At 64.3% G+C, this 451,121-nt stretch carries 433 protein-coding genes, 4 tRNA genes and 3 pseudogenes (2 of these 440 running past the window's edge); 175 read left to right on the plus strand and 265 right to left on the minus strand.

All coding sequences use genetic code 11. The features are described from left to right. The 5 genes from M1D93_RS13680 to M1D93_RS13700 form a co-directional block, all read left to right on the plus strand. A protein-coding gene (locus tag M1D93_RS13680; RefSeq protein WP_461172052.1) for an AAA family ATPase crosses the window boundary here: on the plus strand, positions 1–767 show its 3' portion. 421 nt of this gene lie to the left of the window's left edge; the window shows 767 of its 1,188 coding nt (coding positions 422–1,188); its start codon lies beyond the left edge, outside the window; the stop codon is at positions 765–767. Between the two features lie 159 nt (positions 768–926). After that, the gene (locus M1D93_RS13685; RefSeq protein WP_461172053.1) at positions 927–2,348 is read left to right on the plus strand and encodes a CpaF family protein; all 1,422 of its coding nucleotides are present in this window, start codon (positions 927–929) and stop codon (positions 2,346–2,348) included. A gap of 1 nt (position 2,349) precedes the next feature. After that, entirely contained in the window at positions 2,350–3,282 is a 933-nt protein-coding gene (locus M1D93_RS13690) for a type II secretion system F family protein (protein ID WP_461172054.1), read from the plus strand. A 7-nt stretch (positions 3,283–3,289) separates the two neighbouring features. Continuing rightward, positions 3,290–4,174, plus strand: a complete 885-nt coding sequence (locus M1D93_RS13695) for a type II secretion system F family protein (RefSeq protein WP_461172055.1) — start codon at positions 3,290–3,292, stop codon at positions 4,172–4,174. A gap of 93 nt (positions 4,175–4,267) precedes the next feature. Then, the gene (locus M1D93_RS13700) at positions 4,268–4,729 is read left to right on the plus strand and encodes an Hpt domain-containing protein (RefSeq protein WP_461172056.1); all 462 of its coding nucleotides are present in this window, start codon (positions 4,268–4,270) and stop codon (positions 4,727–4,729) included. A gap of 38 nt (positions 4,730–4,767) precedes the next feature. On the opposite strand, the gene M1D93_RS13705 is transcribed toward M1D93_RS13700, so the two are convergent. Continuing rightward, on the minus strand, positions 4,768–5,562 hold the full coding sequence (locus M1D93_RS13705) for a response regulator transcription factor (RefSeq protein WP_461172057.1): 795 nt from the start codon (positions 5,560–5,562) through the stop codon (positions 4,768–4,770). A gap of 253 nt (positions 5,563–5,815) precedes the next feature. Between M1D93_RS13705 and M1D93_RS13710 the strand changes: the two genes are divergently transcribed. After that, positions 5,816–7,483, plus strand: a complete 1,668-nt coding sequence (locus M1D93_RS13710; protein ID WP_461172058.1) for an ATP-binding protein — start codon at positions 5,816–5,818, stop codon at positions 7,481–7,483. 42 nt (positions 7,484–7,525) lie between these two features. On the opposite strand, the gene M1D93_RS13715 is transcribed toward M1D93_RS13710, so the two are convergent. The 31 genes from M1D93_RS13715 to rpsJ all read right to left on the minus strand — a co-directional run bounded on the left by M1D93_RS13715 (position 7,526) and on the right by rpsJ (position 26,053). Beyond that, a complete protein-coding gene (locus M1D93_RS13715) occupies positions 7,526–8,434 on the minus strand; it encodes a tRNA pseudouridine synthase A (RefSeq protein ID WP_461172059.1) in 909 nt (302 codons plus the stop codon). Positions 8,435–8,466: 32 nt separating this feature from the next. Continuing rightward, the gene (gene rplQ / locus M1D93_RS13720; protein ID WP_461172060.1) at positions 8,467–9,039 is read right to left on the minus strand and encodes a 50S ribosomal protein L17; all 573 of its coding nucleotides are present in this window, start codon (positions 9,037–9,039) and stop codon (positions 8,467–8,469) included. Between the two features lie 72 nt (positions 9,040–9,111). Beyond that, the gene (locus tag M1D93_RS13725; RefSeq protein WP_013601812.1) at positions 9,112–10,122 is read right to left on the minus strand and encodes a DNA-directed RNA polymerase subunit alpha; all 1,011 of its coding nucleotides are present in this window, start codon (positions 10,120–10,122) and stop codon (positions 9,112–9,114) included. Positions 10,123–10,253: 131 nt separating this feature from the next. After that, the gene (rpsK, locus tag M1D93_RS13730; RefSeq protein WP_461172061.1) at positions 10,254–10,655 is read right to left on the minus strand and encodes a 30S ribosomal protein S11; all 402 of its coding nucleotides are present in this window, start codon (positions 10,653–10,655) and stop codon (positions 10,254–10,256) included. Between the two features lie 51 nt (positions 10,656–10,706). Beyond that, on the minus strand, positions 10,707–11,081 hold the full coding sequence (rpsM, locus tag M1D93_RS13735) for a 30S ribosomal protein S13 (RefSeq protein ID WP_028275004.1): 375 nt from the start codon (positions 11,079–11,081) through the stop codon (positions 10,707–10,709). Between the two features lie 174 nt (positions 11,082–11,255). Further along, entirely contained in the window at positions 11,256–11,369 is a 114-nt protein-coding gene (gene rpmJ / locus M1D93_RS13740) for a 50S ribosomal protein L36 (protein WP_009358722.1), read from the minus strand. Positions 11,370–11,439: 70 nt separating this feature from the next. Then, complete coding sequence (gene infA, locus M1D93_RS13745) at positions 11,440–11,661, minus strand: translation initiation factor IF-1 (RefSeq protein ID WP_009358723.1); 222 nt, start codon at positions 11,659–11,661, stop codon at positions 11,440–11,442. 172 nt (positions 11,662–11,833) lie between these two features. Then, on the minus strand, positions 11,834–12,769 hold the full coding sequence (locus M1D93_RS13750; RefSeq protein ID WP_461172062.1) for a P1 family peptidase: 936 nt from the start codon (positions 12,767–12,769) through the stop codon (positions 11,834–11,836). Between the two features lie 102 nt (positions 12,770–12,871). Beyond that, complete coding sequence (gene map / locus M1D93_RS13755) at positions 12,872–13,699, minus strand: type I methionyl aminopeptidase (protein ID WP_461172063.1); 828 nt, start codon at positions 13,697–13,699, stop codon at positions 12,872–12,874. Between the two features lie 70 nt (positions 13,700–13,769). Then, positions 13,770–14,339 carry an adenylate kinase gene (locus tag M1D93_RS13760; RefSeq protein WP_461175023.1) on the minus strand — a complete coding sequence of 190 codons (570 nt, stop codon included), beginning with the start codon at positions 14,337–14,339 and terminating at the stop codon, positions 13,770–13,772. Positions 14,340–14,344: 5 nt separating this feature from the next. Then, positions 14,345–15,655: a preprotein translocase subunit SecY gene (gene secY / locus M1D93_RS13765; protein WP_461172064.1), complete on the minus strand. Its 1,311-nt coding sequence runs from the start codon at positions 15,653–15,655 to the stop codon at positions 14,345–14,347. A 216-nt stretch (positions 15,656–15,871) separates the two neighbouring features. Continuing rightward, on the minus strand, positions 15,872–16,363 hold the full coding sequence (gene rplO, locus M1D93_RS13770) for a 50S ribosomal protein L15 (RefSeq protein ID WP_163161909.1): 492 nt from the start codon (positions 16,361–16,363) through the stop codon (positions 15,872–15,874). Next, positions 16,364–16,570: a 50S ribosomal protein L30 gene (gene rpmD / locus M1D93_RS13775; RefSeq protein WP_142038794.1), complete on the minus strand. Its 207-nt coding sequence runs from the start codon at positions 16,568–16,570 to the stop codon at positions 16,364–16,366. A gap of 2 nt (positions 16,571–16,572) precedes the next feature. Next, the gene (rpsE, locus tag M1D93_RS13780) at positions 16,573–17,295 is read right to left on the minus strand and encodes a 30S ribosomal protein S5 (RefSeq protein WP_163161905.1); all 723 of its coding nucleotides are present in this window, start codon (positions 17,293–17,295) and stop codon (positions 16,573–16,575) included. Further along, positions 17,292–17,675, minus strand: a complete 384-nt coding sequence (gene rplR, locus M1D93_RS13785; RefSeq protein WP_163161903.1) for a 50S ribosomal protein L18 — start codon at positions 17,673–17,675, stop codon at positions 17,292–17,294. Before rplR ends, rpsE begins: the two co-directional genes overlap by 4 nt. 2 nt (positions 17,676–17,677) lie before the next feature. Then, complete coding sequence (rplF, locus tag M1D93_RS13790) at positions 17,678–18,214, minus strand: 50S ribosomal protein L6 (protein ID WP_050054319.1); 537 nt, start codon at positions 18,212–18,214, stop codon at positions 17,678–17,680. Positions 18,215–18,232: 18 nt separating this feature from the next. Further along, on the minus strand, positions 18,233–18,631 hold the full coding sequence (rpsH, locus tag M1D93_RS13795) for a 30S ribosomal protein S8 (RefSeq protein ID WP_050054318.1): 399 nt from the start codon (positions 18,629–18,631) through the stop codon (positions 18,233–18,235). Positions 18,632–18,727: 96 nt separating this feature from the next. Beyond that, positions 18,728–19,309 carry a 50S ribosomal protein L5 gene (gene rplE, locus M1D93_RS13800; protein ID WP_066277862.1) on the minus strand — a complete coding sequence of 194 codons (582 nt, stop codon included), beginning with the start codon at positions 19,307–19,309 and terminating at the stop codon, positions 18,728–18,730. Further along, on the minus strand, positions 19,309–19,671 hold the full coding sequence (rplX, locus tag M1D93_RS13805; protein WP_013601824.1) for a 50S ribosomal protein L24: 363 nt from the start codon (positions 19,669–19,671) through the stop codon (positions 19,309–19,311). Before rplX ends, rplE begins: the two co-directional genes overlap by 1 nt. Before the next feature lie 3 nt (positions 19,672–19,674). Beyond that, positions 19,675–20,043 (minus strand): 50S ribosomal protein L14, encoded by a 369-nt coding sequence (gene rplN / locus M1D93_RS13810; RefSeq protein ID WP_009358299.1) that lies wholly within the window; start codon positions 20,041–20,043, stop codon positions 19,675–19,677. Positions 20,044–20,694: 651 nt separating this feature from the next. Beyond that, positions 20,695–21,000 (minus strand): 30S ribosomal protein S17, encoded by a 306-nt coding sequence (rpsQ, locus tag M1D93_RS13815; protein ID WP_104042537.1) that lies wholly within the window; start codon positions 20,998–21,000, stop codon positions 20,695–20,697. Further along, complete coding sequence (rpmC, locus tag M1D93_RS13820) at positions 20,997–21,326, minus strand: 50S ribosomal protein L29 (RefSeq protein ID WP_163161897.1); 330 nt, start codon at positions 21,324–21,326, stop codon at positions 20,997–20,999. Before rpmC ends, rpsQ begins: the two co-directional genes overlap by 4 nt. A gap of 2 nt (positions 21,327–21,328) precedes the next feature. Next, positions 21,329–21,745 carry a 50S ribosomal protein L16 gene (rplP, locus tag M1D93_RS13825; protein WP_013601829.1) on the minus strand — a complete coding sequence of 139 codons (417 nt, stop codon included), beginning with the start codon at positions 21,743–21,745 and terminating at the stop codon, positions 21,329–21,331. Then, the gene (rpsC, locus tag M1D93_RS13830; RefSeq protein ID WP_142038804.1) at positions 21,746–22,579 is read right to left on the minus strand and encodes a 30S ribosomal protein S3; all 834 of its coding nucleotides are present in this window, start codon (positions 22,577–22,579) and stop codon (positions 21,746–21,748) included. Beyond that, the gene (gene rplV, locus M1D93_RS13835; protein ID WP_461172065.1) at positions 22,580–22,945 is read right to left on the minus strand and encodes a 50S ribosomal protein L22; all 366 of its coding nucleotides are present in this window, start codon (positions 22,943–22,945) and stop codon (positions 22,580–22,582) included. 38 nt (positions 22,946–22,983) lie between these two features. Next, on the minus strand, positions 22,984–23,265 hold the full coding sequence (gene rpsS, locus M1D93_RS13840; RefSeq protein WP_011692805.1) for a 30S ribosomal protein S19: 282 nt from the start codon (positions 23,263–23,265) through the stop codon (positions 22,984–22,986). 12 nt (positions 23,266–23,277) lie between these two features. Then, complete coding sequence (gene rplB, locus M1D93_RS13845) at positions 23,278–24,117, minus strand: 50S ribosomal protein L2 (protein ID WP_009358305.1); 840 nt, start codon at positions 24,115–24,117, stop codon at positions 23,278–23,280. A 29-nt stretch (positions 24,118–24,146) separates the two neighbouring features. Beyond that, positions 24,147–24,452: a 50S ribosomal protein L23 gene (gene rplW / locus M1D93_RS13850; RefSeq protein ID WP_011692807.1), complete on the minus strand. Its 306-nt coding sequence runs from the start codon at positions 24,450–24,452 to the stop codon at positions 24,147–24,149. After that, a complete protein-coding gene (gene rplD / locus M1D93_RS13855; protein ID WP_461172066.1) occupies positions 24,449–25,072 on the minus strand; it encodes a 50S ribosomal protein L4 in 624 nt (207 codons plus the stop codon). The genes rplW and rplD overlap by 4 nt, the downstream gene beginning before the upstream one ends. 4 nt (positions 25,073–25,076) lie before the next feature. Beyond that, positions 25,077–25,727: a 50S ribosomal protein L3 gene (rplC, locus tag M1D93_RS13860; protein ID WP_013601833.1), complete on the minus strand. Its 651-nt coding sequence runs from the start codon at positions 25,725–25,727 to the stop codon at positions 25,077–25,079. Between the two features lie 17 nt (positions 25,728–25,744). Further along, entirely contained in the window at positions 25,745–26,053 is a 309-nt protein-coding gene (gene rpsJ / locus M1D93_RS13865) for a 30S ribosomal protein S10 (RefSeq protein ID WP_003803825.1), read from the minus strand. Between the two features lie 401 nt (positions 26,054–26,454). On the opposite strand from rpsJ, the gene M1D93_RS13870 reads away from it, so the two are divergent. Next, on the plus strand, positions 26,455–27,891 hold the full coding sequence (locus M1D93_RS13870; protein ID WP_461172067.1) for a GH1 family beta-glucosidase: 1,437 nt from the start codon (positions 26,455–26,457) through the stop codon (positions 27,889–27,891). 18 nt (positions 27,892–27,909) lie between these two features. Here the strand turns inward: M1D93_RS13870 and M1D93_RS13875 are convergent, their stop codons facing one another. The 7 genes from M1D93_RS13875 to rpoB form a co-directional block, all read right to left on the minus strand. Beyond that, positions 27,910–28,035, minus strand: a complete 126-nt coding sequence (locus M1D93_RS13875) for a hypothetical protein (protein ID WP_255470686.1) — start codon at positions 28,033–28,035, stop codon at positions 27,910–27,912. A 102-nt stretch (positions 28,036–28,137) separates the two neighbouring features. Further along, complete coding sequence (gene tuf, locus M1D93_RS13880) at positions 28,138–29,328, minus strand: elongation factor Tu (RefSeq protein WP_163161890.1); 1,191 nt, start codon at positions 29,326–29,328, stop codon at positions 28,138–28,140. Positions 29,329–29,591: 263 nt separating this feature from the next. Next, entirely contained in the window at positions 29,592–31,706 is a 2,115-nt protein-coding gene (gene fusA, locus M1D93_RS13885) for an elongation factor G (RefSeq protein WP_461172068.1), read from the minus strand. A 69-nt stretch (positions 31,707–31,775) separates the two neighbouring features. Next, entirely contained in the window at positions 31,776–32,246 is a 471-nt protein-coding gene (rpsG, locus tag M1D93_RS13890; protein ID WP_124091059.1) for a 30S ribosomal protein S7, read from the minus strand. A 1-nt stretch (position 32,247) separates the two neighbouring features. Beyond that, positions 32,248–32,622: a 30S ribosomal protein S12 gene (gene rpsL / locus M1D93_RS13895; protein WP_018773658.1), complete on the minus strand. Its 375-nt coding sequence runs from the start codon at positions 32,620–32,622 to the stop codon at positions 32,248–32,250. 462 nt (positions 32,623–33,084) lie between these two features. Beyond that, on the minus strand, positions 33,085–36,984 hold the full coding sequence (locus M1D93_RS13900) for a DNA-directed RNA polymerase subunit beta' (protein WP_461172069.1): 3,900 nt from the start codon (positions 36,982–36,984) through the stop codon (positions 33,085–33,087). A 106-nt stretch (positions 36,985–37,090) separates the two neighbouring features. Continuing rightward, positions 37,091–40,600 carry a DNA-directed RNA polymerase subunit beta gene (rpoB, locus tag M1D93_RS13905; RefSeq protein WP_461172070.1) on the minus strand — a complete coding sequence of 1,170 codons (3,510 nt, stop codon included), beginning with the start codon at positions 40,598–40,600 and terminating at the stop codon, positions 37,091–37,093. 587 nt (positions 40,601–41,187) lie between these two features. Between rpoB and M1D93_RS13910 the strand changes: the two genes are divergently transcribed. Together M1D93_RS13910 and M1D93_RS13915 are read left to right on the plus strand one after the other, a co-directional pair. Beyond that, a complete protein-coding gene (locus M1D93_RS13910) occupies positions 41,188–42,387 on the plus strand; it encodes an acetyl-CoA C-acetyltransferase (protein WP_461172071.1) in 1,200 nt (399 codons plus the stop codon). Beyond that, positions 42,387–42,947 carry an aminoacyl-tRNA deacylase gene (locus M1D93_RS13915; protein ID WP_461172072.1) on the plus strand — a complete coding sequence of 187 codons (561 nt, stop codon included), beginning with the start codon at positions 42,387–42,389 and terminating at the stop codon, positions 42,945–42,947. Before M1D93_RS13910 ends, M1D93_RS13915 begins: the two co-directional genes overlap by 1 nt. Before the next feature lie 131 nt (positions 42,948–43,078). Here M1D93_RS13915 and rplL read toward each other — a convergent pair whose 3' ends face one another. The 9 genes from rplL to M1D93_RS13960 form a co-directional block, all read right to left on the minus strand. Beyond that, on the minus strand, positions 43,079–43,456 hold the full coding sequence (gene rplL, locus M1D93_RS13920) for a 50S ribosomal protein L7/L12 (RefSeq protein WP_461172073.1): 378 nt from the start codon (positions 43,454–43,456) through the stop codon (positions 43,079–43,081). 77 nt (positions 43,457–43,533) lie between these two features. Next, the gene (gene rplJ / locus M1D93_RS13925) at positions 43,534–44,130 is read right to left on the minus strand and encodes a 50S ribosomal protein L10 (protein ID WP_461172074.1); all 597 of its coding nucleotides are present in this window, start codon (positions 44,128–44,130) and stop codon (positions 43,534–43,536) included. A gap of 296 nt (positions 44,131–44,426) precedes the next feature. Continuing rightward, positions 44,427–45,545 carry a GNAT family N-acetyltransferase gene (locus M1D93_RS13930; protein ID WP_461172075.1) on the minus strand — a complete coding sequence of 373 codons (1,119 nt, stop codon included), beginning with the start codon at positions 45,543–45,545 and terminating at the stop codon, positions 44,427–44,429. Positions 45,546–45,552: 7 nt separating this feature from the next. Further along, positions 45,553–46,689: a GNAT family N-acetyltransferase gene (locus tag M1D93_RS13935; RefSeq protein ID WP_461172076.1), complete on the minus strand. Its 1,137-nt coding sequence runs from the start codon at positions 46,687–46,689 to the stop codon at positions 45,553–45,555. Positions 46,690–46,817: 128 nt separating this feature from the next. Continuing rightward, the gene (gene rplA / locus M1D93_RS13940; RefSeq protein ID WP_102975123.1) at positions 46,818–47,525 is read right to left on the minus strand and encodes a 50S ribosomal protein L1; all 708 of its coding nucleotides are present in this window, start codon (positions 47,523–47,525) and stop codon (positions 46,818–46,820) included. A 199-nt stretch (positions 47,526–47,724) separates the two neighbouring features. Then, entirely contained in the window at positions 47,725–48,156 is a 432-nt protein-coding gene (gene rplK, locus M1D93_RS13945) for a 50S ribosomal protein L11 (RefSeq protein ID WP_003803853.1), read from the minus strand. A 129-nt stretch (positions 48,157–48,285) separates the two neighbouring features. Then, on the minus strand, positions 48,286–49,089 hold the full coding sequence (gene nusG / locus M1D93_RS13950; protein ID WP_461172077.1) for a transcription termination/antitermination protein NusG: 804 nt from the start codon (positions 49,087–49,089) through the stop codon (positions 48,286–48,288). 113 nt (positions 49,090–49,202) lie between these two features. Then, on the minus strand, positions 49,203–49,487 hold the full coding sequence (gene secE / locus M1D93_RS13955; RefSeq protein WP_461172078.1) for a preprotein translocase subunit SecE: 285 nt from the start codon (positions 49,485–49,487) through the stop codon (positions 49,203–49,205). 82 nt (positions 49,488–49,569) lie between these two features. Further along, positions 49,570–49,642: transfer RNA gene (locus tag M1D93_RS13960), tRNA-Trp, on the minus strand. A gap of 278 nt (positions 49,643–49,920) precedes the next feature. On the opposite strand from M1D93_RS13960, the gene M1D93_RS13965 reads away from it, so the two are divergent. Then, positions 49,921–51,138, plus strand: coding sequence for a pyridoxal phosphate-dependent aminotransferase (locus tag M1D93_RS13965; RefSeq protein WP_461172079.1), 1,218 nt, complete (start codon positions 49,921–49,923; stop codon positions 51,136–51,138). Between the two features lie 303 nt (positions 51,139–51,441). Here M1D93_RS13965 and M1D93_RS13970 read toward each other — a convergent pair whose 3' ends face one another. Next, positions 51,442–52,131 carry a LuxR C-terminal-related transcriptional regulator gene (locus M1D93_RS13970; RefSeq protein WP_461172080.1) on the minus strand — a complete coding sequence of 230 codons (690 nt, stop codon included), beginning with the start codon at positions 52,129–52,131 and terminating at the stop codon, positions 51,442–51,444. After that, positions 52,128–53,573, minus strand: a complete 1,446-nt coding sequence (locus tag M1D93_RS13975; protein ID WP_461172081.1) for an ATP-binding protein — start codon at positions 53,571–53,573, stop codon at positions 52,128–52,130. Before M1D93_RS13975 ends, M1D93_RS13970 begins: the two co-directional genes overlap by 4 nt. A gap of 124 nt (positions 53,574–53,697) precedes the next feature. Here M1D93_RS13975 and M1D93_RS13980 point away from each other — a divergent pair, with 124 nt between their 5' ends. The 5 genes from M1D93_RS13980 to M1D93_RS14000 all read left to right on the plus strand — a co-directional run bounded on the left by M1D93_RS13980 (position 53,698) and on the right by M1D93_RS14000 (position 57,892). Further along, positions 53,698–55,317: a PspC domain-containing protein gene (locus tag M1D93_RS13980; RefSeq protein WP_461172082.1), complete on the plus strand. Its 1,620-nt coding sequence runs from the start codon at positions 53,698–53,700 to the stop codon at positions 55,315–55,317. Position 55,318: 1 nt separating this feature from the next. After that, positions 55,319–55,603 (plus strand): hypothetical protein, encoded by a 285-nt coding sequence (locus M1D93_RS13985; protein ID WP_461172083.1) that lies wholly within the window; start codon positions 55,319–55,321, stop codon positions 55,601–55,603. Positions 55,604–55,606: 3 nt separating this feature from the next. Next, positions 55,607–55,864: a PspC domain-containing protein gene (locus tag M1D93_RS13990; protein ID WP_461172084.1), complete on the plus strand. Its 258-nt coding sequence runs from the start codon at positions 55,607–55,609 to the stop codon at positions 55,862–55,864. Between the two features lie 185 nt (positions 55,865–56,049). Next, positions 56,050–57,075, plus strand: coding sequence for an ATP-dependent 6-phosphofructokinase (locus M1D93_RS13995; protein ID WP_461172085.1), 1,026 nt, complete (start codon positions 56,050–56,052; stop codon positions 57,073–57,075). 100 nt (positions 57,076–57,175) lie between these two features. Then, complete coding sequence (locus M1D93_RS14000) at positions 57,176–57,892, plus strand: GNAT family N-acetyltransferase (RefSeq protein ID WP_461172086.1); 717 nt, start codon at positions 57,176–57,178, stop codon at positions 57,890–57,892. On the opposite strand, the gene M1D93_RS14005 is transcribed toward M1D93_RS14000, so the two are convergent. The 6 genes from M1D93_RS14005 to M1D93_RS14030 form a co-directional block, all read right to left on the minus strand. After that, positions 57,854–59,371, minus strand: a complete 1,518-nt coding sequence (locus M1D93_RS14005; protein WP_461172087.1) for a DHA2 family efflux MFS transporter permease subunit — start codon at positions 59,369–59,371, stop codon at positions 57,854–57,856. The genes M1D93_RS14000 and M1D93_RS14005 overlap by 39 nt on opposite strands. Before the next feature lie 44 nt (positions 59,372–59,415). Then, positions 59,416–59,850 carry an ankyrin repeat domain-containing protein gene (locus M1D93_RS14010; RefSeq protein WP_461172088.1) on the minus strand — a complete coding sequence of 145 codons (435 nt, stop codon included), beginning with the start codon at positions 59,848–59,850 and terminating at the stop codon, positions 59,416–59,418. Then, complete coding sequence (gene ygfZ, locus M1D93_RS14015; RefSeq protein ID WP_461172089.1) at positions 59,851–60,933, minus strand: CAF17-like 4Fe-4S cluster assembly/insertion protein YgfZ; 1,083 nt, start codon at positions 60,931–60,933, stop codon at positions 59,851–59,853. A gap of 138 nt (positions 60,934–61,071) precedes the next feature. Then, entirely contained in the window at positions 61,072–61,812 is a 741-nt protein-coding gene (locus M1D93_RS14020; protein ID WP_461172090.1) for a flavodoxin family protein, read from the minus strand. A gap of 39 nt (positions 61,813–61,851) precedes the next feature. Continuing rightward, positions 61,852–62,460, minus strand: a complete 609-nt coding sequence (locus M1D93_RS14025; protein WP_461172091.1) for a nitrobindin family protein — start codon at positions 62,458–62,460, stop codon at positions 61,852–61,854. A 169-nt stretch (positions 62,461–62,629) separates the two neighbouring features. Then, complete coding sequence (locus M1D93_RS14030; protein ID WP_461172092.1) at positions 62,630–63,397, minus strand: permease; 768 nt, start codon at positions 63,395–63,397, stop codon at positions 62,630–62,632. Between the two features lie 349 nt (positions 63,398–63,746). Here M1D93_RS14030 and M1D93_RS14035 point away from each other — a divergent pair, with 349 nt between their 5' ends. From M1D93_RS14035 to asd, 8 genes are all read left to right on the plus strand, one after another. Then, positions 63,747–64,445, plus strand: coding sequence for a winged helix-turn-helix transcriptional regulator (locus M1D93_RS14035; RefSeq protein ID WP_387545420.1), 699 nt, complete (start codon positions 63,747–63,749; stop codon positions 64,443–64,445). A 50-nt stretch (positions 64,446–64,495) separates the two neighbouring features. Next, positions 64,496–65,464 (plus strand): mycothiol synthase, encoded by a 969-nt coding sequence (gene mshD / locus M1D93_RS14040; protein ID WP_461172093.1) that lies wholly within the window; start codon positions 64,496–64,498, stop codon positions 65,462–65,464. A 129-nt stretch (positions 65,465–65,593) separates the two neighbouring features. Further along, positions 65,594–67,843 (plus strand): RNA degradosome polyphosphate kinase, encoded by a 2,250-nt coding sequence (locus M1D93_RS14045; protein WP_461172094.1) that lies wholly within the window; start codon positions 65,594–65,596, stop codon positions 67,841–67,843. Between the two features lie 11 nt (positions 67,844–67,854). After that, positions 67,855–68,826, plus strand: coding sequence for an NUDIX hydrolase (locus M1D93_RS14050; protein ID WP_461172095.1), 972 nt, complete (start codon positions 67,855–67,857; stop codon positions 68,824–68,826). 65 nt (positions 68,827–68,891) lie between these two features. Then, positions 68,892–69,695: a thymidylate synthase gene (locus M1D93_RS14055; protein ID WP_461172096.1), complete on the plus strand. Its 804-nt coding sequence runs from the start codon at positions 68,892–68,894 to the stop codon at positions 69,693–69,695. Then, complete coding sequence (locus M1D93_RS14060) at positions 69,692–70,276, plus strand: dihydrofolate reductase (protein WP_461172097.1); 585 nt, start codon at positions 69,692–69,694, stop codon at positions 70,274–70,276. Before M1D93_RS14055 ends, M1D93_RS14060 begins: the two co-directional genes overlap by 4 nt. Before the next feature lie 2 nt (positions 70,277–70,278). Further along, on the plus strand, positions 70,279–70,497 hold the full coding sequence (locus tag M1D93_RS14065; protein WP_461172098.1) for an NF038396 family protein: 219 nt from the start codon (positions 70,279–70,281) through the stop codon (positions 70,495–70,497). A gap of 102 nt (positions 70,498–70,599) precedes the next feature. Next, entirely contained in the window at positions 70,600–71,730 is a 1,131-nt protein-coding gene (gene asd / locus M1D93_RS14070; protein WP_461172099.1) for an aspartate-semialdehyde dehydrogenase, read from the plus strand. 70 nt (positions 71,731–71,800) lie between these two features. Here asd and M1D93_RS14075 read toward each other — a convergent pair whose 3' ends face one another. Further along, positions 71,801–72,937, minus strand: coding sequence for a winged helix DNA-binding domain-containing protein (locus M1D93_RS14075; protein WP_461172100.1), 1,137 nt, complete (start codon positions 72,935–72,937; stop codon positions 71,801–71,803). A gap of 56 nt (positions 72,938–72,993) precedes the next feature. Here M1D93_RS14075 and M1D93_RS14080 point away from each other — a divergent pair, with 56 nt between their 5' ends. After that, positions 72,994–73,491 (plus strand): hypothetical protein, encoded by a 498-nt coding sequence (locus tag M1D93_RS14080; RefSeq protein ID WP_461172101.1) that lies wholly within the window; start codon positions 72,994–72,996, stop codon positions 73,489–73,491. Here M1D93_RS14080 and M1D93_RS14085 read toward each other — a convergent pair. The 6 genes from M1D93_RS14085 to M1D93_RS14110 form a co-directional block, all read right to left on the minus strand. After that, on the minus strand, positions 73,472–74,539 hold the full coding sequence (locus M1D93_RS14085) for a UDP-N-acetylmuramate dehydrogenase (RefSeq protein ID WP_461172102.1): 1,068 nt from the start codon (positions 74,537–74,539) through the stop codon (positions 73,472–73,474). The two genes, M1D93_RS14080 and M1D93_RS14085, sit on opposite strands and share 20 nt — an antisense overlap. A gap of 115 nt (positions 74,540–74,654) precedes the next feature. Further along, positions 74,655–75,092 carry a MaoC family dehydratase gene (locus M1D93_RS14090; protein ID WP_461172103.1) on the minus strand — a complete coding sequence of 146 codons (438 nt, stop codon included), beginning with the start codon at positions 75,090–75,092 and terminating at the stop codon, positions 74,655–74,657. Between the two features lie 2 nt (positions 75,093–75,094). Further along, positions 75,095–75,556 (minus strand): FAS1-like dehydratase domain-containing protein, encoded by a 462-nt coding sequence (locus M1D93_RS14095; RefSeq protein ID WP_461172104.1) that lies wholly within the window; start codon positions 75,554–75,556, stop codon positions 75,095–75,097. Positions 75,557–75,597: 41 nt separating this feature from the next. Further along, on the minus strand, positions 75,598–75,822 hold the full coding sequence (locus tag M1D93_RS14100; RefSeq protein WP_461172105.1) for a DUF3188 domain-containing protein: 225 nt from the start codon (positions 75,820–75,822) through the stop codon (positions 75,598–75,600). Positions 75,823–75,876: 54 nt separating this feature from the next. Then, entirely contained in the window at positions 75,877–76,797 is a 921-nt protein-coding gene (locus M1D93_RS14105) for a DUF2797 domain-containing protein (protein ID WP_461172106.1), read from the minus strand. Positions 76,798–76,823: 26 nt separating this feature from the next. After that, a complete protein-coding gene (locus M1D93_RS14110) occupies positions 76,824–77,687 on the minus strand; it encodes an HpcH/HpaI aldolase/citrate lyase family protein (protein ID WP_461172107.1) in 864 nt (287 codons plus the stop codon). A gap of 447 nt (positions 77,688–78,134) precedes the next feature. On the opposite strand from M1D93_RS14110, the gene M1D93_RS14115 reads away from it, so the two are divergent. Next, positions 78,135–79,205, plus strand: coding sequence for an IS110 family RNA-guided transposase (locus M1D93_RS14115; RefSeq protein ID WP_461172108.1), 1,071 nt, complete (start codon positions 78,135–78,137; stop codon positions 79,203–79,205). Between the two features lie 44 nt (positions 79,206–79,249). Here M1D93_RS14115 and M1D93_RS14120 read toward each other — a convergent pair whose 3' ends face one another. Continuing rightward, the gene (locus M1D93_RS14120) at positions 79,250–80,191 is read right to left on the minus strand and encodes an aldo/keto reductase (RefSeq protein WP_461172109.1); all 942 of its coding nucleotides are present in this window, start codon (positions 80,189–80,191) and stop codon (positions 79,250–79,252) included. Positions 80,192–80,222: 31 nt separating this feature from the next. Continuing rightward, positions 80,223–81,935 carry a glycoside hydrolase family 13 protein gene (locus tag M1D93_RS14125; protein WP_461172110.1) on the minus strand — a complete coding sequence of 571 codons (1,713 nt, stop codon included), beginning with the start codon at positions 81,933–81,935 and terminating at the stop codon, positions 80,223–80,225. A 96-nt stretch (positions 81,936–82,031) separates the two neighbouring features. Here M1D93_RS14125 and M1D93_RS14130 point away from each other — a divergent pair, with 96 nt between their 5' ends. Continuing rightward, positions 82,032–83,234: an ROK family protein gene (locus M1D93_RS14130; protein WP_461172111.1), complete on the plus strand. Its 1,203-nt coding sequence runs from the start codon at positions 82,032–82,034 to the stop codon at positions 83,232–83,234. 6 nt (positions 83,235–83,240) lie between these two features. Here M1D93_RS14130 and M1D93_RS14135 read toward each other — a convergent pair whose 3' ends face one another. From M1D93_RS14135 to M1D93_RS14165, 7 genes are all read right to left on the minus strand, one after another. Continuing rightward, the gene (locus tag M1D93_RS14135) at positions 83,241–83,891 is read right to left on the minus strand and encodes an SDR family oxidoreductase (protein WP_461172112.1); all 651 of its coding nucleotides are present in this window, start codon (positions 83,889–83,891) and stop codon (positions 83,241–83,243) included. A 15-nt stretch (positions 83,892–83,906) separates the two neighbouring features. Then, positions 83,907–84,464: a dihydrofolate reductase family protein gene (locus tag M1D93_RS14140; RefSeq protein WP_461172113.1), complete on the minus strand. Its 558-nt coding sequence runs from the start codon at positions 84,462–84,464 to the stop codon at positions 83,907–83,909. Between the two features lie 53 nt (positions 84,465–84,517). Beyond that, positions 84,518–85,324 carry a membrane protein insertase YidC gene (yidC, locus tag M1D93_RS14145; protein ID WP_461172114.1) on the minus strand — a complete coding sequence of 269 codons (807 nt, stop codon included), beginning with the start codon at positions 85,322–85,324 and terminating at the stop codon, positions 84,518–84,520. An 87-nt stretch (positions 85,325–85,411) separates the two neighbouring features. Next, positions 85,412–85,660 (minus strand): hypothetical protein, encoded by a 249-nt coding sequence (locus tag M1D93_RS14150; protein ID WP_461172115.1) that lies wholly within the window; start codon positions 85,658–85,660, stop codon positions 85,412–85,414. Positions 85,661–85,824: 164 nt separating this feature from the next. Then, complete coding sequence (locus M1D93_RS14155; protein ID WP_461172116.1) at positions 85,825–86,493, minus strand: DsbA family protein; 669 nt, start codon at positions 86,491–86,493, stop codon at positions 85,825–85,827. Continuing rightward, a complete protein-coding gene (locus tag M1D93_RS14160; protein WP_461172117.1) occupies positions 86,490–87,317 on the minus strand; it encodes a cation diffusion facilitator family transporter in 828 nt (275 codons plus the stop codon). Before M1D93_RS14160 ends, M1D93_RS14155 begins: the two co-directional genes overlap by 4 nt. Next, entirely contained in the window at positions 87,314–87,640 is a 327-nt protein-coding gene (locus tag M1D93_RS14165; RefSeq protein WP_461172118.1) for an ArsR/SmtB family transcription factor, read from the minus strand. Before M1D93_RS14165 ends, M1D93_RS14160 begins: the two co-directional genes overlap by 4 nt. 547 nt (positions 87,641–88,187) lie before the next feature. Between M1D93_RS14165 and M1D93_RS14170 the strand changes: the two genes are divergently transcribed. Then, a complete protein-coding gene (locus M1D93_RS14170) occupies positions 88,188–89,219 on the plus strand; it encodes an Ltp family lipoprotein (RefSeq protein ID WP_461172119.1) in 1,032 nt (343 codons plus the stop codon). Positions 89,220–89,705: 486 nt separating this feature from the next. On the opposite strand, the pseudogene M1D93_RS14175 reads toward M1D93_RS14170, so the two are convergent. Continuing rightward, positions 89,706–90,035 (minus strand): annotated as a pseudogene (locus tag M1D93_RS14175) (hypothetical protein); the annotation flags it as partial. A gap of 30 nt (positions 90,036–90,065) precedes the next feature. Here M1D93_RS14175 and M1D93_RS14180 point away from each other — a divergent pair. After that, a complete protein-coding gene (locus M1D93_RS14180; protein ID WP_461172120.1) occupies positions 90,066–90,227 on the plus strand; it encodes a hypothetical protein in 162 nt (53 codons plus the stop codon). A 338-nt stretch (positions 90,228–90,565) separates the two neighbouring features. On the opposite strand, the gene M1D93_RS14185 is transcribed toward M1D93_RS14180, so the two are convergent. The 4 genes from M1D93_RS14185 to M1D93_RS14200 all read right to left on the minus strand — a co-directional run bounded on the left by M1D93_RS14185 (position 90,566) and on the right by M1D93_RS14200 (position 94,333). Then, positions 90,566–90,639: transfer RNA gene (locus M1D93_RS14185), tRNA-Met, on the minus strand. A gap of 61 nt (positions 90,640–90,700) precedes the next feature. Continuing rightward, a tRNA-Thr gene (locus M1D93_RS14190) sits at positions 90,701–90,772 on the minus strand. Positions 90,773–91,122: 350 nt separating this feature from the next. After that, positions 91,123–93,270: a DEAD/DEAH box helicase gene (locus tag M1D93_RS14195; RefSeq protein WP_461172121.1), complete on the minus strand. Its 2,148-nt coding sequence runs from the start codon at positions 93,268–93,270 to the stop codon at positions 91,123–91,125. A 406-nt stretch (positions 93,271–93,676) separates the two neighbouring features. Next, on the minus strand, positions 93,677–94,333 hold the full coding sequence (locus M1D93_RS14200; protein WP_461172122.1) for an MOSC domain-containing protein: 657 nt from the start codon (positions 94,331–94,333) through the stop codon (positions 93,677–93,679). A gap of 157 nt (positions 94,334–94,490) precedes the next feature. Here M1D93_RS14200 and M1D93_RS14205 point away from each other — a divergent pair, with 157 nt between their 5' ends. Genes M1D93_RS14205 through M1D93_RS14215 form a run of 3 tightly spaced genes read left to right on the plus strand, consistent with a single transcriptional unit; the run spans position 94,491 to position 97,889 of the window. Continuing rightward, positions 94,491–95,129, plus strand: coding sequence for a Tat pathway signal protein (locus M1D93_RS14205; RefSeq protein WP_461172123.1), 639 nt, complete (start codon positions 94,491–94,493; stop codon positions 95,127–95,129). Positions 95,130–95,131: 2 nt separating this feature from the next. Then, on the plus strand, positions 95,132–96,343 hold the full coding sequence (locus M1D93_RS14210; protein WP_461172124.1) for a glutathionylspermidine synthase family protein: 1,212 nt from the start codon (positions 95,132–95,134) through the stop codon (positions 96,341–96,343). Between the two features lie 13 nt (positions 96,344–96,356). After that, positions 96,357–97,889 (plus strand): APC family permease, encoded by a 1,533-nt coding sequence (locus M1D93_RS14215; RefSeq protein WP_461172125.1) that lies wholly within the window; start codon positions 96,357–96,359, stop codon positions 97,887–97,889. A gap of 93 nt (positions 97,890–97,982) precedes the next feature. On the opposite strand, the gene M1D93_RS14220 is transcribed toward M1D93_RS14215, so the two are convergent. The 5 genes from M1D93_RS14220 to M1D93_RS14240 are packed head-to-tail and all read right to left on the minus strand — an operon-like array spanning position 97,983 to position 103,167. Continuing rightward, on the minus strand, positions 97,983–98,753 hold the full coding sequence (locus tag M1D93_RS14220; RefSeq protein ID WP_461172126.1) for an SDR family oxidoreductase: 771 nt from the start codon (positions 98,751–98,753) through the stop codon (positions 97,983–97,985). Positions 98,754–98,788: 35 nt separating this feature from the next. Further along, positions 98,789–100,147 carry an MFS transporter gene (locus M1D93_RS14225; protein ID WP_461172127.1) on the minus strand — a complete coding sequence of 453 codons (1,359 nt, stop codon included), beginning with the start codon at positions 100,145–100,147 and terminating at the stop codon, positions 98,789–98,791. Continuing rightward, entirely contained in the window at positions 100,148–101,311 is a 1,164-nt protein-coding gene (locus M1D93_RS14230; RefSeq protein WP_461172128.1) for a cystathionine gamma-synthase, read from the minus strand. Between the two features lie 27 nt (positions 101,312–101,338). Beyond that, entirely contained in the window at positions 101,339–102,724 is a 1,386-nt protein-coding gene (locus tag M1D93_RS14235) for a cystathionine beta-synthase (RefSeq protein WP_461172129.1), read from the minus strand. Between the two features lie 35 nt (positions 102,725–102,759). Continuing rightward, complete coding sequence (locus M1D93_RS14240) at positions 102,760–103,167, minus strand: VOC family protein (protein WP_461172130.1); 408 nt, start codon at positions 103,165–103,167, stop codon at positions 102,760–102,762. Between the two features lie 142 nt (positions 103,168–103,309). Here M1D93_RS14240 and M1D93_RS14245 point away from each other — a divergent pair, with 142 nt between their 5' ends. Beyond that, positions 103,310–104,293 (plus strand): DNA-3-methyladenine glycosylase family protein, encoded by a 984-nt coding sequence (locus M1D93_RS14245; protein ID WP_461172131.1) that lies wholly within the window; start codon positions 103,310–103,312, stop codon positions 104,291–104,293. Positions 104,294–104,311: 18 nt separating this feature from the next. Here the strand turns inward: M1D93_RS14245 and M1D93_RS14250 are convergent. Beyond that, positions 104,312–105,989 (minus strand): annotated as a pseudogene (locus M1D93_RS14250) (AMP-binding protein). Between the two features lie 113 nt (positions 105,990–106,102). Here M1D93_RS14250 and M1D93_RS14255 point away from each other — a divergent pair. Then, positions 106,103–106,381, plus strand: a complete 279-nt coding sequence (locus M1D93_RS14255) for a putative quinol monooxygenase (protein ID WP_461172132.1) — start codon at positions 106,103–106,105, stop codon at positions 106,379–106,381. A 92-nt stretch (positions 106,382–106,473) separates the two neighbouring features. On the opposite strand, the gene M1D93_RS14260 is transcribed toward M1D93_RS14255, so the two are convergent. Together M1D93_RS14260 and M1D93_RS14265 are read right to left on the minus strand one after the other, a co-directional pair. Next, the gene (locus M1D93_RS14260) at positions 106,474–106,896 is read right to left on the minus strand and encodes a thioredoxin family protein (RefSeq protein ID WP_461172133.1); all 423 of its coding nucleotides are present in this window, start codon (positions 106,894–106,896) and stop codon (positions 106,474–106,476) included. A 119-nt stretch (positions 106,897–107,015) separates the two neighbouring features. Next, complete coding sequence (locus M1D93_RS14265) at positions 107,016–107,561, minus strand: acyl-CoA thioesterase (protein ID WP_461172134.1); 546 nt, start codon at positions 107,559–107,561, stop codon at positions 107,016–107,018. A gap of 76 nt (positions 107,562–107,637) precedes the next feature. Between M1D93_RS14265 and M1D93_RS14270 the strand changes: the two genes are divergently transcribed. After that, the gene (locus M1D93_RS14270) at positions 107,638–108,369 is read left to right on the plus strand and encodes a potassium channel family protein (protein ID WP_461172135.1); all 732 of its coding nucleotides are present in this window, start codon (positions 107,638–107,640) and stop codon (positions 108,367–108,369) included. Between the two features lie 354 nt (positions 108,370–108,723). After that, on the plus strand, positions 108,724–109,812 hold the full coding sequence (locus tag M1D93_RS14275) for a LysM peptidoglycan-binding domain-containing protein (protein WP_461172136.1): 1,089 nt from the start codon (positions 108,724–108,726) through the stop codon (positions 109,810–109,812). Between the two features lie 160 nt (positions 109,813–109,972). Here the strand turns inward: M1D93_RS14275 and M1D93_RS14280 are convergent, their stop codons facing one another. The 3 genes from M1D93_RS14280 to M1D93_RS14290 all read right to left on the minus strand — a co-directional run bounded on the left by M1D93_RS14280 (position 109,973) and on the right by M1D93_RS14290 (position 111,105). After that, complete coding sequence (locus M1D93_RS14280; protein ID WP_461172137.1) at positions 109,973–110,404, minus strand: CBS domain-containing protein; 432 nt, start codon at positions 110,402–110,404, stop codon at positions 109,973–109,975. A gap of 188 nt (positions 110,405–110,592) precedes the next feature. Next, a tRNA-Tyr gene (locus M1D93_RS14285) sits at positions 110,593–110,674 on the minus strand. Positions 110,675–110,850: 176 nt separating this feature from the next. Then, positions 110,851–111,105: a hypothetical protein gene (locus M1D93_RS14290; RefSeq protein WP_461172138.1), complete on the minus strand. Its 255-nt coding sequence runs from the start codon at positions 111,103–111,105 to the stop codon at positions 110,851–110,853. Between the two features lie 190 nt (positions 111,106–111,295). Here M1D93_RS14290 and M1D93_RS14295 point away from each other — a divergent pair, with 190 nt between their 5' ends. Continuing rightward, positions 111,296–111,787: a YajQ family cyclic di-GMP-binding protein gene (locus M1D93_RS14295; protein ID WP_050054209.1), complete on the plus strand. Its 492-nt coding sequence runs from the start codon at positions 111,296–111,298 to the stop codon at positions 111,785–111,787. A 156-nt stretch (positions 111,788–111,943) separates the two neighbouring features. Here M1D93_RS14295 and htpX read toward each other — a convergent pair whose 3' ends face one another. Then, on the minus strand, positions 111,944–112,810 hold the full coding sequence (gene htpX / locus M1D93_RS14300; protein WP_461172139.1) for a zinc metalloprotease HtpX: 867 nt from the start codon (positions 112,808–112,810) through the stop codon (positions 111,944–111,946). A gap of 177 nt (positions 112,811–112,987) precedes the next feature. On the opposite strand from htpX, the gene M1D93_RS14305 reads away from it, so the two are divergent. The 3 genes from M1D93_RS14305 to M1D93_RS14315 all read left to right on the plus strand — a co-directional run bounded on the left by M1D93_RS14305 (position 112,988) and on the right by M1D93_RS14315 (position 115,756). Further along, positions 112,988–113,473 (plus strand): Fur family transcriptional regulator, encoded by a 486-nt coding sequence (locus tag M1D93_RS14305; RefSeq protein WP_461172140.1) that lies wholly within the window; start codon positions 112,988–112,990, stop codon positions 113,471–113,473. Between the two features lie 7 nt (positions 113,474–113,480). Beyond that, positions 113,481–114,977 carry a catalase gene (locus M1D93_RS14310; protein ID WP_461172141.1) on the plus strand — a complete coding sequence of 499 codons (1,497 nt, stop codon included), beginning with the start codon at positions 113,481–113,483 and terminating at the stop codon, positions 114,975–114,977. A gap of 143 nt (positions 114,978–115,120) precedes the next feature. Continuing rightward, complete coding sequence (locus M1D93_RS14315; RefSeq protein ID WP_461172142.1) at positions 115,121–115,756, plus strand: DUF2461 domain-containing protein; 636 nt, start codon at positions 115,121–115,123, stop codon at positions 115,754–115,756. Positions 115,757–115,781: 25 nt separating this feature from the next. Here M1D93_RS14315 and M1D93_RS14320 read toward each other — a convergent pair whose 3' ends face one another. The 7 genes from M1D93_RS14320 to M1D93_RS14350 form a co-directional block, all read right to left on the minus strand. Beyond that, positions 115,782–116,147, minus strand: coding sequence for a nuclear transport factor 2 family protein (locus M1D93_RS14320; RefSeq protein ID WP_461172143.1), 366 nt, complete (start codon positions 116,145–116,147; stop codon positions 115,782–115,784). Positions 116,148–116,326: 179 nt separating this feature from the next. Beyond that, positions 116,327–117,874 (minus strand): amino acid permease, encoded by a 1,548-nt coding sequence (locus tag M1D93_RS14325; protein ID WP_461172144.1) that lies wholly within the window; start codon positions 117,872–117,874, stop codon positions 116,327–116,329. A 173-nt stretch (positions 117,875–118,047) separates the two neighbouring features. Beyond that, positions 118,048–118,458, minus strand: coding sequence for a DUF779 domain-containing protein (locus M1D93_RS14330; protein WP_461172145.1), 411 nt, complete (start codon positions 118,456–118,458; stop codon positions 118,048–118,050). 3 nt (positions 118,459–118,461) lie between these two features. Continuing rightward, positions 118,462–119,985 carry an acetaldehyde dehydrogenase ExaC gene (gene exaC / locus M1D93_RS14335; protein WP_461172146.1) on the minus strand — a complete coding sequence of 508 codons (1,524 nt, stop codon included), beginning with the start codon at positions 119,983–119,985 and terminating at the stop codon, positions 118,462–118,464. Between the two features lie 101 nt (positions 119,986–120,086). Continuing rightward, the gene (locus tag M1D93_RS14340) at positions 120,087–121,481 is read right to left on the minus strand and encodes a helix-turn-helix domain-containing protein (RefSeq protein ID WP_461172147.1); all 1,395 of its coding nucleotides are present in this window, start codon (positions 121,479–121,481) and stop codon (positions 120,087–120,089) included. A 113-nt stretch (positions 121,482–121,594) separates the two neighbouring features. Continuing rightward, entirely contained in the window at positions 121,595–123,028 is a 1,434-nt protein-coding gene (locus M1D93_RS14345) for an FAD-dependent oxidoreductase (RefSeq protein WP_461172148.1), read from the minus strand. A 103-nt stretch (positions 123,029–123,131) separates the two neighbouring features. Continuing rightward, positions 123,132–124,130, minus strand: a complete 999-nt coding sequence (locus M1D93_RS14350) for a DNA topoisomerase IB (RefSeq protein WP_461172149.1) — start codon at positions 124,128–124,130, stop codon at positions 123,132–123,134. 84 nt (positions 124,131–124,214) lie between these two features. On the opposite strand from M1D93_RS14350, the gene rarD reads away from it, so the two are divergent. Next, the gene (gene rarD, locus M1D93_RS14355) at positions 124,215–125,267 is read left to right on the plus strand and encodes an EamA family transporter RarD (protein WP_461172150.1); all 1,053 of its coding nucleotides are present in this window, start codon (positions 124,215–124,217) and stop codon (positions 125,265–125,267) included. Positions 125,268–125,306: 39 nt separating this feature from the next. Then, positions 125,307–126,560, plus strand: a complete 1,254-nt coding sequence (locus tag M1D93_RS14360; protein ID WP_461172151.1) for an NAD(P)/FAD-dependent oxidoreductase — start codon at positions 125,307–125,309, stop codon at positions 126,558–126,560. Positions 126,561–126,670: 110 nt separating this feature from the next. On the opposite strand, the gene gabT is transcribed toward M1D93_RS14360, so the two are convergent. Both gabT and M1D93_RS14370 read right to left on the minus strand, forming a co-directional pair. Continuing rightward, positions 126,671–128,041: a 4-aminobutyrate--2-oxoglutarate transaminase gene (gene gabT, locus M1D93_RS14365; protein WP_461172152.1), complete on the minus strand. Its 1,371-nt coding sequence runs from the start codon at positions 128,039–128,041 to the stop codon at positions 126,671–126,673. 83 nt (positions 128,042–128,124) lie between these two features. Continuing rightward, entirely contained in the window at positions 128,125–129,555 is a 1,431-nt protein-coding gene (locus tag M1D93_RS14370) for a gamma-aminobutyraldehyde dehydrogenase (RefSeq protein WP_461172153.1), read from the minus strand. Between the two features lie 156 nt (positions 129,556–129,711). Here M1D93_RS14370 and M1D93_RS14375 point away from each other — a divergent pair, with 156 nt between their 5' ends. Further along, positions 129,712–131,148 carry a PucR family transcriptional regulator gene (locus M1D93_RS14375; protein ID WP_461172154.1) on the plus strand — a complete coding sequence of 479 codons (1,437 nt, stop codon included), beginning with the start codon at positions 129,712–129,714 and terminating at the stop codon, positions 131,146–131,148. Between the two features lie 75 nt (positions 131,149–131,223). Here the strand turns inward: M1D93_RS14375 and M1D93_RS14380 are convergent, their stop codons facing one another. Next, positions 131,224–132,795, minus strand: coding sequence for a CYTH and CHAD domain-containing protein (locus tag M1D93_RS14380; protein ID WP_461172155.1), 1,572 nt, complete (start codon positions 132,793–132,795; stop codon positions 131,224–131,226). Positions 132,796–133,027: 232 nt separating this feature from the next. On the opposite strand from M1D93_RS14380, the gene M1D93_RS14385 reads away from it, so the two are divergent. The 4 genes from M1D93_RS14385 to M1D93_RS14400 all read left to right on the plus strand — a co-directional run bounded on the left by M1D93_RS14385 (position 133,028) and on the right by M1D93_RS14400 (position 138,109). Continuing rightward, positions 133,028–134,362: an MFS transporter gene (locus M1D93_RS14385; RefSeq protein ID WP_461175024.1), complete on the plus strand. Its 1,335-nt coding sequence runs from the start codon at positions 133,028–133,030 to the stop codon at positions 134,360–134,362. A gap of 6 nt (positions 134,363–134,368) precedes the next feature. After that, positions 134,369–135,049: a FadR/GntR family transcriptional regulator gene (locus M1D93_RS14390; RefSeq protein ID WP_461172156.1), complete on the plus strand. Its 681-nt coding sequence runs from the start codon at positions 134,369–134,371 to the stop codon at positions 135,047–135,049. Positions 135,050–135,172: 123 nt separating this feature from the next. Continuing rightward, a complete protein-coding gene (locus M1D93_RS14395; protein WP_461172157.1) occupies positions 135,173–136,390 on the plus strand; it encodes an AI-2E family transporter in 1,218 nt (405 codons plus the stop codon). A 513-nt stretch (positions 136,391–136,903) separates the two neighbouring features. Continuing rightward, entirely contained in the window at positions 136,904–138,109 is a 1,206-nt protein-coding gene (locus tag M1D93_RS14400; RefSeq protein ID WP_461174915.1) for an IS30 family transposase, read from the plus strand. Between the two features lie 68 nt (positions 138,110–138,177). On the opposite strand, the gene M1D93_RS14405 is transcribed toward M1D93_RS14400, so the two are convergent. Further along, entirely contained in the window at positions 138,178–138,714 is a 537-nt protein-coding gene (locus M1D93_RS14405; RefSeq protein WP_461172158.1) for a hypothetical protein, read from the minus strand. 153 nt (positions 138,715–138,867) lie between these two features. Here M1D93_RS14405 and M1D93_RS14410 point away from each other — a divergent pair, with 153 nt between their 5' ends. Genes M1D93_RS14410 through M1D93_RS14420 form a run of 3 tightly spaced genes read left to right on the plus strand, consistent with a single transcriptional unit; the run spans position 138,868 to position 141,329 of the window. Next, positions 138,868–139,158 carry a hypothetical protein gene (locus M1D93_RS14410; RefSeq protein WP_461172159.1) on the plus strand — a complete coding sequence of 97 codons (291 nt, stop codon included), beginning with the start codon at positions 138,868–138,870 and terminating at the stop codon, positions 139,156–139,158. Between the two features lie 3 nt (positions 139,159–139,161). Next, entirely contained in the window at positions 139,162–139,989 is an 828-nt protein-coding gene (locus tag M1D93_RS14415; protein ID WP_461172160.1) for a DUF1206 domain-containing protein, read from the plus strand. A 29-nt stretch (positions 139,990–140,018) separates the two neighbouring features. Continuing rightward, the gene (locus M1D93_RS14420) at positions 140,019–141,329 is read left to right on the plus strand and encodes an SRPBCC family protein (protein WP_461172161.1); all 1,311 of its coding nucleotides are present in this window, start codon (positions 140,019–140,021) and stop codon (positions 141,327–141,329) included. A 78-nt stretch (positions 141,330–141,407) separates the two neighbouring features. On the opposite strand, the gene M1D93_RS14425 is transcribed toward M1D93_RS14420, so the two are convergent. The 5 genes from M1D93_RS14425 to M1D93_RS14445 all read right to left on the minus strand — a co-directional run bounded on the left by M1D93_RS14425 (position 141,408) and on the right by M1D93_RS14445 (position 147,315). Next, positions 141,408–142,874: an FAD-dependent oxidoreductase gene (locus M1D93_RS14425; RefSeq protein WP_461172162.1), complete on the minus strand. Its 1,467-nt coding sequence runs from the start codon at positions 142,872–142,874 to the stop codon at positions 141,408–141,410. Between the two features lie 100 nt (positions 142,875–142,974). Continuing rightward, complete coding sequence (cobA, locus tag M1D93_RS14430) at positions 142,975–144,231, minus strand: uroporphyrinogen-III C-methyltransferase (protein ID WP_461172163.1); 1,257 nt, start codon at positions 144,229–144,231, stop codon at positions 142,975–142,977. A gap of 254 nt (positions 144,232–144,485) precedes the next feature. Continuing rightward, positions 144,486–145,433 (minus strand): ABC transporter permease, encoded by a 948-nt coding sequence (locus M1D93_RS14435; protein WP_461172164.1) that lies wholly within the window; start codon positions 145,431–145,433, stop codon positions 144,486–144,488. Next, complete coding sequence (locus M1D93_RS14440) at positions 145,423–146,148, minus strand: ABC transporter ATP-binding protein (RefSeq protein ID WP_461172165.1); 726 nt, start codon at positions 146,146–146,148, stop codon at positions 145,423–145,425. Before M1D93_RS14440 ends, M1D93_RS14435 begins: the two co-directional genes overlap by 11 nt. Before the next feature lie 27 nt (positions 146,149–146,175). Further along, a complete protein-coding gene (locus M1D93_RS14445; RefSeq protein WP_461175025.1) occupies positions 146,176–147,315 on the minus strand; it encodes an ABC transporter substrate-binding protein in 1,140 nt (379 codons plus the stop codon). A 330-nt stretch (positions 147,316–147,645) separates the two neighbouring features. Between M1D93_RS14445 and M1D93_RS14450 the strand changes: the two genes are divergently transcribed. Beyond that, entirely contained in the window at positions 147,646–148,053 is a 408-nt protein-coding gene (locus tag M1D93_RS14450) for an Hpt domain-containing protein (RefSeq protein WP_461172166.1), read from the plus strand. A gap of 39 nt (positions 148,054–148,092) precedes the next feature. On the opposite strand, the gene M1D93_RS14455 is transcribed toward M1D93_RS14450, so the two are convergent. From M1D93_RS14455 to M1D93_RS14480, 6 genes are all read right to left on the minus strand, one after another. Then, positions 148,093–149,259: an RtcB family protein gene (locus M1D93_RS14455; RefSeq protein WP_461172167.1), complete on the minus strand. Its 1,167-nt coding sequence runs from the start codon at positions 149,257–149,259 to the stop codon at positions 148,093–148,095. A gap of 147 nt (positions 149,260–149,406) precedes the next feature. Next, complete coding sequence (locus M1D93_RS14460; protein WP_461172168.1) at positions 149,407–150,822, minus strand: sulfate adenylyltransferase subunit 1; 1,416 nt, start codon at positions 150,820–150,822, stop codon at positions 149,407–149,409. Next, positions 150,822–151,769 (minus strand): sulfate adenylyltransferase subunit CysD, encoded by a 948-nt coding sequence (gene cysD / locus M1D93_RS14465; protein WP_461172169.1) that lies wholly within the window; start codon positions 151,767–151,769, stop codon positions 150,822–150,824. The genes M1D93_RS14460 and cysD overlap by 1 nt, the downstream gene beginning before the upstream one ends. Then, on the minus strand, positions 151,766–152,557 hold the full coding sequence (locus tag M1D93_RS14470; protein WP_461172170.1) for a phosphoadenylyl-sulfate reductase: 792 nt from the start codon (positions 152,555–152,557) through the stop codon (positions 151,766–151,768). Before M1D93_RS14470 ends, cysD begins: the two co-directional genes overlap by 4 nt. Continuing rightward, entirely contained in the window at positions 152,557–154,302 is a 1,746-nt protein-coding gene (locus tag M1D93_RS14475) for a nitrite/sulfite reductase (RefSeq protein ID WP_461172171.1), read from the minus strand. The genes M1D93_RS14470 and M1D93_RS14475 overlap by 1 nt, the downstream gene beginning before the upstream one ends. Positions 154,303–154,357: 55 nt before the next feature. Next, entirely contained in the window at positions 154,358–155,239 is an 882-nt protein-coding gene (locus M1D93_RS14480; protein ID WP_461172172.1) for a sirohydrochlorin chelatase, read from the minus strand. 61 nt (positions 155,240–155,300) lie between these two features. Between M1D93_RS14480 and M1D93_RS14485 the strand changes: the two genes are divergently transcribed. Both M1D93_RS14485 and M1D93_RS14490 read left to right on the plus strand, forming a co-directional pair. Continuing rightward, positions 155,301–155,972 (plus strand): trimeric intracellular cation channel family protein, encoded by a 672-nt coding sequence (locus M1D93_RS14485; RefSeq protein WP_461172173.1) that lies wholly within the window; start codon positions 155,301–155,303, stop codon positions 155,970–155,972. Between the two features lie 14 nt (positions 155,973–155,986). Next, entirely contained in the window at positions 155,987–156,412 is a 426-nt protein-coding gene (locus M1D93_RS14490; RefSeq protein ID WP_163161658.1) for an SMI1/KNR4 family protein, read from the plus strand. A 109-nt stretch (positions 156,413–156,521) separates the two neighbouring features. On the opposite strand, the gene M1D93_RS14495 is transcribed toward M1D93_RS14490, so the two are convergent. From M1D93_RS14495 to M1D93_RS14510, 4 genes are all read right to left on the minus strand, one after another. Continuing rightward, positions 156,522–157,385 carry a DUF559 domain-containing protein gene (locus M1D93_RS14495; protein WP_461172174.1) on the minus strand — a complete coding sequence of 288 codons (864 nt, stop codon included), beginning with the start codon at positions 157,383–157,385 and terminating at the stop codon, positions 156,522–156,524. Between the two features lie 488 nt (positions 157,386–157,873). Beyond that, positions 157,874–158,974, minus strand: coding sequence for a polyprenyl synthetase family protein (locus M1D93_RS14500; RefSeq protein WP_461172175.1), 1,101 nt, complete (start codon positions 158,972–158,974; stop codon positions 157,874–157,876). Continuing rightward, positions 158,971–160,302 (minus strand): geranylgeranyl reductase family protein, encoded by a 1,332-nt coding sequence (locus M1D93_RS14505; RefSeq protein WP_461172176.1) that lies wholly within the window; start codon positions 160,300–160,302, stop codon positions 158,971–158,973. The genes M1D93_RS14500 and M1D93_RS14505 overlap by 4 nt, the downstream gene beginning before the upstream one ends. 3 nt (positions 160,303–160,305) lie before the next feature. Next, positions 160,306–161,091: a demethylmenaquinone methyltransferase gene (locus tag M1D93_RS14510; protein ID WP_461175026.1), complete on the minus strand. Its 786-nt coding sequence runs from the start codon at positions 161,089–161,091 to the stop codon at positions 160,306–160,308. Positions 161,092–161,235: 144 nt separating this feature from the next. Between M1D93_RS14510 and M1D93_RS14515 the strand changes: the two genes are divergently transcribed. The 6 genes from M1D93_RS14515 to M1D93_RS14540 all read left to right on the plus strand — a co-directional run bounded on the left by M1D93_RS14515 (position 161,236) and on the right by M1D93_RS14540 (position 167,684). Then, positions 161,236–162,654 carry an isochorismate synthase gene (locus tag M1D93_RS14515; protein WP_461172177.1) on the plus strand — a complete coding sequence of 473 codons (1,419 nt, stop codon included), beginning with the start codon at positions 161,236–161,238 and terminating at the stop codon, positions 162,652–162,654. Positions 162,655–162,833: 179 nt separating this feature from the next. Beyond that, complete coding sequence (locus tag M1D93_RS14520; RefSeq protein WP_461172178.1) at positions 162,834–163,637, plus strand: ABC transporter substrate-binding protein; 804 nt, start codon at positions 162,834–162,836, stop codon at positions 163,635–163,637. A gap of 150 nt (positions 163,638–163,787) precedes the next feature. After that, entirely contained in the window at positions 163,788–164,579 is a 792-nt protein-coding gene (locus M1D93_RS14525) for an amino acid ABC transporter permease (protein ID WP_461172179.1), read from the plus strand. A 12-nt stretch (positions 164,580–164,591) separates the two neighbouring features. Next, positions 164,592–165,395: an amino acid ABC transporter ATP-binding protein gene (locus M1D93_RS14530; protein ID WP_461172180.1), complete on the plus strand. Its 804-nt coding sequence runs from the start codon at positions 164,592–164,594 to the stop codon at positions 165,393–165,395. A 250-nt stretch (positions 165,396–165,645) separates the two neighbouring features. Next, positions 165,646–166,863 (plus strand): aminotransferase class I/II-fold pyridoxal phosphate-dependent enzyme, encoded by a 1,218-nt coding sequence (locus M1D93_RS14535; protein ID WP_461172181.1) that lies wholly within the window; start codon positions 165,646–165,648, stop codon positions 166,861–166,863. After that, positions 166,860–167,684: a VOC family protein gene (locus tag M1D93_RS14540; RefSeq protein WP_461172182.1), complete on the plus strand. Its 825-nt coding sequence runs from the start codon at positions 166,860–166,862 to the stop codon at positions 167,682–167,684. Before M1D93_RS14535 ends, M1D93_RS14540 begins: the two co-directional genes overlap by 4 nt. A 73-nt stretch (positions 167,685–167,757) precedes the next feature. Here M1D93_RS14540 and M1D93_RS14545 read toward each other — a convergent pair whose 3' ends face one another. Beyond that, positions 167,758–168,300, minus strand: a complete 543-nt coding sequence (locus M1D93_RS14545) for a YceI family protein (RefSeq protein WP_461172183.1) — start codon at positions 168,298–168,300, stop codon at positions 167,758–167,760. A 125-nt stretch (positions 168,301–168,425) separates the two neighbouring features. Between M1D93_RS14545 and M1D93_RS14550 the strand changes: the two genes are divergently transcribed. Beyond that, a complete protein-coding gene (locus M1D93_RS14550) occupies positions 168,426–168,890 on the plus strand; it encodes a MarR family winged helix-turn-helix transcriptional regulator (RefSeq protein WP_461172184.1) in 465 nt (154 codons plus the stop codon). On the opposite strand, the gene menD is transcribed toward M1D93_RS14550, so the two are convergent. The 3 genes from menD to M1D93_RS14565 form a co-directional block, all read right to left on the minus strand. After that, the gene (gene menD, locus M1D93_RS14555) at positions 168,887–170,686 is read right to left on the minus strand and encodes a 2-succinyl-5-enolpyruvyl-6-hydroxy-3-cyclohexene-1-carboxylic-acid synthase (RefSeq protein ID WP_461172185.1); all 1,800 of its coding nucleotides are present in this window, start codon (positions 170,684–170,686) and stop codon (positions 168,887–168,889) included. The genes M1D93_RS14550 and menD overlap by 4 nt on opposite strands. A gap of 202 nt (positions 170,687–170,888) precedes the next feature. Continuing rightward, positions 170,889–172,964: a PhoX family protein gene (locus M1D93_RS14560; RefSeq protein WP_461172186.1), complete on the minus strand. Its 2,076-nt coding sequence runs from the start codon at positions 172,962–172,964 to the stop codon at positions 170,889–170,891. Between the two features lie 277 nt (positions 172,965–173,241). Continuing rightward, positions 173,242–174,246, minus strand: a complete 1,005-nt coding sequence (locus tag M1D93_RS14565) for an o-succinylbenzoate synthase (protein ID WP_461172187.1) — start codon at positions 174,244–174,246, stop codon at positions 173,242–173,244. 70 nt (positions 174,247–174,316) lie between these two features. On the opposite strand from M1D93_RS14565, the gene M1D93_RS14570 reads away from it, so the two are divergent. The 3 genes from M1D93_RS14570 (at position 174,317) to M1D93_RS14580 (ending at position 176,153) form a co-directional block, all read left to right on the plus strand. Next, on the plus strand, positions 174,317–174,673 hold the full coding sequence (locus M1D93_RS14570; RefSeq protein WP_461172188.1) for an ArsR/SmtB family transcription factor: 357 nt from the start codon (positions 174,317–174,319) through the stop codon (positions 174,671–174,673). Beyond that, positions 174,670–175,170, plus strand: a complete 501-nt coding sequence (locus tag M1D93_RS14575; RefSeq protein WP_461172189.1) for an SRPBCC family protein — start codon at positions 174,670–174,672, stop codon at positions 175,168–175,170. Before M1D93_RS14570 ends, M1D93_RS14575 begins: the two co-directional genes overlap by 4 nt. A 77-nt stretch (positions 175,171–175,247) precedes the next feature. Beyond that, complete coding sequence (locus tag M1D93_RS14580) at positions 175,248–176,153, plus strand: phosphatase PAP2 family protein (protein ID WP_461172190.1); 906 nt, start codon at positions 175,248–175,250, stop codon at positions 176,151–176,153. A gap of 104 nt (positions 176,154–176,257) precedes the next feature. On the opposite strand, the gene M1D93_RS14585 is transcribed toward M1D93_RS14580, so the two are convergent. From M1D93_RS14585 to M1D93_RS14610, 6 genes are all read right to left on the minus strand, one after another. Beyond that, a complete protein-coding gene (locus tag M1D93_RS14585; RefSeq protein ID WP_461172191.1) occupies positions 176,258–177,622 on the minus strand; it encodes a M20/M25/M40 family metallo-hydrolase in 1,365 nt (454 codons plus the stop codon). A 33-nt stretch (positions 177,623–177,655) separates the two neighbouring features. Continuing rightward, positions 177,656–179,434, minus strand: a complete 1,779-nt coding sequence (locus tag M1D93_RS14590) for an N-acetylglutaminylglutamine amidotransferase (RefSeq protein ID WP_461172192.1) — start codon at positions 179,432–179,434, stop codon at positions 177,656–177,658. A 23-nt stretch (positions 179,435–179,457) separates the two neighbouring features. Beyond that, positions 179,458–180,936, minus strand: coding sequence for an aminotransferase class I/II-fold pyridoxal phosphate-dependent enzyme (locus M1D93_RS14595; protein ID WP_461172193.1), 1,479 nt, complete (start codon positions 180,934–180,936; stop codon positions 179,458–179,460). Between the two features lie 19 nt (positions 180,937–180,955). Then, positions 180,956–182,089 (minus strand): glutamate--cysteine ligase, encoded by a 1,134-nt coding sequence (locus tag M1D93_RS14600; RefSeq protein WP_461172194.1) that lies wholly within the window; start codon positions 182,087–182,089, stop codon positions 180,956–180,958. A gap of 247 nt (positions 182,090–182,336) precedes the next feature. Continuing rightward, on the minus strand, positions 182,337–183,155 hold the full coding sequence (locus M1D93_RS14605; protein ID WP_461172195.1) for a gamma-glutamyl-gamma-aminobutyrate hydrolase family protein: 819 nt from the start codon (positions 183,153–183,155) through the stop codon (positions 182,337–182,339). 107 nt (positions 183,156–183,262) lie between these two features. After that, on the minus strand, positions 183,263–184,063 hold the full coding sequence (locus M1D93_RS14610) for a carbon-nitrogen hydrolase family protein (protein WP_461172196.1): 801 nt from the start codon (positions 184,061–184,063) through the stop codon (positions 183,263–183,265). 196 nt (positions 184,064–184,259) lie between these two features. Here M1D93_RS14610 and M1D93_RS14615 point away from each other — a divergent pair, with 196 nt between their 5' ends. Beyond that, positions 184,260–184,955, plus strand: coding sequence for a class I SAM-dependent methyltransferase (locus M1D93_RS14615; RefSeq protein WP_461172197.1), 696 nt, complete (start codon positions 184,260–184,262; stop codon positions 184,953–184,955). A gap of 45 nt (positions 184,956–185,000) precedes the next feature. Here M1D93_RS14615 and M1D93_RS14620 read toward each other — a convergent pair whose 3' ends face one another. The 3 genes from M1D93_RS14620 to M1D93_RS14630 form a co-directional block, all read right to left on the minus strand. Further along, entirely contained in the window at positions 185,001–185,918 is a 918-nt protein-coding gene (locus M1D93_RS14620; RefSeq protein ID WP_461172198.1) for an LssY C-terminal domain-containing protein, read from the minus strand. A 94-nt stretch (positions 185,919–186,012) separates the two neighbouring features. Further along, positions 186,013–186,714 carry an esterase/lipase family protein gene (locus tag M1D93_RS14625; protein WP_461172199.1) on the minus strand — a complete coding sequence of 234 codons (702 nt, stop codon included), beginning with the start codon at positions 186,712–186,714 and terminating at the stop codon, positions 186,013–186,015. A 20-nt stretch (positions 186,715–186,734) separates the two neighbouring features. Beyond that, complete coding sequence (locus M1D93_RS14630) at positions 186,735–187,952, minus strand: MFS transporter (RefSeq protein WP_461172200.1); 1,218 nt, start codon at positions 187,950–187,952, stop codon at positions 186,735–186,737. 134 nt (positions 187,953–188,086) lie between these two features. Here M1D93_RS14630 and M1D93_RS14635 point away from each other — a divergent pair, with 134 nt between their 5' ends. Together M1D93_RS14635 and M1D93_RS14640 are read left to right on the plus strand one after the other, a co-directional pair. Beyond that, positions 188,087–188,431: a hypothetical protein gene (locus tag M1D93_RS14635; protein ID WP_461172201.1), complete on the plus strand. Its 345-nt coding sequence runs from the start codon at positions 188,087–188,089 to the stop codon at positions 188,429–188,431. Positions 188,432–188,717: 286 nt separating this feature from the next. Continuing rightward, entirely contained in the window at positions 188,718–189,044 is a 327-nt protein-coding gene (locus tag M1D93_RS14640; protein WP_461172202.1) for a hypothetical protein, read from the plus strand. 144 nt (positions 189,045–189,188) lie between these two features. Here M1D93_RS14640 and M1D93_RS14645 read toward each other — a convergent pair whose 3' ends face one another. The 4 genes from M1D93_RS14645 to M1D93_RS14660 form a co-directional block, all read right to left on the minus strand. After that, positions 189,189–190,961, minus strand: a complete 1,773-nt coding sequence (locus M1D93_RS14645) for a sensor domain-containing protein (RefSeq protein WP_461175027.1) — start codon at positions 190,959–190,961, stop codon at positions 189,189–189,191. Then, positions 190,961–191,797, minus strand: coding sequence for an alpha/beta fold hydrolase (locus tag M1D93_RS14650; protein WP_461172203.1), 837 nt, complete (start codon positions 191,795–191,797; stop codon positions 190,961–190,963). Before M1D93_RS14650 ends, M1D93_RS14645 begins: the two co-directional genes overlap by 1 nt. Positions 191,798–191,903: 106 nt before the next feature. Beyond that, positions 191,904–192,110, minus strand: a complete 207-nt coding sequence (locus tag M1D93_RS14655; RefSeq protein WP_461172204.1) for a helix-turn-helix domain-containing protein — start codon at positions 192,108–192,110, stop codon at positions 191,904–191,906. Beyond that, positions 192,110–192,589, minus strand: a complete 480-nt coding sequence (locus M1D93_RS14660) for a DUF2975 domain-containing protein (protein ID WP_461172205.1) — start codon at positions 192,587–192,589, stop codon at positions 192,110–192,112. The genes M1D93_RS14655 and M1D93_RS14660 overlap by 1 nt, the downstream gene beginning before the upstream one ends. A gap of 280 nt (positions 192,590–192,869) precedes the next feature. Between M1D93_RS14660 and M1D93_RS14665 the strand changes: the two genes are divergently transcribed. Genes M1D93_RS14665 through M1D93_RS14675 form a run of 3 tightly spaced genes read left to right on the plus strand, consistent with a single transcriptional unit; the run spans position 192,870 to position 196,676 of the window. Next, positions 192,870–193,928: an iron ABC transporter substrate-binding protein gene (locus M1D93_RS14665; RefSeq protein ID WP_461172206.1), complete on the plus strand. Its 1,059-nt coding sequence runs from the start codon at positions 192,870–192,872 to the stop codon at positions 193,926–193,928. A gap of 4 nt (positions 193,929–193,932) precedes the next feature. Further along, positions 193,933–195,522, plus strand: coding sequence for an ABC transporter permease (locus M1D93_RS14670; protein ID WP_461172207.1), 1,590 nt, complete (start codon positions 193,933–193,935; stop codon positions 195,520–195,522). Beyond that, positions 195,519–196,676 (plus strand): ABC transporter ATP-binding protein, encoded by a 1,158-nt coding sequence (locus M1D93_RS14675; protein WP_461172208.1) that lies wholly within the window; start codon positions 195,519–195,521, stop codon positions 196,674–196,676. The genes M1D93_RS14670 and M1D93_RS14675 overlap by 4 nt, the downstream gene beginning before the upstream one ends. A 39-nt stretch (positions 196,677–196,715) precedes the next feature. On the opposite strand, the gene M1D93_RS14680 is transcribed toward M1D93_RS14675, so the two are convergent. After that, entirely contained in the window at positions 196,716–198,743 is a 2,028-nt protein-coding gene (locus tag M1D93_RS14680) for a multicopper oxidase family protein (RefSeq protein ID WP_461172209.1), read from the minus strand. 162 nt (positions 198,744–198,905) lie between these two features. Between M1D93_RS14680 and M1D93_RS14685 the strand changes: the two genes are divergently transcribed. Both M1D93_RS14685 and M1D93_RS14690 read left to right on the plus strand, forming a co-directional pair. Further along, positions 198,906–200,819, plus strand: coding sequence for a cytochrome c oxidase assembly protein (locus tag M1D93_RS14685; RefSeq protein WP_461172210.1), 1,914 nt, complete (start codon positions 198,906–198,908; stop codon positions 200,817–200,819). A gap of 267 nt (positions 200,820–201,086) precedes the next feature. Beyond that, positions 201,087–203,363 (plus strand): chitobiase/beta-hexosaminidase C-terminal domain-containing protein, encoded by a 2,277-nt coding sequence (locus tag M1D93_RS14690; protein ID WP_461172211.1) that lies wholly within the window; start codon positions 201,087–201,089, stop codon positions 203,361–203,363. A 534-nt stretch (positions 203,364–203,897) separates the two neighbouring features. Here M1D93_RS14690 and M1D93_RS14695 read toward each other — a convergent pair. Next, positions 203,898–205,310, minus strand: coding sequence for a sensor histidine kinase (locus M1D93_RS14695; protein WP_461172212.1), 1,413 nt, complete (start codon positions 205,308–205,310; stop codon positions 203,898–203,900). A 15-nt stretch (positions 205,311–205,325) separates the two neighbouring features. Next, positions 205,326–206,672, minus strand: a complete 1,347-nt coding sequence (locus M1D93_RS14700; RefSeq protein WP_461172213.1) for a BTAD domain-containing putative transcriptional regulator — start codon at positions 206,670–206,672, stop codon at positions 205,326–205,328. Positions 206,673–207,086: 414 nt separating this feature from the next. On the opposite strand from M1D93_RS14700, the gene M1D93_RS14705 reads away from it, so the two are divergent. The 5 genes from M1D93_RS14705 to M1D93_RS14725 all read left to right on the plus strand — a co-directional run bounded on the left by M1D93_RS14705 (position 207,087) and on the right by M1D93_RS14725 (position 215,679). Further along, a complete protein-coding gene (locus M1D93_RS14705) occupies positions 207,087–208,556 on the plus strand; it encodes a sensor histidine kinase (protein ID WP_461172214.1) in 1,470 nt (489 codons plus the stop codon). Next, complete coding sequence (locus M1D93_RS14710; RefSeq protein ID WP_461172215.1) at positions 208,553–209,251, plus strand: response regulator transcription factor; 699 nt, start codon at positions 208,553–208,555, stop codon at positions 209,249–209,251. Before M1D93_RS14705 ends, M1D93_RS14710 begins: the two co-directional genes overlap by 4 nt. Positions 209,252–209,328: 77 nt before the next feature. Then, the gene (locus M1D93_RS14715) at positions 209,329–209,898 is read left to right on the plus strand and encodes a hypothetical protein (RefSeq protein WP_461172216.1); all 570 of its coding nucleotides are present in this window, start codon (positions 209,329–209,331) and stop codon (positions 209,896–209,898) included. A 202-nt stretch (positions 209,899–210,100) separates the two neighbouring features. Continuing rightward, positions 210,101–215,173 (plus strand): peroxidase family protein, encoded by a 5,073-nt coding sequence (locus M1D93_RS14720; RefSeq protein WP_461172217.1) that lies wholly within the window; start codon positions 210,101–210,103, stop codon positions 215,171–215,173. Positions 215,174–215,445: 272 nt separating this feature from the next. Then, positions 215,446–215,679, plus strand: a complete 234-nt coding sequence (locus M1D93_RS14725; RefSeq protein WP_461172218.1) for a hypothetical protein — start codon at positions 215,446–215,448, stop codon at positions 215,677–215,679. A 72-nt stretch (positions 215,680–215,751) separates the two neighbouring features. On the opposite strand, the gene lepB is transcribed toward M1D93_RS14725, so the two are convergent. The 3 genes from lepB to M1D93_RS14740 all read right to left on the minus strand — a co-directional run bounded on the left by lepB (position 215,752) and on the right by M1D93_RS14740 (position 218,557). Further along, on the minus strand, positions 215,752–216,315 hold the full coding sequence (gene lepB, locus M1D93_RS14730; protein ID WP_461172219.1) for a signal peptidase I: 564 nt from the start codon (positions 216,313–216,315) through the stop codon (positions 215,752–215,754). Beyond that, positions 216,312–217,922 (minus strand): multicopper oxidase family protein, encoded by a 1,611-nt coding sequence (locus tag M1D93_RS14735; protein WP_461172220.1) that lies wholly within the window; start codon positions 217,920–217,922, stop codon positions 216,312–216,314. Before M1D93_RS14735 ends, lepB begins: the two co-directional genes overlap by 4 nt. A gap of 122 nt (positions 217,923–218,044) precedes the next feature. Further along, the gene (locus M1D93_RS14740) at positions 218,045–218,557 is read right to left on the minus strand and encodes a hypothetical protein (protein ID WP_461172221.1); all 513 of its coding nucleotides are present in this window, start codon (positions 218,555–218,557) and stop codon (positions 218,045–218,047) included. Positions 218,558–219,164: 607 nt separating this feature from the next. Between M1D93_RS14740 and M1D93_RS14745 the strand changes: the two genes are divergently transcribed. The 4 genes from M1D93_RS14745 to M1D93_RS14760 all read left to right on the plus strand — a co-directional run bounded on the left by M1D93_RS14745 (position 219,165) and on the right by M1D93_RS14760 (position 221,828). Beyond that, a complete protein-coding gene (locus M1D93_RS14745) occupies positions 219,165–220,352 on the plus strand; it encodes a glutamate--cysteine ligase (protein ID WP_461172222.1) in 1,188 nt (395 codons plus the stop codon). Between the two features lie 95 nt (positions 220,353–220,447). Continuing rightward, a complete protein-coding gene (locus M1D93_RS14750; RefSeq protein WP_461172223.1) occupies positions 220,448–221,179 on the plus strand; it encodes a GAF and ANTAR domain-containing protein in 732 nt (243 codons plus the stop codon). A 90-nt stretch (positions 221,180–221,269) separates the two neighbouring features. Beyond that, positions 221,270–221,479: a hypothetical protein gene (locus tag M1D93_RS14755; protein WP_461172224.1), complete on the plus strand. Its 210-nt coding sequence runs from the start codon at positions 221,270–221,272 to the stop codon at positions 221,477–221,479. A 181-nt stretch (positions 221,480–221,660) separates the two neighbouring features. Next, the gene (locus tag M1D93_RS14760) at positions 221,661–221,828 is read left to right on the plus strand and encodes a hypothetical protein (protein ID WP_461172225.1); all 168 of its coding nucleotides are present in this window, start codon (positions 221,661–221,663) and stop codon (positions 221,826–221,828) included. Between the two features lie 32 nt (positions 221,829–221,860). Here the strand turns inward: M1D93_RS14760 and M1D93_RS14765 are convergent, their stop codons facing one another. The 3 genes from M1D93_RS14765 to M1D93_RS14775 all read right to left on the minus strand — a co-directional run bounded on the left by M1D93_RS14765 (position 221,861) and on the right by M1D93_RS14775 (position 223,744). Further along, the gene (locus tag M1D93_RS14765; protein ID WP_461172226.1) at positions 221,861–222,013 is read right to left on the minus strand and encodes a hypothetical protein; all 153 of its coding nucleotides are present in this window, start codon (positions 222,011–222,013) and stop codon (positions 221,861–221,863) included. 24 nt (positions 222,014–222,037) lie between these two features. Then, positions 222,038–222,253, minus strand: coding sequence for a hypothetical protein (locus M1D93_RS14770; RefSeq protein ID WP_461172227.1), 216 nt, complete (start codon positions 222,251–222,253; stop codon positions 222,038–222,040). Between the two features lie 759 nt (positions 222,254–223,012). Continuing rightward, entirely contained in the window at positions 223,013–223,744 is a 732-nt protein-coding gene (locus tag M1D93_RS14775) for a GAF domain-containing protein (protein WP_461175028.1), read from the minus strand. A gap of 189 nt (positions 223,745–223,933) precedes the next feature. Between M1D93_RS14775 and M1D93_RS14780 the strand changes: the two genes are divergently transcribed. Together M1D93_RS14780 and M1D93_RS14785 are read left to right on the plus strand one after the other, a co-directional pair. Further along, positions 223,934–224,683 (plus strand): SDR family oxidoreductase, encoded by a 750-nt coding sequence (locus M1D93_RS14780; RefSeq protein ID WP_461172228.1) that lies wholly within the window; start codon positions 223,934–223,936, stop codon positions 224,681–224,683. Positions 224,684–224,805: 122 nt separating this feature from the next. Next, positions 224,806–225,618: a GAF and ANTAR domain-containing protein gene (locus M1D93_RS14785; RefSeq protein ID WP_461172229.1), complete on the plus strand. Its 813-nt coding sequence runs from the start codon at positions 224,806–224,808 to the stop codon at positions 225,616–225,618. A gap of 98 nt (positions 225,619–225,716) precedes the next feature. Here the strand turns inward: M1D93_RS14785 and M1D93_RS14790 are convergent, their stop codons facing one another. Then, a complete protein-coding gene (locus M1D93_RS14790) occupies positions 225,717–226,208 on the minus strand; it encodes an Hpt domain-containing protein (protein ID WP_461172230.1) in 492 nt (163 codons plus the stop codon). Positions 226,209–226,566: 358 nt separating this feature from the next. On the opposite strand from M1D93_RS14790, the gene M1D93_RS14795 reads away from it, so the two are divergent. The 3 genes from M1D93_RS14795 (at position 226,567) to M1D93_RS14805 (ending at position 227,421) form a co-directional block, all read left to right on the plus strand. Continuing rightward, the gene (locus M1D93_RS14795; protein WP_461172231.1) at positions 226,567–226,716 is read left to right on the plus strand and encodes a hypothetical protein; all 150 of its coding nucleotides are present in this window, start codon (positions 226,567–226,569) and stop codon (positions 226,714–226,716) included. Positions 226,717–227,010: 294 nt separating this feature from the next. Then, positions 227,011–227,193, plus strand: coding sequence for a hypothetical protein (locus tag M1D93_RS14800; protein WP_461172232.1), 183 nt, complete (start codon positions 227,011–227,013; stop codon positions 227,191–227,193). Between the two features lie 33 nt (positions 227,194–227,226). Further along, positions 227,227–227,421 (plus strand): three-helix bundle dimerization domain-containing protein, encoded by a 195-nt coding sequence (locus tag M1D93_RS14805; protein WP_461172233.1) that lies wholly within the window; start codon positions 227,227–227,229, stop codon positions 227,419–227,421. Between the two features lie 77 nt (positions 227,422–227,498). On the opposite strand, the gene M1D93_RS14810 is transcribed toward M1D93_RS14805, so the two are convergent. Both M1D93_RS14810 and M1D93_RS14815 read right to left on the minus strand, forming a co-directional pair. Continuing rightward, on the minus strand, positions 227,499–228,644 hold the full coding sequence (locus tag M1D93_RS14810) for a CBM96 family carbohydrate-binding protein (protein WP_461172234.1): 1,146 nt from the start codon (positions 228,642–228,644) through the stop codon (positions 227,499–227,501). A gap of 380 nt (positions 228,645–229,024) precedes the next feature. Next, positions 229,025–229,585, minus strand: a complete 561-nt coding sequence (locus M1D93_RS14815; RefSeq protein WP_461172235.1) for a hypothetical protein — start codon at positions 229,583–229,585, stop codon at positions 229,025–229,027. A 486-nt stretch (positions 229,586–230,071) separates the two neighbouring features. On the opposite strand from M1D93_RS14815, the gene M1D93_RS14820 reads away from it, so the two are divergent. Further along, entirely contained in the window at positions 230,072–231,316 is a 1,245-nt protein-coding gene (locus tag M1D93_RS14820; protein ID WP_461175029.1) for a glycoside hydrolase family 26 protein, read from the plus strand. A 13-nt stretch (positions 231,317–231,329) separates the two neighbouring features. Here M1D93_RS14820 and M1D93_RS14825 read toward each other — a convergent pair whose 3' ends face one another. From M1D93_RS14825 to M1D93_RS14845, 5 genes and pseudogenes are all read right to left on the minus strand, one after another. Continuing rightward, positions 231,330–231,485, minus strand: a complete 156-nt coding sequence (locus M1D93_RS14825; RefSeq protein ID WP_461172236.1) for a hypothetical protein — start codon at positions 231,483–231,485, stop codon at positions 231,330–231,332. Between the two features lie 2 nt (positions 231,486–231,487). Next, positions 231,488–232,681, minus strand: coding sequence for a glycosyltransferase family 2 protein (locus M1D93_RS14830; protein WP_461172237.1), 1,194 nt, complete (start codon positions 232,679–232,681; stop codon positions 231,488–231,490). 731 nt (positions 232,682–233,412) lie between these two features. Beyond that, on the minus strand, positions 233,413–234,228 hold the full coding sequence (locus tag M1D93_RS14835; protein WP_461172238.1) for an MBL fold metallo-hydrolase: 816 nt from the start codon (positions 234,226–234,228) through the stop codon (positions 233,413–233,415). A gap of 118 nt (positions 234,229–234,346) precedes the next feature. Further along, positions 234,347–235,078 (minus strand): glycoside hydrolase family 16 protein, encoded by a 732-nt coding sequence (locus tag M1D93_RS14840; protein ID WP_461172239.1) that lies wholly within the window; start codon positions 235,076–235,078, stop codon positions 234,347–234,349. Positions 235,079–235,548: 470 nt separating this feature from the next. Further along, positions 235,549–235,644, minus strand: a pseudogene (locus tag M1D93_RS14845) (MBL fold metallo-hydrolase); the annotation flags it as partial. A gap of 819 nt (positions 235,645–236,463) precedes the next feature. Between M1D93_RS14845 and M1D93_RS14850 the strand changes: the two are divergent. The 5 genes from M1D93_RS14850 (at position 236,464) to M1D93_RS14870 (ending at position 242,231) form a co-directional block, all read left to right on the plus strand. Then, positions 236,464–237,060 carry a GtrA family protein gene (locus M1D93_RS14850; RefSeq protein ID WP_461172240.1) on the plus strand — a complete coding sequence of 199 codons (597 nt, stop codon included), beginning with the start codon at positions 236,464–236,466 and terminating at the stop codon, positions 237,058–237,060. A 140-nt stretch (positions 237,061–237,200) separates the two neighbouring features. Beyond that, entirely contained in the window at positions 237,201–238,865 is a 1,665-nt protein-coding gene (locus M1D93_RS14855) for a glycosyltransferase family 2 protein (protein WP_461172241.1), read from the plus strand. Then, positions 238,862–240,364 carry an ArnT family glycosyltransferase gene (locus M1D93_RS14860; protein WP_461172242.1) on the plus strand — a complete coding sequence of 501 codons (1,503 nt, stop codon included), beginning with the start codon at positions 238,862–238,864 and terminating at the stop codon, positions 240,362–240,364. Before M1D93_RS14855 ends, M1D93_RS14860 begins: the two co-directional genes overlap by 4 nt. A gap of 114 nt (positions 240,365–240,478) precedes the next feature. Next, complete coding sequence (locus M1D93_RS14865; RefSeq protein ID WP_461172243.1) at positions 240,479–241,522, plus strand: glycoside hydrolase family 26 protein; 1,044 nt, start codon at positions 240,479–240,481, stop codon at positions 241,520–241,522. 88 nt (positions 241,523–241,610) lie between these two features. Then, the gene (locus M1D93_RS14870; RefSeq protein WP_461172244.1) at positions 241,611–242,231 is read left to right on the plus strand and encodes a PIG-L deacetylase family protein; all 621 of its coding nucleotides are present in this window, start codon (positions 241,611–241,613) and stop codon (positions 242,229–242,231) included. Positions 242,232–242,608: 377 nt separating this feature from the next. On the opposite strand, the gene M1D93_RS14875 is transcribed toward M1D93_RS14870, so the two are convergent. From M1D93_RS14875 to pdhA, 3 genes are read right to left on the minus strand one after another with little or no spacing between them, the layout of a single operon-like run. Next, the gene (locus M1D93_RS14875; RefSeq protein ID WP_461172245.1) at positions 242,609–244,132 is read right to left on the minus strand and encodes a dihydrolipoamide acetyltransferase family protein; all 1,524 of its coding nucleotides are present in this window, start codon (positions 244,130–244,132) and stop codon (positions 242,609–242,611) included. Positions 244,133–244,134: 2 nt separating this feature from the next. After that, positions 244,135–245,247 carry an alpha-ketoacid dehydrogenase subunit beta gene (locus tag M1D93_RS14880; RefSeq protein WP_461172246.1) on the minus strand — a complete coding sequence of 371 codons (1,113 nt, stop codon included), beginning with the start codon at positions 245,245–245,247 and terminating at the stop codon, positions 244,135–244,137. Then, positions 245,244–246,464, minus strand: coding sequence for a pyruvate dehydrogenase (acetyl-transferring) E1 component subunit alpha (gene pdhA / locus M1D93_RS14885; RefSeq protein ID WP_461172247.1), 1,221 nt, complete (start codon positions 246,462–246,464; stop codon positions 245,244–245,246). The genes M1D93_RS14880 and pdhA overlap by 4 nt, the downstream gene beginning before the upstream one ends. Positions 246,465–246,728: 264 nt before the next feature. Between pdhA and M1D93_RS14890 the strand changes: the two genes are divergently transcribed. The 3 genes from M1D93_RS14890 to M1D93_RS14900 all read left to right on the plus strand — a co-directional run bounded on the left by M1D93_RS14890 (position 246,729) and on the right by M1D93_RS14900 (position 248,558). Then, positions 246,729–247,340 carry a metalloregulator ArsR/SmtB family transcription factor gene (locus M1D93_RS14890; RefSeq protein ID WP_461172248.1) on the plus strand — a complete coding sequence of 204 codons (612 nt, stop codon included), beginning with the start codon at positions 246,729–246,731 and terminating at the stop codon, positions 247,338–247,340. A 400-nt stretch (positions 247,341–247,740) separates the two neighbouring features. After that, positions 247,741–247,983, plus strand: a complete 243-nt coding sequence (locus M1D93_RS14895; protein ID WP_461172249.1) for a hypothetical protein — start codon at positions 247,741–247,743, stop codon at positions 247,981–247,983. 110 nt (positions 247,984–248,093) lie between these two features. Continuing rightward, entirely contained in the window at positions 248,094–248,558 is a 465-nt protein-coding gene (locus M1D93_RS14900) for an Lrp/AsnC family transcriptional regulator (protein ID WP_461175030.1), read from the plus strand. Between the two features lie 105 nt (positions 248,559–248,663). Here the strand turns inward: M1D93_RS14900 and M1D93_RS14905 are convergent, their stop codons facing one another. The 3 genes from M1D93_RS14905 to M1D93_RS14915 form a co-directional block, all read right to left on the minus strand. Next, entirely contained in the window at positions 248,664–248,867 is a 204-nt protein-coding gene (locus tag M1D93_RS14905) for a hypothetical protein (RefSeq protein ID WP_461172250.1), read from the minus strand. A gap of 183 nt (positions 248,868–249,050) precedes the next feature. Next, complete coding sequence (locus M1D93_RS14910) at positions 249,051–250,280, minus strand: MinD/ParA family ATP-binding protein (protein ID WP_461172251.1); 1,230 nt, start codon at positions 250,278–250,280, stop codon at positions 249,051–249,053. A 328-nt stretch (positions 250,281–250,608) separates the two neighbouring features. Further along, positions 250,609–250,755, minus strand: coding sequence for a hypothetical protein (locus M1D93_RS14915; RefSeq protein ID WP_461172252.1), 147 nt, complete (start codon positions 250,753–250,755; stop codon positions 250,609–250,611). Positions 250,756–251,340: 585 nt separating this feature from the next. Between M1D93_RS14915 and M1D93_RS14920 the strand changes: the two genes are divergently transcribed. From M1D93_RS14920 to M1D93_RS14930, 3 genes are read left to right on the plus strand one after another with little or no spacing between them, the layout of a single operon-like run. Then, positions 251,341–251,616 carry a LysM peptidoglycan-binding domain-containing protein gene (locus M1D93_RS14920; protein ID WP_461172253.1) on the plus strand — a complete coding sequence of 92 codons (276 nt, stop codon included), beginning with the start codon at positions 251,341–251,343 and terminating at the stop codon, positions 251,614–251,616. Positions 251,617–251,651: 35 nt separating this feature from the next. After that, on the plus strand, positions 251,652–252,308 hold the full coding sequence (locus M1D93_RS14925) for a hypothetical protein (protein ID WP_461172254.1): 657 nt from the start codon (positions 251,652–251,654) through the stop codon (positions 252,306–252,308). Continuing rightward, a complete protein-coding gene (locus tag M1D93_RS14930; protein WP_461172255.1) occupies positions 252,305–252,616 on the plus strand; it encodes a hypothetical protein in 312 nt (103 codons plus the stop codon). Before M1D93_RS14925 ends, M1D93_RS14930 begins: the two co-directional genes overlap by 4 nt. Before the next feature lie 451 nt (positions 252,617–253,067). On the opposite strand, the gene M1D93_RS14935 is transcribed toward M1D93_RS14930, so the two are convergent. Then, positions 253,068–254,108 carry an acyltransferase family protein gene (locus M1D93_RS14935; protein WP_461175031.1) on the minus strand — a complete coding sequence of 347 codons (1,041 nt, stop codon included), beginning with the start codon at positions 254,106–254,108 and terminating at the stop codon, positions 253,068–253,070. A gap of 104 nt (positions 254,109–254,212) precedes the next feature. On the opposite strand from M1D93_RS14935, the gene M1D93_RS14940 reads away from it, so the two are divergent. Beyond that, the gene (locus tag M1D93_RS14940; RefSeq protein ID WP_461172256.1) at positions 254,213–255,526 is read left to right on the plus strand and encodes an O-antigen ligase family protein; all 1,314 of its coding nucleotides are present in this window, start codon (positions 254,213–254,215) and stop codon (positions 255,524–255,526) included. Between the two features lie 301 nt (positions 255,527–255,827). On the opposite strand, the gene M1D93_RS14945 is transcribed toward M1D93_RS14940, so the two are convergent. Both M1D93_RS14945 and M1D93_RS14950 read right to left on the minus strand, forming a co-directional pair. Continuing rightward, positions 255,828–257,981: an acyltransferase family protein gene (locus tag M1D93_RS14945; RefSeq protein WP_461172257.1), complete on the minus strand. Its 2,154-nt coding sequence runs from the start codon at positions 257,979–257,981 to the stop codon at positions 255,828–255,830. Between the two features lie 403 nt (positions 257,982–258,384). Beyond that, on the minus strand, positions 258,385–258,609 hold the full coding sequence (locus M1D93_RS14950; RefSeq protein ID WP_461172258.1) for a hypothetical protein: 225 nt from the start codon (positions 258,607–258,609) through the stop codon (positions 258,385–258,387). Positions 258,610–259,055: 446 nt separating this feature from the next. On the opposite strand from M1D93_RS14950, the gene M1D93_RS14955 reads away from it, so the two are divergent. Next, on the plus strand, positions 259,056–259,364 hold the full coding sequence (locus M1D93_RS14955; protein ID WP_461172259.1) for a hypothetical protein: 309 nt from the start codon (positions 259,056–259,058) through the stop codon (positions 259,362–259,364). A gap of 2 nt (positions 259,365–259,366) precedes the next feature. Here the strand turns inward: M1D93_RS14955 and M1D93_RS14960 are convergent, their stop codons facing one another. Continuing rightward, entirely contained in the window at positions 259,367–259,600 is a 234-nt protein-coding gene (locus tag M1D93_RS14960) for a DUF3263 domain-containing protein (protein ID WP_461172260.1), read from the minus strand. A gap of 122 nt (positions 259,601–259,722) precedes the next feature. On the opposite strand from M1D93_RS14960, the gene M1D93_RS14965 reads away from it, so the two are divergent. After that, positions 259,723–260,658, plus strand: coding sequence for a hypothetical protein (locus tag M1D93_RS14965; protein WP_461172261.1), 936 nt, complete (start codon positions 259,723–259,725; stop codon positions 260,656–260,658). A 7-nt stretch (positions 260,659–260,665) separates the two neighbouring features. Here M1D93_RS14965 and M1D93_RS14970 read toward each other — a convergent pair whose 3' ends face one another. From M1D93_RS14970 to M1D93_RS14985, 4 genes are all read right to left on the minus strand, one after another. Continuing rightward, entirely contained in the window at positions 260,666–261,253 is a 588-nt protein-coding gene (locus M1D93_RS14970) for a site-specific integrase (protein ID WP_461172262.1), read from the minus strand. A 272-nt stretch (positions 261,254–261,525) separates the two neighbouring features. Continuing rightward, positions 261,526–261,747 (minus strand): hypothetical protein, encoded by a 222-nt coding sequence (locus tag M1D93_RS14975; protein WP_461172263.1) that lies wholly within the window; start codon positions 261,745–261,747, stop codon positions 261,526–261,528. Next, positions 261,740–261,982, minus strand: coding sequence for a hypothetical protein (locus M1D93_RS14980; RefSeq protein WP_461172264.1), 243 nt, complete (start codon positions 261,980–261,982; stop codon positions 261,740–261,742). The genes M1D93_RS14975 and M1D93_RS14980 overlap by 8 nt, the downstream gene beginning before the upstream one ends. Further along, the gene (locus M1D93_RS14985; RefSeq protein WP_461172265.1) at positions 261,979–262,224 is read right to left on the minus strand and encodes a hypothetical protein; all 246 of its coding nucleotides are present in this window, start codon (positions 262,222–262,224) and stop codon (positions 261,979–261,981) included. The genes M1D93_RS14980 and M1D93_RS14985 overlap by 4 nt, the downstream gene beginning before the upstream one ends. A gap of 10 nt (positions 262,225–262,234) precedes the next feature. On the opposite strand from M1D93_RS14985, the gene M1D93_RS14990 reads away from it, so the two are divergent. Further along, the gene (locus M1D93_RS14990; protein WP_461172266.1) at positions 262,235–263,650 is read left to right on the plus strand and encodes a hypothetical protein; all 1,416 of its coding nucleotides are present in this window, start codon (positions 262,235–262,237) and stop codon (positions 263,648–263,650) included. Beyond that, positions 263,647–263,871 (plus strand): hypothetical protein, encoded by a 225-nt coding sequence (locus M1D93_RS14995; protein ID WP_461172267.1) that lies wholly within the window; start codon positions 263,647–263,649, stop codon positions 263,869–263,871. The genes M1D93_RS14990 and M1D93_RS14995 overlap by 4 nt, the downstream gene beginning before the upstream one ends. Before the next feature lie 270 nt (positions 263,872–264,141). Here the strand turns inward: M1D93_RS14995 and M1D93_RS15000 are convergent, their stop codons facing one another. Continuing rightward, positions 264,142–265,566 (minus strand): tyrosine-protein kinase domain-containing protein, encoded by a 1,425-nt coding sequence (locus tag M1D93_RS15000; protein ID WP_461172268.1) that lies wholly within the window; start codon positions 265,564–265,566, stop codon positions 264,142–264,144. Between the two features lie 291 nt (positions 265,567–265,857). Here M1D93_RS15000 and M1D93_RS15005 point away from each other — a divergent pair, with 291 nt between their 5' ends. Then, entirely contained in the window at positions 265,858–266,721 is an 864-nt protein-coding gene (locus tag M1D93_RS15005; protein ID WP_461172269.1) for a glycosyltransferase family 2 protein, read from the plus strand. A gap of 430 nt (positions 266,722–267,151) precedes the next feature. Then, positions 267,152–267,958, plus strand: coding sequence for a hypothetical protein (locus tag M1D93_RS15010; RefSeq protein ID WP_461172270.1), 807 nt, complete (start codon positions 267,152–267,154; stop codon positions 267,956–267,958). Positions 267,959–268,948: 990 nt separating this feature from the next. Here M1D93_RS15010 and M1D93_RS15015 read toward each other — a convergent pair. The 3 genes from M1D93_RS15015 to M1D93_RS15025 form a co-directional block, all read right to left on the minus strand. After that, positions 268,949–270,844 (minus strand): glycosyltransferase, encoded by a 1,896-nt coding sequence (locus M1D93_RS15015; protein WP_461172271.1) that lies wholly within the window; start codon positions 270,842–270,844, stop codon positions 268,949–268,951. 23 nt (positions 270,845–270,867) lie between these two features. After that, positions 270,868–271,893 carry a glycosyltransferase gene (locus M1D93_RS15020; protein ID WP_461172272.1) on the minus strand — a complete coding sequence of 342 codons (1,026 nt, stop codon included), beginning with the start codon at positions 271,891–271,893 and terminating at the stop codon, positions 270,868–270,870. 85 nt (positions 271,894–271,978) lie between these two features. Then, the gene (locus M1D93_RS15025) at positions 271,979–273,166 is read right to left on the minus strand and encodes a glycosyltransferase (RefSeq protein ID WP_461172273.1); all 1,188 of its coding nucleotides are present in this window, start codon (positions 273,164–273,166) and stop codon (positions 271,979–271,981) included. Between the two features lie 496 nt (positions 273,167–273,662). Between M1D93_RS15025 and M1D93_RS15030 the strand changes: the two genes are divergently transcribed. The 4 genes from M1D93_RS15030 to M1D93_RS15045 all read left to right on the plus strand — a co-directional run bounded on the left by M1D93_RS15030 (position 273,663) and on the right by M1D93_RS15045 (position 278,619). Next, positions 273,663–275,057 carry a sugar transferase gene (locus tag M1D93_RS15030; RefSeq protein ID WP_461172274.1) on the plus strand — a complete coding sequence of 465 codons (1,395 nt, stop codon included), beginning with the start codon at positions 273,663–273,665 and terminating at the stop codon, positions 275,055–275,057. Between the two features lie 101 nt (positions 275,058–275,158). Then, positions 275,159–277,021 (plus strand): DUF4012 domain-containing protein, encoded by a 1,863-nt coding sequence (locus M1D93_RS15035; RefSeq protein ID WP_461172275.1) that lies wholly within the window; start codon positions 275,159–275,161, stop codon positions 277,019–277,021. Between the two features lie 178 nt (positions 277,022–277,199). Beyond that, a complete protein-coding gene (locus M1D93_RS15040; protein ID WP_461172276.1) occupies positions 277,200–277,850 on the plus strand; it encodes an LPXTG cell wall anchor domain-containing protein in 651 nt (216 codons plus the stop codon). Between the two features lie 310 nt (positions 277,851–278,160). Further along, the gene (locus M1D93_RS15045; RefSeq protein WP_461172277.1) at positions 278,161–278,619 is read left to right on the plus strand and encodes a VanZ family protein; all 459 of its coding nucleotides are present in this window, start codon (positions 278,161–278,163) and stop codon (positions 278,617–278,619) included. A gap of 53 nt (positions 278,620–278,672) precedes the next feature. On the opposite strand, the gene M1D93_RS15050 is transcribed toward M1D93_RS15045, so the two are convergent. Then, entirely contained in the window at positions 278,673–280,100 is a 1,428-nt protein-coding gene (locus M1D93_RS15050) for a sugar nucleotide-binding protein (protein ID WP_461172278.1), read from the minus strand. 3 nt (positions 280,101–280,103) lie between these two features. After that, entirely contained in the window at positions 280,104–281,102 is a 999-nt protein-coding gene (rfbB, locus tag M1D93_RS15055; RefSeq protein ID WP_461172279.1) for a dTDP-glucose 4,6-dehydratase, read from the minus strand. A gap of 62 nt (positions 281,103–281,164) precedes the next feature. Between rfbB and rfbA the strand changes: the two genes are divergently transcribed. Then, a complete protein-coding gene (gene rfbA, locus M1D93_RS15060; protein ID WP_461172280.1) occupies positions 281,165–282,070 on the plus strand; it encodes a glucose-1-phosphate thymidylyltransferase RfbA in 906 nt (301 codons plus the stop codon). A 68-nt stretch (positions 282,071–282,138) separates the two neighbouring features. On the opposite strand, the gene galU is transcribed toward rfbA, so the two are convergent. The 6 genes from galU to M1D93_RS15090 all read right to left on the minus strand — a co-directional run bounded on the left by galU (position 282,139) and on the right by M1D93_RS15090 (position 287,537). After that, on the minus strand, positions 282,139–283,029 hold the full coding sequence (gene galU / locus M1D93_RS15065; protein ID WP_461172281.1) for a UTP--glucose-1-phosphate uridylyltransferase GalU: 891 nt from the start codon (positions 283,027–283,029) through the stop codon (positions 282,139–282,141). 66 nt (positions 283,030–283,095) lie between these two features. Continuing rightward, complete coding sequence (locus M1D93_RS15070) at positions 283,096–284,001, minus strand: nucleotidyltransferase family protein (protein WP_461175032.1); 906 nt, start codon at positions 283,999–284,001, stop codon at positions 283,096–283,098. A gap of 8 nt (positions 284,002–284,009) precedes the next feature. After that, complete coding sequence (locus M1D93_RS15075) at positions 284,010–285,587, minus strand: tyrosine-protein kinase domain-containing protein (protein WP_461172282.1); 1,578 nt, start codon at positions 285,585–285,587, stop codon at positions 284,010–284,012. Positions 285,588–285,677: 90 nt separating this feature from the next. Then, positions 285,678–286,682, minus strand: a complete 1,005-nt coding sequence (locus tag M1D93_RS15080; protein ID WP_461172283.1) for an ATP-binding protein — start codon at positions 286,680–286,682, stop codon at positions 285,678–285,680. A gap of 217 nt (positions 286,683–286,899) precedes the next feature. After that, on the minus strand, positions 286,900–287,181 hold the full coding sequence (locus M1D93_RS15085) for a PqqD family protein (protein ID WP_461172284.1): 282 nt from the start codon (positions 287,179–287,181) through the stop codon (positions 286,900–286,902). 2 nt (positions 287,182–287,183) lie between these two features. After that, on the minus strand, positions 287,184–287,537 hold the full coding sequence (locus M1D93_RS15090) for a hypothetical protein (protein WP_461172285.1): 354 nt from the start codon (positions 287,535–287,537) through the stop codon (positions 287,184–287,186). Between the two features lie 94 nt (positions 287,538–287,631). On the opposite strand from M1D93_RS15090, the gene M1D93_RS15095 reads away from it, so the two are divergent. From M1D93_RS15095 to M1D93_RS15130, 8 genes are all read left to right on the plus strand, one after another. Further along, positions 287,632–287,889: a hypothetical protein gene (locus M1D93_RS15095; protein ID WP_461172286.1), complete on the plus strand. Its 258-nt coding sequence runs from the start codon at positions 287,632–287,634 to the stop codon at positions 287,887–287,889. 575 nt (positions 287,890–288,464) lie between these two features. Continuing rightward, positions 288,465–288,671 carry a hypothetical protein gene (locus tag M1D93_RS15100; RefSeq protein WP_461172287.1) on the plus strand — a complete coding sequence of 69 codons (207 nt, stop codon included), beginning with the start codon at positions 288,465–288,467 and terminating at the stop codon, positions 288,669–288,671. Positions 288,672–288,938: 267 nt separating this feature from the next. Continuing rightward, positions 288,939–291,581: a LuxR C-terminal-related transcriptional regulator gene (locus M1D93_RS15105; protein ID WP_461175033.1), complete on the plus strand. Its 2,643-nt coding sequence runs from the start codon at positions 288,939–288,941 to the stop codon at positions 291,579–291,581. 3 nt (positions 291,582–291,584) lie between these two features. Then, positions 291,585–294,260, plus strand: coding sequence for a LuxR C-terminal-related transcriptional regulator (locus M1D93_RS15110; protein WP_461172288.1), 2,676 nt, complete (start codon positions 291,585–291,587; stop codon positions 294,258–294,260). Between the two features lie 177 nt (positions 294,261–294,437). Beyond that, the gene (locus M1D93_RS15115; RefSeq protein ID WP_461172289.1) at positions 294,438–295,361 is read left to right on the plus strand and encodes an NAD-dependent epimerase/dehydratase family protein; all 924 of its coding nucleotides are present in this window, start codon (positions 294,438–294,440) and stop codon (positions 295,359–295,361) included. Continuing rightward, on the plus strand, positions 295,358–296,698 hold the full coding sequence (locus M1D93_RS15120; protein ID WP_461172290.1) for a YveK family protein: 1,341 nt from the start codon (positions 295,358–295,360) through the stop codon (positions 296,696–296,698). Before M1D93_RS15115 ends, M1D93_RS15120 begins: the two co-directional genes overlap by 4 nt. Beyond that, positions 296,695–297,144 (plus strand): PssD/Cps14F family polysaccharide biosynthesis glycosyltransferase, encoded by a 450-nt coding sequence (gene pssD, locus M1D93_RS15125; RefSeq protein ID WP_461172291.1) that lies wholly within the window; start codon positions 296,695–296,697, stop codon positions 297,142–297,144. The genes M1D93_RS15120 and pssD overlap by 4 nt, the downstream gene beginning before the upstream one ends. Beyond that, a complete protein-coding gene (locus M1D93_RS15130) occupies positions 297,141–297,710 on the plus strand; it encodes a glycosyltransferase (RefSeq protein WP_461172292.1) in 570 nt (189 codons plus the stop codon). Before pssD ends, M1D93_RS15130 begins: the two co-directional genes overlap by 4 nt. Positions 297,711–297,925: 215 nt before the next feature. Here the strand turns inward: M1D93_RS15130 and M1D93_RS15135 are convergent, their stop codons facing one another. The 4 genes from M1D93_RS15135 to M1D93_RS15150 all read right to left on the minus strand — a co-directional run bounded on the left by M1D93_RS15135 (position 297,926) and on the right by M1D93_RS15150 (position 302,224). Further along, positions 297,926–299,359 (minus strand): MATE family efflux transporter, encoded by a 1,434-nt coding sequence (locus M1D93_RS15135; protein ID WP_461172293.1) that lies wholly within the window; start codon positions 299,357–299,359, stop codon positions 297,926–297,928. Positions 299,360–299,445: 86 nt separating this feature from the next. Then, a complete protein-coding gene (locus tag M1D93_RS15140) occupies positions 299,446–300,738 on the minus strand; it encodes an O-antigen ligase family protein (RefSeq protein WP_461172294.1) in 1,293 nt (430 codons plus the stop codon). After that, a complete protein-coding gene (locus M1D93_RS15145; protein WP_461172295.1) occupies positions 300,735–301,661 on the minus strand; it encodes a glycosyltransferase family 2 protein in 927 nt (308 codons plus the stop codon). Before M1D93_RS15145 ends, M1D93_RS15140 begins: the two co-directional genes overlap by 4 nt. Further along, the gene (locus tag M1D93_RS15150) at positions 301,658–302,224 is read right to left on the minus strand and encodes a CDP-alcohol phosphatidyltransferase family protein (protein ID WP_461175034.1); all 567 of its coding nucleotides are present in this window, start codon (positions 302,222–302,224) and stop codon (positions 301,658–301,660) included. Before M1D93_RS15150 ends, M1D93_RS15145 begins: the two co-directional genes overlap by 4 nt. Between M1D93_RS15150 and M1D93_RS15155 the strand changes: the two genes are divergently transcribed. Continuing rightward, positions 302,145–302,309, plus strand: a complete 165-nt coding sequence (locus M1D93_RS15155; protein WP_461175107.1) for a hypothetical protein — start codon at positions 302,145–302,147, stop codon at positions 302,307–302,309. The genes M1D93_RS15150 and M1D93_RS15155 overlap by 80 nt on opposite strands. A gap of 160 nt (positions 302,310–302,469) precedes the next feature. Here M1D93_RS15155 and M1D93_RS15160 read toward each other — a convergent pair whose 3' ends face one another. Both M1D93_RS15160 and M1D93_RS15165 read right to left on the minus strand, forming a co-directional pair. Continuing rightward, positions 302,470–305,328: a fibrinogen-like YCDxxxxGGGW domain-containing protein gene (locus tag M1D93_RS15160; protein ID WP_461172296.1), complete on the minus strand. Its 2,859-nt coding sequence runs from the start codon at positions 305,326–305,328 to the stop codon at positions 302,470–302,472. A 22-nt stretch (positions 305,329–305,350) separates the two neighbouring features. Beyond that, entirely contained in the window at positions 305,351–305,686 is a 336-nt protein-coding gene (locus M1D93_RS15165) for a hypothetical protein (RefSeq protein ID WP_461172297.1), read from the minus strand. Between the two features lie 732 nt (positions 305,687–306,418). On the opposite strand from M1D93_RS15165, the gene M1D93_RS15170 reads away from it, so the two are divergent. After that, positions 306,419–307,987, plus strand: a complete 1,569-nt coding sequence (locus M1D93_RS15170) for a sugar transferase (protein ID WP_461172298.1) — start codon at positions 306,419–306,421, stop codon at positions 307,985–307,987. Between the two features lie 53 nt (positions 307,988–308,040). Then, positions 308,041–308,502, plus strand: coding sequence for an adenylyltransferase/cytidyltransferase family protein (locus tag M1D93_RS15175; protein ID WP_461172299.1), 462 nt, complete (start codon positions 308,041–308,043; stop codon positions 308,500–308,502). 68 nt (positions 308,503–308,570) lie between these two features. On the opposite strand, the gene M1D93_RS15180 is transcribed toward M1D93_RS15175, so the two are convergent. The 9 genes from M1D93_RS15180 to M1D93_RS15220 all read right to left on the minus strand — a co-directional run bounded on the left by M1D93_RS15180 (position 308,571) and on the right by M1D93_RS15220 (position 318,020). Then, positions 308,571–309,362, minus strand: a complete 792-nt coding sequence (locus tag M1D93_RS15180; RefSeq protein WP_461172300.1) for an enoyl-CoA hydratase/isomerase family protein — start codon at positions 309,360–309,362, stop codon at positions 308,571–308,573. A 14-nt stretch (positions 309,363–309,376) separates the two neighbouring features. Next, on the minus strand, positions 309,377–310,618 hold the full coding sequence (gene paaE / locus M1D93_RS15185) for a 1,2-phenylacetyl-CoA epoxidase subunit PaaE (RefSeq protein ID WP_461172301.1): 1,242 nt from the start codon (positions 310,616–310,618) through the stop codon (positions 309,377–309,379). Between the two features lie 9 nt (positions 310,619–310,627). Then, entirely contained in the window at positions 310,628–311,152 is a 525-nt protein-coding gene (gene paaD / locus M1D93_RS15190; RefSeq protein WP_461175035.1) for a 1,2-phenylacetyl-CoA epoxidase subunit PaaD, read from the minus strand. 8 nt (positions 311,153–311,160) lie between these two features. After that, positions 311,161–312,063 carry a 1,2-phenylacetyl-CoA epoxidase subunit PaaC gene (gene paaC, locus M1D93_RS15195; RefSeq protein ID WP_461172302.1) on the minus strand — a complete coding sequence of 301 codons (903 nt, stop codon included), beginning with the start codon at positions 312,061–312,063 and terminating at the stop codon, positions 311,161–311,163. After that, positions 312,060–312,545: a 1,2-phenylacetyl-CoA epoxidase subunit PaaB gene (gene paaB / locus M1D93_RS15200; protein ID WP_461172303.1), complete on the minus strand. Its 486-nt coding sequence runs from the start codon at positions 312,543–312,545 to the stop codon at positions 312,060–312,062. The genes paaC and paaB overlap by 4 nt, the downstream gene beginning before the upstream one ends. Continuing rightward, entirely contained in the window at positions 312,542–313,582 is a 1,041-nt protein-coding gene (gene paaA, locus M1D93_RS15205; protein WP_461172304.1) for a 1,2-phenylacetyl-CoA epoxidase subunit PaaA, read from the minus strand. Before paaA ends, paaB begins: the two co-directional genes overlap by 4 nt. Before the next feature lie 513 nt (positions 313,583–314,095). Then, entirely contained in the window at positions 314,096–315,409 is a 1,314-nt protein-coding gene (locus tag M1D93_RS15210; protein WP_461172305.1) for a hypothetical protein, read from the minus strand. 280 nt (positions 315,410–315,689) lie between these two features. Then, complete coding sequence (locus M1D93_RS15215) at positions 315,690–315,836, minus strand: hypothetical protein (RefSeq protein ID WP_461172306.1); 147 nt, start codon at positions 315,834–315,836, stop codon at positions 315,690–315,692. Positions 315,837–315,965: 129 nt separating this feature from the next. Continuing rightward, positions 315,966–318,020: a coiled-coil domain-containing protein gene (locus tag M1D93_RS15220; RefSeq protein ID WP_461172307.1), complete on the minus strand. Its 2,055-nt coding sequence runs from the start codon at positions 318,018–318,020 to the stop codon at positions 315,966–315,968. 606 nt (positions 318,021–318,626) lie between these two features. Between M1D93_RS15220 and M1D93_RS15225 the strand changes: the two genes are divergently transcribed. After that, the gene (locus M1D93_RS15225; protein WP_461172308.1) at positions 318,627–319,376 is read left to right on the plus strand and encodes a GAF and ANTAR domain-containing protein; all 750 of its coding nucleotides are present in this window, start codon (positions 318,627–318,629) and stop codon (positions 319,374–319,376) included. Positions 319,377–319,391: 15 nt separating this feature from the next. Here M1D93_RS15225 and M1D93_RS15230 read toward each other — a convergent pair whose 3' ends face one another. Beyond that, positions 319,392–319,586, minus strand: coding sequence for a hypothetical protein (locus tag M1D93_RS15230; RefSeq protein ID WP_461172309.1), 195 nt, complete (start codon positions 319,584–319,586; stop codon positions 319,392–319,394). A gap of 224 nt (positions 319,587–319,810) precedes the next feature. Between M1D93_RS15230 and M1D93_RS15235 the strand changes: the two genes are divergently transcribed. Then, positions 319,811–320,545, plus strand: a complete 735-nt coding sequence (locus M1D93_RS15235) for a GAF and ANTAR domain-containing protein (protein ID WP_461172310.1) — start codon at positions 319,811–319,813, stop codon at positions 320,543–320,545. 111 nt (positions 320,546–320,656) lie between these two features. Here the strand turns inward: M1D93_RS15235 and M1D93_RS15240 are convergent, their stop codons facing one another. Beyond that, positions 320,657–320,812: a hypothetical protein gene (locus M1D93_RS15240; protein ID WP_461172311.1), complete on the minus strand. Its 156-nt coding sequence runs from the start codon at positions 320,810–320,812 to the stop codon at positions 320,657–320,659. A gap of 357 nt (positions 320,813–321,169) precedes the next feature. On the opposite strand from M1D93_RS15240, the gene M1D93_RS15245 reads away from it, so the two are divergent. Further along, entirely contained in the window at positions 321,170–322,573 is a 1,404-nt protein-coding gene (locus tag M1D93_RS15245) for an MFS transporter (RefSeq protein WP_461172312.1), read from the plus strand. A gap of 55 nt (positions 322,574–322,628) precedes the next feature. Here the strand turns inward: M1D93_RS15245 and M1D93_RS15250 are convergent, their stop codons facing one another. The 4 genes from M1D93_RS15250 to M1D93_RS15265 form a co-directional block, all read right to left on the minus strand. Then, complete coding sequence (locus tag M1D93_RS15250; RefSeq protein ID WP_461172313.1) at positions 322,629–322,883, minus strand: hypothetical protein; 255 nt, start codon at positions 322,881–322,883, stop codon at positions 322,629–322,631. A 140-nt stretch (positions 322,884–323,023) separates the two neighbouring features. Next, positions 323,024–323,683 carry an RraA family protein gene (locus M1D93_RS15255; protein WP_461172314.1) on the minus strand — a complete coding sequence of 220 codons (660 nt, stop codon included), beginning with the start codon at positions 323,681–323,683 and terminating at the stop codon, positions 323,024–323,026. A gap of 114 nt (positions 323,684–323,797) precedes the next feature. Then, on the minus strand, positions 323,798–324,784 hold the full coding sequence (locus tag M1D93_RS15260) for a hydroxyacid dehydrogenase (protein WP_461172315.1): 987 nt from the start codon (positions 324,782–324,784) through the stop codon (positions 323,798–323,800). Positions 324,785–324,791: 7 nt separating this feature from the next. Next, positions 324,792–326,117 carry an MFS transporter gene (locus M1D93_RS15265; RefSeq protein WP_461172316.1) on the minus strand — a complete coding sequence of 442 codons (1,326 nt, stop codon included), beginning with the start codon at positions 326,115–326,117 and terminating at the stop codon, positions 324,792–324,794. A gap of 184 nt (positions 326,118–326,301) precedes the next feature. Between M1D93_RS15265 and M1D93_RS15270 the strand changes: the two genes are divergently transcribed. Beyond that, entirely contained in the window at positions 326,302–327,822 is a 1,521-nt protein-coding gene (locus tag M1D93_RS15270) for an IclR family transcriptional regulator (RefSeq protein ID WP_461172317.1), read from the plus strand. An 80-nt stretch (positions 327,823–327,902) separates the two neighbouring features. On the opposite strand, the gene M1D93_RS15275 is transcribed toward M1D93_RS15270, so the two are convergent. The 4 genes from M1D93_RS15275 to M1D93_RS15290 form a co-directional block, all read right to left on the minus strand. Continuing rightward, a complete protein-coding gene (locus tag M1D93_RS15275; RefSeq protein WP_461172318.1) occupies positions 327,903–329,699 on the minus strand; it encodes a glycosyltransferase in 1,797 nt (598 codons plus the stop codon). A gap of 240 nt (positions 329,700–329,939) precedes the next feature. Continuing rightward, positions 329,940–331,040 (minus strand): hypothetical protein, encoded by a 1,101-nt coding sequence (locus M1D93_RS15280; RefSeq protein WP_461172319.1) that lies wholly within the window; start codon positions 331,038–331,040, stop codon positions 329,940–329,942. 75 nt (positions 331,041–331,115) lie between these two features. Continuing rightward, complete coding sequence (locus tag M1D93_RS15285) at positions 331,116–332,111, minus strand: glycosyltransferase family 2 protein (RefSeq protein ID WP_461172320.1); 996 nt, start codon at positions 332,109–332,111, stop codon at positions 331,116–331,118. A gap of 1 nt (position 332,112) precedes the next feature. Continuing rightward, complete coding sequence (locus M1D93_RS15290; RefSeq protein WP_461172321.1) at positions 332,113–332,838, minus strand: glycosyltransferase family 2 protein; 726 nt, start codon at positions 332,836–332,838, stop codon at positions 332,113–332,115. Between the two features lie 830 nt (positions 332,839–333,668). Between M1D93_RS15290 and M1D93_RS15295 the strand changes: the two genes are divergently transcribed. Beyond that, positions 333,669–333,869: a DUF2795 domain-containing protein gene (locus M1D93_RS15295; RefSeq protein ID WP_461172322.1), complete on the plus strand. Its 201-nt coding sequence runs from the start codon at positions 333,669–333,671 to the stop codon at positions 333,867–333,869. Here the strand turns inward: M1D93_RS15295 and M1D93_RS15300 are convergent. The 3 genes from M1D93_RS15300 to M1D93_RS15310 form a co-directional block, all read right to left on the minus strand. Beyond that, the gene (locus M1D93_RS15300; RefSeq protein ID WP_461172323.1) at positions 333,866–336,448 is read right to left on the minus strand and encodes an AMP-binding protein; all 2,583 of its coding nucleotides are present in this window, start codon (positions 336,446–336,448) and stop codon (positions 333,866–333,868) included. The genes M1D93_RS15295 and M1D93_RS15300 overlap by 4 nt on opposite strands. 188 nt (positions 336,449–336,636) lie before the next feature. After that, entirely contained in the window at positions 336,637–337,434 is a 798-nt protein-coding gene (locus M1D93_RS15305) for a DUF2382 domain-containing protein (RefSeq protein WP_461172324.1), read from the minus strand. A 208-nt stretch (positions 337,435–337,642) separates the two neighbouring features. Beyond that, on the minus strand, positions 337,643–338,449 hold the full coding sequence (locus tag M1D93_RS15310; RefSeq protein WP_461172325.1) for a hypothetical protein: 807 nt from the start codon (positions 338,447–338,449) through the stop codon (positions 337,643–337,645). A gap of 388 nt (positions 338,450–338,837) precedes the next feature. On the opposite strand from M1D93_RS15310, the gene M1D93_RS15315 reads away from it, so the two are divergent. Further along, on the plus strand, positions 338,838–339,581 hold the full coding sequence (locus M1D93_RS15315; RefSeq protein ID WP_461172326.1) for a GAF and ANTAR domain-containing protein: 744 nt from the start codon (positions 338,838–338,840) through the stop codon (positions 339,579–339,581). Positions 339,582–339,611: 30 nt separating this feature from the next. Here the strand turns inward: M1D93_RS15315 and M1D93_RS15320 are convergent, their stop codons facing one another. Then, entirely contained in the window at positions 339,612–341,231 is a 1,620-nt protein-coding gene (locus M1D93_RS15320; RefSeq protein ID WP_461172327.1) for an ABC transporter permease, read from the minus strand. Next, positions 341,231–342,172: an ABC transporter ATP-binding protein gene (locus M1D93_RS15325; protein ID WP_461172328.1), complete on the minus strand. Its 942-nt coding sequence runs from the start codon at positions 342,170–342,172 to the stop codon at positions 341,231–341,233. Before M1D93_RS15325 ends, M1D93_RS15320 begins: the two co-directional genes overlap by 1 nt. Positions 342,173–342,382: 210 nt before the next feature. Here M1D93_RS15325 and M1D93_RS15330 point away from each other — a divergent pair, with 210 nt between their 5' ends. The 4 genes from M1D93_RS15330 to M1D93_RS15345 all read left to right on the plus strand — a co-directional run bounded on the left by M1D93_RS15330 (position 342,383) and on the right by M1D93_RS15345 (position 345,151). Further along, positions 342,383–342,748 (plus strand): ArsR/SmtB family transcription factor, encoded by a 366-nt coding sequence (locus M1D93_RS15330; RefSeq protein ID WP_461172329.1) that lies wholly within the window; start codon positions 342,383–342,385, stop codon positions 342,746–342,748. Continuing rightward, complete coding sequence (locus tag M1D93_RS15335) at positions 342,745–343,872, plus strand: cation diffusion facilitator family transporter (protein ID WP_461172330.1); 1,128 nt, start codon at positions 342,745–342,747, stop codon at positions 343,870–343,872. Before M1D93_RS15330 ends, M1D93_RS15335 begins: the two co-directional genes overlap by 4 nt. 140 nt (positions 343,873–344,012) lie before the next feature. Then, the gene (locus M1D93_RS15340) at positions 344,013–344,294 is read left to right on the plus strand and encodes a hypothetical protein (protein WP_461172331.1); all 282 of its coding nucleotides are present in this window, start codon (positions 344,013–344,015) and stop codon (positions 344,292–344,294) included. Positions 344,295–344,404: 110 nt separating this feature from the next. After that, entirely contained in the window at positions 344,405–345,151 is a 747-nt protein-coding gene (locus tag M1D93_RS15345) for an ABC transporter permease (RefSeq protein WP_461172332.1), read from the plus strand. A gap of 33 nt (positions 345,152–345,184) precedes the next feature. On the opposite strand, the gene M1D93_RS15350 is transcribed toward M1D93_RS15345, so the two are convergent. From M1D93_RS15350 to M1D93_RS15405, 12 genes are all read right to left on the minus strand, one after another. Next, complete coding sequence (locus M1D93_RS15350) at positions 345,185–346,198, minus strand: alpha/beta fold hydrolase (protein ID WP_461172333.1); 1,014 nt, start codon at positions 346,196–346,198, stop codon at positions 345,185–345,187. 45 nt (positions 346,199–346,243) lie between these two features. Then, a complete protein-coding gene (locus tag M1D93_RS15355; RefSeq protein ID WP_461172334.1) occupies positions 346,244–346,618 on the minus strand; it encodes a cupin domain-containing protein in 375 nt (124 codons plus the stop codon). A 163-nt stretch (positions 346,619–346,781) separates the two neighbouring features. Continuing rightward, entirely contained in the window at positions 346,782–347,990 is a 1,209-nt protein-coding gene (locus M1D93_RS15360) for a carboxylate-amine ligase (RefSeq protein ID WP_461172335.1), read from the minus strand. A gap of 15 nt (positions 347,991–348,005) precedes the next feature. After that, entirely contained in the window at positions 348,006–349,715 is a 1,710-nt protein-coding gene (locus M1D93_RS15365; protein WP_461172336.1) for a M20/M25/M40 family metallo-hydrolase, read from the minus strand. Positions 349,716–349,718: 3 nt separating this feature from the next. Next, complete coding sequence (locus M1D93_RS15370) at positions 349,719–350,057, minus strand: hypothetical protein (RefSeq protein ID WP_461172337.1); 339 nt, start codon at positions 350,055–350,057, stop codon at positions 349,719–349,721. Further along, complete coding sequence (locus M1D93_RS15375) at positions 350,054–350,479, minus strand: four-helix bundle copper-binding protein (protein ID WP_461172338.1); 426 nt, start codon at positions 350,477–350,479, stop codon at positions 350,054–350,056. The genes M1D93_RS15370 and M1D93_RS15375 overlap by 4 nt, the downstream gene beginning before the upstream one ends. A 27-nt stretch (positions 350,480–350,506) precedes the next feature. Then, positions 350,507–351,640: a glycosyltransferase gene (locus M1D93_RS15380; protein WP_461172339.1), complete on the minus strand. Its 1,134-nt coding sequence runs from the start codon at positions 351,638–351,640 to the stop codon at positions 350,507–350,509. Further along, complete coding sequence (locus M1D93_RS15385; RefSeq protein ID WP_461172340.1) at positions 351,630–352,961, minus strand: family 1 glycosylhydrolase; 1,332 nt, start codon at positions 352,959–352,961, stop codon at positions 351,630–351,632. Before M1D93_RS15385 ends, M1D93_RS15380 begins: the two co-directional genes overlap by 11 nt. Further along, positions 352,958–353,272 (minus strand): DUF6752 domain-containing protein, encoded by a 315-nt coding sequence (locus tag M1D93_RS15390; RefSeq protein ID WP_461172341.1) that lies wholly within the window; start codon positions 353,270–353,272, stop codon positions 352,958–352,960. The genes M1D93_RS15385 and M1D93_RS15390 overlap by 4 nt, the downstream gene beginning before the upstream one ends. Beyond that, complete coding sequence (locus M1D93_RS15395) at positions 353,269–354,879, minus strand: class I SAM-dependent methyltransferase (protein ID WP_461172342.1); 1,611 nt, start codon at positions 354,877–354,879, stop codon at positions 353,269–353,271. Before M1D93_RS15395 ends, M1D93_RS15390 begins: the two co-directional genes overlap by 4 nt. Then, entirely contained in the window at positions 354,876–356,336 is a 1,461-nt protein-coding gene (locus tag M1D93_RS15400; RefSeq protein WP_461172343.1) for an SDR family NAD(P)-dependent oxidoreductase, read from the minus strand. Before M1D93_RS15400 ends, M1D93_RS15395 begins: the two co-directional genes overlap by 4 nt. A 28-nt stretch (positions 356,337–356,364) precedes the next feature. Next, positions 356,365–357,282 carry a metallophosphoesterase gene (locus M1D93_RS15405; RefSeq protein ID WP_461172344.1) on the minus strand — a complete coding sequence of 306 codons (918 nt, stop codon included), beginning with the start codon at positions 357,280–357,282 and terminating at the stop codon, positions 356,365–356,367. A gap of 330 nt (positions 357,283–357,612) precedes the next feature. Here M1D93_RS15405 and M1D93_RS15410 point away from each other — a divergent pair, with 330 nt between their 5' ends. The 4 genes from M1D93_RS15410 to ctaD all read left to right on the plus strand — a co-directional run bounded on the left by M1D93_RS15410 (position 357,613) and on the right by ctaD (position 360,994). Next, positions 357,613–357,870: a hypothetical protein gene (locus tag M1D93_RS15410; protein ID WP_461172345.1), complete on the plus strand. Its 258-nt coding sequence runs from the start codon at positions 357,613–357,615 to the stop codon at positions 357,868–357,870. 46 nt (positions 357,871–357,916) lie between these two features. Next, a complete protein-coding gene (locus tag M1D93_RS15415) occupies positions 357,917–358,141 on the plus strand; it encodes a hypothetical protein (protein WP_461172346.1) in 225 nt (74 codons plus the stop codon). 211 nt (positions 358,142–358,352) lie between these two features. Next, complete coding sequence (gene ctaC / locus M1D93_RS15420; RefSeq protein WP_461172347.1) at positions 358,353–359,240, plus strand: aa3-type cytochrome oxidase subunit II; 888 nt, start codon at positions 358,353–358,355, stop codon at positions 359,238–359,240. Further along, positions 359,240–360,994, plus strand: coding sequence for an aa3-type cytochrome oxidase subunit I (gene ctaD, locus M1D93_RS15425; protein ID WP_461172348.1), 1,755 nt, complete (start codon positions 359,240–359,242; stop codon positions 360,992–360,994). Before ctaC ends, ctaD begins: the two co-directional genes overlap by 1 nt. Positions 360,995–361,167: 173 nt before the next feature. On the opposite strand, the gene M1D93_RS15430 is transcribed toward ctaD, so the two are convergent. Beyond that, complete coding sequence (locus M1D93_RS15430; protein WP_461172349.1) at positions 361,168–362,052, minus strand: manganese catalase; 885 nt, start codon at positions 362,050–362,052, stop codon at positions 361,168–361,170. Positions 362,053–362,128: 76 nt separating this feature from the next. After that, a complete protein-coding gene (locus M1D93_RS15435) occupies positions 362,129–362,653 on the minus strand; it encodes a DUF2243 domain-containing protein (protein ID WP_461172350.1) in 525 nt (174 codons plus the stop codon). Positions 362,654–362,873: 220 nt separating this feature from the next. Here M1D93_RS15435 and M1D93_RS15440 point away from each other — a divergent pair, with 220 nt between their 5' ends. The 6 genes from M1D93_RS15440 to M1D93_RS15465 all read left to right on the plus strand — a co-directional run bounded on the left by M1D93_RS15440 (position 362,874) and on the right by M1D93_RS15465 (position 366,992). Then, entirely contained in the window at positions 362,874–364,022 is a 1,149-nt protein-coding gene (locus M1D93_RS15440; RefSeq protein WP_461172351.1) for a zinc-dependent alcohol dehydrogenase, read from the plus strand. Between the two features lie 13 nt (positions 364,023–364,035). Further along, positions 364,036–364,623, plus strand: a complete 588-nt coding sequence (locus tag M1D93_RS15445; RefSeq protein ID WP_461172352.1) for a hypothetical protein — start codon at positions 364,036–364,038, stop codon at positions 364,621–364,623. Then, positions 364,620–365,390: an MBL fold metallo-hydrolase gene (locus tag M1D93_RS15450; protein WP_461172353.1), complete on the plus strand. Its 771-nt coding sequence runs from the start codon at positions 364,620–364,622 to the stop codon at positions 365,388–365,390. Before M1D93_RS15445 ends, M1D93_RS15450 begins: the two co-directional genes overlap by 4 nt. 142 nt (positions 365,391–365,532) lie before the next feature. Next, positions 365,533–365,757 (plus strand): hypothetical protein, encoded by a 225-nt coding sequence (locus M1D93_RS15455; protein ID WP_461172354.1) that lies wholly within the window; start codon positions 365,533–365,535, stop codon positions 365,755–365,757. A 78-nt stretch (positions 365,758–365,835) separates the two neighbouring features. After that, the gene (locus M1D93_RS15460) at positions 365,836–366,624 is read left to right on the plus strand and encodes a GAF and ANTAR domain-containing protein (RefSeq protein WP_461172355.1); all 789 of its coding nucleotides are present in this window, start codon (positions 365,836–365,838) and stop codon (positions 366,622–366,624) included. Between the two features lie 104 nt (positions 366,625–366,728). After that, positions 366,729–366,992, plus strand: a complete 264-nt coding sequence (locus tag M1D93_RS15465; RefSeq protein WP_461172356.1) for a GlsB/YeaQ/YmgE family stress response membrane protein — start codon at positions 366,729–366,731, stop codon at positions 366,990–366,992. A 27-nt stretch (positions 366,993–367,019) separates the two neighbouring features. On the opposite strand, the gene nhaA is transcribed toward M1D93_RS15465, so the two are convergent. Continuing rightward, a complete protein-coding gene (nhaA, locus tag M1D93_RS15470; protein ID WP_461172357.1) occupies positions 367,020–368,360 on the minus strand; it encodes a Na+/H+ antiporter NhaA in 1,341 nt (446 codons plus the stop codon). Between the two features lie 239 nt (positions 368,361–368,599). Here nhaA and M1D93_RS15475 point away from each other — a divergent pair, with 239 nt between their 5' ends. The 3 genes from M1D93_RS15475 to M1D93_RS15485 are packed head-to-tail and all read left to right on the plus strand — an operon-like array spanning position 368,600 to position 370,782. Further along, positions 368,600–369,376, plus strand: a complete 777-nt coding sequence (locus M1D93_RS15475; protein WP_461172358.1) for a hypothetical protein — start codon at positions 368,600–368,602, stop codon at positions 369,374–369,376. A 24-nt stretch (positions 369,377–369,400) separates the two neighbouring features. Then, positions 369,401–370,102, plus strand: a complete 702-nt coding sequence (locus M1D93_RS15480; RefSeq protein ID WP_461172359.1) for a class F sortase — start codon at positions 369,401–369,403, stop codon at positions 370,100–370,102. Between the two features lie 47 nt (positions 370,103–370,149). Continuing rightward, positions 370,150–370,782, plus strand: coding sequence for a hypothetical protein (locus tag M1D93_RS15485; RefSeq protein ID WP_461172360.1), 633 nt, complete (start codon positions 370,150–370,152; stop codon positions 370,780–370,782). A gap of 33 nt (positions 370,783–370,815) precedes the next feature. Here the strand turns inward: M1D93_RS15485 and M1D93_RS15490 are convergent, their stop codons facing one another. Beyond that, positions 370,816–371,487 (minus strand): PAS and ANTAR domain-containing protein, encoded by a 672-nt coding sequence (locus tag M1D93_RS15490; protein WP_461172361.1) that lies wholly within the window; start codon positions 371,485–371,487, stop codon positions 370,816–370,818. Positions 371,488–371,777: 290 nt separating this feature from the next. On the opposite strand from M1D93_RS15490, the gene M1D93_RS15495 reads away from it, so the two are divergent. The 3 genes from M1D93_RS15495 (at position 371,778) to M1D93_RS15505 (ending at position 375,003) form a co-directional block, all read left to right on the plus strand. Further along, a complete protein-coding gene (locus tag M1D93_RS15495) occupies positions 371,778–371,933 on the plus strand; it encodes a hypothetical protein (RefSeq protein WP_461172362.1) in 156 nt (51 codons plus the stop codon). Positions 371,934–372,001: 68 nt separating this feature from the next. Further along, on the plus strand, positions 372,002–374,170 hold the full coding sequence (locus M1D93_RS15500; RefSeq protein ID WP_461172363.1) for a heavy metal translocating P-type ATPase: 2,169 nt from the start codon (positions 372,002–372,004) through the stop codon (positions 374,168–374,170). 161 nt (positions 374,171–374,331) lie between these two features. Further along, a complete protein-coding gene (locus M1D93_RS15505; protein WP_461175036.1) occupies positions 374,332–375,003 on the plus strand; it encodes a DUF305 domain-containing protein in 672 nt (223 codons plus the stop codon). A gap of 72 nt (positions 375,004–375,075) precedes the next feature. Here M1D93_RS15505 and M1D93_RS15510 read toward each other — a convergent pair whose 3' ends face one another. Beyond that, the gene (locus M1D93_RS15510) at positions 375,076–376,296 is read right to left on the minus strand and encodes an FAD-dependent oxidoreductase (protein ID WP_461172364.1); all 1,221 of its coding nucleotides are present in this window, start codon (positions 376,294–376,296) and stop codon (positions 375,076–375,078) included. A 245-nt stretch (positions 376,297–376,541) separates the two neighbouring features. Here M1D93_RS15510 and M1D93_RS15515 point away from each other — a divergent pair, with 245 nt between their 5' ends. From M1D93_RS15515 to M1D93_RS15530, 4 genes are all read left to right on the plus strand, one after another. Then, positions 376,542–377,204: an arsenate reductase/protein-tyrosine-phosphatase family protein gene (locus M1D93_RS15515; RefSeq protein WP_461172365.1), complete on the plus strand. Its 663-nt coding sequence runs from the start codon at positions 376,542–376,544 to the stop codon at positions 377,202–377,204. A 356-nt stretch (positions 377,205–377,560) separates the two neighbouring features. Continuing rightward, the gene (locus tag M1D93_RS15520; RefSeq protein WP_461172366.1) at positions 377,561–378,673 is read left to right on the plus strand and encodes an LCP family protein; all 1,113 of its coding nucleotides are present in this window, start codon (positions 377,561–377,563) and stop codon (positions 378,671–378,673) included. A gap of 205 nt (positions 378,674–378,878) precedes the next feature. Continuing rightward, positions 378,879–379,655, plus strand: coding sequence for a histidine phosphatase family protein (locus M1D93_RS15525; protein ID WP_461172367.1), 777 nt, complete (start codon positions 378,879–378,881; stop codon positions 379,653–379,655). Next, positions 379,633–380,610 (plus strand): NAD(P)H-hydrate dehydratase, encoded by a 978-nt coding sequence (locus M1D93_RS15530; RefSeq protein ID WP_461172368.1) that lies wholly within the window; start codon positions 379,633–379,635, stop codon positions 380,608–380,610. The genes M1D93_RS15525 and M1D93_RS15530 overlap by 23 nt, the downstream gene beginning before the upstream one ends. Positions 380,611–380,788: 178 nt before the next feature. Here M1D93_RS15530 and M1D93_RS15535 read toward each other — a convergent pair whose 3' ends face one another. Together M1D93_RS15535 and M1D93_RS15540 are read right to left on the minus strand one after the other, a co-directional pair. Next, positions 380,789–381,211 carry an Hsp20/alpha crystallin family protein gene (locus M1D93_RS15535; RefSeq protein ID WP_461172369.1) on the minus strand — a complete coding sequence of 141 codons (423 nt, stop codon included), beginning with the start codon at positions 381,209–381,211 and terminating at the stop codon, positions 380,789–380,791. A gap of 231 nt (positions 381,212–381,442) precedes the next feature. After that, positions 381,443–381,625 carry a hypothetical protein gene (locus M1D93_RS15540; protein ID WP_461172370.1) on the minus strand — a complete coding sequence of 61 codons (183 nt, stop codon included), beginning with the start codon at positions 381,623–381,625 and terminating at the stop codon, positions 381,443–381,445. Between the two features lie 362 nt (positions 381,626–381,987). Here M1D93_RS15540 and M1D93_RS15545 point away from each other — a divergent pair, with 362 nt between their 5' ends. The 5 genes from M1D93_RS15545 to M1D93_RS15565 all read left to right on the plus strand — a co-directional run bounded on the left by M1D93_RS15545 (position 381,988) and on the right by M1D93_RS15565 (position 389,081). Further along, complete coding sequence (locus M1D93_RS15545) at positions 381,988–384,228, plus strand: S9 family peptidase (protein WP_461172371.1); 2,241 nt, start codon at positions 381,988–381,990, stop codon at positions 384,226–384,228. A 236-nt stretch (positions 384,229–384,464) separates the two neighbouring features. Continuing rightward, the gene (locus tag M1D93_RS15550) at positions 384,465–385,217 is read left to right on the plus strand and encodes a peptidoglycan-binding protein (RefSeq protein ID WP_461175037.1); all 753 of its coding nucleotides are present in this window, start codon (positions 384,465–384,467) and stop codon (positions 385,215–385,217) included. A 6-nt stretch (positions 385,218–385,223) separates the two neighbouring features. Further along, positions 385,224–387,665, plus strand: coding sequence for a M50 family metallopeptidase (locus M1D93_RS15555; RefSeq protein WP_461172372.1), 2,442 nt, complete (start codon positions 385,224–385,226; stop codon positions 387,663–387,665). Positions 387,666–387,673: 8 nt separating this feature from the next. Beyond that, positions 387,674–387,880 carry a hypervirulence associated TUDOR domain-containing protein gene (locus tag M1D93_RS15560; protein ID WP_461172373.1) on the plus strand — a complete coding sequence of 69 codons (207 nt, stop codon included), beginning with the start codon at positions 387,674–387,676 and terminating at the stop codon, positions 387,878–387,880. A gap of 4 nt (positions 387,881–387,884) precedes the next feature. After that, complete coding sequence (locus tag M1D93_RS15565; RefSeq protein WP_461172374.1) at positions 387,885–389,081, plus strand: NAD(P)/FAD-dependent oxidoreductase; 1,197 nt, start codon at positions 387,885–387,887, stop codon at positions 389,079–389,081. 139 nt (positions 389,082–389,220) lie between these two features. On the opposite strand, the gene M1D93_RS15570 is transcribed toward M1D93_RS15565, so the two are convergent. Continuing rightward, the gene (locus M1D93_RS15570; protein ID WP_461172375.1) at positions 389,221–389,778 is read right to left on the minus strand and encodes a GNAT family N-acetyltransferase; all 558 of its coding nucleotides are present in this window, start codon (positions 389,776–389,778) and stop codon (positions 389,221–389,223) included. A gap of 10 nt (positions 389,779–389,788) precedes the next feature. Further along, positions 389,789–390,955, minus strand: a complete 1,167-nt coding sequence (locus M1D93_RS15575; protein WP_461172376.1) for an acetate kinase — start codon at positions 390,953–390,955, stop codon at positions 389,789–389,791. A 140-nt stretch (positions 390,956–391,095) separates the two neighbouring features. Between M1D93_RS15575 and M1D93_RS15580 the strand changes: the two genes are divergently transcribed. After that, complete coding sequence (locus M1D93_RS15580) at positions 391,096–391,401, plus strand: hypothetical protein (RefSeq protein WP_461172377.1); 306 nt, start codon at positions 391,096–391,098, stop codon at positions 391,399–391,401. A 76-nt stretch (positions 391,402–391,477) separates the two neighbouring features. Here M1D93_RS15580 and pta read toward each other — a convergent pair whose 3' ends face one another. Continuing rightward, entirely contained in the window at positions 391,478–393,556 is a 2,079-nt protein-coding gene (pta, locus tag M1D93_RS15585) for a phosphate acetyltransferase (RefSeq protein ID WP_461172378.1), read from the minus strand. 201 nt (positions 393,557–393,757) lie between these two features. Between pta and M1D93_RS15590 the strand changes: the two genes are divergently transcribed. From M1D93_RS15590 to M1D93_RS15610, 5 genes are all read left to right on the plus strand, one after another. Beyond that, positions 393,758–394,207 (plus strand): hotdog fold thioesterase, encoded by a 450-nt coding sequence (locus tag M1D93_RS15590; protein ID WP_461172379.1) that lies wholly within the window; start codon positions 393,758–393,760, stop codon positions 394,205–394,207. Between the two features lie 7 nt (positions 394,208–394,214). Beyond that, on the plus strand, positions 394,215–395,585 hold the full coding sequence (gene paaK / locus M1D93_RS15595) for a phenylacetate--CoA ligase PaaK (RefSeq protein ID WP_461172380.1): 1,371 nt from the start codon (positions 394,215–394,217) through the stop codon (positions 395,583–395,585). Positions 395,586–395,631: 46 nt separating this feature from the next. After that, positions 395,632–396,255, plus strand: a complete 624-nt coding sequence (locus M1D93_RS15600; RefSeq protein ID WP_461172381.1) for a TetR/AcrR family transcriptional regulator — start codon at positions 395,632–395,634, stop codon at positions 396,253–396,255. Positions 396,256–396,352: 97 nt separating this feature from the next. After that, entirely contained in the window at positions 396,353–397,492 is a 1,140-nt protein-coding gene (locus tag M1D93_RS15605; RefSeq protein ID WP_461172382.1) for a S1C family serine protease, read from the plus strand. Positions 397,493–397,516: 24 nt separating this feature from the next. Then, entirely contained in the window at positions 397,517–397,807 is a 291-nt protein-coding gene (locus M1D93_RS15610; RefSeq protein ID WP_461172383.1) for a hypothetical protein, read from the plus strand. 73 nt (positions 397,808–397,880) lie between these two features. Here M1D93_RS15610 and M1D93_RS15615 read toward each other — a convergent pair whose 3' ends face one another. After that, a complete protein-coding gene (locus tag M1D93_RS15615; RefSeq protein ID WP_461172384.1) occupies positions 397,881–398,288 on the minus strand; it encodes a VOC family protein in 408 nt (135 codons plus the stop codon). Positions 398,289–398,485: 197 nt separating this feature from the next. Beyond that, a complete protein-coding gene (paaZ, locus tag M1D93_RS15620) occupies positions 398,486–400,597 on the minus strand; it encodes a phenylacetic acid degradation bifunctional protein PaaZ (RefSeq protein ID WP_461172385.1) in 2,112 nt (703 codons plus the stop codon). Between the two features lie 144 nt (positions 400,598–400,741). Between paaZ and M1D93_RS15625 the strand changes: the two genes are divergently transcribed. After that, on the plus strand, positions 400,742–401,191 hold the full coding sequence (locus tag M1D93_RS15625; protein WP_461172386.1) for a PaaI family thioesterase: 450 nt from the start codon (positions 400,742–400,744) through the stop codon (positions 401,189–401,191). A 54-nt stretch (positions 401,192–401,245) separates the two neighbouring features. Here the strand turns inward: M1D93_RS15625 and M1D93_RS15630 are convergent, their stop codons facing one another. Next, positions 401,246–403,429, minus strand: coding sequence for a S1 family peptidase (locus M1D93_RS15630; RefSeq protein WP_461172387.1), 2,184 nt, complete (start codon positions 403,427–403,429; stop codon positions 401,246–401,248). Next, the gene (locus M1D93_RS15635) at positions 403,426–404,145 is read right to left on the minus strand and encodes a tyrosine-protein phosphatase (RefSeq protein ID WP_461172388.1); all 720 of its coding nucleotides are present in this window, start codon (positions 404,143–404,145) and stop codon (positions 403,426–403,428) included. Before M1D93_RS15635 ends, M1D93_RS15630 begins: the two co-directional genes overlap by 4 nt. Before the next feature lie 163 nt (positions 404,146–404,308). Between M1D93_RS15635 and M1D93_RS15640 the strand changes: the two genes are divergently transcribed. Beyond that, positions 404,309–405,223, plus strand: a complete 915-nt coding sequence (locus tag M1D93_RS15640; protein ID WP_461172389.1) for an SGNH/GDSL hydrolase family protein — start codon at positions 404,309–404,311, stop codon at positions 405,221–405,223. A gap of 11 nt (positions 405,224–405,234) precedes the next feature. Here the strand turns inward: M1D93_RS15640 and M1D93_RS15645 are convergent, their stop codons facing one another. Next, positions 405,235–405,843, minus strand: a complete 609-nt coding sequence (locus M1D93_RS15645) for a GNAT family N-acetyltransferase (RefSeq protein ID WP_461172390.1) — start codon at positions 405,841–405,843, stop codon at positions 405,235–405,237. Between the two features lie 75 nt (positions 405,844–405,918). Here M1D93_RS15645 and M1D93_RS15650 point away from each other — a divergent pair, with 75 nt between their 5' ends. After that, positions 405,919–406,152, plus strand: a complete 234-nt coding sequence (locus M1D93_RS15650; RefSeq protein WP_461172391.1) for a DUF6480 family protein — start codon at positions 405,919–405,921, stop codon at positions 406,150–406,152. Positions 406,153–406,161: 9 nt separating this feature from the next. On the opposite strand, the gene M1D93_RS15655 is transcribed toward M1D93_RS15650, so the two are convergent. The 5 genes from M1D93_RS15655 to M1D93_RS15675 all read right to left on the minus strand — a co-directional run bounded on the left by M1D93_RS15655 (position 406,162) and on the right by M1D93_RS15675 (position 410,355). Continuing rightward, positions 406,162–406,971, minus strand: coding sequence for a 3-hydroxyacyl-CoA dehydrogenase family protein (locus tag M1D93_RS15655; RefSeq protein WP_461175038.1), 810 nt, complete (start codon positions 406,969–406,971; stop codon positions 406,162–406,164). Between the two features lie 62 nt (positions 406,972–407,033). Next, complete coding sequence (locus tag M1D93_RS15660) at positions 407,034–407,855, minus strand: enoyl-CoA hydratase/isomerase family protein (RefSeq protein ID WP_461172392.1); 822 nt, start codon at positions 407,853–407,855, stop codon at positions 407,034–407,036. Further along, positions 407,855–409,081: a thiolase family protein gene (locus M1D93_RS15665; RefSeq protein ID WP_461172393.1), complete on the minus strand. Its 1,227-nt coding sequence runs from the start codon at positions 409,079–409,081 to the stop codon at positions 407,855–407,857. Before M1D93_RS15665 ends, M1D93_RS15660 begins: the two co-directional genes overlap by 1 nt. Before the next feature lie 135 nt (positions 409,082–409,216). Further along, positions 409,217–409,894 carry a pentapeptide repeat-containing protein gene (locus M1D93_RS15670; protein ID WP_461172394.1) on the minus strand — a complete coding sequence of 226 codons (678 nt, stop codon included), beginning with the start codon at positions 409,892–409,894 and terminating at the stop codon, positions 409,217–409,219. Beyond that, entirely contained in the window at positions 409,894–410,355 is a 462-nt protein-coding gene (locus M1D93_RS15675) for an SRPBCC family protein (protein ID WP_461172395.1), read from the minus strand. Before M1D93_RS15675 ends, M1D93_RS15670 begins: the two co-directional genes overlap by 1 nt. 140 nt (positions 410,356–410,495) lie before the next feature. Here M1D93_RS15675 and M1D93_RS15680 point away from each other — a divergent pair, with 140 nt between their 5' ends. Beyond that, positions 410,496–410,672 (plus strand): CsbD family protein, encoded by a 177-nt coding sequence (locus M1D93_RS15680; protein WP_461172396.1) that lies wholly within the window; start codon positions 410,496–410,498, stop codon positions 410,670–410,672. Between the two features lie 112 nt (positions 410,673–410,784). On the opposite strand, the gene M1D93_RS15685 is transcribed toward M1D93_RS15680, so the two are convergent. Continuing rightward, positions 410,785–411,855 carry a DNA polymerase IV gene (locus M1D93_RS15685; protein ID WP_461172397.1) on the minus strand — a complete coding sequence of 357 codons (1,071 nt, stop codon included), beginning with the start codon at positions 411,853–411,855 and terminating at the stop codon, positions 410,785–410,787. A 187-nt stretch (positions 411,856–412,042) separates the two neighbouring features. Here M1D93_RS15685 and M1D93_RS15690 point away from each other — a divergent pair, with 187 nt between their 5' ends. Beyond that, positions 412,043–412,978: a type IV toxin-antitoxin system AbiEi family antitoxin domain-containing protein gene (locus tag M1D93_RS15690; protein WP_461172398.1), complete on the plus strand. Its 936-nt coding sequence runs from the start codon at positions 412,043–412,045 to the stop codon at positions 412,976–412,978. A gap of 264 nt (positions 412,979–413,242) precedes the next feature. On the opposite strand, the gene M1D93_RS15695 is transcribed toward M1D93_RS15690, so the two are convergent. The 8 genes from M1D93_RS15695 to M1D93_RS15730 form a co-directional block, all read right to left on the minus strand. Further along, a complete protein-coding gene (locus tag M1D93_RS15695) occupies positions 413,243–414,703 on the minus strand; it encodes an amino acid permease (protein WP_461172399.1) in 1,461 nt (486 codons plus the stop codon). A gap of 174 nt (positions 414,704–414,877) precedes the next feature. Beyond that, entirely contained in the window at positions 414,878–415,216 is a 339-nt protein-coding gene (locus M1D93_RS15700; protein WP_461172400.1) for a Rieske (2Fe-2S) protein, read from the minus strand. Further along, on the minus strand, positions 415,213–417,729 hold the full coding sequence (gene nirB, locus M1D93_RS15705; RefSeq protein ID WP_461172401.1) for a nitrite reductase large subunit NirB: 2,517 nt from the start codon (positions 417,727–417,729) through the stop codon (positions 415,213–415,215). The genes M1D93_RS15700 and nirB overlap by 4 nt, the downstream gene beginning before the upstream one ends. Further along, the gene (locus M1D93_RS15710; protein WP_461172402.1) at positions 417,729–418,076 is read right to left on the minus strand and encodes a molybdopterin oxidoreductase; all 348 of its coding nucleotides are present in this window, start codon (positions 418,074–418,076) and stop codon (positions 417,729–417,731) included. The genes nirB and M1D93_RS15710 overlap by 1 nt, the downstream gene beginning before the upstream one ends. A 162-nt stretch (positions 418,077–418,238) precedes the next feature. Continuing rightward, positions 418,239–419,954: a ribosomal protection-like ABC-F family protein gene (abc-f, locus tag M1D93_RS15715; protein WP_461172403.1), complete on the minus strand. Its 1,716-nt coding sequence runs from the start codon at positions 419,952–419,954 to the stop codon at positions 418,239–418,241. A 158-nt stretch (positions 419,955–420,112) separates the two neighbouring features. Continuing rightward, complete coding sequence (locus M1D93_RS15720; protein ID WP_461172404.1) at positions 420,113–420,982, minus strand: metal ABC transporter permease; 870 nt, start codon at positions 420,980–420,982, stop codon at positions 420,113–420,115. Further along, positions 420,982–421,782 carry a metal ABC transporter ATP-binding protein gene (locus tag M1D93_RS15725; RefSeq protein ID WP_461172405.1) on the minus strand — a complete coding sequence of 267 codons (801 nt, stop codon included), beginning with the start codon at positions 421,780–421,782 and terminating at the stop codon, positions 420,982–420,984. Before M1D93_RS15725 ends, M1D93_RS15720 begins: the two co-directional genes overlap by 1 nt. Beyond that, positions 421,779–422,765, minus strand: a complete 987-nt coding sequence (locus M1D93_RS15730; RefSeq protein ID WP_461172406.1) for a metal ABC transporter substrate-binding protein — start codon at positions 422,763–422,765, stop codon at positions 421,779–421,781. The genes M1D93_RS15725 and M1D93_RS15730 overlap by 4 nt, the downstream gene beginning before the upstream one ends. Positions 422,766–422,839: 74 nt before the next feature. Here M1D93_RS15730 and M1D93_RS15735 point away from each other — a divergent pair, with 74 nt between their 5' ends. The 5 genes from M1D93_RS15735 to M1D93_RS15755 all read left to right on the plus strand — a co-directional run bounded on the left by M1D93_RS15735 (position 422,840) and on the right by M1D93_RS15755 (position 427,331). Continuing rightward, entirely contained in the window at positions 422,840–423,601 is a 762-nt protein-coding gene (locus M1D93_RS15735) for a lysostaphin resistance A-like protein (RefSeq protein ID WP_461172407.1), read from the plus strand. A 106-nt stretch (positions 423,602–423,707) separates the two neighbouring features. Beyond that, a complete protein-coding gene (locus tag M1D93_RS15740; protein ID WP_461172408.1) occupies positions 423,708–424,148 on the plus strand; it encodes a VOC family protein in 441 nt (146 codons plus the stop codon). Positions 424,149–424,170: 22 nt separating this feature from the next. Then, positions 424,171–425,124 carry a 1,4-dihydroxy-2-naphthoyl-CoA synthase gene (locus tag M1D93_RS15745; protein ID WP_461172409.1) on the plus strand — a complete coding sequence of 318 codons (954 nt, stop codon included), beginning with the start codon at positions 424,171–424,173 and terminating at the stop codon, positions 425,122–425,124. An 88-nt stretch (positions 425,125–425,212) separates the two neighbouring features. Then, entirely contained in the window at positions 425,213–426,382 is a 1,170-nt protein-coding gene (locus tag M1D93_RS15750; RefSeq protein WP_461175039.1) for an AMP-binding protein, read from the plus strand. A gap of 67 nt (positions 426,383–426,449) precedes the next feature. Continuing rightward, on the plus strand, positions 426,450–427,331 hold the full coding sequence (locus M1D93_RS15755; RefSeq protein WP_461172410.1) for a 1,4-dihydroxy-2-naphthoate polyprenyltransferase: 882 nt from the start codon (positions 426,450–426,452) through the stop codon (positions 427,329–427,331). A 24-nt stretch (positions 427,332–427,355) separates the two neighbouring features. On the opposite strand, the gene M1D93_RS15760 is transcribed toward M1D93_RS15755, so the two are convergent. Beyond that, positions 427,356–427,667, minus strand: a complete 312-nt coding sequence (locus M1D93_RS15760; RefSeq protein ID WP_461172411.1) for a DUF4229 domain-containing protein — start codon at positions 427,665–427,667, stop codon at positions 427,356–427,358. 62 nt (positions 427,668–427,729) lie between these two features. On the opposite strand from M1D93_RS15760, the gene M1D93_RS15765 reads away from it, so the two are divergent. Beyond that, a complete protein-coding gene (locus M1D93_RS15765; RefSeq protein WP_461172412.1) occupies positions 427,730–428,128 on the plus strand; it encodes a PLD nuclease N-terminal domain-containing protein in 399 nt (132 codons plus the stop codon). A 37-nt stretch (positions 428,129–428,165) separates the two neighbouring features. Here the strand turns inward: M1D93_RS15765 and M1D93_RS15770 are convergent, their stop codons facing one another. The 10 genes from M1D93_RS15770 to M1D93_RS15815 form a co-directional block, all read right to left on the minus strand. Beyond that, on the minus strand, positions 428,166–429,659 hold the full coding sequence (locus M1D93_RS15770; protein WP_461172413.1) for a dynamin family protein: 1,494 nt from the start codon (positions 429,657–429,659) through the stop codon (positions 428,166–428,168). After that, entirely contained in the window at positions 429,656–431,542 is a 1,887-nt protein-coding gene (locus M1D93_RS15775; protein WP_461172414.1) for a dynamin family protein, read from the minus strand. Before M1D93_RS15775 ends, M1D93_RS15770 begins: the two co-directional genes overlap by 4 nt. Before the next feature lie 51 nt (positions 431,543–431,593). Next, entirely contained in the window at positions 431,594–432,301 is a 708-nt protein-coding gene (locus tag M1D93_RS15780) for an IniB N-terminal domain-containing protein (RefSeq protein WP_461172415.1), read from the minus strand. A gap of 162 nt (positions 432,302–432,463) precedes the next feature. Beyond that, entirely contained in the window at positions 432,464–434,446 is a 1,983-nt protein-coding gene (locus M1D93_RS15785; protein WP_461172416.1) for a helix-turn-helix transcriptional regulator, read from the minus strand. A gap of 91 nt (positions 434,447–434,537) precedes the next feature. Continuing rightward, complete coding sequence (locus M1D93_RS15790; RefSeq protein WP_461172417.1) at positions 434,538–436,685, minus strand: Hsp70 family protein; 2,148 nt, start codon at positions 436,683–436,685, stop codon at positions 434,538–434,540. Positions 436,686–436,837: 152 nt separating this feature from the next. Next, positions 436,838–437,923 carry a c-type cytochrome biogenesis protein CcsB gene (ccsB, locus tag M1D93_RS15795; RefSeq protein ID WP_461172418.1) on the minus strand — a complete coding sequence of 362 codons (1,086 nt, stop codon included), beginning with the start codon at positions 437,921–437,923 and terminating at the stop codon, positions 436,838–436,840. Next, positions 437,923–439,698, minus strand: a complete 1,776-nt coding sequence (resB, locus tag M1D93_RS15800) for a cytochrome c biogenesis protein ResB (protein WP_461172419.1) — start codon at positions 439,696–439,698, stop codon at positions 437,923–437,925. The genes ccsB and resB overlap by 1 nt, the downstream gene beginning before the upstream one ends. Continuing rightward, on the minus strand, positions 439,698–440,453 hold the full coding sequence (locus tag M1D93_RS15805) for a cytochrome c biogenesis CcdA family protein (RefSeq protein WP_461172420.1): 756 nt from the start codon (positions 440,451–440,453) through the stop codon (positions 439,698–439,700). Before M1D93_RS15805 ends, resB begins: the two co-directional genes overlap by 1 nt. A gap of 9 nt (positions 440,454–440,462) precedes the next feature. Beyond that, positions 440,463–441,041, minus strand: a complete 579-nt coding sequence (locus M1D93_RS15810) for a TlpA family protein disulfide reductase (RefSeq protein ID WP_461175040.1) — start codon at positions 441,039–441,041, stop codon at positions 440,463–440,465. A 62-nt stretch (positions 441,042–441,103) separates the two neighbouring features. Continuing rightward, entirely contained in the window at positions 441,104–441,784 is a 681-nt protein-coding gene (locus M1D93_RS15815; protein ID WP_461172421.1) for a histidine phosphatase family protein, read from the minus strand. A 202-nt stretch (positions 441,785–441,986) separates the two neighbouring features. On the opposite strand from M1D93_RS15815, the gene M1D93_RS15820 reads away from it, so the two are divergent. The 3 genes from M1D93_RS15820 to M1D93_RS15830 all read left to right on the plus strand — a co-directional run bounded on the left by M1D93_RS15820 (position 441,987) and on the right by M1D93_RS15830 (position 444,071). Then, on the plus strand, positions 441,987–442,535 hold the full coding sequence (locus M1D93_RS15820; RefSeq protein ID WP_461172422.1) for a YceI family protein: 549 nt from the start codon (positions 441,987–441,989) through the stop codon (positions 442,533–442,535). 140 nt (positions 442,536–442,675) lie between these two features. Beyond that, positions 442,676–443,131 carry a hypothetical protein gene (locus M1D93_RS15825; RefSeq protein WP_461172423.1) on the plus strand — a complete coding sequence of 152 codons (456 nt, stop codon included), beginning with the start codon at positions 442,676–442,678 and terminating at the stop codon, positions 443,129–443,131. A gap of 160 nt (positions 443,132–443,291) precedes the next feature. After that, positions 443,292–444,071, plus strand: coding sequence for a hypothetical protein (locus tag M1D93_RS15830; RefSeq protein WP_461172424.1), 780 nt, complete (start codon positions 443,292–443,294; stop codon positions 444,069–444,071). Between the two features lie 52 nt (positions 444,072–444,123). Here M1D93_RS15830 and M1D93_RS15835 read toward each other — a convergent pair whose 3' ends face one another. Then, positions 444,124–444,828, minus strand: coding sequence for a redox-sensing transcriptional repressor Rex (locus tag M1D93_RS15835; protein ID WP_163166736.1), 705 nt, complete (start codon positions 444,826–444,828; stop codon positions 444,124–444,126). Between the two features lie 104 nt (positions 444,829–444,932). Then, positions 444,933–445,187 carry a glutaredoxin family protein gene (locus M1D93_RS15840; RefSeq protein ID WP_461172425.1) on the minus strand — a complete coding sequence of 85 codons (255 nt, stop codon included), beginning with the start codon at positions 445,185–445,187 and terminating at the stop codon, positions 444,933–444,935. A 78-nt stretch (positions 445,188–445,265) separates the two neighbouring features. Here M1D93_RS15840 and M1D93_RS15845 point away from each other — a divergent pair, with 78 nt between their 5' ends. Next, complete coding sequence (locus tag M1D93_RS15845; RefSeq protein ID WP_461172426.1) at positions 445,266–446,084, plus strand: HAD family hydrolase; 819 nt, start codon at positions 445,266–445,268, stop codon at positions 446,082–446,084. 74 nt (positions 446,085–446,158) lie between these two features. Here M1D93_RS15845 and M1D93_RS15850 read toward each other — a convergent pair whose 3' ends face one another. The 6 genes from M1D93_RS15850 to M1D93_RS15875 form a co-directional block, all read right to left on the minus strand. Beyond that, positions 446,159–446,257 carry a 30S ribosomal protein bS22 gene (locus M1D93_RS15850; RefSeq protein WP_003792170.1) on the minus strand — a complete coding sequence of 33 codons (99 nt, stop codon included), beginning with the start codon at positions 446,255–446,257 and terminating at the stop codon, positions 446,159–446,161. A 188-nt stretch (positions 446,258–446,445) separates the two neighbouring features. Further along, a complete protein-coding gene (locus tag M1D93_RS15855; RefSeq protein WP_461172427.1) occupies positions 446,446–446,658 on the minus strand; it encodes a helix-turn-helix domain-containing protein in 213 nt (70 codons plus the stop codon). Between the two features lie 153 nt (positions 446,659–446,811). After that, the gene (locus tag M1D93_RS15860) at positions 446,812–447,957 is read right to left on the minus strand and encodes a 3-deoxy-7-phosphoheptulonate synthase (protein WP_461172428.1); all 1,146 of its coding nucleotides are present in this window, start codon (positions 447,955–447,957) and stop codon (positions 446,812–446,814) included. A gap of 214 nt (positions 447,958–448,171) precedes the next feature. After that, a complete protein-coding gene (locus M1D93_RS15865) occupies positions 448,172–449,500 on the minus strand; it encodes a glycoside-pentoside-hexuronide (GPH):cation symporter (RefSeq protein ID WP_461172429.1) in 1,329 nt (442 codons plus the stop codon). 54 nt (positions 449,501–449,554) lie between these two features. After that, the gene (locus M1D93_RS15870; protein ID WP_461175041.1) at positions 449,555–450,574 is read right to left on the minus strand and encodes an acetylxylan esterase; all 1,020 of its coding nucleotides are present in this window, start codon (positions 450,572–450,574) and stop codon (positions 449,555–449,557) included. 62 nt (positions 450,575–450,636) lie between these two features. Continuing rightward, positions 450,637–451,121, minus strand: the final stretch of a protein-coding gene (locus M1D93_RS15875) for a rhamnulokinase (RefSeq protein ID WP_461172430.1). The gene runs 1,042 nt beyond the window's last position; 485 of the gene's 1,527 nt are visible here — the last part of the coding sequence; its start codon lies beyond the right edge, outside the window; it ends in the stop codon at positions 450,637–450,639.

Here is a 451,121-nt window from a genome sequence, read left to right on the forward strand (position 1 = left end):
ACAAGGGGCGTGTTATCGGTGTTTTCTCGCCTAAGGGCGGCGTCGGTAAGACGACCATCGCTACCAACCTCGCAGTAGGTCTCGGAAAGGTTTCGCCGATGAGCGTAGTACTCGTGGACCTGGATCTGCAGTTCGGTGACGTCGCCTCCGGGCTGTACCTCAATCCCGAACACACAGTCACGGATGCAGTCTCCCCCGCCGCGAGCCAGGACACGCTGGTGCTCAAGGCGTTCCTTACCGTGCACCCTTCGAGCATCTATGCGCTTTGTGCCCCTGATAACCCGGTCGAAGCCGACCACATCTCTCCCCAACACGTCACCCGGCTGCTGGAGCAGTTGGCGGAAGAATTCCAGTACGTTGTTGTCGATACTGCCCCTGGCCTGCCGGAAATCGGGTTGGCAGCAATGGAAGCCTGCACAGACGTAGTTTGGGTCAGTGCCATGGACATTCCCAGCGTCCGCGGCCTGCGGTCGGGCTTGGACATCCTTCGGCAACTTGAAATACTTCCTGAGGGAAGGCATGTGGTCCTGAACATGGCGGACGCGAAGTGCGGGCTTTCTGTCCAAGACATCGAATCGTCCATCGGGGCTCCGGTTGACGTCAGCGTACCCCGATCCCGTGCCGTCGCCTTCTCCACCAACCGGGGGGTTCCCGTTCTCCAGGAAGCTAAAAGGGATCCCGCAGTAAAGGGGCTTATGCAGCTGGTGGAACGCTTCAGCTCCTCGGCAAAGAGCCAGCGGCAAATCCACCGCCGGGTGGTGGTTTAGATGAAGCTGTCCGAACGACTTCAAGCGGCACAGTCAAGGTCCCAGCCTGGCGCTGACCAGGCTGCAGCCGCGGCCGCGGCTACTGCTCCCGCTTCAGTCCCCGCTTCAGCAGCCGTAGCGCCCGCAACCGTGCAGGCCGCAGCATATTTGAACGTCCAAATGGCAACCAGTCCTTTTGCAGGCAGCAGGGGAGAGAACCCACCGGGACGGGGGCATCCGGAATCGGTCGGCAAGCGGCCGCAGCAGTCGCCTGCTCAGCACAACCTTCCCAAGCCGAAGGCCCAACAGCCGGTGGATGTTTTTGCGGCCCTCAAGCAGCGAGCGGCCACCGCCCTCTTCGAACGCATGGGAGCACGTTTCAACGACTCCACCATTACCGAAAAGGATCTTCGCAGCACTGCCCGGGAAGAACTTAGCCGCATCATCGATGAGGAGCAGGTTCCGTTGACGGCGGAAGAACGTTCCCGGCTAGTTGCGGACGTAGCCGATGACGTGCTCGGCTACGGTCCACTGCAGCGCCTTTTGGATGATCCAGCGGTCACCGAAATCATGGTGAACCGGATGGACCAGATTTACGTAGAGCGCAAGGGAAAGCTGGCCCTGACAGAATCCAGGTTCAGTTCTGAAGAACACCTGCGCAAAGTCATTGAGCGCATTGTTTCCAAAGTGGGACGGCGCATTGATGAGTCCTCTCCCCTGGTTGACGCGCGTCTGGAGGACGGATCCCGCGTGAACGCCGTCATTCCTCCGCTGGCTGTCGGCGGGTCTTCGCTGACCATTCGTAAGTTCAGCAAAGTTCCCCTAACAGTCCAGAACCTCATCGACTTCGGTACGCTCACTCCGGAAATGGCTGAACTACTCAACGCCTGCGTTAAAGCCAAGCTGAACATCATCGTCTCCGGCGGTACCGGCACCGGCAAGACTACCCTGCTCAACGTTCTCTCATCGTTCCTTCCGGCCAACGAACGCATTGTGACCATCGAAGACGCCGTAGAACTCCAGATGCAGCAGGAGCACGTGGTCCGGCTCGAAAGCCGGCCGCCGAACACGGAAGGCAAAGGCGAAGTCACCATCCGAGAACTGCTCCGAAACTCCCTGCGTATGCGGCCTGACCGCATCGTGGTAGGTGAAGTCCGTGGCGGCGAGTCCTTGGACATGCTCCAGGCGATGAACACCGGCCACGACGGGTCCCTTTCCACCGTCCACTCCAACTCGCCCCGCGACGCCGTGGCACGCTTGGAAACCCTCGTGCTTATGGCTGGCATGGACCTGCCGCTGCGGGCCATCCGCGAGCAAATCGCCTCTGCCGTGAACCTGATCATTCAGATTTCCCGGTTGAGAGACGGCACACGCCGCATCACGCACGTCACCGAAGTGCAGGGCATGGAAGGCGACATTGTTACCCTCCAGGACGCCTTCGTGTTTGATTACTCGGCGGGAGTGGACCAGCACGGCCGTTTCCTCGGGTCTCCCATTCCAACGGGTATCCGTCCGCGCTTCATCGACCGCTTTGAGGACATGGGCATTCACGTTTCACCAGGTGTCTTCGGCGCCCCCTTGGTCTCCAGCGGAAGGTCCTGATGTGTTCCTGACGTTTGGCATCATCCTGGTGATCGCCGCTATCGCCGTCGCAGGCGTTGCTGTAATGATCCCCCGCACTCCTACCGTGCCGCTGGATCGCCGTCGGCCATTCCGCACGGATTCAGATTCCCAACTGACGCGTTTCGCTGGATCAGCCGTCCAAGGAATTGAAAGTGTCCTCGCCAAGAAGAATCTTCGTTACTTCGACCGGGAGACCCTCGAAAACGCGGGACTTCGCCTAAGCCAGGCGGACTTCCTGCTCCTCGTGATCATCGGCGCCTTCGTGGGTGCCCTGATGGGCCTCGTCGTTGCCGGTCCCGTCCTAGCCATCCTCCTGGTGATAGCCGCGCCGTTCGTCGCCCACCTGGTGCTGAGCTTCCTCACCGGCAAAAGACGAATTAAGTTCGATGACCAGTTGGGTGACACCCTGCAGTTACTCTCGGGCAGCCTGCGCGCCGGACACAGTGTCCTCCGGGCCATCGACGCAGCGGCGAATGAATCGCAGGCTCCTACTTCTGAGGAGATGCGCCGCGTTGTTTCGGAAACCAGTTTGGGGCGGGACCTCCTCACTTCGTTGAACGACACTGCCGAACGCATGCGCAGTGAAGATTTCGTGTGGATCAGCCAGGCAATCCAGATCAACCGGGAGGTGGGCGGCAACCTGGCTGAAGTGTTGGACCAGGTCAACGAGACCATCCGCGAGCGCAACGAAATCAAGGGCCACATCAAATCCCTCGCTGCGGAAGGAAAGTTCTCCGCCTACATCCTGATGGCCCTTCCCATAGGCATCGTGGCGATGCTCATGCTGGTCAGTCCGGGCTACATGGACAAGATGGTTTCCACGGTGCTCGGGTGGATCATGATCATCGCCTCGATCATCATGATGACAATCGGTGGGTTGTGGATGCGCAAGATCATTGACTTGAAGTTCTGAGGACACGATGAATCCTCTGCTAATCCTCGGCCTCCTCATGATCTGCCTGCCGGTCGCCTACCTTGCCTGGTCCCTGCTGTCCAGGGACAAAAAGGGCGAGGCCGTCGCCCGCGAAATTCTCTCCCGCGGCGCCCACCAGGCGGAAGAGGAAAAAACGACAGGCAGCGGCGCCCTTGAGAAAATCGGCCGCCGCCTCACTCCGGCGGCTTATGTCCAGAAACTCGATCACCTGCTTTCGCTGGCTGGCCGCCCCGCCAACCTTCCGCTGGGCCGGGTTCTCGCTGCCAAACCTGCCCTCGGTCTGGTGGGCGGACTCGTTGGGCTGTGGCTAAGTTCTGTCGGAACGACGCCGATCATCAAGCTCGTGGGACTGTTCGTCCTGATCCTGGGCTACTTCATCCCTGACCTGCTCCTGTACAGCAAGGGGCAGGAACGGCAGAAGGTCATGCAACTGGAACTGGCCAACACCCTCGACCAGATGCTGATCTCGGTTGAAGCAGGGCTCGGGTTCGAAGGTGCCATGGCCAGGGCCGGCGAGAACGGCAAGGGCCCCCTTGCAGAGGAACTGGTACGGACCCTGCAGGACATGCAGGTGGGGCGCAGCCGCCGGGAGTCGTACCTCGCCCTCGCTGAACGCACCAATGTTCCGGAGCTACGCAGTTTCGTTCAAGCCGTGGTCCAGGCGGACACCTACGGCATCGCCATCAGTCGGGTCCTTCGCGTTCAGGCAAAAGTCATGCGAGTAAAACGTCGCCAACGCGCTGAGGAAAAAGCGATGAAGCTTCCGGTAATGATCCTGTTCCCGCTGTTGTTCTTCATTTTTCCGGTTCTCTTTATTGCGATTCTCGGACCGGCAGTCATCAACACCATAGAGACATTCAGCGGGCAATAGAGGGCATGGGTTTTGCCGCAGTGATGTCTCAAGGTTTACACAGGATCACCCGAAATAGGACAACCGACTACTACCAGGAAGTAGCCTTGAAGAATGCAAAGTCCAGATCCCGGCTCCAGCGACAGGGGCGCAGCTGCGAATCCACCGCAGCCCGGGATCGCACCGCTTACCGGTTCCGCGTCGCAGGAAGCAGCCGGGCTCTTGCCGCTCGTTGACGCGGCGGTGCTGGAGGAGCTGGAAGACGAACTTGCCGGCTCCGGCCTCGCCCAGCGCTTCGCCCGCGACTACGCCGCGATGTGGGACCAGCGCTGCGCAAGGCTTGCGGCAGCGGTGGACAGCCAGGACAGCGAATCGGCCCTCGACGCCGCCATCAGCCTGAAGATCAGCTCCGCCATGGTGGGCGGGATGCGTCTGGCGAAACTGGCCGAGCTCCTGGAAGTACTGATCCGCCGCGGCGACTTCGGCCAGGGGCAGGCCCTGATGGAGCGGGTTACCCAGGACGGCGGCCAGACGGTATCCGAACTCCAGGCCACCTACATCCTCAAAAACGGCTAGCCTTCCCCAGGCGGCGCCCGGCTGTTGCTTCGAATGGCCTAGACAGTGTCCTGGTTGCCGGGCGCCAGCCGATACCCTACGCCCCGCACCGTCTGCAGCCAGCGCGGCGAGACTGGATCCTCCTTCAGCTTTCGCCGCAGATTACCGATGTGGACCTCAACAGCCCGCTCGTCCGCCTCGCTGATGTAGGTGTCCTCGCCGTAGAAATCGCCGCGGACTGCCCGGACAAGATCGGCCCGGGTGCAGACCGCCCCGCCACCGCGTAGGAGGACGTGGAGCAGATCGAACTCGCTTCGCGTCAGCCCGAGCGGCTCCCCGTTGATCTCCACCGTGCGTGTCCGGTGGTTCAGCGCCAGGCCGTTGTGGTGCAGGACCGCGGAATCCTCCAGCCGGGCTGCAGCAACAGCGGCAGCGGGCGCCGCTCCCCACACGGATGACACCGGTGTCTGCCCGTTCACCTCGTGCCGGGGCCTGCGCATCATCGCCGCAACCCGTGCCCTTAGCTCCCGGGGACGGAAAGGCTTGGCAATGTAGTCGTCAGCACCGGCATTGAGGGCGGACAGCAGGTCCGGCTCCTCAGTCCGCCCTGTCAGCATCACCACGTAGGCGTTGCTGAAATTGCGGATCCGCCGCAGCACTTCGAAACCGTCAATGTCCGGCAGTCCGATGTCCAGCGTCACCACGTTGGCCTGCTTGTCCCGGACCACTTCCACTCCAGCCCGCCCGTCAACCGCTGTATGCACCTCGAAGCCCGCTTGGCTCAACACCCCTTCGAGGAGGTTGCGCACGTCGGCGTCATCTTCGATTACTACAGCCACACCAAGATCGTCCATTGATATCCCTGAGCCAGGCGGTTATGGCCCCCCATTAGCCCAGCGCCAATGCCCATACCCGCTCCAACCCTTTATACGCTACAAGTAAGCCGTGCTGATGACATCTGTTTCAACATTGCATTCGAAAAGTCAATTATTATGACAACTATGTGGATTACGAGCCGGAAAGGATGTGCCGCGTTGCCGAGCAGGAATTCGGACGCACAGGCGGCGGACATTCAGGTGATGATCCACCCTGGCCTTAGCCGGGGTCATGGCTGAGCGGCTTTTCCCACGCGGACCCGCCCGCTTCTTCCAGCGGCTCGGGCCGCGGGCCCAGGTGGCCCTGTGCCAACTGCCGCTGACCTTGATCGTGGCTGCACTTGCGGTCGCCACCCCGTTCGCCTGGCCCACGCTGCTGCACAGCCCGCTTTTCCTGGCCGGGGTCTTCCTTTCCGGCATCCTCTTCCTCGGCTGCCTCCTGGTCCCCTGGGAACGGCTGACCCACCGCCCCTACCTGCTGGTCCCCATCCTCGACTTCGTCGCGATTGGCTTGCTCCGGAACGGCGCGGCTCCCCTTCTGCCGGGACTTGCCGTGCTGGCGGTGTTCCCGGTGATCTGGCTCTCCGCCTCGGGCATGCTTGCCCGGAGCAGCCTCGTCCTCAGTTTCTTTGGCCCCATGCTCATCATGGTTCCCTCGCTGGCCGGACGGTTCCCCAACCTGACGCCTTCGGACATCACCACCACCTTGCTCTTCCCCCTCATGATGCTCTCCGTGTCCCTGGCCATCAGGTTCGCGAGCGTGCACGTCCGGCTGCAGCAGCGCGAACTGGCCCAGAAGGACAAGGAGCTTCGGCAGCTGCTCCGCGAGAGCCGGGAGCGTGAAAAGCTGCTCCAGACGGTCCTGGACGCCACCGACGTCGGGATTGCCGCCGTCGACCGCTCCGGCCACTTCCTCGTGGCTAACGACCGGCAGCGGAACTTCCGCCGGGCAACAGGGGCCGACGACGCCGTGCCCGGCCAGGGCCACCAGCTGATCTTCGGGCAGGACAGACGAACCCTGCTACCGCCGGAGAAACGACCCATCAGCCGCGCCATCGCCGGGGAGTCCTTCGCCGATTACCTAGTGTGGGCCGGAGAGGGAGCGGAGCAGCGGGCGGTGTCGACGGCGGCCCGGCCCCTGGTCAGCGAGGACGGCCGGCTGACCGGCGCCGTGGTGGTGTACAGCGATGTCACCGGCTGGGTGGAGGCGCTGGCGGCAAACCACGAACTGGTCTCCAACGTGACCCACGAGTTCAAGACGCCCCTGAACTCCATCATCGGCAATGTGGACCTGGTGCTCGACGACGTAGCCGCCCTGTCGCCCCAGGTGGCCCAGCGCCTGCTCGTGGTCCAGCGGAACGCCGAGCGGTTGCTGGCGCTCGTCGCGGACCTGTCGGCATCAGCGTCGGCCGCGCTTAATGTCCACCCCAAACGGACGGACCTCGCCAGCCTGGTGGAAACCAGCATCGGCTCTGCCCAGGCCCTGGCGGAGCATGCGAACATCCGGCTCACCGCGGACGTCCCCTCGCCCCTGTGGGCCTACGCGGACCCGCTCCGGATCGGACAGGCCCTGGACAACCTGGTGTCGAACGCCATCAAGTACTCCCCCGACGGCGGGAGGGTCAGCATCAGCGCCCGCAGCAGCAACGAGTGGGTGCAGCTCAGTGTCAGCGACACGGGGATGGGGATCAGCAGCGAGGACACCACCAGGGTCTTCAAGCGTTTTTTCCGGACGGAGTCCGCCAAGGGCGCGGCCATCGCCGGCGCCGGGCTGGGCCTGTCCATCACCAAGATCATCGTGGAGCGCCACGGCGGACACATCACGTGCAACAGCGGGCAAGGCCAGGGCAGCACCTTCACGCTGACCCTGCCCGCGGAGGGCCCGCCGCCCGCGTTCTAACTGGGCCCACGCCCGCAGGGTTCCCTGGCCGAGCTTGCGAGGCTAGGGTGCGGGTGGGGAATACTCCCGCCGTGCCCGGGTGAGCTCGGCGCGGGCCAGAAGTTCGTCGTCGGACGGGTAAGCCACTTCCTCCAGCACCAGCGGGTGCGGGGCGGCCAGCACGGACTTGGCGTCCCGCTTCCTGGCGAGCAGCCGTTCGTGGAGCCAGCCCGGCTCCTCCACGCCCTCCCCCACGTACAGGGCCGAACCGATCAGGGCGCGCACCATGTTGTGGCAGAAAGCGTCGGCCTGGACGGTTGCAACAATGACGCCGTCCTCCGCCCGGGCGAACTCGAAACGCTGGAGCTCACGGATGGTGGTGGCACCCTCACGTGGCTTGCAAAAGGACAGGAAGTTCTGGAGCCCGAGGAGCTTGGAAGCGCCCTCGTTCAGCAGCGAGACGTCCAGCGGATTCTTGTGCCACAGGGTGGAGTACCGGCCCAGCGGGTCCCACAGGGCGGGGCCGTCGGCGATGCGGTAGCTGTAGCGCCGCCACAGGGCCGAGAAGCGGGCGTCGAAGCCGGGGGGCGCCAGCGAGATCCTGTGGACCTCCACTGACCCGGTAAGGTCGCCGAGCACCCGGCTCAGGGCGCCGCGGATCCTGCGGAGCATGGCGACGGCGGGATCCAGCTCGTGCCCGCGCGGCAGGCCCAGCCACTCGGTTTCCGTGAGGTCCAGGTGGACCACCTGGCCGCGGGCATGCACACCGGCGTCGGTGCGTCCGGCAACAGTGACGCGGACTGCACGCCGGAGGAGTAGGTGCAGGGCTTCCTCGAGGACGCCTTGGACTGTGCGGCGGCCCGGCTGCAGGGCCCACCCGCTGAAAGGGCCGCCGTCGTACGACAGATCAAGCCGGATACGCAAAAACCCGCCGCCCCCGATTACGGGGGCCGCGGGTTTTTGGTCGTTCATAGACTTAAGTCTATGCGAAGAAAATCAGCGAATTACTTCGCGTCCTTTTCCTCGGCTGCGGGAGCTTCCTCAGCGGCCGGCGCCTCTTCGGTTGCAGCCTCGTCAGCAGGAGCCTCAGCAGCTTCCTCAGCAGCGGGAGCCTCGGCAACCTCAGCCTCAGGAGCTTCCTCGGCAACCGGAGCAGCCTTGTCAGCGTCGCGCTTGGCAGCGGCGGTAGCCTCAGCGACTACAGCCTGCTTGGCGGAAACCGGCTCGAGAACCAGTTCGATGACAGCCATGGGAGCGTTGTCGCCCTTGCGGTTGCCGATCTTGGTGATGCGGGTGTAGCCGCCGTCGCGGTTCTCCACAGCCTGGGCGATGTCGGTGAACAGCTCGTGGACGACGCCCTTGTTGCTGATCAGGCCGAGCACGCGGCGGCGGGAAGCGAGGTCGCCACGCTTGGCGAAGGTGACCAGGCGCTCTGCGTACGGCTTCAGGCGCTTGGCCTTGGTGACCGTGGTGGTGATCCGCTTGTGCTCGAACAGGGATGCTGCCAGGTTCGCGAGCATGAGGCGCTCGTGAGCCGGGCCGCCTCCGAGGCGCGGACCCTTAGTGGGGGTAGGCATAATTGTTTCTCCTCAAATGGAAGCCGTGGGCCGGGCACACCATGGTGTCCTGCCCGCCGGCCAAGGTCTGGTTTAGAGTTCGTCGTCGCCGAAGGCGGCGTCGTCCTCTTCGATTGCTGCGGCGCGTGCTGCGAGGTCAAAACCGGGAGGCGAGTCCTTGAGGGACAGGCCCAGTTCAACCAGCTTTGCCTTGACCTCGTCAATGGACTTGGCACCGAAGTTGCGGATGTCCATCAGGTCAGCCTCGGAGCGGGCAACGAGTTCACCCACGGTGTGGATGCCCTCACGCTTGAGGCAGTTGTAGGAACGGACGGTGAGGTCCAGATCCTCGATCGGCAGGGCCATGTCGGCTGCCAGGGCAGCGTCGGTAGGCGACGGGCCGATCTCGATACCTTCAGCTGCGGTGTTCAGCTCACGTGCCAGACCGAAGAGCTCCACCAGGGTGGTGCCTGCGGAAGCAACAGCATCGCGCGGGGCGATGGCCTGCTTGGTCTCGACGTCGACAATCAGCTTGTCGAAGTCGGTGCGCTGCTCAACACGGGTTGCTTCCACGCGGAAAGTAACCTTCAGCACCGGCGAGTAGATGGAATCGACCGGGATACGGCCGATCTCTGCGTCGCCGGACTTGTTCTGAGCTGCCGAAACGTAGCCGCGGCCGCGCTCGATGGTCAGTTCGAGTTCGAACTTGCCCTTCGAGTTCAGCGTGGCGATGTGCAGATCCGGGTTGTGGAATTCGACGCCGGCCGGCGGAGCGATGTCCGCGGCGGTGACGACTCCGGGACCCTGCTTGCGCAGGTAAGCGACAACCGGCTCATCGTGCTCGGAGGAAACCGAGAGGCTCTTGATGTTCAGGATGATCTCAGTGACATCTTCCTTGACACCGGGAACCGTGGTGAACTCGTGCAGCACGCCATCGATCCGGATGCTGGTTACAGCAGCACCGGGGATGGAGGAGAGCAGGGTACGGCGGAGGGAGTTTCCGAGGGTGTAGCCGAAGCCCGGTTCCAGCGGTTCAATGATGAAACGCGAACGGTTTTCTGAAACTACCTCTTCGGAGAGGGTGGGGCGCTGTGCAATGAGCACTTAGGTTTCCTTTCGGCGAGCATCCGCTATATGACGCAACACAGGTGGTGGAAATTCGGTCTGAAGACTTAACGCGCTGGGCTTGCCCGGACCATCGACGGTCCGGGCAAGCTCATGCGGCGTGGAAAGCCTTAGACGCGGCGGCGCTTCGGCGGGCGGCAGCCGTTGTGCGCAGCGGGGGTGACGTCCGAGATGGAGCCAACCTCGAGGCCTGCGGCCTGCAGTGAACGGATCGCGGTCTCGCGTCCGGATCCCGGTCCCTTGACGAAAACGTCAACCTTGCGCATGCCGTGCTCCTGAGCGCGCTTGGCAGCGGCTTCGGCAGCCATCTGGGCAGCGAACGGAGTGGACTTACGCGAGCCCTTGAAGCCAACCTCACCTGAGGAAGCCCAAGAGATAACAGCGCCGTTCGGATCCGTGATGGAAACGATGGTGTTGTTAAAAGTGCTCTTGATGTGCGCCTGGCCAAGCGCGATATTTTTCTTGTCCTTCTTACGCGGCTTGCGAACCGCGCCACGAGTCTTCGGGGGCATTTTTTCTCCTACAGAAATTTATTGGGGGAAGACGCGTCAATCCCGGAGGATTTAACGAGCCTTCTTCTTGCCTGCAACGGTGCGCTTCGGACCCTTGCGGGTACGTGCGTTCGTCTTCGTACGCTGTCCGCGCACTGGCAGGCCCTTGCGGTGGCGAATACCTTCGTAGCTGCCGATTTCAACCTTGCGGCGGATATCAGCTGCTACTTCGCGGCGAAGGTCACCCTCAACCTTGTAGTTGCCTTCAATGTAGTCACGCAGCTCAACCAGCTGGGCATCGGTGAGGTCCTTAACGCGGACGTCAGCGCTGATGCCAGTGGCAGCCAGGGTTTCGTGTGCACGGGTCTTGCCCACGCCGTAGATGTAAGTAAGCGCAATTTCCAGCCGCTTTTCGCGGGGAATGTCTACGCCAGCGAGACGAGCCATAGTGGCAGTACTCCTTGATAAACCGGAGGTCGTAGGCAGTACACCCGCACGTTCTGTACGGCCCCAGCCTCCGACCGGGGGTTAGCTGTCCGGACTCATACGTCCCAGTTCAGCTTGTGCTGCCTTTATTTACTTGCGTGGGTTAGCAACCCAGGATTTCCCGATGAAGGGAAATTAGCCCTGGCGCTGCTTGTGGCGCGGGTTCTCGCAGATCACCATGACCCGGCCATTACGGCGGATCACTTTGCACTTTTCGCAGATCTGCTTGACGCTCGGCTTGACCTTCATGGCATTCCTTTGCGTGTAACAGTTGGTCAACTGGAGCGGCCATCAGTTCGCACTGAAGCCGCCCAGCAATTTACTTGTAGCGGTAGACGATACGACCACGGGTGAGGTCGTACGGGCTCAGCTCCACCACTACGCGGTCCTCAGGGAGAATCCTGATGTAGTGCTGACGCATCTTTCCAGAGATGTGTGCCAGTACGATGTGCTTGTTGGTGAGCTCAACGCGAAACATCGCGTTAGGCAGCGCCTCGGTCACAACGCCTTCGATCTCAATGACCCCGTCCTTCTTGGCCATACCCTCCGCTAACTGTTGTTGCCGCAGTCCTGCCGGATTGCACCGGGCATGACCACGAACGTTTTTGTTGGATCGATTGTCAGTTCCAGGCCCCAAAAGGGCGTGGCAGTCCAGACAACCAACAAACAACACTACTCCGTATCGCTGCAAAAGTTAAATCGGCAATAGTAACCTACTGAGCGCGGTACGCACCATAATCGCCGGCCGGAGTGCTCACGGCTTCCGCGCTGGCTACGCCGTCGAGGATTGCCAGCCGTACGACGTCGGCTGCCGCGCTTTGCAGCGTGATGAGACTGATCTGCCGGGGAGCTTCATCACTGCGGTCCAATGGGACGGCCCCGGTTGCGAGGCAAAAGACAGTATCCCCATCGCCCAGGGTATGGCTCGGATTGAGCGCCCTCGCGATTCCGGCATGTGAAGCAGCTGCAGTCCGCTTGCACTCGGCCACGTCCAGGGCTCCGTTCGTAGCCACAACGACCAACGTGGTGTTCGTTGTGGTGGCTGCTTTCACCGGCGCTGATACTGCAGGTCTGGTCTGGTCAAACGGCAGACCCAGCGCGTTCACCACAGCAATGGCCCCCACCACCACTCCGTTATCCAGGGTGACGGACGCCGTGCCCACTCCCCCTTTATAGGTTCGAGCCAGCAACGCTCCGGTGCCGGCACCCACGTTGCCGCGTCCGACGTCGTGCCCGTCCTTCTCGGCAGCGGCGGCGGCAGTTGCGGCGTAACCCATGTCCGCCGTCGGACGTGCTGAGAAGTCGCCGCCGCGGCCAAGGTCGAAGATCGCGGCTGCCGGGACGATGGGGACCACTCCCCCGGGCACCGCGAATCCCCGGTTGTTTTCCTCGCACCAGCGCTGGGCGCCGGCCGCGGAAGCCAGCCCGTAGGCGCTGCCGCCGGTAAGCACCACGGCGTCCACAGCGCTGACCAGCGTGGTGGGGTCGAGCGCATCCGTTTCATGGGTGGCCGGTCCGCCGCCCTGGACGTCCACTGACCCGACCGTGCCGGGCGGGGGCAGGACCACCGTTACACCACTCAGCCACCCGGCGTCGGTCTTCTGTACGTGGCCAACCCTGATCCCGGGCACGTCGGTGATTGCTCCCATGGCACCCATTGTTCCCCCTCCCCCAACTAAGTAGCGCCAAGTGTCGTTTTGAAGGGTCAAAAGGACACTTGGCGCTACCTGGTTGGGCTGGGCGAGCGGAACCTACGGGATCGGGACGGGGGTGACGCCGAGGGGCACCAGGTGCTCCGCGCCGCCGTCGGGCGCTGACAGCACCCAAATGCCCTTCTCGTGCACCGCCACCGAGTGCTCCCACTGGCAGGAGCGCTTGCCGTCCGTGGTGACAACAGTCCAGTCGTCATCCAGCACTGCAGTGTCGATGCTGCCCCGGACCAGCATGGGCTCGATCGCCAGGCAAAGGCCGGGACGGATTTTGGGGCCGCGGTGGCTGGTACGGTAGTTGAGCACGTCCGGCGGCATGTGCATTTCGGAACCGATGCCGTGGCCCACATAGTCCTCGAGGATGCCCAGCGGCTTGCCCGGCACGGAGGATACGTAGTCGTCGATGGCCGCGCCGATGTCGCCCACGTGTTTGCCGGTGGCCAGCGCAGCAATTCCCCGCCACATGGCTGCCCGGGTGACGTCGGAGAGGCGCTGGTCTTCGGGGTCTGCGGTGCCAACAATGACTGTCCGCGCCGAGTCCGAGTGCCAGCCGTTCACAATTGCGCCGCCGTCGATGGAGATGATGTCGCCGTCGCGGAGCACCCGGCTGCCCGGGATGCCGTGGACCACTTCCTCGTTCACGGAGGTGCAGATGGTGGCGGGGAACCCGTGGTAGCCGAGGAAGTTGGACTTTGCGCCGGCTTCGTTCAGGACAGCAGCGAACACGTCGTCCAGGTGCTTGGTGGTGACTCCGGGGACGGCTGCTGCGACGGCGGCGTCCAGGGCTCGGCTCAGGACCAGGCCTGCTTCGTGCATGGTGCGCATCTGGGCGTTGGTCTTGTATTCGATGCGGGGCTGGCCAAAGGCCATGGTGATTCCTTTCAAATGGCTGAGGCTCCTCCCGTTTACCGGGAGGAGCCTCGGAAATGCTTTGCCTGAATCAGGCTGCCTGTGCGGCTTTGATGGCCTGCATGACGCGGTCCGTGACCTCGTCGATGGGGCCGATCCCGTCGACCTGGGTGAGGATGCCGCGCTCGGCATACTTGGCCACCACGGCTTCGGTCTGCTCGTGGTACAGGTCCAGGCGGTGGCGGATAACGGCTTCGTTGTCGTCGCTCCGGCCCGTTTCCTTGGCCCGGCCGAGGAGCCGGTGGACCAGTTCCTCGTCGTCGGCAGTCAGCTGCAGGACGACGTCGAGCTTCTCTTCGCCCTTGGCGAGGATCTCATCGAGGTAGTCCACCTGCGCCGTGGTGCGGGGGTACCCGTCGAGCAGGAAGCCGGTTTCGACGTCGGACTCGCTGAGCCTGTCGCGCACCATCTTGTTGGTCACGCTGTCCGGAACGAAGTCGCCGTTGTCCATGTACTTCTTGGCTTCGATGCCAAGCGGGGTCTCGCCCTTTACATTGGCACGGAAGATGTCGCCGGTGGAGATCGCCACAACGCCGAGGCGCTCCGAGATCCGCTCTGCCTGCGTTCCTTTTCCGGAACCGGGAGGTCCAATAATCAGCATTCTCGTCATCGCAAAAGCCCTTCGTAGTGACGTTGTTGTAGCTGCGCATCAATCTGCTTGACGGTCTCCAGGCCAACGCCCACCATGATCAGGATCGAGGTGCCACCGAACGGGAAGTTCTGGTTAGCGTTGATCAGCACCAGTGCCACCAGCGGAATCAGCGCCACGAAGCCCAGGTAGAGGGCACCGGGCAGGGTGATCCGGGAAAGCACGTACTGCAGGTAGTCAGCGGTCGGTTTCCCCGCCCGGATACCTGGAATGAAGCCGCCGTACTTCTTCATGTTGTCCGAGACCTCTTCAGGGTTGAAGGTGATCGCGACGTAGAAGTAGGTAAAGAAAACGATCATGGCGAAATACAGCACCATGTAGATCGGCTGGTCACCGCGGACCAGGTTGTTGTTGATCCATTCCACCCACGGCTGGATCGGTTCGCCCTGCCGGGGCTGGTTGAACTGTGAGATCAGGCCCGGCAGGTACAGCATGGAGGATGCAAAGATCACCGGGATAACGCCGGCCATGTTGACCTTGATGGGGATGTACGTGCTGGTACCTCCCACGGTCCGGCGGCCGATCATCCGCTTGGCGTACTGCACCGGCACGCGGCGCTGGGACTGCTCAACGAAGACCACCAGGGCCACCGTCAGCAGGCCGATGGCGAGGACCATAAAGAACGTTCCGGGTCCCTGCGAGCTCCAGATGGCGCCGAGGGAGGTGGGGAACGTCGCTGCAATGGACGTGAAGATGAGCAGGGACATGCCGTTGCCCACGCCCTTCTCGGTGACGAGCTCGCCCATCCACATGATCAGGCCGGTGCCGGCCGTCAGCGTGATGATGATCAGGATGGTGGTGATGACGCTGCTGTCCGGGATGATCGGCAGGTTGCAGCCGGGCAGAAGCTGCCCGGACCGCGCCAGGGAAACCAGCGTGGTGGCGTTCAGCAGTCCCAGCGCGATGGTGAGGTACCGCGTGTACTGGGTCAGCTTGGACTGCCCGGACGCGCCCTCTTCGTAGAGCTGCTGGAACCGGGGAATGACCACCCGGAGCAGCTGGACGATGATGCTTGCCGTGATGTACGGCATGATGCCGAGGGCGAAGATGGACACCTGGAGCAACGCGCCGCCGCTGAACAGGTTAACGAGCTGGTACAGGCCGCCTGCGGTCTGACCGTTCTGCAAGCATTGCTGGACATTCTGGTAGTCCACACCTGGCGAGGGAATGAAAGCACCCAAGCGGAAGATGGTGATGATTCCCAGCGTGAACAACAACTTGCGTCGCAGATCAGGCGTGCGAAAGGCCCGGCCAAATGCGCTAAGCAAGCGTCCTCCTGGTGGTGTTAATAAGTGGTGTGATGGGGATCTATAAATCCCAACAACCGAGTCTAACGGTTGGATGCGCCATGCGAACAATCCGGGAAAGCGCGCATGCGGCGGGTGGCGGGAAAAATACGCCCGGCGGATATGAAAAACTCCCGGTCTCCGGGGCCTGGGCCCCGGGGACCGGGAGTTCAACAACGGGCTTGGCACCCACCGGCTCTAGAGAGCGGTGGTGCTTCCGCCTGCTGCAGCAATCTTTTCAGCGGCGCTGGCCGAGAATGCGTGGGCGGTGACGTCAACCTTGACGGTGATGTCGCCGGTGCCCAGCACCTTGACGGGCTGGTTCTTGCGAACGGCACCCTTTTCGACCAGGTTCTCCACGGTGACTGCGCCACCTTCCGGGAACAGCTCGTTGAGCTTGTCCAGGTTTACAACCTGGAACTCAACCCGGAACGGGTTCTTGAAGCCGCGAAGCTTCGGCAGGCGCATGTGCAGCGGCAGCTGGCCGCCGGCAAAGCCAGCCTTGACCTGGTAGCGGGCTGCAGTACCCTTGGTGCCACGACCGGCGGTCTTACCCTTGGAGCCTTCACCACGACCAACGCGGGTCTTGGCGGTCTTGGCACCCGGGGCGGGACGCAGGTGGTGAACCTTCAGGGCGTTCTGCTTCTCAGCAGCGGCGCTCTGTGCCTTGTCAGCAGTGTTCTCTGCCATTTACTTCGCCTCCTCTACCTGTACCAGGTGCGGAACCGTGTTGAGCATTCCCACGGTGACGGCGTCGGCGGTGCGGACAACGGTGTGCCCGATCCGCTTCAGGCCGAGGGACCGCAGGGTGTCGCGCTGGTTCTGCTTGCCGCCAATGGCGGACTTGATCTGAGTGATCTCCAACTGGGCGTCGGAGGGAATCAGGTTCTTAGCCATAACTAGACACCCGCCTTCGAATTCAGGAGAGCCTTCACCAGTGCCGGCGGAGCGATCTCGTCGAGGGGCAGGCCGCGGCGTGCTGCCACTGCTGCCGGCTCTTCGAGGCGCTTCAGGGCATCAACGGTCGCGTGAACGATGTTGATGGCGTTGGAGGAACCGAGCGACTTGGAGAGGATGTCGTGGATGCCCACGCACTCCAGTACTGCACGGACCGGACCGCCGGCGATAACACCGGTACCAGCGGAAGCCGGACGCAGCATAACGACGCCTGCAGCAGCCTCACCCTGGACGCGGTGCGGGATGGTGCTGCCAACGCGGGGAACGCGGAAGAAGGACTTCTTGGCCTCTTCAACGCCCTTCGCGATTGCGGCAGGAACTTCCTTAGCCTTGCCGTAGCCAACGCCGACCATGCCGTTGCCGTCACCGACGACGACCAGGGCGGTGAAGCTGAAGCGACGACCACCCTTGACCACCTTGGAGACGCGGTTGATGGTGACAACGCGCTCTACGAACTGGCTCTTCTCGGCTTCACGGCCGCCGTCGCGGCCGCCACGGCCACCACGGTCGCCGCGGCCCTGGCCACGGTCGCCACGCTCACCGCGACGAGCGCCACCACGGCGGTCGTCGGCAGCTGCGGGGGCAGTGGTCTCAGCGGCAGCTACGGCTTCAGTAGCCTTCTGATCTGCAGACACAGTGTCCTTTTCCTTGTTTGCTTCCGTCACAGTGACAGCCCACCTTCACGTGCACCGTCAGCGACGGCGGCGATCCGGCCGTGGTACTTGTTACCACCGCGGTCGAAGACAACAGCTTCGATACCGGCAGCCTTGGCACGCTCTGCGACAAGTTCGCCAACGCGCTTGGCCTTGGCAGTCTTGTCGCCGTCGAATGCACGAAGGTCGGCTTCCAGAGTGGAGGCGCTCGCTACGGTCAGGCCCTTGGTGTCATCGACAACCTGGACGAATACGTGGCGTGCGGAACGGTTGACGACCAGACGAGGACGTACAGCTGTACCGGAGATGCGCTTACGGATACGAAGCTGGCGGCGGCTGCGCTGGGCAGACTTGCTCTTGTTCGTACGCTTCTTGTTAATTGAGATGGCCATGGTTACTTACCAGCCTTTCCGACCTTGCGGCGGATGACTTCGCCGGCGTAACGGATGCCCTTGCCCTTGTAGGGGTCCGGCTTCCGCAGCTTGCGAATGTTGGCAGCAACCTCGCCGACCTGCTGCTTGTTGATACCTGAAACAGAGAGCTTGGTCGGGGTCTCAACTGCAAAGGTGATGCCCTCCGGTGCGGAGACATTGACCGGGTGGCTGAAACCGAGAGCGAACTCAAGGTCAGATCCCTTGGCCTGAACGCGGTAACCGGTACCGACGATTTCAAGCTTCTTCTCGTAGCCCTTGGTAACGCCCTCGATCATGTTGGAGATCAGGGTGCGGGTCAGGCCGTGGAGTGAACGGGAGGCGCGCTCGTCGTTCGGGCGGGCGACAGTCAGGGTATCTGCATCCAGGGTGACCTCGATCGGGCTGGCCACAGTGTGGTTCAGCTCGCCCTTGGAACCCTTGACGCTGACGACAGAGCCGTCAACCTTGACCTCAACGCCGGCAGGAACGGTGATGGGGAGACGTCCAATACGTGACATTATTCTCTTCCTTTCCCGTTACCAGACGTAAGCGAGGACTTCGCCGCCCACGCCCTTCTTGCCGGCCTGCTTGTCAGTCAGGAGGCCGGAAGAGGTGGACAGGATTGCGACACCCAGGCCACCCAGCACGTGCGGCAGGTTGGTGGACTTTGCGTAAACGCGCAGTCCCGGCTTGGAAATACGACGAACACCAGCGATTGAACGCTCGCGGTTCGGTCCGAACTTGAGCTCGATGGTCAGCTTCTTGCCAACCTCAGCGTCTTCTTCCTTCCAGCCGGCGATGAAGCCTTCGGCCTTGAGGATGTCAGCAACGCGTGCCTTGAGCTTGCTGTACGGCATGGACACGGAATCGTGGTATGCCGAGTTTGCATTGCGCAGACGCGTAAGCATGTCTGCGACAGGATCTGTCATTGTCATTGTGGGCTCTTGCCCTTCCTCATAACGGTTTCCGCGGACTTGCTTCTACAGGGATACTGTTCGAAGCCGGACCGCCGGACCTTTTACGTAGTTAGATTAGTCTTCGGCCTTGAACGGGAAACCAAGCGCCTTGAGCAGCGCACGGCCTTCGTCATCGGTCTTGGCAGTGGTGACAACCGTGATGTCCATACCGCGGACGCGGTCGATCTTGTCCTGGTCGATCTCGTGGAACATAACCTGCTCGGTCAGACCGAAGGTGTAGTTGCCGTTACCGTCGAACTGCTTGCCGGAGAGACCACGGAAGTCCCTGATACGGGGCAGTGCGAGGGTGACCAGACGGTCCAGGAATTCCCACATGCGGTCGCCACGCAGGGTAGCGTGTGCACCGATGGGCATACCTTCGCGCAGCTTGAACTGTGCGATGGACTTGCGGGCCTTGGTTACCTGCGGCTTCTGGCCGGTGATTTGGGTGAGGTCGCGGACGGCGCCGTCGATCAGCTTGGAGTCCTTGGCGGCATCTCCAACACCCATGTTCACAACGACCTTCACGAGGCGCGGAACCTGGTTGACGTTTTCGTACTTGAATTCCTCAATGAGCGTGCTCTTGATGGATTCGGCGTACTTGGTCTTCAGACGAGGAACGATCTTCGTTGCCGGAGTCTCGAGAGTCTCAGTCATTAGATGTCCTTCCCTGAGCTCTTGGCCACGCGGATGCGGACTTCGCGCTGCTTGCCGTTACGCTCAACGGTCTCAGTGCGGAAGCCAACGCGGGTGGGCTTCTTGGTGGACGGGTCAACCAGTGCCACGTTGGAGATGTGGATCGGGGCTTCAACAACCTCGATGCCACCGGTCTTGGTGCCGCGCTGCGACTGACCGACCTTGGTGTGCTTGGTTACGCGGTTGATGCCTTCAACCAACACTCGGTTGGTGTCGGTGAACACGCGCAGGACCTTGCCCTGCTTGCCGCGGTCGCCGCCGCGCTCAGCCTTGGCGCCAGTGATGACCTGAACGAGGTCACCCTTCTTGATCTTTGCAGCCATGGACTAGAGCACCTCCGGAGCCAGAGAAACGATCTTCATGAACTTCTTGTCACGCAGTTCACGACCAACCGGTCCGAAGATACGGGTACCGCGGGGGTCACCGTCACCCTTCAGGATCACAGCTGCGTTCTCGTCAAACTTGATGTAGGAACCATCCGCACGGCGGCGTTCCTTCTTGGTACGGACGATGACTGCCTTAACAACATCGCCCTTCTTTACGTTGCCGCCGGGGATTGCATCCTTGACGGTGGCGACAATGACGTCACCGATGCCTGCGTAGCGACGTCCGGATCCACCGAGAACGCGAATGGTAAGGATTTCCTTAGCACCCGTGTTGTCGGCGACCTTGAGTCGCGACTCCTGCTGAATCACTATTTACTCCTTGCGTCGCGCCGGTTCTCAGACCGAAAATCTTCCTACGGAATGAGCCTTGCGGAACGGTTGATCGGGGTGTCTCTTGACCTGCCTGGATTTTGCCAGACCAGGCCTAAACGCCCGTGCCAGAAGCAGTTGCTCCCATCCGGTCCAGGAGATCCTGGGCGCAAGGGGGCACTATGCCGTGGCACGCTTGTTTACGAGGTTGATGTCGGCACACTAAAGGCGCCATACAAACTCAATATCCTAGCACGTTTTCCGCCCATCCCCATATCACCGCCGGCGCTCCCCCGCAAGACGACGACGGCGCCACGCACGGCAGCCTTTCGGCCCGCCTTGGGTGCCACTCCCCCAGGAAGCCGACGCACCGCCGTCGTACGCCCCACCACCTCCCGCACTCTTTCAAGCAACGCCCCACCACCTCCCGCCGCCCCGGAACGGGAGGTGAGAGAGCGTCAGTCGATTTAGTGCGTTAAGTGATGGAGCGTCAGTCGATTTAGTGCGTTAAGCGATGGAGCGTCAGTCAATTTAGCGCGTTAAGTGAGAGAGCGCCGGAGGCAAGACGGACGGCGGGCGGTGCGGCTGTTAACGCAGAAGCCCCCGCTCCCAAAAGGGAGCAGGGGCTTCCGGATACCGAAGCAGCAGGTGCTACTTGGCCTTCTCGAGGATCTCCACGAGCCGCCAGTTCTTGGTGGCGGACAGCGGACGGGTCTCGGCGATGACAACGAGGTCGCCGATGCCGGCGGTGTTCTCTTCGTCGTGGGCCTTGACCTTGGAGGTACGGCGGATGACCTTGCCGTACAGGGCGTGCTTCACGCGGTCTTCAACCTGGACAACGATGGTCTTTTCCATCTTGTCAGAGACCACGTAGCCGCGACGCGTCTTGCGGTAACCGCGCTGCTCAGCCGTGGCTGCGGTAGCAGTTTCGGTCACGTTCTCGTCCTTTTCACTCACTTGGCATCCTCCTCGGTCTCAACCGTTTCAGCCTTGTCGGCCTTCTTGGTTGCTGCCTTCTTGGACTTCTTTTCTTCCTTGGCTTCCACAACCGGTGCGGCAACCTCGGCACGAATGCCCAGCTCGCGCTCACGGAGAACGGTGTAGATGCGGGCGATGTCCTTCTTTACCGCGCGCAGACGACCGTGGTTCTCCAGCTGTCCGGTGGCGGACTGGAAACGCAGGTTGAACAGCTCTTCCTTGGCCTTGCGGAGTTCTTCAACGAGACGCTCGTTGTCGAAACCGTCCAGCTGTGCGGGAGCCAGATCCTTGGATCCTACTGCCATTTCTATTCACCACCTTCGCGACGCAGAATGCGTGCTTTCAACGGGAGCTTGTGGATTGCCAGGCGCAGGGCCTCGCGTGCTACCGATTCTTCGACGCCGGAGATCTCAAAGAGAACCCGACCCGGCTTGACGTTTGCGACCCACCATTCCGGTGAACCCTTACCGGAACCCATGCGGGTTTCGGCAGGCTTCTTGGTGAGGGGACGGTCCGGGTAGATGTTGATCCAGACCTTACCGCCACGCTTGATGTGGCGGGTCATCGCGATACGGGCGGATTCGATCTGACGGTTGGTGACGTATGCCGGGCTCAGGGCCTGGATGCCGTACTCACCGAAGGAGACCTTGGTGCCGCCCGTAGCAGCGCCGGAACGACCCGGGTGGTGCTGCTTACGGTGCTTGACTCGACGTGGGATAAGCATTTAAGCCTGTCCTCCTTCTGCTGCCGGAGCAGCAGCTTCAGCTGCCGGAGCCTCGGCAGCAGGAGCTGCGTCAGCGGCCGGACGGTCGTTGCGACGGCGGCGGTCACCACGGTCAGCGCCGCCCGGGCGGCCCGGACGGTCGCTGGGACCGCGGCCACGGGACGGGGCGGAAGCGGCCTGCTGGGCCAGTTCCTTGGCGGTGACGTCACCCTTGTAGATCCAAACCTTCACGCCGATGCGGCCGAAGGTGGTCTTGGCTTCGTAGAAGCCGTAGTCGATGTTCGCGCGGAGGGTGTGCAGGGGCACACGGCCTTCGCGGTAGAACTCCGAGCGGGACATTTCAGCGCCACCCAGTCGACCCGAGCAGGCGATACGGATGCCCTTGGCACCTGCACGCTGTGCGGACTGCATGGCCTTCTTCATTGCGCGGCGGAAAGCCACACGTGAAGTCAGCTGCTCAGCAACGCCCTGGGCAACAAGCTGTGCTTCCATCTCGGGGTTCTTGACCTCGAGGATGTTCAGCTGGACCTGCTTGCCGGTGAGCTTTTCGAGCTCGCCGCGGATGCGGTCTGCTTCTGCTCCACGGCGGCCGATGACGATGCCCGGGCGGGCCGTGTGGATGTCCACGCGGACACGGTCACGGGTGCGCTCGATCTCAACCTTGGCGATACCGGCGCGCTCCATGCCCGTGGACATGAGCTGGCGGATGCGGATGTCTTCGCGAACGAAGTCCTTGTACCGCTGGCCGGCCTTGGTGCTGTCAGCGAACCAGTGCGATACGTGATCGGTGGTGATGCCGAGTCGGAACCCGTGCGGGTTTACTTTCTGTCCCACTTAGCGAGCCTCCTCTTTCTCCGGGGTAGCGACTACCACGGTGATGTGGCTGGTGCGCTTCTTGATCTGAAATGCGCGACCCTGGGCACGCGGCTGGAACCGCTTCATGGTCGGGCCTTCATCAACAAACGCTTCGCTGATGATGAGGTCGCCTTCGTCAAACGCCAGGCCGTCGCGGTCCGCGAGGACCCGGGCGTTGGAGATTGCCGACTGAACTACCTTGAATACCGGCTCTGAAGCTGCCTGTGGGGCAAACTTCAGAATTGCCAGAGCCTCATTCGCTTGCAAACCACGAACAAGGTTGACGACGCGCCGGGCCTTCATAGGCGTTACGCGGATGTGGCGCGCAATTGCCTTGGCTTCCATTGCTTTCCTTCTCTCGTCTTTGACGTAAGTGCAGGCGCCTAGCGGCGCTTGCCCTTACGGTCGTCCTTGACATGGCCGCGGAATGTCCGCGTGGGAGCGAATTCGCCGAGCTTGTGCCCGACCATCGACTCAGTGACAAACACCGGGATGTGCTTGCGTCCGTCGTGTACGGCGATCGTGTGCCCGAGCATGTCGGGGATGATCATCGAACGGCGGGACCAGGTCTTGATAACGTTCTTGGTGCCCTTTTCGTTTTCCCTATCCACCTTCACAAAGAGGTGCTGGTCAACGAAGGGACCTTTTTTCAGGCTGCGTGGCATGTGTCCAGGCTCCTATCGCTTGTTCTTGCCAGTACGACGGCGACGAACAATAAGCTTGTCGCTCTCTTTGTTGGGGCGGCGCGTGCGGCCTTCCCGCTGACCGTTCGGGTTGACGGGGTTACGTCCACCGGACGTCTTGCCCTCGCCACCACCGTGCGGGTGGTCAACCGGGTTCATGGCGACACCACGGACGGTCGGGCGGACGCCCTTCCAGCGCATACGGCCGGCCTTGCCCCAGTTGATGTTCGACTGCTCGGCGTTGCCCACCTCGCCGACCGTTGCGCGGCAGCGCACGTCAACGTTGCGGATTTCACCGGAAGGCAGACGCAGCTGGGCGAAGCGGCCTTCCTTTGCGACGAGCTGGATCGATGCACCGGCGGAGCGGCCCATCTTGGCGCCGCCACCCGGGCGCAGTTCAACTGCGTGGATAACGGTACCCACGGGGATGTTGCGCAGGGGCAGGTTGTTGCCAGGCTTGATGTCAGCGTTGGCACCTGCCTCTACGAAGTCACCCTGGGACAGCTTGTTCGGGGCGATGATGTAACGCTTGGTGCCATCAACGTAGTGCAGGAGGGCGATGCGAGCCGTACGGTTCGGATCGTACTCAATTTCAGCAACGCGGGCGTCAACGCCGTCCTTGTCGTGGCGACGGAAGTCGATCAGACGGTACTGGCGCTTGTGTCCGCCACCCTTGTGACGGGTGGTGATCTTACCGGTGTTGTTACGGCCGCCCTTTTTGGGCAGCGGACGTACCAACGACTTTTCCGGCGTCGACCGCGTGATTTCGATGAAGTCCGCTACGCTCGAGCCACGACGGCCCGGGGTAGTCGGCTTGTATTTACGGATTCCCATAATTTATTTCCTCGTTAAAGTGGTCTCCGCTACGCGAGCGGACCGCCGAAGATGTCGATAGTGCCTTCTTTGAGGGTGACAATCGCACGCTTGGTGTTCTTGCGGGTACCCCATCCGAATTTGGTGCGCTTGCGCTTACCGGCACGGTTGATGGTGTTGATCGATTCGACCTTGACGGAGAAGATCTTCTCCACGGCCAGCTTGATCTCGGTCTTGTTCGACCGGGGGTCCACCAGGAAGGTGTACTTGCCCTCGTCGATCAGGCCGTAGCTCTTTTCCGACACGACGGGCGCAAGCACGACGTCGCGGGGATCCTTGATGGTGGCTGCACTCACTTGGCATCCTCCTCATTCTTTGCCACTGCCTTGCCGGCAACGAATGCTTCGTAGGCAGCCTTGGTGAAGACAACGTCATCAGACACGAGAACGTCGTAGGTGTTCAGCTGGTCTGCGTACAGAACGTGAACACCGGCGAGGTTGCGCACGGACAGTGCAGCAACATCGTTGGCGCGCTCGATGACAACCAGCAGGTTCTTGCGGTCGGAAACGCCGGCCAGCGTTGCAAGTGCGGCCTTGGCGGACGGCTTGGAGCCCTCAACCAGTTCCGCAACAACGTGGATGCGTCCGTTACGCGCCCGGTCAGACAGTGCGCCGCGCAGTGCAGCAGCAATCATCTTCTTGGGGGTGCGCTGGCTGTAGTCACGCGGGGTGGGACCGTGGACAATGCCACCGCCGGTCATGTGAGGAGCACGGATGGAACCCTGACGGGCGCGGCCGGTGCCCTTCTGCTTGAACGGCTTGCGTCCTGCACCGGAAACTTCAGCGCGGGTCTTGGTCTTGTGGGTACCCTGGCGAGCAGCAGCGAGCTGGGCGACGACAACCTGGTGCAGCAGCGGCACGTTGGTCTGAACGTCGAAGATCTCTGCAGGCAGGTCAACCTGGACAGTGTTAGCCATTGAACTAGGCTCCCTTCACGGCGGTGCGTACGAGTACGACCTGGCCGCGGGCGCCGGGAACGGCACCCTTGATAAGGAGCAGCGACTTCTCGACGTCAACCGCGTGAACCGTGAGGTTCAGCGTGGTGTGACGAACGGCGCCCATGCGGCCGGCCATTTTCATGCCCTTGAAGACGCGGCTCGGGGTGGATGCGCCACCGATTGAACCGGGCTTACGGTGGTTCTTGTGGGCACCGTGGGAAGCTCCAACGCCGTGGAAGCCGTGACGCTTCATAACACCGGCGAAGCCCTTACCCTTGGTGGTGCCGATGACGTCGATCTTCTGGCCGGCTTCGAAGACCTCTACGGAGAGCTCCTGGCCCAGCTCGTACTCAGCAGCATCTGCGGTACGGAGTTCGACGACGTGGCGGCGAGGCGTGACGCCTGCCTTCTCAAAGTGACCAGCCAGCGGCTTGGTGACCTTGCGGGGATCGATCTGGCCGTAGCCGATCTGTACGGCTACGTAGCCATCAGCTTCTGCGTTGCGCAGCTGGGTGATGACGTTCGAATCTGCCTGGACCACAGTGACGGGGATGAGCTTGTTGTTCTCGTCCCAGACCTGGGTCATGCCGAGCTTCGTGCCCAGCAGGCCCTTTACGTTACGGGTTGCGGTCATAGTCTCTCAGCACCTCCCTACAGCTTGATTTCGATGTTCACGTCTGCCGGCAGGTCGAGACGCATAAGCGAGTCAACAGCCTTCGGCGTGGGATCGATGATGTCGATAAGACGCTTGTGCGTGCGCATTTCAAAGTGCTCGCGGCTGTCCTTGTACTTGTGCGGAGAGCGGATGACGCAGTACACGTTCTTCTCCGTCGGCAGCGGCACGGGGCCAACTACCGTTGCGCCTGCGCGCGTGACCGTCTCAACGATCTTCCGAGCTGAAACGTCAATGACCTCGTGGTCGTATGACTTCAGCCGGATGCGGATTTTTTGTCCCGCCATGTCGCCTGACTCTCTTTCAGTCTGTGCTTCCCCCGGTTGGGGCTGCCCTGTTCACTTACTCGTTGTATGGCTGCCGAAGCAATTGAGGTCGTAACCACCATCCGCCGCACAAACTGAATCCGGATGAATCCGGGTTCCTCACCTTGCCGGCGTAACCGACCCCCGCGGTCGGGCGTGTCGCGCTTGGCACGCATACAAATCCGCAATTCCATGGGGAGGGGGTTATGTTTGGTCTTCCACTTGGACCCTGGCACCCGGCATTATCCGGATCGGGACACGAAGAAGCGCTTGAACAACTCATCTAGTATGCCGGAATTTGGCGCCAGAAGCGAATTGGCCCTTTCCACGGGCCAGTCCGCGGAGTCATTGCCTTCGGCAACACCGGAATGGATGATAGGGGCATGACGCTGGAAAGCACCGAATCCGTGACCGAACTGGCCAGCCGCATGCCGCCGTCGTTCACCCTGGGCGTCGCAGCCGCAGCCTTCCAGATCGAAGGAGCCCTGGCCCAGGGCGGGCGGGGACCGTCCGGGTGGGACGCATTTGCCGAGAAGCCCGGCAGCATTATGGACGGGCACTCCCCCGCGGTAGCCTGCGACCACTATAACCGCCTGCCCGAGGACATTGCCCTCCTGCAGGAACTCGCTGTGGACTCCTACCGCTTCTCGTTGTCCTGGCCAAGAATCCAGCCCGAGGGCCGGGGAAGGCTCAACGCCGAGGGGCTGGACTTCTATGACCGGCTGATCGACCAGCTGCTGGCGGCCGGCGTCTCCCCGATGGCCACCCTTTATCACTGGGATACTCCCCTGCCGCTGGAACACCGCGGGGGCTGGATGAACCGTGAAACAGCCGAACGGTTTGGTGAGTACACCGCCGCCGCCGGCGAACGCTTCGGGGACCGGGTGGCGCAGTGGGTGACACTCAACGAACCGCTCTCGGTGACCTTGAACGGCTACGCCCTGGGCGTCCACGCCCCCGGCCACACCCTGATGTTCGATGCCCTCCCGGTGATCCACCACCAGCTCCTGGCCCACGGTCTCGGTGCACAGGCCCTGCGGGCGGCCGGTGTAACCGGCACGGTGGGCGTGACCAACCTGCATGCACCCGTCCGCCCCGCGTCCCGGAAGATCGGCGACCGGCTGGTGGCCAACCTCTACGACCTGTTGATGAACAGGATCTACGCCGACCCCGTGCTGCTGGGCCGCTATCCGCACCTGCCCCTGTACGCCAGGCCCTGGCTCCGGTCCATCGGCCGGATTTCGGACGCCGATCTGCGCACCATCCACCAGCCGCTCGACTTCTACGGCCTCAACTACTACTTCCCGGTCAAGGTCGCGCTGGGCCGTGGGGTGACGCCTATTCCCGCCAATACGCATAAGGCGGTAGCGAGGCTTCCCTTCCATGAGGTGGGCTACCCGGAGTTTGACCACACGGGCTTCGGTTGGCCGGTGGCTCCTGAGCATCTGGGCATCCTGCTCAAGGAACTGCAGGACAGGTATGGCGATGCGCTCCCTCCGGTGTACATCACCGAAGGCGGAGCCAGTTTCCCGGAGCCTGACCAGGTGTCCGGGCCTGTCCAGGATGAAGACCGGGTGAATTACATCGCGTCACACCTGCGCGCGGCCCTGGCCGCCACCTCGCCCGGCGGGATGGCCTCGGGCGTGGACCTGCGCGGCTACTACGTGTGGACCCTGATGGACAATTTCGAGTGGGCAGCCGGGTATTCCCAGCGCTTCGGCCTGGTCCATGTGGACTTCGAAACGCTGGAGCGAACGCCAAAGCAGTCCTTCTACTGGTACCAGGCGCTCAGCAAGGCACGCCGGGCCGCGGCAGGTTAGCCGCTTAGCCCCGCCCCGCTACTGGTTCTTGTTCGCCCGGTTGATCCGCTTGGCGCGGTCAATCTCGTGGCGGAAGTGCTTCTTGGCCCAGAACACGCCGGCAACCACGGCGACTGCGATGATCAGAAAAATAAGCCATCCCATGATGAACTCCTTTCGGTCCAGCAACAGTATCAGGCAGGGGTTAACCAAAAAGAACAGCCCCGCTGCAGGTAGCAGCGGGGCTGTTCTTCAGTTCAACAAGAATTACTTGTTGATCTTGGTAACGCGTCCTGAACCAACGGTGCGGCCGCCTTCGCGGATTGCGAAGCCGAGGCCCTCTTCCATGGCGATGGGCTGGATGAGCGCAACGGTCATCTCAGTGTTGTCGCCAGGCATAACCATTTCCGTGCCCTCGGGCAGGGTGATAACGCCAGTTACGTCCGTGGTGCGGAAGTAGAACTGCGGGCGGTAGTTGGAGTAGAACGGGTTGTGACGTCCGCCTTCGTCCTTGGAGAGGATGTAGACGTTAGCCTCGAAGTCGGTGTGCGGGGTGATGGAACCCGGCTTGACGACAACCTGGCCACGCTCTACGTCATCGCGCTTCAGACCGCGGAGCAGGAGGCCACAGTTCTCGCCGGCCCATGCTTCGTCGAGCTGCTTGTGGAACATCTCGATACCGGTAACCGTGGTCTTCTGGACCGGGCGGATGCCAACGATCTCGACCTCGGAGTTGATGGCGAGGGTTCCACGCTCGGCGCGGCCCGTAACAACGGTGCCACGGCCGGTGATGGTGAAGACGTCCTCGATAGGCATCAGGAACGGCTTGTCACGGTCACGTACGGGGTCCGGAACAGACTCGTCAACAGCAGCCATCAGGTCCTCAACGGACTTGACCCACTCCGGGTCCCCTTCCAGTGCCTTGAGGCCGGAAACGCGGACAACCGGTGCTTCGTCGCCATCGAAGCCCTGCGAGCTGAGGAGCTCACGAACTTCCATTTCAACGAGGTCCAGCAGTTCCTCATCGTCAACCATGTCGGACTTGTTCAGTGCGACCAGCAGGTAGGGAACACCGACCTGGCGGGCGAGCAGAACGTGCTCGCGGGTCTGTGCCATCGGGCCGTCAGTGGCGGCAACCACGAGGATTGCACCGTCCATCTGTGCAGCACCGGTGATCATGTTCTTGATGTAGTCAGCGTGACCGGGGGCGTCTACGTGTGCGTAGTGGCGCTTCTCGGTCTGGTACTCAACGTGGGAGATGTTGATGGTAATGCCGCGCTGACGCTCTTCGGGAGCAGAGTCAATCGACGCGAAGTCACGCTTCTCGTTGAGAGTCGGGTACTTGTCGTACAGCACCTTGGAAATGGCGGCCGTCAACGTCGTCTTACCGTGGTCAACGTGACCAATGGTGCCGATGTTAACGTGCGGCTTAGTCCGCTCGAACTTTGCCTTTGCCACAGGTTCCTCCTAGAACGTTTTCAAATGACATACCCTTCAGCCGCGCTTGTCGCGGCAGAAACTCAGGTAAGTCTACTTGGGGGGCTTTGGATTGGTGAAATTGCAGATTCAGGAACTAATACTAGTCCCTCGAGCCTGTTCGTGCAGATGGCCGGATCCCGGCTTGACCGGACTGCGTCCGGCCGGAATACCGGCCACCTGCACCAGGTAGCCTCCGTCAGACGGAAGCACACCCGAGTTTGTTCGCTTCGAAAGTCCGAAGACTACTCGCCGCGGGTCTTCTGGATGATCTCGTCAGCAACTGCCTTGGGGACCTCGGCGTAGCTGTTGAACGTCATGGAGTACACAGCGCGGCCCTGGGTCTTCGAGCGCAGGTCACCGATGTAGCCGAACATGCCGGACAGCGGAACGTGCGCACGGATGACCTTGACGCCCTGTGCATCTTCCATGGACTGCATCTGGCCACGGCGGGAGTTGAGGTCACCGATAACTTCACCCATGTATTCCTCAGGGGTGCGGACCTCGACATCCATCAGCGGTTCGAGCAGGACAGGGTTCGCCTTGCGTGCAGCTTCCTTGAAAGCCATACGGCCGGCGATCTTGAACGCCATTTCCGAGGAGTCAACATCATGGTACGCGCCGTCAACCAGCGTGGCCTTGATGCCCACAACCGGGTAACCGGCCAGGACGCCGTCGTTTAGTGCATCCTGGATACCAGCGTCAACGGACGGAATGTACTCGCGGGGAACGCGGCCACCGGTGACCTTGTTCTCGAACTCGTACAGCTCGCCCTCGGCGGTGTCCAGCGGCTCGATCGCGATCTGGATCTTTGCGAACTGACCCGAACCACCGGTCTGCTTCTTGTGCGTGTAGTCGTGGCGTTCGACGGCGCGCTTGATGGTTTCGCGGTAGGCAACCTGGGGCTTGCCAACGTTGGCCTCGACCTTGAATTCGCGGCGCATGCGGTCCACCAGGATGTCCAGGTGGAGCTCGCCCATGCCGGCGATGATGGTCTGGCCGGTGTCTTCGTTGAGGGACACCTGGAAGGTGGGGTCCTCAGCGGAGAGCTTCTGGATGGCCGTGGAGAGCTTCTCCTGGTCACCCTTGGTGTTCGGCTCGATGGCAACCGAGATCACGGGCTCCGGGAAGCTCATGGACTCGAGGACGATCTGGTTGGCGGAGTCGCACAGGGTGTCACCCGTGGTGGTGTCCTTCAGACCGATGGCTGCGTAGATGTGGCCGGCGGTAGCGCCCTCAACGGGCATTTCCTTGTTGGCGTGCATCTGGAACAGCTTGCCGATGCGCTCCTTCTTGCCCTTGGTGGAGTTGACCACCTGGGCGCCTGCTTCCACGTGACCGGAGTACACGCGGATGAAGGTGAGCTGGCCGAAGAACGGGTGCGCTGCAATCTTGAAGGCAAGAGCCGAGAACGGCTCTTCCGAAGACGGCTTGCGGGTCAGTTCTTTCTCTTCGTCGCGGGGATCGTGACCGATCATCGGCGGGACGTCGAGCGGGTTCGGCAGGTAGTCGACAACGGCATCGAGCATGGGCTGCACGCCACGGTTCTTGAACGCGGAACCGCAGAAGATCGGGTACAGCTCTGAGTTGATCGTCATCTTGCGGATGCCGGCCTTGAGCTCGTCGATCGAGATCTCTTCGCCCTCAAGGTACTTCTCCATGAGTTCCTCGGAGGACTCTGCAACAGCCTCAACGAGGTGTGCGCGGTACTCCTCGGCCTTTTCCTGGAGGTCAGCCGGGATCTCGCGGACCTCGTACTTCGCACCCATGGTGACGTCACCCTTGGCATCGCCGGGCCACACCAGTGCGCGCATGTAAAGCAGGTCCACGACGCCGATGAAGTCGTTCTCGGCACCGATGGGCAGCTGCATAACGAGCGGCTTGGCGCCCAGGCGGCTGATGATGGTGTCTACCGTGAAGTAGAAGTCAGCGCCCAGCTTGTCCATCTTGTTGACGAAGCAGATACGCGGGACGTTGTACTTGTCAGCCTGGCGCCAGACAGTCTCAGACTGCGGCTCAACGCCTTCCTTGCCATCGAAGACGGCGACGGCGCCGTCGAGGACGCGCAGGGAGCGCTCAACCTCAACGGTGAAGTCAACGTGGCCGGGGGTGTCGATGATGTTGATCTGGTTGTTCTCCCAGAAGCAGGTCACGGCGGCAGACGTGATGGTGATGCCGCGTTCCTTTTCCTGTTCCATCCAGTCAGTGGTCGAAGCGCCGTCGTGCGTTTCGCCGATCTTGTGGTTCACACCCGTGTAGAACAGGATGCGCTCGGTTGTGGTGGTCTTGCCGGCATCAATGTGGGCCATAATGCCGATGTTGCGGACCTTACTAAGGTCGGTAAGCACGTCCTGTGCCACGGGGTCTCCTTTTGGGATGGACTACACGTTCGCCGCCGGCTCTGTTGAGCCGGCGGCGTCCGGGGAGTATTACCAGCGGTAGTGTGCGAAGGCCTTGTTGGACTCGGCCATCTTGTGGGTGTCTTCGCGACGCTTCACAGCGGCGCCGAGACCGTTGGACGCATCCAGAATCTCGTTGCGGAGGCGCTCGGTCATGGTCTTCTCGCGGCGGGCCTTCGAGTAGCCCACGAGCCAGCGGAGGGCAAGCGCAGTGGCTCGACCCGGCTTGACCTCAACCGGAACCTGGTAAGTGGCGCCACCAACACGGCGCGACTTCACTTCAAGGCTCGGCTTGATGTTGTCCATGGCCTTCTTCAAGGCTGCAACGGGATCGCCACCGGACTTTTCCTGCGCACCGGCAAGGGCACCGTAAACGATGCGCTCTGCGGTGGACTTCTTGCCGTCGACGAGCACCTTGTTGATCAGCTGGGTGACCAGCGGGGAGCCGTAAACGGGATCAATGACTAGCGGCCGCTTCGGGGCCGGACCCTTGCGAGGCATATTACTTCTTCTCCATCTTTGCGCCGTAGCGGCTGCGGGCCTGCTTACGGTTCTTGACACCCTGGGTATCGAGGGCGCCACGGACGATCTTGTAGCGGACACCGGGGAGGTCCTTCACACGACCACCGCGGACGAGCACAATGGAGTGCTCCTGGAGGTTGTGGCCAACACCGGGGATGTAGGCGGTTACTTCGATACCGCCGTTGAGGCGCACACGTGCCACCTTACGCAGAGCCGAGTTCGGCTTCTTCGGGGTGGTGGTGTAGACGCGGGTGCAGACACCGCGGCGCATGGGGCTGCCGTTAAGGGCGGGGGCCTTGGTCTTTTTGACCTTCGGCGTGCGGCCCTTGCGGACCAGCTGGTTGATCGTAGGCACTCTCGTGTTCTCCGTTTTATCCGGAGTGGCCGCTTCCGGCCACTCTCCTTTGCGTTGCCCCGCCGCCTGGGCCTTGAAGAAGATCTCCAAGGCGGCGAAGGCGAAGCCTTAATAGTCGGATCGCATACGCAGGGAATGACCTGACTTGCGTCTTCAATGGTCCCTAGGCATGCAAAAATGTGGCATACGTTGCACAAGAACCCTGCAAACCGGAAACGTCGCTCTGGTTCAGCCTTTCAGCTGGAACCGGCGCACTCATCCACTGCCACAATAACAATTGGTAACAAGTCTAGCACGGACGCTCTCCACCCCTTAATCGGCGTCCGCTCCCCCAACTGGGTAGCAGCAGATGTCGTTTTGAGAGCTCAAAACGACACTTACTGCTACCCAGTTGGGAAAGGGGAAGGGCCCCGCCCCCACAAACGTGGAGGCGGGGCCCTTCAGCCAATCAGCGGAACTTCCTTACCGGAAATCGTTGCCCAGGTCGTAGTCATCCAGCGGGATGGCGTGGAACTCAGGAGCTCCGTCGCCGCCCAGGGTGTCGTACGAGAAGTCACTGAATGCGCTGGGGCCGGTGAACAGGTTGGCCTTTGCTTCTTCAGTGGGCTCGACGGTGACCTCGGTGTAGCGCGGGAGGCCCGTGCCGGCCGGGATCAGCTTACCGATGATGACGTTCTCCTTGAGGCCGAGCAGCGGATCGCTCTTGCCTTCCATGGCCGCCTGCGTCAGGACGCGGGTGGTCTCCTGGAAGGAAGCTGCGGACAGCCAGGACTCGGTGGCCAGCGACGCCTTGGTGATGCCCATGAGCTCAGGACGTCCGGAAGCCGGAGTCTTGCCCTCGGACACAACACGGCGGTTGGCGTCCTCGAAGCGGCTGCGCTCGGCGAGCTCGCCGGGCAGCAGGTCCGATTCGCCGGACTCGATGACCGTGACGCGGCGCAGCATCTGGCGGACGATAACCTCGACGTGCTTGTCGTGGATACCGATGCCCTGGCTGCGGTACACGCCCTGGACTTCGTCCACCAGGAACTTCTGTGCCGCACGCGGACCCATGATGCGCAGGACCTGCTTGGGATCCACCGGTCCGTTGATCAGCTTCTGGCCGACGGTGACGTGGTCGCCATCCTCGATCAGCAGGCGTGAACGGCGCAGGACCGGGTAAGCGATCTCTTCGGTTCCGTCATCAGGGGTGATGACCAGGCGCATCTGGCGCTCGGACTCTTCGATGGTGATGCGGCCGGCTGCTTCTGCAATCGGTGCAACACCCTTCGGAGTACGGGCTTCGAAGAGCTCCTGGATACGGGGCAGACCCTGGGTGATGTCGTCGCCACCGCTGGCGGAGACTGCACCACCGGTGTGGAACGTACGCATGGTCAGCTGGGTACCGGGCTCACCGATGGACTGTGCGGCGATGATGCCCACGGCCTCGCCGATGTCCACGGTCTTGCCGGTGGCCAGCGAACGGCCGTAGCACAGGGCGCAGGTGCCGACACTGGACTCACAGGTGAGTACGGAGCGGACCTTGACCTCGGTGATGCCGGCCGCGAACAGCTCGGCGATAACCACGTCGCCGCAGTCGGTGCCGGCGGCAGCAAGCACGTTGCCCTTGTCATCGACGACGTCGACAGCCAAGGTGCGTGCGTACGCGCTGTTCTCGACGTTCTCGTCCAGAACCAGCTCACCGTTGGAATCGGCGACGGCGATGGGCGTGACCAAGCCACGCTCGGTGCCGCAGTCCTCTTCGCGGACGATGACGTCCTGGGACACGTCCACCAGACGACGGGTCAGGTAACCCGAGTTGGCGGTACGCAGCGCGGTGTCAGCAAGACCCTTACGGGCGCCGTGGGTGGCGATGAAGTATTCCAGAACCGACAGGCCCTCACGGTAGGAGGACTTGATGGGACGGGGAATAATTTCACCCTTCGGGTTGGCCACGAGGCCACGAATACCCGCGATCTGGCGGACCTGCATCCAGTTACCACGTGCACCGGAGGACACCATGCGGTTGATGGTGTTCATCGGCGACAGGCTGTCGCGCATTGCCTGTGCGATCTCGTTGGTTGCCTTGTTCCAGATCTCGATCAGTTCCTGGCGACGCTCGTCGTCGTCGATCAGGCCCTTGTCGTACTGGCCCTGGATCTTGGCGGCGCGCTCCTCGTAACCGGCAAGGATCACCGGCTTGTCCTTGGGCACCTCGATGTCGGAGATAGCCACGGTGACGCCCGAGCGGGTTGCCCAGTAGAAACCAGCATCCTTCAGGTTGTCCAGCGTTGCCGCCGTAACAACCTTGGGGTAGCGCTCGGCAAGGTCGTTGACGATCCGGGACAGTTCTCCCTTGTCAGCAACGTCCTCAACCCACGGGTAATCCTCAGGCAGGGTCTCGTTGAAGAGAACCTGTCCCAGGGAGGTCTGGACGAGCGCGGGCTGACCCGGCTCCCAGCCTTCCGGAGCTTCCCAGCCAGCGTAGGGCACGAAGCCGTCGAGACGGATCTTGACCTTGGAGTTCAGGTGCAGCTCATGAAGGTCGTAGGCCATGATGGCTTCCGCAACCGACCCGAAGATGCGGCCTTCGCCAGCTGAACCGACACGCTTGGTGGTCAGGTGGTAGAGGCCGATGATCATATCCTGCGAAGGCAGGGTGACCGGGCGGCCGTCGGACGGCTTCAGGATGTTGTTCGAGGACAGCATCAGGATGCGGGCTTCAGCCTGGGCCTCGGGGCTCAGCGGCAGGTGCACTGCCATCTGGTCGCCGTCGAAGTCGGCGTTGAAGGCGCCACAAACCAGCGGGTGAAGCTGGATTGCCTTGCCTTCAACAAGCTGCGGCTCGAATGCCTGGATGCCGAGGCGGTGCAGGGTAGGTGCACGGTTGAGCAGCACCGGGTGTTCGGTGATGATCTCTTCCAGCACGTCCCAGACCTGCGGACGGTAGCGTTCCACCATGCGCTTGGCCGACTTGATGTTCTGGGCGTGGTTGAGGTCAACCAGGCGCTTCATCACGAACGGCTTGAAGAGCTCCAGTGCCATCTGCTTGGGCAGGCCGCACTGGTGCAGCTTCAGCTGCGGGCCGACGACGATGACCGAACGGCCGGAGTAGTCGACGCGCTTGCCCAGGAGGTTCTGGCGGAAACGGCCCTGCTTGCCCTTGAGCATGTCGCTCAGGGACTTCAGCGGACGGTTGCCCGGTCCGGTGACCGGACGGCCGCGGCGGCCGTTGTCGAAGAGGCTGTCAACGGCTTCCTGAAGCATGCGCTTCTCGTTGTTGACGATGATCTCCGGAGCACCCAGGTCAAGCAGGCGCTTGAGGCGGTTGTTGCGGTTGATCACACGGCGGTACAGGTCGTTGAGGTCGGAGGTCGCGAAGCGGCCACCGTCCAGCTGGACCATGGGGCGCAGTTCCGGCGGGATCACCGGGACGGCGTCGAGGACCATGCCAAGCGGGCTGTTGTTGGTGGTCAGGAACGCGTTGACCACCTTCAGGCGCTTGAGGGCACGGGTCTTGCGCTGGCCCTTGCCGTTGGCGATGATGTCGCGCAGCAGGTCCGACTCAGCCTGCATGTCGAAGCTTTCAAGACGCTTCTTGATGGCTTCGGCACCCATGGAGCCTTCGAAGTACATGCCGTAGCGGTCGCGCAGCTCGCGGTAGAGGCCTTCGTCGCCTTCGAGGTCGGCGACCTTGAGGTTCTTGAAACGGTCCCAGACCTGCTCGAGGCGCTCGATGTCGGCGTCGGCGCGCTTGCGCACGTTGGCCATCTGGCGGTCAGCGGAGTCGCGGGCCTTCTTCTTGTCGGCAGCCTTCGCACCTTCACCCTCAAGGCGGGCAATTTCGCCTTCGAGGTCACGGGCGATCGCCGCGATGTCGGAGTCGCGGTTGTCGATCAGCTGCTTCTTCTCGATGTCGTGCTCAACCTGCAGGTTGGGCAGCTCCTCGTGGCGGGCAGCTTCATCAACGCTGGTGATCATGTAGGCAGCGAAGTAAATGACCTTTTCGAGGTCCTTCGGTGCCAGGTCAAGGAGGTAGCCGAGGCGTGACGGAACACCCTTGAAGTACCAGATGTGCGTAACGGGAGCGGCCAGCTCGATGTGGCCCATGCGCTCACGGCGAACCTTTGCGCGGGTGACTTCAACGCCACAACGCTCACAGATGATGCCCTTAAAGCGCACGCGCTTGTACTTACCGCAGTAGCATTCCCAGTCCCGGGACGGGCCGAAGATCTTCTCGCAGAAGAGTCCGTCCTTCTCGGGCTTGAGCGTGCGGTAGTTGATGGTTTCCGGCTTCTTAACCTCGCCGTACGACCAGCCGCGGATGTCTTCCGCGGTGGCGAGGCCGATCTGCATGAGGCCGAAGGAGGATTCGCTGGACATATGGTCCCTGTTCTCTCTTGTTCTCTAAATTCTGAAGTCTTGGGTTACGGAAAGAGGGAGGTGGGGTACGACGGCGGGCAGTCACCCGCCGTCGTACGCCCGCCTGCTAGACCTCTTCTACCGAACTGGGCTCTGCACGAGACAGATCGATGCCCAGTTCTTCCGCAGCGGTGAAGACTGCGTCATCAGAGTCACGCATTTCAATTGTGGTTCCGTCCGTGGAGAGGACTTCCACGTTCAGGCACAGCGACTGCATTTCCTTGATCAAGACCTTGAAGGACTCGGGAACGCCCGGCTCGGGGATGTTCTCGCCCTTGACGATCGCTTCGTAGACCTTCACACGACCGTGGATGTCATCAGACTTGATCGTGAGGAGTTCCTGGAGCGTGTAGGCGGCGCCGTAAGCTTCGAGCGCCCACACTTCCATTTCACCGAAGCGCTGGCCACCGAACTGTGCCTTACCACCCAGCGGCTGCTGCGTGATCATGGAGTACGGGCCGGTGGAACGCGCGTGGATCTTGTCGTCCACCAGGTGGTGGAGCTTCAGGATGTACATGTAGCCGACCGAGATCGGATCCGGGAACGGCTCGCCGGAGCGGCCGTCGAACAGACGGGTCTTGCCGGAGGAGTTGATCAGGCGTTCGCCGTCGCGGGTCACGTTGGTGGAGTCGAGCAGGCCCGTGATTTCCTCTTCGCGGGCGCCGTCGAACACCGGCGTTGCAACAGTGGTCTGGCCACTCTCGCGCGGCAGGTTCGGCAGCTGCTTGACCCACTCGGGCTCGCCTTCGATCTTCCAGCCGGTCTTGGCAACCCAGCCGAGGTGCGTTTCAAGCACCTGGCCCACGTTCATACGGCCCGGGACACCCAGCGGGTTCAGGACGATATCAACGGGGGTGCCGTCGGCAAGGAAGGGCATGTCCTCGATCGGGAGGATCTTGGAGATAACACCCTTGTTGCCGTGGCGGCCGGCGAGCTTGTCGCCGTCGGTGATCTTACGCTTGGCAGCCACGTAGACGCGGACCAGCTGGTTCACGCCCGGGGGCAGCTCGTCGTCGTTGTCGCGGTCGAAGACACGCACGCCGATGACGGTGCCGGACTCGCCGTGGGGCACCTTGAGGGAGGTGTCGCGGACTTCGCGGGACTTCTCACCGAAGATGGCGCGCAGCAGGCGCTCTTCCGGGGTCAGTTCGGTTTCACCCTTCGGGGTGACCTTTCCAACCAGGATGTCCCCTGCTTCAACCTCGGCACCGATGTGGATGATGCCGCGCTCGTCCAGGCCTGCCAGTACTTCCTCGGACACGTTGGGGATGTCACGGGTGATTTCCTCGGCACCGAGCTTGGTGTCGCGGGCATCGATCTCGTGCTCCTCGATGTGGATGGAGGAAAGAACGTCCTCGGCAACGATGCGCTGCGAGAGGATGATGGCGTCCTCGAAGTTGTGGCCTTCCCATGACATGAATGCCACGAGCAGGTTCTTACCGAGGGCGAGCTCGCCCTGGTCCGTTGCCGGGCCGTCGGCGATGATGCCGCCAACTTCCAGGCGCTGGCCTTCGTTTACCAGGACACGGTGGTTGTAGCAGTTGCCCTGGTTGGAGCGGGCGAACTTGTTGATGCGGTAGTTGGTTTCCGTGCCGTCGTCGTTGAGCATGATGACGAGCTCGGCGGAAACCTCGGTGACCACACCGGCCTTCTTGGCGATGACAACGTCACCGGCGTCGACGGCTGCGGCGCGCTCCATGCCGGTGCCCACGAACGGGGCCTCGGAACGGACCAACGGCACGGCCTGGCGCTGCATGTTGGCACCCATGAGTGCACGGTTTGCATCGTCGTGCTCGAGGAACGGGATCAGGGCGGTAGCCACGGACACCATCTGGCGCGGGGAAACGTCCATGAACTCAACGTCCTCGGCGGGAACGAGCACAGGCTCGCCTCCACCACCACGGGCACGCACCAAGACGGTGTCTTCGGCGAACTTCTTGTTCTCGTCGAGCGGCGCGTTGGCCTGGGCGATCAGCACCTCAGCTTCGTCGTCGGCCGTCAGGTACTGGACGTCGTCGGAAACGACGCCGTTTTTGACCAGGCGGTACGGGGTCTCGATGAAGCCGAACGGGTTGATGCGTCCGTAGGATGCCAGCGAACCGATCAGACCAATGTTCGGGCCTTCAGGGGTTTCGATGGGGCACATACGTCCGTAGTGGGACGGGTGCACGTCACGGACTTCCATGCCGGCGCGGTCACGGGACAGACCACCGGGGCCAAGGGCCGACAGGCGGCGCTTGTGGGTCAGGCCCGAGAGCGGGTTGTTCTGGTCCATGAACTGCGACAGCTGGGAGGTTCCGAAGAACTCCTTGATGGCTGCAACCACGGGGCGGATGTTGATCAGGGTCTGCGGCGTGATGGCCTCGACGTCCTGGGTGGTCATACGCTCACGGACAACGCGCTCCATACGGGACAGGCCGGTGCGGACCTGGTTCTCGATGAGCTCGCCAACGGCGCGGATGCGGCGGTTGCCGAAGTGGTCGATGTCGTCGATTTCGACGCGCAGGTCCACTTCCTGGCCATCGCGGGTGCCCTTGATGGTCTTCTCGCCGGCGTGCAGCGCGACGAGGAACTTGATCATGGCCACGATGTCTTCAACGTGCAGGACCGAGGCTCCCGTGTCGCCAAGGGAGCGGTCGATGCCAAGCTTGCGGTTGATCTTGTAGCGGCCAACCTTGGCCAGATCGTAGCGCTTGGAGTTGAAGTACAGGTTGTCCAGCAGTGACTGGGCAGCCTCGACGGTGGGGGGCTCGCCCGGGCGCAGCTTCCGGTAGATGTCCAGCAACGCGTCTTCGCGGGTCTCGGTGGCGTCCTTCTCCAGGGTTGCCCGCATGGAGTCGTACTGGCCGAACTCTTCGAGGATCTGACCTTCGGTCCAGCCGAGGGCCTTCAGCAGGACGGTGACCGACTGCTTGCGCTTGCGGTCGAGGCGAACGCCCACCTGGTCGCGCTTGTCGATTTCGAGTTCGAACCAGGCGCCGCGGGACGGGATGATCTTCGCAGTGAAGATGTCCTTATCGCTGGTCTTGTCGGCGGCGCGCTCGAAGTAGGCGCCCGGGGAACGGACCAGCTGGGAGACGACGACACGCTCGGTGCCGTTGACCACGAAGGTACCCTTCTCGGTCATCAGCGGGAAGTCGCCCATGAACACGGTCTGCTGCTTGATCTCGCCCGTGTTGTTGTTCATGAACTCGGCCTTGACGTACAGCGGAGCCGAGTACGTTGCGTCCCGGTCCTTGCACTCGGCCATGGTGTACTTCGGGTCGGCGAACTCCGGATCGGAGAAGCTCAGGGACATGGTGCCCTGGAAGTCCTCAATCGGGGAGATCTCTTCGAAGATGTCCGAAAGACCGGACGTGGTGGCGACGCTAAGATCGTTTTCTTCGACAGCCTTCGCTACGCGTGCCTGCCAGCGTTCGTTTCCGACCAGCCAGTCGAAGCTGTCCGTCTGGAGGGCAAGCAGATTCGGAACGTCAAGAGGTTCGTGAATCTTTGCGAATGAGAGCCGGCGAGTGGCACCATCAGTGCTGTCGGCGGTGTTAGCGGTTTCGTTATTAGAGGTGCTCGAGGCGACCAAGAGGGATCCTTCCACAGACCTTCAGGCGTTTTCAGATCTCCCCCGCTGTGCACCCTGCGGAATGCTCCGCAGTGCTACCATCCGGTTCCGCTATATGACCCGGGGCCGGTGCTGACAATGCTGTGACGTTGTTGACGGCACGTTGATTGCCAGCTGCCAGGCGAAAGCCCACCGCTATATGAAGGCTGAAGGTAAACAGGGAAGACGCAAATATCTACGATACGGCAAAATAACCTACATGTCTACCCCACATCGGGCCCGATTGCAAGCACCGGTTTTGCGGGCCGTTTCCGGGCGACGGCTCTAAAGCCGCAGGTGACGCCGCGACGGCCCGGGATGGCGTGTGCTCCGCGAGCCATGGCAGAGTTCGCAGCTACTTCCGTATCCCTTGGAGCGGCTCCCCCTGGGCCGTACGACGGCGGCGCGTCAGTCGCGCTTCTCCCCCGCCGTTGCCGGGGGCTGGGCGTGGGCCCCGGAACCGGGCACTGCGCGGAATGCACATAGCGGCCGGGGCGTTTGAATAGATAGGTGACCGGCGTCACGATAGCCTTGGTGGCCTACAACGGATCAGAACGGAAGAGATAAACATGGGCAACTCCGCAGACAACACTGACGTTGTCATCCTCGCAGCAGTTCGTACGCCTCAGGGGCGCATCAACGGCCAGCTGGCGCCTTTTACCGCCGTCGAGCTCGGGGCACATGCCATCAAGGCAGCCCTGGCGGCGAGCGGGGTGGACGCCGGCCAGGTGGAATCGGTCATCATGGGACAGGTGCTACAGGCCGGTGCCGGCCAGAACCCTGCACGGCAGAGCTCCATCGGCGCCGGCATCCCCTGGAATGTTCCTGCCGTCACCGTAAACAAGGTCTGCCTGTCCGGGCTGACCGCGGTGATCGACGCCGCCCGGATGATCCGCGGCGGCGAGGCAGCGGTGGTGGTGGCAGGAGGTCAGGAGTCCATGACCCGGGCACCGCACTTGCTGCCCGGCTCACGGCAGGGGTGGACCTACGGCTCCATCCAGGCCCTGGACGCAGCTGCCCACGATGGGCTCACGGATGCCTTTGACGGGCAGTCAATGGGCCTGTCCACCGAAACCCGGAACCTCACGCTGGGGATCGACAGGACTTCCCAGGACAACGTGGCCGCCCAGTCGCACCAGCGTGCCGCGCTGGCCGCAAAGAACGGCACCTTCGACGACGAAATCGTTCCCCTCAGCGTCAAGCAGCGCAAAGGCGATCCCCTGGTGGTCGCCACTGATGAAGGTGTCCGGCCCAACGCCTCCGTTGAGTCCCTGGCCGGGCTGCGGGCGGCCTTCGTCACGGACGGCACCATCACCGCCGGCAACTCCTCTCCCCTGTCCGACGGAGCCGCGGCCCTGGTCCTCTCCTCCCGGGCCTTTGCCGAGGAGAACGGGCTCGAATACCTGGCGATTGTCGGCAAGCCCGGGCAGGTTGCCGGGCCGGACAACTCGCTGCACTCCCAGCCGTCCAACGCCATCAAGAACGCCCTGGGGCGGGCGGGCTGGACCACCGCCGATTTGGACTTCATTGAGATCAATGAAGCGTTCGGGTCCGTGGCAGTGCAGTCGCTGCAGGACCTGGACTACCCCCTTGAAAAGTGCAACATCCACGGCGGGGCCATCGCCCTGGGCCACCCCATCGGCGCGTCGGGGGCCCGCCTGGCGGTCCATGCCGCGCACGAACTCAAGCGACGCGGAACAGGCAAAGCCGCCGTGTCCCTGTGCGGGGGCGGCGGGCAGGGCGAAGCCCTCCTGCTGTACCGCGACTGATGGCGGACGCAGCCAGGGCTGACGGCACCGGGACCGGCGGCAGCGAAACCCACCGCGGCGCCGGCGCTAACAGTGGAGCGGGCAGTCAAAGCGGCGCCGGCCGGGACAGGTTCCTGGCCGACGCCGCAGCGCGCGGCCTGCAGGTCGAGGTGGTGGAAAGGCCGGCCGCCAAAAGCCTGGAGGAGGCGGCCGGCATCCTGGGAATTACGCCTGCGGACATCGTGAAGTCGCTGGTGGTCAAACACAAGGACGGTTCGTTCCTCTTTGCACTGATCCCCGGCGACCGCCAGATCTCCTGGCCCAAGCTCCGGAACCTCGTGGGCGTCAACAAGCTCTCCCTGCCGCCCGCGGACGTGGCCCTGGACGCAACCGGCTACGAACGCGGCACCATCACCCCGCTGGGCAGCACCAACAGCTGGCCCGTGTACGCCGATGCCACCATCACGGGACGCAGGATCTCGATGGGCGCAGGTGCCCACGGCTACAGCGCCTTCGTGGATGCCGATGCCCTTACCGGTGCGCTTCGCGCCGTCGTCGCGGACATCAGCGACCCCGGCTGACGGGGCCGCCCAACTAAGTACCAGCAAGTGTCGTTTTGGACCCTCAAAACGACACATAGCGCTACTTAGTTGGGGAACGCAAAAAGCCCCGCCCACAAACGTGGACGGGGCTTTTCGAGGAAAAGGCGTTGTTACTTGACGGTAACGCGGGCGCCGGCAGCTTCGAGCTGATCCTTGGCCTTCTCGGCAGCTTCCTTGGTGACGCCCTCGAGGACGGCCTTGGGAGCGCTGTCGACAACGTCCTTGGCTTCCTTGAGGCCCAGGGAAGTGATGGCGCGAACTTCCTTGATCACTGCGATCTTCTTGTCGCCGGCAGCTTCGAGAACGACGTCGAATTCGGTCTGCTCTTCAGCTTCTTCAGCGGCGCCGCCACCGGCGGGGCCTGCAACGGCAACAGCAGCAGCGGTAACTTCGAAAGTCTCTTCGAAGAGCTTGACGAACTCGGAGAGCTCGATGATGGTCAGTTCCTTGAAAGCTTCAAGCAGCTCTTCGTTGGTGAGCTTCGCCATGGTAGGCGTCCTTCCTGTTGTGGTGTTCAGCGGCACGGAGCCATGCTTCACACCGGAGTCTTGTGGGGTAAAGAGAATTAGTTCTCTTCGGCTGCGGGAGCTTCAGCTGCAGGAGCTTCTGCTTCGGCAGCGGGAGCATCAGCAGCAGCTTCTTCAGCGGCAGGCGCCTCGGCAACTGCCGGTGCACCGTTCTCTTCTTCAAGCTTGAGTCGCAGTGCGTCAATGATGCGTACAGCGGCGGCGGCGGGTGCCTTGAGGACGCCCGCAACCTTGGCGAGCTGCAGCTCACGGGACTCGAGCGCTGCCAGTGCGGCAACCTCGCTGGCGTTCAGTGCCTTGCCCTCAAAGTAACCGGTCTTGATGACCAGCTGCTTGTTGGTCTTGGCAAAATCCGTCAGGCTCTTGGCAGCGGCAACTGCGTCACCCTTAATGAACGCGATTGCAGTGGGGCCGGAGAGCTGGTCGTTGAATGCTTCAACACCGGCTTCCTTGGCTGCAATGGCGGTCAGGGTGTTCTTGACGACCGCGAACTTGGTGTCCTGGCCGAGAGAAACACGCAGCTGCTTGAGCTGTGCAACGGTGAGCCCGCGGTATTCGGTCAGGACAGCGGCGTTCGATTCCTTGAAATCGTTAGTGATCTCAGCTACTGCTGAAACCTTGGTAGGCGTTGCCATAACCCTCCTTCCGGGGATAGTGCCGGTATGCGACGGTCCCCGCTCAGATGAGCTAAAACTAAAAACGCCCCGCGCAGATGCACGGGGCTTGGCTCAACACGGATATTCCCTGGAGCTTTGCTTCGTTCACCTGCGCCGGCCGCCCTACGTTGAGGGTCCTTCGTCCAGAAAGCCACTGCTTCTCCCGCGCACAACTGCAGAGTTGAGCCATGCTCGGGAGAGTGGATTTCCAACAACCGACGGTCTTTGGTCCTTCAAGTCTACGGGGAGGTCCCCCGGTCCGCCAAATCCGGCCCTCAGCTGGTGCTGGTGTGCCCGTGCGGGAGCTCCTTTTGCCAAATCCCCGTAACGCCGGCTGTCTGGAAGCCCAGCTGCTGGTTGACGGTCAGGAGGTACCGGTTTTCCGGGGCGTTCCAGGTGTAGATGACCCGCGCATCGGGAAACTGCTCGGTGAGCCGCTCCATGTTGGCCACCTTGATCAGCAGGCCCAGCTTGTTCCCCCGGTGCTCCTGCAGCACCAGTGTGTCGTCCTGAAAAACGACGTCGGCGCGGTGCGCCAGTACCGTGATGGTGGTTAGGCCCACAAGCGTTCCGGAGGCGAGGTGCTCGACGGCGGTGACCACCGTCCGCCTGCCCTGCGCAATGGCAACCTCTTCAGCCTCCCGGAGGATGGCGCCGTCGAGCACCATGTCCTGCTCAACCGGCAGGTCCAAGGCGGGATCGACGTCGGCCCCTGCCTGGTTCTCGAGTGCTGCGACGGCCTCCAGCCACTGGTCCGGGCAGCGGTCCGTCCAATGGTGCAGCCGGTAGCGGCCGTTGTTGGCCTCGTCTGCCTCGGCCTGCAGGTCGGCCACGAGCTTTGTGTCCAGCGGCAGCGTGCACGCACTGAACTGCTCAATGTGCTGAAGCGTGTAGCCGGTCCGCTGCGCGAACTCCACTTCGCGGCTCTCCAGTGGAACGAAGCCCTGGCCAGAGCCCGGCACCAACTGGGCGCGTTCGAATTCATGGAGGGAAGCACCCGGGTGGTTGGTGTCCACCAGGATCATGGTGCGCCCCTCGCCGCGGACCAGCTGTTCGGCGGCCTGGAGGAGCCGGCGGCCCACTCCCTGGCGCTGGAACTCGGGGAGGATGTCGAGGGTGAATTCGGCCAGGTCCAGGTTGTCAGTCAAGGGCAGGGCGATATCGACGGTCCCCACGATGTCCCCGTCCACCTTGGCTACGAGAATCAGCTGGCGCTCGTACGGGTCCTGGAACTCGAGCAACTTCTCCAGGGGACCATAGGCGAGGTCGTCACTGCCCCAAGTCTGCATCCTGACTTTCCGCCCCACCTCGACGGCGGCGAGGAAGTCCGCTGCGTCCGGCGCGTCCAGTGAGTCGGGAATCCAAAGCTGCTCGATCTTCACGTCTTTTGCCATAGGCGAATCATCCCAGCCGTTTCTGCCACTCGCCTTCATAACCTGCGGGCTTGAATCCAAGTGCAATATTTATGGCCAGCATATGTTGGTTTTCGTTGGCATTCCATGTCAGCACCGACCGCGCCTGCGGCCACCGGCTCTGGGCCCGCCGCAGGTTTGCCACTTTGGTCAGCATGCCCAGGCGGCGGCCGCGGTGTTGTGAGGTGACCAAGGTGTCCTGTTGGACGATGGAGTCAGGCACACCTGCGCGCCAGTTCAGGACGGTGTAGGCCGCCAGTTGTCCTGTCTCCCGGTGCCGGGCTGCCGTCACTACTGATTGGACGCCGCTGCGGATCAGAGTGTCCTCTTCTTCCCGGACCCTGGCGACGTCCCAGTCCTCACGTTCCCAGTCCAGTCCGGCGATGGGAACGTCAGTGCTCATGGTGGCTTTGAGCTGGGCATAGGCGTGCACGAGGTCCTCAGGGCAGTGGTCGTCCCAGCCCGTGATGGAGTATGCCGCTGCCTTGGCGGAGGCATCGGCCTCCAACTGGTCCAACAGTTCCGGCAGCACCGGCAGGGCGATGCGGCTGGACCGCTCCACCTGCTCCAGCTCATAGCCGGCAGCAACAGCAAAGGCCACTGCGGGCTCGTCCAGCGGCAGGCTACCGGCGCCTGATTTCGCCGGCAGCATGGCCGAGCCTTTCGCAGCCTCCAACGGCACCTCGTGATGGGCGTCAAGGGACGTCCTGCCACGTTCCCGTGCGACTGCTTCGGCGTGCTTGAGCAGGGCCCGGCCCAGTCCTTGGCGCCGGCGGGCAGGAGCAACCAGGACATCGATTCCAGCGGTATTCGTGTTCTCGCGCAGCGGGAGCGTCACCGAGCACATGCCCACTATGTCGGCGCCAAGCCTGGCCAGGTACAGGCGCCGTTCCTCGTACTCGTTGCCCTGCCAGAACTCTGCCGCCTCCTGCAGGGTGGGGCAGCGGTCCAGGTTGCCCCAGGCAGCCTGTTCGTGGGCCACCCGCAGGGCGTGGCACTGCTCAAACTCGGCAGTCACGTGGCGGGCACCAGCACCTGTTTCGCCGCCGGACTGCAGGACGTCCACTTCGGTTATTGCCAACGCACCGGTTCCATCCAGGGTTGGATCCACATCCGGTTCGGCCATTTCTCCAGCTTAGGCAAGACCCTGCCCCTCCGGGCATTTTCATGGCTTAAACAAAAACCGCCCGGCACGGGTGCCGGGCGGTTTTGTTTGCAACGGAAGGATCCGCTGCGGTTGCTTCACACGAGGATTTAGGCCTCGGTCAGAACCTTGGTGACGTTCGGGTCCACCGAGATGCCGGGACCGAAGGTGGTGGCAACGGTGGCCTTCTGGATGTAGCGACCCTTGGAAGCGGACGGCTTCAGGCGAAGCACCTCTTCCAGTGCTGCTGCGTAGTTCTCAGCCAGCTTGAGGGCGTCGAAGGACACCTTCCCGATGATGAAGTGCAGGTTGGAGTGCTTGTCGACGCGGAAGTCGATCTTTCCACCCTTGATGTCATTGACAGCCTTGGTGACGTCAGGGGTCACGGTGCCCGTCTTCGGGTTCGGCATCAGGTTACGCGGGCCCAGGACCTTACCGAGGCGGCCAACCTTGCCCATGAGGTCAGGGGTGGCGACGGCGGCATCGAAGTCGGTCCAGCCGGCTGCGATCTTTTCTATCAGGTCATCGGAACCAACGAAGTCGGCGCCGGCAGCGATTGCTGCCTCAGCCTTGTCACCCGTGGCGAAGACCAGGACGCGGGCAGTCTTACCGGTGCCGTGGGGCAGGTTGACGGTGCCGCGGACCATCTGGTCAGCCTTGCGGGGGTCGACGCCGAGGCGGAATGCAACCTCAACGGTGGCGTCGAACTTGGACGGGTTGGTGTCCTTGGCCAGCGTTACTGCCTCGAACGGCGCGTAGAACTTCTCCGCGTCGATCTTGGCGGCTGCTGCCTCATATGCTTTGCTGCGCTTTGCCATGCTGCTTATTTCTCCTTGTGCAGTTGTGGTCTGCGGACCGCGCTGGGCCCTGCCACAGTTGGTGAGCGGACTCGTTATCCGTGCCCGGTTCCCAACATTGTCGGTTTGTGCCGCTTATACGGCAATGGTGCCGGTTGCCCGGCGGTGCCGCCCGTCGTCGTGATCGGTTTCCCGAACCCGACATGTGGCAGCGGGGGGATTAACCCTCGACGGTGATGCCCATGGAGCGGGCGGTGCCGGCGATGATCTTCGCTGCGCCTTCGAGGCTGGTGGCGTTGAGGTCTTCCATCTTGGTGGAAGCGATCTCGTTGACCTGTGCCTGGGTCAGCTTGGCAACCTTGACGGTGTGCGGGGTAGCTGAACCCTTGGCGACGCCTGCAGCCTTCTTGATGAGCTCTGCAGCCGGCGGGGTCTTGGTGATGAACGTGAAGGAACGGTCCTCGTAGACCGTGATTTCCACGGGGATGACGTTTCCGCGCTGGGCTTCCGTCGCAGCGTTGTACGCCTTGCAGAATTCCATGATGTTGACACCGTGCTGGCCAAGCGCAGGACCGATCGGCGGAGCCGGGTTAGCGGCACCTGCCTGGATCTGCAGCTTGATGAGGCCGGTGACCTTCTTCTTGGGAGCCAATGTAGGGTCCTTCTCTCAATAACGTCCTGGGACACAGGAGCGTGCCTCAGGTTTCTGGCCGCCATGGCAAGGCGGCCGGCCGTTCCGGTGCTGCTAAAGCAGGCAGCGCCGGGACGAATTCTTGGGTTGTCAGATCTTGGTGACCTGGTTGAACGCCAGGGTGACCGGCGTTTCGCGCTCGAAGATGGAAACCAGCACCACGAGGGTCTGGGATTCGACCTTGATCTCGGAGATCGTGGCGGGAAGGGTCTCGAACGGGCCTTCCTTGACGATGACGGACTCGCCGACCTCGAAATCGACGTCTACGGGAGCCTGGTTCTGCTTGTTGACCGGCTTGCCCTTCTCGGCCTGCTCTTCCTCGAAAACGGGAGCGAGCATGGAGAAGACCTCGTCCAGGCGCAGCGGCACGGGATTGTGGGCGTTGCCCACGAAGCCGGTGACGCCGGGGGTGTGGCGGACGGCGCCCCAGGAGGCGTCGGTCAGGTCCATGCGGACCAGCACGTAGCCGGGGATGCGGACGCGGTTGATGACCTTGCGCTGGGCGTTCTTGATCTCAACGACTTCTTCCATGGGCACCTGGATCTCGAAGATGTAATCTTCCATGTCCAGGGTCTGGATGCGGGTTTCAAGGTTGGCCTTCACGCGGTTTTCGTATCCGGCGTAGGAGTGGATGACGTACCAGTCACCTTCCTGGCGGCGCAGCTTGGCCTTGAATTCCTCGGCGGGGTCAACGTCGGCCTTGGCGGCGGCAGCTGCGAGGGCGTCAGCTGACTCTTCCTCGGAGCCGGCGTCGTCCGCCTCCGCGTCTTCAGACTCGGCGTCGCTGGCTTCGGGCGCGGAGGACTCAACCTCAGACTCGTCACCGGCTTCTGCCGTGATGTCCGCGGACTCTTCCAGCTCAGTCTCGGTTACCTCGAGCTCCTGCTCAGACACTTGGTCTCCTGCTTCCTCATTGCCTAACATGCCTATTTAAATGGCTCAATTCCGCACACCGCTGTTCCCCTCCGGTTTCCCGGATGGAACACGCGGCCTGCGGACGGTTCAGCCTAGCTGTCCGTGGGGACGCTACCGCCGAAGATCCAGCTGACAGCGGTTCCAAAACCGAGGTCCAGCAGGCTGACGATGATCATCATGATGCCAACGAACACCAGCACCACGAGCGTGTAGTTGATCAATTCCTTGCGGGTTGGTGCAACAACTTTCTTCAACTCGCCGATGATCTGGCGGATGAAGAGTGCAATGCGGGCGAAGAAGTTTGCCTTGGCTTCCTTCTTAGCTGGGCGGCCCTTGGAGCTGCTGGCAGCTGTTTCGGTCACCTGGTCCTCGCTCATCTTTGCAATGTTGGATTACCCGGCCCTGATCAGAACCATGGTTGCTGCGCTTGCCCCGGATTTTTGTCCGGGGCAGCTTGCGCAGGGCAGACAGGACTCGAACCTGCAACCTGCGGTTTTGGAGACCGCTGCGCTACCAATTGCGCCACTACCCTATGGAGTGAATTCCACGCTCCGACGACAAACCGCCAGCTTGCACTGGGGCGCACGTCATCATCCGTGTTTTCAACACCGATGAACCAGTCTACGCAACAACTTCGCGTTCGTAAAACCAGTCCTTTTCCAGCCCTTCCCGATGGCCAGGAATGACCCTGACTGGCAGGCAGTCACAAATCAAAACCGGCAACCCGGAGGGTCCGGTGAACAGCATAGAGTAGATCACGTCGAAACCCACATTCCAGCCTCCGGGCTGCAAGCGAAGAACGGACCTGCCATGTCTGCCGCCCGCGTTTCCCAACGCATTTCCGCTATTGCCGAATCCGCAACCCTTGCCGTTGATGCCAAGGCAAAGGCGCTGAAGGCAGCAGGCCGGCCGGTTATTGGTTTCGGCGCGGGCGAACCGGATTTCCCCACCCCGGACTACATCGTCCAGGCGGCCATCGAGGCGGCAAGCCAGCCCAAATACCACCGCTACTCCCCCGCGGGCGGGCTGCCCGAGCTGAAGAAGGCCATCGCCGAGAAGACCCTGAGGGACTCCGGTTACACCGTTGACGCTTCCCAGGTCCTGGTGACCAACGGCGGCAAGCAGGCCGTCTACAACACCTTCGCCACGCTGGTCGATCCAGGCGATGAAGTTATCGTCCCCACCCCGTTCTGGACCACCTACCCGGAGGCCATCCGGCTCGCAGGCGGGGTACCCGTGGAGGTGTTTGCCGGCCCGGAGCAGGACTACCTGGTGACGGTGGAGCAGCTGGAAGCAGCGGTGACCGACAGGACGAAGATCCTACTCTTCGTTTCGCCGTCGAACCCCACCGGCTCCGTCTACTCACCCGAGCAGGTGGCGGAGATCGGCAAGTGGGCCGCGGCGAAGGGCCTGTGGGTTGTCACGGATGAAATTTACGAGCACCTGACCTACGACGGCGTCCCCTTCACCTCCATCGCCACCGCTGCCCCGGAACTGGGCGACAAGGTGGTCATCCTCAATGGCGTAGCCAAGACCTACGCCATGACCGGCTGGCGGGTGGGCTGGATGATCGGTCCCGCCGACGTCATCAAGGCCGCCACCAACCTGCAGTCCCACGCGACGTCCAACGTCTCCAACATTCCCCAGGTCGCCGCCCTCGCCGCCGTCTCCGGACCTCTGACCGCTGTGGACGAGATGAAGGTCGCCTTTGACCGCCGCCGCAAGGCCATCGTCGCCGGCCTGAACGCCATAGAGGGTGTGGAATGCCCGACGCCGAAGGGCGCCTTCTACGTGTACGCGGACGTCCGCGCGCTGCTGGGCAAGGAATTCCCGACGGCGTCCGGCACCGCCACCCCGCAGACCTCCGCCGAGCTCGCAGCCCTGATCCTGGATGAGGTTGAGGTGGCAGTGGTTCCGGGCGAGGCGTTCGGCCCGTCCGGCTACCTGCGCCTCTCCTACGCCCTCGGTGACGAGGACCTCGCCACCGGCGTGCAGCGCCTGCAGGACTTCCTGGGCAAGGCCCAGTAGGACGCTCTCTCACTTAACGCGGAAAAAACCCCAACGCTCCATCACTTACCGCCGGAAAAACCCCAACGCTCTATCACCTCCCGCCGGAAAAACCCGAACGCTCTATCACCTCCGGCAGGAAAAACCCGAACGCTCTGTCACTCTCTTCGGGAGAGTGACAGAGCGTTCGGGTTTAAGGCCCGGAAGGTGATAGGGCGTTCCGGGTTAATGCCCATTGAGTGATAGAGCGTCGGGGAAAAGCCCGCGTTAGGTGATCGAGCGTTGGGAAAAAGCCCGCGTTAAGTGGGAGAGCGTTTGGGGGGGTTAGAGGAGGCGACGTTCGGCGGCCCACTTGGTGAGTTCGTGCCTGCTGGAGAGCTGCAGCTTGCGGAGCACGGCGGACACGTGGGTTTCTACCGTCTTGATGCTGATGAACAGCTCCTTGGCCACTTCCTTGTAGCTGTAGCCGCGGGCGATGAGGCGCATGACCTCGAGCTCCCGGGCGGAGAGCTTGTCCAGTTCGTCGTCGGCGATGTCTGCGGGGGCGGTTCCAAAGGCGTCCAGGACGAAGCCTGCCAGCCGCGGCGAGAAAACGGCGTCCCCACCGGCAACCCGATATACGGCGTCGGTGATCTCTGCCCCCGAGATGGTCTTGGTAACGTAGCCGCGCGCTCCCGCCCGGATCACTGCCACAACGTCCTCGGCCGCGTCCGAGACGCTGAGGGCAAGGAACTTGGTAGAGGACAGCAGGGCAGCGGAGCCGGCAATGACTTCACGGCCTCCGCCGCCAAGGCCACCGGGGAGGTGGACGTCCAGCAGCACCACGTCCGGGCGCTCCTGCGCGATCACGGCGATGGCCTGCTCCACGGTCGCCGCCTCGCCCACCACCTGGATACTGGGGTCCAGGTCCGCCTTCAGGCCGGAGCGGAAAATCGCATGGTCGTCCACGATCACCACCCGGGCGGACCTGGCGGTTCGGACGGGACCGGTACCGGCTCCCTGCGTTGCGTTCATGGCTTGCCTTCCGTGCTGTCCTGCGGAGCGGCGGGGAAACCCAGCCGCACCTCCGTGCCTTCACTGGTACTGGTGATCGCGGCCGTGCCGCCGTGCCGGTTCATCCGGCCGATGATGGATTCCCGCACCCCGAGCCGGTCCTCCGGCACGTCCTGCAGTTCAAAGCCCGGGCCCCGGTCCTTGACGAAGACTTCAGCGCGTCCGCCGGCTGCTTCCAGGTAGACCGAGACGGTGCCGCCGCCGTGGCGGGACGCGTTCAGCATGGCCTCGCGGCTGGCCTGGATCAGCGCTTCATGGCCTTCCGTGACGGCAGTATCCCCCACGCTGACCACCTCGACGGCGTTGCCCAGCAGGTCCTCCACTTCGGCGGCTACAGCCTTGATCCGGTCCGACAACTGCCCGGCGTCCTTGCCCGGATCCTCAAACAGCCAGCCCCGCAGCTCCCGCTCCTGGGCACGGGCCAGCCGGACGACGTCGTGCTCATTGGCTGCCCGCCGCTGGATAAGCGCCAGCGTTTGCAGCACGGAGTCGTGAAGATGGGCGGCGATCTCGGCGCGCTCGGTTTCCCGGATCCGGCCGGCACGCTCGGCTTCCAGGTCGCGCCAGAACTTCAGCGCCCACGGCAGCAGGACCAGCACCACCCCGCCCAGGACAGCCACGGACGCCAGCAGCGCCAGCCAGGTCTGCTCCCAGGAACCGGAGCCCGACACCATCACCAGAACGCCCGCCACCACCAGCGCCAGGCCCGCCGCGAGCCGGGCCCAGCCGCCGGCCTGGTCCGCCTTCGTTTTGTCCACGAGCCCGGCACGCCTGGTTTCATCCAGCTGCATCCAGGCGATGGAGGCCCCGCCCAGAACTGCCGCCGCCGGAATCAGTGTGCCCAGGGGAACGTCCACACCCAGGAGCTGGGCGATCAGGATCGCCGCCACCAGGAGGAGCCCCACGCCGAGCAGGATTTCCTTGCCATAGCGCATGTCCCGGAACCTGAACCAGGGCCGGGCAACGTCGGAAGCATGCCCTGCAGCCTCCCCCGCTGCTGCCGGGTAACCACCGGCAGGGGCGCTGACCGCACCAGGGCCGCCGTCGGCCGTTCCGGGCAGCGCCGTTCCGGGCAGGGCCGTTCCGGGCAGCATGAGGCCAGGGCCAGCCTGGGGCATCGTCCGGGGAACGGCGTCAGGAACGGGCTCCCGGCTCACGGCCGGTGCAATGGGCGATGCCGGCCGCCGCGCCTGCCGGCGGGCGCTTTCGTCCGCGGTGGGCACCATAATCCACAGCCAGGCATAGAAGACGACGCCGGCGCCGCCGGCGAGCGAAGCCAGGGCCATCGCCACCCGTACGTTCCGGATCGGCCAGCCCAGATGGGCGGCAAGACCCGAGCACACACCCGCAATAAAGCGGTCGCTGCGGCGGACCAGCGGCGGGCGGGCGGGGACGGTTGTCATGGATCAATCCAAGCACGGATCAGGGTTCCCCGGACCGCAATCCGGCCGGAACCGGGGGCCACTCAGGGCCCGTTCAGGGTGTCCCCCAATACAACCAAAGCAGCGCAGACGGAAGGATCGAGGTATGAACTCGCAAACCCCCACCCCTGATGACGGCCAGCCAACGGAGCCCCTGCCCAAGCGGGATAACGAACACCCCACGGAGCCCCTCGTGCCGCCTACTACCCCATCGGCGTCGGCGTCGGCCTCGGCCTCGGGCCAGAATCCCGAGCAGGACTCCAGGCAGGACTCCACGCAGGACTCCGCCCAGGATCACCCGGACAGCTCCGGCGGGCCCTACGCCGGGCCGGCCGGACCCTCTTCGAGCCAAAGCAACCCACGCCAGAACAGCGGCAGCTACGCCTACGCCGGAATGCCCGGCCAACAGTCCGATTTCTTCGGCTGGGTCCGCAGCCAGGGAATCACCCGCGGCCAGGACCGCTGGATCGGCGGCGTCTCCAGCGGCATCGCCCAGCGTTTGGGCATCGACCCGTTGATCGTCCGCGGCGTCTTCATCGTCCTTACCCTTTTCGCCGGCATCGGCGTTCTTGCCTACGGCCTGGCGTGGGCCTTCCTGCCCGAGCCCGACGGCAGGATCCATGTCCAGGAAGCCGGCGCCGGCCGGTGGACCAGCGGCATGACCGGTTCCCTGATCGCCGTTATCCTCGGCTTCAGCGGACTGGGCGGCGGCTTCTGGGGCTGGGGCAACCACGGCTTCGGTGCCTTCCTCTGGACCATCTTCTGGGTAGGCGGCGCCATCTACCTGATCTACTACCTGACGCAGCGGAACAAGGCGGCCGTTGGAACACCGGCGGGCGCAACAACGCCGGGCACTACCTCCTATGCAGGCAACACTTACGCAGGCACCGCTTACCCCGGCACCACCGCTTACTTAGCGTCTTCCTCCACCGGCACCGCTCCCCCTTACTCAGACGTTGCGGGCACCGGTCCTTTCACCGGCAGCCCGTACGGAGGCAGCCCCTACGGAGGCAGCGGCTCCGGCAGTGGATGGAACAACGGAGGCGCCGGCGGCACCCGCCAGCCGCAGGGGCCCCCGCCTGCACCGAAGGTACGTCCCGCAGGGCCCGGCACCCCCGCCGTCGCGATCGCTGCCGGCAGCGCCCTGATCGCCGGCGCGGGTCTGAAAGCGCTGGACGTCACCAACGTTATCGACCTCGGTGACTCCACCAACGCGATCGCCTGGGCCAGTGCAGCGGCGGTCCTGGGCATCGGCATCCTCATCCTGGGGCTCCGCGGCAGGACCTCCGGTATCCTCTCGTTCTTCGCGGTGGCAGCCCTTGTCATCGGCGGAATCTTCAATGTGGTGGGCAACAATGGCGACCGCGTGCGCTTTCAGCAGGTCGACTGGACTCCCACGAGCATCCAGCAGGCAAGCGACGGGCTCAACATCACGGCAGGACGCGGCACAGTGGACCTTACCGAACTGGCCCCTAACGCCCCGCTCCAGTCCGAGGTGGTGGTCCCGCTGGACTTCACCGCCAGCAACGTCACCGTGGTCATTCCCGACACCGTGCCCGTGGACATCCGCGCTGACATGACCCTGGGCAACCTGACCGAAGGCGGTAGCCAGCGCGGCGGGACCACCACGCGGGAAAGCAGCTACAACACCGACAAGCCCGGCAGCCACCTGGTGATCCAGATCGACGGCACCGTCAGCAACGTCATCATCCAGGAAGGTAACTGACATGAGCAGCCACACTCCGGCCCCGGACCCGTACGTTCCGGGAAGCGCGACGGCGGCACACACGGACCCTGCCCCGCCATCCGGGGCGCGGGTGGGAACCGTGGTCTGGGGACTGATCGTCCTGGCCCTCGCCGCCCTGATCATCATCGCTCAGCTCGGCATCGTCACCCTCAACGGGACCTACGTCCTGATCGGGCTCATGATCGGAGCCGGCGCGGCCCTGGTGATCGGCGGACTCCTCTCAGCCCGGAAACGTGACAACAGTCCTACAACAGGGAAGTCTTGAGCCATGGACAAGTTTTTCAGCATCGTCAGGGGCCTTGGCCTGAAACGCGGACCGCAGCGTTGGCTGGGAGGCGTTTTGGGAGGCATCGCCGCCAAGCTCAACGTGGACGTGGCCTACGTCCGCATCGCATTCCTCCTCTTCGCCCTGCTGCCCGGCCCGGCCGTCATCTTCTATCTCCTGGCCTGGGTGGTCCTGCCGGACCAGCGGAATGTCATCCCGCTCCAGACGTTCCTCGACCGCCGGTCCTTGAACCGTCCGTAGACAGCCGGCAACAAAGTGCCCCCGCTCCTCCTCGGAGCCGGGGGCACTTTCTTTTGTGCCGCCTGGTTCCCGGCGGGACGCTTTGTAACCGGTTTGTGTCGTACCCCACACCCCCCACTAGACTCTATGTGAGCTCAGCGTGGCGCTCTGCCTGTACACCTTCTCTCCAGGATTTGAGCCGAGACATGAAAATTGGAATTCTCACCAGCGGTGGCGACTGCCCCGGACTGAACGCCGTGATCCGCGGAGCCGTCCTCAAAGGCATTGCCATCCACGGTCACGAATTCGTGGGTTTCCTTGACGGCTGGCGCGGCGTCGTCGAGGGCGACATCATCAACATCCCCCGCACCATGGTCCGGGGCATCGCCAAACAGGGCGGCACCATCCTGGGCACCTCACGCACCAACCCCTTCGAAAACGGCGGCGGCCCCGAGGTCATCAAGGCCCACATGGACCGCCTCGGCATCGACGCCATCATCGCCATCGGCGGTGAGGGAACCCTCGCCGCGGCCAAGCGCCTCACCGACGCCGGCCTGAAAATCGTCGGTGTTCCCAAGACCGTGGACAACGACCTCGACGCCACGGACTACACCTTCGGCTTCGACACCGCCGTCCAGATCGCCACCGAAGCCATCGACCGGCTCCGGACCACCGGCGAATCACACCACCGCTGCATGATCGCCGAAGTCATGGGCCGGCACGTCGGCTGGATCGCCCTGCACGCCGGCATGGCCGCCGGCGCCCACGCCATCCTGATCCCGGAACAGAAAGTCAGCATCGACCAAATCACCGAATGGGTGAAGGAAGCCCACGCCCGTGGCCGTGCCCCCCTGGTGGTGGTCGCTGAAGGATTCGTGCCAGAGCACATGGAAACCCCGCACTCCGAACGCGGCCTGGACACCTTCGGCCGGCCCCGCCTGGGCGGCATCGCGGACCAGCTCGCCCCGGAACTTGAAGCCCGCACCGGCATCGAAACCCGTGCCACCATCCTGGGCCACATCCAGCGCGGCGGAGTGCCGTCCGCCTTCGACCGCGTCCTGGCCACCCGGCTGGGCATGGCGGCCATCGACTCGGTGGTGGAAGGCTACTGGGGCACCATGGTGGCACTCAAGGGCACGGACATTGAGCACGTCGGCTTCCAGGAGGCACTCGGCCAACTCAAGACCGTGCCGCAGAAGCGCTACGACGAAGCCGCCGTCCTGTTCGGCTGACGTGTGCCAATCGGCTAAAGGTGTGCCGTTCTTCTAAGGAGTCCCATTCGCCTGAGGTGTCCTGTTCGGCGGGGCCGCCTGCCCGCCCTAGGCTGGAAGCATGACACTTGACCCCGGTTCTGCCGCCATCATCCAGCTTGCCTGGGCCCGGCGCCTGGGACTTGACGACGACGCCTTCGGAACTGCCCTGAGCTCCGGGGAGCGGATTGTCCGCGCCGACGAATCGGCGCGGACCGTGGAGTTCGTGCGGCTCTTTGGCAGTTCGGCGCTGGTTGGCCCGCAGTGGGTCATTGATGCCGCCGAGGGCATTCCCGATGAGGAAATGGCCCAGCACGTTACGCTCCTGACCCTGACCCGGTCCCACGGCGGCCACGGCCTGGGGGCTGCGGCGTTGTTCTTCGCTGACGACCTGCCCCTGAAGCAGCCCCCGGAAGAGATGACGGTGTCCCACGGCAACCCGGAGGCCATCGAGCTGGAGGGCCGCTGCCCGCCGGACGACGTCAACGAGGTGGGCCTTTCGGACCTCGAAAACCGCTACACCATCGTCCACGAAGTCAACGGGTTCCGCGTGCCCCTGGCCTGCGGAGCGTACTCCGAGTGGGTGGGCCTGCTGGCCCACCTGGGTGTCCTTGTGGACCCGGAGTGGCGGCGCCGGGGCCTGGGCTCGCTCGCAGTCTCCATCGCCGCGCACGAGGCGCTGGCCGCGGGCCTTACCTTGCAGTGGCGGACGGACGTCAGCAATACCGGATCCCTGGCTCTGGCCCGGAAGCTTGGCCTGTCAGCCGGTGGTATCCAGACCAGCGTCCACCTTGGCTGACGGGGACCCGCTGCCGCCCCAGCCCTGAACCGGCTGGGGTTTGGCGAAGAACAGCGCCACCGCAGCCCCCACCAGGACCACCGCGGCGGGCAGCAGGATGGACTGGCTCATCGCCGTCGAAAATCCGCCATGCAGGGCCTCAGGCAGTGTCCCGCCCAGGGCCATGCCCTCGCCGGCGGGTCCGCCAGGTCCACCGGCGGGAAGTTCGGCCGCCAGCCTGGCCTGGATCAGCACGGCGATGGCGGCGCTGCCCAGGACTGCACCAAATTGCCGGGTGGTGTTGTAGACGCCCGAGCCTGCACCGGCCTGGCGCGGCGGAAGGTTACGGGTGGCAGTGGTGCTCAGGGGAGCCCAGATTCCGGCGTTGGCGAAGCCCAGGACGGCGCTGGGCAGCAGGAACAGCAGGATGGGCGTCCCGGGCTGCATCAGCAGGGCGTTCCAGGCCAAGGCCAGTGCCATGAGGACAAGGCCTCCCGCCGCGAGGTATTTGGGGTTGACCCGGTCCACGATCTTCCCCACCACCGGCGCTAAGCCGCCCGAGATCAGGGCCATGGGCACCATCAGTAGGGCGGACTGGGTGGGCGTCAGGCCGCGGACCATCTGGTAGTAGAAGATCAGCGGCAGGCCGAAAGAGGTCACGGTGAAGCCCACCATGGTGATCCCGACGTTGGCGAGGGAGAAGTTGCGGTCCCGGAACAGCCCGAGCGGCAGGAGCGGCTCGCCCTTGTTGAACCGCTGCCACACCACAAAGCCCGTCAGCACCACCAGGCCGGCGATGATGAGGCTCCACACCGTCACCGGCCCGGCGATGGTGCCCCAGTTGTAGGTCTCGCCCTCCTGGATGCCGAACACCAGCAGGAAGAGCCCGACGGCGCTCAGCACCACGCCGGGGATATCGAACCGGTGCGGGTGGGTACTGAGGGCCGGAACGTTCCGCCAAGCGAGGATGAAACCGGCGATGCCGATGGGCACGTTGATGAAGAAGATCCACTCCCAGCCCAGCCCGTCCACGAGGAGGCCGCCCAGGATGGGCCCGACGAGTGTTGCCATGCCGGCCGTGGCACCCCAGATGGACATCGCCGCACCACGCCGGTCCGGCGGGAAGATCCGGGTGATGACGGCCATCGTCTGGGGCGTCATGATGGCGGCGCCAAGGCCCTGCAGCACGCGGGCGGCGATGAGGGTCTCCACATTTCCGGCAAGACCGCACCACAGCGATGCCAGGGTGAACACCACCAGGCCTAAGAGGTATAGCTTCTTGGGCCCGAACCGGTCGCCAAGCCTGCCGGTGATCAGCAGGGGCACCGCGTACGCCAGCAGGTAGGCGCTGGTCACCCAGATCACCGAGTTGATGTCCGCGCCCAGGCCCTCCATAATCACCGGGTTTGCCACGGACACGATGGTGCTGTCGATCAGGATCATAAAGAACCCGATCACCAGGGACCACAGGGCCGGCCAAGGCTTTGCTACGTTTTCCACTCGGTCATCTTCCAGGGTTGTTGGCCGGGCGGACCCGGGAAAGGCTACGCCAGGAGATCGAGGATCTCCTGGCGGGCAAACATCTGTGCCGCCGCCCGTGCGGACGGCGAGCCTGCATCGGGATCGGCACCGGCGTCCAGCAGGACACGGGCAACGTCGGTGTAGCCCTTGAACGCCGCCCCGGCGAGCGGCGTCTGCCCGCGGTCATTGGCGGTGTCGGCCTCAGCGCCGTGTTTCAGGATGAGCTGAACCGTCTCCGCATGCCCGTGGTAGGCAGCGAGCATCAGGAGGGAATCCCCGGCGGAATTCGTCAGGGTGGCCGGAGCGCCGGCGTCCAGATAGGCACGCAGCAGTGCCGAGTCCCCCTCCCTGGCCGCCTGGAAGAGCGTATGCGCCAAAGCCAGCGCCTCGTCGTCGGGCCCTCCCTGGCCCGCAGGAGAGTCGGACGGCGCTGCGTTGGTTCCGGCGTTGTCAGTCATTTAGCGTGGCCCCTTGAGGAATCCGGTCTGGCGCCCCACTACCTGGCCGGCGTCGGGGGCGACGATGAGTTCCTGGGCGGCAGGGTAAGGCTCCTCGCCGTCCAGGACCGTCAGTATTTCATCCGCACCCACGGAACGCTTTATGACTGCCAGGGCAACCGGCCCCATCTCGTAATGCTGGGCCACCGAGGTGACCGTCCCCACCTTCCGGTCCCCCACCAGCACCGGGCTTCCGGCCTGCGGCAGGGTGTGCTGCGACCCGTCCAGCTGGAGGAACACGAGCCTGCGCGGGGGGTGTCCCAGGTTGTGCACGCGCGCGATCGTTTCCTGTCCCTTGTAGCAGCCCTTGGCCAGGTGCACTGCCGTGCGGAGGAGGTCCAGCTCATGCGGGATCGTCTTATCGTCCGTTTCAGCACCGATCCGGGGGCGCCACGCCGCCAGCCGAAGCGCTTCCGCCGCGAGGACTCCTGCCAGCTGGCGGTCGGTAAGCCGCTCTTCCAGGTGCGCGGCCGGAACCAGGTACTCAAACCATGGCCGCTCCAGTCCGGGGTGGCTTGTTTCGGGAACGGTGGCATAGGAATAGCCGCCGGCCGCCACGTTGGGCCAAGGATCCTGCCACACCAGCAGCTCCGGCCACTCCGGGATTGCCCTGGTGCTGCCCACCACGGCCCAGTCCACGGAAACGTCGGCAATCTCCACCCGCAGCATGAACTTCATCCGGTTCAGGAACTCGGCCAAGGGTGCTGCTTCCGCAGCCTCAACAATCAGCCAGGTGGTCACGCCGTCGTCTATCACCCGGGCGTCGAAGTCGATCCTGCCCTGGACGCTGAGGAGGAGCAGCTCGCTCGACTCCCCCGGCTGAAGGCCGGCCACCTGCTGGGAGGACAGCGTGTTGAGCCAGCTCAGCCTGTCCGGCCCGGCGACTGTGACAACGCCGCGGTGGGAGAGGTCGACGACGGCGGTACCGGCAGCGAGTGCGCGCTGCTCGCGCAGCGGCTCGCCGTAATGGGATGCGACGCCGGCGTCTGCGCCGGTTGCCTCAACGGCTCCAGGGCGCGACAACAGAGGGCTCGAAATAGTCATACTGGGGCAACGTCCTTTAGTCGGCGAGTATTCCGGGTGGGCTTGGCAGTGATCGCGCTTGTCGAGATCCAAGGGTTTCGATAAGGGCAAACCACGGGACCGGTTGGGGAGGCCCGAATCACCGCAGGGAGATTGGGCCTAGCGGTATTCCGGATTCTCGAAGTCGAACCGCGTCCCGGCGGCCCATTCCTGCGGGAGGTTGCCATAGGCGGGAAGCCCGCCGGCGTCTTTGAGGATCCGGGCCAGGTGCAGCAGGTTCCAGGTCATAAAGGTGACGTTGCGGTTGGTGAAGTCGGTTTCGGGCCCGCCCGAACCCTCGTCCAGGTAGCTGGGCCCTGGCCCCACGGCTCCGATCCACCCGGCGTCGGCCTGGGGCGGGATGCTGAAACCGATGTGCTGAAGGCTGTACAGGACGTTCATGGAGCAGTGTTTGATGCCGTCCTCGTTGCCCGTGATAAGGCAGCCGCCCACTTTCGGGTAGAAAGCCCACTGGCCTTTGCTGTTCAGTTCGCCCGAATGGGCGTAAAGGCGTTCGATCAGCTTCTTCGTCTGGGAAGAGTTGTCTCCGAGCCAGATGGGTCCGGCCACCACCACGATGTCCGCTTCCTGCACCGCCGGGTACAGTTCGGGCCATTCATCGGTGGGCCACCCGTACTGGGTCATGTCCGGGTAGACACCGCTGGCAATATCGTGGTCCACGGTGCGGATCACGCGGGTGCTGACGCCCTGCTTTTCCATGATGAGCGTGCTGATGTTGATCAGCCCGTCCGTGTTACTGGTCTGGGGCGACCTCTTCAGGGTCCCGTTGAAGAAAACGGCTTTCAGGTCGCTGTAGCTGCGCGCGCTCGCAACAGCCTGCTCGTTCCGAGGATCTTCCACGTGCCATAACCCGCTTTCGTTCCACCGGACCGCACGAGGTCAGGAGACTTTTTTGAGGAAGGCGGAGGCGTGCGCTTCCAGTCCCTTGCCTTCTTTGCCGCCGACGGCAACATCCCAGCGCCACAGCAGGTTCCCGTCCACGAGGCCGAAAATCCGCGTGGCCGCACTGTAGTCCTTGGAGTGGCTCCCGCGCATCACCATGTCCGTGGTGAGCTGGATCTGCGGTCCCTTGATCTGTCCGTAGTACAGCTCGGAAATACCTCCGGGATGCGAGATGGACACCGAGATATCGAAGCCGCCCTCGCTGTTGCGGAGGGCCTCCACCTCGTCGGCACTCTTCAGTGCAGGAACGATGTCCGCCGGGATCAGGCCAGGGCCGCCGTCGGCATCCAGCTGTTTGCGCTCCAGCGCCCAGAAGCCGGTCTCAACGGTCAGCGGCCGCAGGCGCGTGCCGTCGTCGTCCGTCAACCAGCTCTCTGCGCGGTACTGGAGGTAGGGCAACCCGTTATGGGTGAAGGACACGTGCTGCAGGAAGTGTTCCGAGTCCTCGTCCCCTGTGCCGAGCCGGCCGCGGCCCTCCCACTCACCAATGAGCCAGGAAAGCGGGACAAGTTCTGGGGTGAGGTCGGTGGGAATCTCAATGGGCACAGCAATTACCTCGGAAAACGGCTAGCTCCGGAAAGGGTCTACTTCTGGCCCTTGAACAGGCGGTAGACCACAAAGCCGGCAAACCATGCCATGGAGAGGCTGGCGATGCCGAGCAGGACAAGGAAGAAGATTTCAAAAGCAAGTACGGACATGATGCCATCCTAACGCGTTAGTAGAGGAGTAGTTTGTCTATGAAGTAAGCCAGGGAACCCACCGCCGAGACCGGCGCCAGCCCAATGCTAAGGGCAGCAGGAACATTAATTGGAGCGCCGCGCAGGGTCACGAGCCGGCGGAAGCTAACCAGGACGGCACCGACCACAACACCAAAAACGGCCGCCGGCAGGACTGCGATATCGGAGAGCACCAGCCCGGCGAGCGGTCCGGCAAGTCCCGCGAGGGCGATGCCCAGGGGCGCCACAATGCTGTCCGGCCACCTGATCAGTCCGGCCAGCAGGGCAACCGCCGCGCTAATGGCAGCCACCAGCAGCATCTCCCGCACCCCGTTGAACCGGGCACCCGCGATCCAGCCCGCGCCCAGGCAAGCCAGCAGCACTCCCACCGAGCAGCCAAGGGTCGACTCCAGCCGCTGCGCCTGGCCGGTACCGCGGATAAGCTGCACCACAAAGATGGCCATGATACCGAGCGCAATAAAGGGCGGGGTCCAGTCGAGATAGCCGGGAGCAGGGGCGTAAGCAGCAGCCAGCGCCGCCCCGGCGCCGGCCAGGGAGATCACCGCCGCGAGCGTCTTTTTGGCGGGAATCCGGAGGAAGTGCGGCCAGCCGATGCCCACCGCAGCGGCGCTGGCCACGGCAACAGCGACGAGGGCCTCGCGGGACGTGTAAACCCCTGCAATGATTGCGGCCAGCCCGGCAATCCCCACCACGCCAATGGTCCACGAGCCCAGGGAGCGCACGGGCGCCTGCAGTTCCGCCGTCATACCGATCCCGGCCCGGGCCTAGTCTGTGCACTCACTGCGCTGCATCCCATCCTGCGTTGACCTTTTGCGTTGACCTTGGAAGGCGGTCCGCCCTCGGCGGCAGGGCATCCGGCCCTGCCCCAATCCTGCCTTATGTGAACGGGATATGTCGCAAAAAGTACGCGCATCGGGGCTGAATCAATGGTCCCGGCAGGGCCTGCAGGTATACTCAGAGCTCAGCTAAGTTCCCTGCTGAAGTGGCCGGACCGCCGTCATTGGCAGCGTCCCAAGCCGGGGCAGGGAGCCAGTACCGGCCGGTGAAAATCCGGTTCAGTCGCCCAATGATGCGCGGACGGCCCTTGGAGGAACAATGTCGCACATCCTGTTACTGACCAACAGCACCGGCTCTTCGGTGGACATTCTGCCTGCCTTGGAATTGCTGAACCACCGGGTCCACATCCTTCCCGCAGAGCCAACGGCCCTGCTGGAAACCGACCCCTGCGACATCGTGCTGCTGGACGCCCGCAAGGACCTGGTGGGTGCGCGTTCCCTCACCCAGCTCCTCAAGGCCACCGGACTGAGCGCCCCGCTGGTGCTGATCCTCACCGAAGGCGGCATGGCTGCCGTCTCCTCCGCCTGGGCCGTGGACGACATCGTGCTCGAATCAGCGGGCCCCGCCGAGGTGGAAGCCCGCATCCGGCTGTCCGTCGCCCGGGCCGTGCCCGAGCAGGACGACACGCCGTCCGAGATCCGCGCGGCCGGCGTCGTCATCGATGAGGCGAGCTATACCGCCCGCGTGAACGGGGCACCCTTGAACCTGACGTTCAAGGAATTCGAGCTCCTGAAGTACCTTGCGCAGCACCCCGGCCGCGTGTTCACCCGGCAGCAGCTGCTCACCGAAGTGTGGGGCTACGACTACTACGGCGGCACCCGTACCGTGGACGTCCACGTCCGGCGCCTGCGCGCCAAGCTGGGCGCCGACCATGAAAACCTCATCAGCACTGTCCGCAACGTTGGCTACCGGCTCACCCTGGTCCGGCAGCAGGAAGACGAGCTGACGGAAGCCTGAGCCGGGCTGCCCGCGGTCCGGCTTTCGGCGATCCCGTATAGCCTTGCCTCATGACTCCAGCGCACCCTGAGAAGTGGCCCGTCCGTGTTGTTCAAGGCGGTGTTGACCGGCAGCTGCTGAAGGACTGCAGCGATCTCCTGGCCGCGGCGGAAGAGTCGGACGGCAACCCGTCCATTTCGGAGCAGACCCTTATCAGTATGCGTGCCGGCGATTCCGCGGAACACAAGCTGCTGACCTTGGCGCTGTATGCCCCGGACGAGGACTCTGATCCGGCCTCCGGCCAGGACCTTGCGGGTTTCGCCGCAGTGGTCGAAGAGCCGGACGGCAACGGCGTGGTCGAAATCGCCGTGCACCCCAGCTACCGTAACCAGGGTGTCGCCGACCGCCTCGTTGGCGCCCTTCAGGACCGGCGCGGGCTGCAGGGACTGAAGGCGTGGTCCCACGGCAACCATGAGGCTGCGGCCGACCTTGCCGCCCGCTACGGCTACGTCCCCGTGCGGGAGCTGTGGAAGATGCGGATGACGACGGCGGCCGCTGACCTTCCCGACGCCGCCCTGCCGGATGGCGTTTCGATCCGGGCGTTCGTGCCCGGCCAGGATGAGGACGCCTGGCTGACGGCCAACCGTGCCGCCTTTTCCCACCACCCGGAGCAGGGCAGCCTCACCCGCGCGGACCTTGATGCCCGGATGGCTGAGGACTGGTTTGACCCCGCAGGCTTCCTCCTTGCCGTGAACGGGAACGGCCGGCTGCTGGGATACCACTGGACCAAGGTGCACCCCAGCCACGGCACCCACCCGGCGATCGGTGAAATCTATGTGGTGGGCGTGACCCCGGAAGCCCAAGGTTCAGGCCTGGGCAAAGCCCTGACGGTGGCGGGCATCAGGTACCTGCAGGGCCTGGGGCTGCACGCGGTCATGCTGTACGTCGACGCCGACAATGCCCCGGCAGTCTCCCTGTACCGCCGGCTGGGCTTCACCCGCTGGGACATGGACGTGACGTACGGCCCGGCGGCGGGTTAGTCCAATCCCCGGATGCAGCATCCGCACGGCGCTAAATCAAAGGCCCCCACGCACTGAATGCTTGTATGGTTGAAACAGAACCGCGCAGGCCGGAAACGGCAGCAGAAAGCGCCAGGTAAAGGAGATGCCATGAACCCGGAACCTTCCGGAGCAGCCACGTCCCAAGAGACTCCAGTCCCCGTGCGCGCCCGATTCGGCTCCTCGGAGGTTCCGGCGTCGCGGGCCACGCAGGACCGGATCGACATCCCGGATTTTGCCCCCAACCTGGAGCCCGAGGGCGACATCCGGCCGGATCGCTTCCTTGACCGGGAACTGAGCTGGCTCAGCTTCAACTCCAGGGTCCTGGAGCTTGCCGAAGACGCTTCCCTGCACCTGCTGGAACGGGTCAGCTTCCTCTCCATTTTCGCGTCCAACCTGGACGAATTCTTTATGGTCCGCGTGGCCGGCCTGAAGCGGCGCATCGCCACCGGACTCGCTGTCCCCTCCCCTGCGGGTTTGAGCCCGGTGGAAGTGCTGGAAAAAATCGGTGAGGAAGCCCACCGGCTCCAGCAGCGCCATGCACAGGTCTTCGCAGAACAGATCCGCCCGGCCCTGGCGTACGAGCACATCCACCTTATGCACTGGGACGAACTGGATGACGCGGCCAAGCAGCAGCTCAGCCAGATGTTCGCCGAAAAGGTCTTCCCCATCCTGACCCCCTTGGCGGTGGACCCTGCGCACCCGTTCCCCTATATTTCGGGCCTCTCCCTGAACCTCGCCGTTGTGGTGCGGAACCCCGTCAGTGACAAGGAACTGTTCGCCCGCGTCAAGGTGCCGGACCAGCTGCCCCGGCTCATCTCCATCGACGGCCCGCGTGCCGGTGCGGTGGCCGGCCGGGTGGCACGTTTCATCGCTCTTGAAGAAGTCATTGCCGTCCACCTGGACAAGCTGTTTGCCGGGATGGAAGTCCTGGAACACCACACCTTCCGCGTCACCCGGAACGAGGACGTGGAGGTTGAGGAGGACGACGCCGAGAACCTGTTGCAGGCGCTCGAAAAGGAATTGCTGCGCCGCCGCTTCGGCCCCCCTGTACGGCTTGAGGTCACCAACGACATCAACCCCAACATCCGGGCGCTGCTGATCCGTGAACTGGGCGTTGAGGAATCCGAGGTCTACTCCGTCCCCGCCCCGCTTGACCTCCGGGGACTGTCGGTCATTGCGGGCATCGACCGCGCCGACCTGCACTATCCCAAGCACGTTCCGCATACCTCCCGGTACCTGAACGAGTCCGAGACCTCCAAGGCCGCCAACGTCTTCGCCGCGATGCGCCGCCGCGACATCCTGCTCCACCACCCGTACGACTCCTTCTCCACCTCGGTCCAGGCCTTCCTTGAGCAGGCCGCCGCGGACCCCAAGGTCCAGGCCATCAAGCAGACCCTCTACCGCACTTCCGGCGACTCCCCCATTGTTGATGCCCTGATCGACGCCGCCGAGGCCGGCAAGCAGGTCCTGGCCCTGGTGGAGATCAAGGCCCGGTTCGATGAGCAGGCGAACATCTCCTGGGCCCGCAAGCTGGAACAGGCCGGCGTGCACGTGGTGTACGGCATCGTGGGCCTGAAGACCCACTGCAAGCTCTCGCTGGTGGTGCGCCAGGAAGTGGACGGGCTGCGGCGCTACTGCCACATCGGCACAGGCAACTACCACCCGCGGACAGCCCGCTACTACGAGGACCTGGGCCTCCTGACCGCCAACGACCAGGTGGGCGAGGACCTTTCCAAGCTCTTCAACCAACTCTCCGGCTACGCCCCCAAGTCAACCTTCAAGCGGCTTCTGGTTGCTCCGCGTTCGGTGCGTTCCGGGCTGATCGACCGGATCGAAACGGAGATCCGGAATGCCCGCGCCGGGCTGCCGGCCCGCGTCCAGATCAAGGTGAACTCCATGGTGGACGAGGCCATCATCGATTCGCTGTACCGCGCGTCCCAGGCCGGGGTGAAGGTGGACGTCGTGGTCCGCGGCATCTGCTCGCTGCGCCCGGGGGTGCCGGGGCTCAGCGACAACATCACCGTCCGTTCGGTTTTGGGCAGGTTCCTGGAGCACTCCCGCGTGTTCGCCTTCGCGAACGGCGGGGACCCGGTGGTGTACATCGGCTCGGCGGACATGATGCACCGCAACCTGGACCGACGGGTGGAGGCCCTGGTCCAGCTGGCCGCTGCCGATGACATCACCTACGTCCTGGACCTGTTGCGCCGCTATATGGCCCCGGAAACCGCGAGCTGGCACCTGGACAACGAGGGGAACTGGTCACGTCACCACCTGGCCGACGACGGCAGGCATCTTGAGGACGTTCAGTCCTTCCTGCTGGCGTCACGGCCGCGGCAACGCAGCCTGAGCCGACGGTAAGGGCCGCTGTTTTGTCGAGCGACGCACTCGTAGCAGACCAGACAGACCACCCAGGCGAACCGGTAGCAGTCACCGCTGCCGGCGCCCTGCCGTGGCGGTTGTCCAAGGACAAGCTGGAAGTCCTGCTGATCCACCGGCCCCGTTATGACGACTGGTCCTGGCCAAAGGGCAAGATCGACGACGGCGAGACCATCCCGGAGTGTGCTGTCCGGGAGGTGCAGGAAGAGATTGGGTTCACCGCCCAGCTTGGCATACCGCTGCCGCCGATCCATTACCGAGTGGCTTCCGGGCTGAAGGTGGTCCATTACTGGGCTGTCAAAGTCAACGGCGGAGGGAAACTGGTTCCGGACGGCAAAGAGGTGGACAGTGTGATGTGGTGCGCCCCGGAAAAGGCGGCCAGGCTGCTTTCCAACCCGTCCGACGTCGAACCCCTTGAGTACCTGCGCCAGGCCCATGAGCGCGGCGAACTGGACACCTGGCCCCTCCTGGTGGTCCGCCACGCAAAAGCGAAACCCCGTTCGTCCTGGACCAAGGCGGAAGGCGAGCGGCCGCTGGCTGCCACGGGAACGCGCCAGGCGCAGGCCGTTGGCCGGCTGCTTCAGGCGTGGAGGCCGCCCCGGATTGTCACCAGCCCGTGGCTCCGCTGCGTGGCCACGGTTGCGCCCTATGCGAAGGCAACGGGTGCCAAGGTGAAACTGGCGGAAGCCCTCACCGAGCACCGGCACCAGCGGAGCCCCAAGAAAACCGCGGCAGTCATCGAGGCCCTCCTCGACAAGCAGCGGGCGGTAGCCGTCTGCACCCACCGCCCGGCGCTGCCCACCGTGTTCGGGCAGCTGGCCAAACACATGCCGCCGCAGCTGGGGGCACTCCTGCCTGCCAAGGAACCGTACCTGTCCCCCGGCGAGCTGGTGGTGTGCCATGTGGCTCCCGGCGGGCAAAACCGGATTGTCGCCGTGGAACAGTTCAAGCCTTTCGACGACTAGCTGTATTGACCTCAGAGGTTGGTGACGCGGCTGGGCTGCTGCCGGTAGCAAAGTAGACTTGAGCCGTGAGCATCCCAACGCCTTATGAAGACCTCCTGCGCGATGTCATGGCTTCCGGCACGCACAAATCGGACCGCACCGGAACCGGAACCACCAGCGTCTTCGGGCGCCAAATGCGCTTTGACCTGGCCGAGAGCTTCCCGCTGATCACCACCAAGCGGGTTCATTTCAAGTCCGTGGCAGTGGAACTTCTGTGGTTCCTCCGCGGCGAGACCAACGTGAAATGGATGCAGGACCAGGGTGTCACCATCTGGAATGAATGGGCCGACGCGGACGGCGACCTCGGACCTGTTTACGGGGTCCAGTGGCGCAGCTGGCCCACCCCGGATGGCGGGCACATCGACCAAATCGCGGAACTTATCGAGAACCTGAAGACCAACCCGGACTCCCGCCGGCACATCGTCTCGGCGTGGAATGTTGCCGAACTCCATGACATGGCACTGCCGCCGTGCCACGCGTTCTTCCAGTTCTACGTGGCAGACGGCAAGCTCTCCTGCCAGTTGTACCAGCGCTCCGCCGACATGTTCCTCGGTGTGCCTTTCAACATCGCCTCCTACGCGCTGCTGACCTGCATGGTGGCACAACAGGTGGGACTCGAGCCCGGCGAATTCGTCTGGACCGGCGGGGACGTGCACATCTACGAGAACCACATGGACCAGGTCCTCAAGCAGCTGGACCGGGAGCCGTACGAGTACCCGCAGCTGAAGATCACCCGGAAACCCGCCTCGATCTTCGACTACAGCCTCGAGGATTTCGAAGTGGTGGGCTACCAGCACCACCCCACGATCAAGGCTCCGATCGCGGTATGAGCACGGAAAATTCGACCGATCCGCAGTCCTTCACCGAGGAACTGGCCGCATCGGTGACCGGCGTGGGACTGGTATGGGCGCAGACGCCCGACGGTGTCATCGGCAAAGACGGCGACATGCCCTGGCACCTGCCGGAGGACCTCAAGCACTTCAACCGGCTGACCATGGGCCACCCGGTGGTGATGGGCCGCAAGACCTGGCTGTCCTTTCCGGAAAAGTACCGTCCCCTGCCCGGCCGGACCAACATCGTGATCACCCGGCAGAAAAGCTGGGCCGACACGCCCGAGGCGGAGGGCGCCGTCGTGGTTCCTTCCCTTGATGACGCGCTGCTGGAATCCCAGTTCGTCGACGGCGGCGAAACCGTCTGGATCCTGGGCGGCGGCGAGATTTTCAGCCAGTCCACCGAGCTCGCCAACGTCGCGGTGGTAACCACCATCGACGTCGATGCCGACGGCGACACGTTCGCCCCCGCGCTTGGCACCAGCTGGGAGGCTGCCGCCTCCGTCCCGCCCGACGGATGGCTGACGGCTGCCAACGGCACCCGCTACAGATTCACCAAATGGTCAAGGACAGAGGGCTAGCAATGCTGAAGAAACCGGAAACCCTCTTTGTGCTGGGCTACATGCTGCTCCCCCTGCTGGCGCTGCTGTCGGCCATCGTTGGGCTCACCATGATCCTGGGCGGCAACAAGATCGCCGGTGTGATCGTACTCGTGGTGGTGACGCAGGTGTTTGCGTTCGGCGCCTTCTTCGCGCTGCGGGCACGCAAGGCCGCGGTGCTGGAGAACAGCGACCGCGGCTAGCTCCCGGAACGCATTCCTCGGAAGCCCAGCGCATCGGGCGGGCAGCTGCCAGAGTGACGTAACCGACTGCGCCCTGCCCGTTCCGGCGTCTAAACTGGACGGATGACTACAGCAGCTACCCCTTCCGTCGGCCTGGTCGGATGGCGCGGCATGGTCGGTTCCGTCCTCATGCAGCGCATGCAGGACGAGGGCGACTTCGCCAACATCAACCCGGTGTTCTTCTCCACTTCCAACGCAGGAGGTGCAGCGCCTTCCTTCGCAGAAGGCGCCGGCAAGCTCGAGAACGCGTTCGACATCGACACCCTCGCGAAGCTGCCCATTATTGTCACCGCCCAGGGCGGGGACTACACCAAGCAGGTCCACGGCGAACTCCGCAGCCGCGGCTGGGACGGCCTCTGGATCGACGCCGCCTCCACCCTGCGCATGAACGACGACTCCATCATTGTGCTGGACCCCATCAACCGGGACGTCATCGACAAGGGCCTCGTTAACGGCACCAAGGACTTCATCGGCGGCAACTGCACCGTGTCCTGCATGCTGATGGGCCTGGGCGGCCTGTTCAAGAACGGGCTGGTGGAGTGGGGCACCTCCATGACCTACCAGGCTGCTTCCGGCGGCGGAGCCCGGCACATGCGCGAACTCCTCAGCCAGTTCGGCACGCTCAACGCCGAGGTCAGCACGGAACTGGACGACCCGGCGTCGGCCATCCTGGACATTGACCGCAAGGTCCTTGCCCATCAGCGCACCGGCATCGACGCCACGCAGTTCGGCGTCCCGCTGGCCGGCTCCCTGATCCCCTGGATCGACGCCGACCTCGGCAACGGGCAGTCTAAGGAAGAGTGGAAGGCCGGGGTTGAGACCAACAAGATCCTGGGCACCGGCGAGGAAAACCGCGTGATCATGGACGGACTGTGCGTCCGTATCGGCGCCATGCGCTCCCACTCCCAAGCCCTCACCCTCAAGCTCCGCGAGGACCTGTCCGTCGCCGAGATCGAGAAGCTCCTGGCCGAGGACAACCAGTGGGCCAAGGTGGTTCCGAACACCAAGGAAGCCTCCATGGCTGAGCTGACCCCCGTGGCGGCATCCGGCACCCTGGACATCCCTGTTGGCCGCATCCGCAAGATGGAGATGGGCCCGCAGTACATCAGTGCCTTCACGGTGGGCGACCAGCTCCTCTGGGGCGCCGCCGAACCGCTGCGCCGCATGCTGAACATCGCCACCGGGAACCTGTAACCCTCAAGCTGCCTGAACAACGGCCCTGCCCCTTTGGGGGCGGGGCCGCTGTTGTGTGCGATGCGTGCGGTCAGGTGTTAAGGAACTCAACATACCGCCGGGCTGCACGGTCGAAGGCGGCCTGCGCTGCCGGACCGAGCGGGCGGGTGTCGTCGAACAGCTCAGGCACGACGGCGGCCCGCGGGCCTGCGCCTTCCCGCGCCCACGTCCCAATCACCTCTCCCCTGGCCACCAGGGTTTTCTTGAACACGCCGTTGCCGCCGGGGACAATTTTGTTGGCGTGCTCCGGCGCCAGGACCAGGCTCCGGTCCGTGTAACCGAGGACAAACTCGTCAAAGCCAGGCAGCAGGAGCACGGACCGCTGGCCGGGTAGACCGCCGTCGAGCAGGGATGCGGTTTCCGGGGATAGCCAGTAGCTCGTGCCCTCGAACTCAAGTTCCATCAGTTGCCCTTTAACGTCCTCGAACGCCGCCCGGACCTCGGTCAGCGGAATCTGCGTCCACCAGGCAAAGTCCCGAATCGTTGCCGGGCCGTGGCTGCGGAAGTAGCGCAGCAGAAACTCCGCGATGGCCTCCTGCCGCTCCAGCTGCCGCGACACCGGAATCCAGTCCTCGAAGTCCACCATCAGCTGCTGGTTGCCGGCCAGCGGCCCCTGCACCAGCCAGCCGTGCCGGCACAACGTTCCCAGAATGTGGATGCCCCGCTGGCCTTGGGTGGGCTGACCGGCGGCGTCGAAAACCTGGAAGAGCTCAGCGCGCCCGGCAGTGCCGCCACCGGTTACCCGTTCCAGCGCCATGTCCCGGCACTTCTCAACGTCCGCCCAGGTGATGCCCAGTTCGCGGTGCCGGGCGGCGATACTCTTCGTGAGCCGCTCTGCAGTGAGGTCCAGCATCCAGTGCAGATCCTCGGGCGCCACGAGGTGCAGGGTGCCGCGCATCGGCCACGACGGGACTACAGCACCTGAATCGAGGGCGGACCGGACATCACTCAAACCCGCTCCCGGTACCCTGGCGCCGACAGCCCAGATTGCTGCCTGCAGGTCCTGGGCCTGCATCGCCGTCATCCACCGGACCGTCCCGGCTATGGATCCGGAAACGTCGGGAGCGGGCTCCGGAGGAAGGGCCGGAAGCGGCACCAGCCGTTGGGACGCCAGCCGCAGCCTGCCCATGGTTGGGCGGTCAACACGGTTTCCCACCCTCGCAGCCATGGGCCCATCCTAGGCTCCCGGACGGGCCCGCCGACATGGACCGTTAGGGTGGAAGCATGACTTTGGGGAGTTTGTGGCAGTTGCTTGATCCAAACACGAAGCGGTGGATGGTTGGCGGGACACTGTCCGTCCTCGCGGGAACGGGCCTGGGGGTGGCCACCTTGCCCGGCTTCGTGGAGAGAGGCAGCTCGGACCCCTTGCTCCTTTTGCCGTCGCTCGTCTTGTGCCTGGGCGGCGGCTACGCGGTACTCTTCCCGGCCATCAGTGTGGGCCGCCCTGGGCTCCGGGTCTTCCGCGACTGGCGGTGCCACCCCCGGGCAGGAAAAGTTCTCTGGGTGCTGTCCCTCGCCATCGCCGTCTGCGGTTTGGCAACCTGTGTGGTGGCCGGAACCGCGAACCCGCTCGCCCCCGGCTTACTCGTCTGGCTGTTTATGGGGCTCTACCTTGCCAGCGCCGGCTGGGCCTCCGCCGTAATGGGACTCGGCACCGAAGTGGCGGGCGAATCATCCGGCGAGGCACCCGCTGAGGCTGCGGCTACAGTTCCAAGCCGATAAGCAGCGGTTCCGGGTGCAGTGTGATGCCAAAACGCTGTTCGACGCCGGTGCGCACCTCCCGCGCTACAGCCACCACATCCGCCGCGCTGGCCGAGCCACGGTTGGTGATGGCCAGGGTGTGCTTGGTAGACAGCGACGCGCGGCCACCGCTGACGCTGCCGGGCTCCAGGCCAAAGCCTTTGCTGAAGCCGGCTTGGTCGATCAGCCAAGCAGCGGAGAGTTTCACCAGCCCGTCCTGGCCTGCGGGGTAACGGGGCGCCCCCTCCGGAAGCGCCAAGGCGACCTCGGCCGGGACGATGGGGTTGGTGAAGAAGGAACCTGTGGAGTACGTGTCCCGGTCCTCGGGGTCCCACACCATGCCCTTGGAAGACCGCAGCCGCAGGACTTCCCGGCGCACGTCGGTGGAGTAGGCGCGCTTTCCCTGCTCCACCCCCAGCGACCGGGCCAGCTCGGCGTACCGGACCGGGGCGCTCATGCGCCCCAGGGGCAGCTGGAACTCAACGGTCAGCACCACGTAACGGGGTGAACCGTTGACCGTGGTCTGCTTGAGGATCGAGTCCCGGTAGCCGAATTTCAGCTCTGAGTTGGTGAAGGTTTTGACAGCGTTCCGCTCGCGGTCCCAGGTGCGGACGGCTGCGATGGTCTGGGAAACATCCGAGCCGTAGGCGCCCACGTTCTGCACCGGGGTTGCGCCCGTCGAGCCCGGGATGCCGGCGAGGGCCTCGATCCCGGACCAGGCATGAAGGACGGCGTGCTGCACGAGCTTGTCCCAGTTGTGCCCGGCCTGCACCACCACGGCCACGCCGCCGCAGGAGTCCTCCGCGTTGACGGTGAACCCCTCGGAGGCGATCCTGACAACGGTGCCCGGGAACCCGTCGTCGGAAATCAGCAGGTTGGAGCCGCCGCTGAGGATCAGCAGCGGCTCTCCGGCTGCGTCCGCGGTGCGGACGGCGTCGATGATCTCAGCCTCGGTCCGGGCCTCGATATAGGCGCCGGCAGGGCCTCCGACGGCGGCCGTGGTCAGCTTTGAGAGGAGTGTTTGGGTCACCAAACCAGCCTAACAAGACCAAACCGAATCAAACTCCATGAACCTGAGCCAAATGTACTCTTGGGCGCCACCAGTGCGAGCAGGTGCTGAGCTCGTCAGGTCCGCCTCTCGTCGCTCAGCTGAGCCGGACGACGGCCTGCGCCTTCATCAGGACTTTCTGCCCCGCGGAAACCACGGTGAGGTCAACGCGGGCGGTGCCGGCATCGGCGTCGAGCTTTCCGATGGTGCCGCTGACCTCGATGGTGGCGCCGGGGTCCGGGGTCCCGGTGGTGTCGGTGACCAGGACCGGCTTGGTGAAGCGGGTCTGGAAGTCGACGACGGCGGCCGGGTCGCCGGCCCAGTCACTGACCAGCTGCACGGCGGAACCCATGGTGAACATGCCGTGCGCAATGACGCCGGGCAGCTCCACGCCGGTGGCGAAGGCCTCGTTCCAGTGGATGGGGTTGAAGTCGCCGGAAGCGCCGGCATACTTGACCAGGTCCGTGCGGGTGACCTCGATGGTGCGGCTGCCAATTTCCTGGCCGGCGCTGAGTTCATTGAAGGTGGGGCTCATGGTTACTGTCCCTCTCCGCGGACCAGGATGGATGACGTGGTGGTGGTGACAGGCTCCCGGGAGTCATCGGAGCCGAGCGCAAAGATCTCCGAACGCGTGATGATCATCGCGCCGCCCCCCATGGCACGGACGCCGTCCACATGGAGCTCGGCAACCAGGCGGTCGCCGGCAAGGATGGGCCGGTGGTGGGTAAAGCGCTGGTCGGCGTGGACCACGCGCGAGAAGTCGATGCCGGCCTCCGGATCCTCAATAAGCTGGGCGTCCGCACGCTGGGCGATGATGATGGCAAACGTAGGCGGGGCAACAAGATCTGTGTGGCCCAGGGCTTTTGCGGCGTCGACGTCGAAGTGCGCAGGATGGGTGGCTTTGACCGCGCGGGCGAATTCGCGGATTTTCTCGCGGCCAACGTCGTACACCTCTGCGGCAGGGTAGCTTCGGCCCTGCAGGTCCGGATTGATAGTCATGGGCTCAAGCCTATCGTCAGGCTCAGGAGCGGCCCGAAAGGTTACCGGCGCAGGTTCTTGCGGATGCTCTGGCCGCGGACCACGATCCCGGCGATGTGCAGGACAAGGCCCAGGCCGATCAGCGGGAGGGAGGCGGTGGCGAGGCCGGAGTTGCCGCTGGTGTTGCCCACGAGGTTCAGTATAATGCCGACGGCGATCAGTCCCATCGCGCTGAAAACCAGGACTTTGTAGCGGATTGGCGCGGTGGCCCAGAATTCGTTCAGCACCCTGCCATTCTACTGGGATCGCTTAGCGGCTCCGCCTACGGGCCGGTCCCGGAATCAGAACAGCGCTTCCTGGACTGCCGGCACGGCGGAGCTGTACTGGCCCAGTTCGATGCTCCGGCCCTTGAGCTGGCCGAGGTCCACCACGAACTCCAGGTCCGCGTCATCGAGGGTGGCCAGGACAAAGCTTCCGCCGACGGACCGGATGGTGAACCCGTGCTCCCCGGCAGCCAACCGATGGGGGTAGGCGTGCCGGGCGGTTCCGGTGCACAGCCGTTCGGCGAGCCCGGGCCTGCTCCAGCCTTCATCCACCACCTCGAAACCGTCCAGGCCAGCTGTGGAAATGATCCCGCGCACGGTGGCGGCGAGCCCCGCGTTGTGTGCGGAGAGCCAGGAAGCAGGAGCCGGAGTCTCAAGGGCGGCGGCCTTGGCGGCAGAACGCACCTGCTGCGGAAGCCCGCCGTCGCGCGTCACCAGGTCTTCCAGGATCCGCACCACCCGACCGTCAGCGGCACGGGCGATGTACCTCGCCACCACGGCGCCCTGTTCGGCGAGCCGCTGCCACTTTCGAAGGTCCGACGCCGTGCCCACCTTGGTTGCCCCGGTGGCGAAGGTGGCAACGTAGAGCCAGTGCGGCTGCATGAGGTAGTTGCGCAGGCCCGGCGGGACGCGCCCGCCCCGGTGGAAGTCGTGCATCAGCCGGAAATCGTCCGCCACAAAGCACCGCTCGCACTGGTTTCCGCGGGCCGCCGGAGATTGCCCGGCGCAGAGGACGTGGTCCCGGTGGTCGGGGCCGTGCACCCGGTGGTGGCCAAGGCAGGACTTCCCTTCGGCAGCCAGCCGGAAACCCAGGCGGGTGCCGCCGTCGAGCACCAATTCCTCGAAGGTGCCGTCCGGAGCCTGCAAACGCAGTACCGGGCGCGAGGCCGGCGGGGCAGGCCAAAAGACCCCGTGGACCAGATAACGGGTATCGGTCACGGGGTCTCCTGGAAGAACTGTGGGTGCTACAGCGCGGGCTGCACCCCAAAGGCTACGGCGAGTTTCATGATTTTCTCGGCGCGGCCCAGGCGGGGCAGGTCGGAGCCGTCGCGGATGACGCGGCCGTTGGCTTCGAAGTCGGCCATGAAGTCGGTGGCCCAGGCGACGTCGGACGGCGTGGGGCTGATGACCTCGTTGATGACGGGGGTCTGGTCGATGGCCAGGCAGAGCTTGCCGGTCATGCCCATCATCACCGTGATGCCGGTCTGCTCCCGCAGGATGGGGTGGTTGGTGCCAACGGTGGGGCCGTCGATGGGGCCCGGCAGGTTGCCGACGCGGCTGGCTACCACGAGCTTGGCGCGCGGGTAGGCCATGGCCTCGGCAGTGGCTGCCATGCCGGTGTCGCGGCGGAAGTCGCCGGAGCCGAAGGCCAGGCGGAAGGCGCCCTGGGCCTTGGCGATCTGGTTGGCTTCCTCGATGCCGACGGCGGATTCCACCAAAGGGATGACGGGAGTCTTGCCGTCCATGCGGTGAAAGCTCTCGGTCACCTGGTCGGCGGATTCGGTCTTGGCCAGCATGACGCCAAGGAGACCGGGGGTGCCGCGAAGGCCAGCCAAATCATCTGCCCAGAACGGGGACGTGGCGTCGTTGATCCGGACCCAGGCCTTGCCGCCGGCGGTCAGCCAGTCAACCACGTTGTTCCGTGCGTGGTCCTTCTGGGAAGGGTCCACGGCATCTTCAATATCCAGAATGATCGAGTCGGCGCGGGACACGGCGGACTGGTCAAAAAGCTCGGTCTTCATGGCATTAACAAGGAGCCATGAACGGGCGATCTCTGCTGGGATATTGCGTTCCGGCCTTACGGTCTCGGTGGCGATGGTAGACGTCATGTATCTACCGTATCCGTCTTGGAAGCAGCACGAGGCAGAAACCGGCCCGCTTGTGAGCTTCAATACGAACTAAACGGGATGTGACTCGGGTCCTGACGAAAGTAGGTAGCAGCAAGTGTCGCTATGGGGCGCCAAAACGACTGTGAGGATTGGGGTGGCTGGTCCGGGACTGGCTGGCAGAGTTGGTACTGGCCGTTCCGCGCTGTGGTCGTGACTCACAAAACGATTGGCCCCCTCAGGGTGCCGTTCAAGTGACTTGTCCGTCTGCGGGGTGGGCCGGCCGGTACCTTCCCGGCCCACTTTGGTGACTTGATCAGAAGGTTGCCCGCCCCCTCTAGGGGGGCGTGGCTCGTCACAGTGCTGTTCCGAAGTGACCTCTACCCGGGCTGGTACCGGCCGCGTGCGGCCCTGACCGTATCCGCGAATAGAGGAAGTGCCAGAACCGCTATGTCTATCGTTGCTCATTCCTACCCGTTTGTCGTGGGAGTCGATACCCACGCGAAAAAACATGTCTACGCGATCATCGATCCCGCAACCGGGCAACTGCTTCAGACCCGGGATTTCCCCACGACCGGTGCTGGTATCAACCGGGCCATTGCCTGGGTGGCCCGCCTAACCGGCGCCGACCTGGCCACCTTGTGGGTGATCGAGGGCGCCGCGTCCTACGGCGCCCTGCTGGCCGGTGCCGTGTGCGCGGCCGGCTACCCTGTCGCTGAAGCCGCACGGATGGATGCCCGCGCCCACCGCGGGGTAGGCAAGTCCGACCCGCTGGACGCCCACCGGATCGCCGCGGCCGTACTGCCCCTTCGCGAGCAGCAACTGCGCAGGCCACGGCTCAACGAAGGCGTCCGCGCAGCCCTGCGCATCCTGGTCTGCGCCCGTGAGTCCATGACCACCGACCGGACCCGGGCCGTGAACGCGCTCACCGCGCTGCTCCGGGTGAACGACCTTGGCCTGGACGCCCGCAAACCCCTCACCGGCACCCAGATCGCCGAGGTCGCCCGGTGGCGGGCCCGTGAAGAACACTTGGCGCTGTCCGTTGCCCGCACCGAAGCTATCCGGCTCGCCCAGCACATCAGGAAGCTCGACACGCACATCAAAACCAACAACGACCAGATCACCGAACTGGTCCAAATCAGCGAAGCCGCACCGCTGCTCCAGGAAAACGGCTTCGGCCCCGTCACGGCCGCCATCTGCCTCACCGCCTGGTCCCACCAGGGCCGCGTACGCTCCGAGGCCGCCTTCGCTTCCCTGGCCGGCGTCAACCCAATCCCGGCCTCCTCAGGCAACACCGTCCGGCACCGACTCAACCGCGGCGGCGACAGAACCCTGAACAAAGCCCTGCACAGAGTCGCGGTCAGCAGAATGGCCTTTGATACCAAAACCACTGCCTACGTCGAGAAACGACAAGCCGAAGGACGGACCAAAAGGGAAATCCGGCGGTGCATCAAACGCTACCTCGCCCGCCAGATCTACCGAACCCTCAACGCGACAAAGACGGACCCCTCCACGGCTTGACGAACTATAGAAGGGTCACTTACAGCTACCTAGTTGGGGACGGGTCAGGGGATGTTGCTGCCCCGGGCCGTCACCCACAGTTGGTACCACTCGGCCCGGCTCATCGCCTGTGCCACGCGGGCAGCGTCCGCACACGCACGGATGCGTCCGGGGTTGACCGTTCCGATCACCGGGGCGATGCCCGCCGGGTGCTTCATCAACCATCCCAGCAGCACGGCTTCGCCCGAGCTGCCGTACCTCCCGGCCAGTTCAGACACCAGTTCCGCGGTTGCGGCTTCGGCCGACGTCGGGCTATCCGGTTCCGCCCCCGTATACAGGCCGCGGGCCAGTGAGCCATAGGCCTGAAGGGTGATCGAGTTTCGGGTGCAGTATTCCAGCGTGCCGTGCGGGAAGCTGTAGTCCAGATGCTCGGGATGGTTGACCAGCACCTGGCTTTCCAGCCATGCCCGTTTGAGCAGGCTCATCTCCAGCTGGTTTGCCACCACCGGCGTCTCCAGCCGGTCCTGCAGCACCTCGATCTGCGCCCCGGACATGTTGGACACGCCCAGCTGCCGGACCTTGCCTTCCGCCATCAGCTGCCCGACGGCGGCGGCCACCTCGGCCGGGTCCGCCAGAGGGTCCGGGCGGTGCAGCAGGAGGATGTCCACGTAGTCCGTCCGCAACCGCTTCAGGCTTTCGTTGACCCGCTCCAGGATGGCCTCCCGGCTGAGGTCGTAGTGCGTCTGCAGGCCGCGCTCGTTCAGCCGGATCCCGCACTTGGTCTGCAGCCGAACGCGGTCCCGAAGCCCCGGCGTGGCGGCCAGCACCTCACCAAAAACAGCTTCCGACTTGCCGCTGCGGTAGATGTCCGCGTGGTCAAACAGCGTAATGCCTGCATCCAGCGCGGCCTCCACGGCGGCAGCGGCCTCGTCCACATGCTCGCTGGCATGCGGCTCGTCGGACCAGCTGCCACCCAGGCCCATGCAGCCATAGATCAGCTCCTGCATCAGGCTCCCCGCCCCGGAAGGCATGGGGACATCAGCGCAGCCATGCGGTGGTGTTGGCTGGCAGCTTGCCGTCCTCGAGGGGGGCGCTGCTGACCAGGACCTTGCCTGCCGGAAGGTCGACGGCGGTGTCCCCGAAGTTGGTCACTGACTGCCAGCCGTTGGGGCGCCGGAAGTGCAGGACCTCCGCGGTGCCGGTCTCGACCCATTCCAGCTCTTCGTCGGTCTGCAGTTCGCGGCGCAGCTTCAGGGCGGCGCGGTAGAGCTCCAGGGTGGAACCGTTGGTGCCGTCCTGCGCCTCAACGGCGTACTTGCTGAACCAGTCAGGCTGGGGCAGGTGGGCACCGCCGTCGCCGAAGCCAAAGGACGTTCCTTCAACCTTCCAGGGCAGCGGAACGCGGCAGCCGTCGCGGCCGATTTCCACGCCCTTGTTGCGGAAGAAGGAGGGGTCCTGGCGCTCGGATTCCGGGATGTCGGCCACTTCCTGGAGGCCAAGTTCCTCGCCCTGGTACAGGTACGCGGATCCCGGGACCGCGAGCATCAACAGGGTGGCGGCGCGGGCCCGGCGTTCGCCGAGCTCGATGTCCAGGTCCGCCTTGGGACCGCCGGCGAGCAGCCAGTCCTTGCCGTCCTGGCCTTTGGTGCCGGCCTTGCCCTTGGACACCTGGGGCAGCCCGTAGCGGGTGGCGTGCCGGACCACGTCGTGGTTGGAGAACACCCAGGTGCTGGAGGCGCCGGTGGCGGCGGCTTCGGCGAGGTTCCGGGTAATGATTTCCTTGTACTCAGCGGCGTCGAAGTCTGCCTGCAGCAGGTCGAAGTTGAAGGCTTGGCCCAGGCCCTGCGGGCTGGCGTAGCGGGCGCGGCGGGTGGCGTGGACCCAGGCTTCGGCGATGGCGGTGCGCGGCGGGTTGTACTCGTTGAACACCTCGCGCCATTCCGCGTAGATCTCATGCACTTCGTCGCGGTCCCAGAACGGGTGCGTGCCGTCGTCGAACCCGTCCACCCCGGTGTTGGCCGCGCTCAGTTCGAGCTTGGAGAGCAGCGGTTCGGTGAGGTCCTTGGTGAGCGCGTGCGCAACGTCCACCCGGAAGCCGTCAACGCCTCGGTCTGACCAGAAGCGCAGGGTCTTGAGGAAGTCCTCGCGGATTTCCCGGTTGGACCAGTTCAGGTCCGGCTGTTCCTTGGCGAAGATGTGCATGTACCACTGGCCCGGGGTGCCGTCCGGTTCGGTGATGCGCTCCCAGGCGGGGCCGCCGAAAACGGAGTCCCAGTCCGACGGCGGAAACTCGCCGTTGGGGCCCTTGCCGTCCCGGAAGATGTAGCGGTCGCGGGCCGGTGATCCCTTGGGTGAGGCGAGCGCTTCCCTGAACCACGCGTGCCGGTCCGAGGAGTGGTTGGGGACGATGTCGGCAATCAGCTTGATGCCGGCGTCGTGCAGGGCCTTGGCCATCTCGTCGAAGTCTTCCAGCGTGCCCAGCTTGGGGTCCACGTCGCGGTAGTCGTCCACGTCGTAGCCGCCGTCGGCGAGGGCCGATGGGTAGAACGGGCTCAGCCACACGGCGTCGATCCCCAGCGACTTCAGGTAAGGGACCTTGGAGGTGATGCCTTTGAGATCACCGATGCCGTCGCCGTTGGAGTCCGCGAAGCTCCGCGGGTAGATCTGGTACACGGAGGCCTGGCGCCACCAGTTCGGATCGGCCAGACGGTCGGAATCGGACAGGGTTGCCAGCGTGGCGGTGGTGGACAACGGATGATCCTTTGCTGCTTGTGAACTATATTTATTTTGATTCTAAATTTACTTCCTCAAGTATTATCTGGTGCGGTCGGCAGAAAGGTCAACAGCATGCCTGAAGTGCCCCTAGCCACTCCCAGCCTGCTGCGGCGGGTCAGCGCCGGAGCCGTGCTGGAGTACATGCGCCTGGCTGCCGCCGTGACTGTCACTGAGGTCATGGACGCGACTGGACTGACGAGGGCAACCGCCATCGCGGTGTGCGAGGACCTGAAGGACCGCCGGTGGATCCGTGAGCTGGAAAACCAGCGGGCCTTCGGGGACTACCAGAAGGGCCGCCCGGCCCGCAGGTTTGAGCTGAATGAACGGGCAGGAGTCGTCCTGGGCCTGGACATCGGCTACTCCAAGGTGACTGCGGTGGTGGCGGACCTGCGGGGTGACACCGTGGGGAGGTCGAGCCTGCCGTTTGATGTTGCCGATCTCACGGCGGCGCAGCGCATCAGCTTCATCGAACGGGTGGCCATGGGCGCCTTGGCCCGAGCCGCCGCAGGCCCGGAGGAGGTTCTCGCTGTCTGCGCGGGTGTTGCCGCCCCTGTAGACCGGCACGGCGACGTGCTCGCAACGCAGGAATTCTGGGGCCTGTTCGACATCGACCTCCGCGCGTCGCTGAAGGAGCTGCGTGGCTGGACGGTGCTGCTGGAAAACGACGCCAACCTGGCTGCGCTCGGGGACCGCTGGCTGGGCGCGGCCGCCGGAGTGGACGACGTGGTGGTCATCCTCGCCAGCGAGCGCCTGGGTTCCGGTGTCATCGACGGCGGCAGGCTGCTGCACGGCAGCCGGGGCAGCGCGGGCGAGTTGGCTTTCCTGGACCTGGTCGAGGGTGTGGGCGACACATACGGCATCGCCCACCTGGCCCGGACCTGGGCCGCGGAAGCCCTGGCAGGCACAGCCACGACGTCCCTGCGGGCCGACGCCGGCAACGGTGCCGAGGCAGAACATGTCTTCACCGCGGCAGCCGATGGCGATGCCGTAGCCCAAAAAATTCTCGAGCGGCTGGCGGACAGGCTGGCCCGGGTCATCGGCACGGTAGCCACCATGCACAACCCGGAGCTGGTGGTGATCGGCGGCGCGGTGGCCAACTCCGCGGGGGTTCTGCTGGGGCCCATCGCCGAGCGCCTGCCCGCTTTTACAGCCACTCCCCCGCGCATCGCTGTTTCCCCGCTGGGGGACGCGATGGTGACGGTCGGGGCAGTCCGTGCCGCGCTGGACTATGTGGAGAAAAACTCCCTGGACATTGAACTGGCCCCGCCTGCGTAGGACGTGCTACGGCTGCAGGGCAGCTGCGATGGGCAGGGTCCCGTCACGGAATTCGATGGTCCTGCCGGCTGTTTCCGGGAGGTCCAGCACTGCGGCCGCCACACTCGCGGTGTTGCTCCGTGAGGTTTCACCGGTGCCCTCCGGCGAGGGGTCGACGTCGATCAGCCCGGTCCCCGGCCTGTCCGTCAGGGTGCCCGGCCCCAGGATGGTCCAAGCGAGGCCGGTTGCGCGGAGATATTCGTCAGCCGCGGCTTTCGCTTCGGCGTAGGCAAAAAAGCCGTTGCTTTCCGGCACTCCGTGATCCTTGCGGGCTCCCAGGTAGGACACCATCACGTAGCGGTTTACGCCCGCCTCCGCTGCGGCATCCATCGACCGGATGGCCGCGTCCCGGTCCACGGCGTAGGTCCGGGCCGGATTCCCACCGCCGGCACCGGCTGACCAGACGACGGCGTCGTGGCCCTTCAGCGCCCCGGCGATCGCCGCCGTCGCCGAATTCTCGATGTCAAGGACCGACGGAGTTGCTCCCGTTTGCGCGACGTCGCCCGCGTGGTCCGGGTTGCGGATGAACGAGGTGACACTGTGGCCTTCGTCCGTAAGGATGGCGGAAAGATGCAGGGCCACTTTGCCGTGGCCGCCGATGATTGCGATTCGGGTCATGGACCCATTCTGCCCTCAGGTGAGGCACCGGTACCGCAGGTAGACGACGCCGTTGCGGAATCTGCGCTCGTCCAGGAGTTCGAGCTGCAGGTTCAGCCCCTCAGGCAGGAACCTCAGGCCCCCGCCCACGGCCACCGGATTGAGGAAGATGCCGCATTCGTCCACCAGCCCTGTCTGGAGCGCGGCAGCAGCCAGGGTGGCCCCGCCAATGCCGATGATGCCTTCGGCGCTCTCCTTCAGGTGCCGGATGGCGGTGGGATCGAAAGCGCGCTGGATCGTTGTCCTGGCTGTCAGCGGCGCGTCCAGGGTCGTGGAGAAGACAATCTTGTCCGCGGCCCGCCAGATCTGCCCGTAGTCCTGGATCACGGGCGGGTCTCCGCTGCCGCCGAGGGTATCCCAGACGGACAGGACCTCGTACATGCGCCGCCCCAGCAGGTACGTCCCGGCGTCGCGCTCGAGGTCGTTGACGAAGCCATGGACCTCCTCGTCGGGGGCGCTCCAGTCGAAGTTGCCGCTGCGGTCTGCGACGTAGCCGTCCAGGGACGCGATGCCGGTGTAGATGAGCTTGGCCATGGGCCCATTGTGCCGGTCTGTACGGTTCCGGGTAAGGCCAGCGGGTTTCGTTTTTACGCGGGACCACTTTCCTGATGTCCCCGGACGAGCAGCTGCTGCCCCATTGTCCAGGCGTTGGTGACCGTCCAGTAGATCAGGACGCCGATGGGGAAGAAGACCCCGCCCAGTGCGAACACCACCGGCAAAATGTAGAGTGCCATCTTCTGCTGCCGCAGGAAGGGGCTTTCTGCATCCCCTGACGGGACAGTCCTCGCCATCACCCTTCTTTGCGTGACAACCTGCGCGGCGGTCATGGCAAGGATCATCAGGAGGGTCAACACCATAACGGCTGTGTGGTCGCCGCTGCCGCCGTGCAGCACTGATGCGGTCAATGAGGCGCCGAAGATGCTGGACTGGTCAAACTGCACCACTTGGGCGTGGCTCAGGGAGCCCGTACCCTCACCCTGAGCTGCCCTGGTGCTGATGCCGGAGAGAACCTTGTACAGCGCGAAGAAGAAGGGCACCTGGATCAGCATGGGCAGGCAGGCGGAGAAGGGGTTGGTCCCATGTTTTTTGTACAACGCCATCTGCTCCTGCACCATGGACTGGCGGGAGAGCTGGTCTGTTCGGCCCTTGTACTTTTCCTGCAGGGCCTTAAGGTCCGGCTGCAGGAGCCGCATCCGGCGTTGGGCGTCGAGCTGCCTCAGGAACACGGGAATCAGGGCCGCGCGGATCAGCAGAACCAGCCCGATGATGGACAGCGTCCAGGTCCAGCCGCTCGCGGGAGGCATACCAACGGCGCTCAGCCCATCATGGAAGCCGACCATGATGACGGATACCAGCCATCTGAACGGGGCCATAACCTGGTCAAAGAAGTCCATGCGTTTCCCCATCCGTGCGTTGCGGCAAAACTACGGGGAAACGGAGAACTTGTCACGCACTCTTGTTCAGGCCAATGGCGCACATTCCTATCGACCAGGTGCACCGACCAGGACTTCACGGTAGTGCGCCGGCAAACGAACGATCTCGAGTTCCGACATGTCGAGAAGGCGGCGGCTCCCTGTCAAAGTGTCCAGAATCCAGAGCAATCCCCGGTCCAACGCGACCTCTGTGACCGGCCCGCGGTGCACCAGAGCGCCCCGGTAAAACGCTTCGATGGCATCTCCCGCGGAGAGTTCATCACAAGAACCGATAAAAAGCTGGTCATTGCTGTTCATGACCCGTCCTTTTCTTTGTTGAAGGGCTCCCCCTGACCCCATTGTGTCGGCACAGGGTTGCTTCCGCGTGTACCTAAGATGATGTTTTGCCGACAATCTGAAGTCGGTCCCGCGCCAGGCACCCCAGGCAGCCGGAGAGGTTCACCTGGGCCGGCATGACGGGGCTATCGCGCTGCTTCGTCCAGGAGTTGGCGGAACTGCTCCTCGCTGTTCAGCGTGAGCTTTTGGCCGTCAAGGAAGAACGTGGGGGTTCCGGTTACACCGAGGGCTTTGCCGTCGGCGAGGTCTTTGCGGATCCGTTCCTTGGTTTCCTCGGCTGCAACGGCAGCGTCGTACTTGCTGATGTCCAGGCCCAGTTCATCGGCGAAGATTCGGAACAGCCCCGCCTGGGAGTCCTGTCGTTCGCCCCATTGCGGCTGGGTTTCGAAGAGCTTGGCAGTCATCTGCTCGTATTTGCCCTGCTGAGCTGACGCTTCCACGGCCAGGGCCGCGACGCCGGAGTTGGCGTGCCCAGGGAGGGGGAAGTAGCGGTGTATGAAGGTGATCCTGTCTCCGTACTCCTTCTTAAGCTCCTGCACCAGGGGTTCGCCGGCGCGGCAGGATTCGCATTCGAAGTCCAGGAACTCGACCAGCTGGGCTTTCTCAGTGGTTGGGCTGGTGACGCGGTGGCTGTCCTCCCTGACCAGCTGCGCGTTGACGGCGGCCGGAGGCGCTGCGGGCGCTGGCTTGTTGGCAGTGAACACCGCGTACCAGATCACGCCGAAGGTGAGGAGGACAGCGAGGATGGTCCAGATGGCGGTCCGGACGTTCCGTGCTGTGAAGGCGGCGCTCACTGATCCGCCGGTTTCGTTCCGAGGGTCAGGGTCACCGGCGCGGGTTTGGCGTTTCCCTGGCAGCCGGCGCAGCAGGCACTGTCCTGCCCCGGCTGCAGAGGAGCTTCCGACACTGACACTGCTGGGAGTGGGGTGGTGGCTGCGGGTGCGCAGCAGTCACCGTCCTCTTGGCCATGGCCATGGGCGTCGTCAGTTTGGGGGCGGGCGCAGCATGCTTCTCCCCGCCAGGCGTTGATACCCTCACGAACGGCGATCCCGGCGATGATCAGGGCAGCCCCGGCATCGGCCCACCACCAGCCCAGGGTGCTGTTCAGGACCAAGCCAACGAGCAGGACCCCGGAGAGGTAGGTGCACAGCAGGGTTTGTTTGGAATCGGCCACGGCCGTCCGAGACCCGAGTTCCCGCCCTGCCCTGCGCTGGGCCCAGGACAGGACCGGCATGATGGCCAGACTCAACGCTGCGATCACGATGCCTGGGGTGGAGTGCCGGGCTTCTTCCCCGCCCGTCAGTGCACGCACCGCGTCGGCGGATACGAACGCGGCAAGGGCGAAGAAGGAAATGGCGATGATCCGCAAAGTCAGGTGCTCACGCCGTTCCGGGTCTTTCGCGGAGAACTGCCAGGACAGCGCCAGGGCCGAGGTCACCTCGATGACCGAGTCCAGGCCGAAACCGATCAAGGCAGCAGAGTCGGCGACGTTGCCGGCCCAGAGCGCGACGACGGCTTCAATAAGGTTGTACGTGATTGTCGCGGCGGCAAAGAGCCGGATACGGCGGTTCAGGACCGCTCGGCGTTGAGAAGTTGCAGCCTGCAGCAGTGCGGTCATACGAGGCACTCCCCGTCAGGGGCGCAGCAGGCAGGATCCACGGCCAGAACTACACCGAGCAGGTCCCTAACCGCATGACCCAGCCGAGCGTCGGCAAGCTCATACCTGCTCCGCCGCCCGTCGGGGACGGCAACCACCAGGCCGCAGCCCCGCAAGCAGGTCAGATGATTGGACATGCTCTGCCGGCTTACGCCCAGGGAATCGGCCAAATCAGAGGGATAGGAGGGAGCATCTGAAAGAGCCAGCAGAACCGCGGCGCGGGTAGGGTCCGAGACCGCATAGCCGAACCGGGCAAGCACTGGTGCCTGCGTGAGTGTTTCCATGTCACCAACGTACAGCGCTAGCTGTATTCACGCCAAGATGTATAAACGCCCGCAGTCAACGGCCTTGCGCAGCCGACCCGTCTACGTCGTTGCGGAGTTGGCCGCGGAACTGGTTGAACGACAAGACTGGCGAAGCTCCCGGACGGTAGGTGCTATGCGAGAAGCCACGCTGAAGTTTCTCATCGAGAAGGCAGACGGATATCACCTTGGAACGGCCTTCGTTGAGGAACTTATGCAGGCAGCACTAGGACCTAAGCACTGATACTAATCATTCATCCCGCTGTGCGCTGTTAAATAGGCCAAGACGCAACTTTTTCAAACTGTTTGGGTTCGACCCCGCCGATAGGGTGTAGCATCCGCCTTAAGGGCTCCCATGCCCGTAACGCTATCGGGGGAAGCGGCAATGCTTACTACTGTCGGCTGGAGCGGTTTGCCGCCTCTGCAGCCCGCGCTTGGGCGCTGCATCTCCTAGAGGCGTCCATCTCCGCGTCCATCTCCGCACTCTTTGCAAACGCACGCCGATCACGTGTCCTATAAAAGGACTCTCATGAGCCACCCCAGCCTCTCCCCCTATCCCCCAACCTACGGCTATGGGCAGGTGCAACAGAGCAACAAGTCTTTCCTTGTGACATGGTTGCTGTCCCTCCTCCTCGGCGTTCTCGGCGTGGACCGGTTCTACTTGGGCAAAGTCGGAACCGGCATCCTCAAGCTGCTTACCTTCGGCGGACTCGGCATTTGGGCCCTGATCGACCTCATTCTCGTAGTGACCAACAAAACCCGCGATAAGCAGGGCCTTCCGCTGGAGGGTTACGACCGGCACAAGAAGGTCGCCCTGATCGTCACCGGCAGTTTCATCCTTCTGAACATCATCTTCATCGCCACGCGCGATGGATCTGGCACAACCTCCACCTCATCCGTTTCCACTCCGAAGACCTCCGCTTCTGCTGCTGCTACCGCCTCGGCAACGCCCACACAGGATCCTGCCGTTGCAGCGGCTGAAGCTGACGCCGCAGCGATAGAGAAGGCTGAAGCTGATGCGGCCACCAAGGCAAAAGCTGAAGCCGACGCCGCTGCCGCCAAGGCCGACGCTGACGCCGCTGCCAAGGCCCAGGCTGACGCCGCTGCCAAGGCCCAGGCTGACGCTGACGTCGCAGCGATAGAGAAGGCTGAAGCTGATGCGGCCACCAAGGCAAAAGCTGAAGCCGACGCCGCTGCCGCCAAGGCCCAAGCTGACGCTGACGCAGCAGCTGCCAAGGCTGCTGCTGAGGCTGAAGCTACTGCCAAGAGAGGGACGATCAGCCAACAAAACGCTCTGCGGAGAGCTGACAGCTACCTGGATTACACCGCGTTCTCGCGCACCGGTCTGATCTCGCAACTGGAGTACGAGAAGTATTCGACCGAGGATGCGACCTGGGCTACGGACCGTGTGACAGTCGACTGGAATGAGCAGGCAGCCAAAAAGGCCAAGAGCTACCTGGAATACACTTCCTTCTCGCGTTCCGGACTGGTCGACCAGCTGCTTTACGAGGGCTTCACGCCGGAGCAGGCCGAGTACGGGGTAAGCACGACCGGCCTGTAGTGGCACCGACTCAGTTCCAGTTGTGCTGAGGGGGACGCCGCTGGAACTGAGCCACCCAGACACTCACCGACGCTCATTCGCCACGGCCACTGTAAGAACTACGCCCTGCCCCGGAGGAGCAGGAAGTCCAATGTCACGGTCACCCGCCACCGGAACGCCTTCTACTCAATAGAAGGCCGGGGACCTCGGCAAAACCTTCCCGCTCTTATCCCCAACGGGCTCACAGTCAGCCCGGGAGCGGACGAAGGATAAAAGCAGATATATGGGGTTTTCAGCCACCTTCACCAGATCATATCGGCCTCTGTTACTTCGCTACGGCGCACACGCCTCCACGCGGCCAGGATTTGAAGAGCAATACACGGAGTTTGTCCGGGACGCTCCGGGCCGAGCCGCTGATGCTATCTCAGCCTGTGCAAGCAACGTCCGATGCTGCCATGGGCGTCCTCATCACAAAGCCGGTAGGTACCAGCATGTCGCTCAAAGCGATCATTCCGCTTCGGAGCGTTCCTCGGACCGGTCAATGGTGTCAGCAATCATGGCCGCGATCTCCTCCAACGAGTTCTCCGCAGTCGAGAGCCCGGCACGGGAGGCGAGCAAGGGACTCTCGTCATTGAGGTCATCAAACGTGAGTCCGTGCAATACCGGGATAACTCGATTCGTGCGGAGTAGCGCGGCTAGTTCTTTGTCGGCGATGCCTTGGTTTTGCAGCGATTGGAGCATCCCGTGAGTGACGAGCACAACCCCCACCTTTGAGTCCCGGAGGCCCTGATCAATTCGCCGGGTAAGTGGTTCTCCGAGGCTGACGTCCTTTTCGCTAAACCAGACCGATGCACCAAAGCTTTCAAGGTGATCATGGAGTTCCTTGGCGGCATCTTTCCGGTCCGGCTAGGCGTGGCAAAGGAAGACGTCCCGCAGGTCGGGCTTGCGTTCGTTGAGCTGCCGAACAGCGTCGCTGGTAGGTTCGAGTTGACGAGCCTGGTCAGCGGTGTAGTGGACAACCGGTCGTGAGCGCGTCGCGTTGGCGCGGAGTCGCAGGTACCGGTCAACCCGGAAGGAACACAGCGTCACTTGCCGACGTGGGCAGGTGCCTCGGGCTGGAAAGGGCCGCGGCGTTGCTGTTGCTCCAAGACCTCGTAAGTTGCGGTTTTGGTCTTGACGGATGACATCAGGCATATGCCGTGGTCATCGATCAGGAGATCTATGTGACGCTCCTTGCCCCGCAGCTGCTACTGCGTCGGCTGGCCCAAGCAGCTTCAACCGACTGAATTAGTTGGGTTTCGGTTGGATCGGGCATTTTTAAGCCAGAAGCAGGTCAGAGGCTCTAGGCCCCTGACCTGCTGAAACTGTAGCGGTGGGGAGGCTCGATCTCCCGACCTCACGATTATGAGTCGTGCGCTCTAACCAACTGAGCTACACCGCCACGAATGAGAAAAACCTGTGTCAAGCCGGTCAAAACCGCCTTGACACAGGCCCTCATTCAGAGCCCCCCACCGGAATCGATCCGGTGACCTCGTTCTTACCAAGAACGCGCTCTACCACTGAGCTAGGGGGGCAACGAGTAAATACTCTACCGGAAGATTCCACCACCAACAAATCGGCGCCCGCACAGGTCAGCAGGGGCTAAAACCGTCGCCCAAACTGCCCTCCAAGGGCCGGAAAACGCCGGAAAACCACGGAAAATCAAACCCGCCAACCCGCGCACGCGGACCGGCTACGCGCCTCTTCCAAAGGACGCGGAGCAAGGATGTGTTGATCCCCACACTCCCCAGAAGCGGTGGGCCGGAAGTAGCGGACACCGCGTGGCCGCTAAGCCGCCGTCGTAGGTAAGACACGGCGGCGTTAAACGCCGGTGGGCCGACTCGAAAGCCGGCCCACCGGGGGAACGCGTCAGGCTAACTGACGTTTACCACTTGCCCTTGCGGTTGAAGTCGCGCTGTCCGCCCTCGTTGCCGTGGCGGGGCTTGCGTGAGCCGTCGCCGTGGCCACCGAAGCGGGAGTCGCTGGCCTGGCCGCGGGTAGAGCCGCTGTCAGCACCAGCGGAACGCTCGCTGTACGAACGACCGCCGCGGTCGGCGGAGGAGCGCTCGCCGTCGTTCTTGCGGAAATCCTTCTTGAACCCGCCGGTGCCCTTGAAGTTGCCCCCACGGTCGCCACCGCCGGAGTAACCGCCGCGCTCGCCGCTACGGTTGCCCTGGTAGGCGCCACGCTCACCGGAGGGCTTGCGGCCGTTGTCCAGCTCAAGGTTGATCAGCTCGCCGCCGATCCGCGTGCGGGACAGTGCACGCAGCTGCTCGGGGCTGAGGTCCGCCGGCAGCTCCACCAGGGAGTGGTCCGATCGGATGTCGATGCCGCCGATCTGGGCCGAGGAGATGCCGCCCTCGTTGGCGATGGCGCCAACAATGGAACCCGGCATGACACGCTGGCGGCGTCCCACCGCGATCCGGTACGTGGCGTTACCCTCGGTGAGCGTGCGGGTCGGTCCGCGGGAGCCGAAACCGTCCTTGGAGCGTTCGCGCTTCTGGAACTCGGGAGCTGCAGGCAGTTCCCTGACCAGCAGCGGCTGGCCGCCCTGCGCCATCACGGCAAGGGCAGCAGCGATTTCCGCAGCCGGAACGTTGTGCTCTTCCTCGTAGGAGGCGATGAGGTCGCGGAACGCGGAGACGTCCTCGGACGCAAGCGTCTCGGTGATCTTCTCGGCGAACTTGCCCAGGCGCAGCGTGTTCACGGTCTCCGCGGTAGGCAGGTGCATCTGCTCCACCGGCTGGCGGGTTGCCTTCTCGATGGAACGCAGCAGGTACTTCTCCCGCGGCGTCATGAACAGGATCGCGTCGCCGGAACGGCCGGCACGGCCGGTGCGGCCGATGCGGTGGACGTAGGACTCGGTGTCATGCGGGATGTCGTAGTTAACAACGTGGCTGATGCGCTCCACGTCAAGGCCACGGGCCGCGACGTCGGTGGCCACCAGGATGTCGATGCGGCCTTCCTTCAGCGCGTCGACGGTGCGCTCACGCTGCTGCTGCGGGATGTCACCATTGATCGCTGCTGCCTGGAAACCGCGGGACTTCAGCTTGTCAGCCAGGTCCTCGGTGGCCATCTTGGTGCGCACGAAGGCGATGACGCCGTCGAACTCCTCAACCTCGAGGATGCGGGTCAGGGCATCGAGCTTGTGCGGGCCCATGACCTGCAGGTACCGCTGGCGGGTATTGGCGCCGGTGGTGGTCTTGGACTTGACGGAGATTTCGGCCGGGTTGTTCAGGTACTGCTTGGACATGCGGCGGATTTGGCTCGGCATGGTGGCGGAGAACAGGGCAACCTGGCGGTCCGACGGCGTCTGCTGGAAGATCTGCTCAACGTCCTCGGCGAAGCCCATGCGCAGCATCTCGTCAGCCTCGTCCAGCACCAGGTACTGGAGTTCGGACAGGTCAAGGGAGCCCTTGGAGATGTGGTCGATGACGCGGCCCGGGGTACCCACAACAACCTGGGCACCACGGCGCAGGCCGGCGAGCTGCGGGCCGTAGGCGGAACCGCCGTAGACGGGCAGGACGGTGAAGTCGTCAATGTGCTTGGCGTAGGAAGTGAATGCCTCCGCTACCTGGAGCGCGAGCTCGCGGGTGGGGGCCAACACCAGGGCCTGGGTCTTGCGGGACGGGCCGTTGAGGTCGTGGAGCTCCGCCAGGCGGGACAGTGCCGGTACTGCGAATGCTGCAGTCTTACCGGTGCCGGTCTGGGCGAGGCCAACAACGTCGCGGCCTTCCAGCAGCAGCGGGATGGTTGCTGCCTGGATGGGGGACGGCTTTTCGTAGCCGACGTCCTGCAGGGCGGCGAGCACGCGGCCGTCGATGCCGAGGTCCGCAAACTTGATGCCTTCTTCTTCCTCAGCGATGGCTGCGGGAGTTTGCTCAGCGTTGGCTGCGGGGGCGGCCGGCGCTTCGACGGAAGCTTCGGCTGCCGGGGCGGGCTCAGCTGCGGGAACAGCGGCCTCGGTGAATTCGACGGCGGCGGTTTCGGCGGCTGCCGCTTCGAAGGTGGAGTCGTTTTGGTTTTCGGGCATAGGGAAGAATTCCTCATCCATAGGGGGCCAGGCGGCACAACCCGAGGTGAGCGGAGCCGCAGTACGTGTGCCGTGGGTGCCGGGCAAACGTTGACCGGCCGGTCACATAGAAGTCCGGCGCTTTCGCAATCCCGTGGCAGGACTTCCCGCTGCATCTCTTGGCTGCTATCCCAGCAGTCTGTACAGCGTTTTCTTTAGCCGGCTCTCCCTATGAAAATGCCCGCATCGCTTGCGCGGGCCCCAACACTTGCCAGTCCTGCCTCAAAAATTGGGCAGGAATAAGGGATTTCCGGAGTGGGGGATATTTCAAGTGTAGGGCACGCACCGGCCCCGGCGGTAATTGGGAGTACGACGTCGGCGGTGAGCTTGCCCACACCGCTCCCCTGCCAGCCACCCGGGTGGGCTGCTACCGGGCCAACTGCCGTTCCAGCGCCGCGAACTTCTGCCTGAACTCAGGCTGCTGCAGCCGGATCTCACCGTCGGCGTCGGCGTCACGCAATGCTTCCATCGATTCAAGGTCCGGCTCGCTGAACCACTTGCCCACGGTAACCCCGTGCCTGGGAACGTACGTCCGGTGGATATGGTCCCCTGCCCGGATGGTGCCGACGCGGATCACCCGGAGGTAGGCTCCCACCCGGCCCTCCCCCGTGAAGCGTTTGACGAATTGCGGCTCACCCAGCCGTCGCTGGAAGGTGGCGCAGGGTGTGCGCGGGGACGTCACCTCCACTTCCACGTCGAGGCCGATCTTCCAGCGTTCGCCGATCACCGCCCCCGTGGTGTCGATCCCCGCCACGCGCAGGTTCTCACCGAAGATCCCCGGGGGCAGGTCGCGCTGGAGCTCACCCGCCCAAAAGTCCGCGTCGGCCTGGGAGTAGGCGTAGATGGCCTGGTCCGGGCCGCCGTGGTGTACCCGGTTCGCCTGGATGTCGCCCTGCAGGCCGAGCTTGTGCACCTTCACCGGCCCCTCCACCGCACGCTTGTCGATGGCAGTCACGCCCACGCTGGAGAGATCCGGAAGGAGCTGGTGGACACGGCAGACGGCAAGCACAGAGGCGGTTTCCATGGCACCAGTGTAGGTTTCCGGCGCAGCCCGTGGCGGCTACCCCGCCATCCCGGCTTTCCTGCTCGCAGCAGCAGGCTGCAGGGACTACGCTGATTTGAGGATTGCAATTGGGGGTGCAGCGCTGTGCCCAATTCACGTAACAACTGAGGGGGACGCCGTGGACCCGAACAAGGACCCGGAGCACGATCCAGCCAGGGGCGATGGCCGGCAGGACGGCGCGGCGGGCAGCTCCGCTGCCGCACCGAACGGCACGCCGGCGCCGGACGCCCCCAAGCCTCCCCCCTGGCAGGTACCCAAGCCGGAACTGCGCCCGGAACTCCTCAACGAGCCAGTCACACCCGTGGACCCCTTTGCCCGTGACCGCGAGAAGCAGCAGACCGAGGCGGTGGCACGGAAGAAGCGCTCCCAGCGGCGCACCGTAGTGGTGGGCCTGGGCGTGACGGCCCTGCTGGCCGGCACCATCACCGCGGTGGTTGCCAGCAACCAGGACGAGCCGGAATACGCGCAGGTCTGCTTCAACGACGAAACCGGCGAGCGCGTCGAGGACGCCAGCTGCGACAGCTCCGCCGGCCGTGGCGGCGGCATCTACGCCTGGTACTTCTTCTCCCGGGGCGCCTTTGTCCCGGCGGTGGGGCAAAACCGTTCCACCGCCCCCAACTACACTCGGACTGTGCCCACCGGTGCGAAAGCGTCTACCGGTTACAGCACCAAAGGCGGCACTGTGAGCCGGGGCGGCTTCGGCACCAGCGCCAAAAGCGGCACCAGTGGTGGCGGCGGCAAGGTTTCGGGGGGTTAGGCGTGAAGCGGTTGTTGTCTGAACCCAGGCCCGGCTGGAAGCAGAAGATTGAAGAGCAGGGCCTGGTCTTCTCCACCACCACCATGCCGGACGGCCGCAGGATCGAATACTGGAACGAGGCCGCCTACTACGAGTTCACCCTGGACGAGGTGGAGACCCTCGAGGCAACGGCGGAGGACATGCACAAGATGTGCCTGGAGGCCGCCCGGTTCCTTGCCACCGGCGCCATGGGGGACATCGGCATAGGCCCGCAGGCCCTGGAGTTGGCTGCGGACTCATTGCAGGCCGGCGATCTCGATGTTTACGGTCGGTTCGACTTCATCTATGACGGGCAGGGCGGCCCCGCCAAGATGCTCGAGTACAACGCGGACACCCCCACGGGCCTGATCGAAGCCGCCGTGGCCCAGTGGTTCTGGCTGCAGGACGTCTTCCCGGAGAAGGACCAGTGGAACGGCATCCATGAAGCGCTGATCCGGCAGTGGAAGAAGATGCAGTTCCGCACCGGCATGAGCACCCTTCACGTGGCGCATTCGGAGGTCGAGGATTCCGGCGAGGACTGGATGACCGCGGCCTACATGCGGGACGTGGCCAGCCAGGCGGGATGGACCACCATCGGCATCAACATGTCCGATATCGGCTGGGACCCCAACCTGAACCGCTTTGTGGACCTGGACAACTTCATGATCAGCACCATGTTCAAGCTGTACCCGTGGGAGCTAATGATGAAGGAACCGTTTGGACCCCGGCTGCTGGAACGCGCCCACAATCCCCGCTGGGTGGAACCCGCCTGGAAGATGCTGCTTTCCAACAAAGCGCTCCTCGCGGCCCTGTGGCACCTGTTTCCTGGGCACCCCAACCTGCTGCAGGCGTACCTGAACGAACCGGGGCCGCTGAAGGAATGGGTGGCCAAACCACTGCACGGCCGCGAAGGCGACAACATCAAGATCCACGCCCAGGGCATCAGCCTGGAACAACCCGGCGGCTACGGCCGTGAAGGCTGGTGCTACCAGCAGTACCACCCGCTGCCGGACTTCGACGGTAACCACCCCGTCCTTGGCCTCTGGGTGGTGGACGGTGAGTCCGTGGGCTGCGGCATCCGCGAATCGGACGGCCCCATCACCGACTATTTCTGCAGATTTGTGCCCAACACCATTGACGCTCCGGCCCCGCTCTCGGCCGCGGCCCACTCCAGCAAAGCAGGTATCGCACTATGACTCCGGTGACACTATGAGCACAGAAACCACGACGGCGGGCGGACCCGGCGGCGGGCCCGGCACCTCCGTTCCGACCAAGGGGCTCCGCGCCGGCATCCTGGATCTTGGCGACTCCGTCATGCTGGGCCTGGCTTCGACGGCGCCGGTGTATTCGCTGGCTGCCACCCTGGGCCTCATCGTTGCCGTGAACGGAAACTACACCCCCCTGATCCTGCTGCTGGGCTTTATCCCCGTCCTGTTCATCGCCTATGCCTTCCGCGAACTCAACAGCGCCATTCCGGACTGCGGCACCACCTTCACCTGGTCCCGGCGGGCCTTCGGGCCCTGGGCCGGCTGGCTGGGCGGCTGGGGTGTTGCGCTCGCCGGAATTGTGGTCCTGGCCAACCTCGCGCAGGTGGCGGGGCAATACCTGTGGCTCCTGGTGGGTGACGGCTCGCTGGCGGAAAACAAGCTGGTAGTGACGGCCACCGGTGTGCTGTTCATCGCCGTGATGACGCTGGTGAACTACCGGGGCATCCGGCTGGGCGAACACGTCCAGCGGGTGCTGACCTACGTGCAGTACATAGCCCTGGGCATCTTTGCGCTGGCCATCGTGATTCGGATTGTAAGCGGCGCGCCGGAAGGCCAGCCTTTCGATTTTGGGTGGTTCAACCCCGCAGGAGCCTTCGCCGATCCCGGTGCAGTGGTCCACGGTGCCCTGCTTGCGCTCTTTATCTACTGGGGCTGGGACACCTGCCTGGCGGTCAACGAGGAAACCGAAAACCCCTCCACCACCCCAGGCCGCGGTGCAGTGATCTCCGCCTTCATCCTGGTGGCCATCTACGTCTCCGTAGCGCTCTTGGTGATGATGTACGCCACCGTTGGTTCTGAAGGCATCGGCCTGGGCAACGAAGCCAACCAGGACGACGTCTTCCTGGCCATGAAGGACGTGGTGCTCGGACCCTGGGGCTGGCTGATCGTCGTCGCGGTCCTCGCTTCGGTGCTGTCCTCCACCCAGTCCACCATCCTGCCCACCGCCCGCGGCACCCTGTCCATGGGAGTGCACGGCGCCCTGCCGGCGAAGTTCGGCGAGGTCCACCCGAAAAACCAGACCCCCGGTTTCTCCACACAGGTCATGGGCGGCGCGGCGATTGCCTACTACGTTGCCATGAGCTTCCTCAGCGAAAACCTGCTGTCCGATTCCATCAGCGCCATCAGCCTGTTCATCGCCTTCTACTACGCCCTCACCGGCTTCGCCTGCTTCTGGTACTTCCGGGCCACGTTGCGGGAGTCGGCCCGGAACCTGTGGTTCCGCGGGATCCTGCCGTTGGTTGGCGCCCTGCTGCTGACCGCCGCGTTCTTCATCTCGGCCGTGCAGATGTGGGACCCGGCCTACGGCGACACCCAGATCTTCGGCGTCGGCGGTGCGTTCATAAGCGGCGTGCTGCTGCTTGCACTCGGAGTGGTGCTGGCCGTGGCCTGCCGGTTCCTGCCGGCAACCCGCGGCTACTTCACCGGCAAAGCAACCGCCACCAGCAAGAGCAGCACCACTCCCCTCCCCAAGTAAGTAGCGCCAAGTGTCGTTTTGGGGGGTCAAAACGACACCTAGCGCTACCTAGTTGGGCAGGATGCGGCGGAGGCGGGCCGGGTCGAAAAGGCGCTACGCGGAGAAGCCGCCGTCCGACTTGATGAGCTGTCCCGAAACCCAGCGGCCGGCCGGCGAGAGCAGGAACGCGGCGGTACCGGCGACGTCGGCAGGGGTGCCCAGGCGGCCGGTGGGCTGCCGGGCGGTAAGGGCCTTCCGCACCTCATCATCCATCCAGCCCGTGTCCACAGGACCCGGGTTCAGGACGTTGGCCGAGATGCCCAGCGGCCCCAGCTCCCGGGAAGCGGCGATCACAATCCTGTCCAGCGCGCCCTTCGAGGCGCCGTAGGGCAGGTTGAACGCTGTGTGGTCACTGGTCAGCGCAAGGATCGCGCCGCCGTCGGCCGTTGCCTGCCGCGCAAAGGCGGCAATCAGCTGCCAGCTGGCCCGCGTATTGACGGCAAAGTGGCGCTCGAACGATTCCAGGGTTGTGTCCAGGATGCCGGAGTCGACGGACTCGGCATGGCTCAGCACCAGGCCCTGCAGCGGACCGGACAGCCGCACCGCTTCAGCCAGCAGGCGATCGGCGGTGCCCGGGTCCTCAAGGTTTGCGGGCAGCGAGTGGACGCGGGCGCCGATCGCTTCCAGCTCGGCCGTCAAACGGACGACGTCGTCCGGCTCGCTCCCCCACGGCATCCGGGCGTCGTAGTCCTGCCAGTAAGCCAGCACCAGGTCCCAGCCTTCGGCGGCTAGCTGGCGGGCGATGCCCGCACCGATGGAGGCAAGCCGGCCTGCGCCGGTAATGAGGGCTACGTGACGGACAGGGCCTTCGACGGGGGTTTCCATGGGATCAGCGTAGTAGCCCCGTCCGTTGGGCCTGGTTAGGCGTCGGCGGTGGCGGGAACGGTTTCGCGGGAGTGCTTTCGGATGGTGGCGCTGATGACTGCGGCGATGGTGCACATCGCCGCCGCGCCGAACCAGGCGTAGGTGTAATGGCCGGTGACGTCCCTGATGGCACCGGCGCCCAGTGCTGCGGCGGCCGCTCCGAACTGGTGGGCCGCGAAGACCCAGCCGAACACCACGCTGCCGTCCGTGCCGAAGGTCTCCCGGCAGATGGCCGCCGTCGGCGGGACAGTGGCCACCCAGTCGAGGCCGTAGATCACCACGAACACAATCATGCTGGGCTGGACTTCGGCGTTCAGGAGCAGGGGCAGCACCAGCAAGCCGATCCCGCGGAACTGGTAGTAGACGGCGAGCAGGATCCGCGGGTTGAACCGGTCCGTCAGCCAGCCGGAGGCGATGGTGCCCACGATGTCGAAGATGCCGACGACGGCGAGCAGGCCCGCGGCCGTGGTTTCGGGCATGCCGTGGTCGTGTGCTGAGGGAATGAAGTGGGTGCCGATCAGCCCGTTGGTGGTGGCACCGCAGATCGCGAACCCGGCCACCAGCGCCCAGAACGTCCGGACGCGGCTGGCCCTTTTGAGGACCTGCAGCGCGCGCACCGCAGCGTTGCTCCGCGGGCCGGCCTCCTCCACCGGGGACTGGGGCAACGCCTCACCGGCAGGCAGCGCTCCCCCGGCAGGCGCAGTTTCGCCGTAGGGCAAGGCGCCGACGTCGGCCGGGGAGTTCTTGAGGAACTTCAGCACCAGCGGGACAACAGCCAGGGCTCCCGCGGCGATCAGCAGGGACGCCTGCCGCCAGCCCGGATCCTGGGCCAGCATGGCGATAAACGGCAGGAAGACCAGCTGGCCAGCAGCGCTGCCGGCGGTCAGGATGCCGATCACCAGTCCGCGGCTCTTGACGAACCAGGTGTTGGCAATGGTGGCGGCGAAGACCAGCGCCATGGAACCGGTCCCGAGGCCGATCAGCAGGCCCCAGGTGAGCAGGATCTGCCAGGACTGGTTCACCAGCACGGTGAGGGCGCTGCCCGTGCCGATCAGGACCAGCGCGATGGCCGTGACGGCCCGGATGCCGAACCGCTCCATCAGCGCAGCGGCAAACGGCGCCGTCAGCCCAAAGAGAACCAGGTTGATGCTGACGGCTGCCGACAAAACTGTGGTGGACCAGCCGAACTCCTCCTGCAGCGGCACCATCAGGACCCCGGGTGCGGCGCGGAAACCGGCGGCACCCACCAGGGCAAGGAACGCTACGGCGGCAACGGTCCAGGCAGGGTGGAAGCGGCGGGGCCGCCGGTGGGGCTTGGTGAGTACGGAATCGGATGCCTCCAGCCGCGCCTTCATCTAGGGAATGGAGGAGAAGGCCTGGTCGAGGTCGGCCACCAGGTCCTCGACGTCCTCGATGCCGCAGGACAGGCGGAGGAGGTTCACCGGAACTGCTAGTTCGGTGCCCTTGACCGAGGCGTGCGTCATCTCGGACGGGTAGTTCATGAGCGACTCGATGCCGCCGAGGGACTCCGCCAGCATGAACACCTTGGTGGACTCCGCCACTTTGCGTGCGGCAGCTTCGCCGCCCTTGAACTGCACGGACACCATGCCGCCGAAGTTCCGCATCTGCTTCTTCGCCAGCTCGTGCCCCGGGTGCGACGGCAGCCCCGGGTAGAGGACGCTTTCAACCTCAGGGCGTTCGAGCAGCCACTCCGCCACGGCTTGGCCGTTGAGGCTGTGCCGGTCCATCCGGACGCCCAGGGTTTTGAGGCCGCGAGTGGTGAGGAAGGCGTCCATGGGCCCTGAAACGGCGCCCACGGCGAACTGCAGGAAGCCGATCTTTTCCGCCAGCTCCGCGTCCTTGACCACCACGGCGCCGCCCACCACGTCTGAGTGGCCGCCGATGTACTTGGTGGTGGAGTGCACCACGATGTCGGCACCGAGGGCGAGCGGGGTCTGCAGGTAGGGGGATGCGAAGGTGTTGTCGACCACGAGGAGGGCCCCGGCGTCGTGCGCGATCTCCGCGAGCGCCGCAATGTCCGTGATCTTCATCAGCGGGTTGGACGGCGTCTCCACCCAAAGCAGGCGTGCCTTGTTGGCGGTCACCGCCTGTCGGACAGTGTCCAGGTTGGCCATGTCCACCGGGGTGTTGCCGATTCCCCACGGGCCAAGCACCCTGCTGATCAGCCGGTAGGTGCCGCCGTAGGCGTCGTTGCCGAGCACGATGTGGTCCCCGGGGCGGGTCAGGGCGCGGATCAGGGAATCTTCGGCTGCCAGTCCGGAACCGAAGCTGAAGGCATGCTTGCCCAGCTCCAGCGCTGCCAGCTGTTCCTGCAGTGCGTCCCGGGTCGGGTTGCCGCCGCGGCTGTATTCATACCCTTCGCGGAGGCCGCCGATGCCGTCCTGCGCATAAGTGGTGGCGAAGTGCACGGGCGGTACCACGGCCCCCGTGCGCGGCTCGAAATCCTGGCCGGCGTGCACGGCACGCGTGTTGAAACCCTGGTTCTGCGGGACGGACATGATGCTCCTTATCGGGGTTGAAGCAGTTCAGTTGCTGAGGTAGGCCAGGAGGTCGTGGCGGGTGAGGATCCCCACGGGAGCGCCCACAAAGGTGACCATCACCGTGTCCACGTCGGAGAGCAGCTCCCTGGCGGCCGAGATGGTTTCCAGCGAACCGATCACCGGCAGCTTGGGGCCCATGTGCTCGGAGATCTTGTCCGTCAGCTTGGCTTCGCCGCGAAACAGCTTGGCCGTGAGGGTGCGCTCATCCACCGCGCCCAGCACCTCGCCCATCACCACCGGGGGCTCCTGGGACAGGACCGGGATGTGGCTGACGCCGAACTCGTTCATGATGTTGATGACATCGCGGACAGACTCGTTGGGGTGGATGTGCACCAGGTCCGGAAGTTCGCCGTTCTTGGAGCTGATGACCTCGCCCACGGAGGTCTCCTCGCCGCCTGAGAGGAAGCCGTAGGAGCGCATCCACTGGTCATTGAAGATTTTGGCCAGGTAGCCCCGGCCGGAGTCCGGCAGGATCACGACGACGACGGCGCTTTCCGGCAGGTCCCGCGCCGCCTGCAGCGCTGCTACCACGGCCATGCCGGATGAGCCGCCCACCAACAGTCCCTCTTCACGGGCCAGGCGCCGGGTCATGGCGAACGAGTCGGCGTCGCTGACGGCGATCACTTGGTCCGGGACGGACTTGTCGTAGTTCGCGGGCCACATGTCCTCGCCCACGCCCTCCACGAAATAGGGGCGCCCGGTGCCGCCGGAGTAGACCGAACCTTCGGGGTCGGCGCCGATGATCCGGACCGTCCCGCCGTCGGAAGCCGGCCGGCCCGCCGAAACTTCCTTGAGGTACCTGCCCACGCCGGTGATGGTACCGCCGGTGCCGGCGCCGATGACGCAGTGGGTGACCTTCCCGTCGGTATCCCGCCAGATCTCGGGACCGGTGGTTAGGTAGTGGCTGCCGGGTGCGGCCGGGTTGGAGAACTGGTCCGGCTTGTACGCCCCGGGCGTCTCGCGGACGATTCGGTCCGACACACCGTAGTAGCTTTGCGGGCTGTCCGGCGGGACAGCGGTGGGCGTCACCACCACTTCGGCGCCATAGGCCTGCAGCACGGCACGCTTGTCCTCGCCCACCTTGTCCGGCACCACAAAGATGCACTTGTAGCCCTTTTGCTGCGCCACGAGCGCCAGGCCCACACCCGTGTTTCCGGAAGTGGGCTCAACGATAGTGCCGCCGGGCTGCAGCTTGCCGTCCCGCTCGGCGTCCTCCACCATCTTCGCCGCGATGCGGTCCTTGATGGATCCCCCCGGGTTCAGGTACTCCAGCTTGACCAGGACTGTGGCTTTGACGCCGTCCGTCACGTGGTTGAGCTTGATAAGCGGGGTATTGCCGATGAGGTCCAGGATGGACTGGGCGTACTTCATGAGTACAAAGCTACCGCTTCCGCAGGCGCATTCCCCTACCCGGCGGCCTGTGCCTGCTCGTCAGCGGGAAGGTTCTCCCAGAGGCCCATGACGTTGCCTTCGGTGTCCTTGAAATAAGCGAAGGAGCCCATCCCGGGAATGGTTTCCTTCGGCCGCACCACAGCTCCGCCCAAAGACTCCACTGTCTTCAGCGTCGCTTCAATGTCCTCGACGTCCACGGTGATGACGGGGTTCGTCAGGTCTGCCTCCCGGGCCATCATGCCACCGTTGATCGCGCCCGCTTCCGTGGGTTGTCCCGTGGACTCGTCCATGGGAGTGGTGACCACCATGTCGTAGTCCATGCCCGGGACGGGATCGATCCGCCAGCCGAGGGCCTCCTTGTAGAAGCTCCTGGCCCGCTCCTGGTCGTCCGCGGGAATTTCGAAATGCACTACTCCACCCATTGTTTCCTCCTCGTTTTTCGGGCTTTCGGTGCAGTGTTTTCCGCACCACACGGTGGAGTCTAGTCCTCTGTCTGCTGCCCGTTAAGGGCCGCGGAACCGGCACGGCGGGCGCTTTGTCCGCGCCCCGTGGGACGATTGGTGCATGACGATCGCAGAGGCACCACCGCGGCTGGCAGCCGCCGCGGACGCCTCGCTCCGGTGGTATCCGGACGGCCCCTATGACCTGTCCCGGACCCTCGGCCCGATCCTGCGCGGCAACAGCGATCCTTCCTTCAGTGTCCAGGGAAGTGTCATCTGGAATGCCTTCACCACGGAAGACGGCCCTGCCACTGTGAGGCTCAGTCCGGCCGGTGGCGCCGAGCTGGAGCACCGCGTCGACGTCCAGGCGTGGGGCCCGGGCGCCGCCGCTGCCGTCGGCGCGGTCCCGCGGCTCCTGGGGGCCGGCGACGATTGGCGGGCCTTTGATGAGCCATCTTTCCACACCACCCTCCCCCGCATGGTCCGTGAGGCACGACGGCGGAGCCTGGCCCTGCGGCTTCCGTCCAGCGGGCGCATGATTGACCAGCTCGTGCCCATCATTCTGGAGCAGAAGGTGACAGTCATCGAAGCGCGGCGGGCCTACCGGTACTTGGTGCACCGGTACGGAACACCGGCCCCGCCTGCCGGCAACTCCACCCCGCCCAGCCTGATGCTGGCGCCCACGGCCGCACAATGGCTGCAGGTCCCCAGCTGGGAGTGGCACAAGGCCGGAGTGGGGCCGCAGCGTTCGGCGACGGTCATGCGGGCGTTGCGCTCTGCCGTCGCGCTTGAACGGCTGGCAGCTCTCCCGGCCCTCGAGGCGGCAGCCAAGCTGCAGACCATCCCGGGAATCGGCATCTGGACGGCGGCGGAGGTGGTGCAGCGAACCCACGGCTGCCCGGACTCCATCTCCGTGGGCGACTACCACCTCGCTGCCTATGTTGGGGCGGCGCTGACAGGCCGCCGGACGGACGACGCCGGCATGCTCCGCCTGCTTGCCCCCTGGGAAGGGCACCGCCAGCGCGTGGTGCGGATGATTCAGGCCAGCGGTTTCCGCAAGCCCACCTTTGGCCCCCGGATGACCATCCAGGACCACCGCCGGCACTAGTTCAGCCGCGCCGCAGGGTCAGAGCCCCAGCCGGGCCACGGCTTCCTCCCGCATCTCCACTTTGCGGACCTTACCGGAGACCGTCATGGGGAAGCTGTCCCGGACATCCACATAGCGCGGAATCTTGTAGTGCGCCAGCCTGCCCCGGCAGAACTCGGCGACGGCGTCTGCGTCCAGCGGCTCAGCGCCGTCCTTGAGGATGATGCAGGCCATCAGTTCCTCCCCGTACTTGCTGTCGGGCACCCCGATGACCTGTACGTCCTGGATGGACGGGTGGGTGTACAGGAACTCCTCAATTTCACGCGGATAGATGTTCTCGCCGCCCCTGATCACCATGTCCTTTGATGCGTCCCTCGACCACGACGTAACCGTCATCGTCCATCCGCGCCAGGTCTCCGGTGTGCATCCAGCCGTCCTGGTCAATCGCCTCGGCGGTTTTCTCCGGCTGGTTCCAGTACCCGGCCATCACGGCGTAGCCGCGGGTACACAACTCCCCGATCTGCCCGCGCTGCAGGACTTCGCCGGACGCGGGGTCCACAATCTTGCTTTCCAGGTGCGGCATGGTCCGGCCTACTGTTTCCGTCCGGTGCTGGAGAGTGTCGCCGTTCCGGGTCATGGTGGACACCGGCGACGTTTCGGTCATGCCGTAGCAGATGGCCACATCCACCATGTTCATCTCCGAGATGACGCGGTTCATCACCTCGATGGGACAGAGGGATCCGGCCATGACCCCGGTACGGAGGGTGGACAGGTCGTAGGAGGCGAAGTCGGGCAGCGCGAGCTCCGCGATGAACATGGTGGGCACCCCGTACAGGGACGTTCCGCCGAAGTCCTGCACCGCCTCCAGCGCAGCCGCCGGGTTGAAGCCGCGGCCCGGAATGATGGTGGCTGCTCCGTGGCTGAGCGCGTTCAGGTTGCCGATCACCATGCCGAAGCAGTGGTAGAACGGCACCGGGATCACCACCCTGTCCTGCTCCGTGTAGCCGAGCAGCTCCCCTATGGAGTAGCCGTTGTTGAGGATGTTGTGGTGCGTCAGCGTGGCGCCTTTGGGAAAACCCGTTGTCCCTGAGGTGTACTGCAGGTTGATGGGATCGTGCGGGCTGAGTTCAGCCATCCGGGCCCGCAGCCCGGAATGCCCGACGTCGTCCGCCCGCCTCAGCAGCTCGGCGTACGTCAGCTCCGCGTCACCTACCGGGACCCCGCCGTCGAGCCCCTCCCCGCCGGGAGCGGGAAGGAACACTAACTGGCGCAGGTCCGGGCACGCTGCGAGCGCACGACGCGCCATGCCCACGTAATCGCTGTTCCGGTCCGAGGGCGCAGTGACCAGCATCCGCATGCCGTTTTGCTGCACCACAAACTCCAGCTCGTGGCTGCGGTAAGCGGGGTTGACGTTGACAAGGATGGCACCGGCCTTGGCGGTGGCGTACTGCAGGAGCGTCCACTCGGCGCAGTTGGGGCTCCAGATCCCCACTCGGTCCCCCTTGGCGATGCCCAGGGCGAGGAGCGCACGCGCCAGCCGGTCGACGTCGTCGTTCATCTTGGTGTAGCTCCAGCGCCGCGCGTCGGCGCCGGGCACCGGAGCCGCCTCGATCAGTGCGTCAAGGAACGGAAACCTTGCCACCACCCGCTCAAAGTTCCCGCCGATGGTCTCCTCGAGTAGCGGAACGTCAGTGTTCCCGGCTGTGTAAGCACGCATGATGGCACGCTACCAACAGGACCGGGGCAATAGAAGGACATCAAAGCGCAACAGTCCCGCGGCCGGCGTTAACCGGAACGGTCCGGCAGGCGGTGGCCGGTATTGTGAAATCCATGAGTTCACCCATTGACCTGCAGGCAACGTTCATCCCCAACGACGGCGAGTTTTACCGTGTAAAGCTGGCCCTGGAAATCGCCATCGACGAGGTGGTGAACGAACCCGGCTGCATCCGTTACGAGCTCACCGAAGCCACGGAGGAGAAGCTCGTCCTCACCGAGCAGTGGGCGTCGGAAGAGGACCTGGAAAAGCACTCCAAGGGCATCGCGGTGCAGGACCTGAACGAATCCCTGAGCGCGCTCCTGGCCGAACCCGTCAAGCTGGAACGCCTCTGACGGCCTCTTACACCGGGCAAAATCGAAGCGGCGCCCTCTCTCGTCAGAGGGCGCCGCTTCGTCACTTCCAAGCGAGGGTCAAACTTCGGAGATCACGCGTCCGGAATCTGCGTTCCGTCCTGAGGGCCGGCTGACTTGCTGGCCGCAGCGGCTTCTTCCCGCTGGCGTGCCACGTGGGCGTGGACTTCGTCCATGTCCAGGGCCTTCACGGCATCCACCACCTGTTCGAGCTGCTGTGAATTCAACGCGCCGGGCTGTGAGAACACCAGTACCTTTTCGCGGAAGGCCATCAGCGTGGGAATGGAGGAGATGCCTGCCTCGGCGGCGAGCTGCTGCTCAGCCTCTGTGTCCACCTTGGTGAAGAGGACATCAGGGTGCTTCTCAGAGACAGCCGAGTACGTGGGTCCGAACTGCTTGCAGGGGCCGCACCATTCTGCCCAGAAATCCACCAGGACAATGTCGTTGCCCTCGATGGTTGATGCGAACTGTTCACCTGTGATGTCAACGGTAGCCATGAGTCAACGGTACGCGCGGCGGCGCGTGATGTCGCGGCCCCGGCCGCTTGTTCGCTTCCCGCGTCATCGGGAATAACCTGCGCGCTCACGTATAGCCCCGCCGGCACTGGGGCGAAGTGTCAGCTCCACGTGTGCGGAGCGGGCGTCCGGCTCCCCGGCAGCGCGCTGGACGCCCGCCACTCGTGGACCCAGTCAGGGAGCACCAGGTCTGCCGGCGGCTGGCCGAACTCCCGCAGGATCTCCTCCTGGCTTACCGGCCGGCCCTTGTCGACCAGGCGGGTGGCAATGTACGCGCGGGAGTAGATTTCGCCGTCGGCCACCATGCGCTGCTCGAAATAGATTGCCTTAGCGTCCAGGCCGATGATGCGGGTCTCGATGGTGTACTGCTGCCACAGTTGAAGGGACTTCCGGAAGGCTATGGTCTCTGCGGCCACCACCGGGCTCCAGCCCCGGCGGCGCATCCGCTTCCACACGCCGCTGCGCACCATCAGGTCGAACCGGCCCAGGTCCATCAGTGAAAGGTACATGCCGTTGTTGACGTGCATGGCGATGTCGATGTCGGTGGGCAGCACCCGCAGCGGCAGCGAGGACCCGTCCCAAACGGTCAACGGCGGGCGCCGGGATGAGGTAAACAGCAGCAGCAGGGTTCGTAGAAGCAGGTGCATGAAGCCATGTTACCCGTGAGTAACTTAGGTAGGTATCCGCGGGGTGGATGGAGACCCTCCGCGTAGGATTTCCTGCATGACCCAACAACGCTACCGGGACCTCGCGGACTGGCCGCTCACGGTGACTGCGCTCATCTTCCTGGCAGCGTATGCGTGGCAGGTGATCGGGCGCATGGAAGGCAGCGGCGCGTTCTGGCTTGAGGTGGTGATGTGGGCTACCTGGGGGATTTTTGCAGCGGACTACCTGCTCAACCTTTGGCTGGCCGCGGACAGGAGCAGCTGGTTCCTCCGGAATCTCCATGAACTGCTGATCGTCGCGCTGCCGTTCTTCCGGCCGCTCCGCCTTCTCCGGCTGGTGACGCTGCTGTCTGTCCTGCACCGGACGCTGGGCGACACGCTCCGGGGACGCGTGGTCACATACGTTGTCGGGTCCGCGACGATGCTGGTGTTCGTGGGCGCCCTTGCCGTCCTTGACGTGGAGCAGTACGTGCCGGACGCAAAAATCGTTACCTTCGGTGATGCTCTGTGGTGGGCCATGACCACCATCACCACTGTTGGCTACGGGGACATGTATCCGGTGACGCCGATCGGCCGAATGGTGGCGGCCGCCCTCATGATGAGCGGAATCGCTGTTCTGGGCGTGGTCACGGCGTCCATCGCCTCCTGGCTGGTGCAGCGCGTGGAGGACAACGCCGAAGCCATGGCGGAGGCCGAGGAGCCCGCCCGGGCCGAGGTGGCAGAACTCGTAGCGGAGATGGCTTTGCTTCGCCGTGAGATTGCTGAGCTGAAGGACATGCACAGCAGCTAAGGCCCGGACGGTTCTGCACAAGTAGCGGGCCGGAGCGGCTTTGAGTATCGGTCCGGGGACTCCCAAGTACCGCGTCAAAATATTCGGGTAGCCCCTACTGGTGCCCGGCCCGGCCGGACTTCCTAGACTCGGGGTTCCTAGGGTTAAACAAATGCTGGCCAGTCCACCGGGTGGCTTCCGATGGCAACGCCTCCTCGCGGAGCTTCCGTATTTCTGGGTGTGCGGACGCCTCCATCATGCGCCCTGAACGGCCCGGCTTGAAGCTGGGCCGCCGGCGCATTACACCTCGATCCGTCCCGCCTTCGGCCCGTGCACTGCACCCGCCTGGCTGGACCGAACCTCGATGGGCCACCCATGAACGAGCCGAATTCCAAAGCTACAGATCCACCAAGCAGCAGCTTCGCCACAGACGTCCCCCGCACCGAGCTGACGGTTGGCCGCCCCGCCATCAGCAACAAGCTGTGGGCCGGGATGGCCACCGCTGCCGTGGTGGCGGCCGTGGGAGTCGGAGCGCTGGCGGCACCCGCCCCCTTCCTTATGCAGGATACGACGGCGGCCGGTCCCGTTGCCGCGGCGGCCCCGGAAGGTCAAGCCGGTGTTGAAGCCAAGGCCCAGGCTGCGTCCGGCACCGATTCTTCCGGCGCCTCTACCAGCGAAGTCCAAGGGCAGGCGGCCGCGCCCGCAGACGCATCCATAGCCGAACCGCCTGCCGCGGAAACGGCCGCGGAGACCACTCCGGCGCCGCCTGCCGAACCTGCCCCTGCCCCGCCGCCTGCCGCACTTGCTCCTGTCACTGCCCCGCCGCCTGCCGCACCTGCTGTGGACGCCAACCTGTACACGGTGGCCCCCGGGGATACTGTCGGAGCCATCGCGTCGAGACTCGGTGTGGACATGGTCGGGATGCTTGCTGCCAACGGCCTAAGCCCCTATAGCGTCATCGTCCCGGGACAAACATTGGTCCTGACTGGTCCAGCCGTTGCCGTACCCGCGGCGGCACCTGTACCGGCCGGCGATCCGGCACCACCGGCGGTCGCGGCGGCCCCTGTACCGGCGGGCGCTCCGGCGCCGGCTCCACCGCCCGCAGCAGCCCCCGCCTTCGTTCCGCCCGCTCCTGCAGTCCGCACTATCTACGTGGCCGGGGCCGGCGGGCAATCCATGGTGGACGCCTGCATCGGACCCATCCATTACACGCCCAACGACGGCTACTCGCTCTTCATCACCGAGCATGATTTCTGCGGCGGCTGGGGGCGGTTCTCCGGAATCGGGGTGGGCGAGACGGTGAGCATCCCGGGTTACGGAACCTACACGGTAACTGCCAGGGGCCAGGTACCCAACCCCGGAACCACCAACGACGTCATCGCAGTATTCGGGGGATTCCCCCGGGCCATCCTGCAGACCTGCATTCCAGGGACAAGCCAGATGCTCCTGATCGCCCTGAGCTGAGGATGCAGGACTCGCTGCCCCCGCTTCCTAAGCTTGTCCGCGGCTCCTGACCCTTCAAGGCGGGGAGCCGCGGACAAGGCCATGAACGCGCAAATAAGGAACGCCACGGAGAAGGCTCCGTGGCGTTGGTTGTGGGGATAAGCCTGACGGGCAATCCCTACTATGCGTTCATCGGCTTGCGTTCCGAAATGTGCTCCACGAGCTCACCAACACGCTGCTCGGAGTAATTGCGGGCGATGTCTCCCTGGCTGATGATTCCTACCAGCTTGTGGTCGGCGATGACCGGGAGCCGCCGGACCTGGTACCTTTCCATCATTTCGATGGCGGCATCAACATTGGCGTCGGCGTCCACCCAGTGGGGCCTGCCCGAGGCGAGGTCGCGGGCCATCATCTCGCGCGGATCACGTCCTGCGGCTACGCACTTGAGCACGATGTCACGGTCGGTGATCATGCCCTTCAGCTTGCCGTCGTCACCGCAGATCGGCAACGATCCACAGTCCAGACCCAACATCATCCTGGCCGCGTCTGCCAGGGACTGGGTTTCCTTAATACACTGCGCGTCCGTAGTCATAAACTCACGTACGGCACTCATTGGTCCTCCTTCATCGATTGGTTTATCGACGCAGGGCATCGGGCACATGCGCCGATGCTGCCAGCCTACGCCCGGGCCAGTAACGATGTCGACGGCGGTTTGCGGCGCTTTTTTCCGAGTGCTGGGGACCGCTTGACGGACACAGAAAAGCCTCCGGAACCATGTGGTTCCGGAGGCTTTTCCTTGGGTGGCAGATGAGGGATTCGAACCCCCGTAGGCGTTGCCAGCTGATTTACAGTCAGCCCCCTTTGGCCGCTCGGGTAATCTGCCGAACTTCAAAAGAAGATCACCCTCGGCTGCAGTCTGCGAACCGTCCGTTTCCGGGCCGTTCCGCTTCCAGTAACCGCGGGCAACACAACAATACAGAACTTCCGCTGAAGAATCGAATCGGCACTCGCAGGCCCGCAAGGACAAGGAATTCCGGGCTTTCAGGGCCTCCCGAGCCGTCAGGCTTCACCCAGAATCCTTCCGGCGAGCCGGGCCTCGAACTTCACCGCCTGTTCCTCGGTGATCTGGTTCAGCTGGACGGCTCGGAGCAGGTCCGCGTGGACGCCCTCCAACCGGGAGGAGGCGTCCGCCACCGGACTGAAGATGATGGAGGCCGCCACCGCGGCGGCCGCCACCGACGTTGCTGCTGTGGCCACCGCACCGGCCGCCGCCGAGGTGGTGCGGGTGACATATCGGACGGCATTGCGGTGCATGGTGTTCCCTTCGTGCAGCAGCTTTCCAACTCCTACAACTCTGCCCGGGCCTCCTTCGTTCCCCCGGAGCGTCCGCTGTAAGGGAACTGTGAATAGGTGCCCGCCCCTAACGGGAGCATCCGTATTAGGCTTGAATCCAGCCACCCAAGCCCTGTCCGCGGACGGGGCACCCACCAGCACAAGGAGAGTCATGGCAGGCGAGTCAACGTTCGACGTCGTAAGCAAAGTGGACAAGCAGGAAGTGGCAAACGCCCTCAACCAGGCACAGAAGGAACTGGCCCAGCGCTACGACTTCAAAGGCGTGGGCGCCGAGGTGGACTTCAGCGGCGAGAAGATCCTGATGAAGGCCAATTCCGAGGAACGTGTCCTGGCAGTGCTGGATGTCCTGCAGTCAAAGCTGATCCGCCGCGGCATCTCGCTGAAGTCGCTGGACACCGGTGAACCCTACGCCTCCGGCAAGGAGTTCCGGCTCGAGGCCTCCATCAAGGAGGGCATCGCGCAGGACCTGGCAAAGAAGATCAACAAGCTGATCCGCGACGAAGCGCCCAAGTCCGTGAAGTCCCAGATCCAGGGCGACGAACTGCGTGTCACGTCCAAGTCCCGCGACGACCTGCAGGCCACCATGGCGCTGCTGAAGGACTTCGACGAGGCCGACCTGCAGTTTGTGAACTTCCGCAGCTAGCCGCGGACCGTCGTTTTCGACGGGCCCAGTACTTGCCGCTGCGAAAAGAGGCCGGCGACGCCCAATATTGGGCGCGCCGGCCTCTTTGTGTGTCGGAAGGAATTGCCGCATCACGCAGCGCCTCACTGGGCGCATCAGGAACGCGGGGGCACCAGGCTACCGCAGCGGCCCGCTGGCCATCCGCTCCAGGCGGGCGATCCTGTCCCGCATGGGCGGATGAGTGGCGAACAGCTTGTTCATCCCGCCGCCGCGGAACGGGTTGGCGATCATCAGGTGCGACGCGTTGACCAGCCGCTGGTCATGCGGCAGCGGCGCGATGCCCACGCCGCGCTCGATCTTGGCCAGGGCTGAGGCAAGCGCCAGCGGATCGCCGGTCAGCTGCGAACCGTCCTCGTCGGCGTCGTACTCCCGGGTGCGGGAAATCGCCATCTGGATCAGGGACGCCGCGAAGGGTGCCAGCAGGGCCATGGCCAGCATCGCGATCGGGTTGGAGTTACGCCGGTCGCCGCCGAAGAACAGCAGCATCTGGCCCACCGAGGTGATGACGCCCGCAACAGCGGCCGCCACCGAGGAGGTGAGGATGTCCCGGTTGTAGACGTGCATGAGTTCATGTCCGAGGACACCGCGGAGTTCACGGGCGTTCAGGAGCTGCAGGATTCCCTCGGTACAGCAGACGGCTGCGTTCCTCGGATTGCGCCCGGTGGCGAACGCGTTCGGATTCATCGTGGGCGAGAGGTAAATGCGCGGCATGGGCTGGTTGGCCCGGGCGGAGAGCTCCCGGACTATCTGGTACAGCTGCGGAGCCTGCGCTTCGGTGACGGGATAGGCCTGCATGGACCGGATGGCGATTTTGTCGCTGTTCCAATAGCTGTACGCCGTCGTCGCCACCCCCACCAGCGCCATGATCCAGACGGGCGCGGAACTGCGGGTGCCGGCGCCGATCAGCGCCCCGAGGCCCAGCAGTACCGCCCAGAGGACGCCGAACAGCGCCGCCGTCTTGAGTCCGTTGTAGTGTTTGTGCACTTCTCATCCTCCCTCTTCTATGGGAACGGCTCTCCACGGAGCAGGGTTCCAGTGCTCCGCCTAAGAACGCAGGCTCAACACCCCGCAACTCGTCGTGATGCAGGAGTTTTCAAAGGGACTCGGGAGGTTAGCCGAGCCTTATTGTGAGATGTTCATAATAAGTGCTTCAATGGTGTCATGACGGAGCACTTGGACGGCCACGAGGCATGGGCAGCGGCCCTGCGCGCCCATGGCCGCAGGGTGACCAAACAGCGGCTGGCCGTGCTCGCCGCCGTCGAACGCCACCCCCACTCCCCTGCCGAAAGCATCCTGGCCGCGGCCCGCGCCGAGCTTCCGGAACTCACGGCACAGTCGGTGTACGTGGTCCTCGGGGACCTGACGGACCTGCACATGCTTCGCAGGTTCGAACCCCCGCACTCCCCCGCGCTGTACGAGACCCGGGTTGGCGACAACCACCACCACGCCATCTGCATCAGCTGCGGCCGCGTGGAGGACGTGGACTGCGCGGTGGGCCACGCCCCCTGCCTCACGCCCCACTGGGACGAGAACGCCAAGCCCATGACCATCCAGATCGCCGATGTGATGTACCAGGGCATCTGCCAGGACTGCCAGCAGTCCCAACAACTTCCTTCCAATCGTCCCTCAGAAGAAATAGAGAAATAGGAGAACAATGACTGCCATTTCAACAACCCAGTCAGGTGCCCCCGTTACGTCCGACGCACACTCAAAGTCAGTCGGTGCCGACGGTGCCATCATCCTGACTGACCACTACCTGGTGGAAAAGCTCGCCCAGTTCAACCGCGAGCGGGTCCCGGAGCGCGTAGTGCACGCCAAGGGCGGCGGTGCATTCGGTACGTTCAAGACCACCGAAGACGTGTCCAAGTACACGAAGGCAGCCTTCCTCCAGCCCGGCGTCGAAACCGGGATGCTGATCCGCTTCTCCTCCGTGGCCGGCGAGAACGGCTCCCCGGACACCTGGCGCGATCCCCGCGGTTTCGCCGTGAAGTTCTACACCTCCGAGGGCAACTACGACCTCGTGGGCAACAACACCCCGGTGTTCTTCATCCGCGACGGCATCAAGTTCCCGGACTTCATCCACTCCCAGAAGCGCCTCCCGGGCACCCACCTGCGCGACGCGGACATGCAGTGGGACTTCTGGACCCTGTCCCCCGAGTCCGCCCACCAGGTCACCTGGCTGATGGGTGACCGCGGCCTGCCCGCCTCCTGGCGCGAAATGCAGGGCTACGGCTCACACACCTACCAGTGGATCAACGCCGCCGGTGAGCGGTTCTGGGTCAAGTACCACTTCAAGTCCAACCAGGGCGTGAACTCCATGTCCAGCGAGCAGGCCGAGGCCCTGGCCGGCTCCGACGCGGACTTCTACATCCGCGACCTGTCCGAGAACATCGAAGCGGGCAACTTCCCGTCCTGGGACCTGCACGTGCAGGTCATGCCGTACGAGGACGCCAAGACCTACCGCTTCAACCCGTTCGACCTGACCAAGGTGTGGCCGCACGGCGACTACCCCCTGATCAAGGTGGGCACCATGGAGCTGAACCGGAACCCGGAGAACTACTTCGCGCAGATCGAGCAGGCCACCTTCGCCCCCTCGAACTTCGTGCCGGGCATCGCCGCTTCCCCGGACAAGATGCTGCAGGCCCGCATCTTCTCCTACGCTGACGCACACCGCTACCGCGTGGGCACCAACCACGCCCAGATCCCGGTGAACCAGCCCAAGAACCAGGTCAACAACTACAGCCAGGACGGCGCCGGGCGGTACCACTTCAACGCGCCCTCCGTCCCGGTCTACGCCCCCAACTCTGTTGGTGGCCCGGCTGCAGTTGAACCGCAGAACCCGGCCGGGGGCTGGGAGAACGACGGCGAGCTGACCCATGCTGCGCACTCCCTCCACGCCGAGGACAGCGACTTCATCCAGGCCGGCACCCTGTACCGCGAGGTTTACGACGACGGCGCCAAGGCACGCCTGCTCGAGACCATCACCGGTGCAGTGGGCGGCGTCAAGAGCCCCGGCATCAAGGAACGCGCCATCCAGTACTGGACCAACGTTGACGCCGAACTTGGCGCCAAGCTCCGCGCCAACCTCGGCGCCGTAGCTGTTGCATCGGCACCGTCCTCCGATGCAGAGGCTGCCAACAAGATCGGCTGATCCAGCCACGTCTTGCGCTACGAAAAAGCACCCCGTCACGGTAATCCGTGGCGGGGTGCTTTTCTTTTCCACATAGGCGGGGGCTTTCCACATAGGCATCAAGCCGCGTAGCCGCCGCTGGCAGCCGTCCCTAGGATCGACGCATGACAACTTTCCAGGGCATCCCCGCCGGCGCCTTCGATTTCTACAAAGAACTGCAGGACAACAACAACCGTGAGTGGTGGCTGGAGCATAAGGACAGGTACCAGGAGCTGGTCCGCGAACCGATCGCTCTCCTGCTCGCGGAGCTGGAGCCCCGGTTTGGCCCCGGCAGGATCTTCCGGCCCAACAGGGACATCCGGTTCTCTCTGGACAAGTCACCGTACAAAACGGCACAGGGTGCTTTTGCCTCCATCCAGGAAGGGATGGGCTACTACCTGCAGGTGAGCGCGGAGGGGCTGCTGGTGGGCGGCGGCTACCATTCGCATACACCCGCCCAGCTGGTGAGGTACCGCAACTCAGTCGACGCCTCCGGAACAGGAGAATCACTTCGGCATATCATCGACGCCGTCGGTGCTGCTGGGTTCGCGGTGGAGGGAGAGAAGCTCAAGACTGTCCCGCGCGGGTACCCGCGGGACCATCCGCGGGGCGAGCTCCTGAAGCACAAGTCCCTCGCGGCCAGCACTGACCTGGGCCGCCCCGACTGGCTGGACAGCCCTTCAGCAGTCCAGGAAATCGGGGCGTTGTGGGATGAGCTGCGGCCGTTGGTGGACTGGGTTGGCCGTTACGCCGCACCGTGAGCGTCAGCCGGCGCTGTCGGAAGCGTCACCCGGCAGTGTCGGAAGCCAGTTCCACGTTGTAGGAACGGATCCGCACCACCCGACCGTCCAGGAAGTCATAGATGTCGCAGGACGCAACCCGGCTGATGCTGCCGTCGGCAGCGGCATAGCTGGCAACGCTGTCCACCACAACGCATTCGGGAGCAACCACCACCCTGAACTGGTCAAAACTGGTTTGTACGTCCTCGAGGTCCCGGGCCAGGGATGTGCAGACGTCAACAACGGCTGCCTTGCCTTTCAGCTCTTCGCCGCCCACCAACTCCCAGGCAACGTCGTCATCCAGCTGCGCAAGGGAATCCTCAAACCGGTGGCTTGAGAAAGCCCTTGCCACCGACTCCATGGTCATCTGCATAGCGCCCGTTCCTCCCATGACGTCCTAGGGCCCGCCTCAGGTCCAGCTTTTATTGAACTCCAAAGTCGGCCGGGCTGCACGTGTCTTCCCTGGCGGGACAGGGTGGGAGAAAGCAGAACCGCCCGCTGATCGGGAATCAGCGGGCGGTCGGCTTAGCTTGGTTGAGGATCCTTACCGCGTCAGGCGCGGGTCAGCTCGTCCTCGTCATCCTTGGACGATGCAACGGGAGCGCCGTTGACGGCCGTGTTGGCCTCAGTGAACCGCTCGTTCAGCCTGGAGTGGCGCTGGCCGTACACGAAGTAGATGGCCAGACCAATTACCAACCAGATGGCGAAGAAGATCCAGGTCTCCACTGCCAGGTTGGTCATCAGGTAGAGGCACAGCACGGCGGAGACGATCGGCAGGACCTTGCCGAACGGGACGCGGAAGGCAGGCTTCAGGTCCGGGCGCTTCCTGCGCAGCACCAGGATGCCGAAGCTCACCACCACAAACGCGGAAAGGGTGCCGATGTTGATCATTTCCTCAAGCAGGTCCACGTTGGTCAGGCCGGCCACCAGTGCAACGGCTGCGCCGCAGATAACCTGGAGGCGCACCGGGGTGGAGCGCTTGTCACTGGTCTTGGACAGTGAACGTGGCAGGAGGCCGTCGCGACTCATGGCAAGGACCACGCGGGACAGACCCATGAGGAGCACCATAATCACAGTTGTCAGGCCCACCAAGGAACCGAAGGCAATGACCTTGGCCGCCGATGTGTCGCCCACTGCCTCGAAAGCGGTGGTCAGGGTGGGGCTCTCCGCCTCCGCCAGCTGGGTGTAGGACACCATGCCGGTCAGGGCCAGGGAAACCAGGATGTAGAGCAGCGTCACCAGGGCAAGACCTCCGAAGATGCCGCGCGGCAGGGTCTTCTGCGGGTTCTTGACTTCCTCCGCGGACGTGGCCACCACGTCGAAACCGATGAAGGCGAAGAACACCAGGGCGGCGCCGGCGAAGATGCCGAGGGTGCCGTACTGTGCCGGGGCGGCTCCGGTGAGGAAGCCGAAGAATGACTGCTTCAGGACATCTGCGGCGCCGGTGCCGCCGGTCGGCTCGGCAGCCGGGATGAACGGGCTGTAGTTTTCGAACTTCACGTAGGTGAAGCCGACGATGATCACAAAGAGGACCACGCCGATCTTGATCAGGGTGAAGATGTTGCCCACGCGGGCCGACAGCTTGGTGCCCAGCACCAGCAGCACCGTAAACACGGCAACGATCAGGAACGCGCCCCAGTAGAGGTCCACGCCGCCAAGGGAAAGCGCCGCCGGCACGTCGGCGCCCATGAGGGCGAAGACCTTGCTGAGGTAGATGCCCCAGTACTTGGCGATAACCGCGGCTGCTGTGAAGAGCTCAAGGATCAGGTTCCAGCCGATGATCCAAGCAAGGAGTTCGCCCATCGTGGCGTAGGTGAAGACGTAGGCGGAGCCGGCCACGGGGATGGCGGTGGCAAACTCGGCGTAGCACATAATGGCAAGGGCGCAGGTGACGGCGGCGATCGCGAAGGACAGCGTGACGGCAGGGCCGGAGAAGTTGGCCGCCGCCTTGGCGCCGACGGAGAAGATTCCGGCGCCCACGGCCACGGCAACGCCCATGATCATGAGGTCCCAGGTGCTGAGGGACCGCTTGAGCTTGCGTCCGGGTTCATCGGCGTCGGCCATCGACTGCTCGATCGATTTGGTCCGGAGAAGGTTCATAAGGGGATCACTATCCTGATTTCTGATGGAAACAGACCTATCAACGATAGTGTCCATCCACTGGACGGTCCCAATTGTCCCGAATGGTGAGACGGCCGATTCGCCGAACTCTATTCCGTGAACACGCTTGGGACCCTCCGTGAGGAGGGTCCCAAGCGCTTTCTACCGAACTCCTAGGCGGGCCAGTCCATCAGGGTGGAGCGGATCAGGAAGCGTTTGCCTTCCGGTGCCTCCACCGAGAAACCGCTGCCCCGTCCCGGCACCACATCAACTGTCAGGTGCGTGTGGCTCCAGTAGTTGAACTGCTCCCGGGACATCCAGAACTCCAGGGGCTGGGGTTCCAGGCCATCCGATACATCGAACAGGCCCAGCAGGACATCGGAGTCACCGGTGAGGAAGTCGCCGACAGGAAAACACATGGGCGATGACCCGTCGCAGCACCCGCCGGACTGATGGAACATCAGCGGCCCGTGCCGGAGCCAGAGCTTCCGCAACAGCTCCGCGGCCTCGGGGGTGAGCGCCACCCGGGAAAAGTCCTCCCCGGGCAGCGTCACCGCTGCGTCGATCGCGCTTCTGGGAGCCATGGCCTAGAAGAAGCCCAGCTTGTTTTCGTTGTAGCTGACCAGCAGGTTCTTGGTCTGCTGGTAGTGGTCCAGCATCATCGCGTGGTTCTCCCGTCCGATGCCGGAGGACTTGTACCCTCCGAATGCGGCCCCGGCCGGGTAGGCGTGGTAGTTGTTGACCCAGACGCGCCCGGCCTGGATCTCGCGCCCTGCACGGTAGGCCACGTTGCCGTTGCGGGACCACACTCCCGCACCCAGCCCATAGAGGGTGTCATTGGCGATGCCCATGGCCTCGCTGTAGTCGCTGAACTTGGTCACTGCCACCACGGGGCCGAAAATCTCCTCCTGGAAGATCCGCATCTTGTTGTGGCCTTCGAACACCGTGGGCTGGACGTAGTACCCGCCGGCCAGGTCGCCCGGCAGCTCCGCGCGGCCGCCGCCGGTGAGGACCTTGGCGCCTTCCTGCTTGCCGATGTCGATGTAGGAGAGGATCTTTTCCAGCTGGTCGTTCGAGGCCTGGGCACCTACCTGCGTTTCGGTGTCCAGCGGGTTGCCCTGCACCATCTTCTCCACGCGCGCCACGGCGTCGGCCATGAACGAGTCGTAGATGTCCTCCTGCACCAGCGCGCGGGACGGGCAGGTGCACACCTCGCCCTGGTTGAAGGCGAACAGTGCGAACCCTTCCTGTGCCTTGTCGTAAAACGCGTCATTGTCCTGGGCGACGTCGTTGAAGAAGATGTTCGGGCTCTTGCCGCCCAGCTCCAGGGTGACCGGGATGAGGTTCTGGCTGGCGTACTGGCTGATGAGGCGGCCGGTGGTGGTCTCGCCGGTGAAGGCGATTTTGCGGATCCGGGGGCTGGAGGCCAGCGGCTTGCCGGCTTCGACGCCGAAGCCGTTGACGATGTTGAGGACGCCGGCCGGAAGCAGGTCGCCGATGAGCTCCACCAGGACGAGAATGGACGCCGGTGTCTGCTCGGCCGGCTTGAGCACCACGGCGTTGCCGGCGGCGAGCGCAGGGGCAAGCTTCCACACGGCCATGAGGATGGGGAAGTTCCAGGGGATGATCTGGCCGACGACGCCCAGGGGTTCGTGGAAGTGGTAGGCGGTGGTGTCGTCGTCGAGCTGGGACAGCCTGCCCTCCTGGGCACGGACTGCCGAGGCGAAGTAGCGGAAGTGGTCGGCCGCGAGCGGAAGGTCCGCGTTAAGGGTTTCGCGGATGGGCTTGCCGTTGTCCCAGGACTCGGCGACGGCGAGCATCTCCAGGTTCTCGTCGATGCGGTCCGCGATTTTGTTCAGGACCGCTGCGCGCTCGGCCACGGAGGTCTTTCCCCAGGACGGAGCAATCTTGTGTGCGGCATCCAGCGCCAGTTCAATGTCCTCTGCCGTGCCGCGCGCCAGTTCGCAGAAGGCCTTGCCCGTTACCGGCGTGATGTTTTCGAAGTACTGCCCCTTCACCGGGGCCACCCACTCCCCGCCGATCCAGTTCTCGTACCGGTCCTTGAACGTGACCTTCGAGCCCTCGGTTCCGGGCTGTGCGTAAACAGTCATTGCTAGCTCCTTTGCTGTGCAGATCAGGCTTTCGCCGATGGAGCCAGCGTAGGAGCACGAAGGTTGCAGCAAGGTTGCAACCTTCGGGGAGCGGGTGGGGATTAGTGCAGTTCGGCTTCCAGCCGCTCCAGATCCGCGACGACGGCGGCCCGCTTGGGCGAGCGGGCCGGAAGGAGGCGGAGCGCGGCACGGCGGATGCCGACGTCGTCCCTTGCCTCCGGGAGCTCCGCGTACCTAAGCAGCGACTCGGCGCTGCCGTCCGTCATGACCGCCTCCCGCAGCAGTGACGAGACCCTGTCCCGCAGCTCCACGATGCCGGGCGCCTCGGAACGGGGAAGCACTGCGCCACGGTAAATCTCCAGGGCGATCCGGTGGGCGCCGCGATGCAGGCAGCTCAGCACCTGGCCGCTGTCCGGGACAAGGTCAACGGGAAGCCGGTATGGCCGGGAGCGCGGGACGGCATCCGGATCGAGTTGGTGAAGGACTTTGCGCAGCCGCACCATTTCGGCACGGAGTGTGATGGTGGAACCCTCCCCCCGATAGAGCAGGAGGTTGAGCTCCTCGGCACTGAGTCCGCCCGGGTGGGTACTCAGCAGGGCAAGGATTTCACTGTGACGGGCAGACAGTGCAACGGTCCTGCCGCCCAGGCTGAGCAGGGCCTGGTCGCGGCCCAGCAGCTGAAGGCTGTTCCGGTAGAGGCTGCCGTCCCGGGTGTTTTCGCCCGGCGGCCGGGAAGCGGCACTTTGTGGCCGCCGTCGTGCCGGCGTGCCGGCAGGTTGGGCTGCACGCTGGAGGCGTTCAACACGCAGCTGCGCCTGGGCGGCAGCCACCGTTGCCTCCACGAGGGACAGCGTGTGGGGGGCCACGGCGGTGGCCGTACCGGTAATGTCCACGACGCCCAGGACGGCCCCGGAGTCCGGGTCGTGGAAAGGAACGGCCGTGCAGCTCCACGCGTGCACGGCCCGCTGGTAGTGCTCCGCGCCGGCAATCTGGATGCCACGGCCAAGGGCGAGGGCAGTACCTGGCGCACTGGTGCCCACGGTCGACTCGGACCAGTCGGCGCCGGGGACAAACATCATGCCCTCAGCACGTCGCCGGAGGCCGGGGTCACCCTCCACCCACAGCAGGCGCCCTACCTCATCCCCCACCGCCACCAGCAGTCCGCTGTCATGGCTGGGCTGGACCAGGAGCTTGTTGATGACCGGCATGATAGCGGCCAGTGGATGCTGCCGCCGGTAGTCCTCCAGCTCATCCCGGTCGATGGCCAGCGGGGCTCCGGGGTTGTCCGGGTTGGCCTTGAAACCTGCCGACCGCTGCCAGGACTCCCTGATGAGCTGCCGCAGCCCGGGAAGCTCGGAAGTCTCCGTCGTTACGGGGCCGTCCGGAAGGCCGTCGCCGGCCTGGGAGAAATGGTCCAGGTATTCATGCCCGGCGAGGGCGGCACGCTGGCGCGGTTCGGCGTCGGCTGCCGGGCCTGGCTGGATCAGGTTCCTCATTGAACTCCTGCTGCTGCCTGCGGGCGCGGCTTCATCTCAGCCGGCCAAGGGGTGGCCGCCATTCTAACGCGGCCCTCCTCCCCCACCTACTCAGGAGTTGGAGGCGGGAAAGGTCAGGCGCGGGAGATGCGGATCATCTCCTCGCGCGGCACCACCTTGATGCGTTCGCGCACCACATGGTCAGCGCCTTCCGGCCCGGTCCAGGCTGCGCCCAGGGCTGCTTCGTGGGCGTCGAGCCTGTTCCAGCCTTCCCACGTGGTGTATTCGATTCCCCGCTCTTCCAGCAGGTGGATGATGGCCTGCGGATCAGGGTTCTGCGCCGGCGGGAGCGTGAGCCGATCCTCCAGGAGGCAACCGATGGTTTCCAGGGCGTCACCCTTGGTATGGCCGATAAGGCCCACGGGTCCACGCTTGATCCAGCCGGTGGCGTAGATTCCCGGGACAGGGTTCCCTTCAGAGTCCAGCACCCGGCCGCCTTCGTTGGGGATGACCCCGCGCTTGGCGTCGTATTCCAGCTCATCAAGGGCCGAGCCGTGATAACCGATGGCGCGGTACACGGCCTGCACGGTGTAATCGACGAACTCCCCCGTGCCCTTCGCGTTGCCCGTGCCGTCAAGCTGCATGCGCTCAAACTTGATGCCGGCCACCTTGCCGGACCCGCCGTCGTCGTAAATCTCCACCGGGCTGTGCAGGAAGTGCAGGTGCAGGCGGCGGGAGGACGGGTTCTCGGACTCGGTGTGCTCCTCCACCAGCCAGTTGGTGAGGGTGTTCACCATGGTCTTGATCTGGTTGTTGCTCCGGATCGCTTCATCGGAAGCCTCGTCGAACTCGAAGTCCTCGGGATAGAGCACGATGTCCACGTCGTTCATGTGGCTGAGTTCCCGCAGCTCAAGGGGCGTGAACTTCACCTGGGCCGGGCCGCGGCGGCCAAACACGTGGACGTCGGTGACCGGCGACGCCTTAAGGCCCTGGTACACGTTGTCCGGGATCTCGGTGGAAAGCAGCTCCTCCGGGTGCTTCACCAGCATCCGGGCCACGTCCAGGGCCACATTCCCGTTGCCAATCACAGCAATTTCCTTGGCCTCCAAGGGCCACTCCCGCGGAACATCAGGGTGCCCGTCGTACCAGGAAACAAAGTCCGCCCCGCCAAAAGAGCCCTGCAAATCAATGCCCGGAATGGCCAAATCCGCGTCCTTGACGGCGCCGGTGGAGAAGATGACTGCGTCATAGAACGCACGGAAGTCGTGCAGGGTGAGGTCCCGCCCGTAGGTCACGTTGCCCAGGAACCTGATGTCGCCGCGGTTTAGGACCTTGTGGAGGGCGTTGACGATTCCCTTGATCCTGGGATGGTCAGGCGCCACACCGTAACGGATCAGCCCGTACGGCGCAGGGTAAGCCTCGAAGAGGTCGATGCTGACCTCGAAGTCGCCGTCCTTGACGCCCCTGGACTTGGTGAGAATGTCCGCAGCGTAGACACCGGCAGGTCCCGCGCCCACAATTGCCACGCGGAGGGGACGTGCGGGGGTGGTTTCGCCGAGGTTGGACACCTGGAACCCTTCTGGCCGATGACGATACGCGGCAGGTGCAGCGCACAGTCACTTATTCTAATTGTCCGTTTCCGCGGCGTGTCGCTGCCTGTAACGCAGGGCGCTAACCGCTTTTCGCCAGCGGTACAACGTTGCCTTCGCGGTAGAGCAACGCCCGCAGCTCCGATTCAGCGGAGTCAGGACGCTTGGGGTCGATGGTTTCGCCCTCGTGGTAATGGTCCAGCACCCGCGGATCCACGTAGCTCTTGCGGGCGATCGACGGCGTATTGCCCAGCACCTCTGATGCTTCGATCATGGCCCGGCTGATGGCGCGCTTACGTTTGGCGGCCGTCCGCTGGGTGCCGGTCCTGGCGAGGCTGGCGGCAGCCGCAACCGTGCCGCGCAGGGTGCGGAAGTCTTTGGCGGTGAAGTCCGAACCGGTCCGCTCCTTGACGTAGGCGTTGATGTCGGCGCTGCTAACGGGCCGCCAGTGCCGGCCCTCTTTGTAGGCCATGAGCCTGGCGTTGGCGCCGCGGCGCTTGAGCAGGCGCAGCAGGGCGGCAAGGTCGGCGTCGCGGATTTCCGACTCCCAGTCCTTTCCGCTCTTGCCCGGGAACCTCAGGAGGATCCGGTCCTTGCGCACCTGGACGTGGGCGCAGAGGAGGGTGGCGAGCCCGTGGCTGCCGTTTTCGTTGGTGTACCGTTCGGAGCCCACCCGCAGCGACCCGCTGTCCAGCATCCGGAAGGCGCCGGCGAGGACGCGCTCGCGTGAGAACCCTTCGCCGCGCAGGTCCATGGTGACCCGCCGGCGGGCGGCGGGAAGCGATTCGGCCAGCTGCAGGGCCCGGTCGAACTTCACCCGGTCCTTCCGTTCCCGCCATTCCGGGTGGTAGATGTACTGCCGCCGGCCCACGGCGTCCACCCCGGTGGCCTGGATGTGCCCGTTTTCAAACGGGGCAATCCACACGTCCTTCCACGCCGGCGGAATTCCGATGCTCTCCAGCCGGTCCCGGACAGGGCCGGGCGGCAGCGTTGAACCATCGAGGTCCCGGTAGCTGAAGCCCTTGCCTGCGGGGACACGGCGGTAGCCGCGGCCCGAGGCGTTGCTGCGCCGGAGCCTCATCGGGTGGCCTCCAGCCCTTCGGCAAACATCATAAAAGCAAGCCTACTGACTATTTGCCGGAATACCTGCCCTAAAACTGATGTTATGGATGTCGTGCGTTCTCCCGATGGATCCCTCTCCCCTGTCCCTGCCCCGGCCGCATCACCGCCCGCCGCGGGACCCGTGGCGCCGTCAGCGGCAGGCACCAAGGGCGCGCCGCCCAAGGCAGTGGACAAGGAGACGACGGCGGGAATCCTCTTTGGCATCGGGGCGTACGGGCTGTGGGGGCTGCTCCCGCTGTACTTCTTTGTCCTGATGCCGGCCGGCGCCGTCGAAATCGTGGCGAACCGGGTGGTGTGGTCGCTGCTGTTTTGCGCCCTGCTGATCACCGTCACCCGTTCCTGGTCCGCCCTGGCCGGCGCTCTCCGGAACCGCGCCGTGTTTGGCTCCCTGGCCCTGGCCGCGTTCCTGATCGCCGTGAACTGGCTGACCTACACCTACGGAGTGACCACCGGCCAGGCCGTGGAGGCCTCCCTCGGCTACTTCATCAACCCGCTGGTCTCCGTCCTGCTGGGCGTGTTTGTGCTGAAGGAAAAGCTGCGCCCGCTCCAGTGGGCAGCAGTAGGCATCGGGTTCATTGCGGTGGGCGTGCTGACCTATTCGTACGGCAAGCTGCCGTGGATCGCACTGACCCTGGCTTTCAGCTTTGGCCTTTACGGCTTCGTCAAGAAACGTGTCGGCCCCAGGGTGGACGCTGTCACCAGCCTCAGTGTGGAAACCATGGTGCTGGCCCCGTTCGCGGCGGTGACAATGGTCTACCTGGCCGCAACCGGAACCGCCACCCTCACTACGCAGGGCCCGGGCCATTTCTGGCTCCTGCTGGCCTCCGGTGTGATCACCGCGGTTCCGCTGCTGTTCTTCGGGGCCTCGGCGCGCAGGCTCCCCATGACCACCATCGGGCTGCTTCAGTACTTCGCGCCCCTGCTGCAGTTTGTCCTCGCCCTCGTGGTGTTCAAGGAAGCGATGACCCTCGACCGGTGGATCGGCTTCGGAGTGGTCTGGGTGGCATTGCTGGTCCTGACCGTGGACATGCTGCGGACCGCCCGCAAAACGTCCGTGGCGCGGCGGCAAAGCAAGGCCGCACTGAAATCTTCCTAAGCACTGTTGCCGGGAACCTCTGTGGAGTAGGTTGCTCGGATGGAGGACTCATATCAGGTCATCGTGATCGGGGCCGGCTTCGCCGGCATAGCGGCAGCGAAGGAACTTGGCCGCAAGGGCGTGCGCGTCCTGCTTATTGACTCAAACAACTACCACCAGTTCCAGCCCCTGCTGTATCAGGTGGCCACATCACAGATCGGCGTGTCAGCCATTGCCCGCCCCATCCGCTCCGTCTTCCGACGACTACGAAGCGTGCGGGTCCTGACAGCGGATGTGGCCGCAATCGATGCCGGGAACCACACCGCCACCACTGTGGAGGGTGAGACGTTCCGCGCCGAGGCCCTGGTGGTCGCCGTTGGCGCCGTACCCAACTTTTTCAATACCCCGGGCGCAGAGGAGCATGCCTTCCCGTTGTATTCCGTCACGGACGCCACCCGCCTGGGAACCAGCGTGACGCGCCTGCTGGACCGGGCCGACAGGGAGCCCGGCTCCGCCGTGGACATGGTGGTGGTCGGCGGCGGTCCTACCGGCGTGGAAACCGCCGGAGCACTGGCGGAGAACATCAAATTCGTGGTGAGCAAGTACTTTTCCCCGGACCTCGCGGCACGGTGCCGCGTGCACCTGGTGGACATGGTCCCGACAGTGCTGACCATGTTCTCGTCAAAGTCCCAGGAATATACCCGCCGGCGACTCACGAAGATCGGTGTCCACCTGCACATGGGAGTCAGTGTGACCGGAGTCCGGGCGGACGGCGTGACGCTCGCCGACGGTACGGACATCCCAGGTGACATCGTTGTGTGGGCCGGGGGCCTGAAGGCCGGAAACCTGATCGCAGGCTCGGGGCTTCCGCAGGGCAAAGGTGGCCGGATCGACGTCAACCCCGATCTGACAGCTCCTGGGGCAGAAGGCGTCTACGTCATTGGCGACGCAGCCAACATCACCGATTCGACCGGTGCGAAGCTGCCGCAGCTTGGCTCTGTGGCCCAGCAGGCGGGAAAGTGGGCTGCCCGCAACGTCTACGCGGACCTGCACGGCGGCAGCCGGCAGCCTTTCCGCTACACGGACAAGGGATACATGGCCATGGTTGGCCGGGGCGCCGCCGTCGCTGAGCTCGGCCGGAAGCGCATCCAGCTTCAGGGTTCACTGGCTTTTGTATCCTGGCTCCTGGTGCATCTCGCCCTCCTGTCCGGTTTCCAGCAGAAAGTCCGGGCCCTGTTTTCCTGGCTCAACGGGTACGTCCTGCACAGCCCGGCGCAGGTGGTCATCGGCGGACCGGACAACGACGCCAGATAACGGCGTGAGAGCAGATCGCTGTTAAAGCCTGAGGCCCCGGAACGGTTGTTCCGGGGCCTCAGGGTTTGTTTGCGCCGTTGCGAGGGGACGCTAACTCTATATGGGCGGCGTTACGCGTTGGCCTTGATGGCCGCGGACAGGACGTCCAAGCCGTCGTTCAGCAGTTCATCGGTGATGACCAGCGGCGGCAGGAGCCGGATCACGTTGCCGTAGGTGCCGCAGGTGAGGATGATGACGCCTTCCTTGAGGCAGGCGGCTGCAACAGCCTTGGTCAGTTCCGGGTTTGGTTCCTTGGAGCCGGCCTGGACCAGTTCGATGGCCAGCATCGCGCCGCGGCCGCGGACGTCGCCGATCACGCCTGAGCCGGTGCCGGCCAGCTCGGTCTGCAGCTCGCGGAGCCTCGTGGTAGCCACGGACTCGATGTGGCGGGCACGTCCGGCAAGGTCGTATTCCTCCATGGTGCCGATGGAGGCCAGCGCCGCAGCGCACGCTACCGGGTTGCCGCCGTAGGTGCCGCCCAGGCCGCCGGGGTGGACGGCGTCGAGCAGGTCTGCCCGGCCGGTGATGGCGGACAACGGCATGCCGCCGGCGATTCCCTTGGCCAGGGTCATGATGTCCGGGATGACGCCTTCGTGGTTGACGGCGAACCATTCACCGGTGCGGCAGAATCCGGACTGGACTTCGTCGGCGATGAAGACGATGCCCTTCTCCTTGGCCCACGCTGCCAGCGCCGGAAGGAAGCCCTCGGCCGGGACGATGAAGCCGCCCTCGCCCTGGATGGGCTCGATGATGATCGCAGCGACCTGGTCTCCGCCGATCTGCTTCTCGATCATGGTGATGGCTCGCTTGGCGGCCTCGGCACCGGTGATCTCCGGGTTTTCCTCGCGGTAGGGGTAGCTCATGGGCATGCGGTAGACCTCGGGTGCGAACGGCCCGAAGTTGGTCTTGTACGGCATGGCCTTGGCGGTCAGCGCCATGGTGAGGTTGGTGCGGCCGTGGTAGGCGTGGTCGAAAGCCACGACGGCGTTGCGCCCGGTGGCCAGGCGTGCCACCTTGATGGCGTTCTCCACTGCCTCGGCGCCGGAGTTGAACAGGACGGTGCGCTTTTCGTGGTCGCCCGGGGTGAGGCGGTTCAGCTGCTCGGCGACGGCCACGTAGCCTTCGTACGGCGTGACCATAAAACAGGTGTGCGTGAAGTGCTCCACGGCTTCCTTTACGGCGCCCACGACGGCGGGATCGGAGGCTCCGACGCTGGTCACGGCAATGCCTGAACCCAAGTCAATAAAGGAGTTGCCGTCCACGTCGTGGATGATGCCGCCGTCAGCGTCGGCAACGTAAACCGGAACGCCGGACGCGACGCCGGCGGCGACGACGGCCTTGCGCCGCTCAGCCAGGGCCAGCGACTTGGGGCCCGGGAAGTCGGCCTGGACGCGCCGCTTCTGCTCCAGGCGGAAGGTGATGTCTGATGCGGTGGTGGTCATGATGATTCTTTCCTTGCTGGGTGGGCCCACGCCGGCGGGGGTTCCCTGGCCGAAGCGGAGCGAGGTTGTGGGGCCGGTGGGGACTAGGAGTCGAGGGCAGACATCACGTGCTTGATGCGCGTGTAGTCCTCGACGCCGTACATGGAGAGGTCCTTGCCGTAGCCGGACTGTTTGAAGCCGCCGTGGGGCATCTCGGCGGTGAGCAGGATGTGGGTGTTGATCCAGACGGCGCCGAAGTCCAGGTCGCGGCTCAGGCGCATGGCGGTGCCGTGGTTGGATGTCCACACGCTGGAGGCCAGGGCGTAGTCGACGTCGTTGGCCAGCTCGACGGCTTCTTGCTCCGTGCTGAACTTCTGCACGGTGATGACGGGGCCGAATGTTTCCTGCTGGACGATGCTGTCCGACTGCTTCGCGCCGGTGATGATGGTGGGCTCAAAGAAGAAGCCCTTCTCCCCCGCCCGGTGTCCGCCGGTTTCGATCCGGCAGTGCGCGGGCAGGCTTTCCACCACGGAGGTGACCTGGTTGAAGTGGTTCACGTTGTTCAGCGGGCCGAAGTAGTTGTCTTCGTCGTTCTGGGAACCAGTGCGGAGCGTCCTGGTGTGTTCCACCATTGCTGCCACCACGTCGTCGTGCACCGACTCCTCCACCAGCACGCGGGTGATGGCCGTGCAGTCCTGGCCGGCGTTGAAGAAGGCGAACTCGGCAATCGCCGCAGCGCTCTTCTTGATGTCGGCGTCCTTGAAGACAATGGCCGGCGCCTTGCCGCCAAGCTCCAGGTGGGCCCGCTTGAGGCCCTTGGCAGCACCGGAGGCGACGGCAATGCCGGCGCGGACCGAGCCGGTGATGGATACCAGTCCGGGAACCTTGTGGTCCACCATCATGGCGCCGGTCTTGCCCGTCCCCAGCACAACGTTCAGGACGCCGGCGGGCAGGATGTCACCGGCGAGGCGGGCCAGGACAAGGGTGGACTCGGGGGTGGTGTCCGAGGGTTTGAGCACCACGGTGTTTCCGGCTGCGAGCGCGGGGCCGATCTTCCAGATGGCCATCAGGAACGGGTAGTTCCACGGGGCGACCTGGGCCACGACGCCGATGGGTTCGCGGCGGACGTAGGAGGTGTGACCCTCGAAGTACTCACCGGCGGACTTGCCTTCGAGGATCCGCGCGGCTCCGGCAAAGAAGCGCAGCTGGTCAGCGCCGGCGGCAATTTCCTCGGAGGCGATCAGGGACCGGACCTGGCCGGTGTTGCGGTGCTGGGCCTCCACCAGTTCGTCGCTGTTGGCCTCGATGGCGTCTGCGAGCTTGAGCAGCATCAGCTGGCGCTGGCCCGGCGTGACGTGCTTCCAGGTTTTGAAGGCCTCCTTGGCGGCTGCCATGGCCGCGTCAACGTCTTCCTGGACGGAGATGGGCGAGTGCGCCACAACGTCACCGTTGGTGGGATTGACGATGTCCAGCGTGCCGGTGCCGGCAGGCGTAACAAACGTCCCGTTGATGAAGTTCTGCAAGGTGTGGACCACGGTGTGCAACCTCTTTCCTGGGGGCCATCGGCGGCAAAGCGGATGGATCTGACTGCCTTGAGCCTATGCCAGCACCAATGCGCCGTGAATAGCCACCTGCACACCCTTTCTGCTGCTTTTTAGTGCGGTTGACTAGCACCCGCTTATCCTTGGTTCATGGCCATTTCCCTTGCTGCCCTTTTGGGTGTCAAATCCCTGAACCTGTCAAAAGCAGGGGTTGCCGAGACCACCTGGCACCAGGACATCAACTGGGTGGCAGTGACCGAGCTGGAGGATCCGCAGCGGTTCATCAACGGCGGCGAGCTCATCCTCACCACCGGCCTGCGGCTGAAGTCAGCACCCGAGCAGCGGCGGTTTGTCCGGCAGGTGCAGCGGGCCGGGGCGGTGGGTATCGGTTTTGGGGTAGGCCTTTCCCATGACGCAGTGCCGCCGGCGCTGCTCGCGGAGGCGAACCGCTGGGGACTGCCCGTGGTGGAGGTCCCGTACGAGACGCCGTTCATCGCCATCGGAAAGCTGGTGGCCGATGCCCAGTCCGCGGATCACTACGCCAAGCTGGAGCGGCTTATCGCCGGACACCAGGTGCTGGCCCGCGCGCTGCTGACGGGCGGCGGCCTGGCCGAGCTGTTGAAGCACCTGGGCGGCATGCTCCGGGCCGACATTGCCCTCACCCAGTTCACAGCCCAGCTGTACAACAGCAGCAAGGACACGCCGCAGGCCGACACCTGGGCCTCCTACCCCATCCCCACCGGCCGGCGCGATGCCTGCACGCTGTGGGTCCGCAAGCCCTTCGAGGACACCGGCATCATCGGCTATGCCCAGAACCTGATCAGCGTTGAACTGAACAATATGGTCAAGCAGCGCCAGGCCGAGCGCGCCTTGTGCGGACAGGTACTGGAGGATGTGATCCACGGGGCGCTGGAAACCAGCGAGGCCCAGCGCCGCCTGGCCGGTGTCGGCGTGAACAGTACCCGCAAGAATGTGGTGCTGCTCGCCGTCTCCGCAGCCCACCACAAGGCCCTGGTGAGCACCTCGGTGCCGCGGGAACTGGAGAAGGCGGTCGCCGCCGTCGTGGGCAAGGATCTGGTGCTGGTGATGAACGACGACGGCGGTGCTGCGCCGTCCCTGGCGCGGAAGTTGAGTGACCACCTCGCCGAGGCGGGCATCCACGCGACCATCGGCATCGGCGGCGCGTACACCAAGCCGAACGGCCTGCGCTGGAGCTACTTCGAGGCGCGCGACGCGGCAAGCCACGGGCTTCCCGTTAACGAGCCGGAGCGGCTGAGCCTGACGTCGCTGCTGCTGGCAAGTGAAGATGTGCCGCTGGCCGACATGGCGCACGAGTCCCTCAATCCGCTCCGGACGTTCGACGCAGCCCACGGCGCGGAACTGATGACCACGCTGGAAAGCTACCTCAACAACAACGGCTCCGTGGCCGCCGTCGCCGAGGAACTCACCCTGCACCGGAACACGGTCCGGTACCGGCTGGCGCAGATCACCGAACTGACCGGCTACGACCCCGCGGTCACCACCGACCGCGTGCAGCTGTGGCTGGCGCTGGCAGTGGCTCGGCTGTCCGCACGCCAGGGCAAGTAAGGGGCCCACGCCTGGGCCCACGCTACCGAGGGGCCCCAATCGAGCTTGCGAGATCGGGGAGGTAGCGGGTGGGTACTAGATAACGCGGGGCTTCAGCAGGCCGCGGGACTTCTTGCGGGCCTTGCGGTACTTGGCCTCGGACGCGGCCATCAGATCCGCCTGGCGGATCCGCAGCGCGACCAGGGCCTCAGCCGTGGTTTCGGGCAGCGCGTGGCCCGCTTCGAGTGTCTGCAGCAGGTTCCGCGCAATCAGGGCGTCGTGGAAGTCGCCCAGGATTTTCTGCTGCCGGTGGGCAGCCGTGGCCACCTTCCGGGCGCGCTTGCCCCGCACCAGCCCCGCCGACTCCGCCACATGGCGGAGCCGTTTGGCGTCCTTGCGCACCTGATGGAGTGCGTTTTCGTGGGCCATCCCGCGCCGGGCGTGGCCTGCAGCCTTCTGCGAGCGGCGCAGCCGGCGGGCGGACTTCTCCACCGCCTTTGCGGCGACAGTCCGCCCCGGAGCCACGGCCTGTGACAGCACCGGCGGCTGGCGGCAGAAGCCCTCAAGATCGTCCAGCAGCCGGAAATAGCGTTCCGACCGCAGCGCCTCCTGAAGCCGGCGGTACCCGGCGTCGAAGGCAGCACCGGCCTTGCGCTCCACCTGTTCCCTTGCTGCGTCCGTCCCCTCGCCCGGCGGCAGCTCATCGAGGTGGCCCCGCAGCCGGTCCAGCAGGACCTCGGCGTCGCGGGGTTCGCCCAGCAGGTGGCCCAGCCAGCCAAGTTCGTCCCGAAGGCGCCGCACCGGGACGGCCCGGTAAAGCTTCCGGTAGGCGGCCAGCACTGAGCGGATCCGCCGGGTTGCTGACCTCATATCGTGAACGGCCTCGGGCTCTTCCAGCCGCACCGCGGCATCCCCGGTGAAGAGTTGGTTCAGCTGTTCGGACAGATAAACGGTGACGACGGCGGCCGCCGGGGCCTTCTTTCCGGCTAGCAGCGCGAAGGGATTTTCCTTCTCCTGTTCCCCGCTCCCTCGTGAGATGTTGCCGAGTGCCCTTGCGAGTTTTGATGCGTGGCCCGCGGGGCGTGCGCCGGCGGCGAAAAGGAGCTGCTCGGCGGGGCCAAAAAGGTCGGGTCCGCCGTTGACGAGTTCCAGTTCCCACTCCCGCCAGCGCTGCGGCTGTTCGTCCGCGCCGCCGTGATGCAGGCGTGTCGCCTCCACCTGGTCGTCCGCCAGATCGGCCAGGTGAACGCCGTCTTCCCCGTAGAGCGCGTGGGTGGTGCGCCGCGTTTCGAGCCGGACCACCGGCGCTACGTCCGTTCCGCGGAGGTACACCTGCACGCGCGCCAGCAGGCTGTCCGGTACGACGCCGGGCTGGCCCAGGGGTGCGTGCAGCTCCCGGCGCTGCTGCGGTTCTGTTCCGGAGCCGCTCCGGGCTTCCGGGGGCAGCTTCAGGTGCCAGCCGGCGTCGATCCCGCCGGTGCGGCGCCGCAGGGTGATGCGCCGGGCTGCGAGCGTGTGCCGGGCGGTGTCGAAATAGACAGCCTCCAGCACAGCGGTATGGGGCGTTCCCACGCGGGCAATGCCGGGCAGTTGTTCCAGCGCGGGCACTGTGGCCTCGTTGTCGACGTCGTACTTCTTCTCGATCTCGATCCCTTGCGAAGCCTCCACAGCCGTCCTTCCGCATTGGTCCTGCAGCCGGGCCCGACGGATGGCGTCCCGGCCCTCGGTGGAAGTCTATTGCCCGCGCACGATGGGCGAGAGAACTTGGCCACAAAACTGGAAACATCAAACGTCTAACCTTTAGCCTTGAAAGATGCCCGCCACTCCCCCCGCTCCTACTGCCGCGCCTTCCGCCCTCTTCACGGCCGCCTCCCCTGCGCCATCACCGACGCCTGCCGCGATGCCCTCGCCGGGACCTGCTGCGCCCGCACCTGCCTCCGGCGCCCCACTCACCCGGCCCCGTTCCGCCGTCGTGTTCGGGGTTATTGCCCTGGTGCTGATCGGGCTTAATCTGCGGGCGGGCATCACCGGGGCGTCGGCGCTGCTGCATGACCTGCAGACGGTGCTGGGCTACGGGCCGCTGGTGGCCGCGTTCATCCCGTCGATCCCCACCCTGTGCTTCGCCCTGGCGGGCGCGGGCACCTCCTGGCTGACGGGCAGACTGGGTGTTGAGAAGGCAATCCTTTTGTCCCTGGCCATGCTGGCCGGCGGACTCCTGCTCCGCGGCATCCCAGCCACCGGAATGCTGGTGGCGGGCAGTGTGCTGGGGATGTCCGGGCTGGCGGTCTGCAACGTTGCCATGCCGTCCTTTATCCGCGAGCACTTCGCCGCCCGGACGTCACTGATGACCGCCGTATATACGGTGACCATGACCACCGGGGCAACTGTCACCTCCGTCGCCGTCGTTCCACTGGCGCAGGCCCTGGGCTCGCCATCAGCCGCCGTCGGCGCCATCGGCATCACCGCCGTGGCCGCATTCCTGGGCTTCCTTCCCGTGGCACTGCACGCGCACCGGAACAGCACCCGTTCCACGGCGGGGCACGTGTCACCGTGGCCGTTGCTGCGGACCAGGAAAGGGCTGCTGCTGACTGCCATTTTCACGCTGCAGTCATTGCTGGCCTATGCGCTGCTGAGCTGGTTCCCGTACATGCTCACCACCATGGGAATGGACGCTTCAGGGAGCGGGCTGATGTTCGGGCTCATGCAGCTGGTGTCCGTTCCCGCAGGCATGCTGCTCATCGCCATCGGCTCCCGCCCCAGGATGCTGCGGCCTGCGTTCTACCTGGTCAGCATCACCATGGCGGTGGGCCTGGCCCTGCTCCTGGTCCTGCCGGTGGGCCTTGCCATCGTTCCCGCGGTCCTGCTGGGCTTCGGCCTGGGCATCTTCCCGCTGGTGATGGTGATGATCAGCCGCAGCGGCGCGAGCACGGCCGAAACCACTGCGCTGTCCACGCTGGCCCAGTCCACGGGCTACCTGCTCGCGACCACCGGCCCGTTCGGGATGGGCCTTCTGCACAGCGTCACCGGCGGCTGGACCCTGCCCCTTGCCCTGCTGCTGGCCCTGGCGATGGTGCAGATTGTGGTGGCGCACCTGATCACGGGCAGCGCGATGACCCGGAGCGTTTCCGGCGTGGCAGCCAGCGCTCCCGGCGGTACTGCCGGCCGCGCGTCAGTCCCAATGGCCGGTTCCACAGCCGGTCCCACAGCCGCCCCCGCAACCGGGAAGAGGAAGTAGGCCGCCGTGGCACTGAGCCCCTCACACCGCCCGCCGCTCGCGGACGAAGTCACAGCGAAGCTGCGGACCATGATCCAGTCCGGCGAGTGGCCCCTCCACCAGCGCATCCCCTCGGAAACAGGACTGATGACTGACCTGGGCGTTTCGCGGGGTACCCTCCGCGAAGCAATCAAAGCACTCGCCCACAGCGGCATGCTGGAAGTCCGCCGCGGTGATGGCACGTACGTCCGCGCCACGAGCGAGATTTCCGGTGCGGCCCGCCGCATGTACGAGGACCACACCGAGGCGCACATCCTGGAAGTCCGGCTCGGGCTGGACACCCAGGCGGCCCGACTGGCGGCGCGGAACGCAACGGCCGACGACGTCGCCGCCCTGCGCGCCCTCCTCACCGACCGGAATGAAGCCTGGAACGCGGAGGACTACCAGGCCTGGGCCCGGGCGGACTGGGGCTTCCACGAGCGGGTGGCCCAGGCATCGGGCAATCCCCTGCTGCACGGGCTGTACGTCAGCTTCGGTGCCGTTGTCCAGGAAGATCTGGCCAGACAACTGCGCCGGCCGGGATTCGTCGGACTCCAGCACGAGGGGCACGACCTCCTGCTGGCAGCGATTGAGCGCCGGAACGAGGACGCCGCCGTCGCCACCGTCAACGCAAACCTGAACTCCTGCGCCGAGTGGCTCGCCGCATAGTCCGTTTTTTGCTTCGGGGTTTCACGCTTCCCAAATCGGTCAGTAGGCTTACTATCTGAGAAAGGTAGTATCCCTGCCGCGTATGCACTGCGCCAGGGCACCCGCCGAGATATAGGAGTCCCCATGGCGCGAGCAATACGCGTGACCGACCACGGGCCGGACAGCGACACCCCGCAGCCGGCACCTGCCGCCGGCTCAGCCTTGCAGCAGCAGGGCCCGGCAACCGCCGCCAGGAAACAGGAACCCAAGCCGCCCGGCGCACTGTGGGCAGACGGGCTGGGCAGGGTGGGCATCCGCTCAGCACAGATCCTGCTGATCCTGACAGTCGCTGTGGTGTCGGTCTATGCCCTGATGCAGATCAAGCTCCTGGTGATTCCGATCTTGATCGCACTCATCCTGGCGGCGGCCATCGGCCCCTTCGTAAATATGCTTCGCCGTCGCGGGCTGCGCGGCGGACTGGCAACCGGCATCGCGTTCATCGGGCTGCTGCTGGTGCTGGGTGGCGTTGGCACAGTTATCTACTACTCCGTCCGCAACCAGTGGGGCGAACTGGCCCAGCAGGCGGCATCCGGGCTGGACGAGCTGGAGAGGTTCCTGCTCACCGGCCCCATTCCCCTGGAGCAGGAGCAACTGGACCAGGCCCGCGAGGGCATCGTGCAGTTCGCCACCAGCAGCCAGGTCCGCTCCGGCGCCATCACCGGACTGTCCGTGGTGACCGAGTTCATCGCCGGCGCCAGCCTCGTGATCATCATCCTGTTCTTCTTCCTGAAGGACGGGGCCAAGATCTGGAATTTCTTCCTCCGCCCCTTCAAGGGGGAACGCGAGGCCAAACTGCGCCGGGTGGGCAGGCGTACCCTTGAGGTGCTCGGCGGTTACGTCCGCGGCACGGCGATCGTGGCATTGGTGGACACTGTAGCCATTGGTGCCGCACTACTGATCCTGCAGGTTCCGCTGGCCATCCCCCTGGCACTCATCGTCTTCATCGGCGCCTTCGTCCCGCTGGTGGGCGCCACTGTTGCCGGCATCCTGGCCGCCCTGGTGGCACTGGTGGCCAACGGTCCCGTGGTGGCGTTGATCGTGGTGGGCGTGGTCATCGCCGTCAACCAGCTTGAAGGTGACCTCCTGCAGCCGATCGTTATGGGCAAGTCGCTGCAGCTCCATGCGCTTGTGATCCTCATGGCGTTGACCGCCGGAACCATCCTGGCCGGCATCGTAGGTGCGGTGCTTTCCGTGCCGCTGGCCGCCGTCGTCTGGGCCATCATCCAGGTGTGGACGGCGGAGGACCCGAACCTTGAGGACATGAACCCGGACCTGCCCCCGCCCAACAGCCAGCCGGTCTAGGCGCGGCCTGCCTTAGCAAGGCCAGACACAGACGTCGACGGCCGGTCACCTTTTCTTGAGTTCTAGCGGTCGTTGCAACACCCATAGATTTTGGGAGTTGCAACGACCGTGCCGCATTTAAGCGATGTTTCAGCGGAGTCCCGGAAGTACACGAGATCGACTGTCCAGCAGAGGGAAGAGTTCTTCCGGGTCTTTGACCGACTTGGAAGTGCGACATTGGCCGCGGCAGAACTGGGTTTGAACCGGAACAGCTGCTATCAGTGGCTCCGAAAGGCTGGCCTCACTTCCGCGAACACCGCATCAGCCCGGCAGGCAGCCAGAGCCAAATACACGCCCGAACAGAAACGGGAGTTCTTGTCCGTTCTCGAGCGGGAAGGGAGCGTGACTGTTGCCGCAGCTGAGATCAGCCTGAATGTAAACACCGCATTCCGCTGGGCACGCGAGGCGGGCATTTCCAGCCAACCGGTGAGTCATCGCAGGCGGGTGGAGTACCTACGCTTACGGGATCAAGGCCTGAGCCGGCGCGATGCGGTCAAGGCTCTGGGCGTTCCCCGCAGCAGTGCCCGGGAGTGGGAGCTTGGGGTGAGGAAATCCGGTGGTCGACGCATTTATCCAGCTGGACAGAGAATGCACTACAACCATGATGTGGATTCTTCGACACTTCCTGCCATCCCCGACAAAAGGCAGCAGACCCGGCCTGTATCGATCTCGGTGCTTGAACGGCCCATTGACCCGAGGTTTCTGTCTCTGCAAGAACGCGAAACCATCCGGGACCTGAACGCCGCTGGGGCCTCGCTGCGTTCAATCGCGGCAGTGTTGCAGCGATCGCCGTCGACCGTTAGCCGGGAAATCGCCCGTAACGGCCACCCGGGCGTTGGTTACCAGCCGTATGCCGCGCAACGTCAAGCTGCCTCACGCCGCGCCCGGCCCAAGACCGCGAAACTGGCTGGTGAATCGGACTTGAGCAACTACGTGAAAGAGAAACTGCTCCTACGCTGGTCTCCAGAGCAGATCAGCCACACGCTGGTCGAAGATTTCCCCGAACTGCCGGAGATGCGTGTGTGCCCAGAGACGATCTATCAAGCCCTCTACGTCCAGGCCCGAGGCGGACTCAAACGCGAAGTCCAGGCAGCCCTGCGCACCGGCCGGACCCGCCGCAAACCCCATAACACCGGCGAACAGCGAATCTCCCGCTTCACGGATCCCATGGTCATGATCTCCGAACGACCGCCCGAGGTCGAGGACCGTGCCGTCCCCGGCCACTGGGAAGGCGACCTGATCACCGGGACACTAAACCAGTCCGCCATCGCAACCCTGGTTGAACGCACCACCCGGTACGTGATGCTCGTGCACCTGCCCGCAGACCACACCGCTGAAACCGTCCGCGATGGCCTCGTCAAGACCATGGCCACCCTGCCAGCACACCTGCGCGGCTCACTGACCTGGGACCAAGGCGCCGAAATGGCCGGACACCGATCCTTCACCCTGGCCACCGACATGCCCGTCTACTTCTGCGACCCCGCAAGCCCCTGGCAACGCGGCTCGAACGAGAACACCAACGGGCTGCTGCGCCAGTACTTCCCCAATGGCACCGACCTGTCCGCCTACGGGCCCGAAGACCTCGAGCACGTCGCGCAGGAACTCAACGGCCGCCCACGCAAAACGCTCGGCTGGAAAACCCCAGCCGAGCGTTTACGTGATTTACTACTAACCACCTAACCAGCAGGTGTTGCAACGACCCCTAGAAACCGCCCTGCTTGCCGGACCGTCGTTTTGCGCGGGATGCGTTAGCGCTGCAGACCCGTGAAGACGTTCTTGGGACGCTGCATCTCGCCATGCTTGGCACCGAGGATGACCACCAGGCCCGCGAAGGCGGGAATGACCCACTGCAGCATCTTGAGCTGCTGCTGGGCAGCCTTCAGCTCGTCGGAAGCATCGGGGCGCGGCTCGGTGGCACCTGCAGCACCCTCACCCGACAGCTTTTCAACCTTCTTGCCCAGGATCCCGGAGTAGAGGGTCACCGCTGCACCTACCACCGTCACCGCCGTCTTGATCACGGTGTCCCTGGCCACGCCGTCCTGCTTGGCGATGCGCTCCTTGTTCTCCCAGGCGATGGCGAGGTCCGCCACCAGGTGCGAGGCAAAGGCTGCCGTCTGGAACGGTGCCCATTTCATCCATCCTGCGCTGGAGAGCCGGGTGCGCTCGGACGGGTCCTTGGCCGCCGCCGCTGCACCGTTCAGGCCGATGGCACCCATCAAAGATCCACCGAACCACGCTGCTGCCGTCAGATCGTGAACTGACCGGGCAATGAGATTTCCTGCCATGATGTGCATTCCTAACGTTGAACTGGTTGAGATGCCGCGCCTGCGGACTTCACTTACTGTGTCCCATCGAGGTCATGGTCCGCCTATGGTAAGCACACTTACTAATGTTACGAAAGACCGTCTTGCTCGGGCGGACCGCGTAATATCGTCGCCATGGGAATTACAGGCAGTTTGTTCGGCTGGGCCTTCGGTGACCCCGCCCGTGAAAATGACGACGGCTACGTGAAAGGGCTTCAGCGCGAGGCATTCGGGAACGCCCGGGACACCGCGAAAGCCAAAGGAGTGGCCGTTGTGGCCGGCTCGGAGGTCTTCACGGTGTTGAGCGCGGACGATACCTTGGTGGAGCTGGACAACGCCCCCGGAAAGCTCGTGGTCCGCTGCACGGTCCATGTCGAGGGACCCGGCGCGGAGAAGATCCGAGCCGAAGGACCGATGAACGGCTGACCCATGTCGGACAGCGACTCCACCATCAGCCAGGCCGCGGACGCCGTCGAGGAGGCCTCCAACCACCCCGCCCTGGACGTCCTCGCCCGGACGGGGTTCGCCGTGATGGCCCTGCTGCACGTCATTATCGGTGCCATTGCCATCGCGGTGGCCTTCGGCCAGCCCGGTGAGGCGGAACCTACGGGTGCCATCGAGCAACTGGCCGCCAACCCCTGGGGTCCGGCAGTGATGTGGGCCTGTGTCGCAGCCTGTGTCGGTTTGGGGCTGTGGCAGGCGAGCGAAGCCACCTTGCGCGCCCGCCGCCTGCCCCCCAAGGAACGGGTGTCCAAGCTGATCTCATCGGGCTTCCTGGCCGTCGCCTACACCAGCGTGGGGTTGAGCTTTGGCGGTTTTGCCGTGGGGCTGCGGGGGGATTCGAGTGAGAGCACCAAGGACTTCAGCGCCTCGCTGATGGCCACACCGCTGGGACTGTGGGCGTTGGTGGCGCTGGGCCTGACCATCATCGGGATCGGCATCTACTTTGTCTTCAAGGGCGTGCGGCGCGGGTTCAAGGAAGAGCTCTTCCACTTTGACGGCACCCGGCGCGGGCGGCTCATCGACACCTTGGGCGTCACCGGCCACATCTCCAAAGGCGCCGCCCTGGGCCTCACCGGACTGCTCTTTGTGATTGCTGCCTCCAAGCACAATCCGGAGGAGTCCACAGGACTGGACGGGGGCCTTAAAGCCCTCCGCGACCACCCGTTCGGCCCCTATGTGCTGGTCGCCATTGGTGCAGGATTCATTGCTTACGGGATCTTCGCCCTGATCAGGTCCCGGTTCGGACGCATGTAGTTTCCCCCGGATGTGGGTAGGAAGGAAGCATGACGCACCACGTGCTGACGGACCAGACAGCCGACGGCGGCCGGCCGCGGAACGTTGCCCCTGCGGTCACGGACACCGCGGGCCGGGCTTTTGCCGCCCTGTTCCGGCTCCTCAAAATGGTCCGCCCTGACCGTCCAATTCATCCCAAGGGCATCGGATTGGCCGGAGAAATGACCAGGACCGGGAACTCCGGCGAACCGAGCGGCCTGGACTGGCTGGACGCTCCCGGGATTGACCCTGTGACGGCCCGGTTTTCACGTTCGGCAGGCTTGCCTGAGAAGCTGCCGGACGTCCTTGGCCTGGCGCTCCGGGTGACGCCTTCCCGCAGCGGCGCTCCAGGTATTTTGTTCGACGACGGCCCGGACGCCAGCGGCGGCCCGGACGACGGCGGTTCTGGGGGCGGCGGTGCTGCGGACGTCCTGTTTGCCTCCACCGGCTGGCAGCTTCCCGGCAGGTTCCTGCTCCAGCCCCGGCTCGACGTCGCCTCGGCCACCCTCACCACATTGATGCCCTACCGGGGCCGGAAGGGTCCCGTGCTGCTGGGGCTACGGAGCTTAAGCCTGCCGGCGGGGTCGGTCACCGATGGTGAGTGGGTACTGGGGCTGTATTGGGCCAAGCCTGCGGGCCCGTGGCGGCAGTGCGGCGAACTGCGGCTGCGCGCCTCCCCTCAGCCGGCCGATACTCCCCTGCGCTTCAATCCGCTCGAGAACCAACTACCCGGCGCACAGACCTATGCGTGGACCCGCCGCCTGCGGGAGCGCTCGTACCAGGCGGCGCAGCAACCCCCGCCGTCCGCCGTCGCGCATTCTGCCGCCGCTCCCCCTCCGGAGGGAAACCACACCAGCCCAGCCATCCCAGAAAGGAACACCATGTCCACCGTGTCCCAGCTGTTCAACACCCCTGCCGCCGACGTCTGGCGGGTCATTGCCGACGGCTGGCTGTACTCCGGCTGGGTTGTGGGCGCGTCCCGGATCCGCGCCGTGGACGACACCTGGCCCCAGGCTGGATCCCGCCTGCATCACTCCGTAGGCGCCTGGCCGCTGGTCATCAACGACAGCACCCGGGTGACCGCCGTCGAACCCGGCAAGTCCCTGGAACTGGTGGCCCGTGGCTGGCCCATGGGCGAAGCGAAGATCATCATCACGCTTGAGGACCGGAGCGACCAATGCCTGGTCACCATCGCCGAAGACGCCATCCGCGGGCCGGGCAAGAAGGTGCCCAAAATCATGCGGGACCCGATGATCACCATGCGGAACCGCGAGACGCTCAAGCGCCTGGAGCTGATGGCGGCCGGCGGGGCCGGGAAGTAGCGCCGCCCGGGTTAATGCAGGAGGCCGGCAGCGCGGGAACATCCCTGCTGCCGGCCTTGTGCCGTTGGAGCTTGTTCCTTAGACCTGCGCGGCGACGCCGTCGCGGGAAATGGCCACCATGTCCTCGCGCGGCACCACCTTGATGCGCTCACGCTTGACCTCAACGCCGTGCGAGCCGCCGGCTTCGGTGGCAGCTGCGCCCAGGGCGAGCTCGTGGGCGTCCAGTGCCAGCCAGCCTTCCCAGCTGGTGAACTTCACGCCGCGGGCATCGAGCAGGTCGACGACGGCGTCAGCCTCGGGAACGGCAGCCACCGGAAGGTTTTCGCGGTCTTCCAGCAGGTAGGTCACGGTCTCCAGGGCATCGCCCTTGGTGTGGCCGATCAGGCCGACCGGTCCGCGCTTGATCCAGCCGGTGGCGTAGATGCCCGGCACGTGGGTGCCGGCGGCATCCAGGACGCGGCCGCCGTCGTTCGGGATAACACCCTTCGTGTGGTCGAACTCGATCTCCGGCAGGGCCGAACCGAAGTAGCCGATGGCGCGGTACACGGCCTGGACCGGGTAGTCCACGAACTCGCCGGTGCCGCGGGCGTTGCCCGTGCCGTCCAGCTCGGTGCGCTCGAACTTGATGCCGGCAACCTTGCCCGGCGTCTCGGCGTCGTCGTAGATTTCCACCGGGCTGTGCAGGAAGTGCAGGTGCAGGCGGCGGGAAGCCTTGAGCTCTGAGAGGTCCTCAGGCTGCTCGGCGATCCAGTTGGTGAGCGTGCCCACCATGGTCTTGGTCTGGTTGTTCGTCTGGATCTGGCGGTCGGATTCCTCGTCGAACTCGAAGTCCTCCGGGTAAAGGATGATGTCCACGTCCTTGGAGTGGGACAGCTCGCGCAGTTCCAGCGGGGTGAACTTGACCTGGGCGGGGCCGCGGCGGCCGAAGACGTGCACGTCGGTGACCGGCGAAGCCTTCAGGCCGGCGTAGACATTGTCCGGGATTTCGGAAACCAGCAGGTCGTCGGCGTGCTTGGACAGGACGCGGGCCACGTCCAGGGCCACGTTGCCGTTGCCGATCACGGCGATTTCCTTGGCCTCCAGCGGCCATTCGCGCGGGACGTCCGGGTGGCCGTCGTACCAGGAGACGAAGTCGGCGCCGCCGTAGGAGCCGTCCAGTTCGATGCCGGGGATGTTCAGGTCGGCGTCCTTGATGGCGCCGGTGGCGAAGATGACGGCGTCGTAGTGGGTGCGGAGGTCCTCGATGGTGAGGTCCGTGCCGTAGTCCACGTTGCCGAAGAAGCGGATGTCGCCGCGGTCCAGGACCTTGTGCAGGGCGTTGACGATGCCCTTGATGCGGGGGTGGTCCGGGGCCACGCCGTAGCGGATCAGGCCGTAGGGTGCCGGGTAGCGGTCAAAGAGGTCGATGCTCACGGTCAGCTCGCCGCTCTTGACGGCTTCGCTCTTGGTGAGGATGTCCGCGGCGTAAACGCCTGCGGGGCCGGAGCCCACGACGGCGACGCGCAGCGGGCGTTCGGCAGAACCTACGGTGGTGCTTGATGACACGGCTGTGTTCCTTATCTTCGTTCCGTCCCAACTAGGTCGCACTAACTGTCGTTTTGAGGGCTCATAACGACACTTGGCGCTACCCGGTTGGGTTGGTGGGCTAGGTAGTGAGGACGCGGGGCTTGTTCGGGGTGATGGTGCTGTAGTCAGCGGTTTTGAAGTGCGACGGCGCGAACGGGCTCACGCGCACCACGTCACCGATGACAATAACTGCCGGGTTCGCGACGCCGGCGGCTTCCGCCTGGTCCGCGATGGAACCAAGCGTGCCGATGGTGACGCGCTGGTTCGGCAAATAGCCGTTTTCAACAATACCAACCGGGGTGTCACCGGGCAGACCGGCTTTGCCCAGGGCGGACGCCGATTCACGCAACTGGCCTACGCCCATCAGCAGGACAACGGTGTGGTCCGGGCGGGCCGGAACTTCGGAGAGTTCCTCGTGGCCGGTCACTACGCTGAAGCCCTTGGCCAGGCCGCGGTGCGTGACAGGGATGCCGGCGGCAGCGGGAACGGAAATCGCGGAGGTGACGCCGGAGACCACTTCAACCTCGACGCCGTGCTGCCGGCAGTACTCGGCTTCCTCGCCGCCGCGGCCCAGGACGTACGGGTCGCCGCCCTTGAGACGGACCACGCGGTGGCCTTTCAGGGCTTCTTCGACGAGGATCCGGTTGATTTCTGACTGCGGCACGGGGTGGTGGCCGGGGGTCTTGCCCACCTCGATGACGCGGACGTCGGGGGCCAGTTCGTTCAGGAGTTCGCGCGGGCCCAGGCGGTCCGCGACAACAACGTCGGCCTGGCCGAGGAGCCGGCGGCCGCGGACGGTGATCAGGCCGGTGTCGCCGGGACCGCCGCCTACCAGGGCAACGCTTCCAGCAGACGCCCGGCGGCGGCGCAGCGGCAGGTCTCCGGTTTCAAGCGCGGTGGCGACGGCGTCGCGGACAGCCATGGCGCGGCGGGGGTCTCCCCCGGCGTTGACGGCAATCTTGACGTCATCCACCTCGGCGACGGCGGGGGTCCACGCGGCGGAGGCTTCATGGTCGGAGGCGTTGACGCACCAGATGCGCTGCGCCTCAGCGTCGGCAGAGACCTGGGCGTCCACAGCGGAATCGCCGGTGGCCGTCTGGACGAACCAGACGCCGTCGACATCGGAGGAAGCGTAGGCGCGCGGCTCCCAGCTGAGGAGCCCGGCGTCGGCGAGCTCCCGGAGCGCGGCGGAGGCAACCGGTGCCACGACGGTGACCCGGGCACCGGCGTCGAGCAGGCCCTTGGCGCGGCGCGCGGCCACGGGGCCACCGCCGACCACCAGCACGGGGCGGCCGAGCAACCGCAGCGCTGTGGGGTAAATATCCTGAATTGCCATGAATCAACGGTAGGGCCGCGTCACAATGGCCAACAAAGGCCGAGCAACACCAGTTCACGTAAGGTAACGCTGCGTCACATACCGGTTGGCCGCCGTCGAGGGGGACATTGGCAGGCGGTGGAGCCGGAACTGACACAATCAACGGCGTGTCCGTGCCAACGTGCCCCGGTTGGGTACTGGCAGGAGCGGAAACACAGCAAAGCCCGACGGCGGGAGTCGCCGTCGGGCTTGGCTTGGGTTCTGCGTGGTGCCGGCTACCGGGTGCTGCCGGAGAGCAGGCCGCGGCTGCGCAGGAGGCGCTTCTCCGCCGGCGCGAACACCAGCAGCTCAATCAGGATGCCGACGGCGAGGATCAGCAGGATTGCCGACATCACCACGGTCATGTCGGACAGGATGCGGCCCTGGTCCAGCAAGGAGCCCAGGCCGAAGCCGATGGTTCCGCCTACGGCGATGATTTCCGCGGCCATGAGTGAGCGCCAGGAGAAAGCCCAGCCCTGCTTGAGCCCGCCCAAATATCCGGGCAGGGCGGCGGGAAGGATGATCTGCAGCGCCATTTCCAAACGGGAGGCGCCCAAGACGGTTCCCACCCGCCGGTACTGCGGCGGGATCTGGTCCACTCCGGAAATGAGTCCGTTGATGATGGACGGAATGGCGCCCATAAAGATAACGAAGTACACGGTGGCGTCGGTGAGGCCGAACCAGATGATGGCGGCAGGCACCCAGGCCACCGACGGCAGCACCTGGAGGCCGGAGATCAGCGGGCCGAAAGCACGGCGCAGCGGCGCAACCTGGGCCAGCAGCAGGCCCACCGGGGTAGCGATGGCCACGCTGATCACGAAGCCCACCAGCCCCCGCTGCATGGAGGTCCAGACGGCTTCCTGAAGTTTGCCCTCATTCCAGAGCACACCCATCTGGGTCACAACGTCCAGGGGGCCGGGCACCAGATCGCGGCGCTTCACACCGAGGGAGACGTAGAACTGCCAGATGAGAACCAGGACCACCAGAGCCGCGATGGGCAGGAGCACACGGCTCCAGTCGATCCGGTGCTTGCGGTCTGCATCAGACTGCAGCGAGTCAAGGCCGGATTCCAGTTCCCGCAGGTCCTCCTTGCCGGTAGAGGTGCGGGTCAGGGCAGCGTGAACGTGCCGGGTTTCCGTGGGTTCTGCAGGCGCTTCCACGAGGGGGATCTGGTTACTTGGCATGGCGGCGAATCTCCTCACGCAGCCGGGCGGTGATTACCCCGGTCAGCTGGCCGGCAAGCCCGGCGTCGGTTCGGTGTTCTTCGGTGACTGCCCATTCCTGGACAACGCGGCCGGGGCGCGAGGACAGCAGCAGCACACGCTGTCCCAGGCGCACGGCTTCGCGGACGTTGTGGGTCACGAAGACAATGGTGCGGCCGGTTTCCTTCCAGATGCGCTCGAGCTCGTCGTGCAACAGGTCGCGCGTGATGGCGTCCAGGGCGGCGAAAGGCTCGTCCATCAGGAGCAGCTGCCGGTCCTGCGCCAGCGACCGGGCCAGGGCCACGCGCTGGCGCATGCCGCCGGACAGCTCGTGCGGGCGCTTGTCCCCCGCAGTGCCAAGGTGCACCAGTTCAAGGAGCTCCTGCGCCTTGGCTTTGCGCTCGGCCTTGCCGACGCCCCGCAGCTTCAGGGCCAGCTCGATGTTTTCCCGGGCGGTGAGCCAGGGGAACAGGGCGGCGTCCTGGAACATAAAGGCGGCACCGTCGCTGGGCACTTCGAGGGCGCCCGACGTCGGTGCCTCCAGTCCCGCCATGATGTTCAGCAGGGTGGATTTGCCGCAGCCGGAGGCACCGAGGAGGGCGACGAACTCGCCCTTGCCGATGTTGGCGTTGACGTCGTCCAGTACCGGGGCGCCGTCGCCGAAGCGCTTGCCCAGGTGTTCCAGTACGACTGGCATGGTGCCGTCCTTAGGTAGTGGGGTGGATCAGTCCTGGCCGAGGCTGGCTGATGAAATCTTGGTGGTGCTGCCCGCAGCGGCGTTGACCTCATTGAGCGAGCGGAGATCGAAGAGGCCGTTGATGTCGGCCTGCTTGGTGGTGCCGGCCTCCACCCCGTCCTGCAGCAGCCGCGGATAGCTTCCGGCCAGCGGGTCGAGGGTGAACGTGATGTTGGCGAGGGACCGTGCCAGGACGTCGTCGGCCAGGGCTGCGCCTGCCGACTCCTGCAGGGCCGCGTTGATGACCGAAGCCTTCTGATCGTCCGGCGCCTCGTTCAGCCAGGCGACCGACTTCGCGTGGCCCGCCAGCAGTGCCTTTACTGTGTCCGGGTGGTCGGCAGCGAACTTCTGGTTCACTATCAGGACCGTCGTGGGGAACTCGCCCGGCTTGCCGGTGCTGCTGCCGTCCCACAGGTCCTTTTCATCCACCAGCACCTTCGCTCCGGCGGTCAGCACCAAACGTGAGGCCCACGGCTCAGGGAGCCACGCGCCGTCGAGCTTTCCGTCCTGGAACAGCTTCAGCGTCTGGGCGTTCTCGGTGGGATTGATGGCCACATCCCCGCTGCCGTCCACGTTGGTTTTGTACCCCTGGTCCAACAGCCAGGAGCGGAGGGCGACATCCTGGGTCCCGCCGAGCTGCGGCGACGCAAGGGTCTTGCCCTTGAGGTCCGCCGCGGAGCTGATCCCGGGCTTAACCACCAGTTGGGCACCACCCGCGGCCGCACCGGCGATGATGTTCACCGACTCGCCCTGGCTTTTGACGAAGGAGTTGATCGCGGGGTTGGGGCCGATGTAGGCAGCATCAATGGCGCCCGCATTCAGCGCCTCGATGGCCGCCGGCCCGGCGTTGAAAGTTTCAGTGCTCAGGGCTGTTTCACCCAGGGCTTCGGCCAGGAAGCCTTCCTTGACGCCGACAAGCGCGGGCGCATGCGTGACGTTGCCAAAATATCCCAGCTTCAAGGCAGCCGCGGGCGTAGGCTCCACAGCCTGCGCCTCAGTGTTGCGGGACACGGTGGATCCCACCACCGCCCCCACCACAATGAGCAGGACCAGCCCAACAGCCAGGGCAGCCTCAATGGCACGCTTGCGCTTGGGAACCGCGCTTTCGCCTGCCACGATGCGGGTCATCCCGGGCTTGGAACTAGTCATTGTTTCACCATAGGGAGTGGCTGAAAGCCGTTCAATGAAGCGGAAACGGGGGGTCACGCAGGTTCATTTGGCGTCATATTTCGACGACGGCTTCCCACCACTTGCGAACCGCAGCGCCGGGCGCCGCAGAAACGAGTACACACTACTCGTGCCTTAGCAATCCCGTGCCCGTAGCCTCCATTGAAAGTCCTGCTGGGGAGGGTGCGGGTGATCCAACGGTCAGGGGAAGGTCATGGCAATCGAGCTGCGCGGGGGCCTGGTGCGTCACGGGGCGCTACAGTTCCCGCGGCCCCCTTGCGGGGCCCGGCCGTGACTGACGAAGGCTACGCGCCCCTCCTTGATCCGGCCGTGCTGGAGAGGCTTCGCGAGGAGCTGGATGACGATGATGGTGTCTGGAAGGTATTCGTGCAGAACTTCATCGGGTACCTGCCCGAACGGACTGAGCGGCTGCGGCAGACCCTGACAACCGGGGACTATAAAGGAGCTATGGACGCGGTGCTCAGCCTCAAGACATCCAGCCAGATGGTGGGCGCTGAACGCCTTGCGGACATGGCCCTGGACCTGGAGCGGGCCCTTCGGAACGAAACCCGCGAGACTGAACCGGCGGTTGCGCTGCCCCGGCTGGCCGCGGAGCACCTTCGACGGATCAAGCAGTGCAGCCGCCAGACAACATACCTGCTGCAGGCCACACTCAAGCAGAAACCGGACTTCAGCTGACAATCCCGGCGCAGGCCACGGCGCCGCACGTCCAGCCGATCAGTTGCCTTTGACGTTGATCAGCTGCCGTAGTTTGTGCCGGACCGTGACGAGGTCGGCGGCGTCCTGCATCACCTGGTCGATCGATTTGTAGGCAGCGGGAATCTCGTCGATAAACGCCTCGGATGCTCGGAACTCGATGCCCCGCATGGCCTTTTTCAATTCCTCGAGCGTAAAAGTCCTGCGGGCAGCGTTGCGGGAGTACTCCCGGCCTGCCCCGTGCGGTGAAGAGTTCAGGGATGCCGGGTTTCCACGTCCTTCCACCACGTACGACGCCGTCCCCATGGATCCGGGAATGAGTCCGGGATCGCCTGGCGCAGCTTTGATGGCGCCCTTCCGGGACACCCAAAGGGACTTGCCGTAGTGCGTCTCCTGCTGGGTGAAGTTGTGGTGGCAGTTAATCCGCTCGCGTTCCTGCACCCGGCCACCCACCCAGTTGCCGAATTGGGTGCTGACCCGGTCCATCATCTCCTCCCGGTTCAGCAGGGCGAAGTGCTGGGCCCAGCGGAGCTCCGCGATGTACCGGTCGAACTGCGGCGTGCCCTCGTCGAGGTAGGCAAGGTCCGGGTGGGGCAGGTAGATCTGGTTCTTGCGGGAGACGTGCTGGGCGACGCCGATGTGGTGCTGGGCAATCTTGTTGCCAATGCCGCGCGAGCCGGAGTGCAGGAACAGCCACACGTCGTCGGCCTCGTCCGCGCAGACTTCGATGAAGTGGTTGCCCGAGCCCAGGGAGCCCAGCTGCAACTCCCACTTTGCAACGTACTGCGCGGGGTTGAAGCCCGCCTTTGCCGCCAGTCGCTTCAGTTCCGCGATCCGGGGTTCGGCGGTGGGGAGCACTTTTTTGTTGTTGTGCCCGGCGGACAGCGGAATCACACGTTCGATGTCTTCGCGGAGCTTTTTGCGGTCCTTCGGCAGGTCCTTCAGCGAGTACTGGGTCCGGACGGCGATCATGCCACAGCCGATGTCCACCCCCACGGCCGCCGGGATGATTGCGTGCAGCGTGGGGATGACCGAACCCACCGTGGCACCCTTACCGAGGTGCGCGTCGGGCATGAGCGCCAGATGCGGATAGATGAACGGCAGCGTGGACGTCATCACGGCCTGCTCCCGCGTTTGGCCGTCAAGGATCGAAGCCCAGTTGAGCAGCCTGCTGTTGATGGTCTCCATGCCTCGCCTCCTACCCGGAATACGAAACGGCGAAACCACCGCCGGCAAGCCGGGGCGTTAGGTCCCGAAACCGCGGGGTCGCCGGAACGCACCGAGGTCGCCGGAAAAATACGGCGACCTCGAATGCTTCCGGCGAACCCGGCGACCTCAGATGCTGTAGCGCTCGTCCTCGTGGTCGCCCGGGTGGTCTTTGACCAGGCCGGCGGCCAGCGTGTTGCCGTCCAGCGGGTCGATCACCAGGAACGCACCGGTGCGGCGGTGGTGCAGGTAGTTCTCCAGCGGCAGCGGCGTGGCGAGCCGGAGCTGCGCGTGGCCGATGTCGTTCAGTTCCAGCGTGGAGGCCGGCTCCAGCTTGAAGGACGCCAGGTCCAGCTTGCCGCCGACGTTGCGCACCAGGGCCTGGACGGTGCGGGTGCCATGCTTAACCAGCACTTTCTGCCCCTCGCGCAGCGGCTTGGGGGACAGCCAGCACAGCGACGCGTACAGGTCCGCCGAAGCTTCGCGGACGGTGCCGGCAGCGGCGATGGTGTCGCCGCGGGCGACGTCGAATTCCTCGGCCAGGCGGATGGCCACGGACTGCGGCGCGGCGGCTTCCTCCAGCGAGGCGCCGGCGAAGTCGATGCCCACCACCGTCGTGGTGCGGGGGTCCTGGCCGGGAGTCAGGACGGAGACCTTATCCCCCACCTTGACCGAACCTTCGGTGATCTGGCCGGCGTACGCGCGGTAGTCGCGGTACGCCTCCACATCGAGGCCGGCGGCGACGGCGTCGGGAGCCAGGGCGCCCTGCGGCCGAATGACCAGCTGCACCGGGAAGCGGAAGCTCTCCAGGTGGCTTTCCAGTTCGTCGGCGGCCGGGAGGGTTTCGAGCACCTCAAGCAGCGCAGGCCCGGTGTACCAGGGGGTACGCTCGGAGCGCTCCACCACGTTGTCGCCGTCGAGCGCGGACACGGGTACCACCAGCAGGTCGGTGATGCCGTCGGAACCCAGGCCCAGCTCGCGGCCTACCTGCTGCACGTCGGCTTCGATCTCGCGGAACACGGACTCGCTGAAGTCCACCAGGTCAATCTTGTTCACGGCCACAATCACATGCGCCACGCGCAGCAACTGCAGCACGGACAGGTGCCGGCGGGTCTGCTCCAGGACACCCTTGCGGGCGTCAATGAGTACGACGACGGCATCCGCCGTGGACGCGCCCGTCACCGTGTTCTTGGTGTACTGAACGTGCCCGGGGCAGTCGGCCAGGATGAAGCTGCGGCGGTCGGTGGCGAAGTAGCGGTAGGCCACGTCGATGGTGATGCCCTGTTCGCGCTCGGCGCGCAGGCCGTCGGTCAGCAGGGCGAGGTCGATGCCGCCCTTCTCCCCGCCGAAGCCGCGGTCGGCCGAGGTGCGGGCAACGGCGTCGAGCGTGTCAGCCAGGATGGCCTTGGAATCGTGAAGGAGGCGGCCCACCAGGGTGGACTTGCCGTCGTCGACCGATCCTGCAGTGGCGAACCGGAAGAGCGTCGTTGGAAGGGCCGTCTCGAGGCCGCCGGCCGCGCCAGACAAAACTGTGTCGGTGCTCATTAGAAATACCCGTCCTTCTTGCGGTCTTCCATGGCTGCCTCGGAGATGCGGTCATCTGCACGGGTGGCGCCACGTTCGGTCAGGGTGGAGGCCGCGACTTCAACCACGACGTCGGCAACCGTGTACGCGTCCGACTCCACGGCGCCGGTGCAGGACATGTCCCCCACGGTGCGGTAGCGGACGGTCTTGGTGATGACGTCCTCGTGCGGCAGCGGCTGTGACACTTCGCCTACCGCCCGCCACATGCCGTCGCGGGCGAAGACCTCGCGCTCGTGGGCGTAGTACAGGCCAGGCAGCTCGATGTTCTCGCGCTCGATGTAGCGCCAGATGTCCAGCTCAGTCCAGTTGCTGATGGGGAACGCGCGGACGTGCTGGCCCACGGTGTGGCGGCCGTTGTACAGGTTCCACAGCTCGGGACGCTGGTTGCGCGGGTCCCACTGGCCGAACTCGTCGCGCAGGCTCAGGATGCGCTCCTTGGCGCGGGCCTTGTCCTCGTCACGGCGGCCGCCGCCGAACACGGCGTCGAACTTGTTCTGCTGGATGGCGTCCAGCAGCGGGACCGTCTGCAGCGGGTTGCGGGTGCCGTCGGCACGCTCGGCCAGTTCGCCGCGGTCGATGAACTCCTGCACGGAACCGACCACGAGCTTCAGGCCCAGGCGCTCAACGGTGCGGTCGCGGAAGTCGATGACCTCCGGGAAGTTGTGGCCGGTGTCCACGTGCAGCACGGGGAAAGGAACCTTACCCGGCCAGAATGCCTTGGTGGCCAGGTGCAGCATCACCACGGAGTCCTTGCCGCCGGAGAACAGCAGCGCGGGCTTCTCGAACTCGGCAACAACCTCGCGGATGATGTGGATGGCCTCGGACTCGAGGGTGTCCAGGCTGCTCAATCGGGTGGAGACGGCGGAGTCGGTCACCTGGGTAGTCTCCTCGGTTAGGAAAGTGCTCATACGTGTAGTCCGCATTCTGTCTTGTCGGAGCCTGCCCAGCGGCCGGCACGAGGGTCGTCGCCCGGCGCCACCTTCCGGGTGCAGGGCTGGCAGCCAATGGAGGGGTAGCCCTGGGAAAGCAGCGGGTTGACGGGCAGGAGGTTGTCGTCCGAGTACTGGACCAGCTGGTCGAACGTCCACGCAGCCACCGGGTTCACCTTGACCAGGCCGTTGGCTTCGTCCCAGGTCACCAGCGGGGTGTTGGTACGGGTGGGGGCCTCATCGCGGCGCACGCCCGTGAACCACACCTCGTAGCCGGACAGGGTGCGGCGCAGCGGGGCCACCTTGCGAAGGGCGCAGCACTGGGCGGCATCGCGGGCAAAGAGGTCCTTGCCCAGGAGCCGGTCCTGCTGCTCCACGGTGTTCTCGGGGAGCACGTCCACCACGTTGACGCGGAGGTTTGCGGCCACCTCGTCGCGCGTGGCGTAGGTTTCCGGGAAGTGGTAACCGGTCTCCAGGAAGAGGACGTCGACGCCGGGCAGCTGGTCCGCGACCAGGGCGGGCAGGACGGCGTCGGCCATGGAGCAGGCGACGGCGACCGCGGGCAGGTCGAAGTTGCGCTCCACCCAGGCGATCACATCGCGGGCCGGGGCGTCCCAGCCGAGCTCGGCGGCGCCGGCCTCGGCGAGGGCCTTCAGCTCTTCCTTGCTGCGGAGCGTGGGGGCGGTGGTTGCCACCGTCGCTTCAACCCGGGCTGATGCCTCAGCCGGCGCAACCACGGGGTCTACTCCAAGTGCGTGCTTACTCATTACTGGAGTGCCTCCTCGTCTGCTGCGTGGGCCCACTCGGCGAAGGTCTGGCCCTCGGCGCGCTGGGCCACGAACGTGCGGACAACGCGCTCCACGTAGTCGGGCAGGTCGTCGACGTACACCTTGAGGCCGCGGACAGTGCGTCCCAGGCCTGCTTCCTCGCGCTCGTTGGAAGCCAGCCCGCCGCCCAGGTGGACCTGGAAACCCGGGGAGGGGTCGCCGTCGGGCGTGGGAAGCATCATGCCTTTGAGGCCGATGTCCGCGGTCTGGATGCGGGCGCAGGAGTTGGGGCAGCCGTTGATGTGCAGGGACAGCGCGTGCGGCAGTTCACCGGATTCGGTGAGGTCGGCCAGGCGGCGTTCCAGTTCGGCCACGGCGGTGGCGGCCGTGTGCTTGGTCTCCACGATGGCCAGCTTGCAGTATTCGATGCCGGTGCACGCTATGGTCCCGCGGCGGAACACGGACGGGCGGGCGGACAGGCCCAGCGCATCCAGCTCGGCCACCAGGGGCTCAACCTGGTCCTTCGCAACGTCCAGGACCACCAGCTTCTGGTGCGGCGTGGTGCGCAGTCGGTAGGAGCCGCGCGCCTCGAGGGTGTCGGCCAGTTTGACAAGGGCTGCGCCGGACAGGCGGCCGGCCAGCGGGGTGGCGCCGATGAAGAACTTGCCGTCCTTCTGCTCGTGTACGCCGATGTGGTCACCCGGGGTGGTGGGCTTGGGCGCGGCGGGACCGTCGGCCAGCTTGTAGCCCAAGTACTCGTCCTCGAGGATCTGGCGGAACTTCTCCGGACCCCAGTCCGCCATCAGGAATTTCAGGCGGGCCTTGGTTCGCATGCGCCGGTAGCCGTAGTCACGGAAGATGCTGGTGACGCCGAGCCACACATCCGCGGCCTGCTCCGGCGTCACAAAGGCGCCCAGGCGCTTGCCGAGCATCGGGTTGGTGGACAGCGCGCCGCCGGCCCAGAGGTCGTAGCCGATGCCCAGTTCGGGGTGGCGGACACCCACAAGGGCGAAGTCATTGATCTCGTGGACCACGTCCTGGCTGGGGTGGCCGGTGATGGCGGTCTTGTACTTGCGCGGCAGGTTGGACAGCAGTGGGTTGCCGATGAACCGCTCCCCCAGCTCCTCGATGAGCGGGGTGGGGTCGATGATCTCGTCCTTGGCGATGCCGGCCACGGGCGAACCCAGGATGACGCGGGGAACGTCGCCGCAGGCCTCGGTGGTGGACAGGCCAACACCTTCCAGTCGGGTCCAGATCTCGGGGATGTCCTCCACGCGGATCCAGTGCAGCTGGATGTTCTGACGGTCCGTGAGGTCAGCGGAATCCCGCGCGAAATCGACGGAAATCTGGCCGATGACGCGCAGCTGCTCGGTGGTGAGCGCTCCGCCGTCGATCCTCACACGGAGCATGAAGTACTTGTCCTCGAGCTCGTGCGGCTCAAGCGTTGCGGTCTTGCCGCCGTCGATCCCGGGCTTGCGCTGGGTGTACAGGCCCCACCAGCGGAACCGGCCATGCAGGTCCTGGCCGGGGATGGCGTCAAAGCCCTCTTTGCAGTAAATGGACTCGATACGCTCGCGCACGTTAAGGCCGTCGTCTTCCTGTTTCCAGGTTTCGTTGGCGTTCAGGGGCGTTTTGCCGTCCACTTTCCACTGCCCGTGCGGCTTGGCGGCGGGTCGGGAGGGACGGGCCGGGCGCTTCGGGGCGGCGGGGTCCGCGGACGCTCCGGCTAGAGCTGTATCAGTCATGCATCGACTGTAGGTCCCGCCCGAATAGCGTCACAAAGACCCCGGAAACGCTAAGTCACCTAGGGAAATATTTCGTCACGAAACGCCGGACGGCCTTGAAGAAGCCACCCTGCTGTGCATCCGGCGCGGCTTTTGCGGGTGCCTGCACGGGTTCGCCGGCCGGCGCCCCAGCGGGTGCCTCAGCAGGTGTTTCGGTTGCGGCTTCGTGGGCCTTGGCGACGGCGGCGTCGTACCTTTCCAGCGCGATCCCGGCGAGCACCGGGGACGGCAGCAGCGGTTCCGTCACGAGGTCGGCCCCGGCCTTGGCGAGCTGGTCGTGGAAGAAGCCGGGCGCCAGGAGGTAGGAGGCAATCACCACGCGTCCGCCGATGTCCACGGCCCCTGCGGACTCCCCCGCCCCGGCACCGCCTTCCAGTTCCTCGCGAAGCATCGCGACGGCGTCGGGCACTGACGGCTTGGCAGAGGCGCCATAGGCGGCGACCATCCGGTTGGGCCGCAGCTCCTGCAGCTGGCCCAGCAGCTCCTCAACGCTTACGGCTGCTTTGGGGTTGGACGAGCCCGCGGCGGCCAGGACAATCACGTCGCGGTCCGTCACTCCGGCTTCGCGCAGGCGCTGGTCGAGCAGCGCGGCGAGGCGGGGATCCGGTCCGAGCGGGGCCGCTGCGGCACTGCCCGGACGGCTCTTCACGGCACGGGCGATGTCCACCTTCACGTGGTAGCCGACGCTCAGGAGCAGCGGCACCACGACCGCGGACTCGCCCTGCGGCAGCCCGGCCATCACGTCCACCAGGTCCGGCTCCTGGACGTCCACGTAGGCTTCCCGGACGTCCAGGCCCGGACGGAGGGCTGCGATGGCGTCGCGCAGGGCATTGACCTCCGCGGCGCCTTGTGTGCTGGACGTCCCATGGGCGCAGGCGATCATGATGGGGCTGTTCATAGGGGCTAGCGTAACGTTGGAGCCGCCCTGTCCGCCCTCTTTGAAACCGCCGGGACGCTCCATGACATTCCCTTTTGACATCGCCCTGGTGTGGCTGGACCTGGTGGGTGTCTTCTTCTTTGCAGTCTCGGGATCCCTCCTGGCTGCCCGGAAGCAGTTCGACATTGTGGGTTCGCTCCTGCTGGCCTCCCTCGTGTCCCTGGGCGGCGGCGTCATCCGCGACATCATCCTCGGCGCGACGCCCCCTGCCGCGTTCAGCAATCCCGCGTATCTTCTCCCGCCAATGCTGGCCACCTTCCTGGTGTACTTCCTGTTTTCCAGCGTGGAGCGCTTCACGTCGCTGCTGGTTCTGTTCGACGCCGGCGGGCTGGCACTGTTCTGCATCACGGGCACGCTGAAGGCGCTGTCTTTCGGGGTGAATCCCGTGGCGGCGGTGCTGCTGGGCGTTACGACAGCGGTGGGCGGCGGGCTGTTGCGCGACATCACCGCCAACGAAGTGCCGCAGTTGTTCAACTCGCGGGACCTCTACGCCCTGCCGGCCTTCAGCGGGGCCGCCCTGACCGCGGTGCTGTGGATCACCGGATCCTTTAATGCGGCGACGGCGTGTGTGGTGGCGGCCCTCGTTTTTGCCTTCCGGGTGGTGGCCTGGCGGCGCTCCTGGTACATCCCGCTGGCCGTCAACGGGTGGCACCGTGCAGGGGTTGACAGCGGCGAATCGCGGGCCCGCGATTAGCTAGGATATGAACCATGACTGACATGTTCCTCGAGAAATTCCGTGCGCTTGTTCCGAAGTATCTCGAAGACGAATGGCAGGAAGAGGACGGGCTGTCCCCCGAGGAACTGGACAAGGCCCTGGCCGACCACCAATTCCAGATTCCCCTGGTCCTCCGCGAGTTCTACCTGGCCATCGGCGGCTGCGAGGACCTGATGGAGGCCTACCACTACTTCTGGGATCCCGACGAGCTCGAAGTCGATGACGAAGGCTTCCTCATGTTCCTCGAGGATGAAGAAGAGGAATACACCTGGGGCTTCCGTGTAGGAGACCTCAGCGTCCCGGACCCCATCGTGTACCGCCGCAACAATGCCCGCGGCCAGTGGAAGTCCGAAGAAGGCACGTTCTCGGAGTTCGTGTTCGATATGTTCGAGTGGGCCTTCGAGGACGAGGAAGGCTAGGGTTTCCTGCAGCCTGTTCTGTACGTGACCGGAATGCGTGATTTATAGGCCAAGCGCTGGGCTGGCCCCTTGCTTTTCCGCCGGCCGGCTCCTTAAACGGCACCAAAAACTACGCAAACAGGTCAGTACCTTTGGCAGGACCAGCCAGGTACCGCCCGCCTCGCCACAGTTTCAGCACTGCCTGCACCTCGGCGACCATGACCTCTGGTGTGTGGACAACATCGTCGTAGTAGTAGCGCAGGACCAAGTAGCCATCGATAATACTGCGGTTGTTACGGCGCTGGTCCCGCTTCACAGAACGTGGCTCGAAATGGGTTGATCCGTCCGTCTCCACCACAAGGCAGTCCTCCACGAGGAAGTCCACTTCGCCGACACCTGGAATGTAGACATGTCTTCGAACCCGCAGCCCGGCCCGGGCGAAGTGCTCGTTGGCCAGAACCTCAAGCAACGAGTCCGCCCTGGGAATTACCAGCTCAAGCACTGAGCGCGCTTTGCCGTTCCGGCGCCCCTGGCATTTTGCGAAGAGGAACTCCAGTGAAATGTTTCCACCCCCTACCGCGGACTGGACCATCACAAGCGCTTCAAGGTCGGGGAGGCAGTGAAGTGCGTGAAGGAGGACGTCGGCCAGCCCAACCACCGGCAGCCAGGCGTGGCGTGGATGCGTGGGGCGCCCGTGGTCTTTCAGACCAGGAGTATTGGACGGATGGCTACGGGAGACATGGATGGATACAGGCCTGTTGAGCGTCCAGAGCCCATACACCGGCGCGGCCGAGACACAGGTCAGCCTGCCCCCTGCGGCCACGGCAGTAGTGAGGACGCCGGGAGCCGGTGTCGCATAAACGCCACGCCGCGCAGGAATCAGTATGCCCAGCGCAACTGCCTGCTTGACCGCTGTCCGGGTGAGGCCCGCGCTCTTCAGCTGGCTGGCACGAGCAACTCCGCCATGCCGATTGAGGTAGTCAGTGATGTCCACCACTTCAGGGTGTCGGTGGGGGCAACGTGCTGGGAGGGGCAGCCAGGGCTATGTGGACAGGCGCGGACTCATTGTTGGGAGTTACTCGGACCGGATTGCGTGACTTTTGGCGCACCCGACTGGTCCCGGCCCCGCCACTTCGCAAGAACATTGCCGGCCGCACCTATAAGTCACGCATTCAGGTCAGGAGCAGCGAATTTCAACGCGGAAAATGTGTGACACCGTCAGTAACAAAGGACTTGCATTTTGTGACAAAACTGTCATAGACTATTTCCGGATCCGCTAAACGCCTCCGGCGGGTCTGATGCGAACGGAGAGATAGCCTCGGTTCGCGGCAACGTATGACTCGTATCGTTGCTGCGGACCGGGGCTATTCCGTTTAAGGGCTGGCCCCGGGACGGCGAAGCAGGGATTAGCGGCGCAAGGGCAGCGTTGACCGCAACAAGCCCGGCACCACCAAAGGAGCCGGGCTTCGACAGCGACAAGTGTTAGCTGGCGCGCTCCACCACGGCCAGCGCGAAGTTGGACAGCGACTCCTTGACCACACCTTCAGGCAGCGGGGCAAGTGCGGCAATGGCCTCGTTCGCCCATTCCCGCGCAACAACCCATGATTCGGCAGTCACTGGGTGCTCGCGCAGGCCCGCCACCGCCTCGGCCAGGGCTTCGTCGGAAGTCAGGTCGCCGTCGATGAGCTTAAGAAGTTCGACGGCGGAGCGGTCACCGTTCGCAGCAGCCCTGCGGAGCAGCAGCACCGGCAGGGTGGGAACCCCTTCGCGCAGGTCGGTCCCCGGAGATTTGCCGGACTTAACCTTGATGCCGGTGACGTCGATGACGTCGTCGGCAAGCTGGAATGCCACGCCCACTTTTTCGCCGTACTCCACCAGGACCGACTCGTAGGCCGGATCGGCTCCGGCGAAAATCGCTCCAAGCTGGCCGGATGCCGCCACCAGGGAGCCGGTCTTGTCCGCAATGACCGAAAGGTAGTGCTCCACGGGATCTTCGTCCGGACGCGGCCCCACGGTTTCGTGCAGCTGGCCCAGGCACAACCGCTCGAAGGTACGGGCCTGGATTCCCAATGCCCGCGAGCCAAGTTCCGAGACCAAAATGGAGGCCCGGGCAAAGATCAGGTCACCGGTGAGGACCGCCACCGAGTTGCCCCACACTTCGTGGGCCGTGGGTGCACCGCGGCGGAACGGAGCGGAGTCCATAACGTCGTCGTGGTACAGGGTGGCGAGGTGGGTCAGTTCCACCACGACGGCGGCCTGCACCACGGCCGGAAGGGATGCGTCACCGAGGTGTGCGCAGAGGAGCGTCAGCAACGGCCGGATACGCTTGCCGCCGGCTTCCACAAGGTGGCGCGACGTTGCGTCCGCGAGCGGATCCGAGTTGGCAATGGCCTCGCGGAGCTTCTTCTCCACCCGGGCCAGGTTGTTGGTGATGGCCGGCCCCAGTTCAGCATCCCCGGCGATGGCGGCGAAACCGGCAGGCAGCTGCAAACCCGTTGCAATGGCAGTGGTGTTGAGGCTGGGTTCGGAGTCCGGCAGGCCGTGTCCGGCGTGCGTCCAGCTGTGGTCTGCGGGGTTGTTCACTGGTTAACCCTAACTTTTTGTTGCGGATACCGCTGATTCGAAACCGACTGGGTATTGGATGTGGCCGGAACCAGCGACTCCAGGACACGGATCACCCGGTCCTCAAAGCCCTTCGCCGAGGGGTCCGTGAGGTTGGCCAGGAGCGTGACCACGAACCGCATCAGCACCGGGATGGGCATGCCGGTGCGCAGCGCGAGTTTCATGACCGCAGGCTTGCCGATCAGCGCGGCGAAGGCCCGCCCCAGCGTGAAGTGGGATCCCCACTGCTCCCGCACATAGTCCGCGTATCTCGAGACGTGCGCGTCGGCGTCGTAGGTTCCGCTGGAGGACACCGAGCGCGAGGAGGCGTCGATAATGAACTCGGCAGCGAAGCGTGCGGACTCCATGGCGTAGGAGATGCCCTCGCCGTTGAACGGGGAGACCATTCCGCCGGCGTCGCCCAGCAGGAGCAGACCGGGCGAGTAGTGCGGGGTGCGGTTGAAGCCCATGGGCAGGGCAGCGCCACGGATTTCGCCCACCTGGTTTTCCGGCGTGAAGCCCCAGTCTGCGGGCATGCCTGCGGTCCACTCGCGGAGGACCTGCTTGTAGTCGAGCTTGCCGAATTCCTTGGAGGAGTTCAGGATGCCGAGGCCCACATTGGACGTGCCGTCGCCGACGCCGAACACCCAGCCGTAGCCGGGCAGCAGCTTGCCGTCGCGGCCGGGAAGCTCCAGCCAGCCTTCCATCCAGTCGTCGTCGGTGCGCGGCGAGGTGAAGTAGGTGCGGACCGCCACGCCAAGGGGGCGGTCGTCGCGCTTTTGGATGCCGAGGGACACGGCTGTGCGGGTGGAGTTTCCGTCGGCGGCGAGTACGACGTCGGCACTGAACGTGCGCGTCTCCCCCGTCTTGCGTCCGGACTCGTCAAGGACGGCGGCCAGGACGCCGGTGACCCGGCCGTCGTCGTTCCGAAGGGCTTCCGTGACGCTGTGCCGTTCGAGGATTTCGGCGCCGGCAGAATGGGCGTGGCGTGCCAGTTCCTCGTCGAAGCCCAAGCGGGTGCGGATGAGACCGTACTGCGGAAAGTCGGAAACCTCCGGCCAGGGCAGTTCGATGGTCCGCCCGCCCGCGATCAGGCGCAGGCCCTTGTTGCGGCGCCAGCCGTCTCCCTCAGGATGCGGCAGGCCGAGCCTCTGGATTTCGCGGACAGCGCGGGGCGTGAGGCCGTCGCCGCAAACCTTTTCGCGCGGAAAGCTCGTCTTCTCCAGCACCGTGACGTCGATGCCGGCCTTGGCCAGGTAGTACGCAGCGGTGGAGCCGGCCGGCCCCGCGCCGACTATCAGTACCTTCACAGGTCAGCGGGTGATGTTGCGGCGCAGCTTGGCCACCGGGCCTTTGCGCGCAGCGATCGCGGCAGCTGCTCCATCCGGGCCACCAGCCGTTGACTCCGGAGCTTTGAACGCGCGATGCACCGCCACAATGCCACCCGAGAGGTTGCGGTAGGTGACGTTGTCCCAGCCCGTATCCTGCAGCCACGCTGCCAGGTGGTCCTGGTCCGGCCAGGCACGGATGGACTCGGCCAGGTAAACGTAGGCGTCCGGGTTGGAGGCGGCCTTGACGGCGATGGCTGGCAGGGCGCGCATGAGGTATTCGGTGTACATGGTGCGCCACAGCGGAACCACGGGCTGCGAGAACTCGGCGATGACCAGGCGGCCGCCGGGCTTGGTGACGCGGAGCATCTCCTGCAGCGCCTTCTTGGGCTCATTAACGTTGCGCAGCCCAAAGGAAATGGTGGTCCCGTCGAAGGTGTTGTCGGCGAACGGCAGGTTGGTGGCGTCCCCGGCGATGAAGTCGATGTCAGGGCGGCGGCGCTTGCCTACCTTGAGCATTCCGAGGGAGAAGTCGCAGGCCACCACATCTATGCCTGCATCGGCATACGGCTCGCTGGACGTGCCCGTTCCGGCAGCAAGATCCAGCACGCGCTGGCCCTTGGCGGTTTCCATCGCGTCCACCACGACCTTGCGCCAGCGGCGCGTCTGCCCCAGGGACAGGACATCGTTGACGACGTCGTATTTGGGGGCGACGTCGTCAAACATCGTGGCTACTTCGTCCGGACGCTTATCCAAGGATGCTCGGTTCACCATGTCATTGTCTCAAATGTTCAGGAGGGTCCGGACCAGGCCCCGGTCCAGCACTCCCCCGGCGGTCCTGCGGAGCTGCCGGAGGAACTCCCTGGCGTCCTTCTACGCTGCCCCTGCAGTAGAAAGCAGTACTGTGGAGCAATCATGACCAGCACCTTCCGCACCTTGACAATCCCCCTTGATGGCCAAAAATTCGGCGGGGGGCTGCCGTCGTTTCTGGTCCGCGACGATGTCCTCTGCTGGACGCGCCGGGAGGCCGGACTGGTGGGCTTCGGCGAGATCGCCCGCTTCACCGCCACCGGCCCGGAACGCTTCCTGGAGGCCGACATCTGGTGGCGCCACCTGGTCCTCGAAGCCGACATCGCGGACTCCGTGGAACTCCCCGGCACCGGCCCGGTGGCATTTGGTTCTTTCGCCTTCTCCAAGACTTCAGCCCACGAGTCGCGCCTGATTGTGCCCGAGATCGTGGTGGGCGTCCGCGACGGCCGGGTCTGGCTGACCCAGCTGACGTTCGACGACGGCCAGCTCACCGAGGCGGGCGCCCTCGCCGCGTTGGACCGCTGGCTGGGTAGTGCTTCCGCCGGTGGAACCACGACGGCGGGAAGCACTGCGGCGGAAAGCTCGACGGCGGCAGCGGACTATGCCGGGGACGGCACCCCTGCTACAGCGCATGGCAAGGCGGGCGGCGCCGTCGTACGCCCCTTGCCTCTTGCGGCCGGCGCAACCCTGCACACGGGCTCGCTGAGCGAGCAGGACTGGATGGCCGCCGTTGCCGCGGGCGTGGCGGAAATCAGGACGGGCGCGCTGGAGAAGCTGGTGCTGGCACGCGATGTCGTGGCCACTGTCCCCTCGGGCGTGAACGCTGCGCAGGTGCTGCGCGAGCTCGCCAGCCGGTACCGGGAATGCTGGACCTACGGAGTGGACGGGCTGGTGGGTGCCACGCCGGAGATGCTGATCCAGGTGGAGGGGCGGACGGCACAGGCACGCGTGCTGGCAGGCACTTTGGACCGCCGCGATGCGCACGGCGAGGACGGCCTTCCCATGGATTACGCCACGCGTGTGCTGGCGGGATCGGAGAAGCAGCGGCACGAGCACGAAATCGCGATCCAGTCGCTGACCTCCCAGCTGGCGCCGTTCTCCGAGGCGATGAACGCCCACGACGAACCTTTCATCCTGGAGCTGCCAAATGTCTGGCACCTGGCGTCGGATGTTAAGGCCGAGCTGGCCGAGGTGGAGGGGCACGTTCCCACCTGCCTGGCGCTGATCAATGCCCTGCACCCCACCGCGGCAGTCTGCGGAACCCCCACCCAGGTGGCCGGGGCGCTGATCCGCAAGCTGGAGCACCTGGACCGCGGGCCGTACGCCGGGCCGGTGGGGTGGCTGGACGCCGCCGGAAACGGAGAATGGGGCATCGCCTTGCGGGGTGCCGTCATCGAGTCCCGCGACACGGTCCGGCTATATGCCGGCTGCGGAATAGTCGACGGCTCGCTGCCAGAGGCAGAGCTCGCCGAAACGTGGGCGAAGTTCCGGCCGATGCTGGAGTCGCTCGGAATCAGCAGCTAAGACACATTCCGGCAACAAGTCCGGAATACAAGACACCGCCGCTTCCCCTAGGCTTGAAAACAGCTGTAACTTAGTTATCCAATAGTGAATCTAAGTTTCCTGTGATGCACATCTCGTAATCGGCGCTACACTATGAACCGATTTAGTACCGCATACTCCTGCAACAAAAGGTAAGAAACATGCAGCTCACGTCCCTGGCCACGGCCAAAATCACCGCCAAGGCAGCAGCACTGTTCGCCGTCGGCGCCCTCACCCTCACGGCCTGCGGCGGCGGAAGCTCCACTCCGGCAGCTTCCGAAGGCGGCATCCAGCTCATCAACGCCGGCAAGCTCACTGTGTGCTCTGACATCCCCTACGAGCCTTTCGAATTCGAGAAGGACGGCCAGACGGTCGGCTTCGACGTCGACATCGCCAAGGAGCTCGCCAAGGACTTCGGTGCCGAACTGAGCATCGTGGACAGCTCCTTCGAGGCCATCGAGACCGGCACCGCGCTCACCCAGTGCGACCTCGGCATCTCCTCCATCTCCATCACGGACACCCGCAAGTCCGTCATGGACTTCTCCACCCCGTACCTGGATGACGACCTGGCCCTGGTAGCCAGCGAGGAGTCCGGCATCAACGGCCTGGCCGATGCCAAGGGCAAGAAGGTGGGCGTCCAGCAGGCCACCACCGGCGCGGACTACGCGCAGGAGCAGGGCATCGACGCCCAGCAGTTCGAGGACACCGGCCTCCTGGTGCAGGCCCTTGAGGCCGGCACCATCGACGCAGCCCTGGGCAACCAGTCCGTCCTGGGCTACGCAATCAAGGACCAGCCCAAGTTCAAGAGCGTTGAGGAATTCGCCACCGGCGAGCAGCTGGGCATCTCCATCAAGAAGGGCAACAGCGCCATGGCTGAGAAGGTCAACGGCACGCTCAAGCGCCTGACCGACGACGGCTCCCTCGAGAAGTTCAAGACCACCTGGTTCGGCGAAACCGCCAAGTAGCCAAAGACCGCCAAGTAGTCGCCGTGCAGGCCTGAGGCTCCCCCGCCTCAATTCGGTCACGGCCCTGAGAACTACGCAGCCGGGGCCCCGGACGAGCTGTACCGCAGTCCGTCCGGGGCCTCTGCCGCGCACAACGAATGTGAGCAACCCATGGCAATGACCGCACGTCAGCGAGCCAGAGTAAGCCTGTATGTCCAGGCCGGAATCTTTGTTGTGGCCATCGCCGCGCTGATCCTGGCCACCGACTGGGAGACCATCGGCAACAGCGTCTTCAACTTCGCCAAGATCGGTCCCATGTTCCCCGGCATCTTTGTGACCGGCTTGGTGAACACCCTGATCTACACTTTCCTCGGCTTTATCGTGGGCCTCTCCGGCGGTCTGCTGCTGGCCCTGATGAAGCTTTCCAGCTTCCCGCTGTACCGCTGGATCGCCACCGGGTACATCGAATTTTTCCGCGGCATCCCTGCCCTGCTGGTCTTCATCGCCTTCGGCTACGGCGTCCCGCTGGCATTCGGCGTTTCCTGGAACATCACCGTGATCGTGATGGTTTCCCTCGGCATGGTGGCCTCGGCCTACATCGCCGAAACCCTCCGCGCAGGCCTGCAGGCCGTACCAAAGGGCCAGCTCGAAGCAGCCCGCTCCCTGGGCATGCCGCAGTGGCGCGCCATGGTTACCATCGTCATCCCGCAGGCGTTCAAGATCGTCCTGCCGCCCCTGACCAACGAGGTCATCCTGCTGACCAAGGACTCCTCGCTGATCTACGTCCTGGGCCTCACCGCCTCCCAGTACGAGCTCACCAAGTTTGGCCGCGACGGCATCTCCAGCCTCGGCGCAGGCCTGACCCCGCTCCTGGTGGCCGGTGCCTTCTACCTCGTGATCACCATCCCCCTGAGCTTCCTGGCCCGGAAGTTCGAAAGCCGCACCGCGCGGTCAAACCGATAGGCAGCGAAGACCATGAACGACGTCGTAAACAACTCCCGCGGTGGCACGGCAACCGTCCATGCCGCCGGCGTGGAGATCAAGGACCTGCGAAAGTCCTACGGATCCAATGAGGTGCTGAAAGGCATCAGCCTGGACGTGGCCCCCGGCGAAGTGGTGTGCCTGATCGGGCCGTCCGGCTCCGGCAAGTCCACCCTGCTGCGCTGCGTGAACCTGCTTGAGCAGCCCAACCAGGGCAGCATCCACGTGGGCGGCTTTGAGGCGACCGATCCCGATGTGGACATCGACAAGATGCGCCGCAAGGTGGGCATGGTGTTCCAGCAGTTCAACCTGTTCCCGCACCTGGACGCCAAGCGCAACTGCTCCATCGCCCAGACGAAGGTCCTCAAGAGGTCCCAGGCCGAGGCGGACAAGGTGTCCATGCACAACCTGGAGCGCGTGGGACTCGGACACCTTTCGGACCGTTTCCCCGACCAGCTCTCCGGCGGCCAGCAGCAGCGTGTGGCCATTGCCCGCGCGCTGAGCATGGACCCGGAACTGATGCTCTTCGATGAGCCCACCTCGGCGCTGGACCCCGAGACCGTGGGTGACGTCCTCTCCGTTATGCGGAACCTCGCCAAGGAGGGCATGACCATGCTGGTGGTGACCCACGAGATGGGCTTCGCCCGCGAAGTGGCCGACCGCGTGGTGTTTATGGACGGCGGCGTTGTAGTGGAGGAAGGCGTGGCCGAGCAGGTCATTTCCGCCCCCACCCAGGCACGCACCAAGGAGTTCCTGCGCCGCGTGCTCGATCCGACGCACATCGATATCGAGGAGTAACCCTCCTCCCGTATCGACACACAGATTCCCTGGCGCCGCGGACGCAGCGCCAGGGAATTTTTGCGTCAGGGGTAGCTTGCGCGTTCGCCACTTATGGGAAGGCGTACGACGGCGGCACGCGCCTCTTGCGCGTGCATTTACTTCCGCGGTGCCGCGGCACACAATAGGTCCCACTACAGCCCTGGCTCAGCAGCGTGCTGCCCATCTGACGTGCCGGCCCGCCCGGGCCGGCCAATAGAGGAGCGCCGGCATGACAGATCCGACAACCCCGTCCTCCGCGATATCTGGCCGCGCTGCGCGGCTGGCATCCATCCCCTCTTTCCAGCGCGTTGACACCTTCTTCACGGCGGCCAGCCTGCGCCGGAAGGGCCAGTCGGAGATCTGTGATTTTACTTTCGGCAACCCGCACCAGATGCCGCCCGACCGGTACGTCAATACGTTGCGGGATGCCCTTACGCCGCAGCACGACCAGTGGTTCGCGTACCAGACCAACGGCGAGGCTGCCCGGGAGGCTGCCGCGGAATCCCTTCAGCGGCTGCTGGATGTGCCGTTCCGGACGGAGGACATCTATCTGACCACCGGAGGTTTTGCCGCCATCGCCCTGGCTTTGAAGACGGTCAGCGATCCGGGTGATGAAGTCATTTTCAGCCTGCCGCCGTGGTTCCTGTACGAGCCGCTGATCCTTGAAGCAGGTCTCGTCCCGGTGAAGGTGAAGGTCAGCACGGCAACGTTCGACCTGGACCTGGACGCGATCGAGTCTGCCATCACGGTGCGCACCAGGGTTGTGATCATCAATTCGCCCAACAATCCCACCGGGCGGATCTATCCTCCCGAACTGCTGCTCCGGCTGGCGGAAATGCTGGAGGCGGCCTCGGTGAGGATCGGCAGGCGGATCTACCTGGTCTCGGACGAGGCCTACAACCGGATTGTGTTCGATGGCCACCGCTTCCACAGTCCCGTGGAGTTCTATGCGCACACGCTGCTGGCCTATTCCTACGGCAAAACCCACCTCTCGCCGGGGCAGCGGGTGGGCTATCTCGCGCTGCCGCCCACTATGCCGCACCGGGAGGAGATGCGCCCCGCCATCACCGGCCTGCAGGTGGCGATGGGCTGGGTGTACCCGAACGCCCTGCTGCAGCACGCGCTTCCGGAACTGGAGAAGTTCACCATCGACGTGGGCCAGTTGCAGCGCCGCCGGGACCGGCTCGTTGATGCGCTGGGCGGCATGGGTTATCGCGTCCATCGGCCGGAGGGCACGTTCTACCTTTTTGCCACCTCCCCCATTCCGGACGACGAGGCGTTCACCGAGTCGCTCGTCCGCCGGGATGTCTTCGTTTTCCCGGGCGTACTGTTCGAGACACCGGGCTTCTTTCGGATCTCCCTTACGGCCAACGAGGACATGATCGAGCGCAGCCTGCCTGCATTCGAGGCTGCAATGAAAGAAAGCATGGACAGGAGCGGGACATGAGCGAACGGACCTATCCCCACGGTGTCCTGTGCTGGATCGACACGGAGCAGCCGGACGTAGACGCGGCTGCTGAGTTCTACGGCGGACTCTTTGGCTGGACCTTCGAGGATGTAATGCCGCCCGGCGAGCCGGGCAGGTATCTGATAGCGAAGCTGGACGGCCGCGATGCCGCCGGGATAGCCAGCGGCGAGGAGGGAACGGCGTGGAACACCTACATCGCCGTCGATGACGCCGACGCCGCAGTCCGGCGGCTGGTGACCGCCGGCGCCAAGGTGCTGGCCCCGCCGGCAGACGCGGGAGAAGGCGGCCGCGGAGCGTTGCTGACCGATCCGGAAGGGGTCGATTTCCGCATCTGGCAGCCGAAGCGGCGACTGGGGGCGCAGGCGGTCAATCAGCCGGGGGCCTGGAATTTCAGCGACCTGCATACGGCTGACCCCAGCGGGGGTATTGCGTTCTACGAGAACGCGTTCGGCTGGCAGGTGGACGACGTCGGCTTCGGGCTGATGGTTCGCCGGCCGGGTTATGGCGACCACCTTGAGGCGACCATCTACCCGGACATCAGGACCCTGCACGCGGAAATCGCCGCCCCACCCGGGTTCGATGACGCGATCGCCTGGGTCGTAGCAACTGCCGCCGGCGAACCGCCGCGCTGGCACGTGACGTTCGCCGTTGCCGACCGGGACCAGGCTGTTGCTGACGCTATCCGGCTGGGGGCCGAAATCCTTCGGCAGTACGACACCGGGTGGACGCGGGAGGCATTGATCCGGGACCCGCAGGGAGCAACGTTCAGCGCCAGCCAGTTCACGCCGCCGACGGGCTGAGTGGCGCCCCGGCAACTGCAACAGCACCGGAAAGCCTGCGGCTAAAGGGCACAGCTTGGTTGTTTGGCAGGGCTTATGTTCCAGCGCGTACTGCAACGATCTGGAAGGTCAGGTCGAAGTAGCGGCCCACCAAGCCCCTCGAACCTGTGATGCCGAACGAACAACGGTCCAAGTGGGTTGTTCGCGCCGTCACGTGAACCTGGCCAGGAATTGGGGTTTCCCAGGACAGAACCGTGACCTCCACGGTTGCTTCCACTCCGTGCATGGCCACAATCCCGGCAAGAATTAGGGCACCTCCGTCCTGGCGAGTTTGCGTGGAAGAGAACGCGATGCGGGGAAAGGCGGCCACATCGAGGAGGCCCCGGCCTTTCACGTCGCGGTCGCGGCGCTCATTTGCGGAGTTGAAACTGGCCGGGTCGATGGTGGCATTGGCTCTGCTCTCCGCCAATGTCGACGAGACAGTCAGCAGTCCAGAGGAGATGGTGAAGTCGGCGCGAACCCTTCCGAGGCCGAACATGTGCCGGCAGGCGTAGGTGAGGCTTGAGCGGTTGGGGTCGATCCAGTAAGTGCCGGCTTCCGGCAGCGTTGGGACTTGTGTGACTGATTGCGTGGTCATGGGATGTTCCTTAGGGCTTGGCCAGCTTCCCCCGGCGCCGGCCAGTTGCTGATGTGTCAGCAACTTTGCTCCTGTTATGCTGACATGTCAACAACTATTTGATTTCTCCAGGGATGGGATGCATCTTGGCCGAGTATCACCGCCTTACCCGGGACGAAGAGGAAGTGTGGTTCGCCTACATCCTTTTCAGCCGGCAACTGGCAGCCGGGATGGAGAGGCAGCTGGCTGGCAGCGGCGTATCAGGCGCTGACTACCAGATGCTCGCTCCCCTTGCCGAAGCCGGCGCCGCCGGAATGCGCGCCCGGGACCTTGGACACAGTGCCGGCTGGGACCGCAGCCGGCTTGCCCATCAGCTGCGGCGGATGGAGGAACGCGGCCTCGTCACCCGGGAGCAGGCGCCCGATGATGCCCGCGGGGTGGTCATCCATCTGACTGCAGCCGGGCGGGCGGCGCTGCGCACGGCGTCACCGGGGCACCTGGAGTGGGTCCGGGAGAACTTCCTGGACCTGTTGACGCCTGCGGAACGGAAGACGCTGGTTAAAGTCTCCGAGCGGGTTATGGCGAAACTCGAGCCGGAGTCCGGCTCCTAGCGCGCAAGCACTCCCCCGACTGCGGCGGCGACGGCCTCTTTGATCCGGCCGTGCAGGGCGCGCAGTCCGTGCCGGTCCGTTCGGACTTCCACGATGCTGCGGCCTTCGATCGGTTGCGCGAGCGCCTCGGCGAGTGCCGCCGTCGTACTTACCGAGCAGTGCCCGACGCCGTACGCTGCAGCAAGTGCCGCGATGTCCACTGTATGGGGGGTGCCGAAGAGGCGCTCGACGGCGTCGCCGTACGTCCCCGCCTCGCGCACCGCACCGTGCTCCAGGAGATCGAAGATGGCCCCGCCGGCGTCGTTGAGCACCACGATCCGCAGCTGCGGCTGCTCCTCGCCTGTGCCGAGAAGGAGCCCGCCGGCGTCGTGCAGGAAGGTGACGTCGCCCAGCAGGACGGTGGTTTCCTGCCGCCCGCCGAGCGCAATGCCGGTGGCAGTGGAAATGGTGCCGTCGATCCCGGCAAGGCCGCGGTTGGCATAAACGGTGGCGGCCGGTTCAGGGGCCGGCAGGCCGGCCAGGTCCACGTCGCGGATTCCGTTGGAGGAGCCAAGCAGCAACTGGCCCTTGGCGTGTTCCCACACCAGCGACCCGACGGCCGGACCCGTGGCGGGCGCTTCCTCAGCCAAGATACGGTCCAGCGCGTGCTGGGCCGCCGATCCAGCGAGCAGCCAGGTGTCCAGCCACGTGGACGGCCCGCGACCGGCGAAATCTGCCAGGTCCGCAAGGCTTTCCAGGGGCAGCTCAGTGCGCCGGCCGGGCTCGTACCAGGCCACCGGGACCGGCTGATAAAGAGCTGCCTGGACGTCGGCCCGGGCCAGCAGGGCTGCGACCGGCCGGGACAGCGTGGGCCGCCCGAACAGCACCACGCGCTCAATTGGCATTGCTGCCCCGGCTCCGAAGTGCTCCAGCAGCAGACGGTACGGCCCCACCGCGTTTGGCCCGAAACGGGCATTGGAGGACGGCTCCGCCAGCAACGGCAGGCCGTGGGCGCGGGCGAAGGCCTCGGCGACCGGGCCGGCGTCGTGCCCGGCAAGCACCACGGTGCGCCGTTCGGGCAGGTCCTCTGATGCGGGCGGCAGGTTCATCACGAGCGGGTCGCTGGCCAGCCGGTACCGGGGCCGTTCTGCCGCCGTTGGCAACTTCGCGCCTGCCTCCGGAACCAGCGGATCGCGAAAGGCCAGATTAAGCTGCACGGGACCGGGGGGCAGATCGGGGAACGCGCCGGTGGCCGCCGAAAGCCCCGTCCGGATGGCGCGTTCGGGGTCGGTGCCGGCGGGGATGTCGACGGCGAAGCGCACCTGGTCTCCGAAGATGTCGGGCTGGATGGTGGTCTGGTTGGCGCCGGTGCCGCGCAGCTCGTCTGGCCGGTCAGCGGAGAGGACGACCAGCGGGACGGCCGCGTGGTTGGCCTCCATCACCGCCGGCAGCAGGTTCCCGACGGCGGTCCCGGACGTCGTGAGGACGGCGGCCGGGGAGCCGGTGGACAGGGCCAGGCCCAGCGCGGTGAAGCCGGCGGAACGCTCATCGATGCGGACCAGCAGCTCCACCCTCCCCTCAGCCGACGCTTCAGCCAGCGCGTAGGCAATGGGAGCAGAACGGGAACCGGGCGATACCACCACATGCTGCACACCGCCGTCGACCAGGACCCCAACGGCGATCCGCGCGGCTGCCACAGCGCTCAACCCAGGGGCGGCACCGGAAGACCCTGCGGGGAATGTGCCCGCTTGCGGGGAGCCGAAGGGGGAAGCGTCTGGGTGGAAGGCGTCGGGGGTGGAATCGTTCTGCGAAGTCACCAAACCAGTCTGCCACCCCCGACGCTCTCTCACTCCCCGCACGAAACCCCAAACGCCCCATAACCTCCTGCACGAACTCGCCGACGCTCTATCACTTGATGCGCCTTAAGCCGGAACGCTCTATCACTCTCCTGAAGAGAGTGATAGAGCGTTCTGGATTTTCCCGCGTTAAGTGAGAGAGCGTCGCAGGGCGGGAGGGGGCTTAGGCGTCCGTGCGGAACACCTGGATCACGGACGGACGCGGCGCACGCGCCTGGCCGCGAGTCGGCGTCGTGCCTGCCGCTACGTAGTCCGGGAAGAAGGAAACCTGCGCGTCGAACGATCCGTCCTCGCCCGGGTGCTGCACGGCAACAAACACGGTGCGCTCCTCGTCGTGGATGATCGGGCCGCAGGTTTCGCCGTCACGCGGGACGGCAAGGAACTGCTCCACCTTGCCCCGCTCCGCGCCGTCCAGGGTGACCTTGAACAGGCCATCCGCCCGGCCGATGCCGGAGGGGGCGCCGTCGGTGGAAATCCAGAGGTTGCCAACGGAGTCGAACGCGAGGTTGTCCGGGCAGGAGATGGGCGAGACCTTGTCAACCGGGAAGCCGGAGAAGTAGGTGACGTCGCCCTGAGCCGGATCGCCGCACACCATCAGCAGGTTCCAGCTGAACGTGGTGGAGGTCTGGTCCCCCGTTTCGGTGATCTCCACGATGTGGCCGTCGCGGTTCTGGTTGCGGGGGTTGACCTCCGTGGCCCCTTCGTTGGACCCAACACCGCGGTTGGAGTTGTTGGTGCATGCCACGTAGACCTTGCCGGTGTGCAGGCTCGGCTCCACGTCCTCGCAACGGTCCATTTTGGTGGGGCCAACCTTGTCGGCGGCCAGGCGGGTGTACACCAACACTTCCTCAACGGACATCCCGGGAACTGCGGACTTGCCATCAACCACCAGCGGGAGCCACTCGCCGATGCCGTCGAAGGCGCCGTCGGCGGGAACAGCACCGGTTCCGGTGATGTCCGCGGCCGGTGAGTTGCCCGTGAACCGGGCCACGTAGAGGCTGCCGGCGGACAGCAGGGTCATGTTGTGCTTGCGGTCGCCTTCGCGGTACTTGTCCTTGGAGACGAACTTGTAGAGGTAGTCGAAGCGCTCGTCGTCGCCGGAGTAGGCCACGACATGTCCGGACTTGGCGATGATGACGTTGGCGCCCTCGTGCTTGAAACGGCCCAGCATGGAGTGCTTCTTTGGGGTGGAGTCGGGGTCGAAGGGGTCGACTTCCACGATCCAGCCGAATCGGTTGGCCTCGTTCTCGTAGCCAGGCTTCCGGGTGTCCCAGCGGTCCTCGTCCAGTTCCCACTGGCGGGCGGTGGGCTTGGACGTGATGCCGTAGCGCTTATCGCCGGCAGAGGTGCCCTTGCCAACGAAGTAGCCCTGGAAGTTTTCCTCGCCGGACAGGATGGTGCCCCACGGGGTGGTGCCGCCGGCGCAGTTGCCCAGCGTGCCCTTGATGAAGCGGCCGGCGGGGTCCTCAGCGGTCTTGAGCAGCGATGAGCCCGCCGCAGGCCCTGTTAGCTCGTAGACAGTGTTGTTCAGGAAGCGGCGGTTCAACTCCGCACCCTTGACGTAGGTCCACGGCTTGTTTTTGTTCTTGCGCTCCAGCTCCACCACGGAGAGTCCGTGTGCGGCTGCCCCCACAGCACGCATCTGGTCAGCGGGCATGGTGGCCGGGAACATGATGTTCTCGTTCGTGTACTCGTGGTTGGAGAAGAGAACCGCGCGGCGGCCCTTGCTGCCCGGGATCTCCAGGATGTCCGTGTAGTCGTTGTTGTAGCCGAACTGCTTCTCCTGCGCGGCGGCCGTCTGGTTGTTCAGGTCGAACTCCGGCGCATCGTTGAAGATGGGATCGCCCCAACGGATGACCGGCTGCCAGGTAAAACCTTCGGGGACGGTGACGGCGTCCACGGCGGCATCAATCGACGGGATGGCCGTGAACTGGAGCTTGGACTTGCCGAAGCCTTCCTTCACGGCCTTGGATAGGCCCGCGGCGCTGGCGGATTCAGGCGAAGTGACGGCACTGCCGAGGACGACGGCGAGCGCACCGGCGGCGCCGAAGCCCAGGGCGGCGCGGCGGGACATGGTGGCGGAGGCGATGTCGCGGAAGTAGCTGTTGGAGCTGGTGTTGCAGACATCGCCGGCGCAGGCGTTGTCGCACTTCAGCGCGCAGGTGACGGCACTGCGCTTGCCCTTGGTATGGCCGAGCATCGGCAGCAGGGTGAACTTGCGGGCAGTCGTTTCAGACATGGGGGCCTTCCAGGGTGTTTCTATGAGGTCCCGCCCACCCTGTCAGCCGGTTTCTACGGGCAGCAGTCACCAAGGTGAAGTTCCGGTGAACCGCTTGTGACCTGCAGGAATGTGCGTCCGCCCAAGAGCCCCGGAAGGTGATGGAGCATCCGCCAGAAAGGCCCGGAAGGTGATCGAGCGCCGCCGAAAAGGCCCGGAAGGTGATCGAGCGTCCGCCGAAAAGGCCCGGAAGGTGATGGAGCGTCCGAAAAAAGGGCCCATCAAGTGAGAGAGCGTCTCAGGTGGCGAGGAGGGCGTGGACGCGGGAGAGCCGGGCCAGCCACCAGTCCCGCCGTTCGGGGGAAGCCGCATACTGCTCAAGCAGTCCGGCGTCGGCGGCCACATCGCGGAGGCGAATGGCGCCGTCGTCGGCCACCAGCGGATCCGTGGTGATGTCCGATTCGAACAGGGACACTGTTCCCAGCCCGCAGGCATACGGCAGTTCCGGAAGCGCCGCCGCCAGGGCCAGGCCGGCGCGGATCCCCACCGAGGTGTCCAGCGCTGAGCTCACGACGGCGGGAAGCCCGGCCTGCGCCACGATGTCCAGGGCGCGCCGCACTCCCCCGAGCGGCGCCACCTTGACCACGATGAGGTCGGCCGCGCCGGCACGCGCCACGCGCAGGGGGTCCGATTCCTTGCGGACACTCTCGTCCGCCGCGATCAGCACAGGTGTTCCGGCAGCCCGCAAGGCACGCCGCACCTCGGACAGCCCGTCAATTGTGGGCACCGGCTGCTCTGCGTACTCGAGCTTAAACTCGGCCAGCCGCGTGAGGGCCTCAACGGCGGACGGCACATCCCAGCCTCCGTTGGCGTCCACGCGGACGGCCGCTTCCGGCAGGGCGGAGCGGACGGCGGCGAGGCGGGCGGCGTCGTCGTCGAGCGTCTGGCCGCGCTCGGCAACCTTGACCTTCACGGCGTCCACCCTGCCAAAGCGCGCCAAAATCTCCGGGACCCGGTCGGCGGCCACAGCGGGAACGGTCGCGTTGACGGGAATTTCCGAACGCAGCGGCGCGGGGAAGCCGGACCAGGCGGCCTCGATTGCGGCGGCCAGCCACCGGGAGGCCTCGGCGTCGCCATACTCGGGGAACGGGCAGAACTCACCCCATCCGGCCGGTCCCTCCAGCAGCAGGGACTCGCGCTCCATGATGCCGCGGAACTTCACGCGCATGGGCAGGCTCACCACGTGCGCGCCGGCCAGCAGTTCGCCAAGGTCAGGCATTCTCACGGTCGGCGGCACAGTCATGGACCCCACTGTACAAGTGGAGGGCGGGGATCCCTTCCAATGCATATCCATATGGATATATGATGAGCGCATGGCACGGGCAGCGACCACCACCGACACCTTCAATGCGGTAGCCGAACCCCGACGCCGGGAAATCCTGGACGCCCTCACGCAGGGCGAGCGCCCGGTGAACGAGCTGGTGGAACTTCTTGGCCTGGCCCAGCCGCAGGTCTCGCGGCACTTGCGTGTGCTGCGGGAGGTAGGGGCAGTGGACGTGCGGGATGAGGGCCGGCAGCGGCTGTACCGGCTCAACCCGCTGGCGCTGAAACCCATCCACGAATGGGTCTCCGGCTACCGGCACCTCTGGGACGAGCGCTTCGAACTGCTGGAAGACGTGCTCGCCGACCTCAAACAGGAAGACACGCAAGGCAAAGGATCAGGGCAATGACACAGACAAGCACCATGGACGTGACCTTTCCCAGCGACCGGGAAATCCTCATCACCCGGACCGTCAACGCGCCCCGGCACCTCGTGTACAGGGCCTGGACCACACCCGAGCTGGTCAGGAAGTGGTGGGCCGGGCGCCGGGGCGAGGTGACCGTGGCGGAGATGGACTTCCGGGTAGGCGGGGCCTGGCGCTACGTGATGGTGGCGCACGGTGAATTCGAGGTGGCGTTCCACGGGATGTACCGCGAGATCCTGCCCAACGAACGGATTGTGCACACGGAAATCATGGAGACTCCGGATGCGGCCCCGGACAGCGAGGAAGGGGCCGTGCTGAACACCGTCACCTTCAGCGATGCCGACGGCGGGGCCACCTTGGTCAGTATCCGCACGGACGCGGGCAGCAAGGAACTGCGGGACATGATTGCCGGGTCCGGCATGGAAGGCGGCGTGCGCGAGCAGTTCGAACTTCTCGAGGAACTCGCCCGGAACCTGAGTTAACTGCCACGGGGCCCAGCCCGCCCGGGGGCGCCGGCACATGCGGCGGGATCCCAGCTTTCTGTGACAACCTTGAAGCGATGACTTCTCAACGGCAGGCACAGATCAGGACCCCAGCACGCCCCGCTCCCGGGTCGGGCTTCCTGTTCGTGCTCGCCACCCTGGCCTGCGTTGCAGGGCTGATGGCCACGTACTACTACTTCGTCCAGACCACCACGGGTCAGTTCATCGACGAGTCCGCGCTGGTCGAAGCCGTCGATATCCACGGGCCGGCAGGCAAGGCCAGCACCAGGTTCCTGGACCTGCTGCCCACCATCTCCCTGGTGATGGCCGCCGTCGTGGTGCTCTTTGTCACGGTGATCCGGAAGCGCTGGACGGAAGCCGGCATCGCCGTGGCTGCGTGCATAGGCGCGAATATTGCCACCCAGGTCCTGAAGGACGTGCTGCCCGCCCGGCCGGACAAGGGCGTGGTGACGCTTGAGCTGAACTCGCTGCCGTCCGGGCACACCACCCTGGCGGCGTCGGCGGCGGCTGCGGTGTTCCTGATGGCCTCGCCGCGCTGGCGCCCGATGGCGGGTTTTGTCGGCGGCACGTTCGCCATTGCCTCCGGGGTCTCCACTCTGATCAACCAGTGGCACCGGCCGGCGGACGTGGTGGCGGCGTTCCTGCTGGTGGGCGCGTTTATGATTCCCGCGGGCTGGCTCGTCATCCGCCGCGGGGCATGGAACGCGTGGGACGGCTTCGGCGGGCATATCGGCTCGGCCCGGATCTGGCTGACACTGCCGGTGCTGATCGGCCTGGCGTCTGCCGCGGTGGCGATGTATTCGCTGGCCCGCATCGCGCCGAGCCCCTGGCAGGAAGCCAGCACCACCAACTATTTCTGGGCCGGGATCTCGCTGATCGTGATCGCCGGATACCTGGCCACTATTGCCACCACCGCCCTGTTCGCCTTTGCCGCACGACGCCGGGACTCACCCAGGCGCTGACGTCGCCTCCTCCCCCGGGCCCCCAACGAGGTAGCGCTAAGTGTCGTTTTGAGGCGTCAAAACGACAATTAGCGCTACTTAGTTGGGTGGGGGAAGCAGGAAGGTTAGTCCGGGGCGTTAAGGCGGGCAATCAACAGAGCCTCGGCGAGGATGGCGTTCTCGAAGTCGCCGAGGTGGATCGACTCGTTGGCCCCGTGGGCGCGGGAGTCCGGATCCTCCGCCCCGGTGATGAGCACTTCCGCCCGCGGATACAGCTTGGCCAGGATGTTGACGGCTGGAATGGACCCGCCCACGCCCATGCAGACCGCCGGCACTCCCCACGTGTCCTCCATCGCCGAGAGCATGGTCCGGGCAGCGGGTGAGGCGGCGTCACCGGCAAAGCCCTCGGTCCGGCCGGCGGGCGCAAACGTCACCTCGGCGCCAAAGGGCGTATGCGCCTCAACGTGGCGGCGGACGGCGTCCATGGCCGCGGCGGTATCGCTCTCGGGGGCGAGGCTGAGGCTGAACTTTGCCCGCGCCACCGGCTGCAGCGTGTCCGAGGACAGGGCCACCGGCGGCACGTCCATCCCGATAACCGCCAGCGCCGGCTTGGTCCACAGCCGCGACGTCAGTGAGCCGGTGCCAGCGAGAGGAACCCGTGGCCGGACGCCGGAATCCGCCCGGAATTCCTCTTCGTCCATCAGGGGCCCGGGCGTCTCCGAGGCCGCTAGCCCCTCCACCGCCACGCTGCCGTCGTCGTGGTGCAGCGTGGCAATCAGCCGCGAGAGCACGGTGACGGCGTCCAGCAAAGGACCCCCGTAGGTGCCCGAGTGCAGGGCGTGGTCCAGTACCCGCACTTCAATGGTGCCCAGGATCAGCCCGCGAAGGCTGGTGGTCAGGGCCGGGACGCCCACTTTCCAGTTTCCGGAGTCGGCAACCACCAGGACGTCGGCGCTGAGCAGGTCGCCGTGCTGCTGAAGCAGCAGCGGCAGGCTGGGCGAACCGGCCTCCTCCTCGCCGTCGATGAATATGGTGACGCCGAGCTCCAGATCGTCCCCGAGGACCCGCAGCGCGTTGCGGAAGGCAGCCAGGTGAAGCAGGACCCCGGCCTTGTTGTCGGCCACTCCCCTGCCCCACAGCCGGCCGTCCCGCTCCACCGCTTCGAACGGCGGGCTCTCCCACAGGGTAATGTCCCCGGCGGGCTGGACGTCATAATGCGCATACAGCAGGAGCGTGGGCTTGCCGTTCCGGGCAGGCCTGCGTCCCACCACCGCCGGCGCCCCCGGTGCGCCGTCCGGCCGCGCCGCCTGCAGGATGTTGACGTCGGCGATCCCGGCTTCCTGGAGCAGGGCCGCCACCTGCCGGGCTGCCTTATCCAGCTCGGACGGGTCGAAGGACTCCCAGGCCATGGCAGGAATGCGCACCAGGTCCGAGAGTTGCCCGACGGCGGAGGTAAAGTCCGCGGCGACGGCCTGGCGGAGCTCTGGCAACAGGAATGTGGACGTGTCCGGCAGGCTCAATGATCAGCCCACCCCGTGATGCTGGAGCCACATCTCCAGCAGCGCCAACTGCCAGAGGACGTTGCTGTTCACGGCTGTCCTTTGCGTGTTGGGGTGGGCCAGGAGTCCTTCGATGTAGGCCGGCTGGAAGAGCCCGCGCTGCTTGGCCTCCGGTGCATGGAGGGCCTCACGCACGATCGAAATGAAGGGTTCCTCCAGGTGCCGGAGGGCAGGGACCGGGAAGTATCCCTTGGGCCGGTCCACCACGGCCTTGGGCAGCATCTGCCGGCCCAGGTCCTTCAGGATTCCCTTTCCACCCTGCGATGCCTTCAGCTCCGGCGGGCAGGATGCGGCCAGTTCCACCAGCTCGTGGTCCAGGAACGGTACACGGGCCTCGATGCCCCAGGCCATGCTCATGTTGTCCAGCCGCTTGACGGGATCGTCCACCATCAGCAGGTGGGTATCCAGCCGGAGCACCGCGTCCAGGGCCGTGTCCGCGCCGGGGGCGGCCAGGTTGGCGGCCAGGACCCGGCGGCTCACATCGGTGGCGCAGTACCACTCGGGTTCCAAAATGTTCAGGAGTTCCTTATGGCTGTGGTCCACAAAACTTGAGGTGAATGTTGACAAGGCTTCCGAACGGCCAACAGAAGCAAGCGGCTGGTGGTACCCGTACCCGCCAAAGACTTCATCAGCACCTTGGCCGCACTGCACCACCTTCAGATGCTCGGTGACAGTCCGGGAGAGCAGGTGGAACGCCGTCACGTCGTGGCTGGCCATCGGTTCGGACATCGCCCCCACGGCCCCGTCGATGGATGGGGCGAACTCAGCGGTGCTGATGTGCAGTTGCTCATGCCGCGTACCGAACTCCCGCGCAACGAGGTCCGAGTAGGCGAACTCGTTTCCGGAGTCCCCGCCGGCGCCGTCGAAACCGATGCTGAACGTGGACAGCCCGTGTTGGCCCTCCTCCGCAAGCAGGGCAACCAGGAGGCTGGAGTCCAGGCCCCCGGAAAGAAGGACGCCTACCGGCACGTCGGCCACCATCCGGCGTCGTACTGCCGTTTGGAGGGACTCCCGGACGGCGTCCTGCCAGTCCGCCGGCGACCAGTCCGCATGCTCAGCACGGCGGGTGTAGTCAGGTTTCCAGTACTCGCGGTCGTGCCAGGTTCCATCCGCCCGGATGGTCCGGATGGTTGCGGCCGGCAGCTTCTGGATGCCGCGCAGGATGGTCCGCGGCGCCGGGACGATCGAGTGCCAGCTCAGGTAGTGGTGCAGCGCCGTCTCGTCAATGGACGTATCCATCCCGCCCGAAGCCACCAGGGCCGGCAGGCTGGACGCGAAGCGGAGCCTTCCCGGGAGCTGCGAGACGTACACCGGTTTGATGCCCAGCCGGTCCCTGACCAACAGGACTTCCTGCCGCTGCGGATCATAAAGAGCCACCGCGAACATCCCCACCAGGTGGTGGACAAAGTCGTCGCCCCATTTCCGGTAGGCCTTCAGGATTACCTCGGTGTCGCTGTTGGACCGGAAGGTAAACTCCGGCTCCAGTTCGCGGCGCAGTTCCTGGTAGTTGTAGATGCAGCCGTTGAACGTGATGACCAGGCCGCCGTCGTCCAGCATTGGCTGCGCACCTGCCTCGGAAAGGTCAATGATGCTGAGGCGCTGATGCCCCAGTGCCACCCAGCCCGACTCCCAGGTCCCCCGCCCGTCGGGCCCCCGCGATGTCATGGCCCCCATCATCGTCAGAACCGACTCCTGCGAGGCCTTTCTCCCGTTGAACGCGATTTCGCCGGCTATTCCGCACATGGTGCTGTCCTCGTTCCTTGCATTTACAGCGATCGGTGTGGTTCCTCGCGGACCACCCTGATGGTCTTGAGCGTTGGGTCAGCTGGATCCGGCAGGACCATACCTGCCTCCACGCCGCTGCGGAGGTAATCAACGGCAGCCTTGTTGATTCGTTCGCCGGGCAGCAGAAGGGGAATGCCGGGCGGATAGGGCGTGGCCATTTCGGCGGCGATGCGGCCTGGTGCCTCCTCGCACGGGATCACTTCCACCGGTCCGAAAAAAGCGTCCCGGGGCAGCATCACAGTCTCCAGGTAGAGGTCCTCCTCGTCAGGGATGACGACGGCGGGCGGCCGGGGAAGGTCCGGGGCAGCTTCCGCGAGGGCGCGGAGAGCGGCCAGGAGTCGGCTGGCGGTCTCCTGGTCATCGGACACGGAAATCACGGCTTCGGTCCTCCGGTGGTCCGTGGTGCCCATGTCGACGCGGCAGTTCTCACGCAGCCAGTCCGTGGCCTGGAACCCGCTGATGCCGAGGTTGGAGACGTCGATCATGATGTGCTGGATGTCCAGGTCATGGGACGCCTCGGCGTGGACCAGTTCCTCTTCGAGGACGTGCAGGCCGGGGATCGCCTCGATGTCCCGCCGGAGTCCCTTCGTCAGTTCCAGGGCCTTTTCGATCATGGCTTTGCCCTCCTGGACCATCTGCCGGCGCCAGCCGTCCATCGCCGCGTACAGCAGCGTGTTGGCGCTGGTAGTGGAGAGGACGTCGGCGCACTGGTTCAGGCGGACCGGGTCCACGAGGTCACCCTGGAGATGGAACACGGAACCCTGCTCGAAGCCCATCCCCATCTTGTGCACACTGACCACGCAGATGTCCGCCCCGGCAGACATGGCCCAGGTGGGCGTATCCGGGTGGAAAGGCAGTTGCGCGCCCCACGCCTCGTCAACGATCAGCGGTTTGCCCCGTTTGTGGCAGATCTCGACAATGGCCTCAAGGTCTGCGCAGGTGCCATAGGGCGTGGGGCTGACGATCAGCGCGGCCGAGGCGTCAGGATACCGCTGCCACATCTCCTCCACGGTTTCCGGTGACGGCGGATGGCTCAGCTTCAGTTCGTTGTCCCACCGCGGCTTGATCCACCGCGGCTGCAGGCCGGACAGCACCAGCCCTGAAACCACCGATTTATGGGCATCCCGGCCGATGAGGAGCTCCCCCTCGCCGCGGGTCACCGCCAGGATGGCGGCCTTGATGGACAGCGAGCTGCCGCAGGTCGTAAAGAAGGCCATGTCCGCACCCACGGCTTCGGCCATCAGCTGCTCCGCTTTGGACAGATAGCCATTGGAAGACTGCCGGTCGTCGAGCCCTGAGGAGGCGACGACGTCGGACTTGAAGCTCTGCTCCCCGAGCACATCCAGCACACGCGGATCCACGCCGCGTCCCTGTCGGTGCGCCGGAGGAGTGAACCCGTATCTTTCCAGTTTCTGGTGTTCGGCCAGCGCATCGAGCACCGGTGCTTCATTCTGGTCCATGTACCCTCCTGATCCTTGCCTAAAAACTCTGGTCGCCCGCGAGCAGCGGCGCCTCGGTCAGCTTCTGAAGCGGGGTTGCCGGCAGGCTGCTGACCTCGATGGCATCGGCAATGACGTCGCACAGGCTGCCCGCCTTTTCGAACGTGGCCCGCTGCCTGGCCGCACCGTTACCGCGGGTCAGAACCTGGAAAAGCAAAGACTCCACGACGTCGAACTCGCCCTGGCTCTTCAGCACGGGCTGCAGATGGTCCAGCAGGGCCATGGCAACGTCGAAGGCGCGCCGGGGCCGGCCGGTCAGCGGATCCAGCAGGTCCGCGTCCAGCCCAAACCGGCCCGCCTGCCAGGAGGCAAGCCGAAGCTGCGCAGCAGAGGCAGGCACGGGAGCCACGCCGTCGCGCCACTCGCGGGCCGCCGTCTCCACGAGGCCGCGCACCAGGGCCGCCAGGAGCACGGCATCGTCCGCGAACAAGCACACGTCCCCCACCCGCACCTCCACGGTGGGGTGGCGGTGGCTGAGCCGGGCGTCAAAGTAGATTTGTCCCTTGTCCAGGAGGACACCGGATGCCAGGATCTCCTGCACGTGGGCATGGTAGGCATCGGCGGAGCCGAAGATTTCGCACGGGCCGGCAGTGGGCCACCGGTTCCAGGCCTGGGAGCGGTAGCTGGCGTAGCCCGTGTCCGTGGCGTTCCAGAACGGGGAATTGGCGGTGAGGGCCATCAACACGGGGAGCCAGATCCGGATCCGGTCCAGGACGGCGACCCCTTCCTCGTCCGACTCAACCTCCACATGCACGTGGCAGCCGCAGGTGAGCTGCTCCACCGCGGTCAAGCCGAACCGCTGGATCATCCGTTGGTACCGCAGGCCGGGGGTGGCAGTCGATTGCACGGGCAACGGGGACGTGGCGAGCGCCACGGAGCGGGCCCCTACGGCACGGGCCGTGGCATCGGCGCTGAGCCGCCGTGCCGCGATGTCCTGCGCGAGCTCGTCCAGTGCGGTCCTGGGCAGGGTGCAGGACTCAATCTGTTCCTGCTTCATCTCGCTGCTGAGCCCGTCGTCATCATTCAGGCTTTCCAGCAATTCTCCCAGCGGAACAGCATGACCGTCTGCGTAGTCGACGATGAGGAACTCTTCCTCGACGCCAACCCGGCGCATCACCGCTGCCCCTTTGGACCGGCATCAGAAAAAACGTTGCGGAAAACAGCCATCATTTGCTCCCTGGATAAGAACCGTGAAGCGTTGGCTTAACCTCATTGTCTAAAACATACTAAGCATGCTTATTTCCTGTTCGCAAGGCAAAAAACATGAAAACGCCCCGGAACAACGCGCTTTTCGCGCTGTTCCGGGGCGGTACGGGGAGCTTATTTCGGGCTTCTTTGCGCCCTGCCGGCCTGGTTTTTGCTCAGACGAGCGGGGGTCCGGCGAGGCTGGCGTTGATCTCCGCAGTGACGGACGACGGCGGGGTGGCGGGCAGGAGGCGCGACAGGAACTTCCCGCGGGCTGCTTCGACGAAACCACGGAAGAGGCCGAAGTCCTCGGGCAGCTCCTCCGGGTGCCACTGGATGCCCATGGTGAAGGTGTTTGCCGGGTATTCGATGGCTTCCACCACCTGGTCCTCGCTCCAGGCTGCAGCAATAAGGCCCTCACCGAGCCTGTCCACCGCCTGGTGGTGGGAGACCGGCACGGGTCCGGGGTTGGCGCCGATCAGCTGCTCAAGCCGGGAGCCGGGCTTGATCTCCACGGGGATCCTGTTGAAGTTGTAGCCGCCGGGCTGGTACTGGCCGTTGCCGATCACATCGGGCAGGTGCTGGTGGAGGCTGCCGCCAAGCGTGACGTTCAGCAACTGCTCACCGCGGCAGATGCACAGCAGTGGAACGTCCTGGCGGATCGCTTCCTGGATCAGGGCCTGCTCCCAGGCATCACGTTCCGGACGGGGGGCATCGGTTTCGGGGTGGGCGTCCTGGCCGTAAAGGGACGGGTCAACGTCCCAGCCGCCGGGAACCACCAGGCCGTCGAGCCTGCCCACGAGCTGTTCAATCATGCTTGCCATGACCGGCTGGGGAGGCAGGAGGATGGGGACACCGCCCGCGGCGATGATGGGGTTCAGGTATGTCTCGGGCAGGAATGCCGCACTAACCGTGCCGCAACCATCGGTACCGGCCTGCTCCAGGTACGTGGTGAGTCCGATGATGGGTGTCATCGCGGCGTCGGTTGTCTGCACAGTAGTCCTTCCGGGGGATGTTTCTGCCTCCAATTTTAGGGCGGCGGAAGGCTCTGAATGTTTCGTGGAGGTCAAATGCAGGTGTCAAGAGGATCACACTTTCAGGCTCATTCCGAGTCCCGCGGTATCACGGTGAAGCGGCGGTGGCGCAGGGACGGCACACGGGTCCTGACCGCCGCGATCCGTTCGGGTTCGAGCTCGGCGAAGATAATCCCGGGCGCCTCGCCGGCATTGGCAATCACCACGCCGAAGGGATCAACCACGATCGAGTACGCGGTAGCGAGCGGGCCGCACTGGTTGGCCGTCACCACGTAGGTGGTGTTCTCGATGGCACGGGCGCGCACCAGGGTGCTCCAGTGGTCCTCTTTACCCGGGCCGACGATCCACATGGCCGGCAGCAGCAGGACGTTCGCCCCGGCGTCCACCAGGTAGCGGGCGCTTTCGGGGAACCTGAGGTCGTAGCAGGTGAGCATGCCCAGGCGCAGCTGCCCGAAGGAGAGCAGATACGGCTCGCTGATGGTGCCCTGGCTGGTTCCGTCGCTTTCGCGGTAGCCAAAGGCGTCGTACAGATGGACCTTGCGGTAGGTGCCCTCCACTGAGCCCTCCGCGTCAAGAGCCACCAGGGTGTTGAAGGGTAGGCCGTTGGGGTTGGCCTCAGCCGTTCCTACCACCACCGGCAGGTGCAATCCTTTTGCGAGCGCCGCGATCCCGCTGATGAAGGGCCCATCCAGGGGCTCTGCCAGGTCCGCGAGGACGCTTGGGGGCTCGGTTCCGGCGTAAAGACTGGACTCGGGAAGCACCAGCAGGTCAGCGTTATTCAGCGCGGCAGTTTCCATAAGTTGCTGTATCTGCACCAGGTTCCGCTGTGGTTCCCTGCCGGCGCTGAACTGCCCTGACGCAATCTTCACTTCGGCCTCCTGCCATAGTGAAACGTCCCCCTCCCCAAAGGGTCGCACACCCGGGTCTGCGCGAACAGCCCTGTCTAAAGCCTCGACGGCGGGCGATAATTCCAGCCAACAAAGGCGATAATTCCAGCCAACAAAGGCGATAATTCCAGCCAACACAAGATTCCGGGAACAGGCACAGCTACGGAAGAAGGACGGTATGCCAGAGGCCGGCAAGCAGGGACCAGGCTCCTCCGAAGAGGGCGGGCCGGCGGACCTGCAGCACCCCCGCTTCGCCCGGGCCTACGTGCGGGCTGTGGAGGAGATGAACCGCCGCGGCGGCACTGAACACCGGCGCACCATCCTTGGTGGCCTGAGCGGGACCGTCATCGAAATCGGCGCCGGCAATGGCTCCGCCTTTGCCCTCTATCCGGAAACGGTGACCCGCGTCCTCGCCATCGAACCGGATGACTACCTCCGAAACCTTGCCGTCGCCAGTGCCGCTTCCGCACGAGTACCGGTCACGGTTCTTGCCGGTGCCGCCGAACAAATCCCTGCGGGGGATGCCAGCGCGGACGCCGTCGTGGCCAGCCTCGTCCTGTGCAGTGTGCGGGACCAGGCCGCTGTGCTCGCCGAGATCCGCCGGGTCCTGCGCGCCGGAGGCACGCTCGCCTTTTATGAGCACGTCCGCTCGGGCAACCGGCTGCTCGCCGCGGCCGAAGACCTGCTCACCCCGGCCTGGCAGCGGATGGCCGGCGGCTGCCATCCCAACCGGGACACGCTCGCGGCCATCACCGCGGCAGTATTCACGGTGCAGGCCAGCCGGCGGTTCGGCTTCTCCCCCAGTCCGCTGGCCCCTTCAGTTGCCCACATCCTGGGCACCGCCATCAGCCCCGGCCACCTTGGCCATGGTTGACCAGGCGCAGTTGACCGGCCGCAAGAGCCGACGCAATTAAGCCGCCTAAGAAGGTGCCGAACCCGCCCTGCGCAGCCGGTCCGGCGGGTGCAGGTCGATGATCGGGAGGTGCCCGTCGGTGCGGATGGCGTCGCCGCCGCCGTTGCGGTGGTGGTAGCCGCTGGAGTAGTTGCGGATGACGTGCACGGACTCCACTGCGTTGGCCGAGCGGAGCGTGTCGATGATGAAGTCGCGTTCCTCGTCCGTGCGGTCGGCGATCTTGTGTGTGATCTGGAAGGTGAACAGGGACAGCCCCACGCTTCTGTCGTACGTCCCGGCCCCTACCCAGTCCACGGCCAGGCCGCCGGGCAGCATCCAGCCGGCCGGGCACTTCCAGAACCGGACGTGGTGCCGCTTACGCGGGTTCCCGTCAATTTCGCGCTGGAACGCAAGGTCGTGCTTGTTGCCAAACACATAAAGCGAGCTCACCGGGGCCTGCGGGTAGCTGCGCCCCATGACAGTCGAGGTCAGGGTGCGCCAGGCGGTGGCCGGGGTGATGGGATCGGCTTCCACCCAGCCCGCCGTCCGCATCGCCTGCCGCAGCTCCTCCCGGGGGCCCACCACGGCGAGGTTGACCGGATCGCCCAGGACGCCGTCGCCCGTTCGAGTCCGCCCGATGAAGTAGTCCGGGATGTACAGGCTGCTGAGGATCTTATGGATGCGCGGCAGCAGCGCATAGGCCAGGATCAGCCAGACCGGCAGGAAGACCCAAGCCTGCTCGGGCCCGCGCGAAAGCCGGGCGAGCAGGAAGTAGTAGAGAGCCCAGCCCACGGCAATCGTCACCACCAGGTACAGGAGCCGCTGCAGGACGGCCAGGACGGTGGCCCACCTGCTTTGCCGGCGCTCTACCGCGCTGCTGGAACGTGAGTGGTCCGGCTCGTCCGGAAGGGCACCCTTCCGGCCAGCGTCGCCAGGGGACGTCACGGTGATTCTCCTTTCGGCTGCCTACCCCTAGCCAGCCTAGACGTGCGGCCGGAAGCCTGCAGCCCGCTGTTGAACAGCAACGAAGGTAGCGAACTCACGCCGGGAGGTTTAGCTGCTCCACGATGATCCGCGACGTTTCAGAATCCCCCAGTATCCGGAAATGCCCGGCTGTGGGCAGTTCGATGTTGGTGGCGCCCGGCAGCATGCTGCCCTCGGGGATGTGCGGATCGAACGGCCCGTAGATGGAGGTGATTCGGCTGTTGATCGTTTCCTCGCGGGCCAACTGGAGAGTCAGTGCGTTGCGCGGGGAGAAGATCCGCAGGCTGGGCAGCAACATGTATTTGGCATAGCGCGACCCGGAGAACGGCGTGCACACAGCGATCATCCGCTCGATCCGGTGCTCGGGATCGAGGTTCAGCATCGCGTACTTCCCGATGAGCCCGCCCTTGCTGTGCGCCACGATGGCGGCGTCCCGCAGGCCCGCCTCCTCCAGGTGCTGGGCAACGAGCCTGGCGGCGGCGGGGACGTCCAGGCTGTTCCGCTGCAGGACCGTCACCACGTGGACCGGGTGGCCGGCGTCGTGGACGCACTGGATGAGGGGCAGCATAAACTGCCAGTTTTCGTACACGCCGGGGATGATCACCACGGGAGCCCGGTGGCCCTGGTGGAAGGAGCCGGGCTGCACGCGGGAGAGCACGCCGCGGACCTGCCAGAGGCCGGCATAAAGATAGTCCTGCAGCCACCACACGCCTTTTTGCAGCGCGCTGATTCGAGTGGGTGTGCCCGTTTCAGTCATCTGTTGAGGATAGCGCCCCGTCAGTAGTTCCGCCGGTGCTTCAGCCGGGGAATCACGACGGCGAACACGGCCGCCGCCGCGAACCCCAGGATGCCCGTGGCTGAGATCCCCGCCCCCAGGGACGCCAGGGCCGTCACCCCGGAGAGAAGGACGGGCCCTCCGGTGGACCCGGCGTCGGCCATAAACCGCCACAGCCCCAAAAACTGGCCGCGCCCCCGGTCCGGGGAAAAGTCGGCCCCCAATGTCATCACCAGGCCGGAACTGATGCCGTTGCCGAACCCGATCAGCAACGCCGCCAGTAACAGCCCCACAAAGGACCCGGTCAGCGGAATCAGCAGCAGCGCGGTCCCCATCAGCAAGGTAGACGGGACGGCAACAAACTGGCGGCCCTTCCGGTCCATGAGCTTGCCGGCCGGATAGAACACCAGCATGTCGATGGCCCCGGAGAGCCCGTAGATCAGGGAGGCCGACGTCGCGTCCATGCCCAGGTGGTCTGCCCACAGCGGGATGACCACCTGGCGCGACGAGCGCAGCGCGCTCAGCAGCAGGATCCCGGCGCCCACGCTCAGGAATACGCCGGCGTGGGAAACAGCCACCCTGCGCAGGGTGGGCTCCGGGCCGGCACTCGCGCCGTCGCGCGTTTCCGCCATCTTGAGGTCCGGAATGGTGAGGGACAGCAGCGCGGCGGCAGCCATCGCCGCCACGCCCACCCAGTACGCACCGCCAATCCCGGAGAACTGCATCACGGCCGCGCCCAGGAACGGGCCAATGAACACGCCAATCCGGTTTGCGCCGCCCAGCGTGGACAGCGCCCGCGCGCGGAACGTCACGGGAACGGCCTCGGTGAGGTACTTCTGCCGGGCCAGGCCGAATACCGCGCCGGCCATGCCGACGACGGCCATCGCCACCGCGAGCAGCCACAGTCCGTTGGGAACCAGGGAGGACAAGCCGGCTGCGGCGAGCGCAAGTCCGGCCGCGACGGCGGCGCCCACAATGGCCCAGCGTTCGCCGAACTTGAGGGTGACCAGCGACGCCGGCAGGTTGAAAAACCACGAGCCCAGCCCGATCAGGGTGACGATCAGGGCCGCGACGGCAACGGAGGCGCCCAGCTCGCGGGCGCTCAGCGCCACCACCGGAAGAATCGCTCCCTGGCCGATCCCGAAGAGCAGGGTGGGGCCAAAAGCCGCCACAGCGATAGCGCGCAGGCTGAAGGGCTGAGGGGCATCCGGGGAAGTCATCAGATTTATCCTAGGGTGGCTCGCAGCAGGGGGATTAAAAGCAATTATTTTGGGGGTCACAAAACCCTTGCGAAGGACTAGCGTTTGCCTTATGGGGTGCTGATGCGCGCCCACGGCCAAAGGGAGGTTTTTCCATGGGTGAAGTGTGGATCCGTACGCTCGGCAACGGGCTCGTCCGGGCAGACAGGGTCACCGAGATTTCAACAACCCGGGGAACGCTCCATGAGGACCAGGGGTTTTCGCTGAAGGTCATCGTGGACGGCAAAGGCCATGTCCTGATCGACGACGCTGACCTTCAGGGAACCCTCGGCCAGCGGCTCGAATACGCGCGGCACATCGAGGACGCCCTGCTGCTTGCGATGGATGAGGCACGGGAAAGGGACACCTCCGTGGTCATCTCCTATGAGCCTGAGCGCGAGCGCTGGTCGTCGGCGCCGGTGTCGGTTTTAGCCGGAAGACTTCCTGAAGTGGTCGGCTGAAACTTTTCCTGAAGGCCGCGGGCTGGAGGTCCGGGGCCGGGTCGTCCGACGGCGGGCGGCGGCTCCGGGGACGCCGGGTTGCACTTCCGGCGTGCGTACGGAGGCCGCTGATGCTGGTGCCTGCCCCGTAGTCCGCTCGCATGGGCGTGACAGGATCAGCATCGGTGTAATAAATACGTAACTGTTGCGTGGGTCACATTTGCCCCTTACTCTGGATGAGGCTTAAGAAACAGGCCAAAGCAAGAAGCTGCAGCGTCGCAGCCAATGCCGGGGAAGGCTTTAAAACTTGAATTCCAAGCTCAACATCGTTGTCCGTGTAGATCTCGACCACGCCAAAGCTCTGGTGATTGCAAAGGGGCATATCACCATCCACAGCGTGAACGCACTTTATGTAGTAGTTAAGCGGGCCAATTCCTTAAAGGATGGCCTGGACCTGAAGCTGGACATCAGCCACGCACGGGTTGATGACGAAGCCCTTGAAATGCTTCATACCGCATCCGAAACGCATCACCTGCCGGCCAGGATCGACCCCCAGCAGGCACCTTGTACCATCAGCGTGCTCGCGCCGCGGCGGGAGTACGCACCCGCAAGTCGCGCACTGATCGCCGCCTAAAAGCTTCGCAGGCAAGGCACCCGAAGCGCCCACTATCGGGCCAGGGAGCCAGTCAAAAACTTTGTCTTCCAGATTTTCCACAAACTTCGAGTGCAGCTGTATCCGAATAGACGGGTAGCTGCACTCTTAGTTTGCGGAAACGTGTTACGCGGGTACCGGTTCCCCGCCGCCGTTTGCGTCCAGCCACTCCTTGAGGAGCGGGGCGGGCAACGGCCGGGCGAAGAGGTACCCCTGGGCGAGGTCGCAGCCCATGGCCTTGAGGGTTTGGACCTGGCCGGTGGTTTCCACGCCTTCGGCGACGGCCCGGATCCCCACCGCGTGCGCCAGGTCGATGCAGCTGCCCACGATGGCCGAATCTCCCGAGTCAGACTCCAGCCCACTGATAAAGGACCTGTCGATTTTCAGTTCGTCGATGGGAAATTTCTTCAGGTAGGTCAGGCTCGAGTAGCCCGTACCGAAGTCGTCCACAGCCAGGCCGACGCCCAGGTTCTTGAGGGCCGTGAGCGATTCGAGTGCCGCGGCGGGGTCTGCCATGAGGGCCGTCTCGGTAATTTCCAGCAGCAGGAGCGCGGGGTCGATGCCCCGGAGCCGGAACCCGGCTTCCACCATCGGGACCAGTTCGGGGTCATTGAGCTGGCGGGCTGAAAGGTTGACGGCGAACTCAAGGCGGGCGCTGCCGGCGCCTTCCCGGCGCCAGCTGTCAGCCTGTTTCAGCGTCTCGCCCAGGACCCACGCGCCAAGCGGCCGCACCAGTCCGGACTCCTCGGCCATGGTGATGAACTCCGACGGCGGCAGCAGTCCGCGGGTGGGGTGCTGCCACCTAACCAGTGCTTCCACCCCTCTTGCGCGGCCGGTGCGCAGGTCTATCCGGGGCTGGTAGTGCAGGCGGAGGGCACCTTCCCTGATTCCGTGCCGAAGCTCGCCCAGCGCGCGCAGCCGGTCCACCGTGGGGTCCGACTCCGCGGGCTGATGCAGCTCCCAGCGGTTCCGTCCCAGTTCCTTCGCCCGGTACATTGCGATATCAGCGCGGCGGATGAGGTCTTCAAGGGTTTCACCGCCGTCCTCGGCCACCGCCACTCCAATGCTTGCGGAGGCAACTATTTCCAGGCCCTCGATCTGCATCGGTGCGCGAAGGACCTCCAGAAGCCCGGCAGCGAGCGCCGTGGCTTCCCCGGCACTGGCAAAGGCGTCCACCACCACGAACTCGTCCCCGGAAAGCCGGGCCACGATGTTCGTTCCCGAGGCCACCGACGTCAGGCGCTGCGCGACGGAGACCAGCAGCTCATCCCCCGCGGCGTGCCCCAGGCTGTCGTTGACAGCCTTGAAATGGTCCAGGTCCAGGAAGAGGACCGCCAGCCCGCGCGGCCGGGCAGTTCCGGCGGCGGGGTGTTGGTCCAGCGCCGCCTTCAGCCCCGCCCGGTTGGGCAGGCCTGTGAGGGCATCGTGCAGCGCCAGGCGGTGCAGTTCCTTTTCAGCTTCGGCACGCCGGGCCTCGGACTCCTCCGCGGCGCGAAGAGCCGCCACCAGTTCCCTCTCGTACATCCGGCGTTCGTGGGCGCTGAAGATGATCACCCGGACGACGGCGGGCTCCCCGCCCGAGGCCGGGGACCGCGACGCCGATAGCAGCGCGGCCCGGCGCTGCCCGTCTGCGTCGATGATTTCCACTGCTATTTCGGACACCGCGCCCGTGATTCCCAGTTGTGGGATGCAGTGGGTTGAATACAGGATCTGGTCCCCCACAGGCATGAGGGACTGCAGGGTGGACCCGAGAAGGTCCGGGCGGCCGCGGCCCGTCCAGCTCACAAAGGTGTCGTTGACCGCGGTGATGCGCCCGGCGTCGTCCGTCATCAGGTAGCCGCAGGGCGCCTGGTTGAACAGTGCTTCGAAGTGGGCCGGCTCCGGGCCCGGCGTGGCCATCACGGGCCGGACGCGAGATATCGCCGGATGGCATCGGCCGTGGCCTCCGGTGCGCTGACATGCGGGCAGTGGCCCGTTGCCTGCAGGTGCACCAGGGAACTGCGTTCCAGGTGCTGGTGCATGTAGGTGCCGACCTCCGGCGGCGCGAGCAGATCGTCGGAGCACTGCAGGATCAGGGTGTCCGTCGGTACTTGCCCGAGCACCTGCCGGGTGTCCGAGAGGAAGGTGACCCGCGCAAAGTGCCGGGCGATGGACGGATTGGTCCGGCAGAAGCTGCTCCGGAGCTCCTCGGAGAGCTCCGGAGCCTCCGGGTTGCCCATAGCCATCGGAGCCAGCGCTTCAGCCCAGGCAAAGTAGTTGCTGTCCAGTGACGCGAGCAGGCCCTCGATGTCCTCCGGGGAGAAGCCGCCCACGTAGCCCTCGGCGGGGTCGTTGGTGTAGCGGGGCGACGGGGCCACCAGGATGAGCCGGGAAAACCGCTCCGGTTCCTGCGTTGCCGCGATGACCGCCATCATCGCGCTGACGCTGTGCGCCACAAGAATGACGTCCCTCAGGTCCAGGGACTGGCAGATCTCCAGGAGGTCCGCCGCATAGCCGTCCAGGGAACCATACTTCTTCCGGTCATAGGCATTCACGTCGGAGTGGCCCGCACCCACGTGGTCAAAAAGCACCAGCCGGTAATCGTCGGCAAAGAAGGGCAGCAGCCTGCACCACATGTCCTGGTCGCAGCCGTAGCCGTGGGCAAACATCATCACCGGCCCGTCAGCCCGCCCGGACACCGTGACATTGTTCCGCCGGATCACCGTGGAAATCGCTGCCGTTGCTGCTTCGACCATTCCTGCTGAACCCCTGCCTAGGGTGACCTTGTCCTGCCTCAGATACTAGCGGCGGGAGGATACGGAATCCTAGGATCCCGCTGGCCGGACCTCGGGCCGCGGGGGCTCACTCCTCCACGAACTCCAGCAGGTCGCCGGGCTGGCAGTTGAGGACCCGGCACATTGCTTCCAGCGTGCTGAAGCGCACGGCCTTCGCGCGGCCGTTCTTCAGTACCGCAACGTTGGCGGGCGTGAGACCCACACGGTCGGCGAACTCCCCCACGCTCATCTTTTGTTTGGCCAGTTCCACGTCGATGCGCACCACGATGGGCATCAGATCACCGCTTCCATGTCGGCGCGCAGGTCCGCGGCCTGCCGCAGCAGTGCGCGCAGCACCACCACCACCAGGCCGAGGGCGGCGCCGGCTACCAGCATCAGGATCAGCAGGATGGGCACGCCGGGATCATCGGCATTGAGGACCACCACGGCGGAGAACACCGCGAACATGGTCCAGGCCGCGGCGATGGCCCAGACGATTGCGTCCACCCACACCAGGGCTCCCCTGGTGAAGATCCTGTCCTGCTTCACCAGGCTGAGGAGCTTCCAGGTGCTCACGATAACCACCTGCACGCAGGCAACCTCCAGGACGAACAGGATGGTCAGGGGCCACTGCAGGTGCGCCCGCTCCGGATTCTCCTGCGCCATATGGGCAAACTGGCCGGGGATGGACATGACCTGGAACAAGAGCAGCAGGAGGAACGCGACCACAAGGACGATTCGAAGGGCGATGACGGCCAAACGGGTTATCTGCATACATCGAGTTTCGTTGCATACCTATCGAAAGTCAATCGCACAAAGGCGCCACCCGGAACCGCAGAAGTCAGGGCCACGGGCGGCAGGGGCGGCCGGGGGTGCCGGCCGGGCAATACGGCACGCAACAGTTCCGTAATTCCTGTGATGCTCCTCACTTAAAGCGCTTTCCGGCTTCTGCGTTAGGGTTGCCTACCCTACAGTTCCTCGGGTGGGTAATTTTTCCTCAAGGCCCGCCTGGACCCCGGTCCGCCCTCACTCTTCCCCAGAAAGCAGTGCCTCAATGAAGATTCGCAACAGCGCCCTGCCGGCCCTCGCAATCGCCGCCAGCGCCGCCCTCGGCCTGACCGCCTGCGCAGGCGGCGCCACTCCCGCTGCCACCGGTTCCGCCTCCGCCGCGGGCGAAGCGGGCGCCGGCGAAATTACGGTGTACAACGCCCAGCACGAAAGCCTGACCAAGGAATGGATCGATGCCTTCACGGCTGAGACCGGCGTCAAGGTGACCATGCGGCAGGGTTCGGACACCGAGCTGTCCAACCAGATCATCCAGGAAGGTGCGGCGTCCCCGGCCGACGTCTTCCTCACCGAGAATTCCCCGGCAATGACGCAGGTTGAAAACGCGGATCTTTTCGCTGACGTGGACAAAGCCACCGCTGAGCAGGTGCCCGCAGAGTTCCGCCCCTCCACCGGCAAGTGGACCGGCATCGCCGCCCGCTCCACCGTCCTGGTCTACGACAAGGCCAAGCTGACCGAGGACCAGCTCCCCAAGTCGATGCTTGACCTGGCCAACCCCGAGTGGAAGGGCAGGTGGGCAGCTTCGCCGTCCGGCGCCGACTTCCAGGCCATCGTCTCCGCGCTGCTTGAGCTCAAGGGCGAGGCTGCCACCGAAGAGTGGCTGACGGGCATGAAGGAGAACTTCAAGGCCTACAAGGGCAACAGCACCGCCATGAAGGCGGTCAACGCCGGCGAAGTGGATGCAGCGCTGATCTACCACTACTACTACTACGGCGACCAGTCCAAGACCGGCGAGAACTCCAAGAACGTCAACCCGTACTACTTCAAGAACCAGGATCCGGGCGCTTTCGTGTCCGTCTCCGGCGGCGGCGTGCTGAAGACCTCCAAGAACGCGGCCGCTGCGCAGGAGTTCCTGAAGTTCATCACCGGCAAGAAGGGCCAGGAAGTCCTGAAGAACGGCACCTCCTTCGAGTACGCCATCGCCTCGGATGTCCCGGCCAACGAGAAGCTCGTTCCGATCGCGGACCTGCAGGCTCCCACCGTGGACCCCGCAAAGCTGAATTCCGAGAAGGTCACCGAGCTGATGACCAAGGCAGGACTCCTCTAAGTTCGTGACTCCTGACCTATCGGCTCCCCCTCGAGGGAGCACGACGTCGGCGGGCCGGGGCAGCAGCCCCCGCCCGCCTTTCGGCGTTTCAGCGGTGTCCATCCTGGCGGTGCTGATCGCCCTCTTTTCCCTCGTGCCCCTGGGGTACGTGGTGTACATGACGGTGGCAACCGGGTGGGACACCGCCGTCGAACTCATCTTCCGGCCGCGGGTCCTCGAACTGCTGCTGAACACCCTCCTTTTGACGGCATTCACCGTTCCGCTCTGCCTTCTTCTTGGGGTGGCAGGGGCCTGGCTTGTTGAACGGACCAGGCTGCGGGGCGCCAGGATCTGGGCGGTCCTGCTGGCCGCCCCGCTGGCTATTCCCGCGTTCGTGAACAGCTACGGCTGGGTTTCGGCTATCCCTTCCCTCGGCGGGCTGGGTTCCGGCGTGCTCATCGCCACGCTCTCCTATTTCCCGCTGGTGTACATTCCGGCGGCCGCCACGCTGAGCCGGTTGGACCCGGCCATTGAACAGTCCGCGGCTGCCCTGGGTCTCGGCGCGTGGGGCACGTTTTTCCGGGTGGTACTCCCCCAACTGCGCATCGCAATGACAGGCGGGGGCCTCCTCGTAGCGCTTCACCTGCTGGCCGAATACGGCGCCTTCGCGATGATCCGCTTCGACACGTTCACCACCGCGATCATGGTCCAGTACCAGTCCACCTTCAACGGCGCGGCCGGGAACATGCTGGCCAGCGTCCTGGTGTTCTTCTGCCTCCTCCTGCTCCTGGCCGAAGTCTCGAGCCGCGGGACGGCCAGGTACGCCCGCATTGGGTCGGGCGCCCAGGCAAAGGCCTTGCGGCTGCCGCTGCGCGGTTACCAGGTTCCGGCCCAGCTCTTCCTGGTGGCGCTCACTGCGCTGGCCTTCGGGCTTCCCCTCTTCTTCGTCCTGCGCTGGACGGTAGCAGGCGGGGCAGACATCTGGTCTGCAGACGAGTTCCTGCCCGCCCTGCTGACCACGCTCGGCTACGGCCTGGCAGGAGCCGTGGCTACAATCGTGGTGGCCTTTCCCATGGCCTACCTCGCAGTGCGCCACCCCGGATGGTTCAGCAAATCCCTGGAACTCTCCAACTACGTCACCAGCTCGCTGCCGGGGATCGTGGTGGGCCTGGCCTTTGTTACTGTCAGCATCCGCGTGGTCCCCGGGATCTACCAAACGTCCGGTGTGCTGGTGGCGGCCTATGTGCTGCTGTTCCTCCCCCGGGCCCTGGTGAACCTGCGGGCAGGGCTCGCCCAGGCGCCCAAGGAACTCGACGAGGCAGCGCAGGCACTCGGTAAGCCGCCGCTGCTCTCCTTCATCCGGGTCACCCTGCGGCTGACGGCACCCGCGGCCGCCGGCGGGGCCGCCCTCGTCTTCCTCGCCATAGCAAACGAACTCACTGCCACCCTGCTGCTGTCCCCCAACGGAACCCGCACGCTGGCCACCGAATTCTGGAGCAAGAGCAGCGAGATCGACTATGCGGGAGCCGCCCCCTACGCACTCCTGATGATCCTGCTCTCCGCACCCATGACCTACCTCCTCTTCCAGCAGTCCAAGAAAGTAGCCGGCCAGTGACCGAACAATCCCCACCCCGGCTGCCGGAACCACGCATCGCCCCGTCGGTGGCGCCCTCCACCAACAGCCACCTGGAGATCGCGGACGTCACCCGCCACTTCGGCACCCAGGCCGTCCTGAAGGGCGTCAACCTCTCCGTCGCCACGGGCGGAACCACTGCCATCGTTGGCCCCTCCGGCTCGGGCAAAACCACCCTGCTGCGACTGATCGCGGGGTTTGAGCATCCGGCAACCGGCAGCATCTCGCTCAACGGGAAAAAGGTGGCGGGCGACGGCGCATGGGTTCCGGCGCATAAACGCCATATCGGGTATGTGGCCCAGGACGGGGCCCTGTTCCCGCACCTCACCGTGGCCAAAAACGTGGCCTTCGGCCTGGACGCAGCGAAGCTTTCCGGCGGGCGGCGGGCCGTGGCGGACCGCGTCCGTGAGCTCCTGGAGATGGTGTCGCTGGATCCGGATATGGCAAAGCGGCGCCCGCACCAGCTCTCCGGAGGCCAGCAGCAGCGCGTTGCCCTGGCCCGGGCCCTGGCGCGCGAACCGGAACTGATGCTCTTGGATGAACCGTTCTCAGCCCTGGATGCCGGACTCCGCGTTGCCACGCGCAGGGCGGTGGCCAAGGTCCTTAATAAAGCGGGCGTGACTACCATCCTGGTGACGCACGACCAGGCGGAAGCCCTTTCCTTCGCCGATCAGGTGGCGGTGATGCGCGGCGGGAAACTGGCGCAGATCGGCAACCCGTTTGTGGTGTACACCCGTCCCGCAGACCGGGCCACCGCCGAGTTCCTGGGCGATGCGGTGATCCTGGATGCCTGGATGGAAGGTTCGCTGGCCACGTGCTCGCTTGGGGGCATCCCGGTCCGCCGGCCGCCGGCCCAGGGCCGGGTCCAGCTGATGCTTCGGCCCGAACAGATCCGGATCGCAGAGGACGGCCCCATCCGCGGGGTGGTGGTGGAGACCGACTATTTTGGCCCCGAAACCACCGTGCGGCTAAAGCTTGCCGTTCCGCCCGAACTCGCCAGCCGCGCCGACCACCGGTACCCGGGCGGCGGCGAGATCATCACCATCCGGCACTGGAACGCCTCCCTTGCCCAGCCGGGCATGGAACTTTGCCTGCGCGTGGTGGGCGAAGGCGTGGCCTTTCCCTCCGACTCCTGACAGTCAGCAGGCTCCGTTTCAGCTGTTTCAGGGCGGATTTCAGTCCCTACGCACCTGGCTCGTGGCCGTTCCCCCGCGGCTGGATTCGGCCCTTACGGAAGTAACCTGAGTACGCGGGCCCGGCTTGGCCTGCAGGGACCAGCCGCCGAGGGAGTTGATGGGGACGGTGCCCAGCAGTGTTTCGGGACGTCCGGGCGTTACGTCGTAGACCTTCACCGAAGCTGAACCGGTCGGGACAGCCCCGCCGATCCTGGAGGTTCCCGCGACGTCCATGTCCCTATTAAGGCGGTGCCGCGCCGTGGTGATGGTGAGAACGTCGGTCTGCGCCGTTGGGGTTGCTGCCGCCGTCGGCGTTGCCTCAGCGGTGGGGGCGGGCGTTGCAGTATCCGTTGGCTCGGCAGTCGCGGTTGCGCTGGTGGTTGGTTCCCGCGTATCCGTTGTCGGCTCGTCCGTGGGTTCCTCCACCGCTGCGGTCTGGTTGATTGGATGCGGCTTCGAGGCCTCGATGGGATGGTTGGGGTCAGGATCGTTCGTGTCGATGCCCACGCTGAACTGGGCCATCATGTCGTGATCCTCGTGGGGGAGGTTGTGGCAGTGGATCATGTACCGGCCGCGGTGGTGCTCAAACTTCATGAGCAGCCGGACCGTCTCGCCCTCGCCGACGTACACCACGTCCTTTGGCCCGCGTTCATAGTTGAAGGGTGCTCTCCCGTTGCGGCTGAGGATCTGGAAATCCACCAGGTGGATGTGGACCGGATGGAACCACCCTCCGGAGCTGTTTTCGATTGTCCAGATTTCCACATCATCCAGGTCCGGGTTTGCCACGACTTTCCTGTAGCCGCTCTCCACCACTTCGTCCCATGTCATGTCGCCGATGGTCCAGATGTCGTTGTCCCGTTTCACGCGCAGATGCCGGTTTTTTACCGACTGCGAGGGCGTCAGGCTCATGGGGGTGCTTGGTGCGAGCAGCTTCGGCATCACCTTTGCGGCAGGCCCGGACGTGTCCACCGGTTCATCCGTCACATCAAACGCCATGACCCTGCCGGTGTTGTCGTAGTCCACGTTGTTGTTATTGGACAGGTTGCGCAGTTCCACGCGTTTTCCAGCCGGGTACTTGGAGAAGTCGATGAGGACTTCGTAGCGCTCCGCGCTGCTGTGGCGCCATGATGTCACCTGCTGAGCGGCAGGCATCAGGCCGCCGTCCGTGGCGACCAGGGTTACGGGGTCCCCGGTGCTGAGGGAGAAACGGTAGGAGCGGGAAATGGAAGCATTGAGGATCCGGAAGCGGTAGATCCTCCGCTGGACCTTCATGACCGGCCACGGTGCGCCGTTTACCAGGATGACATCACCCCAGAGGCCGGAACGGGTGTTGTCGTCGTAGGCCAGGGAGCCGTTGGCGGCGAACATGGCGTCGGAAACGGTCAATGGCACGTCGAACTTGCCCTGGGGAAGCAGGCTTCGTTCAACCTCGTCGTGCAGGTGGTAGTGGCCCGCCAGCCCGGAGTACACACTTTGCGACGTGTTGTGGACAGCGTGGTCGTGATACCAAAGGGTCCGCGCCGGTTGGAAGTTGCCGTACTCGTAGTCCTTGCAGTAGCCGAGTCCGGTCAGGTCGTTGGCGTACCCGTCGAACTGCGGCAGCGAGGCCGCACCGTGCAGGTGGGTGGATGTATCGAGCCTGTACCCCCACTGCGGATGGAGCAGCGGCAGCACGTTGTCCATCATCATGGTGATGCGTTCGCCCTGATTCACCTTGATCGTTGGTCCCGGGAACGTCCCGTTGTAGCCAAGGATGGGAGTGCTCAGCCCCGGCACGATATTCGCCGAGCTGAGCCTCTGCTCAATGCGGTAGTGGTGCCTGGTATGGCCGTCGGCATCCACCGTGGTTTTTGTGGGTTGAAGCACCGACGGGATAGTCAGAGCCCGCTGGAAGGGCCTGGGCATGTTGCCGGCAGCCAGCTGGCTTGCTGACTTTGCCTCGACCGATCGCAAGGGGACGGCAAGCCCAAAGGCACCCATGATTCCGATACCACCTATTTGCATTGCCTGCCGGCGCGAAATGGACATGCCTGAAGCGTGGAGGGACCACGGTGCGAAAAAGTTGGGGAAATCTGGGGGCACGGTGATGCCAAGGATTTCCCAAGCGGCCCACGCCAAGCTGGCATGACGTAAGAGGCCGGGTTGCTGTGCGAACACCATCAGGGCCAATAGGGCGGCGGGAGGGGCGCGATGTCGCTGGGAACTCGGGTAATGGCGTCCCTGGCGCTGCTGACGGCCGGGATGCTGTCACTGGTCTGGGCCTACATTTACGGCGGCGGTGCGGAGCCGGGCCTGCTGGATCGGGCAGGTCCCGCTGTTACCTGGGGCCTGCCTGTGGCGAAGCTGGTGTTCAACCTTGCCAGTGCCGGCACCATCGGGGCACTGGTCCTGGCAGTCTTCGCGCTCCCCCACGGCGGAACGGCCTATCAACTGGCACTTCGGCTTGCCGGTTGGTCGGCGGTTGTTTGGGCCGGGGCCTCGGCGGTCCACACTGCCGCAAGCTTCCTGCTCCTTGCCAACAGGGCCCCGACCGCCGGACTGGGTGGGGAATTCCTGACGTACCTGACCAGGATTGACGCGGGCCGTGCCGGCGCCCTGACTACGCTCATCGCCGCGGCCGTGGCACTGCTGTGCTTCCGGCTGAGGAGCCACCGCCTTCTTGCCGGCACGGCCGTCGCGGCTTTCGCCGGGCTGTTGCCGATGGTCATGAAATCCCATGCGGCCGGCGGCACCGACCACGCGGACAGCACCGCCGCCCTGTTCCTGCACGCGGCCAGCGCCGCAGTCTGGCTCGGCGGCCTGCTTGCGTTGGTAGTACTGCGGCGGGCCCTGCCGGCAGGCCAGCTCGGCCTGACTGCCCGGCGGTATTCCACGCTGGCGCTGATCAGCTTCATCGCACTGGTCGCCTCCGGAATCCTGGCCGCCCTCACCAGAATCAGCACGGTCGAGGCCCTGCTAAGCCCCTACGGTGTCATCGTCCTGGCTAAAACCGGAGTATTCGTCATCCTCGGGCTGTTCGGGGCGCTGCACCGGTGCTGGTCCCTGGGCCGGATTGATCAGCACCCGGCGCGGGGTGGCAGGCACTTCGCCGCCCTCGCCGTCGTCGAACTCGCGGTCATGGGCGCCGCTTCCGGGATGGCCGCGGCGCTTGCCCGGACAGAACCGCCGCCGGCTGCGGGGTCCGGGAAGACCTCCGCCGGGGACCTCGCCCCCGGGCTGCCCGAGCCCGGCCTCTGGGAATACTTATCCCGCTTTGCCCCTGACCCGCTATGGGCACTGGCCTGCGGCTTCGCCGTCGTTGCCTACTTGGCCGGGGTACGGCGCCTCCGGGCGCAGGGCCAGTCCTGGCCAGCGCGCTGCACGGTGCTGTGGACCACCGGGGTCGCGGTCCTGTTTTTGGTCACGAACGGGGGCGTGCACGTCTACCAGGGCTACCTGTTCACCGCCCACGTCCTGACCCAGATGATACTCACCGCCGTCGTACCCTTGCTGCTCGTCCCGGCCGCCCCGCTGACCTTGGCCAACCTCTCCATCAGGGCCAGAACAGACGGCAGCGCCGGGGTCAAAGAATTCCTGGAACGGTCCGTACAACCGGTACTGGCGGCACTGCGCAGGGATCCTGTGCTGGCCATTTTTATCCTCGCCGCGTCTATGCTCGTCATCTACTACACCCCGCTGCTCGAATGGGCAGCCGTGGGCCAGATCGGCTACAGCATAATGACCGTCCTCGCCCTGCTCGCCGGTTCTCTCGCCACCGCCGCGCTCACCGCTGCCCCGGACCACGGCACCGGCAACGCCGTACGCCAGCGGCTGCTTGTCCTGGCAGGAATGGCCGGCGTCTACTCATTCGGCGGGTGGAAACTGATGGAGCAGGCACCGGCAATGGAAATGCCCTGGTTTACCTCGGTAGGGCAACCCTGGGGCATGGCAGCGGCGGCCGCCCCGGAACTGGGCGGGACCATTATGTGGTCCATCGCAGCCATATGGCTCGCCGTTACGGCCGCGAAGGTCACCAACCGCGGTGGCCAAAGTCCGGGACACGCGGACACCGCAGTCCCGAGATCTGCGCATGAACATGAAGAGATGGCTACCCCCACTGCCTGACATAGAAGCCGATTGCCAAGCCCTTGCCCGGCGTCGTCGCACCAAGCGTGGGACAGCGCCGGGCAGGGGCTTGTGACTGCCCAGCTGCCGGCTCCTAGGGAATCCCTAGGAGCCGTTTCCGTACCTTGTGAAAAGTCGGCCCCCCTGTCCCTCGACTGAGGCTGCAGCCATGTTCAGCAGGATTACGGCCAGCGTTTCCACAAGGTGGACTTCCTAACTTGTGACTGTGCGTGAATCCCTTGCGCACCCAGGATCAGTGAGGTTCTTATGAAATCTGCACTACACGGACCAGGAGAGCGGGGAGTCCGCGTCCAAAGTTTTGGAAGGGCCGGCATTATTGGGTCGGTCTCCGCCGTACTCTGTGCCACTTCCCTCCTAGCCATCCCCACCGCCAACGCAGCCGTCCCGGCATTCCCGAACAACGTGGTGGTCTTCCCCGATCGCGACTTCGTGACCATTGAGGGCTACCAGGACAGGGTTGGCGAGACCGCCACCGTCGAGGTCCACCGCCCCGGAATCGGGATTGTCGGCTCCGCGAAGAGCGTCGTCGCAGCCGGGGACGTGGCCTTTGAAATCAACCACCCCGGCGGCGTCTGCTGGGGCGACGGGACTGACGTGAAGGTCACCCCCGACATCAAGCCCGGCGACAAGGTGACCATCAAATTCGGCACCATCGAGGCCGGAACCACCACCGTCCAGGACACCTACGTCAATGCTCCCTCCATTCGCAACGGCAACACCGTGATCGTTAAGGGCCATGTCGCCGGGTCAGTCACCCAGGCGCAGATGGAGCAGCGTATCGTCGAGCCCGCTCTGAAGGAGACCAGTGTCGGGCGCCGTGACGCCCGCGCGGTCGCCGGAGCACCGGGAGGGGACGCCGGTTACACTTCAAGGCTGGAATTCGGCCTGGACGGCCCGAACACCTTCACCGCCACCTACGAATTCGACGAACCAGAGGCTGCCGAAATAGCGGCCGCAGCTGGCGGTGCCCGCGCCATGGCTTGGGAAGAGAGCGATGCCGACGACAACCGTCAGGGCCTGACCATCGCCGAGTATGGCGAGCTTGGCGGGCCGGGAATGGGCGGCTGCCCGAATGGCCCCCTGGGCTCCGGGCCTGCAGGGCCTACCAACATCTCAGCAGCCAAGGTCAACAGCGACTTGAAGGTGAACTGGGCTCCCGCCGTGGCTGTCCCCGGAACGCCGGCAATCACCGGCTACCGGGTCACGGCCGTCGCCGCGACGGCAAACGGAACCGAGCGGGTGGAATCCGGTGTGCGCATCAGCGACCCGAAGGCCGCCAGCACCACCATCAAGGGCCTTTCACCGGACGAAGAGTATGACGTCTACGTGGTGTCCGTCAGCGACGTCGGTGAGACGTTCCCGGCTCCCCACGCCTTCGCGAAAACGGACACCGAAGCCCCGACCGTGACCGCCTCGCCCAACGGCGGAACCTACTCCACTGCGCAGGAGCTGACGCTGACAGCCAGTGAACAGGGCAGCGACATCTACTACACCCTTGACGGAACCGACCCTGTTACCGCCGGCGCCAGCGTTCCCGACGCAATTCTTTACGAAGGCCCGATCAAGGTCACCGCAAACACGGCCTTCACCTATTCCGCCATCGATCCCTCGGGCAATGCCTCCGACAAAAAGACCATCGAGTTCCAGATCACCAACGATCCCGTCCCGGCCGCTCCGGTGATCGCCAGCGCGCCTAAGGCAGGGCTGGGAACGGCGGAACTTTCCTGGACGGCACCCGACGCCGGAGCTGAAGGACTCACCATCACCGGATACTCGGTCCAGGCCTACACCGGTGATGCAGCCTTTGGAGATCCCAAGGAGGTGGCGGGTGACGTCACTACCCTGGTCTACGACGGGCTGAACGGCGACACCGAATACTGGTTCACCGTCACGGCCAGCAACATCAACGGTGCCGGAGCCCCGTCGAAGAGCGCTCCTGTCACCGTTCAGGGTGCTGTTGTAGCGAATGCCGGGCCGGATCAGAACGTCGCCCGACGCGCCACGGCAACCACGGTTACCCTGGACGGCACCGGATCCTCAACGACCAACGCCACCTACAAGTGGGAGCAGGTCCTGGCCGGAGTTTCAACGGATGATACGATGCAATTGAGTGGTAGCGACACACTGAAGCCCACCTTCAGCCTGCCGGTCTACCAGTCGCCCATGACCAACAATCCGCTTACCTTCAGGCTGACGGTCACTGTCGGCACGACGGTTAAGACGGATGAGGTCAAGGTGATTCCCGTTCCGGACAGGGTCACCATCGCCTCCGCCACATGGAAGCCCGGCGACATGAGGGTCAGCGGGAGCGGCAGCGTTGCTGGCGCCACGATCACTATCCGCCGTGCTAACGGAACGCTAGTGAGCAGGGTCAACGTTGCCGCGGCAGTCGCTCCGGCAACCGGCGGCACCTGGAGCCTGCGGCTGCGCGATAACGCCGCCGGCACCACCAACCCAGGCACTCTTTACATCGAATCCAACCTGGGCGGCACCGCCGGGCCGGTAACGGTCACGAACAGGTAGCCAAAGGGCTAACACCACCTGGGCCCGGTGGCTCCCGGTAATGTTCCGGAAGCCGCCGGGCCTTGGCGCGTTCCGTGACCGCCGCTTCACTGGCTGGGCCGGAGGAACGTTCGACGACGGCAGGTTACCTTTCCCGGGGAGGTAACCTGCCGTCGTCGCGCTTAAGGAACTCGTGCGTCTGGAAGCTGCGGTGGCAGCGCTGGCGAATCTTAGCGGCCACGGCAGTTGGTGATCGCGCGAGCCGTGCTGTCCCCTGTGCGGTCAACGCCACGAGTGTTGATGGTCTCCCGGCGCGGCTCCTCGTAGGCCCGCTGCGAGGCTGGAGAAAGGGCCGCAAGGCACCGGATGCGGTCAGTAGCCGGCTGCACCCAATGGTGTCGGGGGATCGGGTTACCGGCGAGACTGCGACCGGGTCCGCGCGACGTCAACTGCGGCTGATCGCGGGGTTAACGCAGGAAAGGGGGCCTCCTGGCCGTGAGATGAGCGTGGTGGCTCACATCAATACCCGGAGGCCCCTCATTGGTCATACCAAAACTAGGTAGCCCTCAACACACCGCGGTCCCCGCTAGACGACTTGGCAGCAAAATGCCGCCCGGCGAAACTGACGGCCGGCGCGGCCGCGCCGAAGGTGGCGGTGACAGCAGTTCCGGCCCCTGGTGTGGAGCTGACCTCGAAGGTGCCCCCGGCCTGCTCAATGGTGTCGCCAAGGATTCTCAGGCCCATGTGGCCTTCCCGGCGGGGCTCCCCCGGATCAAAGCCCACACCGTCGTCGGAAACGGTGATCTTGGTGCGCGGGCCGGCTTGCCAGACCCGAATATCAACCGATTGTGCTGCGGAGTGCTTGCTGACATTCACCAAGGCTTCGCGCGCCACACGGTAGAGCAGAACAGCCCGGTCCCGGTCCAGCACGAGCTTGTCGGGGATTTCAACTGTCAGATGTATTCCTCGCTCCACCAGGGGTGCCTCCAGCCTCACGAGGGAGGCCTTGAGCCCCAGCGCTTCGAGGTCGGGCGGGTAGAGCTCACTGGTCATTGCGCGGAGGGTCCGGATGTTGTTTTGCAGCATCGTCCGGGCGTTCGTAAAAACGGGCTGCAGTTCAAGCGGGCCGCGGCGCTCCTCTGATTCCAGGGCGTACGCCAACCCGGACAGGTCCTGGATCACCTCGTCGTGGAGTTCGCCCGCGATGTGGCGGCGCTCCTGGTCCGAGGCCTCGATCGCGCACCGAAGCGAAGCGTTGCGTGCTGCCTGGTGGACCTGCATCCTCCGGGCCAGGCGGACGGCGGGAACCAGTTGCGTCAGCTGGAGGACCGCCAATGACAGTGCCATGGGCGGGACCATGCCCATCAGGACTGCCTGCTGCTCGCGGCGGACTCCTTCGCCGGACGTGTACGTTTCGAAGATCATCGGGGCACCGCTTTGGGATGCGGAGCGCGCATAAACTTCCACGAGCTCGCCGGAGTTCGCCTCGAACTCGTTTTCTGCCTCAGTCTGGGATTCAAACGTGGCCGTTGCCGGGCCGCCGGCCAGGAGCTCGCGGGCCCATTCTTCCGTTTCGAAATCCTGCCCGATAAGCGACGCGACATCGGAGTAGACCACCCGGCCGTTCTCGTCCCATACCTTAATCCTGGTGACGCCGCTTTCAGCCAGCCACGGCTCCAGCCGCTGGTCGAGCAGCTCCAGCGCGGCGGGGTCGCCGGCCAGGAGCTGGTCGGTGATCAACGGCCCCACCACGTTGTCGGCCAAGCGTTGGGTGATGTCCCTGGCATTGGCCAGGGCGTGCCTTTCCGCTTCGGCGCCCACCCAAAAGGAAACCGGGGTGGCAACCAGCACGAGGGCCGCAAAGCCGGCAATAAGGAAACGGGCAACGGCCGCCCTTACCTCGCGCCGCTCCGCGACATCGTGACCGCTGTTGGGGTGGGCGGGCTCCCCCGCATGGAGTCGGCGCACGGTGAGTCTGCCTGGTTACTTTGCCAAAGGTTCCGGCTCGGTCGGGACGGTGCTGCCCCATCTCGCCACGAGCGAAGGATTCACAATCATGTTGCCGGGATGGGCGTGCCGCAAGGTGTCCAGCATGACTCCCAGTGCGCCGTCTTTGGGGAGGAAGCCGCAGATGCCCATGCGGGCGGCCTCGCGCAGCGCTTCCTGGGACGGGTTCCCCGTCAGCATTACAATCCGGGTTCCGGGTGCCTCCGAAAGGATGCGCTCGGCAGCGTTGAGCCCTGAGCCGTCAGGAAGATACAGGTCCATAATGATGACGTCGGGAGCAAGGTCCCGGAACATCGTCACCGCAGATGCCACCGACTTCGCCGCACCTATACTCTGCAGGTCCGGCTCGCGGTCCAGCGCACCCGCCAAAAGGTCGGAAAACGTGGTGTGGTCATCAACGATCAGGATGCGCAGGCGTCCCGTTTCCTGCTGGGTCTCCCGCGTAACAGGACGGCTCTCCGTGACCACCTGGATGGGGCCAACGGGCTCTGGCGGCCGGGATGTTGCCGCGGTGCTCCGCAGGAGCCTGGCCTGCGCCTCCCTCAGCGCCGGGCCCGGGGCGCAGCCCAATTCCTGGTCGATGACCCTCCGGCAGCGGTCGAAGGCCCGCAGTGCTTCCGTGTTCTCGCCATTCTGCTCAAGCCCCAGGACCAGGGCAGTCCAGGCCCGTTCGTTGAGGGGATCTTCCTTCGCCGCCACGCCGGCCCAGTGGATTGCCCGGCCTGTCTCCCCCACGGCAAGCGCGGTTTCCGCAGCCATCACCCGGGCAAGGCCAACGCGGGCTGCGTGTGCGGCCCGCTCCTCCTCTGCCCAGGACGGCAGCAGCTCGTCACCGAGCAGCGGGGCGGAAGCCAGTTCGAGTGCTTCCGTCAGCATGGCCAGTGCCTCGCGGGGCTCCGCCTGGCTGGCCGCTTTCGTCAGCGTTTCGAAGCGGTCCAGGTCCAGGTCCACCAAAGACCGGTCTATGGCGTAGCCGCCAGTCACCGTCCGCAGGGCGCCGGTTCGCCCGGTGCCCGGCTGCAGGTGGCGCCGGAGGACGCTGACGTAGCTTTCAAGGGTGGGCAGGGCAACTGCCGGGTGGTTGCCGCCCCACAGCAAATCCATGATGCGGGTCTTCGATACTGCCGAACCAAAATTCATGAGGAGAATTTCCAGTACCTGGCGGGGTTTTGGTCCGCCGAGGTCATTGGCGCCCAGCTCGACGCCGCCGCGGCGGATCATCAAAGGGCCTAGGACTGAAATCTGAAGCGATGGCGCCTGCGGCGGCGCTTCAGTGATGAGGCGTGCCTGGGCTGTGGTGTCTGCGAGTTCCAAGGTGATCAAGGAGGTTCCCCCAAGTAGTCCGGTGTTGCGTGGTTCTCATTGAAGGGGGAGGGCAAATGCGCGAACAACAGTGGTGTCTACTCACATGTGGAACCGCCCAGCACTTGCTTCTGCGGGCCTTACGCAGAATCCAGGTGAAGGGACCAACAGGCATTCCGGGGAAAGCTGCCGCGCGAGAAACGTTTGCGCTGGTGAACCCGAGGATTCCCTACCGACGAAAGATGTTGGAAAAACCCTAGGTAGCCCGGCACAAGTGGCACGTCCTCTGCCGAAGCTTTCTCCAAGCCGGCCTACCTAATTTTGTACAGAACAAGTACAAACCCTGGTGCACGCAGGAATGTGACGGGAATTCAGATGACATCGCGGACCACAGAGAGCCACAAATTCTCCGTTAGCGGGCCCACTAGGCCGTTAATGCAGGGCTGGAACGGTATACGGGCGGAACTGCGAACTGTCCGTGTTCGCGTCCTCGTCACGGTGCTGGCTTTCCTGGCGGCCGGCCTGATGGTCACCGGCATCACCACGCTTGTTCTCGACCTGCGCAGCCTCAACAGCCGTGTTAACGAAGAGCTCCTGCTTCAGTCCGCCCGGCTCCAGAACGTAGTGGAGCAGGGTGTTCCGGGCGGAGGGCCTTTTACTTCCCTGGATGGGCTGTTCACCGTGTTCCTTCAAGGTGACACACCCGGCAGGTACGAATCTCTCTTGGCCACCGTCAACGGCGGCAGGACGTTCCTGCCCGCCGGAGGGCAGCCCACCAGTCTCGCTACTCCCCAGGTGCTCGAAACAGTGTGGGCCGAACACAGAGAGGACAGCACAGTTTTCCATGACATGACGTTGGAGGGGCGGACGGTGCGGCTGGCCATCACCTCCGTATCGCTGGAGGACGGAGGCCCCGGCGGATTGCTGGTGGCAGCCAATGAAATCGGGCAGCAGCGGGAGCAGATGATAGCGTCCTTCGGCACCTTCGCAGGGGCCTCGCTGGCCACGCTGCTGCTGGCCGGCGCGGTGGGGTTCGCGGTGACGGGACGTCTCTTTGTTCCAGTGCGGCGCCTGCGCCAAGCCACGGAATCCATCACGTTTGAGGACCTGACCGCCCGCGTCCTGGTCCCTTCCGGTGATGACGACGTTTCGCAGTTGGCCATGGACTTCAACCGCATGCTGGACCGGCTGGAAACGGGCATCGCGGACCAGCGTCAGTTTGTGGATGACGCCAGCCACGAACTCCGCACCCCCTTGACCATCATCGGCGGCCACCTTCAGCTGCTGCAGGCAGGTGACCCGCGCGATGTGAGCGAAACCCAGGTGCTGCTCCTGGAGGAACTGGACCGGATGCAATCCCTCGTTGATGAGCTGCTGCTGCTGGCCAGAAGCGGCCGCCCGGACTTCGTCCGTTTGGACTGGATCGACGCCGACTCCTTCCTTGAAGCGGCGATGGACAGGATCAGGGTCCTGGCGGATCGCCGGTGGCAGATCGAAAGCATGCCCGGCGGCCAATTCCGTGCGGACCGCAACCGGCTCACGCAGGCCGTGGAACAGCTGGCAGCCAATGCAGTGCAGTCCACCCGGCGGCACGACGTTATTTCCCTTGGCGCAGCCTGGACCGGCAGGCCTGGCGGCACGGCGCCGCCCGGACATCAGGACTCATCCCTTGGGGGCATTGACATCTGGGTGGCCGACTCGGGCTGCGGCATCAGCCCCGCGGACCAGGAACGGATCTTTGACCGTTTTGCCAGGGCCGGGGTTTCCCGGGGGGCAGAAGGGTCGGGCCTGGGGCTGCCGATCGTCAAGGCCATTGCCGAAGCCCACAGCGGAACACTGCGGGTGACGTCGAAGGTGGATGAAGGCAGCCGCTTTGTGCTCTCACTTCCAGGAGTAACCGTATGACACGGATACTGATCGCCGACGACGAGCCACGGATCGCCAGCTTCATCACCAAGGGACTCACCGCGGCCGGGTACACCACCTCATCGGTGGAAGATGGCATCCGGGCCCTGGACTATGGCAGCTCCGGGGAGTTTGATCTCCTCATCCTGGACATCGGCATGCCCAGGATGGACGGGCTCGCTGTCCTGTCGGCGCTGCGCGCCATGAAGTGCACGGTTCCGGTGATTGTCCTGACGGCCAAGGATTCACTGCAGGACACCCTCGCAGCGCTCGACGGCGGTGCGGACGACTACATGACCAAACCCTTCCGGTTCGAGGAGCTGCTCTCGCGGATCCGCCTGCGGCTGAGGGCTAACCCCGGTGCCCAGGGGGCACCGGAACCAACTTCCGGCGGCGTAACCCTGGATGCTGACCTTCGCAGCGCCAAGGTCCGCGGCCGGACAGTGCCGCTGTCCGCCCGGGAATTCGCCATGGCCCGGGCTTTCGTGGAGAACGAGGGCAGGCTGCTCACCCGCGAACAGCTGCTGAGCCGGGTGTGGGGATACGACTTTGACGGGTCCTCCAACGTGGTGGATGTCTATGTGGGCTACCTGCGCAACAAGCTTGGTCCCGAAAAGTTCCTGGCTGTCAGGGGCGCCGGTTACCGCTTTGTGGCCGCCCCTGCTGCGACTTCCCAGACCCAATCCGGTGGATGAGAGGTCTCTCATTAAAGTCTCATCCCCCTCTTACCCTCGCCCGGCAGAGTGGGACCACAACCAAGAAAGGCGATCTGATGAAGAGTTATTTGTATCTCCCCATCGCAGCCGTAGTGGGTGCTGCGAGCCTGACCGTGTGGGGCCAAGCCAATGCCGGCCCACCCCCTGAAGTTTCCCCGGGCGTGGTGGTGACCTCCAGCAGCGGCACCGCCACAACCGATGATTCGGCGGACCTGCTTCCCACTTCGGCCCCCACCGCCACGATTACCGAAATCCCTGACCAGGCAACCCCGGAAACGCAGCTCGTCACTGCAGAACCGCAGACTCTTGCAGCGGTGCCATCCGACGGCCCCACCCACGATCAGTTCGACGACAAGGGCGGACTCAGGGACCCTAATCTTTCTGATGACCCGCCCGGCGACGACAACGGCGGCCTGCGCAGCGGCAACGTTTCCGATGACGCGCCCGGCGACGACAACGGCGGCCTGCGGGACGACAACGTTTCCGACGACCCACCCGGCGACGACAACGGCGGCCTACGCGACGACAGCGAATCTGATGACGCACCCGGCGACGACAAAGGCGGCCTACGGGACGACAACGATTCCGATGATGAGCCAGGCGACGATAAAGGCGGTGAGCGGTAACGCCTGACGGCCTTCGCCAAGGTTTTCCCTAGGACGCCCCTGCAGCATTGCCTTGTTTCGCCGACTCTACTGGGGAGTTGGCCCTTCAGGGGGAGCAGATCGCAGGATGAAGGCTTCATCGCGTAAACCAACACAAAAGAACAGCACTCGCCCACGCCTCCGGTTCCTGGCTGCATCGGGGGCGTTGGCGTTGGCCGCTTCCATGGGCTTGCCGCCCGTTGCCGCCACTGCCGTGCAGGCCCCGGTAGGCGCCGGATTCACCGTAACGCCTGCCGACTTGTCCTTCATCCTGAAGCAGATCAAGATCGCCGAAGCCCACGTAGCCAACACCACGTCAGAAACGGGCCCTTGCGGGGCCCTCGTGGGAAGCGGCCCGAACCAGCTTGCCAGCCCGCTGCTGTCGCACGGGCTGCGGACGGTTGACGGAAGCTGCAACAATCTTCAGCCCGGCCAGGAAACCTTCGGCGCATCGGACCAGGTGTTTCCAAGGCTGGGATCCAAGTCCTTTGCTGCCGCCGAGAGCGGGTCCTTCGGTGGACCACCCATGGCCACGAACTACACACAAAAATCAGGAAGCGTCTTCGATTCACGGCCGCGCACCATCAGCAACCTGATTGCCGATCAAACGTCCACCAACCCGGCAGCCGTAGCCGCAGCCGGCTTCCCGGCCCGGACGCAGGGCAACGAGGGTGTGGTGCCCTGCACCACGGACCCGGATCCCGAGGCGACTCCCCCGGTCGCAGCCGCGCCGGACGGCTGCGTTCCCTCGCACAACACGCTGTTCATCCCCAACGTAACTACCGACGTCGGGCTGTCACCGCCCTACAACTCCCTGTTCACCCTCTTCGGCCAGTTCTTCGACCACGGGATCGACCAGACCGTCAAGGGCGGCGGCACGGTGTATGTGCCGCTCAAGGCCGATGACCCGCTGATTGCAGGACCGGACCACATCTTCGGCAACGCGGATGACCTCAATCCGAGGATGCGCTTTATGGTTCTGACCCGCGGCCAGAACCAGCCCGGCCCGGACGGTGTTTTGGGGACCGGGGACGATGTCCAGGATGCGATGAACACCAATTCGCCGTGGGTGGACCAGAGCCAGACCTACTCCTCGCACTCCTCGCACCAGGTGTTCCTGCGGGAGTACGCCAATTCACCCTCGGGTCGGCCCGTCTCGACGGGCAAGATGCTCGGCGGCGCGGAGGGTACGCCCACGGCCGGCGGCATGGCTACCTGGGCTGACACCAAGAAGCAGGCCCGTGAGCTGCTCGGAATACAGCTGCTGGACAAGGACGTCCTGAACGTCCCAATGCTCGCTGCCGACGCCTACGGCAAATTCATTCCCGGGCCTAAGAACGGGCTCCCGCAATTTGTCACCAAATCCGGCCTGGTAGAGGCAGACCGCACCGCGGACGAGGGACGGGGAACACTCGTTCCCCAGGACGTGCTGTACTTCAGCACCCCTTTCCTGACGGACATCGCGCACAACGCCGACCCGTCACCGCAGGATGCAGACCACAATCCGGCCACACCGCCGGCGGCCCCGGCTCCTGACGGGAACGAGACCGCCTCCGCAGACTTTATGAGCCAGGCCCCCGGCACCTACGACGACGAGATGCTCAACGCGCACTTCATCGCCGGCGACGGCAGGGTCAACGAGAACATCGGGCTGACCGCCATCCACCAGGTCTTCCACTCCGAACACGACCGCCTGGTCGGAGACATCAAGCGGGTCCTCAGCAACGACACCTCGGCAAGGGGCGCTGCCGCCCTGGCAGAATGGAAGCTGGCCGAAGGCGCCGACGGCTGGAACGGCGAACGGATCTTCCAGGCCGCACGGTTCGTGACAGAGATGCAGTACCAGCACCTGGTGTTTGAGGAGTTCGCCCGGAAGATCCAGCCTGCCCTCAACATCTTTGAACCGTTCGCTTTCGCCCAGACGGACATCAATCCGGCGGTGAGCGCCGAGTTCGCCCACGCCGTGTACCGCTTTGGCCACTCGATGCTCACGGAAACCATTTCCCGCCGCAACGAAGACAGCCCCGGTGCGGACAATATGTTTGGAACGTCCGACGACGTCAGGGGCTCCCAGAACGACATTTCCCTCCTCGAGGGCTTCCTGAATCCGCCCGCTTACACGGACGGCGGTCCCGCCGGCGCCCTGACGTCGGAGGAGGCCGCGGGCAGCATCATCATGGGAATGTCGGACCAGGTGGGCAGCGAACTGGACGAGTTCGTCACCGATACTCTCCGCAACAAGCTGCTGGGACTGCCCATGGACCTCGCGGCGATCAACCTGACCCGCGCCCGGTCGGAAGGCCTGCCCACGCTGAACAACCTGCGCCGGGAAATCCACGGTGCCACCAACGATGGCCAGCTCAAGCCGTACACCAACTGGATCGACTTCGGCGAAAACATCAAGCACCCCAAGTCCTTGGTTAACTTTGTGGCCGCCTACGGCAAGCACCCCTCCATCCTGCAAGCCACCACGCTGGAGGCCAAGCGCAAAGCCGCCCGGCTCATCGTCAGCCCCGACGCCCTGGCCGGCGAAGTGGCCCCCGAGGACGCCGTGGCCTTTATGAACAGCACGGACGCCTGGGCCAACAACGGAAGCTCATCAATCACCGGACTGGACGACATAGACCTGTGGATGGGCGGCCTCGCCGAACGGACCAACCTGTTCGGCGGACTCCTCGGCAGCACCTTCAACTACGTCTTCGAAAGCCAGATGACGGATCTGCAGAACGGTGACCGGCTGTACTACCTGGCACGCACGCCCGGCATGAACCTGATGGCGCAGCTCGAAGGAAACTCCTTCGCGGAGATGATGATGCGCAACACCAACGCCCAAGCACTGAAGGCTGATGCGTTCGCCACGGCTGACTGCAAGTTCGAGCTGAAGAACCTCAACGGAACGGTGCAGGGCTTCGCGTCCGCAGGCAACGCCGTCGCCGACGATCCCGCCTCGGAGTGCAACGAATCCGCACTGCTGATCCGGATGCCCGACGGCACCATCAAGTACCGGGCGTCCAACTCGGTGGACCCGGCCGGCATCAACGGCCAGGCCGTTTACAACGGATCCGTCAATAACGACCGCATCCACGGCGGCGTGGACAACGACACCATGTGGGGCGGCCAGGGCAAGGACGTCATCGAAGGCAATGACGGCGCCGATACCGTTCTGGGCGGCGACGGCAACGACATCATCACCGACTCGGCCGGAGACGACATCCTGAAGGGCGGGCCGGACAACGACGCAATCGACGGCGGCCCGGGCCTGGACCTCCTCCTCGGCGGCGACGGAAAAGACTTCATCAACGGAGGCGCGAACTCGAACGAAACCTTCTCCGGCGAAGACGACGACTTCGTGATCGCCGGTGAAGGGCTGGACGCCGTATTCGGCGGTGGCGGGAACGACTGGGCAGAAGGCGGCGACGGCCCCGACCTGCTGATCGGCGACTCGAGCAACCTGTTCTTCCTGGACGACTCGCAGAAGCCCGGCAACGATGTCCTGGTGGGCCAGGGCGGCGACGACGACTACGACATGGAAGGCGGGGACGACGTCGGCATCGCCGGACCGGGCGTGGAAAAAGTGGCCGGCGCATCCGGCTACGACTGGGAGATCGGTGCCTACGATCCCCAGCCGCAGGACGCCGACCTGGAACTTCCGATCGAACCGCTGGACATCCTCCAGGTGGGCGTCCGCGATAGGTACAACGAAGTCGAGGCGCTCTCCGGCGGTCCGTTCGATGACAAGCTCCGGGGCGACGACAACATTCCCAAGGAAATGGGTGGCGGAGGCTTCATCGGCTGCGACGCCCTGGACCGGTCAGGTGTTGACAGCATCACCGGACTGGACCAGCTCATCACATCGCTGCCCACTCCCCTTGCCGATGTCATCAACGCCTCGGCATCCAAGGAATGCCCCGTGCTGACCGGCCCCCAGGTATGGGGCGAAGGCAACATCCTGCTGGGCGGCGGCGGCAACGACCTCATCGAGGGCCGCGGCGGCGATGACATCATCGACGGCGACCGGTACCTCAACGTCCGGCTGAGCGTCCGCACGGACCCGAACAACGCGGCCACTGAGATCGGCAGCGCCACGGGAATGAACACCCAGTACCAGCGCGATTCCGCCGGCAAGTTGACGGGCCCGACGCTCCAGCAGGCGGTGTTCGCGGGCAGCATCGACCCCGCCAACATCATCGTGGTCCGGGAAATCCTGGCATCCTCCGAAGGAACCGACACCGCGGCCTTCTCGGACTTCGAGTTCAACTACACCATCACCACAACCGGCGGAGACGGCACCATGGGCTCACCGGGTGCTGTCACCACCGTCCAGCACATCAGCGGCGAGGACGGCACCGATACCCTCCGCAACATCGAACAGCTCGTGTTCGGCGACGGAACCGACGGAGTGGACGACGGTGAGGAGGAAATCGAGGACGACGTCGACGAGGTTGAGGATGACGTGGATGAGGTCGAGGACGGAGCCGGCGAAGGAGTGGACGACGGGATCGATGAGGTCATTCCCGGCGATGGCGAGGTTGTCGTGATTATCACGCCAACGCCGGGCACGGACCCCGCTCCGGGCACCGGACCCGTCACTCCACCCGTGGACCAGGCGCCAGTCGACCAGGCACCAGTGGACCAGGCGCCAGTCGACCAGGCGCCTGTCGATCAGGCGCCCGTCAACCAGGCACCCGTCAACCAGGCACCCGTGGACCAGGCACTCGTGGACCCAGCCCAGGTGCCGGACGCGGCGCCGGTGTCCGGAGGCTTCTTGGTCCGGACTGTTGATTCCTCGGGTACCCAGGTGGGTGAGATCCTGACTGCTGAGCCCGGCGCCACGAGGCTGGTGGTTCAAGGCCTGGAGAACGGTGCCGCTTACCGGTTCCAGGTTGCTCCCGACGCCGGCGGCGAACCCCAGTTCTCCGAGCTGAGCGAACCCGTTGTCCCGGCTGCCACCGAGGAGCAGCGGCTCACCTTGAACCAGGACACGGAAGCGCCGTTGGCGGCCGGACCGGTGGCGGAACAGCCGCTGGCACAGATCCCTGGCGCAGCACCCTTCGGGGGGCCTCTTGGTAGCGCCGCGGCGGTCACCTTGGCAGCACTGGCCCAGTACCTTGTGACGGCTCCCGGCACAGCGGTCCTCGCCATCACCACAGGAGGCCTGCTGGCTGCATGCGGTCTGCTGGCGTACAAGCTCTACCGCTTCCGGGCTAACGCCAGGAAAGTAGTCTCGGAGGAGGCCAGGACTTCCACCGAGGCCTGAGCGACTCGGCGTACGTCACCAGCGTCCTGCCGAAGCCAAAGGGTGGCCTACCCCGCGAGGGGGTAGGCCACCCTTTGGCTTTGACCTTGGAGGACTAGGAAACACCAAGGTTCGCATACAGGGTTCCCCCAGCATCGTCTCAGTACCGTCGCAGTATGTTTACTTGCTCAGTCCTCCGGTGCACCAAGCCCGGCTCCGCATTTATGGCAGGTGGCCAACGCACGGTTGCTGGCTATCATGAGGCTTTCGTTTGTGCTGAGCACAAGGCGCTGATGGAAGTCGGCTCCCCCTGGGACATGGAAGGGCGCAACGTCCTCATGGGCCAGGACCTGGCGCCGGTCGTTGAGAAGTGGTCCGTCCGCCAAAGCGTTGGCTCTGCGGGGTTCACCCTGACCCTCGAAGTTGCGGGCCGGCTCAAGCCCCTGGAAGTCTTCCTAATGCCGGCAGAGGCAATGAGCCTGTCCGGGTTCATTCATGCCACAAGTGGCGGACTTGGCTGCGCCTAGCGGCCTATAGGCCGTGCAGGTTGGTCCTACGGTCACTGCAGTGGACGGTGGGAGGTGCGGGGAACTGGAACCCTATTTCTGGCCTGTCAGCAGGGTGCCCTGGATTGCCGTCAGAGGCACGGCCCCGAAGTCCCTGGAGTCAATGGACACACCGCGGTTATCGCCAAGCACAAAGACGCTTCCAGCAGGCACCTTCTGGGGTCCGAAATAGGTTGCATCAATGCGGCTGTGGTCGATAAAGGTCTCTGGAACGGCCACGTCATCGACGTAGAGTTCAGCGTCGCGAATGGCAACGGTCTGCCCCTCCCCCGCAATGACGCGCTTGATGGCTGTGTGGCCGTCAACGGGGTTTGTGAAAGCGACTACTACGCCATTCCGGATCCAGCCGGCGGCGGCAGCCGGCTTGTACACCAGCACGACGGCACCTGAGGCAATGGTGGGCTCCATGCTGTCCGAGGAAACAATAAAAGGTTCCACCAGCCACGCACGGACGGCAACGATGGCCAGGGCAGGTATCAACGCCAGCACAACGAGGCGGGGCCAGGTTCCTTTAGCAAACCGTAGTTTCTGCAACAGCAGCCGGCGGCGGCCCGGGAGCCGCCGCCGGCCGTGGCGCTTCACCTGGACGGTGCTCAATCGTCGTCTTCGTCCCATTCAGCTTTGGCAGCTGTCATGGGGTCGTTGGGGTCCACGTCGGCCGCCGCAAGGCCCACCCGGAATTGGACCATCATGTCGTGGTCCTCGTGCGGCAGGTTGTGGCAGTGCATCATGTAAACGCCCTTATGGGGAGAGAATTTCATCAGGAGCCTTACGGTCTCGTCTTCCCCGATGTACACCACGTCCTTCGGGCCGCGTTCGTGCGGGAAGGGCGGCCTTCCGTTGCGGCTGATCACCTGGAAATCCACCAGGTGAATGTGCAGTGGGTGGAACCAGCCGCCTGACCGGTTCTCTACTTCCCAGATTTCCACCGAGTTGAGTGCGGGATCGGCGACCACCCTCTTGTAACCGCTGGCGATGACATCCTGCCAACTGTCATCGTTGATGGTCCACAGGTTGGTGACGTCGCTCCGCTTTACCCGGAACCTGCGTGTCTTCACGGCTTGCACTGCAGTCAGCGACATCGCTTCGCTGCCTGTCAGCGTTGTGGGAATCCGGTTCCACGTGGGGTCGGTGGTGTCCACCGGTTCGTCCGTAACATCAAACGCCATGATCTTGCTGGTGTAGTCGTAGTCCACGTTGTTCTTGTTGGACAGGTTGCGGAGTTCAATCCGCTGCCCCGTCCTGTACTTCCGGAAATCGATTAGGACCTCGTACCGTTCCGCACCGGCGTGGCGGTAGTTCGCCACGCTTTGCGCCACGGGGACGAGACCGCCATCGGTGCCCACCACCACGAGCGGATCGCCGGTGCTGAGCGCCGGCCGCAACGAGCGGGAGATGGACGCGTTCAAAATCCGGAAGCGGTAGACGCGCTTCTGCACCTTCATTACCGGCCAAGGCTTTCCGTTGACCAGGATGACGTCGCCCCAAAGGCCTGAGTGGCTGTTGTCCTCGTAGCCCAAGGACCCGTTCTCGGCGAACATAGCATCGCTGACGGTCAGCGCAACGTCGTAGCGGCCCTGCGGGAGCAGCTGCCGTTCAATGGGATCGTGCACGTGGTACTGCGCCGCGAGGCCGGAGTAGGCGTTCTGGGCCGTGAAGTGGACGCCGTGGTCGTGGTACCACAGCGTGCGGGCCGGCTGGAAGTTCGGGTAGTGGTAGTCCTTGTAGAACCCGGGGTACGTGATGTCGCTGGCGTAACCGTCGTACTGCGGCAAGGACGCGGATCCGTGCAGGTGGGTGGACGTGGACAGGGCATGACCGTCCAGGGCATGCTGGGCCGGGAGCTGGTTGCGGACCCTCAGTACAGCTTTTGTGCCCCGGTCAAGGCTGATGGTCGGTCCCGGGAACAATCCGTTGTAGCCGAGGATAGGCGTGGTCAGCCGGGGCAGGATATTAGCCATAGCAGCCTTTTCCGTCACCCGGTAGTAATTGACGGGCAGCCCGTCCGCCGGATCAATGCCAGTGGAATAAGGGGCGAGGATAGGAGCCTCGACAAATGGCGTCTGGAACGGCCGCGGCATGTCCCTGTCATTCAGACGGCTGATTGATTTAGCCTCCACTGATCCCGTGGGCAACATGGCGCCACCTGCTCCGAGGACTCCGAGTCCCCCGATCAACAGAACCTGACGACGTGAAATTGTCATGGTCGGTCTCCTTTGCTGGATGCCTCAACTGTTTAGTACTCAGCTTGTGGATTTCCTGCACCGGATTCCCAAATCCTTGGGGAAACCCTGAAGGGGACCTGCGGCCAGTCGGAGTGTCACTTCTATTTGCCGCCCCGGTGGTGTCCAGCACCAAGGGAGAGCCCTGGTCCTCCTGGCAGTTCCAGGGCCAGGTCTATGGCGCGGTCGGGCAGCTCAAACACGAGTGTGGCGTTGATGCTTTCCCCCTGGCGTGCCCTCGCAGGTGCCGGTGAGAACCACACCGGTTTCCACGTCCCTTCGCCCAGGGATGTGACGGTGTACCGGGACGGGTCGAAGGACAGGCCGTCCTTCTCCATGGCTGTCAGCTCCACCAGTATGCGGACGCGGTGGAGTTCTTTCCCGGGCGGATTGGCCAGCGCCTCGGAAGGCGCAGGAGGCATCCATCCGTCTACCTCGGTGGGGATAACCCCGTGGACGCGGGCGAGTCCACCATCGAGGCTGGCTGACGCCCCCAGCATTGCAGGGGGAGTCCGCGGAGCGGCCGTGAGGATGCTCATGACAAGGGCCCCTACGAGGGCGAGCAAAACCGCAGGAACAAGGAACTTCGTGCGCTTAAGCAAAGCTGTCGATGCCATAGCGGCAGTCTTCCGCCGGCGTCTAGGGAATCCCTAGGAGCCCGCCGGAGGCCTCGGCCACTGCAGTGCGTGCATTTGACCCTGCCCGGGCCATGTTCCCGCCAAGTCAGGGGCATGAGAACCCGTGGAATTTGCGGGAATCTTGAGGAACTCTTGAGCCTATCTGCCGGAGCCCTTGAGCCGGGCACGGCAAAGTGTTCCTTGTAAGGCTTGAAGCGCAACACAGTTGCAACTGGGACTGGGACCAGTAATGCCAAGGCTTTTTTTGGGGGAAATCGAGTCTCAGGGCATGGCGGTGTCGAGAAGCCGGCACCGCCAAGCAGAGCCTCTCCCAATCATGTGCACGTTGTTGTACCGGCTGGCTCGCCTCACGTAGCTGCCATCAGACCGGGGCCGATGACGGAGGCGGCGGTACAGCGTGGTTCCGCAAATAGTCATTGGCCCCCACAACGTCCTTCCTACACGCTGCACACGCGCGTAACCTTGAGGCATCAGCGGCCTGCTGGTTGGGAGCGGGCTGATGAGGGCTCGTGCAGTAGGGCTGGTTGTTGCATCGTCATCTGAACCAGCTGTCGAGGGTACGGATGCCAGCGCCATTGGAACTGCAATGAAAATTTCAACAGATCTGCCCGGCCTTCCACCCGCCGGCGGCCCTCAACGAACCTTTGGCGTTGAGGAGGAATTCCTGCTCGTAGATCCCGACACCGGTCAACCGGTGCCCGTGGCAGAACAGGCCCTGCGGCATGCTACAAAAAATCCAAGAACCGGCCAGGGGCCAGTCCTTGCCCTGGAGGTCAAACAGGAGCAACTCGAGGTTGTTGGCCCTGTTTGCTCCAGCTACCAGCAGATGGCGCAGACCATCAGGCAGGGCCGGGCCATGGCCGATACAGCCGCCCGTGCAGTGGGTGCAAGGGCGGTGGCGTTGGCTACCAGCCCCTTCGCGGTCACCCCCACACTGGTCCCCGAGCGGCGCTACCTGAACATGGCGGCCCGGTTCCACCTGACATTCAGGGAACAGCTGACCTGCGGTTTCCATGTTCACGTCCATGTCACCTCAGGGGAAGAAGGGACGGCGGTCCTGGACCGCATCCGCGTCTGGTTGCCTGTCCTGTTGGCACTAAGTGCGAACTCACCGTTCTGGCAGGGAACCAACAGCGGTTACGCGAGCTTCCGCTACCAGGCATGGAGCCGATGGCCGACGGCGGGACCTTGCGAACCGTTCGGATCCTTCCAGGAATACCGCCGCCACGTACAGGAGCTGCTGGCGACCGGTGTGCTCCTGGACGAGGGCATGGTGTACTTTGACGCACGGCTGTCCCGCAACCACCCCACCGTTGAGGTGCGCATTGCCGATGTGTGCATGGAGGCCGAGCACGCGACAGTACTCGCGGCCATCGTACGGGCACTGGTGGAGCGGGCGGCGCAGGAATGGCGGGCGGGAATTCCGGCGCCCCGCCTGCCGGCCGCGCAACTGCGCCTGGCGGGCTGGATGGCCAGCGAAGCCGGCGTCGAAGGCAACCTCCTGCACCCCCTGCGGCACTCACCGTGCCCTGCGACAGAAGCCGTGCAGGACCTCCTGGCGCACATCCGGCCTGTCCTCATCGGCACGGCCGACGAGGACCATGTCACTGTGGGACTCGCCCAGATCCTGGCCTCCGGTAACGGCGCCCACAAACAACGCGAGGCGATGGTCAAGAGCCAGAGCCTGACCGCAGTGGTGATGGACGCCGTCGAACGCACGCATGCAGCAGTCCTAACCCCTTCCCGCCGTTCGCGGCACCTCTACTCGGCCTGACCCCGATGGGTGGTACGTGAAGGCAATGTGTGCTGGGATGAAGGTAAGAAGCAATTGGTCCGCCAAGGGCCAAAACGCCGGGAATGGAGCCGGTCATGGACACTGAATTGCCGCTGGCCGACGAACTGGCCGCGGTCTTTGCGCGGTTTTCCAACGTGCTCCTGACCGAGGAGACCGTTTCCAGCGCCCTGAGGCTCATCACCGAGGCTGCAGTCCTGGCAGTGAATGACGCCGCCGGAGCAGGCGTATCCCTGCTGGACACCAACGGCAACCGCAGCAGCGCAGCATCCACCAGCCCGATTGTGGCCCAGGCCGACACCCTTCAATACGAGCTTGGACAGGGTCCCTGCCTGAGTGCGTGGGCCTCGGGCTACCCCGTGGATATAGCGGATGTGCATACGGACCTCCGCTGGCCTGAATGGGGCATGGCAGCGGGCGGTCTGGGCTTGCGCTCCTGTGTAAGTGTTCCTCTTCTTTCGGGGGACCTCGCTTTCGGAGCCATCAAGATTTACTGGGACAAGCCCAAGGCGGCTTCGCACCGGCTGATCCGGCTGCTGGAATTGTTCGCAGCCCAGGCCTCGATCTTCCTGGTCAACGTGCAGGCGCGGGAGCGGGCCCAGAAGCTGAGCGATCAGCTCAAGGCGAGCCTGGCGCAACGTGACACCATCAGCACCGCCAAGGGGATGGTCATGGTGAGCCAGCGCACGGGCAGCCATGAAGCGATGCTGCACCTGATGACCAGGGCACTGAACGAGAACCGGACATTGCAGGAAGTGGCGCAAGAAGTCCTTGAATCCACGCCGGGACTTGGTCTTGACCGGGGGTGAACAATGGACCTCCCTGGGGACGAGGACGAACAGCGCCAAGGATTCCGGTTAGCATTCGAGGCTGCACCCTTTACTCTTGACCAGATTTGGATGAAGTATTTTGGAATTGGGGGAAGAGTTGGCCTGACCGAAGTCCAGGCTTACGTCCATGGTGCCCTCAGCCTTCCTTCCATTGAACGCGATATGCTGGCGCACGCCCTAAACGAATCCCTCAACGGCCTGGGCGTCAACGGGCGGCGTGCCAGCTACAGCCAAGCCATCAACCTCGCGTCGGAGGAGGGCGAAAGGGATATCAATTGAGGCTGGCATCGTGCATCTGCTCACCGCAGCCGTGCAGATTGTTCAGAGCTCATGGGGTCCACCGCCGCGGCAGCGGCGTACGCTGGGGAAACCTACTTCAGGACGCCGAAGGTATTCGGGCGAAATCGTCCTCGGGGTGGTTCTCGACTCCAAGCAACGGCACGGCCGAAGGGTGTAGCTGATGAAAGCGTTAGTCGTGGCGATAGCCGCCGTCGCCGTGGTCCTGTTCATTGTGGGCCTGGCCGTCAAAACGCTGGGATTCCTCCTGGGAGTGGCCCCGGTGCTGTTGATCGTGGCTGTCGTCCTGCTGCTCTTGAGCCGGTTCAGGGGACGCCGCATTCCCCGCTGAACGGGGCAAACCGGGCGCGGGTTAGCGCCGGGTCAGCTGGGGTTCGCTTGGGCACTCCGAGGCCTCGAAGTTGCCGCGTCGAAGTGGGTCAGGGGTTTTTCTCCGGAGGCTTTGACCACTATTTCTTCGGCCAGGTCGCGGAGTTTCTGGTTCCGGGCGCTGGAAGCCTTGGTCAGGATCTTCATGGCTTCGCTTTGGGTGCACCGGTTCTACAAACGGAAAACACATGCTGCCTCGTAATCCTCCATGGCCCAGGTGAGGATCTTCAGGTCAAAAGCGTCCAGGACGACGAGGCCGTGGACGTAGGCGTCAAACTCCTCCAGCCGCGCCTCGCCCCCATTACCCCTGTACCAGACCCATAAAAGACAGAGTGACGAATGATCATCGCGGACCAAAGCCTGCGCCTGCGGCCGTGGATCTTGCATGGGAAACCCTCGCTACTGCCGCCGACACCAACGCAAGGCAAGGCAGTAATTAAACGCCCCCGAACCGGAGGCAGGCAGAACTCGTTGTGCCCGTTTTCGGGCGTCCAGTGGCTGCTGGCCAGCTGACACCCGTCAAGGCCGCTGGCTGCGTAACGGCTGACAGAAACAGGTGAACTCCCGAGCACCCTGAGTTTGGCGAATCCAAGCCGTGGGCTCGACCGATTTTCCGCTTCCCTCTTGACCAGCATGTGCTCCCTAGGGTAAAAAAGCCAGCTTGGCTGTCTATCTGGAGACAAACCCGGACAGGAAACAAGTACTGGCCGCCAGGATCCCGCAAACCACGTGGTGGGTGAGCACGGAAACGAGTAAGCCTTACTGACAGACTCACGCCTACACTTAGCCATGGACACGCTCCCGGCGGTAATGCTCATTTTGGGTGTGGCTTTCGCTTGGCTTGGTTTGACAGTATTCGTGCTCCTCCGGCTGCGGCGCCGCAGGCGTGGGTCCTCGCTCGTAGCTTCGGCTCCCCCTCCCTCTGACCCCGACAGCCTCCATCCCCACCGGCCCTGGCGCCGTTCCCGGCCCGTGACTGGCCAGACGCCTGCCCGGCGGCGCAGATTGATTCTCAGGAAGGTCCGTGGGTGACGCCTGGCAGCGGCCCTCGGGAATGATTGTTTTCGAGCAGGCCGGCAGGACCGACGACGCCGGGGCGCTGGCGGCCGTCACCTTTCCGCGGGCCTCCCCGCCGTCGTGGCCGGGCTACGAGGTCCGCGCGTCGATATGGCCCTGGACGATTCGGGCCAGCGTCCGGAGTACTTGCTGATCCGAGGGCGGAAAGGCCCTGGGTTTTTGGTCGATGACGCAGAGGGTTCCGATATTCCAGCCGCGCGGCCCGTGCAACGGATAGCCGGCGTAGAAACGGATGTGGGGCTCCCCGACCACCAGCGGATTGGTGGCGAAACGGCGATCCGTGTGCGTGTCGTTGATGATCAGCATCGAGTTCCGCTCCAGTGTTGCCGTGCAGAGCGCAATCTGCCTGGGAGTCTCGTCGCGGAGGGGCCCGAAGACAGATTTGAAATACTGGGTGTCTTCGCCGATGAGTGACATCGATGCGGCGCCTACATCAAAGTATCTCCTGGCGGCGGTAACAATGCGGTCAAAAATGGCCTCCGGCCCGCTGTGAAGCAGGTCCGTCTCGCGCAGTGACTCCAGGCGTTCGTGCTCTGCCTGTGCAGGAGTCAGCAGGAACTTGCCCGCCGCTCCCAGTGCTGACACCGAACGCGCGCGTGTCTTCTCCTGGCCACCCCACCCATCGGAACCGTAACTGCGCTCCAGTGGTGGGTCTGCAAGGGCACCATGGATGTACGCGTCCACCTCGAACTCGGACCACCGGGATTTGCCGGAATTGGCAGGCAAAAGTTTCCGCGGATCCACACCGATTGTGGCAGCGAGCTCCAGCCGCCGCTCCACCTCGTCATCCACGCCGTCCATCTCCAACCGAGTCGCCTAGCCAAAGTTTCCGCAACCGTAAAAAAACCTATTGATAAGGTTACTTACTACTGCACCCCTGTGGCTACCCCTCGGCTTCATCGGCAAGCACCGCTCTCCGGAAACAGACCAATAGGCGATGGCCTCCCTGCCCTGTGCTGCGGCTTGCACTGCGGGGCTAGGATTTGTTTCATGAGGATTGCCGTTGCAGGGGGAACCGGTACCGTTGGGCGCCACGTCGTTGACATAGCGAAAGAACGCGGGCACGACGTCGTCAGCCTGAGCCGTTCGGAAGGCGTGGACCTGGTTAACGGCCGCGGCCTGGACCAGGCGCTCCAGGGCGTGGAAACAGTCATCGACGTTTCCGGCATCCAGACCGTCTCCACCAAGAAGGCCGTGGACTTCTTCACCAACGCCACCCAGAACCTGCTGGCGGCCGAGAAGAAGGCGGGCGTTCGTCACCACGTGGCGCTCTCCATCGTGGGCATCGACAAGGCCACGTCCGGGCTCTACGCCGGGAAGCTGGTGCAGGAGGACGAAGTCAGGCACGGCGGCATTCCCTGGTCCCTCCTGCGGGCCACGCAGTTCCACGAGTTTGTGCCGATGGCGGTGAAAGCCGCCTCGGCCGGCCCGCTGGTACTCGTCCCGAAGATGTTCACCCAGCCCGTGGCGGCCGGTGAAGTGGCGGAGGCTTTGGTCAAGGCTGCAGAGGCAGGGCCGAAGGGACGCCTCCCTGATCTGGGCGGCCCCCGCGGCGAACAGTTGGCGGACCTGGTCCGCGCCTATCTGAAGAGGACGGGCCGACGGAAACGGATCGTTATGGTGCCTGTCCCTGGTCCGATGGGCAAGGCAATGCGCAAGGGCAAGCTCATCCCCCGGGCGGGTGCCGCCGTCGGACGCCAGACGTTCCTTGAGTGGCTGGAAACGCAGGAAAGCAGGTAGCCCAAGCAGGCGCCGCGGAAAATTAGAGTACCGACTACTGGTGTCCTCCCCTCAGGCGTGCCCGTAAGTTCGAAGTGCAAACCGCGGAAATTGCGCGGGCGCGGACCGAACGGGGGATAACGGTGACGATTCATGCGGCAGGCACCAGCAGCAGGGTGCCGAAGGTCGACGGCGGGAAGCAGGCGACGGCGGGCTCCGCGGCCGTGAAGCCATGGCCGGAGCCTTCCGGGTTCCTGCTGGACCTGGTGACGGATACAAACACCGACGTCGAGTCCCTGCGGAGGCTGTCCGAAGCTGCTGCTACTGCGCTTACCGGAGCCATGGGGGTCCAGATCGATTGCGCCGCCACGCTCACCTCTGCCCAGCGGGCTCCGATTCGCGCGGCCAACAACGGCCGGGCCGCTGCCCTCGCCGCCGCGGAACAGGATCTGGACGACGGCCCGCTGGCCCAGGCGGTAGGGGCAGGGATGCCTGTGGTTGTAGAGGCCGACGGCGGCACTCCCCTGCGGTGGCAGGCTTACCGGCGTAGGTTCCTTGACGCCGGCTACGGCGAAGTCCTTGCCGTTCCGGTCCGGCTGGACGCCGGCACGCCCTGCGCTTTGGTCTTCTTCGCTCCACCGGACGTTCCGTTCGCACCGGAGGTGGTCAGCCATGCCACCTGGTTCGCGGGCGTGGCGGCGAAGAGCCTGGGGCTGGCCCTTGACGTGCGGAGCGCGCGGGCAGCCGGGGACAACCTGAAGGCCGTCCTGGAAAGCCGCACCTCCATCGACGTGGCCTGCGGAGTGATCATGGGCCGGAACCGCTGTTCCTATCCGGACGCCTTCAGCCTGCTTGCCAGTGCGTCCACCCAGCGAAGCCTGCAGGTACGCGACGTGGCCGAGGGCCTGCTCAGGAACCTGCCGCGCGGCGCCCCGGGGACCCGCTTCGTGGTCTGAGCCGGGGGCCGTCGCATTAGTATCAGCGGCCCTGTTGCGTGCCGCGTCGGCGGCAGCGCGGGCAGCTGCGGCGTCAGCCCAGGAACCCCTGCGCGGGGTTAGGGCTCGCTGACGAACTTACGTGGTCGCGTGGCCGCATCGAGGTGTGCCTGGAGAGCGTCGGACGTCTGACCGGCACGTTGCTTGATCCGGTACAGATAGTCCACCGCCAGCCGGGGCAGGGCACGAGACGGGTCGGCAATCCGGATACCTTCCCGCTGGGCTGCCTCAAGGTCGAGGGTGAGTGCGGCGAGGCGTTCGGCGCCCACCATCTGACTCGCGGTCTTGAGGCTGAGGACCGCATCCCTGGCCCCGACGGCGTCCCCGGTGGTCAACGCGGCCCGCAACTTTTCGATCCTCAGCGGCAGCGCATTAATGAAGTTCTGAACAAAAACCCTCCAGACTTCGTACTCATCAAGGTCCTCGCGCAACCTCTCCAGCACTGCCCGGTTGATGAGGGGCTGGGTGGATCCCCCGGCGCTTCTCATGCCTGGAATCCCGCCAGTCTGGGGGCAATCCGCCGTGTCCAAAGGAGTGGTGGTAGTGGTCATGACTGGACAGTACGGCGTGGATGTTGGGGTAACCCTGCGGCCGCACCTTGTGGTTTCCTAGAGTCACCCAAGGTCTTCCTGTTTAGTCCTGGACCTACCGACCCTGATATTCTGGTTGCTCGCTTGTTGCCCTGTACGGGCGTCAAGCGTGGCTGCTGTAGCCCAACGGCGGACCGCTGCACGCTGTTGAGAAGTGCCGCCACGGCGCGCAATCACAGTGTGATCAGTTCCTTACCGAAGCCACCTACCGGGACCAAGAGTCCGGCTCGAGTCTTAGCCGGGACGCCACCCACGGCCTGTAACCAGCCTGGTGCCCCGCGCTTCTACCCGAACAGAGAAACCGAAGGAAACCCAGAGCATGAGCATCACCAGCAACACCAGAGCGTCCAATGACGGACATTCCCGCCCCGTGGGCATCGAGGACTTTGACCTGACCCCCGCCGGCCTGGCAGACGCCCCTGCGAGCGAACTGGACCGCGAAAGCATCGTGCACACCGGCAACAGCTGACATCCGGCAGGATCTTGTTACGGACAAGGGAAAGCCCCTCCTAGGAGGGGCTTTCAACGTAGTGGTCACTTGTCTTCTGGTATCGGTCAGCGGTGATGCACTCCCCCTTCCCGGACGCCCCCTAGCGCCCATCCGGACTATGACAAGAACTGACTTTAGTAACCTGCGCCCGGGTAGTAAAGGGTCTCGCGAGAAATTTCTCAATGAGCCCCAGGGGCCACAATTCCGATGTGGACAGCCACACATTGCAGGACTGCCTCTTCCGGAAAACGGCTATGACCGTATTATTCATGCATGTGGACTAAACAGCACCAGGCTTTCTGCAGCAAGTGCGGCAGGGACACCAAGCATGTAACGCACTACCAGAAGGACGACGTCGGCGGCTCCTTGGTTGCCGATGTCCAGTGCGCTGAGCACAAGGAGTCCTCCCTTTACAGCCAGCAGAGGATGTCGGCAACGCCTGAACCGGCGGCCTGACCCTTTGGCCGCCGCGAATCGCAGGAGCGGTTGATGATCAGGGAATCGGAAACCCAGGCGCTCATGGCTGTGGTCAACCGGCTGGCCGAGCGCTTCCCGGATGAGCAGCTTTCCGTGATCGAAGATGTCGTTGCCGAAGAACACAGCCTCTTGGACGAGGGCCGCATCCGGGACTACATCCCCATTCTTGTGGAACGCGGCGCCAAGCTCAGGCTCCTTCAGCGATAACCTTCGTTGTCTTCGCGTCTGCAGCACGGCCGGGGGTGTAGGGGGCGGCCGCTGCCTCCAGTGGAACTTGATAACGCCTAGCCTGTTTCCGCCGGCGCATATACGCGGACCCAGTCCACCCGCATCTCCCCAGGGCCGTTAGCCGTGCTGTCCGGGAACCAGTCCAGTTGCAGCGTCTGGTGCATCGGACCGGGAGGCTGGTGCGCGGAATCGTAGTCCTCAAACCACTTCACCCCATCGACGTAGCCCACAATCCCTTTCGGAGACCAGTCCAGCGCGTAGTTATGGAACTGGGTAACGTCCAGGGCCCTGACATCCGAAGTCGTCAGGTTCGAACATCCGTAGTGGTGGAAGAACTTGATGATGTTCCATTCGCCCGTGGTTTCCGCGTAGTCAACTTCGCCGTCACAGGGCCAATTCCCGCTGTCCGGCCACAGGATGGACACCATATGGTACTCGTTGTCACCGGACCCGGCTGCGCGGACTTCCCACCGCCCGTACTTTTGGTTTGCGAACTTCGCGCTCATGCCAGCGGTGGTGCCGTCCGGAGTTCCGGTGATGACCATTTTGGAACCATCGACCGTAGCCTGCTGGGGACTCCGGATTCCCATTCCCGCGTGTCCGGGGCTGTCGTAAACGGTCCACTTCGTGGCATCCGGCGGACCCGTGTAATTGAACTCGTCCCCGGTCACAAGCGTGCCCCACGCATGGACTCTCGCCGCCTCGGTCGGTTTTGCTGTGTCAGGCGCGGTGGTCACCACCAGCGTCGGACGCAGGGTGGGATCCGCAAATTCTTTCGACGGGAACCCGATCCACTTCTCTGCGTTGCTTTCCAGCGTGAAGTTGTGCTCGCCACCCTTTGGGTTAACGCCCTTGGTTACGTCCCATTCAACCCAGGAGCCGGCAGCGAACCCGCCAGCCTTCCCCAGCCGCGTCCCGCGTGGTGGTGCGTTATTCCAAGTAACTTCCCTCTCGGTCCAGCCGCCAGACGTGGTGAAAACGTCCACGAATTCAGTGGGACTTGCGGGTGCGACCGCGTGTGCCCGCAGCCTAGCCGAAACAACATGACGGCCAGCGGGAATGTGAACGTTGAATCGTAGGAGTGCGTTCCGCCGGGTTCCTGCACGGTCCTCGGTAGATAAACGGACGCTGATCCCGAAGTTGGTCGTCGCCTTGTCCGCCTGTACGTAGGCGTCCATGGTCGGCAGGATGGTCGTTGTCACGCTTGGCGTTGGTGGCGTTGTTGGCATGGTGATTGCAAACCCAACCAGAATAGTTAATGCAACGGCTGCAAATTTACGCCAGAACATCAGCCCGCCCTTTAAAGCCTAGGAATCTTGTTGGACCCGCTGGCGGCCCTAGCGTGTCAGGGCGAAGGCGGCGACCGCCAGGACAACCACTAGGAAGACGCCAACAATGGCAAGCTTTCGGCTGGCCCCTTTGGCTGGCCCTGGGCCTCTTCTTCGGCCGTGCTTTCGGTCAGTTGTATCTGTCATGCGCCGACTCTACGCAGCCTCAGATGCCGACGCCCGCGTATCGCCTACTTGTCCTTCAAAAACCCCACTACTGGCCTCGCCGCGGGTTTGCGATGAAGCCGGGCTGCCTAACGGCAGGAGTAGTCATAATCGAATCCGCGCGACACATACTGCGTCACGGTTACCGGGCTGCCGGGCGTCAGGCCAGGCAAGGAACAATTTGCCTTCGCTCCCCGGAGGGTCGTGGCACCTGCAAGCCAGCTTGGCAGGCCCGTCAGGGGGCTACTCGATGGCACGGTCCCGGCGATGGTTCTCCACTGATAGCCCGTCGAGTAGATCCCGACACCGGCGGGCTTATTTTCGGTGTTTGCACGCCCGGCAGTGATGCTCTTGAAGTAGTCCGCCATCCCTTCAAGGGTCGCCCTGTTCAGGGCTGTGTCGGTCTGCCAGCTGTTGCCCGTCTCGACATCCAACCACCAGAAATACGTGCCGGGATTCGCCACGCCCCGGATAGTAGCGTCGTCGTATGCCTTTGCATAGCCATACATGTATGAGCAGGCGAGGTCTACTGGGCCTTCGACTGCCCCTTTGGCATCGCACGTTCCGTACGGGTTTGGGACCTGCACGTTGGGGTAGATGTTGGACGATGGCCACCACGATCCCGCGTGTCCCGGGTTGCCAGTGTTCACATATAAGGCAACCTTGGGCTGCTTAGTTCCCCCGGTAGAGCTGGCGGCCCAGGTGAGTTGATCGGAGAGGCAGGGGTTGGTGTTATTTGCCAGTCCCCCGGTCACACCAACGATTCCGAAGGCTTGCCCGCTGGGAAGGGCCTTACCGCACTGGGGCCAGGAAATGTCATTACCCACCAGATCCGTACTTCCGCTTGGCGGAGCCGCTGCCGCCGGTGCAATTCCCGTGGCTAATAGTCCCAGAAGTGCCAGGAGTGTGCATGCCGTCTTCATCCCAGAACGAGTCATGCCCCATGCTACGTCTGCTTCCGGAACGAAACGCCGCCAAGTCGCTGGCATTTAGTGGATTGTCCGTCAGTGGCGGTATGAGAAACTTGAGCAGATCTTGAGGTATTCGGATCAGCGGCACTTTAGGATCAGGGAAGTGCCAGCTGGCACCGAACTGGCGGCTGCCGGACTGGCAGCCTTTGACGATGGTGGGGACCGATCGCTGTGTTCAAGTTTGTAAAAGTAATTACTGCTGCCGTCGCTCTCGGCGCAGGTCTCACGCTCGCGGGAGTTCAGCCCGTTCAGGCAGCACCGGCCGCCGCTCAAATTACCCTTAGCCCTACCTCCGGCCCCGCGGGATCCGTGATTGCGGTGAGCGGGACCGGCTTCAAGGTCTCCACCTCGGGAACGGTGATCGCCGGGGCAGCGACCTTTGGTTTCCGGACGACGTCGGCCGGTGCCTTCAGCACGTCGATCACCATCCCCGGGACCGCCACCGGAAAGCTCACCGTCTCGGCCAAGACCTCCTCCGTCCAGGCTTCCACGGTGTTCACCGTAGCTGCACCGACGCCTGCGCCGACGCCGGTGCCCCCGGCTGTCAGCACCGCGAACCTGCGCTTCGGTGTGGCAACCACGGGCGGCCCGCTGGCAAGCGCGGAATTGGATGAGGTGTCCCGGCTGGCCGGGGAGAGCCCGTCCAGCGTGTTGTTCTACAAGGATTTCCTCCAGGCTCCGCCGATCAGTGAAATGAACGCTGTGCGGGCCCGGGGTGCCGTTCCCCTGGTGACGTGGGAGCCGTGGGCTTGGGGCGGCGGAGTGGACCAGCCCGCCTACTCGCTGGACAGGATTGCGGCCGGTGACTTCGATGCCCGGATTACTGAGTGGGGACAGGCGCTGGCCGCGTGGGGATATCCGGTGCAGCTGAGGTTCGCTCACGAGATGAACGGCGACTGGTATCCGTGGGCTGAAGGCGTCAACGGCAATGAAGCCGGAGATTACGTCCAGGCTTGGCGTCACGTGCACGACGTTATGGCTGCCACCGGTGCGTCCAACGTTTCCTGGGTATGGAGCCCGAACGTTCCGTACTGGGGTTCCACTGACCTGGCCGGTCTTTTCCCGGGTGCCGGCTATGTGGACGTCGTAGGCCTTGACGGCTACAACTGGGGCACGTCCGCGACATGGAGCGGCTGGATTTCACCGCAGGATCTGTTTGCGCCCGGGATCGCCGAGCTGCGGTCCTTGGCGCCTGGCCTGCCGATACTTATTGCGGAGACGGCGTCGAGCGAGGCCGGCGGGTCCAAGGCTGCCTGGAACACGGATCTGGTGTCCTACCTCGCGGCCCAGCCTGACGTGATGGGTTTCGTTTGGTTCCATATGCAGAAGGAAGCTGACTGGCGGATCAACAGCAGTGACGCCTCGGCGGCCGCCTTCCAGTCTGCTCTGGCGGCGCGCCGGGCGTCATAGCCTTGGGGGACGGTTAGGGCCGGGCCGCGGGGCTGCGGCGGACGAGGGCTATCAGCGCAACGCCGATCAGCATGATGCCCAGTGCGGTGAGCAGGCCTGCTCCAACGTTGAGTCCGGTGTAGGCCAGGGCTGCACCGGAGGCGGGGATGGAGGTGTTCATTCCGTACATTGCTAGTTGATTTCCTCTGCTGTGTATTGCGCTTCCCAGCGGTCGATGCGCCGCCGGGTGATCTTGGTGGTCAGGACTGCGCACCAGGAGGCCAGGAACCATCCTGAGCGCAGCCACATGAATATTTCCTGCGGGAAGAAGGCTGCCGCGATGACGATGTCTTTCCAGTCGCGGTGCGGTATCCGCAAGGCACGTTTGATGTCCAGGGCCACGAACAGGACGGGCACGAGCCACCAGAACAGGACGACGTGGAACACCCCGAGGGCGAGGGACAGGACGATGACGGCGATCCACAGGAGCTTGAGGAAGACACCCAGCAGGCCCATCCCCTGTTGGGCCCAGTCCCGCAAAGTCAGGCGGTTGACTCCCAGGTCCAGCAGGTCCTCCACCGTGCCCACCTGCCATTTCATCCGCTGGCCCCAGAGGGCTTTGATGGACTTCATGGAGTCGGTGTAGGCGCGAACGTCCGGTGACACCTGGCAGGTGTAACCCATTTCGCGGATCCGGTAGGTCAGTTCGAAGTCTTCAACCTGGGAGGTGTAAACCCATGGCCCTTCGCGGTCCTCGCGGGCTGCGATGTCCCTCAGGACGGCGTTGTTGATCGCACAGCCCGTCCCGGCAAGCACGCTGGTATGCCCGCGGCGCAGGGCTGTGTCGGTCCAGGTGGCGAACTCGGCTTTTTGCAGCCGGCTCAGCAGTCCTGGGTCCTGCATGGTGAACTTCGAAGATGACCCGCCTAAAAGCTTGCCCTCTGCAGCGGCGAATTCGTGTTCCCAGACTGCCAGCGCGTTCCGCGGCAGCACGGTGTCGGCGTCCAGGCAGACCACCACGTCCGCGTCATAGGCGTACTGTGCCCATGCACGGTTCAGTGCCTCGGACTTGCGGTGCTCCAGGCGCGGCAGCTCCATCACTGTGACCGGGTACTTGCGGGCCTCCCGGGCGGTGTCATCGGTGCAGCCGTTGGGTACCACCACGATCAGGTCGGCTGGCCGTTCCTGGCCCATCAGCCCGTCAAGCGTCGCCCCGATCGACTCGGCCTCGTTGTACGCAGGAACCAGCACCACCACCCGCAGTCGGAGGCCGTCAGTCGTGGCTGCCTCTTCGCCCGGATCCGTGAACGTGCGTACCCGGTCCCGCATGGCAGGGGCGCCGGAAACCATCAGTTCTTCAGCTGCCAAGGGCAGGGCAACGGACACGGGGCGCCTCCTTCTGGATTTGATGCAGGTCCCGGTGGGACCAACAAACCCAGCTAATAGGCGCTATCTCAGATTTAGCTATCAGTCAGCATCAAGATTCGGTCAATGACGCGCAATTGTTCATCAACACCTGGCGGCGTTTAAAAACCGCTAGGACGGGCGCGCGGCCGCCGTCGTAACCTGACTGGTCAATGTCGGCAGACGCGGCCGGCATCCCCGCCGTCTCAGTGAAGCTCGCGCCGGTCCGCCTTGTTCTGGCCCGCCCTTTGGTCGGTCTCAGACCCAGCGTTGATACCATCCCGCGAGCTGCACATATCGCAGCGGCCCACAAACTGATGAGGGCAACCGGAGTCCTGGCCCTCGGCATCCGGCAGAGTTACGTGCATACTCTTTCCTGGCGCGTAAAAAACGTAGTCCGTGGTGGCTACGCCGACCTATAGAGTGACGCCGATTTGGCGAAAATGGGCACCCCTCGTCTGGCCTGCATGGCCAGTTTGTGGCGACCGTGTTGCCGGCAGTACCTGTGCTGTCCTCCGACTTTAGCCAGCCGCCACCCTTCGCACCCGCGTACTGCTGTACTTGTCTTTGCATACCCGCATACTTAGCTTCAGCCTCCGCCGCTTCGGCTGGACATACAGTAGCCCCTGCTCGGTGTACCGACCTGGAAGGTCAGTTATTCGGCTGGCCGGTACCCTCCGGCGCGCCCACCCCGCGGCTAATTCAGCAGCCAGCTAATTCTCCCGGCGGGTCTCCTGCAGCCGCTTGATGAACCAGCGCGACTGTTCCGGCCCGTAAGGCAGAACGGGGATGGCCTTGGTCGCGTCGGAAGGGGCTTCCCGGATGGAACGCTGGGCCTGGCGTACAGCGGTGGTCATGGTGTTCGCCATGGTCCTGACGAACTGGTCGCTGCACGGCTCGCCGTGCCCGGGTATCAGGAACTCGTAGCGGTGGCGCAGCGCTGAGATGTGCCGGAGCGCGTCCGCCCACTCCTCCGGGTACGAGTCCTCGAAGGACGGGTGCGCGCCCTGCTCCACCAGGTCACCCACGAACAGGGTGGTAGGGGTGCCCACCAGCAGGTCGCCGTCGGTATGGCCGCGGCCCAGGTAGAACAGGGTGGCCGTCAGCCCGCCCAGGTCCACCAGCACGGGTTGGTCCTTCACAATGGCGTTGGGGACCACGAGTTCCACGTTTTGGCCTTCGCCGGCTGACATCTCCGGTTCCAGCGTCCCCACGAAGCGGCGCTGGAGGTCCCCGCGTTCATCGATCTCCCAGGCGCAGTTCTGGTGCGCCCAGAATTCGGTGACCCCCGCTGCCGCGAACACGGCATTTCCGAAGAAATGGTCGTAATGGGCGTGGGTATTGACGACGACGAGCGGCAGCTGGGTCTTCTCCCGCACCGCGTCCAAAATATCGCGCCCCTGCCGGGGACCGCAGCCGGTATCGATCACCATGGCCCGCTCGGATCCGACGATCAATCCTGTGTTGAGCAGCGACCCTTCGGTCACCAGTACATGGTTGTCCGCGCCGACTTCGAGCCATTCCGACATTGTTTCTCCGTACCTCCGGCGTAGCAGTGTTCGTTCGTCCAGGGGTCGATTGTACCCAGCGGCCCTTGGAGTTCCCGGGATGACTGCGCGCCTTTGCTGCTGCAGGAGTGTCGCAGGGCTATTCCTTTGCCCAGATGGCGACCCAATCGACGTGCACGTGGCCGCTGGTTTCGGGCAGCGGGCATCCCGTCAGGCAGGACTCGGTCTGCAGGAGGTAGCGCATCGGCTTGTCCGGGACGAGTGAGGTAGCAACGCCGACGGATACGCCGTCAAGGAAGAATTCGATGCGTCCGGGACTCCACTCGGTGGTGGCGGTGTGCCATGACGACGAAAACGGAACTCCGGGACGAAACACTTGGGTGGTATGCCCGTCAGGGCCGACACCATGCAAGGCAGCATAGATGACACTTGCGAAGTCACCCTCTGGAAAATCAATCTCCCCGTCCTGAGGCCACTGTTTGCTCACAGGCCACAGCAGCCAAGCGGCTTTGAATCCCGGCAATGAGTCGGCCTTGAAACGCACGGAGTAGCGTCCGTACACCTGGCTGTTGTACGGCCACTGGGTAAATCCGGGAAACTTCGGGGACGGTGCAGCACCCATTGAAATGCCGTTTTCCGAGTGCAGGTACATGTCCAGGACGCCGTCATGAACACTCAAGACCTTCGATGGATAGTATCCCGACGTGGCCTGGCCCTTGGGCTGCGTTTTTCCATGAGTATCGGGGGTGCCGTCGAAATAGGTCTCACTCCATCTGTCGCCGTAGATGGCGCCCGGGAAACCGCCAATGGGCACATCTCCCGCCGTGAAGTCCTCTGTAAAGACCTGCCTCCAACCGGGCAGGTCGCCCACCGGCATGGCCTCGGCCAGCGGAGACGGAATGGCCGCAGGTGGGTCTGCGGGAGCTGCAGGCGTGTCCGGGAAAGCTGCAGGTAACTCTGTGGAAGCGGTGGTTGGCTGTGCAGAACCGGAGTCCGGGCTGGCGGGATCCGTGGCTGTCGCTTCTGCACTTTGAGTCGGGGCTGGAGCCAGCGGTGGTTCTGCAGCAGCACCGGGCCCGCCGCATCCGAGAACCGGCAAAACCATCATCAAGACAATGAGGTGGGGCAACGAATGCTTCCGGATCGTCTTCAAGGTCTCGCTCCGTCCAAAAGGAGTTAGTGCATCATCCCAGCTTATAGGCGGGTCAGCACCCCGTCATGAGTATCGTGTACTCGTTTTTCCAACGCTTCCTACTCCTCAGTAGTAGTGGCAGCTGCACGAAGTGGAACCAACATCTACTGATGGAACGATTGGGATAAATCAACATCAAGTGAGAGAGCGTGGAGGGTGGTAGAAGTACCCACCAGCAGGTCGCCGTCGGTATGGCCCCGGCCCAGATGAAACAGAGCGGCGGTCAGCCCGCCCAGGTCCACCAGCCCACATAGTTGTCCGCGGCGGCTCCGTGCCATTCCGACATAGTTTCTCCGCACCTCCGCCAAGCATTGGGGATGTTAGCGGGCACGGCGGAGAGTTCCGAAGATGGGCACATTTCCACTATTTGACGTAAGCCTCACTAAGCAATTGTGTGAAACATTTTCCATGAATGGGTTGCGCTCAGCTGGACAGAAGCTCCACAACCAAGCAAAGAAGCACGACGGCGCACATGCTCCGACTCATTGAGGGGAATTTGGCCACGGCTACTACCAGCACCGGGCAGCCATTTAGACCAAGTTCCAACTGACCCTGCACCAAGCGACGCCTCAAGGAGAGGCGCAGCCGACGGCCCTTTCAGGGGGACACTGATGCCACGGAACTGTCCAATTGTTGTTCGCCAGTAAGCGGGAAAACTATCGCCACTGTGAGCTATTAGAAACAAAGCAATTACAGCGGCATTGGTGGACGAGAATCCCTCTTTCACAATGAAGAGATCTAGGTAGCCCCGTATTTTGAAAACAGGTAGTTGCGTACATGGGAATTTCGGCTAACAGCAACCTAGGCTGACCGTAACGTCGAGCAAACGCGGTAGGAATAGTCGCCTAAACAGCAGTGGTTACAACTACTGCCGCGGCAGATAACATTTCCGCCGCTTTAGGCATGGACCCGGCTGAAACCTTTAACCCGTATTCGTACATTCCAGCCAATAAGTACACCTGACATAACTAAATGTGCCTGAATGCAGTGCCCAATTATGAATTCAGCGATATCGCACCGTGCCTGCCTGAAGACAATACTGTGAACACTTCCCGGGAGCCCCCATGATTTTTGACATGAAGCAGCCGCCTCCCCACGGCTCCAAGTCCCTCGCGCGTCACGATCTTCCCATCGGGGACTTGTCCTCCGAGTTTGGCGAGCGGGAAACCGGAGCAAGTAAGGCGACGTGGGGCAGCCAGGCAAGGGCCGTGTTCCAGTTGGTGAGCCTCCGGATGGGACGAATGTCCCGGTTCGCTGCAGTGGGAGCGCTCGGGACCGTGGTCAACCTGCTCGTCATGGCCCTGCTCGTCCATGCTGGGTTCAACGTCGGCTACGTGGTCGCCGCGGTCGTCGCGGCTGAAATCTCGATTCTGCACAACTTCGTGCTCCAGGAACGGTTCGTGTTCCGCGACATGCGGGACGGAGACAACTCGTTATGGAACCGGCTGGCCCAGCATCTGTTGTTCAACAACGCTGAGGTGTTGGTCCGGCTGCCGATACTGATGCTCCTGGTAGAGACGATGCACGTCTTGGCCCTGCTTGCCCAGGCAATCACGCTTGCCATCGCGTTCATCGCCCGGTTCCTCTTCGTGAGCCGCGTGGTTTACCGTCCTAAGCCGGTTGCGCTCCCCGCCCCATCTGCTCGAGCGGAAAGCCGATAATTTGTCGCCGCCCGCTTCGCAACCCTTTTTGCTGCAACGAGTCCCGCTACGACCGGTCAACACCCCTCTCTAACCATGCCCGGTCGCTGACCCCCAACGCCCGACCTGCTGCCCCAAGCCCTTCAATCGTCTGGAGAGACATGTCGCTCGCCACCCGCACCACATCGCCCATGCACACGCTCGTGGCGCCGCCCAACGACCAGGAGAAGTACGCCTACATCAAGGGACCCCAGCACCGGTGGTTCTTCTGGGCCCACGCCCTGGCATTCGCCGGTATCGCGGTCAGCTTCTACGGCTTCTCGCGCATGGAGTACTGGACTCTGATCTTCCTTATCCCGCTGGCACTTTACGCCGGCGAGACCTTGTTGGGCCTCCGTACATCAACCTACCGGCGCAATGTGACGCTGCCGGACCACCTGTTCACGGTCGAGACGTGGGCTCCCGAGAAGTACCCCTCAGTCGACGTTTTCCTACCCACGGCCGGCGAGCCTTTGGAGATCCTGGAAAACACCTACGTCTACGTTTCCAAGCTCGACTACCCAGGCACGGTCAAGGTTTACGTTCTGGACGACATGGCCCGTGAGGAGGTCCGGGCCGCCGCGATGGCGCACGGCTTCGAGTACTTCGCGCGTCCCGGCAGTGAGTTCAAGAAAGCGGGCAACCTGCGCTACGCCTTCGACCGCACACATGGCGACGTCGTCGTGATTTTCGACGCCGACTTCGTTCCGCGCGCCGAGTTCATCTCCGAGCTCATGCCCTATTTGGATGACCCTCAGGTGGGCATTGTGCAAAGCCCGCAGTATTTCTCCACCCCCAAGTCGATGCACTGGCTGGAGCGGGCTGCTGGTGCCACCCAGGAAATCTTCTACCGCCTCGTTCAGGTCAGCCGGGGCTCGGTCAACGCGGCGATCTGCTGTGGTACGTCGGCTCTCTACCGCCGCACGGCGCTGGACGAGATCGGCGGTTTCCCCCCGATCGGGCATTCAGAGGACGTGTTCACGGGCATCGCGATGAGCAAGGCCGGCTTTCGGCTCCAGTACGTACAGGTAAACCTGTCCCAAGGCATCTGCCCGGACAACATCGATTCATTCATTACCCAGCAGTACCGGTGGTGCGAGGGCTCTATGGAGATTCTGAAGGGCGAGGAATTCCACACTAGCTTGGGCCTGGACGCGCGCCAGCGCCTGTCCTTTTGGTCGGGCTTCTTCTACTACGCCACGACGGCGATGAATGCGTTCTTCGCCCCGCTGCCGATCCTCATCATGATCCTGCTCTTCCCGCAGTACATGGTCGCCGCGAACTTCCTCCCCCTGGTGCCGCTCCTGGCGCTGTGGCTCGTGGCCTACCCCCTGCTGCTCTCCTCGCGCTGGCGGCTCGACGTGCTGCGGGTGCAACTCATCTACTCCTTCACCCACGCGGTGGCGATCTACGACGTCTTCTTCGGGCGGGAATCGGAGTGGGTGCCCAGCCATGGCAGCACCACACCCGCCCCGCTTGCGGTCAAGGTCAAACGCCTTATGGCGGGCTACATCGGCGTCACGTTCGGCGCTGTCCTGGCCGGCCTCGCCTGGCGGCTGTCGCAGCCGGAGTACGCGCTGGCCGATTGGTGGGCCGCCGTGCTCTTCGTAGGTATTAACGCCTACGTCTTCGTGCCGGTTTTCCTTCTGGCACTGGGGATCGATCTGCCCCGCATCAACCTCCGCGCACGCAAGCAACGCAAGGATGCCGAAGTACCCGAGCGACTTTCCGGCCTCGACAAGATTTTCAAAGGAATCCGCGGTAACAGGAAGGGAGCACGAGTATGAGCACTGTCGCTGCGATCCGTCGGGAGGAGAAGACCCCGGTGTGGGGGCTTGCGATCGCCTCGTTCCTGCCCTTGAAGTTGCACCCCATCGCCCATTCATGGATGCGACACCTGCCCCTGGGCCTGATACTACTGGCACAGGTCGCCCTGTCTTTGCGCCTGAGCAACTCAGCATTCGAGGACGAAGCGCTCTACATCGCCGCGGGACACGACTACCTGCGCCAGATCTTCTCGGGAACCCCTGTCACGGTTCCCTATGGAGGCTCCTTCTCGGGCCTACCGATGTTCTACCCGGTTCTCGCTGCGGCGCTGGACACCGTCGGGGGGTTGGGTTTGGTACGCATCTTCAGCCTCGTTTGTATGGTCGTTACGACCCTAGCTATTCGCGCAACAGCCAAGCACCTGTGGGGCAAGCTGCGCGGCAACCTTACTGCTGCGGCCTTCATCGCAACGGGACCGGTACTCTTCCTTGGCTCGCTCGCTACGTTTGACGCCCTCTGCCTGGCGTTGCTTTCAACCGCCGTTTGGATTGGCACCACGCGAGGCACCTACAGCTCGGCTGTGCTTATGGGCGTGCTGCTGGCAGCGGCGGCGGCGGCGAAGTACACAGGGTTCGTCTTCATCCCGCTGGTCCTCGCGATCGCACTGGTAGGCTCGCGGCGCAAGCCAATCCGGGTGATCCTGGCCGCAGCCGTAACGGCCTTAGTTCTGTGGTTGGGTTATTCCTTGCTAGGCCCAGAGATTAGTGACGGGATCGCGTTCACCACGAGCCAGCGCAGCGCGTTGATGCCGGCCTCACTGAGCGACCTGGTGGCCTACCTGATCCAAAACATCGGGCTTCTACTCGTGCTTGCGCTGGCGGGTGCCGCCCTGCTGGCCCGATCGTTTCGCTCGACGCTCCTGACGTTGGCGCTGCTGAGCGGGGGCGCCCTGTTGCCCTTGGCGCAGATGCGGCTGGGGGAGTATGTGTCTTTCGAAAAGCACCTAGGCTACTCCGCGCTGTTCCTTGCCCCCCTGGCCGGCTGCGCCTTGGGAAGCCTAGTTCATCGCCGTTTGGGCGGCCTCCTGGTTGTAGCGCTGGTCTGGATTCTTGCCCTAACAGGCCTCGCTCGGTCTTGGGCAATGTACCAGTGGCCGGACGTGCGCCCCGTCGTGGAGTTGGTCGAGAAGGTGGAGGCTCCTCCCGGTCAGTACCTGGCCCCGGCGGCGGCCCGCACCCTGGCGTACTACACGGCAGACGACCCGGGCATCGTGTGGGCTGAGCACTACGGGTTGTTCGACAGCGGCCAAGAGGCCATGCGCGCCTCCGTCGACGAGGGGACCTTCCAAATGATCATCCTGCGATCGGGGTCCACTGGAAACGTGAACGAGGACTCGCGCACCTCTTTCTTCCGTGACGTGGTGGTTAACAGTGACAAGTACCGACTCGTCGCCGACCCGTTCCCGGTCCGTCAGTACGCTGAGGAAAACTGGCTCGTCTACGAACTCGTCACCCCCTGACCCATGTACGACAAGTTCCTTTCCCAGAAGCTCTCGCGGCGATTACTCCTGTTGGCTGCGGCAACCGGTGCGGTTTCCCTTGGCCTGCCCCTCAGCAGATACGTAGGCAGGCTCATGGAAAATGAGCTCTACACCCGCTGTTCCTTCGGCGCTTACGCTGACAACACTGCGGGGCACGAGGCCCTGGAAAATCGAGTCGGGGCGAAGCTGCAGCGCTACGTCACTTTCCAGGATCTGCCCTCCGTCGGCGGCGGAGACGGCTGGCCTCAGACCGACGCGGACTGGTGCGCCCGTACGGGCCATGACTTGGTCATCGCTTGGGACATTCACTCCAACATCAACCTCAGCGGTGACCAGCTCTTGCGTGGGGATATCGACAAGCAGCTCGACTCCTTCTTCCTGAAGGCCAAGGCCTTTCCGAACAAGGTAGTTCTGCGCATGTGGTGGGAGTTCAACGACGGCCGGGGCCGCAAGGTCGGCAAGAACCGGACGGCCTGGCCGGGAGGCTACGGCCAGTGGCGTGACGGCTGGCGCTACGTCGTCAACCGTGCCAAGGCAAACGGTGCGCACGTTAGTCAGGGCGGCAACGTCTCCTTCTTCTGGTGCGCTAACGGTTCGGACAACAGGGGCCTGCGTATGGAGGAGTTCTGGCCGGGACCCGAGTACGTGGACATGATCGGTCTCGACACATACAACGACCACCGGGAACTGTGGACGGAGTTCGCGGACAAGATCCAGCCGATGATGGATCGCATCCTGAAGCTGCCTGGGGCGAGCGGCAAGCCCCTCGGCATTGGGGAGACGGGGTCCCTGGACAGCAACAACGGCAAGGCCAACTGGTACCGCAACCTGTTCTTGACTACACGCTGGCCAGACCTGAAGGTGGTCGACTTCTTCTCCACCAAAAAGGAGGCGGACTGGCGGATCGACTACCCCGAATCCCTCCGCCTCGTCAGTGCCGAGTTCCTGCCGAAGTCCCCGCCGGACGCTTGGAGCGGCACCACAACGACAGCCCTGCCGACGTCGATACTTCTAGCCCAAGCTGTCGGTTCCCTAGGTCATTTACTGGCGTTGCGGCGTAACGGCCCGCATTCAGCCGCTATCAAAACTTACCGCCACCCTAAGCACCCACTAAGCCCGAGGAGGCTGCCAGCATGACGACCACCGCCATCACCCCCGCATCAACTGGCCCACAGACCAGGACGCTTCTGGGGAACGCCTACGGCCTCGTAGGAACGAGTGCCCCATGACCAGCGTCCTGGCAATCGGTAGTCACCCCGACGATATCGAGCTGGGCTGCGGCGGCACACTGGCCCGGCATGTTTCATCCGGCGACGAGGTCCACATGCTCGTCATCACCACCGGCGAGTCCGGGCCCGGCGAGGTCAGTGCGCGTGTCCAAGAGCAGATCGCTGCCGCCGAAATCCTGGGAGTGCCTCCGGAGCACCTGTTCTGGGGCGAACTGCCTGACGGCCGGGTGAGCAACTACGAGCTGGAGCTTGTGCACACCATCGAGCGGGTCATGACCCAGACGCGGGCGGAGGTCGTGTACACCCACGGCTGCCTGGACAGTCACCAGGATCACCGTGCGGTAGCCGAGGCGACCTGGGGCGCGGCCCGGCATGCGCGCCGCGTCCTCTGCTACGACAGCCCGTCCAGCCACTCCTTCAACCCCAGCGTCTTCGTGGACATCACCAGCACGCTGGACAAGAAGCATGAGGCGCTCAAGGCCCACGCGAGTCAGGTCGACAACTCGCGTATGGCATCGACGTCGCTGGTGATAACCCAAGCGGGCTACCGGGGCTTCCAGGCCCGGGTGGAGGCAGCCGAGGGGTTCATGCCCCACAGGCTGCTCCTCGACGTCTAGGGCAGACTCCCGCAACGTCGAAGCCGGGCGTCGGAAAGGACCGACGCCGATGGCAAGCGCGGCGAAGAAGCTGAGTATGCTGCCTTTCGTACGACGGCGGCGGGCGCCGCCGTCGTACGACTCACCGTTGCGAGAGGTACTGCCACCTCGACTGGGAGAGCGTCGAAGTGGAACCGACATCTACTGATAGAGCGATCCGGTAAAACCAACATCTACTGATGGAGCGATCGGGGACAACCGACATCGAGTGATGGAGCGTTTGGGTTAAACCGACGTCAAGTGATGGAGCGTTTGGGAAAAAGCGACGTTAAGTGAGAGAGCGTCCGGGGGTGGGCGTGGTCGGGGTGGGGGGTGGGAGTCGGGAGGAATGGGGCGGGTTAGAGGTCGGCTAAGAGGTTGTTGGGGTTTTCGATGGCGTCGGCCACGAAGCGGAGGAAGCCTGCCGCCGTGCCGCCGTCGCAGACGCGGTGGTCGAAGGTGAGGGTCAGTTCGGTGACTTTCCGGACGGCCAGTTCGCCGTTCACCACCCACGGCTTGTCGATGATCCGGCCGACACCGAGGATGGCCACCTCCGGGTGGTTGATGATCGCCGCCGACCCGTCCACCCCGAACACACCGTAGTTGTTCAGCGTGAAGGTGCCGCTGCCCAGCTCAGTGGGGGTTGCCTTACCTTGGCGTGCGACGTCGGTGAGCCGCCGGATCTCCGCGTCCAGTTCCCGGGCGGTCAGCTTTTCCGCGGCGCGGACCGAAGGAACCACGAGGCCGCGGTCGGTCTGGGCGGCGATCCCGAGGTTGATGCCATCGAACGAGACGATCTCCTGGGACCCGTCGGCCGAGGTTTCGATCCGGGTGTTCAGCTCCGGGTACTTTTTTAGCCCGGCGGTGATAAAGCGGGCAATGAACGCGAGCAGGCCGGCCACCTGGGCACCGCTGGCCTTGAGTTCCTCCCGCAGTTCCACCAGCGCGGTGGCGTCGACGTCCACCCAGACAGTTGCCTCGGGGATTTCAGAACGGCTGCGGGCCATGTTGGCGGCAACGGCCTTGCGCACTCCCCGAACAGGAGTCCGCGAAGAGATGGCCAGGCCGGTGCGGGCATCGGTAGATGCAGCTTTCCCGTTAGTGGTTTCGAGAGGCTCCACCGCGGGCTTCGGCTCAGCCACCGGTACGGGCTCGACCACCGGCGTGTGAATGGCCTTCTCCACGTCGCGGCGCATTATCAGCCCGCCCTCGCCGGAGCCGGGGAGCTCGCCGAGGTCCACGCCGTGCTCCCGCGCCATGCGCCGGACCAGCGGTGAGATCACCGCACCGAGCTTGCCGGGTACGCGGGTGCGCAGGAGGGAAAGGTCCAGGTCGGCATTCGCCGCGGGGCCGCCGTCGGCCGCCCCGTCCTCCAGGGGAAGGGTGCCGACAGACCCGGCCCCGGAACCAACGGACTCTTTGCGTGCCCGCGTCCGCCGGGCAACGCCGTGGCCGCCCGGGGTGCCGTAACCAATCAGCACATTGCCGGAGCCCGCCTTTTCCTCTTCGCGGTACGACTCGGCCTCGGGGTGGGTTTCCTCAGTCTCCTCCACCGACTCCCCGAGCTCGGTCTCGTCAGGCTCAACCACCGGCTCCGCGGGTTCAGCAGGCCCACCCACCGGAGCAGGCCCACCCACGGAAACAGGCGTCACCGAAATCAGCGGCTTCCCAACATCCAGCGTCTCGCCCGGCTGCCCGTGCAGCTCCGCCACAATCCCCGCATAAGGGGAAGGCACCTCAACAGTGGACTTCGCCGTCTCCACCTCGGCAATCGGCTGGTCCACGGAGATCGAGTCCCCCACCGAGACGTGCCAGGAAACGAGTTCGGCTTCGGTGAGGCCCTCGCCCAGGTCCGGCAACAAAAACACACGCGTTTCACTCATGGTCAGTTCTCCCACTGAAGGTCGTCAACGGCGTCGAGGATGCGGTCCACGCCGGGCAGGTAGTACTTTTCAAGCTTCGGCGCCGGGTAGGGAATGTCGAACCCGGTGACGCGGCGGATGGGGGCGGCGAGGTAGTGGAAGCAGCGCTCCTGCACGCGGGCCACGATCTCGGAGGACACTGACGCGAAACCGTGGGCTTCGGCGATCACCACGGCCCGGCCGGTCTTCCGCACGGACTCGCAGACAGTGGCGTCGTCGAACGGGACGATGGTGCGCACGTCGATGACTTCCAGCGAGCGCCCTTCCAGCGCGGCCGCCTCGGCCGCGGCGAGCGCGGTCGGAACGGACGGCCCGTAGGCGATCAGCGTGGCGTCGGTTCCGGGACGGGCGACGGCGGCGCGGCCTTCTGAAGACTGGCCCGCCGAAGCAGCAGCAGAGTGGGCAGACCGCAGCTCAGCCAGATCAACCAGGTCCTTGGACCAGTAGAGCTTCTTCGGCTCCATAAACACCACGGGATCATCCGAATCAATGGCTTCGCGCAGCATCCGGTACCCGTCGGCCACGGTGGCCGGGGTGAACACCTTCAGGCCGGCGGTGTGGGCGTAGTAGGACTCGGAGGAGTCGCAGTGGTGCTCCACTCCCCCGATGCCGCCGCCGTAGGGAACCCGGATCACCAGGGGCAGCTTCACGGCGCCCTTGGTGCGGTTGTGCATCTTGGCCACGTGGCTGATGATCTGCTCGAACGCCGGGTAGGCGAACGCGTCGAACTGCATCTCGATCACCGGGCGCATCCCGTTGATGGCCATGCCCACGGCCATGCCCACGATGCCGGACTCGGCCAACGGGGTGTCGAAGCAGCGCTGCTCCCCGAAGGTTCTGGTGAGCCCGTCGGTGATGCGGAAGACCCCGCCCAGCGTCCCCACGTCCTCGCCGAACACCAGGACCGAAGAATCAGCGTGCATGGCGTCGGCCAGCGCGGTATTCAACGCCTTGGCAAGCGTGACCGGCTGGGGGCCGGCGGCTTCCGCGGAGGCAGCGGCCGAGGCAGCTGCCCGGGCAGTCGCCGCAGAAACGTTGCCGTTGGCCTCGGATGAGGTGGTGATAGTGGGGCTCACTTGCCGGCCTCCTGTGATGATGCTGCGTCGCGGGCGAGTTCGTCGGCGAGCAGGGCGGACTGTTCCTTCAGCTGGGGCGTGGTCTTGGCGAAGACGTGGCGGAAAAGCTCCTGCGGGTCCACGGGCACGTCCTCGCTGAGGCCGTCACGCAGCTGCGTGGCAACTGCCTCCGCCTTCTCGCGGATCCGCGCCTCGCCGTCGTCGTCCAACAGCCCGCGGTCCGTCAGGTAGGTGCGCATCCGGTTCACCGGGTCCTTGGCCCGCCACTCCGCAACCTCAGCGCTCTCGCGGTAGCGGGTGTCGTCGTCGGCGTTGGTGTGGGCCTGCATGCGGTAGGTGTTGGCCTCCACGAGCAGGGGGCCGGAGCCTTCCCTGGCCAGTTTCACGGCCCGGTCCAGGACGGCGAGGAGCGCCACGACGTCGTTGCCGTCCACGCGTTCGCCGGCCATGCCGTAGCCCACGGCCTTGTGGGCGAGCGACGGCGCCACGGACTGGTGTGCCAGCGGCACCGAGATGGCGTACTTGTTGTTCTGGACGAAGAAAATGACGGGCAGGTGGAAGACGGCGGCGAAGTTCAGCGCTTCGTGGAAGTCGCCTTCACTGGTGGCGCCGTCGCCGCACATGGCCAGCACTACGGTGTCCTCACCTCGGAGCTTGGCTGCGTGGGCCACGCCGACGGCGTGGAGCAGCTGGGTGGTGAGCGGGGTGCACTGGATGCCCACTTTGTGCTTGAGGGGGTCGAACCCGCCGTGCCAGTCGCCGCGGAAGATGGTCATCACCTGCACGGGATCAACGCCGCGGGTCATCACGGCCACGGCGTCGCGGTAGGTGGGGAACATCCAGTCGCCCTCGGAGAGGCACAGCGCGGCCGCCACCTGGCAGGCTTCCTGGCCGTGGCTGGACGGGTACACGGCCATGCGGCCCTGCCGGACGAGTGCGGAATTCTGGTCGTTGACGCGGCGTCCGACGACGAGCTGCTCGTAGGCTGCCAGCAGCTCCTCATCGCCGGGCAAAGGGTACTCGTGGCCGGGTTCGGTGCCCTGCTCGCCTTCGGGCTTGAGCCGGCCGGCCGGGTCCACCATCTCGATCTGGTGCCGGGCGGGAAGCATGTAATCCTCTGCCGTGATGCCGAACTTCTTGGCGGCCTCGGTAAGGGCGTCCTCGGCGGCCGCGTTGCTGGTGTGGTCCGGTGCGGTGTGGTTCGCGGAGATCGTCATCGTTCCGTCCTTCTGTTGCCACTATTACTTCCCAGTATCGGCCCACGGAAGGTTTCGTATCCAGCACCTGGAGGAATCGTGGAGAAGCTGCCCGATTCTGCCCGTGTTGGGAGACGAATTGCCAGCGTGAGCTGGATTACCCGCGGGGACGGTAGACGAATTGGCGGCCATGCACGGCAAATCCTCATCTTTGGAGCCGGATTTCCGGCCGGGAGCCGGGCAACGGAGGATAATGGCGTACAGGCCCTACAGGGAGCAAAGCGCATGAGCAGGTATGACACGGACATGAAGAGCCACCAGGCGATGACGGACGGGCTTCACGGCGGAGGCGCCGACCCGCCCATGTCTGCTGCGGCCGAGTTGTTCAAGGCCGTGGCCCATCCGGTCCGGGCGCAGATTCTGGAGTTGCTCTCCCACGGCGAGTCCACCATCCCGGAATTATGCGAGCGCACGGGAGTGAAGGCGACGCACCTGTCCCGGCACCTGGCCCAGATGCGCGGGCAGCACCTGATTCAGTGCCTGCGTGCAGACGGACGCCTAGTGTACCGGCTGGCGTACCCGGAAGCCGCCGAACTGCTTGCCGCTGCCCGCTCCGTACTTGAGGCCCGGACCGCGGCCGCTATCACTAGCCTCCGCCCCCTGCCGGAGGAACTGCCATCCACGGCCCTCTGGGACGATCAGTTCCTGGCCCTGGAGGAATCACTGGTATCACGTTCGGTGATTGCGGAGGCGTGCGAGCAGATAGCGGCACGAAGCGGTTGCACCCCCGAGGAAGCAGCCGGACGGCTCATCATGACTGCCTGCAACCGCAACTGCACCCTGCTGGAAGCGGCGCGGGACGAACTTCGCAACGGGCAGGAACCCGACCGTACCTGACCGGGCGGGTCCGGCCCGGCTGAGGGCCGGAAGGGACCTATCGCTTGGCTTCCAGTCCCGTAATGGTTCGTCTGTTATATAAATAAGCCTTGACCTTCTCTGTGAGTGGGGCCACACTCGGATTGGTCGATTGACGAAAACGTCTTTTGGTCAACATTATGAAAGTTCGTTTTAGCTTCACACAGCAGAAGGCTCCGCACCAGGTGGCAGGGATATCCTCTATGGGGGCTCCTGGATGCGGCGATGGACGCGGAGGGGACAGCGTGGTCCCCTCCGCCTCTGACACTTTCCCGATCAGCCCTTCCTGCGGCTGACGGGAACGGGAACAACCAGCGCCATCCGTCGTGCATCTGCGCGGCGGCATTTCATCCAGGAGAAATGACAAAGGGTGGTATCCGGAATGGGCATTGACAAGGTGTGGGACCGGCTCGAGCCAGAAACGCGGCAGTGGCTGATCGACAATCCCGGGTGCAGGATCCTTCCGCGGGCCGTGGTGGCGGCGATCACCAAGGCCACCGGAGTGGAGTTCGACCAGGACCGGCACGGTGAAACTCTCCTCTCCCCCGCCGACTGCGACTTCATCCGCTCCGCAGCTAACCGGGAGGACGCGCGCCGCAGCGAGTCCTCGTTCCCGCGGTCCTGACACCCTTTCGTATTCAGCCTGTTCGGTAACGGCAACACCATGCGCAGTTCCCCTTACACTGGGAGACGAATTGTAAGTGTGAGCCGGATTACTGACAGGCCGTGGGCGAATTGGCAGCAAGGGACGCCGGGACGGAACACGTCCCGTTGGACGACATCGACCGCAGGATCATTTCGGAGCTGACCCGGGACGGCCGCATGTCCGTTACGCAGGTGGCCGAGAACGTCCACATCTCGCGGGCGCATGCGTACACCCGCATCGCGAGGCTTACCGGCGAGGGTGTGCTGTCCAAGTTCACGGCGCTCGTGGACCCGATCAAGGCCGGGCTCCGGTCGTCCGCCTACGTGACCCTGAAGCTGAGGCAGGACGCCTGGCGCGAACTGCGCGACCAGCTTGGCGCCATCCCCGAGGTACACCACGTTGCTCTGGTGGGCGGGGACTTCGACGTGATCCTCCTGGTCCGCGCGGTGGACAACATCGACCTGCGGCGGGTCATCTTTGACCAACTGCAGTCCATGCCTGGGGTACTTGATACGCAGACGTTCCTTGTGTTTGAGGATCTGGATACGCGGTAGTTGCTCTGTAGACGCATGGTTGTGTCCGGAGACGCAGGATCGTGCGACGGCTGGGTCCCCGCTTGGCCAGGGACTGCTCAATCCAAGTGGGTGCGACCGGAGGCCCTATGTGATGAGGTAGCTGTCCTCCTGCTGCTGGCCGGCACCGATTTTCGCGAACGGAACCGAGCCCGCTAGCATTCTCAGCCCGATGACCGGGAGCAGGATGAGTGCGCCCGTCACGGAAAGAGCCGTGAGGCCCGCCATCTCCAGGGTTTCCCGCTTTAGTGGACGGCGCCGGTGGCGCCCACTGTCTATGAGGTTCATCATGGGTCTTAGGGTAGGGTTCGACACCAGTAATCACCCCAGTAGCGACTACTTGTTTTTCGGCTGGCACCACTTGTGTGGTCTAAGCGGTCAGTCCAACTGAGCGAGCATGTTCCCCGGGCGAGGCAGTTTCGTGGCGTATTTCCGCGACAGTTAGGTTGCCGGAACCTCCTACTGTCGTCCCGCCTACCGGTACCCGTCTACTATGGCCGCGGCAATCTCCTTGTAGGCCCGCCGTGTCTCTGGTTTGAGCACGTCCAAGGTGACCAGGTCACCGTCCGCCACCCCACGGTCATGCGGCACGGCGATGAGCTCGCGGCAGATTCCAGAGAGGTGTTCCTCAATCGCGTCCTTATCCACCCGGGAGGACACCTCGTCCTTGTCCGTGATCACCACAATGGCGTTGCGGGCCAGGTCCTCGTATCCGTGGCTGGCCAGCCAGTGCAGTGTGCTCCGGGCACGCTTAGCGCCGCTGACTGCGTAGCCAGCGGCGATCACCAGGTTGTCCGCCGACTGCAGGATCCCGCTCATGGCGTTGTGGGTGACGCCGGTACCGCAGTCGGTGAGGGCCACGGAGTAGTAGGCGGCGATGAGCTTGCGGATTCGCAGATACTCCTCGGCCGTTAGCGAGTCCGAGACCTCCGGGTCTTGCTCTCCCGCGATGAGGTGCAGCCGGCCAGCATGGTGCATGTAGCGCGCCAGAGCGGTGAGCGAGTCGACGGACTCAATGTTCCGGAGGAGGTCTGTGATCGTGCGCGGGCTGGCCTGCTGATAAATGCCCTCCCCCAACGCGCGCTCCACGAGGTCGCCGGAGTCCGGGTTCGCGTCGATGGCGCAGGGCGCGTCACCACGGTACTCGGCCAAGGTCAGGCCAACGCCCACGGTGGTGGAGGTTTTGCCGATGCCGCCCTTGAGACTCAGCACGGCGGTGTTGTAGCTGCCTTGCAGCTGGCGGGAGATGCGGCGGCCCAGTTCTTCTTCCTGGCGCTGCTTGGCGCCCGGCCCCATATTCCAGGCGCCGCCGGTCATGTTGTAGATGACGCCGCGAAGGCCCCCCACCGGCCGCGGCTTTTGTTCCTTAACGAACAGGCCGGGTGAGCTGATGAAGTCAGGCATGGGCATGTCGGCGATCGTGTCGGCCACGGTCGGCCGGGTACGCCGAAAAGCGGGGGTTTCAGAAGGAGCGCCCGACGGCGGCTTCGAGGCTTCCGCTGCAGCGGCATCCGGACCGGAGGTGATGGGATCCGCCGCAACAGAGTGCACCGCGGCGGACGCCGGGGCACGGGTGGGAGCCGGGACGAGCGCAGGAGGCGTTACTGCGTCGGCTGCGGCAGCCGCCTCCGCCCAAGAGGTCCGGCGCGTCAGCGGGCTACCGGCGCCGGGCTGGCTTGCTGGGTTGGGTGTTACGGCTGGCATGGTTCCTGTCCGGACATCCGGCAGTTCACCGCCACCGCGACGGAAGTCACGGCGGCGGCGCGGCTGCGGCTGCCCTGCATCCTCTGCATTGGCGCGTGCGTTCTGATCCGCCAGATCGGGCATATGTGTCCCCCAGGACGTTTCGGAAAACTGTTCTGCTGCACTCGTTCAAACAGTAAGTCTATGGGGTTGGCGAGTACGCCGGGTCAGATGCGCGTCAGGGCGGCCGACACGACAGCTGCAGTGAGGACCAGGAGCACGGCCAGGAATGTGTAGCCCTGCCACTTGGGGCGGCCTTTGTACGGGTTAATGTCTACATATGGCATGGCTAGCGGCGGTCGCCTCGTGGGGCGGCGGGAGTGGTGACCCGGACGGCACGGCGCTTGAGCCGCAGCATCTGGTACAGGACAAAGAAGGGAACTAGCAAGGTGCCCAGCAGCGCGCAGAGCGCAAAGGCGAACTCGGATATAGCCACAACAGCCTCCATCGGTCACAGTGATCCCCATCAGCTATGACCCAACCACGTGACAAACGGAATGACAAGTCACGTCAACAGCAGGCTTGCGCCTGCAGAACTTACGCGCGCAGAGCCATCACCACCACGGCTGCCGTTGCCAAAGACAAACCGAACAGCAAGAAATAGGAAAGTAGCCTTATATTCCGCCGTCGGAGCTCGAGGCGGGAGTACCGAGAGTGGTATGTGCCTCCGTATCTACCCATGCGGCGATGCTACAAAACACATCCTCAAGGTTTGATCAAGTCACCATGATTGTTACGCAAAACGCTGCGGTCATCGCGGCACGGCAGGAGCATAAAAGGTACATTCCCAACTTTGGGACCATTCCCCGTGAGGGCAAAAAGGCCCTGACCCGTCAGGTGTCCCCCGGGCTGCGCAAGCTGTCATTCACCCACACGGTGGCGAGCTTGGACTATCAGCAATCCATTGAACCCATCGTGCCAACGCTTCACGGACATTGCCGCGCGCGGGGTCCGGGTTCGCTTCACCGGGGGCAGTGGCCCCTTTGAACAGCCTTGCTGGTGGCTTATCAAGGACTTGGGCGTGACCGTGACCCAGCGGGCCTTGGACAACACCGCTTCATTCACCACCATTTCCTGGTCCCTTGAAGAATGGGTGGATGTGACCACCAGCGCCATCAGGCCCCGCCCGGTGCCCAAGGTGCCCGTGGTGGTCCAGCCGGTGGCCGCGCCCGTGCGCACCCACCGCGTGGTGTCCGGTGACACCCTGGGGCATATCGCCCAGCGCTACCTTGGCAGTGGCCCGCGCTGGCCGGAAATCTTTGCCCTGAATACCGCCATCATCAAGAATCCGCACTGAATTTACCCGGGCCAGGTGTTTAGGATTCCCGGCCGATGGCGGCGACACTGGACGCTAACCGGCTCAAGTCCATCAGCATCACAGGCAAGACCCTGGAAGCGGACCTGGTGGAGTCCTGCACCAAGGCCAGCTTTGGTGCGTCCACCAGCCAGGTCACGGAAATGTCCCTGACGTTCCTGGACAGCATGGACTTGGAAACGTTCCGTTCCGGACTGCTGGAATCGGGCGCGTCCGTGAACTATGGCGGCTGGAACATGATCACCCGGGGCCTGTCCCTGAAATCCGGTTCCGCCGGCCCTGAGCTCACAGTGAAGTGCCCCAGCATCTTTGTGGAACGGCTGCGGGACCAAACGGGCGGCTACTCGTGGGCTGACCGTGACCGGCACGACTTCCGCGGCGTACCCATCCGTGTTGTCTCGTCCCCCGGCGATACCGGCGTCCTGCAACCCTCCACGCAGACAAGCTCTTCACCCGGCTGTCCGGGTACAACCAGATCAGCCGCCGATACGCAACGGGCAACCACGGCGACCCCTCGCACTACGACAGCGCCGACATCGTTACGACATTCAAGGCGTGGGCGGGTAACGCGTTCAGCGCCAAGTCCCCGCTGCTGGCCGACTGGGACGCTTCCAAGCTGGCACTGGCTGACGGTGCCACCATCGCATCCTGGGCACCCGCAGAGGGCAGCATGACCGCTCCCCTGACCGCCACGGCCGGGCAGGAAGCCAACTATGTCGCATCGTTTGAAGGTAAGCCTGTGGTCCGTCTTGGGCAGGGTGACATGTTCGACTCTGGCGCGTGGCCCCAAGTGCAAGGCGTCCCGCTCACAGTCGCGGGCGTCTTCAACACGTCCGGCGATGCACAGTTCTGGACCGGACGTTCCGGTGTCTACGCCAACTGCAACATCAGCCTCAACCCGACAGTGGGCAGCACCTACGTCCACATGGGCGCGGGCGGCACGAACGAAATCAACAGTCTCACCACCCGGCCCACCGGATGATCGTTGTAGGCGTTTATAACGGCACGTCCTCGCGGCTGTACTTTAACGCCCTGACCCCTGTCAACGGGACCACGGGGACGGTAGCCGCAGCAGCACTGCCCGGTATCAAGGTTGGCGCCCCGTCTACCGGGGCAACCACGGCGGCGCACCGTTCGACATTGCACGGCTCCGCATCATCAAGGGCGCAATGAGCGACGCCGGCGCCAAGGCCCTCATCAAGGAACTGGCGGCCAAGTACGCCGTGACGCTGGTCTAGGGAATGTACTTGCTGGCGTCATCGTCTGCAGCCTCATGCTCCGGAGAGCACCAAGACTTTCCGGGGCATGAGGCACCGCACCAGTGGCAGACGTTGCTGGGCGGTTCAACTGGCGTCTTCCACCGAATGGCTACGGACGCACGGACAGCTTCAAGAAGGTTCCCCATGCCGCAAGTATAGGGGCATGGGGAAGGGTCAGCGAGGTTCCTCATGAGCCGCGGATGTAGCACCTTGGCGCCTGCCGGCGAGGATTGCCAGCAGGCGCCCAGGAGCCCCTTCGTAGAGCCAGCCTTCGCAGCGCAACCGCCGAGCGGCCCACCGCAAACCGATGCAAACAAGAATTGTTACGCCAAACAGCACAGGTGGAACCCATATAGCTGCGCTGCTTGGTAGGCCGGACACTGAGGTGACAAACGCAAGGACTCCCAAGATTATGTAATGGGGAAGGTAGTAAACCAGCGTTTCTCTCCCCACCGCGGCGAGACGTTGCCAGTTTTGCAGCAGTACTCCAAGGCTAATCCCAGCGGCTAGTCCAAGTGCTCGCGTGAAAATGTTTATGCCCACACCGTCAATTGCTGGCATGAAGACCATGCAGGCTACCCAGCCGGCGATAACGGCAAAGGCAGTCCACGTATTTAGAATCGCAGCGAAACTACGCAAAAGCTCCTTGCCGTATATACCGGCAGTGAAGAAGATGAAGTTGCTGAGGGCGCCGTCCCAGCCCAAGTTCCCAGTGTGTAGCACCCCCGCGATTGTCAACGAACAAACTGCCGCAGCAGGAACCATAACCGCCCATGCGGGCACTCTTTCAAAGAGTGCGCGGCCAAGGATGAAAAAAAGCGCCAGCGCCCAGATAAACCAAAGCGAGTTCTGAGGGAGGACCGGCGTTGCAGCGGCTGTCATGAGCTCCCTGAAGTTAGATTTCCCCGGAGTGCTGACATTGGGGACGATCATGTACGAAAGCACCGTGAACACCTGCCACAACAAGAACAGCCAAACAAGCGTTGCAACCTTGGAACGCAGCAACTCCACTATCGGGCGACGCATCCACTTCACCGCAAGCATCCCCGCAATTGCGAAAAACAGCGGAAGCCGTATCGTCGCCAGTGCCCACGTAATATTCAGCCACACGTCTGACAGGTAGCCAGCCGAGTCAGCCCATTGAACCGCATGGTGCAGCATCACCAAAAAGATGGCGAGCCCTCGCGCGGCATTGATCCACGGTATTTGCCCCATTTTCACGCACTACCCCCCCAGGGTTTAGCGATTACCGGCACACCCAGACTACCCCTTACAACACCGAAGGATGACGTCCCTCCCTGGTGCCATAAACTGTCCGGATGGGGATACCTGAAACTTTACTGACAGTCGCGCTGTGTTTTCTTGGCTTGAGCGTTCTGTCGACCAGCGCCCTCGGGCGGGTTATTAGTTCTGTCCTCGTGGGTATCGCCGGTGGGCTCGTCGCCGTTCAGGTCTTTAGGGTGCACGTCTTCACCATCATGGTGATTGTGTGGATGCTTCAGCGCGGCGGCAGCTTCAACAGTAGAGGCTTCTCGCGAACACTCCTCATGGCTGTTCCTGTGGGCCTGATGGCCGTGACATCTGTGCTGGGCGACATGGTAAACAGCAAGACGCTGGTTTTTCAGCTGCTCGGCCTTGCCGCGACGGCAATGCTGATCATCACCTACTCGACGCAAGAAGACCGCCGTCACATGCTCGGCGGTTTACTTGCCGTCACGACCTTCAGTAGCGTTGTCGCCCTGCTGCAAGTCGTGGGTATCGTGCCTATCGAGACGTGGCACGCCAGCATCAGCTCCGTTGGCCGGCCGCTTGGAATATATCCGGAACCGGACTGGCTAGGCATGTATGCGGGCGTAGGCGTAATTCTCGCGTGGCGGCTTCCCCTGGGTAAGTGGGTTCGCATCGTGGCCGTAGCAGCCAACGCCGCGGCGCTGGTCCTCGCGTTCGCCCGCGCCGCCTGGATCGCCTTCGCCGTAGCCGTCCTAGTCGTGGCAATCCTTGGGCTGTTCGACCGCAAGCAGCCTAAGCCTCTGGAGCAGAAGCGCGGCCGTGTTGGCGCCGCCGTTCTCGTAAGTGCGGGAGCGGCTGCCGTCATGCTGTTCCTGCCGCAGCTCGTCATCGACCTCACCGAGCGGCTGAGCCGGACCCTGCAGGTCCAAGAGGACGACATCTCAGGTCAGGCGAGAGTCCGTCAGTTCAACTCTCTGATGCACTTGGCTGACATCGCTCCCTTCTACGGGCACGGACTCAGCGCCAGCGGCCGCGTGGGCGTGTGGGGACAGATAATAACGGGCATTGAGTCCGACAACAACGTGGCAAGCAACTGGCTCTTAGCCATGTGGGTAGACGGAAAATACCTGGCAGTCCCACTGATCCTGATGCTCGCGTTCACCGCCGCAAGGTACTGTCGGACAATTCCCGGGCAAGCACTCATAATGGTGCTCGTCAGCAGCCTGTTCTCGAACGCAACATTCTTCCCAGTCACCTGGATGCTGCTCGCTCTGTGCCTCGCCGAGACCGCCAAGAACAAACCGCACGACGTAACGATTCTTACCGACATGCGTGAGGGGCCCGCACATCAGAGGGCACCTCTAAGGCGTAAACAGGTAAGGGCCCTTCGGCCGCTAACGTAGGAGGGGCAGGCCCGGAACAAGGACCGCCTCAACGCCCGAATCGAGCTCCCAGGTGCTCTATAGATCCTCCCAGAAGAGCGCCTACTATTGCACCGCAAATCATGGATACTGGCCCACTCCAGCTCAAAGCGAAGAAGCCGAACAGGAAGCCCACCATGGCGCCGTTCCAAGGCGAAGGGATACCAGGCTTCTCAGATTCGTCTTTGTTCTCCATGTTCCCCAGACTCCAATGATACGGGGCCACTAAGACCGGCTGAGTACTCCCTGCTCAACGGCGAAGGGCACAACAACCTACCGGCAATTAGTCCAGGACCTGGGCTAATTGAGGGGCAAGAACAGGGCCGAGCGATGACGAGTACGCACCCGTCAAGTGGCTACCGTCGATCCTCACCGGTACATTGCCCACGAATGCCGGGCACTTCTCCTGTACGCAGAACCAACTCGCGGTAGGTATGTAAACGGCTTTACGTGTGCTCGATGCTGCCGCAAGCATGGCATCATGGCTGGCCTGTTCGATCATCTTGCCGAACCCATTGACCTCACTGATGCAGTCCTGCGGGGTACTTGTTCGGGTCGCGCACTCAGTTAGATCCTTTCCACCTTTAGGTCCTTGGATGTATGCGATGGAACTTGTCGGGGGAAGCGTGGCCACGAAGCGTGTGCCGGCGTCCTTCCACTCGCGGGTCTGCTCCTCCGGAGTCTTCCCGTCCGTCTCTAGGCTGTCCTCGTATGCCTGCGAGACCAAGATCAGTGCAGGCTTGATTTCGTTCACCTTTTGGGCCGCCCACGATCTGTGTCCTGAGCAATTAGCGGCCGCGGCCGGCGCCTTCAGTGTCACGTCGAAGGCTGGGCAACCACTAAAGGTGAGCATCTGAATACGAAATCCGGATCCTTCCATTGCGCTGCGGATAGCTGGCATCCAACTCGCTGCAATGCTGTCACCGATGACCACGGCGGTCTTCCCTGCATTGGGCTGCCCGTAGGCACACCTGCTGAGGTTCTCGTCCGATACCGACAGGCAATTGTCCTGTGCAATTTCCGGCGCCCAAGTATCGAACCCCAGCTCGTCGAGTGACGGCTGCAGCTCCGGCCATGCGGTCGTTTGAAGAGCAGCCGCAATCTTCACTTGCAGCTTCTGCTCTGGCGTGGATTCTTCGGTACTTTGCGCTGGCCCAATGGTGACCTCAGGAATTGGAGCGCTCTGAGCGGGGCCGGGGTTGTCCTTTATCATCGCAAGCCCTGTCAGGCCTAGGGAAGCAACCGCCAGAAGCGCAAGGCCCATCATCTTCGTGCCTTGGGTCATACTGACCGGTTCCCACCGCTTACGCACAGCTCGTGGCTCCAGCCATGCAGACTTTCGGATGGGGTCTTCTAAGAAGTGATATGAGGCGACCGAGAGCATGATGATCAACCCCACGCTTACCGCGTACTCAACGATACCCAGGGAAGGAAGAACGGCTTCACCGAGGATGATGACAGGAAAGTGCCAAAGATAGAGGGAGTAGGAGATATCGCCAACGTAACGAATGGCCCTGTTGGTGAGGGGACCCATGAACTCCTGGCCGCCAACTCCACCCAGGATGACCAGAGCTGTAGAAAGCACAGGCAGCAGCGCGCCGGGAACAGGGAAAGGCGTGTGGGTGTCAACAACGAAGAATGACGCCACGATCCCCAGCATGCCAACCCATTGCAAGAGCGGGCGCAAATGAGCCGGGATTCGACCGAATACCGGTATGAGGACAGCAACTAGCGCTCCCAGGCCCAACTCCCAGGTCCGAGAGAAGGTTGAGAAATAGGCAATGGTCGGCGCGTTGATCGTCTCCCAGTACGCGAACGTCAGGGATAACACGATGACAGCAAGGACGCCTAGTCCTAGAGCACGTCGGGCGACGATGGGGTTCCACTTCATCCGAATCGCCAGCGTCCCAAGGGTAAGGACCAGTACCGCAGGCCATACAAAGTAGAACTGCTCTTCAACAGACAGGGACCAATAGTGCTGCAGCGGTGATGTTGGACCATCAGCCTGCAGATAATCAGTGCCTGTGGCGGCGAAGCGCCAGTTAGCGCCGAAAAGGGAAGCCCAGACGCCGTCCCAGAGTACGGAACGAGCTCGTTCCCCTATGAAGATGAACCAGGACGCAGCCACAGTCAGCACCAGGACCAGACTTGCAGCTGGAAGGATGCGTCTTGCGCGGTGCCGGTAGAAGTCGATGAAAGAGATGCGCCCACTCTTGCTGTGCTCACGCAGCAAGGATGCGGTGATGACGAAACCAGAAATTACGAAGAAGACGTCTACGCCAACGAAACCGCCGGAAGGAAAACCGAACATGTGGTCGAGAATCACCGCGACAACGGCGACAGCGCGGAGGCCTTGAATATCTGGCCTAAAAGAACTAATTTTCTTCGGCTGAGCCGCGGGCGTGGTACGCGCAGGAGCGAGCGATGATATCGCCATGTTTCCCCCAATAGAGATCTAAGTTATCGGAGGCAAGTCTACGGCTCAGCAGGACCAGGCAAGCGCCTCATGTCGCCGGCCCCTTCATCTTCCACGAACTCTCCTGCCTTGACTCTTTCAGCCGTCATCTCGTATGCCTGCTGGATGTAGTCCTCGACGTCTGTAGTTGCCACCCTTCAGAGACCGCGGCCGCGGACTTGGGTTACCTGCGCCGTTCGGGGCTTCTTCGTAGGAGGGAGCTTCAACTTCGATAGTCTGGAGTTCTCTGGAACGGATTAGCCAATAAGCTTCACCGCTCAACAACAGCGCCCGACCGTCCAGATCAAAGTGCTTCTCCATGCCCCATGCGTAGGGGGCAGATAGGCTTTCGCAGTTCTACAACTTCGCGGTGACTTTCCGCTAACTACATGATTTTCATGTCCAGATCGTCTTCGGCATGTTCGTAGGTGCAGTACACCTTGCCGCCCTGGCGATAGCCAGCATAAGGCGCCACGATCACCTCGCATCGTGGGGCCAGGCTCTCAACCGCGCCATACTCGCACTGTGCGGACTCGCTATCGGGAACGCTTTTCGGTAAGCGGTAGAGCCAGTCTGCAAGTCGCTGAATGAAGGGACGGGAGTTGATCATTCCGAGAACCTAGGTCACGTATCTCAAGCAACTATCCTGCTTTTACTCAAGAAATTATCAAGATTGTAAGCCGTTGACGTCGAACTGCAGGACTTGCAGCGGCCTGCGCGAACACATGGCATCAGCAACCTACGAGGAATGGGTGTCGGTGGACCGCAGCCAGGCACGTCATGCGCAAAGGGCCCCAACTAAGCCTTCCACTAGAACCAGGAGCAGCCAATCTTCGACGGCGGATAAGGCCGGTAAAGTTCCCTGTCCGGATTTCGGCATCACAGCCCCAGCAGGATATTGTGGGCGCTTGTCCCCGCTATCCCCCAATAAGCGGAGGGCTCTTTAGAACCCCCACGCGTAACCTCCCCCGGCTCGCGTGGGGGTTCTTTTTCTTTCCATCTCAGGATCGCCCGTCCACTTCGGTGGGCGGGCGCTTTCGGTGGTTAAGTGGGCTCGTGGGAATCTTCGACAAGCCAACCAAGTTCACGCTCGATGGCATGGAGTACGAGCACGCCGACCCGCAACCGGAAGTGAACATCACAGACGTCACGAGGTTCGAGCATCGCACCGAGCCGTACGTCATCGCCCAAGTTCCCTTGGCTGGCGGGGGAACAGTCGAGGTCCACGGCTACGCCACCTTCTACAGCCAGGACTGGGTGGACATCGTGTGGACGGACGACAATTCCAATCACATGGGATGCTGGGTTCCGGCAGCCGACGTCGGCCGGCCAGCGGAGGGCGAATGGCGCGGGCGGTACGTCTAGTTTTAGGCCAAGCTCCGCTGCAGCCGCACCTGGGGCCGCCGGCGCTGGTTCAGCCGCCGAACCGCCTCGGGCCGGTACGCGACCGCGTCCTCGGTCTGGATCAGCATGTTTATGTCCTGCCAGAATCGGGTGGGCGTGAGCCCAAAGCGTTCCTTCGCTATGACGTCCACGGATCCTGTGTACTTGTACGTTTGGGCGGCGACGTCGATCATCGCCTTTTGAGTGTCTGTGAGCATAACCCCGAGAGCCTACGGGCGAGGTAGGACAGCCTGGGCCCCGGCCGCTATGACAGGGGTCCCGCGCCTGCCACTGATATGCTCCGCTGTGCGTGCATCTCGGGACAGCGAAGGAATGAATTGTGCAGATCGTCGGAGAGCTTGTGGTCAAGTTCGGATTTCTCGCAGACCGCGGACACGCGCGAAACACGGAGCTCGATCGAGTTACCCTCGATCAGTTACGAGATGGAATCGAGTCCTTTTACCAACGTCTCCCAGAGCTCACGACCGACAGGGAAATCCGAGACGGTATCTACCAAGTGTTGTTCCCGAACGGCAGTGGCGTCTGGACTTTTCCGAAGGCAACCCTCGCCGTCGAGGAAGGCCAAGATTTCTTCAGGGCTCGCCCGATCGAGAGCGTAGATGACGTGCGCACGACGGCGGACGTCCGCGAACCACATCCGGAGCTGGTGCGGAAGACTGGCCGTGTCAACACCGTCAGTGAGCCCATCCTATACACATCACTGGGCAACCCGACCACAGCCCTTCGGGAATGCCGTTTTGAAGATGGCACCGTTTTCGCCATGAGCCGATTCGTTGCCAGGAATTCCTTTCAATCGACCGTCGTAGGGCCTGACCCTGACTTCCCCGACATGAGCGTCGATGAGAAAGCTAAGCGGCAGCTCATCCAGGGTTGGCTCCGTAGCGCGTTCAGCGCTGCGAAGGACGACGCCTTGGAACCCGACCCTTACCGTTTGTCCCGAGCCCTTGCACTTGAGTTCTGGGACCTCCCGGAGCAGGGATATACAGGGTGGGCATTCCCTTCGGTCGCCGACCCGTCCGGGAATGGATGGAACGTCTCTTTCAGGCCCAAGGTAGGAAGCAAAATGCTGCGCTACAAACAGACCCACGTTTACCGGTTGCTCAGCTTGGACGAAGAAAGCACAACACCGGACGTGGAACTGCTTGCCGCCTTCGAAGCTGCCCCTCTGGATCGGCTAAGACGGGTGCCAACAGGGCGCCTAGAAAACGTGATCCCGTTCTGGCCATCGTCCGTAGGGCTCGGCGCAGGAGCCTGACGTCGCGTCACGCCTCCAGCGCCCGTTCTGCCATCTCGGCGGCGCGGAACTGCGCGTCGGGTACGAGGTGGGAGTACCTGTCCACGGTGGTCTGGATGGACTCGTGGCCCAGGCGCCGTGAGAGTTCGAAGGGGCTCATTCCGGCGCCGAGCATCAACGAGGCGTGAGTATGCCGCATGTCGTGAATGCGTGGCCGCTCTCCGGACTTCCCGTAGCCGAGCGAGGTCAGGGCGTCCTCCCAGAACTCGTAGAAAGTGGAGTGCCGGATCGGGCCGCCGTAGGTCGTCGTGAAGACCAAACCTTCCGGGCCCGCGGCTTCCACCCATGGCCCGACAGCGGCGACGAGCGACGGCGACAAGCTGACGGTGCGGCGGGACTTCTTGGTCTTGGGCGGGCCGATGTAGAACCGGTCGTTCTTGTCGCGCTTCCATGCTTTCTCGATGCGAACGGTTGGCTGCTGGACGTCCAGCTGGAAGTCACCGAAGAGTGCGGTCGCTTCACCGAAGCGCGCACCGGTGCCGCGGAGGAATGCCATGAGCGGCTGGTACCGGGGCGGGTGCACCTGGACGATGGCCAGTGATTCGGCGGCCGTCATGAAGTGCATCTTCTCGCGGGGATTCGTCGCGGGGCAGCTGGACCCCTTTGCAAGGGTTGTCGCCGCGGAGCCGCAGCCGCACGGCCGTCTCCATCGATGCCGACAGCAGGCCAGGTCTTGCCCTGCATCTCCTTTACCCACAGAACGACGTCTTCATGCTCGACGGCGGCGACGGGCAGCTTGCCGAGCCTGCCGCCGAATTGGTTCTTGATGGCGTTGGTTTACCGCTTGATCTGATCTTCTCCGGCACGTGTGAGCATCTCTCCGGCGGGTCATGTTCTCGGCCACGGTGGGGCCGCCCACGACGACCTTTCGAGGATCCGCTCGACGGCGTTCAGCGAGTTGCCGTTGGCCTCAACCAGGCGTCTGAAGCGCTCGGCTTCAGTCCTGCTCGTCAGGTTGTAGCTGGTGCGCTTCCCGGTGTCAGAGTCGCGCCACCGCACCGCGTATGCGACGCTGCCGTCAGCCTTCGCACGTTCCCTGATACTAGCCACGGCGGGCCTCCACAGCGGTCGTGATGTAGTCGAGGCGGAGGACATGGCAGGACGGCGCGGTTGCCCCTGCCTGCTGGCAGGCGTGGGCCCAGCAGCGCAGAAGCCAGTCGGTTGGCCATCCGTTCGCTCCCTCCCTTATGCGCAGGCCCTCGTTCGCCATCCGGTCGAAGACTTGCCGGGCGCCGTCGGCAAGGTGCTCGCGCACCTTTGGGTAGTTCTCCCTCGTCCAGCTCATGCACTCTCCCCCATTGCGGCGTGTGCCTTCGCCCATTCCCTTGGCGTCGCGCTGTGGGCATGTTTCTCCGGGCTGCAGGTCGAGGTAGCCATGCGCCGGCAGCCGCCGTGGTGGTCGAACGAGCAGTCGTCCGGATCAGTGAGGTCAACGATCAATTTCGCAGCCGCGGCCAGCATGTGCTGGGGAGTCGCTTCGATGGCGGCGCGGGCGACGTGTTCGTAGGGCAGCTCGACTGCTGTCACGGGAGCATCCGTGCTCGGGGTGAACGGTGCCTCTGCTGTCACGCCGGCCGCATCGACGGGCAGCGAGATGGCTGACTCATTCGCAGCCGCCCGCGTGGATCGACTCGAAGTGGCCAAACTCGCCCAATCACAGGCCATCGCATTGAAGGCGAAGGCCGACGGGGCACCGATGGCACCATCAACAACGGTGGCTACGGCGAACGGACAGCGGGCAGTGTTCTACCTGCCTACCACCCTGAACCGGGCAGTGCCCGTGCCCCTGGTGATTCACTTCCACGGTGCCGACACGAATGCCACCACCGAAGTGCAGTGGAAGCCAATGTGGGAAGCGGCCCAAGCCGCCGGGTTCGCCGTTGCCACCTGCGACTTCCACGGGAACGCATACGGGTCCCCTGCCGTCATGGCAGACGCACGCGCTGTCCTCGACGAGGTCTTGAAAATTGCCCCGATTAATGGCTTGCTGCTGTCCGGCGAATCGATGGGCGGCATCGCCGCGCTCAATGTGCTCACGCGCAAAGCACTCCCTAACGTCCTTGGCGTGTTCTTGTCGCAGCCAATCGTGAGCCTGAAGCACAGGTACGATAACGGCCACGGCCCCGACATTCGAGCGTCGTACGGTATCACCCCGGATGGCTCGGACTACGTGACGAAGACTGCTGGTCATGACCCCGACTTTGAACCTGGCAGCCGATTCGGCGGAGTCCCCCTTTACATCACCTCGAGCACGACTGACTCTGCAGCTTTGAAGGCCCCCTTCATCGACAGCCTGATGGAACGCGTGCAGAGCTATTCCCCGGTTACATTCGTTCCCGCATCTGGTGGGCACGGGGATCCTTCACACTTCATCCCCGGGAACTATGTCGCCTTCTTGCGTGAGTGTGCCGCCGGATTGGTTCCACCAGCGGCGTCATCACCGAGCAAGACGGATTCGGCTGCCGTTCTCGCGCCGCCCAAGTACGACTTCGCCTCTGACGCCGCGCTCGTTTGTGACTTTGACGCGTCCACGCTTGCGCTGCCTAACGGTGCTGCTGTCGGCTCTTGGGCACCTGCTCGTGGATCGGAGAAATCTCCATTCGCTCAATTAGTCGCCGCTTATCAGCCCAGTTACACAGCTAGGGAGAGTGGCATCAACAACAAGCCGTCCGTGACGTTCGGTGCAGACGACTTCTTGGACACAGGCCCCTGGTCCACAGCCGTGCCAACGCCGGACACGGTTATCACAGTTGCGCAAGTTGACACCGCACAAGCACCAAATCCCTTCTGGACTGGACGTAATGGCGTTTACATGTACGGCGCCACTACCGTCTCGGGCATCGAGATCCAGACGGCGTCCAATGGGACAGCCAGGGTGGCAAAGGATTCCCCCGGTTCGCACTGGCGCGTAACTATCGCCGTATACGACGAATTGGCACGCGTCTCTATGTGAACTCCAAGGCGCCTTCCACCGGAACAACCGGCACGACGAATGAAGGAGCCAATGCGAAGATTCCCGGGTTCAAGCAAAACGCCTATAGCGGCGGCACTACCGGCCTGGGCAATACGCCACGCTATACGCGGCTCGCCGCCCTCAGCCGGGCTATCAGCAATGCCGAGGCGGCCGATGTGCTTGAAAGCATCTCATCGATGTACGGGATCGAACTGGTTTAGCCAGTCAAGATGAGCCGGACCGGGAATTTACGTCAGTTGCACGAACCACCCACGTGCCCTTCCTCGTCCCGTCCGATAGCCGTTTACAGGGTGTCGGAAACATCGATGCAAACTGTGCGAATGGCAGTATGGATTTCGCAATGTTTGAAGGACGGAAGTAGGAAATCCAGTCCACCGTGGCAACTGAGGTCACGGCAGGAGCCAACCACAACAGCTCGTCCGATCGTACCAAGAGCCGGTCGTTTACTTCCTGGCCGACTTTTTCGAATCCTAACTGTCTAGCTTCGACGGGAAAACAGCGGCCGGGCGCGAAACGCCGCCAGATTCATACAGCTCAAATGATGCGTCGGGTCGTGAACTTGCGTTTCTTGGTTTTCTCGTCTTAGCCAGCTCGTCATCCGAATAGTAACCGTAGGCATAAGCGTCTGGACCCTTAGCGGGGAGTCTGTTGAGCACGATACCGAGGAGATTGGAACCAACCAGCTCCAACGAAGCAAGTGATTTCTGGAGATCCTGATACTTCAGCTTTTGCACTCCCACAACAAGGACTATTCCGCCCACATGTTGCGCCAAGACTGCGGCGTCGGTAACCGGCAATAGAGGGGGAGCATCAATGATCACGTGATCGAACACCTGCTCTAAGCGATCAATCAAGACCCGCATGTTCTCGGAGCCCAAAAGCTCACTAGGATTTGGGGGTATCTCTCCTGAAGCCAAAACCCACAGGTCATCTTCGCCCCACCGCTGCATCAAGTCGTTGACGTCAGCTGTACCTACCAGAGCTGTCGTTAGTCCTGCGTTACGGTCTAGACCAAGATAGTCACTGACCATCGGCCGCCGAAGATCAGCGTCCACGAGGCAAACAGCTTGACCTGCCTGCGCGAGGGCGATAGCAAGATTAGTGGCAGTAGTACTCTTCCCTTCACCAGGTAAAGACGAAGTGATAAGTACGCTCTTTGCGTTCCCGGCGACATTGGCGAATTTGAGGTTCGTACGAAGTTGCCTGAAGGATTCAGCACGAGGACTTTGCTGCTGGGACTGAGTCAGCAGAGGCTTCTTGGTAGCATCTTGGTCAAACTGAATACCTCCGAGCAGGGGCGAATCGGTGATCGTGCGGAGATCCGCTTCCCCTCTAATCCGCTTGTCCAATGAAGCTCGTACTATCATGGCGGCCAACCCTAGTGCTAGGCCTACAACAAACCCGACTAAGACGTTGAGTCTCGTGTTCGGCGCCGACGGCGATGGTGGTGCCGTGGCCGGCTTTATAACCGAAAGTTTCACCGGTGACGATCCACCTGTTTGAGGCTTTTCAAGGGAGTCCACAGCGGATATCGTGCTTGAAGCCACCGCGCGAGCGATGGCGGCCGCCTGTACAGCGGACGTATCGCGCGCCGAGATATCGATGAGTACGGTTTCCAAATCAGAGGTTGCTTCGACCCGGCCCGCCAGTTCGGCCGCAGTGGTCTGCAGACCGAGCGTGTCGATAACCGGCTGAAGAACTACAGGGGAGTGAATGATTTCCACGTATGACTGCACACGGGCCTGACTGAAAGTATTGCCCTGCTGTAGTTCTTGAATAGTTCCGGAATTCTGAATTGCAACAAAGAGCTGCGTCTCCGCTGTATACGTGGGCTTTGTTAGCAAAGTAACACCCGCTCCTAGTAAAAGTCCCAGCAGAGCCGACGCGACCACCATGGGCCAACTACGTCTGAGCATTCGCAGGTAGTCGCTTAGTTCCAAACCAGATTCCCCTTTAGTCGGTCGATGGCACTAGCCAGGTAGCAAGAGTCGACACACGCCATTCTACGGTAGCAACAACTTTCGCCCTCACGCCGCTGAACCGTTACGGCGGCAGAACCCTCACGTCCATGTGGACCAAAGCCTTGCGATAATGTTGAGGTCTCTACGCGAACTCGTCGCTGTCGCTGTGTTTCGGGGGGATTCCAGTTCTGGGGCGCGGCCCCTTCAAAGACATGAGGAGCTGTCATGCGCTCAACAAGAGCCACCGCAGGCATAGTGACTTTCAACCCAGATATACCCCGGCTGCGTGAGAATTTACAGTCGGTGCTCGCACAAGTGGAAAAAGCGGTAGTCGTCGACAACGGCTCGTCCAATATAGAACTAGTTGAGTTGCTCCTCGCCGACTTTCCTCAGGTTACGCTCAAGGCAAATGCGTCGAACCTAGGCATCGCCCGCGCCCTCAACCAAATCATGGAATGGGCGTCGAAGTCCGCGCAGTGGGTCATCCTCCTTGATCAAGACACGGTCGCCTCCGGGGACTTGGTCGAATTGCTTGAAGCGCACACGGGAGACAAGGTCGCTGTTGTGGCTCCAACTGTTGTCGATCGTTCTCAAGAGAACATTTCCCCCAGCGACGCTGGCGTCTCCATCGTTGATTACTGCATTACGTCTGGAGCCCTATACAACGTGGGTGCATGGCGGGCGGTCGGGGGATATGACGAAGCGATGTTTATAGATTTTGTGGACTTTGACTATTGCTTGCGGGCAGGCGTCCAGGGCTACCAGATCCTCCGAGAGTCGAAAGCGGTGATATTGCACGAAATCGGGCGAATTACGCGACACGGTCGGCTCATCGCGTACCATCATTCCTCTTTTCGGAGCTATCACATGGCTCGGGACATGATCTACTACTCAAAAAAGCACCGCAATTCACCAGTACAACTCAGAGTCCAAAAACGGGGAGTCCTTTTCACCTATCTTGTCCTCTGCCGTAAAGTTCTGATCGTCGCGCTATTTGAAGAGGACCGAATTCAGCGCATCGCAGCACTGATTCGTGGCATCGCTTCCGGAACGTTCCGGAAGCCCAGCGCTCGGAATTCACATCATTAGGGCGGTCCCGAAGCTGCGTATCGGCCGCGCGCAGCTTCGCGCACCGGTCCTCTCTCTGGCCTCCCAAGCCTCTGGTTTGCTCCAGCTGGGAGTCCTTCTTTGGCGGTATGGTCCGACAAATGCAACCGATGCATATTTTTACCTATTCAACCTAGGCAATCTGCCAATACAGATCCTCATTGTCGGAGTTTTATATCCGATGCTTTTGAACGAGGATCGTATCACTAGCAGAGGGGCAAAACGTTTCGGCCTATGGGTCCCCATCGCTACATCCGTAGCGATTGGAGCGGGCTGTATATGGTTGTCAATACAGGGACGCTCCTCTGTTGATGTGTTGCCCATCTACCTTCTGGCGGCCAGTAACGCAGTTGTCCAGGCTCGCTTGTGGTTCCTAGCGGTCGCTGCCGAAGCCGAAGGCAACCCTGCCTGGATGGCTGCAGTCGCCCTCCCCGCCAATGCATTGGCAACGCTCATCATGTTATTGCCGTGGTCCGATTCCGCTGCGACCGTGACGGCCATGCTGGCGAGCCTGCTGGCAGCAAATTTGGCCTATTTGGTACTGATGATATGGCAAAAGGCTGGGCGGAATGTGCTTAATGGGCTGCCCACCCTGCCGGTTCGCAGGCATTCAGCGCACTGGTGGTTCCTCACAAAGTCGTTTGTGGGGTACGGGGGTCTTATGGTCGTGCAATCTCTGGCTCTTGTTCTACCCCCCTCAACCCTTACGCTACTGACGCTGCCCATGAAAATCGTTGGCTCAGTGGCGGCGACGTTTGTCAACGCCGTCATGCCGTTGCTTGTGCACCAAGGCACTGAATCCCCGTCCGCTGCACGCCGGTTCCTCAGACTGCTTGTCGTACTCCTGGGTAGCGTGGGTCTTGTGGGCGTCCTGGGTATAAACCTCACCTTGCCGGCCTACCTGATTCAAGCAGTTGTAGTGGCACTGTGGCTTATTGCTTCGGCCTCCGCGTCCGTAGCACAACGCTTGATGTTTCGATTCCTTCCGCCCAGTTCCTCAAGGATCACGCTTATAGTGGTCCCACTCATAGTTGTAGCTGTGGCTTTATCGACTTCTTCTCAACAATTCGGCCTAATCGCGCTTCTTTGCGCCTATGCCATGGTCGATGCAGCGACAAGCTTCCTGATTCTTATAGCTTTGCGAGACAAACTTATGGCCGCCACGAGCGGCTTCGTTTCCGCCGCTCTCCTGCTGATTTGGATAACAAGCTTAACCTGACCACTGAAGTAAGAGGCAGGAACTCCCCTTGTTATATTCTCGGCTCAAGCAGTTTTCCCACGCGCGCAACGTAGCTTTTTAGGCTAAAAGTGCGGGCCCAGAATTGCCGAATGTCTTCCTGCTTAGATTGGGACGCATCAGCCAACTGTTGAAGCTGGGGAAGTATCGCGCGACTTGTGTCGCATAGGACTACAGCAGGGCCAATAACGTACTCTTCCATTCCCTTGCTTGGTGTGACGCTTACAGGAATCCCGCTCTCGAGCGCACCCACCAGAACCATGTGCCCAGCTGCTCTAGTTCCTGGGGCTATGGGCAGGAAAACAACGGAGGCCGTACTCAGAAGCTTTCCGAAGTCCTGTTGGCTAACGTATCCAGGCCGTCTAATCACATTGTGGCCTCGCTGGACTTCCCCTGCCGGCTCCCCTGTCGCAAGAGTCAACTGCACGGGGGTGCTGCTCGCCAACACCTCAGCTTCGAGAGCTCTAATAACCGCCGCGTCTCGGTCTGATGTGCCACCGATGAATATGTGGAGATGCTGGGACGGAGCTTTTTGAGACGGATAACCGAAGGAATTTCCGTATAAAACGGCTTGGGCGCGCCCTCCGTCTGCATTCCACGGCCCTATTTCCGAGTTGGATAAGGCTATGACTGGAGCACCACCAATGAGTCGACGCAGAACTTTCCAGCTACGGCTTGATGGCTCGGCATAGATGCCCGTGACAACGAAGTTTGATCGGCCGGTTAGCCGTAGGGCTGCGCCGATCCATGGGTTATTTGCTACATAGGGCCCCCTGACTGAGGGGCTAAGTGTTCGCAAGGCGAGTACCAGGGAATCCACCCCAATGCCAAGAACTCTCGAGCCGAATCGTTTCCCGTTTGGGGCCGCGGGGTGGTGCTGAAATATAGCCTTGATCCGCGGATGGCTAAGCCATTCAGAATCAGAATCTGGGGAGGCAGGTCCTAATGCAAGGAGCGTATAGGCGACCAACGTCATGACCTTTCGTTTACCGACCCGGGTACGCAGTCCCAAGCCTTCCATTGGGATACAGCAGCTGCGTGATAGGCCAGCGCGGCACGTATGGATTCTTCACGCCCATCAGCTACCGCGAATCTAACGGCTTCTGCCCAGGCGTGAGCTTCTACAATCCCGGTCTGGGGATGCTCCCTGACTAATAGTTTCGATTCTTGGCCGTACAAGTCCGCCAGGCTGGTAGCAGCCCGTCCCACTACAGGTGTGTTGGCTTCCAAGGCTCTGATGGCAATGCCGCTTTGATAGAACCGAAGGTACGGGATAACAATGGCGTCGCTGCTTTGGACGAGATCATCGAGTTCTTGCTCGGAAACAAAGCGTGCATCGACTTTCCACCCTTCCAGTTCCGGCCAGCCCCTTCCTACGATTTCCAAGTCCACTTCAGATCTGAGTTCCCTAGCCAACGACTCCAACGCGCCGAGGTCTCTGTCGCGCTTGAACTGGCCCAGAACTCGGACGACGGGACGCTCGGTGGCCCGATCACCGACCGCTCTTTTCGGCGTGGCAGGAGGAAACATGGGGTGGGCCAACAAGTGCATCGTTGACCTGAAGCCAAGGCTTTTCATTGCGTTTGCGGCCGCCTCGCTGTGGACCACGACATGGGGAAGGCGGGGCAGCCGAAAAACCAGCCGAGCGCTTAATGGATCGCTGCCTGCAGCACGGACGAGCGGCTTGGGATCATGGTAAACAACGGTTGCCCGGCTACCACTAAGCAAGCCAACGATTACTAGGTCGAAGAATCCCAGGACTGGCCAGACCACCAGTGTCCGGGTATGTTCAGCGCGGCTCGATTTTTTAGCCTGTACTAGCAGGCGCAGGTAGTCGCCGAGCCAGCGCCACCGGCTCTGACCTGAGACGGAAGGCTCCTCTATTGAATGGAGCCGCACAACCACACCGGAGGCCTGCAAAGTCTTTGTCAAGGCTTCCGTGTAGTGGGCTAAAGCTCCCCCGAGGGGGTTGATCAGAAGCGTCACTGAGTTCTTTGGCCTACCCGCCCTAAGCTGCCAACCCGCCTTCCATCCGGCCAGAAGTGGCTTCCAGTTGGATGCCCCTCTGCCCCTGACGAAGTCTCGAACTACTGCAGAGGCAACAATGTAAGGCGCTGAAACAAGCGCCTGCAGCCGCGACCCGTTTTTTGCTTGGAAAAGTTGAACGTTGCGGGTCTGGTAAAAGGCCGGGGTCCCCCCCGAACTTTGCCAGACAACTGCGGCTGGCTCAAGACGTACTTCCCAGTTGTCTCTCCGGAGAGACAACTGGTGATCGGTCTCTTCCATGTAAAGGAAGAAGTCTTCATCGATGGGGTGGGCTTCCAGAACGGTTCGACGAAAGAGCAGGAATGCGCCGTCCAGCCACTCAACTTGACGAGGGGCGGCCCTGGCCAGCTCCGTCCTGGGGGCTTTGTGTCCGAAGTGCCTGGGCAACCCCAGCGGCCTGGAGAAATAGCCGCCGAGCGACCAGATAACGTCCGAGTCCTCCCCCGTCACCAAGGCAGGGCCAACCAGTGCCGCCCTTTCATGCCTCTCCAACACAGCCACCAACTTTTGTAGAGAACTTGGCTCTGGAAGCGCTTCGTGAGTGGAGACGAGGGTATAGGCAGTTGAAGGAGTGTTCTGCTTGTGCCAGGCCACACCTGCATTCACTGCCGCCCCGTACCCGGAGTTCGGAGTGAAGATGACCTTCACCCCAAGTGGTAAGGCCTCCTTGAGCGAGTTATCCCCGGCAGTGTCCTCACTGTTGTCGACGATAAGAAGCTTCGTCGGCTCCAGCCCTTCCGATATCAATCGAAGAATTGTCGGCACGAGAGTTTCGCGGCTTCGGTGGTGAACCACGATCCCGGCTATATCCAAAGTGCTCATGTATATATCCTCAACATCGGAAATTATGGGGCGTGCAGCCACTTGTCGGCCTCTATTCGCCCAGGAACCGGGGGCAATGCATTTATAACGGACGTGCGCGGCAATTGGTTGTTGAGAGCATGAATTAATGACGAACGAAGATCGTGGCCTACCCGACCTTCCTCAATTACTGTGTGGCCAGTAGCTGCGAGCCAGGTGGCCAGCCCTGTTTCGTCCGTTGTTACGACAGTCAGCCCATGGCTCACCGCTTCTGCGATGGGAAGCCCGATCTGTTCGCGCCAGCGACCGGATCGCCGGGATGGCGCAACGAGGACATCAGCATGCTGCAGCGACTGCTTGACTTCTTCATGGGAAAGAAAGCCTGCGAAATGGCGGCTTGCCGCTCGCTCCCTGCACCAGGTAGAAACTATCTCGGAATGGGGACCGGCTCCGATAACAGTGAGGACGGCCTCGGGCATGGCCGATTCAACACCCGGCCAGGCCTCCATTACATCTAAAATTCCCTTCCTGTCATCCAGCTCCCCGATGAAAATAGCGCGTTGACGGGTCGGCGTCGAGGCATCAGCCACTGCGGCCGGCAGCTCTTCGATGAGACGATGCGGAATACCTCGCACCCCCGGCAAAGAATGGTAGACGGCCATAGATCCTGCACTGCCATAGGCAATCCGATCGATCGTGGCCCTCAAAATTACGCCCATGAGTAACCCACCCAAGCGAAGAATCGGCTCCGGAAGTGTCAACTTGGGTGCCAGAAGATTTGTCAGGTCGTTATTTTCAATAGCGTACGTAACAGCCATGCGCGGACGTCGCTGAAGCTGTCCCATCAGCTTCCAAACCGCCAACAGCACGAGGTTTTTTGGAAGAAACCTTACCCACAGGGGCTCTGGTACTTCCAAGACTAGAGCTTCACTTCGGATGAGGAACTTGACTGCTTGGAGCAGGCTGACCTTATGGAACGTATCATTCAAGTACGTTGCCCCAAGATCATACTTTTCTGTGAAATAAAGGGTGGTGGCCGGAACCATTTCGTATGCTTCTTCGACCTGCATAGCTCGCAGTTCGGGGCGAATCCTTATGCTTCTACGCCCGGCATTATAGGCGCCTCGCCCGGTATTTACATCACAGCTCGACACGTTACTGCGATGCCTTAGTCTCTTTGACATTACCCGCTGAAAGATTTTGCATCGCTCCTATTAGAGAATTTGCAGGAATATCTCCGCGAGAAACGCTGATGGTTTGTGCAATCGCGTGCTCGTAGGCTTCACAAACTCCTGCCCAGTTGTAATGCGTCCACGCCCTGTCTCGGTTGTAGACTCTTGCCGCGTCGCGTTTACCCTTGTTCGAAAGCATCCGACGAAGACCACCCACTATCGCTTCCGGTTCAGCTGCAACCAGGTGCTCGTCTCGGCCCAACACTTCTAAGTTGTAGGGCGTCCTACGCGCAACGACGGGAGCCCCACATGCCATCGCCTGTACCAGGGCAGGGTTGGTGCCACCCACACTATGTCCGTGAAAATAGGCTCCAGCATGTTGCCACAGCGACATCAGCTTCTTATCGTCGCTTACGTGTCCAAGCCACGTCACGTTCTCATGCTTAGAGGCAAGCTCGGCGGCAGCCTTTTCAAGCTCTCCTCCGTAACCGGATGACCCTACTATTACCACCGGATATTCCTCAGCAATTTCTTCACAGGCGGTGAAGAATTCTTGGACCGTATTTTCTGGAACAAAGCGGGCTACCATCAGGGCGTACCCTTCGGTCTCCAAGCCCTCCACAACCGGCAGTTCGTCGGGAAATTCGCCGCCGTAAGGAATAAAGACACTGTCCCTGCCAAATTCACTCTGCCACCGTCGGCGAATCTCCTCAGAATCACTCACGAGGACCGTTCCAAATCGGGCAGTAAACTTTGCTCCCAGTTTAAATGCAAGCTTGGCGAGCCGCCCCCATTTGGCACGCTCCCATTCGATTCCATCTACATTCACGATGGAGGGTATTCCCCGTAAACGAAGCAGAGGCAACCAAAAGCCGTTTGCGACATTCATAACCAACGCAACGTCTGGTCGATGAAGCATGGCATGAATAACGGAAGTAAGGCCGAAAGACAGGGTACTGAGGGACTTGTTGTCGAGACCGAGCGTGTTGATCGACTGAACACGTATATCCAGCTCAGGATCATGTGGCTTTGTACTGCCTGCTCGGCCATAAACTCTTACGGACCATCCCGCGTCGACCAGAAAGGGCGCCAGCTTTCGCACAGCAGTCTCAAAGCCGCCGTAATAGCTGGGGTATCCCCGTGTACCTATAACTGCAACAGTTTTTGGCATGTGACCTGTTCTTTCGTTCTCGATGGCCAGTCTCCCCGATAAGCATGTGCGCAGCGATGCCGTGGCCTACGCCAAAGAGTTGCCTACACTTGCGACCATGGGCACAAGTGGAGCCACGTGGACGGCGCCCCATATGCCTACGTCCGCTGCAAAGCGCCGGTTGACAACGCCCTGCCCTACGGCGGAATAGACGCACCCATTCGTGGGGTAAACGGCACGGGCTAATGCCTGGGCTACCGGAACACTGTCAGTGGGCATCATTTCGCTTTTGCACCACGACCGCAAACTGGGATTTGTCGTGACTTGACATACTATCGCGTCGCGGCTGCTCTCAAAGGACGCGCGCTGGGTGACGAATGTCTAGCCTGAAACATTGCTGGCTTCACCCCCGTTCCCTGTATCCTGACGACGGGGTTTTCCCTGTTTGGTATGAGCGACTACTTTGGGGAAATAATTGGGGATACTGCCTGACTGGCGTGTGCGAACCTCCCGTACTTTGCGCATTGTTGACGCCTTTGTCATCTCGTGGGCAGTCGCCGGCGCCTATATTGTTCGTTTTGGCTTCGAGCCGGACTTCGTCGTAGTCGGCCAGGAAGTCAACTACCTTTGGTTGTCAGTCGGACTAGGCGTTGCCTGGTGGGTAATGCTGGGCGCTTGGAGTACCCGCCAGAGCCGAATTCTTGGCTCGGGGCCTGACGAGTACAAGCGGGTAGCAGCGGCCTCGTTATGGCTCTTTGGCATGGTTGCCATCTTTTCCTATGTCTTCCGCGTAGACACCGCCCGCGGTTACGTCGGTATTGCATTGCCGGTTGGCCTCGTTGGGTTACTGCTTGCGCGGTGGTTATTCCGCCAGCACCTCCACGTGGATCGCCAGAAGGGCGGCAGCATGTCGCGGCTACTTTTGTTGGGCGGGCCAGGAGCAATTGCCCACCTGGCTGCTTCCCTGCATCGCTCGAAACAAGCGGGATACTTGCCAGTTGCCGCCTACTCCCCAGGCGGCAACGAAGCCTTTAGGGTTGAAGAGGAATCTGGCCTAGAGGTGCTGGGGCACTCACCTGATGCACAATCGATACTAAAGGCCATCGAGCGATGCAACGCTGATGCCGTGGCTGTTTCCGCGGGCGTTCAATTACACCCCCAAACGCTTCGACATCTGGGCTGGGAGCTTGCGGCACGCAACATCGGGCTAATAATGGCGCCCGCCCTCACTGACATAGCCGGTCCAAGGATCCATACTCAACAGGTCGCAGGTCTTCCGCTCATCCATGTCATGACGCCCACTCTCGAAGGTGGACAGCGGGTTGCCAAAAGACTGTTCGATGTCGTTGTCTCCGGGTTGCTGATAATCGCTGCGTCACCCTTGATGTTGGCAGTGGCAGCCATCGTCAAATTGGATAGTCCCGGCCCAATTCTTTTTCGTCAGGAACGCGTAGGCATTGAGGGCGCTCCTTTTCGCATGCTCAAGTTTCGGTCCATGGTGGTGGATGCGGAGCAAAAGCTGGCAGGACTAACAAAGCTCAACGAAGGTAGCGGCCTGCTTTTCAAGATGAAAGAGGATCCTCGCATAACCCGGGCGGGGCGCGTCCTGCGGAAATATAGCCTGGACGAGCTTCCCCAGTTATTCAATGTCCTCACTGGAACCATGAGCCTGGTCGGTCCAAGACCCCCCCTTCCTCGAGAAGTGGAGGTCTATGAGCACGACGTACGTCGAAGGCTCCTGGTGAAACCGGGGTTAACAGGGCTGTGGCAAGTTAGCGGACGATCGAACCTCTCGTGGCAGGATTCCGTGCGTCTTGATCTGTACTACGTGGAAAACTGGTCCCTCGCCGGTGACGTAATCATCTTGATGCGGACTTTTCGAGCCGTTTTTCACAGCACCGGCGCCTACTAGTGCCAGTCATGGCGTTATGGATCGAGAAAATTGAGTACTTGTACAACTCGAGTGAGCGGCCGCCGTCGCCCAGGACACAGGAAATGGAGCGCGGGTAGTATATGACTGGCGCAAATGAGGACAGCCTCATACTGACCGAAGCCGAAGGGCTACCAACGAGCAGAAAAGCGCCCCGAAATCGGCGCTGGCGCATCACAGCAATCTGGGTGACGGTCATCCTGGCGGTCTTGGCTGGCGCAAGTGCATGGGTTGGCCTGAAGGCTCTGGTTCTGAAGGACAATCTACAAGCCGCCGCGGATATTCTTCCTGATCTGAGGGAAGATATCTCATCAAATAGGGCGCCTGACGCGGCAGCAAAGGTTGCCCAGCTAAGAGCGCATACTGGCTCCGCGCGGGAAGCAGCTTCGGATCCTCTATGGACACTGGCTTCGGCCCTGCCGTGGATTGGACCTAATTTCAGTGCCGCAGCTGAAGTCTCTCGGTCAGTGGACGACGTAGCGACGTTGGCAGTTGATCCCCTTTCAAGGGTCTTCGAGTCCCTGGAATGGGGCAGCTTGATGCCCAAAGCAGACGGGGCTGATCTCGAGCCCCTGCGCGCAGCGGCCCCTAGAGTTTCCTCGGCGGCACATACCATCCGAAGTTCGGCAGACAGGCTAGCAAGAATTGAATCGGCGTCCCTGCTGCCGCCCGTTGCCGGCGCCCTGGACGCAACCCGTTCCCAGCTTGCGGAAGCGGATCTCGTGCTCCAGGCCGCCGCAAGCGCAGCGACCCTGGTTCCGGAGATGCTAGGGGCAGATCGCCCTCAAAAATATTTGTTGCTGGTACAGAACAACGCTGAGCTCCGGGCTTCGGGAGGTATTCCCGCGTCGGTAGCGGTGATCACGGTGGACGCGGGCAAGCTCTCCCTTTCCGGTCAAACCACTGCGGAAGCCATGGGAACCATGGCCCCGATTATCAAAGTTGATGCCCAACAAGAGGCTATCTACTCGACACGGGTCGGGAAATTCATGCAAGACGTGAATTTGACGCCCGATTTTCCGACTTCCGCTGCCACTGCTCGCAGCATGTGGCAACAGAAAACCGGCGAGACACTTGACGGAGTGGTTTCCCTCGATCCTGTCGCTCTCAGTTATCTCCTCAAAGCTACCGGCCCTGTGGAACTTGACCCGCTTCTAGCTCGCTTGTCGGGCAACACCCTGCCGTCCCAACTCACAGCCGAAAACGTGGTTCCAACCTTGCTGTCAGACGTATACGCTCGAATACCGTCACCCGCTGTTCAGGATATCTATTTTGCAGGCGTCGCCAAGCAAATCTTCGACGGCCTTTCGTCACCTTCTAGCTCACCCGAGAAGCTACTTCGTGGGCTCACGCAGGGCGCTACCGAGGGCCGAATTTTGATGTGGTCCGCAGATTCTGAGCAGCAAACCACTATTGCCCGGTATCCCCTGGGCGGTTCCATCAGTGGTGGTGGAGTCTCCCCCGCCGAATTTGGCGTTTACTTCAATGACGGTACTGGCGCAAAAATGGACTACTACGTCAAACGAACAGTTCAACTCATCAAAGAATGCCCCCGCGACGGTTATGAGCAGGTGACCGTACGGGTAACGGGCACGAATACTGCCGCGCCTGACGCAGGAGCCGTGCTTCCTGAATATGTAACCGCCGGCGGTGCCTACGGAGTTCCGGCCGGCTCGGTTCAAACCAATATTGTTGCTTACGGGCCTGTCCAGGCCTACGTCGAAACCGCGCATACCAACGGACAGAAGTCTGATTTTGGGGCTTACCTTCATGACGATAGACCAGTAGGAGTGCTCGCCGTTCGACTGGCCCCCGGCGAGAGCCGGACGGTTGACTTTACCTTCGGTAAGATTATTCAGCACACCGAACCTAACCTCGTTGTCACACCGACGGTTCAGCAAGTCAATGATGTGATTTTGCCCACACAAGCTGCACTCTGTGGCTAGATCACGTAGATAGCGCGTTAACTTTATGTAAACCGTCTTTATTGACGTTGCTCGTAAAGTAGCGCAGGTGGTAGCGTCTTTTTTGGGATATCTATCCGTAGTTCTGCAAGAGGTATTGCGCAGAGGGGGAACTCCCCGCATCGGGTAACCAAAACACAAAGTCTCCGGGGGGACAAGTATGAAAAAAGCACTCGCAGCTCTCGCATTAGCAGGAACCATCGCGCTCGTCGGCTCGGCGCCGGCAGTAGCGCAGGGTCGCTACCCAGCCATCCCGCCACAGGCCGCCGTCTCTGACGGCACTGTTGGCCCAGGCGAGCAGTTCACGTTCAGCGGTCAGGGTCCGTTTCAGGGCCAGCGCCTGACCATTCGAGTCACACCCGGCAACGCACCTGCCGCCTCTGGGGCGAACATTGCAGGCGGAAGTTCCTTCTCAAGCAAGATCAGCGTCTTCATCGAAGCGCAAACTCTCACTTCGCAGGCTGACGAGAACGGCAAATTCTCCGTCCCGGTCACGATTCGTGAAGAAGGTGCTTACCTGCTCACAGCAACTAGCGACTCCGGGTACACGGTAGGCCCCGTCCGCGTTGTAGTTGCCCCCGGGTTCGCCAATAACGGCGCGGCAGGAGCTAACGCTGGCGGAAACAAGGGGACTGGCGCTTCACTCGCCAACTCGGGTTCCGGTCAAGCTAATGCGGGTTCAGCCTTGGCCAACACTGGAGCTGACTCCGGCTTGGTCCTGTGGACCTTGGTCGGCGCCGGAGCACTGGCTGCCGGTACAACATCGGTGGTCGTCGTCCGCCGCCGCGCCAAGGCAGAGGCTGCTGCTTAACGGCAGCACCTGAAGCACCAAAGAAGGTGGGTGGTTCTCCCAGAGCGGAGAACCACCCACCCTCTGCTTTTAAGGTTCCGACTGGCCAAGATCGACGGCTCGTCTGTCACAAAGGGCGACGGTTCAATCACCAAACCTGTGATATCTATTAGGGCTATGGGGAGACACTGGCACAGAGCACCACGAGAACACGGCTTCTCCATACCACTCCCCCCTCCACAGGTGTTCCCTTACGTCCTTTTAGGACTCCTTGTCGCTGCCGCGTTGAGCACGGTAACGTTAGCCTTCCTACGGTCTTCTTGAGCATGCTGTGAACCGTTTCCGAAACCAGCGGATGTGGCAGGCAATCCTCGCCACCATGCTGGTCCTCCTGGCCTTTGTCGCGTTTTGGCCCAATCCTGTAGATCAACCCGTGCAAGGACAGCTGGCAGAAATTTTGAAATTCCTCCACCGCAACGGATACCCGCGCTGGATCAATTACAAGGTCGTGGAGGCGGCGGCAAATGTGGCCCTTTTCATCCCTCTCGGAATTGTCAGTGCCCTGGCTTTTCCTGGGAAGCGCTGGTGGCAGATCGGCTCTTTTGGGCTACTCATTTCCGGCTGTATGGAGCTGGGCCAGCTCCTGTTTCTTCACAACCGCTTTGCAAGTCTTCTCGACCTCGTGACAAATGCGTCTGGTGCTGTCATAGGTGCCCTGCTCACCGCCTTGATGGTTGACAAGCTGCAGGCCCGCCGCCTTTTCCGGCAGCGGGCCTCTGAAGATTCCTAAGCAGCCCTCTGGTATTCAGGAAGCCCTGATCCAAAGGCGCGGTGCGCTTCCTGTCAGGAGTCCGCTGAATCGCTGACTGAAAGGTACCCTCGGAGTCCTTTGCGGAGCTTGCGAGGCCTAAAACCGGTTGCTTTGATCTTGGTGAGATTCAGTACGCTGTTCAGTGGTCGTGGCGCCGCATCTTTCCCTTTGAAGTAGTCCGCGGTGGTTACTCCAGTAACAGCAGCCCGGTCCTTGCCCGACAACTCATACACCTCTGCAGCAAGGTCTGCCCACGACTGCGGTTCGCCCTCGCTGCTTAGGTTGTACGTCCCATACTCCGCGCCGGACTCGAGCAGGTGCCGGATACCCGCCGCAATATCCTCGGTGAAGCTCAGCCGGCCAACCTGATCGTTGACCACTGAGGGCCTAATGTCACGCTCAGCAAGGGATGCCATCGTGCGCACAAAGTTGTTGCCTTCGCCGATGACCCAACTGGTGCGCACGATGTAGTGCCGGGGGACGACGTCGACGATCGCGTCGCCGGCCGCTTTGGTCTGGCCATATACGCCCAGCGGCGTAAATGGTTCATCCTCGTCGTGGGTGTCACGGTCGCCGTCGAAGACATAGTCCGAGGAGACGTGAACCAGCGTGAGGTCATGCTCGACGGCGGTCCTGGCCAGCCGCGAGACGGCTGTGACGTTCACGGCCCAAGCCGCGGCGCGCCCCTGTGGCGTCTCAGCGGCATCAACAGCGGTATAAGCCGCCGCGTTGATGATCGTGGAGTAGTTTTTCCAGTTCCGCGTTGTGAAGGAAGCTGTACTGTCCAGATCAAATTCCGCACGCCCGGCGAACTCGACCGACGCGACGCCCTCGTACAGGTCACGCAGCGCTTTTCCCAACTGCCCGTCGGCGCCCACCACGAGGATCTTTTTGGCCGGCATAGGCACTACATCCGCCAAGCGCGGGTGCGCCTTGTCCTTTTCGGACAGCTCGGCCTGACTCAAGGGAATAGGCCATTGAATGGCCGCGCTCTCATCCGCGAGGTTCAGGAAGGTGTACTGGCCCTGGGCGTCCGCGCTCCAGTGGTCGTTCACAAGGTACGTGTAAGCGGTGTTGTCCTCCAGCGTCTGGAAGGCGTTCCCGACCCCACGGGGGATGAAAATCGCCTGGCTCGCGTCAAGTTCCGCAGTGAACACAGCACCGAAGGAAGGACCCTCGCGCAGATCAACCCAAGCACCAAAAATCTTGCCGGTGGCAACAGAAATGAACTTGTCCCAAGGCTCAGCGTGGATGCCGCGGGTTGTTCCTGCCTTCTCGTTGAACGAAATGTTGTTCTGGACCGGGTGGAAGTCGGGCAGCCCCAGGGCGACCATTTTTTCCCGCTGCCAGTTCTCCTTGAACCAGCCACGGTTGTCTCCGTGAACCGGCAGGTCATAGACAACGACGCCGGGGATCGGTGTTTGGTGGGCAGCAAGCTTTTTTGAAAACTCCAGAGACATGGACTACTGGCCCTGTTCCTTGTACTTGGCCTCCGTCTGAGCTTTCTGCGGCCGCCACCAGTCCTCGTTGTCCCGGTACCAGGCAATCGTGTCTTCAATGCCGGCATCGAAATTGGAGAACTGGGGCTCCCAACCCAGCTCATCGCGGAGCTTGGTGGAGTCGATGGCGTAGCGGAGGTCGTGGCCGGGCCGGTCCACCACATGGTCATACGCGTCGGGCGCCTGGCCCATGTGCTTCAGGATCAGTTCAACGACGTCCTTGTTGTTCTTTTCCCCATCGGCACCGATCAGGTAGGTCTCGCCGATCTTGCCCTTGGCGATGATGGCCAGGACCGCCGAGGAGTGGTCGTTGGCGTGGATCCAGTCCCGCACGTTTTCGCCCTTGCCGTAGAGCTTGGGGCGGATTCCGTCGATGACGTTGGTGATCTGCCGCGGGATGAATTTCTCCACGTGCTGGTACGGGCCGTAGTTGTTCGAGCAGTTGCTGATAGTTGCCTGCAGCCCAAAGGAACGCACCCAGGCGCGGACCAGCAGGTCCGAGCCGGCCTTGGTGGAGGAGTACGGGCTGGAGGGGTTGTACGGTGTTTGCTCGGTGAACCGCTTCGGATCATCGAGTTCCAGATCGCCGTACACCTCATCGGTGGAGATGTGGTGGAAGCGCTTGTTGTGCTGCCTGGCCGCCTCGATCAGCGTGTAGGTACCGATGATGTTCGTGTCCAGGAACGGGCGGGGGTCATGCAGGGAATTGTCGTTGTGCGACTCGGCGGCATAATGGACAACGACGTCGGTGTCCGCCACCAGGCGCGTCACCAGCTCCGCATCAGCGATGTCGCCTTGAACGAATGAGAAGCGGTCTTCGGGCAGCCCGCGCAGCGATTCGAGGTTGCCGGCGTAGGTCAGCTTGTCCAGCACGGTCACGTGGGAGTCCGTATTTTCCAGGGCGTAGTGGACAAAGTTGGAGCCAATGAAGCCGGCACCGCCGGTAACAAGAAAGTTTTGCATAATTCATAGTTTCACGCCGACACGATTTGGTTGAATTTGTAACATCCCTGAAAATTGACCATATGCGCGGAATAATCCTCGCCGGGGGAACCGGTTCACGTCTTCATCCAATTACACTCGGCATCAGCAAGCAGCTGGTCCCGGTCTACGACAAGCCCATGATCTACTACCCGCTCTCCACGCTCATGCTGGCTGGCATCCGGGACATCCTGATTATCACGACACCTCACGATGCTGACCAGTTTCAGCGACTCCTGGGTGACGGAAGCCGGTTCGGCATCAACCTCACCTACACGCAGCAGCCTTCACCGGACGGGCTCGCACAAGCTTTCGTTCTAGGTGCTGACCATATCGGTGAGGGTCCTGTTGCTTTGGTGCTTGGTGACAACATCTTCTACGGGCACGGGATGGGCACCCAACTGCGCCGTTTTGAGAACATTGACGGCGGGGCGGTATTCGGTTACCGGGTGGCAGACCCATCTGCTTACGGCGTTGTGGAATTCGATGAGACCGGCCGGGCAATTTCCCTTGAGGAAAAGCCCTTAGTGCCCAAGAGCCATTACGCTGTTCCCGGCCTGTACTTCTACGACAATGACGTGGTGCAAATTGCACGAGACCTCAAGCCCTCTCCGCGAGGTGAGCTTGAAATTACCGACGTAAACCGTGTTTACCTCGAACGCGGCAAACTGCAGGTGGAAATACTTCCGCGCGGTACGGCTTGGCTTGATACGGGGACATTCAACGACCTCAATGATGCATCGGAGTTCGTGAGGACCGTACAGCACCGTCAGGGACTCTCCATCGGTTGCCCAGAGGAAATCGCTTGGCGGTTGGGCTTCCTTACTGATGACGAGCTGCGGGAACGTGCTGAGCCCCTCGCAAAGAGCGGCTACGGCAAGTACCTTCTTGAACTCCTGATTGAAGGGGCTGACCGCCCGGCAAAGCCCCTGGACCTGGTCTCTTCCTGACTTAGGAACTGTCAAAAAATACAGGCCCGCCGCTGTGAGCGACGGGCCTGTAGCAGTTTCACTCCGAGCTAGTTAACGAAAGCCTTCATCCAGGTCTTCAGGTCCTCACCGAACTCCACACGCTCGGAAGCCAGCGTGATGACGGCTTTGAGGTAGCTCAGCTTGTCGCCGGTGTCGAACCGGCGGCCCTTAAAGACCACGCCGTACACGCCGGAGCCTTCGCCGTCGCCGGCCGCTAGGGTTTGCAGCGCATCCGTCAGCTGGATCTCGCCGCCCCGGCCCGGCTCCGTCTTCTCCAGAATGTCGAACACGGAGGGGTGCAGCACGTAGCGGCCAATCACAGCAAGGTTGGACGGAGCCTCCCCCGTGGCGGGCTTCTCCACGAGGCTGTTAACGCGGACAAAGTTCTCGCCGTCGACAGCCGTGATGTCTGCGCAGCCGTAAGCGCTGATCTGGGACGGATCCACCTCGATGAGGGCGATCACGGAACCGCCGGTCTTCTGCTGCACCTCCATCATGGTGGTCAGCAGGTCCTCGGCCTCGTCGATGAGGTCATCGCCCAGCAGTACGGCGAACGGCTCATTGCCCACGTGCTGGCTGGCACATAGCACCGCGTGGCCCAGGCCCTTGGCCTCGCCCTGGCGGACATAGTGGATGGGGCCGAGTTCCGAGGCGTACTGCACGGACTCCAAGCGTTCCTTGTCGCCCTTCAGCTCCAGGGCACGCTCCAGACCGGGCTCACGGTCAAAGTGGTCCTCGAGGGAGCGCTTGTTGCGCCCCGTGATCATCAGCAGGTCGGTGAGGCCGGACTTCACGGCTTCCTCCACCACGTACTGGATGGCCGGCCGGTCTACCACCGGCAACATTTCCTTCGGCATTGCCTTGGTGGCGGGCAGGAAGCGTGTTCCCAATCCGGCAGCAGGAATGACGGCTTTGGTAATTGCTTTCCCCGTTGTCATAGGTGAACCTTACAAATTGCAGAGCTATATAGGCAATTGAGGCTGGCCTTCTGGGTTTCGGCAGGTTCAACCACGTGCGCCCCCGAGATCCCGTAAAACCTGCGGAGCCGAACGTAGAAACCGGACCCATCTCGCTCGATGCTGCTGGAGCAGCCCACGTAAGGACGTGTCCGCATAGATGTTCCCGCTCAGGAAGACCTCCGGCCGCGGGAGAAGGGCATGCCACAGCATGGGTAGTTTGATTCGCCACGGGGCCTGAACAATAGCGATCAGCCGGGCGCTTCCCGGTTCCTTGGCCGTAAGGCGATTACGCCATTCTGTGGACGGCTGCGGCCATTCCAGCTCAATCGATGCGGGGAGGAGGTCCTCGAGGAAGGGTCGCATTGCAGCCAGGGAGCCTGTTGCCGTGGCAATTTCCAAAATGACGGAGGCGAGCGATTGCCGTTCCGTGAGGTGTGCCAGGAACTCGAGCTCCTGCTCGCACACAGGCAACTGGGGGGACCGGAGGGCATGCAGCGCCAGGATCAAGATTCCCAGTCCCTTTGACGGGACGCGTATGTCCTGCCCCGCAAGCTGAAGGTCCTCCGTGCTTGCCCACATCACCTCAAAGCAGTGGGCGGCGTCATTTTCCATTCCCGGAAAGCGGAAGTGAACATCGATGCAACAAGGCCATTCAGGATGGTCGACAGTAACCGCATGCATTGGAAAGGTTCTGCTGTCCGGATTCACAGGGCGCTCCCGCCAGCCCCGCTCCCGCAGGCCTTGAAGCATTCGCTCCAAACTGGAGGGCGCCACTATAACATCCACGTCAGCCGACGTTTTGGGCTGGCGAAGGCCCTGAATCACACTGGCTGGCCCCTTGATGAAAAGAGCTTGGATGCCAAGGCTTTCCGCTACCCGCGCCGCCAGGGCGTGGCCTAGCAGCACGCCCTCGGGAATGCTGAGCTGCGTTTCCTTTGTAGTGTCCGCCATGCTTGCCACTAGTCTTTTGCCCTGCGCCCGCCCGGCATGGTTTCCACGAGGCCTTCGGGTACCGTATTTTGCCGGGAACTTACGCGCTGGGGTTCAGCCGCAGGCACCGGACCAGAAGCAGAGGTATATGTTCCGTAGTAGGAATAGGCATCTGATCCGCGGGTTGGCACGTAGTTTAGGACCGCGCCCAAGACCCGGCCCTTGACCTTGTCCAGGTTTCCCAAGGATTGAGCCAATTGCTCCTGTGTGGTCCTGCCCGTCCGGATTACAAGGACTGCACCGTCCGCCACACGGGAGAGAACGGCTGCATCAGTCACGGGAAGCAGCGGCGGGGCGTCGATGAGGACGATTGCATCCTTAGCGAGGGCATCGAGCATATTCTTCATGGCCCGGGACCCCAGCAGCTCACTGGGGTTAGGCGGGATACGACCTGAGCCAAGGACTGAGAGGTTCGGCAGGGCACCCCAGGGCTGGAGGACACCCGCCAACTCAGTGGTGCCGGTGAGGACGTCGGTGACCCCTGCTCCCGGGACAAGGTTAAAGACGTCCACCAGTGTGGGCCGACGGAGATCGCCGTCGACCACTACGACGTTTTCCCCGGCGGCTGCCATGGTGACCGCCAGGTTGGCCGTGACGGTGGATTTGCCTTCTGACTGCACGGAGCTGGTCACCACGATGATCCGCGGCGGCTGGTCTACGTCAAGGAAGCTGAGGTTGGTGCGTAGTTCGCGCAGGGCTTCAGCCATCGCCCCGCCAGCATCGTGTACTTGGGCAGCGGTGCCGGCATCGAGGATGGTGCTTTTCTGGTCCAGGCGGTGGTCCACCGGAAGGGTGCCGATCACGGGGACGCTGAAGAGCCGTTCAATTTCGGAGGCTTTGCGGATGCGCCGGTCGAGGTACCGCCGGACCACCGCATAGGCCACCCCGACGGCCAGACCCACGAGTGCGCCCAGGGCCAGATTCAGCTTGGTGTTGGGTGACGTGGGGTTGGTGGGAAGGACTGCCTTGCCCAATGGGAGCACGCGGATAGCGGTGGCTGTCGCTGTTGTTGGCGTCCCCGGCTCAGCTGTTGCTGCGGTGCCGGGCTCAGCACCTGTTTCGGCGGGGGGAGCCGTTTCGATCGCTTCCACCTGGGCGGCGAGGCCGTTGACCCAAGCATCAGCGACGCGCTGTGCGGTCGCCGGATCGCTCGACAAGGCAGTCACCCGAATTTCTGCAGTGTCCAGCGGGACCTTTACGCTGACGGTGCTGAGCAGGGCATCCGCAGTGGTCTTGAGTTCCAGGGAGGAAATGACCCGGTCCGCTACGAGCCGTGACTTTGCCACAGACTCATAGTTCTTAACCTTGGCCTTGGCGAGGCTGTCCCCGGCGAGCGAGAGGTTCACGTTGTCCGATCCCGGCGTCACTACGATGCCGCTGGAATCGGAAGAGTAGATCTTGGGCTGAAGGGCTGTCCAGCCGCCCGCCGTCAGGGTGGCCAGCAGGACGAAGGCGAGAATTGCCTTCCAGTAGACCCGTAGCACGCGGAGGTAGTCCGTCAGCTCCATGCCGGCTGGCGCTTCTGCGGGGGCGGCTGTTGTGCTCATGGTGGTTCCTTCCACTCAAGTTCTCCGTTTTGCTGTCCCGGTCTTTGATGCCGGGGTACTGCTTCGAGTGGTCCCCCACGCGATGGTGGGCTACTTGCGGCCCTGTTCCACCACTGCTTTAGCGATGAGCTGACTTACCGCTGCGGCAACGGCGTCCCGGTAGCCGTCCGGCCTGCCATGCACCTTGCCCACTTCTTCAGCAAGCTGATCCAGCCGTACCGGGTTGACGGACCCTTCCCAGATGGCCGGGCCGATTCCGCTGAGCCGTACAATTTCGTTCTCGAGCACCACCAGCAGGTCATCACCGATTGCCACGGCATCTTTCGTTGCTGCGCGGCGGACTAAGCCGTCCGGTAGGTGTCCGGACTGGTGACTTTCTACTGACCGGGCTTCCCATTCGGGCTCGCTTCCGGGCTGCGTCCGGAACAAGGGCTCCAAAGCCGCTGGCAGATCAGCGGCCTCCGAGTACGTCACCTGACAGACTCCCCCGACGCTGTCGATCAGGCGGCAGAGCGATTGCAATGGTTCTTCAAATTCGGCCTGTGAGGACGAGTCCGGGATCAGGGCGAGGACTGCATCGGCCAGCGGGACCCTCCGCATTACCGGGGCCACCGGATGGCTGCTGTGGACCCGGTCCAACAGCACGATGGACTGGATGAAGGGCTTGGCAGGGGCCGGCTGAAGTCCAAGCTCGTCCGGTCCCACCTGTCGCTTGGGTTGGCCTGGTGCCTGCTCAACGGACAATGGCTTGGGGTATGGAACCACCGAGCCGTCCGGTGCGATGGCGACCGTTTCATCCGTGACATAGCCATAGGTCCGGGCCAGCACGGAGGCCGCAGTGGTCTTGCCCGTTCCTGATTTAGCCACGAGCGCCACCACCGCCCCCGTGGCAGGGTCTGCCACTCCGCAGGCGTGAAGCATCGTAAGTTGACCTGCATTGGCCAGGATGGCTGCCACGGTGAGCCGGGACGTCAGGTTCTCAGCCAGTTCCTCAAACGATGCGGCCTGAAGCTGGAACACCCCGTCGTCGTGCTTGTGCGACTTCCACGTGACTAAGGCGCTGAACGCCTGGCCATCCTTAGGCTCCCTCGGCATCGGAGGAAGCATGAGCTCGCGGTTGCTGGCACACCTAGCCCAGGATGAGCTCATATCCTCCTGCTGCTCCCGTGTAACCTCACGGCCCCAGCGAACAGCGAATTCTATTCCCAGGACATTCAGGCACAGCAGGTCGGCGCTGGTTTCCAATTCCCCGAATTGACGTTGTTTCCCCGCCAAACTTGCGTTTCCCATGATCCCCCCGGACCTCAAACTGTTAGAGCGAAGCTTCTTGGTCGGCCTCGATCAAGCGCTGGGCTTCGAGGCTTGCGAGGAAGCGTTCCACCTGGGACTGCATCTGCCCTGACTGGTCTTCAAAGTTGGCCTCGAGTTCTGCAAGGATGGACTGCTCTGTTCGTTGACCGTCGATCAGGTTCCAAATGATCGCCGCCGTGCCTTCCAAGACCAGGGGCCTGACTGCGTCTAGGTGTAGCAGGGCTACCCGGTTCGCTGAGCCGGAACGGACTTCTGCCACCAGGCCGCCACGTTTCCAGACCATCGTTAGAACTGAATGGTGGGGTTAGGACTGGTGGTGGGCGTCAGCGAGAGCGAACCGCCGCCGTTTGCCGTCAGAACCACAGTGGTGGTCATGACGAAGGAATAGACAACGTTGCTCGGTTTCGGATTGATCGTTTCGTAGTTGAACAGAATGGGGAAATCCGCCGTCTGACCGCTCCCAATTGTGCCGGTATAAGAGAAGGACGTCGTGGACCGATGCTGCTCAAAAGCACTTGCTGCTGACACTGTGGCGGGAAGGAGTGACTCTACCCCGATTCCAACGAGCACGGCCGCTTCTGGTGTCAGGTTTATCGTTACGCTAATAGTTCCCGTGAATGACAAGGTCCCGGTGTTCACGAGCCTCAGAGTTGCGGGAGCAGTTCCTCCGAATTTAGTGCCGCCGCCTCCGATCTTTGAATACTGCGGGGCCGCGCCGTTTAGCCAGGTCGCCGTGGCACTAATCCGGCCTGTCGAGGCCGCAGCAGGGGGGACGGCGATGGTGGTCAGGATAACGGGTACCGACCACGCCACTCCTGCCATGACCCTGCGGCGGCTGAAACCGTTCTCTTCGCCGCTAGTGGCCTTTGAATTCAAAACCTCAGACAAGTTCGCCCCCGGAGTAGTTTCGGCCGCGACGGCCCTTGAGGACCGGCAGCGTGCTTTCGCCGGGGTTTGCCCGGCGTCACCTACTCTTCCGAACGTGACTTAAGATTCCTGCAACCAACCTGCAAGGTTGAGTCAAGATCTGCTGCGAAGGGCTGCATGGCGTGCCATCTATGCGCGCGCGTAGGGCTCGGACTCCGCCGCGAAGGTAGTCCCGCCCTCATCCGTCACCATCTGGTCTGATTCCTTTAGGCTTGCTGACGCGGAACAGTCATCGCACCGGCCAACAAATTGATGGGGGCAGGCCGCAAGGTTGATGCCATCCCCAGTCGATGATCTGGTTCGCATGGATCCTGCCGTCCTGAATCGCCCCGGGTTCGCCGGGAGGACTCCATTCTTCAGCCGCCGCGATGAGTGGTGCCGGCGATTGCTGCGGTGGGAGCCTTCGTGAAAGCTCGGTCCTCGCCGGCACTTCCAGTGAACAACGAGGCGGAGCGGGAAACACGAGTAGGCGATACCCGTTCCTTCAGGCCCACCGTACCTCCCTAAGCGAGCGGAGGCGCTACTACCCAAGCCCCTACAGAGTTGGACAAGCTCAACCCCGAACTGCCGCTCGCGCTTCCCGGGACAGCCGGAAACCCTCGGCATAGTCGCCCGTTTCGCAGAGCCGCGCTTGTACCAGTGCCGCCCAAAATCAGCGACACCCCCACTTTCGCGCAGCAGCGCCTGCACCTTACCGCGAGAGCTGGCGGCAGCAGCGCCGTCGTACGCCTGGATCAAATCCGCCAGCGCCTGCTCATCCAGCGAGTTCAGCTTGAGCTGTTCGTCCGGCCCCACCTCCGCGCCGCAGTAGGGAGGGTGGGTGGCGTGATGTGGCTTCTTGCGTGAATCTTGCGGTTCCTTCGGGGCCTTTTCCCTCGACAGCAATTAACAGGCTTCATAGACTCCCGAACACACCAAGGTGCGTTTCCTTGTTTCCGCGCCTGGTGGGTCCACTACTACCCAGCGGTGAACCATCAGAGGAGGAACAGTTTGCCTGTGACAATCAACGGTGCTGGTTCGCGAACCGAAGACCGGATCGATGAACAGTGGGATGCAGGCAGCTCCGCGCCGCAAAGTAAACATCCAGGTGTGGATCCGGAGCACGCCCCCCTTGTGGGACGGGACCGGATGATCGCAAAGATTATGCAGACGGTGGGCCCTGGAAACCACGGAGTATTGCTCGCTGGGGAACCTGGGACCGGCAAGACGGTGCTTCTCGAACACGTGGGCCGGACGCTTGCCCGGGACATGTTTCCGGTACAGGTCCGCGGCAGCAGTATCGGTGCCAGGACGGAATACGGCGCATTGCGGTTCCTGCTCGATGGCATGGAAGCCGACCAGCCGAACCACCCTGTCCCCGTCTTCCAGCAGCTGTCCAAGCTGCTGCGCGTCAGGTCGCAGGGCCGGACGCTGGTTTTGCTGGTTGATAACGCACACCTCCTCGACGAACTGGCCGCGGCGATCATCGGGCTCCTGGTCCGAAGCGGGCAGGCACGGGCCATCATTGCCTGTAACGGCGTCGGAGCCTTGTCCGCTGACCTAGTGTCTCTCGGGAAAGACGGACTCCTCGACTTTCAGGACATCGAGTCGTTCACTCCGGCTGAAACGTCTGAGTGGGTTGTATCGACGTTGGGAGCAGACGTATCCCGGCTGGCCGTGGAGACGCTGTGGGAGAACAGCGGGGGCAATCCGCTCATTCTTAAAACCCTGGTGAGGGAACAGGTCCGCACGGGGTCCCTGGTGAACAAGAATGGCACCTACGTACTTACTGCAACCCCAGTCCTCGGTGGCAAGCCCCTGTCCGACGTCGTCGCAGCGCATTTCAGCCGTTTGTCCCTGGAAGAGCGCGAGGTGCTGGAGCTGCTGGCCCTGTCAGGCGGTCTTTCTCCGGAAAATTTGCTGGGCATCGCTCCGCCCGCGGCTTTGGCTTCCCTTATGGAGCGGGGACTTACCTGCCGCGCGCCGGGGGGCGCGATCATCCGCGTCAAGAGCCCCGCGGTTGCGGAGATCATCCGCCGGGAGGTTCCTGCCGGGCGGAGCATGCAGCTCAGGAAGCTGCTGGGCAACGTCTTGAACCTTTCGGGCGGCGCAGGCGTGCGTTGCAAGGCGTACGCGTCATGGCAGCTGGCTACCGGCTCAGCGCTTGAGCCGGAACTCGTGTTCGGGGCCGTCGACGAAGCCACCCGCATCGGTGACGGCCACGCCGCACTCCGGTTCCTGGCACAACTTACTAACCGGCGCATCAATTACCGGGCCGTGCTGGGCGAAGCACGTGCACTTCTTCAGCTTGGACGCCAGGCCGAGGCTGAGGAGGTGCTGGAGAATTTCAGCGCGAACCATTTGAATTCACTGCCCCTGGCCTCCGTGGCAGATTTCCTCTTGACCCGTGCCTCGCTGGCCTGCATCCAGAAGGATGCCCCTTCCGAGGCCGAGGGTCATCTGCGCGAGCTTCGTGAGCGGCTCGGTGATGACCCTGCGGCAACGAAAACTCTGCGGAACATCAGGGACCGGCTGACGCTGGCAGAGGCAACTGTGTCCAGCTACCAAGGCCACTACGCCCCGTCCATTGCTGCACTGACCACGCTCTACGTGAATAACCGGGCCGCATCCGAGGAGCTGAGGCTGCGGGCCGGCGCGCTCCTTGCGGAGGCGCTGGCAATGATTGGCCGGCAGGATGATGCCGTCCGCGTGGCGGAAGAAGTGGGTCAAAGGATGGACGTCCCGGAACTTACGGAAGGCCTGCGCTATGAGCTGCGAGCACGTTTCGTGCCCGTGTACCTCACAGCCGGCCTGTGGAACAGGTGCGCGGATGTCCTGGACTCCACTCCCCGTGCGGTAGCCTCTCCCATGGTTCCGCGTCACGGGCTTGCGGCAGTGGGTGCCGGGCTAATACACGCATATGCCGGGAGGGCGGGCCAGGTGCTCGAGGCCCTCGTGCCCACGCTGGAGCAGCTTCGGATGATGCCCTCGGGTGCCGTACTTGGAGTGGCTTTGGCAGCGGCCTCGTACGCCTATGCCCTGCAGGGCAAATTCGAGGATTCGAGGAACTGCCTGCGGGAACTCAAGACGTTGACCCCGCCGAATGGCCCCATGTACAAGGCTCCTCTCGAATACTTTTCCGCCCTCGCCACAGCGGTGGATGGAGGCCACGGCGCGGTCGACCACGTGCTGCAGCTCGCGGACCAGGAACAAAGGGCGGGCCGGATTTCGAATGAACTCTTTTTACTGGCGGCCGCGGTGCGGTTAGGTGAAGTGGCCGCCTCTCCCCGGTTGCTCGCCGTGGCGCGACGGTGCCAAGGAGTTTTCGCTGAGGCGTGCAGTCTCCTGGCTACCGGACTCATGGCTGAAAACCCTGAGCTCCTTCTCGTGGCAGGAGAACTCGCCAGGGGCTTCGGCGATGAGGGCTTTTGCCGGGACACCGCCCTTGCCGCTCACCAGGTCGCTGTGAGGACCGCCAACAGGACAACGGCAAAACGCGCACTCAACCTAGCGGCGGAGAGCGAACGGAAGATGCACGGGCAGTCACCCCGCCAGGCAGCACTTGAGCGGTTGGATGTCCTTACCAGCCGGGAGCGGGACATCGTGGAGAGGGCATCTGCCGGAGCCAGCAACAAGGACATCGCCCAGCAATTGCATATCTCGGTCCGCACCGTGGAGGGCCACCTGTATCAGTCCTATACGAAGCTCCAGATTTCCGGCAGGGATCTCCTGCACGGGGCGGGTCAGGATGATGCGCTTCTCGGCGGGAATGGGTGACAGGTGGAAAACATCCCGTTGGTAGGCCGCTCCGCTGCCATTGAACAGGTAGTGGCAAGCGTGACCAGAGCAGACCGCAGCGGGTGCCTCATCATTGGCGATACGGGAATGGGCAAGACAGCACTCGCCCGGGCCGTTTCAGCTGTCCTTAAAGAGGCGCACCCGGTTTTCGGCATCAGCGGCACGCCGGCACTGTCAAGAATGGCGTTTGCTGTGCTGGCTCCGTTCCTGGCCGGCATGGACAACGGAGCAGAGCCCGGCCAGGAGCAAGTTTTCGCGGCAATTGGCGGATTTTTCCGCAACCATCGGGCAAAGAGAAACCAGATACCCATCATGATCATCGACGACGCCCACGACTTGGATCCAGACTCCCGAACCATCATGGCGCGATTGGTGGCCGCTGATACCGTCCGGGTACTAGTTCTCTCACCACCTTCGTCGACACCCGTGGAGTTCTTGGAACTTTGGACGGATGGCTTCCTGCGCCGGTGCAGCCTGGAACCGCTGGGCCAGGACGACATCCACGCCCTGTGTGAAAATGTGCTCCAGGGACAGGTCCTGCGGAGCGTCAGCGCCATGGTTGCCCACATGTCACAGGGAAATCCCTCGACCGCCAGGGCGCTGCTGCGCCAAGGACGTGCGGACGGGACCTTGTTTGAGCGGAACGGCGTCTGGCTTGCCGCCGACGTTCCCTGCACGGATGCCGCGTTCTCCGCTCGCCTCAGGCGCGAATTGATGCGACTGGCACGGGATGAATTTGAGCTCCTGGAATCCATAGCCCTGGCGGAACCGCTGCCCCTCGAGCTCCTCACAGCCGGCGGAACAAGGCACCACCTGGACAATCTGGAATCAATGGGGCTGGTCGCTGTGTCCCACGGTGCCCCAGGGTCAGTGCGGCATGCGAACCCAGTCTTCTCGGACGTGCTTCGTCGAACAGTTTCTCCTGTCCGCAGTTCGGAGTTGCGGCGGATGTATGGGCATATTGTTGAAGATTCGCCGCCTGAACGGCTGATCCGTTACGTTTCCTGGGCTCTGGACTGTGGGGCCCCGCTGACGCCGCAAGTGATGGTCCGGGCTGCGCGAGCGGCCAACGAGAAGTTCGATTTCCGTTTCACGCTGCGGGTAGCAGCTGCCGCGCAGGGTTCTGACGCCCTCGGGTCAGGGGAATTGGACGAGATGTTGTTGGAGACGGCGATCGCGCACGCCCACCTCGGCCACGAGTACGTCGCCAGGGACCGTTTGGAGCGCCTATTGTCCGAGTCTGACAACCTGCCGGTCTTACTGAGGGCTGTCCTGTGGATCTGCCAAATGCCCATCGCGGACAGCGACCCCGGCCAGCAACACAGGCTCCGGACGTTGCTTACAGGAACTGCGGATCGGCTTGCCGGGTTTCGTGCTGCTAGACCTGGAGACGAACTGATTGAGCGCATCATTGGCTTGGTACATGTCCTCGACCACGTGGCGGCGGGGACACTGGCCGAGGTGGAGGATGCGCTGGACGTCCTGGCCTGGCACACGCCCGGAATCGACGTGAAAACGCGGGCAGTATCCCTGACGATGTTGGGCAACCTGCAGAACACAACAGGACGAACGGGCAAGGGGCTTGCCGCGACGTCGTTGGCCCTGGACCTGGCGCAAAAGAATTCCTCGCACCTGCGGATGGATTTCGAATACGTGTTCCTGCATCACGTCAAAGGGTTGCTTTTGGCAGGACATTGGGACGAAGCAGCTGTTCGTTTGGCGAACTACCGGCAAGGCGGCTCCCGGAGCCTGATTTATTCCGGTGCGGCTATCCAGCTCTTCGAAGGAATCCTCGCCGTAGAGCAGGGGCGCGTGAAATTCGGGCTTCAACATCTTCAGCCGGCAATTGAAGGGTTACGGCAGGGCCGTCATACTGAGCTTCTGCCCCTGGGATTGGGGATGCTGGCCTACGCGGCCGCCCTGGGCGGTGAGGCGGAGATTGCAGATGAGTGCATGGAATCCTTCCCGTTGGAAAACACCTGTGGTGACGAAGGTGCCTTTCTATGGGGCAAGGCCTATCTGTTGGCTGCCATGGGGGTGATCCGCCGGACCGACGACGCCGCCCAGCGGTTGAGCGACCTGGCGGCGGAAGCCACGGCGGGCGGTTTTATGTCCGTGTCACGCACCGCACTAACCCTGGCTATACGCGCCGGCCACGCTGGATCGGCGAGCAGCTTGGCTGATTTAACCTCAACGGTTGACGGGCCGATGACCAAAATCCTCCACATCTATTCCCGTGCTGTTATGTCCGGCGATGCTGATACCTTGCTTGACGCCGCGGCGGACGCCCGGCGCGAGGGGTTCTACCTGACGGCCGTGAACTGCGCGGAGCAGGCAGTCGTAGTGATGGACGCAGACGCAGGCCGCACCCGGCGCAATGCTGCCCAGATGCTGCTGCAGCAATACAGGACGCTGCTCGATGGACCCTTCGTCCTGGCATGCCAGGAGTCCTCCCGGACGGGCCGCCTGACGCCCCGGGAGCAGGAGATCGTGGACCTGGCGCAGAGCGGACAGTCCAACCGTGAGATCGCCCGCAGTCTGTCACTTTCCGCACGCACCGTGGAAGGCCATCTTTACAGAATCTTCGCAAAAGTCGGCGTGAACAGCCGGGCAGAACTTCTTGCCGCAATGCCCCTGCCCGGGCTCGGTAGGGCCTGACCAAACGCCCTCCTGGCGATGCCCACCCCGGGGAGGGGTGCACCAAGTAGTCCCGGTTCCCGGATGAGTATCCCCAGCAACCACGGCGAGTAGCCAATTCCCAAACCAGAGTCCTCCCTACTCGTGTGGTGGCGGGAACCGACTCCTAGGCTAGGGAATCCAAGGGAAGGGGCCGCAGTGAAGACTTTGGTGATAGGGGCGGAGGGCTTCATCGGCCGCACCTTATGCCGTGTCCTGGGGCCCGACGGCGGTTTGACCGTGAGCGCGCGGGTTCCGGAACATGGCCGTTGCAGCTCTCATTATGTCGACCTGCTCCAGCCATCATCGATAGCCGCCGCGCTTGCCAAGGCAAGGCCCGACGTCGTGATTAATTGTGCGGGTGTAGCCACCGCCGCCGGGTCCCCCACGAACACTGCGATGACGGGCAACCTGCTGCAGGCAGTACTCAAATCCGGGATTGATATACGCAGCATAGTCATTTGCGGGTCAGCCGCAGCTTATGGGCACGTCAATCCGGACGCCCTTCCCGTCCCCGAAGCGTACCCGCTGGCAGCGTTCACCGTCTTCGGCCTGGACAAGGTGCGCGAGGAGAGTCTCGGGCGCCTGTACCGCTACAGCTTTGGGATCCCCGTAGTTACAGCCCGTATCTTCCATCCGATTGGAACCGGCATGTCCGGCCGGCACTTCCTGCCTTCCCTTTGCCGGCAACTCCAGCAGTGGAAGGCCGGACGCAGGGAGCGCCTGGAAGTGAACGGGCTGGACGCAACCCACGACTACGTTTCCGCAACCGACGTCGCCCGGGCCCTGTCCGCGCTCGCTTACGGGCAGCCCCGCGAGGCGGCGTACAACATCGGCTCCGGGATGGAAACCTCCAACGGCGCGCTCCTGCAACGGGTCTTTGCGCTGCAAGGCCTTAGTAATTTCCCCCCGGTCGACCAGACCAGCCATACGCCTGAGCCCGCCCTCGCGAGCCAGGCAGATATATCCGCCATGAGTAACGAATTCGGGTGGACACCGCAGGTGGCACTTGACGACAGCATCTTGGAGGTCCTCGATGAAACAGCTCGACACCAGGCCGGCCTGGGCAAGGATGTGCCATGACTAGCGAACGACCCGCATCAACCGTTCGGCTGAGGGAACTGGGAATCACCGTGATGCGGCAATGGCTGGTCCTTCTGGCGAGCATCGCACTGGTCACCGCGGTGTCCCTGTACGCCAGCACGCAGGTTGAGCGGGAATACACTGCAACGGCGTCCCTGACGGTCTCTCCCCTAACTACAAATCCCTTCTCATCCGCCCCGGTCAACCAGCAGATCAACATCAACACCGAACGTGCCATTTTGGAATCGAATGAAGTTGCACGCATGGCGGCCGAAGAACTGGGAACGAGCACCGGCTCCGGAGGCCTCCTGAAGCAGGTGGATGTCGCAGCCCCCTCAGGCTCGCAGGTTCTTGAAGTAAGCGTCACCATGCCTGACCCGCAGGAGGCTGCTGATCATGCCAACGCGATGGCAGGAGCGTACCTGCGGTTCCGTTCCAAAGGCGCCGTTGACCTTGCGGCCGGTTACATCGCGGCCCTAAGTGAAGAAATTTCCCGGCTGACGACTGTAGAGAGGCCCACAGAGCAGCAGTCACAGCGGCTCTCCGACGCACTCCAGCAACGGCAAAACCTCACACTTGTCGCTGACAGCCCGGGGCGGATCATCGGCGTCGCCACCCCGCCGTCCCAGCCCTCCTCCTTGAGCCAACTCTCTTTCCTCATAGCCGGCCTGATTGGCGGGGTGCTGCTGGGCCTCGCCGCTGCCCTCATGCGGGAACGCCTTGATGGGAAAGTCCGCACGCGCTCCAGGCTCAGCGAAGCCTCCTCCGTGCCCACCCTCACGGTGACGGACCAAGACGACACTGAGGGGATGCGCTGGGTCCTTCGTGCTCTCACAGACGCCATCAATACCGGTGCGGGCGGTCCTGCGCTCGTCAGCATGATGCCCGCCTTCAGCAACAAGCCCTGTCCTCCGGAATTCACGGACGCACTGGCTGGTGTGGCGCGTGCAGCCGGGCTTTCCGTCCTGGTGGTGAGGGCGGCTGATATCGACCCGGCAAAAATTGACCAAGGGTGGCCGGAACCGGTGCTTAACACGTGGCAGCACCGCGACCTGATTCTCCTGGAAACCGATGTCCGGCTGGCGGGAGTCCGGCGTGCCCGGCTTGCGGACCACCTCCATGCGGTGGTGGTACTCGTCTATGCCGACAGCAGCCTCAAAGACTTGCGAAGGCTGGAACAGGACCTTGACGCGAGTAGTGCGTCGCGGGTTCATGTCCTGCTGGGGAACAAATCCAACAACAAACACGCCAAGGAACGAAAGCCCGGTTCGCTTTTGGCTCTACCCACGATGGCGAGCGATGAGCACGAGCGGACGAAAAGAAAGGAACCGGCATGAAGATTCTCTTTGTGACCTCCCCCGGAGGACATTTGGGTCAGATCCTTCCCCTACAGCAGTGGTGGCAGGAACATGACCGGTCGTGGGTCACTTTCAAACAAGCGGACGCCGAGAAGGCACTTTCTGACGAAGACGTGACCTGGGCCTTCTTCCCAACAACCCGGAACATCCCGAACGCGGTGCGCAACCTGGGCCTTGCACTGCCTACTCTCCAGCGTCTCAAGCCGGACGTCGTTGTCTCCAACGGGGCCGGAGTCAGCGTCCCTTTTTTCATAGCCGCGCGCTTATTGGGCATTAGGACTGTATTCATCGAATGCCTGGACCGGATCAACCTTCCAACACTCAGCGGACGGCTCTGCTATCCGCTCTCCGACCTTTTTTGCATCCAATGGGAAGAGCAGCGACGCTTCTATCCCGAATCCGTGAACATAGGACCAGTGCTATGAACAATTACGGAACACCGAAGGCAGTAGTGTCCTTGGGAACCGACTACCACCCCTTCGACCGGCTGGTTTCGTGGATGGATGAATGGCTGGAGCAACAGCCCGTCCCCCCGAGCTGCCTGATGCAACACGGCTACAGCCGCCCGCCACGCTTCGCGGCAGGAGTAGTCATGGTTTCGCACCAGGAGATTCTGGATCTCTATGCGACGGCCCATGTTGTAGTGGTCCAGGGAGGGCCGGGTTCCATTTTTGATGCGCTCTCCACGGGACACGTCCCCATCGCAGTGCCTCGTAGTGCAAAGTTGAAGGAGCATGTTGACGACCACCAGGTCGAATTTACGCGGCAAGTAGCGAGGCAAGGACTCGTTGTTATCGCCGAGACCAAGGAATCGCTGTGGGCAGAGCTCGAGCACGCCCAGCGGCGGCCCGAGGACTTCGCCACCACCCCACGGCCTTCCCGGTCCCTCGAGGCTGCGCTCGAGCTGGGGCGTGCCATCCAAGACCTGCAAAGCCGCCCTGCCGGCACCATGTCAATGCGGCGGCTGGGGCATCTGCTGGGCCACCGCTGATGCGGGCTTAGCAAGCTTGCGAGCACGTACACCACACCTGGGTTGATTCGATGGAACCCTCACTCCACATGCTTGCAAAGCATGTGCAGGCCCTTACAACCCATGTGAACGATGACAACCAAGGCCACCGCGTACACACATTTTGGCCGCTAACCGCTGCTGCGCTCCCGCTCTTGGTGATTCCGCCGCATCGTACCTGCTTTATAACGAAGCGGCTATGTTCCAAGCCGGAGGGTTAACTTCCCCCGACGGTAGAGCAGTGCCAGGGCGAGAGCGTAGATGGCTCCGCCGGCGCAAGCGGTATAAAGAAGCCCTGACCATGACTGCCCCCACTGCAGCGCTATCAGGGAACCGCCGACTCCGAACACGGTGAAGGCCAGGGCCATTGGCGCGTACAGGAAGCGCACGGGCGCTTTGATCTTCATAATGGTGGCCACCTGGTAGGTGGCCAGCGCGCTGTCAACCAGGACAGCAGCTGCCCAGGCAGTCGCAGCACCGGCAATTCCCCAGATGGGTATCAGGGCGACGTTCAGGGGCACTGCGACGGCGAGGGCCGCCGCCTTGTTCAGCAGCTGCCACCGGCTGTGTCCTCCCATCAGCAATACGCTTTGGACTCCGCCTGCCGATACCGAGAGCAGCATGGCAGGGCCGATGATCAGCAGGGCTGGCGCACCTGCAGCAAATCCCGGGCCAAAGACGGACATGACGGCGGGCCCGAAAATCATCAGGAGAAGGTAGAAAGGCCAGGCCCCAAGGATGAGGATGCCTGTTGCACCGGTAAACACCTGGCGGGCGCGTGGGACATCGCCGACGGCCAGGGCTGAACTGATGACGGGACCGGTGACCATGCGTGCGCTGTGGTCCAGCATCACTCCGAGGCGGACGCACCGGTTTACGGCTCCATAAATTCCGCCGGCAACCGGCCCCAGCAGGATGAAGACAGCAACCACATCAACCCATTCCAGAAGTACCTCCAGCATGGAGCTGGCCCCCCGGGCACTGGAAAAGGCCCAGAACCCTCGTGCCGTCTCCATCCCCGTGGTCTCTACATGGCCCCCGGATTCGCCTGTGTCGGCTCGGCGCATCTCGCGGCGAAGCGCCACCACAGCAAAGAACGCTACGGCCAGAATCGGGATCACCCAGGCGGTGACGAGCTGCGTCAGGCCGGCGCCTAACGCCACAACCACCAGGATCCCGGCAAGCCGCAGCGTGGGGAGCACAAGACTCTGCAGCACAGCGAAGGTCACCACGGCGTGCAATCCCCGCAGAGCCCCGAAGAAGGCAGTCAAGAGGGCGCTGGCCGGGAGGTAGGGTACTGCAATTTGCACGGCGCTTGAAACCCAGCCGTCAGGGCCACCGGGCAGCCAGTTCAGTGTCAGCGCTAACCAGGCGAGGCCGCCCACCAGCAAGGAGGCACCGGCCACCGGAATGCACGCCGTCAGGAGTACCCGACGAACGACGCGTTGCCGGCCCAGCGTCGCTGCAGCCGACACGGTCCGCACCAGGCCTGTGTCTGCACCGAAAGTGGCAAGGGCGGTTGCGATGGCAAAAAACGCAACCAGCTGGAAAAAGACTCCTGCACCAGCTTCCCCAAAGTTGTTGGTGACCACCAACACTGTGCCGAAGGCCACAGCAGCACCAACGATCACGCAACAAAAAGTTGCAACTCCTGATAGCAGCGTCCTTCCGCCGCCCTTCCTCCGCGCGGCCAGCGCCGCCCCCGCGAGCCGGACGTTCATGGCAGCTGCTCGCCGAAGTAGCGCGCCCGCAACAGGACTGCCAGCACAACGGCCACAACCGTCAACTGCATCACGTCAAAGCTATAGAAGCCGGCAATTCCGGCGCCCGCCATGGGCACGCTGTGCAGCCATAGTCCTGTGTTGCCGGCAGCATGCCACGTCCTAACAATCCCTCCGGCCAGGAAAATCACAAACAAGGCCAGCCCCACAAAACCATAGGAGTACATCAGCATCCAGACATACCCTTGGGTTCCGAGTGGAATGCCGATGGTTTCGTCGAGGCGCGGCGCCCCGTACCCCAGCAGCGGCGACCTCAGGGTGGCTGCAAGAGTCTCGGTGTAGACGCTGATGCGCCCGCCAGTGCTGTCGCTGTACTCTTGACGGCCGAGAATCTGCTCCAGCCGCCCGCTGGCCACGAGGGTGAAGACCGTTAGCCCCAGGATTGTCCCGAGGACCGCAACCCGGAGAAGGTGGCCACGCGCTCCCATCCTCACCAGGACGTAGACAGCTGCCAGGGCCGTCCCGACCAACATCCCGCGGTTTCCGGTGGCAAGAGCAGGGATCAGCGACGCCCCCAGCAGCAACAGGACTGCAAAGCGTTTCCACTTTGCCTTGATAGTGCTCAGCCCCGCGATCGCGACCGGAGTCATGACCACAAACGCAACTCCCCAACTGTTGGTGTAAGGAAACGGCGCAGCGGGCCGCTCGAACGGCTCCGGCGCACCCCATGGCTGCTGTATTTCGGCCATGCGGGGAAACACGAGGTCGTACACCAGGGGATTCGATGTCAGCACCCGCGGCATTAACGCGCCCAACGGCGTCGAAAGCCTGAACTCTGGCACTTGGGTAGCAACCAGTCCTAAAACCACCACGGCGGCCCACAGGCAAAGTACGCCGTTGATGATCTTCCGCGGACTTAGCTTTTCACGGGCATTGATGTAGTAGAGCATGAAGATGCCAACTGCGAAGAGGTTGCCGAACCGTTGGGCAAACCCGACGAAGCTGATGGCGGTGGGCAGCATCACTGCAGCCCCACCGACCCAGAGCAGGAAAGCAAACCATGGCAGGACGCCGGGAACAAGGTCCAGCCGGCGCCTGAGCACCATTAAGGTGGCCATGAGGATGGCAAGAACCATGGGAGCGAACGGTGCCGCGCCCAGGCTCCACCACAGCGGGAAGCCGCCCAGCAAAAGGTACATCGGCCATGCAGGAAGGGCTGCACCGGCGCCGAATTCACCACTGGACTCATGGGGTGTTGCCCGCAGGCGAGGCCGGTTTACAAGGCTCAAAGACCTCGTCCCCGCCGCTCGACCGCACCTAATATGGCGGGAGCGGAAACCAGCCGCACCGCCACGAGGAGGGCTGCATACGCACGGAGTTGTTTGGCATCTCTGCTTAGTGCCCGTCTTGCCCAAGTTACTGCTTCCCGGGGGTTCCCGGCGGCAGCATGGGCAAAAGATATTTGTCCTGCTATCCGCGCTGTCCCGCGGCGGGTGGTACGGAACTCCGGAAATTTGGCGAGCAGGTACGTGAGACCCGCCGCAATGTTTTCCCAGTGACCCGAGAAGAAAGACTTCCGGTCCCAATGCACTGTAACCAACGGCTCCTGCACCGACATCACCGGTCCATACCGCGAGGCTCGGAGCAACAGGTCATAATCCTCGCCGTAGGAAGCCGGCAGGTCTTCATCAACCAGGCCTATGTGGCTCATCAGGTCATCCCGCCGGTACAAAAGGCTGGAGGGGTGTATTGCGGTCACGCGTGATTCCAGGAAGTCTTCCATACGCACAGTTGCGGGTGGAACCCGCTCAACAGATTGGGCGCCTGTCTTGATCGTTATTCCTGTGGCCAATGCGACGGCTTCAGGGTGTGCAGCCCACAGTCGCATCTGCAGGTGGAGCTTCGACGGGTCCCATTCGTCGTCGTCGTCGCAAAAGGCCACATACTCTCCCCGTGCTGCCACTATCCCCGTATTCCTGCCTCCGGCGAGCCCTGGGGTCCGCGCATTCCTCATCGTCATGACGCTTCGGAGCGGGTTCGGTGGCACGTCAGCCAGGGGGTCGATGTCCACGCCGTCGAACACCACGACGATCTGCACGGGGCCCTCGTAGTCCTGCCCTTGGATGGACCGCAAGGCTCGTCGCAGGAGTTCGGGCCTGCCGCACGTGGCAATCACGACAGTCACCAGCGGATATTCCGTAGGGTTTTTCATGCTGACATCCCTTCTGTGGCCCTGCTGAGGGCCTGGTACTTTCGCCTGACAGACGCCACAACGACTATCAGCTGGACCAGAAACAAGCCTCCGTAGGCTGCGACGAACACCTGAGGGTTACCCCACAGGAGGAACAACCAGCAAAGGGTTCCAAAATCGGTGGGCAAAACCACCCAGGATCGCAATGCCCCCGCGGGGGCCTGACTGTTATCTGCCCTGCCCCTGAGGAGCTGTTCAGCCAGGATCTGGCTCATAAAGTGGCCTGAGCAGGTCAGCGTGTACGCCAGTGGAAGCCAGATAGTCCAGCTGGGAAGCACATCCATCCGCCAAAACCCCACAAGCACCGCGAGGTGTATCGCCGGCATCCGAACGGAGTCCACAACATGGTCCAGCCACTCTCCTGCCGGGCTGCTGGAACCGGTGAGCCTTGCCACCTGGCCGTCCGCAGAATCAAGGACGTAACCGGCTGCGAGGAGCACTGCTATGACAACACCGAACCATACCGACGCCGGCGCGGCGGCCAAGCCGATGATGCCGGCAGCGGAGAACGCGGCGCTGATCATCGTTACTGCGTTGGCTGAGATTCCCCAGCTTGCGGCAGCTGCTGCGGCGAATCGTGCCAACCGCCTGTTCACCCAACGGGTATAGGCCGGAACTCCATGGCCTGGTTTTTGGGCTGCATTGAGCAGGTACGAAGCCCTGGAATATTCAATGCGGGACCGCAACGGGCGGTGTGCTCCCGTAGCGGATGCGTTGGCCGTCTTGTCGCCACCGGGGCTTGTGTCGCTTCCGGCGCTATCGTGGATGGTCATGGCGCGGTCACCACGGCGGTAGCAGAGAGATCAAAGCTGCTGTCCGGTGTAGCCCTGTAGTTCGAATGCACCTCGGCGCTTATGACGTTCACCCCCGCGGCCAGGGCGGAACCGGGGAGGGTGATCCTAACCGGATTCGCGGTGGCTGTGAAAGTGCGGGGTGCGACTGTGGCATAGCTATTGTTGGTGATTGTTCCCGTCGGCATGTTGACCCGTGACACCTCGGTTCCGTTCAGATAGACAACCACGCCGTCGTCGGCCCGGGTCACGATGTTCACTTCGGTCACCGCGCCTGGGTTATCCACTGTGAAGCTCTTTCGGTAGTGGCTTGACAGCGGCCGAGTCGCTCCCGCGTAGGTCAGGGTGGTGACAGTCCCGGTGCTTCCCCAGCCCAAGGGAGCGGCGCCGGTGTTCCACGTAGAATCATCGAAGCCTGTGGTCTTCCACGCCGGGTCCGGTGCATCCGTGGCAAAGCGGTATTTCCACTCCGCCCCTGCCTTGATCAGCTCCGCAGTGGGCACCGCTTTTGGTGCGGTCACCACTGCGGTGCTTCCGGAGTAGTTGCCGGCGGCGTCCGCGGCCCTCACGGCGTAGCGGCCTGCCGCCAGCGCGGGCACCTTGACGCTGGTCTGGGACGTTGTGGCTATTACGCGGTCCTCACGGATCACGTGGTACATGCTGGTGTCCCCTGATCCCGCTGACCACGTCAGAGTGTCACTCACGTTGTCGCTGGTCACAGTAAGACCTGTGGGCGTCCCTGGGGCAGTGCTGTCCCGTGGCGGGAAGACAGCAAACCCGCCGGCCCACTGGACCGCCCCGTTTGTATTCACGGCGGACACGTGGTCACCGCCGGTCCACACCTTGCCTCGGCTATCTACGAGGGTGGCCCAAGCGCCGTGACCGGTTCGGCCCCTCAGGACCGGGTTGAAGTCCGGAATGTATGAGCCAGTGCGGGCATCCCAGGCCCCTATCAGATTGATACGGTCTGCCAAGGTCCACTGCGTTCCCACATTGCTGAAGGTGAAGGCGTTGGAGTAATTCCAGTGACTGCAGTGGCAGGATCCGTAGACGACGCCGTTTCCTTCGGCGATCCGTTGGAAGTCGCCACCACTCTTGGTGATGTTTCCGGACAGGCGCGCAAAGGTTTGCGGATCAAACGTGAAGAGGCTGTGCTGGGAGCCGCCCAACCAGATTTTGTCCCCAACCTCCTTAATAGCCTGCTGGTAGCTCGTTGCCGAGGAAGGGGTCCAGGTCCAGGCAGGTGTTGCCAGGGGCGCACCGGCCACCGTTTGGACAGCGGCCGCCCGGTTAGCTGCCGCGGTGTTGGAGGCGGAGAAATAGCCCGCCGCGTAGAGCCGTTGACCGTTCGCTGCTGCGTCTACCGCAGCCACCGTGCCATTGAAGGCAGGGTTCCAGCTTGCGTCAGGCGTCCCGTCTGCCACCCGCACCCTCGCACCAGCACGGGCGTAGACGGGGTTGGCTCCGGCTCCGCCCGTAAGGTGGGTAAAGGCTCCCCCCAGATATAGCCAGTCGTTTTTCACGGACAACCCCCGCACTTGCACAACACCACCGGTGAGGCGATTCTCCAGCTGCAGGCGCCAAGCGGGGTCGTTTGCGCCTGTTGCGGGGTCCAAAGAAACGATGCCCGCCGCCGGGGCTCCATTAGATGTGCTGAATTCGCCACCGGCAACAAGGTTGCCGTTAGGAAGAACGGCCAAAGCCTTCACCTGCCCGTTCAGCACCGGCCGGAAACTCCCCAGCCACTCCCCGCTGTCAACGTTGAAGCCGGCAAGATAGGACTGTTCCACCCTGTCCAAACCTTGGGCATCGCGCTGCACGTACCGGAAGTTTCCCGCTACATAGACAGTGTTGCCGATCTGCGCGAAGTCCTGGACCTCGGTGTCCAGCTCTCCGCCGCGCCCGTTAGCCAAGCCCGTCACTCCCCAAACGGAAGCTTGGGCACCATTCTGGGGCAGTGCGCGCTGGGCATAGCCCGGGTACCCGCCATCGCCGACAGCGGGGTAAGTGACGTCAGCCTGCATCAACTTGGGCCGAAGGTACATCTGGGTGAAGGGACGGGCGTTACCTGCACTTGCGCTGGCGGACCACAGGTAGCTGGAGGAGCCCGTTGTGCCGATAGTCGCGCTCCCGAAAGACCAGCCTTGCGTGTAGTTCTGGGCGGCCGCCTCGGTGGTGACCACCCGGTTGAGTCCCTGGTCCGTACCGAAATTGCTGGTGAAGCCTCCGCTGAAGTTTCCGTTTCCAAAGGTGTAGGAGGCCACCTGGTGCTCGGCGCTAAAGGTCCACACCCAGCGGGCGAACTTGTTGATTTTGAACCTGGCTTCCTGCCAGTTGGCTCCGTCTGCAGAAGTGGCCCGCCGCAGGCGGATACCATCCTGAAGGAGACTTGGTGCCGTTCCGTTCAGGAGACCATCAATCACGGTGGAGGAAAGCTGTCGAGGCGCAAAAGCACCCGCTCCCGTAACGGTGGTCCGGACCTGCGCTGGGGTACCCAGACCCTGGTAAAACTCTTTCCAGCCTTCCCGGCCACGGCCGATCAGGACCCACCCGCCGCCGTCGGTTTCCTGATCGCAGTAGAACTGCTCAGGCGCCGGCATCTGCGGGGTCAGCAGCCAGTAGCTGCCGGATGGGGCAGCGGGTGCTGTTTGCTTGATTTCCCAGCATGAGGCCGCAGCCTGAAGCTGTGTTGTCCCATCCCGGACTATCCCTTGTTCCGCTGCCGCTGCCTGAGGCAGGGAGGAGAGCAAAGTGACGGGGAGCAGAGCCGCCGTCAGTGCGGCCGCTATCAGCTTGCAACTCTTTGCGGACAGCGAGCGGAGGCCATTGATAATCATCCGAAGTGCCTTTCCTGACAGCTCAGCACGCAGGCGAGTCGGGGAAGCTGTGGCCGACCACGACCCACGTCCCCTGCTGTTGCTGAATGTCGTATATGTTCACGGCTTTCCGTGTTCCGGCTGGCGCAGCCGCAAGGACAACAACTCCGGCGGCATCCCGGATTTCGATCCCACTTGAGTCGATACAGGTAGAGAAGCGGTGAGTGGGAATACCGCCTACTTTGACCACTTCCACCCGCTCAGTGCCGGTGGCGGTAACGGAACCCGTCTGCACCCATTGGCTGTGCGCGAACTCGTCGAATCTTCCCGTCAGTTCGCCCAGGGCGGCGCCACTGGCAACGCCGGCAAAGTCTGGCATGGGTGGCCGGGCGTTTGGGTCAGGACCGGGCCGCGGGCCCGGTGCTGAAGCCTTGCCGGCGGCTGCCTCGAAGGCAGCACTTGCCCGCCGTAGCTCGGCTATCGGAGCGGCGGGCGTTGCTGGGGCTGCCGGTTGCCGGACCACCGGTTGTTGCGCTGCCTGATTTGGAGCCATCTGGGGACTGACCGCGGCATGGGCATCATTGCCGGCAGCGGGAAGTGCTCCGTTACCGCCATCCGTGGGTGCTTCGAAACGGAGGGTTTGGCGGTCTGCGGCAGCAGCGACAACTGCGGCCTGGGCCCCTGATGACGGAGGTGCTGAAGTTGCAGATACTCCCACTCCCACCAATATGGCGCACCCCGCGACTGCTCCGATCGCCCTGACGAACCGGGGCCGGGAGGAAGCGCCATGTAGGGGTGCTCCTTTGTCGGGTTTCCGCGGTGAGCCTGGTGATGGTCCGCGTTTCATGTCAGCACCTTTCGGCCGTTTCGTAGTCCTTCAGCTAACGCCATTGCGCCACGCTAGGCCCGTCCTGTGCAGCTGATCAAGGCACTTTCGTCCATTTGGGCGAGGTCCCGTGGCTGAAAGAAAAAGACGGGTATAAGGGTCTCCTTTTGCAAGTAGCCGTCCGGGCTTGTGAGTAGGGTTCACAGATTTTCCACGTATGGGAATGGCCGGTTCGGGTTAGTGGCACTCGTGACCGCAAGGCTTCTGCTACCTACGTTGATGGCAGTGGATCCGAAGCTAGTGGATTCTTCAGACTTTCCTCCGAATCAAAGGTTTGTCATGACAGCTATGCCTACCGGCACTCGAAAAGTTGGCGAAAGCGTGGTTCAAGGCCGGGTTGCTTCCGGTTGGCGCTGGAGCAAGAAATTCCATGCCAGGGAAGTGCGGGACAAGCCCGGGACGCCAAGCGACAGCTGGGTGCGCAAGCTTCGTATCATCCTGACCGCCGTGGACGTCGGTTTTATTGCTTGCGCGACAGCGCTCGCGGCAGCAACATTCCCGCACCCGTCCGCCGGCTACGCAGGCACAACTATCGCGATCCTTTGGGTTCTGGGCCTCTGCGCCTACCGGAGCACGGATCCCGGGGTTCTCGGTTCCGGCCAAGACGAGTACAAGAGGGTGGTTACAGCATCGCTCATCACTTTCGTCCTGGTCTCCGTACTCGGCGAATTGCTCCTGCATGGTATTGACCACGGCTTCTTTCTACTCGCCTTCACCAGCGGCTTTGGCGGCCTCTTATGCGGCCGCCTCGTGCTCCGGAGCTGGCTGACCAGGCAAAGAACCGCAGGCCGATGCCTTTCTCGCATGGTTGTCCTCGGCGAGAGGGACGATGTAGAGCAGGTGATGGGAAGAATGCGGGCGAATGCCACCGGCCCTTACCTAGTAGTCGGTGCGGCCATTATCTCCAGGGAAAACACCACCCCCGTCACGGTGGACGGACAGCAGGTTCCCGTGGCCTCTGGCGTCCAGTCGCTGATGCCTTTACTCAGTACCTATAGGCCAGATGCGGTCATGGTTGCAGGCCAGGTGCCAGGAGGCAGCGAATTCGTCCGTGATCTCGCCTGGAGCCTGGAAAAAAGCGGGGTTGGCCTGGTTCTCGCCACCGGCCTCACTAACGTGGCGCCGAACCGGATCCATGCTTGCCAGGCCAGCGGCTTGCCCCTTTTTCAGGTGCAGCTGCCCCGGTACGCCGGCTTCCAACATCTGGTAAAGCGTTTCCTCGATGTTGTGCTCTCCGGCTGCGCCTTGGTGGTGTTGACTCCTGTCTTCGCCGCCCTGGCTTGGCTGATCATCAGGGATAGTCCCGGCCCGGCGATATTCCGCCAGGAACGTGTTGGACGCGCCGAGCAGACCTTCACGATGTACAAGTTCCGCTCCATGGTGGAAACGGCCGAGTCGGAGTTGGCCGGACTTATAGGGCACAACGAAGGCGCGGGCCTGCTCTTTAAGTTGCGGAACGATCCCCGGGTAACGGGTGTAGGTGTGTGGCTTCGGCGCCTCTCACTGGATGAACTGCCGCAACTCTGGAACGTCTTTCGGGGGGATATGAGCCTCGTGGGACCGCGCCCGCCCCTCCCGTCGGAGGTTGCCGCCTATGAAGAGTCGGTGCACCGCCGGCTCTACGTCAAACCGGGGTTAACGGGCCTCTGGCAGGTCAATGGCCGTTCTGACCTGAACTGGAAGGAAAGCGTCCGCCTAGACCTCTACTACGTGGAGAACTGGTCCCTCGCAGGCGACCTGCTGATCATGCTTCAGACAATCAAGGTGCTTCTGAAACCTCACGGCGCGTATTAGCGGTGAAACCAAAACCAATTTCTAAGAGCTTCACTAAAGAAGGGATATTCCCAATGGCGCAAAAAGTCGGGTACGCGGGCGGAGCATTTGATCTTTTTCATATCGGGCACCTCAATCTCTTGAAGCACGCCCGCGGCCAGTGCGATTACCTCGTAGCCGGGGTGGTGGACGACGATCTCGTTGAGCTGCTGAAAGGAAAACGTCCGGTGATTCCGCTGGCTGAACGTTTGGAAATAGTGTCCAGCATCAAGTTTGTTGACGAAGCCCGGCCTGAGGCTTTCCAAGACAAAATAGATACGTGGCGTGAGGTCGGCTTCCATGTCTATTTCAAAGGGGACGATTGGAAGGGCACTCCGCAGGGAATGACCCTGGAACGGCGGTTTGGCGACGTAGGGGTAGAAATCGTCTACTTTCCCTACAGCCTCCAAACCTCAAGCAGCCTGCTCCGGCGCGCCCTGGATGCCCTTACCGGGCAACCCGAGGCGGGCACAGCATCCGCGTTTGGCACGGCCTAGCTCATCTCGCGGGGGACGATGGCCGCCCTTTTGAGGCGCCCGGGCAGGTGGGAACGCCATCGTCCTCCCTAAGAGTCGGTGCCACCGGTGAACTGCGGCTCGCGCTTCTCCTGGAAAGCCCGGAATCCCTCCGCGTAGTCGTCTGTCTTGCAGAGGCGCGCCTGCTCCTCGTTCTCCTCAGTCATGGCTTCCCACAGGCCCAGCCGCTGGTCCCGGATGTGCGCCACCAGCTCCTTGCTGGCAACAAACGCGCCCGTGGCACCGCGAGCCACGCGGCCCACTATCCCCCGCGTCTTCTCCAGCAGCTCGTCCGCCGGCATGGCGCGGCTGAACAGCCCCTGCGCCACCGCCTCGGTGCCGCTGATCAACTCGGCCGTGTAAATCAGGTCCAGGGTCCGGTGCATGCCCAGCCGCTCGGTGAAGTACCAGTGCCCACCCGAATCGAGCGTGGCCCCCAGCTTGGCGAACGGCGACCCGAACTTCGCATTCTCCGCCACGTACACCACGTCCGTGGCCAGCAGCAGCCCCAGCCCCACGCCCAGGCAGGCACCGTGGGCGGCCGCGAACGTGGGAGCCGGGAACGCGCTCATCTTCCTCAGCAGCGGCTCCACCAGCCCGCCCAGGTACGCTGCGGCGTCGTCGCTCTCCGGCGTCACGTTCTGGATGTCCCGGCCGGCGCAGAAGGCACGGCCCTCTCCCCTCAGCAGCAGCGCCCGCACCTCACCGCGGGAGGCGGCGGCGGCAGCGTCGTCGTACGCGTGGGTTAAATCCTTCAGCGCCTGCTCATCCAGCGAGTTCAGCTTGTGCGGTGCGTTCAGGACCACTTCGGCGACGCCGTTGTTGATGGAGAGGGAAATCATTCGGGCTCCTTGGGTTAGACGTCGAAGTCGACGGTGACTTCCTTGCTGGTGGGGTGGCTCTGGCAGGTCAGCACGTACCCCTTGTCCAGCTCATCCTGCTCCAGCGCATAGTTTTCGTCCATGGTCACGCTGCCGGTGACCACCTTGGCCCGGCACGTGCCGCACACTCCTCCGGCGCACGCGAACGGCACGTCCGGGCGGACCCGCAGCGCGGCGTTGAGGATGGACTCGCGGGCGTGGGTGGGGCTGGCCACCTCGCCCTGCAGGCCGTCCAGCTTGAACGTGATCTTGTACGTCTCCTTGGACTCGTCCACCACCACGGGACGGCCCGCGTGCCCCTCCGGCTTGTCCGGTTTGCCGGACGTGAACAGCTCGAAGCGGATATTCTCCGGCTTCACCTCGCGCTCGGCCAGGGTGTCCCGGCACAGCTGCACCAGCTCGAACGGCCCGCACAGGAACCACTCGTCCACATCGTCCGCGTGGATGGCCGTTCCCAGCAGCTGCTGGAGCTTCTCGGCGTCGATCCGTCCGCTCAGCAGCGGCGCGATCCGCTGCTCGCGGGACAGCACGTGGTGGATGGCCAGCCGCTGCGGGTACTTGTCCTTCAGGTCCGCCAGCTCCTCCAGGAACATGACGTCCATGGCGGCCTTGTTCGCGTAGATCAGGTCGAACCGGGCCTCCGGGTTGGCGGCCAGCAGCGTCCGGGCGATGGCGATCACCGGGGTGATGCCGCTGCCGGCAGCGATGGCCACGAAGCTCGCTTCCCCGTGGGAGGCGACGTCCCCCGCCAGCTCCTCCGGATTGTTCATCGAGTTCATGCGGTTCTGCTCCACCGCCTGGCCGTCCCGGCCGTGCCGGGACACAAACGCGCCCATCGGGCTCATGACGTCCAGGGTGTCCCCGGCCTTCAGCTCCGCGTTAGCCCAGGTGGAAAACAGCCCGCCCAGGTCCTTCTTCACCGCCACCCGGATCTCGCTGCTGCCGTCCGCGAAGCTGCGCGGCTCGGCGCAGATGGAGTAGCTGCGGCGCACCTCGTGCAGCTCGCCGGCCTCATCGGGCAGCTTGGTGCGCAGGGCCACGTACTGGCCGGGCAGATAGTCGAACTGGCCGGCGAGCTCTGTGGGGACGTGGAAGGCCACCTCGATGGCGTCCTCGGTGAGCCGGCGCACCTCCTTCACGGCGAGCGTGTGGAAGGACGGACGACGGCGGCCGGTGGCCTGCGCCGTTTCGGCGGCGGTCTGGCGGACAACAGGCATGGGGCTTCCTTACAGCACTTTGAAGTAGTCGAACGGTTCCTTGCAGTCCTGGCACACATACAGCGCTTTGCAGGAGGTGGAGCCGAAGCGGGTGAGTTCCTTGGTGTTCAGGCTGCTGCACTGCGGGCATTTCACGGCCAGGCTGAGGCGGATGGGGCCTGCGTGGCGGGCTGCTCCTGCCGTGCCCGACGGCGGCGCGATGCCGTACTCCTGCAGCTTCTGTTTTCCCGCCTCGGTCATCCAGTCCGTGGTCCAGGCCGGGGCGAGGACCAGGTCCACCTCGACGTCTGGGTAGCCTTCTTTGGCGAACGCTGCTTTGAGGTCGTCGCGGATGGCGTCCATGGCCGGGCAGCCCGAGTAGGTGGGGGTGATGGTGACCCTGACTTTGTTGTCCTGGCCCACCTGCACGTCGCGGAGGATTCCCAGGTCCTCGATGGTGAGCACCGGGATCTCCGGATCGCAGACGGTGGCGGCGATGTCCCAGGCCGTTTGCCGCGGGGTGCGGGTGCGGGTTTCGAAGTCGGAGATGTACATGGCCGCCGTCACCAGCTGGCTCCGGGATGCTCGCGGGCCAGCACCTGCATCTCGGCCAGGAGGTAGCCCAGGTGCTCCGAGTGCCTACCGTGCCGTCCGCCGCCGGGGGCTGCCGGGACGTCCGGCACCTCCAGTTCTGCTTCTTTGAGGACTTCGCCGGTGAGCCGGTCAAAGTCCTCACGCAGGCTGGAAGGCGCGACGGCGGCGCCCGCCTCGGCGAGCCTCTGCGTCAGCTCGTCGTCCTGGAACAGTTCGTTGACGTACGGCCACATCAGGCGCAGGCCATGGATCATCCTTCTTCTTGATTCTTCGGTGCCGCCGGCCAGACGTAGGATCCACTGGGCGCTGTGGTCCCGGTGGTAGTCCACTTCCTTCACGGCCTTCGCGGCGATGGCGGCCAAGGTGGCATCAGTGGATTCTGTGAGCCGGCGGTACAGCTCGAACTGGTAGTAGCTCACGATGAACTGCCGCGCGATGGTCACCGCAAAGTCGCCGTTGGGCTGCTCGAACAGCTCGACACTGCGGAACTCGTGCTCCCGGCGGAAGTAGGCGAGGTCATCCTCGCTCTTCCCCCAGGCGCCGCCGGCGTAGCTGAGGAAACTCCGGGCGTGGCCCAGCTGGTCCAGGGCGATGTTGCCCAGGGCCACGTCCTCCTCCAGTTCGGGGGCGCGGGAAATCCAGTGGCCCAGGCGCTGGGCGAGGATCAGGGCGTCGTCGCCGAGCCGAAGGGCGTACTCCCCGACGTCCTCCGACGGCTTGGCCAGGCCGGTGCGGACCTCAAGCGCGATGTCCTCCGGACGGAGCGCGTTGCCGGGGGTAATTCTTGTTGCGGAGGCGTTGCTGTCGCCGCCTGCCACGCCGGTGGAGATGTCGCCGTGGCCTGTTTCGGTCTTGGAGGCAGGGGTGCTCACAGGTGCTTTACCCCTTCACTCTTGGTGTAATACGTGGCGTGCCGGTAGTCCTTGCCCTGGGGCGACTCGAAGAACGAACCCTTGGCGTCGGGGTCGCTGGCGGCGATGGCCTCCGCGGGGACAACCCAGATGGAGACGCCCTCGTTGCGGCGGGTGTAGAGGTCGCGGGCGTTGCGCAGGGCCATGGCGGCATCCGGCGCGTGCAGGGAGCCTGCATGGACGTGGCTGAGGCCGCGGCTGGACCGGACGAAGACCTCCCAGAGGCCCCAGGCGCCGCGGTCTGCGTGCTTCGCGGCCGGCTGGATCGAGGGAACCTGGTTCTCCGAGGCCGGGGTTGCTGCGGCGGCCGGTGCCGGTGCTGCGGGGGCGGCTGCGGTGTCGGGGCCGGCTGCGGTGTCCGGGCCGGCGGGAACCTTTGCCGCATTGGTGGTGATGTCTGCGGCCGAACTGGCGGGGACTTCCGGGTTGCCGTGCGGACTCATGCTGCGTATTCCTTCGTCGTCATTGACTGCTTTGCCTGCTGTTTTGCTGCGTAAGCGGCAGCTGCCTCGCGGACCCAGGCGCCGTCGTCGTGCGCTTCCCTGCGCCGCTCCAGACGCTGGGCGTTGCAGGGGCCGCGGCCGGCCAGGACTTCCTGGAACTCATGCCAGTCCAGCGGGCCGTGTTCCCACTTCTTGGTGTCCTCGTTGTAGCGGATCTGGTCGTCCGGGAGGGTGAGGCCCAGGACCCTGACCTGCTCCACCATCATGCCTACGAAGCGGCTGCGGAGTTCGTCGTTGCTGAAGCGCTTGATGTTCCAGGCCATGGACTGCTTGGAGTTGGGCGAATCGTCGTCCGGCGGGCCGAACATCATCAGCGACGGGGCGTACCAGCGGTTCACGGCGTCCTGGGCCATCTGCTTCTGCGCCGGGGTGCCGTTGGAGAGTTCCAGGAGGATCTCGAAGCCCTGGCGCTGGTGGAAGGACTCTTCCTTGCAGATGCGGACCATGGCGCGGCCGTAGGGGCCGTAGGAGGCGCGGCAGAGCGGGACCTGGTTGCAGATGGCCGCGCCGTCCACCAGCCAGCCGATGGCACCCATGTCCGCCCAGGTGAGGGCCGGGTAGTTGAAGATGCTCGAGTACCTTGCTTTGCCGGCGATGAGGTCTTCCATCATCTTGTCCCTTGTTTGGCCAAGGGTTTCGGCGGCACTGTAGAGGTACAGTCCGTGGCCGGCCTCGTCCTGGACCTTGGCCATGAGGATGGCCTTGCGCTTCAGGCTGGGGGCGCGGGAAATCCAGTTGGCCTCCGGCTGCATGCCGATGATTTCGGAGTGGGCGTGCTGGGAGATCTGGCGCAGCAGTGTCTTGCGGTAGGGCGCCGGCATCCAGTCCTTGGGCTCGATGCGTGAGTCCTCGGCCATGACCCGGTCAAAGTTGGCCTGGCCGTCCGCCTCCTGGGCCGCGAGCCGGGCCTGCTGCTCCGGATCCTGCTCGCGTGGGGCTGGATCAGCCGGCACTGACTGCAAGTTCTGCGCTGCCATGGTTGCTCCTATGCAAAGACCTACTGGGACGTGCCGAATTATTTACCGACCGTTCGTTCAGGATATGCGGAAGCGTTCCGGACCGTCAAGCGCGTACCCCCTCCCCCTGCGACGCTCCATCACCTCCCGCAGCCTTTTCACCGACGCCCCATCACCTCCTGCGGCCTTTCCCCCGACGCCCCATCACCTGCCGCGGCCTTTCCCCCGACGCCCCATCACCGCGCCACGGGACTAGGGGTTGTCAGCTGGGACTGGGCCGACCCTCGTGGCGGGAAGCTGGAAGAGATGCTGGCAGCGGCAGGCGCGGGCCGGCGTCGTACGCGTTCTGCAGCTGTTGACGCGCGAACCCGCGGTGACACGGACATTTCTTCCGTGACCCGTTTAGTCGCCCGGCCGTCCGCCCACGTTCGGCGGCCGCGGCAATTCCTGCCGGGTTCGCCCGGCCAGTTGACGGTGGGCTACCCCTACGGCGGGCCGCTCTAACCAGCCGGTATAAAGAGTGTCTTTACAAGTTCAGCTATGCCGTTGATCCGAAAGGACTTCAAGTCTTTCGAGATCCTCTGCCGGAGGCTCTGGAGTTGCTGCATCCTCGTCAACTTTGGAACGGTGGCGCCGTCTGCCTGCCAGGACCAGGACGGCAGCCCCTGTCAGCATGGCTGCGACCACTGTGCCGAGAATTGCCGGAAGGTTGGATATGAAGCTGGTCCCCGCGTTGTCAGATGTGGTCTGAGCCGTGGGACCTGTTTCCTTGATCTCTGGCGGTTCCGCTTGGGCGTTGGCTGCAGGCGGCGCGGATACGCGTAGGTCCTGTGCCGGGAAGACTGTCGCGGATTTATCAGCGGTGTTGGTCACGATAACGGACCCGTTGGGAGCGACGGCAAGATGTCCGGGCTTCTGACCGGTGGGCAGGCCGAGAGAAACGCTTGTCCCGCCGGGTTTGATGACCGAGAGACCGTTAGCCGTGTAGAGGACGTAGGCAGTTCCGTCCGCGCCCACTCGAATTTCCTTCGGGCCGCCTGGAACTGCCACGCGGTAGGCGACCGCTGAGTCTCCGGACTTGATTACGGCGACGTCGTTTGCGGTGATGTTGGAGACGTAGACAGCGCCGTCCGGGCCTACCGCGATCCCGTTGGGATCGCCGGATCTGTCAGGTGTCGGCCTGACATCGATCGTCCGTGAAACCCTGTCGGCACCCACAGGAATGACCGAGACGGTCCCATCGTTCTGGTTGGTCACGTAGGCGGTTCCGTCCTGGGCAACGGCTACTCTCCTGGGATTCCCACCGACGGCGATTTCGCGAGCCGGGGCGCCGGCTCCCGGTGGGATGACAGAGACTGTGCCCAGGTATGGGTTTGGAACAAAGACGGTTCCGTCGGTCGCCGCGGCTATGAGGTGGGCGCCGGGACTGAGAGGAATGGTACGCGCCACCGCAGAGGAGCCCTTCGGTATCACGGCGAGTTTTTCCTGTTGCTGGGCGAAATCCCACCCCTCCACAAACAAAGTCCCATCTCCCGACAAAGCCATGCCGGCAGGGCTGAAACCGGTCATCACGGTCCTGACCGGTTTGCTCGACCCCGCAGGAAGAACGCTTACCCCTCCGCCCGGAGAATAATCGCCGATGTAAGCGGTGCCCTCGGCGTCGATAACGACGCTGAGAGGTGTTCCGCCAACATCAACGACATCCCCCGATGCCATCGACGGGCCAGCACCAATCAACAAGATGCTGGCAGCGACGCCCACAGCTATGCCCGCGGTGAACCGCATGCACCTACCCCCAAACCCTGCAAAGAAGAAAAACCCTTCGATGAGCTTACTGAATGAACACAAACGTAATTCCTGGTTTCAGAGCGGACTGCGGGAGAACCGCTAGCAGTTTCTTTTGCCGGACTTCTACGGGCTGCAGCAAGCGACAAATATTCCAGCCGGCCAACTAGAAGCTGGCGAATCTCTCGAATTTCTTGATGTCGTCGATTCTTAGAGCCCAGCAGAACCATATGGCGGCAACGGCGAGCAGCAACACGATCGACCCGGTCGCGATCCTGGTCTGGGCCCGCGGTCGCGCAATAATCGAGACGCCCGCCGCTGCCGAAGACAGCCGTGAGCGTCGCTATGCGGAGGCTCTCAGGGGCTCGAGGGTGGCTAGGACGAGGTCGAGGCCGAAGATGAACTCCTCCGCCGGGTCGTAGCCGGCAGCGACGAGCGCCACGGCGGACTCGTTGAGGTAGGGGAACTCCTCAGGAGGAAGCTGGGGCACGTAAACCTCCTCGACCATGTCCGCGAGCTCGTGGAGCGTGAGCGCGCCTGGTCCGCGCTGCGTCGCAGGGAGACAGTAAAGCGCCCCAGGAGAGCCGGCTCCTGGGGCGCTTCGGGGTGTTGCGGTCAATCAGGCGAGGCACCCGCCCAGCGCGATCGTCCCGTCGATGGCGGCGATGCGGCCAAGGACCACCTTGTACTGGTCCTGCAGGCCGGCGACGACGACCTTCTGGGCGGCGACGGCGTCGCGGTTGACCTTCTTGGCGCTCTCCAGGGTCCGCAGGGTTGCGGACTCGGTGACAATCTTGGCATCGAGAGCGTTCAGGTCGGCCTTGGCGGTGGTCAGGGCCGCCTCCTTGTCGCTGATCGACTTGTTGAGCGTGTTCAGCGAGGTCTGAAGCGGGGCGAGGCGGTTCTGCAGGGACAGGATGGTGTTCTCGGCGGCAGTGATCGAGGTGTTGAGGGTGCCGAGCGTCGTGACCAGCTTGGTGACTTCCCCGTCGAGGCGCGTGACCTCGGCGGTCTCCTTGGCCACCGCGGTGTTGGCAGCGGTCAGGGTGGCCTGCAGGCCCGGCAGGGCGTCCTCGAGGGCCTTGAGCTCGCCCTGCTTGGTGGTGATCTCCACCTTCGCGGCATCGAGGCCGTCCGTCAGCCCCGGAAGCGCGGCCTCGAGGTCGGCGATCTCGGACTTCTTCGCGGTCACCGCCGCGTTGGCGTTGGTAAGGGCTGTGTTCGCGGCGGTCTGGGCGGCCTTGGCGTCGGCCAGCGCCTCGGTGGCGGAGGTGACAAGAGTGTTGGCACCGGCGAGGCTGGCCTGCAGGCCCGGGAGAGCCTGCTGCAGGTTGCTGGACTCCTGCTGCTTCGCGGACAGCTGCGAGTTGAGCGTGGCCAGCTCGCCCTGCAGCTTGGTGAGGTCACCGTTCAGGGCGGTGATAAGCGCTGTGTTGTCAATGGTCTGCGCCTTGGCCGCGTCGAGCTGTCGGTTGAGTTCCTGGATTTGGGTCTGCAGGCGCTGCTTCTCGGCGTTGTCGTTCGAGTCCTGACGCAGGTTCCGCAGGCGGGCGATCTCGGCCTCGAGTGCCGGCACCGTCGTGCTGGTTCCCGACGTGGCGGTGGCAGCGGCGATCTCGGCCTTTTTGGCGGCGATTTGCGCCTCCTTGGTGAGGATGTCGCCCTTGAGGCCAGCGATCTCAGCGTCCAGCACGGGCTGCCTGGCCTCGATCGTGCTGATCTGCTGGCTCAAGGTGGTGACGCTCTGCTCGGCCAGACGGAGGTTCTCTTCGGCCTTGACGACGGCGGCTGTCGCCGCTGCGGCGGTGGTGTCGGCGGTCTTGGCGGTGGCTTCCAGCCCAGGCAGCGCGGTGCGGGCGTCCGCCAGCTTCTTCTCGGCGGCATCCACGAGGACCTGGGCTGCGTCGCCCTGATTGACCAGCCCGGCCAGCTCCTTCGTCGCGTCCTCGATCGCCTTCAGCTGCGAGTTGACGGCGTTCTGAGCAGTGGTGGCGGCCGCGGTCGCGCTGTTCAGTCGGGTGGTCGCAGTGGCAAGCTCACCCCTCTTGGTGGCAAGGCTGCTCTCAACGCCGGCCTTCTGGGTGTTCAGGCCCGCGAGGGTCTTCTCGGCGTCGGCGAACTGGGTCTGCAGTGGCGTGATCTGGTTGACCAGCGTGGTGTGCTCGCCCTGCAGCGTGGTGAGCGCGACTTCGGCGGCCTTGATGGCCGCGTCCAACGTTGACCGATCCTCAGTCATCTTGGCCAGCGACATCTCAGCGGCGGCGATGTCGCCGTCCAGCTTGGCGTTCGCGGCGTCAAGGTCAGCGATCTGTTTCTCGGCCGCAGCAATTTGCTCGGCGAGGGAGGTCTGGGTCGCAACTAGTGCGGCGCGGTCGGCCTGCAGCTTGGCGATCAGCTCAGCGTTCTGCCGAGCGGCGGCCTTCAGCAGGTTCGGCTGCACCATCCCTCGGTGCCCGAGCTGGTTGGTCACACCGTTGCAGATGCCCGATACAGGGGCGGTCTCGGCCGACACCTGTGGCGCGAGAACCAGCATGCTGGTCAGGACCCCCGGCAGGATGACAGCGCTTGCAACGCGGCGGACAAGGAGGGATTTCGCACTAGTGGCGCGCACAGTTACTCCTGGTGATTTCGCGGTGGGCCCGGTCACGACGGGAGCCAAAGTTTTCTTGCTCATAGTGTTCCTTCGTACAGGCCCGCTGGGGCATGCTGTTTTGGAGTACACCGCGGCATATGCGTTAGGCGGCGCACTAACTTAGACCCGGGGCAAGACTTCCGCGCTTCTACAGAAGCCACCCCGCTTGGCCAAACTCCGCATCTGCTTTACGGCTCCATACAGAATCGCTTCTTAGCCTCAAGATTCAGTCAGTATCTCCTCCGGATGTGCACAATTTCAGGGCTCGGACGTGTCTTATAAACCAAGAGCTTTTCAAGCCACTGTTCCGGGCCCCGGGAGGAGTCGGCGGGTGTGAATCGCAGCCGTAAATGGCGCGGTTTTGCCAGCGCTAAATGGCACCCGGTCGGTTGATAAGTGCTGGTGCGTCCTATAGAACGTTGCCCTAGACATTCGGAGGTCGCGGACGACCAGCGCCGCGGGCTCGCCACTTTCAACCAGCACGTCAGTAGCGCTGTTCCCCCAGACCCGAAGCCGGGCATGAGAAGGGTACATTCTTTGTCAGCCAGGCACTGGTTGGTGTCCTAAGCTGAGAGGGAAACGTCCGGCAGTGGGCGCCTTCATCCCGCACGGTTTTCTGCGGTTGGAGACACTTCCTGAGGACGCGCCATGGACGCTTTACCCTTCCTTACAGAACTGCCGGACGGAATTGCCTCCCGGCTTCAGGACATGGTCCTGGAGACCTCGGACGCTGAGGAGTTCTTTCAGGAACTCGCCGTCTTCTCAGCGTCCCTTCTGTCTCCACCTGATTCGAAAGTGCACTGCAATGTCACCGTGGTGCGCAGGAAAAAGCCTGTCACGGTAGCGTGCAGCAATGCCCGGGCCCGGGTAATGGATGAACTCCAATACGCCTACGGCGACGGGCCGTGCCTGACGGCCATGCGTACCGGGACGACCACGTTCGTCCCGGACGTGTCGCGGGAACACCGGTGGCCTGAGTTCATCCGCGCCGTCGCCAAAAAGGGAATCCAATCAATCTTGGGTGTTCCCCTGCGGTTGGAAGGAGAATCCACAGCTGCGTTGAACATCTACTCCTCGCGGCCACACGGCATTACGGGCGAGGACATCGCCCGCGCCGAGCTGTTCGGTGAACAATCCGCTAAGACCCTCCGGCTGGAACTGCGCCTGACCCGGCTTCAGGACGCAAAGGACAACCTGGAAGCGGCGATGAAGAACCGCACGGTGATTGATGTTGCCGTCGGGGTCATCATGGCCCAGAACCGGTGCAGCCAGGACACCGCGATGACGATCCTGCGGAAGGCGTCCAATTCCCGCAACGCCAAGCTCCGAGACGTCGCGGCAGCAGTCATTGCATCGGCGTCACCAACGGCAAGCCTGCGTACCCACTTCGATGAATAAGCGAAGTGTTACGGGTCAGTAGCCGGTCCGGGACCGCTTCCTGCGGCCCCGAAGCTCTTCTACCGCGAGGCCGAGAAGGTCAAGGTCCAAGGCGCTTGGCTCGTGCATGCCAAACAGCAAGGATTCGAACTCCTCGGACAATGCATTACCGCCGTTGCCAAAATACTGCAGCCAGAGCTCGTAGACGTCGGTCTCGTCTTGTTCAATCATGGATCGCGCTGTCAGTCGTGGATCTTCCACAATGACTACTCTCATTTCGGCGGCCGCGCCGGGTCCAGCACTCGCCGCTCTCCTCGTGTCCCTATTGCCCGGGATCACTCAATCGTTTCATGATGTTCCGAATGAGGCCACCAGCAGTGGACAAAAAATAGAAATCCGGAGTCAAGGCTCCTTCCGTTCTGAAGGATCCCTTGATTCCTTATAGATTGGCACCCATGGAGACCCCGGAAGGCCTGGACGACAACGAGCGGCTGCAGGACCTGGTAGCCGACATGAATGACATCAAGGACCTCCTCGATGGCATGACGGGACTGGCAGCCACCACGCTCACCCAGCTCACGGGGGCCAGGATCGAGTGTTCGATGACCCTGCACCGGCACAAACGCCCGTCCACGATCGCCGGGAGCAGCGACCAGGCCATTTTCCTGGACGGCATCGAACAACGCATCGGTGACGGGCCGTGCCTCCAGGCCCTACGCACCGGGGCTCCGGTCCTGATGCAGGACCTATCAGCGGACCCCCGGTGGCCCACGCTCCGAAGCGAGTTGACGAGCCGGGGCTTCGGCAGCGTCCTAGGTGTCCCTTTGAAGCTGGGACCCAAGGCCTCAGCAGCCCTGGGCTTCTTCGCTGCCGCACCAGGAGCTTTCACTGAAGACATCGTCAAGGATGCAGGCCTTTTCGGAGAGGTCGCCGGCCGGGCACTAAGACTGGGCCTCAGGATCGCTGCCGCTGAACTCCAGTCCAAGGACCTCGCCGCGGCAGTGGGCCGCAGGGCCGCCATCGACATGGCCCGCGGCATCATCATGGCCCAAAACCGCTGCACAGGAGAAGAAGCATTCGAGATGCTCCGAAGCTTCTCCAACACCCGCCACACGACGCTGCACGACGTGGCCCTCGAAGTCATCGCCAACGTCGCAGGAACACCCGGCACCCCCCACTTCGAACTCTGACCAGAGAACCTGTGCTGGGTCGTCAGCTCAGGATTGATCGATTGGTGGACTTGGCCCACCGCGATCACGGCCCGCTGGCCGTTCAGGTCGACCACTCGGTAGGTTTCGTGTTCATTTTGAATCGAGCACCAGCGTGAGCATTCGTAGAAGGCCGTCGCCGTCGCCAGTCGACCAACCGTCTGGGACGGTGACCTCGAAAGGCACGGTGAAGCCGGTGACGAGGTAAGTGCCGGCGTCGATGTCGCCGCTGTCCGGCAGCGGTGGCACCGTGCGAGCCTCCGAAGCCGGAGGGCGGACGGGAGGGAGACGTCGTCGGACTCATACTCGCACCCGCCAAGACTTCCAATCAGTGCGATAGCCACCAAGGGCAAGAGATGGCGCGACCGCTGCACACCGCCTTTCGCACCTTGCCTAATATACCCCCCTGGGGTATTGTTGGTTCTGTCAGTGACATGGTATGTCCCGGCCGGTGCCCTGCACCCGCCCTCACAGCCGTCAACTCCCGCACCCATTGATCCTTCGTCAAGGAATGCAATTACTGACATGCCTAAATCTAAGAATCCCGCCCGAACTTCTTCCGCCTCTTCCTCGGCTCCACAGCAGAGGGCCTTGATACCACTGCTGGTGATCGCAACCGCGCAGCTGATGCTGGTACTGGACGACTCGATCGTAAACATCGCGTTGCCAAGCATTCAGCAAGAGTTGGGGGTGGATCCGGTGCATCTGCCCTGGATCGTGAACGCCTATATCCTCGCGTTCGGCGCCCTGCTGCTCCTGGGCGGGCGGATCGGTGACCTCTACGGACGCCGGCGCGCCCTTCAGGCGGGCCTCGCTATCTTCGTGCTCGCATCACTGGCCGGCGGAATCGGCGTTAACAGCGAAACGCTTATCGCCGCTCGTGCCATCCAGGGGCTGGGAGCGGCGCTGGTCGCCCCGAACGCGCTGGCACTGATTGCCACCACCTTTTCTGAGCGCAAGACCCGGGACGCGGCATTGTCCCTCTACGGTGCGATGTCCGGCCTCGGGATCGTCGTTGGACTGCTGCTCGGCGGCTTCCTCACCGGCACGCTCGGCTGGCGGTGGGTCTTCTTCATCAACGTCCCTATCGGGGTACTCGTTCTCCTTGGCAGCCGAAACCTCGTCGAAGCTGACCGCCATCCCGGGACCCTCGATCTCCGGGGCGCGGTGCTGGGAACAGGCGGCATGGTCGCCCTGGTTTACGCCATCACCCGCTTTGGTGAGGACGGCTTCACCGACCCGTTCGGGCTTGGACTGATCGGGGCCGCAGTTGTGCTGCTTGCAGCATTCATCGCCACCCAAGCGCGCAGCCGCACGCCGCTGGTCCCCCTGAGCCTGTTCCGGGACCGAGGTCGCGCCGGCGCCTACGCGTCAATGCTGCTCCTGGCCATAGGACCCATGGGCACCTTCTACGTGATCACCCTCTACCTCCAGCAGGTCCAGCAGTACAGCGCCCTGCAAACCGGCGTGAGCTGGCTGCCGTTTGCTGCGGGACTGGTGCTTGGTGCAGGTTCTGCTCCCAAGCTGCTGAACCGGGTCGCGCCGCGCTTTGTCGCCGCGGCGGGCGCTCTGCTTAGTGCTTTTGCCGCGTTGTGGTTCTCCTTTATCCAGATCGACTCGAGCTACTGGCTGCAACTTGCACCGGCCATGTTCGTCCTCGCACTCGGGTTCGGCCTCGGCGTCATCGCACTGACGCAAGCGGCGGTTTACCACACGCAGTCACATGAAGCTGGGATCGCGTCTGCTCTGTTGAACTCTGCCCAACAGATAGGTGTCGCTCTTGGTTTGGCCGTTCTGGCCGGAATCGCCGCGACCGTCACCAGCAGTCCCGAGCATGCCAACTTGACCGAAGATGCCCAGTTAGTCGCGGGATACAGCAGCGCGCTCGCCATCGCTACCGGCATGCTCATAGCGGCCGGCATACTGGCTGTCAGCACCTTGCCTTCCAAACCCACTACCCAGACTGATGAAGCACCTGCCCTGGCGGATGTAGGCCAGCCAAGCCACTAACCCCGAAAATTCCCTCTATGTCCGGACAAGAATGGTCGCTTGCCATCCGGAGCTTCTATCTGTGCAGGGCTTTGCCGGTCATACGGTAGGAGACGGTTCCTTCGAGCTGCTTGGGCTCAACCCAGACCTGGAAGCCCTCTGAAGCTTCGTAAAGGGTTCTGGAGGATTGCTCGTCGGATGCAATCCAGATCATGGAGGAATCGGGCATGGCGTCGTCGACGATGCCAGTGCGGATGACTTCGCCATGTTTCTTTATGTCGACCGGGGCGCCGATGAGCCGGGCCCATTCGTGATGGCGATATGGGGTCATATCTTCGTTTCCTCAAGTTGTGACTGTTGGTGGTGTGGAAAGGCGGCCTGTCACTCGCTCAAGCCAAGTGCCTCTGGGATTGGTTCCCCAGAGGCACTTGGTGATGATGCGGAGGGTCGGAGCGCCGGGGTTTTGGCTGACTAGGGGGTGCCGGCCAGGGCGGGTGCGGCCGAGTTTCTGATCCTGATTCGAAGGTTTTCTTCGAATTTTTCGATCTCCGCCAGCCTGCGGAGGACGCCTTCAGCACGCTCGAGGGGTATGACAGCGACGCCGTCATCGTCGGCGGTGATAAGGTCACCGGGATTGACGACGGTGCCGCCGCAGGCAACTGGCACTGAGACGGCTCCGGGTCCGTACTTCGCCGGCCCGGCAGGTGATACGCCGCGGGCCCAGACGGGCAGGCCGAGGTCTTTAATGGCGGCACGGTCCCTTGTCAGTCCGTCGATGACGACACCGGCGATGCCGGCGGCGAGGCAAATTTCTGCCAGGAGGTCACCGAATACGGCCCTAGTTGTTCCTCCGAGCGCGTTGATGACCAGGACATCGCCGGGTTCAGCGTCATCGAGGGCACGATGGATCGCAAGGTTGTCGCCTTCCCGGGTCAGTACCGTCAGTGCCGGACCAACACAGCGGCCGGTGGCCCACTGTGACGCAATGCCGGTGTCCATGAGGTTGAGCCTGTCCATGGCGTCACCCACATTGGCCGTGGGGTACGGCTTCAGGCCCTCAACAAGCCCAGTGACTGTGTTCGTGGGACGGGGGCTGACCGTGAGTGAAGTAGTTGCTGCGTCGATAAACATGTTGTCCCTCAATGACTCGTCTGGTTGGGTTCTGCCGCTTAACACCATCTGCGGGTGTTATGCCTGCGTTGCTGCTGGCGGCCCGACTGGGGGGCACGGCGGTTCTGCGGCTGATTAGGCGGGAGCGGGTGCCGCAATGTTGTTCACGGCGCACTGCGGCCGCTGACCGGCAAGCGCCTCCTGGATCGCCTGCAGGGCACCGGTCCCGGCGGCCAGAAAGGCCTCTTTGCTTTGCCCGGCGACGTGTGGGGTCACGATCAGGTTTGGCACCTCCGCGATCTGAATCTTGGAGTAGGCGATGGGGTCTCTCATGTCCACGGACTCCCCTTCAAGGACATCAAGCCCGGCCCCGCCCAGGTGGCCGTCTTGGAGTGCCTGGGCCAATGCGGGTTCGTCAATGAGTCCTCCGCGGGAGGTGTTGATCAGCACTGATCCTGGCCTCATCCTGGCCAGGGCGTCGGCGTCGATAATGCGCGCCGTCTGGTCGGTCAGTGGCATGTGCAGGCTTAGGACGTCCGAGCCGGCAACAGCCTCATCGAGTGTCGCCGGAGCAGCACCTGCGGCCTCGATGGCCGAATTCTGCACGAAGGGGTCATGGACAAGGACGTGCATGCCGAAGCCTTGGGCGATGGTGGCGACCATGCGGGCGATGTTGCCGAAGCCCAGCAGGCCAAGGGTGCGGCCGTGCAGTTCGAAGCCGTTCATGTGGGGTTTGGCTGCTGCCCATTGCCCGGCGGTGGTCTGGGCGCTTCCGTACGGCACTTTCCTGGCCAGTGAGAGCAGGAGTGCGAAGACGTGCTCGGCGACGGCGCGGCTGTTGCTGCCTGGAGTGGTGGTCACCCAGATGCCGGCGTCGGTGGCCGCGTGGATGTCGACGTTGTCGGTTCCTACCCCGTGGCGGGCGATGATGCGCAGCCTGGGGGAACCTTCAATTTTTTCCCGGTCGAAGCGTTCGGCCCGGAGCAGGACGGCGTCGATATCGGCGCGGATGTCTTCGTAGCGCACAGCATCCGCGCCGTAGCCGAGGTGGACCTGTCCCAGGGTGTGCAGTTCTGCCAGGACATCAGAATGGATCTCGTCGGAGACGTAGAAGGTGGGCATGGTGTTCCTAGCGGTAGAGATGGGATGAGGCGGTCAGGGTGTTGTTGCGTACCGTGCCCAGCAGCACGGCCAGGCCCAGGACACCGAAGATCATCAGCATGTAGGCGGGAATCATGGTGTTGCCCGTATTGCCGATCAGCCAGGTTGCCACGTACGGGGCACCGGCACCGCCGAGTACAGCCCCGACGCTGTGGCCGAACGCGACGCCGCTGTGCCGGACCTCAACGGGGAAGAACTCGGGCATGGCAGCGTAGGTGCCTGCCTGGCAGAGTGCGTAGGGCACCATGCCAAGAAGCAGGCCGAAGATCGCCAGTGACAGCGAACCGGCGTTCATGAGCATGAACGAGGGGAACGTGAGCGCGATGTAGGCGATGTAGGAGGCCGTCAGCAGTCTCTTGCTGCCGATGCGGCTGCCCAGTTGGCCGGCCAGTGGAATCAGCAGCGCCGCGGTGGTGACCGCAATGAGGACGATGGTCGCTGCTTCAGCCTTGCTGAAGTCCAGGACCGTGCTGAAGTAGACGGCCACGTAGACGGTGCCAATGTAGGTGCCGATGTTCTGCACCAGGGCGATAAAGAAGACCTTCGTCAGCCGTGAGCGGTGATTACGGAACAGTTCAACAATCGGGGCCTTAGTCGTCTGGCCCTTGTTGGCGCTCTGGGTGAACTCCGGGCTGTCCTCGATCTTCAACCGCATCACCAGGCACAGGATGCCCAGCGGAATCGCGAGGAGGAACGGGACCCGCCAACCCCAGGATTCCATTTCCGCAGCGGGCACAAAAGACGCAGCCAATGCAGCAACACCTGCAGCGCCGGCCTTGCCAAGGACCCCAACGCTGGGAATGAAGGAGATGTAGAGATTCCGGCGCTCCACCGGAGCCCATTCACGAATATAGGTCGCGGCGCCGCCGATCTCGCCGCCTGCAGAAAGGCCCTGCAGCATCCGAAGCAAGCCCAGCAAGATGGGCGCCCAGATGCCGATCTGCGCGTAGGTGGGCAACAGCGCGGTAAGCCCGGCCGCTCCACTCATCAGGATGACCGAACCGATCAGGCTGGCGCGCCGGCCGTAACGGTCGCCGATGCGCCCGAAGAAGATCGCTCCCAGCGGCCGGACCAGGAAGGCCGTGCCGAAGACCAGGAAGGTGTTCAGCAGCCCCGCTACCGGATCACCGCTGGGGAAGAACACGACGGCAATGGTCGCGGCCACATAACCGAACACGCTGAAGTCGTAGTACTCGATAAAGGTTCCGAACGCGGCAACGCCGGTGGCCTTCTTTGCCTTTTTCAAATGGAGGGCACCCGTCTTTGGCGGGGCGGACTGACTAACTGGGGGCATCTTTGCTCCTATAAAAAATGGGACACTGTCCTAATATGTAGTTAAAGTGTGATGTAGACCATTTCTCCTGTCAAGCGGGGCCTTTAGTCTTCCGCGGCACGTGCAGGGGGTGTCTGACGGTAGCGTGGTGACAGCAGTCCCAGCTCATAGGAGGAGCTGGAGAATCAGGAGATGGTGGGGCCAAGTGAGCGACAGTGCCGTGGCAGGGAACGAGCGCATCGTCGAGGTCCTGCATGCCCTGGTGACCCAGACTGAAGCGAAGGGCGTGCGTGAACTTGCACAGGCCCTTGATGCCAGCCGCAGCACGGTCAACCGCGTCCTGCTGTCCTTGGAAGACCATGGGCTGGCATCTGTCGGTGGGAGCGGAAACTATCAGGCCGGTCCGCGGCTGCGCGTGCTGGGGGCAGCACTGCACGCTCGCCACCCGCTGCTGCAGCATGCCGGGGCCGTTCTGGAACGCCTTGGAGAACGGGCCGACGCCACCGTGCTGGTCGCTCTTCACGACGCACCCCGGCCCCGCGTCGTCGTCGTCGCCTGCCGCCGGCGGCCTGGGCCCATCAAGTATCTTCTGGAGCCCGGTACCGTCCTGCCCCTCCACGCCGGAGCCACGGGCCGCTCCATACTGGGCAGGTTGGGAATCAATGCCCTGGGAGATGAGCCGCTGGAGGCGCACACACCGGATACCGTGACTGAACGGGCCGAACTGGAAAGGCTGCTCGCCGAGGACGCCCGCGCCGGATACACGATCAGCGTAGGACAACAATTCCCCCTGGCCGCCGGCGCCGCAGCGTCGTTCCAATGCCACGGTCTCACGGGATCCGTCTCCATCACCCGGCCCCGCTTCCTCACCCCGGACGAGGACCTGGTCCGCTTCGGGCCCAAGGCCAGGCAAGCCGCGCAAGCAATTGAAGCCGCCTGTGCAGGCCCCGCAATGCCACCGAAATTAGACCCCATCACCTTCCCTGCAGGTTCCACCGCTGTGGAGCGCACCGCCCGCCTCATCACCGCACTGGCAGCCAACCCTCACGGCTTGCCCACCGGCAACGATCTCGCCCGTGGCATCGGAGCCAACATAGCCACCACAAACCGGCTGGTTTCAACTGCTGTAGCCACAGGCCTGGCACTGCACCACCAAGGCACACTGCAACCAGGCCCCCGGCTATTTCACTGGGCAGCCCTTCTGGGCCCTGACATCGACCCCGCCCTCATCGCACGTCCAATTCTTCGTGAACTCGCAAAGGAATCAGGCGAAACTATCGGCCTCATCCAATTCCACGCCGATACCAAAGAAGCGGTAATGACAACCGTCGTGGACGGAGTCAGACCCCTGCATTACGGCCTTGCTTCCGGGGTACCCATCCCCCTCTACGCCGGCGCAGGTGGAAAAGCCATACTCGCCCACTGTCCCCCCAGCGACGTCCGGGCGCTCAAGCTTGAACCCCTGACCGACCGCACACAAACCAATCTACGGGCCCTCGAAAAGGACCTCGAAGACATCCGGGAACGTGGGTGGGCGATCGGTGAAGGTGAACGCATCCCAGACGCTTTCGGCGTGAGCGCGCCCTACTTCATCAACGGAACCATCGCAGGATCCATCACAGCCACGGTCACCAGACTCCGCTTACCAGAAATCGACATTCAGGCACTTGCACGCATGGTTCAACGAGCTTCCCAACAGCTGACGCGGACGCTTTCTACCCCCTAATTGGTGTCGTAATTAAGCGGCTGAGCTCGCCGCCGCGAGACCGAGCGCAACGGTGCCGCCGGCCTGGACGCTGTCGCCGCTCATGGCGCCACCCGGTACACGCGTGCGTCAACGTTGCTGATCACGAGCTCCACGCCGTCTTGCGAGCCCAGCCAGGTTTCCAGCTCGTCGAAGTTGCCTTCGCTGCTGAGGCCCCGGAGCACGAGGCTCGCCTCCGACGAGCGCGTGAGCAGCACCATTGCTCCGGCAGGGTTGTGCCGGGCATAGCCGTAGACGAGAGGGCCGCACGTCGCCGTCGACAGGCCTGCTTCGCACAGTTCGTCGACCGTCCGGTACTTGTGTTCGAGGTATGCCTCGCTGCGCCACGGCGTTGGGTGGGCAGCCGAGATGATGGCCGAGCCGGGTGGCGCAAGACGATGTGCGGCGGCGACCGCGTCGACTTCAGCGTCGGTGAAGACGTCATACCGGGCGTTGCCGAACCGGCCTGTCACGGACATCACGGCCAACAGGAAGCAGGTCAGCGCAAGGCTTCCCGCGGCGAGGCCCGCAGCGGCCCGGGGGGAGCGGCGTGTGCTGCCGTCCTCGGGGAGCAGGACCGAGCACGCCTGCAGGGCGATGAAGGGCAGCGCGAACAGGGAGACGCGGATGAGCATCTCCCCGCCATACGACTGCATGGGGAAGAGCAGCAGCGGGCTGACAGCGAGGAGGACTACCCGGATGTCAAGACGCCCCCTGCGCCAGTCGCGCACGACCCCTGCCGCGGCGAGGGCCCACAGGACGAAGGTCAGAATCATCCGAAGCCGCACCACCAGCACATGCCCAGGGGTTCCGCTCAAGCGGTTGACGACGTTCGCCTCCGTCGCGGCCTGCAGTCCGGCGTCCGCCAGCGGTGGGTGGCCCACGAGGTAGGCGCTGGCGGGGTAGACGAGCCAAAGCGCCAGCACGACCGCGGTGATCAGGGGCAGCCGGCTGGGCCAGACACGTCCGCTCAGGGTGAGGGCAGTGACGGTGATGAGCACCAGGAACGGCGTCAGTTGATGGCTCGCGCAGATGACCGTGATGAGCAGGAGGGTCACCGCGAGGGCGCTCACCCGGTGCCCCGGCCGGTGCTCGGCGGGTGACCGCCCTCGCCACCACTCCGCCAGGTCGGCGCGTCCGAAGCCGAGGAACCTGGGGGTCCGCGCGGCCAACGGGCCGAGGACCAACGCGATGACAACGAGGTACAGGAAGAAGGCGAAGGCCTGGGGAGACAGGTAGTCCTGGTCCTGCCAGTTGCCGAGGCAGAAGATCCAGAGCACGAGCCAGCGCCGGCGCGCATCGCGCGTCAGGTAGCCCGTCAGGACACTCAGGGCAGCGAGCCACAGACCCATGTTAATCACCGGTGCCCACAGGGCAACGGTCACCGGGTCAAGACCTGTCGCCTTAAGCACCGTCGCCAGGAGGGCGAAGAACCCCGGCCAGTTAAAGTAGGCATCGATGTCCGGGTCGATCCCCGGGGTGGTCGAGAGGGCGTCCGCAATGCCGAGGTGCCGGAACGCGACCTCACCGCGTGGTACGTCCGTCACGAAGGATGCGGTGCCGAAGAGCACGAGCACCAGTACCAGCACCAGCCACAACATGACCGGGCGGCGCGCCGGGCCCGCGGCATCTCCGCGCAGCGCCACGACAAAGGCGACGTTCAGGACCAGAAGCCCCACCCAGAACGGGTAGGGCAGGACGGCGATGAGCCCCAGGTCGCTGTTCACGGGCAGTGCCACCGTGGACGCAGCCCAGACCACAAGCGCCAGTGACACTACTCCCGCCAGTGCGCACCCCACGTCGCGGGGCTTCCAGCCTGCCTGGATACGGCTGGAAGTATCAACCACGCTGGCCATCATGACTCCTTAGTGATGCGCCGGAGAACGGCGACTAACCGAAGGCCGACCGCAACGGGGCACGAGTCCGGCGGCCAACCACCGCAGCGCGTCAGCGGATGCGTCGGCGTACCGCTCGCCCAGCAGGCTAAGCAGCGGGTGAGCGAGGAGGACCAGGACGACTGCCGCCAGACCTCCGATGGCGAGCGACCAACGAAGACTCGCCCAGGTTGTCGAGACCAGGCGGTGCGGGTCGCGGACACCTCAGATCTGCTCGTTGAGGACCGACGGCAGCAGCTCCTCGAGATACCGGACAATGTCGTCCGACGCCTCGTCCGCGCTGTACGCGGCAGGTACCTGCAGCAGGTGGCAGGGCCGTCCGTCCAGGGCTTTGCTCAGCACTACCCCTTTCGCGGCGAAGTGCTCGCGCCACGGGACGACGGACGTGGCGGCCAGGCCCGTCACCACATGCTGCGAGAATCCCGCCATCTCGATGTGGAAGTTGCCGAGCATCCGGTCCACCATCCAATCGGTTGTCCGCTCGATAATCCGGGACCGGGAGCCCTCGTAGCGCTCGATGTAGATGGCCGCCGCGAGCGGGGCCGTGGTGGTCACCTCCCGGCCCGGAAACGCGGTCCCGGCATCGACCATGCGGTGCTCCGGGGACCAGCGCCGGGAGAAGTCCGCGAGGCGCGGATACCGGATGACGTACGGATGCACCACCGTGGTGAGGCGCCCAACGCTCTTCGAGAGCTGCGGCGGAACGAGCGGCTTCCGGACACCTTCAAACAGGTGCGGGTAAATGGCCCGGTGGTGCGGCTTGATGAACATCGGCTTCGCGTACCCGAGCAACGTGGCGTCCTCGGAGAGGAAGGCCCAGTCATCGCCCATGAACGACCACCCCTCCCGCCGCATCAGCTTCGCGGCAGTACTCGTCTTACCGGTCCCTCCCGCGGCCGGGAGCGCGATCGCGTGCCCCTTGTACGCCATCGTCGCCGCATGGATCATGCCCGCTCCCCGAGCGACCATGGCGGCATCCAGAACAGGGACCACGGAGGTCAACAGCTCCCCCGGACCGTGGATGCGCCACTGGTTTCCGTCCCTCACGACCTGGAGCTTCTCGGCCTGGAAGCGCACGCCGTTTTCCGTGTACGCGAGCTCGTGCTCAAGCAGACCCGCATCCGGCATTGGCTCCAGTCGGTCATCCACTGTGATGTCTGCCGGCCGTTCGGTGTCAGTAGCGAAACACGCCAACATGCTCCTCAGCTGCGGCGCTGACGGCGCCGCAGCGTCGACACGGAGCGTGATCCGGCCATGGATGTCGAAGTGCAGTGCCTTGGAGTTGGTCTTGGTCTGCTTGTGCATTGATTGTCCCCTGTCTGGGTGGTACGAGCCGGATGCTGCTGATGATGCGGACGGTATTGACGAGCGATGACCCGTTCACCGCACTTCCCGCCACGGAGTAACTCCTGCCAGGATCGGCTGATTCAGGGCCCGTCCAGACACATGCGCAAGCCGCCGCCCCCGCAGATATCCTGCTGACGTACACGCCACGACGGCCACGATGGCAGCCACCCGCCCAGGTCCGGCAGGATCTCCAAGACGCCAGGCATTCAATGCTGAAAGGACTGCCCGGGGCAAGACGCTGCGGACGTATCGGCGCTCCGGACCGAGGGCGCGCTTATGACCTACGACGTCGCTGACCTGGCCCTTCGAGATTCCTTCGGACCAGGACCTTGAAAGCATGTAGCGGATCGTTCCCCTGCTTGCAGGCACATGATGGCGTACCAGAGCGGCGGGCTCATAAACGATGCGGCACCCGGGGGCGCCCATCTTTGACCGAATGCAGATCTCGGTTTCCTCACAACCTAAAGGAATGGAACCGCGCCGGCCCAGAGAGACATTGAAGCCGCCCACTTTCCGTATGACGTCAAGCCGGAACGACATGTTGGCGCCGATCACGTTTCTGACCTCGGAGGCCATCCGTGGCAAGCCCCGGTAGCTGCAGCCGACGATCCAATCCAGCTCTTCACCAAAGTAACCGGGGCGTCCCGCGTCCCAGACTGGTTCCACCCGACCGCCTACTGCGATCACCTCCGGGTCGTCGTACAACGCGATGAGGCGTTCAAGCCAGTCCCGGGCAGCCTCAGCATCATCGTCCAGGAACGCAGTAATGTCGGACCCGGCCACACCCATACCCGTGTTGCGCGCACCGGCGAGTCCCCGGGGGCCGGTGTTTTTGACGATTGTGATGTCATCGACCAATTCGCTCAGCTGCTCGTAGAGACCCTCATTGTGATCGATGACAACAATGACTTCCCTAGGGGCGTAAGTCTGGGCGCGCACGGACTCTATGCCATCGAGCAGCCAATCCCATCGTTCCGCTGTATAGGCACATATGACCACGCTGACGGTGGGGGCATCGCCGTTTGCCATCTCAGCCCGCGGTCAAGAGTGGAAGAACAGTCCGCGGGTCCGTTGGTGTCCGGGGATGGCGCACGTTGGCATAGGTGTACTTCACCCGCCGCAGCAGCTCGGGGCGGGCGCCGGCAGTAGGAGCTTCCCATAGGAGGCACTCGTGCGCCATGGTGTTGAGCACCCGCCAGCCGTCCCGAAAAGTCTGCAGATTTGATGCCCCGGAGATGCGATCCAGTTCAAAGCTGGGGACCTCGGCAATCCGAAGGCCCGCTTTCGCCGCCCTTACTATCAGCTCCGTCTCGATCTCGAATCCGTCGGATTCCAGCTGCAGAACCTCCAGACACTCCCTTCGGAAAGCGATGTAGCCGTAGCAAAGGTCCGAGTAGTTGCTGCGCAGGACCGCGTTGGCCAGTCCAGTCAGCGCACGGTTTCCTGCACGGCGCAACCACGTCAAGTCTTCAGAGCCCCCTCCGGTCACATGCCGGGAGCCTTTGACGAAGTCATAGTCGTGCTGGAGGGGTGAAACAAACCAGCCAATCTCTTGCGGATCCATGCTTCCATCCGCGTCCAGCATGACGATGATGTCGCCTGTTGCTGCAGCAAATCCTGACCGCAGGGCGACGCCCTTGCCCCTTCGCCGCTCATGCACCACCACGACATCCCCACGGACTGCACATGCCACGCTGACCGTGTCATCCGTGGAGCGACCATCAACAATGACCACCTCATCCACATACAAAGGCATACGGCGAAGGACCCATGGGATGTTTTGTGCCTCATTGAGTGTCGGAATAACAACGCTTACAGAAGCTATTTGCGGCGCTACGGCTGGCACTGAAACTGAATTCGGGGACTGGATGGAAATAGACAAAAGTCTCACACCTTGCGTCATTGCACGGAGTCTTATTTAGGCAACGGGACTCCACACTCGACATGGCAGACCCGTCAGCACTTATACGGTGATTGTCAGGTCACGGTGGCCCAGCATTCAGCAGCCTCGACTTTTCCGTACCATGCACAATACGACCTGCTCATGTACTAAGCACTAGTTATGAGTACTCGAATTCACGCCTTAGGTATACCTAGGCTTCCAGTTGCGCTTTAAGGCATTTTGAGAGTCGCCTCTCCCATTATTTTAAGAGAATTCTAAATATGGGAGAGTCGCCTCTCCCATATTGTGAAGAGAATTCCCACTAAGCCAAAAGCGTCACACGTCGCACTCCTGGTTCGCTTCATCCGTAGACAAAGTCATCGCCAACTGCGTCTCGGCAATGAATAGGACACCCCGTCCCAAACGCTTTTCACCTCACGGACAGAAGCCATGGCATGGCCTATGACCAGCACCACTGCATGACCTGACGCCAGGCCCAAGCACACGCCCCGGACGGGCGAGCCTACGGTGGTGAATGCCAATGAACTTGAATGCGCGACGATGGCTTGGCTGGCGGAAGATCCGGAACAGCCGTAACTACCCTTTCCCTATCGAAACGCTCAGCCTACGATGAAGTCTTCGCGGCCTTTCCCAAGGAAAGACCGCGAGGGAAATTGGAACCGATCAGAAAGGAAACTGGCACCATGGCCGACACTCCGAACCCGATCCAGATTCAGAAGTTCCTCGGCGGCGTGGACTATCCCGCAAGCCGTGACGCCCTGCTGTCCAGCGCCAAGGACTCCGGCGCCGACAACAACGTGATCCAGGCCCTCGAAGCCATCCCCGACAAGGAGTACGACAGCCCCACGGCCGTCAGCTCAGCGGTTTCTGACAGCAACTCCTAGACGGGCGTCGCCAGAGGCCGGCGCCGCCGGGTCCGGATCCACCGCTCCGCGGCGCCCATCGCCCGGGTGGCGAACGCCCAGTAGGCGACGCCGACTGCCAGGGAGGCCGCGACCGCCAGGCCCTTGCTGGTCTCCTCCACATGCGGGTAAACGAGCCAGTGCGTCACGTAGGCGTAGAGCGACGCGCTGGCGAGGAGGCCCGTGACGCGGTGCAGGACCCGCGGCACGGGCAAGCTGGGCAGCCAGAGCAACATGAGGAATCCGGCAAGGATCGTGGCGTTGCGGTACTCGTCGTCGAACGTCCCGGGGATGGTCACCAGGGCAAGGAACGTCACGACGGCGCGCTGCCGCAGCGTTTGTGAGGCGGCCGCCGCCCAACCAAGCGCGAACAGCCACAGCACCGGCCCCTGGCCCGGGTACGGCAGGTCGATCACGTCGAAGCGCAGCAACAGGTCCGCGCCGAACAGGACCAGCGGGAAGGTCCACCGCCAGCGGCGCTCGGCGCGCCCCACCGCGGGGATCGCCAGGAGCGCCGTGATGCCGAGCATGATCTGCACCAGCATCTCCACGAACCAGAAACGGGAGAAGTCCGTCCATCCTTCGGGCCCTAGGAGGGAGTTGAGCAGGAACACATTTGCCCAGCTGTAAGTGTCGGTGATGGCAAACGCCAAGCCAATCACCGCAATGCTGGGCACCACGATCCGGGCGACGGTGCGCAGCTGCCGCCACAGCCGGGCCCGGGGTGTGCCGCTCAGTTGGAACCGGGCAAAGTTGAAGCCCGCGACGGCCATCAGCACGTGCGCCATGCCCTGCCACGAGAACCACCCGATATGGGTGGAAATAATGAAGATGATGCCGACGGCGCGCAGCACAATGCCGGTTTCCAGGGGTGCCAGCAGCCGCTTCCGCCAGCTGTTAAACCGTGCACGCACCCAACCCGGGCGGTCAGGTTCGATTGTGCGGCGTTGGGCTTGCGCGAGGTCGCAGAGGGGCACCAGATGCCAGTCGCGGGGAAGGTCCGGGATCGCCCGCTCAAGGCGGACAGAGGCAGCAACATAGGAGAGCGAGTCGCCGCCCAGGGTGACGAACGTGTCGGTGTCGGTGATGTCGTCGCGTTCCAGGACATCGGCGAAGATGCGCCGCACATCGTCCGAAGCCCCGTCGGCCTGCGGGCCGTCGTCGTCGGCCTTGCCCGGGTGCTCATCCTCTCTGGCGAGAGCCAGGACGGCGGGATAGTCCGGCTTGCCGTTGGCCAGCCGCGGGATCGCCGCCACGGGGTGAACCTCGACGGCGGCGCGCGGCACTCCCAGATCCTGCGCGAGCGTTTTGGCAATCAGAGGCAGGTCATGGCTGGATTCCGCAGCGGCGACTATCCGGCCGTCGGTGCCGGCGGCCGCGGCCGAGACGCCCAAATCCCCAAGGATGCGCTCCACTTGGCCGAGGTCCACCCGCAGGCCAACCACCTTCACGAAGCGGCTCCGGCGGCCGACGATCTGGTAGACGCCTTCAGGGGTGCGCCGCGCCAGGTCTCCGGTGTGAAGTTCCGTGACAGTGCGGCCCAACTCAAGATCAGCCGGCGTTTCGGCGTAACCGAGCATCACGTTGGGCCCGGTGTAGACAAGTTCGCGGTCATCCAGCCCGGGAACCGGGGCAAGGTGGAACCGGCCGCCCGGGACGGGCACGCCGATGGCCTCCGGGTGATCTTCAGCAAGGTCAGGCGGCAGGTAGGCCATCCGGGCAGTGGCTTCGGTCTGCCCGTACATCACAAACAGGTCCCACCCGCGGCGGCGGCCGAGCTGTGCATAGGCACGCACCCGCTCCGGGTCCAGGCGCCCTCCGGCCTGGGTGATGTACCGCAGGCTTGGCAGATCCATCTCCGCGAACCCCACGCGCTTTAGGAGATCAAACGTGTACGGCACCGCGGCGAACGACGTCACCCGCTCTTTCCGCACCAGGTCCCAGAAACAGGGGTCAACCACCGAAAGATCGGTGAGCACCACGGACGCACCAGCCAGCAGGTGGCTGTTCACTACCGACATCCCGTAGCAGTAGGACAAGGGAAGCGTGGTGGCGGCCCGGTCCTCGGGACGCAGCTGCAGGTACTCGGCGATCGCCGCCGCATTTGCCTGGACGGCATCGGCGGAGAGCCGGACAAGCTTGGGCGAGCCTGTTGACCCTGAAGTGCTCAACAGCAGTGCGAGTTCCGGGTGCAGGGCATGCCGGGTGCCTTCCCGCCTGACGTCCAGCACGGGCTCACCATCCTGGACCCGCGCCACGACGTCGGGATCGTAGGCCGCGACCAGCGATGCGGAAGCCTGCCCTCCGCCCGTGGGAAGGATCAGCAACGGATGCCCGGATGACAGGGCCGCCAGGTACACCACCAGGGACGGCAGGGAGTTGTCGGCTTCAAGGGCAACCAGGCGGCGCACCGTGCCCAGCGACCGGGCGGTGGCGTCCACCCGGCCGGCGAGTTCGCGGTAACTCAGCGATTCGCCCTCAACATGTACAGCGGTCCGGTCACCGTATCCAGCCAGTCCGGCGGCAAACGAGACACCCGCCAAAACTGGCTCTATAGTCACCGGAGCACTTTAGAAGGTAAACCTTACCTAATTCAAATGGACTACTGCAGGTTGGCGAAATATGGCTGGCTGGCGACCCGAAGCGTAGCCCTGCACGTGTCACTGTAGGATGCAAAAGCACGGCCCGCCCTCCGGAACGGAGGACGGGCCGTGCATGGGGAATCCTAGCGGATTCCTAAAGGTGAGCCTTAGCGGCGGGTGCGGCCGTCGTCGTCGAGCTCGATGTTTTCCTTGCGGACTTCCTCGGTGACGGTGTGCTCGTTGGTCACGGTTTCCTTGTCCAGGCGAACGCGCTCAACGGGGACAGTTTCCTTTTCCACCACGGGGCGCTCCTGGTGCAGGATGACCTCGTGCTCTTCCTCGCTGATGTCGGGACCGTCCAGGGCAGCGCCGATGTTGGCGTCCGTGATGGGCTCGCGCTCCAGGCGGACCTCTTCGCGCTGGACCGGGACGGTGGTGGTGACGTTTTCGGTGACCACGTACTTGCGCAGCCGAGCCCGGCCGACCTCTTCCTTGCGGGTGCCCACGTGGAGCTGCTCCTCGGAGCGGGTCATGGCGTCGTCCGTGGTGGGACCGGAGGTGTCGTGCCCGACAGTTCCGCGGCCCACAGTATCCTCGGCGGTGCCGGTGGCGAAACCGTTGCCGCCGGCGAGGCCGTTGCCGGTGTGCCCGTTGAGGCCGTAGTAGGTGTAAAGGCGGTCTTCCTCTTCCGGCTCGAGGTGGCCGTCCGGGGCGACGCGGGGTGCGTCCTTGACCTTGTCCTTGCTGTGGGCCACAACGATGTCGTTGCCGTCCTGTGAAGCGGCGTCCAGCGGGGCGAACGATTCGTGCGATCCAAAGAGCCCGGTCTTAACCGTGACCCACGTGGGTTCCGAGGTCTGGTCATCAACGTAGATCTGGCCGATGGATCCGATCTTGCTTCCGTCGGAGCCTACGACGTGTCCGCCGGCAGTGGTCAGTGCAGAAAGGTTCTCAGTGCTAATCATGTGTTTCTCCTTTTGTTACTGGTTTGTGCTGCTTGAGGACAAATCTAGAAGCGGTTCCGCGGCGGGCGGGTTTGCCCGGCGCGGAGTTCCTTGGCCTTTCGGGCCTTCAAGACCCGGCTGATGATGCCGGGGAGCAAAGCAAAGAGCAGTTTCTTCATGGCTCAGGTCCTTTGGTTGGGGTCTGGCTGTTGGCTGTCAGCTTTGACGCTTACGGCTGGCGCTCGGCGCCCCGGACCTCGCTGTACGGATCATCGAGATCCCTCAGCGGGACTCCGCCTGCTTCGGTACCCGAGTAGGCCGGACGGGCGGGTTCCCCGTAGATGGTCTCGCCATAGGTCACCGGTGCCGCCACCTGATCCGTGTAGACCGACTCCTCGCCCCACGACGGACCAGCTGGTGCGGCAGCCGTCGACGCGACAACGGGCGGCTGCTCCGGCTTGGGCGGAATGGCCGGCTGTGGCGCCGGCTGCAGACCGCGTGCGAGACGACCCACGAGGATGCCTGCGCCGGCAGCCAGGAGCAGGAACGTCCCCGGCTTGCGGCGGGCGAAGGACTGTACATCCTCCAGCAGCTCCCGGGGGTCCTTGCCTTCCACCCAGGAAGCAACCGAGGACGTGCGGTCCGCAGCCTGCCGGATCAGGTCGCTGGCGATGCCCTTCTGCTCCGGGGCATCTGCCATGTTCTGAAGCTGGCTGGAGATGGTCCGGATGCCATCGGCGGCCTTCTGCTGCTGCGCGCCCGCCTGGTTGCCCAGGCCTGACTTCGCCTCATGCAGGAGGCCCTTTGCGCTGGCTTTTGCCTCGGATGCGACGTTTCCGACTTCGTGCTTCGCGGTCTGCGCCACATTGTGGGCCGCACCGGCCGCCTGCCCGGCGATCTTCGACGTCTCTTCCTTGGCTGCGTCCTTCTTGGTGACGTAGGTTTCCGGCTCTGCGGAAGGATCGGTCGGTGCTGCGTTCCCGTACTGGTCGAGATGGTTACGGGCAGAAGCCTCAGGCCACTGGTTCTCCGTCATCGTCACTCGCTTCCACTGGTTGGCAGCTGGACTTTCAAACCCAGCCTGATGAATTAGTAAGTAAGGTTACTACCTAGATACTAAGCACACTTGCTATCTATCGCGCAAGACGTGCCCGAGGGCACCGGGTGCAGCCGGGGTTCGGAACGACGTCGTATGTTCCTGCCAGGAAAGGTGGCGATCGTTGCCGTGGCGGGCAAGGAAGACGGCGCGCAGAAGACTGTGGCGGACACGCGGCAGGCATTCAACGACGTGTTTCACAACCCCTGCCCAGTGCCGCCGGCCGCTTTGCGGGATAAACTGGACATCTGCCGCCCAGGCGGGTCGCAGCCTTGTGCGGTGCACCTTTTCAAGGTCATTGTTCAGGGCACTACAGGAACGGGGCTGCATGGTCCAGAAACACGGCACGCAGCAAGACAACAACGTGGCCGACGCGCTTCAGGACCTCGTCCTGGGTTCCGCTGACGTGGAGGAACTCCTTACGGAACTTGCCACGATTTCCGCCGCCAGCCTTTCCACCCACACGAGGCTGCTCTGCGGCGTCACACTGATGCGGCGCAAAAAGCCAACCACCGTGGCCACAAGCGACCCCGCGGTACTGCCGCTGGACGAGCTGCAGTACGGCCACGGCGATGGGCCGTGCCTGGCAGCCCTTCGGGAAAAAGCCACGGTGCACGTTCCCGACCTAAGGGACGAGCACCGCTGGCCCCGCTACTGCAGAGCTGCCTGGGCCGAAGGAATCGGATCCATCCTTTCCGTTCCGCTCCCCCTCGAAGGTGAAGCGCATGCCGGGCTCAACCTCTACTCCACCAGCACCCACGCGTTCACGGGCGAAGACATCGACAAAGCCGAGGCGTACGCCATCCAGGCTTCCAAAGCCCTGCGGATGGCCGTCCGGGTGGCGCAGCTGGTGGATGACCGCAATCACCTTGCAGCAGCGATGGAGTCACGCACCACCATCGATATCGCCGTCGGGGCGATCATGGCGCAAAACCGCTGCAGCCAGGAAACGGCCATGAAGATCCTCCGCATCGCTTCCAGCACCCGCAATACCAAGCTCCGTGATGTCGCGGCGTCCATTGTCGCGTCCGTTTCACAGGACCCGAACGTGTTGACGCATTTCGACTACTGATCAGGTATCACGTACTTCGCCTTGACGCCGCTATACCGTCAGGTCCCTTTCGCGGACCAGGCGGCTGGCGGCACCTGCCGCCGTGATGGCGACGGCGGCCATCACCAGAGCGCCCTCCGGGTGGAAGGCTTCAACGGGCATGGCTGAAGAATGCCGGAAAGGGCTCAAATCCTGAAGCCATTCCGGCAGGCCGAGCAGTTCCCCGAATTGTCCCAGGACCAGCGCGATGGCCAGGGCGCCCCAGCCAACGGCACTGCTCCAACGGGGCGCCAGGGCGAACACAAGAACGGTCACGGCCGGGAACACGAGCGCCGCCGGGACGTGCGCCAGCGCGGCCGCAAAAACTGTGCCGGGGCTGCTCCCCCCAGCCTGCGCCAGGGCGGACACGACGGCGGCCGAGGCTCCGGCTGCAGCGGCAACGGCCGTCGTCGAAATTGCGGCAACGGCGAGGGTACCTGCCAGCCAGCGCATTCGCGACACCGGCACGGCCAGGAGCAGTTCGGCCCGCCCTTCTGCCTCGTCCGCCCTGAGCCGGAGCACCGCCTCGATGCCGGCGGCAGCGGCCAGGATCCCGGCGATGCCCAGCATGGCTGTGGTGAAGAGGTCAATAATGCCCGCGTCGCCTGGAACGATGCGGTTTAGCAGTTCCGCTACGGACGGGTTTCCTTCCAATGCGTCCCGAACCACCGGGCCCAGGCCTCCCGCCACGGCCCCCAGCGCAGCGGTGGTGAAGCACCAGCTGGCCAGGCTTCCACGCTGCAGCCGCCAGGCCAGTCCCAGCATCGACGCCAGGCCGGCGCCCGCCCGTTCCGGGCCCGACTCAACCCCAGCGATGTAGCTGGCGCCCAGGTCCCTGCCGTTGCGGATCACAACGGCAGCCCCTGCCAGGACTACTGTCCCGGCGCCGATAACCAGCAACGGCAGCGTGTCCGTCTCGGTGAAGGGCCGGATGCGCTGGCCCCAGCCGATGGGTGAGAACAGCGAGGGCCAGGCGGCGGTGACGTGCAGCAGCGATGGGTCGGCGGTGCCCAGGGCGTCGCCGACCCCGCGGACCAGGTAGGCGCCACCCACCAGCGCCGCGGCTGTACCGTTGGCACTTCTGGCGGAGGGCATGACCTGTGCCACCAGCGCGGCGGCCGCCATGAAGAACAGGCCCACGGCGCCAACAGCTGACCCCGCCATAAACGATCCTGGTACCGGCAGGCTGGCTCCGATGAATCCGGCGGCCACAACCAGGGCGAGGACCACGTTGGCGCACGTGCCGAGGAGCAGGGTGGCGTACAGGGACGTCACCCGGGTGACCCGGGTGGAACCGACCAGCTCAAACCTGCCCTGGTCCTCATCCGCACGGGTATGCCGGACCACCAGGAACACACTCATTAGCCCTGCCAGCACAGCCGTGAACGAATAGCCTTGGAAGAAGGTGACCGCTCCGGAACCGATGCCGTCCGGAAGCCCCCGGAGGAACAGGAACGCCGGACTGGCCGCAGCCACGGAAATCAGGGCGGCCCGCTCGGTCTCCCCGGCAAACTGTGTGGTGACGGCGGTGGCGGCCGCGTAGCCAAGACCGGCGATGCCCAGGATCCACACCGCGAGGATTCCGCGGTCCCTGCGTGCCTCGAGCAGGGCCAGCCGAAGGACGGCACGCATCACTTCACCTGGCTCTTGTGGTTCTTGTTGCTTGCCTGCCCGCCGGCCTGCACGCCGTAGTGGCGCATGAACAGCTCCTCCAGGGAAGGAGGCGCGGCAGTGACGCCCGTGATGCCGGCTGTAGCCAAGGCATCCAGGACGTAGCCCAGGTCCGCTGCATCGGCGTCGAACTCCATGGCCGTCCCGTTGACGCGGAGGTCGTGGATGCCCCGCCATGTTGCCACAACCTCCGGTTTCACCGCCGCCGTGATCCGAAAGCGGGTGCGGGTGAGGTGCCGGAGTTCGGCCAGGGTCCCCGATTCCACGGCCACTCCGGCCCGGATGATGGTTACCCTGTCACAAAGTTGTTCCACCTCGGCCAAAATGTGGCTGGACAGCAGCACCGTGGCCCCTTCGGCGGTGACCCGGCGTACGTGCCGGCGGAAAACAGCGTCCATGACGGGGTCCAGGCCCGAGCTCGGCTCGTCCAGCAGATAGAGTCTGGCCGGGCGGGAGAAGGCCGCGATCAGGGCAGCCTTCTGCCGGTTGCCTTTGGAGTAGGTCCGAGCCTTTTTTCGTGGATCGAAATCGAACTCGTCAATCAGCTGCCTGCGCAGGCCTTCATCCGCACCGCCCCGCAGCCGGGCGATCAGGTCGATGACCTCGCCGCCGGTCAGGTTGGGCCAGAGCGTCACGTCCCCGGGCACGTAGGCAACATCCCTGTGCGCCCGCACTGGCTGAGCCCACGGATCGACGCCAAACACCCGGGCCGTACCCGATGTTGGCCGGATTAGTCCCAAAAGGATCCGGAGGGTGGTGGACTTCCCTGCCCCGTTGGGCCCTAGGAAACCGTGGACCTCACCGGGCATGACGGACAGGTCCAGACCGGCAAGCGCGGCCGTCCGCCCGAAGTCCTTGGCGAGGTGTGAAGTGTTGATGACGGGAGATGAGTCCGCATGCATGGCCGTTCCTTGGTCGCAATATCACGCCAAGGCGGTTGCCATGGCGTGCCGCAGGCGCTTCCGCGTGCGGGCCGACCAGGCTTCCCGGCTCTCCGGTGGACATTTTACAAGTGGGGCATGAGATGCGGAAGGGGCTGCGCTGCGCGGGACTTAACGCCTGTATGACGGAATACCCGCCGGAGCAGCGCGCTCCCGTGGCAGAATATGCGCATGAATGCAGATAGCAGCGCTTGCTCGCTGAGTGCCGACAGCCAGTACGTGGAGCTCGCCGTGGAAGTCTTCGCGATGCTCGCCGACGCCACCCGGGTGCGCATTATCCTGGCCCTGCGCGACGGCGAGATGGCAGTGGGTGCCCTGGCCGACGTCGTCGGAAAATCACCGGCGGCGGTATCGCAGCACCTTGCCAAAATGCGGCTGGCCCGAATGGTCTCCACCCGGCAGGACGGCACTAAAGTTCTGTACCGGTTGGAGAACGAGCACGCACGCCAGCTGGTAGTTGACGCGGTTTTCCAAGCTGAGCACGCCCTTGGAGGAGAGCCGGCGCACCACCGCCGCGACCGGAAGGCGGCATCATGAGCAGCCCCGGGCACGCCCACCAGCACGCAGAACCAGCCCCCGGGCACGACCACGACCACGGGCATGGGCACGGGCACGGGCACGACCATGAGCACGAGCATGAGCATGGCCACGGGCACGGGCACGAGCATGACCACGAGCACAGCCACCATCACCACAGCGGATTCAAGGGCTGGCTGGTGGAACTCTTTGTTCCCCACACGCACGACGCCGCCGACTCCATCGACGACGCCATGGAGGCCAGCGTAGAAGGCGTGCGGGCCCTGAAAATCAGCCTTTTCCTTCTCCTACTGACCACCGTCCTGCAGTTTATGGTGGTCCTGGTCAGCGGTTCCGTGGCGCTGCTGGCCGATACCATCCACAATTTTTCGGATGCCCTGACGGCTGTCCCGCTGTGGATCGCATTCATCCTGGGCCGGCGTGCCGCCACTCGCCGCTACACCTACGGCTTCGGCCGGGCGGAGGACCTCGCCGGGCTGTTCATCGTCGCCGTCGTTGCCCTGTCCGCCGTCGTCGCAGCCTGGCAATCCGTGGACCGTCTCCTGCACCCCCAGCCGCTGAGCAACCTATGGTGGGTCTTCGCCGCGGGCCTGATCGGATTTGCCGGGAACGAAGCAGTTGCCGTCTACCGCATCAGGGTGGGCCGCCGGATCGGCTCCGCCGCGCTGGTTGCCGACGGCGTGCACGCCCGCACGGACGGCTTCACCTCCCTGGCCGTGGTACTCGGCGCCGTAGGCGTCATGCTGGGTTTCCCCCTTGCGGACCCCATCGTCGGCCTGCTCATCTCCGCAGCCATCCTCGTCCTTTTATGGGGAACGGTCCGCAGCATCGGGCGGCGGCTGATGGACGGGATCGAGCCGGACCTTCTGGAGACGGCGCAAAAGGCCCTCGAGGGCAGCCCGGGAGTACTGGCAGTGCCGCGCCTGCAGCTGCGGTGGTCGGGCCACCGCCTGCAGGGCGCCGCCACTTTGCTGGTGGACGACGGCGCCACCCTGGCTGCCGCTGAACAGGTCACCGAAGTAGCCGGGCACCGCCTGAGGCGTGCCGTGCCCAAAATCGACGACATGGTGCTCGTGCCGCAACGCTTCGCTGAAACAGAGGCCAGCCGGGCCGGACAACCGTAGGGCGGAAGAGGTGGCAGGCCGGCTGCCAAAAAAGTTTTTCAATACTGACCCATCCTTTGCCGGTATGGCTTCGAACCGCTAAAGCGGGACCTCCCCTAGCAGGTTCGCAGAGCCGTAAACCGACCAGAAGGAGCCAAAACATGAGCGTTTCGAACTACACCCGCTTCCTCTCGGAATGCTTCGTGCAGGACTCAGGAAGGCAACCGGCCCTTCGTGAAGACGAGATCTACGGGGTGTACGTCAGCTGGTGCCTGCTCAACGGCGAGCAACCCGGCGCCACCACTTCCCTGTGGGCAGCCCTGGACCAGCGGGGACATTCAAAACAGCACCGCAACACCGGCCGTCATGAATGGCCGGGACTGGCGATGAGGGGCCCGGCAGCGGTGGACTACATCCTCTCAAGCCAGCCCAGCCTGGTCTGACCCGGAACCTGATTGCTGATTGCCCGAAACCTGATCGCCGAAACAGGCCCAACCAAAACGCTGTTTCGCGAACGTTAAGGGCCGCCTGCCTGGGCCGCTAGGCTGAACTGATGGCCTTCCTCGATGCCCTGGCGCCCACCTTCGCGGCCGTGGGCATCCTGATGCTGCTCACCGTCGCGGTGCTCCGGGGCTCCCACACGCCGTCGTACCTTGCGCCGGCGCTGGCCATCCTCCGCGGCGCCGCCCAGCTGGCGCTCATCAGCCTGGTTCTGGGCGGCATCATCGCTGATCCGCTGTGGGTGGCCGTGGCGCTGGTGGTGATGTTCACCGTGGCTACGGTGACGGCAACGCGCCGGCTGACGTGGGGCTGGCGGCGCTTTGCAACGGTGTCGGCCACCATGGCCCTCGGCATCGTGGTGACCCTCGCCGTCGTCTTCGGCACCGGAGCCGTGGCGCCCGAGCCCCGCTACGTCCTGGCGGTGGGCGGGATCGTGATCGGCAACTGCATGACCATCGCCGCGCTTGCCGGGCACCGCTTTTATGAGGCCGTCCGTGAGCAGTGGGACCAGGTGGAAGGCTGGCTCGCCCTGGGGGCCACCGCCCCGCGGGCCACCCTTACCCAAGCCCGCTACTCGGTGCACGCAGCCCTGATCCCCTCCACTGACCAGACCAAAACCACCGGCCTGGTCACCCTGCCCGGCGCCTTCGTGGGCGCGATCTTCGGCGGCGCCTCCCCGTTGGAAGCCGGCCGGTTCCAGGTGATAGTCCTGGCGTCCATCATGGCGGCGGGCGCCATCACCGCCGTCGCGCTTCTCCGTTCGCTGGGCGCGGTGCGCGTGCGGCCCGAGCCGCTCTAGACGGCTGCCGCATCCGGACTAACCGCTGCCGGACTAACCGCTGCCGGCAAGGAAGGCTTGGATTTCCTCCGCCATGCGCTTGGACTGGGTCCAGTGGAGATAGTGCCCGGCCTCCAGCGTGACGATTTTATGCCGCCGGACGTTCTTCAGCAGGTTCTGCGCAGCGGATGTTTTAGTGGCTGCCGAATCGGTATCCTCCCCGGCAACAAAGGCCAACACCGGCAGGTCATCGGGATAGGTGACGCCCCTCAATGCCGCCGCGTTGTTTGCTATCCGGGCTGTTTCGTCCGCCACTGCCGGATTGCCGTAGTTCCAGCTGGTCATCAGGCGCATCCGGTGCAGCTCGTCATCCGTGTACGCGTCGCTTGCCGGGTCCACGAAACCCGGGGCGACGGCCGCGACCGCGCGCACTATCCCGGTGACGGCCAGGGCCCGTTCCCAGTTGATGCCCGGCTCCGGGTCCGGAACCGGCTGGTCCCCGGGTTTCGGTATGGTCGCATCGATGCCGACGACGGCGGACACTTCCGTTGGGTACCGGTTCGCGTAGTCGAGCATGTAGAAGCCGGCGATGGAGTGCCCTGCCAGGACGTAGGGCTGCTTGACCTGCAGCTTGGCCAGGACCTCGTGAAGTTCGGTGCTGATGTTCTCGTTGGTCCGCGGCGGGGCTTCCATGTCGCTGTAGCCGTACCCGAACCCCTCGACGGCGATGACGTCGAAGCCGCTGAGTTCGCGGGCCAAAGGAGCGAAGTCCAAGCCGGGCGCCGGGGTTCCCAGCCCGCTAAGCAGGACAATCGGCTGGCCCTCTTCCTGCCCGTTCCGGTACACGTTCAGGGAACCGCTGCCTACGACGATACGTTCGCCGTAGGCAGCCATGCCCGATTTCTCCGTCGACTCCAGGACCAGGTTGACCACCGTGGAGACGAGGATCAGCCCCAGGATGACCAGCGCGGCGAGGCCGGCGCGGCGCCAACCGCGCCGGGGCTTCTTCCGCGCACCGGAATCCGTCCTCTCTGAGGACCCGGAAGCTGTCCGGGGAGATGGACGCATGATGGACCTTTCGCCAGAATCAGCCTCCGGCCTCAACCGGCCAATTCAGGCAGGCTTGGCGAAGGTGGCCGCACTCATGATTTCGTAGCCAACAAATGTCTCATCGCCTTCCACCCAGGCATCGTGGCCGGCAGGAATAGTGTAAGCGTTGCCGGGGCTGATGGTGGCCTGTGTGCCGTCCACCATCCGCACCGTCAGCGTCCCGGCGGCGCAGATTCCCACGTGGTTGACCTGGCAGCTGTCGGTATGGACCACGGTCTTGACCGTCTCGGACCACTTCCAGCCCGGCTCAAAAGTAAACCTGCCCAAGGTGGTGTCTCCGATGTTCACAACATCCACCTGGGTCTTCGGCGGGCGGCGTTTTTCATCCGGTTCGTCGAATGACTTTGCTTCAAGGGCTCTGATTGAATCTCCGGCCATTTCGTTTTCTCCTGACAGGGAGTGGGTGGAACTGTTCATCCGGAGCGCCCAGAGAACTCCGGGAAAGTTGGTCGGCCGTTTGCGCAAGCCGCCGAACGCCGGCCAACACACGGGCAACTAGCGCTATCAGGGTGCGCTCAGGAGTGCGCCGTGTCAATATGCCTTAGTCGCGGTCCGCCTCAACCCACACGGTGCAATCGACCGCGTCCGCCACCACGGCTTCCAAATTCCCCGCGCGATGGATCACCTCCAGCTGCCGGACGGCTCCCGTGCCGGCGGCGAGCAGACCGTCTATCAATTCCTCCACCCTATCCAGGTCCCCGATGTCCTCCAGCGCCTCCCGGATATGGTTCACCAGGGCATTGACGACGGCGATCGCCGGCCCCGGGCGGCTGGTCACCGGATCCAGCAGTTCCCCGCGCAGTCCCCACCGGCTGGCCTTCCACCCGGCCAGCCGCAGGAGCGTCGCCGGCACGGGGACCGGGTCTATGCCCTGCCGCCACTCCCGTGCAGCGGTCTCCACCAGTCCGCGGGCGATGCCGGCCAGCAGCACCGTGTTCTCCGGCCGCAGGCACACATCTGCGATCCTGATTTCCACAGTGGGATAGTGGCGGGAAAGCCGGGCATCGAAGTAGATCATCCCCTCGTCCAATGCCACGCCGGTGCTGACCATGTCGTACACCAGTTGGTGGTAAGCATCCGGCGAACCCAGGATGTCCAGCGGCCCGGCGGACGGCCACCGGCTCCACACCTGCGAGCGGTAGCTGGCATAACCACTGTTCTGTCCGTGCCAGAACGGCGAATTGGCGCTCAACGCGCTCAGGACCGGCAGCCAGATTCGCATCCGGTCCAGCACGGCCACGCCCTCCTCGTCCGACTCCACGGAAACGTGGATGTGGCAACCACAGGTGAGCTGTTCCCTGGCCGTTAGCCCGTACTCCTCCGTCATGGCCAGGAAACGGCGGAGTTGCACCGGGTGGGGATCGGAAGGCAGCGGGGATGTTCCCAGGGCTGCAACCCGGGCTCCTATGTCCCGCGCCGCCCTGTCGGCGATGGCCCGCCCCCGAATGATGTCCGCCTCCAGTGCCGCCATGGTGGAATGCGGGGGCGTGACAACCTCGATCATCTCCTGTTGGAACTCGGCGGTCAGGACGGGACCGGAAGCGGAGTCCATCGGACGCACGTACAGGTCCCAGAGAGCGCCGGCCATGGGCACGGCCTCACCCGTTTCCGGGCTCACCAGGAGCAATTCCTCCTCAATGCCGAACGTCCGCAGCCGCCCTGCGGCACCGGGCTCCGAAACGCCCGCGCCGCTCTCCATGGCATCCCCGTCCGTGGCACCTGTGGTGCCTGCTGCTCCTGAGCCGTCCATCGCCGTCGTCCTTTGTCATTCCATCCTTGCAAGCCCATCCCAGAAGCACGCAAGCGTGACGGCGCCGTTGACCAGGACTTCGAGGTTGGCGCTTTCGTCGCTGTCATGCCAGTGGTCCTCCACAAGGCCCGTCCCGAAGAACAGGACCGGGGCGTCCAGTGACCGGCTGAGCAGCGCGGCAGGGCCCCCGCCGGCGTTGCCCATCCTGCCAACCTCCTTGGAGCGGAAGCCTTTGGCCATGGCCCTTTCCAGGGCGGAAACCGCGGGGTGGTCCGGGGTCCGGTACGGTTCCTGGGCCGTCTCGAGATCCACGCTGAGCGTATGGCCGTAGTTCTCCCCCACCGAGTCCTGGACCCATTGCCGGATCTGCTCGGCCACTTTCTCCACCCGCTGCCCCGCCACGGTCCGAAAGCTCAGGTCCACGGAGGCCACGGACGGAACAGCCGCACTCGAAAGCCCGACAGGATCGCCGGCAACCAGCGCGGTGATCTCCACGGCCGGGCGGAGCCACAGGCGTTCCGGGACCGTATAGCCCCGCTCGCCCGTGATGCTTCCCGTCTCCGAGCGCTCCACCCAGTCCTCTTCGGTGAACGGCAGGCGTGCGAGCGCCTCCCGAAAGTCCTCCGGCACCGCGGCAATATCGTCATAGAATCCCTGGATGGCGATCCGGCCATCTTCGTCGTGAAGACCTGCCAGCAGCCTGCTCAGTTCAAAGGCGGGATTGGGGACGGCACCGGAAACGGCGCCGCTGTGAACGTCCACCTCAGGACCGGTCAGCTCCAGGTGCGCGCTGATCATCCCGCGCAGGCTCAGGCACAGCGCCGGATGGTCCGCGCGGAACAGAAGGGTGTCCGAGAAGACCACCAGGTCCGCCTGCAGCCGGTCCGCCTGCTCCTCCAGCAACTGGGCAAGATGCGGCGAACCGCCCTCCTCCTCCCCCTCGACCAGGTACTTCAGGTTGATGGCGGGTGCCGCTCGTGCCGAGTCCGGCGGTTCAGGGGAAGGGAAGTGAGAGAGCGTTTCGGTTTTGGCGCCGGAAGGTGATGGAGCGTTTGCGTTTTGGGCCCCGGAAGTGATGGAGCGTTCGGGTTTTAGGCCCGTTAAGTGAGAGAGCGTTTCGGTTTCGGCGTCCGTAGGTGATGGAGCGTTTGGGTTTTGGGCCCCGGAAGTGAGAGAGCGTTGGGACTGCTGGGCCAGGTGCGCGCGGATCCCCCAAAGGTGGGCCAGGACCTGCCCCTTGGCGTCCGAGCTGCCCCGCCCGAACAATCTGCCGTCCCGCACCACCGGTTCGAAGGGGGCGGTCTGGTCCCACTGTTGGGGATTGGCCACCCGCACATCGTGGTGGCTGTACACCAGGACGGTGGGGGCGCCGGGCGCCTCGCACCATTCGGCGTACACCGCGTGGGACTCCCCGGTGGGCAGCACCTCCACCACCGGGAAGCCCACGTCGCGGAAGGCCGCCGCCAGCCAGTTGGCCGAGCGGAGCAGGTCCTGGGCGTGCTCCGGATCCCCCAGCACGCCGGGCACGCGCACCCACTCAGCCAGCTGGCCCTCCAACTCAGCCTGATGGGCCCGGACGAAGGCGTGAAGGTCCGCGCCGCCGTCGTCCTTCACGCCTTCGTCGTTTACATCATCGTCCTTCACGCCGGTGTCATCGCGCGCGTGCAGGCCCGGGCCCTCGTGACCCGGGCCGTCGTGTCCCTCCAGCCCGTGATATTGCTCCACGGCTTACCGGGGCTGGGCGGGGTTGGTGGGATCGCCCTGTGAAGGCGGGTTGATAGGTGGCCCCGGCACGCTGGCAGTCTGGGGTGTGTCCGGCTGGCCGGTGTTCACTTCCGGCGTGCTGGGCGCCTGCGGTCCGCGGGGAACGGCGCCGCCCTGCAGGTCATGCAGCCTCTTTTCGAGGATCTGCATGATGGGCAGGCGGTTCCCGTGGGCCTTCTCGTACGTAATCAGCTGCGCCATCTGCGCCTCATCCAGTCCGGAGATGCGTGACGGCAGGGTCCCCACCGGCAAGTGGTCGTAGTCGGGCAGCGGCAGTTCCTTGTGCAGGGGTACTTCGTTCATCGTTGTTCAGCTCCTTCTTCCAGTGAGTTCAGCAAGTCGGCGCAGGCCTGTTCGCAGCGCCGGCACGCTTCCGCGCAGACCTGGCAGTGGTCATGCATGTCGGCGTGCTTATCGCACTCCTCCGCGCAGGCCCTGCAGGCAGCGCGGCAGGCTTCGAGCAACGCCCGGGTGACGCTGCCGTTATAGCCGGTATGCCGGGAGAGCACGTTTCCTGTTGTTGCACAGATATCAGCGCAGTCCAGGTCAGTCCCGATACAGCTGACCAGCTCCGCCACCATGTCCTCACTGAGGCAGGCGTCGGCGCAGGCAGTGCAGGTCTGCGCGCATTCGAAACAGGCACCGATGCATTCAGCCAGTTTGGCTTTGTTGAACTCATCCAGCCCTTTGGGGTGGGCGTCCATCATGGCCCGGATATGCGTCATTCCACTCTCCTTCCCTGGCTGGCAGCGCTACGCAGTGGCCTCGGCGCCGGACGGTTCCGGCAGCTGGAGCCCGGAGGCAAAGACGGACTCGGCCATCTGGGCGGCGATCACGTCCCAGTGGTATTGCTTCAGCAGCTCACGGGTCTTCGGCTTGGGGCCGCGCGACGGATCCCGCTGGCCGAGGTTCCGGCACAGTGAAGCAAAGCCCGCGCCGTGGTCGCGCAGGTGCACCACGCCCGGGAAGTCAGCCACCACGTCAGGCACCCGGGTGGACACCACGGGAAGGCCGGCCGCGAGGTATTCGAGGGTTTTGGTGGGGCTGATGGAGCGGGTTGCCTCGTTCAGGGCGAACGGCATGAGGGCAACATCCAGCCGTGCCATCGCAGCGGGAAGGTCCGCGTAGCAGGTATACCCTTCGTAGCTGATGTTCGGTCCCTGGGGCAGGCTGGCCGGATCGATCTTGGCCACGGGCCCGTACATCTTGATGTCCCATTCCGGCAGCGCGGCGGCGAGGTCGGCGATGAGCCCCAGGTCCAGGCGTTCGTCCAGGACCCCCACGTATCCGGCAACCGGACGCTGCCCCGGAACCCGGGGCTGCGCCGTCGGGGTCCTGTAGTGCTCCGGCTCCACCCCGCTGGGGAAGAGCAGGGTGTCCGAGCGGCCCTGCCGCACCATGGACCGGTGGAGCGAGCGGCCGCCGGCGAAGACGACGTCGGCCCGGCGGAGTGCCTGCCGCTGCCTCACCACCAGCTCGGGCGGGGCGTCCTTGAAGGCGGCGAGATCGTCCATGACGTCATAGACGAGCGTGGTGGGCTGCAGCGCGAGGGCAAGTTCCAGGGCCAGCGGCGTGTACAGCCAGACCACGCGCTCCCCTCCGGGCGGACCCACCAGTTCGGGCAGCTGTTCGATGTAGTCCGGGAGGACGTCGTCGAAGAATCCCACATGGTGGCCCTGCTCCGGGATCTCCAGCCAGGCCCTGTTCAGCCCGTCCACCTGGGTGTGGTTTATCCGGTTCGGCCCGGTGAAGCCGGGCGACGGCGTGAGCGGTTCCTCCACGTACCAGGTGGAACAGCGGGAGCCCAAGCGGGAAACGAGGTGCTGGGGGCGCTGCCACACCCAGTCCCAGCGGAGGTGCGACAAAACGATCAGTTCACTCTGCATTGACTATCCTCAATTCCATTCGGGTCTGTGTGTTGGGCAGGCTGTTGCCTTGTTCCGCGTCGGGGGCTTGCCTCCATTTCCAGTGCGACATTTGTGATTCGTACCCCCGAAGCCAGGTGGCTACCGGTTCGCCGAGCATGAAGGCCGGCAATTCTTTCGACGGCGTGCCCGCGGCGGCTCTCGCGTAGGACTCCGACATCACGGACGGCTGCCGGGCCAGCTCGTCGTCCAGCCAATACACCCCCACCGGATCGATGTGCCCGTCGCTGCGGTACAGAAGCGTGTCCCAGTCCGTGGAATCAATCACCGGGAACCAGCACAGGCCATCGAGGGGAACGCCCATCTGCCGGGCCCGTTCGCACTGCTCAAGCACATACTTGAACCAGGTGGCCCGGTCCGAGGTGCGGCCGCGGACATTGGTCTCGGTGAGCAGGCATGGCAACCGGTAACGGTCCCAGTACAGGTAGATCTGCTGGGCAAGCGGCAGCGGGTACGGGGTGTTGGGGGCGCCGCCCTTGTCATCGAAGTGCCACTGGCAGTGGGCGTAATAGTCCAGTCCCAGCACGTCGATCCGCCCCGGCTCCAGATCCTGCAGCTTCTCTCCCCCGGCGTCGCGAAGCAGCTCCGCCATGGGACCGTCCGGGTCGTAGCCCTTGCCGTCGTACTTACCCAGGAAGCTATCCAGCACCAGGAACCGGCGTTCGTTGGCCATGGCGGCGTAGGCGCTTCCGCCGGCACCGGCACCCGTGTGGTGCTCGCAGGTGTCCACCCAAACATGTCTGGCGCCCGGCAACAGTTCCGCGTATGCCCGGCTGGCCTCCGCCACGGCCGGCAGCACGTTGAGGACCTGGCCCACGAAGTTGTCCAGGCCCTTCTGGTACGGCGGCCAGATGGCCTCGTGCCCGGTAAGGAACAACGTGGAGAAGGGCTCGTTGAAGAGCGTGTACTCCTCCACCCACGGATAGCGTTTGGCGAACTCTTCCGTATACCGGAGGTAGGCCGTGCGGAAACGGGGGTCAGCGAAGCCGCCGTCCAGCCACCGGGGGTAGCTGGTGTGGTGCACCAGGTCCACGATGGGCCGGAAGCCGTTGTCGCGGAGATAGTGCAGCACCTTGTCCGTGTCCTGCCATGTGAAGACGCCTTCCTCGGCCTCCACCCGGTGCCAGCGGACAGGGTACCGCAGCCGGCTTACGCCACATTGGGTCAGCAGTTCCAGGTCCTGCTTCCACTGGACATCATGGGCAGTGGATTCGAAGATGTCCCTGTCGTGCCGGGGAAGGTAGGTGCTTTCGAAGGCGCCGATAATTTCGATTCCGCTCATATGCCCGCCCCTTTCCCCTGTAGGGCGTGAACCTGGGCACCTGCCGGGGTGCCGGCCACATCAAGGACGTGGGTCTGGGCGGCGGCCGGGCGGCCCGGAGTGCGGGCCAGTTGCTCGTAGACGAGGTCCAGCAGTTCCGCGGCCCTCCGGTTCAACCGGCGGGACTCGTCGAGGTCCCGGTCCAGCCGGATCACCTCGGCGCGTAGTTCGGCGATATCCGTTGCCGCTATGGCCAGCCGCAGGTTGACCTCTTCCAGCGGGTCACTCAAGGGCTCGTGCTCGTGGATGGCGTCAATCAGGGGATCATTCATGGCAGGGCCCTCACTTTCACTCGATGGGTGGGTATGGCGCCTTCCTCGTGGCGCCCTGGTTGTGGTGGAACGTCTTCTGCTTCCAGCCCCAGCTCTGCAAGGCTGCTTTTCAGCCCTGCAACGTCCACGGGGCCATAGAAGCGGCAGTCCGGGAAGGCCGGTTCGCACTCCCCCACCTGGACTTCCAGGAAGGCCGTTGCAGCCCGGCCCTGGGTTCGCAAGAGCTGCCGGATCAGGCCCAAGGTGTTCTCCCGGCCCTGCCAGTCGAGCGAATTCAGCAGCAGTCGCCCGTACACATGCAGCGGACCTGCACCCTCGCCCACCAGCCTGGCCAGCGGGGCGGTTTCCCTGAGCGAGTTGAGGTTGACGCGGCGGAACTCCAGGGACCCGGGCCCGGCCTGTTGCCCGCGCAGGTTCTCTATTGCCGGGCGGCTGTAGTCAACAGCCACCACATGATGCCCTTGCGCCGCGAAGTGCTTCGCGTCAGTGCCGAGGCCGCAGCCCAGCTCCAGGATGCGGGACCCCGGGGGAAGCTCCCGGGCCAGCTCCTGCGCCCAGGCCGACGGCGCGTGGCCGGTACCGTGCCCGGCCCCGCGCTGCAGCAGCGCCCGGTGGTGGTCCTCCCAGTTCTCCCGGTCCCAGTCCAGGCCGCCCAGCCAGGTGTCATAGCGGCGCCGCGCCGGCGGCGGGGTGACGAAACGGAATGCCGGATCAGGGGTATGCCAGCCGGGTCCGTAAATCGCGGCCAGCATCTGCTCCGGCTCCGCCGGCGCCGGCAGCTCCCGCCCGTTGATGGAAAGGGTCCGGAGCGGGAAGATGGTCACCTTTTCGGTGCGTTCGCGGGCATGGAACGTGCCATGGAACCAGCCGCCCACATTGAAGTAGGTGAAGATGTCCAGGTAGAACCGGTCCGTTCCGTCCGGCCCGGGGAACAGCAGCTGCAGGTGCCCCGCGGAGTGCCGGACCGTTTCATAGCCCTGCGCGTGCAGCGCCCGTTCCAGCTCGAAGCTCTCCAGCGCGATGTCCGAGGGGTTTTCGTGCCGGCTCAGGTACGCCAGGTCCACGTCGTCGTCCCCGGGCATAACCCGGCCGTCCCGGACGGGCCCCAGGAGGGTGCCGCCGGTGACGAAGAGCTCCAGGCCGCGGCCCCGCAACCACTCCACGAGTATGCAGGCCTCATCCAGCGCCTCATCTATCAGGTGAGCGCGCTGGCCTTCAAAGTTCCGCGCGATCCGCCCCCACTTGTTGATGATCTGCGGCAGACCCGTGCCCGGTTCCTCCAGCGAGAACTGGTGCGGCGAATCGTCAAAGGCTACGGTCGCCGTCGGGCATAACGGCGTCCCGTCCTGCAGCACGCTGAGCCGCGCCCACCCGGACAGCCGGCCCGCGAGGGCCGGCGGCCAGTCGATCACGCAGGCGCCGGCACCGCGCCTCGCGCCCTCGCCGGAATGGACGTTCCAGATGGGCCTGTCCTCCAGCAGGATGGACAAGGTGGCGCCGGCCGGGATGGGTGGCCCCGCGAGGGTCAGCGACAACCTGTCCGCCGTGAGGCTGTGGCTGTGGCCGCCCTCCGTCTCAACCCGCAGCGTCTCTACGTCCTGGCTCATGGCTGCGCCACCAGTTCCCCGTCCTTGGACGCGTCCGTGTACGGGAGCCGGACGTCCACCACCTGCCCGGTCATGGCCGACGCCAGGACCTGGATGCTGGCCCCGGCAACAGCCGCCACGGGCAGCAGGGAGCCTTCCTCCTCGGCGCCGAACGCCCTGGTCCGCATGGGCGTGGCGGTGCGGCTGGGGCTGATGCAGTTCACCCGGATGCCGTCCGAGCTCCACTCGTCCGCGAGCGCCTGGGTGAGGTTCACGATCGCAGCCTTGGTGGCTGAGTAGACCGTGTAGTTGGCCCGGCCGCGGGTATAGGAGCTGGAGGCGAACAGGGTCAGGGATCCCTTGCTTTCGGCCAGGTACTTTTGCGATTCCTGGGCCACGATGAAGGCTGCCGTGAGGTTCACGTCAACGTCGTGATGCAGCTGCTCATCGGTCAGCTGGGCAAGCGGGCCAACGCTGAGGACCCCTGCCGTGAGGATGATGTGGTCCAGGCGCCCATGGGTTGCGGCGGCGGAGGCGAGCGCCTGCGCCACGCACCGGCGGTCCTCCACATAGGTTCCGTTGCCGGTGCGGCTTTGCCCCACCACCAGGGCGCCTTCAGCCTCGAGCTGCTGGACGAGCTCCAGCCCGATCCCCGAACTCGCTCCGAACACCAGCACCGTGGAGCCGCGCAGCCCGTCCGTGTTCCCGCCGGGCAGCATGGTTTTGTGCTTGAGCTGGAACAGTTTGTCCGCAAGGTGGATGTCGATGGGTTGGGTGATCTTGATGTTCGCCTCGTCCCCGTCCACCACAAAGATGGGGACATCCGGGCAGTACTTGAGGACCACTGAGCAGTCGTCAGTGGCGGAGAAGTCAGGGTCCTGGCCGGCCCGTTCGTACGCCTCGGCAATCACGGGCATCCGGAACGCCTGCGGGGTCTGGCCCCTTCGCAGTTTGGCCCGCGGTGGCACTGCACGGATGAAGTTCTCATCATCCACTTCGATGATGGTGTCCGCTGAGGGGATGGCGGTGTCGACGGCGGAATAGACGTCGAGTGCGCGGATGCAGGCAATGATGATGTCGCCGTCGAGCAGGGGGCGGACGGCGTCGTGGAAGAGGACGTTGGCGTCCTTATCCGCGATGGCAGCCAGGGCAAGGCGGGAGGTTTCGCTGCGGTCTGCCCCGCCGGGAAGGATCCCGGTGAGCTTACCGAACTTGTTGGCTGCTTTTCCGCCTGGTGTGCTGCCCAGGAGCAGTTCCTCCGCGCGGGGGATGTAACCCGGCGTCATCATAACGATGATCTCGTCCACCAGCTCACAGTGCTGGAACAGCTCCACCGTGTGTTCAAGGCTCGTGCGGCCGGCGATCGGGACAAACTGTTTGGGTATGTCCAGGCCCATGCGGGCGCCGACTCCTCCTGCCAGGATGACCGCCACGTTGCGGCGGCGGGTGCCGGGTGGAGAGGGTGGTTTCTGGTCCATGGCTGGTCCTTTCATTCGATGTCGCGGCCTAAGGGCGGCCGCAGGGGGTGCCTCCCGCGTTTTCGGTGGCGGATGGGATGACGATGGAAGCGGCCTGGAGCCGCTGCCGGGTTTCCTCGGCAGTGATGTAGGAATTCATCCGGGGGTACTGGCCCACCGGGACCACTGCCGAGACGAAGGTGCGGTTGTGGATGCGGATCAGGTTGAACGACCGGGCGCCGTCCAGGCCCTGCATGGCCCCCGCGGGCAGTGCCAGGTCCTGGTTATAGCTGGTGGAGGACGCCACCGATACCGGGATGCTGGCGAACGTCGAAAAGACGCTGTGATGGGTGTGGCCGGAGAGGATACCGATGACGTCGCTGCCCTCCAGCACCTGGGCCAGGCTCTCCTGGTTCCGCAGCTCCGAAAGTACCGCGAGTTCCTGGACCGGAGGCACAGGGGGGTGGTGGATCACCAGGAGCGTGCCGTCGTCGGCCCTTGTCGCCAGTTCCCCCGCGAGCCAGCGCAGCTGCTCATCGCTGATCTCACCGTGGTGGTAGCCGGGGGTGGAGGAGTCCAGGACCAGAACCCGGAGATTGCCCAGGTAGTAGACACGGTCCACCGGAAGGGTCCGCGGCTCCTCGTCAAGGAGCATCTTTTGGAAGTTGATACGTTCGTCGTGGTTGCCCATGGCCCAGATGAGTTGCGCGCCCATGCGCCCGGCGTAGGCCTGGCAGGTGGTCCGCAGCCGCCGGTAGGCTTCCAGGCTCCCCTTGTCCGTCAGGTCGCCGGAGAAAATAATGGCTTCCGGTTTCAGCCCGCTGGCCTCGATGGCATCAAGAACTTCGACCAGCCCCGTTTGCGGATCCAGCTCGCCGTACAGCAGCCCCTCTTCCACAAAGTGCGGGTCGCTCACGTGGACCAGCACATGGTTGGGGTTGGAGTACTCGGACCGGGTCAGGTGCATGGGAGCCTTTCAGCTGTTCCCGCCGGGCGCAGCCCAATCGGGAAGGTTCGCTGACGGTCGCTGCATGCCGTCGAAAGAAGAACATAATAAGCACCCTTACGAATTATTGGGAAGACTTGTATTTTGTTACGGCGGTGTGCTGACCTTCCCAGGCCCCTCCCTTCAGGCTTCAGACGGCGGCGGGCAGGCTGTACTTCCCCGCCCACCGCGGGTAAATTCAGGAGTGTGACGGGCGTTACCCCCGTCCTCCCCGGCCCCGACTGCAGGGGTTCAGGAAGCTGCTGCTGGAGCCACCCGGCGGCACATGATGCAGAACCGGATTGAGCCACCATGCCGTCCTCACACATTCAGCAGTTCCTTGACGAAGCCACCGTTCCCGACCCTTCGTCCGAACACCCCCTGCGACCCGACTGCCTTTACGGGCTCTATGTCAGCTGGGCAGCGCTGCACGGTTTCCGGGCCAAATCCGACCAGGCCTTCAGGGCCGGGATGCGCCGTTGCGGTGTTGACGTGAACAACTGCCGCCTGTACATGACGGGCCCTGCCGCTGCCGACTACATCCTCGCCAGCTACCCCGACGTCGCCTGACGCCCAGCCGGACAGCGCCGCGCTAAACGACGCCAAGGGGACAGTCATGGGATTCGAGCCGCACGAGCCGGAGCAGCGCAGCCGGCTCAACCACACGCTGAAGGAAGCGGACATCACCGTTGGCGAGCTCTGGCTGCGGTACTTCGGCATGAGCGGCACCGCCGGTGAATACGAGGTCCAGGCCTACGTGGAGGGACTGATCTCGCTGCCCGCCCTCCAGCGTGACCTGCTGGCCATGGCAGCCAGCGAAATTATCAGCGAGGACGCCTGATGCGGCGCCGGCGGCGGCAGTCCCCGCCGCCGTCGGCCTTCCCGGCCGCCCTGGTTCCGGCGTTCGCAGGACGGTTCCCGGCACGGTCTACAACCTCTTCCCATTCGGCTCCTTCCCGCGCTAGTGTGGGCACAAACCCGCTGGCCATGTGCCATGGGTCATTGGGCTCATGCAGAGGGCCTCTGGGCATTTTCCGGAGGAGAACCGCGCTGTGAGCAGCACTGGAAGAAACACCTTTAGATGGCGGCGGGCTGCCGCCTTACTGACGATTCCGGCCCTGCTGGCGTTGACCTCCTGTTCTGCCGAGGTCCAGCGGGGCTGGCTGCCCGGCGAACGGGACACGACGGACCACACTCCCCTGGTCACTGATCTGTGGGTGAATTCCTGGATCGCTGCTCTGGTGATCGGCGTGATCACCTGGGGGCTTATCCTGTGGTGCATCATCGCCTACCGCCGCAAGAAGGATACGGTCGGGTTTCCGCGGCAGATGAGCTACAACCTCCCGCTGGAGGTCTTTTACCTTTCTGTACCGCTCATGATCGTTGGGGTCCTGTTCGTCTTTACCGACCGCGAGCAGCGCGCCATGGACGACCGGTTCGAGGACCCTGACGTGGTGATCGACGTCCGCGGCAAACAGTGGGCGTGGGACTTCAACTACGTCAAGGAGGACGTCCATGAAGATCCGGGCGTTCAGGCCCACCTGGACGGCAACTGGGGTACGCCGGACCGGCTGCCCACCCTGTACCTGCCGGTAGGCAAGAAGGTGGAACTGCAGCTGAACTCCCGCGATGTCCAGCATTCCTTCTGGGTGGTGGAGTTCATGCAGAAACGCGATATGTACCCCGGCGAAAACCAGTACAACCGGTTCATCGACATCATTCCCAGCCGCACCGGTGAGTTCACCGGCAAATGCGCTGAACTCTGCGGTGAATACCACTCCGAGATGCTCTTCAAGGTCCGCGTAGTGACCGAGCAGGAATACAACACCCACATCGCCGACCTCCGGGCCAAGGGCAACACCGGCATCCGCGGCGATGAGTACGACCGGAATCCGGAACGACCAGCCCTGGAGCAGGCACAACAAAGGACGGAACCGTAATGACCACCACCCGCCAGAACATGGGCACAACGTCGGCAACCGCCGCACCTTCGGTGGTCAAGCGCCCCAAGGGCAGCATCGTGGTCAGCTGGATCACGTCCACGGACCACAAGACCATCGGGTACATGTACCTGATTTCCTCGTTTGTTTTCTTCTTGCTTGCCGGCGTGATGGCGCTGCTCATCCGCGCCGAATTGTACGAACCAGGCATGCAGATCCTGCAGACCAAAGAGCAGTACAACCAGCTGTTCACGATGCACGGCACCATGATGCTGCTGATGTTCGCCACCCCGCTCTTCGCCGGCTTCACCAACGTGATCATGCCGCTGCAAATCGGTGCGCCCGATGTCGCGTTCCCGCGGCTGAACGCGCTGGCGTTCTGGTTCTTCCTGTTCGGCTCCAGCATCGCGGTGTCCGGCTTCATCACCCCGCAGGGCGCCGCGTCCTTCGGCTGGTTCGCCTACACCCCGCTGTCCAACACCACCTTCACGCCCGGCCTCGGCGGCGACCTCTGGGTGTTCGGCCTGGCGCTGTCCGGCTTCGGCACCATCCTGGGTGCCGTCAACTTCATTACCACCATCATCTGCATGCGCGCCCCCGGCCTCACCATGTGGCGGATGCCCATCTTCACGTGGAACGCCCTGGTCACGTCCATCCTGGTGCTGATGGCGTTCCCGCCACTGGCCGCCGCGCTTTTTGCCCTGGGAGCGGACCGGAAGTTCGGCGCCCATATCTATGATCCGGCCAATGGCGGTGCCATCCTGTGGCAGCACCTGTTCTGGTTCTTCGGCCACCCCGAGGTGTACATCATCGCGCTGCCGTTCTTCGGCATCGTCTCCGAGATATTCCCGGTCTTCAGCCGCAAACCCCTGTTCGGCTACAAGGGCATCGTGTACGCCACGATCGCCATTGCTGCCCTGTCCGTGACCGTGTGGGCCCACCACATGTACGTCACGGGTGCGGTGCTGCTGCCGTTCTTCGCGTTTATGACCATGCTCATCGCGGTTCCCACCGGCGTGAAGTTCTTCAACTGGATCGGCACCATGTGGGGCGGCTCGCTGACGTTCGAGACGCCCATGCTGTGGAGCCTGGGCTTCCTGATCACGTTCCTCTTCGGCGGCCTCACCGGCATCATCCTGGCGTCCCCGCCGCTGGACTTCCACGTCTCCGACACCTACTTCGTGGTGGCGCACTTCCACTACGTGGTGTTCGGCACCGTGGTGTTTGCCATGTTCGCCGGCTTCTACTTCTGGTGGCCCAAGTTCACCGGGACCATGCTCAACGAACGGCTGGGCAAGATCCACTTCTGGATGCTCTTCCTGGGCTTCCACGGCACCTTCCTCATCCAGCACTGGCTCGGTGTTGAGGGCATGCCCCGCCGCTACGCCGACTACATGCCGGAAGATGAATTCACCTGGATGAACCAGTTCTCCACCCTCGGCTCCTACCTGCTGGGCGCCTCGATGATCCCCTTCCTGTGGAACGTCTACCTCACGTGGCGGACCGGCAAGAAGGTCACCGTGGATGATCCGTGGGGCTTCGGTGCCTCGCTCGAATGGGCCACGTCCTGCCCGCCGCCGCGGCACAACTTCACCTCCCTGCCCCGGATCCGCTCGGAAAGGCCGGCCCTGGACCTGCACCACCCGGAGCTGAGCGTCCGCGAGCATGCGCCCGCTGACAGCCCGGCCGCCGACATTTTGGGCGCTGCGGATATCGGCCCGCGCGACGTCAAGGATCCGGACCCCAACAAATAGGCACACCCTTCGAAGCCCCTGCCGCCCGGTTTTTCTCCGGGACTTTCCGGCAGGGGCTTCGTGCTGCCATGTCGACACGATAATTACCCTGCGACACACCAAAATGCTGGCGCACCCGGAATACGGGTGCGCCAGCGTTTTTGCGCGTCGCGGATCGCTGTGCGCGTCGCCAGCTACTCCTTCTTGAGCTTGTCCTGGATGGTTCCCGCAGCCTTCTCCATCATGTTCGGCAGCTCGGTGGTGCCGTAGAAGCGGGAATCCGGGTGCGTGGGCGGTGGCATGGGGACGCCGGCCGGCGGTTCTGAAACGTAGGTGAACTCGCCCAGGCCGTCCGGTGTGGGGCCCTTGGCCCACGAACCCTCCGCTGCGGCCTGGCCGTCGGAGAAGTTCCGGTACTCGTAGGCGACGTCCCGCATTTCCTTGTTGATGGGAAAGTTGCTCGGCACGGGGAAGTTTTCCTTGCCCTCTTCCTGCAGTTCCTTGGCCGCAGCGATCCACTGGTTCTGGTGCATGGTGTCCCGGGCAAGCAGGAAAGACAGCATGTCCCGGATGCCGTGGTCATCGGTCATGTGGTACAGCCGGGCCACCTGGAGCCGGCCCTGCATTTCCGCGTTGGCGTTGGCCCAGAAGTCGGCGAGGAGGTTGCCGCTGGCGGTGATGTAGCTGCCCTGCCAAGGATTTCCGTTGCTGTCAACGGGCCGGACGCCGGCGCCGGCCACGATGGCGGACTGGACATCGGTTCCGCCCACGATCGCCGCAACGGTGGGATCGGCCTGCACGGCGTCTTCGGTGATGCCCAGGGGTGCCTTCTCCAGCAGCTGGGCAATCATGGTGGCCAGCATCTCCACGTGGCCGAATTCCTCAGCTCCAATGCCGAACAGCATGTCCCGGTATTTCCCGGGCATATGGGCGTTCCAGGCCTGAAACGAGTACTGCATGGCGACGGTGATTTCTCCGTACTGCCCGCCCAGGACTTCCTGCAGTTTCCGCGCGTAGACGGCGTCCGGCTTATCCGGCGTCGCCTTGTATTGAAGTTCCTGCTTGTGAAAGAAAACCATGAGTATGTCCTCTCGAGCTCACATCGGGGTTGGTGGAACTGACGTGTTCCGGCAGCCGATTTAATCAGCATGCTTACTATCCTGCGTCAGATGTGCCGCTTTTTCCAGACGTTCGGCTACCCCGAAACAGAAGCCAGCCTGCCGCGGCCAGCACCACGCTGACCGACAGGAAGCCCAGGTCCCACGCCAGCGGGCCGCCCAGGTCGTCACGGACATGGTGGATCTGCAGAAGCTGGTGGTTGACCAGGCCCTCGACGATGTTGAAGGCTCCCCAGCCGCACAGGACCAGGCCGGTATGGAGACTCCAGTTGCCAGAGAGCCGCCCCTGCCGGCGGGCGCGGACGGTGAGGACAGCCGCGGCCACCACAAGCACCCACATGGCGCTGTGGAACAGGCCATCGGCCAGGGTGTTCAGTTCCAGGCCGGCCACGGTTTTGGTGTTGCCGCTTTCGGTGTGGCTGAGCATGTGGTGCCATTGCAGCAGCTGGTGCAGGACGATGCCGTCCACAAACCCGCCGATCCCCATGCCGAACAGGAAGGCCGGCGCCTTGGCAGGCACGCCGGTTGCCTTCACCGGCGGTGTTCGGGTTTCCCGTGACACTGTTCGCTCCCCCTTCGTCGGTGCGCCCTTCACCTTCTCCCCTACCCGCCGTCGGACGCCCTAAGCATCCTTCGCCCCCGCTCCGGCGCCGGCGCAGCGACCCTTGACCAGCTCCCGCCCGAAGTGGAAACGTGGGGCACGCGGTGCGCCTCAAGCAGCGGGGGTTGGTTCCTGCACAAGACGGAACTGCGCCGCCAAACCAACAAGCAAGGCGGCAGACATGCGAGCAATGGTGTACCGCGGCCCGTACAAAGTCCGGGTCGAAAAAAAGGACATCCCGAAGATCGAGCACCCCAACGACGCAATTGTGCGGGTGACCACCGGGGCCATTTGCGGCTCCGACCTGCATCTCTATCACGGCATGATGCCCGACACCCGGGTGGGGATGACGTTCGGCCACGAGTTCGTGGGGATGGTGCATGAGGTTGGCCCCTCGGTGCAGAACCTGGCTGTCGGGGACCGGGTGATGGTTCCCTTCAACGTGTACTGCGGGTCCTGCTACTTCTGCTCCCGCGGCCTGTTCTCGAACTGCCACAACGTGAACCCGAACGCGACGGCGGTGGGCGGCATCTACGGCTACTCCCACACCTGCGGAGGTTACGACGGCGGCCAGGCGGAGTTTGTGCGCGTGCCGTTCGCCGACGTGGGACCGGCCAAAATACCTGACTGGATGGACGAGGAGGACGCCGTCCTGCTCACCGATGCGCTTCCCACGGGTTACTTCGGCGCCCAGCTGGGCGACATCGTGGAAGGCGACACCGTGGTGGTGTTCGGCGCCGGGCCGGTGGGCTTGTTCGCCGCAAAGTCGTCGTGGCTGATGGGCGCAGGCCGGGTGATCGTGATCGACCACCTGGAATACCGGCTCGAAAAAGCCCGCACCTTTGCCCACGCCGAAACATACAACTTCGCGGAGTACGACGACATTGTGGTGCACCTGAAGAAAGCCACCGACTACCTGGGCGCCGACGTCGTCATTGACGCGGTGGGAGCCGAGGCGGACGGCAACTTCCTCCAGCACGTCACCAGCAGCAAACTGAAACTCCAGGGCGGCTCGCCCGTAGCCCTCAACTGGGCCATCGACGCGGTGCGCAAAGGCGGGACCGTGTCCGTGGTGGGCGCCTACGGCCCGATCTTCAGTGCCGTGAAGTTCGGCGACGCCGTGAACAAGGGACTGACGCTGCGAATGAACCAGTGCCCGGTCAAACGGCAGTGGCCGCGGTTGTTCGAACACATCCGGAACGGGTACCTGAAGCCCAGCGACATCGTCACCCACCGGATCCCGCTGGAACACATCGCCGAGGGGTACCACATCTTCTCAGCGAAGCTAGATGACTGCATCAAGCCCCTCATTATTTCCACCCCGGCCTGAAAGGAAGAGCATCATGGCTGAGATACCAACGCCTTACACCGCCGGCAAGCCTGCCCTGAAGGAATCCGTGGAGGACCTCCGCGCCCGCATTCCAGGATGGGGAGTGGACCTGGACCCGGCCGACAGGCCCTCCTTCCCCCGTGAGCAACCCGGGATCGAAACCGGCGCGCACTGGGACTTCCCGGAACGCCAGCCCGAGAAATGGCCCCGGGAGCGGTCCGTCGAGCACGCCTTCCTTCCCCCCGTTTTCGGCACCTCCACCCCTCCCAAGGGCGCCTCGGGGGCCATCCGGAAGTACGCCTACAAGTACAGCGAGGGCCGGGCCGCGCACTGGCTGCTGCTCGTCGCCGCGGACCGCGTGGACGCCTGGGAAAGCCACCTGCGCTCCCTCGCCACCATGCGGCCGGACAACCCGTTGACCGAGACCGGGGTGCTCAGCGAGTTCTCCCGCCACGGGGTGGGCTCCCGGTTCGGGAAAAAGCGCGCCGACGTCAACCACCAGTGGATCGATCCCCTGCTGGTCGGCGGGCCATGGGTCCTGGCCGGCCTGGGCGGCGTCGTGGCAGTACGGGCGCTTCGGCGGGCGGCGGGGCGGAGATGACGCAGGCCACCTCGGGCAGGGCGTCGTTCACAACGGTGGCGGACGGCGTCCACTGCATCTCCGAAGCCTTCGTTAATTTCTACCTGGTGGAGAGCCCGGACGGACTGACGCTGGTGGACTCCGGACTGCCGGCCATGTGGAAGACTCTGGAGGAATCGGTGCGGGGCCTCGGGCACGCCGTGGGCGACATCAAGGCAGTGGTGCTCACCCACGCGCACTTCGACCACCTGGGCCTGGCGCACCGGCTGCACGCGGATTTCAAGGTGCCCGTGTGGGTGCATGGCGGTGATTCCTTCATCGCCCGCCACCCCTACCGGTACCAGCACGAGAAGTCCCGCTTCGTCTTTGCGCTGGCCCATCCCGGCGGCCTGCCCGTGCTGGCCCGGATGACCAGGGCGGGCGCCTTGCGGGTGAAGGGCGTTGACGACCTGACGCTGTTCCCTGCCGGGTCCGCTGCACTGCCGGTGCCGGGGTCGCCGGAGGTCGTGTTCTCCCCCGGCCACACCGCCGGGCACTGCGGGCTGTATCTCCGGGACCGGGATGTGCTGTTCAGCGGTGACGCCCTGGTGACGCTCGATCCGTACTCGGGACGGAGGGGTCCGCGCATCGTGGCGGGAGCCGCCACCATGGACAGCCGGCAGAACCTGGACACCCTCACCCAGCTGGCGCGGACCGGCGCTTCCCTGGTCCTGCCCGGCCACGGCGAACCCTGGACAGGGGGCATCGGGGAGGCGGTGGAAGCAGCCCGGCGCGAAGCGGCCTCCTGATCCCGCTGTGCGTCAGCCCGGCGTCGTGCTTCCTGGTCCCTCCCGCCCCAAAGGTCACAGAAAAAACACCCTGTTGAAACATTTCAGCAACCTGGCCACGGCAAGCTGTTCTTACGGGGATCAACAGCAGGAGGCACGCATCATGGAGGCACCGAAAGTAATGACGGCCCAGCTACGCATCGGCGACCAGATCGAAGCGTGGCACAACGGCAAGCTCTTCCACCGGGGGCGGGTGACCGACGTCGTACCCGCCCTGGAACTGTTCTGGATCCTGGACGCGAGGACCGGCACGCGGAAGCTGCTGGATCCGGAGGCGCTGGAAATCCGGCACGCAGAGGAACAGGTTAAGCCCCTGGCCACCGCCTGAGCGTGGCCACTTTCGGCGCGGGGGCCGGACACAGTAACCTCGGAATCCGAAAGAGGTTTTCGGTGAAGGAGGCCGGGGTTGAGCCAGGGTCAGCCGTACAGCAACTCGGAGGACAGCGGAGAGCAGTGGAGTTCCGCTGAAGAACGCGGACTGCAGGAACTCGTCCTCAACAGCGTGGACGTCAGCTCGTTCCTCAAGGAACTAGCCGTCCTCACGGCGTCCACGCTGTCCACGGAGTGGAATCAGATCCACTGCGGCGTGACGGTGGAACGGCACAGGAAACCCACCGTCGCGGCAAGCAGCGACCACCTTGCCCGCTCCCTGGATGAACTCCAGAACGGATTCGAGGACGGCCCCTGCCTCACTGCCCTGCGGCGGCAGGAAACCATCCTGGTCCAGGACGTGGGCTCGGACCAGCGGTGGCCCGAATACCTGGGGACAGCAAGGGAGCGGGGCATTGGCCTGATCCTGGCCGTCCCGCTGCACCTTTCCGGCGAGGCCGAAGCGGTGGTTAACCTCTACGCCGCGAAACCGGGAAGCCTGACCCTTCTGGACATCGCCACCGCGCAGAACTTCGTGGCCAACGCGTCAAAGTCGCTGAAACTGGCGCTGAAGCTGGGCGCCCTGCGTGACACCAGCGATGACCTGGCTGCTGCCATGAGATCCCGGGCAATGATTGACATGGCCGTGGGCGTGATCATGGCGCAGAAGCGCTGTACCCATGATGAAGCCATTCATGAGCTCACAAGCTCGTCCACCGCCCGGCACACCAGGCTCCGTGAAACTGCCGCCTTAGTTGTCGGGGCCATCAGCGGCAGGGGTGCGGCCGGGGCCGGGGACAACCTCCGAATGGTTTTGGAGGCGTAGGAACAGGCGGCTTGCCCGCTCGCTGTGCATAGAATGAAGCCAATGCGGCACCACCGCGGCAGTCCGGGCGTCACTTGCCCGCTACCACCACGAAGGAGCACATCATGATTGGATTCATCGTCGCCGGCCTGATCATCGGCGCACTGGCCCGCCTCATCAAGCCGGGCAAGCAAAACCTGGGTTTGCTCGCAACCCTCCTGCTGGGCCTGGTGGGCTCGGTGATCGGCGGAGTGGTCGCTTCCCTCCTGGGCACCGGCGACATCTTCGAGCTGAACTTCCTGGGCTTCATCGTTGCTGTCATCGCCTCCGTGCTCCTGGTGGGCACCGCCGAAGCTGTTGCGGGACGCCGCCGGTCCGTGCGCCGCTAAAGCTCGGGATAAACCCCGGGCTGGCTTTTAGGACCTTTCCTGGTACACGTCCGGGATGCCGTCCCGGTCCGTGTCCACTTTCTCGGCTTCCTCAGCGGCGCGGTACTGGCGGTTCCTGGTCCGGAGCACAACCGTGGCCAACAGCGCAGCCAGCAGGGAAGCGGCGAGGATTCCCACCTTGGCGTGGTCATCCTGCAGGCTTCCCTGCCCGAAGCTGAGCTCGGCCACCAGCAGGGAGACGGTGAACCCGATGCCGGCCAGGACTGAGACCCCGAAGACGTCGATCCACTTGAACGACTTGTCCAACTCTGCCCTGCTGGTCTTCGTCAGGAGCCAGGTGGTGCCCATGATGCCGATCGGCTTCCCGAGCACCAGCGCCACAATGATGCCCAGCGCCACCGGATCCGCCAGTGCAGAGCCCAGTCCTTCCCAGCCGCCAACAGCCACGCCTGCGGAGAAGAAGGCGAAGATGGGAACAGCCACGCCTGCCGAGATGGGCCGGAAGCGGTGCTCAAAAATCTCCGCCAGGCCCGGTCCCGCTTCCGGGCCGCCGGCCGCCTGCGAGCGGAGCACGGGGATGGCGAAGCCCAGCAGCACGCCGGCCACTGTGGCGTGAATGCCGGAGGCATGGACGAGCGCCCACGTGACGACGCCGAGCGGCAGCAGGATGACCCAGGCCGCCGGAGCCTTCAGGCCGAAGAAGAAACGGAATTTATGCGCCAGGAATGCGTAGATAGCCAGCGGGATAAGGGCCAGGAGCAATGGCATGACGTGCAGGTCGCTGGTGTAGAAGAAGGCGATGATGCTAATGGCGATGAGGTCGTCAACCACGGCCAGGGTTAGCAGGAAGATCCGCAGCGCGCTGGGCAGGTGCGACCCAATGATGGCCAGGACTGCAACTGCGAAGGCGATGTCCGTGGCTGTTGGGATGGCCCAGCCGCGCAGCGTCTCCGGGCTGGTGAGGTTGATGGCCACGTAGATCAGGGCCGGGACCACCACGCCGCCCGCTGCAGCAGTCACAGGGACGATCGATTTGCTGATCTGCCGCAGGTCCCCCGCCACGAACTCCCGTTTGAGCTCCAGGCCCACCAGGAAGAAGAAGATCGCCAGCAGCCCGTCCGCCGCCCAGGCACCCAAGCTGAGTTCAAGGTGCCAGGGCTCGTAGCCCACCTTGTAGTCCCGGAGTGCGAAGTAGCTGTCCGAGGCGGGCGAATTCGCCCAGACCAGGGCGATGAGCGCAGCGGCCACCAGCAGCGCCCCGCCCACGGTTTCCTTGCGCAGGATCTCCCCGATCCGCAGGGATTCGGCATAGCTGCCCCGTCCGAAGATGGTGGAACGGGTGCGGTTGGGTGGGGGCGTCTGGCTCATGAAGCGTCCTCAAATCCGGGTCGACAAAATCATGCCGACCAGACTTCCCGGCGCACCTTCGATCCATGTTACAGGCCGCGCATGGCGCGGACGTCCGGCTTGGGGGCAGGATCAGGCCAGGGAGTAGGGCCTTTGTGGTCCAATTCACTCTGTTCCCATCCGAAACAGGATCAGCTCCGAAGTACCTGTGTCCCTCAGCTGGGACACCAACGTCACTTGTATGAGGAGACTGCTTTCTGATGAACAAGACACTCCGCTTTATGGCTGTTCCCACCCTCGCTTTGGGCGCCCTTGCCCTTTCCGGCGCCCCCGCCATGGCCCATGATGGGGCCGACCACTACCAGTCCACCCTGAGCCAGCTCAACGGCAGCGCCGGTTCGGGCACCATCACTGTTGATGTCACGGGCAACCAGGCCCATGTTGTCCTGAATGTTTCCGGCATGCCGGCCACCTTCATGGACGCCCCGTACCCGCACGTCCAGCACATCCATGGCGGAGCACAGGGCGTCTGCCCGGCCCCGTCCGCGGATAAGGACGGCGACCAGGTCATCTCCACCACCGAGGGTGCCCCGTCCTACGGCGGCATTGTGACGACTCTCTCCACCAGCGGCGACACCAGCCCCGCAGCAGGTCTTGACCTGAAGGTGGGCGGCCAGGGCGCCGCTTACACCGTTGACCGCACGTTCGAGCTGAACCCGGAGACCAAGGCGGCCCTGGCAGCAGGCACCGCAGTGGTGGTGGTTCACGGGCTTGACCCCGCCACCCTCAGCGCAGCGGGCCAGGCCGCGAAGAGCGACCTTGCACCGACCCTTCCGCTGGCTGCCACCTCCCCTGCCCTGTGCGGAACCCTGGCAGCCGGACAGATGAAGATGCCCGCAGGCGGCGCTGACACCGGCATTGCGCAGGAAACCGGCACTGACACCGACGCCCTCGCCATTGGCAGCGGCCTGGCGCTGGTCGCCCTCGCCGGCGGCGCCTACGTTGTACGCCGCCGCAGCGCCGCAGCAGCAGCCTAAGCACCGGCGTACTGGATCACCACTGTGATTATCACGAATTCCGGCCGCCGCGGGGGTTACTTCGCCTCCACGGCGGCCGGGCTTCTGCTCGCCTTAACCTTGAGTGGTTGCGGCGGCGGCACCGGAACCTCCGACGCCGGCTCCCTGCCTTCCGCCTCCCCCACACCGGCCGCGTCGGCTGCCTCTGCCCCACCCGGTTCAGCAGCGCCGGCGCCTTCCGCGGCGGGCACCGCTGCCGCGCCTCCTGCTGGTGCAGAACCGGCGGTCCTGCCCCGGTCCGAGCCGGTGACACTGGAAATCCCGGCCATCGGCGTCCGGACCGAACTCCTCAGTCTTGGTTTGCGGGAAAACGGCTCGCTTGAGGTACCCCACGACGACGGCAACGGGGCCCCCGCCAGCTGGTACAACGGCTCCCCCACCCCCGGGGAACGCGGACCCTCCGTCATGCTGGGCCACGTGAACTCACCCAACGGACGCGGAGGCGTCTTCGCGGACCTCCGCAAGCTTGCTCCCGGGATGGAGATAGCCGTTTCCCGCGCTGACGGCAGCACCGCCGTGTTCACCGTTGACCGCGGCGCGCTCTACAGCAAGAACGGGTTCCCCACTCTCGAGGTCTACGGAAACACTGCAGGATCCGAACTGCGCCTCATAACCTGCGACGGCTACGATCCCGCCACCGGCCTCTTCGACGACAACTACGTGATCTACGCAAAACTCAAAGCCTGACCGGCGGCCGTGAATCCCCGAAGGGGCGCGGCCAGGATGGAAGAGCCATGAAGAACCACACTCCCCCGCTGGCCTCGCTGGCGCTCTCGGCCCTGCTGCTCTCCGGCTGCGCAGCAGCGGTGGGGTCCGTGGGAGCGGTTCCCGCACCGCCGTCGAACGCTGCTTCCGCTGCCTCGTCCCCGACGGCGGGACACGGCGGCGGGCATCACGACGGCGGCGCCGCCTCCCCCCGCGCCTCCGCTGAAAGGCCCAGCGAAGCCGCGAAGATGGTGTGCGGGGACCAGCCGATAGACAGGCTCACGTCCATCCTCGATCTGAAGCAGGACCCCCACACCGTGAACAGCTGGGCCGACAGCACGTTCACCTGCATCTACCACCTGGACGAAGGCGCGCTGGAGATTTCCGTGAAGCAAGCCGCGAACCAGGCCACAGCGCTGAACTACTTCGACGCCATGCAGGCACTCGCCGTGGACGCCAAGCCGATCGAGGGCCTGGCGAACCTGGGGTTTCCGGCGTATGAAACCGGGGACGGGTCAGCGGTGTTCCAGAAGGACAGCTTCGTGCTGCAGGTGGACGCCTCGGACCTGCCCGGAACCCTGGGACCGGACCTCATCACCCGGAACGCCCTGGCCTACCAGCTGTCCACCACCATCCTGGCCTGCTGGGTGGAGCACCACTAGGACGAATCAGCCGGCGCCAATCAGCTGGCGCTATCAGCTGGCGCGGCGGCGGGTTGCCGGCCGCCTGCCGTCCTGCTGGATTGCCCGCACGGCATCGGGCAGATAGCCGCGCGTCTCCTCCGAGTTGGCCAGTTGCACCAGTTCGGCAGCTACCACCACCAGCTTGACGTTGCGGTGGCTGCTGGTGCTGACCAGCATCTGGAAGGCGTCGTCGGAACCCATTCCCAGCTGGCCCATCAAGATCCCCCGGGCCTGGTCGATGACACTGCGGGTGGACGTGGCGCCGGCCACCGCTTCCCGGGCTGTCTGCTCCGTTTCACGCTGGAGCGTGGAGGTCAGGTCCACCATGACGCCCTCGAGGGAGGTCACTTGCCCCTCCGCGTTCATGATTGCGTCCCCGGATGTCAGTACCCGCCTGGTCCGTCCGCGGGCATCGATGATCCGGTGGTACATGCAGAAGTAGCCGCCGGTCCTGCAGACCTGGGCCATGATTTCCTCGCACCGCGGCCTGTCCTCAGGATGTTTGTGCGAATACAGCAGCTCCAGGGTGGGGACCACTTCGCCGCGCTGGTAACCGTGCAGTTCGAACATCCCGTCCGACCACTCAAGCTTCCAGCCGTCCAGCTCCGCGTGGAATGTGCCCGCCACGCATTGGTTGTCGCCCAACGCACTTGAGTACGTGTAGGGGCCGCTGAGTTCAGCCACAGCCACCTCCGGCCTTTCTTTCCACCCGTCCCCCAGGACGTCCTGGCGTCGTTGCCAGTTCTTCCAAGTATGTCGGGAAACTGCCACCGGCGACAGGGCACAGAGCCCCCTTGCGTTTGAGCGCATGGGCGAGGGGAGAGCTCAGACCCCTTGACTTTGATACCCCCCGGGGGTATATTTCAAGTGTTGTCAGTGAAGTGGTATGTCCCGGCCGGTGCTGCAGCGCACCGCCTTTCACAGCCGTTCAACCCCAGCGCCCATCGATCCTTCATCAAGGAATGGAAACTGACATGTTCACCATCGGAAACCGCACCGAACTCCCACTGGCAGCCACGGCCGGCTGGAGCTGTTGCCCGCCCGCCGCCCCTGCACCCGAGGTGGCAGACGCCGTCGAACGTCCCGACGCCGGCACCCCCTCCCCGACGCCCCATCACTTTTCGCACTGATTCGGCGATCCCTTTTCACTTTTCCGCCGGGCGAAAACCCGGCCGGCGCAGCCTCCAAGGAGGACCCAATGCAGGACCATCAGCACCAGCACCAGCACCACACGCACCATCACGACGGCGAGAACCGGGCAAGCGGCACCCTCACCACAGCGGGGGCTGCTGCGGCCCCGGCTGGCCACGAACACCACGGCACCCGTCGTCCAGCTGCCCACAACGACCAGCACGACGATGACCATGCTGTGCACACGCATGGACAGCACGCCGGACACAGCACGGCCATGTTCAAAAACAGGTTCTGGCTCACGCTGGCGCTGTCCATTCCCGTGGTCTACTTCAGCCCGATGGTGGGCCACCTCCTGGGCTACATGGCCCCGATGTTCCCGGGCTCAGCGTGGATCCCGCCTGTCCTCGGCACGGTGATCTTCCTATACGGCGGCCAGCCCTTCCTCAAGGGCGGCCTGCAGGAGCTGAAGGACCGCCGGCCCGGCATGATGCTCCTGATCGCCATGGCCATCACCGTCGCGTTCCTCGCCTCCTGGGTCACCAGCCTTGGCCTGGGCGGCTTCGACCTGGACTTCTGGTGGGAGCTCGCGCTGCTGGTGGCCATCATGCTGCTGGGGCACTGGATCGAGATGCGGGCGCTGGGATCCGCGCAGGGTGCCCTGGATGCCCTCGCCGCGCTGCTGCCCGACGAGGCGGAACGCATCACGGCCAGCGGAACCGAAACCGTGCCCGTCTCCGCACTCCAGCCCGCCGACCTTGTCCTGGTTCGCTCCGGCGCCCGGATGCCGGCCGACGGAACGGTGGTTGAAGGGCAGGCCGAATTCGACGAATCGATGATCACCGGCGAGTCCAAGACCGTCCTGCGGGGCGTTGGAGACACCGTGGTGGCAGGAACAGTGGCCACGGACAACAGCGTGCGGGTCCGGGTGGATGCGGTGGGCGACGATACAGCCCTTGCCGGCATTCAGCGGCTGGTGGCCGAAGCGCAGGCATCCTCGTCCCGAGCCCAGGCACTCGCTGACCGCGCGGCAGCCTTCCTGTTCTACTTCGCGGCGGGCGCAGGCGTTATCACCTTCATCGTGTGGACACTCCTGGGCAGCGTCCCCGAAGCCGTGACCCGCACCGTCACCGTCCTGGTCATCGCCTGCCCGCACGCCCTGGGCCTGGCCATCCCCCTGGTGATCGCCATCTCCACTGAGCAGGCTGCCCGCGCCGGCGTCCTGATCAAGAACCGGATGGCGCTGGAGCGGATGCGCACCATCGATGTGGTCCTCTTCGACAAGACCGGCACCCTTACCACCGGCGAGCCCGAGCTGAAGGACGTGGCCGCGGCAGCCGGTGTGGAAACCGATGAGCTGCTGGCCCTGGCCGCGGCCGTCGAGTCCGACAGTGAACACCCTGTGGCCCGGGCCATCGTCCGGGCAGCCCGCGAGCGCAACCTGCCGCTGCCTGCTGTTTCCGGCTTCAGCTCACTGACCGGCCGCGGCGTGCGCGCTTCCGTGGACGGACGCACCGTGCACGTAGGCGGGCCGGCGCTCCTTCGGGAGCTTGGCGCCGTCGTACCTGCTGCCCTGGCCGTCACGACGCGCGGCTGGATGGACCGCGGCGCGGCCGTCCTGCACGTGGTCGACGACGGCCGGGTGCTTGGGGCGGTCAGCCTCGAGGACGCGGTGCGGGCAGAGTCGCGCCAGGCGGTAGCTGCCCTGCAGCGGCGCGGCGTCAAGGTGGGCATGATCACCGGCGATGCCCGGCAGGTGGCCCAGTCCGTGGCTGCCGACCTGAACATTGACGAGGTGTTCGCCGAAGTCCTGCCGGCGGACAAGGACAAGAAGGTGGCGGAGCTGCAGGCCCGGGGCCTGAAGGTGGCCATGGTGGGCGACGGCGTCAACGACTCGCCGGCACTTGCCCGGGCCGAGGTAGGCATCGCGATTGGTGCCGGCACCGATGTGGCCATGGAATCGGCCGGTGTGGTCCTGGCCGGAAACGACCCGCGCGCGGTGCTGTCGATGGTGGACCTGTCGAGGGCGAGCTACCGCAAGATGTGGCAGAACCTGGTGTGGGCCACCGGCTACAACATCCTGTCCGTGCCGCTGGCCGCGGGTGTGCTTGCTTTCGCCGGAGTGGTGCTCTCCCCGGCCGCCGGCGCCGTGCTGATGTCCGTGTCCACCATCGTCGTGGCTTTGAACGCGCAACTGCTCCGGCGGGTGCGCCTCAACCCGTCCGAGGTACGTTGAATAAACGCTCTGTCACTTAACGTGGCCCAAAGCCCAACGCTCCATCACCTACCGCAACCCAAACCGGAACGCTCCATCACCTACCGCAACCCAAACCGGAACGCCCCATCACCTACCGCAACCAAAACCCAAACGCTTTTTCGTATCCACCAGAAGGACCCATTGCCATGAAGATCAGCACCTTCGCCGTCGCCGCAGTCCTCGCCGCTTCTGTTGGCCTGGCCGGCTGCGCCGCCGGCAGCGGAACCTCCGGCGGCAACAGTACCCACGGCACGAATCACAGCAGCCCGAGCGCCATGTCCAGCACGATGCCGGACGCCATGTCCAGCACGATGCCGGACGCCATGTCCAGCACGATGCCGGACGCCAACGCCGACCATAACCAGGCCGACATCACGTTCGCGCAGATGATGATTCCCCACCATGCGCAGGCGGTGGAGATGAGCGACATCGTTCTGGCCAAAACGGACCTGCCCGCGGAAGTCACCGCGCTGGCCACCAGGATCAAGGAAGCCCAGGCGCCGGAGATCGAAGCCATGACCAAGTGGATTAAGGACTGGAACATGCCCGCGGCGGTGTCAGACCACTCCCAGCACGGGATGTCCGGCATGGTGGACGCCGAAGGCATCGACAAACTCAAGGCGGCCCAGGGCGCCGAGGCGGCCAGGCTCTTCATGGAGCAGATGACCGGGCATCACGAGGGCGCCGTGGAGATGGCCCAGCAGGAGATCAGTGCGGGCAAGTACCCCGAAGCAATCCAGTTGGCGCGCGACATCGTCACGGCCCAGGAAACGGAAATCGCCGAGATGAAGCAGCTCCTGGCCGGGCTCTGACCTCCCCGCTCGGCGCTCTCTCACCTATCGCACGACGGGTGGGAGGGCGCCTCAGCTTGGGGCACGCTGCGGTCAAGGGCCGCCACTTTTCACGTGTTCGGGAAGGATTCCTACCCCGACCAGACGTGCCGTGAGGCGGCGCAGCAGTGGTGAAGCGGCCCGGAGAAGCAGGACGAACCACCGCGGCGCAACGCGGCTTCCCTTGGTTGCCCTGAAAAGTACTTTGTGTCCGTTGCGCTGTAGCAGTTGCATGACCTTCACCGGCCGCTCCCGACGCCGTTGCACCGCCGCGAGCTTCCCGACCGGCGCCGTTCCATGAGCCAGGTCATCGGCCAGTGCGTTGGACAACGCGACGGCGTCCTGAATGGCGAAGTTCACTCCGACACCGAACATCGGGGACATCGCATGGGCAGCGTCACCAATCGCGATGAAGCCGGGAAGGTACCAGCGCCGCAGTCGGTTGATTTGGACGGAGAGGAGCTTGATCTGGTCCCAGTCCGTCAGAGTGGCGACGACGGGGCGCAGGACCGGCGCTGCGTCGCTGATGCGCTTTTGAAGGCCGTCAAGCCCTGTCCCCCGAAGCTCGTCGAAGCCGCCCTTTTTGATGACCATGCCCGACTGGTATTTATCGCCCCGGTCGATGGTGAGGACCATCCCCTGCGCAGATATGTACCCAAGGGTTGCGGGGGGAGGGTCCGGCGGCTGGGGCAGGTTGAACCACAGCACGTCGATGGGCACGCCGAAGTTGTCTGGAGTGAGCCCTGCAGCGGTACGCAAGGCGGAGCTGCGTCCGTCGGCAGCAACGGTGAGCGGCGCACGGATTTCCAGCCCGACATCGGACGTTACCGCCCGCACGCCACGCACCTGATCCTGTTCCAGGATGAGGCCGTTCACTTCGGTGAGCATGCGCAGCTCGAAGTTGGGGAAGGCCGCGGCTTCGGCGGCGAGGAAGTTCAGGAAGTCCCATTGAGGCGCCAGGACGAGGAAGTTGTCAGGGCCCGGGAGCGTGCCGAAGTCGACCAAGGTGAGACGCTGGCTGTCGAGCACGACGTCCATGGTGGGCAACCGTGTCAGGGGCAGTTGCAGGAACTTTTCGCGCAGCCCGAGCTCACCGAGCAGGGTCACGGTGGACGGATGCACCGTGTCGCCCCGAAAGTCGCGCAGAAAGTCGCCGTGTTTCTCCAGCACGGTCACGCGCAAGCCTTTGCGGGCGAGCAGGTAACCGAGCACCATCCCTGCCGGGCCGCCGCCGGCGATCACGCAGTCCCGTTCGATAACGCGTTCCACAGTCATATCATCGTGCCCCTTTGCGGAAGCTGATAGAGCGTTGGGGAAAAAGCTGCGGAAGCTGATAGAGCGTTCGGGGAAAAACCTGCGGAAGCTGATAGAGCGTTCCGGAAAAAGCTGCGGAAGGTGATAGAGCGTTCGGGAAAAAGCTGCGCAAGCTGGTAGAGCGTGCGGGGTGGGGCGCCCGCCGTCGGAGCGTTGCGTGTTAAGTTGAAAAGCACGGACGCACCGGCTGGAAAGAGAAAGCTCCCTTGGACTCACCCGCACCAGTAAGAATCCTGACCGTTTGCACGGGCAACATCTGCCGGTCCCCCGTGGCTGAACGGCTCCTGCAGGCGGGGCTCAACCAGGTGCTGCCGGGCGGTTTCGAGCTGGCCAGCGCAGGGACCCGTGCCATGGTGGGCGACCCCATGCAGCCGATCTCCGCTGACATCGTGCGCACGTTCGGCGGCAATTCCGAGAACTTTGCCGCCCGCCAGCTGACGCCAAAGATCCTGCGCGGGGTGGACCTGGTGCTCACCATGACCTCCGGACACCGCGGCGACGTCCTGCAGCTGGATGCGTCGCTCCTCAAACGGACGTTTACCATCCGCGAATTCGCCCGCATGCTCGATGTCCTGGATCAGCGCGCTGCCGCGTCCGCGAGTGGGGAAACCGAGGCGGGAATGCGCGACGACGGCGATCCCCTGACAGCGAACCGCACCTTTTGGCTTGGCTTGCCGGCCCGGGCGGCGGCGGTGCGTCACCTGTCGCTGCCCGCAGACTCGGCCGAGAACGACATCATCGACCCCTTCCGCCGGGCGCCGGAGGTGTACCGGCAGATGGAGGACGAACTCGCGCCCGCCATCGTTTCCATCCTGCGCCACGCACGACTCAACGCTCCCGTTCGCGGGACGCGTGCCGGTTCGCTGTAGCGTTCCGGCGAACCCGGCACCTTTCCGGCGAACGCGACGACGGCACCCCCTGCCCAGCCAGCCTCGCCTGACCTGCCGGCCCCGCCTAACGATGCCTCCGCCGTCGTTCGGCCCCGCCCCGCCTGACCAAGCCCCCGCCGTCGTTCGGCCCCGCCCCGCCTGACCAAGCCTCCGCCGTCGTGGTTGCGGGAAACCCTGCGGGATTTCTGCGGCTTCCCCCGATGCATCGCGCTTCCGCCGTTGGTAATTTTTCGGGGACGGGCAGACGTCGCAGATGACAGTTTGGACACGTCTGTAGCCAGCGAGGACCTGGCAGGCGGACACTGATCCCAGCATCCACAATGAGGTGAGGCACAATGAGCACGCCAGGCGGTTCTGGTCCATCCGGTAGCAACCCCTCCCACCCCCATCCGCGTGGCCCCGGCGTGCTGGCGCACGGGCGGCGGCGTTGGATCGCGGCCCTGCTGGCACTCGTCTTTGTGGTGGTTGCCGCCGTCGCGGTCGTCAGCCTCAACCAAGCCGGCACGGAGGCGCAACCCGTGGCGGTGCAGAGCGAAACCCCCACGCCCACGCCTTCCGAGACACCGTCTGAAACTACTCCTCCTGCCCCGCCTCCCCCGCCGCCGCCTCCTCCACCCATTCCCGAGCACCCTGCCGTACCCATGAACGTGCTGGTAATCGGCAGCGACATGCGCGGCGTTGCGAAGGATGCGGCAGCACACACTGCCGCGACGGGGGAACCGATGGACCACCGGGGCGACACACTGATGGTGGTCCACGTTCCCGCCGACCGGCGAACACTCTATGTCGTCTCGATCAACCGGGACACGTGGGTGGACATCCCCGGCTTCGGCGGGGGGAAGATCAATGCCGGCCTGCAGTATGGGGGCATCGACATGCAAACCGCCGCCGTGCAATCGCTGCTGGGCATTACCATCGACCACACCCTGATGCTGGACTTCGGTGGTCTCAGGCATCTGATCGACGGGCTGGGCGGGATCGACGTCAACGTTCCCATCCCGTTCCAGTCCACGCACGATACCGGGCACGTTTTCGGCCCGGGTGTGAACCACCTGGACGGCCAGGCCGCGCTGGAATTCTCCCGGGAGCGGTACGCGTTCGTTGACGGCGACTTCCAGCGGGTCCGGAACCAGCAGATCCTGCTCCGCGCCATCCTTGCCCGGCTGACTGCCGGCGGCGCCCTCAATGACGTCAACGCCGTCCGCGGCCTGGTGGATTTCGCGTCCTGCTGCATCACCGTGGACAGGGGTTTTGACCCGGTGCAGGCAGCCATCCTGGCCTACAGCCTCCGCAACCTCGATCCGAACGCGATCGGCACCATGACCCTCCCGACGGCGGGTGCAGGATTCGTGGCCGGGCAGTCCGTGCTGTTCCCTGACTACGGTGCCATCAACGCCGTGGGTGCGGCGTTGCGGGATGGCCGGATCGCCGAGTTCGCCGTGCCGTAGGGCCGTGCCGTAGGGCGTTTCCGGCCTAGGAAAGATGCTGCGGGGCCGCGGCTCCTTGGTGACCCCGGCTTTGCCAGTGGAGCGGCGGGTGACCTGCCTCCCCTGGCGGTGCGCCGGCGTCGTCCGTTTACTTGCCCTGCCCCGTGGGTACGCCGCTGGTAATGTTCCTGCATTCGGCATTGGCATACGGACGGGGTGGTTCTTTGTGAAAGAGGACGGGCTGACTGAAGCGGTCCAGGAAGCCGGGGCGGTGGAATTGATCCTGATTCGCCACGGTGAGAGCGAAGGCAACGTGGCCGCAACGGATGCGCGGCTGGCGGGCGCCGAGGTCATCGAGGTGCCGGCCCGGGATGCTGACGTGAACCTGTCGGGCACCGGGCAGGAGCAGGCCAAAGCCTTGGGCGCGGCCTTGGCACGGATCGCCGAGGACCTGCGGCCGGATGCCGTGGTTTCTTCGCCCTACGCCCGTGCCCGCCAAACTGCTGAGATTGCGATTGAAGCTGCAGGCTGGCCCGTGAAAGTACGGACGGATGAGCGGCTGCGGGACCGTGAACTCGGCATTCTGGACCGGCTGACCCGCCGCGGCGTTGAGAACCGCTTCCCGGAGGAGGCGGAGCGCCGGGAGTGGCTGGGCAAGATGTACTACCGGCCGCCGGGCGGCGAATCCTGGGCTGATGTGGCGCTGCGGCTGCGGTCCGTCCTGGATGAACTGAACAACCTCAGCACAGGGCACCGGGTGATGCTGGTCTGCCACGACGCCGTGATCCTGCTGTTCCGGTACGTGCTGGAGGGCATGACGGAGCGGGAGATCCTGGATCTGGCGGCGAGCACATCAGTGCTGAATGCCTCCCTGACCCGCTACGTGCGCCCCTCGGGTGAGGGCCCCTGGACGTTGGAGAGTTTCAACGTGGCGGACCACCTCAGCGAGCATGGCGTCGCAGTCACCGAACACGCAGGAGATGCCAGTGTCCACCCAAAATGATTCCGGAACTGCCGCAATCTCCCCCACCCTGGTGACGCCGTCGCTGCTGCGCGACTGGCCGTTGCCGGCTCCGGGCGAGGACAAATACTCGCGGGGCTCGGTGCTGGTGATCGGCGGTGCGCGGGCCACGCCGGGCGCCGCACTGCTTGCCGGCACGGCTGCGCTGCGGGCCGGCGCCGGCAAGCTCACCCTTGCGGTGGCGGAATCCGTCGCCATGCACATCGGTGTCGCGCTCCCCGAGTGCGGGGCCATGGGATTGCCGGAAACCGCGGAGGGGTCCGTGACCGGCGAGGGCCTGGACCGGATTTCTTCATACCTCGACCGCGCCGATGCCATCCTTGTGGGCCCCGGCCTGGACAACCCGGACCTCGCCGAGGATCTCCTGCGCGCGCTGCTCGAGCGGGAAGCGGACGGCTCTGGTGGTTCGGGCTCCGGTGGGTCGGGCTCAGGTGGGGGAAATGCGGCCGGTGGTCCCGCCGTCGTGCTTGATGCCTATGCCCTGGGCGGCCTGGTGAAGGTGGCGGACCGGCTGGAACCTTGGCGGGGGCGGCTGATCCTGACGCCAAACCCCAAAGAGGCAGCTGTCCTGCTGGGCCGGGAGGTGGAGGACCTGACGGCGGATGTGGCTAAGATCGCCGACAAGTTCCAGGCCGTGGTGAGCTGCCAGGGCTTCATTGCGCGGCCCTCCGGCGACGATGCGCCGGAGGAATCCGAGCTCTGGCAGATGACCACCGGCTACGGCGGGCTGGGAACCTCGGGCAGCGGGGACGTCCTTGCCGGGGCGATCGCCGGCCTACGCGCAAGGGGAACCACCGGCGCGCAGGCGGCATGCTGGGGGACGCATCTCCATGCCGCAGCGGCGGACAGGCTTGCCAGCAGGATGGGCCCCCTTGGGTTCCTCGCCCGGGAACTGGCCGACGAACTGCCGGCGCTGATGTTGGAGCTGAATACCTGACTCCCCGGCAGTTAAGGCCGGGCATGGGATGACCCCCGGCCGAAGCCGGGGGCCACCGTATCGGGAAGCTCAGGCCTACCTGCCGATGCGCGAAATGCGCTGTGGCGTGCTCAGAATGGCTATCCGCCCCAAGAGGCAGTCAACAATCAATACCCGACGTCCCGATCCTTGTTGGCGACTAGGCGGAAATTTCCTGCTTTGCCCCCTTCGTCTCAATCTCGATCTTGCGCGGCTTGGCCTTTTCGGCGACGGGAATCCGCAGCGTCAGGACACCGGCGTCATACGAAGCCTTCACGTTGTCAGTGTCCAGGGTGTCCCCGAGGATCAGCTGGCGGCTGAACACGCCGCGCGGCCGCTCCGAGGCGATCAACTCGGTGTCCTTGCCGGCAGGTTCAGGACGCTCCACCCGCACCGTGAGGACATTCCGTTCCACATCCAGATCCACTGAATCCGCTGCGACGCCGGGCAGATCAAAGGCGACTACAAAGTCCTGGCCTTCGCGCCATGCGTCCATTGGCATCGCTGCCGGACGCGCTGCCGTGCCGAGGACCTGCTGGGCCAGCCTGTCCAGCTCGCGGAACGGATCGGTTCGCATCAACATGGCTTCCCTCCTCGTAAGAGACGGTCCAACATTTTTTTGGTACCAGCCGATCTGTATTGGCTGATATAGATTTTTTAGCACCGGACAGAGAGATCTGCAAGCGGTTTTGGGAAGATTTTTTGCTGCTCTTGGCGGTGCCGCGGGCAAGGCGAAGGGGCCCTCGCAGTGCGCAAAGGCCCCTTCGGTGTGCGGCGTTTCTGCTGTTCCAGCTGCCTGTTCTAGCTGCCTGTTCTAGCTGCGGGTGGGATCGGGACGAAGCGGTGCAGGACCCGGGTCCGGGACGGGCAGCGGCCCGGGAGGCGCCGGCGTCGGGAATGGATTCGGGCCGGGATGGCCGGGCTGGGCGGGATCAGGCTGGTCCGGGCCCGGTTCCGGCGGGAACGGCTCGGGCTCGTGCACTGGCGGGATGGTCATAAACTTCCCCTCTCACGCTGGGCGGATGTGCCATAGCGTGAACAGGATACGCCTGCCGCCGAAAGCCCACTAGGCTCCTACCTTCGCCGGTCCGTTGTTCGCTTTGGCTCTCAATGCAGCCGGTTGACCTTGAATCCTGCGGGAGGTGATGGCGGGTTGGTTGAATGAGTGCGGGAGGTGATGGCGCGTTGGCCGGATAGGCGCGGGAGGTGATGGCGCGTTGGTGAATTGGTGCGGAAGGTGATGGTGGGTTGGCCGAATTAGTGCGGGAGGTGATGGGGCGCCTGGTGGCGGGGCGCAGGGGATATCGTCCGGTAGCGAACGGCCGTTTCATTGTCCGCCGGGGTCTATATATTGAACTCATGACCCAGACTCCGCTGCAGGATTCCGCCAGCACCGCCGCCACCACCATCCCCACCCCCCCGGTAGCGAAGAAGATCCCCTCCGAGCGCATCCACCACGGGGACAACTTCGTGGACCATTACGAGTGGCTGCGGAACAAGGAGTCCGAGGAGGTTGTGGAGCACCTGAAGGCCGAGAACGCCTATCAGGAAGCGGTCACTGCGCATCAGGAGCCGTTGCGCGAGGCGATCTTCCAGGAGATCAAGGGCCGCACGCAGGAAACGGACCTGTCCGTCCCCCACCGCAAGGACGGCTGGTGGTACTTCAGCCGCTCGGTGGAAGGCAAGGAGTACGGCATCCAGTGCCGGGTCCGCGCCCGGAACACCGGCAACCCGGTGGCGGACTGGACTCCCCCAGCCGTGGAGCCCGGCGTCGATATTCCGGGCGAGGAAGTCCTGCTCGACGGCAATATTGAAGCCCAGGGCAAGCCCTTTTTCTCGGTGGGCGGCACGGCCGTGACCGTGGACGGCAACCTCTACGCGTACGCCGTGGACAACGCCGGCGATGAACGCTTCACGCTGCGCATCAAGGACCTCCGGACGGGTGAACTGCTGCCGGACGTCATCGAGAACATCTTCTACGGCGTCGCCTTCTCCCCTGACGGCACCCGCATCTTCTACACAGTGGTGGACGACTCCTGGCGCCCGTACCAGGTCAAGGCCCACACCCTGGGAACGCCCGTCACCGAGGACGTGGTGATCTACCAGGAGGACGACGTCGCCATGTGGCTGGGCTTCGAACTCTCCGCCGACAGGCGCTACCTTGTGCTGGGCATCGGCTGCTCCGAGTACAGCGAGACCCGCCTGCTCCGGTTCGATGACCCCGCCCAGGAACTCGCCACCGTCATCTCCCGGGACGAACGCGTGCTCTATGAGGCCGAGCCAGTCCTGCTGCCCGGCCCGGACGGTCTAAAAACGGAACGCATCCTACTCACGCACAACCGCGGTGCCATCAACTCCATGGTCTCCCTGGCCGACCCGGCCGAGCTTCGCAAGCCGCTCGCCGAGCAGCGCTGGGACACCGTCGTCGAGCATTCCGACGACGTCCGCGTCAATGGTGCCGGCGTCACCGCCACGCACCTCGTCGTCTCCATCCGCAAGGACACCATCGAGGGCGTCCAGGTCATCGGCCTGCAGGGCCTGGGCACCGCTGCCCAGGAAGCACCAGTGGAGCCGGCGTTCGACGAGGAGCTGTACACGGCGGGCGTCGGCGGTTCCGACTACGAGGCTCCCGTGATCCGGCTCGGCTACACGTCCTACTTCACGCCGTCGCGGGTGTACGACTTCGTGCTGCCCACGCCCGCGCAGCCCGCCGGCGAGCTGCTCCTCCGCAAGGAAAGCCCGGTGCTGGGCGGCTACGACGGCAACGACTACGTGGCCACGCGCGAATGGGCCGAAGCCAGGGACGGCACACGGATTCCCCTTTCAGTGCTGCGGCACAAAGCCGTGCAGCAGGATTCGACGGCGGCCGGCCTGGTGTACGGGTACGGCTCCTACGAGCTGAGCATGGACCCCGGCTTCGGCATCGCGCGGCTGTCCCTGCTCGACCGCGGCGTGGTGTTCGTGATCGCCCATATCCGCGGCGGCGGCGAACTCGGCCGGCACTGGTACGAGAACGGCAAGAAACTCGCCAAGAAGAACACCTTCACCGATTTCGTGGACGCCACGGACTGGCTGGCGCAATCCGGCTGGGTGGACCCGTGCCGGATCGCGGCCCTCGGCGGCTCGGCCGGCGGACTGCTGATGGGCGCCGTGGCCAACATGGCTCCGGAAAAGTACGCCGCTATTGTGGCCCAGGTGCCGTTCGTGGACGCCCTCACGACAATCCTGGACCCGGAACTGCCGCTGTCAGCCCTGGAGTGGGAGGAATGGGGCAACCCGATCACGGACCCCGAGGTCTACGCCTACATGAAGTCGTACTCCCCCTACGAGAACGTCGGCGCGGTGCCGTACCCGAAGATCGCCGCGGTGACGTCCTTCAACGACACCCGCGTGCTGTACGTGGAGCCGGCAAAGTGGGTGCAGGAGCTGCGGAACAGGACCACCGGATCCGAGCCGGTGGTGATGAAGATCGAGATGGACGGCGGGCACGGCGGCGCGTCCGGCCGCTACGTCCAGTGGCGCGAAAGGGCCTGGGACTACGCCTTCATCGCCGACTCCCTCGGTGCCACGGAACTGCTGCCGGGAGCCGGACTGAAGTAGGACTGCAGCGGACGACGGCGGCCGCCTCCCGCCGTCGTACCCCCGGCCCCAAGACTGCCTGCGGCCGCCGGGTAAGCCGTGCGCAGGTCCCTTGAACCAGCCTGACCAGCGGTAACACCCCCGCTCTGCAATCCCGGCGCCGTACTCAAAATTGATAATTATGCTTACTATTGTCTGGCGCTGGCTGCCCGCTGGGGGCAAACCCACCGGCGCCGGATGTGGAGGTTTGTGTGAGCATGGAACAGGAAATGCGTCCCCTGACCGACGATGAACTGATGTCGGAGCAGGCCACAGCTTTGCCGGACAAGGAAGTCGCGTCCGTACTGGACCTGAACGCGGACCTGGACCTGGGAATTGACGCCGCAGCACCCATCGACCTTGCCGTCGCGGCCAACGCCAACGTGGCGGCCCCGATCGACGCCGCCGCCTCCGCCAACATCCTCTCCTTTGGTTCGGAAGCGCAGGCACTGGCCGACCAGGGCGTCATGATCGAACAGGGTATTGTGGCCGACGCGAACGCCGAATCCACCCAGGACAGCAGCATCAACCAGGGCAACGACACCGTTGACGACGGCGGCACCACGCCCGGCGCCGGAACCACCGAAGCCGGCACCGTTGCAGGAACGGCCGACGGCGGGAGCCTCCTGCCCGATGGGACGTCCACCGACGGCATCGTTCCCGACGACGGCCTGGGCGGCGCCCTTCCCGACGTCGGAGCACTGCCCGTGGATCCGGCAGCGGCCCTGGACGGAGACCTGCTCAACGTCAACGTGGACCTCGCCGCCGACGCCGACATCGCCGCACCCATCAACGGTGCCGTGGCCGCCAACGCGAACGTCGCAGCGCCCATTGACGCTGCCGTGGCAGCGAACATCGGCTCCATCGACAGCCAGGCCTACGCCGTGGCCGAGCAGGACGCTATCATTTCGCAGAACATCGAAGGCGAAGCCAGCGCCTCTGCGGACCAGCAGTCCAACCTGGAACAGTAAGCACAGATGACCCGCGCCAGCGGCGGGCCGCGCCCTGAGGCCGGCCCGCCGTCGTCCCCTGCCTCCCTTGCCGAGCACCCACTGAAGGTTCCCGCCCGTGCCGCCGGCGTCCAGCTGCTGGGGCAGTCGGAGGGCTCGGGTTACCGCGAAGCGCCCTCACTGGTGCGTCGCTCCGACGGCCAGACCCTGCAGCTGACCCGGCTGCTCTACCTGGTGCTGGAAGCTGCTGACGGTAACCGGAGCGTGGACGAGATCGCGCAGCACGCCACGGCGGGGTCCGGCCGACTCATCAGCGCGGACAACGTACGCACGCTGATGGACTCCCAGCTGCTGCCGTTGGGCCTGCTCCGCCTGGCTGACGGCTCCGAGCCGGACGTCCGGAAGGCAGACCCGCTCCTGGGCATGCGCTTCCGCTACACCGTGACGGATCCGGATCGCACACGGAAAATCACGGCCCCCTTCGCGGTGCTGTTCAACCCGCTGATCGTCGTGGCCGTCACGGCTGCCTTCCTGGCCGCCTGCTGGTGGGTGCTCATGGTGAAGGGTCTCGGCTCGGCCACCCACGAGGCGTTCCAAAACCCTCTCCTGCTGCTGCTGATCTTCGCCATCACCATCCTCTCGGCCGGCTTCCATGAGTTCGGGCATGCCGCTGCGGCGCGCAAGGGCGGTGCCACGCCGGGGGCCATGGGCGCCGGTCTCTACCTGATCTGGCCGGCGTTCTTCACCGACGTCACCGACTCGTACCGGCTGGGCCGCGGCGGACGGTTGCGCACGGATTTCGGCGGCCTGTACTTCAACGCCATTGTTGCGGTGGCCATCATGGGGCTGTGGTGGGCCACCGGCTTCGATGCCCTGCTGCTGGTGGTGGTCACGCAGATCCTGCAGATGGTCCGGCAGCTGCTCCCGCTGGTCAGGTTTGACGGGTACCACATCCTGGCGGACGCCACCGGCGTGCCCGACCTCTTCCAGCGCATCAAACCCGTCCTGCTGGGCCTGCTTCCCTGGCACTGGGGAAAGCCGGAGAACAAGGTCCTCAAGCCGTGGGCCCGGGCCGTGGTGACGGTGTGGGTGCTGGTGACTGTGCCGCTGCTGCTGTTCAGCCTGGCCATGATGGTGCTCGCCCTGCCGCGGCTGCTGGCCACGGCCTGGAGCAGCACCGCCAGGCAGCAGGAACTGTTGGCCGAAAGCCTTTCCGCCGGCGACCTGGCGGGGGCCGCCGTGCGCGTGCTGGCCATCATGGCCGTGGCCCTTCCCATGCTGGGCATGCTTTACATCCTGCTGCGGCTGCTGAGGCAAATTGTGACCGGGCTCTGGCAAAAGACCCGCGGCAAAGCACTGCAGCGCACTGCCGCCATGGGCGCGGTTGCGGCACTGCTCGCCGGGCTAGCCTGGGCATGGTGGCCCGACGGCGGGACGTACCGTCCGGTGCAGCCGTACGAACGGGGCACGCTGGCCGATGCAACAACGTCGGTCTTCCCGGCTGCGGACACCGCCCTGCGGGAAGGCCGCAGCGGAAGGACCGTGGCGCTGTGGCCGGGAGGTGCGGCGAAACCAACCCGGGAGAACCCGCAGCTGAGCATGGTGCTGGTGCCGGTGGAGGCTTCGCCCGGCACCAGCGAGGCTTCGTCCCCTTCCGTTTCTCCCGCCGGGTCCGCCCCGCCGTCGTGGGTGTTACCGTTTGACCGGCCGGCGGCGCCTGAGCAGGACGGCAACCAGGCCCTGGCTGTGAACACCACCGACGGTTCCGTCACCTACAGTGTGGCCTTCGCGCTGGTGTGGGCAGAGGACGGGGAACCTGTTGACACCAGGAACGAGGCTTACGCCTTTGCCAGCTGCACCGGCTGCGCGGCGGTGGCGGTGGGGTTCCAGGTGGTCCTCATCGTGGGCCAGGCGGACGTGATCGTCCCGGAAAACCTTTCGGCCGCGGCCAACTACAACTGCCTCGAGTGCGTCGCCTATGCGCTGGCCAGCCAACTGGTCCTTACCCTCGATGGTCCGCTGAGCGAGGCCGGGATGGCGCAACTGACGGCGTTGTGGGCCGAAATTGCCGCGTACGGCCGGAACATCCAGAACGTGCCGCTCTCGGAAATCCGGGGCCGGCTCGCCGCCTTCAAGGAACAAATCACCGCGATCGTCCAGGCCGATCCAAGCACTACCAATAGCCCAACGCAGACCGTCACACCTGCCCCAACCGAGGTACCGGGCGGGACGTCGGTCCCCACCCAACCAGCCGTACCGGCTTCACCCGTGCCGGCTCCATCCGGCACGGGAGGCCCGGCACCTGCGCCGGCACCTGCTCCGGCAGGAACCGGGGCCGCAACGGCACCGGCGACGCAGCCCGCGCCCGGTGACGCACCGCCGTCGTACGCTCCCGTTGAGGCGCCGGTCCCAACGGCGGATACTGGGGGCACGGCCCCCGCGGGGCCCACCACCGCAAATCCCAGCTAGGAGAGCAAATGTCGTTGAGCAAGGGAACGTCCGTGGAATGGAACACGCCACAGGGCAAGACGCACGGCAAGATCGTGGAGAAGAAAACCAGCGACTTCGAACTGGACGGCAACACACACCGCGCCAGCGAGGACGAGCCCCAGTACGTGGTGGAATCCGCGAAGACCGGCGCCCGGGCTGCCCACAAGGCTTCCGCTCTGACGGAAAAGAAGTAGCGCTGTGGCCGCCCAGCACGAGGTTGTCATCATTGGCGGCGGCAATGCCGGCATCTCCCTGGCCGCCCGGCTGGAGCGCTACGGCGTCAGGGATGTGGCCGTCATCGAGCCCCGCGACCACCACTTCTTCCAGCCGCTGTTCTCCCATATCGCCGGCGGCCGGGCCGCAGCCAAGGAAGCCGTCCGGCCGCAGGAACCCCTGATCCCGAAGGGTGTCACCTGGATCCGGGATTCCGCCAGCGGCGTGGACACCGACGCGAATACGGTCACCCTTGAATCCGGAGCGACCGTGGCATACGGCCAGCTGGTGGTGTGCCCGGGCCTGCAGTACGACTGGGACGCGGTGCCCGGCCTGGCCGAGGCCGTGCATTCCCCGAACGGAGCTTCGCATTACGAGTTCGAGCTGGCGCCGAAGGCCTGGACACTGCTGAGCGGCCTGAAATCCGGCACTGCCGTGTTCACTATGCCGGCCGGGCCCGTCAAGTGCGGCGGCGCCGCCCAAAAGCCGATGTACCTTGCCTGCGACTACTGGCGGGAGCAGGGCGTGCTGGACCGGATCCGCGTGGTGATGGTCCAGCCCTACCCCACGGTCTTCGGGGTGCCGGAGGTGGACCGGGAACTCGACCGCAAGATCGTTGAGTACGGCATCGAGCTGCGGACAAACAGCGAACTGGTGTCCGTAGATGCTGCGGGCCAGAAGGCCACCATCCGCAACACTGCGTCCGGCGAGGAGGAAAACCTGCACTACGACGTCCTCAACGCCGTCCCGCCCCAGTCGGCGCCGGACTGGCTCAAGGCAACTGACCTGCCGGCCCCGGCTGACGCGGGCGGCTTTGTGGAGGTGGACCGGCAGACCCTGCGGCACATCCGCTTCCACAACGTCTGGTCCCTCGGCGACGCAGCCGGGACCACCAATTCCAAGTCCGGGGGTGCCCTGCGCAAGCAGACAAAGGTGCTGGCCAAGAACCTGGTGGCTGCCCGGAAGGGGAAACCGCTGCCGGCCAAGTACAACGGCTACTCGGTGTGCCCGTTCACCGTGTCGCGGAACACGGTGGTGTTTGCCGAGTTCGACGACAGGTACCGTCCCATGCCGACGATCCCCCGCGTGCCGATGTGGAACGAGAGCAAGCTGTCCTGGGTGGTGGACCGGGACATCTTCCCGCAGGTGTACTGGAACCTGATCCTCAAGGGGCGCGCCTGAGAGAGCGTTCCGGGATAGCCCGCGGTAAGTGAGAGAGCGTTTGAAAAAAGCCCGCGGTAAGTGACGGAGCGTTTGAAAAAAGCCCGCGTTAAGTGAGAGAGGGTCGCCAGGGTTTCGGCGTTTCAGGGCCTGGTCCCGTTTAGGCCTGGTCGATACGCCACTCATCGGCCAGGACCGCGTAGATCAGCTCCGTCGCCCACTGGCCTTTGTAGTGCCACTTGTCCACGTGCCGGGCTTCCTGCCGCATGCCCAGCCGGCAACAGAGTTCCGCGGACGCGGTGTTCAGTTCGTCAAGGCGCGCCTCGATCCGGTGCAGGCCCAGTTCCTCGAAGCCGAGCCGGAGCATCGCCGCCGCGGCCTCGGTGGCGTAACCCCTGCCCCGGGCACCCGGCGCCAGTGCCCAGCCCACCTCGCCCTGCCCGCGGCCCGGCAGCCATTTCAGCACCACCTCGCCCTGGAGCCCAACCTGGTCCGCCGGCTCGATGGCGAGCGCCACCCAGTCGCCCTCCTTCTCGAAGACGAAGTTGGCGTACCGGCCCACCCGCTCCATCGACTGCGTATAGCTCTTAGCCGGTCCGGGCAGGAACCGGGCCGTCTCCGCCAGCGAATGGTACGCGTGGAAGGCGTCCAGGTCGCTGGCCTCGAAGCGGCGAAGGATCAGCCGCTCCGTGCGGATCGGCAGGGTTATTTCAGGCATGGGATGGAGGCTATTGGGCAGGTCCGTTTCCTACGACGGCGGCCGTCGCCTCCGCGATGGCGCGTTCCTCATCAGTGGGAACCACCAGGACGGGGATGGCGGACTGCGGGGTGGAAATGACGCGGGGTTCCTTGGAACGCTCGGCGTTCAGGCCGGCGTCGAGCTCGATGCCCAGCGCGCCCAGCTTCTCCGCCACCAAAGAACGGAACTGGTGTGAGTTCTCGCCGATGCCGGCGGTGAACACCAGTGCTTTGGCCCCGCCCACGGCCACATGGTAGCCGCCGATGTACTTGGCCAACCGGTAGGAGGTGACTTCGAGCGCCGTTGCCGCCTTGGCATCACCGGCCTCAGAAGCCTCGACCACCGAACGCATGTCATTGTTTCCGGCCAGGCCCTTCAGCCCGGACTCCCGGTTCAGCATGGTGTCGACGTCCTCGGGGGTCCAGCCGGCCCGGCCAAGGAACACCAGGATGGAGGGGTCCAGGTCGCCCGAGCGGGTGCCCATCACCAGGCCCTCCAGCGGGGTGAAGCCCATGGACGTATCCACCGAGTGCCCGCCCCGGATGGCCGTGACGGAGGCGCCGTTGCCCAGGTGGGCGATAACGCCATCGAACTCCTCAACCGGAAGGTCCAGCAGCGCTGCGGCGCGGCGGGTGACGTACTCGTGGGACGTGCCGTGGAAGCCGTAGCGGCGGATGCCGTGGTTCGTGTAGAGCTCGTCGGGAACGGCGTAGCGCCAGGCGTGCTCCGGAAGGGTGCGGTGGAAGGCTGTATCAAACACGGCAACCTGCGGCATGTCCGGCCACTTTTTGGTGATCGCGCGGATGCCCAGGACGTTGGCCGGGTTGTGCAGGGGCGCCAGCGGGTTGAGCCGCTCGATGGCGCGGGTGATCTCGTTGTCGATCAGCACCGGCTCGGCGAACCGCTCGCCGCCGTGCACCACGCGGTGCCCCACAGCCGCCAGTTCCAGGTTGCCCAGCTCCTGGTGGATGGCTGCGTCCACCTGCTCCAGGGCTTCGGCGTGGTCCCGCGGGCCCTCGATCTCGCCGTCCCCGTCACCGCCGTTGCCCATGCCGATCTTCTCGATCAGCCCCTCGGTCAGTACACTGCCTGCGGCGACGTCACGCACCTGGTACTTGAGCGAGGACGAGCCGGAATTGATGACGAGCACGAGCATGCGGGGCCTCCTGAGCCTGGCTTCTGCAGTTCAAACCACACTATAGGTTGCCCTGGCGCCGCGCGGTTTCCTTGCGGTGGCGGGCGGGCTGTGCCTAGAGTCAACGGACAGGCTGGACCACGCCCCGAGAGGACACTTCCATGACGAACGAGCCCGCTTCGATCGACGAGAACGACCCCACCAACACGGGATCCAGCAGCACGGCGCCCCTCAATCCGCAGGCGGACTCCGACGCCGGCCCAGGCTCCGGTACCCAGGATCCCACTGGGGTTGAGGGTGCCAACCCTGCCCTGGACGACACCGGGAACGTCAAGGCCGCCGAAATGGGCGAAGCCCCGCAGGCCCCTGAAAACACCGAGGACCTCGACCTGACCCCGCAGGGTCTGTCCGACGAGCCGGCCAAGCAGGAGGACGAGCAAAGCCTGGCCAAGCCGGACAACAGCTGATCCCTGCAAAAGGACGACGCCGGCACCCCAACCGGGTGCCGGCGTCGTCCTTTTGCTTACACGGCCTTGGCCGCTCTTACGCGGCCGGCGCCTGCGCCTGGATGGCCGTGATGGCCACCGTGTTCACGATGTCCTCCACCGTGCAGCCGCGGGACAGGTCATTGACCGGCTTCCGCAGACCCTGCAGGACGGGCCCGACGGCGACAGCACCGGAACTCTGCTGCACCGCCTTGTAGGTGTTGTTGCCGGTGTTGAGGTCCGGGAAGATGAACACGGTGGCCTGCCCGGCCACCGAGGAGCCCGGCATTTTGGACTCGGCGATCGAAGCGTCCACGGCGGCGTCGTACTGAATGGGGCCTTCGACGGCGAGGTCGGGCCGGCGCTGGCGGACCAGCTCGGTGGCCTGCCGCACCTGGTCCACCGCAGAGCCGGACCCGGAACCGCCGGTGGAGTAGGAGAGCATGGCAACCCGCGGCTCCACGCCAAACTGGACGGCGGTCTCCGCCGAGGCCAGCGCGATGTCCGCCAGCTGCTCCACGTTCGGGTCCGGGTTGACGGCGCAGTCGCCGTAGACCAGCACCCGGTCCGGCATCAGCATCAGGAACACGGAGGACACGATCTTCACGCCCGGCCGCGTCTTCACAAACTCCAGCCCGGGCCGGATGGTGTGCGCCGTGGTGTGGGCAGCCCCGGACACCATTCCGTCCACCACCCCCAGCTGGACCATCATGGTGCCGAAGTAGCTGACATCCTGCATGATCTCCAGGGCCTTGGGCAGGTCCACACCCTTGTGCGCCCGCAGTTCCGAGTACTGCTCGGCGAACTTCTGCCGCAGGTCCGAGGTGGCGGGATCCACGATGTTGATTCCGGACAGATCGATACCGCGGGCAGCGGCAAGCTCGCGCACGTCCGATTCCGGTCCGAGCACTGTCAGGTCGCAAACATCCCGCCGGTGCAGGATTTCCGCCGCGCGCAGGATCCGTACATCAGTCCCTTCCGGGAGGACCACGTGGCGGCGCTGGGCCCGGGCACGTTCGATGAGATCGTGCAGGAAGCGGAGCGGGGTCATGCGCTCGGCCCGCGGCAGGTGCAACCGCTCCACCAGTTCGGCCTCATCCACGCTGCGGGACCAGAGTCCCAGGGCCGAGGCCACCTTGCGGCGGTGCCCTGACCAGATCTCGCTCCGGACTTCCGCGACGCGGCGGGCGGTGGTGTAGGTGTCCTCCTGGGCGGCGAACACCGGGAACGGTGCCTGGGCCAGGAGGGGATAGATGTTGGCGTCCGGCGCCAGACCGCCCGTGAGGATGAGCGCTGAAGCCACCGGAAACTCGGGCGAGAAGGACGACGCGAGGCAGGCCACCATCACGTCGGCGCGGTCCCCCGGCACGATCACCAGGGCGCCCTCGTCCAGCACGTTCAGGAAGTTGCCCACATTCATGGCGGCCACCTTGATGTCCCGGACGTCGCGCTCCATGTCCGCCCGGCCGGCAATCTGCCGGACGCCGAGCGCGGCGGCCACTTCCCCCGTGGTGGGCCGGGCGATTTCCTCCAGCTCCGGCAGGACGTAGACCGGCCGCTTGGAGGCGCCGGGCTTGACGGCGGCGGCGATGGCGTCGACGTCGTCCGGGTCAGCGCGGTTCACCATGATGGCCAGCAGCGCGCACTTCTCGGCGGCGAGTTCCTTGCGGGCAACCTCGACGGCGGCCGCCGCCTCCGCCACGGTCCGTCCCTTGGCGCCGACAACGGCAACCACGGGGGCGGCCAGGTTGTTGGCCAGGCGCGCGTTGAGGTCGAATTCGACGGCGGCGTCCTGGCCAGTGAGGTCCGTGCCCTCCACAATCACCACGTCGCAGTGGCGGGAAATTTCGGCGAAGATCTCCACGCAGCGCGAATCGATCTCCTCGCGTTTGCCTTCGGCGAGCAGGGAGCGGACCTCCTCGTGGGTGAGGCCGCCGCGGCAGCGCTCATCCTCCAGCGCGAACCGCGCCTTCATGAGGGCCACCATGGGATCGTCCGCCGCGTCCGGGCCGTGCACCACGGGTTTGAAGAAGCCGATCCTGTCCGCGTGGCGGTGCAGGGTGTCCGCCAGGCCCAGGGCCACGAGGGATTTGCCCGATCCGGGGGTGGTTGCGCTGACGTAGATGCTTTTGGCCATGGTCCGCCCTTTTGCTGGTGTGCTGGTGCCGGTCCTTCCATCCTTGCACTTCCACCTGCGCGAGATGACACTTCGCAGCAATATCCGCCCCCGGGACTGCCGGGAAGTGCCACCTCGCGAAGCCCGCATGGCCTTGACACCGGACCCCCTCATGGGATTACCTAATGAACATTCGGTAAATAAAGCTGGAGGCAATGACGCATGGCTGAAACAACAGTTTCCGGGGCGATCCACCCCATCCTGGAAAACGACTACGCCTCCATATGGATGGGAATCGAGGTCCTCGCCGTCAGCGACGGGCACGCCACCATCCGGATGACGCTTCGCCAGGAGATGCTCAACGGCTTCGGCATGGCGCACGGCGGAATGATCTTCGCCTTCGCGGACTCCGCCTTCGCCATGGCCTGTAACCCGGTCCACCCGGCACCCGGCGAGGAAAACAACATCACTGTGGCCGCCGGCGTCGACATCAACTTCCTCAAGCCGGCCTACCGCGGCCAGGTGATCACCGCCGTCGCCGACCGCCGCTCCAGCGCCGGGCGCAGCGGCCTCTACGACATCCAGATTTTCGCTGCCGACGCCGGCGCGCCTGCCCCGGGCGAACTCATCGCAGAGTTCCGCGGACGCAGCCGGACCATCCCCAAGAAGTAGGACAACCATGACCCTCCACGCCCCCGAAACCCCCGCCCCGACCGCAGCTACGTCCGCCGCAGCGCCTGACGCCGTGCTGGACCGCGAGGAGACCATCTCCCGCGACGAGCTCGAGGCCCTGCAGCTCACCCGGCTCCAGCACACGGTGGCCTACGCCTACGAGCGGGTGCCCCTGTACAAGCGCAAGTTCGACGACGCCGGCATCCACCCCCGCGACCTGCGCGAACTCAGCGACCTCGGCAATTTCCCGTTCACCACCAAGGAAGACCTGCGCGCGGAATACCCGTTCGGGATGTTCGCGGTCCCGCAGAGCGAAGTAGCCCGCGTGCACGCCAGCTCGGGCACCACGGGCCGGCCCACCGTCGTCGGCTACACCAAGCAGGACCTGGCAGACTGGGCCAAACTCGTGGCCCGCTGCTTCCGCGCGTCCGGCATCCGACCCGGCATGAAGGTCCACAACGCCTACGGCTACGGCCTGTTCACCGGCGGCCTGGGCGCCCACGCCGGAGCAGAAGCCCTCGGCTGCACAGTCATCCCGATGTCCGGCGGGCAGACCGAACGCCAGATCCAGCTGATCCAGGACTTCAAGCCCGACGCCATCCTGGCCACGCCGACGTACCTGCTGACCATCGCCGACGCGATGGCACACATGGGCATCGACCCGGCCTCCACGTCCTTGAAGTTCGCCGTCCTCGGTGCCGAGCCGTGGACCCAGGAGATGCGGCACGAACTCGAAGTCACCATGAACATCAAGGCGTGCGACATCTACGGGCTTTCAGAGGTGATGGGCCCGGGCGTCGCCGGCGAGGCAGTGGAAACCCAGGATGGCAGCCACATCTGGGAGGACCACTTCCGGCCCGAAATCATCGACGCCTTCAACCCGGTGGTGGGCAAGGAAAACGTCCTGCGCGACGGCGAACACGGCGAACTCGTCTTCACCTCGCTCACCAAGGAAGCGCTGCCCATCATCCGCTACCGCACCAAGGACCTCACCCGGCTCCTGCCCGGTACAGCCCGCCCCGCGCACCGCCGGATGGGCCGGATCACCGGCCGCAGCGACGACATGATCATCCTGCGCGGCGTGAACCTCTTCCCGTCCCAGATCGAGGAAATCGCACTGCGGATCCCCGAGCTCAGCCCGCACTTCCAGCTGGAACTCACCCGTCCCGAGGGGCAGCGGATGGACCAGCTCACCGTCCGCATTGAGCGGCGTGACGCCGTCACCACTGAGCAGAGCGCGACGGCGGCGCGCGCCTTGCAGGAGCAGATCAAGATCCATGTGGGTTCTTCGTGCACCGTGGACGTCGTGGAGCCGGGCTCGCTTGAGCGGTCCAACGGCAAGCTGCGGCGCATCTACGACCTGCGGCCGAAAGGCTAGGAGCACACGCGCAGCCTGACCGACCGATCATGAGAAACTAGGCACCATGCCCAGCACCACTGAAACAGCAAGTACCGCCGCCGGAGCCAAGCGCGGCCGGCCCGGATACGACCAGCAGTCGGTGCTGCGCATCGCCGTCGACGTTTTCAACCGGCACGGCTACGACGCTACGTCCATGGGCATCCTGGCGGACAACCTCGGCATCTCCAAGTCGGCGATTTACCACCACGTGCCGTCCAAGGGAGACCTCCTCAAGCTCGCCCTTGACCACGCGCTCGGGGGCCTTGAGGCCATCCTCGAACAACCCGAGGCTACCTCCGGCGCAGCCGATGCCCGGCTTGAGTTTGTGCTCCGGCAGACGGTGGCCGTCCTGGTGGACCGCCTGCCGTTCGTCACGCTGCTCCTGCGCCTGCGCGGCAACACAGAGATTGAACGCGACGCGCTGGAACGGCGCCGCACCTTCGACCATAAGGTGGCCGCACTGATTTCCAACGCCCGCGACGAGGGCTCGCTGCGGCAGGACATCGATCCCCGGACCGTCACCCGGCTCCTGTTCGGCATGATCAACTCAATCGTGGAATGGTACAAGCCCGGCGGGTCCCTTTCGCCCGAAAAGCTTGCCGACGACGTCATCACCATGGCGTTCGACGGGCTCCACTCCCAGCCCTAGGCTCCCCTCTTCCAACCAAGATACTAAGTGTGCTTGGTATTTCTGCGGCTGCCCGGTTACGGTGGTAGGACCAGACAGCATCCGCAGGAGGTCATCCATGAGCACCAGTATCAGCCAGGGATTACGCCGTTCCGCCCGCGTTGGCACGGTTGCCGGAGTCGTGGTGCTGGCAACCTCGCTGACCCTGACCGCCTGCACATCCCAGGATCCCCCTGCCCCGACTGAAACCTCGGGGGCCAGTACAGCGGGTGCCAGCACCTCGCCGTCGGCCGGCACCTCCCCTGGTACCGGCGGTTCAGCCAGCGCCTCCCCCGGCGCCCCCGCCCCCGCTCCTGATGCCGCCGGCGACATTCCCCAGCTCGTGGAGAACCTGGCCCCGTCCGTGGTGACCATCTTCACCGAGGGCGGGGTGGGCAGCGGTGTGGTCTATTCCGAGGACGGCCTCATCCTCACCAACGAGCACGTGATTCGGGGAAACACCCAAGTTGAGGTCGGTTTCGCGGACGGGCAGCGGGTAGAGGGGACCGTGCGGGCCACGGATCCTGTCACAGATCTGGCCCTGGTTCAGGCGAACCGCACCGGCCTGCCGAAGCCCGCCTACCAGAACAGCCTTCCCCGTGTGGGAGAAGGTGCCCTGGTCCTGGGTTCCCCACTGGGCTTTGAAAACACCGCTACCGCAGGCATCATCTCCGGCCTCCACCGTTCAATTCCGGGTTCCGCCTCCAACAGCCTCTCCTTGGTGGACCTGATCCAGACTGACGCGCCCATCAGCCCCGGCAACTCCGGCGGTGCAGTCATCAACATGCGCGGTGAAATCATCGGCATCAGCGAGGCCTACATCCCACCGTCCGCCGGCGCCGTCTCCCTCGGCTTTGCCATCCCTGCGGCCACCGCTGTCCAGGTGGCGGAGGAACTGCTCGCCGACGGCACGGCCGAACACGCCTATCTCGGCCTCACCCCGGGAGAACTGACACCGCAGATCGCAGACCAGCTGGGCATCGACGCAACCACCGGCGTCGTCGTTTTGTCCGTGGACGAGGACGGCCCGGCGGGCCGGGCCGGAATCCGCCCGGGTGATGTCCTGGAATCCATGGAGGGAGTGGAGCTGAACGCGCCCGAGAAGCTCCTGGCTGAGCTCCGGAACCGCAACCCCGGCGATACCGTCGGTTTCAAAGTCCGGCGTGATGACCAGACGCTGGACATCAAAGCGGACCTTATCGACCGGCCCACCGAGTAGTACAACCAAAAGGAAGGTTAGACAATGAGCCCCAAGGAAGAACCGAACGCCGGCTTCATCATCCCGGACCCGTCCAAAGTCCGCGAGGACATTCCGCAGGATGCCGCAGATGAGGCAAACGCGATCCGCTTCAGCGAAGAGCAGGCGCTGATCGAGGAACAGTCCCACGGCATCCGCCCGGACACCTACAGCGTCCCCTCCGGCGGCCCCACCATGGACGAAGCCCGCGGCAACATGGACGTTGCGGACCAGACCGGGGCGGCGCCGTCGGACGACAGCAGCGACGACGGCCTGCACAGCGGTGCTGAATCCTAACACTGCCTAATGTAGAACGACGGTAGGGGCGCCCCGCCTGGCGGGGCGCCCCTACCGCTTCAACCAGGGTTCCTTAGAGTTCGTACTCGGCCTGGACGCCAAGTGCCTCGTGGACGCAGAGGATGTTGCGCTCGGTGTCCATGAACCAGGCGCACTTTTCCGAGTTGGTGGTGCAGATGTGGTTCTCGGTCTTGAGGTTGGGCAGGTCGTAGTCCTGGAACTGCACTCCCCTTGCTTCCATGTCCCGGACTGTCCGCTCGATGTCCGTAACCTCGAAGCTGATTGCAGTGTGCTCGGAGTGCTTTCCGTCCGAGACGGGCATCAGCTGCAGCATCGGGCCGCCGTTGGTGCCGAGTAGTTCGCTTCCATCGTCTGTCATGCCGTGGTGCGGGAGCCCGAGTTTTTCGGTGTAGAACCTCCGGGCACGCATCGGATCATCAACTGGCAGGACGGTGGTGGCTGTGTTCATTCTTAGGGTCATGTGGCCACCTCCTACGGGCAGAATTTTACGCCCGGGCGGCCAGAAAAGCGCCGCCCGGAACGCCCCATCACATCCCGCAGCAAACCGCCAAACGCCCCATCACCTCCCGCGGAAGGTGATGGGGCTTCCGGAAAATCGTGCGGAAGGTGATGGGGCGTTCCGGAAAAACGTGCGAAAGGTGATAGGGCGTTGAGGGGCTACTTCTGCACCAGGGTGAGGACGTCGTAGGTGGCCACGATCTCGTCGTTCTGGTTGGTGAGCACCGCGTCCCAGGCAACCTCGCCGTACTCGTCCGTTTCGCGCGGGGTGATCTTCTTGGCGGTCAGCGTTACGCGGATGGAATCACCAGCGGCCACCGGCGTAATGAAGCGCAGGTTCTCCAGCCCGTAGTTGGCCAGCACCGGGCCCGGAGCCGGCTCTACGAACAGGCCCGCTCCCCAGGCGAGCAGCAGGTAGCCGTGTGCCACGATGCCCGGGAAGAACGGGTTAGCTTCCGCGGCTTCCTGGTTGGTGTGGGCGTAGAACGTGTCGCCGGTTGAGTTGGCGAAGGCCGAAATATCCTCCAGGGTGACCTGGCGGAGGTCGGACCGGACGGCGTCGCCAATCCGCAGCGTCTCCAGTGATTTACGGAAGGGGTGGGTTCCCTCCGTCTCAAGGGTGAAATTGCGGTCCGCGCCGGCATGCCAGACGCCTGTGACGGCCGTGAGCATGTTAGGCGAGCCCTGAATGGCCGTGCGCTGCATGTGGTGCATCACCGAGCGGATACCGCCCAGTTCCTCGCTGCCGCCTGCCCGGCCGGGGCCGCCGTGGACCAGGTGCGGCACGGGCGAGCCATGGCCGGTGGAGCTGCGGGCGTCCTCGCGGTTGAGCATCAGGACGCGGCCGTGGTGGGCGGCGATTCCCATCACGAGTTCGCGGGCCACGGCGGGATCGTTGGTGCACACCGAGGCCACGAGGGAGCCGTTGCCTCGGGCGGCGAGGCGGATGGCATCGGGAATGTCTTTATAGCCGATGACGGAGGAGACGGGACCGAAGGCCTCCAGCGAGTGGACTTCCTCCGCCTCGGGGTCCTGCCAGTTCAGCAGGACGGGAGCCATAAAGGCTCCGCCGTCCACCACGCCCGTAGACCCGTCGGCGGAGGTGACCGACGGCGATTCGAGCGTTCCGTACGCAAGCTCACCGCCGGCGTCGAGCATTGACTGCACGGCGGCACGGACGCCCTCGAGCTGTTCCACGGAGGCGAGTGCGCCCATGGTGACCCCGTCCGCCCGCGGGTCGCCCAAGACAATGCGTTCGGAGATCCGCTTGCCGACGGCGGCAGAGACCGCGGCCACGAGCTCCTGCGGGACGATGGCGCGGCGGATGGCGGTGCACTTCTGCCCCGCCTTCGCAGTCATCTCGGTGACAACAGACTTTACGAAGGCGTCGAATTCCGGTGTGCCCTCCACGGCGTCGGGGCCGAGGATGGCGGCGTTCAGGGAGTCGGTCTCGGAGGTGAACCGCACCCCGCCCTGCACCACATTGGGGTGGGACTTCAGGGACAGGGCGGTGGAGGCAGAGCCGGTAAAGGCCACCAGGTCGCGGTAGTCCAGCACATCAAGCAGCCCGCGGACGGAACCTGAAATCAGCTGCAGCGAGCCCTTGGGCAGGATGTTGGATTCAACGATGGCCTTCACCACGGCCGCCGCCACATAGCCGGTGGGGGTGGCGGGCTTGACGATGGTGGGAACGCCGGCGATGAAGGCAGGCGCGAACTTCTCCAGCATGCCCCACACGGGGAAGTTGAAGGCGTTGATTTGCACGGCGACGCCCGGAATGCGGGTGTAGATGTGTTCGCCGGCGAAGGAGCCGTCCTTGGACAGCACCTCCATGGGCCCGTCCACCACCACCTGTGAGTTGGGCAGTTCGCGCCGGCCCTTGGAGCCGAAGGTGAAGAGGACGCCGATGCCGCCGTCGATGTCGATCATGGAATCGATCTTGGTGGCGCCGGTCTGGGCGGAGAAGGAGTAGAAGTGTTCACGCCGTGCGTGGAGGTACTGCGCCAGCTCCTTGAGCTTGAGCGCGCGCTGGTGGAAGGTCAGCTGGCCGAGTTCGGCCTGTCCGGTGGTCCGGCCGTGGTCGACGACGGTGGAAAGGTCCAGCCCCTCCGTGCTCACCTTGGCCAGGATCTCCCCCGTGCTCGCATCACGTACGGGGACAGCGGAACCCGTGGAAGCGTCGTCGGGCGTCCACCACACATCCATGATGAAGCTGGGCACTGTCTCCACGGTGTCGACCGTGGCCTGGGGAGCTGTGGCGGTGGTGGTCATCGTTGACGGGTCCTTCCAACAAGGGGCATACAAAGGCGGCCAGTGATTACTGACCGTCCGTTCGGTAATATATTCACCATACATGAAAGCCCGTGGTGCACACTAGAAGGCCGGGCCTGAATTGGCCGCCCAGAAGGAGAACATATGAGCGCCCCGTCACCGAAGGATGCAGCTGTGGAGAACCACCCCGATGCGCACGAGTTGTGGAAGATTACCCTCGGTGAGCTGGACGAGAAGATGGGCGTGAAGATCCTCGAGGAGTCGGTGGAGCGAGTGGTGGCCACCATGCCCGTGGAGGGGAACAGGCAGTCCTTTGGGTTGCTGCACGGCGGCGCGTCGTTGGCCGTAGGCGAAGCTGTGGGGTCCTGGGCGGCCGTGATCCATGCGAGCACCCTGGGCAAGACGGCGGTGGGCGTGGACGTCTCCGCCACCCACCACCGCTCGGCGCGGGAGGGCCAGGTGACCATCACGGCCACACCGATCCATCTCGGCGGAACACTCACCACGCACGAGGTGGTCATCATCAACGAGGCCGGCCAGCGGCTCTGCACGATGCGCATCACCAACCTGCTGATGCGCCGCCACAAAAAATGATCCGGCTGGCCGGCGTGAACCCGTTCGCCACGGGTGGTTGAGGGTGCCGTAACGTCAGCGCCGGGTCTGGCGCTTCCGACGCCGGACCAGCGCCATCAGCACGGCACCGACGACGATCGCGCCCACCGCAGCACCTGCCGCGGGAAGAAGCGGGGACGGGCCGGTGTAGGCGAGCGTGCCGATATACCTCCGGTCGCCGTTGCCTCCGGTATTGGCGAGGTCAGCGGGAGGGGTGTGGACTGGTGGGTTAACGACGACGGCGGGCGGCCCGTCCGTGGAAGCCGGCAGTACCGGTGGTCCCGACTTAGCCGCGGCAGCCGGTTCAGCCGCGGCAGCGGGTTCAGCCGCGGCAGCGGGTTCAGCCGCGGCAGCGGGTTCAGCCGCGGCAGCGGGTTCAGCCGGTTCAGCCGCGGCAGCGGGTTCAGCCGGTACAGCGGGGGCGAACTCGAAGCTGCTGGCTCCGGAGACACTGTAGCCGTTGATTGTCTCGGCCGTGAACCGAAGCGGCTCCTTCCCCTCGGGGGCAGGAAAGCCCCAGGCGCCGTCGTCATCAACGGAGACCTCGAACGGTTGCTGCCCCTCAATGGTGATGCGGACTTTCGACCCGGCGGCAATCGCCGAGACCGGTGCTGCCGGGACCTCGCCGCTGATGACCTGGCCGGCCTCATACGTGGCGCCCCGTGCCGGCATCGTCACCACCGGCTTGTTAAGGAACAGCTCCAGCTGGTAGCCGGGCAGAACCTTGAGGCTTTCAGTAAGGGTGGCACCTACCGCAAAATTCTGGATCACGTTGCCATCCTCGTCGGGAGTGTCCCCGGCAGCGTGAGTTCCCACAGCGTAGTTTCCGCTGATGTAAGGTCCACCGGAGTCCCCACCGCTGGACTGGACGTCGTAAGACAGGAAGCCTTTGAAGGCCCGCATGTCGAGGGGTTCAGCGGGATCGCTTGTATCAGTTGGTTCTACATATGTAGGGCCGGGAACCATGAAGATTCCCACAGCATCAATCTTGCCGCAGGACCAGGCCGAGGTCCTGCCGGAACGGCAGACGGACATGCCGGCAATCGGTTCGGCCGCGCCGATGATCTTCACGTCAGGTTCCGGCTGCGAGGCGTCGCCCCAAGTGCTGGCCGCCGGAAGCGGGTCCAGATCGGGGCGGAGGGATTCAACGACGGCAATGTCGGTTCCCACGTTGCCGGGGTCCGTAAGTGCGGTGTTGTCCGGACCGGTTGGGCTGTCAGGGTCGAGGACCCACGAGTTACCCGGGCCGCCGAACTGGCTGAAGCCAAACCTGCCCAGGAGCCCTGTCTGGGTGAACTGGAATTCCAATGTTGCCGTTTCGGCAGCACCGTCGGAGGCACAGTGGCCCGCGGTGAGAACTGTCGGCAGCCCTGCGGGGTCGAAGGCAGAGAAACCTGTCGAACAGACCCAGCCGGTATCGGCAATGTAGCCAACTCCCCCGGCAACGTCAGCCTCAGGCGCGAGCGGAGCGCCGCCGTCGAGCTCAACATTGGCGAACCGGGCCACGAATTCAGAAGGGGACTTCTTGCCGGAGTCAGAAGCGGCAGTGGCAGCCGTCGAAGCACCAGTGTCTGAGCCATCCTGACCGGTGCCACCCGCAGCGGCATCCGACCCCGCTTCCGGCGAATTGACGCCGCCGGTCCGGATGACGAACTTTCCGCCGGAGGCCACTACGGCCTGCAGGCCTTCCGTGCCGACTTCACCGATATACGCCTGGAACAACTGCTCGACACTGACGGCCAACTCGCTGCCCTGGCTTGGCGCAGTGTCGTCGCCAGGTTCCTCCGCCGTCACCGGAGCGGGGGCGTCCTCCAGCGCAAGGGCCGGGACGGTCTGTCCAAGCACGGCAACTTCCGCCTGCAGCTCTGCTCCAGCGCCCGAGACCACGATCTGCCCGTCCTGGAGCCCGATCCCCGAGTAGCCGGGGACGTCCCGCAGCCGAGTGGCCACCTCGGCTGCCTCGGCACCTAACTGCCCTGCCGCAGCAAACTCCGCGGGAGTCATTTCCAGGTCACGCAGGACTGCTTCCTCCAGGGCAACCTCAGACAGGCCACTGCTGTTGATATCAGTGACGACGGCGGGAGGCTCAGTCAGTTCAGGCTCGTCTGCCGCCCAGACCGGATTTATGGCAAAAACAGAGGACGCCAATACTCCCGCAGCCGCGCCGGCGGCCAGGAAACGCGGAAGCTTGCCGGCGCTCATCACTTTGCCGGCCCTCATCGGGACACTCCGGCGCCGCAGAGGGCCAGGACCGCATCCAGCTCAGCCGGGCTGAGGCCGTGCCGCAAGAGGTAGGAGCGGGTATCGAGGCTCCGCACAAATTCCACCACCGCGTTGCCACGCTCCTGAAGCAGCGGCGCCAGCTCGGTTTCCTCAACGTAGCGTTCCCGTGCGTGCGGCGGGCCATGGGTGCGGTAGCGCTCGTTGATGCCGCGGGCTGCGCGCCGATAGCCATCGGCGATGACCTGGTCGGAGTGCCCCGCCAGGTCCTGGACCATGGCGGCCACCATTCCGCTGCGGTCGCGGCCGGCTGCGCAGTGGAGCACAGCGCCGCCGCGCGCCGATGCTGCGGCCAGCTCACGGAAGACTCCCGCCAGCTTCTCCGGGAAGAGTCGCGCGTTATCCGCGTAAAAGGCAGGGTCGTTGAGGTAGGGGCCGGATAGATCTGTAAAGCGGCGATCTCCCGGCTCTTCGGTGGGAGCGGAAACAACGATTACCCCGGCTAATGCCGCCTCCGTCACTACCGGGTCGGTGTCCCGTCGCCGCACCTCGGCAGCGTTGCGGAGATCAATGACCGTGCGGATGCCGTCGTCGTACGCCTGCCGCCAGCCAACCTCCGTCAGCCATTCCCGCCTGCCCATCCGGTAGACGCCGCCGGCCACATGCCACGCGTTGACAGCACCATCCCAGTCCATGGGCCCGTCTGCTGTGTTCATCCGGACAGCTAATCACATCAGTCACATCAGTCGCACGTGTCAGAGGTATAGGCCGGTCTCGAAATTGGGGTACACCCAGCAAGTGACCGCTTCCGTCCCGAGGTATACCGTGTCGATTAGCTGCTCGCGCCGCGTTCGCGGCCGGCGTTGGAAGGGGAACAAGATGCGAAATCCAGCAGGACGACGGCGGCGCTCGGCTTTTGCCGCAGCCTTTGCCACCGTGGCCATGGCACTTGGCGTCGCAGCCATTCCGGCCGAGGCGTCGCAGACAAAGGTTGACTATGTGGCCCTTGGTGATTCATACACCGCGGGGACCGGGGCGGGGGCGCCGGAACGCCCGGCAGATGTGGACTGCTGGCAGAGCCAGCCGGGGTACGTCGATCTGGTGGGAAAGAGCAAGGGGATCAAGCTCGTGGCGAATGCGGCCTGCCATGGCGCTGTGCTCTCCAGACTTAGCCCTACATTTGACCCCGTTATCTACACGCCCACCGTCCACGAGCAGATCAGGTTCCAGGTGCGCGGCAAAGCCCTCTCGGTTAAGACAGACCTGGTCTCGATTACCGCAGGAGCCAATGATCTGGGTTTCGCGCGGGTGCTGGGAGTTTGCGCTTTCTCGGATGAGAGCACGTGCAAAGCAGCTGTTGAGCAGGCCACCTCCCCCAAAGCCCTTGCTTTCCTGACAGCCAGTCTCGTCGGGACATACTTAGCCATAGAAGTCACGGCACCACGTGCACAGACGGTGGTGCTGGGCTACCCGCTGCTGTTCGATCGGGCCAGCGAAATACAGCCGATTCCGCGGGAGAATCAGGTGCTCATGAATGGGGCCACGTCTGCGGTGAATGCGACAATCGAAAAAGCTGTTCGGGCCACCCAGGCGTGGCCCGGAACGGACCTGCTGTACGTCGACGTGACCGACGAGTTTGCCGGACACGCCGTTAACTCAGCAGCCCCGTGGCTCCAGCTGTCACCAAGTGACTTCGGGGCCGACTACAACTTCCATCCCAATCAGGCGGGGCATCGGGCATACGCCTCAGCGCTCCTGGCGGCGGTTGGGCCGGCCGAGCCCGCAGGCCAGTAGCCCGGCAGCCCCTACCCCCGCCGGGCCAGCCTGTACTCCAGGCCCGCCCGGACCATGGGCCATTCGTGTTCGAGGATGGAGAACACCACGGTGTCGCGCAGGATGCCGTCGCGGGACCGCGAGTGGCTGCGGAGCACACCGTCCTGCTTGGCGCCCAGCCGGGCGATGGCCTCGCGTGACTGGTGGTTGAGCCAGTGCGTCCGGAATTCCACGGCCGGGCAGCCCAGAACCTCAAAGGCGTGACGCAGCAGCAACAGCTTGGAGTCCGAGTTGGTCCCGGTCCCCTGCACGGAGGCGGCGTTCCAGGTGGAGCCGATCTCAACACGGGGAGTGCCGGCGTCGACATTCATGTACGTGGTCATTCCGATGATCCTGCCGGGGCCGCCGGTGGCCGCGTCGATCAGCCGGGTGGTGAACGGCAGCATGGAACCCTGCTCCTGCAGGGCAAGCCGCCGCTCAATTTCCGCTGCCATTTCGTCCGGCGACGGCACCGAGGTGTACCAGAGGCGCCACAGCTCGCCGTCGCGGGCAGCATCAACCAGGCCGTCGTGATGGTCCGGATTCAGCGGCTCCAGGGTTACATACCGGCCAGTCAGGGTAAGGGGTTCAAGGAAGGTCACTGCACCAGCCTAGGTCCAACCAAGAGGGCCGGTTACGCTGGATAAAGCACCAGGACCGCAAACGAGGGAGATAACGTGTCAGGACACAATCCAGACCCGGAAGACGACAAGCTCACTGGCCTGGAGCCGGGAGGCGGAGTGCCGCCAGGAGAAACGCCGCCGGGCGAAGCCTCCACCACCACCACCCAGGGCCATGACGAACACGGCACCAAGAAGAGCACGCAGTTCTTGGTGATTGCAGCCATTGCGGTAGTGGTCCTGCTGTCGCTCCTGTACTTCGTCGGCTACATTGTGGGCTTTTTCGACTAGCCGGCGGTATTAGCTGGTCCAGTCAAAAAAGCCCTTGCCGGTCTTGCGGCCCAGTTCGCCGCGCGCCACCTTGTCCTTGAGGATCTGCGGCGGTGCGAATCGCTCACCCAGGGTGGAGTGCAGGTACTCCGCGATGCCGAGCCGGACGTCCAGCCCGACGATATCCGTGGTTCGAAGCGGCCCGGTGGGGTGCTTGTAGCCAAGGACCATGGCGGCGTCGATGTCCTCGGCGGACGCCACCCCCTCCTCCACCATGCGCATCGCCTCCAGGGCGATGGCAACGCCCAGCCGGGAGGACGCAAAACCTGGGGCGTCATTGACGACGACGGCGGTCTTGCCAAGTGCCTCAACCCACCCTCTCGCCGCGGCGGCAAGCCCGGGAGACGTACGTTTGCCGAGCACCACCTCGATCAGGGTGGACGCCGGGACCGGGTTGAAGAAGTGCAGGCCCAGGAAGTTCTCCGGCCGATTGAGTTCTCCGGCCAGGCCGTTCACGGACAGAGATGAAGTGTTTGAGGCGAGATAGGCATCGTCTGCGAGCCGCTCCTCGATGCCCCGCAGCGCCGTGACTTTCAGGTCCCAGTCCTCCGGCACAGCTTCCACCACCAGTTGCCGGTCCTTGAATTCGTCGTAGTCCACGTCCACCGTGAGGCGGGAAAGGAGCTCGTCGAGGTTGGCGTCCACGGCGCCGCGCTCGATGCTTTTGGCTGCGGCGGATTCAACCCGTTCCCGGGCTGCCTCGGCGGACGGCTCGTCGCGCTCGATCACCAGCACGTCCGCCCCCTTGACCAGGAAGGCGTGCGCAATGCCGGCACCCATGCGACCGCCGCCGAGGACGCCGACGCGGGAAGGGAGGCCGGCGGCAGGTTGTGGTGTGCTCACTACTTCTTCTCTCCGGTCCCGGTGCCGGCCTTCACGCCGCCGCCGTTGGGGGTCTTGCTGGCTTTTTTGTCCAGGAACCTCTGCATCCGGTCGAACTTATCCTCGGATTCAAAGAGGATGCCCTGGGCCAGTTGGTCGATCAGGGGGTGGGCTTCCCCAGGCGCATGGAACACCGACTTGGTGATGCGCACGGCCAGCGGATCCTGCCGGCCGATCCTGTCCGCCAGGTTCTGTGCCGCGTCCAAAAGTTCTGCTGGTTCGTGGATCTCGCTGATGAGGTTCACCGCCAGGGCTTCTTCGGCCCCGAGGACCCGGCCGGCCAACAGAATCTGCTTCGCCACCGGCTCCCCCACCAGCTCCTTCAACCGCCAGCTGGCCCCGGCCGCAGCGAGGATGCCCAGCCCGGTTTCCGGGTTGCCGATGCGCACGTTGGGCGTGCCGATCCGGAAGTCAGCCGCGTAGGCGAGTTCCGCCCCGCCGCCCAGGCAATATCCGTCCAGGGCGGCAATAACGGGCATGGGCAGCTTGGCGATCCGGACGAAAATGGTTGAGTTGATTCCCTTCAGGGCATCGTCCCGGCGGCGCTCCCGCAGCTGCGCGATGTCGGCCCCCGACGCAAACACACCGTCCACGCCCGCGATGATCAGTATCTTCGGGTTCTGCTCAAGCGCGGCGCAGACGATGTGCAGTTCATCCACCATCTGCTGGTCGATGGCGTTCCGGACCTCGGGGCGGTTGAGGAGCACCACCACGCGGTCGCCGCGCTCTTCCACCAGCAGCGCATGGAATTTTTCCGACGCCAGGTCCACAGCGCCCGGCATTAGACCTTCTCCAGCAGCATGGCGGTGCCCTGGCCCACGCCGATGCACATGGTCGCCAGCCCGATCCGGGCGTCCTCACGCTCCATCCGCCCCAAGAGGGTGATGGCGATCCTGGCCCCGCTGGAACCCAGCGGGTGCCCCAAAGCGATGGCGCCGCCGTCGTTGTTCACGATGTCCGGTTCAAGGCCCAGCCGCCGGATGCAGGCGAGGGACTGCGTGGCAAACGCTTCATTAAGTTCAACGGCGCCAAGGTCACCGACGCTGAGCCCGCTCCGCTTGAGGACTTTTTGGGTGGCGGGCACCGGGCCGATCCCCATGATCTCGGGCTCGCAACCCGCCGAGGCACCGTCGATGATGCGTGCGCGAGGCGTCAGGCCCAGCCGTTCGATGGCCGCTTCCGACGCCACAATGATGGCTGACGCACCGTCGTTGAGGGACGAGGAGTTGCCGGCCGTGACAATGGTGCCGCCGTTGGCCACCGGCTTCAGCCCAGCCAGGACGTCCATGGTGGTGTCAGCCCGGGGACCCTCGTCCGTGTCCACAACATGCTCGGACTTCCTCGTCTTGACGGTGACGGGGACGATTTCGTCCTTGAACCGGCCGGCAGCCGTGGCGTCAAGGGAGCGCTGATGGGAACGGACAGCGAAGGCGTCTGCGTCCTCACGGGAGATGCCGTCCACACGGGCCACTTCTTCGGCCGTCTCGGGCATTGAGTACGTCATCTTGCCGTCGCGGGAGAGCTCGCCTTTGTGGAACCGGGGGTTGGTGAAGCGCCAGCCGATGGAGGTGTCGAAGATCTGGCCGGGCTTGGCAAAGGCAGCAGTGGGCTTCTCCTGGACCCAGGGCGCACGGCTCATGGATTCCACGCCGCCGGCGATGACGATGTCCGCGGCGCCGGCCTTGATCATGTGGCTGGCCTGGATGATGGCGGAGAGGCCGGAGGAGCAGAGCCGGTTGACGGTGATGCCGGGGATGTGGAGGGGCAGCCCGGCAAGCAGGGTGGCCATCCGCGCGACGTTCCGGTTTTCCTCCCCGGCGCCGTTGGCGTTGCCCAGGATCACCTCATCGATGCTGTCCGGATCAAGCCCGGCCCGGTTCACGGCCTCCCGGACTACCAGTGCTGCCAGGTCATCGGGGCGGATGGAGGAAAGTGCCCCGCCGTATTTGCCCACCGGCGTTCGGACCCCGCCAACAAGGAAAGCCTGCGGACCTGCGGTTGCAGCCATGGAAACACCCTTCACGCGATAAACAGCACTGTCATCGGCGGCAGGCAGACTGGAGTGCCCCACTTACCGACCGTTCGTTCTGTAAATAGTACACGGGAGGGTCTTTTATGGGTACCGGCGCCTTTCCCCGAAGGCCTAGAGGACCGTAACGCCCAGATGTGCGGCCAGGAGGGGTGCCAGGAGGCCCAACTGGTGCTCGTCGATTACTACGCCCGCCAAACTGCCGAGGCCGCTGATGCTGCGGAACCCGGTGCCCCGCAGATCGAAGTCCTTGAGCTTCGCCCCACTGAGGTCGAGGGAGCCGATGGTGCAGTTCTTGAGCACCACGCGGGTAGCTGAGGCTGAGCCCAGGTCCAGTTCATTGATGATGCAGTCGCTGATGAGTACGTCCGTGATTTTGGCGCCGCGGAGGTTGAGAAAGTCCAGCTTTCCGCCGTCGATGCGGACGGACTGCCAGCCGCTCTCATACAGTTCAGCCGAACCCAGCCGGGGGTTCCGCAACTCAACGTCCCGCCACGTGGTCCGGGCTGCCTTGAACACCGGCGCGTACAGCTCACCCAGGATGCAGTCCCGGAACGAGGACCCGCGGAGCTGCGTGTCATTGAAGGACACCCCCTGGAATTCGCACTCCGCGAAGTCCGTGCCGCTCAGTTCGAGACCGTCAGCCGCGGCGCGGCTGTACCGGCCGCCGTCGTACCTTTCACCGCGGCGGAAGTCCGACGCCGGCTGGTCCGTCAGGTTTTCCAGCCTGACGGGGGTAAGCCTGGGCGCAGCAACATTCAGGGCGCCGGGCCTGGAAGGACGCGCGGCCACTACGGAAGCGATTCTGCTTTGGCCGCGATCTCCGCCAGGTCCTTCGTCAGCGCCTTGCGGGTGGCGGCCATACCCATCCTGCCGAACAGCAGCATCATGAGCCGGCTCACCAGCGTCGGCTTGATGACCTCGGCGCCGAAGGCGAGGGTAAGCTCGGTGCCGCCGTCACGCGGAGCCAGGCTGAACCGCGTGGTGTAATCCGCGCCGCCCTGGACGGCCTTGACGGTGGTGCTGCGGTGCTGATCGGCGTCCTCCACCCACATCTCCACCGTTTCGGATTTGCCCAGCATCTTCCGGGTCTCCTTCCAGCGCGTCCCTTCCCCGTACGGGCCGTCGGTAAGGAGCTGCACGGAATCGACTCCGGACAGCGTTGCGGCCGAGCCGGGAATGTCCGTAATGACGGACCAGACTTTTTCCGGTGGCGCCTGGATGTGCTGCGTAAGGCTCAGGGTGTGCTCCATGATCCGAGCCTAGCCGCGGGTCCGGACAATCAACAGGCGCCCCTCCCGGCAGGAAACACCCGGCTTGAATTAGTAAGCATGCTTCGTGTTAGTGTGAAAATGCACTGTTTGATCAACGGAAACGAAAGGAGGCCACCACCATGGGCCTCGGAGACAAGATCAGTAACGCAGCAGAAGACCTCGGCGGCAAGGCCAAGGAAGCCACAGGCAATGCCACCAACAACGACCGCCTCAAGGCCGAAGGCCAGACCGACCAGGTCAAGGCCGACGCCAAGAAGGTCGGCGAAAGCGTCAAGGACGAGTTCAAGCGCGACTAGCCTCTTCCTGCGGCAGTCCGGCTGAACCAGGCGGGCTGTAACAGCGCGAAACGGCGGCGGATCCCAAGGGATCCGCCGCCGTTATGTTTGCCCCGGGCGGTGCGAGTGCGCGTTACCATCCGCTCCGGGTGGGCGTATGCCCCTGCCGGGAGTCTTCGGGCATCGTCATTTCGGCGCGCAGCCCAAGGAGCCGGATGGGGCGGCCAGGCTCGATCTTCGACACGAGGTCGAGCGTGCGCGCGAGCACTACCGCCGGGTCCGACGTCTCCGGGATCTTCCGGGCGTACGTCTTGGTGAGAAACGGGGCGTAGCGGACCTTGAGCGTCAGCCCGATGACCGGCCGCCCCTCGGCCGCGACGTCCTCCAGCACGCGTGCCGCCAGTTCCCGGACGGCGTCGTCAACCTGCCCGGTATCGGTGAGATCGCGCTGGAAGGTGGTTTCCCGGCTGTGCCCGCGCGCCACCCAGGGCGTGTCGTCGACAATGCGCGCACCGTCACCCCGTCCGAGCTGCGCATACCAGGGACCCATCTTCGGACCGAACTCGGGGACCAGGTCCTCAGGGTTGGCCGCTGCCAGGCCGGCAACCGTCTTGACGCCGAGCGTGGCAAGCCGGCGCGACACCTTCGTTCCCACGCCCCACAGCTCGATCGTCGGCCGGCTTCCCATGACCTCGAGCCAATTGTCTTCGGTGAGCCGGAAGACGCCGGCCGGCTTGCCGAACGTCGTCGCTACCTTGGCGCGGACCAGGGTATCGCCGATGCCCACGCTGCAGTGCAGGCGGGTCTCCTCAAGGACGGCGCGCTGCAGTTGCCGGGCGTAGGCATCAGGATCATCTGTCTGCACACCAACAAACGCTTCATCCCAGCCGAGAACCTGGACAGTGGCGTTCGGCTGCGAGCGCAGCACTGCCATGACCTGCTCGGACGCAGCAAGGTACGCCTCCTGGTCAACGGGCAGGATGACAGCGTCCGGCACCTTCCGGGCGGCGATGCGCAGCGGCATTCCCGAGCCGACGCCGTACGCCCGGGCTTCATAGGACGCCGTGGACACAACAGCCCGCTCGGTGGGATCACCGCGGCCACCAACGATCACCGCCTTGCCCGCAAGCTCGGGCCGGCGGAGCACTTCAACGGCCGCAATGAACTGGTCAAGGTCCACATGCAGCACCCAGGGTTCGCCCACAAGCCCAAGTGTGCCCCCCGCCGGCCGCTCCGCACCACCTTCCCGGCGTGCCGCCGTCGTAATCGCTGGAACCGTGCCGGCTCGCTGAGCCGTTCCAGCGACCCCGCACGGTTCCAGCGTCCGGGGACTTTCCACATAACGACGACGGCCCCTGGCCTGGGCGTTTCCCGCGCCGGAGCGTGGGTGCATGACACAGCACCCCGCATCTTTGCCGCAGCTGCCCACCACAGGAAACCTATGGCGCACTGACCAGCTGCATACGAGCGGGCTCAACTCGAGGGCCATCCGGCGTCTAGTCAGTTGCGGCGGCCTGGTCCGCCTGCGGTACGGCTGCTACATCCGGGCCGCCCTATGGGAGAAGCAGTCTCCCACAGTCCGCAGCCTGCAACTGATTCATGCACACGCCCATGGGACACTGACCACCTCAACGGGAAACTTCGTCTACAGCCACACGTCAGCTGCACGCCTCCACGGCCTGTTCCTGTGGAACACGGATGACCTGGTCCATATCCTGCTTCGGGTACGGCCCTCGCGAGAGCGCCTCGGGAAGGATGTCCGCGGCCATACCCGGCCGTATGCCGACACTGAAGTGACAACCCTCGGGCGGTTTAGGTTGACGTCCCTTGAGCGGACACTGGTGGACTGCGCGATGATGCTCGAATACCGCCAGGCGCTGATACTCGTGGACCATGCGCTCCGGCTTGGCGCCAACCTCGATCTGATGAACGCCATGGCCGGGAACCTTCCGGGCCGCAGCGGAGTGAGGAACCTTCGCCTAGTGTTGGCCAACGCGGATATCCGCGCCGAGTCGGCCGGCGAAACACTGACCCGGGAGCTCCTCTCACGACTGAAGTTGCCCATGCCTGAAGCTCAGGTTGAGGTGCAGAGCCGCGTGGGCCGGCATCGTCTTGACTTCGCCTGGAAGGAGAAGAAGGTGGCCCTCGAATTCGACGGCAAGGTCAAATACTTCGATTACCAACCCACCGCCGAAGTCCTGTTCCAGGAGCGGCGCCGGGAGAAGGCCCTCACTGAAGACGGCTGGTACTTTGTCCGACTGGAATGGAAGGACCTGTTCCGGGAGCACGAGTTCAAGAACCGGATCCTCGCAGCCCTGGTGCGCTGAGTTCACCCAGCCTCCAGCCCCGGCGGCCCCCAGTCCCGGCGCTGTCCAACTCGCGGGAACAGTGCCCGCACGCTGAAGCGTTCCGGCGACCGGGCAGGGTTTCGGCGAACGTGAAGCGTTCCGGCGAGCGGGCAGGGTTCGGGTGACCGGGCAGGGTTCCGGCGAGTCAGGCGAGCCGGCAGCAGGAGCACCCCGGGAAACGCCGACGGCGGGCCCGCCCTCCCCAGGGGCGTCCCGCCGTCGCACGTACTGCTCGGTGAACCGTTAGCTGTACAGCGCGTTCTTCGGTTCGTTGTTCTTGACCTTCTGCCAGCCGAGCCACAGGACCACCGCGAAGAACGGGATGGTGGCCAGCGTCCAGAGGCCGAGGTAGAACACCTCGCCCGTCTTGCTGGTCATGGTGTCGAAACCGATCAGCACGGCGATGGCCAGCAGTCCGATCAGGCCGGCCCAGCTGGTCCACGGCGAGCCGGGCATCGGCAGGGTGGACGTAACGCCCTTCTTGTGGCGCAGCGCGATCTGGCTGGCGAAGATGGCACCCCAGGTGAAGATGACACCGATGGACGCGGTGTTCAGTGCCAGGTCGAACGCGTGGGAGCCGCCCAGCCAGATGTTCAGCATGATACCCACCAGGTAGAAGGCTGCGATGGCGAGGATGGCCGCGTACGGGACGTGCCGCTTGGACATCCGGGTGAGCCACTGCGGGGCGTGGCCGTTGTTGGCCATGGTGCGGAACACGCGGCCGATCGAGTACAGGCCCGAATTGCAGGAGGACAGTGCAGCGGTGATCACGATCATGTTCATTACGTCGCCCACCCAGGCGAGGCCCATCTGGCCGAACACGGTAACGAACGGGGACGTGCCCGCCACGTACTGGTCGGACGGCAGCAGCATGGCCAGCAGGGTCACGGAGCCGACGTAGAACACCACAATGCGGAGGACGACGGCGCGGATCGCCTTGGGCACTTCGCGTTCCGGGTTCTGCATCTCGCCGGCGGTGATGCCCACGAGTTCGATGCCGTTGTACGCAAAGATCACGGCGTTAAGGACCAGGACCATCACCAGTGCGCCCTTGGGGAACATGCCGCCTTCGGCAGCGAAGAGGTTGGCAACCGAGGCGTTGCCGTCTCCTACCTGCGCGTTGGTGACCACCATGAAGGTGCCCACCGCGAGGAAGATCAGGATGGCGCCGACCTTGAGGCAGGAGGCCCAGAACTCGAACTCACCGAACGCCTTGACGCTCAGCAGGTTGACCGCCACCAGGAGAGCCAGCGCGGCGATGGCCGAGGCTTCCACGGGAACGTTGGGGAAGAAGAACTGGAAGTACAGGCCGATGGCGATCAGTTCGGCGATGCCGGTCATGCCCCAGTTGATGAAGTACATCCAGCCGGAAAGGAACGCGCCCTTCTTGCCGAACATCTCGCCGGCGTAGCTCACGAACGAGCCGGACGTCTGGCGGTACATGATGAGCTCGCCCAGCGCCCGCATGAGCAGGTAGGCGATGACGCCGGCGATGGCGTAGGAGAAAATCAGGGCCGGGCCGGTGGAGGCCAGCCGGCCGCCGGCACCCATGAACAGGCCGACGCCGATGGCGCCGCCCATGGCGATCATGGTGACGTGGCGCCTGCCCAGGGTCTTGCTGTATCCCTCGGCGCTGAGGGTGGGGTCGACGGCGATGGATGGTGCCGTGTTGTTCTGGAGATCTGTGGGGGTACTTTGAGGCACAACGATTCCTTGTGGGTTGGGGGTTGGCCGCATCCGGAGCAATGATGATTCCGCTCACAAATTCGGTGTAATGCCCTGTTGGGCAACCGAATGTGATCGGAATCTCTCGTGGCGCCGAAGCTTCGCGCGGCTCGTCTATCTTACAAGACGCGCGGGGGTGCTACGTGACGCGGACTACACGTCCGTCTCAAGCACCAGGTTCCGGTCCCCGTCCAGCGTCACGTTGTAGCTGCGCAGCGGTTCCGCTCCGGTGGTTGAGCAGCCACTCGCAAGATCAAAGGCATGCTGGTGCAAGGGGCAAATCACCACCTGCTGGTCGATGGTGCCGTCCGCAATGGGCCCGCCGCGGTGGGGGCAGACTGCGGACAGCGCCCGCAGTGAACCGTCCCGGAGCCGGAAGACAGCCACCTGTGCGCCGTCCACCGCGAATGCCCTGCCTTCACCCAGCGGGACCTGGTCCACGGGGCCCAGGACGTGAAAAACCGCGTTCCCGCTCACCTTCGTGCTGCTCATTGGACCGGCACCTGGGGAAGGACCGTCAGGGGAAGCGACGTCCGGAACTGGCCGGGAGTCAGAGGATCGTCGCGCTCGCTCCAGGGATCCACATAACTGTCAACGGATGCCTGCATGGCGGCGTCCAGCCGGGCCGCGATCCCTTGGGAGTCATCAACAATCACCGCGCGCACGTGCTCGATGCCCACCCGGGGAACAAAGGCATAGGTCCGTTCCAGCCAGTTGGCCTGTTCGCGGTAGTACTGCATGAACCGGCCGGTGAGGACCTTCACCTCTTCGGGATCGTCCACCGTGGCCAGCAGGTCGCCCTTGCGGATATGGGCACCGGCTGCTCCCCCGACGTAGATCTCCCAGCGGCCGCCTTCCACCGCCACTACCCCTACGTCCTTCACCAGCGATTCGGCGCAGTTCCGGGGGCAGCCGGACACGGCGAGTTTCAGCTTGGCCGGTGACTCGATGCCCTGGAAACGTGACTCAATCTCGATGCCAAGCTTGGTTGAGTCTCCTGTTCCGTAGCGGCAGAAATCCTTACCCACGCAGGTCTTCACAGTCCGGAAACTCTTGCCGTAGGCATAGCCGGAGGGCATATCAAGGTCGGCCCAGACCTGCGGAAGGTCCTCCTTGGGAACGCCCAGCAGGTCGATGCGCTGCCCGCCGGTGAGCTTGATCAGCGGAACGTTGTGTTTCTCGGCTACATCCGCGATCCGGCGGAGCTGCTGGACCGATGTCACGCCGCCTTTCATCTGGGGCACCACGGAAAACGTGCCGTCGCGCTGGATGTTGGCGTGGACGCGGTCATTGATAAAGCGGGAATCCCGCTCGTCGATGTACTGGTCCGCGAGCATCATCTTCAGCAGGGAGGCCAGGCCCATCTTGGACTTCGCGTCCTCACGGCCGTCCGGAGCCAAGGCCTGGAACACCGCGGAGACCGAACGCAGCCCGCGTTTCCGGATCTCGGCCATCAGGGCTGGCTTGTCCAGGGGAATCCCGGGGACGTAGTAGCCGGCTGCCGGGTCTTCCTCCACGGCGCCATCGGCGGCCCACTCCACCACCTGCCGCACCAGGAGTTTGCACGAGCCGCAGCCTTTCCCCGCCCTCGTGGCGTCCATGGCGCCTGCTACGGACGTGCAGCCGCCCCTGACGGCCGTGGTCAGGTCCCTCTTGCTGACACCGTTGCAGTTGCAGACCTGGGCGTCGTCATCAAGTTCCGCCACGCCCACGTCTTCCCCGGGCGTGCCGAGGTCGAACATCAGGCTCAGCCGCTCCTCCGGCAGGGGCAGGCCGCGGTCAAAGGCCTGCGTCAGGTAGGCAACTTTGCGGCTGTCGCCCAGGAGGGTTGCCCCCACCATCTTGTTGTCCCGCACCACGATGGACTTGAAGACCCCGCGGCTGGGCTCTGAAAAGACGATGTGCTCGTCCGTGTCCAGTTCCGGCCCGTGCAGGCCCATGGACGCCACTTCGACGCCCGCCACTTTGAGTTTGGTGGCCGTCCGCGAGCCCAGGTACGCTGCGCTGGTATCGGTCCCGGTCACATGGTTCGCCAGGACCACGGCCTGCTCCCACAAGGGAGCCACCAGGCCGTAAACCTCACCGCGGTGCTGGACGCACTCCCCCACGGCATAGATGTCCTCCTCGTCCTGCACCCGCAGCGTGTCATCCACCACGATGGCCCGTTCCACCGGCAGCCCGCTCAGGACGGCCAGGTCCACGTTGGGACGGATTCCGGCGGCCACCACCACCATGTCGCACGCAATGTCCGGCTGATCGCGCAGCCTGATTCCGGTGATCCTGTCGGTGCCGAGCACGGCAGTGGTCCGGCTTCCGGTGTGCACCTTGATTCCCAGGGCCTCGACGCTGCGGCGGAGCACCGCCCCGCCGTCGGGCCCCATCTGCGCGTTCATCAGGTGCCCGCCCGAGTGGACCACCTCCACCTCGATGCCGTGGGTCCGCAGGCCGTAGGCGGCCTCGAGGCCCAACAGTCCGCCGCCGATCACCACGGCGCGGCGGTGATGCTCCTGCCGGGCATGGGCAACCATCCGCTGCGTGTCATCGATGGTCCTGAAGCCGAAGATGCCCTGCTTGATCGAGCCGCCCGGAGTGTGCACGCCTTCCATGGGCGGCATGTGGGAGCGGCTTCCGGTGGCGATGATAAGGACGTCGTAGGGAGTGACCCTGCCGTCGCTGGAGAAGACGTGCCGGGTGAATTTGTCGATCCGCTCCGCGCGGACCCCGGCATGGAGGGTGATGTTGTTCTCCCGGTACCAGGACAGGGAGTTCAGGAAGATGTCGGTTTCATCTTCCTCGCCCGAAAGGACGTGGCTTAGCATGATGCGGTTGTAGTTCCCGTACGGCTCGTCGCCAAACATCGTGATGGTGAACTGGCCGGCGCCTCCCCGCGCAAGGATCTCCTCCACCGCCCTGGCGCCGGCCATCCCGTTGCCGATCACCACCAGGCGGCGGCGCGGCGGCGCGGTTGTATGCCTGCCTTGGGCGCGTTCCGCCACGCTGGTCATCAGTGCTCCACCATGCCCAAGTCAACAATTACAGACCCTTCGATGCCCTCGGGGGCGGCCACATGGAGCTCGATCACCGAGCCGCCCTCGATGTCCTCAACGACGCGCAGCGGCACATGCACATCGCTCTTCGCTCCGATGGGAAAGTAGCGCATGGGTACGCCGTTACGCATCAGGACCACCGCGACGAGTTCGGCGCTGGAGTTGCCGCCGCGGAAGTACAGGGTCTGGTTAATCACCCCGTCCGGGACATAGTGGGAGAGTTCGCTGTGGATCGGAACCGGTTTTTCCAGTCCTGCGCCCTTGAAGGGGTAGATGCCCTGCAGGAAAAGGTTCTTGGTGATCACGGGCAGATCCTTTCGGCCGGCGGAACGACTGGTACGCGCCCATCATCCGCCGCCTATGTTTCCGGCCGCCCGTTTCCCGGTAACCATCTCTTGAAGCAAATCTCACCATCCCCAGGCACGTCCTGAGGTGTGTGGCTTCTTCCCGGCGCTTCAGGCCGTGAACTAGGCCGGCGCAAGTACGCCCTTGTCCATGGAGTAGCGGATCCAGCGCCCGTTGACGGCGGCCCCGCCGTTGCCGCCGATGCTTTTCCTTGGGTTCCCGCCGTTGCCGCCGTTCGCGGCACGCTGGCACCGGGCAAACCACTCGCGGAGGGCACGGTCGTGGCTGACCATCACCACGGTTCCGGTGAAGGCTGCGAGCGCGGCCTCAAGCTGTTCCACCAGTACGGGCGCCAGGTGGTTGGTGGGCTCGTCCACGATCAGGGTGCTGTAGCCGCCCAGCAGCAGGCGGGCAAGCGCGAGCCGCCGCTGCTGGCCGGCGGACAGGCTTGCGACGGGAACATGGAACTCGCTGGTGCGGAACAGGCCCAACCGGAGAAGGGCTTCGGCATGCTCATCGATGTTCCCGCCCAGCCCTGCCGCGAACGCCGGCAGCAGCCGGAGCGAAGGCCATTGCGGCAACTCCAGTTCCTGCTGCAGGTAGCCCACCCGTTCCGGCCGCGTCACTCTTCCCTCGCCGGGCGCCAGAGTTCCGGCCAGCACGGACAGCAGCGTGGACTTGCCGGCGCCGTTCGGCCCGGTGATCAGGACCTTCTGGCCAACACCGGCCTGGAAGTTCGTGGCCCGGAGCCGGCCCGGGACGCTGACCCCGTGAACAGCCAGCAGGGCGGCTGCATCTTCGCCGGCCGCGTCTGCCGAAGCCTGCAAAGACTCCGGGGCGGACAGCCGCAGGGGCACCGGCGGCCGTTCCACCGGGCTGGCTTCCAGGCGCCGCAACCGTTCCTGCGCGTTCCGGACCTGGCTGCTGGCGGCTTTCTGCCACGTGCCGGCCTTGAAATCGAAGCCCATCTTGTCGCCGTCCCGCTTGCGGCCGTACCCCATGGTGCCGGCGACCGTCTCTGCCTGCCGCTTTTCGGCCTCCATGGCCTGCAGCCAACCGTGGTACTGCTGGACCCAGCGCTGGCGTTCGGCGGCCTTCTCGCGGAGGTAGCCGTCGTAGCCGTTGCCGTAACGAGTGACCGCACGGCGTTCAGCATCCACTTCGATGACGTTGGCAGCCACTTTGCGCAGCAGCATCCGGTCGTGGGAAACCACCACCACCGTGCCCCGATGGGCCGCGAGCCGGTCCTCGAGCCATGCTGTGCCGCGGGCGTCCAAATGGTTTGTTGGTTCATCCAGGAGCAGGATGTCCGCCGGGTCGGCCAGGACGCAGGCCAGTGCCACGCGTTCCTGTTCCCCGCCGGAGAGCGATCCCAGGGCGCGGTTCCGGTTCAGGCCGCCCAGGCCCAACCGGTCCAGTGCGGCCTCCACCCGGGACTCGGCGGCGTAGCCTGCACGCAGCTGGTACTCCGTCTGCAGCCTGCCGTAGGCTTCCAGGTCGCCCTCCTCGGCGTCGGCCAGCCCGGCCTCGAGCCGGTCCAGCTCCGCTTCGAGGGCCCGGAGCGATGCGAGGGACGCGTCGATGGCCCCGCCCACCGTCAAGGACTCGGGCAGGCCATGGGTCTGGGCCAGGTAGCCCACCCGGCCGTGGAGGGTGGCGGTCCCTTCCTGGGGCGGTTCGAGGCCGGCCAGGATCCGCAGCAGCGTGGATTTGCCGGCCCCGTTCTCGCCGACCACCGCTGCATGCTCGCCGGCATTGATCACCAGGTTGACGCCGTCGAGCAGCAGCCGGTCGCCGTAGCCGTGGGAGACGTTCGAAAGGTTGATGTGTTCAGTCAAGGGAAGTCCTCGCAAAAGTTCCGGAGTGTGGGCGCCGGAGCTGAACCGGGTTCATCCGGTGCTCGACGGCGGCCTTGGGTTTTGGGGAACAGTCCGGCGTGGCCGGGCTGCCGGATCAGGACTTCATCGCTCCAGCCTGCCTGCCCCCGACCGCGGCGTCAAGCAGCGGCGAGGGCGGCGGCTTTCCTGCGCCGGGCCTTCGCCAGCCGGGTGCCGATCAGCCCCTGCCGGGGGCTGAACAGGTAGACGACGGCGAACACCACTCCTTGAGTCAGGACCACCATGGCCCCCGAGGCGGTGTCCAGGTAGTAGCTGAGGTAAATGCCGGCAAGGGAACACACAGCGGAAATTAAGGGGGCGATAACCAGCATGCGCGAGAAGCGGTCCGTCAGCAGGTATGCAGTGGCTCCCGGGATAATCAGCATGGCCACCACCAGGACCACGCCCACCGTCTGCAGCGCCACCACGGACGTCAGGGCCAGCAGGCCCAGGAGCAGCGCCCCAAGGCGTTGGGGTGAGAGCCCGATGGCGTGGGCATGGGTGGGATCGAAGGCGTAGAGGGTGAGGTCCCGCCGTTTGAGGATGAGGATGACAAACGCCACCACACCGAGCACGAGGACCTGGACCAGGTCCGGAACGCTAACGCCGAGCAGGTTGCCGAAGATGATGTGGTTCAAGTCTGTCTGGCTGGGCGTCACCGAGATCAGCACCAGGCCCAGGGCGAACAGCGAGGAAAATACGATGCCGATCGCGGCGTCCTCCTTCACGCGGCTCGTGTTGCGGACCACCCCGATCAGTGTCACTGCTATCAGGGCGAACACCAGCGCGCCCAGCGCAAAAGGGGCGCCCACGATGTACGCCAGCACTACACCGGGCAGCACGGCGTGCGAGACGGCGTCGCCCATCAGCGACCAGCCGATCAGCACCAGCCAGCAGCTCAGCACTGCACAGACAACCGCGGCCAGGGCGGTGGTGACCAGGGCCCGGACCATAAAGTCATAGCCCAGCGGTTCGAGGAGTAACTCCATCAGCGGTTCACCCGCTTGCCGTCCAGGGTGCCGGGAACAGTGTTGCCCGGACCCTTGCCGCCAGGCAGGTCCCGCTCCAGCACGTCCAGCCCAAACGCCATCGCCAGGTTCTCGGGCTGCAGCACCACGTCCGGTGGGCCGTGCATCAGTACTTTGTGCATCAGCAGGACGGCCTCGTCGCACAGCTGCGGCAGGGCATGCAGATCATGCGTGGACACCAGGATGGTACAGCCGTCCGAGGCGAGCTCCCGCAGGAGCCGGGTGACGGTTGCCTCCGACCGTTTGTCCACGCCGGCGAAGGGTTCGTCCAGGAGCATGGTGGTGGCGCCCTGCGCGATGCCGCGGGCCACGAAGGCGCGCTTTTTCTGGCCGCCGGAGAGCTGGCCGATCTGGCGCCCGGCGTACGGACCCAGTTCCACCCGGTCCAGTGCTTCATCGACGGCGGCGCGGTCCGCTTTGGAGGCGCGGCGGGTGAAGCCTTGATGGCCGTAGCGGCCCATCATCACCACATCCCGCACGGACAGCGGAAACTGCCAGTCAACATCCTCGCTCTGCGGCACGTAGCCGATGCCGCCCTCCTTCCGCGCCCTCGAAGGTGACTGACCGTTGATCCGTACGGTGCCGGCGTCGGGCCTGATCATTCCCATGATCACCTTGAACAGCGTGGATTTGCCGGAGCCGTTCATCCCCACCAAGCCGCAGATCCGCGCGGGTTCAAGGGTCAGGGTAGCTGCATCGAGCGCCCGGACCTCGCCGTAATGGACGGTGACGTTTTCCACGAGGATTGCCGGCGAGGTCATGACCCTGCTCCGGTGGTTGCCCCGGCGAGCGCCTTGGTGATGACTTCGGCGTCGTGCCGGATGAGGTCCAGGTAGGTGGGGACCGGTCCGTCCGCTTCGGAGAGTGAGTCGACGTAGAGGGTGCCGCCGAATGTGGCTCCGGAAGCCCCCACCACCTGCTGCATGGGGGCGTCGGAAACGGTCGATTCGCAGAAGACGGCCGGGACCTTGTTGGCCTTGACGTACTCGATGGCCCGGGTGATCTGTTGCGGCGTTGCCTGCTGTTCGGCGTTGACGGCCCAGATATATACCTCGGTCAGGCCGGCGTCACGGGCCAGGTAAGAGAAGGCACCTTCGCAGGTAACCAGGGCACGCTGCGTTTCCGGGACGCCGGCGAGGCGGGACTTCATCTGGTCCTGCACCGCCTGGAGCTCGGACTTGTAGGCGTCCCCGTTGGCCTTGAAGGCCGCGGTGTTGTCCGGGTCCAGCTCGCTGAAGGCCTTCACCATGTTGTCCACGTAGATTTGGACGTTCACGGGCGACATCCACGCGTGCGGGTTCGGTTTCCCTTGGTAGGAGTCTTCGCTGATCGACATCACCTGCACGCCGTCGCTGACCACTGCGTGCGGCACGTCCAGCCCTTCGACGAACTGCCCGAACCAGGCTTCCAGGTTCAGGCCGTTGTCCAGGATCAGGGCGGCTTTCGATGCTTTCCGGATGTCTCCGGGGGTGGGTTCGTAGCCATGGATTTCGGCGCCGGCCTTGGTAATTGATTCAACCGTGAGCTTGTCCCCTGCCACGTTCCGCGCGATGTCCGCCAGTACCGTGAAGGTGGTCAGCACCACGGGCTTGCTGTCGCTGCCGTTTCCAGCAGCACCCCCTCCGCAGGCGGTCAGCAGCAGGGAAAGGACGACGGCGGCTGCCGCGGCGGCGAGCGACGTGACCCGCTGCGCGGGGCTCTTTCGGGCGGCTACTTTGGCGCACCGAAACAGAAATTTAGGCATACCGAACATTCTAGGGGAAGCCCGATTCCCCCGGCAACGCCAGTGGGGCGGTTAGAGGAAGCTAGGCTGAAACCATGGCCACCGCACACCGAATACCACCCGCACCGCAGCCACAGCTTTACCGGTTTTCGCCCTTGGATTTCGTCGCTGTCATCCTGTACGTGGGCCTCGCAGGCTTCTTCGCCCTGGCCGGACCACTGCTCGCACCCGTCCTGCGCCTGGTTGCCCCCACCCCCGCCGCCGCCTCCTACGCGATGAACCTGCTCTTCTATGCCGTGGTGGGCATACTCGCTGTGGTCGCCGCCCGGCGCGTGGTGGGCCGCGACCTGCGGGTCCTGGCCACCCGCCCGTGGTTCACGTTGCTGATGGTCCCGGCCACCGTGATAGCGATGATGATCCTCTCCGCCGTCGTGGTGGCGGCCAGCGGAAGCGTGGAAACGTCCGAGAACCAGGCAGGACTACAGGCCTTGATGCAGCAGGTTCCGGCGTGGCTGATGGTCCCGCTGCTGGTGGTGGTGGGCCCATTCGTGGAGGAGTTCATCTTCCGCCACCTGCTGATCGGCAAGCTGAGCCGGCGGGTGAACATCTGGGTGTGCTGTGTCTTGTCCGTGGTCCTGTTCGCCGCCTTGCACGTGGTGGGCCGCGAAGCCCTCACCCTCACCGTCCTGCTTCCCTATCTGGCCATGGGGGCAACGCTGGTGTTCGTGTACGTCTGGACCGGCAGGAACCTGATGTTTTCCTACTTTGTCCACGCCGCGAAGAACCTGCTGGCGGTGGTGTTTATCTACGCCATTCCGCCGGAACTCTTCGAACAGCTCCAGCAGGTTTCGGCCTAGCCAAACCAACGCGGGGTCTGACAACGCCCAAAAATTGGGGTTTTAGCGGCCACAAGTGACCCTCCGCGCCCTACCGCAGGAGCACCTGCCGCCGTACCGTGGTGGGATGGGACTGAACATCCAGATTGTCGTCGACTGCAAGGACCCGCACTCCCTGGCCGACTGGTGGGCCGAGTCGCTCGCATGGGCAGTGGAACCCCAGGACGAGGGCTTCATCCGCTCGATGATCGAGCAAGGGTTCGCCACCGAGGACCAGACAACCGTGCACAACGGCAAGCTGGTGTGGCGCGAAGGCTGCGCCATCCGCCCGCCCGAGGAACTGGAAGCAAAAGCGCCGGCCAGGCGGCTCCTGTTCCAGACCGCTCCTGAAGGCAAGACCGTAAAAAACCGCGTGCATTGGGACCTTGACCTGGCAGGCAGGGACAAGGACGAGGTGCGGCGGGAACTCGAGGCCCGGGGCGCCACCTTCCTGTGGAGCGCCAGCCAGGGGCCGCACTCGTGGCACACCATGGCGGACCCCGAGGGCAACGAGTTCTGCATCAGCTGACCCCGATTACTAGACTTGGACGGTGAGCAACCAAATCCCCGCCTCGGTGTCCGATGTCTTCGATCCCACCCGCTGGCGTGTTGTGTCCGGCTTCGACGACTTCCAGGACATGACCTACCACCGGCAGGTGGAGCGGGATTCCGACGGCGAATGGGTGCGCGATCTTCCCACGGTGCGGATCGCCTTCAACCGCCCCGAGGTCCGCAATGCGTTCCGGCCCGGCACCGTTGATGAGCTGTACCGGGCGATGGACCACGCGCGCATGTCCCCCGATGTTGCCACCGTGCTGCTTACCGGAAACGGACCCTCCCCCAAGGACGGCGGGCATTCCTTCTGCTCGGGCGGGGACCAGCGCATTAGGGGCCGGGACGGCTACCGGTATGCAGACGGCGAAACGCAGGAAAGCATCGATCCCGCACGGGCCGGCCGGCTCCACATCCTGGAAGTCCAGCGGCTGATGCGCACCATGCCCAAGGTGGTCATCGCCGTCGTGAATGGCTGGGCTGCCGGAGGTGGGCACTCCCTGCACGTCGTTTCCGACCTCACCATCGCCTCCCGCGAGTACGGCAAGTTCAAGCAAACGGACGCGACGGTGGGCAGCTTCGACGCCGGCTACGGCTCGGCCCTGCTGGCGCGGCAGATCGGGCAGAAGGCCGCCCGGGAGATCTTCTTCCTGGCCCGCGAATATTCCGCGGAGGACATGGTTCGGATGGGCGCGGTCAACGAGGCGGTGGACCATCAACGCCTCGAAGAGGTCGCCCTGGAATACGCCGCCGATATCGCCCGGCAGTCGCCCCAGGCAATCCGGATGCTCAAGTTCGCCTTCAACCTTGCCGACGACGGCCTGGCAGGCCAGCAGGTGTTTGCGGGTGAAGCCACCCGGCTGGCCTACATGACGGACGAAGCGGTGGAGGGCAAGGAAGCGTTCCTGGAAAAGCGCGACCCGGACTGGTCCAGCTTCCCGCACTACTTCTAAGGCAGGACGCGCGATGAACACCGAACCCCAAGGTAATGAAGCCCTGAACACCGGATCCCTCGGAGCAGGCACGCCCGGAAGCGGCGTCCTGGACATCGACCCGGCCCTGAAGGCGCTGGCCGCCGCCCTCCACGGCGAGGGCCCCGCCGTCGAACTTTCCGTGGGTGAAAACGGTGCCCTGGTGGTGGGCCATCTTGAAACGCCCGGCTGCGATGACGCGGTTGCCGTGGTGCGCACCTCCGGTTCCACCGGCGCCCCCAAGGCCACGGTGCTGACGGTGGAATCCCTGGCCGCTTCCTCGATGGCAACCGCCCTGGCCCTCAAGGGCGAGGGCCAGTGGCTCCTGGCGCTGCCCGTCCAGTACGTGGCAGGAATCCAGGTCCTGGTGCGTTCGCTGTTCGCGGGCACCCGCCCCTGGGTGATGGACATGTCCGGCGGATTCACGCCCGAAGCCTTCACGGCCGCCGCGCAGGAACTGACCGATAAAATCCGGTTCACCTCGCTGGTCCCCACCCAGCTGCAGCGGCTGCTTGAGGCGCCGTCCCCCGCGACCCTCGCGGTCCTCCGCCGCTTCAACGCCGTCCTGCTGGGCGGCGCGCCCGCCCCGGCCCCACTGCTGGCGGCCGCCAGGGATGCCGGCGTCAGGGTCATCACTACCTACGGTTCCGCAGAGTCCTGCGGCGGCTGCGTCTACGACGGCTTTCCGCTCGAAGGGGTGTCGGTGCGCGTGGAGGAGGACGGCCGCATCCTGCTGGGCGGCGATACCATCGCCGCCGGCTACCTGGAAGCACCGGATGAAGCCGGCAGCACATTTTTCGAGGAGGACGGCGTGCGCTGGTACCGCACCAGCGACCTCGGCAGCATTGACGACGACGGCCGGCTCACCGTCCTGGGCCGCGCCGACGACGTCATCATCACCGGCGGGGTCAAGGTCTCCGCCGCGCATGTGCAGGAGGAACTGGAAAAGTCCGACGCCGTCGCCGCGGCTTTTGTGGCCGGCGTCCCGTCCGCTGAATGGGGCCAGGCTGTAGCCGCTTACGTGGCGTTGGCCCACCCGCCGGGAGGGACCGCCGAGCCTGCGGGTTCGGCGGCACGCGGTAACCACGCCGTCGTGCTTGAAGAGGAGTGGCACCGGACGCTGGGCATCCTTGCGCCGAAAACTGTCCTGGCGTCATCCTCCCTGCTGATGCTGCCCAACGGCAAGCCCGACCGCCTGGCCATGGCCGCCGAACTCAACGCCCTGCACCAGGGAAAGTAAAGTAGACCTGCACCACCGGCGGGCCCCCATCCTGCCGCCTTCCCGAAAACAACGCGAGGTACTGACCGTGGCCACAGCCGCACAATGGATCCAAGGCGCCCGACTCCGAACACTGCCGGCCGCGATCGCGCCGGTACTGATCGGCTCCGCCGCCGCCTATGAGATGGATTCGTTCCTGCTCTTCAACGCCATCCTCGCGGCGCTGGTGGCCCTCCTGCTCCAGGTGGGCGTGAACTTCGCGAACGACTATTCGGACGGTATCCGCGGCACGGACGACGACCGTGTGGGTCCGCTCCGCCTGGTGGGCTCGGGCGCTGCCAGCCCGGAGCACGTGAAGCGTGCCGCCTTTGGTGCCTTTGCCGCCGCCATGGTTTTCGGGCTGATCCTGGTGGTAATCACGCAGAGCTGGTGGTTGATCCTGGTGGGGCTTGGCTGCGTGATGGCGGCCTGGGGCTACACGGGCGGCAAGAACCCGTACGGCTACATGGGCCTCGGCGATGTTTTTGTGTTTGTGTTCTTCGGGCTGGTTGCTACGTTGGGCACCACCTACACGCAGGCCGGTCAAATCAACCTGCCGGCCATTATCGGCGCCATCGGCACCGGCCTGATCGCCACCGCACTGCTGATGGCCAACAACGTCCGGGACATCCCCACCGACATGCAGGCCGGCAAGAAGACCCTCGCGGTGCGGCTCGGCGACAAGCACGCCCGGGAGAGCTACGTACTCATGCTCGCCGTCGCCATCATGCTGGTGGTGATCCTTGCCCCCGGACGGCCGTGGATGCTGATCGTCCTGCTGCTGATTCCTGCCTGCCTTATGCCCGCGTGGCTGATGATCAACGGCCGCAAGCGCAAGAGCCTCATCCCGGTCCTGAAGCAGACCGGCCTGATCAACCTCGGCTACAGCCTGCTGTTCTCAGTGGGTCTGGTGCTGAGCCACGGCTTCTAGAAGCGGGTTGCAGGGCCCGTTGCGCTAGGGGCGCTTGGGGTCCTTGGCGTCATTGCTGATGGCGACATCCGGGTTGGCGTCCAGGAGGGAATCCTCCGCATGGGCGTCCTGGACTTCATTGGCTGAACGGATCGGCTTGGCCTTGCCCGAGAAACGCTGGTGGATGGCCGCGGCGGCCTCGTCCCGCTGCTTCTGGAAAAACAGGTAGCTCACGGCGAACGCGATCAGTGCTGCACAGATCACGGACATCAGCACGCCCAGCTGCAGGAACATAAAAACCACAAACAGGGGCGCGAAGAGAGCCAGTCGGATCAGGGAATATTTCAAAAAGGCCACTATTCAAGTTTAGCCGCCTCCCGCCCGAGGCCCCTGCGCCTCGTGACGATAGACTTAATGGCATGCTCCTCCGTGTGGCTTTGGCCGTCGCAGTCCTCGTCATCTTTGTGTATGGCCTCGTGGATGTGATCCGCACCGATGGACGCCTCACCCGAGGGATTTCCAAGCCGGCCTGGATCGTGGTCATGATCGTCCTTCCAGTGATCGGCGCCATACTCTGGCTCCTGATCGGCAGACCCCGCGGCAGTTCACCCCAGCAGCAGAGCCAGCGCCATCCCACCGCGCCTGACGACGATCCGGACTTTCTCCGCAACCTTGAAGCCCGCCGCCGCAAGCAGGCAGAAGCAGAGCGACTCAAGAAGCTCAAGGATGAACTGGATACCAAGGCCAAGGACGACGGCCAGGGCAGCGGCACGGACAAGCGCGAAACCGACGAACACGATGCCGACGGACTGAAATAGGAATCCTGGCCTGAAGAACAGCCCGCCCGGCTGCCAGTCAGGCGGGCTGACGGCGGCGCTGATGGGCCGACGATTCCGCCAGCACACCCTCGCAGCTGCGCAGGACAACCCGGCAGGCATCAAGGGCTAAGCGGTCTGTCAACGGGTTCTCGGCCACGGCGCGCCATCGAAGCAGACGACGGCGCGCCTCATCAGCAAGCTCGTCGGGCGTCGAGTCTGCACCCAGCCCGAGCCGGACATGGGAAGCAGCGCCCCAGCCTCCGAGCAGGCCCTCGGCCTCCGCAGCCAATTCGGGACTGAGCGGCACGCCCGTGGTCCGGAGCGCAGCGAGCAGCCGCAGTTCCCGGAACTCATGCGCGTTGGCTTGCAGCCGCTCCAGGGCAGCAGCCAGGTGCTCCGTCCCCTGCCGCGGCGACGTGCGCAGCAGCGATTCCACTCCCACCAGGGCCGTCCGTGCCTTCAACGCCTCGGCACGCGCCTGGAACTGGCCATCCAAAAGGTCAAGCAAAGAATTCAGGCCGCTGCGCCTGGCGAGCTCATGTGCCAGCGGGGTCGGTTCGTTGAATCCACTGGGAATCAGGACCACAGCCAGCCGGATCCCGAACAGCCCGTACCTTGCCAGCAGGGAAGCCCTGGAATCCGCCCCCAGCCCTTCCGGAGTAGTGGATCGAAGGAACCTGTCGGTGGAGAGCAACATCCTCTCGCGGCCGGCGCGGTCCATTCCGGCCAGCACTTGAAGTGCCGCGAAGTCCTGCTGGCGCATCGTCCGGGCACTCTGGGCAAGGAGGCCTGCCACCGGCACGACTCCCAGTGCGAGCTTTCGAAGGTTATGGTCATGACGGTACCTGTCCGCAATCCCACCCGCGGACAACAGCGAATCGATGCGGCCGCCACCCACCTCATCGGCCCTCGCGAGCACCGCAATTGCGTTGACCGTGCCCGAGCGTCCCGCTTCGGTGTCACGGAAGGATTCCAGGAACCGCAGGTCGGCCGCGTGCATGTGGCGCATCAGGTAGATGATCGCATCCGCTTCCGACTGCGTATCCGCGGGGGCCAGGAAGGTGGTGGAGCGGGCAGAGACATCCTCGGACAACGAAGCGATGCCGGGGGTATCGATCAGGGTCATGTTCCGCAGCGCGGGCGAGGGCCATTCCACGTCCAGCCGGTCCACATCCCCTGCCTGCACCTCCCCCAGCACGAACACAAGGCGGCCGTTTACCCGTTTGAGCGGCAAAATCCGGGGCTCGCCCTCCACCGGGTACATCGTGATGCGGGGAGTGCGCCCGTGCCGGTACCAGGTGATGATCCGGGTGCACTCGCCCGTATCTGTGGGCGCTATCTCCTCGCCGATAATCGCGTTGAGCAGCGTGGACTTGCCCGCTTTCACCATGCCGGCGATGGCAACGCGCAACGGCTCCGCGAGCCTCCGGGCAAACCCTTCCAGGGCGGCGGCGCTGGCGGGATCATCACCATAAACTTTCAACGCCTCCTGAACCAGGTCCGCGGCTCCGGCAAGTGTTGAGCGGTTCATGGTGCGCCGGCGGAAGTCATGTTTGTGGCAGCCGCTGCTTCCACAGCAACTGCTTCCGCGGCCTGGTGAAGCGCATCCACCTTCTTCAGCTCGGCTTTGATGCCCCTGATACGGGCGTCCTTTTCCACGGCGTAGGTATTGGCGGCCTTCTGGGCCACCGCGACAGAATCGGCGAGGGAGCGGTGATGCTCGTCTGCTATCTCGGTGAAGTGGTCGCGGATGGAGCGCTGCACCAGCCGCAGCCTGTCCTTCAGTTGCTTGCCAACCTGGAAGGTAACGTCGTCGAGCTGCCGCCTGACCAGAGCCTTGGCTTCAGTTTGGCGGCGCTTGAGCCGCGCTTCTTTGTCTTCCCGGTAAGCCTTGCGTCCCAACAGCAGGCCGGCGCTCAAAGACAGCGGGTTGATGAGTGCCATGCCGAAGATACCGGTCAGGAGCCCGAACATAAGCACCCCGCCGTAGGACCCGCGCATGCCGATCAGCACCTTCTGCACTGGATTGAGGTGTCCTGAATCCATCCCGGGCATCACATCCACGGGAACCAGCACTTCCGCCGAATTGGAAACATGCATGACCGGCAGCCGCACTTCCTCCGCGGCGAAGTGTTCCGCAACCTGGGCAGCCAGCCTCTGCGCCCGCTCGCTGGTAAGGACGAAAGTGTCAGAAATGGCGGCGGCAACACATTCTTCGAGCCATTTGGAAAACTCCACCCAAACCGGCCCCGGATCCTCCTGCTCAATGGCGGTTTCAGCTTCGCGTTGGACTTGACGAAGGCGGTTCCGGAGATCGTACTCCATGTCCGCGATAAGGTCGCTGACGCCGTCGTTGAGCGCGATCTGCCAGCGCGCGGACCGTTTCCGCAGGTCGTCGGCCTCTGCCCGTGCCAGTTCCAGCTCCGCAATCATCCGCGGGGTGTCTGCAGGGTTTTCGAGAGCTGCAAGCTCAGATTGCAGGGAGAGGCGCAGGTTTTCAGTGACGCCGAGCAGGTCCTGGCTGACGGACCGGCATTGGAGGCGCTGCGCCTGTCCCACGATCCCGTTCCGAAGATGCGCAATTAATTCAGGAAAGCCTGACTCAACGTTCAATTCGGGGTCCTGCAGGCGTGCTGCTTCAAGGCGGAGGTCGGAGGACACGGGAAACAGGGGAATATCGGGCGCAACATTGCTGAGGTGGCCCCGATCGGTCTCTTCCACCCGCCGCCAGTCAGGGTACAGGTCCGTTTTGGTCAGTACCCCCACAACATTGGGGGTTATCCGCATGGCCTGGCGGAGGAAGCGCAGCTCCGGTTCGGTGTACTCCTGCGAGGCGTCCGAAACCAGGAGCATCGCATCAGCCGTGGGCAGTGCCGTGAGAGTGGCCAGGGTGTGCGCCGATCCCATGCCCCCCACGCCCGGTGAATCGATCACGCTGAGCCCGCCGGCCAGGACTTTGCGGGGCAGGCATACTTCGGCAGCCAGGAGGTTCTTGCTGTTCCCGGGGTTCCCTTTTTCGGAAACATAGGCCGGGAGGTCGGCGATGGGGATTGGCTGGCGCTCAGCGCCGGCGTCGTCGCCAGGGTCCGCGTCAACCTTGGGGGTAAGGATCGCAGCCGTCGCCGGATCCCCGTAGCGGACAACCGTGGGCACGGAGGTAGCGATGTCGTCGTCAACGGGGCAGGCCGGCGCACCGACCAAGGCATTGATGAGCTTGCTTTTGCCCTGTTTGAATTCACCCACCACGATGACCCGGATGCTGGGATCCTTGAGCCTCCCCATGGTTTGTTCCAGGCGTTTTCGGAGATCCTCCCGGTCTCCGGCGCCCACGAGCACAAGGCCGTGCTCCACGAGTTGGATCAGCTGCCCAGCCGAAACCGGTGGTGATGGGTTTGCCGGTCCGAGTTCTGCCACAGCCTGTCCTTTGGTTATGCCTCACTCGGTTATAGCACCTGGAAGCGGCTCCTAGGAATCAAACTCCAGGGGGTCCTCCGTCTCGTCAGCGTCAGCGTCGACCACATCAATGACGGCAGGGTCTTCCTGGACGAAGCTGAGCTCGCTATCGACGTACGTGAACGTGTCCTCGTCAAATGCATTCTCGATGGTGATGGACGGGTTGGGGGTATGCCCCGCAGGCTCCATGTGCGCATCGGTGTCAAGGTCGAACAAGTCGTCGATCCTCGTGGTGGCGAAGCTCATGTCACTTTCGGCACCTACGGCTGGGCCGTCGAAAGCAGCAGAGTCATTGTCGAACCATTGCTCAACGTCCCCGTCGGCCCAGATGTTCTGGTTCACGGACTGATCCGTGATGGCCGGGTCATTGATTGTGGAAAGGTAGGAGTAATTAGCCACCAAATGATGAAGTTGCTCCACCGCCTGTCCGTGGTCGTCATGGCCGCCGCCACCGGGAGGCGCAGCCCAGCCACTGCCGGCATGGCCCGTGCTGGCGTCGTTGCCACCGGGGTTGTCCTGCTGGTCGAAGCGGGAGGCATTGACGCTGATAGGGGCGTAATCCAGGACGACAGGCATGGCGGCATCAACATCGGCGGCGCGGACGCCGCCCAGGCCGTGGTTTTCCAGAACGCCTTCGGGATCATCCAGGAAGTCCTGCGCCGCCTGGCGGTCAGCGAAGAGGTTCATAAGGAACTGGACGACATCCTTTGCGACTGTCATGTGCTGGTCCTCAGATCTTTTCTGTTGTCCGGTTCTCCGGCCTGGATGTCGAACCTGGATCAAACGTACTGTTGCTGCCGTGGACGGGCATCGGGCCGGTTCCCCCTACCGATGGTCCCCAGGGTGGGGAACCGCCACCAACCCTTTTAGGGGCGTTAGGGGCTAGTCACGGGCTTGACTTTCCGAGCCCAGGGCAACCCGCAGTTTTGCCAGCAGATCCGAACGGTTTTCCGCACCCAGCCGGCGCCGCATCCGGGCGATGTGGTGTTCGGCAGTGCGGGGGGAGATATAGATGGCTTCGCCGATTTCACGGTACGTCTTGCCATCAAGTACCAGCCTGGCGACTTCCTTTTCCCGCTCGCTTAGCCCTGCGCCATCGGAATGCATCGCATTACCGGTATCAGCGGAGGGAGCATTGCCGGACTCGGCTGGCACGGACGCACCCGTGCCGGCCGAACTGCCCTGCGGGTGGAGGTCCCGGGCACAGGACAGCAGGCGCACCATGTCTTTGCGGTCATCGGTCCGGGCTGCCGCGTGGCCGGCAAGCCTGGCTCCTTCCCAACGCATTCCAACGCCGCCCAGGCCCCGTGCCGCCGCCTCGACGTCGTCAGGATGGAACCTCTCGGCCAGCACGGTTACCCAGGCTTTACCAGCCGCGGCGCACACGGCGGCGAGGTGGCTTTGCCCTGCGGCGCGGGCCAGGGCGGCTGCATGCGGTGCCAGGTCGGCGGGCCTTTCGTTCAACAGGGCCGCCTGGACTGCCGACCAGTGGAACGGTACGGCCCAGAGCGGCGGATTTCCCAGGCGCTCCAGCAAGTCCCATGCCTCATCAAGGTAGTGGCTGACCCTGCGTCCTTCCCGAAGGCGGGCGGCTGCAATCATCAGCTCGCCCCACGGCAGAAGGCTGTACAGGTCTACGGCAGTGTGGAGCGTCGCTTCGCGCGCCCGTTCCCACGCCTTGATGAGTCCGGGAACATCACCGTTACGACGGGCAAGACCCACTTCCAGTGCCGAACACAGGAACTCGTCCCGCGGCACCAGCGGCCAGTGGTTCGCTTTCGACGCCTCATTGATGGCTAAACGTGCGTCCTCAAGCCTGTCCTGCATCATGGCTGACCATGCTTTCAGCAGGAACAGCCTTGGCTTGGCTGCATTGCCCCCCTGACCAGCGGCCGTTGCAGCCCGGCAGATGGTTTCCGCAAGGTTCGGCTCACCGCTGTGCAGTGCCATCAGCGCTGCCAGCGCAGCCGGCGTCTCGGGCAGCGGAAGTACGGTCCCCGCCGCGTTGAGCATATCGGAGGCGTGGATAAGCATCTGGAGGCCATGGTGGGGATCACCGGCAACCGATTTGAGGATCCCTTTGCCGGTTTGCGCCAGGGTAGTCGCCAGCAGCGTCGGGGACGCCGGTGGTACGTCGGCGCCGAAGATGGCTTCCGCATCGGCCCGGTTGCCGGAGCCAATCAAGGCAACGGCGGCAAGGGATCCGGAGGGGCCAAGCCGGGAGGCTCCCAGCCAGCTGTAGACGTCAGCCCCACGGGCCAGCATGCCCCGCTGGGCCCAGACGGCGGCAGCAACGTCCGCGGCACGGCGGACGTCCGGCGGATCCTTCTCTACCAGGAGGGTGTCCACAATTCGGGCGGCGGTGTCAAGGTCGCCGTCGGCTGCGGCGGCCTGCGCGCGCCGCGCCGCCGTGGCTTTCTCGTCGCTGCCGGCCAGCAAGGCTTCATCGTAGAGCTGATAGGCGGTTCCGGGATCGTGCTCAAGGGCCTTGTCGCCGGATCGCTCCAGTTCGTCTGCCACCCTGGTATCGGCAAGGCCGGCGCGGGCCAACTCCCGGGCCAGATCTCCCAAGGGTTGGCCGTTCGATGCGTAAAAAGTCACGAGCTCCCGCTGGAGGGCATGCACCTTGGTGGTGGGAGCGACAGCGAGCAGCGCAAGCTGTGCAGGGCCTACGACGGTTCCGTCGGGAGTCAAGAGACCAGAGGACTCTGCCCGTTGGATCAGGGCATCAAGGGTGCCCACCCCGCCGTCGTCGATCTTGCGCTGCAGGTCGGCGGGCAGCGGTCCCGGCAGGGCAAAACCTACCGACAATGCCAACAGCAGTTCCCGGACAGCGGCATTCTCGCCCTCGAGCTGACTGGCCATGAGCTCTTCACTGTGAATTGCAGGTCCCTGGTGGTTTGGCTCCGCATGGCGGAACGCCGGCTTCTGCGCGTGCGACTGATAGCTCACCATCTCAGGCCGCCGCCGGCATCGTGGTCGTGGCGTAGGCCGTAAAGGACTGACCGGAACCGGGGAACTCCTCCACCGATGGCGACGGCGACGGCTGAACCGTCGGCGAAGGCGCACCGTCGGTCACCGGCGGCGACGTTATTACTGTGCCAGTAGGTGTAGCCCCTGCCGTCCCGGACGGGCTGCCGGTCGCGGTTCCGGACGGGCTGCCAGTCGGCGTTCCGGTCGAGTTGCGGGTCGGCATTTCCGACGAGCTGCGGGTTGGCGTTCCGGAAGAGCTGCCAGTCGGCGACCCGGACGAGCTGCCAGTCGGCGACCCGGACGGACTTGCAGTCGGCGTTTCTGACGAACCAGTCGGCGTCTCGGACGGACCAGTCGGTGTTTCGGACGGACTGCCGGGCGCCGTTTCGCCGGCGGTCGCCGTGCCCGGGGGCGTAATTGTCGATTCCCCCGTGCCTGGCGCAGTTTCGGTTGCCGCATTGCTGTCGGCAGCGGCTGCCGCCGCTGCACCGCCGGCGGAGGTCTCAGCGGAAGAACCCTTCTCGATAGCAGTGACGGCCGACAACCGGCTCTCGGGCGTGGCGTCCAACCCGTTGTCCGCCTCCGGGGAAGAACCACGCTTCTTCACGCCGGCCTCGAGGCCGGTGGCTGGCAGCCGGGCGTCGCCCGCTGCTGCCGCCCCGGTGCCGGTCCCACTGCCGCCGGTTCCCGTGGGCGAAAGCGTTTCCACGGTGTCGGCAGCTCCAGCCGGCGGGACGAACACAGAGGTCAGGCTGGCAAACCCTTCCGGACTCTGGGCTGCGGTGGCGCTCAGAACGGTGAACAAGGCAGCGGTAGCCGCTATAGCAGTGAGCCGCATCCTCGGCTTCGGCGCGTGCGCTCCGCCTCTCTCCCTGGTGCCTGGCCCGCGGGACGCTGCCGCGACGGAACGTGGCGCCGTCGTGGCATTGCGGGACCAGGGAATCAGCTGAACAGGTATCTGCCCCTCTTTCACCGCAGTTCCGGCTACACCTTCGCCAGCTGAGCCTGCTGGGCCTGGATCCGCTCCGGAAGAAGCCCCAGCGGGAGCGGCCTGTCCCAACACTGCAGACACGGCGGCGCCCAGGCAGATTGATGACTTGGGGTCGGCGTCCACGGCGATGGGCCGGTCAAGCTGCTCCGAGATCAGCTGTGCAACGAGGGGGATCCGGGACGATCCGCCAATGAGCAACACAGCGGTCAGGTCCGCGGGCTCCAGGTCCAGCTGCCCCAGCGACTGTTCCAGCGCGTCCACCGTGTCCCTGATGTGTTCTTCGATCAGGGCTTCGAATTCGGGGCGGACCAGGCGGACCTGTTGCTGGATGCCCGGCAGGAGTACCGAGATGTTGGCCTCGCTGTCCGAGGAGAGCGCTTCCTTGGCTTCCACGCACTCCCGTCGCAGCCGGGCAAGCGCGGCGAGCACTCCAGGCTCGGCGGTGTCCAGCCGCTCCAGTGCGCCGCCGGTGTTTTCGGCAACAAAACGGAAAAGGGCGGCATCGAAGTCGGCGCCGCCCAAGTCTTCAAAGCCCTCCGGCCGCCCCAGCAGTTCGAACCGGTTGCTGGCAGCTTTGCGGAGTACAGCGGTATCGAAAGTCCCGCCGCCGAGGTCGTACACAGCGATGGTGCTGCCGGCCTCCACCCGCACTTGCGACGCGTAGTGCAGGGCGGCAGCTTCCGGTTCGGTCAGCAGGGTGACTTTCCCAAGTCCGGCTGCGGTAAGGGCGTCCATGATGAGGGACGTCCGGTGGGTGCCCCATGCTGCGGGATGGGTCAGGATGATTTCCGACGGCGGCTCAGCCTCGCGCTCGGTTGCCCGGTCTGCCACCCATCGGGCCATGGTGGCGAAGACGTCCTCGGCTGGAAGGGACAGCATGCCTACAGAGATGGGCACGGCGTCGCCCACCCGGCGCTTGAACTCACGAACTACACGCCCGGGGGAATCGAGCCCGCGGCGCTCCGCGGCCTCCCCCACCAGGACGGGGCCTTCCTCCGGGTAGTACACCACAGAGGGCACAGCTGAGCCCCGAAGGCCCAGCGGCAGGCACTCCGGAACCGGCGCGGCTCCGTCATGAAAACGGACAACAGCGGCCGCCGTGAAACTGGTCCCCACATCAATGGCGAGAACGTAGCTCATGGGTACCTCGGTAAAACTCGTGGTCGCCAGCAAGCTTCATCACGGGCGCACGTCACCAAGGTAGCATCACGGCCGGGACCGCGAATACCCCCATTGCTACACCGAATTGTTATTTACCCGCCCCGCAACGGGTGTTAGGGAGAAACCCCTGCTCAGAGGCCCGAATAGGAGTGAAGCCCGTTAAAGAACTGGTTCACGATGGTGAAGTTGAAGATGACACAGAGGTAGCCAACGATCGACAGCCATGCCGCGCGTGTTCCTGTCCAGCCGCGGGTCGCGCGGGCGTGCAGGTAGCCGGCATAGACAACCCAAATGACGAACGTCCACACTTCCTTGGTGTCCCAGCCCCAGAACCGGCCCCAGGCTTTCTCGGCCCAGATGGCGCCGAACATCAGCGTGAAGGTCCATCCGATGAACGCGATGGCGTTGATGCGGTACGAAAGGTTCTCGAGGCTCAACGCTGACGGCACCAGCCGCATGAAGCCCAGCTTGTCCGTACCGCCGGCGGCGACCGCCTTCAGCCGGCGCGCCTGGACCAGCTGCAGCGCCGACATTGCGAACGTCAGGGTGAACAGGGCGGAGGAGAGTACGGCGATGGAAACATGGATGATCAGCCAGTAGCTCTGCAGGGCGGGAACCAGGTGGCCCACAGGCGTCCAGTACGCCACGGAGGCGGCCACCAGCATAATGATGACCAGGCCCACCACGAAGGTGCCGAGGAAGCGCAGGTCGCGGCGGATCAGCACCAGCAGGAACACTGCGGCGGCAACGAAGGCACCGGTGGTGAGGAACTCATACATGTTGCCCCAAGGCACCCGGCCTGCACCCAGCGCGCGGGTCAGCACCCCGGCACCGTGGATCAGGGCGCCAAGGACGGTCAGGGCCACTGCCACCCGGGCGGGAGCGCGCCGTTCGGCAGCATACTTCATGTCGGCGTCGGCTGTGATGACTCCCCCGGCCGCGTTGCCTGCCGGCCGGGCAGCAGACGACGACGGCCGTTCGGCCCTGCCCGCCGGCCCGGCCAGGTGGGACTCGCTGCGGTCCCCGGCACGTGCGCCAACGGGGATCCGGGCAGGGTCTTCGGCCTGCGCCGCCTTGAGGTCGATGGCGCGCAGGGCCTTGCTGCTCTTGGCCAGGTCCCAGGCGAAGGCGATGAAGGCCACCGTGTACGTGCCTGCAGCCAGCAGCATAAAGAGCTCGCTGTACTGGCCCATGGTCTCGTTGATTCCGTACGGCATTACTGGTCCTTTTCGGGCCCGGTGGGGCCTGCTGGGGTGGTGACTGGGCCTGTGGCTGTGGCAGGGCCAGGGTAATTGTCCTGCTGGAGGCTGGATGTTTGCTGGGAGGGTTCCGGCGCGGCTGCACCCGAGTCGGGGTCCAGCTGCCATTCCCCGGCCAGCAGCTTCCGCACGGCTTCGGCTTCGGCGGCGAGCCGGTGGTCCTCACCGCGGGCCAGGAGCCCATACTCCACCATGGTGCGGCCGTCCGGGTGGGAACCCGTGCGGACCCACACGCGGCGGCGGTTGACGTAAAGGGAGAGAATCAGGCCGGCCACCGCCAGGAGCGCGAAAACCAGGGCGTAGAGCTGGCCCGGATTGTGGTGGATGTCCACGCCGATGTAGCGCTTCACGCCGTCGAAACTGATGGTTCCCTTGCCGTCCGGCAGCGTGTAGCTGCTGCCTGGAGCGAGGGTGATGCCGCCGGCGTCGAGGTTCCGCGCGTTGAGCGGGGTCAGGTCCTGCACATCCAGCTCGAAGACGTTCTGCGGGGCGCCGTCGTCCAGGCCCAGATCTCCGTAGTAGGAGTTCAGGGTCAGCTGCGGGTTGAAGAGTTCGGGGTCGCCGCTGAACGACACCCCTTCGTTCGAGACGAAGGCCGTGGGCAGGAAGAAGCCGGCGAAGCCCAGCTGGTCCGGCTTGGCGTCGGGAACCTTGATCACCACTGAGGAGTAGTAGTTGTCCCCCTGCAGCTTGGCCACCACCGGCCCCTGCATGGCCACGTTTCCGTCGCCGTCCCGGATGGTCACTACGGGGGCGTAACCGTTGCCGGTGAGGTAGATGCTGGTCCCGCCGAGTGTGATCGGATCGTTGACCTTCAGGGTTTCCTTCTGCGCTGGAGCATCCGGGTTCTCCTTGGTGGTCACCGCGGCGGAAAAGTCGATGGGCTGGCCCACCTTGCCCTCCGACTCGCGGTCGAAAGTGATGTCGAACTTGTCCAGCTGGACCGAATAGGGCTGGAGCTGGCCGGACTGGAAATTGGTCCCGGGGGTGAACTGGTCGTAGCCCACCAGGGTGTTCACGAACGTGTCACCCTCCACCAGGATCCGCTGGCCGCTGTAGCCAAACAGTCCACCGATGGCCACGGATACCAGCACCCCGATCAGGGACGTGTGAAAAACCAGGTTCCCCACTTCCTTGGCGAAGCCGCGCTCGGCGCCCAGCGACGGACGCTCGCCGCCGCTGTCCCGGACCTCCACGCGGTAGCCGCGCTTCTTCAGCACCGCAGCGGCGCTGGTGATGGCGGCCGACGCCGGGATCCCGGCGTCGGCCGGAATGACCAGGGTGCCGTACTCAGGGAGGCGGGACAGCCGCTTGGGGGTCCGCGGCGGCTGGGAGCGCATTGCCTTGTAGTGGGCGATCGCCCGGGGCACCACGCAGCCGATCAGGGAGATGAACAGCAGCAGGTAAATGGCCGAGAACCAGGCCGAAGAGTAGACGTCGTACAGCTGCAGGGTGTCCAGCAGCTTGCCGTAGTCCGGGTTGTCCTTGATGTACTGGGTGACCACGGACGGGTTGGCCGGACGCTGCGGGAACAGCGAGCCCGGGACTGCCGCGACGGCGAGCAGCAGCAGCAGGAACAGCGCAGTGCGCATGCTGGTCAGTTGGGTCCAGGCCCAACGGAGCATGCCGATCGGCCCCAGTGCAGGCAGCGCAGCTTCCGCCTTTGCCTCTGACACTTTGGCGCCCGCCGCCGGCGCGGAAGACTTCTTCTTTACGTTCACACGCTCGCTCATCAGATTGGCAACTTCACGTCGGTTTGGAACCAGTACTGCAGCCCGGTCACCCAGGTGCCCCAGACGCCACTGGCCATCAGCAGCCCGAGGACCACCAGGATGCCGCCGCCGGTGCGCTGGATGGCCAGGCGGTGCTTGCGGAAGAACGCCATCACGCCCATCCCCCGGCGCAGCGCCAGGGCAATGAGGAGGAAGGGGATGCCCAGGCCCAGGCTGTAGACGAACGCCAGGAACGCGCCCTTGGCGGCCGACGATCCGCCGGAAAGGCTGAGGAGCTGGACTGCGGAGTAGGTGGGCCCGATGCAGGGCGCCCAGCCGAGGCCGAACGTGAGGCCCAGGAGCGGGGCCCCCCACAGCCCGGCCGGCGGCTTGGCGTGGATTTTGGCGTCCCGCTGCAGCCAGCTGAAGCCGCCCATAAACACCACGCCCATAACGATCACCAGGAGGCCCAGGACCTGGGTGATCCAGGCGTTCTGGGAGCCGGTGATCAGGGTACCCAGCTGTCCGAAGGCACCGCCGAGGAGGACGAAAATCACCGAGAAGCCCAGCACGAACAGCCCAATTCCCACCAGCATCCGGCCGCGCTTCTGCTTCTCCAGGTCCACGCCGCTCAGCCCGGTGACGTACCCCAGGTAGCCGGGAACCAGCGGCAGGACGCACGGGGACAGGAAGGAGACCAGCCCGGCCAGCAGCGCCACCGGAATGGCAAGGAGGAGCGAGCCGTTGAGGATGGCTTCGGCGAAGGGGCTGTTCACGGGTCCGCGCTACTCTGCCACGGCGGCAGCGATGAGGGCTTTCAGCGTGCCCTTTTGGATTTCACCGAGCACGCGGGAGGCCACTCGCCCCTGCTTGTCCAGCACGAGGGTTGTGGGAACAGCCCCGGGGGGAACCAGGCCGGATACAGCCAGCAGGACGCCGCCGTCCTTGTCATCAAAGCTGGGGTAGGTCAGGTTGAAGGATTTGTCGAACGCTTCAGCGGTGGCCTTCTCGTCCCGCAGGTTGACGCCGTAGAACTGCACCCCCTGGGGTTTGAATTCCTGGTGGAGCTCTTCGAGGATGGGCGCCTCAACCCGGCACGGGGCGCAGGCGGCGAACCAGAAGTTCAGCACGGTGACCTTGCCTTGCAGGTCAGCCGGCGCAACCGTGGTGCCGTTGAACAGCGTTCCGTTGATCTGGAGGGGGGACTTACGGTCCGCCGCTGCGAACTCGGTGACGGAGCCGTCGCCGGCCACATAGTTCTTGTTGTCCCCGGCCCTTGCCTGTTCCGCCAGGGCATCTTCCTGGGCGCACCCCGAAAGGCCCAGGGTGAGCGCGGTCAGCGCCAGGCCACCGGCAGCGAGCATGCTGCGGCGGGAGGTGAGGGGCAGGCCGGGCCGGCCCTTTTCGTTAAAACTGTCAGTCACTTCTAGGCTCCAGGGGTGCTGGCTGCACCGGGAAGAAGGGATGCCGCGGGTTCGCTGTACGCGACGCGCAGCAGAGTGCCGTCGTCGTCAAACACCAGCGACGTGATGGAGGTCAGCGTGCACTCACGCTTTCGCGGATCGTGCCACAGCGGCTTGCCTTCGGCGCTCAGGCGGGTGGCCCAGATGGGAAGCTGGTGGCTGACCATGATCGCTTCGGGCCCCTCTGTTCCGAAGTCACCGCCGGCCAGCTCGATGGCGCGGAGGCGCGCCTCCTGCGCCGCCGCCATAACCCGGGCCGCCTGCTGCTTGTAGGGCTCGCCCCAGGACGGGCGGAGGGGGTTGACCAGCCGCGGCCAGTGCTTGGGCCTGCGCAGTTCCGCCTTGCTGACCTTCATGCCCTCGAAGTAGTTCTCTGCCTCGACGATCCGCTCCTCGGTGTGGATGGGCAGATGCAGGGCGTCCGACGTCGGCCGTGCAGTTTCCTGCGCGCGGTCCAGCGGCGAGGCGGCCAGGTAGGTGATACGTGCCCCGTTTTCGGCGCGCTGCCGGAAGTGCTCAGCGAGGGTGCGGGCCATCTCCTGCCCCAGCTCGGAGAGGTGGAATTCGGGCAGCCTTCCGTACAAAACGCCGTCAGGATTATGGACCTCGCCGTGGCGGAGCAGATGGACAGTGGCTTGGGGCATGTTTACCAGTTTCTCAAAGATGGCGTTCGATCCGAAATCTTCTACATCCAGTAGAACTGAAATTTATGAAGAAATATTCCGGAACCGGGAACAAAAGATGCATATGCATGTTTATAGTAGATGCAGCAGTTAGTTGAGACTTCAACCGATGAAGCTTCAACGGCACGACCGTCAACAGGTAACACCCCAAAGGAGCAACATCATGGCACTTCCCGCAGACGTCACCACCGGCACCTGGACCCTCGACAACTCCCACAGTGAGATCGGCTTCACTGTCCGGCACGCAGGCATCAGCAAGGTCCGCGGCCAGTTCAAGGAAGCAGCAGCAACCCTGGAACTCGGCCAGGACGTGGAAGCTTCCCGGATCAACGCCACCATCAACACCGCCAGCTTCGACTCCGGCGATGCCAACCGCGACGGCCACGTCAAGGGCGAAGACTTCTTCGATGTGGAGAAGTTCCCCGAGATGTCCTTCGTCTCCAACGGCCTGGTGGCCAAGGGCAACAGCTACGAGCTGACCGGTGACCTGACCATCAAGGGTGTCACCCGCCCGGTCACCCTGGAAACCGAGTTCAACGGTGTGGCCGTGGACCCGTTCGGCAACACCCGCGCCGGTGTCTCCGCTGAAACCACCATCAGCCGCAAGGACTTCGGCCTGACCTGGAACGCTGTTCTCGAGACCGGCGGCGTCCTGGTGAGCGACAAGGTTGCCATCAACCTCGAGCTTGCCTTCATCGCCCCCGCAGCGTAGTTCCCGCACACCTTTTCGACGCGGCTGACTCCGCGCAGCTGATATACGGCACCCCGGCAGTGGCTTCGGCCAGTACCGGGGTGCCGTCCTTTAAAGCCACTGCATCTTTGAGCCGCTGCGGCACGGCTACAGTGATGGCCATGAGCAACTTTGACAGTGCAAGGCCCCGCAACGGTTTCGCCGGCATGTTCTCGGTGGCGGGACTTCCCACTGAGCTCAAGGTCTCGTTCTGGATTTGGTTCCTGGGCGGCATCCTCGGCCTCCTGGGCGGACTGCTGGGCATGCTTGCCTCGCTGGTGCTTTTCGCCGCGGCGCCGGGCGCGGCCGTGCTGGTTCTGTTGCTTATGCTGCTGGCGGCGGCTGTTGGAGCTGCGCAGATCATCTTTGCCCTCAGGATGAAAGAGGGAAAGCAATGGGCCCGGCTTGCCCTCACAATCCTGACAGGTATCACCCTGGTCCTCGCCCTGGTCAATCTGGCGATGCGTGTTGGCCAGGGCGGGAACTGGGCCGGTTTCCTGATCAGCCTTGCAGCAACAGTCCTGCTCTGGCTGCCGAACGCGCAGGCCTGGTTTGCAGCGCGGGGGAACAAAGACTAGGCGGCATCGTCAGACAACGGCCGGACGGGGCCGGAATACCTCCCTGGAATGACCCATCTGCCGCCAGTCCGGGGGTACGGTGGACTTAAGCCATGCTGGGGGTAGGGCACAGACCGAAACCCGGCAGCCTACCTGAACCCGACATGCCAAAGGACAACTCATGAGTAATCCTCCCGTCCCGCCTCCAGTGCCCAACGATCCCGAGCAGGGCAACCAGCAGCCGCGCTACGGCGAAAACGCCCCGCAGTACGGGCAGAACGCGCCGCAGTATGGTCAGAACCCGCCCCAGTACGGCCAGAACGCTCCCCAGTACGGCCAGTCCGGCGCCCCGCAATACGGGCAAAACACTCCGCAGTATGGCCAGAACCCGCCGCAGGCTCCGGGGCCTGGCCAGCAGCCCTACGGACAGCAGCCATACGGCCAGTCCCCGTACGCGCAGTACCCCTCGGAGCAGCCGCAGCCCACGGGCAGCAATGGAGTGCCGCAGCTGGTCAACATCTCGTTCTGGCTGCTGATCGCCTCGGCTGCGATCTTTGTCATCTCCATGCTCACCGGACTCACCCAGTTGGACGACCCGGTCTTCCGTCAGGCCTTTGAGCAGCAGGTCGAGGGCACGGGAGCGGGCGTCACGTACGAGGACATCAAGGGCGTCATCGCCGGCACCCTGGTGGTGTTCGCCATTATTGGCGCAGGGCTCTACCTGCTGGTGGCCTTCTTCATCCGCAAGGGCAAGAACTGGGCGCGCATCCTGGGCACCGTGTTCGCTGCACTGTCCATCTTCGGCCTCTTCGGTCCGCCCAGCCTTGGAACGATAGGCACCCTCCTGGGGATCGCCGCCATCGTGCTGCTGTACCTGCCGGCGGCTGCCCCGTACTTCCGGAAGCAGCAGCCCTTCGCCAACCCGTACGGCGGCGGCCTGGGCAACCCCTACGGCCGGTAAAACAAGCACTTCCCACCCCTGCGGGCGTGGGTCCCGGAACCGCCGAAGAAATCTAGGCGGTCTGCCCCGGGGCCTGCGCCCGTTGTGCGTGGTAGGCCAGGATCTGCAATTCCGTGGCCATGTCCACCTTGCGGAGGTTGACCCCCTCCGGCACCTGGAGCATCACGGGGGCGAAGCTCAGGACGCTGCGCACGCCGGCGGCCACTACGCGGTCGCAGACATCCTGGGCCACGGCTGCCGGCAGCGCCAGCACCACCATGTTTGCTCCGGTCCGGTGCAGCACGGTCTCCAGGTCGGCTACGTCGCTGACCCGCAGCCAGCCCACTTCGTTGCCCACCACCATCTGGTCGGCGTCAAAAATGGCCACGACGTCGAACCCCCGGGATTCAAAGCCGCCGTACCGCGCCAGGGCCTTGCCGAGGTTGCCGGCACCTACGATGGCGACCTTCCAGTCATGCGTCAGCCCGAGAGCCGCGGCGATGTGCCGGCTGAGGTACTGCACTTCGTAGCCAACACCGCGGGTGCCGTAGGAGCCAACGTGGGACAGGTCCTTGCGCAGCGTGGCGGAACTGACGCCTGAGGCTTCAGCGAGGGATTCGGAGGAGACACGCTCCACGCCCTCGGCGAGCAGGGTGTTCAGGGCACGCAGATAGAGCGTCAGCCGGGCCACCGCTGCGGGCGGAATCTGTTTGGCTGGCGTGCCCGTGGTGCCCGGAAGATCCGGGACAGCCTGGGGAGTTGAATCCAGCGAAGCCACCAGCCCCTCCCTCGCATCGCGTTGTGACTCCACTCTAGAGCCCTCCGGCCGATGCCAACAAAGCAGCAAGCCACAAAGCACGTGCGGTCACTGGTGCTGCTCCCCTACTCTGCCATGGCCCGTTGAAGCACGCGTTCCAGCCGGATCTCGTCGATCTTCCAGAAGTCGCGCTGCACGCCGTCCACCAGCACCACAGGGATTTCCTCGGCATAGCGGTCCCGCAGTTCCGGCTGGTGGTCCACCAGCTCTTCCGTCCACTCAAGCCCGAGTGCGGCAGTAACCCGGCCGACGGCGCCGCGCGCCTCTTCGCAAAGGTGACAGTCAGCTTTGGTGATCAGGACGACGCGCGGTGTTGCCATGACTTAACCGTAGCCCCGTTGACTGTGCCCCGCGACGCCGGACCGTGTCCGCCGACCGGATTGACTAGACTCAACTTCATGCCCGAGGAGAAGTACGTCGCCGTAGTCACCAAGCCGGTTGCGGCGCCGCAGCCCGGCGAGGCGGCGTTCTTCGATGTGGACAACACCCTCATGCGCGGCGCCAGCCTCTTCCATGTCGCGCGCAAGATGCATCAGCGCGGAGCCTTCACCATGGCCCAGGCTGCCGGGTTCGCGTGGAAGCAGTTCAAGTTCGTGGCCCGCGGCGAAAACATGGACGACGTCCATGCTGTCCGCGACTCTGCGCTGACCCTGGCTGCAGGCATCACGGTTGACGACGTCAAGGCCCTCGGCGAAGAGGTCTACGACGAGATGATCGCGTCCCGGATCTGGCCGGGCGCCAAGGCCCTGGCAGAGCAGCACCTGCGGGTGGGCCGGCGCGTCTGGCTGGTCACCGCGACCCCCATCGAGGTGGCCACCGTGATCTCCACCCGGCTGGGATTGACCGGAGCGCTGGGAACTGTCGGGGAAATCTCGGAAGGCATGTACACCGGCCGCCTGGTGGGAGACATCCTGCACGGCTCCGCGAAAGCAGTGGCCGTCCAGGCAGTCGCGGACGCCCAGGAGCTGGACCTGAAGCGCTGCTGGGCCTACAGCGACTCCTTCAACGACATTCCGCTGCTCACGCTGGTGGGCCACCCGGTGGCCATCAACCCGGACGCGCGCCTCCGCCGCCACGCCCGCGACAACAACTGGCCCGTCTACGACTTCCGGGCAGGCCGCCGCGCAGCCACCTTCGGCCTCAAGGCAGCCACCGCCGGGGGCGCCGTCTACGGACTCTGGAAAGGCTTCGCCCGCATCCGGGGCCCACGGGCATAGCGGGCAGCGGGCAAAAACAGAAATGCCCGCCGCCTCGGAAGGCGACGGGCATTTCCACGCTGTTCGAAGTATCTCTACTTCTTGTTGCGGCGCTGGTGACGAGTCTTGCGAAGCAGCTTGCGGTGCTTCTTCTTGGCCATACGCTTGCGACGCTTCTTAATAACTGAACCCACGAAAGTTCCTTACCAACTAGATGCAGTACCTGTCTGATGGAAAGTGTTCGTGGACAGAGCTACGAACTACGAACTGAACAACTGACAGATTCTTACAATGACGTAAAACGTTCCTTAACAGGGTACCGCTTATCCGGAGCGGCTTCTGACCGGAGGGGCTCCGACCGGCGAAAACACGGCGAACGGCCTCAGGCGGTTTCCGTGTGGCCGTCCACCACAGCACCCTTGAGGTACTGCTCCACGGCGGTTTCGGGTACCCGGTAGGAGCGGCCGAACCGCACTGCCGGCATCTCACCGGCGTGGACCAGCCGGTAGACAGTCATTTTGGAGACGCGCATGACCTGGGCTACCTCAGCCACGGTCAGGAACTTCGCGTTGGAGAAGTTATGTTCTGCCGACATTTCCCTATTCCTTTGCTGACGGATGGACAACAGTGACCCCAGGTACGTGCCAATGCGGTGTTTCCGATGCTGAGCCATCCACCAACCACCTTCTAGATACTCTAGATGTTCGTGTGGCAGAAGTGAAAGTAGTAGGGTCCCCTATTTGCTCCCCTATTTCGCCGCGCGGCGCTTGCGCGCAGAAGCGGCGAGCTGGTCCAGCACCGAGACGGAAACGTCCCAGTCCATGCAGGCATCCGTCACGCTCTGCCCGTACACCAGCTCCGACCGGCCGGCCGCGTGCTCGGCAACATCGAGGTTCTGCGCGCCGCCCACCAGGAAGCTTTCCAGCATGATGCCGGCAATTGCCTGCGCGGAAGCGCCGCCGTCCTCCAGCTGCGCCCCGATCTCCAGCGCCACTTCTGCCTGGCGGTGGTGGCTCTTTCCGCTGTTGGCGTGGCTGGCGTCAACGATGAGGCGCGGGTTCAGCTGCTTGCCCGCGAGCTTGGCCGTTGCCGCTTCAACGTCGGCGGCAGCGTAATTGGGTCCCTTGCGTCCGCCGCGGAGGATGATGTGGGTGTCGGGATTTCCCGCGGTGGCAACCAGCGCCGCCCGGCCGTCTCCGTCGATGCCCAGGAAAGCCTGGGCCGCCGCGGCAGCACCGCAGGCGTCGATGGCAACCTGGAGGTCGCCGTCGGTCCCGTTCTTGAAGCCGATGGGCATGGAGAGGCCGGAGGCGAGCTGCCGGTGGATCTGGCTCTCGGTGGTGCGCGCCCCGATGGCGCCCCAGGAGATGAGGTCCGCCATGTACTGCGGGCTGATGGGCTCAAGGAATTCGGTGGCCGTGGGGAGGCCGAGCGCGGTGACCTGCTGCAGGAAGTGCCGGGCCGCACGGAGTCCGGTCACCATGTCGTGGCTGCCATCCAGCCGCGGATCGTTGATCAGGCCCTTCCAGCCCACCGTGGTGCGTGGCTTTTCGAAGTAGGCCCGCATCACGATCAGCAGGTCCTCCTTATGCTTTTCGGCCTGGCTGACCAGCCGCCGCGCGTACTCCAGCCCGGCCTTGGGATCGTGGATGGAGCACGGCCCCACGATCACCAGCAGGCGGTCATCCACACCGTCCATGATGGCGCGGACTTCGTCACGTCCGCGTTCGACGACGTCTGCCACCCTGGCGTCCAGCGGCAGTTCCGCGATGAGTTCCTGCGGCGTGGGCAGCGCGGTGAATTCGCTAACACGCAGGTTCGATGTGGATTTTGCCGTGGATTCACCACGGCGGTTGCCGGCGGTGGTGCTTGCGGGGGCTGTTGCGGTGCTCATGTTCGGGTCCTGTTCCAGATGGGAAGCGGGCCCGGATCAGAACCCGCCGGAGAAACGGCGAAGGGCAGAGAATGATCTCTGCCCTGTTGGCTCTGAAGGAAAGTTGGATGCGTGTCAGTTAGACGCGGGCCCCTCCAGAGCCAACGAAAAATACGCATACCAACGGTTTGTCATGCCATGAACCCTAACCGCATGCCGCCGCGGCCGCAAAGTGTTACGTCGCGTCACGCGACAAGCTTGCCACCAGTTCCGCGTGCTTCTGGTCGGTCAGGCGGTACCAGTACATAATCCCGACGGACGCCAGCACCAGGGCTCCCGGCAGCAACCCTGCCCCCGCACGGATGGCGAGGGTGGCAGCATCAGACTGCTCCCCAGTACCCGAAACGTAGCCACCCCAGGCGAGTGAGAAGGCAACGACGGCGGCGCCGAATCCCATGCCGAGCTTCCGGGTGGCGGCCAGGAGCGCGTAGTTGATGCCCTGGACCCGGACTCCCGTTTTCCACTCACCGTATTCCACGGTGTCGGCGATCAGGGCCCAGGTCACGATGCTGACGGACGCCGAAGCAAGGAGCCCCAGCACGAGGCCCGCCAGGCCGAGCAATGGCATGTCCGAGGGGGCCAGGAAGACCAGCGCCCCGCCAATCACCCCGAATCCGCCACCGACGCTGTAGACGGCCCGCTTGCCCCATCGGGCCACCGGAAGCGGCATCAGGACAGCCAGCGTCAGCGTGATCACGACTTGGGCTGCGGCCATGACCGGGAAGAGGTCCACCCGGGACAGGACATCCCGGAGGTAGTAGAACTGGGAGGCGCCGGTGGCTGAAGTTCCGGTGACGAAAAGGACGGAGCTGACGCAAAGGATCACCAAGGGGGAATTGGCCTTGAGGGCTGCCACGCTCTGGCGCAGGGTGATCTTGGGGACGCTGCCGGGGACCTGCTCAACACAAACCATGCCGGTGAAGCAATAGAGCAGTGAGCCAACGACGGCGAAGGTGATCGTCAGCCAGGTAAAGATCTGCTGCATGTCCTGGCCGGCACCGAGGAGCGGTGCAATGAAAAAGCCAAGGGTGGCCCCGATCGAGAGGCCGCCGATGGTTCGCGCACCACCGAGCCGTGCGCGTTCCTTGGCGTCCTGGGTCATGGCCCCCACCAGGCACCCGTAAGGCACATTGACCATGCTGTACGCGACACACACCAGGGCGTAGGTGCAGTAGGCGTACAGCAGTTTCAGGGACGGGTCGACGTCCGGAACGTGGAACACCGCCACGCTCAGCAGCAGGGGAATGAAGCCGAACATCAGGAACGGGCGGAACTTTCCCCAGCGCTTGCTGGGCACACGGTCCACGATGCGGCCGGCCGCTATGTCGGTGAAGGCGTTAAAGACCCGCAGAACGAGCAGCAGCGTTCCTGCCGCCGCTGCGCCGATCCCCGCTACATCTGTGTAATAGACAAGCAGGAACATGTTCCCGGTACTGATGATCATGCTGTTGGCCGCATCGCCGGCACCGTAGCCAAGAACGCTGAGCCTGTTGAGTTTCTTCATTGCTTCCTTGTTTGCCGCGGCGAGAAACCGCTTTCTCAAGCCCGCAGAAGAAACTTACCCCAAAATCTTGCGCAGAAACAGCAGTTGCCTGATCCAGTGGTGTTCCTGGCCGCCCTCGTGGTTGTTGAACCGGTAGACCTCAATGTCCTTGTCCACTCCGGTGCCGGATGAATCCGGGGTGCCTGAGCCGTAGGCATTGAAGCTGGCGAAGACGGTGGACGGCGGGCAGATGTCGTCCATCTGGGCGGCGGAGTACAAGGCCGGCACTGTTGCCCAGCGGGCGAGGTTGACGCCGTCGAAATAGTGCAAGACGGCGAGCATCGGTTCGTAGCTGTCCCGGTGCCGGGCCAGGAACGCCGCGATCTCCGGGTACGGGCCGCGCGGAGTGATGTCGATGGCGCGGGGAAAGTCCTGCAGGAAGGGAACGTCCGGCAGCGCTGCCACCACGCCGTCGATCCTGCCCGCAGTCAGCCCGGCAACGGCCACCACGATGCCCCCACCTTGGCTGACGCCGGCAAGCACCACCCTCGCGGGGTCAATTTCCGGGTGGCTTTGGGCTGCTTCGACGGCCCGGAAGGCGTCCACGTACACCCGCCGGTAGTAGTAGTCCTCGCGGCTGCCGGCGCCCCTGGTCATGAGGCCTGCGTGCGCCACTTCCCCGGCCGAGGGGTGGGGGTCGGAGGTTTCGCCCAGGGTGCCGCCGTAGCCCTGGCCGCGGGTGTCCATGATGAAGTGCGCGTAACCTGCCTGCGCCCACTTCGTGTCCTGGTTCACCAGGCCCCGGCCGCCGGAGTAGCCCACGTACTGCACCACTACCGGCAACCTTGTTCCAGCGGCCCTGTTGGCGGGGAGGTGCAGCCAGCCCTTGATCGGGGCGCCCCCGTAGCCGGCGAACGTCACGTCGAAGGTATCGATGACCGACAGGTAGTTCTCCACCGGTTCGAAGGACGCGTCCAGCGGAAAAGCCCGTGCCTCCTCGATGGTGGCATCCCAGAATTCGCGGAAGTCCTCCGGCGGCGTCACGTCGGAGGTGTAGCCGCGGAGCTGGGAGAGCGGGAGGTCAAAAAGGGGCATGGCTTTTCCGGTCCTGTCCTGAGTCATGGGTGCTGTCGGGGCGCCAAGGACGCCAGGGAGGGCTACAGCCGTGAAAGCTCCGGAACAAAGACCTGCAGCGGACTGCTGGCCACCACCAGGGCGCGGAGTTCGCCCAGGCCGCCGGTGACGGAACCGGCAGCGCGGGCCTGCACCAGGACGTTGCCCAGGGCTGTGGCTTCCACCGGCCCCGCCACGACTTTCCGGCCGGTGGCATCGGCGGTGAGCTGGCAGAGCAACCGGTTCTGGGAACCGCCGCCCACCACATGCACCACGTCCACTGGCCGGTCCGCCAGCCGTTCGGCGTCGCGGATGGTGCGGGCATAGCCGGCGGCCAGGCTGTCCATGATGCAGCGGGTGATCGCGGCAGGATCGTTCGGCAGCACCTCTCCGGTCCGCCGGACAGCGGCGCGAATGCGGTCCGGCATGTTGTCCGGGGCAATGAAGTAGGGGTCGTCCGGGTTGATCTGCGGCCCGCCCGGCGGCAGCGCGGCAGCCGCGGTGAGTAAGGCCGGAAGCTCGGGCCGGA

This window comes from Arthrobacter sp. Z1-9, assembly GCF_054792695.1.

Excerpts from the sequence above, each read along its gene's own strand:
- M1D93_RS13685 (WP_461172053.1), top strand. The coding sequence starts at position 927 with ATGGCAACCAGTCCTTTTGCAGGCAGCAGGGGAGAGAACCCACCGGGA.
- M1D93_RS13695 (WP_461172055.1), top strand. The coding sequence starts at position 3,290 with ATGAATCCTCTGCTAATCCTCGGCCTCCTCATGATCTGCCTGCCGGTC.
- M1D93_RS13700 (WP_461172056.1), top strand. The coding sequence starts at position 4,268 with ATGCAAAGTCCAGATCCCGGCTCCAGCGACAGGGGCGCAGCTGCGAAT.
- M1D93_RS13705 (WP_461172057.1), bottom strand. The coding sequence starts at position 5,562 with ATGGACGATCTTGGTGTGGCTGTAGTAATCGAAGATGACGCCGACGTG.
- M1D93_RS13710 (WP_461172058.1), top strand. The coding sequence starts at position 5,816 with ATGGCTGAGCGGCTTTTCCCACGCGGACCCGCCCGCTTCTTCCAGCGG.
- M1D93_RS13715 (WP_461172059.1), bottom strand. The coding sequence starts at position 8,434 with ATGAACGACCAAAAACCCGCGGCCCCCGTAATCGGGGGCGGCGGGTTT.
- rplQ (WP_461172060.1), bottom strand. The coding sequence starts at position 9,039 with ATGCCTACCCCCACTAAGGGTCCGCGCCTCGGAGGCGGCCCGGCTCAC.
- rpsK (WP_461172061.1), bottom strand. The coding sequence starts at position 10,655 with ATGCCCCCGAAGACTCGTGGCGCGGTTCGCAAGCCGCGTAAGAAGGAC.
- rpsM (WP_028275004.1), bottom strand. The coding sequence starts at position 11,081 with ATGGCTCGTCTCGCTGGCGTAGACATTCCCCGCGAAAAGCGGCTGGAA.
- rpmJ (WP_009358722.1), bottom strand. The coding sequence starts at position 11,369 with ATGAAGGTCAAGCCGAGCGTCAAGCAGATCTGCGAAAAGTGCAAAGTG.
- infA (WP_009358723.1), bottom strand. The coding sequence starts at position 11,661 with ATGGCCAAGAAGGACGGGGTCATTGAGATCGAAGGCGTTGTGACCGAG.
- M1D93_RS13750 (WP_461172062.1), bottom strand. The coding sequence starts at position 12,769 with ATGGGAGCAATCACCGACGTGCCCGGGATCAGGGTTGGCCACGTACAG.
- map (WP_461172063.1), bottom strand. The coding sequence starts at position 13,699 with ATGGCCTTTGGCCAGCCCCGCATCGAATACAAGACCAACGCCCAGATG.
- M1D93_RS13760 (WP_461175023.1), bottom strand. The coding sequence starts at position 14,339 with ATGCTGATTATTGGACCTCCCGGTTCCGGAAAAGGAACGCAGGCAGAG.
- rplO (WP_163161909.1), bottom strand. The coding sequence starts at position 16,363 with ATGGCAGAGAACACTGCTGACAAGGCACAGAGCGCCGCTGCTGAGAAG.
- rpmD (WP_142038794.1), bottom strand. The coding sequence starts at position 16,570 with ATGGCTAAGAACCTGATTCCCTCCGACGCCCAGTTGGAGATCACTCAG.
- rplR (WP_163161903.1), bottom strand. The coding sequence starts at position 17,675 with ATGGCCATCTCAATTAACAAGAAGCGTACGAACAAGAGCAAGTCTGCC.
- rplF (WP_050054319.1), bottom strand. The coding sequence starts at position 18,214 with ATGTCACGTATTGGACGTCTCCCCATCACCGTTCCTGCCGGCGTTGAG.
- rpsH (WP_050054318.1), bottom strand. The coding sequence starts at position 18,631 with ATGACAATGACAGATCCTGTCGCAGACATGCTTACGCGTCTGCGCAAT.
- rplE (WP_066277862.1), bottom strand. The coding sequence starts at position 19,309 with ATGACTGAGACTCTCGAGACTCCGGCAACGAAGATCGTTCCTCGTCTG.
- rplX (WP_013601824.1), bottom strand. The coding sequence starts at position 19,671 with ATGGCTGCAAAGATCAAGAAGGGTGACCTCGTTCAGGTCATCACTGGC.
- rpmC (WP_163161897.1), bottom strand. The coding sequence starts at position 21,326 with ATGGCAGTAGGATCCAAGGATCTGGCTCCCGCACAGCTGGACGGTTTC.
- rplP (WP_013601829.1), bottom strand. The coding sequence starts at position 21,745 with ATGCTTATCCCACGTCGAGTCAAGCACCGTAAGCAGCACCACCCGGGT.
- rplV (WP_461172065.1), bottom strand. The coding sequence starts at position 22,945 with ATGGAAGCCAAGGCAATTGCGCGCCACATCCGCGTAACGCCTATGAAG.
- rpsS (WP_011692805.1), bottom strand. The coding sequence starts at position 23,265 with ATGCCACGCAGCCTGAAAAAAGGTCCCTTCGTTGACCAGCACCTCTTT.
- rplB (WP_009358305.1), bottom strand. The coding sequence starts at position 24,117 with ATGGGAATCCGTAAATACAAGCCGACTACCCCGGGCCGTCGTGGCTCG.
- rplD (WP_461172066.1), bottom strand. The coding sequence starts at position 25,072 with ATGGCTAACACTGTCCAGGTTGACCTGCCTGCAGAGATCTTCGACGTT.
- rplC (WP_013601833.1), bottom strand. The coding sequence starts at position 25,727 with ATGACCGCAACCCGTAACGTAAAGGGCCTGCTGGGCACGAAGCTCGGC.
- rpsJ (WP_003803825.1), bottom strand. The coding sequence starts at position 26,053 with ATGGCGGGACAAAAAATCCGCATCCGGCTGAAGTCATACGACCACGAG.
- M1D93_RS13870 (WP_461172067.1), top strand. The coding sequence starts at position 26,455 with ATGACGCTGGAAAGCACCGAATCCGTGACCGAACTGGCCAGCCGCATG.
- M1D93_RS13875 (WP_255470686.1), bottom strand. The coding sequence starts at position 28,035 with ATGGGATGGCTTATTTTTCTGATCATCGCAGTCGCCGTGGTTGCCGGC.
- rpsG (WP_124091059.1), bottom strand. The coding sequence starts at position 32,246 with ATGCCTCGCAAGGGTCCGGCCCCGAAGCGGCCGCTAGTCATTGATCCC.
- M1D93_RS13900 (WP_461172069.1), bottom strand. The coding sequence starts at position 36,984 with ATGTCCAGCGAATCCTCCTTCGGCCTCATGCAGATCGGCCTCGCCACC.
- M1D93_RS13910 (WP_461172071.1), top strand. The coding sequence starts at position 41,188 with ATGGGCAACTCCGCAGACAACACTGACGTTGTCATCCTCGCAGCAGTT.
- M1D93_RS13915 (WP_461172072.1), top strand. The coding sequence starts at position 42,387 with ATGGCGGACGCAGCCAGGGCTGACGGCACCGGGACCGGCGGCAGCGAA.
- rplL (WP_461172073.1), bottom strand. The coding sequence starts at position 43,456 with ATGGCGAAGCTCACCAACGAAGAGCTGCTTGAAGCTTTCAAGGAACTG.
- rplJ (WP_461172074.1), bottom strand. The coding sequence starts at position 44,130 with ATGGCAACGCCTACCAAGGTTTCAGCAGTAGCTGAGATCACTAACGAT.
- M1D93_RS13930 (WP_461172075.1), bottom strand. The coding sequence starts at position 45,545 with ATGGCAAAAGACGTGAAGATCGAGCAGCTTTGGATTCCCGACTCACTG.
- M1D93_RS13935 (WP_461172076.1), bottom strand. The coding sequence starts at position 46,689 with ATGGCCGAACCGGATGTGGATCCAACCCTGGATGGAACCGGTGCGTTG.
- rplA (WP_102975123.1), bottom strand. The coding sequence starts at position 47,525 with ATGGCAAAGCGCAGCAAAGCATATGAGGCAGCAGCCGCCAAGATCGAC.
- secE (WP_461172078.1), bottom strand. The coding sequence starts at position 49,487 with ATGAGCGAGGACCAGGTGACCGAAACAGCTGCCAGCAGCTCCAAGGGC.
- M1D93_RS13965 (WP_461172079.1), top strand. The coding sequence starts at position 49,921 with ATGTCTGCCGCCCGCGTTTCCCAACGCATTTCCGCTATTGCCGAATCC.
- M1D93_RS13970 (WP_461172080.1), bottom strand. The coding sequence starts at position 52,131 with ATGAACGCAACGCAGGGAGCCGGTACCGGTCCCGTCCGAACCGCCAGG.
- M1D93_RS13975 (WP_461172081.1), bottom strand. The coding sequence starts at position 53,573 with ATGACAACCGTCCCCGCCCGCCCGCCGCTGGTCCGCCGCAGCGACCGC.
- M1D93_RS13980 (WP_461172082.1), top strand. The coding sequence starts at position 53,698 with ATGAACTCGCAAACCCCCACCCCTGATGACGGCCAGCCAACGGAGCCC.
- M1D93_RS13985 (WP_461172083.1), top strand. The coding sequence starts at position 55,319 with ATGAGCAGCCACACTCCGGCCCCGGACCCGTACGTTCCGGGAAGCGCG.
- M1D93_RS13990 (WP_461172084.1), top strand. The coding sequence starts at position 55,607 with ATGGACAAGTTTTTCAGCATCGTCAGGGGCCTTGGCCTGAAACGCGGA.
- M1D93_RS13995 (WP_461172085.1), top strand. The coding sequence starts at position 56,050 with ATGAAAATTGGAATTCTCACCAGCGGTGGCGACTGCCCCGGACTGAAC.
- M1D93_RS14000 (WP_461172086.1), top strand. The coding sequence starts at position 57,176 with ATGACACTTGACCCCGGTTCTGCCGCCATCATCCAGCTTGCCTGGGCC.
- M1D93_RS14010 (WP_461172088.1), bottom strand. The coding sequence starts at position 59,850 with ATGACTGACAACGCCGGAACCAACGCAGCGCCGTCCGACTCTCCTGCG.
- ygfZ (WP_461172089.1), bottom strand. The coding sequence starts at position 60,933 with ATGACTATTTCGAGCCCTCTGTTGTCGCGCCCTGGAGCCGTTGAGGCA.
- M1D93_RS14030 (WP_461172092.1), bottom strand. The coding sequence starts at position 63,397 with ATGACGGCGGAACTGCAGGCGCCCGTGCGCTCCCTGGGCTCGTGGACC.
- M1D93_RS14035 (WP_387545420.1), top strand. The coding sequence starts at position 63,747 with ATGTCGCACATCCTGTTACTGACCAACAGCACCGGCTCTTCGGTGGAC.
- mshD (WP_461172093.1), top strand. The coding sequence starts at position 64,496 with ATGACTCCAGCGCACCCTGAGAAGTGGCCCGTCCGTGTTGTTCAAGGC.
- M1D93_RS14045 (WP_461172094.1), top strand. The coding sequence starts at position 65,594 with ATGAACCCGGAACCTTCCGGAGCAGCCACGTCCCAAGAGACTCCAGTC.
- M1D93_RS14060 (WP_461172097.1), top strand. The coding sequence starts at position 69,692 with ATGAGCACGGAAAATTCGACCGATCCGCAGTCCTTCACCGAGGAACTG.
- M1D93_RS14065 (WP_461172098.1), top strand. The coding sequence starts at position 70,279 with ATGCTGAAGAAACCGGAAACCCTCTTTGTGCTGGGCTACATGCTGCTC.
- asd (WP_461172099.1), top strand. The coding sequence starts at position 70,600 with ATGACTACAGCAGCTACCCCTTCCGTCGGCCTGGTCGGATGGCGCGGC.
- M1D93_RS14075 (WP_461172100.1), bottom strand. The coding sequence starts at position 72,937 with ATGGCTGCGAGGGTGGGAAACCGTGTTGACCGCCCAACCATGGGCAGG.
- M1D93_RS14080 (WP_461172101.1), top strand. The coding sequence starts at position 72,994 with ATGACTTTGGGGAGTTTGTGGCAGTTGCTTGATCCAAACACGAAGCGG.
- M1D93_RS14090 (WP_461172103.1), bottom strand. The coding sequence starts at position 75,092 with ATGAGCCCCACCTTCAATGAACTCAGCGCCGGCCAGGAAATTGGCAGC.
- M1D93_RS14095 (WP_461172104.1), bottom strand. The coding sequence starts at position 75,556 with ATGACTATCAATCCGGACCTGCAGGGCCGAAGCTACCCTGCCGCAGAG.
- M1D93_RS14110 (WP_461172107.1), bottom strand. The coding sequence starts at position 77,687 with ATGACGTCTACCATCGCCACCGAGACCGTAAGGCCGGAACGCAATATC.
- M1D93_RS14115 (WP_461172108.1), top strand. The coding sequence starts at position 78,135 with ATGTCTATCGTTGCTCATTCCTACCCGTTTGTCGTGGGAGTCGATACC.
- M1D93_RS14120 (WP_461172109.1), bottom strand. The coding sequence starts at position 80,191 with ATGCAGGAGCTGATCTATGGCTGCATGGGCCTGGGTGGCAGCTGGTCC.
- M1D93_RS14130 (WP_461172111.1), top strand. The coding sequence starts at position 82,032 with ATGCCTGAAGTGCCCCTAGCCACTCCCAGCCTGCTGCGGCGGGTCAGC.
- M1D93_RS14135 (WP_461172112.1), bottom strand. The coding sequence starts at position 83,891 with ATGACCCGAATCGCAATCATCGGCGGCCACGGCAAAGTGGCCCTGCAT.
- M1D93_RS14140 (WP_461172113.1), bottom strand. The coding sequence starts at position 84,464 with ATGGCCAAGCTCATCTACACCGGCATCGCGTCCCTGGACGGCTACGTC.
- yidC (WP_461172114.1), bottom strand. The coding sequence starts at position 85,324 with ATGGACTTCTTTGACCAGGTTATGGCCCCGTTCAGATGGCTGGTATCC.
- M1D93_RS14150 (WP_461172115.1), bottom strand. The coding sequence starts at position 85,660 with ATGAACAGCAATGACCAGCTTTTTATCGGTTCTTGTGATGAACTCTCC.
- M1D93_RS14160 (WP_461172117.1), bottom strand. The coding sequence starts at position 87,317 with ATGACCGCACTGCTGCAGGCTGCAACTTCTCAACGCCGAGCGGTCCTG.
- M1D93_RS14165 (WP_461172118.1), bottom strand. The coding sequence starts at position 87,640 with ATGGAAACACTCACGCAGGCACCAGTGCTTGCCCGGTTCGGCTATGCG.
- M1D93_RS14170 (WP_461172119.1), top strand. The coding sequence starts at position 88,188 with ATGAGCCACCCCAGCCTCTCCCCCTATCCCCCAACCTACGGCTATGGG.
- M1D93_RS14195 (WP_461172121.1), bottom strand. The coding sequence starts at position 93,270 with ATGCCCGAAAACCAAAACGACTCCACCTTCGAAGCGGCAGCCGCCGAA.
- M1D93_RS14200 (WP_461172122.1), bottom strand. The coding sequence starts at position 94,333 with ATGGAAACCGCCTCTGTGCTTGCCGTCTGCCGTGTCCACCAGCTCCTT.
- M1D93_RS14215 (WP_461172125.1), top strand. The coding sequence starts at position 96,357 with ATGAGCACAGAAACCACGACGGCGGGCGGACCCGGCGGCGGGCCCGGC.
- M1D93_RS14220 (WP_461172126.1), bottom strand. The coding sequence starts at position 98,753 with ATGGAAACCCCCGTCGAAGGCCCTGTCCGTCACGTAGCCCTCATTACC.
- M1D93_RS14225 (WP_461172127.1), bottom strand. The coding sequence starts at position 100,147 with ATGAAGGCGCGGCTGGAGGCATCCGATTCCGTACTCACCAAGCCCCAC.
- M1D93_RS14230 (WP_461172128.1), bottom strand. The coding sequence starts at position 101,311 with ATGTCCGTCCCGCAGAACCAGGGTTTCAACACGCGTGCCGTGCACGCC.
- M1D93_RS14235 (WP_461172129.1), bottom strand. The coding sequence starts at position 102,724 with ATGAAGTACGCCCAGTCCATCCTGGACCTCATCGGCAATACCCCGCTT.
- M1D93_RS14240 (WP_461172130.1), bottom strand. The coding sequence starts at position 103,167 with ATGGGTGGAGTAGTGCATTTCGAAATTCCCGCGGACGACCAGGAGCGG.
- M1D93_RS14245 (WP_461172131.1), top strand. The coding sequence starts at position 103,310 with ATGACGATCGCAGAGGCACCACCGCGGCTGGCAGCCGCCGCGGACGCC.
- M1D93_RS14255 (WP_461172132.1), top strand. The coding sequence starts at position 106,103 with ATGAGTTCACCCATTGACCTGCAGGCAACGTTCATCCCCAACGACGGC.
- M1D93_RS14260 (WP_461172133.1), bottom strand. The coding sequence starts at position 106,896 with ATGGCTACCGTTGACATCACAGGTGAACAGTTCGCATCAACCATCGAG.
- M1D93_RS14265 (WP_461172134.1), bottom strand. The coding sequence starts at position 107,561 with ATGCACCTGCTTCTACGAACCCTGCTGCTGCTGTTTACCTCATCCCGG.
- M1D93_RS14270 (WP_461172135.1), top strand. The coding sequence starts at position 107,638 with ATGACCCAACAACGCTACCGGGACCTCGCGGACTGGCCGCTCACGGTG.
- M1D93_RS14275 (WP_461172136.1), top strand. The coding sequence starts at position 108,724 with ATGAACGAGCCGAATTCCAAAGCTACAGATCCACCAAGCAGCAGCTTC.
- M1D93_RS14280 (WP_461172137.1), bottom strand. The coding sequence starts at position 110,404 with ATGAGTGCCGTACGTGAGTTTATGACTACGGACGCGCAGTGTATTAAG.
- M1D93_RS14290 (WP_461172138.1), bottom strand. The coding sequence starts at position 111,105 with ATGCACCGCAATGCCGTCCGATATGTCACCCGCACCACCTCGGCGGCG.
- M1D93_RS14295 (WP_050054209.1), top strand. The coding sequence starts at position 111,296 with ATGGCAGGCGAGTCAACGTTCGACGTCGTAAGCAAAGTGGACAAGCAG.
- M1D93_RS14305 (WP_461172140.1), top strand. The coding sequence starts at position 112,988 with ATGACGGAGCACTTGGACGGCCACGAGGCATGGGCAGCGGCCCTGCGC.
- M1D93_RS14310 (WP_461172141.1), top strand. The coding sequence starts at position 113,481 with ATGACTGCCATTTCAACAACCCAGTCAGGTGCCCCCGTTACGTCCGAC.
- M1D93_RS14315 (WP_461172142.1), top strand. The coding sequence starts at position 115,121 with ATGACAACTTTCCAGGGCATCCCCGCCGGCGCCTTCGATTTCTACAAA.
- M1D93_RS14320 (WP_461172143.1), bottom strand. The coding sequence starts at position 116,147 with ATGCAGATGACCATGGAGTCGGTGGCAAGGGCTTTCTCAAGCCACCGG.
- M1D93_RS14325 (WP_461172144.1), bottom strand. The coding sequence starts at position 117,874 with ATGAACCTTCTCCGGACCAAATCGATCGAGCAGTCGATGGCCGACGCC.
- M1D93_RS14330 (WP_461172145.1), bottom strand. The coding sequence starts at position 118,458 with ATGGCTCCCAGAAGCGCGATCGACGCAGCGGTGACGCTGCCCGGGGAG.
- exaC (WP_461172146.1), bottom strand. The coding sequence starts at position 119,985 with ATGACTGTTTACGCACAGCCCGGAACCGAGGGCTCGAAGGTCACGTTC.
- M1D93_RS14340 (WP_461172147.1), bottom strand. The coding sequence starts at position 121,481 with ATGAGGAACCTGATCCAGCCAGGCCCGGCAGCCGACGCCGAACCGCGC.
- M1D93_RS14350 (WP_461172149.1), bottom strand. The coding sequence starts at position 124,130 with ATGAGGCTCCGGCGCAGCAACGCCTCGGGCCGCGGCTACCGCCGTGTC.
- rarD (WP_461172150.1), top strand. The coding sequence starts at position 124,215 with ATGGATGTCGTGCGTTCTCCCGATGGATCCCTCTCCCCTGTCCCTGCC.
- M1D93_RS14360 (WP_461172151.1), top strand. The coding sequence starts at position 125,307 with ATGGAGGACTCATATCAGGTCATCGTGATCGGGGCCGGCTTCGCCGGC.
- gabT (WP_461172152.1), bottom strand. The coding sequence starts at position 128,041 with ATGACCACCACCGCATCAGACATCACCTTCCGCCTGGAGCAGAAGCGG.
- M1D93_RS14375 (WP_461172154.1), top strand. The coding sequence starts at position 129,712 with ATGGCCATTTCCCTTGCTGCCCTTTTGGGTGTCAAATCCCTGAACCTG.
- M1D93_RS14385 (WP_461175024.1), top strand. The coding sequence starts at position 133,028 with ATGCCCTCGCCGGGACCTGCTGCGCCCGCACCTGCCTCCGGCGCCCCA.
- M1D93_RS14395 (WP_461172157.1), top strand. The coding sequence starts at position 135,173 with ATGGCGCGAGCAATACGCGTGACCGACCACGGGCCGGACAGCGACACC.
- M1D93_RS14405 (WP_461172158.1), bottom strand. The coding sequence starts at position 138,714 with ATGGCAGGAAATCTCATTGCCCGGTCAGTTCACGATCTGACGGCAGCA.
- M1D93_RS14410 (WP_461172159.1), top strand. The coding sequence starts at position 138,868 with ATGGGAATTACAGGCAGTTTGTTCGGCTGGGCCTTCGGTGACCCCGCC.
- M1D93_RS14415 (WP_461172160.1), top strand. The coding sequence starts at position 139,162 with ATGTCGGACAGCGACTCCACCATCAGCCAGGCCGCGGACGCCGTCGAG.
- M1D93_RS14420 (WP_461172161.1), top strand. The coding sequence starts at position 140,019 with ATGACGCACCACGTGCTGACGGACCAGACAGCCGACGGCGGCCGGCCG.
- cobA (WP_461172163.1), bottom strand. The coding sequence starts at position 144,231 with ATGGCAATTCAGGATATTTACCCCACAGCGCTGCGGTTGCTCGGCCGC.
- M1D93_RS14435 (WP_461172164.1), bottom strand. The coding sequence starts at position 145,433 with ATGCCAAGTAACCAGATCCCCCTCGTGGAAGCGCCTGCAGAACCCACG.
- M1D93_RS14440 (WP_461172165.1), bottom strand. The coding sequence starts at position 146,148 with ATGCCAGTCGTACTGGAACACCTGGGCAAGCGCTTCGGCGACGGCGCC.
- M1D93_RS14445 (WP_461175025.1), bottom strand. The coding sequence starts at position 147,315 with ATGACCCGCATCGTGGCAGGCGAAAGCGCGGTTCCCAAGCGCAAGCGT.
- M1D93_RS14455 (WP_461172167.1), bottom strand. The coding sequence starts at position 149,259 with ATGGAGACCATCAACAGCAGGCTGCTCAACTGGGCTTCGATCCTTGAC.
- M1D93_RS14460 (WP_461172168.1), bottom strand. The coding sequence starts at position 150,822 with ATGAGCACCGACACAGTTTTGTCTGGCGCGGCCGGCGGCCTCGAGACG.
- cysD (WP_461172169.1), bottom strand. The coding sequence starts at position 151,769 with ATGAGCACTTTCCTAACCGAGGAGACTACCCAGGTGACCGACTCCGCC.
- M1D93_RS14470 (WP_461172170.1), bottom strand. The coding sequence starts at position 152,557 with ATGAGTAAGCACGCACTTGGAGTAGACCCCGTGGTTGCGCCGGCTGAG.
- M1D93_RS14475 (WP_461172171.1), bottom strand. The coding sequence starts at position 154,302 with ATGACTGATACAGCTCTAGCCGGAGCGTCCGCGGACCCCGCCGCCCCG.
- M1D93_RS14480 (WP_461172172.1), bottom strand. The coding sequence starts at position 155,239 with ATGAACAGCCCCATCATGATCGCCTGCGCCCATGGGACGTCCAGCACA.
- M1D93_RS14485 (WP_461172173.1), top strand. The coding sequence starts at position 155,301 with ATGACATTCCCTTTTGACATCGCCCTGGTGTGGCTGGACCTGGTGGGT.
- M1D93_RS14490 (WP_163161658.1), top strand. The coding sequence starts at position 155,987 with ATGACTGACATGTTCCTCGAGAAATTCCGTGCGCTTGTTCCGAAGTAT.
- M1D93_RS14515 (WP_461172177.1), top strand. The coding sequence starts at position 161,236 with ATGACCAGCACCTTCCGCACCTTGACAATCCCCCTTGATGGCCAAAAA.
- M1D93_RS14520 (WP_461172178.1), top strand. The coding sequence starts at position 162,834 with ATGCAGCTCACGTCCCTGGCCACGGCCAAAATCACCGCCAAGGCAGCA.
- M1D93_RS14525 (WP_461172179.1), top strand. The coding sequence starts at position 163,788 with ATGGCAATGACCGCACGTCAGCGAGCCAGAGTAAGCCTGTATGTCCAG.
- M1D93_RS14530 (WP_461172180.1), top strand. The coding sequence starts at position 164,592 with ATGAACGACGTCGTAAACAACTCCCGCGGTGGCACGGCAACCGTCCAT.
- M1D93_RS14535 (WP_461172181.1), top strand. The coding sequence starts at position 165,646 with ATGACAGATCCGACAACCCCGTCCTCCGCGATATCTGGCCGCGCTGCG.
- M1D93_RS14540 (WP_461172182.1), top strand. The coding sequence starts at position 166,860 with ATGAGCGAACGGACCTATCCCCACGGTGTCCTGTGCTGGATCGACACG.
- M1D93_RS14545 (WP_461172183.1), bottom strand. The coding sequence starts at position 168,300 with ATGACCACGCAATCAGTCACACAAGTCCCAACGCTGCCGGAAGCCGGC.
- M1D93_RS14560 (WP_461172186.1), bottom strand. The coding sequence starts at position 172,964 with ATGTCTGAAACGACTGCCCGCAAGTTCACCCTGCTGCCGATGCTCGGC.
- M1D93_RS14565 (WP_461172187.1), bottom strand. The coding sequence starts at position 174,246 with ATGACTGTGCCGCCGACCGTGAGAATGCCTGACCTTGGCGAACTGCTG.
- M1D93_RS14570 (WP_461172188.1), top strand. The coding sequence starts at position 174,317 with ATGGCACGGGCAGCGACCACCACCGACACCTTCAATGCGGTAGCCGAA.
- M1D93_RS14575 (WP_461172189.1), top strand. The coding sequence starts at position 174,670 with ATGACACAGACAAGCACCATGGACGTGACCTTTCCCAGCGACCGGGAA.
- M1D93_RS14580 (WP_461172190.1), top strand. The coding sequence starts at position 175,248 with ATGACTTCTCAACGGCAGGCACAGATCAGGACCCCAGCACGCCCCGCT.
- M1D93_RS14590 (WP_461172192.1), bottom strand. The coding sequence starts at position 179,434 with ATGTGCGGAATAGCCGGCGAAATCGCGTTCAACGGGAGAAAGGCCTCG.
- M1D93_RS14595 (WP_461172193.1), bottom strand. The coding sequence starts at position 180,936 with ATGGACCAGAATGAAGCACCGGTGCTCGATGCGCTGGCCGAACACCAG.
- M1D93_RS14600 (WP_461172194.1), bottom strand. The coding sequence starts at position 182,089 with ATGCGCCGGGTTGGCGTCGAGGAAGAGTTCCTCATCGTCGACTACGCA.
- M1D93_RS14615 (WP_461172197.1), top strand. The coding sequence starts at position 184,260 with ATGCCAGAGGCCGGCAAGCAGGGACCAGGCTCCTCCGAAGAGGGCGGG.
- M1D93_RS14625 (WP_461172199.1), bottom strand. The coding sequence starts at position 186,714 with ATGACTGAAACGGGCACACCCACTCGAATCAGCGCGCTGCAAAAAGGC.
- M1D93_RS14630 (WP_461172200.1), bottom strand. The coding sequence starts at position 187,952 with ATGACTTCCCCGGATGCCCCTCAGCCCTTCAGCCTGCGCGCTATCGCT.
- M1D93_RS14635 (WP_461172201.1), top strand. The coding sequence starts at position 188,087 with ATGGGTGAAGTGTGGATCCGTACGCTCGGCAACGGGCTCGTCCGGGCA.
- M1D93_RS14645 (WP_461175027.1), bottom strand. The coding sequence starts at position 190,961 with ATGGCCACGCCGGGCCCGGAGCCGGCCCACTTCGAAGCACTGTTCAAC.
- M1D93_RS14650 (WP_461172203.1), bottom strand. The coding sequence starts at position 191,797 with ATGGTCGAAGCAGCAACGGCAGCGATTTCCACGGTGATCCGGCGGAAC.
- M1D93_RS14655 (WP_461172204.1), bottom strand. The coding sequence starts at position 192,110 with ATGCCCATCGTGGTGCGCATCGACGTGGAACTGGCCAAACAAAAGATG.
- M1D93_RS14660 (WP_461172205.1), bottom strand. The coding sequence starts at position 192,589 with ATGCAGATAACCCGTTTGGCCGTCATCGCCCTTCGAATCGTCCTTGTG.
- M1D93_RS14665 (WP_461172206.1), top strand. The coding sequence starts at position 192,870 with ATGAAGATTCGCAACAGCGCCCTGCCGGCCCTCGCAATCGCCGCCAGC.
- M1D93_RS14680 (WP_461172209.1), bottom strand. The coding sequence starts at position 198,743 with ATGTCCATTTCGCGCCGGCAGGCAATGCAAATAGGTGGTATCGGAATC.
- M1D93_RS14685 (WP_461172210.1), top strand. The coding sequence starts at position 198,906 with ATGTCGCTGGGAACTCGGGTAATGGCGTCCCTGGCGCTGCTGACGGCC.
- M1D93_RS14690 (WP_461172211.1), top strand. The coding sequence starts at position 201,087 with ATGAAATCTGCACTACACGGACCAGGAGAGCGGGGAGTCCGCGTCCAA.
- M1D93_RS14705 (WP_461172214.1), top strand. The coding sequence starts at position 207,087 with ATGCAGGGCTGGAACGGTATACGGGCGGAACTGCGAACTGTCCGTGTT.
- M1D93_RS14710 (WP_461172215.1), top strand. The coding sequence starts at position 208,553 with ATGACACGGATACTGATCGCCGACGACGAGCCACGGATCGCCAGCTTC.
- M1D93_RS14715 (WP_461172216.1), top strand. The coding sequence starts at position 209,329 with ATGAAGAGTTATTTGTATCTCCCCATCGCAGCCGTAGTGGGTGCTGCG.
- M1D93_RS14720 (WP_461172217.1), top strand. The coding sequence starts at position 210,101 with ATGGGCTTGCCGCCCGTTGCCGCCACTGCCGTGCAGGCCCCGGTAGGC.
- M1D93_RS14725 (WP_461172218.1), top strand. The coding sequence starts at position 215,446 with ATGGAAGTCGGCTCCCCCTGGGACATGGAAGGGCGCAACGTCCTCATG.
- M1D93_RS14735 (WP_461172220.1), bottom strand. The coding sequence starts at position 217,922 with ATGACAATTTCACGTCGTCAGGTTCTGTTGATCGGGGGACTCGGAGTC.
- M1D93_RS14740 (WP_461172221.1), bottom strand. The coding sequence starts at position 218,557 with ATGGCATCGACAGCTTTGCTTAAGCGCACGAAGTTCCTTGTTCCTGCG.
- M1D93_RS14745 (WP_461172222.1), top strand. The coding sequence starts at position 219,165 with ATGAAAATTTCAACAGATCTGCCCGGCCTTCCACCCGCCGGCGGCCCT.
- M1D93_RS14750 (WP_461172223.1), top strand. The coding sequence starts at position 220,448 with ATGGACACTGAATTGCCGCTGGCCGACGAACTGGCCGCGGTCTTTGCG.
- M1D93_RS14755 (WP_461172224.1), top strand. The coding sequence starts at position 221,270 with ATGAAGTATTTTGGAATTGGGGGAAGAGTTGGCCTGACCGAAGTCCAG.
- M1D93_RS14760 (WP_461172225.1), top strand. The coding sequence starts at position 221,661 with ATGAAAGCGTTAGTCGTGGCGATAGCCGCCGTCGCCGTGGTCCTGTTC.
- M1D93_RS14765 (WP_461172226.1), bottom strand. The coding sequence starts at position 222,013 with ATGAAGATCCTGACCAAGGCTTCCAGCGCCCGGAACCAGAAACTCCGC.
- M1D93_RS14770 (WP_461172227.1), bottom strand. The coding sequence starts at position 222,253 with ATGCAAGATCCACGGCCGCAGGCGCAGGCTTTGGTCCGCGATGATCAT.
- M1D93_RS14775 (WP_461175028.1), bottom strand. The coding sequence starts at position 223,744 with ATGGACGGCGTGGATGACGAGGTGGAGCGGCGGCTGGAGCTCGCTGCC.
- M1D93_RS14780 (WP_461172228.1), top strand. The coding sequence starts at position 223,934 with ATGAGGATTGCCGTTGCAGGGGGAACCGGTACCGTTGGGCGCCACGTC.
- M1D93_RS14790 (WP_461172230.1), bottom strand. The coding sequence starts at position 226,208 with ATGACCACTACCACCACTCCTTTGGACACGGCGGATTGCCCCCAGACT.
- M1D93_RS14795 (WP_461172231.1), top strand. The coding sequence starts at position 226,567 with ATGAGCATCACCAGCAACACCAGAGCGTCCAATGACGGACATTCCCGC.
- M1D93_RS14800 (WP_461172232.1), top strand. The coding sequence starts at position 227,011 with ATGTGGACTAAACAGCACCAGGCTTTCTGCAGCAAGTGCGGCAGGGAC.
- M1D93_RS14805 (WP_461172233.1), top strand. The coding sequence starts at position 227,227 with ATGATCAGGGAATCGGAAACCCAGGCGCTCATGGCTGTGGTCAACCGG.
- M1D93_RS14825 (WP_461172236.1), bottom strand. The coding sequence starts at position 231,485 with ATGTACGGAATGAACACCTCCATCCCCGCCTCCGGTGCAGCCCTGGCC.
- M1D93_RS14835 (WP_461172238.1), bottom strand. The coding sequence starts at position 234,228 with ATGTCGGAATGGCTCGAAGTCGGCGCGGACAACCATGTACTGGTGACC.
- M1D93_RS14850 (WP_461172240.1), top strand. The coding sequence starts at position 236,464 with ATGATTTTTGACATGAAGCAGCCGCCTCCCCACGGCTCCAAGTCCCTC.
- M1D93_RS14855 (WP_461172241.1), top strand. The coding sequence starts at position 237,201 with ATGTCGCTCGCCACCCGCACCACATCGCCCATGCACACGCTCGTGGCG.
- M1D93_RS14860 (WP_461172242.1), top strand. The coding sequence starts at position 238,862 with ATGAGCACTGTCGCTGCGATCCGTCGGGAGGAGAAGACCCCGGTGTGG.
- M1D93_RS14865 (WP_461172243.1), top strand. The coding sequence starts at position 240,479 with ATGGAAAATGAGCTCTACACCCGCTGTTCCTTCGGCGCTTACGCTGAC.
- M1D93_RS14870 (WP_461172244.1), top strand. The coding sequence starts at position 241,611 with ATGACCAGCGTCCTGGCAATCGGTAGTCACCCCGACGATATCGAGCTG.
- M1D93_RS14875 (WP_461172245.1), bottom strand. The coding sequence starts at position 244,132 with ATGAGTGAAACGCGTGTGTTTTTGTTGCCGGACCTGGGCGAGGGCCTC.
- pdhA (WP_461172247.1), bottom strand. The coding sequence starts at position 246,464 with ATGACGATCTCCGCGAACCACACCGCACCGGACCACACCAGCAACGCG.
- M1D93_RS14890 (WP_461172248.1), top strand. The coding sequence starts at position 246,729 with ATGAGCAGGTATGACACGGACATGAAGAGCCACCAGGCGATGACGGAC.
- M1D93_RS14895 (WP_461172249.1), top strand. The coding sequence starts at position 247,741 with ATGGGCATTGACAAGGTGTGGGACCGGCTCGAGCCAGAAACGCGGCAG.
- M1D93_RS14905 (WP_461172250.1), bottom strand. The coding sequence starts at position 248,867 with ATGATGAACCTCATAGACAGTGGGCGCCACCGGCGCCGTCCACTAAAG.
- M1D93_RS14910 (WP_461172251.1), bottom strand. The coding sequence starts at position 250,280 with ATGCCAGCCGTAACACCCAACCCAGCAAGCCAGCCCGGCGCCGGTAGC.
- M1D93_RS14925 (WP_461172254.1), top strand. The coding sequence starts at position 251,652 with ATGGCGGCGACACTGGACGCTAACCGGCTCAAGTCCATCAGCATCACA.
- M1D93_RS14930 (WP_461172255.1), top strand. The coding sequence starts at position 252,305 with ATGACCGCTCCCCTGACCGCCACGGCCGGGCAGGAAGCCAACTATGTC.
- M1D93_RS14935 (WP_461175031.1), bottom strand. The coding sequence starts at position 254,108 with ATGGGGCAAATACCGTGGATCAATGCCGCGCGAGGGCTCGCCATCTTT.
- M1D93_RS14940 (WP_461172256.1), top strand. The coding sequence starts at position 254,213 with ATGGGGATACCTGAAACTTTACTGACAGTCGCGCTGTGTTTTCTTGGC.
- M1D93_RS14945 (WP_461172257.1), bottom strand. The coding sequence starts at position 257,981 with ATGGCGATATCATCGCTCGCTCCTGCGCGTACCACGCCCGCGGCTCAG.
- M1D93_RS14950 (WP_461172258.1), bottom strand. The coding sequence starts at position 258,609 with ATGATCAACTCCCGTCCCTTCATTCAGCGACTTGCAGACTGGCTCTAC.
- M1D93_RS14960 (WP_461172260.1), bottom strand. The coding sequence starts at position 259,600 with ATGCTCACAGACACTCAAAAGGCGATGATCGACGTCGCCGCCCAAACG.
- M1D93_RS14970 (WP_461172262.1), bottom strand. The coding sequence starts at position 261,253 with ATGACGGCCGCCGAATCACTGGCCATCGTCCAGGTGCACCCGCCCCGG.
- M1D93_RS14980 (WP_461172264.1), bottom strand. The coding sequence starts at position 261,982 with ATGAGCTGGACGAGGGAGAACTACCCAAAGGTGCGCGAGCACCTTGCC.
- M1D93_RS15000 (WP_461172268.1), bottom strand. The coding sequence starts at position 265,566 with ATGGTGGTCGCGTCGGCTCTGCTGGGACTTTTACTAGGAGCGGGTGTT.
- M1D93_RS15005 (WP_461172269.1), top strand. The coding sequence starts at position 265,858 with ATGCGCTCAACAAGAGCCACCGCAGGCATAGTGACTTTCAACCCAGAT.
- M1D93_RS15010 (WP_461172270.1), top strand. The coding sequence starts at position 267,152 with ATGGCTGCAGTCGCCCTCCCCGCCAATGCATTGGCAACGCTCATCATG.
- M1D93_RS15015 (WP_461172271.1), bottom strand. The coding sequence starts at position 270,844 with ATGAGCACTTTGGATATAGCCGGGATCGTGGTTCACCACCGAAGCCGC.
- M1D93_RS15020 (WP_461172272.1), bottom strand. The coding sequence starts at position 271,893 with ATGCAGGTCGAAGAAGCATACGAAATGGTTCCGGCCACCACCCTTTAT.
- M1D93_RS15025 (WP_461172273.1), bottom strand. The coding sequence starts at position 273,166 with ATGCCAAAAACTGTTGCAGTTATAGGTACACGGGGATACCCCAGCTAT.
- M1D93_RS15035 (WP_461172275.1), top strand. The coding sequence starts at position 275,159 with ATGACTGGCGCAAATGAGGACAGCCTCATACTGACCGAAGCCGAAGGG.
- M1D93_RS15040 (WP_461172276.1), top strand. The coding sequence starts at position 277,200 with ATGAAAAAAGCACTCGCAGCTCTCGCATTAGCAGGAACCATCGCGCTC.
- M1D93_RS15050 (WP_461172278.1), bottom strand. The coding sequence starts at position 280,100 with ATGTCTCTGGAGTTTTCAAAAAAGCTTGCTGCCCACCAAACACCGATC.
- rfbB (WP_461172279.1), bottom strand. The coding sequence starts at position 281,102 with ATGCAAAACTTTCTTGTTACCGGCGGTGCCGGCTTCATTGGCTCCAAC.
- rfbA (WP_461172280.1), top strand. The coding sequence starts at position 281,165 with ATGCGCGGAATAATCCTCGCCGGGGGAACCGGTTCACGTCTTCATCCA.
- galU (WP_461172281.1), bottom strand. The coding sequence starts at position 283,029 with ATGACAACGGGGAAAGCAATTACCAAAGCCGTCATTCCTGCTGCCGGA.
- M1D93_RS15070 (WP_461175032.1), bottom strand. The coding sequence starts at position 284,001 with ATGGCGGACACTACAAAGGAAACGCAGCTCAGCATTCCCGAGGGCGTG.
- M1D93_RS15075 (WP_461172282.1), bottom strand. The coding sequence starts at position 285,587 with ATGAGCACAACAGCCGCCCCCGCAGAAGCGCCAGCCGGCATGGAGCTG.
- M1D93_RS15080 (WP_461172283.1), bottom strand. The coding sequence starts at position 286,682 with ATGCCGAGGGAGCCTAAGGATGGCCAGGCGTTCAGCGCCTTAGTCACG.
- M1D93_RS15085 (WP_461172284.1), bottom strand. The coding sequence starts at position 287,181 with ATGGTCTGGAAACGTGGCGGCCTGGTGGCAGAAGTCCGTTCCGGCTCA.
- M1D93_RS15120 (WP_461172290.1), top strand. The coding sequence starts at position 295,358 with ATGACTAGCGAACGACCCGCATCAACCGTTCGGCTGAGGGAACTGGGA.
- pssD (WP_461172291.1), top strand. The coding sequence starts at position 296,695 with ATGAAGATTCTCTTTGTGACCTCCCCCGGAGGACATTTGGGTCAGATC.
- M1D93_RS15130 (WP_461172292.1), top strand. The coding sequence starts at position 297,141 with ATGAACAATTACGGAACACCGAAGGCAGTAGTGTCCTTGGGAACCGAC.
- M1D93_RS15145 (WP_461172295.1), bottom strand. The coding sequence starts at position 301,661 with ATGAAAAACCCTACGGAATATCCGCTGGTGACTGTCGTGATTGCCACG.
- M1D93_RS15155 (WP_461175107.1), top strand. The coding sequence starts at position 302,145 with ATGACAACACCGAACCATACCGACGCCGGCGCGGCGGCCAAGCCGATG.
- M1D93_RS15150 (WP_461175034.1), bottom strand. The coding sequence starts at position 302,224 with ATGATCAGCGCCGCGTTCTCCGCTGCCGGCATCATCGGCTTGGCCGCC.
- M1D93_RS15160 (WP_461172296.1), bottom strand. The coding sequence starts at position 305,328 with ATGATTATCAATGGCCTCCGCTCGCTGTCCGCAAAGAGTTGCAAGCTG.
- M1D93_RS15165 (WP_461172297.1), bottom strand. The coding sequence starts at position 305,686 with ATGCCAGACTTTGCCGGCGTTGCCAGTGGCGCCGCCCTGGGCGAACTG.
- M1D93_RS15175 (WP_461172299.1), top strand. The coding sequence starts at position 308,041 with ATGGCGCAAAAAGTCGGGTACGCGGGCGGAGCATTTGATCTTTTTCAT.
- M1D93_RS15180 (WP_461172300.1), bottom strand. The coding sequence starts at position 309,362 with ATGATTTCCCTCTCCATCAACAACGGCGTCGCCGAAGTGGTCCTGAAC.
- paaE (WP_461172301.1), bottom strand. The coding sequence starts at position 310,618 with ATGCCTGTTGTCCGCCAGACCGCCGCCGAAACGGCGCAGGCCACCGGC.
- paaD (WP_461175035.1), bottom strand. The coding sequence starts at position 311,152 with ATGTACATCTCCGACTTCGAAACCCGCACCCGCACCCCGCGGCAAACG.
- paaB (WP_461172303.1), bottom strand. The coding sequence starts at position 312,545 with ATGAGTCCGCACGGCAACCCGGAAGTCCCCGCCAGTTCGGCCGCAGAC.
- paaA (WP_461172304.1), bottom strand. The coding sequence starts at position 313,582 with ATGGCAGCGCAGAACTTGCAGTCAGTGCCGGCTGATCCAGCCCCACGC.
- M1D93_RS15220 (WP_461172307.1), bottom strand. The coding sequence starts at position 318,020 with ATGAGCAAGAAAACTTTGGCTCCCGTCGTGACCGGGCCCACCGCGAAA.
- M1D93_RS15225 (WP_461172308.1), top strand. The coding sequence starts at position 318,627 with ATGGACGCTTTACCCTTCCTTACAGAACTGCCGGACGGAATTGCCTCC.
- M1D93_RS15230 (WP_461172309.1), bottom strand. The coding sequence starts at position 319,586 with ATGATTGAACAAGACGAGACCGACGTCTACGAGCTCTGGCTGCAGTAT.
- M1D93_RS15235 (WP_461172310.1), top strand. The coding sequence starts at position 319,811 with ATGGAGACCCCGGAAGGCCTGGACGACAACGAGCGGCTGCAGGACCTG.
- M1D93_RS15250 (WP_461172313.1), bottom strand. The coding sequence starts at position 322,883 with ATGACCCCATATCGCCATCACGAATGGGCCCGGCTCATCGGCGCCCCG.
- M1D93_RS15255 (WP_461172314.1), bottom strand. The coding sequence starts at position 323,683 with ATGTTTATCGACGCAGCAACTACTTCACTCACGGTCAGCCCCCGTCCC.
- M1D93_RS15260 (WP_461172315.1), bottom strand. The coding sequence starts at position 324,784 with ATGCCCACCTTCTACGTCTCCGACGAGATCCATTCTGATGTCCTGGCA.
- M1D93_RS15265 (WP_461172316.1), bottom strand. The coding sequence starts at position 326,117 with ATGCCCCCAGTTAGTCAGTCCGCCCCGCCAAAGACGGGTGCCCTCCAT.
- M1D93_RS15275 (WP_461172318.1), bottom strand. The coding sequence starts at position 329,699 with ATGATGGCCAGCGTGGTTGATACTTCCAGCCGTATCCAGGCAGGCTGG.
- M1D93_RS15280 (WP_461172319.1), bottom strand. The coding sequence starts at position 331,040 with ATGCACAAGCAGACCAAGACCAACTCCAAGGCACTGCACTTCGACATC.
- M1D93_RS15285 (WP_461172320.1), bottom strand. The coding sequence starts at position 332,111 with ATGGCAAACGGCGATGCCCCCACCGTCAGCGTGGTCATATGTGCCTAT.
- M1D93_RS15290 (WP_461172321.1), bottom strand. The coding sequence starts at position 332,838 with ATGCCTTTGTATGTGGATGAGGTGGTCATTGTTGATGGTCGCTCCACG.
- M1D93_RS15295 (WP_461172322.1), top strand. The coding sequence starts at position 333,669 with ATGGCCGACACTCCGAACCCGATCCAGATTCAGAAGTTCCTCGGCGGC.
- M1D93_RS15305 (WP_461172324.1), bottom strand. The coding sequence starts at position 337,434 with ATGATTAGCACTGAGAACCTTTCTGCACTGACCACTGCCGGCGGACAC.
- M1D93_RS15310 (WP_461172325.1), bottom strand. The coding sequence starts at position 338,449 with ATGACGGAGAACCAGTGGCCTGAGGCTTCTGCCCGTAACCATCTCGAC.
- M1D93_RS15315 (WP_461172326.1), top strand. The coding sequence starts at position 338,838 with ATGGTCCAGAAACACGGCACGCAGCAAGACAACAACGTGGCCGACGCG.
- M1D93_RS15320 (WP_461172327.1), bottom strand. The coding sequence starts at position 341,231 with ATGCGTGCCGTCCTTCGGCTGGCCCTGCTCGAGGCACGCAGGGACCGC.
- M1D93_RS15325 (WP_461172328.1), bottom strand. The coding sequence starts at position 342,172 with ATGCATGCGGACTCATCTCCCGTCATCAACACTTCACACCTCGCCAAG.
- M1D93_RS15330 (WP_461172329.1), top strand. The coding sequence starts at position 342,383 with ATGAATGCAGATAGCAGCGCTTGCTCGCTGAGTGCCGACAGCCAGTAC.
- M1D93_RS15335 (WP_461172330.1), top strand. The coding sequence starts at position 342,745 with ATGAGCAGCCCCGGGCACGCCCACCAGCACGCAGAACCAGCCCCCGGG.
- M1D93_RS15340 (WP_461172331.1), top strand. The coding sequence starts at position 344,013 with ATGAGCGTTTCGAACTACACCCGCTTCCTCTCGGAATGCTTCGTGCAG.
- M1D93_RS15345 (WP_461172332.1), top strand. The coding sequence starts at position 344,405 with ATGGCCTTCCTCGATGCCCTGGCGCCCACCTTCGCGGCCGTGGGCATC.
- M1D93_RS15350 (WP_461172333.1), bottom strand. The coding sequence starts at position 346,198 with ATGCGTCCATCTCCCCGGACAGCTTCCGGGTCCTCAGAGAGGACGGAT.
- M1D93_RS15355 (WP_461172334.1), bottom strand. The coding sequence starts at position 346,618 with ATGGCCGGAGATTCAATCAGAGCCCTTGAAGCAAAGTCATTCGACGAA.
- M1D93_RS15360 (WP_461172335.1), bottom strand. The coding sequence starts at position 347,990 with ATGGACGGCTCAGGAGCAGCAGGCACCACAGGTGCCACGGACGGGGAT.
- M1D93_RS15370 (WP_461172337.1), bottom strand. The coding sequence starts at position 350,057 with ATGAACGAAGTACCCCTGCACAAGGAACTGCCGCTGCCCGACTACGAC.
- M1D93_RS15375 (WP_461172338.1), bottom strand. The coding sequence starts at position 350,479 with ATGACGCATATCCGGGCCATGATGGACGCCCACCCCAAAGGGCTGGAT.
- M1D93_RS15380 (WP_461172339.1), bottom strand. The coding sequence starts at position 351,640 with ATGCAGAGTGAACTGATCGTTTTGTCGCACCTCCGCTGGGACTGGGTG.
- M1D93_RS15385 (WP_461172340.1), bottom strand. The coding sequence starts at position 352,961 with ATGAGCGGAATCGAAATTATCGGCGCCTTCGAAAGCACCTACCTTCCC.
- M1D93_RS15390 (WP_461172341.1), bottom strand. The coding sequence starts at position 353,272 with ATGAATGATCCCCTGATTGACGCCATCCACGAGCACGAGCCCTTGAGT.
- M1D93_RS15395 (WP_461172342.1), bottom strand. The coding sequence starts at position 354,879 with ATGAGCCAGGACGTAGAGACGCTGCGGGTTGAGACGGAGGGCGGCCAC.
- M1D93_RS15400 (WP_461172343.1), bottom strand. The coding sequence starts at position 356,336 with ATGGACCAGAAACCACCCTCTCCACCCGGCACCCGCCGCCGCAACGTG.
- M1D93_RS15405 (WP_461172344.1), bottom strand. The coding sequence starts at position 357,282 with ATGCACCTGACCCGGTCCGAGTACTCCAACCCCAACCATGTGCTGGTC.
- M1D93_RS15410 (WP_461172345.1), top strand. The coding sequence starts at position 357,613 with ATGCCGTCCTCACACATTCAGCAGTTCCTTGACGAAGCCACCGTTCCC.
- M1D93_RS15415 (WP_461172346.1), top strand. The coding sequence starts at position 357,917 with ATGGGATTCGAGCCGCACGAGCCGGAGCAGCGCAGCCGGCTCAACCAC.
- ctaD (WP_461172348.1), top strand. The coding sequence starts at position 359,240 with ATGACCACCACCCGCCAGAACATGGGCACAACGTCGGCAACCGCCGCA.
- M1D93_RS15430 (WP_461172349.1), bottom strand. The coding sequence starts at position 362,052 with ATGGTTTTCTTTCACAAGCAGGAACTTCAATACAAGGCGACGCCGGAT.
- M1D93_RS15440 (WP_461172351.1), top strand. The coding sequence starts at position 362,874 with ATGCGAGCAATGGTGTACCGCGGCCCGTACAAAGTCCGGGTCGAAAAA.
- M1D93_RS15445 (WP_461172352.1), top strand. The coding sequence starts at position 364,036 with ATGGCTGAGATACCAACGCCTTACACCGCCGGCAAGCCTGCCCTGAAG.
- M1D93_RS15450 (WP_461172353.1), top strand. The coding sequence starts at position 364,620 with ATGACGCAGGCCACCTCGGGCAGGGCGTCGTTCACAACGGTGGCGGAC.
- M1D93_RS15455 (WP_461172354.1), top strand. The coding sequence starts at position 365,533 with ATGGAGGCACCGAAAGTAATGACGGCCCAGCTACGCATCGGCGACCAG.
- M1D93_RS15465 (WP_461172356.1), top strand. The coding sequence starts at position 366,729 with ATGATTGGATTCATCGTCGCCGGCCTGATCATCGGCGCACTGGCCCGC.
- nhaA (WP_461172357.1), bottom strand. The coding sequence starts at position 368,360 with ATGAGCCAGACGCCCCCACCCAACCGCACCCGTTCCACCATCTTCGGA.
- M1D93_RS15475 (WP_461172358.1), top strand. The coding sequence starts at position 368,600 with ATGAACAAGACACTCCGCTTTATGGCTGTTCCCACCCTCGCTTTGGGC.
- M1D93_RS15485 (WP_461172360.1), top strand. The coding sequence starts at position 370,150 with ATGAAGAACCACACTCCCCCGCTGGCCTCGCTGGCGCTCTCGGCCCTG.
- M1D93_RS15495 (WP_461172362.1), top strand. The coding sequence starts at position 371,778 with ATGTTCACCATCGGAAACCGCACCGAACTCCCACTGGCAGCCACGGCC.
- M1D93_RS15500 (WP_461172363.1), top strand. The coding sequence starts at position 372,002 with ATGCAGGACCATCAGCACCAGCACCAGCACCACACGCACCATCACGAC.
- M1D93_RS15510 (WP_461172364.1), bottom strand. The coding sequence starts at position 376,296 with ATGACTGTGGAACGCGTTATCGAACGGGACTGCGTGATCGCCGGCGGC.
- M1D93_RS15520 (WP_461172366.1), top strand. The coding sequence starts at position 377,561 with ATGAGCACGCCAGGCGGTTCTGGTCCATCCGGTAGCAACCCCTCCCAC.
- M1D93_RS15530 (WP_461172368.1), top strand. The coding sequence starts at position 379,633 with ATGCCAGTGTCCACCCAAAATGATTCCGGAACTGCCGCAATCTCCCCC.
- M1D93_RS15535 (WP_461172369.1), bottom strand. The coding sequence starts at position 381,211 with ATGTTGATGCGAACCGATCCGTTCCGCGAGCTGGACAGGCTGGCCCAG.
- M1D93_RS15540 (WP_461172370.1), bottom strand. The coding sequence starts at position 381,625 with ATGACCATCCCGCCAGTGCACGAGCCCGAGCCGTTCCCGCCGGAACCG.
- M1D93_RS15545 (WP_461172371.1), top strand. The coding sequence starts at position 381,988 with ATGACCCAGACTCCGCTGCAGGATTCCGCCAGCACCGCCGCCACCACC.
- M1D93_RS15550 (WP_461175037.1), top strand. The coding sequence starts at position 384,465 with ATGGAACAGGAAATGCGTCCCCTGACCGACGATGAACTGATGTCGGAG.
- M1D93_RS15555 (WP_461172372.1), top strand. The coding sequence starts at position 385,224 with ATGACCCGCGCCAGCGGCGGGCCGCGCCCTGAGGCCGGCCCGCCGTCG.
- M1D93_RS15560 (WP_461172373.1), top strand. The coding sequence starts at position 387,674 with ATGTCGTTGAGCAAGGGAACGTCCGTGGAATGGAACACGCCACAGGGC.
- M1D93_RS15570 (WP_461172375.1), bottom strand. The coding sequence starts at position 389,778 with ATGCCTGAAATAACCCTGCCGATCCGCACGGAGCGGCTGATCCTTCGC.
- M1D93_RS15575 (WP_461172376.1), bottom strand. The coding sequence starts at position 390,955 with ATGCTCGTGCTCGTCATCAATTCCGGCTCGTCCTCGCTCAAGTACCAG.
- M1D93_RS15580 (WP_461172377.1), top strand. The coding sequence starts at position 391,096 with ATGACGAACGAGCCCGCTTCGATCGACGAGAACGACCCCACCAACACG.
- pta (WP_461172378.1), bottom strand. The coding sequence starts at position 393,556 with ATGGCCAAAAGCATCTACGTCAGCGCAACCACCCCCGGATCGGGCAAA.
- M1D93_RS15590 (WP_461172379.1), top strand. The coding sequence starts at position 393,758 with ATGGCTGAAACAACAGTTTCCGGGGCGATCCACCCCATCCTGGAAAAC.
- paaK (WP_461172380.1), top strand. The coding sequence starts at position 394,215 with ATGACCCTCCACGCCCCCGAAACCCCCGCCCCGACCGCAGCTACGTCC.
- M1D93_RS15600 (WP_461172381.1), top strand. The coding sequence starts at position 395,632 with ATGCCCAGCACCACTGAAACAGCAAGTACCGCCGCCGGAGCCAAGCGC.
- M1D93_RS15605 (WP_461172382.1), top strand. The coding sequence starts at position 396,353 with ATGAGCACCAGTATCAGCCAGGGATTACGCCGTTCCGCCCGCGTTGGC.
- M1D93_RS15610 (WP_461172383.1), top strand. The coding sequence starts at position 397,517 with ATGAGCCCCAAGGAAGAACCGAACGCCGGCTTCATCATCCCGGACCCG.
- M1D93_RS15615 (WP_461172384.1), bottom strand. The coding sequence starts at position 398,288 with ATGACCCTAAGAATGAACACAGCCACCACCGTCCTGCCAGTTGATGAT.
- paaZ (WP_461172385.1), bottom strand. The coding sequence starts at position 400,597 with ATGACCACCACCGCCACAGCTCCCCAGGCCACGGTCGACACCGTGGAG.
- M1D93_RS15625 (WP_461172386.1), top strand. The coding sequence starts at position 400,742 with ATGAGCGCCCCGTCACCGAAGGATGCAGCTGTGGAGAACCACCCCGAT.
- M1D93_RS15630 (WP_461172387.1), bottom strand. The coding sequence starts at position 403,429 with ATGAGGGCCGGCAAAGTGATGAGCGCCGGCAAGCTTCCGCGTTTCCTG.
- M1D93_RS15635 (WP_461172388.1), bottom strand. The coding sequence starts at position 404,145 with ATGAACACAGCAGACGGGCCCATGGACTGGGATGGTGCTGTCAACGCG.
- M1D93_RS15640 (WP_461172389.1), top strand. The coding sequence starts at position 404,309 with ATGCGAAATCCAGCAGGACGACGGCGGCGCTCGGCTTTTGCCGCAGCC.
- M1D93_RS15655 (WP_461175038.1), bottom strand. The coding sequence starts at position 406,971 with ATGGGTGCCGGCATTGCGCACGCCTTCCTGGTCAAGGGGGCGGACGTG.
- M1D93_RS15660 (WP_461172392.1), bottom strand. The coding sequence starts at position 407,855 with ATGCCGGGCGCTGTGGACCTGGCGTCGGAAAAATTCCATGCGCTGCTG.
- M1D93_RS15665 (WP_461172393.1), bottom strand. The coding sequence starts at position 409,081 with ATGGCTGCAACCGCAGGTCCGCAGGCTTTCCTTGTTGGCGGGGTCCGA.
- M1D93_RS15675 (WP_461172395.1), bottom strand. The coding sequence starts at position 410,355 with ATGGAGCACACCCTGAGCCTTACGCAGCACATCCAGGCGCCACCGGAA.
- M1D93_RS15680 (WP_461172396.1), top strand. The coding sequence starts at position 410,496 with ATGGGCCTCGGAGACAAGATCAGTAACGCAGCAGAAGACCTCGGCGGC.
- M1D93_RS15690 (WP_461172398.1), top strand. The coding sequence starts at position 412,043 with ATGACACAGCACCCCGCATCTTTGCCGCAGCTGCCCACCACAGGAAAC.
- M1D93_RS15700 (WP_461172400.1), bottom strand. The coding sequence starts at position 415,216 with ATGAGCAGCACGAAGGTGAGCGGGAACGCGGTTTTTCACGTCCTGGGC.
- nirB (WP_461172401.1), bottom strand. The coding sequence starts at position 417,729 with ATGACCAGCGTGGCGGAACGCGCCCAAGGCAGGCATACAACCGCGCCG.
- M1D93_RS15720 (WP_461172404.1), bottom strand. The coding sequence starts at position 420,982 with ATGGAGTTACTCCTCGAACCGCTGGGCTATGACTTTATGGTCCGGGCC.
- M1D93_RS15725 (WP_461172405.1), bottom strand. The coding sequence starts at position 421,782 with ATGACCTCGCCGGCAATCCTCGTGGAAAACGTCACCGTCCATTACGGC.
- M1D93_RS15730 (WP_461172406.1), bottom strand. The coding sequence starts at position 422,765 with ATGCCTAAATTTCTGTTTCGGTGCGCCAAAGTAGCCGCCCGAAAGAGC.
- M1D93_RS15735 (WP_461172407.1), top strand. The coding sequence starts at position 422,840 with ATGGCCACCGCACACCGAATACCACCCGCACCGCAGCCACAGCTTTAC.
- M1D93_RS15740 (WP_461172408.1), top strand. The coding sequence starts at position 423,708 with ATGGGACTGAACATCCAGATTGTCGTCGACTGCAAGGACCCGCACTCC.
- M1D93_RS15765 (WP_461172412.1), top strand. The coding sequence starts at position 427,730 with ATGCTCCTCCGTGTGGCTTTGGCCGTCGCAGTCCTCGTCATCTTTGTG.
- M1D93_RS15770 (WP_461172413.1), bottom strand. The coding sequence starts at position 429,659 with ATGAACCGCTCAACACTTGCCGGAGCCGCGGACCTGGTTCAGGAGGCG.
- M1D93_RS15780 (WP_461172415.1), bottom strand. The coding sequence starts at position 432,301 with ATGACAGTCGCAAAGGATGTCGTCCAGTTCCTTATGAACCTCTTCGCT.
- M1D93_RS15785 (WP_461172416.1), bottom strand. The coding sequence starts at position 434,446 with ATGGCCAGTCAGCTCGAGGGCGAGAATGCCGCTGTCCGGGAACTGCTG.
- M1D93_RS15790 (WP_461172417.1), bottom strand. The coding sequence starts at position 436,685 with ATGAGCTACGTTCTCGCCATTGATGTGGGGACCAGTTTCACGGCGGCC.
- ccsB (WP_461172418.1), bottom strand. The coding sequence starts at position 437,923 with ATGCCGTACGGAATCAACGAGACCATGGGCCAGTACAGCGAGCTCTTT.
- resB (WP_461172419.1), bottom strand. The coding sequence starts at position 439,698 with ATGAGCGAGCGTGTGAACGTAAAGAAGAAGTCTTCCGCGCCGGCGGCG.
- M1D93_RS15810 (WP_461175040.1), bottom strand. The coding sequence starts at position 441,041 with ATGCTCGCTGCCGGTGGCCTGGCGCTGACCGCGCTCACCCTGGGCCTT.
- M1D93_RS15815 (WP_461172421.1), bottom strand. The coding sequence starts at position 441,784 with ATGCCCCAAGCCACTGTCCATCTGCTCCGCCACGGCGAGGTCCATAAT.
- M1D93_RS15820 (WP_461172422.1), top strand. The coding sequence starts at position 441,987 with ATGGCACTTCCCGCAGACGTCACCACCGGCACCTGGACCCTCGACAAC.
- M1D93_RS15825 (WP_461172423.1), top strand. The coding sequence starts at position 442,676 with ATGAGCAACTTTGACAGTGCAAGGCCCCGCAACGGTTTCGCCGGCATG.
- M1D93_RS15830 (WP_461172424.1), top strand. The coding sequence starts at position 443,292 with ATGAGTAATCCTCCCGTCCCGCCTCCAGTGCCCAACGATCCCGAGCAG.
- M1D93_RS15840 (WP_461172425.1), bottom strand. The coding sequence starts at position 445,187 with ATGGCAACACCGCGCGTCGTCCTGATCACCAAAGCTGACTGTCACCTT.
- M1D93_RS15845 (WP_461172426.1), top strand. The coding sequence starts at position 445,266 with ATGCCCGAGGAGAAGTACGTCGCCGTAGTCACCAAGCCGGTTGCGGCG.
- M1D93_RS15855 (WP_461172427.1), bottom strand. The coding sequence starts at position 446,658 with ATGTCGGCAGAACATAACTTCTCCAACGCGAAGTTCCTGACCGTGGCT.
- M1D93_RS15860 (WP_461172428.1), bottom strand. The coding sequence starts at position 447,957 with ATGAGCACCGCAACAGCCCCCGCAAGCACCACCGCCGGCAACCGCCGT.
- M1D93_RS15865 (WP_461172429.1), bottom strand. The coding sequence starts at position 449,500 with ATGAAGAAACTCAACAGGCTCAGCGTTCTTGGCTACGGTGCCGGCGAT.
- M1D93_RS15870 (WP_461175041.1), bottom strand. The coding sequence starts at position 450,574 with ATGCCCCTTTTTGACCTCCCGCTCTCCCAGCTCCGCGGCTACACCTCC.